This is a genomic window from Tardiphaga sp. 839_C3_N1_4 (genome assembly GCF_051811045.1).
Taxonomy (GTDB): Bacteria; Pseudomonadota; Alphaproteobacteria; order Rhizobiales; family Xanthobacteraceae; genus Tardiphaga.
In genome coordinates, this window is the sequence record NZ_JBPWQD010000001.1 from 5764116 (window position 1) to 6217173 (window position 453058).

Here is a 453058-nt window from a genome sequence, read left to right on the forward strand (position 1 = left end):
TGCACCGGACAGGCCGAGGATTGCGCCGATGGCCAGAGCAAGGATCGCGCGTGGCAGGCGGATTTCGCGCACGATGATCTGCTGCACGTCGCTGCCGCCGCCGAACAATGCATCGAGCACCGTCAGCGGCGAGAGTTTGACAGGTCCCGTGCCGAGCGAGCCCAGTGCCAGCAGCGTCACGAGACCGACGAGCGCGATGGTCGCGATCGTCCGGCGTCGTGCTGCTGGCGCTATGCTCACCATGTGGCGTTGAAGCCTGCGTAAGCCGCAGGTCCCGTCGTGCCGAAGTTCAGCACTTCCTGGTAATGCTCATTCAGGATGTTCTCGCCGCGGGCGAAGACCTTCCAGTTAGCGTCGATCTTGTACTCGGTATAGAGATCGACGCGGGTATAGGCATCGACCTGACCGACTTGATTGGCGCTGCTGAAGCGCTTCGACACGGTCGTGACGCGCGGCTCGATCATCCACTTGTCGGTGGGCGTGATCGTGAGTGCGAAGCGGGCGAAGTTCTTGGGACGACGTGCCAGCACCGTGTCGGTGCCGAGATCCTGGGCGTGCAGGTAAGTGTAGGCCACGTTGAATTTCACCCAGCCCGGAATGACATCGACATTGCCGCCGACTTCGAGACCGCTGGTCTCGGCGCGGGCGACGTTGACGTAATAGCCGAGCGGACGGGACGCATCGGAGACAAAGTTGATCAGATTGCTGTAGTCAGTGGAAAAGCCTGTGACCGATAGTACGACGCGGCCGTTGAAGAGGCTCTGGTCGATGCCGGCGTCATAGCCGAAATTGGTTTCCGGCGTGAGGTTTCTGCTGCCGTAGGTCGTGTCGTAAAGCTGAAACAGCGTCGGCGCTTTTGCGCCGGTGCCAGCGCTGGCGCGGAATTTGGTGCCGGTTTCCGTAATGTTGTAGGCGGCGGTGGCGCGCCATGTCTCGAAGCGGGCAACATCGACGACGTCATCGACCCGGCCACCGAGCGTGACGTTGAGCCGTTCGCCGATCGGCACAGACCACAAAGCGAAGATCGAGTTGGTGTCTTGCTGTTTGGCTAGCAGCGGCGTCTGCGGGCCAGCGACAGGCGAGATATTCGTGCTGTAGGTCTGTGCGGTCTCGGTCTGTGTCTTGGCACCATAGACGAGGGAGCCGAATGCGCCGAGCTTCAGGGTCGCCTGATATTCGGCACCGAGACTGTTGCCGACATAATCGGAGATCTTCGAGGTGGTGTTCTGCGGCAACATGTTGGTCTTGTACGTCACTTCATTGAACATTCGCTCGGTGTGGGTGTTCGAGATTGTGACGTTATGCGTGAGAATGCCACCAAATGAATCAATACCCACGCGGCCATAAACGGTTTGGAGGAGTCGCGTGGCCGCGGAAGGCGTGTCCGGGAAGGCACCGGTCGCGTAATCGTAGGCCGAGCGCGTGAACGAGTGGACGATGCCTGACTCAAGCCGAATGCCTTCGCCCGCATCGTAGCCGATGCGCGCGGAGCCGCCGACGCGATCGAAACTGTCGTTTTCGAGATTCGGAAACTTCGCTTCGAGGGCAGGGATGCGGTAGCCGTAACGCGAGAAGCCGTTGCTGTGCTGGCCGCCACCGGTGAAGGCGTAGGACCATGGGCCGTTGGAGCCGGTCAGCGATCCCTGCGTGACGACGGTGCCATAGCTGCCGGCTTCCGTGCGCACATTGACCTGCGCGGGGCCGGAGCCCTTCTTGGTGATGATGTTGACCACACCGCTCATGGCATCGGATCCATAAAGCGCGCTCTGCGGTCCCTTCAGGACTTCAATGCGCTCGATGGCGGAGGGCGTGAACATGGCGAATTCGAAGTCGCCTGATGCGGCCGTGGGATCGTTGACACGGATGCCGTCGATCATCACCAGCGTCTGGCCGGTGTTGCCGCCGCGCAGGCGCACATTCGCCGTGCCGCCGGGGCCGCCGTTTTCCGTGATGTCGAGACCAGGCACGGTGCGCAGCGCATCAACCAGCGAGCCGGGATTGCTGGTCGCGATGGTTTCGCCTGACACGACGCTGATCGAACTGCCGGTGCGATTGAGTTGCTCGGGCGCTCTGTCCGCCGTCACCACGATTTCGGAGAGTTGCTCGGCACTGGACTGCGCATGCGCAGCACTGTGAGAGCAGGACAGAACAACAACGGCCGCAGTGCCTGCGGCCAAATTCCGGATAGTCATTTAACCCCTTCCGTCGACCCACCGTCGAACGAGTGTGAAACTCGTTACCGGCCGGTCTCCTGGCTCGCGGTGGTCTCCCGGTCCGCCTTCCCGAATCTGCGATGCAAATTCAGTGGCTTTGTGGACCCGGAATGGCCGCTTACAGTTGCGGGGGCAGCCGCGGCATAGGGGATATTTCCCCGCACCGCATTCCCGTTTCACCTCCTCGCGGAGGCACCGATAACGACAGACAGGAAGCACAGCACGCCGCGCGGTGCAACAGCCATCGCCGCGTTGCGGACTCTATTGCTCCACCTGTAGCGCGGCGAGCACGTCGTCGGGACGTTCGACCATCATCATGTGGCCCGTGCCCGGCAGAATCACCGTGCGGGCGTTTTTCAATGCGGCGGCGAGGGTCTTGCCGGCCTTGGCGGGAGTCATCATGTCCCGCTCGCCGAGGATGAGCGTGACAGGGATATCGAGCTGGGCCGCAGCGGTCAGCGCATTCTGGTATGTATTGCAGGCGTTGAGATCGGCGAACAGCACGCCCGGCTTTGTGGCTTCCAGCACGCGCTGCGCACCGCTATGCATCCACAACCCCGGCGCGAGGCTGCCGCCGAGCTCGGCGCGAAAGCCGAGACCCCAGATCGACACCATGTCGATGGCGGAATGCTGGTTGGCTTCGGCGTCCTTCAACAGATCCGGGCCGACGGTCATCGTTCCTGCCGTGCCCATCAGATCGAGGCGTGTGATTTTACCGGGATGCCGAGCTGCGGTCTCCAGCGCGATCAGCGAGCCCATGGAATGGCCGATCAGCCGTGCAGTCTTTGCGCCGGATGCGTCGATCAACGCCGCAGTCCAGTCGGCGAGATGGGCGATAGTCGTGAGCGCTTCACCTTTCGAGCGACCATGGCCCGGCAGATCCGGTGCCAGCACGGCGAAGCCGTGATGCGCGAACCAGCGCGTATGCAGCGCCCAGGTCGAGTGATCGAAGCCGGCGCCGTGGATCATCACGACTACGGGCAAGGACGGATCGAATGCGCGGCCGCCATTCGCGAGATAGGTCTCGTGACCGTTGACGGTGAGTTGCATCGCTCAGCCCTTCTGCGAGATGCGCAGCGCCTGCGCGAGGTCATCGATGATGTCATCGGCGGCTTCGATGCCGACGGAGAGGCGGATCAGCTCCTCGCCGATGCCGGCGGCCTTGAGTTGCTCGGCGTCCATCTGCTGATGCGTGGTGCTGCCGGGATGAATGACCAGCGTCTTGGCGTCGCCGACATTGGCGAGGTGACTGGTCAGCTTGAGCGCCTCGATGAATTTGCGACCGGCATTGCGGCCGCCCTTGATACCAAACGAGACGATGGAGCCGGCGCCGCGCGGCAGCAGGCGCTTCGCTAATTGATAGTCCGGATGGTTCTCCAGCGATGGATGCAGCACCCAGTCGACCGCCTTGTTGGCTGTGAGCGCGGCCAGCACCGCATGTGTATTGGCCATGTGGCGCTCCATGCGGATGCCCAGTGTCTCGACGCCTTGCAGGAGCTGGAAGGCATTGGTCGGCGAGAGACACGCGCCGAAATCGCGTAGGCCTTCGGTGCGGGCGCGCATGATGAAGGCGGCATTGCCGAATTGTTCGTCGAAGACGATGCCGTGATAGCCGGCATAGGGTTCGGTCAGGACAGGGAATTTGCCGGAGGCGTGCCAGTCGAAGCGGCCACCATCGACGATGACGCCGCCGATGGCGATGCCGTGGCCGCCGATCCATTTGGTGGCCGAGTTCATCACGATATCGGCGCCGAGCTCGATCGGCCGCGACAGGAACGGCGTCGCAAAGGTGTTGTCGATCAGCAGCGGGATCTTTGCGGCATGGGCGATGTCGGCGACGGCGGGTATGTCGAGCACTTCGAGGCCGGGATTGCCGATGGTTTCGCCGATGATCAGTCTGGTGTTGGGGTTGATCGCAGATTTGAAAGCGTCGAGGTCGCGCGGCTTGACGAATGTCGTGGTAATGCCGAAGCGCGGCAGCGTATGCGCCAGCAAGTTGATGGTGCCGCCATAGAGCGAGGACGACGCCACGATGTGATCGCCGGCATTGAGCAGTGTGGCGATGGCGAGATGCAGCGCTGCCATGCCTGATGCGGTGCACACGGCGCCGACCCCGTTCTCGAGTGCGGCGAGTCGCTCTTCCAGCACCGCCGTCGTCGGATTTGAAATGCGCGTATAGATGTGGCCGGCACGTTCGAGATTGAACAGCGCAGCAGCGTGATCCGAATCCTGAAACACATAGGATGTGGTCTGGTAGATCGGCACGGCCCGCGCGCCGGTGATTGCATCCGGATGCTGGCCGGCATGCAGACTCAGCGTTTCGAAAGCAGGCGGTTTGGGTGCTGGCATGGTCGTTTTATCCCTGGGCACGATTTTCGACATCTATGGCACGAATCGGATGCGAGCGTGAGTCGGCGATATTTCAACGCGCGGAACGAAATGCGGCGCTGCGACTTATACGAGGTCGATTACGCGGGAGAGTTATCATGAAGAAATTGCTGCTGTGCACTGTGGTTGCGGGTCTCGCGTTTTCATCGGTTGCGGCCGAGGCGAAAGGCTGTATCAAAGGCGCGATCATTGGCGGAATCGCCGGCCACTATGCAGGACATGGCAAGGTCGGCGTCGTTGCTGGGTGCGTGATCGGACGCCACGAGGCCAACAAGGCTGATGCGGAACGGGCGCAGAAGGCGCAGCATCCACAGTCGCCGAACGAGAATGGTCGCATCTAGATCGGCGTTGTTCTCAACGCTGGACGATGTTGCTAAAATTTGATGGACTAGACCGGTTCAGTAGAGCCTCACCCTCATCGGGTTGGGGTTCTTTTCGTCTCTGTACGATACCGGACGAGATTGGGCGTAGACGTGGTGCTGCATCGGGATGTGTTTTGGCTCGGCAAACAATGGGCCGTTACCGGCTATGGAATTCAGGCTGTCAGCCAGAAGTACAATATGAAGTTCGATATCGAGGTGTCGCAGATCTGGAACGAGGATCTGGATGCGTTGATGCGCGATGAGCCGTGGTTCGATGCACAGGATTTTGCACAGGCCGTCGATCGCGCGAGGCAGCGTGCGATGGAATCACCGCTGACGTTCAAGCCACCGCTGAGTGATGAACGATAGCGGCAGCGCATCATTGCAGGATTCAAATTTCAAACAGCCACTGTCCTAAAAACATGCGTTCGCATTCTCGCGGCGCTTGCGCGTCCGAGCTGTGAGCATTCCTTCAACCCCCTCCGAAAAGAGGGCGTGCGGAACGCCGGGTGCCCGTTGCACCCTTGGGCCTGATGCGAATGCGGTCTTCCGCAAGTGCGAGTGCATCAGGACTTTCGGAGGCGCAGGGCAAGGTAAGTGCCCGACGTTCCGCATACGGTGTTTTTTCGGTTGCTTGCGCGTTGCCATGGCGAACGATCCCATCACCAAAATTACAGTCCCAAGGCGAATGGGACAGGGTGCCTCAAGCGAGAAAGCCGGACGCGTCTTGACTTGGTCGTCCGTTACACTGTCCAGGGCGTCTTTCCATCCAAAGTCGGCCGTCTCCTTGCCAGTGGCAGTGCTGGCGCAGATCCGTCCTGCCCGAAGACAGACGTCACCCCCAAACCGCGTAACGCCGCATCTCCGGCGTCCACCGCATCCAGCCCCACGACCGTGACGATCGCGCTCGCCCCTCTCATCGGGGCTGGACGAAGGAGAATATAAACGCACTTATATACTTGACAAATGTGACTTGAGGCCTAGCCTATGACCCGACAGGGCAGCGCGTTTAATTGCAGTGATGGGTTTGGCGATTTCTTTTTAATCGCTGTGCCTAATCAGGCTTTTGTTTTTGTAAGGGAACGCCGGGCTTTACTTCTGAGAAGCCCCGACGAATTTGTGCATACTCAGGTTTCAACTCTACAATTACCCTGCCAAGAAGCCGGGGAAAGTCACTGAGATAGAACTCTACATCTTCGTTATTGTTTTCGTACCCGTACCGCATCTTTTCGAATGTGGTGTCGGCGCCTTTGAGAGCGGCTAGAAGACTTCTGTCGATTTTACGACCTAATGCCGCTTCAAGCTTGTCCCAATGGGACGCGCGGTATTTGACTAGATCGTTGTCCCATATTTCTTTAATTCGAGCCTGTGTATTCTGGGAGAGCCTACCGTACAGGCAGGATAGATGATGGCCGGTCTGGGCTTCGCCAGTTTCGATACAAATCAGGCATTTTAGGAACAATTCAGACGTCAGTGCCGACAAAACTATGTAGGCTGGCCCAACATCGGCAGCGGACTGCGGGTCCTTGTCGAAATCGAGATCCGATAGCATCTCGGTGACATGGTAAAACGATGTCGCGTGAAGATATAAAGCTCTCGGATCGACGTTCCTTAATGGTGCTCTGCGCATGAATGACCCTGAAAAGAAGTTAGACGACACTAAGCGTCTGATGGGCGCTCTCGTTCGTATGAAGCCAAAGCCGCACGAGGATATGAAGGTCGGGAAGAAAAAGGTCGCCAAGAAATCAGCGACGAAGAAGAAGCCCGGCAAATAAGCCGGGCTGTATTTATTGGAGGCTCAAATGTTTGAACCTATTGCTGGTGGTGGTTTAAGCGGGCTCAAACCAAACAGCGTTGATGGCGTCAACATGGGCCGGCAGCGCCGGCATGATGACAGCGCTGGTAGCATCAACGACAATCAGCTTGTCGTTTGCGTCCATAACAGCCCAGACGTAGGCGTGGGCCTGCTGGGGCGTCATGGTGGTGTGGACGTAGAACAGCGATTGCTGCGCGTGATACCAGCGGCCGAGTGATTTGATCCTTTCATGGACCGCATCGTAGTTCTGGCCGGGCACATCGAGGTCGTAAGCGATAAAAAGGTTGTAAGGCATGCGTAGTCCCTTTTGAAATGAGGGACGGCTCTTGACCTTTCGTGCAGAATCCCAATGATGGGAGCACTCACTACACTGCAGCTCATGACCCGTCCCTCGGGTTAATGAGCTATCCGAGAAGGCCGGGGCCAACCGGTTGTTCTCCGCGAATCGCTCGACTCCCAGTCTGCCATGGAACTGGCGCTGGGAGTCGACGCGGTTCATCTTTTGTCCCGCTTATGAACAGAGTTGCGCCAAGCGCGAAAGCGCTTAACAGCCTGTTTTTTGAAGGTGATTTTAGTTAGCTGGCCGGTACGTCAGGCGCTTGCCCTCGATACCCTTGAGAGCCTTCGCCGTCCGTTCCCCATCGGTCACACCAAGGCCGGAGCGGTTGTTGTAGCGGAATTGGAATTCCGTCAGGTAACGCTGCAGGTGCTGTTCACCGCAGAACGTGTAGGTGCCGCGCATACCGCGCTTGAACACGCCAAAGAAGTTTTCGACGTTGTTGGTGGTGAAGCCGAGCTTGTTCACATACTCGCGGCCAGTGTGGTTCATCGTCTGATGATCGCCGTAGGCTTTGCCGGTGTAGGTGTAGAGCGCGCTCTCGTCAGTCACGAGAGTAGCCTTGCGAATGACGTTGGTGAAAAGGATATCGCGGACCTTATCGGCAGTGACGCCCTTCTGAACATGGAAGGTGCGAACGGTGCCGGTGTTCTCGTCAACCAGCGCAACGATGCTGGCCTTGTGCGAATGGCCCTTCTTGTAGCCCTTGGCGCGCTTGGACGTATTGAGGTGATAGGTTTCGTCAGCCTGAACGTTGCCGCCATTCTCGCCCATGGGAGCGGGCTTGCTGTCGATCATGGCTTCGCGCAGGCGATGCATCATGAACCAAGCGGTTTTGTAGGTAACGCCAAGGGCTCGATGGATCTCATGGGCAGAAACGCCGTTCTTGCCTGAGTTCATCATGTGCGCGGCCATCCACCACTTGGTCAAAGGCACCTTGGAGCGTTCGAACACAGTGCCCACGGTCACGGTGAACTGACCTTTGCAGTCGTTGCAGTAGTACAGGCCGGGACGATGGGACTTCTTGGTGCCGCCGATCTTGGCGAGCTTGTCGGGATCGGAGCTACCGCAGTGAGGGCAAATCGCACCATCGGGCCAGCGCACAGCCTCAAGGGCTTCGCGGGCCTTGTCCTCGTCGTGAAACATGGGGTCTTGGAAAACTGCAGTCATGGTTTGCTCCAATGACTACGGTTTAGAGAGCCGATCCACTTTTGTCAAGTATATAAGTGCGAATATAAACCTGATAGGGATGGTGTCAACGGGAGATAGGAAAAAATGTTTGGGTGCTGTCTTGCCGCCCCACGCTGTCATTCCGGGGCGGGACCGGCGCCGCAGGCGACGGGACCGAGCCCGGAATCCTGACATGTTCAGCGCAAAACACTCAGGGATTCCGGGGTCGCACTGCAGCGGCTGCGCCGCTTTCGTGCGCCTCGGAATGACGAGCATGGATAGGGATTCCCGGCTCATTCCGGCCCTCAGGCAAACCAATTGGTTTGCCGGGGAATGACGAGCAAGGAGGGCCTCCGAATGACAGTGTGGAGAGGGAACGCAGTCTACGGACAACACCGCCGAAAACTGCGGCTTGCTTCTTTCGCCCTCTGCTGCAATCTGGATGGATCACTGTCAGTCACTCCAATTACGAGATTCCACGGATGAGCCAGCTCAAAGTCCATGTCGGCGACTTCACCTTCGATGCGAAGTTCGAGGAGAAGGACGCCCCCAAGACCGTCGCCGCCTTTAAGAAGGCGATGCCGTTTGTCAGCCAGGCGATCCATGTGCGCTGGAGCGGCGAGGGCGTCTGGATGCCGCTTGGCGATCTCGATTTCGGCGTGCCCTATGAGAACCACACCAGCTTTCCGGCGCCGGGCCACATCATCCTGTATCCGGGCGGCATCAGCGAGACCGAGATCCTGCTGGCCTATAGCGGCGTGCATTTCGCCAGCAAGATGGGCCAACTCGCTGGCAACCATTTCATTACGCTGACTTCGAACCTCGAAAACCTCAAGGAAATGGGCAAGACCGTGCTCTGGAAGGGTGCGCAACCCGTTCGTTTCGAGATGGTCTGATGACATCAGGCGATTATCCGCGCGATCTTCGCGGCTACGGCCGCAATCCGCCCGATCCGAAATGGCCGGGCGGCGCCCGCGTGGCGGTGCAGTTCGTCGTCAATTTCGAAGAGGGCGGCGAGAACAACATTCTGCATGGTGATCGCGCCTCCGAAGCGTTTCTCTCGGACGTGCTGGGTGCGCAGCCCTGGCCCGGCCAGCGCCATGCCAATATCGAATCCATGTTTGAATATGGCTCGCGCGCCGGCTTCTGGCGGCTGTGGCGGATGTTTACCGAACGCAACATGCCGACCACCGTGTTCGGCGTGGCCACAGCCCTGCAGCGCAATCCGGAAATCGTCGCCGCGATGCAGGAAGCCAAGTGGGATATCGCCAGCCACAGTCTGAAGTGGATCGAGCACAAGGATATGTCGGAGCCCGAGGAGCGCTTCGAGATCAATGAGGCGATCCGCGTGCATACCGAGGCCACAGGCGCGCGCCCGACCGGCTGGTACACCGGCCGCAGTTCGATCAACACCATTCGCCTGCTGATGGAAGCCGGCGGCTTCAAGTATCTGTGCGATTCCTATGCCGACGATTTGCCATACTGGATCAAGGGGCCTAGCGAACCGCAACTCATCATTCCCTATACGCTCGATGCCAATGACATGCGTTTCGTCAATCCGCAGGGTTTTGGCGGCGGCGACGAGTTCTTCACCTATCTGAAGGATTCGTTCGACGTGTTGTATGCGGAAGGCGCGACGTCGCCGAAGATGATGACCGTCGGCCTGCATTGCCGCGTCGTCGGGCGGCCCGGCCGTGCCGCGTCGCTGACGCGGTTCCTCGATTATATCGGCAGCTTCGAGCGCGTCTGGGTGCCGACGCGTCTTGATATCGCCGAGCACTGGCACGCCAATCTGAAACATCTCGCCGCAGACGCCCGTGCCATCGGATAGACCAGGATTGGGATAGACCCTGTCATGACAGAGAAGACGCTCGACGAACTCAACGCCTGCAGCAAAGCGGATTTCGTCGCGGCGCTGGCGAATATCTTCGAATATTCGCCGTGGATCGCGGAGAAGGCTGCGGACAGCCGGCCTTTCGCGGGCGTCAAGCAGTTGTTCGCCGCGATGCGCAAGGTGGTGGAGGAGGCAGCTGCAGGCCAGCGGCTGGCGCTGATCAAGGCGCATCCGGATCTCGCCGATAAAACGCAACGCGGCGATCTCCTGACGGCGGAATCCAATGCGGAGCAGAACAGCGTCGGGCTCGACCGGCTCTCGGAGGCCGAATATGCGGCCTTTGATCGCGTCAACAATGCCTATCGAGCGAAGTTCGGCTTCCCTTACATCGTCTGTGTTCGTCGTCACACCAAGGATTCCATCCTCGCGGATTTCGAGAAGCGGTTGCCCAACGACCCGGCTGCCGAGGTCACCGCATCGGTCGCCGAAATCTGCAAGATCGCGGCGCTGCGTACTGATCTTTTGGTCGACGGGCCGGATCGCCTGCAGGTCCATGGCCGGCTCTCGACCCATGTGCTGGATACCCATAGCGGCCGGCCCGCAGCCGGGATTTCGGTCGAGCTTGTGGAGTTGTCCAAACTCGGCGTTAGCCGCGTGATTGCGCGCACGCTGACCAATCACGATGGCCGCACCGATGTGCCGCTGATCGGCGGTCGCCCGGTGCCGATCGGACGCTATGAACTGACCTTCAAGGTCGGTAGCTACTTTGCCGAACGTAACGTGCCGATGTCGGATCCGCCGTTCCTCGACGAGATCCCGTTGCGCTTTTCGGTCTACGAGCCCGAAGGCCATCTCCACGTGCCACTGCTGGTGACGCCGTGGAGCTATGGGACATATCGCGGGAGTTAGATGGGGGAGCAAAAGTAGCTCTCTCGTCATGGCCGGGACAAGCCCGGCCATGACGTGGAGAGATTAGTTATTGCATTATCTTACATCCGACCTGAATTGGTCGTCTCATAACACAACAAAAGATCAGGGAGAACGTCATGCGTGGCATCAATCGCCTGCTGCTGGTCGCGGCATTTACGTCCATCACCACAGCCAGCGCCTTCGCCTCCGAAATCCACGTGATGATCTCTGGCGGTTTTACGGCGGCCTATAAGGAACTGGTGCCGCAATTCGAGAAGGCGACGGGCAATACGGTCGTCACGGCCTATGGGCCGTCGATGGGCGAGACGCCGCAGGCGATCCCGATGCGGCTGGCGCGGGGCGAGCCGGCCGATGTGCTGATCATGGTCGGCTATGCGCTGGGCGATCTTGTCAGCAAGGGCAAGGTGATCGCCGACAGCCGCGTCGATCTCGCGGATTCGCCGATTGGCGTTGCCGTGAAGGAGGGGGCGCCGAAGCCGGACCTGTCTTCGGCGGATACGCTGAAGGTCGCGCTGCTGAAAACCAGAACCGTAGCCTATTCGGACAGCGCCAGCGGTGTGTATGTCAGCAAGGAGATGTTCGAGAAGCTCGGCATTGCCGACGCCATGAAGGACAAGGCGCGCAAGATCCCGGCGACGCCGGTCGGCGAGATCGTCGCCCGGGGCGAGGCGGAGATCGGCTTTCAGCAGATCAGCGAATTGAAGCCGGTCAAGGGCATCGAGATCGTCGGCCCGCTGCCGGCGGAGCTGCAGAAGATCACTGTGTTCTCTGCAGGGCTTGCGAGCAATGCGCCGCAGCCGGATGCCGGCAAGGCACTGATCGCGTTTCTGTCCTCGAAGCAGGCCGCGCCTGTGATCGTGGCGAGTGGGCTCGAGCCCAAGGTGAAGTAGGGCAGGTAAACGGCTTACTTAACCTCTCCCCGCTCTGCGCGGGGAGACGTCGCCGCGTCTTCGCGGCGGGTGAGGGGCGAGGCCCCCGCCTACCACGGCGATGGACTTTGCGGTTCGCAAGCGCCCCTCACCCCAGCCCTCTCCCCGCAACTGCGGGGCGAGGGAGCGAGAGGCCGGCGTTTCGTAACTAATGCGTCGCCGCTGCAGCCACGCCCGCCGCCTCGGCCTTCGCCGTCTCGGCACTGCTCACGCCATTGAAGAATGCGTTCAGGATCACCGCGACCAGCGCGCAGAGCAGGATGCCCGACTCCAGCAGCGGATGAAGGTCATGCGGCAGGTTCTTGAAGAAGTTCGGTGACACCAGCGGGATCATGCCGAAGCCGACCGAGATGGCGACCACGAACAGGTTGCGCTGGTTGGTCTTGAAGTCGACCGCGGTGAGAATGCGCGCGCCGGTCGCAGCGACCATGCCGAACATCACGAGACCGGCGCCGCCGAGCACCACCTGCGGCACCGACTCCACCAGTGCGGCCATCTTCGGCAGCAGGCCGAGCACCAGCATGATGCCGCCGCCGGCAATGGTCACCCAGCGCGAGCGCACGCCGGTGACGCCGACGAGGCCGACATTCTGCGAGAACGAGGTGTAGGGGAAGGTGTTGAAGATACCGCCGAGGAACGTGCCGACGCCGTCAGCGCGCAGGCCCTTGGTGAGCGCATCGCGGTCGACCTTCCGGTCGGTCATCTCGCCGAGCGCCAGGAACATGCCGAGGGACTCGATCATCACCACGATCATCACGATGCACATGGTGACGATCGGGACGAGATGGAATTGCGGCATGCCAAAATGGAACGGCAGCACGATGTCGACCCAGCCAGCGGTGCCGACCTTGTCGAAATGCATCACGCCGAGCAGGCTGGCGAGGACCGCGCCGGCGACGATGCCGAGCAGCACCGAGACATTAGCCAGGAAGCCGGTGCCCCATTTGATCAGCGCGAGGATCACGAGCAGCACGAAGAGGGCGATGCCGAGGCCCTGCAACTGGCCGTAAGCCGGATTGGGGAAGGTGTGCGGAACGCCATCGATCATCTTGGTGAACATGGGTAGTCCGCCACCCGCCCAGTTGATGCCGACGCGCATCAGCGAGATGCCGATCACCATGATGATGGTGCCGGTCACCACGGGCGGAAACAGCGGCAGCAGGCGGCTGATGAAAGGCGCGACAATGATGCCGAAGATTCCGGCAGCGATGACCGAGCCATAGATGCCGAGCAGGCCGATATCCGGAGCGGCGGCCATCGACAGCATCGGGCCGACCGACGCGAAGGTGACGCCCATCATGACCGGCAGGCGGATGCCGACGCCGGGAAAGCCGATACACTGGACCAGGGTCGCAAGACCGCAGGCGAACAGGTCGGCGGAGATCAGGAAGGCGACGTCCTGCGGCGACAGCTTCAGGGCGCGGCCAATGATGAGCGGCACCGCCACGGCGCCGGCATACATCACCAGCACATGCTGCAGACCCAGCGCGAGGAGGCGCGGGGTCGGGAGGACTTCGTCGACGGGATGGACGCTCACTGTCATTGATCTAGCCCCTTGCTTAGGTGATGAAATATCGTTGCAATATGATCGTCAGATACAAACCTCGTGCCAGACGCCGCTGAAAGCCATTTCGCCCCGGTGGTGTGGTGTCCGGTGGCACGAAGGTTGCTCGAAAGTGAGCATTGCTCAATATATTGCCCGGCGACCGGGGTTCCCTGGTCGCAACACTGACTGGAGGTCGCGCGTGCCGCTCATCAAGAACAGATATGGAAAAGGCCGTGTCCGCATCATGCGGATCCATCGCGACGGCGACAAGCAGGATGTCAGCCAGCTCAGCATCAAGGCGATGCTGGAAGGCGATTTCGGCCGCGCCTATACCGACGCCGACAACTCCACCTCGACATCCACGGACACCATCAAGAACATCGTCAATGTGGTGGCACGCGAGAATACCGCACTGTCGACCGAAGAGTTCTGCCAGGTGCTGGCGAAGCGCTATCTCGACCTGTATCCGCAGGCGAGTTCCGTCAGCATCACTGCGCATGAGACCAAGTGGGCTCGGCTGGCTGTCGACGGCGAACTACACCCGCACGCATTCCTGCTCGACAGCAACGGCAAGCCCACCGTCGAGATTGTCGCGACGCGCGACGGCATGACCATGAGCTCGGGCCTCGACAACTTCACCTTCATGAAGTCGACGCAATCCGGCTGGGAGAACTACTACACGGATAAATATTCCACGATCCAGCCGACCAATGACCGGATCTGCGCGACATCGATGGTGGCGTCGTGGACATGGTCCGGCAGGCCCGCCAGCTATCCGGCGACCAACAAGACAATTCTGGACACGCTGCTGAAGGAATTCGCGACGACCTATAGCCCCAGCGTGCAGAACAGCCTGTATCGTATGGGCGAGAAGGTGCTGGCCGCCGTGCCGGAAATTTCCGAGATCAGCATGGCCTGTCCGAACATCCACTACATCCTGATGAATCTCTCGACGTTCGGCCTGGACAACAACAACGACGTGTTCCTGCCGACCGACGAGCCGCACGGGCAGATCGAATGCACGGTGGGGCGGGGCTGAGTGGATTGAGCGCCGCGCTTTCCTAACCTCTCCCCGCCCTTTGCGGGGAGAGGTCGCCGCGCCTTCGCGGCGGGTGAGGGGCGGGGCGCTCGGTCAATACCATCGACGATCTTTCGGGTCGTTCCGTTGCAGTTCAGTCGAAGTGATGCCGATTCGACAGCGTGAGTTTGTTGCTGGCGTCGTGCCATGCCCCTCACCCGACCGGCTTCGCTGCGCTTCGCCGGTCGACCTCTCCCCGCAAAGGGCGGGGAGAGGTTAGGAACAGCACGCTGCTACGCCCTCCCAAACTTCTTCTGCAATTCCGGAAAAATCCGATCCGGCTTGAACGGCACCTGCGTGAACCGAATCCCCGTCGCGTCGAACAGCGCGTTGCCCATGGCGGCCGCAACGGGATTATACGGGCTTTCGCTCATCGACTTCGCACCCAATGGCCCGATCGCATCATAGGTGTCGGCGAAATAAACGTCAGTGCGCGGCAGATCGGCGAAAGACGGCAAATGATAGTCGCGGAACTTCGGATTGACGACGCGGCCGCGGTCATCGATCACCATCTCCTCATAGAGCGTCGCCCCCAGCGATTGCGCGACGCCGCCTTCTATCTGGCCGCGGAGCTGCATTGGATTGGCGACGGCGCCAGCGTCCGCGGCCTGCACGCTCTTGAGAACCTTAATCGTGCCGGTGCCCTTGTTCACCGCCACGCGAAATCCCTGGACGTTGAAGGCGACCGAACGCGGGGTGCCGCCTGAAGTTCCAGTGGCGCTGCGTGCATTGCCGTCCGCCTGCATCGCCGCCACCAGCTTCTGCGCGGCGTCATGGGTGGCTTTGCCCGCGACGAATGTGCCGGCGCTGCCATAGGCGCCGGTGTCGTGACCGCCGTTCCTCGTATCGGACTGGCGCAGATGAATCTGCTCGACAGTGCAGCCAAGTGTCGTGGCGGCGATCTGCCGATGCACCGTCGCGGTGCCATTGCCGAATTCGGCGGTGCCGACCGTGAGATCGTAATCGCCGTCGTCACGTTTGGCGATGACGACTTCGGCGATGTGGCCTTGCGGCGGCACGGTGTCGATCATGGTGAGCGCGATGCCGTCGCCGATCAGCCAGTCGTCATCGAGATCGTGCTTCGTCTTCACCTGCATCGCCTGTTCTACCAGATTGAGGCACTGGTCGAGGCCGTAGCTGCCGATTGTCACGTCGTCATAATGCGTGCCGGCTGGCGATACCATCGCATCGCCGGGCTTGATCGCGTTGTGCCGGCGGAAATCATACGGGCTGATGCCGAGCTGCGCGGCGAGATCGTCGATGGCGGCCTCCACCGCGAACAGGGTTTGCGGCAGGCCGTAACCGCGAAACGCCCCAGCCGGCACCGTGTTGGTATAGGCGACGACGGCATCGACCTTCTTGTTGGCGCAGTTATAGACGCCGAGCGATTCACCGCAGGCGTGAAACAGCACCGGGCCCGCGTGATTGCCATAGGCGCCGGTGTTGGAGAGCACGTCGAGCTGCAGCGCGGTGAGCTTGCCATGCTTGTCGGCGCCGGCCTTGACCGTGACGCGCATCGGATGCCGCGTCGATGTGGCGATGAATTGCTCCTCACGGGTCAGTTCCCATTTCACCGGGCGGCCGGTCTTGAGTGCGGCCAGCGCGAGAATGTCCTCGACGAACATTTCCTGTTTGCCGCCGAACCCGCCGCCGACGCGTTCGCAGAACACGCGAACCTTGTCGGAGGGAAGGTCATACAATTGAGCCAGCGCACGGCGTGTCAGGAATGGTGTCTGCGTGCTCGAGCGAATATTGAGGATGCCGTCGGCATCGAGCCAGGCCATGCCGCCATGGGTCTCGAGATGGCCGTGCTGCACGCGTTGCGTGGTGAAGGTGCCCTCATAGGTGACGGCGGATGATGCCAGCGCCGCGGCGACATCGCCGAATTCGCCATGCGTTTCGGCGACGATGTTGCGGATAGCATTGCTGACGCGATGTGTAGGCGTCTTGTCGGGGTGTATGACCGGCGCGCCAGGCGCAATGGCGGTGGCGGGATCGAATACCGCGGGCAGGATGTCATAGACAACGTCGATGCGGCGGCAGGCTTCCTCCGCGATGGCTTCGCTGTCCGCGACCACGGCCGCGACTTTTTGGCCGATGAAACGCACGGTGTCGTCGAGGATCCGTGTATCCTCGGGATCCATTGCATCGATCTCGTGGCGCGCGGTCGAGAACAGCGTGGCGGGAGTATCCGCATGGGTCAGCACCGCATGCACGCCTGGCATGGCCCGCGCTGCTGATGCATCGATCGACACGATGCGGGCATGGGGATGCGGCGAGCGCAGTATCTTGATATGCAGCAGGCCGTCCATGGCGACGTCGAATGTGTAGCGCGCCTTGCCCGTTACCACCTGGGGACCGGCGGGGGCGGGCAGGCTGCGGCCGAAGGCGGTGCCGGGCTCGGCGTCTTCCACATTGGACTTGCCGTCGAGTGCGTCCTCGATCGTGCGATAGCCTGTGCAGCGACAGAGATTGCCCTTCAACGACGCTCCGAGATCGGCGCGCTGTGCCTGATTGAGCGATGCGCAGGTCACGATCATGCCGGAGGTGCAGAAGCCGCATTGGAATCCCTGTGCGTCCAGGAACGCCTGCTGCATCGGATGGATGCCGCCTTCGGACGCGAGACCTTCGATCGTGGTGACGGTATGGCCTTCGGCGCGGAATGCCGGGATGATGCAGCTATGCACAGGCTCGCCATCCAGCAGCACCGTGCAGGCGCCGCAGTCGCCGGCATCGCAGCCCTTTTTGACGCCGAAATGGCCGAGCTGACGCAGGAAGGTACGCAGGCACTGGCCGGCTTGCGGCTGCTGCGAAAAGCTGTGGCCGTTGATCTCGAAACTCATGGCTTGAAGCCCTGCAGCTCGGCACGGATTTCTTCCGCGAGCCGCAATGTCATCTGCTTGCGCCAGGCCGGCTTGCCGTGGACGTCGTCGTGATAGAGATTGTCAGGGATCCGGTCGAGGATCGCTTCTTCGAGCGTGTCGGCATCGGGACGTGTCGGGAGAGCGATGCGGACTGGCCGCTTCGTCGATGCCGTGATCGTCAGCCGCCAGCCATCCTCATCAAGGCTTCCTATTAGCAGCGCAGCAGATCGCCCGACCGGCGTCAGCGAGATCTGCCTGAATGCAGAGCGTCGTTTGAAGGCTGCAAGCGGAATCGCAATGCTGCGCAGGAGATCGCTCGGCATCAGCACATTGCTTTGATCGCCGGTGACGAAGTCCACGACATCGATCGTGTCTACGCTGCCATCGGCCTTCCAGATCGTGCAGGCACCATCGAGCGCGGCGGTGAGCGCGATCATCGGACCGGCCGGCAGCGACATGCAGAGATTGCCGCCGACGGTCGCGGTCTTCCAGATCTTGAAAGACGCGAGGAAGGCGCGGCAACATTGATTGATCAGCGGCGATGCGATCCAGTCGGGCCGGCAGGGCAGTGCGTCGAGCTGCGCCACGGTGCAGGTCGCAGCGATCTGCAATTCGCTGTCGGTGACGGTGAGGGCCGGCCATTTGAGATCGGTGAGGTCGATCAGCCGCGTCAGGTGGGTCTGTGGTTCGGAGAAAAGCCAGGTGCCCCCGGCGAGCCATGCATCCCCGGCACTCCATGTCGGTAGCTGTTCCCGCGTCTGCGGGTGGGCGACGGACGCGATCGTATTCAGGTCCATAGGGCGGCTATGCTTTCACTCGGCAATGACCCCTTGAAGTATCATTGTGAACCTTGCAAGACCGACGCCAAGTCGCCGACAATTGCAAAACAAATTGAAGTATTCGTGGCTGGTCCCTGAATTGCAAGGTCGGGTCCATGACCGAAGGAGACGAGCTATGACGGAAACGCAGGCCACCTGGATCAAGGATCCGCTCGGCATTTTTGCCGAGGGGGCCCAGCGCGGCATTGTCGTCAAGGACGGTCGGATTGTCGAACTGGTGCCGGCCGGCGGCCAGCCGGCCACGGCGGATATCGCGACCTATGATGCCAGCACGCATGTGGTGCTGCCGGGGCTGATCAATACGCATCATCATTTCTATCAGACGCTCACGCGCGCCTTGCCGGCGGCGCTGGATCGCGAGCTGTTTCCCTGGCTGCAGGCGCTCTATCCGGTCTGGGCGCGGCTGACGCCCGAGAATCTCCATCTCGGCGTCAGCGTGGCGATGGCGGAATTGCTGCTGTCGGGCTGCACGACGACCACCGATCACCACTATGTGTTTCCCGCAGGTCTCGAAGCGTCCGTCGATATCGAAGTGGCGGTGGCGCAGCGGCTCGGCATGCGCGTGCTGCTGACGCGGGGATCGATGAACCGCTCGCAGCGCGACGGCGGTCTGCCGCCGGACTCGGTGGTGCAGGACGAGGATACGATCCTGGCCGACAGCGAACGGGTGGTGGCGATATTCCATCAGCGCGGCGAGGACGCGATGGTGCAGATAGCGCTGGCGCCGTGTTCGCCATTCTCGGTGACGACGTCATTGATGGCGAGCACCGCGGCGCTGGCGGACAAGCTCGATGTCCGCCTGCATACGCATCTCGGCGAGACCGAGGACGAGAACCGCTATTGCGAGGAGATCTATGGCTGCCGTCCGCTCGACTATCTCGAACAGACCGGCTGGCTGAACAAACGCACATGGCTGGCGCATGGCATCCACTTCAACGCGGGCGAAATGCTGCGGCTCGGCAAGGCGGGGACCACGATCAGCCATTGTTCCTGCAGTAATCAGCTATTGGCCTCCGGCTGCTGCCCGGTCTGCGAGATGGAGGATGCGGGCGTCGGTATCGGCCTCGGTGTCGATGGTTCGGCGTCGAATGACGGATCGAATTTGATGCAGGAAGTGCGCGCCGCATTTCTGCTGCAGCGGGCGCGTTACGGCGTCGGCCGTGTCAGTCACAAGGATGCGCTGCGCTGGGCGACCAAAGGCTCGGCGGCTTGTGTGGGGCGGCCGGAGCTCGGCGAGATTGCCGTCGGCAAAATGGCGGATCTGGCGCTGTTCAAGCTCGACGAGCTGCGCTTCTCCGGCCATGGCGATCCCCTGGCGGCACTCGTGCTGTGCGGCGCGCATCGTGCGGACCGGGTGATGGTGGGCGGTGTCTGGCGCGTGATCGACGGCGCGATCCCGGGGCTCGACGTCGGCGATCTGATCCGCCGGCATAGTGCTGCGGCGAAGGCGATGCAGACACATCAATAAAATTTAGATGTCAAGGGAGGGTGTGAACAAAAAGTGCGCTTTAAAGTCGCAGGCCGTGCTGATAATTGAGAAAAATATTACGGATTTTTCTCAATTCCTTTCGGCACATTCATGTCGGCACCGATCGAGTTCGTTTTTCGGGAAGCTATTGCGTTCTTGCAGTCGGGCCGGCTTGAGGCTGCGGAGCGAGGACTGAGGAAAGTCCTCCGGCAGCAGCCCAGACACATTGCCACGCTCAACCTCCTGAGCGTCGTTCTCAGCCAGTTGAAACGCCATGCCGAAGCGGAGCCATATATCAAGACGGCTCTCCAGCTCGACGCGTCGTCGGATGCAACCTTCTACAATTACGGTCTCGTTCTGAAGGCATTGCAGCGTCCGGCAGAGGCCCTGCAGCGTTTTGACGGAGCGCTGGCGATCAATCCTGCCATTGCCGATAGCTGGAATGGCCGAGGGACCGTTCTCAACGACCTCAAGCGATACGCCGAAGCCATCCTTGCTTTCGACAGGGCCGTCGCCCTGCGTCCGAACTATGCGGAGGCCATCGTCAACAAGGCAAATGCCTTGCTCGGGCTCCGACAATACGGTGACGCGTGCGCGACTTACGATCAGGCACTCGCAATCAATCCGCGTCTTGCCGAAGCATGGCTCGGTCGCGGACGGGCGTTCATCGAACTGGCGCGCGAACGGGACGCCGAGGAGGCTTATGGTCGGGCGCTGGCGCTGAAGCCGGACTGGCCGGAGGCCCTGTGCGCCCTGGCGAGGCTGTTGCTGCAGAATGGCGATATCGCACAGGCGACGCGGCTGTCGTGCCGAGCGCTGGCCGTTCAGGAGACGTTCGAGACGAAAGCGACGGTGGCCGCCTGCCTGCAGTCGCCGCTGCTCCAGCCCGATGCGGGCGATATCAGATCGATCCTGGAGCGCGCGATCTCCGAGGCCTGGGTGAGGCCGTCCACCCTTGCGCCTGCCTGCGCGACCTTTCTCGTGCTCAATGATGCATTGAGATCGGGCATGGCGCGGCTTGCCGATCCGGATGTTCGATCGCAGCCGGCAGAGACGATACTGGCTTCGTCGGAAATCGCGGCGTTTGCCGGGGATTCGTTGCTGCGCAACGTGCTGCAAGCGACACCCGTGTCGAGCCCGTTGCTGGAAAAATTCGCGACGGAACTTCGCTTCGTTCTGCTGAGTGTCGCATACGGCGCATCCAGTGCCGCGGTGCCATCCGCTGTGCTGACGCTGTTCTCTGCCGTCGCGCGGCAGTGCTTCATCAACAGCTATGTCTTTGCGCTATCCGCAACGGAGGCAGAGCACGTGGAGTCGTTGCGGAGCGATGTCGCTGCCAGACTGGCGTCGGGCGCGGCCGTGTCAGCTTTGTCGCTCCTCGCGATTGCCAGCTACATGCCGCTCCATGCTCTCGCCAATCCGGAGCGCCTTCTCGATCGCCGTTGGCCGGGTAGTGTGAGTGCCGTGCTGGATCAGCAGATCCGCGCCTGGCAAGAGGAACGGCGGCTCAGCTCCCTCATGCCGGCCTTGACGCCTGTCGAGGACGACGTGTCGTTGCAGGTCCGCAGCCACTATGAGGAGCATCCCTATCCGCAGTGGCTCGCTGCGGAGCCGGTTGGTCCATCAACGACGCTGGATGCGTTTCTCTCCGAACAATTTCCTGACTCGTCCTTCATGCCTGGTGGCAAGGAGGGGGCGATCGACATCCTGGTGGCTGGTTGCGGCACGGGCCGCTCGGCCATCCACGCGGCACAGAGATTCCGTGACGCGCAGGTCCTCGCCATCGATCTCAGTTTGAAATCGCTGAGTTATGCGCAGCGGCAGGCGCGTGCGCTCGGCATCCGCAATCTGCGCCATGCCCATGCCGACATTATGAAATTGTCGTCGATCGGCCACACGTTCGAGATGATCGAATCGAGCGGTGTGCTGCACCATCTCGCCGATCCATTCGCTGCATGGCGCATATTGGTGTCGCTGTTGAAGCCCGGCGGGGTGATGCAGATCGCGCTGTATAGCGAGATGGCCAGACGGGACATCGTCGCCGCGCGCGCATTCATCGCGGAGCGTGGCTATCGGCCCGTACCCGCGGACATTCGTCTCTGCCGGCAGGAATTGCTCGCCTGCGAGGACGGCACGCCGCTCAGGAACGTGACATTGACATCGGATTTCTACAGCCTGAGCGATTGCCGCGACCTGCTGTTTCACGGGCAGGAACATCGCATGACACTGCCGCAGATCGAACGGTTCCTGAGTGACAACGATCTGCGGTTTCTCGGCTTCGATATCGACGCCGCGACGAAGCGAAAATATCGTCAGCGATGTCCTGCAGACATTGCCATGACCGATCTCGGGTCGTGGCATGTGTTCGAAACCGAGAACCCCTATACATTCATTTCGATGTATCAGTTCTGGGTTCAGAAGATGTGATGCGTCGGAGCGGGTCTCCGACGCTCATCAACGAGATATCCGGACGCTGTCGTCCGGATATCTCGCGAGGGGCCGGGGCTCGTTACTTCCCCGGGATCTTGTCGTCGATGCCCTTCACATAGAAGTTCATGCCGAGCACCTGACCGGGATCGAGGGCGTCGCCGCCCTTGCATTCCACTTCCTTGCCGTCCTGTCCCATGATCGGGCATTTGAACGGCTTCAGCGTGCCGGCGATGATGGCGGCTTCGGTGTCCATCGCCATCTTCTTCACGTCATCCGGCATGTTGGTATAGGGCGCCATCACGACCATCTTCTCTTTCAGGCCGGCCCAGGTGTCTTCCGACTTCCAGGTGCCATCGAGGGCCGCCTTGACGCGTTCCACGTAATACGGACCCCAGTTGTTGGTGACGGCAGTGAGCTGCGTCTTCGGGCCGAACTTGATCATGTCGGAGTCCTGGCCGAAGGCGAGGGCGCCGCGCTCTGAGGCGACCTGCATGGCGGCCGGCGAGTCCGTGTGCTGCATGATCACGTCGGCGCCCTGATCAAGCAGCGCCTTGGCGGCGTCGGCTTCCTTGCCGGGATCGAACCAGGTGTTGACCCAGATGATCTTGATCTTGATATCCGGATTGATCTTCTGCGCCGCGAGCATGGTGGCATTGATGCCTGAGATCACTTCCGGGATCGGGAACGAGCCGATATAGCCGAGCACGCCCTTCTTCGACATCTTGGCGGCGATCTGGCCCTGAATGTAGCGGCCTTCGAAGAAGCGGCCGGAATAGCTCGACATGTTCTTGTCGCGCTTGAAGCCGGTGGCGTGTTCGAACATCACCTTGGGATGGCGCTTGGCGACCTTCAGCGTCGGGTCCATGTAACCGAACGATGTCGTGAAGATCAGCTGGTTGCCGGCGCGCGCGAGCTGCTCGATGGAGCGCTCGGAGTCCGGGCCTTCGCTGACGTTCTCGAGATAGGTGGTCTCGATCTTGTCGCCGAATTCCTTGACGATCATCTGGCGGCCGACTTCGTGCTGATAGGTCCAGCCGAAATCGCCGACCGGGCCGATATAGACGAAGCCGACTTTCAGCTTGTCGGCAGCGACGGCTGCACCCAATCCGAGGCCGGTGGCCAGCAGAATGGCGGCCGCTGCAAGTGCTTTCCTGTTCATACGCGTCTCCTGTTTGTCGAAAGATGTTCTGTCGTGCGTCGTCGAATGTGTTAGCGGTCAGGTACGAACACGGTGCCGAGTGCGGCCGGCGCCGTGGAGCCGCCGCTGCGGGTGCGCGAGATCAGCACCAGCACGACGACGGTTGCGAGATAGGGCAGTGCGGACATCAATTGCGAGGGCACGCCGACGCCCCAGCCTTGCGCGTGCAGTTGCAAGATCGAGACCGCGCCGAACAGATAGGCGCCGATCACCAGCCGGCCCGGCAGCCATGAGGCGAACACCACCAGCGCCAGCGCGATCCAGCCGCGGCCGGCGGTCATGCCGGGCACGAAGAACGGCGTATAGGCCAGCGGCAGATAGGCGCCGGCCAGACCCGCGCAGCCGCCGCCGAACATCACGGCGAACATGCGGATCTTCAACACGGGATAGCCGAGCGCATGGGCGGAGACGTGATTGTCGCCGATGGCGCGAAGGACCAGTCCGGCGCGGGTACGGTAGAGGAAATAGGAGATGGCAAGGATCAGCGCGATCGAGACATAGACGAAGCCATCCTCGCCGAACAGGATCTTGCCGACGAAGGGCAGCGTCGTCAGGCCAGGAATGTACAAACGCGGCGCGGTCGCGATGCGCTCGCCGACAAAGCCGGCGCCGATCAGGCCGGAGACGCCGATGCCCAGGATTGTGAGCGCGAGACCGGTCGCGACCTGATTGACGGCAAGGCCGAGCGTCATCAGTGCAAATACCAATGAGAGCGCGACGCCTGCAAAAATCCCGCATAGTGCCCCGATGAAGGTCGAGCCGGTGGCCCAGGCGCCGGCAAAGCCGCAGGCGGCGCCGACGATCATCATGCCTTCGACGCCGAGATTGAGCACGCCGGCACGTTCCACCAGCAGCTCACCGGAGGCGGCGAGCAGCAGCGGCGTCGACGCCGCAAGCACGGCAAGGATGATGGCCTCAAGCAGCTCCATCGGCGGCCTTTCGCTGCGGCATGATGAGCCTGATCCTGTACAGAATGAGACTGTCGCAGGCGAGCACATAGAACAGCAGGATGCCCTGAAACACCTTGGTGATATCGAGTGGGATCTTCATGGCGATCTGCGCTTGCTCCCCGCCGATAAATGTCAGCGCCAGGAAAAGCCCTGCAATTAGTATTCCAACCGGGTTGAGCCGTCCGAGAAATGCAACGATGATCGCGGTGAAGCCGTAACCCGGCGAGATGCCGGGCTGCAGATGACCGACGGGGCCGGCGACTTCGATGATGCCCGCGAGGCCGGCCAGCGCGCCGGAGATCGCGAAAGTCAGCAGCACGAGCTGGTTGGATGAGAAGCCGCCGAAGCGGGCCGCCCGAGGCGCTGCGCCAACCACGCGAATTTCAAAACCCTTGATGGTGCGGCCGAGCAGGACGGCAGCGGCAACAACGATCACCAGTGCGATGACCGCGCCGAGATGCAGCCGCCCGCCTTCGAACAGCAAGGGCACGGTGGCGACCGGATCGAATTCGGCAGTGGTCGGAAAGTTGAAGCCGGCGGGATCGCGCCATGGGCCGCGGACGAGATAATCCAGCAGCAGATCGGCGACATAGACCAGCATCAGACTGACGAGAATTTCGCTGGCGCCGAAGCGCACCTTGCAGAAGGCCGGGATCAGCGCATAGAGCGCGCCCGCGATGGCGCCGAGCAGCATCATTGCCGGCAACACCCAGACGCCGGCATCGGTGCCATGGGTCTTCACCGCAAGCCAGCTGCCCGCCACGGCACCGACGAGGAACTGTCCCTCTGCGCCGATGTTCCAGACATTGGCGAGATAACAGAGCGAGAGGCCGATGGCGATCATCACCAAAGGCGCGGCTTTCACCGCAAGCTCCTGCAGCGAATAGGCGTCGGTCAGCGGCGTGATGAAATAGACGTTGAGCGCGGCGATCGGATTCTTGCCGATGATCACGAACAGGATGCTCATGGTCACGATGGTGAGCCCGATGGCAATCAGCGGCGATACCAGCGCGATGATGGTCGATCGCTCCGCGCGCTTCTCAAGCACCAACTGCATCGGGCACGTCCTTTGGCGTGAGTGCACTGCCGCCCATCAGCAAGCCCAGCGTTTCCCTGTCCGCATCGGCCGTCATTAACGGTTCGGAGAGACGGCCGTGGAACATCACAGCGATGCGGTCGGCGATATCAGCGAGTTCGTCAAGGTCCTGGCTGGTGACGAGGATGGCAGCGCCCGCAGCGGCAAGATCGAGCAATGCCTGACGGATCACAGCGGCAGCGCCGGCATCGACGCCCCAGGTCGGCTGACTCACCACCAGCACGATGGGATTGCGCAGGATCTCGCGGCCGACGATGAATTTCTGCAGGTTGCCGCCGGAGAGGCTGGCGGCTTCCGGATCGCGCTTGGCCTTGCGGACGTCGAAACTCGCGGTGGCGCGGTCGACAGTTGCGAGTGTTGCCGCCGTATTGATGAAGCCGTTCTGCACCATGCCTGACGCGGCGTGGCCGGTGAGCAGCGCGTTTTCCGATAATCTCATGCGCGGCGCGGTGCCGTGGCCGAGCCGCTCTTCGGGAACGAAGGCCGCGCCGAGCTTGCGGCGCGCGGTGATCGACAGATGTCCGGCGGCGTGACCGTCGATGACGATGGTGCCGGGATCTTTGGCGAGACGCTCGCCGGAGAGCGCCGCGAAGAACTCGTCCTGGCCGTTGCCAGCGACGCCGGCGATGCCAAGGATCTCGCCGCCCTTCAGCTCCAGCGAGATGTTCTTCAGATGCACGCCATGTGGTTCGTCGGGCGCGAGGCTGAGATCGTTGACCACGAGCCGTGGCACCGTCGTCTGCCGGTTGGCGGCGGCTTTCACCTGCTTGATCTCGGTGCCGACCATCATGCGCGCCAGCGATGCCGCAGTTTCCTCGCGCGGTAGACAGGTCGAGATCTTCTTGCCGCCGCGCAGGATGGTGGCGGTGTCGCAGAGCCGTTTCACTTCGTCCAGCTTGTGGCTGATGTAAAGGATCGCGCGGCCTTCCGACTTCAGGCGTTCCAGCACGACGAAGAGCTGATCGGCCTCCTGCGGCGTCAGCACGGCGGTGGGCTCGTCGAGGATCAGGAATTTCGGATTCTGCATCAGCACGCGCACGATCTCGATGCGCTGACGTTCGCCGACCGAGAGTTGCCAGACCTCGCGCTTCGGATCGAGCGGCAGGCCATATTGCTGCGACACCTGTTCGAGCCGGGCCGACATCGTCTTGAAGGATTCCTTGCCGTCGAGACCGAGTGCAACGTTCTCGGCGACGGTGAGATTGTCGAACAGCGAGAAGTGCTGGAACACCATGCCGATGCCGCGGGCGCGCGCATCATGCGGACCGGCCAGCACCATCTTCTCGCCCTGCCAGAGCATCTCGCCTTCGCTCGGCTGGATCAGGCCGTAGATGGTTTTGACGAGTGTGGATTTGCCGGCGCCATTCTCGCCGAGCAGCGCGTGGATTTCCTGCGGACGGATCGCGATGTCGATGGCGTCGTTGGCAAGGAAACTGCCATAGCGCTTGGTCAGACCGATGGTCTGCAGCAGTACCGTCTCCGAACGCGCGTGTCCCGATCCCGAATCCAACATTCGTTACTCACGCGTGAGATGGAGGTTTGCGGCAAGTGTGTGCCGGATTGGAATGCAGCGTAAATCTCGAATAAGCGCCAGCGCCTGCCTTATTTTTGGACTGGATCGATTTCTTGGGCGATTCTTGCCGACGCGATCGCGGGAGGCTTGGGCTTTTCATTGATTAAATGAAGTTTATTCGACTCTCGCATTGTATACTTGGCCTGAAGTGTTGCAGTTCTGGTACACCTCTAACGAATTCGAGACCTGGATTTTCTCGTATGTTGAGAAGTTGGGCAGTGATTTTCTTGCGGTGCAAACACGGAATCACGGTGTGAATTCACCATCGGAGCTTCGCTCGGAAGCCTGCGACAGAACGTCGCAAAATACCAATCTTTACAGCCTCTAAGCACGTGTCTCGCATGCGCTGGTGTGGTGCCATTTCACCGCTCTGAAAACACGATGCTTCAAGCATAAAATACTGATTTCGCTAGGCATCCCTGATGAAATCGATGGCAACTATTGGAAAAAGTTGAGGCTTCTCCCCCGGACTGATTGCAACAACTCTCGCGCGAGACGCACGCAATCATTGTCAACAGGTGGGGGTAATTCCAATGTTCAATCGTTTCCGAGCAATCGCAGCCGCGACGTTGCTGTCGCTAACAGCCATGGTGCCGACGGGCTCGGCAGGCGCCGCCGACGTGGCGTCCATGCCGGTCAAGGCAAAGCCGATCCCGGATCTGCCGTTCTTCCTGCTGATCGATAACCGCTTCACTTATGCCTATCAGTGGGGGGCGGTCGATCCCGGCGTCACCGCCAAGACCACCAAGCAGGTCTTTGCGTTCACGCATTTCGACGTGTGGACCTACGGTACCAACTTCTTCAACATCGGCCTCGAGAAGGCGGGCAAGAGCAGCCCGGCCAATCCCTGCGGCGATCCGCTGCGTCCGATTACCGGTTGCGAAGGCGCGACGGAAATTTACGGCCTGATCCGCAGCACCATCGGCTTCAACGAGGTCTTCAACACTAAGGCCTTCTCGATGGGGCCGCTGCGCAACGTGTCGTTCGTCATCGGCGCGGACGGCAGCACAGAAAACCGGTTCTTCTCCGCATCCAAGCGCGACGTCGTGACCGGTCTGCAGTTCGCTTTCGACCTGCCCTACAAGGGCTTCTTCAACGTCAACCCGCTGCTCTATTACGAATTCGCCAATCGCAGCACGTTCACGCAGTGCGGCTATGCCGGTGCGCCCGGCCAGATCCCCGGCGTGTCCTGTAACATCGATGGCAACCGCCAGTTCAACCCGACCTGGGCCGTTGAACTCAACTACTACATGGATCTCGGCTTCCTGCCGCCGAGCATGGACTATTTCGCGATCAGCGGCCGCGCCGGCTTCTACGGGCCGAAAGGTTCGGAGAACGGCCAGATCATCGGCACGGCAACCAAGATGGAGATCAACGCCGAACCGATCCGTCTGACCTTCGACGCCAGCAAGGCCATCTGGGGACCGAAATACACTCACAATGTCGACGTGTGGGTGGCCTATCGGCTCTGGCGGAACAAGTTCGGCCTGGATGAGAATGCCAGCCTGCCGTGCACCACGTTTGCGCCCGGATCGTGCCGCGAGGACTCGCTGTATTCCGGCGTCACCGTCAAGTTCTGATCTGGCCTGATATCGATACGAAAACGGCGCCGCATGAATTGCGGCGCCGTTTTCATGTCGACACGATCTAGCCCTGATGCGCCCAGAAGTTTTCGTGCTGCGCGGCTGCCTCATCTTCCAGCAGTGGTCCGACGACCTCGATGCTCTTCTGCCCTGCCGCAAACACGTTGCGGCAAGGCAGATCCAGCGTGGGATTTTCCGGATGGTCGCCGGTGATCGCCTTGAGCCTGGCTTCGCCGAGCCCATAAACCAGCCGTCCAATGCCGACCCAATAGATCGCGCCGGCGCACATGGCGCAGGGTTCGGCCGACGAATACAGCGTGAAGGTCTTCAGCTCGGTCTCGTCATAGGCAATCGAGGCCTCCGTACACAGCAGCCGCTCCGCATGGGCGGTGCCGTCATGGGAGGGCATGAAGGCGTTACCGGCTTCCATCAGGACCTTGCCGTTTGCATCGACCAGGATCGCGCCGAACGGATGGTTGCCGCGCTCCATGGCTTTGCGCGCAGCGTCGAAAGAAAGCCTGAGAAAGGCTTCATCCCTGCTCGACGAGTCTTGTTTTGGCATCAGGGGGCTCCTGTCGTCCGGGCGTCAAAATCTGCTAGCTTCCCGCGAAGCCAACCGCGGATTCGCTTTGGCCCGCTGGTCGCACTAATATTTACGACCTGGATCATTCAAGTCCCAGCCGGGCCTATGGTCCGAACAAAGAAGCATGATTGCGATGGAAGAGAAAGTCGTCGGAGCTTCCGGCCAATCGCTCGGCGGCGAGATCGTCGAACGCATCAACGCGCTGGCTGCGATTTCGGAAGCGCCGGACAACATCACGCGAATATTCCTTACACCGGAACATCGTGCGGCCGCCGAACTGATCATCGGCTGGATGCAGGCAGCTGGCATGCGGGCGCGGATCGATGCGATCGGCAATGTCTGCGGACGCTACGAAGGCGACCGGCCCGGTCTGCCGTGCCTGATGCTCGGCTCCCATTACGACACCGTGCGCGATGCCGGCCGCTGGGACGGGCCGCTCGGGATCATCACGGCGATTTCCTGTGTCGGCGATCTCAATCGTCGCGGCCTGCGTCTACCCTTCGCCATCGAGATCGCTGCCTTTGCTGACGAGGAGGGCGTGCGCTTTGCCTCGACGCTGCTCGGCAGCCGCGCGGTAGCCGGGACTTTTGTCGAGAGCGTGCTCGGTGGCCGCGACAATGCGGGTATCTCGATGCGCGAGGCGATGATCACCTTCGGCCTCGATCCCGATCACGTCGGCGCCGCAGCGCGCGCCCCCGGCGAATTGCTGGCCTATCTCGAACTGCATATCGAGCAGGGGCCGGTGCTTGAAGCACAGAAGCTTCCGGTGGGTGTCGTGACTGCCATTTCGGGTGCGACACGTCTCGCAGTCGAATTGCACGGCACGGCCGGTCATGCTGGCACGGTACCCATGGCGATGCGGCGCGATGCATTGGTGGGCGCTGCCGAATGTATCGTTGCGATCGAGGAGTTCTGCCAGTCGGACCGTGGAGGTCTTGTCGGCACCGTCGGTTATATCAACGCGATGCCGGGTGCGACCAATGTCATTCCCGGGCTGGTATCGTTCACCATGGATATCCGATCGCCGAAGGATTCCTATCGCAAGCTCGCCATCACCGACATGGTGCGCGAGATCGATTCGATCGCCAAAGCGCGCAAGCTCGATCTGCAGATCAATATCACCCACGAGAATCGCACGGTGCCGTGTGCGCCCTGGCTGCAGAAGCAGATCGCCGATGCAATTACTTCCGAGGGTCATCGCGCGTTCGAGCTGCCGAGCGGGGCCGGCCATGACGGTATGGCGATGACCGACATTACCGATGTGGCGATGCTGTTCGTGCGCTGTCGCGGCGGTATCAGCCACAATCCTGCCGAGCATGTGGACGATGCGGATGTCGAGGTCGGCGCGCGCGTATTGTTGCGCGTGATCGAGAATTTCAAGCCGAAGGCCTGATGCGATGGCAGATTTTCATGGCGTGTTTCCCTATCTCGTCTCGCCCGCCGACGATGAGGGGCGTATCCGCACCGATGTGCTGGGCCGCCTGTGCGGCGATCTCATCAGCGCGGGCGTGCATGGTCTGACGCCGCTCGGCTCGACCGGCGAATTCGCCTATCTCAATCGCGAGCAGCGCAGGACGGTGGTGCAGGCCACGATCGAGGCGGCAGGGGGACGCGTGCCGGTAGTGGCAGGCGTGGCATCGACTTCGACGGTCGATGCGGTGGCGCAGGCGAAGTCCTATCAGAAGCTCGGCGCGAGCGGCATCCTGGCTATTCTCGAAACGTATTTTCCGCTCAAGGATGCGCAGATCGAATCCTATTTCCGCGCCATCGCCAATGCCGTCGATATTCCCGTGGTGATCTACACCAATCCGCAATTCCAGCGTTCGGATCTGACGCTCGACGTTGTGGCGCGGCTCGCCGAGCATCCGCGCATCCAGTATATCAAAGATGCCTCCACCAATACCGGCCGGCTGTTGTCGATCATCAACCGCTGCGGCGACAAACTGAAAGTGTTTGCCGCCTCAGCGCATATTCCGTCGGCCGTCATGCTGATTGGCGGCGTCGGCTGGATGGCGGGCCCGGCCTGCGTCGTGCCGAGGCAGAGCGTTGAACTCTACAATCTCTGCAAGGCGCACCGCTGGGACGAGGCCATGGTCCTGCAACGGCGGATGTGGCGACTCAACGAGGCCTTTGCGCGCTATAATCTGGCCGCCTGCATCAAGACCGGCCTTGCGATCCAGGGCTATGAGGTCGGCGATCCCGTCGCCCCGCAGCCGGCCCTGACCGTGGACGAGCGCAAGGTGATCGAGGCCGTTTTGCAGGATGTCGGCTGATCGGTTTGTCGGCAACAGGACGGGCAAAAAGGGCCGTCCCCGCATGCGCATCCGGAGTTCAGCCCTGTGTGGCGGGCATGTTGGCTCACGCGGTATTTCTGGGCTAGAACGGCTCCAGCCTGTTTGCACCTGAAGGACGTCTGATGAACATTCTGCCCGGCAATATGCGCTTCGGCGCGGGTCTTTCTCCCAAGCGTCTCGAAGATCAAAGACTTCTCACCGGGCAAGGCAAGTTCATCGACGACAAGCCGGAAGACGGCGCGCTGTGGCTGCATCTGCTGCGCTCGCCGCATGCCCATGCGAAGATCACCGCCATCGATGTCACCGCCGCCAAGGCGATGCCCGGTGTCGAGGCGATCTACACGGGCGCGGATCTCGTGGCCGACGATGTCGGCACGCTGCCGACGCTGCCGATCTTCAAGCGTCCTGATGGCTCGGCGGCGACCTTTCCGCCGCGCCGGTTGCTCGCGCATGAGACCGTGCGGTTCGCCGGCGAAGCCGTGGCAGCGATCGTCGCCACGTCACGTGCCGCTGCCCAGCTCGCGGCCGAGGCGATCGACATCAGCTATGACGTCCTGCCTGCGGTGGTCGATCCCGTCGAGGCGATGAAGCCCGGTGCGGCGGTGGTCTGGCCGGACGCACCGGACAATATCGTTGCAGCCACAAGCTATGGCGATCCTGCCAAGGTGGAGGCTGCTTTTGCCGCTGCCAAGCATACGGTGTCGCTGGACATCGTGAGCCAGCGCCTCGTGCCATCGGCCATGGAGCCGCGCTCGACCATCGCTGAAGTCGACAAGAAGTCCGGCAAGTTGACCCTGTACGTGCAGTCGCAGACCCCGGCATCGACCCGCGATATCCTTGCCGACGCGGTGCTCAAGCGTCCGAAGGAATCGATCCGTGTGGTGGTGGGCGATATCGGCGGCGGTTTCGGACAGAAGACGAGCCTGTATCCCGAAGACGGCGTCGTCGCCTATGTGGCCGTGAAGCTGAACAAGACGATCCGCTGGCGCGGCGATCGCACTGATGAATTCGTCGGCGGGACTCATGGTCGCGATCTGACCTCGACGGCAGAACTCGCGCTCGATGCCAAGGGGCGGGTTTTGGCCTATCGCGTGCGTTCGATCGGCGGCACCGGCGCCTATATGTCGGCGACCGCTGTCATAATTCCGCTGGTGCTGGGGCCGTTCGTGCAGACCGGCGTCTACGACCTGCAGAACGTGCATTACGACATCAAGGCCGTCATCACGAACACCGCGCCGGTGGGCGCCTATCGCGGTGCCGGGCGTCCGGAAGCCGTGTTCATCATCGAGCGCTTGATGGATGCCGCCGCACGGCAGATGGGCATGGATCCGCGGGCAATCCGCAAGGTGAACTACATCAAGCCGACGCAGTTTCCCTACAAGAACGCCGTCGGCCAGACCTATGACAGCGGCGCCTTCGCGCACATGCTCGACCGCGCCACCGAATTGTCGGATTGGGACGGCTTCGCCGCGCGCAAGAAAGCGGCGAAGAAGAAGGGCCTGCTCTACGGCCGCGGGCTGACCAGCTACATCGAATGGACCGGTGGCCCGGGCACCACCGAGAAGGTCAGCCTGCGCGCGACGGCCAATGGCCGCGTCATCCTGCATTCCGGCACCATGGCGATGGGGCAGGGCCTGCAGACCGCCTATTCGCAGCTCGTCTCTGAAGCGCTCGGCATTGGCATTGACAAGATCGATGTGATCCAGGGCGATACCGATGTGATCGTCGGCATGGGCAGTGTCGGTTCGCGTTCGTTGTTTGTTGGCGGCACTGCGGCGGTGGTGTCGGCCGCCGATATGATCGCCAAGGCGCGCGAGAAGGCGGCCAACATGCTCGAAGCCTCGGTGGAGGACATCGAGTATTCCGCAGGCTTCCTCACCGTCGTCGGTACCGACAAGCGCGTTGGCCTGTTCGAGATCGCGAAGGCTGAAGACGGTGAACAGCTCAGCGTCGAGTCCACCGGCGTGGCGGATGGCCCGACCTGGCCGAACGGCACGCATATCTGCGAGGTTGAGATCGATCCGGAGACCGGCATCACCAATGTCGTTCGCTACACCACGGTCGACGATGTCGGCGTGGCGGTGAATCCGATGCTGGTGACCGGCCAGATCCACGGCGGCGTGGCGCAAGGCATCGGCCAGGCGCTGTTCGAGAACGTTCATTACGACGAGGACGGCCAGCTCATCACCGCCAGCTATCAGGACTACTGCATTCCGCGCGCCGGTGACCTGCCACCCCTGTCAGTGACATTGGATGGTTCGGCACCCTGCATCACCAATCCGATCGGCTCGAAGGGCTGCGGCGAATCCGGCGCGATCGGTGGTCCACCCTGCATCGTCAATGGCGTGCTGGATGCGCTGCAACCACTGGGCATCACGCAGCTCAATACGCCGCTGTCGCCCATCAAGGTGTGGGAAGCGATCAGGAGCGCAAGCGCAACGCATGGCTGAAACCCTGCAGGATGGGTAGAGCGTCGTCGCGAAACCCATCATGATCGGGTTCTATGCGATGGGTTTCGCGGAGTTTATCATCGGGCGCGCTTCGCGCGACCCGTTGGCTCTACCCATCCTGCGGATAACAAGAAACTTCAACCGGGAGAGAAAACACAATGAAGAGCTTCAAGGTTCTCGAATTCAACGAACCGCTCGGCGAGGTCGACGAGCAGACCCCGCAGCCGACCGGCACGCAGGTGCTGATCCGCGTGAAGGCTGCTGGCGTCTGCCATAGCGACCTGCACATCTGGGAAGGCGGCTATGAACTCGGCCACGGCCGCAAGAAGCTGTCGCTGAAGGATCGCGGCATCACGCTGCCGCGCACCATGGGTCACGAGACTGTCGGCGAAGTCATCGCCTTCGGTCCGGATGCGCAGCAGGAAGCCGGCGGCGTCAAGATTGGTGATATCGCGCTGGCCTATCCATGGATCGGCTGCGGCAAATGTGCGGTCTGTCTCGCCGGTGACGAGAATCTCTGCCTCGCGCCGCGCTGCCTCGGCGTACATTGCGACGGCGGTTATTCGGATCACCTCCTGGTGCCGCATCCGCGCTACCTGATCGACCTCAAGGGCATGGATCCGGTCATCGCCGCGCCCTACGCCTGCTCGGGCGTCACTACCTATAGCGCGCTGAAGAAGATCGAGAGCGATCTCGGCAATCCGATCGTGATCTTCGGCGCTGGCGGCCTCGGCCTGATGGCGCTTGAACTGTTGAAGGCGATGGGCGGCAAGGGCGCCATCGTTGTCGATATCGATGCGCGAAAGCGCGAGGCGGCGATCAAGGCCGGCGCTCTGGCGGCCGTGGACGGCAATGCGCCCGACGCGCTCGAGCAGCTTGCCAAGGCCGCCGGTCAGCCGATCCTGTCGGTGATCGATCTGGTCGGCACTCCGTCGACGACGCAGCTCGGCTTTGACGTGCTCTCCAAGGGCGGCAAGTTGATCATGGTCGGCCTGTTCGGTGGCGGCGCCACCTGGGCGCTGCCGCTGATTGCCATGAAGGCGTTGACCATCCAGGGCAGCTATGTCGGCAATCTCCGCGAGACGAAGGAATTGCTGGAGCTGGTGCGCACCAAGAAGGTGCAGCCAATCCCGACGAGCCCGATGCCGCTCGCAAAGGCCAATGCGGCGCTGAACGACCTGAAAGACGGCAAGCTGGTCGGCCGTGCGATCCTTACGCCGGCGTAAGGTTGAAGCATTCGTTCTGATATCGAGAAGCGGCCTTCGGGCCGCTTCTTTTTTGTTCCGAAGGCAATTAGCCGGCCGTTACATCCACGAGCTCTTCGCCATCCAACACACGCTTCGCCTTGGCATGGTCGAGGTCGCCTTCCCATGCACCGACCACGACGGTGGCAACGCAGTTGCCGATCAGGTTACCGAGCGCGCGGGCCATGCCGATGAACCAGTCTACCGACAGCACCAGCACGAGGCCGATGGCGGGAATGCTCGGCACGGCATTCAGCGTCGCGGCAAGGATCACGATCGCTGAGCCCGGTACGCCATGGGCGCCTTTCGATGTGACGAGTGAGACGCCGAGCACCAGCATGAGGTCGCCGAAGGACAGCGGTGTATTCGTGGCCTGCGCGATGAACACGACGGCCAGCGTCAGATAGATCGAGAAGGCGTCAAGATTGAACGAGTATCCGGTCGGGATCACGAGGCCGACCACGTTGTCCTTGACGCCAAGCCGTTCGAGTTTGCGCATGACCTGGGGCAGCACCGCATCCGATGAGGCGGTGGCGAGCACAATGGTGAGCTCCTCGCGCAGATAGTTTAGGAATTTGATGATGTTCAGCCCGGCCAGCGCCATCACGCCGCCGAGCACGCCGAAGACGAAGATCGCGACCGAGACATAGAACAGCACCACCAGCGAGACGAGTTGCTTCAGCGATCCGACGCCGTAGCGTCCGACCGTATAGGCGACAGCGCCGAGCACACCGATCGGGGCGAGGCGAACGATCAATCCCATGGCGCGAAACAGAACGGTCGATACGGCTTCGATGAAACTGGAGATGCGCTCGCCTTTCTCGCCGCCGACCAGCGCCAGGCTGGTGCCGAACAGGATCGCGAAAAAGAGCACTTGAAGCACGTCATTGCGCGCCAGCGCGTCGAACGAGGTGGTCGGAATGATGTTGAGCAGGAAGCTGCCGATGCCACCGCCCTGCAGCTTGTGAGCGTTGTCTGCGACCGTCGTGAGTGCCTTGCCGTCGAGCGAGGCCGGATTGATGTTCATGCCGTGGCCCGGACCGAACAGATAGGCCAGCACCAGGCCGACAACGAGCGCCAGCGTCGTCATGACCTCGAAATAGATCAGCGCCTTGACGCCAACCCTGCCGACCTTCTTGAGGTCGCCGGCACCCGCAATCCCATGCACCACCACACAGAACACGATGGGGGCCACAATCATGGAGATGAGTTTGAGGAACGCGTCGCTGAAGACCTTCAGGCCGACGGCGAAGTCCGGCACGGCGATGCCAAGGACGATGCCGAGCAGCAGGGCGACGAGCACCTGCACGAAGAGCGAGTGATAGAGAGGCTTGCGGACTGGTTCGATGGCGGTAATCGTAGCTGTAGACATGGTTCGCTCCCCCTGAGGTTCACGAATATTCCAGCAACAACTGTGCCACCGCTAGGTGCAGACCTGCAAAAATCTCGCCGCGGTTACGGCGAGTTCTTTTCGTGTCGAGGGGGATTGAAATCGAGCCGATCAGCGGCCGGGTCGCTCCGGCGGCCATGCGACGATTACTTCTCTTCGTCGGCGATCGCTTCCATCAGGACGACCATCTGGCGCTGGACCGTCTGGCTCTTGATGCGGCTGTAAGCACGAAGCAAGCGGAGGCTGAAAGCGCTATCGAGGAACAGCAAGCTTTCCACTTCGCGGCTCTTGCCATCGCCATCGTAGAAGAAGGTGACCGGCACATCGAGCGCCGTCGCAATCTGCTGAAGACGCGCAGCGCCAACGCGATTGACACCTTTCTCGTACTTCTGAACCTGCTGGAAGCTGACGCCCAGCTTTTCGCCTAAATCCGCCTGCGAAATTTTCTGCTCAACACGACGCAGACGGATCCTCTTGCCCATCTCAATGTCGGGTTTGCCGGCGCTACGTTGCTTCATTCGTCACCATTCAGCTTGTTTGAATAAGAAAGTTTGGTTTTATTTTCTTGGTTAGAGCTTCTTAGCCCGAGAGCCCTTAAAGCTAACTTTCAAAGGCATCTCTGTTATACACATCGTCATCACGATTGGGATGGCTGAAATCGTCGCGATACTCGAATTGATCGATACCTAATCGCGAGGGTCATCCTATCGTACGCAAAAATCTTGCGGTATTCCGTTGCTACTTCGCATCGCTTGCAAAACTTCAAACGCAAACCGCAACTCAATTTCTATCGACACGGGCCTAGGAGCGGAAGCGAAAGTACAAGTTGGTCATCATGCTATACACACGTGACTCGCCTGACGCACGCAAGATAACTGAGAGTCGTTCGCATTCGTAAGCTGCAAATCTCTGGCATGCAGCATTCCATGCGATTTGCAGCGGCAATTTCGCATTTTACGATCTCCTGTGTAGCGCCGATATAATATCACAATTCCGTGGGTGGTTGTTGCTACGTCCCATGCGCACCGGAAGTTTCATTCCAAATTCTCACTGGGAGAGAATTTCATTTGATTCGTGCTGAACGCGACCGGTGTCCAGTGGTGCGCACCGACTGAGCAATATTGATCATACCGTTCGTTACTAAACATTGCTGTCGGTAATCGCGGAGTAGATCATGGTACGCAGCTCGCGCCGAACCGGATAGGCGCTCGATGGCAACAACTGCGTCATGAAGATTGCGATCAGCTGTTCGGCCGGGTCTATCCAGAACACCGTGCTCGCCGCGCCACCCCATCCATACTCACCGGCGCTGCCGGGGATCATGGTCTTGACCGGATTCATCATCACCGAAAATCCAAGTCCGAAGCCGACGCCGGCATAGCTCGTTTCGCTGAACATGGATGTCGACATGTCGGCGACGTAGGCGCCGCCGGGCAAATGATTGCTGGTCATCAGCGCAATCGTCTTCGGAGCGAGTAGGCGCACGTCGCCGAGCGCGCCGCCATTGAGGAGGGCGCGGCAGAAGGTGAGATAGTCCGCGGCGGTGGAGCATAGACCGCCGCCGCCGGAAATCATCGAGGGCGGGGACAGGAACGAACTCGTCGCGGGATCGTCCTGAATAACGAAGCCGCCCTTGCCGTCGGCGGCGTAGCAGGCAGCAAAGCGATGCGCCTTGTCGGGCGGTACATAGAATCCGGTATCCGTCATCCCGAGCGGATCGAAGATACGTTCCTGCAGAAATTGTTCGAATGGCTGTCCACTGATCCTCTCGACGAGATAGCCGATCACGTCGGTCGAGACCGAATAATTCCATGCATCCCCCGGGGAGAATTCCAGGGGGACCTTCGCCAGATCCGAAATCATCGATGCCATCGTGCCGGATTTTTCGATCTCGCCGATCTTGAGTGCACGATAGGCGGCGTCGACATTGGTGCGCTGCTGGAAGCCGTAAGTGAGTCCCGACGTGTGACGTAGCAGGTCGATGATCTGCATCGGACGGGCCTGTGGCTTCGTCAGGAATGGTGCCATCACGCCGGCCTGAAACACGCCGAGATTTGCCCATTCCGGAATATATTTGTGCACGGGTTCATCGAGCGTGACACGCCCTTCCTCCACCAGCATCATGAAGGCGACCGACGTGATCGGCTTGGTCATCGAATAGATGCGGAAAATTGTGTCGTCCTTGACGGCGATCTTTCGCTTGAGATCGGCAAAGCCCTGCGTCGCGCTGTGCACGATCTCGCCGCGGCGATAGACCAGAAGCTGTGTGCCGGAAAAACGGCCGGCATCGACGTAGCGCTGCTTGAGATGCGCTTCGACGCGGGCCAGTGCGGCGGTCGACATGCCGACCTGTTCGGGTGATGCAGAGGAAGGGCTCAGGCTTTGGGACGATGGCATTGCAACATCACTCCGATGTGTGGACGCGGCTCGTTTCTAAGGATGAAAATCAGCGGTTGTCCATATGGGTTTGTAGCGCGGCGAGCTTACGTGAAGCTCTGTTTGGTGTATTCTTAAAGATGCAATAGCGCGCGTTGCTCAGGATGGAATTATGACCCAATTCAATGACACTGAACTCACTGCGGCCGTCATCCAGAGCTTCGACAAGACGTCCGATCCGCGCACGAAATTCCTGCTGCAAGAACTCGTGAAGTCATTGCACGACTATGTGCGTAAGACCGATCTCACCTTCGGTGAATGGGAAGTGGCGATCGATTTTCTGACCCGCACGGGCCAGAAATGCACACCGATCCGGCAGGAATTCATTTTGCTCTCTGACGTGCTGGGCGTCTCGATGCTGGTCGACGCCGTCAACCACAGGGAGCGTGAGGGGGCCACACAGACGACGGTGCTCGGGCCGTTCTATGTCGGCGAGCATCCCGTGATGGCGCATGGCGCCGATATCTCGCCGGGCCTCACGGGTGAGCGCATGTTCGTGCAGAGCCGCGTCACCGATCTCGATGGCAACGCGCTGGCGGGCGTGCCGGTCGATATCTGGCATGCCGATGATGACGGTTTCTACGACTCGCAGAAGGCTAGCTATGCCACGCAGGGTCCGTCGTCGCGCGCGCGCTTCATCACCGACAGCGATGGTCGGCTGTTCTTCCGCACCATTTTGCCCTGCAGCTATCCAATCCCGACCGATGGTCCGGCCGGAGGTCTGGTGTTGAAGACGGGACGTCATCCGATGCGTCCGGCGCATGTGCACTTTCTCGTCGCGGCGCCCGGCTATGAGCCGCTGATTACCCACGTCTTCATTGAAGGCGACGAATATCTCGACTCCGATGTGGTGTTCGGCGTGAAGGACGATCTGATCGCCACAGTCGAGAAGCGCAGCGATGCCTTCATGCCGGATGGTCAGCCTGCCACCGGGCCGTGGCATCTGATGACCTATAATTTCCGGATGAAGCCGGGCGACGGCGCGGTTCCGCAGCCGATGATGCCGGAAACGGCTGGAGCGTAAGCGATCCCAGCGATCTGCGGTCAGGTCGCGCTCCAGTCGCGTTGCGAGAGTTCCTGCAGCGACTCCAGGAAGAATTGATCGAACAGGAACGGGGCGTCGCTGTGTGCTGCCGATGGCGCGATGAGGGTGACCATGCCTAATAGCGCGCGGCCGAGTGCGCCGATGCGCTCGGCAAAGGCCTCGAGCCCGCTGCGATCAGAACTCTCGACGACTGCGTGGAGTGCGCCTTTGGTTTGTGCGATCTGGTGATCGACATCGTCGATGACACGATCGAGAGCATCGATATCGACATCCACAGTGAGAGCGTTGTCTTTGGTCGGTATCAGCGCGTCCTCAAGGACAGCTTTTCGGAACATATGAAGTTGCCGTGAGACGTCCTCGAAATGACCGAACGCTGCCGCCGCATTCGCTTCGAGGTCGCTTTTGCCCTGAGACAGGATCGCCGCCGCGGACACCACGGTCGCCGCCTTCAGGGTGCTGATTACCTTCCGAAGCGACGAGAGGGCGGGTTCGGTGATCACCGGAATGGTCAGCATGAAGCGGTCCGTTTGCTAGAAATTGGACCTGGTTGATAGCACCGATCCACGGGCCGGCATGCCGACGAAGTCGGCAAAATAGTACCTTGCAATTCACTGCCTATTCTGCGTGCGTCGCACAATAAATAAGCGACCCGCAAATTTTCGATGCGCGTGGCTCTTCGCGCTGGTCCTGCTGCCTCGGGGCAAGTGGCTGAAATTTATCGAAATTTCCATCAGGCGGCGATTGGCACGAACTTTGAATAGTTCTTAGCGACGCCATTGTAGCCGTCACAATCAATCACCAGCCAGCATTGCCATCATGGGGCTTCCCCCAGACGCGCCGCTATGTCCGTACGCCTTCGACCGAGGTGCTCTGTGACGAGGGGCCAATGACGGTGCAGGCGATCCGAGGCGCGAAAGGACGACATCAGAACATGACGAAGTCAGAGACCAACAAGCCGGGCCGCAAAATCAGCCGCCGCCAGCTTCTGAAAGCCGGCGCGGGAACCGCTGCCTTGCTCGCGGCCGCCCGACTGAACTTCCCCGGCGGCGCTTTCGCGCAGGATGCCGGGCCCGAAGTGAAAGGCGCCAAGCTCGGCTTCATCGCATTAAGCGATGCCGGCCCGCTATTCGTTGCCAAGGACAAGGGCATGTTCGCCAAATACGGCATGCCTGATGTGGAAGTGTCGAAGCAGGCCTCGTGGGGCACGCTGCGCGACAACATGGTGCTCGGCTCAGAAGGCAACGGCATCGATGGCGCGCATATCCTGACGCCGATGCCGTATCTGATCTCGTCGGGCAAGGTCACCCAGAACAATCAGCCGACGCCGATGTACATCCTCGCGCGTCTTAATCTCGATGCGCAGTGCATTTCGGTCGGCAGCGAATATCTCGATCTGAAAGTCGGCCTCGACGTTGCACCGCTGAAGGCCGCGTTCGAGAAGAAGAAGGCCGCAGGCAAGTCCGTGAAGGTGGCGATGACCTTCCCGGGCGGGACGCATGATCTCTGGATCCGCTATTGGCTCGCCGCCGGCGGCATCGATCCCGACAAGGATGTCGAGACCATCACCGTGCCGCCGCCGCAGATGGTGGCGAATATGAAGGTCGGCACGATGGACGCGTTTTGCGTCGGCGAACCGTGGCCCGGCCAGACCGTCAACCAGAAGATCGGCTACACCGCGCTGAACACCGGCGAGCTCTGGAACAAGCATCCGGAGAAGTCGCTCGGCATGCGAGCGGCCTGGGTCGACAAGAACCCGAAGGCGGCGAAGGCCATCACCATGGCCATCATGGAAGCCCAGCAGTGGGCCGACAAGATGGAGAACAAGGAAGAGCTCGCCACCATCATGGGCAAGCGGCAGTGGATCAACTGCCCGGTCGAGGACATCCTCGATCGTGCCCGTGGCAAGTTCGACTACGGCACCGGCAAGGTGGTCGAGAACTCGCCGCATATCATGAAGTACTGGAAGGACTTTGCGTCCTATCCGTTTCAGAGCCACGACCTCTGGTTCATGACCGAAGACATCCGCTGGGGCAAATACGAGCCCGGCTTCGATAGCAAGGCGCTGATCGCCAAAGTCAACCGCGAGGATATCTGGCGTGACGCGGCGAAGACCATGGGCGTCGCTGCCGCCGAAATCCCGACTTCGACCTCGCGCGGCAAGGAGACCTTCTTCGACGGCAAGGTCTTCGATCCCGAAAATCCGGCAGCCTACCTCAAGTCGCTCGCCATCAAGCGCGTCGAAGCCTGAGACACACGTTTGGGACCGATGCGGACTAGCTGAAATGACGGAGACAGTGCGATGAACATGCAAGCTATCAAGACGGAGCCGGCAACGGCACTGGCGAAGCCGCCGGTGGCGAGCGTCGCACTGTCTCCCAAGCAGCCGGTAAGTTTTGAAAGATACGCCAAGATGGCGAAAGAGACAGCGGCGCGGGTCATCCCGCCGCTGATCGTCGTCCTCCTGCTTGGTGTGATGTGGGAGCTCTTGTGTCGGCGCACCGGCTCGACGCTCCCGCCGCCCTCTAAGGTCTACAAGGACACCAAGGAACTGATCTTCGATCCGTTCTTCGACAATGGCGGTCTGGATAAGGGTCTGTTCTGGCATATCTCGGCCAGTCTCCTGCGTGTGGCCTATGGCTACTCGCTCGCTGCCGTCGTCGGCATCGCGCTTGGCACGCTGGTTGGCCAGTCGGTCTGGGCGATGCGTGGCCTCGATCCGATCTTCCAGGTGTTGCGCACCATTCCGCCGCTGGCCTGGCTGCCGCTGGCGCTTGCGGCCTTCCGTGACGGTCAGCCTTCGGCAATCTTCGTGATTTTCATCACCTCGATCTGGCCAATCATTATCAACACGGCTGTCGGTATCCGGAATATTCCGCAGGACTATCGCAACGTCGCCGCCGTGGTGCAGCTCAATCCGGTGGAATTTTTCTGGAAAGTCATGCTGCCGGCGGCTGCGCCCTATATTTTCACCGGTCTGCGCATTGGTATCGGCCTGTCATGGCTCGCCATCATCGCGGCTGAAATGCTGATCGGCGGCGTGGGCATCGGCTTCTTCATCTGGGACGCCTGGAATTCCTCGCATATGAGCGAGATCATCCTGGCGCTGTTTTACGTCGGCATCGTTGGCTTCGTGCTCGACCGCTTGATCGCGGGTCTGGGCAAGCTCGTCACCCACGGCACTTCGGTCAGCTAACACCTGGTCAGCTAAGGAGAGATATCATGAAGGCATATCTGAAGCTCGACCACGTCGACAAGGTGTTCACCCGCGGCAAGGTCTCATCCGAGGTGTTGAAGGATATCAACCTCAACCTCGGCAAGGGTGAATACGTCTCCATTATCGGCCATTCCGGTTGCGGCAAGTCGACGATGCTCAACATCATCGCCGGCCTGACACGTGCAACGGTCGGCGGGGTCCTCCTTGAGGATCGCGAAGTCAATTCGCCCGGCCCTGATCGGGCCGTCGTGTTCCAGAACCATAGCCTGCTGCCGTGGCTGACGGTTTATCAGAACGTCCGTCTTGGCGTGGACAAGGTGTTTGCCAAGACCAAGTCCCGCGCCGAGCGCGACGAATGGACGATGCACAATCTCAATCTCGTGCAGATGACGCATGCCAAGGACAAGCGCCCCTCGGAAATCTCCGGCGGCATGAAGCAGCGCGTCGGCATTGCCCGTGCGCTCGCGATGGAGCCCAAGGTGCTGTTGCTGGACGAGCCGTTCGGTGCGCTCGACGCACTGACCCGCGCTCATTTGCAGGACTCGGTCATGGCGCTGCATCAGAAACTCGGCAACACCATCGTCATGATCACCCATGACGTGGACGAAGCCGTACTGCTGTCGGACCGCATCGTGATGATGACCAACGGGCCATCAGCAACCATCGGCGAAGTGCTCGATGTGCCGCTCGCACGACCGCGTCAGCGTCTCGAACTGGCGAGTAACCCGGTCTATCTCGACTGCCGCAAGCGCGTGCTCGAATTCCTGTATGAGCGCCACAAGTTCGTCGAAGCCGCGTAAGCATCTTGTTACCTCTTGACTTCCGAGGATAAACCGAATGAATGCGGCTCAGACTTTCCGGATAGCTGCAAATCATGAGTCGTTCGATAGGCCTGACGCGCGAAGAAATCATGCGCGTACAATCGTCATTCGATCAGATGTGGCCGAACTCCTCGGTCATGGTGGATCTGTTTTATGCGCGGCTGTTCGAGACATTGCCGGAAACGCGCCCGCTGTTTCGCGGCGACATGGCGCAGCTGAAGCACAAGTTCATCGCAACGCTGGCGGTGATCGTCGGCAGTCTCGACAATATCACAGGCCTGCTGTCAGTGATCGGCAAGCTCGCGAAAGACCATGTGCATTATGGCGTGGAAGCTGCGCACTACGAGTCTGTCGGCGAGGCACTGTTCTGGAGTCTGGGGTAGGGGCTTGGCGAGCGCTGGACGCCCGAGGTCGAAGCCTCGTGGCACAAGGTCTACAATTTCCTGGCGGCGCGCATGATTTCTGCGGCCTATCACTAGAACCACATCGCATTTTATCGCGCGCTGAACATTTGCTCACGCGGCGCGACACACAAGCTCACCTTCCACTCCAAGGAGAGTTAGCATGAATGCGTCCGACGTCGCTCTGGTTCAGGATAGTTTCAAGAAAGTCGCGCCGATTTCCGATGTGGCTGCGGAATTGTTCTACGGCCGTCTCTTCGAGGTTGCCCCGCAAGTGAAGCCGATGTTTCGCGGCGACATGAAGGAGCAGGGTCGCAAACTGATGGCGACGCTTGGTGTCGTCGTCACGGGCCTGACGCGGCTCGAAACCGTACTGCCTGCAGCGAGCGCGCTCGCCAAGCAGCACGTGGCCTACGGCGTAGAGGCCGAACATTATCCGATCGTCGGCGGTGCGCTGCTGTGGACCCTGGAGAAGGGCCTCGGCGACGCATGGACGCCCGAACTCGCCGCAGCCTGGACCGCGGCCTATGGCACGCTGTCCGGCTACATGATTTCTGAAGCCTACGGCGCAGCGCAGGCGGCCGAGTAAGGATATGACGTGAGCGAGCCGCTGGTCATCATTGGTAATGGAATGGCAGCGGCTCGGCTCGTGGACGAGCTGGCGAAATGCGCGCTTGGTCGATACGCCATCGCCGTCATCGGAGACGAACCGCGGCTCGCCTATAATCGCGTATTGCTGTCGTCGGTATTGGCCGGTGAGGCGACATCGCAAGAGATTGAGCTGAAGCCCGCTGCCTGGTGGCGCGACCGCGGCGTCACGCTGAAATACGGCGCAACGGCGACCGCCATCGATATGGCCGCGCGTGAGGTCACGACATCGACCGGCAAACATGTGCCGTTCTCAAAGCTGGTTATCGCCACCGGTTCATCCGCACTGCGGCTGCCGGTGCCCGGTGGTGATCTCAAGGGCGTGCATGTGTTCCGCGACAGCCGCGACGTGGACCTGCTGCTCGAACTTGCCGCGCAGAAGAAGCGTGTCGTCGTGGTCGGCGGCGGCCTGCTTGGTCTCGAAGCTGCCTATGGTCTCGCCAAGGCGGGCGCTGACGTCACACTGATCCATCTGATGGACCGGCTGATGGAACGTCAGCTGGATGCACCTGCAGCGAACCTCCTGAAGACACTGGTCGAGCGCAAGGGCGTCAGGATTTTGCTCAACGCCAATACGGCGCGTATTCACGGCAGCAATTGTGTCGAGAGCGTCGAGCTCGCCGATGGCCGCACGCTTGATGCGGACGCGGTGATCTTTGCGGCCGGTATTCGGCCCAACACATCGCTCGCCAAGGAAGCGGAAATCCCGGTCAATCGCGGCATTGTCGTCAACGACCAGATGGCAACCGGAACCGACGACGTCTTCGCACTCGGCGAATGCGCCGAGCATCGCGGCACCTGCTATGGTCTCGTCGAGCCCGCCTACGAACAGGCCAGGGTGTTGGCGCGCCATCTCGCGGGCAAGGCTGCTGCCTATACGGGCAGCGTGCTCTCTACCAATCTCAAGGTCTCCGGTGTCAGCGTGTTCTCCGCCGGAGATTTCATGGCGGGCGAAGGCAGCGAGACGCTGCTGCTCAACGATGTCCGCCGGGGCACTTATAAGAAGCTGGTGATCGCAGATGGCGTGCTCACTGGCGCCGTGCTGGTCGGCGATACCCAGGATGCGCTGTGGTACCTCGAACTGATCCGCAGCGCCGCTGATATTTCCGATATCCGCGCCGAGATGATGTTCGGCCGCGCACTCGCCGTCCGCGCGGAGGCGGCGTGATGAACGCGGTCGATCCGCATTTGCACGCCACGCGCACCACATGCCCTTACTGCGGCGTCGGTTGCGGTGTGCTGGCGACGCCGGACGGCAACGGTGGCGCAGCGATTACGGGCGATCCCGCGCATCCCGCCAATCTCGGCCGACTCTGCTCGAAAGGATCGGCGCTCGGCGAAACGCTGAGCCTCGACGAGCGCCTGCTGCATCCGATGATGCGGGGCGACGATGGCGAGATGGTGCAGGTCGCCTGGGGCGATGCGCTGGATCATGTCGCCGAGGGATTTCGGAAGGTCGTCGCCGAACATGGCCCGAGTGCCGTGGCATTTTATCTCTCCGGCCAGTTGCTGACTGAGGATTACTACGTCGCCAACAAGTTGATGAAGGGCTTTCTCGGCAGCGCCAATGTCGATACCAATTCGCGGCTCTGCATGGCGTCATCAGTCGCTGGCCACAAGCGCGCGTTTGGCGCCGATACGGTGCCGGGGTGCTACGAGGATCTCGACCAAGCCGATCTGCTGGTGCTGGTCGGCTCCAATGCCGCCTGGTGCCATCCGGTGCTGTATCAGCGCATGCTGGCCAACAAGCAGACGCGGGGCGCACGGATCGTCGTGATCGATCCACGCCGCACCGACACGGTTGGCGATGACGATCTGTTTCTCGGCCTGAAGCCCGGCACCGATACCGCGTTGTTCAGCGGGCTGTTTGCCTATCTCGCCGACAACGGAGCGCTCGACCGCAGCTATATCGATGAGCATACGTCAGGCTTTGACGACGCGCTGGCGCGGGCTAGAACCATCGCCGCCAGCGTGGCGGCGACAGCAAAGGCGACCGGACTCGACGAGATCGATGTCGCGACCTTCTTCCAGATGTTCAAGGCGACACCGCGTGTGGTCACGCTGTATTCGCAGGGCGTCAACCAGTCGGCGCAGGGCACCGACAAGGTCAATGCGATCCTCAACTGCCATCTGGCCACCGGCCGCATCGGCAAGCCCGGCGCGTCGCCGTTCTCGCTCACCGGCCAACCCAATGCCATGGGTGGCCGCGAGGTCGGCGGCCTCGCCAACCAGCTCGCAGCCCATATGGGCTTCACGCCTGTCGATATCGACCGCGTGCGCCGGTTCTGGAAGGCACCGCATATCGCCACCCATGAAGGCCTCAAGGCCGTGCAGATGTTCGAAGCCATCGGCCGTGGCGAGATCAAGGCGTTGTGGGTGATGGGCACCAATCCCGCGGTGTCGCTCCCGGATGCCGATGCCGTGCGCGCGGCGCTGAGCAAGCTCGATCTGTTCGTGGTGTCGGAGAATGTGCGCTCCAACGATACCGTGAATGCCGGTGCGCATGTGCTGCTGCCGGCGTTAGCCTGGGGCGAGAAGTCCGGCACGGTGACCAATTCCGAACGCCGCGTGTCGCGGCAGCGCTCGTTCCTGCGGGCGCCTGGCGAGGCGCGACCGGACTGGTGGGCGCTGAGCGAAGTCGCCAAGCGCCTGGGTTATGGCGCGTCATTTGCCTACACATCGGCCGCCGAGATTTTTCGCGAGCACGCGGCCCTTTCGGCCTTCGAGAACAACGGCAACCGCGACTTCGATATCGGCGGGTTGATGAAGGTCTCGGATGAGGCCTTCGACACCATGGCCCCGGTGCAATGGCCGGTGCGTCAGGGCACGACGAAGCCGCAGGCGCGCTTCTTCGCCGATGGCCAATTCTACGCCAACGACCGGCGCGCGCGTTTCATCGCGCCGGAGGCGCCGGAGCTGCGCACGCAGGTGTCGATCGAGCGCCCGCTGCGTTTGAACACTGGCCGCGTTCGCGATCAGTGGCACACGATGACGCGCACGGGCCTCAGCCCGCGGCTCGGTCAGCATATTCCGGAGCCGTTCGTCGAGATCCATCCGGACGATGCCGCGCAGTTCGCCATCGTCGATGGCGGCCATGCGCGGCTGACCACCGACTATGGCGAGTGCGTGCTGAAAGTCATTGTCAGCGAACGCCAGCAGCGCGGCATGCTGTTCGCGCCGATCCACTGGAATGACGAGACCGCAGGCTTCGCGCGCGTCGGCGGGCTTGTTGCGCCGATTACCGATCCGTTCTCCGGTCAGCCCGAGAACAAGGCGACGCCGGTGGCGATCGCACCTGCGGTGTTTGCACAGCGTGGCTTCGTGCTGTCGCGTAGTCCGCTGGAGATGCCGTTCGGTGTGCAATGGGCGCGCGTCGCGGTCACGGGCGGCGTCGGTTATCTGCTCTCGGACAATACCGATGTTGAGACCTGGCAGAACTGGCTGAAGCCGTTGCTGGGCGATGATGCCGCTGAATACGAAGACGCCGGCCAAGGCGTGTATCGCGCGGTGTCGTTCAAGGATGACGGGATCGAGACCTGTCTGTTCATCGGCCCGACGGAGGGGGCGCTCTCCTGGGATGCTGTGAAGGAGTTGTTCGCCGCCGAGACCGTCAGCGACGACCAGCGCCGCACGCTGCTCTCTGGAAAGTCCGCCGACGGTGCTGCGAGTGCAGGGCCCATCGTCTGCGCCTGCTTCGGCGTCGGCCGTAACACCATCTGCGATGCCATCGCGGCAGGTGCGGGTACGGCAGCGGAGATCGGCGCGAAGCTCAAGGCCGGCACCAATTGCGGCTCGTGCATACCGGAGCTCAAGCGCCTGATCGCGGCGAGCGAAACGGCGCCCGATGAGCAGCGCAAGGTTGCTGCAAGTTAACTCGTCACTTCACCGCGCCCGCGGTCAGTCCGGCCACAATCTGCCTTTGTGCAAACATTGTCAGCAACAGCACCGGCAGTGTTACGATCAGCGCCGCCGCCGCCAGCGGCCCCCAGCTCAACTGATCGAATGAGATCATGTTGTAGACCGCGACGGGCAGCGTGCGCGTCTCGCGGCCTGCCAGCACGATGCCGAACACGAAATTATTCCAGGAGAAGATCACCGAGAGGATGAAGGCAACGGCGATGCCGGAGCGGGCGATCGGCAGCGCGACGTGGCGGAACACCTGCCAGCGGGTAGCGCCGTCGATGATGGCGGACTCTTCGAGCTCCATCGGCGTCGTCTCGAAATAACCGATCATGATCCAGATCACGATCGGCACGGTGACCACGAGATGGATGATGATCTGCGGCCACAACGTACCGAGCAGGCCAAGCCATTGGAACAGCAGGAATAGCGGGATCAGATAGGACAGGCCGGGGGTGATGCGCGCGATCAGGATCACGATGGCCGATTTGCGCGCACGCATACGCGCGATGCCGTAACCGGCAGGCACGCCGATGACGAGAGCGAACAAGGTCGCCGAGCCGGTGACGATCAGCGTGTTGAAGAAATAGGTCATGAACCGCTTGGATTCGATGACGGCAGCGTAATTGCCCCAATTGATACGATCAGGGATGAAGACCGGCGGATAGGAGGCGTTGTCGATCTCGAATTTCAGCGACAGCGACAGCATCCAGAGGAAGAACAGCACCGCCGGCGAGACGATGACGATGAAGGCGAAGGTCAGGCCGAGTTTGTTGAGAAAGTCCCGCATGATCAGGCACTGCCTCCGGCTTCGTTCCAGTGGGTGCGTTGACGCAAATGCAAGAGCGCGCCGGCGAGAGCGACGATGAGCGCGAAGAACACCACCACGATCGCGGAAGCGTAGCCGACGTCGTAATAGACGAAGGCGACGCTGTAGAGATAGAGGTTGATGGTTTCCGAGGCGCTGCCGGGACCGCCTTGCGTAATGGCGAAGATGATGTCGAAACTCTTCACGGCGTCGATCATGCGGATCATCGCCGCGATGAACAGGAACGGCATGATCATCGGCAGCGAGATGTAGCGGAAGGTCTGCCACGGAGTCGCGCCGTCGATCTGGGCGCTTTCATAGGGCTCGGTCGGAATGGCGCTGAGGCCGCCGAGCACGATCAGCATGACCAGCGGCGTCCATTGCCACGTCTCCACCAGCACCAGCGACGGGATCGCGGTGGCGGGATGAAACACCCAGAGCGATGGCGGCAGGCCGAACAGCGACAGCAGATAGTTCAACACACCGAGTTGTGGGTGAAACATCATCGTCCACACCAGGGCGATAGCGACCGGCGTTGCCATCATCGGCAGGATGAAGAGCCCGCGGAAGAAGCCGCGCAGCGGAAACTTGTTGTTGAAAATCACCGCCGCCAGTGTGCCGAGGATCAGCGGCAGCGCGACCGACAGCGCCGTATAGACCAGGGTATGCCCCACGGATTCCACAAAACGCGCATCGCTTGGCAGCCTGAGATAATTGGCGAAGCCGACGAAGGTCGGCGCTTGGCCGACCTTCCATTCGTGAAGGCTCATCCAGATCGTATAGACCCACGGGAAGATGATGACCGCCATGACGACGATCATCGCTGGAATCACGAACGGCCAATAGGAAATTGGCCGCCACTCGTTCTTTTGCGCAGTCGCCGCTTCGGCCGCGACCGTTGCGGTCGTTTTGGCGACTGCCTTTCCCGCTGTCAGTTCACTCACGATTTTTCGCTGCGCTCCAGAATCGGCCGGAACTGTTCGTGGGCTTTCTTCAGCTCGGTAGCCGGATCCGCGCCTGCGAGTGTGGCAGTGACGGCGGCACCGACGAGATCGCGGAATTCGGCGACGGGAACGATGACCGGCAGGCCGAGCTTGCTGATCTTGGCCGAGGCGATCACCGAATCCAGCCATTCCTGGTTCTTCACGCCCTTGCGCACCGTCTCGTCATTGAGGATCGAGTTGCGGAACGGCACGCCGCCGCCGCTCTGCAACAGCCGGGCACCCATGGTCTTCGACACCGCCCATTGGCAATAGAGATAGGCGGCTTCCTTCTTGGTCGAGGTCTTGGCGATACCGATGCCGTCGCCATAGGCGGCGGAGAATTGCCCCTTCGGTCCGGCGGGCACGACGGTGTAGCCGATCTTGCCGACCACGCGCGATGCATTGGGATCCTCGATCGGCGGTGCCCAGCCAACGCCGTCGATCCACATGGCTGCGCGGCCTTGCGTCAGCGACGCCATCGACTCCATCCAGTTGAAACCGGCGACGCCGGGAGGCGCCGTCTTGGTGAGAAGGCGCTGATACATCTTGGTGGCCTCAATGGCCTCAGGACCGTCTGTCAGGATATTGCCCTTGGTATCGAGGAATTCGCCGCCATAGTTCAGGAAGAAGTTGGTCCACAGCGTCATGTTGGCGTTGCGGAGCCCACGCCCGGTGAAACCGTAGATGCCGTTGGCGGGATCGTTGAGCTTCTCGGCAGCCGCCGCCATCTCATCCATGGTCTTCGGAACTGCGACGCCCTTCTTGGCGAACATCTCCTTGTTGTAATACAGGATGAAATAGTCGACCGACCACGGCAGCGAATGCATCTCGCCCTTGTCGTTCTGCGCGAATTGCAGGCCGCCGGCGGAGAAGTCTTCCACTTTCAGGTCCGGCGCGGTCAGGTTCGGATCCTTCATGAATCCGGTGAGATCGGCGAGCCAGCCGGCCTTTTCGAACTGACGCTTCTGGACGTGGTAGCTGACATGCACGACGTCGAAGCTGGGCTTGCCGGAGGTGAGCTCGATCACGGCCTTCTGGCGCTGCTGCTGCTCCGGGATCACCTCGGATTCGACCTTGATGCCGGTCAATTCCGTGAATTCGGAGGCGTATTTCTGCAGCAGTTCGCCGCGCGGGCCCTTGATCAGATTGGCTTCAATCGTGGTGCCTGCGTACTTCTTCCAGGCGGGATCGGCGAAAGCCGGAATGCCGGTGAGGCCAAGCGCGCTGGTGGCGAGCGCCCCCTGCACAAAGGCGCGACGTGTCGGGCCGTAAAGAGCCATGTGTCATCCTCCCTCGAGCCGCCTTGACCGGCGGTGATTTTATGGTCGCTCCCCGTGGACCGGAGATGCGCCTGAGGGATCGTAACACGATGGACTGGGGCGACAAGGCCACGCGTCGGGTTGTCAGACAACTTTGCACCCGTTGTCTTCGCCGGCTTGACCTGCGTTCCCGGTCGGCACCGACGCGCTGGCTCAAGGCAGGGTGGTGACGGCGAGGCCGGACGTGATACCTCAGTCGTTAGACGAATGCCTGCGGTCCAACGCCAAAACGCTCGGATAGGAGCCTGATCTGACGCACATTCAGGTCACGTTTCCCACTGAGGATTTCTGACACAACGCCCTGGCTTCCAACTTCGGGCAAGTCGCCCTGGCTGAGGCCGTGCTGATCCATCAGAAAACGCAACATGTCGGCTGGCGATATTGTTTTGGGCGAAGAATGCGCGTCTTCATAATCGGCAATCAGTTCGCCGAGGAGGCTAACGAGTGCCGACAGCGGATTGCTCTCATCGGCGCCGCCTGCATCGAGGAGTGCATTCATCGCAGCCGTCGCTGTCTTGTAGTTGCGCTTTGATCTGATCGTTTGAAGCGGAATGCGCGCTGAAATGGCGCTCAGATGCTCGGCGAGATCATCGACCTCCGCACGGGTCAGCGTCATGGTTTCCATGCGTCGTACTCCTTGTGAGTGAACACGTGCCTGACATACAGGCGTTGTTTATCGAAATGGATGGCGGCAACGATACGGAATTTATTGCCCCCGACATCGAAAACGTAATACGGGCCGACACGATCGATGGCGTTGAAAGTCGCCTTCATCTCAGCGAAATTCTTGAATAAGCGCGATTCCACGATCTTACGCCACGCCTGCAGCGGTATCGATGCCGCGGAATGCGTGGCGGAGAAGCTCACCAATGCGCTGTTTGAGATAACCCGCATGCAGCTGCACAATATCTCAAATTGAGATATTGTGCAAGGCCGTCTGCTGCGCTGCTCAGTCCTTGACGTCGCGGCCGAGCCGACGCGAGATCGTATTGGTGCAATCGAGCAGGGCGCTGGCGATCGGGCTGTTCCAGTTGACGTCGAATGTGCCCACCGCGCCCATGGCAGTCACCGCTAGGACCACCGCGCCGCTATGGTCGAACACCGGCGCTGAAAATGCGTTGACGCCGCGCAGGGGTTCGCCGACAGCGCGGGCCAGCCCCCGCGTGCGAATGTCGGCGAGGATCTTGTCGATGGCCGGGCCTTTTATCTTCCGGTTCGGGTCGTAGCCGATCGAGAGCCGATCGAGATTCTCGGTGAGCGCGGCATTGATGGTCGCGGGTGGCATGAAGGCCGCGAATATCCGCCCCGTCGCGGTCTCGAGCAGCGACACCGTGGAGCCCACGCGCATGGCGATGTGCACAGGGTGGCTGGGCTCCTCCATGCGCACCACGGTCGGTCCATGGGTACCCCAGATCGCCAGTGAGACGGCGTGGTCGATGGTGCCGGCCAATGCCGTGATGGCTGGCGTTGCCACGCGGACGGCCGACAGGCGACGCAGCGTCACAATGCCGAGTTCGAGGGCGAGCGCTCCGAATTCATAGCGGCCGGTGGACGGATCCTGCTCGATCAGGCCGATGCGTGAAAAGCTGGCGAGATAGGGATGCGCCTTGGCTGGCGACATGCCGGCCTCGCGCGCCAGATCCCGCAGCATCATCGGTTCACCATTGCGCACCAGCGCTTGCAGCAATTCACCTCCGACCTCGATCGATTGTATGCCGCGACTCTCTTTAGCCATGCTTGCCCCAAACCAGTGCCGCGGACACTACACGGCCAGGAAGCCGCCATCCACTGGCAAGGTCACGCCCGTGACATAGGACGCCATGGGTGAGGCGAGGAAGACCACAGGGCCTATCAGCTCATCGGGCTGGCCGACGCGGCCCAGCGGCGTGCGGCCGAGAAAGCCGGCCAGTCGCGCGGGATCGTTGCGCGTTGCCTCGGTCATGGCCGTCTCGATCACGCCCGGCGCAATGGCGTTGACGCGCACGCCGTCTTTGGCAACTTCGCGCGCCAGCGCTTGCGTCAGAAGCTTCACGCCGCCCTTGGACGGCGAATAGCCGAGCGTATCGGCGACCCCGACGAAAGAGGCGATGGAGCCAAGATTGATCACGTTGCCGCGCCGCGCGCGCAAGGCTGGCAGGAACGCGTGGGTCACATTGAATACGCCATTGAGATTGACATCGAGCACGCGCCGCCAGTTCTCAACCGCGCGCTCGGCGTCGATGCCCTCGCGAATGATGATGCCGGCATTGTTGATCAGGATCGAAATGTCGCCGGCACTCGCTTTGACGGTCTGTGCGAGCTGTCGGCAGGCATCGACGTCCGTGACGTCGAGATGGTGAGGCCACGATCGCCGCCCTATGGCCGCAATATCGTTTGCGGTGCGCGCAACACCGTCGCGGTCGATGTCGGTGACAACGACATCGGCGCCATGCGCAGCCAGACCCAGCGCAATCGCACGACCGTTGCCAGCGGCAGCACCCGTTACAAGCGCCAATTGACCCCTCAGCAGATCGGGTGCGAAGCTGGCCATCATGCTGCCTTTACCGGTGTGCCGGCGAGGTGGCGGCCGGCGATATAGCCGAAGGTGAGCGCGGGGCCGAGCGTGATACCGGCGCCGGGATAATTACCGCCCATGATGCTCGCCATGTCATTGCCGGCCGCATAGAGGCCGTTGATGACCTGACCGCCGGCATCGAGCGCGCGTGCCTGCGCATCGGTCCTGATGCCGGCATAAGTGCCGAGATCGCCGATCACCATCTTGATGGCATAGAATGGCCCCTGTTCGATTGGCGCGACGCAGGGGTTCGGCCCGTGGTTGGCGTCGCCCTGATAGCGGTTATAGGCGCGGGAGCCCTTGCCATAGGCGGGGTCGCGGCCTTCAGCGGCAGTGTTGTTGAATTGCGCGACAGTGGTGACGAAGCCGCCGGCATCGATGCCGGCCTTGCTGGCGAGCTCTTCGAGCGTGTTACCCTTGATAAGATAGCCCGAGTTCAGATACTGGCCGATCGGCATCGGGAAGGGCGGCACGGCGCCGAGTCCGTATTGGCGCAAGGCGCGGTGGTCGCAAACAAGCCAGGCCGCGATTTCCTCGCCAGGCTTCGCCGCTTTCATCATCTGCTGAACGAACGCGTGGTAGGAATTGCCTTCATTGGCGAAGCGGGCACCGTCACGCATCACGGCAATCACACCCGGTTTGGCGCGATCGATGAAATGGGGCATCACGCCTTTGCTGCCGTCCTTGCGATGGGTGACGGAGACCGGCACCCAGGCAGCGGCATTCGGCAATGAATCTTCGACACGGCCGCCCACGGACTCGGCCAGACGAAGACCGTCGCCGGTATTGCCGGTTGGACCGGGCGAATAGTGCTCTCGGCCCGTCGGTGCATGCGGAAACATCGCCTTGCGCCGTTCGATGTCATGCGGGAAGCCGCCGCACGCAAGCACCACGCCGCGGCGTGCGAAGATGCGAACGCGCTTGCCGTTGCGCTCGACGATGGCACCGCGGACCGCGCCGTTCTCGATGATCAGTTCGCGCACCGGGGACGATAACCAGAGCGGGATCTTGAGGTCGAAGGCGGATTTGGCGAGCCGGCCGGCGAGGGCGTTGCCGTTGGTCAGTGTCATGCCACGACCATAGCGCAGGACGTTCAGGAAATGCTTAGACAGTCGCTTGGCCACATAGACGGCCGAGGTCAGCGACTTCGTCGCGCGCATGAAATGGATGATGTCCTTGCCGGAGCCGAGCATGATGCCGAACACCGTCAGTTCGGGCAGCGGCGCGCCGATATCCTTGATGTGATCGCCGAGCTCACGCCCGTCGAACGGCCGCGCCACCATGGAACGGCCACCCTGCTTGCCGCCGGGCGCCTCCGCATCGTAATCGGGAAAGGTCAGCGGCATGTCGAAGCGTACCGCCGTCTTGGAGGTGAAGAAATCGATCGCCTCCGGCCCTGCAGCGAGGAACGCATCGACGCGCGCGGCGTCAAAGCTGTTGCCGGCTTCATGCAGCAGATAGGTGCGCGCCTCGTCAGGACCCTCATTGATGCCCCATGCGCGCGCCAGCGACGTGCCGGGGATCCACAGCCAGCCGCCGGAGCGCGCGGTCGTGCCACCGAACCGCGGCTCCTTTTCGACGATCAGGACATCGAGCCCGCTATGTTTTGCTGTGATCGCCGCCGACATGCCGGAGCAGCCGGAGCCGGCGACCAGTACGTCGCATTCATAGAGCTCGATATTCGCTTTGGGATCAGCAGCCATGAGACCTTACTTCTTCAGCAATGGGCATTTCGATTCAGAGATGGGCCGGAACGCGTCATCGCCCTTCACGGTCTTGACGATGTCGAGATAGTCCCAAGGCTCCTTGGACTCCGATGGCTTCTTGACGCGGGCCAGATACATGTCGCGGATGACGCGGCCGTCCTCGCGCAGCTTGCCGCCATGCACGAACGTGTCCTCGATGGGCAGTTCGCGCATCTTGGCCATTACCTTGGCCGGATCGTCGGTGCCGGCAGCCTTGATGGCCTGGAGATAGTGCAGCACCGAGCCATAGACGCCGGTCTGGATCATGGTCGGCATCACCTTGGTGCGGTCGAAAAACTTCTTCGACCAGGCGCGTGTCTTGTCGTCCATGTTCCAGTAGGACGCGGTTGTCAGGTATGTGCCCTGAGCCGCCTCCAGTCCGATGGCATGCACGTCCGTGTCGAACATCAGCAGGCCGACCAGTTTCTGACCGCCTTTGACGAGGCCGAATTCGCCGGACTGTTTGATCGAATTGTCGGTGTCCTGGCCGGCATTGGCGAAGGCGACGACTTCAGCCTTCGAGTTCTGCGCCTGCAATGCGAAGGACGAGAAATCGGCGGTGTTGGTCGGATGGCGAACGCCGCCCAGCACGCTGCCGCCGCTCGCCTTGATGAAGCGCGTCGCGTCCTGTTCAAGCTGATTGCCGAAGGCGTAGTCGGCCGTGATGAAGAACCATGACTTTCCACCGCCGGCGACCACCGCAGAGGCCGTCACCTTCGCAAGCGCATAGGTGTCGTAGGTGAAGTGGACCGTGTTGGGGCTGCACAGCTCATCCGTGAGCGTGCTTGCGCCGGGGCCGGACAGCAGTGCGATCTTGTTGCGGTCCTTCGCCAGATTATGAACCGCGATGGCGATGGCGGAGTTCGGGATATCGACAACGGCATCTACCTTGCCGGCATCAAACCAGTTGCGAGCAATCTGAATGCCGACGTCCGACTTCATCTGGTGATCGGCGCTGATGATCTCTATCGGTTTGCCGAGCACTGTCGGGCCGAATTCCTCAAGCGCCATCTTGGCGGCTTCGACGGAGCCGGGGCCGCTGTTGTCGCGCCCCCAGCTCGAGAGATCGGTGAGAACACCGACGCGAACGACGTCGTCGGAGACTTGAGCGGAAGCGGTGGATGTCCAAAGCGTGAGCGCGGCTGCGCACACCAGGAATTGGCGTGTCATCTGTTTCTCTCCCCAATGCGGCCTCGTGTCGGGCCAGTCATTCTCTGTTTTTCGGCAAATTAGATATTAGCGAAAAGGTTTGTCAATAGCGAATTCGCGCGCGGGAAGGTGCGAGCATGCGCCGCGATACCGCGCGTGCGGTGCAGTATCAGACTGATTGGAGCGGTGGTCGAACTACGCGACGGTCACGTCGTGACTATTGCCGCCTGTGGCTCGCATTCACCGCAATTGCCGCGGCCGCGGTACGGTTCTCGACGCCAAGTTTGGCGTAGATCTGCTCAAGATGCTTGTCGACGGTGCGCGGTGAGAGGCCAAGGATCTGCGCGATATCGCGGTTGCTCTTGCCCTTGCTGAGCCAGGACAGCACTTCGCCCTCGCGGCCGGTGAGGCCAAGCTCCTTGCTGAATTCGGCGGGAGCGGTTGGCGCGTTTTCCTTGGCGAGCCGCAACAGGAATTCGTCGGAGCCGACTTTCCCCATATATTGCAGACGCAGCAGCTCGTTGCTCGGAAAGCCCGATGATGGTGCCGGCTTGGCGCCCGGCCGCTGCATCTGCTCGAGCCACTGCATCATGACTGGTGGCAGCAGCAATTCATCATTGGAGGCGGCGATCAGGTGATCGCTGAGCAATTTCTGCGCCTGCGGCGTGGCCCACAGGATATTGCCCTTGCTGCTCACGGCAAGGAGGAAGCGCCCGGAGACATCCAGCGCCGTGCGTGCGCTTTGCGTGAGCCGCGCATTGGCGAGGTGCACGCGGATGCGCGCCAGCATTTCCTCGATGATGATCGGCTTGGTGACGTAATCGACGCCGCCCGCCTCAAGGCCGCGCACGATGTGTTCGGTCTCGGAGAGACCGGTCATGAAAATCACCGGCACATCGCCGAGCCCCGCATCGCGCTTCAGCCGGCGGCACGTCTCGAAGCCGTCGATCCCCGGCATGACGGCATCCAGCAGGATAATATCCGGCGTGATCTGCTCGACGATGCGCATCGCAGCAGCGCCGTCCATGGCCACCATCACGGTCATGCCGGCGCCGTCCAGTGCATCGGTTAGCAGCCGCAATGTTTCGGGCGAGTCATCGACCACCAGCGCGACGTCGCGTTTTTTATTGTCAGTGGTCATAGGTGTACAGCGTCTTCAAGGTGGCCATGTATTGATCGAGGTCGAAACGGTCGATCAGCGAGCGCATCAGCGCGACAAAGTCGGCATGTTCGGGGTGATCGTTGCCGATCTCATCGAGCTTGAGCTGGATGGCGCGAATGTGCCCCATCTGCCCGAGGCTAATGAGTTCCTCTACATGATGCACGGGCGGCCGTGTGCCGCTATTCGGTGTCCATTGCGGCAGAGGTGCCACTTCGTCGCGTTCGTATTGCCATTCGATCTTCAGGAGTTGTCCGATCTGTTCCAGCAGCCGCGGCAGTTCGATCGGCTTCATGAGGTAGCCATCATGGAAGGGCTGGGCGAGCGGCGCGCCATGGGCTTCCAGCGCGCTGGCCGAAACCATCAGGATGCGGGCCTGATGGTGGCCGGATGCACGCAGTTTTTCGGCGACGGTCCAGCCGTCCATGCCGGCCATGGAAATATCCAGCAGGAACAGATCGGGCCGGCAATGCTGGGCGAGGCTGAGACAGGCCTGGCCATCCGGCGCGCTGAGCAGGATGAAGCCGAGCGGCGTCAGCACCTGACGCAAGAGGTCGCGCTGGGTCGGATCGTCGTCGGTCACAAGAATGGTCTTGCGCGCGCCGTGATAGCCATAGATCGGCGCGTCCACCGGCGCGATACGCGTGGGATTGGTCACCTCGGAGAGCAGCATCTTGACGCGGAATGTGCTGCCGGTACCGACCTCGCTGCTGACACGGATATCGCCACCCATCACGCCGGCCAGCAGCTTGGAGATGGTGAGGCCCAAACCTGTTCCCGTATGCGGCTGTGCCGCGCCGAGTGCGCCGCGCTCGAACGGCGCGAAGATCAGCTCGAGGTCATCCGGCCGGATGCCGGGTCCGGTATCGATAATCTCGAATTCGGCCACCGGGCTGCGATAATGGATCACGAACTGCACGCTGCCGGTCTGCGTGAACTTGATGGCGTTGGAGAGCAGGTTGATCAGGATCTGCCGCAGACGCTTCTCGTCGGCATAGACGACCGTCGGCAGAATGTTCGGCCGCCGGAACACGAAATCGATGCCCTTGGCAGCGGCCTGCAGGCGGAACATGCCGACGAGCTGGTCGAGGAAGTCCGTAAGACGGACCTCATCGCGCGAGAGATAGAGGCGCCCGGCCTCGATCTTGGAAATATCCAGAATGCCGTCGATCAGGCCAGACAGATGATCGGCGCTGCGTTTCACTACCCGGACCTGATCGCGCGGCCGGGTCTGCAGGCTGTCGTCCTGCTCGAGCAGCTGCGCATAGCCGCTGATCGCATTGAGCGGCGAGCGTAGCTCGTGGCTCAGGCCGACCACATAACGGCTCTTGGCGAGGTTGGCGGATTCGGCGACTTCCTTGGCGCGCTGCAATTCAGCATCGGTGCGCTTGTGGGCGTCGATTTCCTGCATCAGCAGGGTGGTCTGCCGCTTGGTCTCGGCTTCGGCGGCGCGACGGCTTTGCTTGGCCAGCACGAACAGCCATGCCACCACGCCGATGATGATCGCCAGCGCGAAGAACACTTTCCACAGCACTTCCGAGACCTGCGCACTGTCTCCCGGCGCTGCGGCGGAGGTTTGCAGATAGATCAGTCCCAGCGTCAGACCGACGAGGCCGGCAGCCATCACGAACACGCCGAGATAATGTCCGAGTTGCGAATTCAGCCGCGCCAGAACCGGCTCCGGCAGCAATTTGCCGAATGTCGCCGACATCTGCGCGTCGATCCGCGCATGCGGCTTGCAGAGATCGTGGCAGCGGGCATCGAGCGAGCAGCACAGTGAGCAGATCGGACCGGCATAGGCGGGGCAGTGGGCCATGTCCTCGGGCTCGAAGGAATGTTCGCAGATACAGCACTGGATCGTCGCCATGTTCTGCCAGGCCCGTTTCGGCTTGCGGGCGATGTAGTATTTTCCGCCCGTGGCAAAGGCGATGATGGGGGCGGTGGCGAGTGCGGTGATCAACGCCACGAATGGCGATAGCGCCTTGGCCGTGGGGCCGAACAATCCATAGAAGGCGCTGACCGACATCACCGTGGCAGCGAGCATGGCGCCGACGCCGACCGGGTTGATGTCGTAGAGATGCGCGCGCTTGAACTCCATCTGCTGCGGGCGCAGCCCGAGCGGCTTGTTGATGACGAGATCGGCGACCAGCGCGCCGACCCATGCAATCGCAACGTTGGAATACAACGCCAGCGTCTGCTCCAGCGCCTTGTAGACGCCGATCTCCATCAGCAGCAGCGCAACGAGCACGTTGAACACCAGCCAGACCACGCGGCCGGGATGACTGTGTGTGAGACGCGAGAAGAAATTCGACCAGGCGATCGAGCCGGCATAGGCGTTGGTGACGTTGATCTTGAGCTGCGACAGGATCACGAAGGTGCCGGTTAAAGCCAGCGCCAGATCGGGCTGGGAGAGCACATAGCGAAACGCTTCGAGATACATATGCGCGGGTTCGGCGGCGTGCTCGGCTGAAACGCCGTGGGTCAGTGCGAAATAGGCGAGGAACGAGCCGGCCAGCAGCTTGATCGCGCCGACAATGATCCAGCCCGGGCCCGCGCATAGCAGCGCCACCCACCAACTCGCTCGCGAGCTACGGCGGTCGCGCGGCAGGAAGCGCAGGAAGTCGACCTGTTCGCCGATCTGCGCGACCAGCGAGAATACGACCGACGCGGCCGTGCCGAACAGCAGGAGATCCAGATGACCGGCTGGGCTGCCGTGGTCACCCGGAAATTTTGTCCATGCCACGAAGGAGTCGCGGCTCGCATAGGCGATCGCTGCAAAGGGCAGCAGGTTGAGCACCAGCCAAATCGGCTGGGTCCAGAGCTGGAAACGACTGATCAGCGTGATGCCGTGGGTCACCAGCGGGATGATGACCACGGCCGATATCAGGTAGCCGATCGGGCGCGGAATATCGAAACACATCTCCAGCGCGGAGGCGAGAATGACGGCCTCGATGGCGAAAAAGATGAAGGTGAAAGACGCATAAATCAGCGACGTGACCGTCGAGCCGATGTAGCCGAAGCCGGCGCCGCGGGTGAGGAGGTCGATATCGATGCCGCATTTTGCGGCATAATACGCGATCGGCAATCCGCAACAGAAGATGATTACGCTGACCACCAGGATCGCTGCTGTGGCGTTGGTCATGCCGTAATTGATGGTGATGGTGCCGCCGATGGCCTCGAGGGCGAGAAACGAAATGGCGCCCAATGCCGTGTTGGCGACCCGCGCGGCGGACCAGCGCCTGGCGCTCTTCGCCGTAAAGCGGAGTGCGTAATCCTCCAGGGTCTGGTTGGCGACCCATTGATTGTACTGGCGTCTCACGCGGTCGATACGCTGCCGCCCTGCCACTACTTTGCTCCTGACCCTGTCAAACTACGCATGTTTGCGTGATGCAAAAACCTACGTCGGCATTTTGCGGTGCAGTATACGCGATCTCGCGTATCCGTGCACCGCACAAGTTCAGCAATGCTTGCCTCACCAATAGGCGTACTCGAACCAGTGGGGTTGAAATGTCAGACGAGAAGAAACCGGGCTTGCACTCGCCATTGCGGCGTAAACTGCTGATGGGCATGGCGGCTTTGCCGGCAATGTCGCTGCTTCCGCGCACATCTTTTGCGCAGGCGCCGGCCACCTCGGCCATCAATACCACCGGCCTTGCGGTTACCGATACGGAAGTCACCGTCGGCATCCTGCATTCGGTCACCGGCACCATGGCGATCTCGGAAACCGGCTCGGTGCAGGCTGAAAAGCTCGCCATCGATCAGATCAACGCCATGGGCGGCGTGCTCGGCCGCAAGATCAAGTTCATCCAGGAAGACGGCGCCTCGGACTGGCCGACCTTCGCCGAAAAGGCCAAGAAACTGCTCGTCAACGACAAGGTCGCTGCCATCATGGGCTGCTGGACCTCGGCCTCCCGCAAGGCGGTGCTGCCGGTCATGGAACAGTATAACGGCATGCTCTACTACCCGACCTTTTACGAAGGTCTCGAGCAGTCGAAGAACGTGATCTATACGGGTCAGGAAGCGACCCAGCAGATCCTCGCCGGCCTCGATTGGGTCTCCAAGACCAAGAACGGCAAGAGCTTCTATCTGATCGGCTCGGATTATATCTGGCCGCGCACGTCGATGAAGATCGCCCGCAAGCACATCGAGGGCAAGCTCGGCGGCAAGGTGTCGGGCGAAGAATACTTCCCGCTCGGCCACACCCAGTTCAACTCGGTGATCAACAAGATCAAGCTGACCAAGCCGGACGTGATCTATGCCGCGGTCGTCGGCGGCTCCAACGTCGCCTTCTACAAGCAGCTCAAGGCGGCGGGCATCGATCTGTCGAAGCAGACCATGCTGACCATCTCGGTCACCGAGGACGAGATCGACGGTATCGGCGGCGAGAACATCGCAGGCGCCTATGCCTGTATGAAGTACTTCCAGTCGCTCGATAATCCGAACAACAAGGAATTCGTCGCCGCCTTCAAGAAGATGTGGGGCGAGAAGACCGTGATCGGCGACGTGACGCAGGCCGCCTATCTCGGTCCGTGGCTGTGGAAAATGACCGTCGAGAAGGCGGGTTCGTTCGACGTCGACAAGATCGCGGCGGCGTCCGCCGGCATCGAATTCACCAAGGCGCCGGAAGGCTACGTCAAGATCCATCCGAACCACCATCTGTGGTCCAAGGCCCGCGTCGGCCAGGCGCAGCTCGATGGCCAGTTCAAGGTGGTGTTCGAGACGCCCGAACTGATCGAGCCGGATCCGTTCCCCAAGGGCTATCAGTAAGCCTTCCTCCCCAAGCGCGGCGTGATCGCCGCGCTTCACCTCTCCCTGGCGCGGACGACCTATCCGCGCACGGCAACCCCGCGTCGCGTGTTCACGCGCGGCGCGGGACCCTTTCCCTGACGGAGGATGGATCGATGTTCGGCGACTATTCGATTGGCGACCTTGGCGCCATCTTTGCGATGCAGGGCTTTGCCGGCCTGATCCTGTTCTCGGTCTATGTGCTGATGGCACTCGGTCTTGCAATCATCTTCGGCCAGATGGGCGTCATCAACATGGCTCATGGCGAGTTCATGATCCTGGGTGCCTATGTCACCTGGCTGACGTCGAGCTTCTTCCAGTCGCATCTCCCGTCACTGTTCTCCGGCTACTTCTTCGTCGCCATGATCCTCGCCTTCATCGCCTCCGGTGCGCTGGGGATGTTGGTCGAATGGGGGCTGATACGGCATCTCTACAAGCGTCCGCTCGATACGCTGCTGGCGACCTGGGGCCTCAGCCTGATCCTGCAGCAGGCCTATCGCTCGGTGTTCGGTGCGCGTGAAGTCGGTGTCGAACTGCCGCAATGGATGATGGGCTCCAAGCAGGTCACCGACACGATCGAAGTGCCGATCAACGGCATCTTCGTGATGGTGCTGACTCTCGGGATCACCATGGTGGTGGCCTACATCATGTACAAGTCGCGTTGGGGTCGTCAGGTTCGCGCCGTGGTGCAGAACCGTGTGATGGCTGGCGCTGTTGGTATCAATACCGAGAAGGTCGACCGCTACACCTTCGGCCTCGGCTGCGGCATCGCCGGGATCGCGGGCTCCGCCTTCACCATGATCGGATCGACTGGGCCGACCTCCGGCCAGCTCTACATCGTCGACACGTTCCTCGTCGTGGTGTTCGGCGGCGCGGCCAGCCTGTTCGGCACCATCGCCTCGGCCTTCACAATCTCCCAGGCGCAGTCGACCATGGAGTTCTTCATGTCCGGCTCGATGGCCAAAGTGCTGACGCTGCTCACCATCGTCGCGATCCTGATGATCCGGCCGCAGGGCCTGTTCGCCCTCAAGGTCCGCAAGTAAGCGCCAAGAGAACGTGAAGTTCAGACAGAGCAGGGCATCATCACCATGATCAATTCACGCTTCTTCAACCGCTCGGAGCTTCTCGGTTTCCTGTCGCTGCTGCTGCTGCTCGCGGTGATCCTGCCGCTGTTTCTCGATGTGTTTCGTCTCAACCTCGTCGCCAAATATCTGACCTATGCTTTTGTCGCCATCGGCCTCGTGATGTGCTGGGGCTATGGCGGTATCCTCAGCCTCGGTCAGGGCGTGTTCTTCGGCCTCGGCGGCTACTGCATGGCGATGTTCCTCAAGCTGGAGGCGTCCAGCGTCGAGAACACCAAGATCCAGTCGACCCCCGGCATTCCGGATTTCATGGACTGGAACCAGATCACGTCGCTGCCGATGTTCTGGAAACCGTTCCATTCGCTGCCGCTGACCATCATCGCCATTCTCGTGGTGCCGACGCTGCTCGCTTTCATTATCGGTGCCGCGATGTTCAAGCGGCGTGTCGGCGGCGTCTATTTCGCCATCATCACCCAGGCGATTGCGGCGATCGCGACCATCCTGATCATCGGTCAGCAGGGTTACACCGGCGGCATCAACGGCATGACCGATCTACGGACGCTGAACGGATGGGATATCCGCACCGACCACGCCAAGGTGATTCTCTACTTCTTCGAAGTCTTCGTGCTGTTCGCCTGCATTATCGCGGCGCAATTCGTCCGGCTGACCAAGCTCGGCCGCATCCTGGTGGCGATGCGCGAACAGGAAGATCGTGTGCGGTTCTCGGGCTATAGCGTCGCCAATTTCAAGATATTCGCCTTCTGCGCTGCGGCGATGTTCGCGGCGATCGGCGGTGCCATGTTCACGCTGCAGATCGGCTTCATGTCGCCGTCCTTTGTTGGCATCGTGCCGTCCATCGAGATGGTGATCTACACGGCCGTGGGCGGCCGCATGTCCATCTTCGGCGCGGTCTACGGCACGCTCTTGGTGAACTACGCCAAGACCATGCTGTCGGAATCCTTCCCCGAGCTCTGGCTGTTCGGCCTAGGCGGCTTGTTCATCGCCGTAGTGCTGTTCTTCCCCAATGGCCTGTCCGGCATCTGGCGCGACCACGTGCAGCGTCACGTCGATCGCCTGATCGCACTACGCACGTCGAAGACGCGAAAAGCCTGGGCCATCAAATCCGCCGCTGACGGCGCACCGGCCGAGTAAGGGGACATCATGCTCATCGGACATCAGCCCAAAGAGTTTTTACTCGCGGTCGAGGGGCTCACCGTTTCTTTCGACGGCTTCAAGGCGGTCAACGATCTCTCTTTCTATGTGGAGGAGAACGAGATCCGCGTCATCATTGGCCCCAATGGCGCCGGCAAGACCACCGTCCTCGATCTGATCTGCGGCAAGACCAAGGCCACGTCAGGCTCGGTGCAGTTTCGCGGCACGGAACTGACCAAGCTGAAGGAAAACCAGATCGTGCAGGCCGGCGTCGGCCGCAAATTCCAGACGCCGTCGGTTTATGACGATCTCACGGTGTTCGAGAATCTGGAGATCTCCTATCCGCGCGGTCGCTCGGTGTTCGGCTCGCTGATGTTCAAGCGCGATGCTGCGGTGCGCGAGCGCGTCGAGGAAGTCGCCGAGATGATCTTCCTGAAGGATCGTCTCAACATGTATGCCGATGTGCTCTCGCATGGCCAGAAGCAGTGGCTCGAGATCGGCATGCTGCTGATCCAGGATCCAGACCTGCTGATGCTCGACGAACCTGTCGCCGGCATGAGCGTCAGCGAGCGCATCAAGACCGCGGAGCTGCTCAATACGATCATCAAGAACCGCTCGGTGCTGGTGATCGAACACGACATGAAATTCGTCGAGGACATCGCCCATAAGGTGACCGTGCTGCATCAGGGACAGATCCTGTCCGAAGGCACCATGGAGAAGGTTCAGAACGATCCCAAGGTCATCGAAGTCTATCTCGGCCACTAAGGAGATTATGATGCTCGCGATCAACGATCTCCACGTCGCTTACGGCCAGAGCGAAGTCCTGCATGGCCTGAATGTCTCGGTGCAGCCCAACGAAATCGTGGCCATCATGGGCCGCAACGGTATGGGCAAGACCACGCTCATGAAGTCGCTGATGGGCATCGTGCCGACCAAGTCAGGCTCGGTGACCATGGAAGGCAAGGAGCTCGGTGCGCTGAAGAGCTATGAGCGCGTCGCGCGCGGCCTCGCTTACGTGCCGCAGGGCCGCATGATCTTCTCGCACATGACGGTGAAGGAGAATATCGAGACTGGCCTCGTCGCCTCCGGCGAGAAGGAAGTGCCCGGCGATCTCTATGAGCTGTTCCCGGTGCTGCTCGAAATGAAAGGCCGCCGCGGCGGCAATCTTTCCGGTGGCCAGCAGCAGCAGCTTGCGATCGCCCGCGCGCTTGCTACCAAGCCGAAGGTCCTGCTGCTGGATGAACCCACGGAAGGCATCCAGCCGTCGATCATCAAGGACATGGCGCGCACGCTGAAGCACATCCGCGACACCAAGGGTCTGTCGATCATCGTCTCCGAACAGGTCTTGAGCTTCGCGCTCGATGTCGCCGACCGGGTGCTGGTGATCGAGAACGGCGAGATTGTTCGCGACGAAGCCCGTGAGGGTATCGATGCGGCACAGATCGCAAAGTACCTGTCCGTCTGACCAGCCTTACGTTCAACCACCAAGACCAGTAACCGAAGGGGAGCATTGAATGCCAGATACACTGATCAAGGTCGACCTCACGCAATCGGCCTACGACAACGACATGATTCACAACCGCTGGCATTCGGACATTCCCATGGTCGCATGGGTCAATCCCGGCGATGACTTCATCGTCGAGACCTATGACTGGACCGGCGGCTTCATCAAGAACAACGACAGCGCCGATGACGTGCGCGATATCGATCTGTCGATCGTGCACTTCCTGTCCGGCCCGATCGGCGTCAAGGGCGCGGAGCCCGGTGATCTGCTCGTGGTCGACCTGCTCGATGTCGGCCCCATGAAGGACAGTCTCTGGGGCTTCAACGGCTTCTTCTCCAAGCAGAATGGCGGGGGGTTCCTGACGGATCATTTTCCGGAAGCGCAGAAGTCGATCTGGGACTTCAAGGGCATGTATACCTCGTCGCGTCACATCCCGGGCGTGAATTTCGCCGGCCTGATCCATCCCGGCCTGATCGGCTGTCTGCCCGACCCGAAACTGCTCGCCACCTGGAACGAGCGCGAGACCGCGCTGATCGCGACGAATCCGACCCGCGTGCCCGGCCTTGCCAATCCGCCGTTCGGCCCGACTGCCCATATGGGTCGGCTGAAGGGTGAGGCGAAGGAGAAGGCTGCGGCCGAAGGCGCGCGCACCGTGCCGCCGCGCGAGCATGGCGGCAATTGCGACATCAAGGACCTGTCGCGTGGCTCGAAGGTCTATTTCCCGGTCTATGTCCCCGGCGGCGGTCTCTCCATGGGCGATCTGCACTTCTCGCAGGGTGACGGCGAAATCACCTTCTGCGGCGCTATCGAGATGGCGGGCTGGCTGCACATCAAGGTCGACGTCATCAAGGACGGTGTGTCGAAATACGGCATCAAGAATCCGGTGTTCAAGCCGTCGCCGATGACGCCGAACTACAACGACTTCCTGATCTTCGAGGGCATCTCCGTCGACGAGCAAGGCAAGCAGCATTATCTCGACGTGCATATCGCCTATCGCCAGGCCTGTCTGAATGCCATCGAATATCTCAAGAAGTTCGGCTATTCCGGCGCCCAGGCCTATTCGATCCTCGGCACCGCGCCGGTACAGGGCCACATCTCCGGCGTCGTCGACGTGCCCAATGCCTGCGCCACGCTGTGGCTGCCGACGCAGATCTTCGACTTCGATATCAATCCGTCGTCGGCGGGCCCGATCAAGCACATCAAGGGCGACATCCAGATGCCGCTCTCGCCGGACAAGTAACTCCGCCGTCATGCCCGGCATTATGCCGGGCATCCATGCCTTGGCGTCACCTCCAGACGTGGATGGCCGGGACAGGCCCGGCCATGACGGCGCTTTTTCGATTGGAAATCACCATGCCGGTCTATGAATATCTTTGCGACAATTGCGGCCCCTTCACCGACATGCGTCCGATGGCCGAATGCGACGATCCGCAGGACTGCCCGCATTGCGCGACGCAGGCGCCGCGGGTGATCCTGACCGCGCCGGCGTTCTTCTGCATGCCCTCCGACAAGCGCAAGGCGCACGCCACCAATGAACGCAGCCGCAACGCGCCGAAGACATCGGCGGAGTACAAGGCGTCGCATGGGGCCGGTTGCGGCTGCTGTTCCGGCAAGAAGCCGTCGCGGCTGGTGAAGCAGACCCGCTCGGGCGCCAAGAGCTTCCCGACAGCGCGGCCGTGGATGATCAGCCACTGACTCCTCTGACTTGATGCGCTAAAGTCCACTCCCGTGTGCCTCATTGCCGCGGGAGGCGGAGGCGCACCATGCGACACAACCCATTCGGCAAAACCAAGCGCGACGTCTCAGTCATCGGGCAGGGCACCTGGTATATCGACCATAGTGACCGCGCTGCGGCGGTCAGGGCGCTGCAGGCCGGCCTCGATGCCGGCATGAACCATATCGACACGGCCGAAATGTATGGTGACGCCGAGCTCGTGATTGCAGAGGCCATCGCCGATCGTCGCGACGAGGTGTTCCTGGTCTCCAAGGTGCTGCCGAGCAACGCGTCGCGGAAGGGCACCATCGCCGCCTGCGAGCGCTCGCTGAAGCGGCTGGGGACTGATCGGCTCGATTGCTACCTGCTGCACTGGCGCGGTCAGGTTCCGCTTGCCGAGACCGTGGCTGCCTTCGGAGAGTTGAAGGCCGCCGGCAAGATTGCCTCCTGGGGTGTCAGTAATTTCGATGTCGACGATCTCAACGAGCTGTCGAAACTCGCAGGCAAGGGCGCCATCGCCTGCAATCAGGTGCTCTATCATTTACAGGAGCGCGCCATCGAACACCGCGTGATCCCGTGGTGCGAGAGCCATGGCGTCGCCGTCGTGGCCTATTCGCCGTTCGGTCATAATGATTTCCCGTCGCCGCGCTCGCCGGGCGGCAAAATCCTGCAGCAGGTCGCCGATGCCCATCTGGCCACGCCGCGGCAGGTGGCGCTGGCTTTCCTGATCCGTCAGCCAGCGGTCTTCGCAATTCCGAAGGCGTCTTCGGCCGCCCATGCGGCGGACAACGCGGCGGCGAGCGCATTGACGCTCAGCGCGGCCGAACTGGCCGATATTGGAAAGGTATTCCCGCTCGGGCGGGAGCCTTCCAGTCTGCCGATGCTGTAGGGATGCGGTAAATCGATGCTGCGCTGCACGCTGGCCGCCGATGCGTCGGCCGGCATAGGTTTTTTTGCCTGCCTGCATATCCGTGTCCTGATATCGGCAGTTGTCCCGGCCTCGTGATCGTCGTTTTGTGAGCTTTATTCGATTCGGCTCGCATGCACCGACGAGCCCGCATATTGGTCCCCGCTCGTGACAAGCCATGTTCCGCCGCCGAAGACTGCTGCCCGTGTATCGGCTCATCGCCATACCGACCGGCCGTTGCACGGCATTCTGATGATCATTTGCTCGACGGCGTTTCTGGCGTCATCGGACGCGATGGCGAAATACCTGTCGCGCACGGGCATGCCATCGGTGGAGATCGCCTGGATCCGCTTTCTGGTGTTCGTCGTGATCCTGCTGCCGATCGTGTTGGCGCCGGCCTCGGGCAATCCGATGCGCTCGACGCGGCCGCTGCTGCAGGTATTTCGCGGGCTGGGCCTGTTGTGTTCGTCGATCTTCTTCATCATGGCGCTCGGTTATCTGCCGATCGCGGAAGCGACTGCGACCGGCTTCATCTCGCCGCTGTTCGTCACCGGGCTATCGGTTCTCTTCCTCGGCGAAAAGGTAGGTCTGCGCCGCTGGACCGCCACCATTGCCGGGCTTCTGGGCGTATTGATCATCGTGCGGCCGGGCACCGCGGCGTTTCAGCCCGGCACAATCTTTCCGATTATTTCGGCGCTGGGCTGGGCGACTGCGCTGGTGCTGACGCGCAAAATCAGCGGGGCCGACCGCGCCAGCACCACGATGGCGTTCTCGGCGATCACCGGCTTTCTCGTGCTCAGCGTCATCGTGCCGTTCTACTGGATCGTGCCGAGCTGGACGCAGATCGCGCTCGGTGTTGGTATTGGCGTCGCCGCTACTGTCGGCCACTGGATTGTCGTATTGGCCTTCCGCTATGCGGATGCGTCGGTACTGGCGCCATTCTCCTATGTGCAGCTGGTGTGGGTGACGCTGATCGGCTTCTTCCTGTTTGGCGAAGTGCCCGATGCTGTCACTTTCGTCGGTGCTGCAATCATCATCGCCAGCGGTGTCTACACCGCACATCGCGAACGCGTGCGCCGCGCGCAGGTCACCGCGCCGGCGGAACCTTATCCGAGCGCATAATGATGAGCTGTTGATCGAAACAGGTCGTCCCCATTGCTCGATTTCCCTTGAGCCATGGCGCTTGCGGTGGGTACATCCGAATGTATTGCATATCTTTCCGCAAACATGGACGATGATACCCCGGCATATTTCGGGCTTTATCGCGGCTTAAGAATAACAGCTCTTCCGTGCAATTTTTCCGTGAGTTTTAAACATTCCGAACGTTGCACGCGCTATGCTTCGATATCTCGTCATATGTTGGTATCTTTATGCTAAGAGTCTGGAATTGCATCGAGTTGCAGCATGACTGGCGGCAGATCCTGCTGGCTGCAGCGGTGTGTTTTCTCTCCAGCCTTGCTGCCGTCAACCTGTTCACGCGTGCGCGCACCGCATTGCCCGACACGCGCCTTGCGTGGTTGATAACCGCAGGCGCGGTCACCGGCTTCGGCACATGGGCGACGCATTTCATCGCGATGCTCGCATACACGCCTGGTTTCGAACTCCACTACGACCTCATCATCACCGCCTGTTCGCTCGTCGCCTCTGCAGTGATGACCACGGCCGGCTTCGCCATCGCGCTGTTCAATCGAACCAAACGGAACGCGCTGGCCGGCGGCGCGGTGATCGGCCTCGGCATCGCCTGCATGCACTATATGGGCATGGCGTCGCTGCGCATCCCCGCCATCATCCAGTGGATGCCGGATCTCGTGACGGCGTCGGTCGTCGGCGGCATGGTGATTGCCGCCTTGGCGATCCTCGTCGCCCACACCGCCGACCGGTCCGGCAAGCTGCTCGTTGCCGCACTGCTTCTGACGCTCGCGATCTGCGTACATCACTTCGTTGCTATGGGCGCGATCGATCTGACCTACAATGCCGCAGCCGCTGAGAACCAAAGTCTGCTGTCGCCGATCGAACTGTCGCTGGCCATTGCGGCCTTCACCGCTGCCGTAGTGATCGCCGGCCTCGTCGTTGCCGTAACAGATCAACGCACCCGCCGCAGCATGAGCAAGCGCAATCTGCAGCTCGATGCGGCGCTCAACAATATGGAGCAGGGCCTATGCATGTATAGCGCCGATGGCCTGCTCGAATTGTGGAACGAAAGCTACTTGCGCATGTACAATATCCCGCCGGCGAAAATGTTGGCCGGCGCGACTGAGGATCAGGTGCTGGCAATTCGCGCGGCAGCTGGCACGCTGTTCGTCGACATGGATAGTTATGAGATGAAGATGCGGACGGCCCTCGCGGATCGCGTGCCGAGCAGTCAGACCGCCGAGCTGCCGGATGGACGCGCCATCAATGTACGCTACCGGCCGATGAAGAATGGCGGCTGGGTCGCGACCCACGCCGACATCACCGACCGCAAACTCAGCGAAGCGCGGATCGTGCATCTTGCGCGGCACGATCCGATCACCGATCTGCCCAATCGTGTTGCCTTCAACGAATATCTGGCCCGCGTCTTCAAAGAGGCGTCGGCCGGACACGGCTCGTTCGCCATCGCGCGGATCGATATCGACCGCTTCAGAGAAACAAATGATGTATACGGCCAGGCCACCGGAGACGCCGTACTGGCCGAGCTGGCGAAGCGGCTGGCGCAAGCCTGCAACGGTGCATTTCTGGCACGGCCGAGTGGCGATATCTTCTCGATCGTGTCTCATCTCGGCGCGGAGCCGCAAACAGCGGAAGATCTCTGTGCGCGGTTGTCGGGCATTCTCGATAATACGTTTCAGATCGACGGCCAGCACGTCAATGTTCGCTGTAGTATCGGCATCTCGGTCTATCCGCAGGACGGCCAGGATATCGAAGCTCTCATTGCGCATGCGGATCTGGCGCTCGACCGCGCCAAGGCCGAGGAAGGCGGTACCATCCGCTTCTTCGAGGCTGCGATGGATCAGCACATCCGCGAGAAACGACTGCTGCAACGTGATCTCGTGGTGGCGGTCGAGAACAAGCAATTCCAACTCTATTTTCAGCCGCAGGCGACCACGGAGGGCGCTGTCGTCGCCTTCGAGGTTCTGCTGCGCTGGCGGCATCCCGAGCGCGGCATCATCTCGCCGACGGTGTTCATTCCGCTGGCGGAGGAGAGCGGTCTGATAGGCGCGATCGACGAATGGGTGGCGCGCGAGGCCTGTCGCGAGGCGGCAACCTGGGTCAATCCGCTGTCGATCGCCATCAATCTGTCGCCGGTCAATTTTCAGCGCGGCGATGTGCCCGGGATGCTCGCCGCCGTTCTGGCGGAAACCGGTCTCTGCCCAAAGCGTGTCGAGATCGAGATCACCGAAGGCGTGCTGATTGACGATTTTGCTGGTGCCATCGCAATCCTGCACGCCGTCAAGGAATTGGGCGTTCGCGTCGCCATGGATGATTTCGGCACGGGTTATTCGAGCCTGAGCTATCTGCAGGCTTTCCCCTTCGACAAGATCAAGATCGACCAGACCTTCGTGGCCAAGCTCGAGGACAATCCGCAGTCCGCGGCTATTGTTCACGCTATCATCGGGCTCGGCCGCTCGTTGAAGCTCCCGGTGATCGCCGAGGGCGTCGAGACCGTCGCCCAAATGTCGTTTCTTGCCGCCGAGGGCTGTGCGGAGATCCAGGGCTTCCTGATCGGCCGCCCACAGCCGATTGCGCATTATCAAAGCGTCGTCAGCGCCCTGGGTGGTACCGCCGCCACGGTGAAGCGAGCCAGCTAGCTCTGGGCCCTTACACCGGCAGTGCGATCGAATACTTCACCTGGCTGAGGGCGAAGCTGGATTCGATCGAGGCGATGCCGTCGAGCCGCGTCAGCTTGTTCTTCAGGAATGCCTCATAGGACGACAGATCCGCCGCGACGACGCGCAAGAGATAGTCGCGGTTGCCGGTCATCAGATAACATTCCAGCACTTCCTCCCATTTCGAGATCGCTTTCGCGAAACGGTTGAGGTCTTCCTCCTTCTGCCTGACAAGCTTGATGGAGATGAAGACGCTGACCGGTAGTCCGATTGCCTTCTGATCGACCAGGGCCATGTAGCGGGTGATGACGCCGCGCTCTTCCAGCAATTTCACCCTGCGATGGCACGGCGAGATCGAGAGCCCGACCTTTTCGGCGAGCTCCTGCATGGTGATGCGGCTGTCTATCTGCAGCGCGGCGAGAATCTTGCGGTCGATTGCGTCGAGGGCTGACATTGGGAAAATTCCATGAAATGGGAGCCGGGACAATTGGTTTATCCCAATATGGCCATGGTTGTCGCGATGAATTGAGAAAATCCCTTTGGCGCGCCTGCTAGAATGGCGACCTCATTACGAACCAGCTCAGCTGGCCGACGCGGGAGTCCATCATGCCGATCGATCACAATCGCCTGCAGACCCTGACCGCATTGGCGCGCAAGGTGCTCTGGCTCTCGTCATGGACTATCCACAACGCCAATCACATCCGCCCTAATGCCGACGGCCTCAAGGTTGGCGGCCATCAGGCTTCGTCGGCGTCGCTCGCGACGATCATGTCAGCGCTCTATTTTTCTGTGCTGAAGCCGGAGGATCGCGTTGCGGTGAAGCCGCATGCCAGCCCGGTGTTCCACGCCATCCAGTATCTGTTCGGCAACCAGACGCGCGAGAAGCTTGAGAACTTTCGCGGCTTCAAGGGCGCGCAGAGTTATCCGTCGCGCACCAAGGACATCGACGATGTCGATTTTTCCACCGGCTCCGTCGGCCTCGGCGTCGCGCAGACACTGTTCTCGTCACTGGTGCAGGACTACGTCTCGGCTCACGGCTGGATGAAGGACCGCCGCGAAGGCCGCATGATCGCGCTGGTCGGCGATGCCGAGATGGACGAGGGCAACATTTTCGAAGCGCTGCTCGAAGGCTGGAAGCATGGACTGCGCAATACCTGGTGGGTCGTCGACTACAACCGCCAGAGCCTCGACGCCGTCGTGCGCGAAGGTCTGTGGGAGAAGTTCGAATCCATGTTCCGCAACTTTGGCTGGGACGTGGTGATCGTGAAGTATGGCCGGCTGATGGACGCCGCCTTTGCCGAGCCTGGCGGCGCCGCGTTGAAGACCTGGATCGACAATTGTCCGAACCAGATCTATTCGGCTTTATGTTTTCAGGGCGGCGCAGCGTTCCGCAAGCGGCTCAATGACGAGATCGGCGATCAGGGGCCGGTGTCGCGCCTGATCGAGGCGCGCAGCGACGACGAATTGCTGGCGCTGATGTCCAATCTCGGCGGTCATGACATGGCCAGCATGATTGAAGCCTTCGAGGCGATCGATCACGATCGTCCGGTCTGTTTCATCGCCTACACCATCAAGGGCATCGGCCTGCCGTTCCAGGGCCACAAGGACAACCATGCCGGCCTGATGACGCCGACGCAGATGGAGACCTGGCGCGCGGCACAGAACATCCGGCCGGGCCATGAATGGGACAAGTATGAAGGTCTGACGCAGGACCCGGCGAAGCTGGATGCCTTCCTGAAGAATGTACCCTTCGTGCAGCAGGGCACGCGACGCTTGTCAGCGCCTGTCATTGACGTTCCCGCGCATCTGTCGTTCAAGCCGTCGCCGGAGATGTCGACACAACAGGGCTTTGGCCTGGTGCTGCACGAGCTGGCGCGAGGCGACACCGAACTGGCGTCGCGCATTGTGACCGCGTCGCCCGATGTCACCGTGTCCACCAATCTTGGCGCCTGGGTCAATCGCCGCGGGCTGTTTGCGCGCGCCGAGAAGGCCGACCACTTCCGCAGCGAGAAGATTCCCTCGACTTTTAACTGGGATTTCTCGCCAAAGGGCCAGCACATCGAACTCGGCATTGCCGAGAGCAACCTCTTCATCCTGATGTCGGCGCTGGGCCTGTCGAACAGCGTCAACGGCACGCGGCTGCTGCCGATCGCGACACTGTACGATCCCTTCATCAGCCGCGCGCTCGATCAGCTCAATTATGCCTGCTATCAGGATGCCCGTTTCATGGTGGCGGCGACGCCATCGGGCATCACGCTGGCGCCGGAAGGCGGCGCGCATCAGTCGATTGCGACGCCGCTGATCGGCATGGCTCAGGACGGTCTCGCCTCGTTCGAGCCGGCTTTCGTCGACGAACTCGCGGTGATCATGGGCTGGGGCTTCCAGCACATGCAGCATGACGCGGGCACCGATGAGGCTGGCCAACGCACGGGTGGGTCGGTTTATCTGAGGCTGTCCACGCGCACGATCGAACAGCCGCAGCGCATGATGACGCCGGAGCTGCGGGAGGGCATCACCGATGGCGCCTATTGGCTGCGCAAGCCGGGCGCCAATTGCGATCTGGTGATCGCCTATACCGGCACGCTGGCGCCGGAGGCGATCGAGGCGACGGGATTGCTCGGCGACAGCCATCGCGACATCGGCCTCTTGGCGATCACCTCAGCCGACCGTCTCCACGCCGGCTGGACATCGGCGCGGAAAATTCGCCGCGACAAGCGTAATCCGCAGCATCTGAGCCATATCGAGAAGCTGCTGCAGCCGCTGCCGCGCGATTGCGGCATCGTCACCGTGCTCGATGGCCATCCCGCGACTTTGGGCTGGATCGGCAGCGTCTGCGGTCATCGCATGGAAGCGCTGGGCGTCGAGCAATTCGGCCAGACCGGCACAATTGGCGATCTCTATCGCCACCACGGCATCGACGCGAATGCGATCGTCGATGCGGCGGAGGAGCTGAGCGGCGTGCCCGTGCTGCATCGGAAGATGGCGGTGTAGCGCTGGAGAAGCCATGGCCTTCTCAGATGTCATCCCCACCTAGTACGCCGAAGGCGTACGCGGCGCGGGGATCCATAACCACGGTCAGAGCAAGAGAAGCGGCAGAGCCATGATTTCAGTGCTTTGCCGCAATCTCTAGCGTATATGGGTCCCCGCCTTCGCGGGGACGACACGAGAGTTTGGGGCAGCTCCGCCTCAAAACGCCTTGAACGTGATGATCGTGTGGGTGTCCTGGATGCCCGGGATGGTCTGCACCTTCTCGTTCACGAAATGGCCGATGTCGGTGGCGTTATCGACATAGAACTTCACCAGCAGGTCGTAGTGGCCGGCGGTGGAATAGATCTCCGAGGCGATTTCGGCTTCGGCCAGCGCGTTGGCGACGGCGTAGGACTGGCCAAGCTTGCACTTGAACTGGACAAAGAAGGGGACCATCGGGATTCTCCGGAAACGGGCGATTTTAGAGATCATCAAGCCCAAAACAGGGTGCGGCGCAAGCCGCCAGCATGTCGCCGGGTTGCTGGTTCACGACTGGCAGGGTAGGACTGGTATAGCTGCTTATCCCTTGATCTCGTGCGAGTTTTTCCGATGCCCACACCCGTTGCGCTGACCATTGCCGGTTCGGATTCCTCGGGCGGCGCCGGGATCCAGGCCGACCTCAAGACCTTCGCGGCGCTGGGCGTCTATGGCGCGTCGGCGATCGCCGCGCTGACCGCGCAGAACACAAAGGGCGTCACCGGCATCCATCAGGTGCCCGCTGAGTTCGTGAGCGAGCAGATCAATGCCGTGTTCGTCGATCTTGCGGTCGGCGCGGTCAAGATCGGCATGGTCGCGCAGCGCGATGTGATCGAGGCGATCGCCGCGGGCCTCGCGACATGGCAGCCGAAACATGTGGTGCTCGATCCTGTGATGGTCGCGACATCAGGCGATCGCCTGCTGGCGCCGGAAGCCATCGCTGCACTGCGCAGCACGCTGATCCCGCTGGCGCAGATTATCACGCCAAATCTGCCAGAGGCCGCCGCACTGCTCGATGAGCCGATGGCGGAGGGCGATGCTGCGATCGAGGCGCAGGGCAAGCGGCTGCTCGCGCTCGGCTGCAAGGCTGTGCTGATCAAGGGCGGTCACGGGACCGGCCCGGAGAGCACCGACTATTTTATCACGGCGGAGCGTGCCATTGCATTGCCGGCAGCGCGCGTGTCCACGAAGAATACGCACGGTACCGGCTGCACGCTGTCATCAGCGATCGCGGCGGGCCTCGCCAAGGGGCAGGACATGGAAGCCTCGGTGCGTGCGGCGAAAGCCTATGTCACAGCGGCGATCGGTGCCGCGGATCGTTTTACGGTCGGTCACGGCCACGGCCCGGTGCATCATTTCCACGCATTCTATTAGGCGTATCAAGGTTGGTTCAAGCCAACCTCGGCGCGCTCCCATCGCCTGAGCATCGGCTCGCGCACGAGCCCGTTGCATCTCATGGCCTGTGACGAAGGAATGTCGTGTGCCGCTTACGAACCGTCGCGGCAGACGCTCACCATGTAGATTGTGAGCTCATTCGTGCCGATGAGGCTGTAGGGATCCTCGACTCCCTGTTCGCGTAGCCATTTCAGCTGAAGGTCATAGGCTTGGCGTTCGTGGGCAGCCACACACGGAGCTTCGACGTTGTTGGCTCGTTGCACGTGATGCACGAGCTCATGCAGCAGCGCGCTCTTCTGCCGCAAATTGATCGGTTGCCATTCGTGGGGCAGGTAGATCGCGCCTTGTTCGCGGCTGTAGAGGGCCTGAAATTCGAGCCCGCTATTTTCCGGCGCACCACTCAGCACAGCCATTTCTTCTGACGTCGCGAAATGGATTGGCGGGTGAGCCGGAGGGACGAAGCCGGTTTGGGCGATGATCCATGCGATATAGGTGGCGATCAGAGCGTTCACGTAGTGACCTCATGCGGATATGGCCTGCGGGGAATTGAGCGCTTCGGTTTGCGTAATCGTGGCGAGGATCAGAAAAGGCCCGAGCTCAAATCCAGGCCGTAAGTGAGCGAGAGCACGAACACCAGAATTCCGGCTCCGCAGAAAAACAGAAAATGCTTGAGCACATCGGCTCCGGTGATCGAACGAATCGCGCGGGACATCGCGCTCGCGATTGCAGTCATGTCAGCCTCACGATTGTTGCCGTCCATTGATGATTGATGCCTCTTCGCCTGCCGCGATCAGTCGCCCCAGGCCGCTATATTCACAGGGCGACTGTGCTCGGGCGCCGCCCGTGCGAGCAGGACGCCACCAATCACGTGCACAATGCCGAAGCCGATAAGGATCAGGATGATCAGGTGTGTTTCGCTCAGTCGCCTCACGTTTCTTTTCCTTTCACTGTTCTGTATCTGACGAACGCGCGTGTCCGGCGATGGAATAGGCTTGCCAAGATTGGTTTCGACGCGGTCGGAGATGAGATGCTGGTAGCGATGAACGATGTTGATTGCCTGCCGGCGACGTGATTCATGAAGTGCGCTGACGATCATCGAAGCCCCTACAGGTGCTGGAGATGGCGCCGGAAAGTCGGTCTTCATCACTCTTTTCCTGATACTTCACGGGATGATGCAGGTGAGCTTGCTGACCGCTGGGCCCGCCTGACACCCTTGAAATTTGCGTTAGAAACTTCGCCGCGCTTGCTGGCATTGGCAGCGATGCTACTGCGGCGTTGGCTTTGTTCGCCTACGGTAGCGGCGGGCTCGACATGTGGTATGTGACGAAATCATTGGAAGCGAGGTCAGGCTGATCGGCTTGGGGCCTTTGGCTCGTTGCAGCCAAAGCAATCAACAAAATCGAGCCATAGAACGCGATCACTCCAATTCTCCATCTCGCGACGACTCGTCGTTCGTCTTCGGTTGAGAGAAAGGCATACGATAGCGCTCGCAGTTGCGCGGTATTGGTCAATGCGACCTCCTGCTTGATAGCGACTTCGAAATCGAACTGAGATCAGTCGCCTCCGAAAAGGAGAGGTGAGACGGGAGGCGTGGCGTGCGAAGCCGCTCTGGCTTTCGGAGCGGCGAGGGAAGTCCGCGCCACATCAACTCCGGCGAGGATCACGGTCAGGGTAGCGATGACCGCAATGATGTGACGCGTGCGCATGAAGGCTTCCGGGTGAAGTTGCTCTGCGCCGAATGCCGCTCGCATCTCGTCGCATTTTGATTTGAACCCGCTGCCGTCTCATCCGGCGTTAGTCAGCCGTCATCGCTGCGTTAATATTGCTCGCAAAGTTGCCAATCCAGGTAGAATGTATATTGAGAGCGCGCGTCTGTTCAAAAATTGGAAGTAATTGGCATTGTGCCCAAAATTTAATCTTTCGCTTTTGGGACGCTTCGTGCTCACCGGGCCGAACGGCGCCGTCGGCTTGCCAAACAAGAAGCTCTCGGGATTGCTTGCTTATCTGGCTTGCACGGCACCGGAGCCTCAGCCGCGCGAAAAACTGTCGAGCCTGTTCTGGGGGTCTTATTTCGACGCGCAAGCCAGGCAGAACCTCCGTCAGTCATTGTTCAAGCTACGTCAAATTCTGGGTCGGGATGCTCTCAAGAGCGATGGCGAGTTCGTATCGCTGAATACGACGGTGATCCTGTGCGATGTCAGCCGGTTCGAGGTCCTGGTGCGGGAAGGCGGCCGCGATGCGCTGGGTGAGGCAGCGGATCTCTATCGAGGGCGCTTCGTCGATGACATCGGTGTTACCGAAGAAGGCTGGAGCGATTGGCTGGCTGGCGAACGCCAGCGATTTCAGGAGCTGGCTCTAAGTGCGATGGTCGGGCTCGGCGAAAAAGAGCTGGCCGCCGGTCGTGCCGATCACGCATTGAAGGCCGGGCATCGCGCGAGCGCGCTGAACAACATGCGTGAGGATGCGCACCGGTTGATCATGCAGGCTTTGTCTGCAACAGGGCGTAAAGCTGAAGCGCTCAAATACTATCAAGAGGTCGTTACGCTTCTGAAGCGAGAGCTCAACACGGAGCCGGACGAGGCAACCCGAGCACTCGTCGCTGAACTACGCAGGGCCCAGACACTGGCTGAATCGGTGGTTGTCAGCGAGGTCGAGATATCGGTTCCACCCGCGCCTGCTCTGATGATGGCCGTGGATCAACCATCCATCGTGGTTCTGCCGTTTCGGAACATGAGCGACGACCCGGAGCAGGAATACTTCGCTGACGGTGTCACCGAGGACATCATCACCGCTTTGTCGCGCTTTCGCGAATTCGTGGTCATCGCACGCGGATCGAGCTTCGCCTTCAAGGATAGAAGGCTGACCAGCCGGCAAATCGCACAACAACTGGGTGTTCAATACGTCCTGAGCGGCAACATCCGCAAAGCGGGCAACCGCATCCGTGTCTCGGCCGAACTGACCCATGCCCGCGATGAGGTCCAAGTGTGGTCGGATCGCTACGATCGCGCCATCGTCGATGTTTTTGATCTGCAGGATGACATCAGCGCGAGTGTCGCTGCGGTGATTGATCCGGCGGTGCGGAGCGCCGAGGTCGAACGCGCACGGCGTAAGCCGCTCTCGGATCTTTCAGCTTACGACATCTACCTGCGAGCGCTTCCCTATCTATGGAGCGGAACCCGTGACGGGATCACGAGGGCGATCGTATTGTTGCGACAGTCTCTCACCCTCGATCAGCTGCGCCCAGCCACGCTGGCGTCCCTTGCCTGGGCACTTGTCATGGCGTCGCCTCTGGGGGCGGCGGCTTTGCCGGAAACGTTGGTCGAAGCCCTCGCCTTGGCACGCCGCGCCGTCGAGGAAGATGGCACAGATGCTTTTGCCCATGCGGTCTATGGCTTCACATTGTTTGGTCCGGTCGGCAACAACGATCAGGGGCGCGTCCACTGCAAGGAGGCTGTGCGCCTCAATCCAAGCTCCGCCTTCGCCTGGGGCATCCTTGGAATGATCGACAGCATGGGTGGTGACTATGAGCATGCTGTCACATGCCTTCACCGGTCGATCGCCCTTAGCCCCTACGACAATATGCTCCATTTTTGGATGACGGGCCTGGCTGCATCATGCTTTGCGCTCGGGCGCCCCGAGGATGGTATCTTGTGGGCGCGCAACTCGATCCAGCAGAATCCGGCCAACGGTACGGGTCATCGCATGCTGGTAGCCAATCTTGTAGCCGCCAGGCGATTGGAAGAGGCGCGTGACGTGACGCGCCAGCGCGATGCCGTGCAAAAGACGACTATCACAGAGCTTCGTGCTATGCGCTTTTTCAAGCAGGACGCTGCTCTCGAACGTTACCTGTCGGCTCAGCACGAAGCCGGCGTTACGGATTGAGCCTCACGCGCTGACTGCAGATATCAACGTCCGGACGGTCATGAAGACCAGGATGAGCGAGCCCACAGTCCAAAAGGTCGCGCGGATCTCATGAATCTGTCCGGTGAGATAGGCGATAAAGTGAAGCAGACGTGAGGCGACGTAGCCGTATAGCAGCCATTGCGCGAGCAGCAGGGATGGTTGCGTGAGAATGTAGAGCAAACCCGCGACCAGGAAGTAGGGCAGGCTCTCAAGATCGTTCATTTGGATCCGGCGAATCCGCTCGACGCGCTCGTTGGGCAAGAGTTGCGCCGGGGAGGGCGCGGGGTTCATCGGCGTCTTCTTGATATCCTCCGGCGAACGGTAGCCGCCTTTGACGTCGACCATACGGACTACAGTCAGCCACGACATCGCCACAGCCTTGAGGATCGTCAGACTCGCAGCAATGACGTAGGTAGCGAATAGCGGATCGTTCAGAGTGAGCTTGTCCAATGCGCCGTCCCCCACAGGTCATAGATCGTATCTATGATCCAGCGCGTTTCCCAGTGAAATACAATGTCTGTTTGCACGATCGTCCGATTAACCGCCGTTGAAAAGGACGAATGTCGTGTCATGGAAATGCTCCACCCGAAGATTCTTGATCTTCTGGTGAGTCTCGGAGACATCGATACTCACGCTCCTGGTCGAGCGCAGGTCCGCCGCAACAATTGGATTATGATTTTGGGTTAGCGGCGCTTCAGTAGCCAAGGCTCCCAGAAAAACCGTGACGCTTCGGCATGCGCTTCGTACAGGCCGATGCCGATATCGCAGAGAAAATCGGGCCTGTCTCTGATATCCGCGCGCAACTCTGCCCTGAAGCGGGCTCGCTGCCGCCACGTGGCAGGCAGACTGAAGATCGCACCAAGACGCAGATGATCGTCGCCTGATACAAACTGTGCGTAGGCGCGCATGGTGGTGCTCCGATTTTTGCGACCGGGATATCCCGGTACATCGCTGTGTGACAGCCATTGAAGCCTGTCGACGTCGTCGCCGACGTCAGTCAGGCGTCAGAGCAGCGTTATTTTCGCTTAAGGCGCCGCGAAAAGGCGGCCAGGCGTTTCGGAACGCGTTCAGGAAGGGCTTCGTCTTGCAAATTCCGCGCGCGTTAGCGCCGGATTCACGAGCCACGCGCTGCAGCCGCTCTGCGGGTACATATCGGTTACGGTAGTCCCTTTGGCGGTCCTCTGGCGTATCCAGCGGTACCTCTCATGCGACACTCTGTCGTCGATCTGTCATCCCGGCTTGATATCAGCCGAACAGCAAATGGGTTGTCCGATTCTTCCGGACACGCTGGACGGAACCTTCGATGACGACGCTGGATCTCGAAAAATCCATTGTTGAAACGGCCTATGCGCGCTGGGCTCCGATCTATGATGCGGTGTGCGGTCCGGTGATGCTGAAGGGCCGGCGCGCGGCTGCGGAAGCGGCGCGTGCTGTGGGCGGCAAGGTGCTTGAAGTCGGCGTCGGCACGGGCCTGTCATTCGATGACTATGATGCGACAACCGAGATCACCGGTATCGATCTGAGCGCGCCCATGCTTGCCAAGGCGCGCGCCAAGATGGCGACCGGCCGCTATCCATGGGTCAAGGACATCAGGGAGATGGATGCCCATGCGATGAGCTTTGCAGACGCGACCTTCGACTGTGTCGTCGCGCAGTTTGTGATTACGCTGGTCGAGAATCCCGAGCAGGTGTTGTCCGAGTGCCACCGGGTGGTGAAGCCGGGCGGACGCATCATTCTCGTCAATCATCTGTATTCGGAGACTGGTCTGGCAGCCGCCGTTGAGCGCTGGGCCGCCGTGAAGACCCGTTCCTTCGGTTTGCGCCCGGAATTCCCGTTCGCGCGGCTGCAGGCGTGGTCGCAAGCGAATGCTGAATCGATCCTCATCGAACGCCGCAAGGTGGCGCCGTTCGGCATCTACACATTGGTTACTTTTGAGCGAACCGCGGCGGCGCTGGCGGCGTAAATCGTCATCGCCGTGTCATGCAAATCAGTTAGCTGCTCGACATGGAAAGAGACGTGATGAGTGAAGGCAACGAAAAGCGCTTTCGCACCTTGTTTATCTCCGACGTCCACCTTGGCGCCCGCGGATCGCAGGCTGACCGGCTGCTGGACTTCCTCCGTACCCATGATGCCGATACCATCTATCTCGTTGGCGACATCGTCGATGGCTGGGCGCTGAAATCCGGCTGGCACTGGCCGCAGTCTCATAACGACTTCGTCCAGAAGATGCTGCGCAAGGTGCGCAAGGGCGCCAAGGTCGTTTACATTCCCGGCAATCACGACGAATTCCTGCGCAGCTATTACGGCACGCATTTCGGCGGTATCGAGGTTGTCGAGACCGCGACGCATGAAGGCGCGGACGGCAAGAAATATCTCGTCATCCATGGCGATATTTTCGACCTAGTGGTGCAGAACGCGCGCTGGCTCGCCCATCTCGGCGACAAGGCCTATGACTTCGCGATCCAGATGAATCGCCTGGTCAATGCGCTGCGCAAATTGTTCGGCTTCCCTTACTGGTCGCTGTCGAAATGGGCCAAGATGAAGGTGAAGAACGCCGTCAACTATATCGGCGCGTTCGAAGAGACGCTGGCCGGTGAGGCGCGGCGCCACGGCGCTGATGGCGTGATCTGCGGCCACATCCACTACGCGACGATCCGCGACGAGCATGGCATCCGCTACATGAATTGCGGTGATTGGGTCGAAAGCTGTACGGCGCTGGTCGAACACGAGGATGGCCGCTTCGAGATCATTACCTGGACCGATCCGGTCCGCCGCGGCATGCCCGTGCCGGCGCTTGCACCGGCCAAGGCGGCTTGAAGGATGGCGGATTGATGCGCATTCTCGTCGCTACCGATGCCTGGCATCCCCAAGTCAACGGTGTCGTGCGGACGCTGACGATGATGGCGGAGGCGGCGAAGGGCTTTGGCGTCGATGTGAGTTTTCTCACGCCGGAATCGTTTCGTACGGTCGGGCTACCGAGTTACGCTGATTTGCGCGTCGCGATTCCGAGCCGCCGCAAGATCGCGCAACTGATCGACGAGGCGAAGCCCGACAACATCCACATCGCCACTGAAGGCCCGATCGGATTTTCTGCGCGCGCTTATTGCCGCCGTCGCAACATTCCCTTCACCACCAGTTTTCACACGCGCTTTCCCGAATATATCTCGGCGCGTTTTCCGATTCCGGAATCCTGGGTCTGGGCCGGCCTGCGCCGCTTCCATGGCGCCAGCTCTGCCGTGATGGCGGCTACGCCGGCGCTGGCGAGCGAGCTACGTGACCGCGGCTTCCGTAATGTCGTGCTGTGGCCGCGCGGCGTCGACGCCAATCTGTTTCATCCGCGCCAGGTCGATCTCGGCAAGCCGAAGCCGATTTTCCTCTCAGTCGGCCGCGTCGCCGTCGAGAAGAACCTCGAAGCTTTCCTCGATCTCGACCTGCCGGGTACGAAGGTCGTGGTCGGCGATGGTCCGGCGCGTGCCGCGCTCGAAGCGAAATATCCCGAGGCACTGTTCACGGGCGCGCTGCAGGGCGAGGCTCTGGCCGTTGCCTATGCTTCAGCCGATGTCTTCGTGTTTCCGAGCAAGACCGACACCTATGGTCTCGTGCTGCTCGAGGCGCTGGCGAGCGGCGTGCCCGTGGCTGCCTTCCCGGTAACGGGTCCGAAGGACGTGATCGGCGCGTCGCCAGTCGGTGTGTTGTCGGATGACTTGCGGCAGGCCTGTCTCAAGGCGCTCGAGATTTCGCCGCAGGATTGTCTCAGCTTTGCTGCCGGTCACACCTGGGAAGCGTCGGCACGCGCTTTCGTTAACAATATCAGCCATGTGCGGGCCGAAATCGCCGCCCGTGCACCGTCCGCAGCGAAGCATCCGCGTTTCGCTGCCTGATCTGCGATTGGTATAGCTTGCCCGCTGGTTGTGCCGCGCGATAAAATGCGCGCATGACAAACACCTCGATGCCGATCACATCCGCCGATATCGATGCCGCCGCGCGCGTCATCGCCCCCTATGCGGCGCGCACGCCATTGCTCCGCTCGCCTGCGCTCGATGCGCAGACCGGCGCGAAAGTGTTCCTGAAGCCTGAAGTGCTGCAGCGAACCGGGTCGTTCAAGTTTCGCGGTGCCTTCAACAAGATTTCCTCGATCCCCGAGGGTGAGCGCGGCAGGGGCGTCGTCGCATTCTCCTCCGGCAATCATGCGCAGGGCGTTGCCGCCGCGGCGCAGATCCTTGGCATGAAGGCGACCATCGTGATGCCGTCCGATGCGCCGGTGTCGAAGGTCGAGCGCACCAGAGGCTATGGCGCCGAAGTCGTGCTCTATGACCGCGACAAGGAAGACCGCGAAGCCATCGCGCGCGATATCGCCGGCAAGAGCGGCGCCACGGTCGTGCCGCCCTATGACGATCCGTTCGTGATGGCCGGGCAGGGCACCGTCGGCCGCGAGATCGCCGAGGATATGGCCGCTTTGGGCATCGCGCCGGACATCGTGTCTGCGCAAGCGTCCGGTGGCGGCCTGATCGGTGGCATCGCGACCGCTGTGAAGGCGCGTTTCCCGGAGACTTCGATCATCGTCGCTGAACCCGCGGGGTTTGACGATCACGGCCTCTCATTACGCGCTGGCAAGCGCGTCGCGCACAGCAATACGGGCCGAACGATCTGCGATGCGCTGATGGCCCTGACGCCCGGCGAAATCACCTTCGCCGTCAACCAGCATCTGCTGGCGGGTGCCGTCACCGCTACTGACGACGAAGTCGGCAAGGCGATGGCCTTTGCGTTTCGCGATTTGAAGCTGGTGGTCGAGCCTGGCGGCGCCGTGGCGCTGGCTGCGCTGATGCACGGGCGTTTCGACGCGCGCGGCAAGACGGTGGTGATCGTTTTGTCCGGCGGCAATGTCGATGCGGATCTCTACGCCAGGATCATCAACGCCTGATCCGGCCAGAGGCGCTTACGAGAAGAACGCGATCTTCTCGGCTTGCGTCATCTTGCGGATCGGCGCCAGCGGGTCCGATGCCGGCGCGTTCGGATCCGCGATCACGCCGCCAGCAATCAGCGCTGCCCCAAGCGACGGCGCGGCGGCTTCCACCTGAGGCACTAGGTCCGGTTGCGGCGGCTCGGGTGCCAGTGCAACCTCGGCGATCTGCGCCAGCGTCATCAGATCGGGATTGAGGACTTCGGGCTCGGCTGGCTGAACAGCGACAGCTTCAACCTGCATCACCTCAGGCTCGACGTATTGAGGCTCGGCAAGTTGAGGCTCAATAACGTCCGGCTCGCTCAGATCGAGCGCGCCCATCTCTGCGGCGACCATATCGAGCACAGCGAGGTCATGTTCGTCCTCTGCAATGCCTGCCGTTTCAGGCGCCTGCGCGATGTCGTCAGCGGCGATAGCCACCGAGGCCTCCGCCATCGTCGCGGTGAGCTCCACGGTGGCTTCTGCGATAGGCGCAACTGGTTCGGCAACGGTCTCTGGTGCGACCGTTTCCGCAACGACCGGCTGCACGGCGGCGCGCGGCGGTTCGACGCCTGAGATCGTGACCGTCTCAGCCAGCACTTCGCTCGCCTGTGACTTGAACAACGGCGTCACGGATGCTTCGCGTGCTTCGGCGACAACGGGCTCAGCCTTTTCGGCAGCCGGAGTCGGTTCGGCCTGCGCAACCGTCGCCGCGCCGCCATCGACCATCTGCTCGATCCGCTGCATCAACAGATCGTAGCTCGCCAACACATCCTCACGGCCGTTGCCATTGAGGGCCTGCTGGCCGGCCTCGATGGCCTTCACCTGTGTGTCGAGCAGATCGCAGATGCGCGTGTCGGCGCCGCATTCGCGCAGCGTCCAGGCGATCTCGCGGATGATGCGGGTGCCGTTGCGGGCACCGGTTAAAACCTCGTCGGTGTCGACGCGCGGCATTGCTTCGATGGCGCTGGCCTTGGCCTGACGGACGGCCGAACGGATCGCGCCGAGGGCGGCGATCAGGCTGAGCGCCGGCGCCTGTTTCTGGGCGGCGAGATTGGCTTCAAGGCGCGTGACGGCTTCGAGCACCAGGCTGGTATCGGCAGTGCGGTTGCGCTTGGCATATTCGGCAAGAAACCAGCGACCGCGCGCGGTCTCCATGAAGGCTTCGCGGATCGCGTCATAGTCTGCCTCGCCCGGCAAGGTGGGGCGGGCGGAGATCGGCGACAGGGCAAATGCTTCTTCGGCCATCATGATAACTCGTGGCGCGCACAGGGATGCGCGGTATGTAACCATCTCCACGATCCCGTGGCGAATCGCAGTTCACCTCATGATAGCCGAATCTGCCACCCATAGCGCCCCGCAAATCCGCCGCAAATTCGCGCAGCGGCTGGCGATGTTCTACGGCACGGTGTTCGGCTCCAGCGGCTTCTATCTGCCGTTCTTCCCCGTCTGGCTGAAGGCGATCGGCATCGATCCGACCTGGATCGGCGCCATCCTTGCTGTGCCGTCGATGACGCGCTTCACCACGCTGCCCTTCATCACCGCTTTCGCGGAGCGCCGTCATGCCCTGCGCCAGACGATGATTGTCTGTGCCTTTCTCACCATGATCGGCTTTGCGACAGTGGGCACGCTACGCGAACCGCTCGCCGTGCTCCTGGTGTTCGCGCTGACCGCAGTGGTCTGGACGCCGCTCACGGCGCTGACCGATGGCTATGCGCTGAAAGGCGTGGTGCGCTTCGGCTTCAGTTACGGTCCGCTACGGCTGTGGGGCTCGGCCGCCTTCGTGGTTGGTGCGCTTGCTTGCGGTCTGGTGGTCAACTGGCTCGACGGTCAACATCTGATCTGGGTGATTGTCGCGGCGATGGTGCTGTCGGCTGTCGTCAGCCTTGGTCTGCAGCCACTTGGCGCGCCGACAGGCGACGGCACGGTGCTCTCGAAGGCAAGCGCGTTGCTACGCGATCCCGGCTTCCTCGCCATAGCGATCTCAGCCGCACTGATCCAGGGCAGCCATGCCGGCTACTACACCTTCGCGTCGATCACGTGGCAGGCGGCTGGGCTCGACGGCCTCACCATCGCGGGTCTGTGGACGCTCGGCGTGCTGGCCGAAATTGTCCTGTTCGCAGTGTCGCCGCGCCTGACTTTGTCACCTGCAACCATGGTCATCCTTGGTGGCCTTGGCGCATTGCTGCGCTGGACGCTGACCGCGCAAACGCTTCCGCTCCCGATTCTCGTGGTTGTGCAATTGCTGCACGGCGCGACCTACGGTCTGACGCAACTCGGCACAATGGGCCTGCTGCTGCATCACGTGCTGCCGCACGTCATGGCGCGGGCGCAGGGCTATGTCACCGCCTGCACCGGCCTTGTGATGAGCAGCATGGCGGTTCTGTCAGGCGCGATCTATGCGCGTTACGGCGAGGGCGTTTACTACGTGATGGCCGTGCTTGGCCTTGCCGGCGCGACCGTCATATGGTTCGGCCGGCATCGCGCCGGGCAGCCGCCGGGCGTTGCGGGCGATCAGCCCCAGAGCGCCGCGTCGGGCGGATAGACGGTGCTTTCGTCATAGCGCAGACCGCCGTCGCGATCCCCGGCGAGCAATAGCGGACCATCAAGATCGACGAAGCGTGCATATTGCGCAATCAGCATCGCGGGCGCCATCGCCAGCGACGTCGCCACCATGCAACCGACCATGATGTCGAGATTCATGGCACGCGCGGCATCCGCCATCGCCAGCGCTTCGGTCAGGCCGCCGGCTTTGTCGAGCTTGATGTTGATCGCATCGTAACGCCCGCGTAACGCCTCGAGCGAAGCCAGGCCATGCACGCTCTCGTCGGCGCAAACCATGATCGGCCGATGCACATGCATCAGCGCATCATCCTTGCCTGCCGGCAGCGGCTGCTCTATCAGCGTGACGCCGGCATTATGGCAGGCATCGAGATTGGCTTTCAGGTTGTCCGGCGTCCACGCCTCATTGGCATCGACGATCAACTCGGATTCCGGTGCGGCCTGGCGCACGGCCGTGATGCGGCTGATGTCGTCGTCACTGCCGAGCTTGATCTTCAGCAGTGGCCGGTAGGCCGCCTTTGCGGTGGCGGAGGCCATCGCCTCGGGCGTACCAAGCGAGATCGTATAGGCGGTGGTGCAGGCGCGCGGTGCCCGCCGCTGCAGCATATCCCAGACGCGCTGGCCCCGGCTCTTGGCTTCGAGGTCGAGCAGGGCGCAATCTAGGGCGTTACGGGCGGCACCGGCAGGCATGGCCGATTGCAGGGCGTTTCGGTCGAGGCCCGCGGCAAATCGGTCCTGCATCGCCAGGATGGCCGCCAGCGTGGCCTCCGGGGTCTCGCCATAGCGCGCATAGGGGACGCATTCGCCACGGCCGGTCAAACCGCCGCGGTGGATCTCGGCGACCACGACGACGGCCTCTGTTTTGGCGCCGCGGCTGATGGTGAAGGCGCCAGCGATCGGCCATTGCTCGATCCGGGCGGTCATTAGGGCGGGGGCAGCGTCGGATGCGGACAATGCGGCGTCTTTCGGGCTGTGGCCGGCAACGGCGGGTAATGGCGTGTCTATAAGTTTACGTGATCGCCGTGAACTTGTTTGCGACGCAATGCCGGTGTCTGACAGTCCCGTCGGGGCGAATTAAGGCCATATTAACCATAGCAACGTGTTGGCTTCACTTGGCTTCTCAGAAACGTATTTGGGCGTGTTAATACTTTGTTCATGCACAGACTGAACGCCCGCGGGAGCCTGTTTTGAGCGGCCCGACCTTGGAACAGATCGCGAAAGGCGACGGCTTGGCGCTGTGCGCGGCTGGGTCGTGGACGGCGCGCTTTGCCCCCGCGCTCGAAAAACTCGTCGGCGAGGCCGAGAAGCTGACCGGTAGCCGCCCCAACATCTTCATCGACGTGTCGCAGGTCTCCAAGCTGGATACATTCGGCGCCTGGCTGATCGAGCGGTTGCGTCGGGCGCTGACCAATGGCGGCCACGAGGCGCAGATCGCGGGCCTTTCGGCGAATTACGCGACCCTGGTCGACGAGGTCCGCCGCGTGAAGCCTGCGGTCCCGTTACCGGCAAGCGGTAGCGCCCTGACTGCCGTGCTCGATGGCATCGGCCGCAATATCTATGGCATCGGGGAAACCCTCGTCGCGCTGGTCGATATGATTGGTGCCGTGATCGCGGCCTGGTTCCGCGTCTGGCGGCATCCGTCGAAATTCCGGCTCACCTCGGTGGTGCATCACCTGGAGCAGGTGTGCTGGAACGCAGTACCGATCGTGGTCCTGATCACCTTCCTGATCGGCTGTATCGTCGCCCAGCAGGGTCTGTTCCATTTTCGCCGCTTCGGCGCCGACGTCTTCGTGGTCGACATGCTCGGCGTGCTAGTGCTGCGCGAGCTCGGCGTGCTCTTGGTGGCGATCATGGTCGCCGGGCGCTCCGGCAGCGCGTATACCGCCGAACTCGGCTCAATGAAGATGCGCGAGGAGATCGATGCGCTCCGCACCATGGGTTTCGATGCCATCGAAGTTCTGATCCTGCCGCGCATGGTGGCGCTGGTGCTGGCGCTGCCCATTCTCGCATTTCTAGGCGCGATGGCTGCGCTCTATGGTGGCGGTCTGGTCGCCTGGCTCTATGGCGGAGTCGATCCATCGTCGTTCCTGTCGCGTCTGCGCGAGGCGATTTCGATCAACCACTTCATCGTCGGCATGGTGAAAGCGCCAGTGATGGCCATGGTGATCGGCATCGTGGCCTGCGTCGAAGGCCTTGCCGTGCAGGGCAGCGCGGAGTCGCTGGGGCAGCACACAACATCGTCCGTGGTGAAGGGAATATTCTTTGTGATCGTGATGGATGGCGTGTTCGCGATCTTCTTCGCAACGATCGGGATCTGACGGCCATGACCTCGACGACTGCGACGCCCATTACTGAGACGCCGACGGCTGCTGCCTCCATCTCTGCCGATGCGATCATCAGCGTGCGCGATCTTACCGTGGCATTCGGCAGCCGCCGTGTACTCGATGGTCTCAATCTCGATGTCACCCGCGGCGAAATCCTCGGCTTCGTCGGTGCGTCCGGTGCCGGCAAGTCCGTGCTGATGCGCACGATCATTGGCCTCGTGCCGAAAGTCTCCGGCACGATCGAGGTGTTCGGAACTGATCTCGATGGCGGCGACAAGGAACGCCGCGATGTCGAGCGGCGCTGGGGCATCCTGTTTCAGCACGGGGCGTTGTTCTCGTCACTCAACGTGCGGCAGAACATCCAGTTTCCGGTGCGCGAATATCTCAAGGTCTCGGAGCGTCTGCTCGATGAGATCACCATGGCCAAGCTTACCATGGTCGGGCTCAAGCCGGAGGTCGCGGATCGCTATCCGTCGGAACTTTCGGGCGGCATGATCAAGCGCGTTGCGCTGGCGCGGGCGCTCGCGCTCGATCCGGAGATTGTGTTCCTGGACGAGCCGACATCGGGTCTCGATCCGATCGGCGCTGGCGATTTCGACGAACTGGTGCGCACGCTGCAGCGAACTTTGGGGCTGACCGTTTTCATGGTAACTCATGATCTCGACAGCCTGCATACAGCCTGCGACCGGATCGCCGTTCTTGGCAATGGCAAGATCATCGCGCAGGGAACGATGGCCGACATGCTGGCCTCGCAACATCCCTGGCTACGGGAATATTTCCACGGCAAGCGCGCACGCGCTGTTATCGGCTAGTTGTACTGGAGTTGGTTTGATGGAAACGCGGGCGAACTTCGTCCTGATCGGAATTTTCACGCTGGCGGTGATCGCCGCAGCGTTCGGCTTCGTGTTGTGGTTCCAGAATCTGCATTCGACCACGCAGCGCACGCCGCTGCGCATCATTTTCGAAGGCGCGGCGTCGGGCCTGCGCAACGGCGGCAATGTCAACTTCAATGGTATCCGGGTCGGCGAGGTCGTCTCCGTGAAGCTCGACAATCCCAAGCGTGTCGTTGCGCTGGCGATGGTCGAGAACATCGCGCCCATCCGCAAGGACACGCAGGTCGGGCTGGAATTTCAGGGGCTCACGGGTGTAGCGGCGATCGCGCTGAAGGGCGGCGATGAAGCTGCGCCCGCGGTCCCGCTGGATACCGACGGCGTGCCGGTGCTGACGGCCGATCCGGAGCTGCTGCGGGATATCTCTGAATCGATCCGGGCAACGCTGAACAACGTCAATCGTCTGGTCGCCGACAATCAAGATACTCTCAAGGGCGCCATGAAGAATGTCGAAACCTTCACGGCGACGCTCGCGAAAAATTCGGAAGTGATCGACGGCATCATGCTGAAGATCGACAGCGTGATGGGCAAAGCCGATGGTGTCATGGGCAAAGCCGACAGCGTCGTCGCGCGGACCGACAATATCCTGCTCGGCCTTGATGCGCTCGCGGGCGGCAAAGACGGCGGCGAACTCACGGCGGCCGTGAAGTCGTTTCATGAGCTGACCGAGAACCTCGACAAGCGCTCGGGCGCTCTGATCCTCGACGGTCGCCGCACGCTCGCCGATATCAGCCGTGCGGTGAACAATCTTGACCGCAACCCGACGCGCCTGTTGTTTGGCGCCAGCAGCGGCACACCCGCGGCTGCGCCTGCACCGGCGGCGCCTCCGGCATCTGTCGCACCGCCGCGTCGTCGCCAGCAGGCTCAATAGGCACCAGTCTGAATATAGAGGGAGAGCGCTGATGGAGACCCAAGATAGCTTCACCATCAGCAACGGCCGCGTCACGGCGACCATCAAGGCTGCTGGTGCCGAACTCTGCTCATTGAAGGATGCGCATGGGCATGAGGTGCTCTGGCAGGCCGGGGAGGAATGGCCTCGCCACGCGCCGCTGCTGTTTCCGATCGTCGGCAAGCTCAAGGACGACGTGCTGCGCCATCGCGGCCAGGTCTATGCAATGACCCAACACGGTTTTGCGCGCGACCAGCGCTTCAGCTGGACCGGGCAGGGATCTGCGTCCTGCTCGCTGTCACTGGCGGACAATGACGCCAGCCGGGCGAAATATCCGTTCGCGTTTCGGCTCGACGTCACCTATGTGATCGAAGGCGATGAACTGGTGATCGGTTATGCCGTGACCAACACTGGCGACGAGATGCTGCCGGCCTCGATCGGTGCGCATCCGGCATTTCACTGGCCGCTGAAGGATGGTGCCGACAAACGTGCGCATACGATCATCTTCTCTGATGCCGAACCTGCACCGATCCGACGCCTCAAAGACGGGCTGCTGCTGAAGGAGCCGGAGCCATCTCCGGTGCAGGGCGGCGCGCTGGCGCTGTCGGGATCGCTGTTCGTCAAGGATGCGATGATCTTCGATCAGCTCGCCAGCACGTCGCTGAGCTATAGCGCGCCTGGCGGACCGACGATCACCTTCGCCTGGGAAGGCTTCCGCGAACTTGGCATCTGGTCGAAACCATCCGGCGCCGCATTCCTCTGCATCGAGCCGTGGTACGGCTATGCCAGCCCGGTAGATTTCGACGGCGAGTTCGCCGACAAGCCGGGCGTGATGCACATCGCAGTGGGCGAGACGCGCGGCTTCACCCAACGCATCGGGTTCGCATAAGATAACTGTCGCCGCCCGTGATCCAGCAAACCGCTGCATCGAGGAGGTCTGTCATGGCGAGAACTGCGTCCTGTTCGTGCGGTCAGCTGTCCATCGTGCTCGAAGGCGAGCCGAGGGGCGTCGGTATATGCCACTGTTTCGCCTGCCAGCGCCGGACCGGCAGCGTCTTTGCCGCGCTCGCGGGCTTCGGGCCAAGTTACAATGTGAGCGGCATCGCGACCGAGTATGTGCGCACAGGGGATCAGGGGGCGCGCTTCCGATTCCGGTTCTGCCCCGTCTGCGGCACCAATCTCTTCCACACCGAAGAAGGATATGAAACGCGTTCCGTAGCTGTGGCGGTCGGCTGCTTTGCCGATCCGGATTTTCCGCCTCCGGAGATCTCCGTCTATCATTGCCGGCGGCATGCCTGGGTGTCCTTGCCGTTCGGCGTCAGCATTCACGACAAGGATCCTGCGTGATGACGGCACCGGACTGGCCCCGCGTATAGCGCTCCGGCACAGCAGCAGGCCCAACAAAAAAGCGGAGGCATCGCTGCCTCCGCTTTTCGCGTTTGGATGTGGTCTTGCTTAGCCCAGCCGGCCCGCTGCATGCGCGAGCAGGGTGTAGACCAGACCCGTTTCCGAGGTCAGATGGCTGCGCAGCGCTGCCGGGCCGCGTTCATCGCGGGCGACTTCGTCGAGCAGGCGTTCGAACTCGGTGATGTAGCGATCCACCGTACCCTTGAAGTTGCGGTCCGACCGATACTTGCGGGCGACTTCATCGAAAGCCTTCTGGCCGGCGGGCGTATAGAGCCGCTTGCTGAAGGCCTTGCTCTCGCCGCGCTGATAGCGATCCCACATTTCGGCAGCCAGTGTCCGATCCATCAGGCGGCCGATATCGAGCGAGAGCGACTCCAGCGGATTGGCCGAGGCTGCGGGCTGCTGCGGAGCCGGTGCGCGGCGCGGCGGCGTGCGATCTTCCTCGACGTGATCGGCGCGGCCGAGCAGATCCGACAGCCAGCCGTCACGGCCCTGGTCGGAGTTGGCCGGAGCGACCGACGGCGCTTCGGTGCGACGCGGGGCGGGGCCACCGATATCGGGCATCGGCAAGTTCGTCGCGCTACGTGCCGGCGGCTCCTCGCGGCGCGGGGCCGGACGCGGAGCCTCGTGGCGCGCTTCACTGCGGCTGCTGGCGATCGCCATCGCAGGCTCCTCGTCACGCTGCACGCTGGTGGTGCGGCTGGTCGAGACCACGTCGAGGCCGCGGCCATGACGGGCAACGATGCGGTTGAGCTCGGCGAGCGCCTCGATCTGGTCGACGATCACCTTGCGCATCTGCGCAGTGCTATCGGCGGCTTCCTGCGGCATGTCGAGAACGCCACGGCGCAGTTCGGTGCGGGTGCTCTCGAGCTCGTTGTGCATTTCGGCAGCCATCTGCTTCATGCTGGCGACCATCGACGAGAACTTGTCGGCCGACTGCTTGAACATGGCATCGGCTTCCTGCGTGCCCTGCTGGTAGATTTCGCTCATGGCCTGCGTTGTCGCGCGGCGTTCTTCTTCCGCTGCGGTGCGGACGGCTTCGAACTGCCGGCTGATCGCTGCCGAGCCCTGACCTGCGGTCTCCGCGACGACGCGGGCGATGTCGCGGGCGCGTTCTTCGGCGGCTGCCAGCGATTCATCGAGCAGGCCGGTGAAGCGGGTGAGGCGCTGATCGAGATCGGTGGTGCGCAGATCGATGGTGGTGACCAGCGATTCCAGCGCCGCCTTGCGTTCGCCGACCGACGACATCGTGGTGCGGTTGCTCTGTTCGACCAGAGCCGCGGCATCCACGAGGGCATGGCCATGGGTTTCGAACTGGCCCGAGAGTGAGCCGAGATCCTCCAAGGCCTTCGAGGTCTTGGAGGTGAACACGGTGAGCTGTTCTTCCAGCGTCTGGGTGGCCAGGCCGTTGCGCGACGTCACGTCGTTCATGGTGGACACGAAATCCGCCACGCGGGTGACCAGGGCGCGCTCCAGCGAGTTGAGGTTGTCGTGGGCGCCGGTGAGGACTTCCTGCAGCAGGATGTTGCCTTCACGCAGGCGTTCGAACAGCGCCACGGTATCGGTGCGCAGGATCTTGCTGGTTTCCTGCATCTCCGTGACCGCAGTGATCGAGACCTGACGCGACTGCTCGATGGCGGTGCGCGAGCTCTGCTCGAGATCCTTCAGCGACTTGTTGACCGCACCGGTAGCGAGTTCGCCAGCCGTGGTAATGGCGCGAGCCACGTCCGTGCTGTTGGTGACCATGGTCTGCGAGAAGGTCTGGCCGCGGCTCTCAATCGCCTTGAGCGCGTCGGCGGTGACGCGATCGATGTCGACCGTGAGCTGATTGGCCTTGGCGCCCAGGGCATCGACCAGCGAACCGCGCTTGGCGTCGACCATCTGCGACAGACGGTCGGTCTGCTGCTGCACATAGGTGACAATTTCGTCGGTCTTGCCGGTCATCGTGGTGCCGAAGCTGCCCGATGCGGCGAACACCGATCGCTCGATCTCCGACGAGGTGGTCTTGATCTTGGTGGTGATTTCGTTCGAGGCGGCGACCAGTGAGTTGTGCGCATTCTGCGCACTGGTCTGGATGTTGTCGGTCGTGTTGGCGGTGACGTTCGAGAGCGAACGCTCGATGTCGGCGGAGATCACCTTGATCTGGTTCGCGGCATCGGCCGACGAGGTCGCCAGCGAGGTCTGCACTTCGCGGGCGCTCGAGAGTATCGCAGCCGCCGTATCGGCGCCAACTGTGGTGAGCGTGCGCTGCACGTCGATAGAGAGTGACTTTACGTGGTTTGCCGCGTCCGACGATGCATTGACCAGGGTGCTCTGGGCTTCGCGGGCTCCGGCGACGATCGATTCCGCGGTAGCGGTGCCGGCGGTCGTGAGGCTGCGCTCCATGTCGGCCGCGAGGTTGCGGACGTGCTTCGATGCTTCGGTCGAGGCATCGATCAGTGAGGCCTGAACGTTGCGTGTGCTGGCCAGGATCGAGTCCGCGCTGGCAGTGCCGGCAGCGATCAGCGTGCGCTCCACATCGGCCGCAAGGGTGCGGACCTGCTGCGAGGCGTCGGTCGATGCGGTGACCAGCGTGCTCTGCGCGGCGCGGGCGCCGGACAGCACCGAGTCGGCCGTCGCCGTGCCGGCGGCAGTGAGCGTGCGTTCGATATCGGCCGAGAGCGACTGGATCTGGTTGGCAACTTCCGAAGAGGTGGCGACCAGGGTCGACTGGGCGTCGCGGGCACCCGAAAGCATCGAGGCAGCCGTGGCTGAGCCGGCCGCGGTGAGGGTGCGTTCGACATCGGCCGAGAGTGACTTCACCTGCAGCGAGGCTTCCGAAGACGCATTGACCAGCGTCGCCTGCGCATCGCGGGCGCTGTTGACGATGGCCGTGGCGGCAGTGGTGCCGACAGCGGTCAGCGAGTTCTCGATATCGGACGCCGTCAGCTTCAGCTGCGCGCCGACATCGGTCGAGACCGACACGAGGGATTCCTGCGCGGCGCGGGCGCCCGCCTGAATGGTCTCGCTGGTATTGACCATGAGATGCGTCAGCGAACGCTCTGCATCCTCGACATTGGTCTTGATGCCGATCGACAGTTCTTCGGCGCGGGCCATGAGCGAGTCGCTGGCCGTGCGGCCGGAGGTTTCGATACGGCCGGCAACGGCTTCGATGCGCGAACCGAGCAGTTCCTCGAACTGCTCGACGCGGCTTTCGATCCCGCCGGCAACAATGCCGATACGACCTTCCATGCCTTCGTGGATCGTCTGGAACCGCGCAGTGATGGTATCCGCAAACTGCGTGCTGCGGCTGTCGATGGCATCGGTGACGTTGTTGATGCGGCTGTCGATGGCCGTGATCGCCTGCGTCGTGCCTTCGGTGAGCGAGCTCGTGAAGTAGGAAAGGCGGTCGTCGATCGAGTGGATCGCCTGCACGGCGCCTTCCGTGAGTGCAGTGGTCAGGTGGGTCAGGCGGTCGTCGACCGAGCTGACTGCGAGGTTCGCGCCTTCGGTCAGGGCGGTGGTCAGATGCGTCAGGCGCGAATCGACCGACTGGACGGCCTGGTTGGCACCTTCCGAGAGCGTCGATGCGAGGTTTTCAAGACGCGTATCGATGGTCGCGGTGACCGACTGCGCCCGAGCGTCGAACGTTTCTTCAAGGCTCTTGAGACGTCCATCGACGGTCTCGTCGAACGACTTGATCCTGGTGTCGAGCGACGCATCGAGATTGACGACGCGGCCTTCGAATTTGGTCTCGAATTCTGCGAGGCGGGTGTCGAGCGACGACGTGATGCCGCCGACATTGGACGCAACGCGGGTGTCGAAATTATCGACGTAGGTCTTCAACGTTTCCGAGATGTCCTGCGTACGCTGACCCAGGCGATCGACGACTTCGCCGCCGAAGGTCTTCACGGTGCGGTCGAATTCCGAGATGTGCTTGGTGATCAGTGCGCCCAGCGTGCCGCTGTCGCGCGAGAAGCGCTCGGCCAGCTCGCTGCCCTGTTCCTTCACCAGTTCGTCGAAGGCGTTCATCTGCAGGCTGAGGGTGTCGTGCGCGGTTTCGGTCTGGCTCGCGACCTTGGCGACCAGTGCATTGACGGTGGCGTCGAGGGACTCGCCCGCCTTGTCGCCTGATGTGAGGATCTGGTTGGCCAGGCGGTTGCCGGCATCGTCGATCTTGCTGACGAGGTCGCCGCTGCGCAGCTCGAGCTCGAGCAGCAGGCTATCGCTGGAATTCTTCAGCGAATCGTGGACCTGCTCGGTGCGATCCGACACGCGATCGACAATCGTGGACGAACGCTGTTCGAATTCGCTGGTGATGCGGTCGATGCGCTCGTTGAGCATTTCGTGGACGCGGTCGGCGAGATCGACGAATTCGTCGTGCACGTGGCCGGTCTTGAAGTTGAGGCTCGTGGTCAGACGCTCGCTGGCGTCGAGCACCGCGCGGGTGGTCTCGGCACTGGCCTCTTCAAGGCGGTCGAGCAGGTCGCCGCCACGCTCGCCGAGCGCGAGGATCATGTTGTCGCCCGCATTGCCGAGTGCACGGGTAATGTGTTCGCCGCGCTCCTCGAGGGCGCCGGTGATGCTCTTGGCGACTTCGTCGACGCGCGATGCGATAGCGTCCGAAATCAGCGCGATGTCGTGGCGAAGATCGATCTGCACGCCCGAAATGGCGGAGCGAACCTGTTCGGCCTGACCGACCAGGTTGTCGCGCTGATGCGCGATGTCCTGCAGCAGCGCGCGGATGCGGACTTCGTTGTCAGAGTAAGCGCGCTCGAGCGCGGAAACTTCGTTGGCGACCAGGGTTTCGAGTTCGCCGGCACGCGCAATCGCGCGCTCGACGCCGTCGCCCATCGCAGCGACTTCGCGGCGGATCGCCTGGCCGACCGTGACCATCGAGTCGCTGGCGGTGCTTTCGGGCTCGGAGAAGCGGATCGCAACCTGTGCCATCGACTGGGCGATCAGGCGCATTTCCTGGCCGCGCCAGGCGAGGCTGGCGAGGAAGTAAAACAGCAGAATCGGGGCGAACAGCAGCGCGGCGAGACCAGCCAGCGCCAGCGTGCCGCCGGAGCCCTGACCGATCAGGGCCTGCAGCGACGGGAGGAACGCAACGGTCAGCAGGCCTGCGCCGACGATCCACAGGCCGGCGAACAGGGTGGCGAGCGTATAGACGTTGCGGGCGGGGCGGTTCTTCTGCAGCGCCTGCAGGATCTGGCCGATGGTTTCGCGGTCATCGTTCGCGGGACGGCGCGCGAAGCGTTGATCGTCCTGAGGCTCGAAGCTCGGGCGATCATTGGCGATGCGTGCGTCGAAGGCGTTGTCGTCGAGGTCGACGGGGGAAGATGGATTGGTGGGAGCGTTGTCGGCACGGATCGCGGGTTGATCGCGATCGACATGCGCGGGGTCACTGATGTTGAGTGCTTCCTGGATGGCAGAGAGCGCGACTTCGGTCGGATCCTTGGCCTTTTTGGTGTTGTTTGCCATGCTCGTTCCACGCCCCCTGATTACGCAACTGACACAGAAGTCCCCACGATTCGTTCCCGCCTGCAGCATGGCGATTAGCCATGTGCACCCCGCGGGACGAATTTCGGACTGCCGGTCGCTCGGCTTGTCCGCTACTTCCGCAAACATCCTATTGGCTTGGTCGAGCGAATGAAATGGTTCTGGTTAAGACATTCTTAATGATAGTTAACGGCTTCCCCCGGTAACTTCTTGTGGCGCCTCAAATAAACGGAATGGCCCTTCAATCGTGGCGAGTTTGCGTCAAAACTGCGTCAACCCCGCGGATTGTACCTCGAACGTTCCGTTAACCAATTCCGTGTTTGGCTGCAAAAAATCGCAGCCGGATCGTCCGGCTGGCGGGAATTTGGGCCATCATCAATGCCGCTTCACCTCGAACGGGTTCAATGGATGCCGTCACCGCCGCTGGTTCCCGACGACGGGCCGATCGATTTCCCCCACCTTCAACGTATGACTATGGGCGATAGCAGCCTGGAACGTGAAGTTCTGGCGATGTTCGCGGCCCAGTCGAGCGAGTTGATCGAGAAGATCGTCAAAATGCCGGCAGATGCGGCTGCGCTCACGCACAAGCTGAAGGGCTCGGCGCAGGCGGTCGGCGCGTTCCGCATCACGGAAGCCGCCGAGTGGCTGGAAAGTACGCTGCGCGACAGCAGCGATACCGCTGAGGCCCTGATGACGCTCACTGACGCCGTTCTCGAGGCACGGGCGGAGATCGACGTCCTTCTGAAGCGGTCCTGATCCCCAAGAGATCAGCTTTGATCCCCGAGGGATCGTTTTTGATCCCCAAGGGATCGTTTTTGCTCCCCCCAAGGGGGCATGCTTGATCCTCTTTTCCAGATGACGGTTTTGCTGCGGAGTGCTGGCGCGATCCGGATCGACCCGTTATAGGACAGCCCGTATCTTCCTTTCGGCAGCGCGAGCATCATGGCCAAGATAAACTTTGTCGATCACTCCGGTGAGACCCGCAGCATTGACGCCGAGATCGGCTCCACGGTGATGGAGGCGGCCATTCGCAATGCCATTCCGGGTATCGAAGCCGAATGTGGCGGCGCCTGCGCCTGTGCCACCTGCCACGTCTATGTCGACGAAGCCTGGCAGGAGCGCGTCGGTGCGCCGACGCCGATGGAAGAGGACATGCTGGACTTCGGTTACGACATCAAACCGAACTCCCGGCTGTCGTGCCAGATCAAGATCACCGATGCGCTCGATGGCCTTGTTGTGATCACGCCGGAACGCCAGGCCTGAGCTTTCCAAGCCCTGTTGTTTACTGCGCGTTCAAGCCGCGCAGTATCCACGGCTGAAACCGGTCGACGACGTCGGGCGGGATCGGCGTTGGTTGACGGCTGGTGAGGCCAACCATCACGGTTGTTGCGATCGCCGAGGCCATGCACTTGCCTTCCGAAAACACCACCTGCGAATAGGTCACCGAGGTCCGGCCGATCTTGGTGACGCCGAGCCCGAGTTCGATCTTGCCGGGCCAGTGCAATTCGGCGCGAAAGTGAATATCGAGCCGCGCCAGCACCCAGCTTTGGCCCGGCGCGATCAGCCCGCATGCAGGGTCCCGCATCAGCAACACGCGGCTGGTCTCGAAATAGCTGGAATACACCGCGTTGTTGACGTGGTTGTTCGGATCGAGATCCGCAAAGCGCACATTGTCCGACAGGCGATAGGGATAGTCGTCGAGGACGGGCGCCGGGGCGCGGGCAGGGGCGTTCACGAAGTTGATCTCCAGCAATGCTCGGCAGGTTTGCGTCTGTTACAGCGCAGTTGCACAGCCCAGGCAAGGGCGGGGCGCGTGCTGATTTCAGGCCGAGCCGCTGTGGCTTTCCCTGTGCGGCGCCGCTAGGCTGGACGCAATTGCCGGATGGCGCCGGGCTCTGCGATCTCGCAGGGCTGGTTCAACCGAGAAAAGCACTATGGGCGAAACGATCAAGACGGACGTGCTGATCATTGGCGCCGGCCCCTGCGGACTGTTCGCCGTTTTTGAACTTGGTCTGCTCGATATGAAGGTCCACCTCGTCGATATCTTGGACAAGATCGGTGGCCAGTGCGCCGAGCTCTATCCTGAAAAACCGATCTACGACATTCCTGCGATTCCGCTGGTCACCGGTCAGGGGCTGACCGAAGCACTGCTGGAGCAGATCAAGCCGTTCCATCCGACCTTTCATCTGAATGAAATGATCGAGACCATCGAGAAGATCGGCGATCCCTTGTTTCGTGTCACGACGGATGCCGGCCAGGTGTTCGAAACCAAGGTGGTGGTGATCTCCGCCGGCGGCGGCTCGTTCCAGCCGAAGCGTCCGCCGGTGCCGGGCATCGAGGCCTATGAAGGCACGTCGGTGTTCTACGCGGTGCGGAAGATGGAGCAATTCCGCGACAAGGATCTGCTGATTGTCGGCGGCGGCGATAGTGCGCTGGACTGGACGCTCAACCTGCATCCGGTCGCGCGGCGCGTCACGTTGCTGCATCGGCGCGATGATTTTCGTGCTGCGCCTCACAGTGTCGAGCAGATGCGCAAGCTCGTGGCAGCGGGTCAGATGGACCTGCAGATCGGTCAGGTCACAGCGCTCGAAGGCGAGGGAGGCCATCTCACCGGGGCCGTCATCAAGGGCAATGACAACGAAAGTGTCCGGATCGACTGCAATACGATCCTGCCGTTCTTCGGCCTGACCATGAAGCTCGGTCCGGTCGCCAACTGGGGCGTCACGCTGGAGAACAACCTCGTCCCGGTGGAGACGGCGTCGTTCGAGACCAATGTGCCCGGCATCTTCGCCATCGGAGATATCAATACATATCCCGGCAAGCTGAAGCTCATCCTGTGCGGCTTCCACGAGGGCGCGTTGATGGCGCAGAAAGCGTATCACTACGTCTATCCGGACAAGCGGCTCGTGTTTCAGTACACGACGTCCTCCTCAAGCCTGCAGAAGAAGCTTGGCGTTAACTAACTTCGGCTAGTTGTTGGAATCATCTTGTATGACGGAGATGCAAAGGCGGTTCGGATCGCCGGTAACCGCGTCGGGTTCGGTGGGGCAGCTTGTGGCAAAGCTGTGGCCGCTGACACAATCGGACATCCGGCGCGCGATCGGCAATCTTGCAAAAGCCATCAACCGCAGTCACTCTCTCGTCGCGGAAGATTGATAGTCTATGCAATCGGATCGAGTGCGGATGCTCGGCGGGTGCATGGACGACGAACTGCACGGGGAAGACGATGGCACAATTCCGATCCCGACGTCTGGCGCTCACAGTCGCTTCAGGTCTGGCCGCGTGCGCGATGTTCGCCGGCCCTCTCCACGCAGCTGAGCCGACTGCTGCCGGGCTCTGGCAGAAGGTTGAGAATAACAAGCCTGTCGTCTGGGTTCTGGTGGTTGACCATGGCGGCGGCGTATTCGAAGGTGCGATCGCCAAGACGTTTCCGAGCCCCGATGACAAGCCGGGCGACGACTTCTGCGGCAAGTGCGTCGATGATCGGAAGGGCCAGCCAGTGCTGGGCATCTCCTTCATCCGCAACATGCAGCAGCAGGGACTGAAATACGAGAACGGCAACATTCTCGATCCGCGCGATGGCAAGGTCTACAAGGCCAAGATGAGCGTCAGCGCCGATGGTCGGGCGCTCACCGTGCGCGGCTATTGGGGCATTGCGCTGCTCGGCAAGGACGAGACCTGGTACCGTCTGCCTGATACCGAAATGGCCTCGCTTGATCCGACGGTGATCGCGAAATATGTGCCGACGCTGGCTGCAGCCGCCGTCAAGCCGCCAACTGTCGGTAATGCCGCCGCGAAGGCCCCCGTCGCGCCGATGAAGAAGGCCAGCAACGTGACCCCGGGCAGCAACGTCGCGCGCTGATCGCCGCCAACTTGCTTGTGGCTCCTCCCACAAGCGAAGACTGTCCAACACCCCACATTCTGGAAGCCGACGCCATGACGCGTCGGCCATTTCGTTGCCAATTCAATCGTGGCGCGCCAGCTTCCAACGTTGCTTATCGGCTCTCTCCGGACGTCATTCATTTGAATACCGGATCATAGAAATATGATTCCACGTCTGTTCTTCGCGGCCCGTCGATCGATATCGTGCATCGATTTAATGACAATGGCTGCTGAAGGAGCCCATCACGATGATCGTTGCGCATTACGAGCATCGCTTGCCCGCCGACTATGATCTCGGCGTGATCCGCTCACGCGCACAGGAGCGTGGGCCGCTCTGGGATGCAAAGCCGGAGCTCTATTTCAAGGGATTTCTCTTGCGAGAGAGCGGGCGCTTCGATGCAACGACGTCTAGCTATTCCTCGCTTTATCTGTGGCGACACGACGAGGCGTTTCGCGATTTTCTCGTGAGCGGCGGTTACAAGATCGTCGTCGATATGTTCGGTCGGGCGCGGATCGAAACACGCGTTGCCCTCGATGCCCGGAAGGGGCGTGGCCGGAAAGCTCGCTTCGCCTATCGGCAAGACATCGCCATTCCGCCCGATGCCGATCTTGAAACAACGCTAAGAGGCGAGATCGAGCGCAACGCGGATCTCTCGGCGCGCGCCGGAATTGTTGCAGCCGTGATCGGATTGGATGCTGAAAAGTGGATATTCACCCGCGTCCTGCTCTCGGAGAATGAACGTACCGATGCTGGCGCTTGCTACCAGATCCTGCATCTGGCGCAGCCGCTGCTGGATCGCCTTCCATATGCTAGCTAGCTTGCGTGCGCGCGGTGTTCGCGGAACGCAGCCGCGAGGGTTCGCAGCGCTTGGCGAGACTGCATATCCGACAGTGTCGAGAGAAGTACGATTTCCGATGACGCCAGCGGCGGCAGGCCAAACTTCTGGCTGACTTCGATGGTGCCGGCCGGCGCAAGCCGGCAGGAGAAGACCGCGGTGGCAAGGCCCGCTGAGACTGCGTCCGACACGACTGAAGAGCCGCCACCGAGAAACACCTCCGTCCATGAGATGCCAGCCGCGTCGAGCGCACGAATGGCAACGTCGTGCACGCCACATAATGGTGTCAGCGCGGCCAGTCGCAATGCCTCGCCCGGTCGGTGCACGAAACCCGGTGCTGCGAACCAGCCGAAATGCTCCGGCGCAAGCACTTCGCCATCGCGGCGATCATCCTCGCGCCGGACGATGGCAGCATCGATTTCCCCGCGATCAAAGGCGTCCAGCAGGTTGCGTGAATTATCGAGGCGAACCTCGATCGTGAGCGTGGGGTCATGCGCGTTCAGGCGAGCCAGCAGCGTCGGAACCTCCGGCCCGGCCACATGGGCCGCAATGCCGAGTGCGAAACGGCGACGGGTCGCAGACAAAGCTGCGATAGCGCGATCATGCGCGGCCAGGAAGTCGCGCGCTGCATCGACGAACAATGCGCCTTGCGCCGAGAGGCGCACCAGTCGTGGCGTGCGCTCGATCAGCCTGTGGCCGAGGCGGTCTTCCAGCCGCTTCAGCTTCACGCTGATGGCGCCCTGCGTCGTGCCGAGCGCTTCCGCCGCCCGCGTGAAGCTTTGAAGATTGGCGATGGTCACGAATGCCTGCACCGCATCCACGTCCAGGGCGCTCATTTGAACTATCCAGATTTGTTGTCTCTGAAATATTCAATCATCCAATTCTGAAATGGTCAACCTCTGCCTATGTTGTGTTCATCGCAACGCAGACCGGGTGGACCTCGTCCTCTGTCGTTGGGCTTCACTGTGGCGCGTTATTATCCCGAAAGGCCCCCATGTTCTCCGAATCGACACGACAAAGCACATTGGCTTTGGCGGCTGCCTGCCTCACCTCCCTGATGTTTGGTCTGGAGATTTCCAGCATTCCCGCGGTCCTGCCGACACTGGAGCGGGTGCTTCATGCCGATTTCAAACAGCTCCAATGGGTCATGAATGCGTATACGATCGCGGTGACGACGGTGCTGATGGCCACCGGCACGCTCGCGGATCGCTATGGGCGCAAGCGCGTCTATCTGATTTCGATCGTCGCGTTCGCCGCTGCATCGCTGCTTTGCGGCCTGACCGAAAATATACTGGTGCTGATCGTTGCCAGATTTCTCCAGGGCATCAGTGGCGGGGCGATGCTGATCTGCCAGGTCGCGGTGCTATCCCATCAATTTCCGGAAGGGCGGCAACGCGCCGTTGCATTTGGCTGGTGGGGGATCATCTTTGGCATCGGTCTGGGCTTCGGCCCGATCATCGGTGGTGCGATCGTGGCTTTGTCGAGCTGGGAATGGACCTTCCTCATCCATGTCCCGCTTGCCGTAATCGCCCTGATCCTCGCTTGGAGCGGAGTTCGCGAGTCGCGCGATCCGGAGGCCAGCAGCCTCGATCTTGCAGGGATCATCACGCTCTCGCTCGCGGTCTTTTGCCTCGCATTCTTCATTACGCAAGGCCCGGATATCGGATTCAACAGCTGGACGGCATTTGCGGTCGTCGGCGTGTTCGTTGCAAGCCTGATCGGCTTTGTCTTCGCCGAGCGTCTCAGCCCGAGGCCGATGTTCGACTTCACCGTCTTCCGGATCCGTAATTTTTCCGGCGCGCTGGTCGGCTCGATGGCCATGAACTTCAGCTTCTGGCCGTTCATGATCTATCTGCCGATCTATTTCCAGGCTGGGTTGGGTTATGGCAGCGTCGGCGCGGGACTGTCGCTTCTGGCCTATACGTTGCCGACGCTGGTCGTGCCGCCGGTGGCCGAACGGCTCGTGCTACGTTTCCATCCGGGTCTGATCATCCCGCTCGGCCTGTTCATGATCGGAACAGGGTTCTTCGCCATGAAGATCGGTAGCTCGGTCGCGCATGCGAGCTGGCTGACGATGCTGCCGGGATGCGTCCTTGCCGGCATCGGATTGGGTCTGACCAACACGCCCGTGACCAATACGACGACCGGATCGGTGCCGCAGGAACGCGCCGGCATGGCGTCCGGCATTGACATGAGTGCCCGCATGATTGCGCTTGCCATCAACATCGCGCTCATGGGCCTCATTCTCGTCGAGGGGGTACGCGCGTCTTTGAAGTTCGCGCTGCCGAGCGGTACCAGTGTCGAGCTATTACGCTTGCTGGCAGAAAGCGTTGCCGCCGGCACGGCGCTCGCGTCTGAATACAATCTCGGCGGAGCCGTCATTCAAGACGCCCTGACCCAAGGGTTCGGCTGGGTCCTGCTTTATGGCGGAATGAGCGTGTGGATTCTCGCGGGCATCAGCTTTGTCGTCTTCGGCCATGGACTGCCGAGACGTGCGCCACACGGTCAAAGCTGTGTCGAGGGCGACGGTCGGGCGTAGTCCGGGCCGCCGAGGTCATCGCTTCTGCCGGGACCTCGATGGATAGTTGAACTCATCGTCCTATCGCGCGGCCGGCTGGAGTACCATCGGTGCCAGCGGCTCGTTCGTCACGTCAGCTTCAGCTCCCAATCGCAATACGCTCGCAGCGGCCGGCACGACGGCATCGGCCATCGCGGCGTGGCCTTCGCCGGTGGGATGGATCGCGCCGCCATAGACGGCCGAGAGAATACCCCAGGTCGCATCGTGGATATCGGCCGGCTGGATCGCCGCCGAATAGCCCTGCGGATAGGTCATCGCCGCGAAGTAGCTGTCATTGGCGTCGCGGATCCAGCGGCCACGCGGCAAATAGGGGCGGAATTCGCTGGCGCCGCGACCGCACACCATTGGCTGCGCCGCCGCTTCGACGAGACTGCTCTCGAAGCTGTCGCCCTTGGGCGAGAAGCATGCGCGATCGAATTCGGGATCGGATGCGGAGCGTGCGCAGAAGCCGTGATTGGTGAAACTCGCCTGATGTTGATCGACGAAGGTCATGCGGTCGGCTTCGGGATTGCGGCACAGTACGCCGCCCTGGCACAGCGCGATGGACTTCAGTTGCGGCAGGAATTCGGACTCGACGAAATTCGCGACATTGGCCAGCCGCTGCGGATCGGCTGAGAATGACGGATGCACGTCGAAGCCGGCTGGGCCGCCGGGGCAGGGTGCGCCATTGGCGAAAGTCGGGTTGGCGTAAGCGGCAAACACCACGCGCGACATGTCTCCGCCGAGCAGTGGCTTCAGGGCTTCCCGCACCTTGCCAAAGCTGGAGGGCAGTTCGCGCACCAGCGCGCTGCGGGAGTCCTCGACCGAGCCAAGAATGCCGCCGCGCTTGAACAGCGCACGTTCGGTGGCGTTCTCGACGATGACGTCGGCAACGAGCCCGGAGAAGTTGATGTCGTTGGCGCCGATCGACAGCAGCACGAGATCTAGTCGGCGTGCCGGCTGACGGCGCTTGGCGGCAGTGATGGCTTCGCGCAGTTCGGCGATCTGCGCGTTGACGCTGCCCGCACAGGTGCTCGCATTCTTTGTGGTGAGGCACTCACGCGCGCGCTGTCCACCCAGCAATCCGTCGGCGATGGTCGCGCCTGAACAGGCCAGCGGCAGATAGGTGACGGCGATGTGTGGATACTGCACGGCGAGCGCCAGTGCGGCGCGGGTCTGGTAGCTATAGAGCGAGCGGTGGCACGCAGCGTTGAGCCATTGGGCACCCGCGCGCTGCCAAGCCTGCAGCGACTCATAGGAGTCGCAGGAGCGTCCGCCTTTGAAGCCGGCGCGGCTTGGCCGGTAGAACTGCCCGCTGGGGCCGCCGAGATAAGAGCGGAAGCAGAAGCCGTCATCGGACAGCGCGACCGGACGATCCGGATTGCCCTCACCGGAGGCGATGGAATCGCCGAGGCCGGCAATCAGGATGTCACGGACGGCGATATCGGCGGTGACGCGGACAGGCGCTTCGGCGCCGCTGGTGACCTCCACAGTCGCGACCGTGCGGCGACCATAGATGGCGCGGAAATTGATCGGTTCGGCGCAATCGAGAGTGGATTGCCGCGGGCCTTCGCCGTCATCGAAGGTCCAGGCGCAGATCGCACCGACCGGCACTTCGCCGGTGAGGCGGACGGTGATCGGATGTTCGGTCGGCGTCAGGTAGCTTTCCTTGACGGTGTCACGGGTGCAAGGTTCGCTGACCTTTCCGGCCAGATCGATGCACAGCCGGTTGACGGTGTTGCGCGCCCAGCCGCGGCCATCGCTCTGCACGCCTAAAGCCTGTTCGGCACCCAACACGCTGCGGTTGCGCATGGCGTCGACATGGAGCTGAAAGTCACGCTCTTCGCGGAACAGCCGGAAGCGGTTGCGCACTTCCCAGGAGATCTGGATCGAACTGTTGGCCACGCCTTGGGCCGCGGCAGGTGCGACCGGCAGTGCGCCCAGCATGCCGAGCAGCACGGCGAGGTTGATCAATGAACGTCTGAAATAAATGGGGGCCATGGGGGTGTTGAACGTCACGTATGGGGCGGAAGTAAGAAATCGATTGGCCGGACGCTCGATGTGGCGCGTCCGCTGCTGATTCAACCCTGTGACTGACGCTTCAATGGCTGCTCATGCACCACGACCGGGGCAGGCTCGGTCTCGCGACGTTCATTGCGGTCATCCAGGCGGCGCCTGTGCCACGGCTGGATGACACTGAGCCAGATTTCGCGGCTGCCCATGATACAGATCGAGATGGCGAACGGGATCATGAAATACAGGATCCGGAACATCACCACTGTGGCAACCAGCTCCTCCTGGCGGAACTGCGGTAGCGCCACCAGCAAAGCGGCGTCGAACACGCCAAGGCTGCCCGGGGCATGGCTGGCGAAGCCCAGCAGGGTGGCGAGGATGAACACCACGGCCAACGAGACGAAATCGATAGTGGGCTGATCTGGCATCAGCAGATACATGGCCAGCGCGCAGAAACCGAGATCGACAACGCCGATGACGATCTGCAGCAGCGTCAACTGGGCGGAGGGCAGGACGACCTTCCAGCCGTTCTGACCGAGCTCGCGGCGTTGCTTGCCGACCGACAGCCAGACCAGATAGCCGATGATGCCGGCCAGACAGCCGAACCCGATCAGCCGATTGATGGCATTGGGAAGGAGATCGATGGCCGAGGCGGCCTGCGGATGCCAGACCATGCCGATGCCCAGCACGAACAGATTGCCGAGCCAGAAGGTCAGTCCGGAGATGAAGCAGATCTTGGCGACGTCAATGGCATTCAATCCGTAGTCCGAATAGATACGGAAGCGGATGGCGCCGCCAGTGAACACGGTGGCCCCGATGTTGTGGCCGATGGTGTAGCTGGTGAAGCCCGACAGCGCCGCGATCCGATACGGCACGTGTTTCTTGCCGATCGTTCTGAGCGCGAAGTAATCGTAGAAGGTGAGGGTGCAGAAGGCGCCGATCACGCACAGCGTCGCCATGGCGATTTGCATCGTCGATTTTGCGGCCATCGCCGCCAGGATCTTGGCGGTATCAAGGCCCTTCAGCGTATGTACCAGATGCGAGATGGCGAGGGCGATGACGATCAGGCTTGCAACAACACCCAGCCGTTTCCAGCCGACGTGTTGCTTGAAGCCGCGCCCGAGCGCGGTCAGCAATCGTTGCATTCGTCCTCCCGGCGGAGCGCGAACAGGTGGAAAGCCGATCGGGGTAACAGGCGGCAAGCGGCGACCAATTCACTCATACGCGAAGTTCACTCATCAAGCCCAAACCCTTACGGCAAAAACGTTCCGTTGTGCAGTCCTTGACAGCGCCAGCGTTAATGCCGCGCCGCAAGGTCGCCACATACCCGCGCCGGCTGCAAAACCCTGACCCTGCACGACAATCATACAGCCAATTCCGAGCCATTCGTCCCGCATTTCATATAGGCGGGCAAGTCGAATGTTCCATGCGGCAAATCAAGACGTTCCCGGAACACGTCCCAATATCGATGGTTACCGGCCTATCGCAACCGAGCGGGACAATGCGCCGCAGCGGCCACCCCGTTCCAGAACACCGGGATTGAAACGATGGGATTGTTCACCAAGGACATAAAGACGATGGATGACCTGTTTGTGCACCAGCTACAGGACATTTATTACGCGGAGAAGCAGCTTCTCAAGGCGCTGCCGAAGATGGCTGACAAGGCAACCGAACCGCTGTTGAAACAGGGCTTCATGACGCATTTGCAAGAAACTGAAGTGCATGTGCAGCGGCTTGAGCAGGTCTTCGCCATGCACGGCGCCGAGGTGAAGGCGGTTACCTGCCCGGCGATCGACGGTATCATCATGGAAGCCGACGAGACCGCCGGGGAAGTCGAGGACAAGAAGGTACTCGACGCCGCTCTGATCAATGCGGCTCAGGCAGCGGAGCACTACGAGATCGTTCGTTACGGCAGCCTGATCGCCTGGGCGCGCCAGCTTGGCCGCAACGATTGCGCGGCCGTGCTGCAGAAGACGCTCGACGAGGAAAAGACCACCGACAAGAAGCTGACCTCGCTGGCCGAAGGCAAGGTCAATATGCGCGCCGCAAGCTGATCGCGGTACTAGCGATCACACGGCATAAATGTCGCGCGGGCGAAAGCCTGCGCGATTTTCTTTGGAGCTTGGCCTAAGCCTTTCGCAGCGCGAAATGGGCGCCGCAGAACGCCATGACGCCGCCGAGGCCGAGGGCGGCAAGACTGGCCAGAACACCTGATGCCGTCGGTATTGCGTTGGGCGCCGAGGCCGCCTGACCGGCGCCGGCCAGAAACAGCACGCCAATGGTAATCAAAAACTGCCGCATGCGCTGCGGGATGCGGCCGGATGCTGCGCTGTGCAGCAGGTTCGCGGTCACATAACCGCCGACAAACGCCATCGCCGCAATCAGCCACCAGGCGAAGGCCGATCCGATCGGCATGAAATTGTCGGGATCGTTGCGCCAGAGACCACCGAGGTCGAGGCCGAAACGCTGGCCGAGCATGTGTACGGCCAGCGCCAGCAGCAATCCTGAAATCATCGCGCCGGCCAGAATCAGGCGGCGCGGAAAAGTGGTCGTCTCGGCCATGGCAAGCTTGTAAGGGACATGCAGGCGATCGCGCAAGCAAGCGAGGTCGAACAGCGCAGGGGACATTCTGTTTGCTCAAGACCCTCTTCAGGCGCAGGGACGCGTCGTCTGCCGCAGAAGCGGCAGCGCCGGGGCACACCTATGCCTACAAGGCCTCCCTGATTGGCGCCGCGCATCGCTACGAATTGACCGACGCGGGTCTGCTATGGCGCACCGGCCGTCGCTCTGGAGTCTGGGCCTACACGGATGTCGCGGCGATCCGGCTGTCCTATCGGCCGATGGGTATGCAGCACCGCCGCTTTCGCGCCGATATCGATCATGCCGACGGTCGTCACATCACGATCTTCTCGACGTCGAAACAAACCGTCGCGCTGATGGAGCCGCAGTCGGGCTACAGCGCGTTTATCCTGGAGCTACATCGACGCCTCGCTGCGGCAGGTAGTCTAGCCAAGCTGAGCTCCGGCCTGCGACCAGGCATCTACACAATGATTGTCGTGGCACTGGCTTTTGTCGGTCTCGCAATGACAGTGCTGCTCCTGCGTGCGCTGCTCACCGGCGAGTTTGCCGGCGTGGTCTTCATCATTGGCTTCTCAGTATTCTTCGGCTGGCACATCAGCGGTTTCATCCGCCGCAACAAGCCGCGCAACTACACATTCAGCAGTGTGCCGGCCGAGTTGTTGCCGTAGTCACGGTCGCACAACCAGCACCGAGCATTTCGCATAGCGCACCACATGGCCGGCATTGGAGCCTAGAAAGTAAGTGCGCATCGCCGGGCGGTGCGAGGTCATCACAATGAGATCGGCCTTGATCGCCGAGGCCTCTTCGAGAATTTCGTGATAGATGCCGCCCTGTCGCACCACGCTGGAGACGCGGGTACTGTCGATGCCGGAATCGCGGGCCACCGCCGCAAGAGCGGCCTGCGACGATTCCAGTTGCTGAGTATCGAAATCCGCCGGGACATATTCGGCCAGCATCACCGGCGTCATCGGCATTATGTTGAGCAGCCGGACGGTGGCACCGAAGGTTTGCGACAGCGTCGCGGCCTGGGCGATCGCGGGTTTCGCCACGTCGGTTTCGGCCAGATCAATCGGGACCAGAATGGATTTGTACATGCGCACCTCCATCGTCGTCTGGAGGAGGATAGCACAAACCGGTTCCGAAGGGCGCGGCTTATTGGCCCGCGGCGCCCTTCAGCAGTTTAGGACTGACGAATTGCACGAGTTGTCCATCGCGGAAGGCAACGTCGTTCCAGTCCTCGATGGGAAAGTCGATCACCACGATGCTGCCGGTCGGCAGGTTGTCGGCGACGGCTTTCCTGCCTGTGGCATCGCCGCCGCCAATCAGGCTGAGTGCCATTTCATGCAGGCCGGGATTGTGGCCGACCAGCATCAGCTGCTCTGGATCTTCCACGGCGGCGCCGCGGATCACCGCCAGCAATTCGGAGAGGCCGGCGCCATAGAGTTCATCAAGGCTGGCGACTGTTGGTTTCGCCGCCGGCATCGCCGCGGCCACGAGGCTCCAGGTCTGCTGCGCGCGTACCGCCGTGGAGACGCAGACCAGGTCGGGCAGGGGCGGATTTCTGCTGAGCCAGGCGCCCATGAGAGCCGCATCCAGCCGGCCGCGGTCATCCAGCCTGCGATCGAAATCCTTGCCGCTCGGCGCGTCCGTTTCAGTCTTGGCGTGACGCAGCAGCAGTAAACGGCGCATGGCGCGATCTCGATTCGGCAAGAGGTAGTAGCGAGGCGGGCGGCGCGGTCGCGCCAGACGTCAGGTCTGCGGATTAATGGACATGAACCGTGAGGACAAGGTGACAAGCGCCCCACCTGTCCGTAAGAAAACGTCATGACCGCCCCTTCCGCAAGCGTGACATTTGGACCTGAGGTCGCCGATGCCGACCGCGCGCGGCTGACCTTCAGCCTCGATGTCGATGTCTGCGTGGTCGGGGCCGGGCTCGCCGGGCTCAGCATTGCGCTGGAAGCGGCACGTCTGGGTGCAAGCGTCGCGGTGCTCGAAGGGCGTCATGTCGGCTGGAACGCGTCCGGCAACCAGTTGGGAACCGTGATGCCGGGCTTTGGCCTGCCGCTCGCCGATCTGATTGCGCGTGTTGGCCTGGAGGACGCTCGTGAGTTGTGGGCGCTGTCGAAGCAGGGCGCAGAGTATGTCCGGACCCAGGCATCAGACGACCTGATCCCCGGTCTCGGCCTGTCCGAGGGTGCGCTGGAAGTCTCCAATGTCGATGTCGGCGATCGCCTGATCGCACGCCTGCAGATGCTCGGCGAAGATTTCGATACTGAAGTGGACGGCTGGCAGATCGACCGCGTTCGCGAAGTGCTGAAAACCAGACGCTACTTTCACGGCGTGCATTATCCGAAGGCGTTCCAGATCGATGGCCGCAAATATCTGTTGGGGCTCGCAGCGCTCGCGAAACAGGCCGGTGTGCGGATCTTCGAGGACACGCCGGTGGTCAGCATCGATGCCGGCGGCATCCGCAAACGCATCGTAACGCCGTCGGCGCGGATGCGTGCCACACACATCGTGCTGGCCGGCAATATCCATCTCGGTGCGCCTGCGCAAAAACTGTCGGACACTTTGCTGCCGGTGTGGCGCTATGCCGGCATCACCGAACCGCTCGGTGAGCGTCTCGCCGAGGCGGTGACGTTTCAGGGCTCGGTGAGTGATAGCGACGGCGTCGACCATTTCCGTATTGTCGATGGTGATCGGCTGATGTGGTCGAGCCCGGAAACGACATGGGCCGGGCAGCCGGAGCGCTATGCCGGCGCCATCGCGCGCCGCATCCGCACCGTATTTCCAGCGCTGGGCAAGGTTGCCATGGCCGAGACCTTCGGCGGCGCGCTCGGCCAGACCGTCCATGGCATGCCGCAGATCGGGCAACTCCGTCAGGGATTGTGGGTCGCCAGCGGCTTCAGTCATCGGGGCCTGAACACGACGGCCATGGCCGGGCAACTGATCGCCCGTGGCATGTATGCCTATGACGATCGCTTCAAGCTGTTCGCGCCGTTCGAACTGGTCTGGGCTGGTGGCACGACCGGGCGGGCCGTCGGCTACGCGGTCGGGCTATGGGAGCGGCAGGGCTCGGCGCTGGCCGGCACGCTGGCGCGGTATCGCGAACGGGCCCGGGCGCGGGAGCGGATCCGCGAGGCCCGGCTGGCCGAGGCCAATCTGCGCGCGGGAACGCGGGGCCCGCGGCCGGGCTAGGCCGATCCACCCGGTTTGGGCGCGCAACAAAACGTGAGTAATATTTCGGAACCGGCGTGTAACTTCCGGCTCGTCCGCCCGTATTTCAAGCGAACGAGATGATTGTCTCGATTGTCAGGGAGACCAACCATGATCGACCGCCGCTTTCTGTTGACGACCGCTGCTGGCCTGGGAGGATTGCTGTCGCTGAAATGGCTGACGGCGTCGCCGGCGCGGGCTGCCTCGGACGAGAAGTTCGAAGTCATGAAGACCGATGAGGAATGGCGCAAACAGCTGACGCCGCAGCAATACGAGATCCTGCGCAAGGAAGGCACCGAGCGGCCGTTTTCGAGCCCGCTGAACAAGGAAAAGCGCAAGGGCACCTTCGCCTGCGCCGGTTGCGACAATCCGCTGTTCTCGTCGGAGACCAAGTTCGATAGTGGCACCGGCTGGCCGAGTTTCTGGCAGCCGTTGCAGAATGCCGTGGGTGAACGCAAGGATTCGACGCTCGGCATGGTCCGCACCGAGATCCATTGCCGTCGCTGCGGTGGCCATCTCGGTCACGTCTTCGATGACGGCCCGAAGCCGACCGGCCTGCGCTACTGCATGGACGGCTTCGCGATGATCTTCAAACCGGCCGCGCCGTCGGCGACCTGAGCTGAGCGGTTACGCAGAGCCCGGCGAAATCAGGCGCCGATCCGGCAAATATTTCCCCGCTAGGCAATTGTGCCCCGGTCCATGGACCGGGGTTCTTTGTTTAGTGCGTTGAATTCGTTGAATTTATCCCCTTGGCACGGGGCTTGCGACATCTTCTCCGACAGCGGCTGTGAATTTGGCACCGTCCGGCGGGCCGCCCGGATCGAAGTTGGAGACGATGTAATGGGTATCTTCGGCGCTCTCACCACGTCCGTTGCGGGCCTGCGGGCGAACTCCTATGCGCTGGAAAACATTTCCGGCAACATCGCGAACTCGCAAACCACCGCCTTCAAGCGGATCGATACCAGCTTCCTCGACCTCATTCCCGATGCCGGCACATCCGCACAGGTGGCCGGCAGCGTGACGGCGCAATCGCGCAGCACCAACACCATCGCGGGTTCGGTGCAGTCGTCTTCGGTCGCGACTTACATGGCGATCAATGGCGACGGCTTCTTTGCGGTGCAGAAGCCGGGCAACGTCTCCGACAGCACGCCGGTGTTTGACGGCGTCAACAAATACACCCGTCGCGGCGACTTCTCGCTCGACAAGAACGGCTATCTCGTCAACGGCGCCGGCTACTATCTTCAGGGCGTCAAGATTGATCCCACGACCGGCAACCCGGCCGGCAGCTCGCCGGAAGTGCTGCGCTTCCAGAATGACTTCCTGCCGTCGCAGGCTACCACCAAGATCGACTACCGCGCCAACCTCGCCAGCTATCCGCTGACCACCAAGCATCAGACGTCGGTGCCCGGTTCCGAATTGCTGCGATCGGCCGACTTCGTATCAAACCCGCGCGTGTTGGGCACTGCGGCAACGCCCTTCGGGAATACTGCTGTTCCCGGAAACGCGCGCAACAATTTCGCGACGACGCCGGCGCCGATCTCGGCGAATACCAAACTTGCGCCCGTGTCCGGCAGTGATACGCTGCCGGTCGGCTTCGCAAACGGCGATACGCTCGTGCTGAAGACCACCAGCGCCGGCGTCACCACAACCAAGACGCTTTCGTTCTACACGGGTGCCGTTGCTCCCGCGGCCGTGCCGGGCACGACCTTCATCCCTATCGATACGGCCGATGTCGGCGACGTGCTCACCGCCATCGATGCCGCGACCGGCAACACCTCGCCGCTATCGAGCGTGTCCGCCACCGGCGTGATCACGTTGAACTCCGGTACGGCAAACGATTTTACGCTGGCCGCAGGTTCGACGACCACGGCGGTTGCCGCATTCCAGGCCCTGGGCTTCACCGGCACTGTCACCGGCCTTCGTTCGGGCGGCGGCACGGCAGGCACCGGCATCGTGATCGGCAGTGACGCTCAGACCTTTCTCGATGAATCGATCAGCGGTGGCGCCAAGACGGTCTATGATGGCAACGGTGCACCGGTCAGCCTGCAATTCAGGTGGGCGAAGGTCGAGTCCGCCACGCAGGGCGGAACGGATACCTGGAACCTGTTCTACCAGACCGACCCCGCGGCCACGGGCGCGACCGCTGCCTGGCAGAATGTCGGCACCGACTTCAAGTTCGGACCGAACGGCCAGATGCAGCCGGTCGTCGGTCAGATCACGCTGACCGGCCTGACCGTCTCGGGCAAGGCACTCGGCAACGTGACCATGGCGTTCGGCACCGGTGGCCTGACCCAGTTCGCCGACACCAACGGCAACGTTCAGGTCAATCAGCTCGAGCAGGACGGCTATGCTGCGGGTCAGCTGCAGAGCGTATCGGTCAGCAACGAAGGACGTGTGGTCGGCAGCTACTCCAACGGCCGCAACATCGATCTTGCTGAAGTTAGTATCGCCACCTTCAACGGCGCCAACTTCCTCAAGCGCATCGACGGCGGCGCGTTCGAGACCACCAACGAATCCGGCGAGGCACTGTACGGCAAGGGTGGCAGTATTTCCGGCTCGTCGCTGGAGTCGTCGAACACCGACATCGCTGACGAATTCACCAAGCTCATCGTCACCCAGCAGGCCTATTCGGCCAATACCAAGGTGATCACGACCGCCAATACCATGGTTCAGGATCTGCTGAACGTGATGCGTTAATCGCAAGGCCGCATCCGCGGCCTTCTTCCCGCGTGAACCTTGAGAGCGACAGTTAGTTATGAGTCTGAACGACGCACTCTCCATCGCCATGTCCGGCCTGCGCGCCAATCAGGCCGCGATGTCGCTGGTTTCCTCGAATGTGGCCAATGCGGAAACGCCTGGCTACATTCGCAAGTCGACGGATCAGGTCGCAGTCAATTCCGGTAACGGCAGTAGCGTCCGCACCGTTGGCGTCAATCGCGAACTCGATCAGTATATCCAGGCGCAGCTCCGCACCGAAACGTCGGGCGCGGGCTATGCCTCGCTCCGTTCGAGCTTCCTGCAGCAGATGCAGAGTCTCTATGGCGATCCTGGTTCAGTCGGCTCGCTCGAGTATTCCTTCAATGCCCTGACGACAGCAGTGCAGGCGCTGTCCACGAGCGCGGACAGTCAGTCGGCACGGATCGGCGTGCTCAACGCCGCGCAAACACTCGCGCAACAATTGAATTCGATGACGCAGGGCATTCAGAGCCTGCGCAGCGCGGCGGAAAGCGGCATCAAGGATTCGGTGACGACCGCCAACACTCTGATGAAGCAGATTGCCAAGATCAACAATCAGTTGACGGCCAATCCGCAAGGCGGAACATCGACAGATTCCAACACCGCCGCGCTGCTCGATCAGCGCGATCAGTATGTCACGCAGCTGTCGCAGCTGATGGATATTCGCGTCACCACCAATGGCGCCAATCAGGTCACCATCTTCACCGGTTCCGGTGTGCAGCTGGTGGGCAACGAAGCGGCGACGCTGGCGTTCAATGCCCAGGGTACGGTGTCGGCGGGCACGACGTGGAGCGCGGATCCCAGCAAGAGCAATCTCGGCTCGGTGGTGATCGAATTTCCGAACGGCGGATCAATCGACCTGACCGCTGCCGGTGCTATCAAATCGGGCACAATCGCCGCATATACCGAACTTCGCGACAAGACGCTTGTCGAGGCGCAGAACCAGCTCGATCAGTTCGCAGCGTCGATCTCGAGCGCGCTCTCGGACAAGACGACAGCTGGAAGCGTCTTTCCGGTGCCGACGGTGCCGCCGACGGCGCTGCCGGCAGGAACGCCGACCGGCTTTACGCTCGATGTGTCGCAGATGAAGCCGGGCAATGTCATTCACTTCACGTATACGGATACGGCGACCAACACGCAGCGCGAAATTTCGTTCATGCGGGTCGATGATCCCAGCGTGCTGCCACTGCCGAATACGGCAACGACCAATCCGAATGATACCGTCATCGGCCTTGATTTTTCTTCGGGCTTCGGCTCGGTTCTGAATCAGTTGAACGCGGCGCTTGGCGGCCAGGCCACGTTCTCCGGCACGGCTGGCGCGCTCACCGTCGTCAATAATCCCGCATTCGCCAACATCAATGCGGCGTCGGTGACAGTCACGCAAGGTCCAACCGACCTGAGCAACGGCAGCCCGGAGCTGGCGCTGTTCACCGACAATGGCGCCGCCTATAGCGGTGGCATCAGCAAGAACGGTTCGCAGATGGCCGGTCTCGCCGGCCGGCTGACGATCAACAATGCGATCGTCGCCGACCCCTCCAAGCTGGTGGTTTATAGCGCGTCGACGGCCGCGGGCGACACGACGCGGTCGGCCCTCCTGCTCAACCAGTTGAACAATGCCAGTTTCACTTATTCGCCCGCGACGGGAACGGGCAGCGATACGGCACCGTTCAAGGGGACGCTGTCGAGCTATATGCGCCAGTTCGTCGGGCAACAGGGCGCTGCGGCGGATTCCGCCAAGCAACTCGCGGATGGCCAGAACGTCGTTCTCAACACACTCGACAAGAAGATGGCAGACGCGTCCGGCGTGAATATGGATGACGAGATGGCGCATCTGCTGTCGTTGCAGAACGCCTATTCGGCCAATGCGCGCGTGATGTCGACGGTCAACGAATTGTACAAAACCCTGATGCAGGCATTCTGAGGTAATCATGACGATCAGCGGTGTCGGCTCACGCACGTCCTATATCGGATCCGGAATCACCAATCTGCGCGATCAGCTCGACGCGCTGACGCAGCAGCTGTCGAGCGGCAAGATCTCCAACACCTATGCAGGGCAGGGCAGCGGTCGCAGTCTCGCGATCGCGCTGCGCGCACAGATCAGCAATGTTGCGGCCTATGCCGATACTGCCGTCAATCTGAACACGCGCATCGGCGTGGCAAATCTGTCGCTGCAGCGGCTGGTGGCGATCGGATCCGATGTGAAAGGCGCCGCGGTCAGCGCTGGCGGCAATTTCGACAATACCGGTCAGACGCCAGGGCAGAAGACGGCTTCGCTCGGCTTCTTCGATTCCGTCGATATGCTGAATGCGCGGTCGGGCGACCGCTACCTGTTCTCCGGCCGCGCCACCGATACGGCGCCGGTCGCTCCCGCCGACCAGATCATGAATGGTAATGGCGCGCTCGTCGCCGGCCTCAAGCAGGTGATCGCCGAGCGCAAGACGGCCGATCTCGGTGTCAACGCAAACGGGCGCGTTGGCAGCGCAGTCGGAACCCCGGTGACCTCGGTGGTGATTTCCGAAGAAGACGCGACGCCAGCCCCGCCGCTGGAAGCTCAGCCCTTCGGTATGAAGGTCACTGGCGTGTCTACCACGATCGCCGGTGCCACCGTCACCCAGCCGGTCGATCTGCCAGCGACCATCCCGCCTGCGCTGCCGGCGACGCCCGTGGCGAAATCGATGTCGGTCGATCTCGGGGCGACCAACCCGAATGTCGGCGATCAGGTCAAGTTCACTTTCACGATGCCGGATGGCACGAAGGAAGACATCGTCCTGACCGCATCGGATCAGACACCGCTGCCGGCCAATTCGTTCCTGATCGATCCCGGTCAGCCGAACGCCATTCCGCCGGTGGCGCCGTCATCGACGGTCACCGCAGCTAATCTCAATGCCGTGCTCGGCACTGCCATGAAGGATCTCGCCAACGGGCCGATGGTGGCGGCATCTGCGATCGAGGCTGGCGACAATTTCTTCGATCAGCCGCCGCTGCGCGTCGGCTCCACGCCGCTCGGCTCAGCGACCACGCTCGTTGCCGGCACGGCCGACAATACCGTGATCTGGTATCAGGGCGAGCAGAACACGGCCGCCAACGGCTCGGCCCGCGGATCGGCGGTCTCCCAGGTCGATACATCGATCAAGGTGCAATATGGCGCGCGTGCCGATGAGCAGGCCCTGCGCGCGCAACTGCAGACCGTCGCGGTGTTCGCGGCCGTGGCCGTCGATCCGGCACAACTCAGCAATGCGACTTATGCAAAGAGCGCCAATGCGCAGATCGCGGCGCTGAACCAGCGCGTGGCGCAGAACCTGGCGGCTGTCCCCGGCCAGCAGACGATCCAGGACATTCAGGCTGACTTCGCCGGCGCGCAGGCGTCGATCAAGTCGACCACGGATCGTCAGGTCCAGACCAAGGCGATGGCCCAGACGATGCTCGACTCCATCGAGGGCATAAATGACGACGAGGTCGCGACCAAAATTCTGGCGCTGCAGACCGCTTTGCAGGCCTCGTATCAGACAACGTCTAATCTTTATCAGATGAGCTTGGTTAAGTTTCTTTAACGGGTTGCTTCGTGTTTACAACTTCGCCGCGTTTTGGCTACCTCGCCAAAGTCCGGGAAGCCAACCTCCCTGCGACATAAAAAGCACTGATAACAAATGACAAAGCCCGACTTGTACGAGTCGGGCTTTGTCATTTTCAGGACGGGTGTAGGTAATTAAATACACGCATAAGGAGCATCGAATCCGCGCAGTTCCCTTTACGCAATTTTAGAACCTCAGCGTCATCTTCCCGATACCGACCAAGAAGGTCGTTCGTTGTGTCTACCAGGAAGGTAACCAAACATGTCCGGCATTACACTCTCGGCTTCCGTTCGTCAGAACCTGCTCTCGCTGCAGTCGACCGCGGATCTTCTCTCCACCACCCAGAACCGCCTCGCGACCGGCAATAAGGTCAACTCGGCGCTCGACAATCCCACCAACTTCTTCACCGCGCAGGGCCTTAACAACCGCGCTGGCGACATCAACAACCTGCTCGATGGTATCGGCAACGGCGTGCAGATCCTGCAGGCTGCCAACACCGGCATCACCTCGCTGCAGAAGCTCGTTGACTCCGCCAAGTCGATTGCCAACCAGGCGCTGCAGGCGACCTCGGGCTATTCGACCAAGTCGCAGTTCTCCTCGACGATCGCTGGCGCCACGGCTACCAACCTGCTCGGCACGCCGGACACTGAAGCAACGCTGACCGGTACGGCTGTCACGGGTCTCGTCACTGGCGGTGCCTTGAACGCTGCAGCTGGCGGCAGCTTCGTTGCCGGCGATACACTCAGCGTCAATGGCAAGACGATCACCTTTGCAACGGGCGCTGGCGGCGGTACCGCTGCTTCCGTCACCGATGCAAACACCGGCAATGTCACCATCAACCTGCTTTCCGGCGCGGGTGCCGGCACTGCGACTACGGAAGCAACGCTGAAGGCGGCCGTCGAAGGTATCCTCGGCACGGGTTCGTCGTTCGCGATTGCCTCCAACCAGGTCACGCTCACCGCAGCGACCGGCGACATGTCGAGCATCGTGCTCGGCGGTTCTGCAGTGTCGAAGCTTGGTCTGACCGCTAGCACCACCGAAGCCACCAGCACGATGGCTGGCCAGACGCTGACCATCGGTGCGATCGACGGCAGCCCGGCGCAGACGATCAGCTTCGGCAAGTCGGCTGGTCAGGTCAACACGCTCGACGACCTGAACAAGAAGCTGGCCACCAGCAACCTGCAGGCCTCGATCGACAAGGACGGTAAGCTGACCGTTCAGACCACCAACGACGAAGCATCTTTCGACCTGACGAAGGGTTCGATCTTCGGTGGCACGGCGACCGGCGCAGGCAAGCTGCTCGGCGTGCTGAACACCTCTGGTCCGGTGGCTGACGTCAACGCCCAGAACACCCGTGCAGGCCTGGTTGCCCAGTACAACACGGTGATCGACCAGATCAAGACAACTGCGGCTGACGCATCCTTCAACGGCGTCAACCTGCTCAACGGCGACACGCTGGCCCTGACCTTCAACGAAACGGGCAAGTCGAAGCTGAGCATCACGGGCGTCACCTTCGATCCGGCTGGCCTCGGCCTCGAGTCGCTGACCAAGGGCGACGACTTCCTTGACAATGCTGCCACCAACAAGCTGCTGACCGGTTTGAACAACGCCAGCTCGACGCTGCGTTCGCAGGCTTCGGCCTTCGGTTCGAACCTGTCGGTCGTGCAAATGCGTCAGGACTTCTCGAAGCAGATGATCAACGTGCTGCAGACCGGTGCGTCGAGCCTCACGCTCGCCGACACCAACGAGGAAGCCGCCAACAGCCAGGCGCTGTCGACCCGTCAGTCGATCGCCGTCTCCGCGCTGTCGCTGGCCAACCAGTCGCAGCAGGGCGTTCTCCAGCTGCTCCGCTAAACTCAGCGGACTAGTCGAAACAGAAGGCGGCGGGGCAGAAAGCCCCGCCGTTTTTCGTTGTACGATCGTTGCAAATGCCCGGAAAGCTCAAGCTTTCCGGGCATTTGCCGTTTTGGGACAGTTTTACGAAAGCCTTAATCCGCTGTTAACCATATCTTAAATGGTCGTCGGTCATATTCGGCCTGAGTAGGAAGAAGGTAGGCCGAGAATCGGCCGCGTTAATCCGGGCATTGCCGCAAGGCGGACCGAGATTCCTCTTCCAGAAGGGCGTCAAATTCAACCGACAGCATCGCGGCGAGACGGGTCTCGTTAGATGCACCATGCGCTTGTGCGACCTGAAGGTCGACTGCGCGGGGAACAGGAAGGTTTCCATATGTCAGGCATCGTTCTATCGGCTTCGGTTCGCCAGAACCTGCTGTCGTTGCAGTCGACCGCGGACCTCTTGTCCACGACGCAGAACCGTCTTGCGACGGGCAAGAAGGTCAACACTGCCCTCGACAACCCCACGAATTTCTTCACGGCAGCAGGGCTCGACAGCCGCGCCGGCGACATCAACGCCCTGCTCGATGGCATTGGCAACGGCGTGCAGGTGCTGCAGGCAGCCAATACCGGCATCACCTCCTTGCAGAAGCTGGTCGATACCGCGAAATCGATCGCCAACCAGGCGCTGCAAATTCCGGTCGGCTATAACGCCAAGTCGTCGTTCACGACGCCGATCAATCCCGGCGCGACCGCCGACAACCTGTTGGGTACATCCACGAAGACCGACAACACCTATGTCGGCACTGTCGCGAACAACAAGAATGCCGTTGCGATTACCGGCGCCACGCTGCTGTCGGGTCTTGCCGCCACCGACTCGATTGCTACCAGCTTCGCGGCGAACGACACCATCACCGTCAATGGTCAGAGCCTGACCTTCAGAGCTTCGGGCGCTTCAGGTGCCAACGAGATCAACGTCACGGACACTGTCGCTACGCTGCTGAGCAAGATCGATGCGCTGTCTGGCGGCGCCGGCTCTGCAGTCAACACGGCAGCGCCCATCGGCGCGATCACGCTGCACACGGGTGCGGCTTCCGATCTGTCGATCACGAGCTCGAACACCGCCGCGCTCGCTGGGCTCGGCCTGGGTACGTCGGTGACCCAGGCGCGGACCTCAGGTCCGACGGCCCTGGGTGGCCCGCCGGCACTGACGCTGACGATCGCGGCAACCAATCCGTCGAGCACCGCAACGAACATCACCTTCGGTACCGCGAGCGGCCAGGTCTCTACCCTGGCGCAGCTCAACGCCGCGCTGGCGCCGAACAATCTGCAGGCCGTCATCGATCCCGCCGGCTTCATGACCATCACGACATCGAACGATGCTGCGTCGTCAACGATCGGCGCCATCGGCGGTACGGCGGCGGCCGTCGGCAAGCTGTTCAATGGCCTGGTGCCATCGACGCCGGTGCAGGACTTCGCATCGCAGACTTCGCGCGCCAATCTCGTTGCGCAGTACAACAACATCATCGACCAGATCACGACCACGTCGCAGGATGCCTCGTTCAACGGCATCAACCTGCTCGGTGGCGATCAGCTCAAGCTCGTGTTCAACGAGACCGGCAAGTCGACGCTCAACATCGCCGGCACGACCCTGACGCCGGCAGGTTTGGGTCTCAGCAAGCTCGCCAAGGGCGCTGACTTCCTCGACAATACCTCGGCGAACAACACGCTGGCTGCGCTCAACATCTCCAGCTCGGTTCTCCGCGCGCAGGCCTCGGCGCTCGGCTCCAACCTGTCGATCGTGCAGATCCGTCAGGAATTCGCCAAGAACCTGATCAACGTGCTGCAGACCGGTTCGTCGAACCTGACGCTGGCCGACACCAATGAGGAAGCCGCGAACAGCCAGGCACTGTCGACCCGGCAGTCGATCGCAGTGTCCGCGCTGGCGCTGGCCAACCAGTCGCAGCAGAGCGTACTCAAGCTGCTCCAGTAAGTCTGGCGATCGCACCAAGATTACCGAACGGCGGGAGAAATCCCGCCGTTTTTCGTTGATCGCGGGTAGTCAGAGGCGCGTCGCCAGGCATCCTAGCTTTCCCGAGACTGAAGATGCGGCGGCTGAATGCTGGTATTATTCGAATCACAGGCGTATTTTCGGGGTTCCTGGATAGTGCATGCCCGCCCGAAACGTGGCACCAGATACCATTGGCTTTGCATGTGGCCTCACGGCCGCTGCGGGGAAGGAGAGCTGAATGCCTTTGCGAGTCGAACTGAAGCCGGGTGAGCGAATCATCATCGGTCAGAGCGTGATCACCAATTCCGATACGCGCACGGCGTTCCTGATTGATGGCGATGCGCCGATCATGCGCGAGAAGGACATTCTCACGGCGGAGACTGCTACGACGCCGGTCAAACGAGTCTATCTGTGCGTGCAAATGATGTATCTGGAAAACGATATACCAGCCTATCAGGAACTGTATCTCGGCTTCATCAAGGAACTGATCGAAGCGGTTCCGAGTTTTCGCGAGACGATTGAGGACGTCAGTAAGCTTATTTTAAGCGGCGCGCTTTACAAAGCACTCAAGGAATTACGTCCGCTGATCAAGCGGGAAGAAGAGTTTTTGAGGTAGCGAATGTCGATCGGTGCTCAAGCCTACGCGCGTACTGCACAGACCACGGCGACACCGAGAGACATCGAAGCCCAAGCCCTCCTGAAAGCAGCGCGCAAGCTTCAGGACGTTGTTGAAAATTGGGACCATACCGATGCAGGTCTCGACGACGCTCTTCTGTTCAATCGCAAGCTCTGGTCCATCTTCGTCGGCGATGCCATGAATGATCAGAATCCGGAATCGATCGAGATTCGGCAGAATATCGCCAATATCGGCATTTTTGTTCTGACGCAGTGCACCGCGCTTCAGCAGGTCCGCCAGGTTGAACATTTGCAAGCGCTCATCGATATCAACCGCAATATTGCGGCGGGACTGTCCGGTCGCCCGTGAGCGTGTCGACACTGTAACTTTAGCTTAATGGTTGGCGCGGCCTAATGGCGCCTGACAGGCGCGGCGATTCGAAGCCGCGTGCGACGAGGCACGATGGCAGACGCACTCAGCATTCTTGCAACGGCTTACAAGACGACCACGCCGGTCACGGCAGGCAAGTACGTGGCGGTTGATGTCGACGCCTACAAAGGCAGTTGGCAGGGCACCTACGCTAATGGGAAGAAGTTCGAGGTCGCGATTTCGCAGGTCGAAGGCTTCCGCGCCCAGGTGAAGTATCAGAGCGAAGGAACGGTGAAGTATCAGCAGGTTCTGATCAAGGACAATTCGTTCCGGGTCGGCGACACTAAGTTCCAGATGACGGCCAACAACAAGGCGACGATCAAGAACGTCGTGACCGATGCCGCCACCGGCAGCACCTATCTCGATACGGCCTTTGCAACGCGCAACGTCTGATCAGCGATTAGATCCTGCGGTCCGTCTCCATACGCCGATTCTGCAGCTTTGCGTCCTGGTTGAGCGTGTCCATGGCGCGCAGATAGGCGCGGGAACGCAGTCGCGATTCCTCGGGATACTGGTCGATCACCTGGTTGGACTTCTTGTCCACAGATACGAAGACGATCTCGCCTGCGCCCTTGTCGATGATGACTTCCTTGGAGATGCGTTCGCTGTCCATCTGCTGGTAGTTCGCCGCAGAAATGTTCGGCTGCAGTACACGGGGCGCTGCTGACACGGTCTTGTCGGGAGGCAGCTGAGTAGGCACGGCTTCGCGCACCGCTTCTGGTGCGGGTCGTATCACCGGCGTGGCAACCGGTGCCCCCACCGGTTTGATATTGAAGTCGGCACCCATGGCAGCCCTCCTGGCTCCATTCGATAAATCCCGACCCGTTCCCAAACGACATTATGCACCGGACGGCTGAATCCGGTGCTTACTTGCGCGCTGTAATTTAAGTCAAAAGATAGCAATGCCGCGGCGCATCAAACGGGCCAGCAGTCGCATGACCAATTATACGATCAAAGTGACCGGCTGACGACGATGGGCGTCATGTTGACCCGGCCCGGCTGAGCTTGCCGACCGGCCGCCGTATATGTCTGCGGGATATTACGCTTCTGAACCTCGGCATTGACGCCGCGGACAATGCCTTCCGACACCGCATGCGCGGTGGCGAGCACGGTCAGATTGACCTGCAGCATCGCACGGAACACGTCATGGTGCTTGCGCAAAGCCGAGAGCAGGTCGGGCGTCGTCTGCGCGAGATATGTCTGGCTAATCTTGAGCAGCGAGATCATCGCAATGTAACGACGCGAAATGTCTGCCTTCGGAGCTTCGAGCTTGATGGCCTCGCGGATATGGCCGTTGCGGACCAGCGTGGTCTCCTGTTCGATGACGGCGAGCAGCTCGTTCATCACCTTCATGAGTTCGTCGGCGAGCTGACGGGCTTCCATCAGCGTCGCGACCGAACGCGGTGCGGCGATCGGGGCGGCTTGCTGGCGTTGCGCATTGTTCATGGCGGTGTCCTCTGCGATCAGCTGGCGCGATTGGCTTGCTGGATGATGAGCGAACGAAAGACTTCGTTGGAGATGCCGACGCCGCCGGCCTTGGCGAAGGACTTCGAATATTCGTCTGTCAGCATCGAGCGCCATGCGCCGGTGCCGGTGGTGTCGCCGAACGGGCCTTCGCCCTTGATGCCCGATGTCATCTGCGAGAACATCGTGTTGATGAACATCGCCTCGAAGTCTTCGGACTGCTTGCGCGTCTTGGCCTGAGCTTGCGGCGATACTTTCTGCAGCGCATCGATCAGGTTCTGATCGGGGCGGCCGTTGATGGTCGGGTGCTTGGCCTGATAGGCGGCGACGGCGGTGTTGACGTTCATCACATCACCTCGATGTCGGCCTGGATGGCGCCTGCGGCCTTGATGGCCTGCAGGATGCCGATCAGATCGCGCGGGCCGATGCCGAGTCCGTTGAGGCCGTCGACGAGCTGCTGCAGCGAAACGCCGTCCTTCACCAAAGCGAATTTCTTGCCGTCCTCGGTGACGCCAACTCGCGTGCTTGGCGTGACGACAGTGCGGCCGTTGGAGAATGCGTTGGGCTGGCTGACATTGGCACTCTCCGAAATGGTCACGGTGAGATTGCCTTGCGCCACGGCGACGGTGGCGACGCGGACGTCGCGGCCCATCACGATGATGCCGGAGCGTTCGTCGATGATGATCTTCGCGGCCAGATCTGGTTCGACCTGCAACTGTTCGATTTCGGTGAGCAGCGCGACGACGTTGCCCTTGAACTCCGGCGGGATCGACAGCTGCACGGTGGAGGGATCGATCGGTTCGGCGGTCTTGGATCCCAGGAAGTCGTTGACGGCGGCGGCAATGCGCTTGGCCGTGGTGAAGTCGGGGTTGCGCAAAGCGAGGCGCACATTGGGCAGGCGGTTCAGCGCGAATTCGATCTCGCGCTCGATAATGGCGCCATTGGCGATGCGGCCAACGGTCGGCACGCCGCGGGTGATGCTGGCGGCGGCGCCTTCAGCAGCAAAACCGTTGATGGCGAGGGAGCCCTGGGCGACGGCGTAGACATTGCCGTCAGCGCCGAGCAGGGGGGTGACCAGCAGGGTGCCGCCGGTCAGGTTCTTGGCATCGCCGAGCGCCGAGACGGTGACGTCCACCCGGGTGCCCTGGGTGCCGAAAGCGGGCAGGTTGCCGGTGACCATGACCGCGGCGACATTGCCGGTACGGATGGTTTGGCCGCGGATATTGACGCCCATGCGTTCAAGCATGGCCTGCAGCGACTGCTTGGTGAAAGGAATGTTGTTGAGGGTGTCGCCGGTACCGTTGAGGCCGACAACGAGGCCGTAGCCGATCAGCTGGTTCTGCCGGACGCCTTCGATATTGGCGAGATCCTTGATCCGCGACGTCGCATGTGCCGACACCGCCTGCATGAGCAGCACGAGCAGCACCGCACAGGCCGTCTGACAGAATCGGATCGAAGGTAGGCTCGGCATCCTCTGCTCCCCGCTGAGGTCTTCACTGGACCGCTCATCACTCCCATGACGACGATCCGACATTAACTATGCGAGCGCCATGCCAGCCAATTTTATTCGCATAAGCTATTGATATATAATGAGAATGGTAAAAGCGGTCAGCTAGATGAGCGGCCCGCGCCCCGGCGAAAGTGCCGCCTGCGGCAGATTTTGCCGGGCCGTTTACGATTGATTAACCATAAAAGACGACCTTTCCGGTTGGAGGTCCGTTTACGCTCGCGATGGTACTGAGCGAACGGCAAGCCGCCGTGGGCCGGGATTGGCCATCACCCTCGCTGGACACGCCGATGCGCATTTACGGACCGAACGGCACTACATTCGGAGCCCCGTCGTCAGGAGCGAAGAAAACCGGTTCGACCGGGTTTTCGTTGCCTGATGCGACACCGACCTCCGAGACCAAACCGACCGTAGCGCCTCGGGCGGCCAACAGCATCGATGCGCTTCTGGCCATGCAGAGCGTCGAAGATCCCATGGAGCGTCGCAAGCGCTCGGTGAAGCGCGGCCGCGGCGCGCTCGATGTCCTCGATGAACTCAAGATCGGCCTGCTCACGGGCTCGATCAATCCGGCCATGGTGGCGCGGCTGCGCAGCGCGGCGGCCAACCTCAAGGAATCATCCGGCGAGCCCGGTCTGGACGCCGTGCTCTCCGAGATCGAGCTCCGGGTCGAAGTCGAACTGGCCAAGGCTGGCCAGGTCTGATCCTTCCGGAGCGGCCCAAGTCCGGCTGGAGCCGCACAAAGTACCGCCTAGCCCTTCACACAGCCCTTTGACCAAAGACCGGGCTGAGAGGGGGCCACGTGCTGCAGCAGCACGGTTCCGGCCCTGAAACCCGGCGGTGGATGGCGGTTCTGGAGGTATCCTGACGTTATTGTCTGTCACATGACCTAGCTATATAAGCTGCGGCGCGGCCGGTCATTTCCGGCGCCTTGCACGCATAGATGGATTGGCCTTGGACAAGTTGAAAAGCTATCGCCCCTCCGAAAAAGAGCCTTTCATGAACGACCGGCAGCGCGACTATTTCCGCGCGAAATTGCTGGCCTGGAAGGAAGAAATCCTCCGTGAATCGAAACTCACCCTGCAGGCTTTGCAGGAGGAGAACGTCAATCACCCCGACCTCGCCGACCGTGCGTCGTCGGAAACTGACCGCGCCATCGAACTGCGGGCGCGCGACCGGCAGCGCAAGCTGATCTCCAAGATCGACGCCGCGCTGCTGCGCATCGAGGATAATACCTACGGCTATTGCGAGGAGACCGGCGAGCCGATCTCGCTCAAGCGGCTTGAAGCCCGCCCGATCGCAACACTCTCCGTGGAAGCTCAGGAGCGCCACGAGAAACGCGAAAAGGTCTATCGCGACGAATAGTCTTTCAGATACCAAACGGCCGCCCATCGGGCGGCCGTTTTTCATTTCGGTGTTCCGGTTGGCAACCACGCATGCTGTGCAGTGCAGGGATCTGCGATGACTGCACTGCAGCACGGCGACATTCTTAAACACGGGAATATGAACGTCATCATTCGCCGATAGGACGTAGGCTGGATCCAGAAAAAAAACGGGAGGATGAACAATGGCTGCGCCTGCCTCTTATGATCCCGATACGATCGCGCTGATGCGGAATGTTCTTCAGAAGGTCGTCGCAAAGGTGCCGGAGCAGCACCGCACCTCCTGCAATCAGGCCGCGATCGCCTCGCGCATCCTGGCGACTGCGGCGCAGGGCCGGCGTTCCGAAGATGTCCTGACGACGGAGGCTCTGGCCGAGGTGAAGGAGATCTTCACCGGGCCCGCGGGGATGCGTCGGCTTCATGAAGACCTGACCAGGGTCTTCGGCTGAACTCCAGGATCGAGGAATTGCAGTGGCGCGAGCGTCGGTTCGCGCCAGCAACGCTGCGCACCGTTGCCAAGCAGGATGGTGGTCGCTACCCGTTAGTCATATTTCGGCATGAGCCGTGTGACGAGCGAAGGGACCGCCGATGGAAAAGTATCTCGCGATCGCCGAAATCCTGGCTTACGTCCGCCATAACCGCACGCCGCTCACCGTGTTGCCGCCAGACGCGGTCCCGCATGACGAGGCCGATGGCTATCGCGTGCAGGACGCGCTTCACAATTTGCTGTCGCCCGATTTTGGCTTGCAGGTCGGTTACAAGATCGGCTGCACAAGCGCGGTGATGCAGCAATATCTCGGTATTTCGCATCCTTGCGCCGGCGGACTCTATATGAGCGGTGTTCATGCCGCCGGAACGTCGCTGCGCTACAACGATTATGTACATGTCGGCGTGGAGTGTGAAATTGCGGTCCAGCTTGCGAGCGATCTGATGCCGTCGGGCGAGCCGTTCACGGCTGATGATGTCGCAACAGCGATCGATGCCTACCATCCGGCCATCGAGATCGTCGATGATCGTTATGCGGACTGGCGCAGTATGGATGCGCCGACACTCATCGCAGATGATTTCTTTGCGGCGGGATGTGTTCTGGGTGCGCCTGTTGCTCGTGGCAACGCGCCTGACCTTCTCTCGGTGATTGGACGTGCCGTCGTCAACGGCACGGAAGTGGGGCGCGGCAATGGCGCCGATGTTCTTGGTCATCCACATCATGCACTGGCTTGGCTTGCCAACCATCTTGCGGCCCGAGACAAGATATTGCGCGCCGGAGACTTCGTACTGACGGGCAGTCTCGTGCAGACGGCGTGGCTCAATGCCGGAGACCACGTCCGAATGGAATTGCTTGGCCTCGGCAGCGTCGAGGTGGATTTCAAGAGCTGACGTTCAGCGCTTCGCCTGTCCGCGTTTGGAGTCTGTCCAGAACGACGACGGCCTTCCGCCAGGGGAGCTGACGGAAGGCCGCGCGTGAACATCTCATCGCGTGGGAGCACGATGAGATGTGGGAGCTCTCTGCGGGTTAGAAGGGCAGCAGCACGTCCATCACCTGCTGGCCGTAGCGAGGTTGCTGGACATCCGAGATCTGGCCGCGGCCGCCATAGGCGATGCGGGCCTGCGCGATCTTGGCGCTGTCGATGGTGTTGTCGCTCTGAATGTCTTCCGGGCGCACGATGCCGGCGACGATTAGTTCGCGGATTTCGTAGTTGACGCGGATTTCCTGCTTGCCCTCAACCACGAGGTTGCCGTTCGGCAGCAATTGCGTGACCACTGCGGCGACGCTGGTCTGCAACGCTTCCTGCCGTGCGACCGATCCCTTGCCGTCGCTCGACGACGATCCATCAGCCGTCAGCAGACGGCCGGGCAGCACCGAGGCGGCCGAACCTGTCAGCAGTTTGCTGCCTGCAAAGTCGGTGATCCCCGAGTTTTCCGTATTGGTGCGGCTGCGCTGGGTCTCGTTGGCGATATTGGCCTTGTCGGTGAAGTTCACGGTGACCGTCAGAATGTCGCCGATCTGGCGTGCGCGCTGATCCTTGAAGAACGCGCGCGATCCGCTGCGCCACAGGGAGTTGGCGTTGTAGGACGCGACCTCCGGCTTCGGCATCGGCATCTGCACCGGCTTGTAGCCTGGCTGTGTCGTGGGATTCTCAATCGCCGTGAGCGCCGGTTTCTCGCCGATGGAGGCGAGGCGGTCGATCGACGAACAGCCGCTGGCAGCAAGGCCGACCGCCAGAAGTGCAGCACCGGTAACTAAGGGACGATTGAACTGGAACATCAACTTTACTCAGCTTTTCGAGAAACAGGTACGTGGTCGTTGGCAGCAAGCGCGACGGGAGAGGTGGCAGCGGGAGAGTTGGCCAAGGGAGGTCTGGCCTGGGAGATTTTCTCGGACGGGAGAGACTCGCGGGTTGGGGCAGGCGTTGGTGCGGACGTTTCGACTTGTGCGGGGAGACGTGGCGACGGAGCGGAGACGGCGACCTGGCCGCGACCGACCACGACGCCGGAGACGGTGCGCTTGGACTGCAGGTTGATGACGTTGACCACGTCGCCTTCAGTGCCACCTTCGATGGCCTTGCCGCGGAGCGTGAGATAAAGCCCAGCGGTTTCGTAGATCAGCGTCACCGCCTGATCGCGGGTGACCAGATCTGGCTTGGCGAGGTCGGCATTGCGGATTGCCTGACCGGCGCGCAATTGGCGGCGGCTCTGCATGCCCACGGCGCGGTCGCGCGTTACGCCATCGTTGCCGACTTCGGCTTTCGGGCGGCGCTCGACGACGACGTCAGAGGACTTCAGCACCTCGTTGCGTTCGACGCCGCGGACCAGCACCGCCGCCTCCACCGTCTCAACGGCACTGCCGGTGAAGCGCAGCTTGGTGGCAGACACGTTGGAGTCGTTGCCGATCGCAAAGGTGACGTCGAAACGGCCGCTGCGCGCGTCGAAACGGACCGCGACGGGCTGCAGCGCGCCGGTATTGCTGGCGTCAAGCTGCAGGCCCTGGACTTCGCGATCGAATGTCAGGCTCAGATTGGCGGCGGCACCAAGGCCGTGGCGGTTCTCCAGCGCCTGCGCGACCTGATTCTCGATATCCTTGCTCTCGATGCTGCGCGACAGCCGTGTCACGGTAATGGACTTGAGCTCGCGCGTATCGACGCCAATCACCTGGTGCTGCCGCAACACCGCGATGACCTGCGCGGTCGACAGCGTGCCGACGGTCCCGAGATCGGGCGCCCGATAGATTGCGATCTGCGCGGTGGGGCCGGCATTGTCGATGACATCGCCAATCCGCACCACGTCGCTGGACACCGTGACGTTGGCGCGCAGCGTTGGCGATGCGATGACCTCGTCGCGCTGCGCCTGGCCGAGCGCAGCGGTGGCCGCTGCAGCGAGCAGGGCGGTGGCGAGGAGAAGCGAACGCATGGCTGATGTCATGATCATTCTCCTCAGCGGAACATGCCGGCGGTGGATTGCAGCATCTGGTCCGCGGCGCTGATGACCTTAGCGTTCATCTCATAGGCGCGCTGCGCGGCGATCAGGTCCGAGATTTCGGTGACGACTTCGACATTGGCCATTTCGAGGTTGCGCTGCTGCATGTCGCCGAAGCCGTCGGCATTGGCGACGCCGTCCTGCGGTGGGCCGGAGGCCGGTGTTTCGGTGAACAGGTTGTCACCGATCGAATTGAGGCCGGCCTTGTTGATGAAGCGGGTGAGGCTGATCTGGCCGAGAACGGTCGGGGTCGTCGAGCCCGGTACGATGACCGAGACCTGGCCCTGCGCATTGATCGAGAGTTGCGACGACGCCTGGGGAATCGAGATCGTTGGCTGCAGCAGGTTGCCCTGTGGGTTGACGATGCGGCCCTGCTGGTCAGTGGAAAACGTACCATCGCGGGTATAGGCGAAGGTGCCATCGGTGAGCTGGATCTTGAAGAAGCCTTCGCCGCGGACGGCGATATCCAGATCGCCGCCGGTTGCCGACAGCGTGCCCTGGGTCATCATGCGCGGAGTGCCGACGGTCTTCACACCGCCGCCGATATCGACGCCGACCGGAATGACCGTGCCCTGATCCGATGCTTGCGCACCGACGCGGCGAACGTGATCGTAGATGAGGTCCTGGAATGCGGCACGCTGCTTCTTGAAGCCGGTCGTGCGCATGTTGGCGATATTGTTCGAGATGACCTGGACGTTGAGTTCCTGGGCCGCCATCCCGGTCGCTGCAGTGTAAAGAGCGCGCATGGGTCAGATTCCTTAAGCCGGAACGTCGGCAAGTTTTTCGATGGCGGAGCGCCGCGCGTCGCCTTGCGACTGCAGCATGTTGGACAGCTCGGTATAGGCGCGGGTGACGTCGATCATCCGGGTCATTTCGACGACCGAGCTGACGTTCGACTTTTCGATGAAGCCCTGATTGAGCTTCGATGTGGTGGACGGCTGCGGATTGGCGCCGGGGCCGGCCGAGAACAGGTTGGAGCCTTCCTTCACCAGCCGCTGGGGCTGCGCGAAGTTGACCATGCGAATCTTGCCGCGCACGGAGTCGATGCGGTTGATGCCTTCGAGCACCGTGACCGTGCCGTCCTGCGAGATGTTGATGTCGTGGTCGGTCTGCTGGAACACGATCGGGCCATTGGCACCGAGCACCGGTGCGCCCGACGCTGTCACGAGCTGGCCCTGCGAATTGATCTGCATGCCGCCGTCGCGGGTGTAGCGCTCGCCGTTCGGGGTCTGCACCGCGAGGAAGGCGTTGCCGTCGATGGCGACATCCAGCGGATTCTTGGTCTGCTCGGTCGCGCCGCCGGTGAAATCATGCATCGTGGCGCGGTCCTGCACGAAGGAGACGCGGCGGTCGCGGCCGACGAAGTTGTCTTCGCGGGCGGCCGGGCTCAGATATTCCTCGAAAATCGTCCGCTCGGCCTTGAAGCCGCTCGTGTTGATATTCGCAATGTTGTTCGCCACGACGTCCATCTGACGCCGAAGCGTCATCTGCCGCGACAGTCCGACGAGAAGCATATTCTCCATCGGTGGTTCTCCCCTAAGTTCGCGCGGGTCGCTCTCCCAAGCTCGCCGCGGATCCCGTAAACCGCACAGCTCTCCCAAGCCGCGGTTCGCAGACTACTTAGCGAAAGCCGTGCCAAGTCAAAAAGCTGATAGTTTTCAATTTGTTGGTAGTTCTAGGGGCGTGAAAACGGGCGGCAGAAAGGTCTTGTTGACCATATTTGCCGGCAGAATTTTCCTAGTTGAGCGTTAAAAGAAAGATTCCGTTAACCATTGCGACCTAGCGTCACGATCACACAGGGCCTTGGGCGCTGGCAGCATTTTGTATCGCGTCTTTATTGCCTGCTTTGCAGCATCGAGCTCATCCCAACCCCGGACGGGCAGGCGATGGCGGATACGGAAACTTCAGAAAGCACCCCGACTGGGGACGAGGCGGCAGCTCCCAAGAGCAAATTCAAGCTGATCGCAATCGTCGCGGGCGTGCTGGTGCTTGCAGCGGGCGGTGGCGGCTGGTTCTTCCTGAAGGGACACCCCAAGGAAGAGAAGAAAGAGGCGGCGCCGGCTGCGAAGCCGCTCGCCTTCATCGATGTGCCGGAGATTCTGGTGAACCTTGCCGGTCAGCCGGGCGAGCGCGTGCAATATCTCAAGGCCAAGATCGTGCTCGAGGTGAAGGAAGCGCCGCTGGTGGCGCAGATCACGCCGTCGATGCCGCGCATCACTGACATGTTCCAGGTTTACCTGCGCGAACTGCGCACCACCGATCTGAACGGCTCCGTTGGCATGTTCCGGCTGAAGGAAGAGCTGACGCGGCGCGTCAATGCCGCGATCTCTCCTCATCACGTGAACGCTGTGCTGTTCAAGGAAATCCTCATTCAGTGAGGAATTGGATTTAGGCTGATGTCTACCGAACAGGTCGATCAGGACGCAATTGCCGCCGAATGGGAAGCTTCTCTGGATTCAGAGGATCCCGTTGAGGCGGCGAAAGCGGCTGCCGAAAACGAACTCACCGGCACCATGGCGGAGCAATGGGCCGCCATGGTCGAGGACGGTGGTCGCGATATCGGCGGCGGCAAAAACGGCGGCGAGCGCGTTCTCTCGCAGGAAGAAATCGACAACCTCCTCGGCTTCAGCGTCAACGAGGTCCATCTCGACGAAAATTCCGGCATTCGCGCCATCATCGATTCCTCGATGGTGTCGTATGAGCGTCTGCCGATGCTCGAGATCGTGTTCGACCGTCTGGTGCGGTTGATGACCACGAGCCTGCGCAATTTCACCTCCGACAACGTCGAAGTCTCGCTCGATCGCATCACTTCGGTGCGTTTCGGCGACTATATGAACTCTATTCCGCTGCCAGCCGTGCTGTGCGTGTTCAAGGCAGAGGAGTGGGAGAATTTTGGCCTCGCCACCGTCGATTCCAGCCTGATCTATTCGATGATCGACGTGCTGCTCGGCGGCCGCCGTGGTCAGGCCTCGCTGCGCATCGAGGGCCGTCCCTATACCACCATCGAAACCAATCTGGTGAAGCGGCTTATCGAAGTCGTCCTGGCGGATGCCGAGCAGGCGTTCCGGCCGCTGTCGCCCGTCGCCTTCACCATCGACCGGCTGGAGACCAATCCGCGCTTCGCCGCCATCAGCCGTCCAGCCAATGCCGCCATCCTGGTGCGCCTGCATATCGACATGGAAGACCGCGGCGGCAATATCGAATTGCTGCTGCCCTATGCGACGATCGAACCGATCCGCGCCGTGCTCATGCAGATGTTCATGGGCGAAAAATTCGGCCGTGATCCGATCTGGGAAAGCCATCTCGCCACTGAAATTGCTCAGGCCGAGATCGCCGTCGACGCCGTGCTGTATGAGGCGGAGATCCCGTTGAAGCAGCTGATGCTTCTCAAAGTGGGCGATACGCTGCCGCTGGAAATGCGGGCGGATGCCCTTGTTGCCGTGCGTTGCGGAGCTGTGACCTTGACTGAAGGTCGCATGGGCCGTGTCGGCGACCGCGTTGCCATTCGAGTCACGAAACAATTGCGCAAGCCTAACACAACCTTCGCCATGTTTGAGAAGGCTGATGAGCAAACTAAATTGATGGAGGCACAATGAGTCATTCATTAGGAATTGTGATCGAGAGCCTGGTTGCGGTGCTTCTGATCCTGACCATCGCCTATTGCATGTTGCTCAATAAGCGCCTGAAGCGCCTCAAGGCGGACGAGCAATCGTTGAAGGCCACGATCGGCGAGCTCATCACCGTGACCGAGATCGCCGAGCGTGCGATCGGCGGACTCAAGCTTACCGTGCGCGACGTCAATGAGAATCTCGGCAGCCAGATTTCGGCAGCAACGGCGCTGGCCGATCAACTGAAAGCGCAGCTCGCCGAGAGCGACGCCGTCGTGCGCCGGCTGTCGAAGATCGCGGTGGCGGCACGGCCGCTCACCGAAACCGACCCTGATGCGCCGCGGGTGTCCGCAGCGCGGGCCAATGCCGCGGCAGCGCAGGCGTTTGCCGAGCGGAGGAGGCCTGACGGTATCGCTGCATGAAAGCTTTTCGGGACGTTCGTATTCTTCCTGTCGTCTTGGTGGCGGTTTTCGGGCTGGCGATTCTCAAGATCGCCGGCCTGGTGATCGATGGCGGCTACGTATTCAACTACGATCCGCAGCCTCAGCCTACGAAAGGATCGTGGGCGCAGGAGATGTTCAACTTCCCGGGCGGCAAGCCAGCGGACGGCGACATTACCGGCTCGGTGTCAGCCAAGAAGGAAGAGCCGAAGCCCGCGGTAGCAGCGCCTGCAGCGATCGAACCGACCAGCAACCCGCCTGTCGAACTGTCTCCTCAAATCTCGCCTGCTGAACGCGCGATCCTCGAACGGCTGCAAGCGCGCCGTCAGGAGCTGGAAGCGCGTGCACGCGAGATCGATATTCGCGAGAGCCTGCTGAAGGCTGCCGAGAAGCGCATCGAAACCCGCGTCGATGAATTGAAGGGCGTCGAAGCCGGTATCAAGACGGCGAACGACCAGAAGAGCGAAGTCGATGCCGCGCGCTTCAAGGGCATCGTTACCATGTATGAAAGCATGAAGCCGAAGGACGCCGCGAAGATCTTCGACCGGCTGGAAATGCCGGTGCTGTTCGAGATCGCCTCGCAGATCGCGCCTCGGAAGATGTCCGACATTCTCGGTCTGATGCAGCCGGAGGCCGCTGAACGCCTCACCGTTGAACTGGCGCGCCGCGCCTCGGGCGGCGAACGATCTGCCGCTGCGGTCGAACTGCCCAAGATCGAAGGCAGGCCGATCCAGCAGGGCCGGAATTAAAGAAATTAATTAACAAATCCTTAGAGCGCGGAATCTAGATTCGACACAGGGCGAACGACTGGTCGTCCTTCGAGCATCGGGCTGAGAGACATTTCTGAATGGCACGGACGGCTGCCGTTGCATGTTGGACGCAAGCTCGCGCATGGACGCGGGCCGTTCGACGTTGTGCCGTCGTCGCGGGCATTGTCTGTCTTGCGCTGTCGTTCCCGGATGCCGCATCTGCGCAAGTGGTGAGGGGTACCGCCAGCATGGGCACGTCGGGCGGCTATGGCCGCATTGTGCTCAAGCTCGCCGAGGACGTGGAGTCCGAGGTGACGCAAGCCGGTACCATTCTCGTCATTCGCTTCAAGCGGCCGGTCGATATTCCCGTCGAGATTCTCGGCGACGCCGCGCCCGATTATATCGGCTCCGCACGCCGCGATCCCGATGGCACGGCGATCCGTCTCGCTTTGTCACGCAGGGTGACCGTCAATTCGATGACGGCGGGCGAGCGCATTTTCATCGATCTGTTGCCCGACACCTGGAAGGGCATGCCGCCCGGTTTGCCGCAGGATGTGGTCAAGGAATTGTCGGAGCGCGCGCGCGCGGCAGAGCGCGCCTTGCGCCAGCAACGCGCTGCCGCGGAAAGCCAGAAGAAGCCGCCGATCCGTGTGCGGGCATCCGTACAGCCGACCTTCGTGCGGTTCGTGTTCGAGACCGGCGGCGTCGGTGTGTCGTCGGTGCTGAACGAGAAGACGCTGACGCTGACCTTCAATGCCGGTCTGGTGTTCGATCTCGCCGATGCCAAACTGTCCGCGCCCGCCAATGTCGCATCGATCGGTCAGGCGATGGACGGCAACCGGACCGCCGTCGAGATCGGCTTGATCGGCGACGTCGATGTGAAGTCGTTCCGCGAGGACAAGAGCTACGTCGTCGACATCGGCTTCCAGCAGAACGAAAAGCCGTCGCCGCTGGCCAAGCTGCCGGTGGCCGCTCCTGTGGACGAGAAACCGCCGGTTGCGGCGAAGCCTCCTGAGGTCGAAAAGCCCGCCAGTGTCCCGGCACAGCGCTCCGGCGAGATCGTGCCGCCGACCTCCGAAGTGATCGCGAAAGAGATCGTTCCGGAGAAGAAAGTCGAGGTTGCGACGGCTGCACCGGCAGCGCTCGTCGCGGCAGCGAAGCCGGAAGAGCCAAAGCCCGAGGCGGCCAAGGTCGCTGAATCAGCCAAGCCTGCGCCGGTAGCTGAGCCTGTTGTCGTCGTTCCTGCGAAAGAAACACCGCCGCCTGCGCCTGTCGTTGCGGCGGCCCCTGTTGCTGCACCCGTTGCTGCTGCGCCGACCGAACCGGCGGGCATGCCGGTTGAGGTCAAGCGCAGCAGCGACGGCGTGCGCATAGCCTTTGCCTTTCCATCGCCAACGCCGGTTGCCCTGTTTCGCCGCGGCGATATCCTGTGGCTGGTGGCAGATTCGACGCGGCCCATCGACACCGCGCCGATCCGCCGCGATAGCGGATCGATCATTGCCGATGTCAGCACGATCCCGCTGGAGAAGGGGCAGGCGATCCGCATCCGCCTCAATCGCCCGCAATTGGCCTCTCTCACGACCGACGATCCCGCCGGCGCAGGACAGGCCTGGTCGCTGATGCTCGCCGACACCCGGCAGACGCCGTCGCAGCCGTTGTCCGCCGTACGCAATATTGCCGATCCCTCGCGCGCCAGCGTGCAGGTGCCATTGGCCAAGCCCGGTCTCAAGCATCGCCTGGTCGATCCGGATGCCGGCGATACGCTCAACATCATCACCGCGTTGCCGCCGTCGCGCGGTTTTATCCGCCGCCAGGACTTTGTCGAATTCTCGTTGCTGGAATCGATTCACGGCGTGGTGGTTCAGGTGAACTCCGACGACGTGTCCGTTGAAGCCAGTATCGACAAGGTGATGCTCACCAAGCCCGGCGGCCTGACGCTGTCGGCAGCCGATGCAGCGCCGCAGCGCGCCTCGACGGTCGCCCGGCCGATCTTCGATGTCGGCCAGTGGCGCAAGGATCAGGAAGGCCCATTCAACGCACGCTTCGACGAGTTGATCGACGCGATGTCATCAGCCGAAGCTAGCTCGCTGCCGCAGGCACGAATGGATCTGGCCAAATTCTACATGGCGCGCGGCATGTATCACGAGGCCAAGGGCGTCGCCGATCTCGCGATCGCGGACACCAAGGTCGGCGAGGAAAGCCCTGTCGCGCTGATCGTTCATGCGGTGGCCAGCGCGATGATGGGGCGTCCCGAACAAACCCTGAAGGATATCGCCAATCCGGTGCTCGGGCCGGGTTACGATGGTGAATTGTGGAAGGCGCTCGCCTACGCCAAGCAGGAAAAATGGGTCGAGGCGCGCGAGCGTTTCAAGAATGCCGAGTTCACGCTCGCCGCGCTGCCGGCCGATCTGCAGCGCGCGGCCTTGATGCTGGCGCTGCGGGCCTCGCTCGAGGTCAAGGACTATGCCGGCGCGTCGTCGCGCGGCAGTGAGCTCGAAACGGTCGGCATCTCGCCGGAGATCAAGCCCGCGGCCATGCTGCTCAGCGGCTGGCTCGATGAGGCGCTCGGCCGGGAGAAGGACGCGCTGTCGAAGTATCAGGACGTCACCGGTTCGGTGGATCGTCAATCCGCAGCGGAAGCCAAGCTGCGTGAAGTCAATTTGCGCCAGAAGCGCAACGAGATCAGCAGCGAGGACGCGCTGCATGATCTAGAAGTGCTGGCGGTGACATGGCGCGGCGACGGCACGGAAGTGCAGGTGCTGCAGATCCTGTCGCGCATGTATGCCGAACTCGGCCGCTACAATGACTCGCTGCTGGCCGCCCGTACGGCCACCGAACGCCAGGCCAACAGCGAAGCCGCGCGCCAGGTGCAGGACGAGGCGCAAGCGCTGTTCTCGCAGATTTATCTGTCGCCAAAGGGCGACAGCCTGCCGCCGGTCGATGCGCTGGCGATGTTCTACGAGTTTCGCGAGCTGACCCCGATCGGCCGCCGCGGTGACGAGATGATCCGCCGTCTCGCAGATCGTCTCGTAGCCGTCGATCTGCTCGATCAGGCCGCCGAGCTATTGCAGTATCAGGTCGATCACCGTCTCGAAGGCGCTGCGCGCTCGCAGGTCGCTGCACGTCTGGCGATGGTCTATCTGATGAGCCGCAAGCCCGACCGCGCCATCGCCGCGCTGCGGACCACGCGGATCGCCGATCTCAATGGCGAGCTACGTCAGCAGCGGCTGCTGCTCGAGGCGCGGGCGCAGAGTGACATCGGCCGCCGTGAACTGGCGCTCGACATCATCTCTCATGTCAGCGGACGCGAAGCGATCCGGCTCCGCTCGGACATTTACTGGTCGTCGCGGCGCTGGCGCGAGGCCTCCGAACAGATCGAACTCTATTACGGCGACCGCTGGCGGGATTTCTCGCCGCTGACGCCAAGCGAAAAGAGCGACATCATCCGTGCTGTCGTGGGTTATGCGCTGGCGGAAGATGCCCTCGGCCTCGCGCGCTTCCGCGAAAAGTATGCGCCGCTGATGAATGTCGGTGCCGACAAGATCACCTTCGACACCGCGAGCAAGCCGACCTCGACCAACTCGTCGGAATTCGCCGCCATTGCCAAGATGGCCGCGTCCGTCGATACGCTCGACGGCTTCCTGCGCGAGATGAAGACGCGCTTCCCCGAAAGCAGCGCCAAAGCGATCCTGCCCGGTGCCAGCGCCGATCCGATGCCGACCGGCTCGCTGAAGCCGCAGCCTGTGGTCAATGTCCGCAAGATCGAGATGACGCGGTAGGCGAGAGCCTCGCTACTGCCCGTAACTTTGCACCAGACTGCCCGCGACCAGCGACCAGCCATCCACCAGCACGAAGAAGATCAGCTTGAACGGCAGTGACACCACCGCCGGTGGCAGCATCATCATGCCCATCGCCATCAAGACCGAGGCGACAACGAGGTCGATGATCAGGAATGGCAGGAACAGCAGGAAGCCGATTTCGAAGGCACGCTTCAGCTCCGAGATCATGAAGGCCGGCACGAGTATCCGCAGCGACATGTCCTCGGGTGTTGCCGGCACCGGTTCACCCGACAGGTCCATGAACAGCTTGAGATCCTTCTCGCGCACATTCTTCTGCATGAAGCCGCGCAGCGGAATGGATGCACGCACCAAAGCTTGTTCGACGGTGATGTCGTTGGAGATCAGCGGCTTGATACCGTCATCATAGGAACGTTGCAGCACCGGCCCCATCACGAAAGCCGTGAGGAACATCGCCAGCGCGATGATCACTGAATTCGGCGGAGCCGTCGCTGTACCCAATGCGGTGCGCAGCAGCGACAGCACGACCACGATGCGTGTGAACGACGTCATCATGATCAGGATCGACGGTGCGATCGACAGTACCGTCAACAACGCGATCATCTGCACGGCACGTTCGGTGACGCCGCCGCCACCGCCGCCGAGATTGATGCTGATGTCCTGCGCCATCGCGGGACCTGTGAGGGTCCCGGCGGCGATCAGAACTGAAAGGAAAAATACTCTACGCGGGAGGTTCGCCGAACTCACGAACTAGACTTCGGCCGTCCCAGCAGGGAGGCCATCTCGTCTTCGAGATTTTCAAAACCCGATTTGACCGGCGGGACGACCGGTGGCGCCTCCGCACGGGCAGGGCTGGCGATCGAGACTTCCGGCGACCGCGAAGCCGGACGGATGGATGGTGCCTCAGGCGCCACCGACGGAGCGCCGACCCGGGGCTCAGGCGCATCCTGCCGAGCTTCGCCGGCAGGGCGGCGCAAGGCTGCTTCGAGGCGCTGCGCCATATCGGCGAGGTTCTGATCGGCAGACGACACGGGGGCTGCCGGAGCGGGCGTAGGGGCTGGCGTCGGTGCGGGTGGCGCGACGATCGGGGCGGGCGCCGGGGCAGCAACAACCGGAGCGGGCGGTGTCGGTGCTGCTGCGACGGGACGGTCCGGCGTGCGAGGCTGCGGCGTGGTGCGGATCGGCGGATCGGCACGCATCGGGCGCGGCATCATTGGCTCGCTACGTGGCATCTCGGCACGTGGCATTTCACTTCGCGGAATCGGCCGCTGCGGGAAAAGGTCGTTGCGTGGCGCTGGTTCGGGGCGCGGCGCAGGTTCCGGCGCGAGGCTGGCGACCGGATCGGGACGACGCTCCGGCAAAGGCGCGGCCGGGCGGCGTGGCTCTTCGATAAAGGAGGGGCGCGCGGGACGCGGCGCCGGCTCCGGCACATGCGGTTCGGAATCGAAGCCGGACTCGTTGCTCTCTGCCCAGCTCGGAGCTTCAGGCAGCGACGGACCTCGGCTTGCCACATCGGCGGCGAGGCCACCGCGCTGCGGGGCCTGCTCGCGGCCGGGCATGGCGCGGACGATATTGGGCTCGACGACGATGTCCGACGGGCCACCGATCATCAGCAGGTGTTCGACATTGTCGCGGCGGACCAGCACCAGGCGCCGGCGGCCGTCCACGGCGGCGGCGTCGATCACCGCGAGTCGCGGCAAGCGCCCGCGGCTGGTGTTGTTGCCCAGCCGGTTGCCAGCGAATCGGCGCACCAGCCAGGCGGTAAGCCCGATCAGCGCCAGCACGACAACGAAGGCCAAGATAAATTGCACCGATGATTGCATCATAAAGTCCCCAGCCAGACAGGGTGGCTGCAACGTCCACGTCCAGAGCCGGAGGTGTCATACCCCCGCACGCCCCGCACGCAGCGTGAATCACGCCCCATCTGTTAACGCCCCACGGCAGAACCTGCCGTTGGTTAATAATAAACTATGAATCGCTGCAGCCAAAACGACTTCTGCCGCCCCGTCGTATGGCCGATGGGGATGGTTAATCGGCCAATTCAGGCGAAAAAGCGTTGGCATGTGCGAAAAATGTCAATTTTGCAGCATTCATTTACGGTTCGGTAACAAGTACCACCGGAAATTAACCTCGTATTAACCATGCAGGCGGCAAATTCTGCCTAGCTCAGGACACTCCGTCCGGGCAGGGCGGAGAAGGCCGATGGCGATCAGCGACATGCCGATGTTGTCGGCGCTGCGCACCAAGATGCAGTGGCATCAGGAGCGCCAGCGTGTGCTGGCCGAAAATATCTCCAATTCGGACACTCCGAACTTCCGCCCCCGCGATCTCGTGGAACCGAAATTCGACAAGGTCGGGAACACGTCCGTCACTGCGGGCGGCATGGGCTCGCTGCCGATGATGCGCGCCTCCGGCACCAATATCCTGCCGACCGGGGGCTCGGCCTCCTTCAACCAGAACAGCCGGGTCGGCTACGAGACCCGGCCCGCCGGCAATGCCGTCAATCTGGAAGACGAGATGCTCAAGGTCTCGGCCAACCAGATGGACTATGCAGCCGCGACCTCGCTCTACACCCGCAGCCTCGGTCTGTTGAAGACCGCTATCGGCAAGCGCTGACGCCGCCGCGCGCATTAAAGGGAGTTCATCATGGCAGACGATATCAGCGACTTCTCGCGCTCCATGGGCATCGCGACCTCCGGTCTGCGCGCCCAGGCGGGCCGCATGCGGGTGATTTCGGAGAACATCGCGAACGCGCAGTCCACAGCGCAGACTTCGGGCGGTGATCCCTATCGCCGCAAGGTGCCGACCTTCAAATCCGAGCTGGACCGCTCGCTGGATGCCCGCATCGTCGGCCTCGGCCGCATCAGGCCGGATCAATCTGCATTTCCCACGCGCTACGAGCCCGGCAATCCCGCGGCGGATGCCGCCGGCAACGTCAAATACCCCAACGTGAACTCGCTGGTGGAAATGACGGACATGAAGGAAGCGCAGCGCTCCTACGAAGCGAATCTCAACATCATCAGCGCCACGCGCCGGATGATCCAACGTACGCTCGACATCCTCAAGGCCTGAACAGGACAGCTGAACCATGGCAACTCCCTCTGTCGCCGCCAATGCTTACTCGGCTCTCTCGCGCATCATGGACGCCGGTGGTGGCGTCGGTGGCGGTCTCAACAAAGCGGCGGACGCCGGTGGCGGTCAGTCGTTCGGCGCGGTCCTCAAGGACGCGCTTGGTAGCGTGCTCGATTCCGGCCGCAAGTCGGATGCGCAGACCATCGCAATGGCCAACGGCAAGGCCAATGTGATGGACGTGGTCACGGCAGTTGCGGAAACCGACGTCGCCGTGTCGACGCTGGTCTCGGTGCGCGATCGCGTCATCCAGTCCTACGAAGACATCATGAAGATGCCAATCTGATCCTCCTCACCACGAACGCCGCGTAACACAAGGATTACTGCAATGACCGGCCCCGAAACTCTCGACGTTGCCCGTGACGCGATTTGGACGATTGTGATCGTGTCCGGCCCGCTGATGGTTGTGGGCCTCCTGGTCGGCGTCGTGGTGTCGCTGGTGCAGGCGCTGACCCAGATCCAGGAACAGTCGCTGGTCTTCGTGCCGAAGATTCTCGCGGTCTTTGCCACCATGATGCTGACGCTCCCGTTCATGGGGGACGCATTGTCGAGTTACATGTTGCGGATATCGTCGCGAATCATCGGGGGGTGATGCACAATCCCGTATGCGCATCGATGTCTCGCTTCTGCCCGCTCTCGCCGCTGCCTTCATGCTGGCCTTCGCCCGCATCGGTACGATGGTGATGTTGATGCCGGGCTTTGGCGAAACCAACATTCCCGCACGGGCCAAGCTGTCCATTGCATTGGGACTGACCCTTCTCATGCTGCCGGCGCATCGCGGCGCCTATAACGTCGATATGGGATCGATCGTGCCGATGCTGGTTCTGCTGGTGCATGAGATCATCATCGGCGTCGTGCTCGGCGCCACCGCGCGCGTCACGCTGTCGGCGCTGCAGGTCGCCGGATCAATCATCGCGCAGCAACTCGGTCTCGGCTTCGTCACTTCGGTGGATCCGACGCAGGGTCAGCAGGGCGTGCTGATCGGCAATTTTCTCACGATGCTCGGCATCACGATGCTGTTCGCCACCGATACGCATCACCTTGTGATCGCCGCCATTAATGACAGCTACAAGATTTTCGCGCCCGGCGAGATCATGTCGACGGGCGATGTGGCGAAGCTCGCGACCAATGCCTTCGCGGCGGCGTTCAAGATCGGCACGCAGCTTGCTGCGCCTTTCCTTGTGTTCGGCCTGGTCTTCAACATGGGGCTTGGCGTGCTGGCACGGCTGATGCCGCAGATGCAGGTCTATTTCGTCGGTGTACCGCTTTCGATCATGATCGGATTCCTAATCTTCGCCGTCGTGCTCGCGACCATGATGGGGACCTACCTCGAATACGTCACCGGCGTCATGCAACAAATGATGCCGCGGATATAGGGGCGCGCGGATGGCCGACGACGATTCCGAGAAGACACATGACCCCACGCAAAAAAAGCTCGACGATGCTCACGAACGCGGTGACGTAGCCAAAAGCCAGGAGGTCAATACCTGGTTCCTGCTGGCGGGCGCGACGCTGGTCTTGTCGACCTTCAACGGCTCCGTTGGCGGCGGGCTGCAAACGCCGCTTAAAAATCTTCTGCAAAATTCCTGGATGATACGGACCGACGGGCCCGGACTATTGCTTCTGGCCAAGAGCCTCTGCATGTCCATCCTGTCCACCATGGGCATGCCGATCCTGTTTCTCGTGATCGCCGCGCTTGCGGGCAATCTGATCCAGCACCGGCTGGTGTTCTCCACCGAAGGTCTGGTGCCCAAGTTCAGCAAGCTGTCGCCGATGGAAGGCGCCAAGCGTGTCTTCGGCAAGCAGGCGCTGGCCAATTTCCTGAAGGGCCTGTTCAAGCTCGTCTTGCTCGGCGCCGTGATGTGCGCGGTGCTGTGGCCCGAGCGTTTTCGTCTGGATGCACTGATACATATCGATCCGTCGGCGATCCTCGGCATCACCACATCGCTGACACTGCAGCTGATGGGTTCGGTGGTCGCGATGCTCGCCTTTGTCGCCATTGCCGACTTCTTCTTCCAGTACCGCACCTGGTACGAGAAGCTGAAGATGTCGCTGCAGGAAGTGAAGGAAGAATACAAGCAGTCCGAGGGTGACCCCCACATCAAGGGCAAGATCAAGCAACTGCGTCAGCAGAACATGAAGAAGCGCATGATGGCAGCGGTGCCGAAGGCGTCGGTGATCATCACCAACCCGACGCACTACGCCGTAGCGCTGTCCTATGAGCGCGGTATGACCGCGCCGATCTGCGTCGCCAAGGGTGTCGACAACATCGCGCTGAAGATCAGGGAAGTTGCGGGTAAACACGACATTCCGATCGTCGAGAACGTGCCGCTGGCGCGCGCGCTTTACGCCACCGTCGAGATCGACGAGCAAATTCCGGGCGAACACTACCATGCGGTGGCCGAAGTCATTGGCTACGTCATGGGCCTGAAGCGCGGCCTGTCCGGGCGCACGCCATGATTCGGGAAAGCGCCTGGCAAAGGGCCGGGAACGTGTTGCGAATCGGCGGATTGGAAGCGAATAGGCCGACGCGGCGCTTGCGTAAGGCCAGCCGATTGATGCACTCAGGAAGCGCGCAAACCCGCGCTGCCGCAACTGCCAACAGGCGACGAACCGTCCGATGACCGCCGAGACCGACCACGATCGTCAATCGATGACGGCGCAGAATCCGGTTCTGCACGAGCCGGCCCGGCGCAGCGGCAGCATCGTGCTGGTGCTGCTGATTGCCGCTGCGATCATTGCTTGCGCCGTGGCATTCATGACTCTCGGTCGTGCCCAGGCGCAGCCTTATATTCTGGGCCTACTGGCGCTGCTGGCGATGGTCGGCCTGTTCGTGTTGTTCGCCTTTGCCGCCGGTATTGTCCGCTTTGCCGATCGCACCTCCGACGACCCGATTATGCGCACCGTGGCCGATCACGCCTTTGACGGTATTGCGGTCACCGATGCACGGGGCCATGTGGTCTATGCCAATGCTGCCTATCTCACATTGACCGGCGCGGCCTCCGCTCAGGATGCGCGACCGGTCGAGCGCGTCTTCATCGGAAATCCCGATGTCTCCGAAGCCGTCTTCCGCCTGCTCAAGGCTGCCCGCGAGGGCAAGCGCCAGCAGGAGGAAGTCCGTGTCGCAGCGCCCGACGGCAGCCACGGCCGCTGGCTGCGCATGCGCGTGCGTCCACTGGGTGAGGGCAAGCGCGAGGCCAAATCCACGGTGTGGTCGGTGGCCGATATTTCCCGCGATCGGCAACGCCAGGAAGACGTATTCCAGGAATTGCAGCACGCCATCGAATATCTGGATCACGCACCTTGCGGCTTCTTCTCGGTCAATCCAAAGGGCGAGCTGGTTTACGTCAACGCCACCCTGGCAAACTGGCTCGATCACGATCTTGCCGAGATCGGCTCCGGCGGTCTGAAGCTGACCGACATCGTCTCCGGTGACGGCGCCTCGTTGCTGACATCCATTGTGCCGATGCCCGGCGAGGTCAAAACCGAAGTATTCGACATCGACCTGCGCATGCGCAACGGCAAGACCATGCCGGTGCGGCTCTATCACAAGCTCGCTTTCGGCGCCGACGGCGTGCCGGGTGCGTCGCGCACCCTTGTCATTAGCCGCGCCCGCGACGAGCGCTCGGATCCGCAACGCGCCGCCGAAGTGCGCTTCATGCGCTTCTTCGACCATACGCCGATGGCGATTGCGACGGTGGATCGCGACGGCACCGTGGTGCGCGGCAATGCCCGTTTCGCCAAACTGGCGCAGAGCCTCAATACATCGGGCGCCGTCAACAAGTCGATCCTGGCCGCCGTCAGCGACCGCGACCGCAACCAGCTCGTCGCGGCCATCGGTCACGCCGCGCAGGGGCAGGGCGATATCCCGCCGGTGGAAGCGCTGCTGGAAGGTGCCAAGGAGCGCTGGGGACAGTTCTTTGTCACCGCTGTGGAGGAGAACGAACGCGAGACCGAAGCGGCCATCGTCTACATGCTGGAGACCACCGAGCGCCGCACGCTCGAGAACCAGGTCAACCAGGCGCAGAAGATGGACACCATCGGCCAGTTGGCCGGCGGCATCGCGCATGACTTCAACAACGTGCTCTCCGCCATCATGATGGCCAACGACTTCCTGCTGAACGCGCACAAGCCGACCGATCCGTCGTTCCAGGACATCATGCAGATCAAGCAGAACGCGACGCGCGCGGCGACACTGGTGCGCCAGTTGCTCGCATTCTCGCGCCGCCAGACGCTGCGCCCGACGGTGCTCAATCTCGGCGATGCGCTCTCGGATATCGATTTGCTGCTGAAGCGCCTGATCGGCGAGAAGGTCAAACTCGAAGTCGTGCACGGCCGCGATCTGTGGCCGGTGAAGGTCGACATTTCGCAATTTGAACAGGTGATCGTGAATCTCGCAGTCAATGCGCGCGACGCGATGCCGGACGGCGGCGCGTTGACTGTGCGCACCGTCAACGTCTCGGCCGAGGAAGCCGGGCGACTGTCCTATAAGGGCATGCCGCCATCGGACTATGTGCGTATCGATGTCAGCGATACCGGCACCGGCATTCCCGCCGATATCGTCGAGAAAATCTTCGAGCCGTTCTTCTCCACCAAGGATGTCGGCAAGGGCACGGGCCTCGGCCTCTCCACGGTCTACGGCATCGTCAAGCAGACCGGCGGTTTCGTTTATGTCGACTCCGATCCGGGCAAAGGCACCACGTTCCGCATCTTCCTGCCGCGCCATCATCAGGAAAAGGAAGTTGCTCCCGACCCGGCGATCGCGGCCGCCGTCGCCGCCAAGGAAGCCGCTGCCGACGCCAAGCCGCGCGCGGATCTGACCGGGCAGGGCACCATCCTGCTGGTCGAAGATGAAGAAGGCCTGCGCGCGCTGAACGCCCGCGGTTTGCGCTCGCGCGGTTATACGGTGGTCGAAGCCGGCAACGGCGTCGAAGCGATGGAGCTGTTCGACGAGCAGAACGGCGCCATCGATCTCGTGGTCTCCGACGTGGTGATGCCGGAGATGGACGGACCGACGCTGCTGAAGGAGATGCGCGCCCGCAATGCGGATATCCGCATCATCTTCGTGTCAGGTTACGCCGAGGAAGCCTTCGAAAAGAGCCTGCCGGAAAACCAGCAATTCGCCTTCCTGGCCAAGCCGTTCGCCCTGAGCGCGCTGATCGCCAAGGTCAAGGAAACCATGGCACCGAACTAGGGCGCCGCCGTCATAAAACGGCTTGGTTTCAAAAGCGCACCGAACTTCGCAATGCAGCATAAGTATTTGAATGCAAGGCGACTTCTACGCCAAAGGTTCAATGGCGAGCCGCGACCGAGGGCCGCAGCGTTTACCCTCGAACGGTGCTTCCATTTTAGGCTGGGGTAGCCATGTTAGGGGTGTTTTCCCCCTGCCGGGGATTGAGGGAATGACCATGACTTTCACGTTCAGCATGCGCGGCGTCGTCAAGACGATGGCCGTTGTCCTATCGCTGGCGATGCCGCTCACAATTGCAATCTCCTCTGCCGACGCCCGCGTTGGCGGTGGCAGCAGCTCGGGCTCGCGCGGCAATCGCACGTTCTCGGCCCCGCCGAGCACGTCGACAGCGCCTAACGCGGCCCAGCCGTTCAACCGCACCATGCAACAGCCAGGTTCGCCCGGCATGAACAGCGCGACTACGGGCGCAGCCAGCAAGGGCGGTTTCTTCAACCGTCCGGGCATGGGCATGCTCGGTGGCCTTGCTGCCGGCTTCCTCGGCGCAGGCCTGCTCGGCATGCTGTTCGGCGGCGGTCTGTTCAGCGGCCTCGGCGGCATCTCGTCGATCATCGGCTTGTTGCTGCAGGTCGGCCTGATCATCATCGTTGTCCGCCTCGCAATGTCCTGGTGGCAGCGTCGTAACCAGACGGCGTCCGCCTATGCCGGTCCGGCCAGCTCGACCTATACGGGTCCGGGCAATGGTCCCGACCAGAACCAGGCGCACATGAACCAGGCGCAGCAGGGTTATGGCGCACAGCCGACCCAGCGCAGTGGCCTCGGTGGCTTTGGTTTCGGCGGCGGCTCCAATGACAAGCCGATCGAGATCGCGCCGCAGGACTATGAAGCTTTCGAGAAGCTGCTCAGCGACGTGCAGGCCGCCTGGTCGAACGAGGATGTCGAGAAGCTCGGCAAACTGTCGACGCCTGAGATGGTGTCGTACTTCGCCAAGGACCTCGCCGAGAACAAGGCCCGCAACGACATCAACAAGGTGTCGGATGTGAAGCTGCTGCAGGGTGACCTCGCGGAAGCTTGGCGCGAAGGTGACACCGACTATGCGAGCGTCGCGATGCGCTTCTCGCTGGTCGACAAGACGCTGGAGCGTGGCACCAACCGTCTGGTAGCTGGCAGCGAAACGCCGATCGAAGCGACCGAGATCTGGACATTCGTGCGTCCGCGCGGCGCCGATTGGGAACTGTCGGCGATCCAGCAGGCGTAAGCCTTGCGTCATCGAAATCTACCGAGCGCCGCGGATCATTCCGCGGCGCTTTTTTGTTGGCCCTATGCACGTGCATTGCCAGGTGATGATCTCAATATGAGAGCGGGAATAATCCGCCGGATGACGTGTTGGTCAGTTGCGTCCCATCGCGACTGACGTTGCGTGGCTACAAAAACAAATTGGAGGAATCGATGCCCACTATTCTCTCGACCATGACCCGTCTCGGTATCTGTGCCGGTGCTGCTGCCATCTCGCTTGCTGCAGCGTCGCCGTCGTTCGCGCAGGGCGCGGATACCAGTTTCTTCGTCACCAGCAATGGCATCAGCAATGGCGGCAATCTCGGTGGCCTCGCCGGTGCTGACAATCATTGTCAGACGCTGGCGCAGGCTGCGGGTGCGGGCGCCAAGACCTGGCGCGCTTATCTCTCGACGCAGGCCGCCGATGGCAAGCCCGCGATCAATGCCAAGGACCGGATCGGCAACGGCCCATGGAAGAATACCAAGGGCGTTGTCATCGCCAAGGATGTTGCCGATCTGCATGGCGCCAGCAACAATCTCTCCAAGCAGACCTCGCTCAGCGAGAAGGGCGAGGTCATCAATGGCCGCGGCGATACGCCGAATCGCCATGACGTGCTGACCGGCTCGCAAGCCGACGGCACAGCCTTTGCCGCTGGTGAGGATCGCACCTGTAAGAACTGGACGAGCAGCACCCAGGGCGCCGCCATGGTCGGCCATATCGATCGTACGGGGTTGAACGACGAGCCGCCGTCCAAGTCATGGAACACCTCGCATCCGTCGCGTGGTCCCGATGGCGGCTGCTCGCAGAACGACCTGAAGAGCACCGGCGGCGACGGGCTGCTGTACTGCTTCGCCTCGAATTGAGTTCTATTGGTAGACGATCAGCAACACACTCCGCCATGGCCGGGCCTATCCCGGCCATAGTGCGTTTTGCGGCGATAGCTGGACGACGATGCGGAGTTTGCGCCGGACGAGCGCGGCGAACGAATTCCGCGGTGAGCAGTTACCCTGGCATCCCTGACGCGACATTTGGCGAGGTTTTGCATGCGATACGAGCTGTATTACTGGCCGACGATCCAGGGCCGCGGCGAATTCGTACGCCTGGCTCTCGAAGATGCCGGCGCGGACTACCGCGACGTGGCGCGTGGCAAGGGCGGCATGGCCGCAATGACCAGGATGCTCGACAGCAAGAAAGGCATCCCGCCATTCGCGCCACCATTCCTCAAGGCCGGCAATATGGTGATCGGCCAGACCGCCAACATCCTGCTCTATCTCGGCCCACGTCATGGTCTGGCGCCGAAGTCCGAAGCGGTGCGGCTGCAATTGTACGAGCTGCAGCTCACGATCACCGATTTCGTGGCCGAAGTGCATGATACCCATCACCCGATCGGTGTGTCGCTCTACTACGAAGATCAGAAAGGTCCCGCCAAAAAACGCAGCGCGGAATTCCTGAAGGAGCGCGTGCCGAAATATCTCGGCTATTTCGAGCGGATATTAAAAGCCAGCGATGGCGCTTATGTCACCGGCCGCAAGGCGACCTATGTCGATCTGTCACTATTCCAGATCGTTGAAGGACTGCGCTACGCATTTCCGAAACGCATGACAAAATTCGAGCGGGAGATTCCACGCCTGATCGATTTGCATGACCGCGTGGCGGTTCGACCGAACATCAAGGCCTATCTCGACAGCGACCGCCGCATTGCCTTCAACAAGGACGGCATCTTCCGGCACTACAAGGCGCTGGACAAGTAGCGCTGCGCAGCTCGTGTGGCGGGGTTACCAAAGCCCCGGACACAGACGATAGCGGACGCGCGTCGTATAGTTGGTGTAGCCGGGGAGACCGTCCCGCAAGGTACGCTCTTCGGCCGCCGTACGCCATGCGAGCAGCACGGCCAGGATCAGCGTCAGCGCGGCACTCCACCACGAGCCAAGCCAGAGGGATGTGCCGAGAAAAAACAGGATGGCGCCGCTATACATGGGGTGACGCACGAGATGATAGGGGCCGGTATCGACGACGCGCTGGCCGCGGTCGCGTTGAAGCTTGATGACCGGTGCGGCGAAACTGTTTTCGCGCAGTACCCAGAATGAGATTGCCATTCCCGTGAGCGCGAGTGCCGTGCCCGCGACCTGGACGCCAACGGTCATTTGCGATAGGCTGAAGCGTTGATCCAGTCCTGCAACGATCAGCCAGACCAGTGCCACGGTAAAGAACGCCACCATGAAGACGCGGTCCGCAGTGGGCTGCCCCTGCTGTACGATGGGGCGCATGCGTTCTTCAAATAGTGCGGGATCGATCTGGATCAGCCACAGGCCGCCGCCAAGGCCAAGCAGGATCATGAAGAGCAGAAATGACCACGCCGCCGGCCATTGCCAGGTCCCGGCGGCGGTGAACAACACGGCGCCAATCACGCCGAACCAGACCAGCGTACGTATCACGAGGCGAACGATCATCTCGGGCCTCCTTCGGCCCGCATCCGATACCAGATTCGCGGCAGTGATGGGGCAGGCCTCGCGTCAACGCGACCGGCGGCTGGTCTCTGTCCGACGGTGCCGCGTTATGCGAGCTGATCGATCCGGGTGCCCTGGCCGGGCGGCAGCGCTGCGCGCGGTGGGGGCGGCGCGGTGCGGCTGTCGTTGTCGTCGTTCTTCTTCGGCTCCGGCGGTTTTGCCTCGATCGGCTTCACCTCAGCGACCGGTGGTGCGCTGCTGACGCTTGAAACGCTCATTACAAATTCCCTGTTTCCAACTCTTGCAGTCGGACAATGGGGTGTGCGCCAACAAGGAGTTGGTAAATCAGGCGCTGCAATTTGCGGCAATCGGTGTGGATCGGAAACGGTGGTAAACGGCCGCTCTAGGATTTCACAACAATTGAAGCGAAATCCTCACTCGTCCTTGCCGCGCGAGATCGTGATATTCGCGGAGGTCTTGCTGCGGGTGCAGCGCAGATCGAGCCGACGATAGCGGAGCTTCACGTCATCGCCGCGGAAAATCCCCATGCGGCCGAGACATCGCGTGGTGCCCTTCACCGTATCCGGCTTGGGGATCGTGAAGATGACGGCGGCTGCACTCGCGACGAGATCGGTGAAGGCCGGCGCCGGTTTGCGGGCCGCGGACGCCGCATAGAGCTCGTTGCTGAAATTGCGGCTGGCGCAGCCAAGCCGCAATTGCTTCGCCGCCGGATGCGACAGGTAGATCACATTGGCAGCGGTGCGTCCGACGCTGAGCCCGTCGATCTGGCTTTTGAGCTGACGCGCGAGATCGTCGCAGCGGTCGGCGCGGGCAGGTGAGGCGACAAGGGTCACGGTGGCGAGCAGTGCCACAGCCGAAAAAATGCCGCGCAGGCGGTCGATGGACATTCCAGAATTCTCCTCAATCCCCGGCCGCACTGAAACGCGGGACGCCACTTTATGCAAGGCGCGGCGGGCGCAGCCGGTTACTGTTGGATCAAGGGGATTATCCCCGCGATTGCGGGCCTGCCCCCCTGTTTTGAACCCTTCAAAACTGTCTGGAAACCGCCTACAAGGGCCTCAAATTCCCCCCTTTTTGAGGCCCCACCCATGAACGCTCCCACCGCTTTCCCTGATCCGAAGCCCGTCCCGCCCTACAAGCACACCCCGCTGTTTCCGCTGGGCGCGGACACCACGCCCTACAAGAAGGTCACCACCGAGGGTGTGCGGGTCGAGAAGGTGCTGGGCAGGGACATGCTGGTGGTGTCGCGGGATGCGCTGAAGGCGCTCTCGGAGGCGGCGTTCGGCGACATCAACCACTATCTGCGCCCCGGCCATCTGCAGCAGCTGCGCAATATCCTGGACGACAGCGAAGCCAGCCCGAATGACAAGTTCGTGGCCTTCGACTTCCTGAAGAACGCCAATATCGCTGCCGGCGGCGTGCTGCCGATGTGCCAGGACACCGGTACGGCGATCATCATGGGCAAGAAGGGCTGCAACGTCATCACCGATGGCGACGATGAGGCTGCTTTGAGCGAAGGCGCCCGCGATGCCTATCTGCGCCGCAACCTGCGCTATTCGCAGGTCGCGCCGCTGACCATGTATGAAGAGAAGAACACGGCCAACAACATGCCGGCGCAGTGCGAGATCTATGCCGAGGGCGATGACGCCTACAAGTTCATGTTCATGGCCAAGGGCGGTGGCTCCGCCAACAAGAGCTTCCTGTTCCAGGCCACGCCGTCCGTTCTGACCAAGGACCGTCTGCTGGCGTTCCTGAAGGAAAAGATCATGACGTTGGGCACCGCCGCGTGTCCTCCGTATCACCTCGCCATTGTCATCGGCGGTACCTCGGCCGAGCTGTGCATGAAGACGGTGAAGCTCGCTTCCGCGCGTTATCTCGACGCGCTCCCCACGCAAGGCTCGCCGGACGGCAACGCCTTCCGCGATCTCGAGATGGAGCAGGAAATCCTCAAGATGACGCAGTCGTCCGGCGTCGGCGCGCAGTTCGGCGGCAAGTATTTCTGCCACGATGTTCGCGTCATCCGCCTGCCGCGCCACGGCGCGTCGCTGCCGATCGGCCTCGGCGTGTCGTGTTCGGCGGATCGTCAGGTGCTCGGCAAGATCACCAGGGACGGCGTCTATCTCGAAGAGCTCGAGCATAACCCCGCGCAGTATCTGCCGCAGGTGGAGCAGGCGCTCGGCGGCGAGGTGGTGAAGATCGATCTCAATCAGCCGATGAAGGACATTCTCGCCACGCTGTCGAACTATCCGACCAAGACGCGCCTGTCGCTCACCGGCACCATGATCGTCGCGCGCGACTCGGCCCATGCCAAGCTGCGCGATCGCCTCGAGAAGGGCGAGCCGCTGCCGGATTACTTCAAGAATCACCCGGTCTATTACGCTGGCCCCGCCAAGACCCCGGAAGGTTACGCTTCCGGCGCGTTCGGCCCGACCACGGCCGGTCGCATGGATAGCTTCGTCGATCAGTTCCAGGCGGCGGGCGGCTCCATGGTGATGGTTGCCAAGGGCAATCGTGCCGTTGCGGTGCGCGAGGCCTGCAAGAAGCACGGCGGCTTCTATCTCGGCTCTATCGGCGGCTCGGCAGCGAACCTCGCCGAACACTGCATCAAGAAGGTCGAGGTGGTCGAATATCCCGAACTCGGCATGGAAGCGATCTGGCGCATCGACGTCGTGGATTTCCCGGCCTTCATCATCATCGATGACAAGGGCAACGACTTCTTCAAGGAATTGAACCTCGGCTAAGACCGCGCGCCCCGATGATCGCCATCGGGCTCGATGGTTTCAGTCAAGGCTGGGTCGCCGTCACACTCGACAGCGACCACCGCTCCATCGATTTTATCAGCGATATCTCCTGGCTTGCGACGCAGCGCTTTGCCCGTGCGGCGATCGATATTCCCATCGGCCTCGGCGACGATGGCGTGCGTGCCTGCGATCAGCTCGCCCGCAAGAATCTCAGCCCCCATGGTTCGCGCGTATTCTCCGGCGGACGTCGCTGGCTGTGGCAGGACTTCAGCGATCCCGATCTCGCCAACGCCGAGGCCGAGAGGCGCGGGCAGAAGAAAGTCTCGCGCCAGCTCTGGCATCTCGGGCCGAAGATCATGGAGGTCGATGGCTTCGTGCGGGAGCACCACGATCTCGATATCCGCGAATCTCACCCTGAGCTCGTGTTTCTTCGTCTGAACGACGATGCGGCGCTGCCGTCCAAACATACGGAGGAGGGACTCGCGCTGCGTCGTCATCTGCTGATGGCGAATGGTTTCAGCGATCTCGACGACTGGTTGACCGTCAGGCGAGCGCGCACCGGCGCAAAGCGGGATGATGTGCTCGATGCCTGCGCGGTGGCGCTGGCCGCACGCGATTGCGTGGGCTGTCTGCCGGAAGGTACCGCGCCGCGCGATAGGCTGGGTGTGCCGCAGCAGATCTGGTTCTAGCTCACCTCAACTGCAATTCGTCACCTGGCTCGAGCACAGCCGTCGCCACCAGCCGCGCACGCCATTGTGGCTCTCCACCAGTGCCCAGAAGCCGCTACAGGCGAGAATACGTTTCGGGCCGCCGTCGGCGCTGATCTCGCTGCCACCTTCGCCTTTGGCCGGTGTCCATTGCGCGTCCACATGCGGCGCCTGAAACAGTCCGCCCATCGGCGTGTCGCCATTGGCATATTGTGCGCCGACCTTGCTGGCCGCGACCCAGCCGCGGCCGCCATAGGGCTTTGGATGATTGCGCGGATAGACGCTCTCGTCTTCGTATTCCTTGCCGGGCGGCTTTGCGCCTTCGATCAGGAACCAGCCATCCTTGAAGCCGATGATGGAAAATTCCGTCAGCCAGCCTCCGTCAGGTACGTTCTCGCCTTTGCTCTTGAACTTGTATGGCGGCGGCAGTGTGCCGAGCACCCTGGCCTTCGTCGATGGCCCGGCGCGTACGTTCAATCCGTTTGGATCCCGGTCGTTCGACCAGCCACGGATATCGCAGGGAATTGCGGCATCCGGCAGCGTGCCGCGCGCCTTCAGCAATTCAACGTGGAGTTCTCGATATTCCGCATCGTCATGCGCGGCGCTCAGTACACGCGGAATGTTGCTGTTCAGCGTGACGTCACGCGGGCGCAGCTCGGCTGATAGCGTGATCAGTCTGCCGTCGCTGCGCGCGAGTTTTGCGACCAGCATCTCACCGGCATCGAATGCGCTTGCCGCCGTCTTCGGATCGTTGGCACCGGCTGGATAGGTCGCGATATATCCGACCGGCGCCTGCGGATCGGACATGTCGACATGAAACGCCTGACCGGCCACGCGGTCCGGCGGCACGAAGGCACGGGCGCTTGTAAACCATGCCGGTGTCTCCGGCGGCGGCGTCACGGGTTGCGCAAAGGCGGTGCCGGCGGTGAAGAGGCCGGCGATCAGGATGGCGATTCGGGTCATGGTTCTGTGTCGCGGCACCGGCGATTTGGTTCGACAAAACGCGACTCAGGCTTGCAGCAACCACGCTGAATTTCGGTCTGTGAGCGGGACTCGATTCTCGGGGGACTCGCAAGGATGTGGACGAAAAAGAAAAGCGGTGACGACTCAGGCGGCGCTGTTCCAATAGCGATCAGACTGCAGACGAATTCGAGGCCGCGCCATGTTGGATGCTCTGAAGCTGAATGTGACGGTGGTGACGTTGTTGGCCGCGGCCAGTGCCGTCAACGGGATCATGTTTTATCAGTATCTGTGACGAATTGTTCACATCGGCATGCGGCGTCTCCGCGGCCTGCTTTTGTGTTGAACCTTTTCGCCGGCCAGGCGCCTCACCCCAGGGGCGGCTAACCGGAGCGTAACAGGTGAACAATTTTCATCTGGTCGTTGTTACTGCATGTGTGCTTGCAAGTCCGACCGCAGTCCGCGCCCAATCCATCATCCACTCCGAACAGACCCGCACCACGTTGGCATCATCCATCGATGCGACCGGCCGCACGACACTCACGGCCTCCGTGACGAGCGAAGGCGGCGGCGGTGTCCCCGGCGGCATTGTCCGCTTTGTCGATGAGACGACGCTCACTGTGCTTGGCTGGGTCGATGTGGCCCATCCCTCGCTGGTGGTCCAGCGACTGCCGCCGGGTCCGCATCGCTTCCGCGCGGACTATATGGGTACGTCGAATTATCTGCCTGTCGTAGTGCAGCCGAGCCGGTCGGCGGTGGTGGTCGAGATCATACGGGGCACGCCGGCCGTGGCGGTGTCGTCGTCCGAGAATCCTTGTCCGTCTGGAGCGGTGGTCACGTTGACAGCCGCGATTGCCAGCCGTGACGGCGTTCCGAAAGGTGCCGTGACGTTTCGTGATGGTGAGCAGATTCTCGCAGCCCATGTCGGCCTCGACCGCGCCGGCATGGCGTCATTCACCACCTCGGCGCTGGCGGATGGCGCGCGCTGGATCACGGCCGAGTATGAAGGGGACGCCGTGCACGCTCCCGCGGCCTCGGCGCGGCTGACGGTAGATGTCGGTGTGCAGCATCTACGAAGTTCGCTGCTGCGAGCCGGCGACTAGGCGCCCATCTGCGGCGCCGTCGCTGCAGCTGCGCGCAGCTTGCGGCTGACGATCACCCGGAACACGACATACTGGATCGCGAAGGCCAGCACCTTGGCGCCAATGGCTACGACCGACACATAGAACGCCCACAGTTTCATATCGCCGGTCATGGCCACAGCGATGACGCCGGCGCCAAGCGCGAACATCAGCGCGGCCCAGGCATAACCCGCAGCGGTCACATATTCAGGGATCGTCTCGCTGACGATGGGTGGCAGGTAGCGCAGCATCCAGCCCTTGCGCAGCATGATCGCGCCGATGGCGAAATGTCCAATGCTGGGTTTGGCCAGCACGAAGCGTGGATCCTTGGTCAGCAACGTCGCGCCGCCGAGCACGACCACCAGCGCGAGACTGGCGTAGGTCATGATGTCAAGCTTCTGACCCTTGACGCGGGCGTAGACGAACTGTGCGATGGCACCGGCAATCGCCACGCAGGTTGCCAGCAGGACGTCGCCGGTGACGAGGTAGAGTACCAGGAAGACGATGGTGGAGAAGAAATCCTGGCCAAGTTTGGCGAATACGTCCTTCATCGCAGTGCTCCCGGTCGAGATGGTCAGGCGTAGATTTGCAGGCGAAGTGGATCAGGGCTTCAGCGGCTCTGCCGGCTTCGCAGCGCCGTATTTTGCGCGGCGATATTGCGGATACCATTTGGTGAAGGCAACGGCGGAATTGCGCGCGGCAAAGGCGATCGCGAAGCCGATCCACAGCGGCAGCGAGGGCATGTAGATCATCAGCATGTCCGCGATCAGCATCAGCACGAAGGCGCCGGTCCAGGCCCAGGTGATGATGTAATTTGCCTTCATGAAGCCCGGCAGCTTCGAGGTCTCGACATCCACATGCTCACGGGCATATTGCAGCGTGAAGGGAAAACGGAACGTCAGCGACAGCAGCGCGATGGCAAGCACGCCGCCATCGACGGCGAGGCGTACAGCGATCGGGCTCCAGTTGCCATCGACCAGTGTGATGTAGCAGCCCAGCGCGCTGAAGATCAGCACCGAGCCTGCCGCCAGCATCTTCAGCGAGCCGCCGCGGATCACGTCCCAGGCGACGATGCCGAGCGACAGTGCCGCTGCGGCGAACAGGCTGATCGCGATCGACGTCACCATCATCAGCATGGCGAAAGCACCGAACGGGGCAATGATGAGAAAAGACGCCATGGCGTTTCCAGCTCGGGTTTATGTCGTTTGGGCTTCGTTCGTTAGGTCGTCGCGTCGCTGCTCATCATCCTGCGATCATATGTCTTGCTGTGAGAGCGGGCAGACATTGCCGACCGGCATGAAAACGTCATGAGAGGCCGAGGCGGCCGCGCCGGATGGTTCGATGCCGACGAGCGTGGTCCCGGTCACAACCAGCACGAGGGCCAGGCTGCCCCAGCTTGCTGCCCGGGTCATCATGTCCGGCCTGCGATATGCGGTTCGTGCGAGAACGAACTGTGTCGCAGCGCCTGCGATGGCGACGGCAGTTGCGATCAGCACGTCTCCCGCGATCGCGAAGGTCGTGAAGAAGGTGATGGTGGACAGGAAGCCGATGGCCAGCTTGGCGAGGACGTTGATCATGGCGTGGTTCCGCGCGCTTGTTGTCGAGTGAGACTTTTACCGTTGTGCTTCAGGAGGCGGTGGCAGCCGCGCCCTTCATGAGAAAGGGCGCCACGTGTTTCCCGGCCGCTTCATCTTTACAATGTCAAGATGACTTTTAAGTCCTACCAACAGATTCGTCAACAAAAATCTTTACACTGTCAAAATTATGTGGGCCGAGATATTTAATTGTCTTTAGATCAACGGTTTATGAGGAATCAACCCAGTTGCCATGAAAGCCCGTCGGTACCCGGTGACCGAGCTGAACGAGAGCGATCGGGCCCGCGGCGATATCGGTGGCATTGAACACTGCCAGATCGCTGCGGTTCTGCCGGGCGCGCCACACCACCGCGAGCAGCCAGCCATCGCCTTCGGCTGCATCCTTGCCCCGCGCGACGAAGACCGGCTCGGAGATGCTGTCGCCGAGTGGCAGCATGTATTGGCCGAGCCTGACGCCGTCGCGCCAGACATGTGTGATCCCGGAAAAGGCCTTGCTGGCGCCCGGTGCCGGATTATCGCAGGCGTACCAGCCTTGCGTGCTGACGAGGCCGGAGCGGCGTTCGTCGATGCGCGGGAATTCGCCGGTGACGTCGTCGAGATAGGTGCGGGTGAAGCGATCGGTATTGGCCGACAGATCGAAGATCCAGCGACACAGTCGCGCATTGGATTTCGCAGGATCTGTCGGCGAGCCGTCGGGATGCGTGAACAGCGGCGCTTCTTCGGACTGCATGACGTCGGCGATGATGCGGTCGCCGTCCTCCCACGCATTCATAACATGGAAGACGTAGCAGGCCTCGGCGCGAAACCACTTGATATCATCCGCGCTGCCGCCGCGCTTCATCACGCCGACGTAAGAACCCTTGTCCGGCTCCCAGGCATAGGGCGGGCGGCCCGACCGCGCACGATCCATGCTGCCGGTGATGGGCAGGATAGGAAACAACAGGTAATTCTCGGTGACGATGAAGTCATGCACCATGCTGGCATAGGGCGCATCGAAACGTTCGAAACGCGTCACGATACCCGATGAATCGATCGCGCCGAACGAGATCGTGGGACTGAAGATTCCCCGTGCATTATAGCCGAAGAAATTCATCTCTCCGGTAACGGGATCGATCTTCGGATGCGCGGTGAACGGCCCGCCGATACGTCCGCTATAGTTCTGATAGCCGAGCGTCTTCAGCGTGCCCGGTTCGATCTCGGTTGGTGCATGGCCTTCCTCCAGCGCGAGCAGGCGGCCGGCATGAAAGACGATGTTGGTATTAGCTGCACCTGAGTCATTGCCAAGTGAAGCCGGGGCATCCGGCATTTTCTGGCCGAAGCCGCGATAGAGCGCGCGGCCGGCATCGTGCTCGGCGAGAAATTTCGGCGTGTGGATCCAGCGATTGCGATAGCTCGCGCGGCCGTTCTCGATGTGAAAGGCATGCAACATGCCGTCGCCGACAAACCAGTGCGAGCCTTTCGTCTCGAATTGAGGATTGGGGCCGTTGCGGTAGAGCGTGCCGTTGAGCTCACGCGGCAATTCGCCGATGACTGTCAGGAACGGCGCGTCGCACTCCATCGGGATCGGCGCAAGATTGTCATGAGCAGCCTCGACCGGGTCCAGCAGCGCCATCGTCGTCTCCCATGCTGTTATCTTTACGTTGTCTAGATTGCTAGATGTGAGCGGCCGGCCCGTCAAGCAAAATCTTTACAGTGTAAAAATGACGACCTATAACATGACCATGACGAAGCAGACCAAGACCGCGAAACCGCGCGCCGTGCCGCAAGACCGCCGCAAGAAGGTCGCAGGAAATTCGCAAGCCAAGGGCGCGGCCAAAAAAACCGCCGGCGCCGAATCTCCCTATCATCACGGGGACTTGCACGGCGCGCTGCTGAAAGCCGCGGAGATCGTGCTGGAGCGCGATGGACTATCTGGCCTGACGCTGCGCGCCGTCGCCCGCGAAGCCGGCGTATCGCACGCCGCACCGACGCATCACTTCGGCGATCTCACCGGCCTCGTCAGCGAACTCGCCGCCATCGGCTTTCGCAACTTCAACGCCACAATGACTGCGGCTGGCGCGAGCGGCACGACGCCGCTCGAAAGCGCGCTCGCCCGCGCCAAGGCCTATCTTGCTTATGCACGTGCGCAGCCCGGCATGTATCAGTTGATGTTTCGTACCGAACGGCTCGACATGACCCGGCCGAATCTGCGCGAAGCAGCCAATGCATCCTTCGCCGGTCTTGCCAGCGTGGTCGGCGCACATCATCCGGGCAATGTCGCCACCGATGCGCTGACCATCGAGCAGGCCGCGCAGATCGCGCGCACGTGGTCGTTGGTGCATGGTTTCACCATGCTGACCCTCGATGGCCGCCTCACTGATATCCTGCGCCGCTTGCCTGATGGCACCGACGCAGAGAAGCTGTTCGTCGAGATGCTGAAGATCACCGTCGCCAGGGCGATGGAAACACCGAAGTAGCGAAACTTTTCGCGTGGCTTTGTTTGCGGTCGCTATCGCTGTCCGTCATGCACCGAGATATCGGATGCTGCCAGCCCGCCAATACGTGCATGCGGCCTTCCGCCGGTGGCCATCACCAGGCCGAAGGCGATCTCGTCGCGGCGCGGGCCATCCCAGATGGTCATTTCAGCAGTACTGAAATGACTGCGGACATAGGCCGCTTCGATATGCCCGAGCGGGACCATCAACCGCGTGCCGATCCCGCCGACGGTCTTCGCGGCCGGCACGATGGCTTTGGGCTGGCCGAGAATCTCGCGCATCGCCCAGCCGCCGGCTTCGTGCCACACCGCCGCATGTTCGAGCTCGCCGTCGTCACCGACGATCATGCCCTTGCCGTAAGCTTCGATGCGTTCCTTGCCTCCGAGTTGCTGAACGAGTTCAGCTGCCAGGAAGCGGCCAAGTTCGCGAAGTTCGGCCTGGAAGGCCATCAGGTCCGGCTCGTATCGACCAGCAAAAGGATTGCGGATAATCGCAAGTGCCGTGCCGACATGGAGCGGCTGCGAGAGACGTGGCCCGCGTTCATGCCAGATCGTCTCGACGGAAGTCTGGGTCTTGCGAATGTCGTAGGATGTCATGGCTAACCCAGTCCGTGTTTTGCGAGCGTTGCGAGGGAGCCGTCCGCTGACTATTCGTCGATGACGGGATTGCTGAGGATGCCGAGTTTCTCGATCTCGACTTCGACGATGTCGCCAGCCTTCAGGAAGATCGGAGGCTTGCGCGTAAAGCCGACGCCGGCAGGCGTTCCCGTTGCAATGACGTCACCCGGGACGAGGTCGAAGATTTCCGATGCGTAGTTGATCAGCCGGGGAATCGAGAAGATCAAAAAGGATGTGTCCGAGGATTGGACGACGTCACCATTCACGCGGGTTTCGAGCTTTAGCTTGGTGGGGTCCGGCAATTCATCGGTGGTCACCAGCCACGGGCCGAACGGTCCGGTGCCGACGAAATTCTTGCCGGCCGCGATCTGCTGCGCGTGTCGCTGATAATCGCGGACGCTGACGTCGTTGTAGATCGAATAGCCCGCGACGTGGTTCATCGCCTCGCTTTCGGGAATATGGCGGCCGCCTTTGCCGATCACGACGGCGAGCTCACCTTCCCAGTCCAGATGTGTGGAGACTTTCGGCCGGATCACCGGCTGGTTGTGGCCAACCTGCGAGCGCCAGACCCGCAGAAAGATAGGCGGGAATTCGGTGATCTGACGGTCCATGCCATGAGCCACCGCTTCCTTGTGGTGGTCGAGATAGTTGCGCACCGCGCAGACGATCTTTTCGGGGCGGGGGATCACGGGCAGGTAGCTGATGTCCGAGAGCTTCAGGTCCGGCTTGTGTCCGTCAACGATCTGGTCGCGTTTGGCGAAGTCGGGGCTGGCGATGAAATCGGCGAGCGTCGGATAGTGCGGGAGCGCCTTGCCGAGATCGACGATCGCGTCGTTGACGACGGCTCCCCAGCTCTCGCGCTGCTGATGGCTGAAAGACAAGAGCTTCATGATGAGGCCTTTCTGTATAATCCCGGATATCGAAATTTCGTAAGTTTATTATATTTTCGAAAATAAAGCCTGACAAGAGGGTTGACGGCGCCTGCGGAGACTTTCCAGGCGGGATGTTGGGGACGCCGTCTGTTTTTTCGCCGGAAAGGCGGTGATCCGTCTCAGGATTCGGTCAGCAGATGAGACGCGTATTTCACGACATTGTCGGAGGTGCTGCGGATATGCTGGTCTATCAAGGACGTCGCGAGATTTGTATCGCGGGCAATCGCGGCCTGCATGATGGCGCGATGTTCACCGACCTTGTCGCGTGGTTGCGGGCGAAACATGGCGGACAGGTTTCGATAGCGTTCGGCGCGCTCGAACAACGAAGCCCGAATGCCGAACAAGGTCGGGGAGCGCCCGCACGACACCAGTGCCTCGTGAAACTGGCGGTGAGCGATCTGCCATTCCGGGTTCTCGACGTGATTACCGGGAAGCCTTTCCTCAATGCGTCCCAGCCTGTGCAGGGTCGACATAACCGCTATTTCCCAGTCATCTCCGCCATTTGTGATGGAGCGGCTGAGTAGTTCGATCTCGATCAGGATCCGGGTCTGGGTGATGTCGATCAGGTCGTCGCTCGTAACGGGCGCCACGCGAAAGCCACGCTGCTCCTCGGCAACGACCAAGCCGTCCGCCGTCAGCGAGGTCAGCGCCTCGCGCAGGGTCGTGAAGCTTGCGCCGAAAGCGAGCTTCAAGGCATCGAATTTTAGCGGTTCGCCAGGTTTGAGCCGGCAGGCGACGATATCCTGACGCAGTCGGTGCGTGATATCGACAGCGAGTGTTTTGCCGAATTCTTTGCGCGATTTGACGGCCGAAGCAGTCATGTAATGGACCTCGGATTCCGCCGGCTGATGGCGCCGGCTGGTTGCAGAATGCCGGCGCATGACCGCTATTGCAATAATTTTCGTAATAGGACATATTTTCGAAAATAACTTCTGCAGGGTGGATTCATGAAGGCTGTGCTGGTTCATCGTCCCGGTGGTCCCGACTCGCTCGATTATGTCGATGTCGCCATTCCGGCTCCGGGCCCGAAAGAGGTGCAGATCAAGGCTGAGGCTTTTGGCGTCGGCCAGCCGGACGCCTTGATCCGGCGCGGCGTTTACAAGTGGATGCCGCCACTGCCGGCCAATCCGGGGAATGATGTCGCCGGGCGCATCTCCGCAGTCGGTCACGGTGTTGTCGGCATCTCGGTCGGGCAGAAGGTTTTGCTGAGCGCCCGGGATCTGTCACAGCGCGGCGGCTGTTACGCCGAATATGTGGTGGCGCCGGCCGATGCCATCCATCTGTTGCCTGATGCCGTCGATCTTCAGGACGCCGTCTGTCTCGCCAACTATCAGGTGGCCTGGGCGCTGCTGCATGAATGCGGTGGGCACAATCCCGCAGGCAGTGTGCTTGTGATCGGTGCTGCTGGCGGCGTCGGCACGTCGATCGTGCAATTGGCGAAGCTGGCAGGCATGACGGTGATCGGTACGGTCAGCACCGCCGAAAAAGCCCGGTTCGCCAAATCCAACGGCGTCGACCACGTGATCTTCTATCGTGACGAGGACGTCGTCGCGCGGACGCGCGAATTGACCGGGGCGAGCGGCGTCGGCCTTGTGCTCGACCATGTTTGCGGTCCCGAATTCGTCTCCTATCTCGGCGTGCTCGGCAAATGGGGGACGCTGGTCTCCTACAACGCCTTCGCCGGCCTTCCCGAAGAAAACCTGATGGGAGAGATGCGGAAGTATCTCGACGTCTGTCCGGCCGTGCGCTGCTTCTCCTTTCACATCTACGACCATGACCGCGATGCGCGCCGCGCCATCATGGGGAAGTTGATCTCGCTGCTTGGGCGCGGGGAGATCAAGCCCGCTATCTCCGCGCGGCTGAAATTATCCGAGGTCCGGCAGGCGCACACGTTGCTGGAGTCCGGGGGCGCGCTCGGCAAGATCATCATGACCCCGTAGGCGAACGGCTATCGGTCTGGAACGAGATACGGAGGACCACATGATCAAGGTAAAACGCATCAGGCATGTGACGTTCGTTACGCCTGATATCGACAGGCAGATCGACTACTATCAAACGGTGGTCGGACTCGGTGTGGTGACGCGTGACGCCGGTCGCGCATTGCTGGCCACCGACTCGGACGAACTCGCCGTCGTCCTGCAGCGTGGCGATCAGGCGACTTGTCGGCGATTGACCTTTGAAGTGGCGCCCGATCTGGATTTCGCTGACCTGGTGGCAACGCTGTCGCGGGCTGGAATTGCGGCCGAGATCCAGTCCGATCCGCTTCCTGGCGTGTCCCGTTCGGTGCTGTTCCGCGACTTCGAGGAAATGGAGATCGAACTGCTTGCGGGGCCGACATTCGCTGTCGCGGAACAGCCTGTCGGCGGCATTGCAGCCGACCGCCTAGGCCATATCGCGCTTTACACGCAAGACCCGCTGAAGGCGTCAAAATTTTATGGCGACGTGCTGAATTTCCGCGTGTCGGACTGGATCGAGGACGCCTTCGTCTTCATGCGGTGTGGTTTCGACCATCACTCCGTCAATTTCGCGTGCGGCCCGGGTCGGCGATTGCATCACGCGGCCTTCGAGCTCCGTGATGCCTCGCACATGCATCGCGCCTGCGACCTGCTCGGGCGCAAGAAGATGCAGATCCTGTGGGGGCCGGTGCGTCATGGCCCGGGCCACAATGTTGCGATCTATCACCGCGATCCGGATGGTCATCTCATCGAACTGTTCTTCGATCTCGATCAGATGATCGATGAAGAGCTTGGCTATTTCGAGCCACGCCCATGGCACCGCGATCGTCCGCAGCGCCCCAAGGTCTGGGTAGGTCTCCCCCGAGATATCTGGGGGCCGGCTCCATCGCCGGAGCTGGTGGAGTTCAAACGCAAGGCGACATGACATCGCTGCCGACAAAGTCGCCGCCATGAAGCGACAGATCGGCACCTCGGCGATCAGTGCTGAAGAAATAAAACGGGAGGAAATAATGAGCCAGCTGTCGAAATCTATTCGGGGCAGAGTTCTCGCATGCGTCGCGGTTTCTATATTTATAGTCTCGTCGATCGACGTGCCTGGCGCCTCGGCGCAAGCCTACCCAAATCGTGTCATTCGGATCGTGCACGGTTTCGCATCGGGTGGGGCGGCGGACACGCTCTCCCGCGTTGTTGCCGACGGGCTGGCGAAACAGCTCAATGAGACCGTCATCGTCGAAGCGAAGCCTGGTGCAGGCGGCAATCTCGCATCGGACGCGGTCGCCAAGGCTGCGCCTGACGGATACACGCTCGGCCTTGTGACCGGGGGCCACGCGATTTCGGCGGGGCTTTACAAATCGCTGTCCTATCAACCCGTCGATAGTTTCGAGATGATCTCCACGATCGTCTATTACGCGCTCGTCGTCGCTACCCGCAGCGACTATGAAGCAAAAACGCTGGGAGAGCTCATCGCGCTCGCAAAGGCCAAGCCGGGATCACTGAGTTTCGGATCGGTCGGCTTCGGCAGTACGCATCACCTTGCTGGCGAATTGTTGAAAGCGGCAGCCGGCATCGACGTGCTGCACGTGCCCTATCGCGGCGACTCTCAGGCGATCACCGCGTTACTCGCGGGCGATGTGCCGATGATCGTTGGCACCAGCGTGCTTGTTGCGCCGCAGATCGAGAGTGGTGCGGTGCGTGGCCTCGCCGTTACATCATCGACCCGGAGTGCTTTGCTGCCGAATGTTCCATCGGCCAACGAGGTAGGTCTGAAGGGGTTCGATGTCAGGACGTGGGCTGGGCTGCTGGCGCCGAAGGGCACTCCGCCGGGGATCATCGCCCAACTCAACGCAGCCGTTCTGAAGTCTCTGGCCGACCCGGGGATCAGGGCGCGGCTGGAAGCGGCGATCGGTGGCGAGGTGCGGGGAAGCACGCCGCCGGAAATGCGTGAATTGGTCACGTCGGAAATCGCGCGATGGACGGCGGTGATCGACGCGGCGAAAATACCGAAGCTTTGACCACGCGATCGATTTGAACCCTACCGAGCCAGGCCCGGGATATTGCGCGATGCCATCGCCAGTGCCGTGGCGCGGCCGCCGATGCCGATCACGCTAATCTTGTCCTTGCTGCAATCGAAGCCGCGGGCGAGTTCGCCGGCGGCCTTGCGGGCTATCTCATTGGCATCCGGATTGGCTGTCACGTCGATATAGGCGACGTGACACACCGCGCCCGGTGGCAGGCGCGTAACCACCAGCATCTGCTTGGATTTTGGCCGGCCATTTTTCTCCGGATCGTCGTTATCGGCGATGTGCCAGCGCTGGATCATTGCGAATGGCTTGCCGCCAATGACGCGCCATTCGATCGTGTTGGTGGTGGAGTTGAACGGTCCGAAGCCCTGCGACGCTGCGGGCTCCTTGTCAGCCGCGCTGGCGCTGCGTCCGACCGTGATGGTCTCGCGCAGGTCGTCCTCATTCTTCACCACGACGAGACCGGCCAGGCCGCGGCAGGTCCGTTCCGCGGCGTAATCATCGCCATCCAGTTTGAGGTTGGACACCTTGCGGCAGTCCTTGTCGGCCACCGACGTGTAGACGCTGCCGATAGTGTCGGCCGCGGCAACTGAAACGGCGCCGAACAGGATCGTCAGGGCGACAGCGAGAGCGGGTACGCGGGGCATTCAAGGGCATCCTGCACGGGAAAGGTGCAGGTTTGACGTTCACAAGCTGGGGAAGGTTCAACGGAAGCGGCTGACAGGGCTGGCTGAATCGCGCTAGACAGCTTGGTCAGCCTTCATTTTGTCTCCAGCAGCGTCAGTTCCTCATCCCATGCCCGCCTCGACTTCCGCCAAGCCATATCGCATCGGCCGTTCCAAAACAGGTCTCGGTCTTTTCGCCACCCAGCCGATCAAGAAGGGCGTCAAGATCGTCCAATACTTCGGGCCCCTGCTGGATTCGAAGAACGAGAAGCACGACGCGATCGAGAACAAGTATCTGTTCCAGATCAGCAAGCGCTGGACCGTCGATGGTTCGATCCGCAAGAACATCGCGCGCTATATCAACCACGCCTGCAAGCCGAACGCCGAGTCCGACGTCAATGCGGCGAAGAAGAAGATCATCATCCGCTCGATCAAGAAGATCGAGCCGGGCGAAGAGATCAACTACGATTACGGCACGGAGTATTTCAAGGAATACCTGAAGCCGATCGGCTGCAAATGCGATTCTTGCGAGAAGAAGCGCAAGAAGAAGCGCGCCGAGGCACGTGCCGAGAAGCTCAAGGCCAAGGAGAAGGCCGAGCGCAAGGCGCTGAAGAAGGAAGAAAAGGCGAAGGCCAAGAGGGCCAAAGATAAGGCCAAGAAGGCCAAGTCTTCGGGAAAAGCGGCTTCGGGCAAAGCCAAAACGACCAAGGCCGCCGCGAAGAAGACCTCCGCAGCGACCAAGGCCAAGTCTGTTAAGGCCAAGTCGGCTAAATCCAGGTCGGCCAAGGCCAGCAAGGCAAAGGCCGGCAACGCCAGGAGCAAGGCCGCTTAAGCCGCCTGTGCCGCTGCGCTTCGGCGCAGCCCGACATATTGCAGCTCCGCGAACACGCCGACCGCGATCGCCTGCGCGGCCACGAAGATCTGGCCGAGCAGGTTCGGCGTCACCGCGCCCGAGAACAGCAGGCCGATGCTGCCCAGCGTCCACAGCGCATTGCCGACGATGATCACCAGCACCGGCAGCTTCGGCATGGTCGCGCGGGTGCCGAGCCAGCCGACCAGCGCCGTATAGGCGATCAGAAACAGGCCGGATTCCTGTAGCAGCGCTTCAGGCAGATGCAGCAGCGGCGCCAGCAGGCCCGCGGCAAAGGTCAGCAGCAGCGCCATGGCGCCGCTGACGACGGCGTCGATCTGGATGGCGCGGCGGAGCAGGAGAGAGGGATTGATCATGGTCGTTGTCCTTCGGTTGGTCGTTGTGGATGTCCCGACAATGACGGCGCCGCGGAGCCAAATCGATTACCTGTGAGGTCATGGAAGCTGCGAAATTCGCGTGTTAGCTTTTTGCCATGAACACACGGCTAGCAGCGTCCTCCACAACATCCCGGCCCGCCGGGATCGGTCATCATTTGCGCGAATGGCGGCAGCGCCGCCGCCTGAGCCAGCTCGATCTGGCCGGCGATGCCGAGATTTCCACGCGTCATCTGAGTTTCCTGGAGACCGGCCGCGCCTCGCCCTCGCGCGAGATGGTGTTGCGGCTGGCCGAGCGGCTCGATGTGCCACTGCGCGAGCGCAATGTCTTGCTGGTTGCTGCTGGCTTCGCGCCGGCCTTTCCGCAGCGTGCGCTGGACGATCCCGCGCTGAACTCGGCGCGACAGGCCATCGACCTCGTGCTGAAGGCGCATGAGCCGAATCCGGCGCTGGCGGTCGATCGGCACTGGAATCTGGTCGCGGCCAACCGAATGGTGATGCCGCTGCTGTCAGGCATTGCGCCTGAATTGCTGGCGCCGCCTTTGAATGTCTTGCGACTGAGCTTTCATCCGCAGGGACTGGCCCCGCGCACCATCAATCTTGGCGAATGGTGCGCGCATCTGCTGGAGCGCCTGCACCGGCAATGCGAGGCGACCGCCGATCCTGACTTGCTCAAACTGTATCAGGAATTGAAGACCTATCCGGTACCGGCGCGGTCGGCACCGATCACGGCTGACAGCGTCGTGGTGCCGTTCCGCATGAAGCTGGGCGACGATGTGCTGAGCTTTATGTCGACCACCATGACCTTCGGTACGCCGCTGGATATCACGTTGTCGGAAATCGCCATCGAGACGTTCTTTCCGGCAGATGAGGTCACGGCGAACAGGCTTCGCGAGATCGCTTCAAACGGGACCTGACGGCCTTGTCCGCGATGTCCATGACGCCTATTTGTGGGCGGAACAAATACAGGGAGCCCGCCTATGAGCACCGTCAAGCCGCTTCAGATCGATATCGTCTCCGACGTCGTGTGCCCGTGGTGCTATATCGGCAAGCGTCGGATCGAGAATGCGTTGGCGCTGGTCCCCGACGTGCCAGTGCATGTCAATTGGCGGCCGTTCTTCCTCAATCCATGGATCCCGCGCGAGGGCATCGATCGCTCGACCTATCTGGAGACCAAGTTCGGTTCGGTCGAAGCCTATAAAGGCATTGCCGGCCGTGTTGTGGACGCGGCCGAGCAGGAAGGGCTGACCTATCGCCCGGACAGCGTGAAGCGCCAGCCCAACACCATCGATTGCCACCGGCTGATCCATTGGGCCGAAGCCTCCGGCAAGTCGGCGGAGGTCAAGCAGCGGCTGATGGAATTGTATTTCCGCGATGGCGGCGATCTCACGCAGAGCGAGACGCTGGTGCAGGCGGCGGCCGATGTCGGTCTCGATGCGGACGACATCCGCAAGCGCCTCGCCACTGATGAGGACGTCGAGCTGATTTCCGGCAACGCCAAGGAAGCCGCCGACAAGGGAATTTCCGGCGTACCGACTTTCGTCTTTGCCGGCAAATATGCCGTGTCCGGTGCGCAGGATGCGGAGAAGCTTGCGCGCGCGATCCGTCAGGTCTCGGCGGAAGTGAACGCGGAGGCGGCCGAGTAAGGGCGCGCGCTTACGCGCCCTTCAGATAGTAGTTCGCCTTCTTGCCGAGCGCGATGCGCCGCAGCACTTTACGCATTGCCAGCGAACTGCGCATCGGTTTGATCGCCGTAGTGACCGTCCGGTAGAAAGCCAGCTTCAGCGTATCGAGTACCGGTTGCTGTCCCGGCGGCTTCTGCGGGAAGCCGATGCCGCGCAGCATCGAGTTGAAGAAGTGCAGGTCGTTGACGCGGCGCACCTCACGCGTCTTCCAGGTGATTGCCATCGAGATCGAGAACGATCCGGCCGTGCGCACCCAATGCGGCCACTGATAGGGCACATAGCAGCCGTCGCCATCGAACATGTGAAACTCGACCGCGCGCGGGGCGAAGCTGTCGTCGAATTTGAGATTGCGGTGCTTGGTCATCGAGCGCTCGATCTCGTCGTCGGAGACGATGGCGCCGTCTTTGTTGTCGTAGACCGTGAAGAACTTCTCGCCGTGGATCTGGACGAAGAAATTATCCTCGCTGTCGAGATGGAACGGTGTGGTCGAATTCGGCGACGACACGAACAGGAAGCCTTCGAGCTGTTCGAAGCCGGCATCAAGCAGGCTGTTGAAGCCGCGCGCACGGGCGACCGACAGCAGCGTGTCTTCTAGCAGTTGATGATACTCGGGCGAATTCTCGATCCGCTTCAGCACCATCCAGGCGCCGGCAGTTTCGATGCGCTGGACCACCTCGACCGGGTCGAGATCGACCGACGGGATCGCGTCGGGGTCCTGGCTGATCGCGACCTTGCCCGAATTGTATTCGATGAGATCGCGCGGTAGTTCGGCTGCCAGCTGCGCGATGCGCGGCAGCGTCAGCAGCGGATGTCCGGCGAGCTTGTGCCTGATGGCGAACGGCTTCAGCGGGAAGTCATTCTTGAGCGATTGATTTGCGGCCGAGATCACCGGCGCGACGTCAGTTGCAGCGTTCATGATTGACCCCCTGGATATCTAGCGGAGACGGTTTCGGATGGAGCGGGCCACGCGCCGTAACGGCTCGCGGATGGAGCGACGCAAGGTCAGCGAGCCGTGGATGAGCGCGACGAGCGGGTCGTGTTTGCGCAGCGGAATCAGCACGTCGCCGATGGCAAGGCGGCCGCGCCAGATCGGATCGATCATCGGATGACCGGCATTGGCGGTGGAGTCGGCACAGGCAATCGCCGGATCGGCGCAGAGATGCCGCGTCACGTCGAGGGTGAGCTGCACGCCGGGGGATAGTTTGGCGAAACGCTCGTCGACGCCGAGCTTGAAATAGAAGGCACGATCGAGATGCTTGAGCAGCACACCGGACGCGACCGGCGTGTCGCCGGCGCGCAATGTGACGATCTCGCATTGGCCGTGTTCGGCGAGCGCCTTGGTAGCGCTGCGAATGAAGGTGTTGTCGCCGGCATCCTGCATCAAGGCGGTGCCGCGTTTGCCCTTCCATCCGCTCGCTTCCAGCGTCAGGAACGTGTCGATGGTCGCCGCGATCTCGGCCGGCGTGCGCGCGATCTCGAATGTCACATCGCCGTTTTCGGCGAGACGATTGCGCTGGCGGCGCAGTTCTTTCAGCTTCTTCGCGCCGAGCGCATCGCGCAGCAGGTCATCGGCATCGCGCGTGGCATCGAGATAGGCGCGGGCGTGCGATTGCAGGATACGCGGCGCCATGTCCTGCATGGCGAGCGATTTGCGGATCGCCTGCATCGCGGCGCCATCGAGCGAGACGTTTTCGAGGATCAGCGCATGCGCGCCGGCCTTGCGGGCCTGCGTCATCAGGAGCGTCACGGCGTCCGATGCCATGTCGCGGTCCAGTAGCGGCGTGGAGAGCGTGCCATAGGGATCGGCGCTGACCAGTGCCGGGAGAGGAATGCGATAGGCGCGCCGTGCGGTGATCACCGGCAGCAGTCCGATCAAGCGGGGTGTGCCGGTGTCGCTCATCCAGGCGCTGAGCGCGGCGACATCGGTGCGGCCGCGCGCGGATGCATTTACGGCCAGTTCCCAGTCGGCGAGGTAATAGCCGTTCGGCTCGACGGCCTGCTCGGCAAGCGCACGCCATGGCTCGGGCGCGATTGCCGCGAGCGGCGCAAGCGTATTGGGCGCAGACGCTGGGAGGTTCGCCGCGGTCATCCCGGCGCCCGTCGCTCTGCTGCCATGCATGCCGGCTGGGTTTGCAATGTCGACCACGTCCCCGATCCCCGTCGCAAGGAAGGCGGCGCAGGCCGCTTCTCCATTGCTGTTTGCGGAGACTAGGAGAAACATTCCAAGATCCGGTTTTTCCGGACACGAAATTTGACGGGAATGTGCAACCGATCATTCACCAAACGGTCGCTGAAAAGCCTGTGTTTTCAGCGGATATGGGCCGGCCGGGGTGGCGGGGCCGGACTATTCGCTCGTTTCCGAGGACGGGCGGACCTGCGGTCGATGGTCGCGGCCTCGCCATGTTGGGGCTGGAAAATGGCCTGCACGTCAGGCTATCAAGGCGCCGGAGGGACCCATGATGAGAGCATTGGTATTGGCGATCGCGGCAGTCGCGCTTCTGGCTGCGCCGGCGAACGCGCAGATGGGCGGCGGTAAGCGCGGCGGCAGCGACCATGCGCCCGCGCCCGAAAAGCCGAAGATCGACGAGAAGGCCTACAAGGCCGCCTTGGAGCGCGTTCCGACTCCCAAGGAAAAATACGATCCGTGGGGCGGCGTCGCGCCGGCTCCCGCGCCTACAACGACCGCGAAGAAAAAGTAACCGTCGGGCAGCACATGTCGGACGCGGTTCCCGTGAACCGCGCTTACGTTGACGGCGACCAAATTGGGCAGCGGCAGGCCGTCGCATTGTTGGCGTGCGGCCATCCTGATTTCAGTTGAATCAGGCGGGGAATTATCCGTCGCGCGAGCCGGCTTGGCCGGGGAGACTGTTCGATGGTTCGTCCTGTCATTCGCAGCGCGATCGTTGCAGCCACGGTGATGCTCGGCTCAACAGCCGCTTTGGCCGAGAGTCGCGTGGCGCTGGTGATCGGGCAGTCCTCCTATCGGTCCATCGCGCCGCTTCCCAATCCGGTCAATGACGCCAAGGCCATGGCACAGATGCTCGGCGATGCCGGCTTCGAGGTGCAGTCGGCGACGGACCTGTCGCAGAACGATCTGCGCGCCAGGATCGCCGGCTTCGCCGCCAATGTGTCCGCTAAGGGGCCCGACACGGTGGCGCTGGTGTTCTATGCCGGTCACGGTCTGCAGATCGACGGCGAGAACTATCTGGTGCCGGTCGATATCGATCCGAAGCGCGAAGCCGATATTCCGCTGCAGGCGGTGCGCCTTAACGACATCCTGAACACGCTGACATCCGTGCCGAGCAAGAGCCGCATCATTCTGCTCGATGCCTGCCGCAACAATCCGTTTCCGGCCATCAGCAAGACCACCGGCCGCGGGCTCGCCCAGGTCGACGTGAAATTCGGCACGCCCGGCACCTTGCTGTCATTTTCAACATCGCCCGGCGCCGAAGCCGAGGACGGCAAGGACGGCAACAGCCCCTATACGACGGCGCTGCTGAAGGCAGGCCGCGAGCCAGGCCTGCCGATCGAGGATGCGTTCAAGCGCGTGCGGCTATCGGTCAATCAGGCCACCGAAGGCCGGCAAACGCCGTGGGAGAGTTCGTCGCTGGTCAATGACTTTCGTTTCTTTGGCACTGATGCCGGTGCCAAGCCGGCCGTGACAAAGAAGACCGTCGATCAATGGCGCAAGGAGCTGCAGGGCAAGCCGGTGCAGGACGCCAACAACCTGATCGTCTCGGATGGATCGGTGGAAGCCTATGAGGCCTTTGTCGGCCTCTATGCCGAGCCGCCGCTTGGCCCGCAGGCGAAAGAATGGCTCGACCGTCACTACAAGATGGTGGCGTGGAATAACGCCGTCATCACCAACACCGCGCCGTCCTATCGCGACTTCCTGGCGAAATATCCCGACAGTGATCTGACGTCGACCGCGCAGAAGCTTGAGGAACGCACGCGCAACAAGCCGGTGCCGGTTGCGGCAGCGAACGTGCCGACCAATGTCGCATTGGCCGGACCCGGCCCGACATGTCCGTGCGGCGCGCCGCCGGCTGCAGCGCCTGCGTCGAAGAAGGCCGAGAAAGCCACCGAGCCTGCGAAGAAGCGTGCCGACAAGCCATCGCCACCACCGCGGCGTGGCCGCGAGATCGTGGAGGAAGAAGTCATCGTCCGCCGCGCGCCGCCGGTCTATTACGAGCCGGTGCCGCGCATCTATTACGGTGGCGGAGGCTATGGCGGTTACGGTGGCGGCAACTATGGCGGCCGCGGGCGCTACTGACGGCCGCCTACTCGAACGCCACGCCGAGCTGGCGGTCGTTATTCCAGACCGGCCGGCAGCGGCGGATGAACTGATCCGCCTCGATCACCAGCATGAAATTCGACGGCAGGCCGAGCGGGCTTGCGATATCAACCCGCGCGCCGGAGGCCGATAGGTTGCGGACGGTGCAATCGATACCGCCGCCGCCGAAAGCCAGCGTGCCGCGCTTCAGAACCCGGTGTCGTTGAGCCGCTCGTTTCTCGATCATGGTCGTCGTCCGCATCGTCTGCATGCGCCACGTCTAGCACCGCGATCTTGCCGGCCGATAAAGCCGATTCTGGAAATCCGGACCCTCCTGTTCATCCTTCGTGAAGTTCTGAAGGATCAGAAGATTTCATAAAGATATCAAATCAAGGAAATGGGCTCCATGATACCGTCGGGCCGTTGGACGCTCGAGCCAGCCATCGGCCGGCGTCATTTTTCGGGGAAGGGGACCGTAATGAAATTCGCCTGCGCCTTATTGACTGCCGCTGCCATGTTCTCTGCCGCGCCGGCCCAGGCTGTCGTGCTCGATCTGTCCACCATGTCCTGCAAGCAATTCGTCGAGTCCGGCCCCGACGAGATCAAGATGGTGCTGACCTGGATGGACGGCTGGTACAAGGGCGACTCGGACGATGCGATCATCGATACCGAGGTGTTCGTCGAGAGCGCCAAGAAGTTCGGCACCTATTGCGCGGCGCACCCGACCATCAGCATCGTGACGGCCGCGGAGAAAGTGCTGGGCGACTAGGCTCAGTCCAGGCCAGCGCCCGGGTTTCCTGGTTTCCGAAGGTTTCAACCTGCGTGAGGCACGACGGGGTGCCTTGCGTCAGGCGCTTGGCGTGCCCGAATGGCCGGTGGTATAACGCCTCCGAAATTCACGGAGCTTTGGTGCCATGAAACGATCCAGCAAACTATTCAGCGTCGTCGCAGCGCTCGCGCTTCTGACCGGACCGGCCGCCGCGCAGATGATGAACCTGATGCCGGAGGTGAAGACCAAATCGGCGGAGGAGAAGGAGCAGGACGCGATCACCGAGAAGGCGTATCGCGAGTCGCTGCGCAAGATTCCCGACACCAAGGCTGCGGCCGATCCATGGGGCAATGTGCGCAGCGATGCGCCGAAAGCGGCCGCGCCTGCGAAACAGCCACGCACCAAGACCGGCAGCGCTGCGAACTGATCATGCGGTGACCGTGGCATCGGCGGCTTGTGCCGCCGGTCGCGCAAGCAAATTGACTGAAGCCCGCGCGCGGCCACTGGCTTAGTCGCCTGTGTCAGTTGCTCCAGGACAGCGGCACTTCGAACAACCCGCCGCTGTCTTCGTTCTCGACGACGATCGCGCCCTTTATCGTGCCGAGGCTGCGCACCATTTCCAGGGCGAGCTGACGTGCGTGCAGCATCGCTTCCTGATCGTCCTTGAAGCTCGTCCCTTCATCGTCGAGGAACGTGTTTTCGGCGATAATATGAAAGAAAAATCGAGGCACGGGAAACGACCACAGCTGGCGCGCGCGTAAATCGTCTGCAGCACCTGAGGTTGCTGTAAGACGATGATACCGCTAAACCAACTTGTTCCGTGCGTCGATAGAAATGTGCAAAATTTGCGGCAAATAAACGGTTTTTTTGCGCGGCTCGTCGCGTGCAGGGATACGTTTTCGGAACCGGGATGCATCTCTGGGTTGTCATCGAAGGCCGCCATGATATGGGGCGCCATGATCGTTGCGGTATGATGGGATGAGATGCGGGCGTCATCCGGCCGCGATTTCACATAGGGGCAATCATGTCGTCGGCCGATATCGTATTTGCATGTGCTCTGACCGTCATGATCGTGTGCAACCTCTATGGCGAGCCGCGGATCGCAGGTGAGCGCATCGCGATGCAATGGGGGTTTGACGGCAAGCCGACATGGGATGCGCCGAAGCGGATTGCACTGTGGGGCATGGTCGTCTTCATGCTGACGGTGCGCCTGATCATCTGGACGGCGACGACCTTTGCGCCGGAGAAGGTTCACGGCGCCAATCTCGGACTCATCTTGGCGTCGGTGATCATCGCGGCATCGCACATTTTCATTGTGCTGAAGGCGATCAAGCGGAGCTGAGTTGCGGCATGAGGTCTCCCTGCGGCGGCTAGCTTCGCTGCGCAAGAGAGGCTAGGGAGCATCAGGGCGGAGATCGAAGCCGCCATCATAGGCGAGGGGCATATGTCGCGCGACCGGTTCTGGTTCTTCCACCCGTTTCGGGTGCGCTATTCCGAGATCGATGGTCAGGGCGTCGTGTTCAACGCGCACTATCTCACTTACTTCGATACGACCATTACCGAATATTTTCGTGCGCTCGGCTATGACCAGTTTGCCGATGCCAAAGTGAGCGGCGTCGACTTTCACGTCGTCAAATCGGTGATCGAATACAAGGCGCCGATCCTGTTCGATCAGGAGCTCGATGTTGCCGCGCGCGTGGCGCGGATCGGCAATTCCAGTCTGGTGTTCGAGCTCGGCATCTTCGCGCGCGCAGCCGGCGATCTGTTTGCCACCGGCGAGATCGTCTGGGTCAATACCGACCAGAGGACCCATCGCCCGGTGCCGATCGCGCAACCGATCCGCGACCTGATCGCCACGCGCGAGGCGCATCTCGTGGGATAAAGCACAGGTCACATGGGCCCAGTGCGCGCGCCGGGCGACTCTAGGCTGGCTCGTCCAGATCGTAGAAATGGGCGAGGCCCCGGCAGATCTCCATCAACCGGTCGCGAAAAGGGGTCTGGGCCGGATCCGAGTAACTGACGATGACGCGCCAGCTGTCATCGAGCGAATAGATGATCACGCTCATGTTCTTGGGCCATGGCCCTGCGATTGCGGCGGCTTCTCGAATGATCTTCTGAAGTTCGGCGGCGGTTTTCTTTGGCTTGGGCATCCACGCTCCCTGGCTAGAAGCGTTCTAAAGTGGCGGTGAGGCCCTGTCCAGTCTCCGTCGCGGCCCGAAAATGCCTTTTCGTTCAACGGAATCGATGAGGGGGTCTTGTTGCGGAAAAGGCCGTCTGCGACGGCGGCGTTACTTCTTTGGATTGAAGCGGCCGCCCAGGATCTTGATGCTCCCGGCCGAAGGTTGCGTCTTCGTGAACTCGGCTATGGCCTTGGCCAGCTCGGCATCCGACATCGGGTTGACGGGCTGATGCAACGAGCCGTCGCGAAAGCCACGCTCGATGGCAGCGTAGTGCTCAGACTCATCGACAAGAATGAGCTTTTTAATTCGGGCTAGTATTGCAGTGAACGGCATGGCGCGAGTTCGGTCAGTTCGAATTCGTGAAACAGGGTGCGATGGGCAGTATATCAAATCAGACCACTGCTGTTTTCAAACTAGGCCACTGCGGTCGGCAACAGGCCAGTACCGAAATTCTCAAAAGAACATATTGCGAACATAGAACAGATAGGGTACATTGTTTTCAATCCGAACAGCGCCGCCGTTCTTGGCGCTTGCCGTTTGTCCCTGTCGCGAATCCCTTCATAAGGAGCTAGATCAATGGCTACCACTCCGACTGCCCTGCGTATCGTTGAAGGATCCTCCATGGACAAGACCAAGGCCCTGTCGGCCGCGCTCTCCCAGATCGAGCGCCAGTTCGGCAAGGGCTCGGTGATGAAGCTCGGCAAGAACGACCGGTCGATGGACATCGAGGTGATTTCGTCGGGCTCGCTCGGCCTCGATATCGCGCTCGGCGTCGGCGGGCTGCCGAAGGGTCGCGTGATCGAGATTTACGGACCGGAATCCTCGGGTAAGACCACTTTGGCGCTGCATTGCGCCGCGGAAGCCCAGAAGAAGGGCGGCATCTGCGCCTTCATCGACGCCGAACACGCGCTCGACCCGGTCTATGCCCGCAAGCTGGGCGTCAATGTCGATGAACTCCTGATCTCGCAGCCGGACCACGGCGAACAGGCGCTGGAAATCGCCGACACGCTGGTGCGCTCCGGCGCGGTGGACGTGCTGATCATCGACTCCGTGGCTGCTCTCGTGCCGCGCGCCGAACTCGAAGGCGAAATGGGCGACGCGCTGCCCGGACTTCAAGCGCGGTTGATGAGCCAGGCGCTGCGCAAGCTGACCGCCTCGATCAACAAATCCAATACGATGGTGATCTTCATCAACCAGATCCGCATGAAGATCGGTGTGATGTATGGCTCGCCGGAAACCACCACCGGCGGCAATGCGCTGAAATTCTACGCCTCGGTCCGTCTCGACATCCGCCGCATCGGCGCGATCAAGGAGCGCGACGAAGTGGTCGGCAATTCGACCCGCGTCAAGGTGGTGAAGAACAAGCTGGCGCCGCCTTTCAAGCAGGTCGAATTCGACATCATGTATGGCGAAGGCGTTTCCAAGATGGGCGAAATCCTCGATCTCGGTGTCAAGGCGGGCATCGTCGAGAAGTCCGGCGCCTGGTTCTCCTATGACAGCCAGCGTCTCGGCCAGGGCCGCGAGAATTCCAAGGCCTTCCTGAAGGCCAATCCTGACATGACCGCCAAGATCGAAGCCTCTATCCGGCAGAATTCCGGCCTGATCGCCGAACAGATTCTCGCCGGTCCCATCGAGCGCGACGAAGACGGTGGTGACGGCGAGGAGCCGGCAGAAGATTGATCGGATCGGGTCCGGAGACGCACTGACGTTCATGCGCAGTGGTCTTGCCGGACCGGTCTTGCAGCCGACATTGTCGGCAGAATGATTTCGCGGTGGGTGCTGTGGGGGTCTGTTGCCGATACCCTGCGGTGCCTGCCGCGTTGTCGTTTCGGGGCGCCCTGATCTGAGTGAACGCTGATCGCAATTATCGCCGCCCGGCGGGGACAGCCTCGCTTGGCGGCGCGATCAGTTTGTTGACCGCATGACAGGCGACGCCGTCGACCAGATCCGGCACCACCTTGCGACAGAGATCGAACACTTCCGGGCAGCGCGGATGAAACGTGCAGCCAGGGGGCGGGTCGATCGGATTCGGAATCTCGCCGGACACCGCGATGCGTGCGCGGCCTGACATGGCCAGATCCGGCACTGCGCCGAGCAGCATGCGCGTATAGGGCATGCGCGGCGCGCGGAAGAGTTCGCGCCCTTCCGCAATCTCCACGATGCGGCCGAGATACATCACGCCGATCCGGTCAGCCATATGCCTGACCACGGCAAGGTTGTGGCTGATAAACAGGTAGGTCAGGCCGAACTTGTCCTGCAGCTCGCGCATCAGGTTGAGAATCTGCGCCTGCACCGAGACATCCAGCGCCGAGGTCGGCTCGTCGCAGACGATGAACTCGGCCTCGGATGCGAGCGCGCGGGCAATCGCAATACGCTGGCGCTGGCCACCGGAGAACTGATGCGGATATTTCTGCCCGTCGTCGGGATGCAGGCCCACCAGAGTCAGCAATTCGCCGACCCGCGCGCGGATGTCGCGCTCGCCCTGAATGAGATCGAAGGCGCGGATAGGTTCGGCGATGATGGCGTCTACGCGCAGCCGCGGATTGAGGCTCGCATAGGGATCCTGAAAGATCATCTGGATCCGCTTGCGCAGAAGTTTGCGCGCGCCCGCCTGCCTGGGATCGCTCATCGAGACGCCGTCGATGATGACGTCGCCGGAGGTTGGCGGCAGCAGCCCGACCACCATGCGCGCCACTGTGCTCTTGCCCGAGCCGGATTCGCCGACCAGCGCAAAGGTCTCGCCGCGCTTGATCTCGAAGGAGACGCCGTCGACCGCTTTCAGAAACTCCATCGGGCTGCGCTCGATCATCCGGTTGAGCCAGGGCTTCGAGACATCGAAGGCGCGTTTGAGATTGCGTGCCTGCACCAGCGCCGTCATGCCGCGCTCTCCGCATGGGCATGGTCACCGAGATGATCGGGATCATAGAGATGACAGGCGACCTGCTGCGCGCCGACGGCAATGGGCTCCGGCCGCTCGACGCGACAGCGATCGAAGGCGAAGCTGCAGCGCGGATTGAACGCGCAGCCATGTGGAATCGCCGAGAGGCGCGGCATGGAGCCTGTAATCTGCACCAGCCGCTGCGTGGCGTCGCCGGTCAGCGTCGGGATCGCACCCATCAGTCCCTTGGCATAGGGGTGCAGCGGATTCTGCACCACGTCCCGCACCGGGCCGATTTCGGCGATGCGCCCGGAATACATCACCGCGACGCGGTCCGACGTTTCGGCGATCACGCCCATGTCATGGGTCACCAGCATCACCGCGGTACCATGGTCGCGGCCGAGCCGCTTGATCAGCGCGATGATCTGCGCCTGCACGGAAACGTCGAGCGCGGTGGTCGGCTCGTCGGCAATGATCAGTTCGGGTTCGGCGGCGATCGCCAGTGCGATCACCACGCGCTGCCGCATGCCGCCGGAAAATTCATGCGGATAGGCATCGATGCGCTTGTCCGGCGCGGGAATGCCGACCTCGGCGAGCAGATCCACCGCGCGCTTGCGCGCCTGCGTCTCGTTCATGTTGAGATGGGTGCGGATCGTTTCCACCAGCTGGTCGCCAATCCGATACAGCGGATTGAGGCTGGTCAGCGGATCCTGAAAGATCATGGCGATGCGCTTGCCGCGAATCCGGCGCATCTGCTCCGGCGGCAGGTTGTCGATGCGCAGTCCGGACAGCAGGATCTCGCCGCCCGCGATACGCCCGGGCGGATCGATCAGGCCGATGGCCGCAAGCCCCGTCACCGACTTGCCGGCGCCGGATTCGCCGACTACGCCCAGCACCTCGCCCTTGGCGATGTCGAAGGACACGCCGTCGATGGCACGCAGCGCGCCGCGCCGGCTGGCGAATTCGACGCGCAGGTTGCGCACGGAGAGGACGGGAACGCTCATATCGGGCACTGTGTGAGGTGAGGCATCATTGCAGCTTCGGATTCAGCGCATCGCGCAGCCAGTCGCCGAGCAGGTTGATCGACAGGATCAGCGAGGCCAGCGCGAGTCCGGGAAAGGCGATGACCCACCATTCGCCGGAAAACAGATAGTTGTTGCCGATGCGGATCAGCGTGCCCAGTGACGGCATCGTGTCGGGCATGCCGGAGCCGAGAAACGACAGCGTCGCCTCGGTGATGATCGCGAGCGCCAGATTGATGGTGGCGATCACCAGGATCGGCCCCATGGTGTTGGGCAACACGTGGCGGATCATGATCACCCGCGCAGGCAGGCCGATCAGCTGCGCAGCCGCGACATAGTCCTTGTTCTTCTCCACCATCACCGAGCCGCGCACGGTCCGGGCATATTGCACCCAGAAACTCAGCCCGATGGCCACCACCAGCACGATCAGCGTGGTCGAGGCATCGAGATGATTGCCGAGCGCGGACTTCACGACGCCGTCGATGAGCAGCGCGATCAGGATGGCCGGAAAGGTGAGCTGCACATCGGCGATGCGCATGATCAGGCTGTCCACGGCGCCGCCGACATAGCCGGCGATCAGACCGAGCCCGATGCCGAGCACCGCCGCAAAACTGACGCCGAGCACGCCAACCACCAGAGAGATCCGCATGCCGTAGAGGATCGCCGAATAGATATCGCGACCCTGCTCGTCGGTGCCGAGCAGGAACGGCCTCTGGCCCTCCGCCGTCCAGAGCGGCGAGATGCGGGAATTGATCAGTTCGAGCTGCGCCGGATCGAACGGATTCTGCACCACCAGCACAGGCGCAAACAGCGCCATCATCAGCAACAGGAACACGATCGCCGCGGCAACCATTGTGAGTTTGGAGCGGCGGAACGAATAGAAGATATCGCTGTCCATCGCGCGGGCGATGAGGGACGGTGTGCGGGGGACGGGCATGTCGGTCATGTCACCCTCTTATGCCGGCCGGTTGATCGTCGCGCGCAGGCGCGGATCGACGATGGTGTAGAGGATGTCCACGATCAGGTTGATGGTGACGAAGATCAGCGATACCACCAGGAGATAGGCCGCCATGATCGGGATATCGACATTCTGCACGGCCTGCACGAACAACAGCCCCATGCCCGGCCACTGGAACACGGTCTCGGTGATGATGGCGAAGGCGATCACAGAACCGAATTGCAGTCCGGCCACGGTGATGACCGGCACCAGCGTGTTCTTGAGCGCATGACCGAAATGGATTGCGCGCGTCGTCAGTCCCCGTGCACGGGCGAAGCGGATATAGTCGGTGCGCAGCACTTCCAGCATCTCGGCGCGGACGAGGCGCATGATTAGCGTCATCTGGAACAGGCCGAGCGTTACCGACGGCATGATCAGCGCCTTCAGGCCAGAGATCGTCAGCAGGCCGGTGGTCCACCAGCCGAACTTGACGACATCGCCGCGCCCGAAGGATGGCAGCCATCCCAGAGTGACCGCGAATAGATAGATCAGCAGAATGCCGATCAGGAAGGTCGGCAGCGAGATGCCGATCAGCGATACCGCCTGCAGCACCTTGGCGAAGAACGAATCCTTCCGCAGTGCCGAATAGATCCCCATCAGGATGCCGAATACCATGGCGATCACCGTGGCGCAGGTGGCAAGCTCCAGCGTTGCCGGCATGCGCTCCTTCAGCAGCGCCGAGACCGGCTGGCGAAACTGGTAGGATACGCCGAACTTGAACTGTACGGCATTGATAAAGTAGCGCGCGAATTGCACCGGGACGGGATCGTCGAGGCCGAGCGACGCGCGTACTTCGGCGCGCTGCGCCGGCGTGGTGTCGATCGCCACCATCTGGTTCACGGGATCGCCGGCGAAGCGGAACATGGTGAAGGCGATGATGCCGACGGCGATCATCACACCAATGGACTGCAATGCGCGGCGCAGGATGAAAGCGAGCATGCGTGACCTTCGCTTTCCGCTTGGGTGCCGCCTAGTCCTGCTTCACCGCCCAGTATGGCAGCACCTGATTGTCCGGGCGCTGTACGATCTTGACCTTCTTGGAGACGCCCCAGGCCAGTGCCTGCTGATGCAGCGGGATATAGGCCCAGTCCTTGGCGGCGATCTCATAGGCCTGTTTGATGAGTTGGTCGCGCTTGGTAGTGTCGGTCTCCTGCAGCACCTGATCGGTCAGCGCGTCGAACTGCTTGTTGCAATAGCCGCCGAGATTGGTGGCGCCACGTGGGCTCGCGGGATCGTCGCGGCAGCCCATGATGTCATGCATCACATTGTGCGAATCCTGCGTGCCCGGTGTCCAGCCGAGCAGATAGAATGAGGTATTGAAGCCGCCGGTCTTGAACACCTTGGCAAAATACAGCGCCTTCGGCTGCGCGTTCAGGATCACCTTCACCCCGATGCGTGCGAGCATGCCGACCACGGCCTGACAGATCGCGGCGTCGTTGACATAGCGATCGTTCGGGCAATCCATGCCGACTTCGAATCCGTCGGGATAGCCGGCATCGGCCAGCAATTTCTTGGCGCCGTCGGCGTCGTATTTCGGCCGCGTGAAGTCGCCGGAGAGCTTGAACAGCGGCGGCGCGATCATCAAAGCGGATGGTGTCGACAGGCCACGCATGACGCGGCTCTTGATCAGTTCGATGTCGATGGCCTTGTAGAAGGCCTCACGGACGCGGATATCCTTGAACGGATTCTTGCCCTTGATGTTCGAGAACAGCAGCTCGTCGCGGATCTGGTCCATGCCGAGGAAGATGGTGCGCAGCTCCGGCCCGGCCATCACGGCGGCGTTGGCTGATCCATTGACGCGGGCGATGTCCTGCACCGGCACCGGCTCGATGATATCGACTTCGCCGGACAGCAGCGCCGCGACGCGGGTGGCGTCGGAGGCGATCGGCGTGAAGATGATCTCCTTGAGATTATGCTCGGGCTTGCCCCACCAGTTCGGGTTGACCTTGAAGACTGTCTTCACGCCCGGCTGATGGCTTTCGATGGTGAAGGGGCCCGTGCCATTCGCATTCAACGACGCGAAGCTTGGCGAGGTCGCCGCGGCCGGCGTCGGCGCGTTGGCATTGTTCGCCTCCGCCCATTTCTTGTCCATGATGTACCAGACGTCCCATTGCGACGTCAGGATGGGATTGGGCTTGGTCAACACGAAATCGACGGTGTAGTCGTCGATCTTGAGCACCTTGGCATCGGCCGGAATGACGGTCGTGAAGTCGGAGCCCTTGGCGCGCACGCGGTCGGCGGAGAACACGACATCATCGGCGGTGAAGGGATCGCCATTATGGAATTTGACACCCTTGCGCAGATGGAAGCGCCAGCGCGTCGGCTCCGGTGTTTCCCAGCTTTCGGCGAGCGCCGGGATGATCTGCAGATCCTTGCCGCGCCCGACGAGGCCTTCATAGACCTGGCCGTGATGGGCGATCGTCGTGGTTTCGCGCAGCGTATAGGGATCGAGCGATTTCAGGTCGCCCTGATTGGCATAGCGCAGCGTTTGTGCGGAGGCGGGCAGTATGGGGGCAGAAAGTGTGAAGGCAATCAGCGATGCAGCGGCGGCAATGAACGTCTGGCGGATCGACATACTGAGCTTCTCCATTGCATAACCGCGATGGCATCACGACGCGGCCGCCCGACAGTTGAGCGAGTGTCACATTGTTGGCGGAGATTGCACGCTGCGCAAGCGGCATTTGTCAGCTATGCGCTGCACAATGAAGTGGCTGGCGTAATCCTTGCTAGGATTGGGTATAAGCAATTCTACGCATTGCGCGCGTGCATCATTCGGTCACGACACAGCGCTAACAGGACCGCCAGAACGGCAAGATTTCGGAGCAGGAATGGCGGAACTCAAGGCTGATGTGCTTGTGCTTGGCGCAGGTATGGTCGGTGTCTCGGCAGCGCTGCATCTGCAGGCACGCGGCCGCAATGTGGTGCTGGTCGACCGGCATGAGAAGGCCGGCGAGGAAACCAGCTATGGCAATGCCGGGCTGATCCAGTGCTGTTCGGTTTTCCCTTATATGCTGCCGCGCGACCTCACCAAGCTGTTCAAATATGCGCTGAACCGCGCGCCGGAGGTGCACTATCATCTCAACGCGCTGCCCGGCATGCTGCCGTGGATCGTCAGATATTTCCTGAACTCGTCGCCCGAGGGAGCGCTCCGCAGTGCGATGGCGGCGCTGCCGCTGATCCAGCGCAGCCTGATCGAGCACGAGGCCCTGATCGCGGAGGCCGGCGTGCCGGAGTTGCTGCGCCGGATGGGATGGATCAACGCGTTTCGCTCCGAGGCTACGCTGGCGAAAGGCATTGCGGATCTCGAACGCCATCGCGCCTATGGCGTGCCGGGCGATGTCCTGGACGCCGCCGCCATTGCGGAGCAGGAGCCGAACCTGTCCACCGACTTTGCCGGTGCCATCCACTGGACGTCGCCGGGCTTCGTGCCCGATCCCGGCGGCCTCGCAAAAGCCTATGCCGCATTGTTCATCCGCAAGGGCGGCCGTTTCATTGCCGCCGACGCCCGGACGCTGGAGCAGAGCGACGGCAAATGGCGCGTGGCCGGGCCGAACGGCGCTCTGGTCGCGCGCGATGTGGTGGTCGCGCTCGGGCCATGGTCGGATCAGGTGTTTCGGCCGCTCGGCTATAACATCCCGCTCAAGAGCAAGCGCGGTTATCACATCCATCTGGCGCCATCCGGCAATGCGGTGCTGCGCCATCCGGTTCTTGATGCCGATCGTGGCTATCTGCTCGCGCCGATGAATCGCGGCATCCGGCTGACCACCGGCGCCGAATTCGCGCTCCGCGATGCGCCGCCGACGCCGGCGCAGATCGAACGGGCGCTGCCGATCGCACGGCGGACCTTCCCGCTCGGCAATCCCGTCGAGGACAAGCCCTGGATGGGCGCGCGGCCATGCCTGCCGGACATGCTACCGGTGATCGGCAAGGCGCCGCGCCACAAGGGCCTGTGGTTCGATTTCGGCCATCAGCACCATGGCTTCACGCTGGGGCCGGTGACCGGCCGCCTAATTGCGGACATGGTGACGGGCGTCACGCCGTTCACCGATCCCAAGGCTTTCGCGGCCGAGCGCTTCGGCTGACATCTCGCAACTGCAATGTAGATGTCACATCGCTTGCATCGGGCAGGCGTCAGCGGCGATACTGCCGCTGCACCGCCATGTTCGCGTGAGCGGCCGGTTTGCCTCAGGAGCTGAGAATGAAAGTGATCGTCACCGTGGACTGCACGCCGCTTGAGGCGCGCGAATTCCTGGGGCTGCCCGATGTGCAGCCGATGCAGTCGGCGATGATGGATCAGATGCAGAAGAAGATGATGGACAACATCGACAAGTTCTCGCCGGAGTCCATCATGCAGAGCTGGTTCTCGTTCGATCCGAAGATGGGCGAGCGCTTTCAGGAGATGTTTGCCAACATGGCGGGCCTTGGTGTGAAGCCGAAGGACAAGAAGTAGACGCGCGCTCAGCCCGCGCGGCGCGTGTTGGCCTGCAGCGGCTGCTGCAGCTTCGCGCCATGCGCATGCCGCGAGATGGCGTCGATCACCATTGACCACATCGAGATCGGCAGGGCGTGGCCCATTCGGTCGACCATCATCAGCTTGGCGCCGGGAATCGACGCCGCCGTATCGCGGCCGGCGGCCGGATGCACCAGAGGATCGATCTTGCCGTGGATCACCAGCGTCGGCGCGGTGACTGTGGCGAGCCTCTCTTTACGGCTGCCTGAAGCGAGGATGGCGCGGAGTTGGCGGCCGACGCCGGCCGGGCTCAGGCCACGGGCATAGGTCCGCTCGGCGCGGTCGAGATCCCTGGCTTCGTCATCGGGGAAGCTGCCGACCCGCAGGAACAGCCAGGTCTGCTTGAAGCGTTCGAGGAACGCCTCATAGCCGGTCGGTTGCGGCTTCAGCAGCAATAGCGATACCGCGCGGCTCGGCTGCGGCAGGCGCGGATTGCCGGTGGTCGACATGATCGAGGTCAGCGAGCGCAGGCGCTCCGGATAGGTGATCGCCATTTCCTGCGCGATCATGCCGCCCATGGAGGCGCCAACCACATGTGCGGAGCGGATGCGCAGCACGTCGAGCAGGGCCACGACATCGGTCGCCATGTCGCTCAGCTTGTAGGGAGCGGAGACGGGCGTACCGAGGAAGCGCAGCTTCGCCAGCTCGAACAGAGTGAACGGCTTGCCGCCGGCCATCTTGGAGGACAGGCCGATGTCGCGGTTGTCGAAACGGATCACGCGAAAGCCATTGCTGGCCAGTTCGCGGCAGAAGTCGTCGTCCCAGTGAATCATCTGAGCGCCGAGGCCCATGATCATCACCATCGGTTCCGCATCGGAGTAGCCGAAGATGTCGTAACAGATATCGATGCCGTTCGCGCGCGCCAGCTGTGGCGGCTCGTACGGGACATCAATCGGTTCGGGGGATCGGGCGGAACGTGGGCTCATGTCAAACATATGACACGGAAAGCCCCTGCGAAAAAGTGACAAGCGCGTCATGCGCCAAACAAATCGTCGCAGCGATTAATGAGAGATTGCGCGTATGGCAATTATGACAGTGCGCGCGGGCTTTTGTGACAGCGATTGTGACAATGGAACTGGTATCAGCCTCTCGCTAACTCCCGGCCCAGACGTCGAGCACGTAGCGATTGCGTGTGCCGAGGTCGTCGATCCAGGTCAGCGCCGCAGTCTCGTCGCCGCCGTTGCGCTCGCGCTGGATCGCCATCAGCGCCGCTTTCACGTCCGGCTCCATCTTGCCGCCGTCGCCGCAGACATAAGTAATGGCGCCTTGCTGGATCAGATCCCAGACGCGGTCCTTCTGCTGGGTGATGAGGTGCTGCACATAGGTTTTCGGCGCATCGCCGCGCGAGAAGGCGGTGTGTAGTTCACAGATACCATCGGCAGCGAAACCCTTCAGCTCCTCGGCATAGAGAAAGTCCTGATCGGGATGGCGGCAGCCGAAGAACAGCAGCGCAGGGCCAAGCGTCGCACCTTGCGCCTTGAGTGCGGCGCGTTCCTGCAGGAAGCCGCGGAACGGCGCGAGACCTGTTCCGGGTCCGATCATAATCAGCGGCACCAGGGGATCGGCGGGCAGGCGGAAGCCGGCCTTGGTTTCGCGCACGATCGCATGCACGGTATCGCCGGCGCGGCGGCCGCTGAGATAGTTGGAGCAGACGCCTCGATAGATCCCGCGGCCCGAATGCGCCGGGCCTTGAACGACGGCTGTGGTGACGCTGCAGCGTGACGTCTCACCATGCGGCGACGACGAGATCGAATAATAGCGCGGCGCCAGCAGCGACAGCATTTCCAGATAGGTGTAGAACGGCAATTCGCAGGCCGGATGTTCTTCGAGGAGGTCGAACACCGATTTGCGTTTGGCGAGGATGTCACTGCGATAGCGCTCGCTTGCCGCGGGATCGTCGCCGACATAACCGAGCAATTTCGGTCTGGTCATCGGGCAGCGCGTGTTCTCCGCCATGATCTGGATCTGCTTGCGGGTGGCGACCTGCTGCAGCTCGACGAACTCCGTCAGCAATCGGCCGACAGAGACGACATCACCGACCGGCAGTTGCGCGCGGCGGCCCGTCGCGACCTGCAGCCGGATCTGATCGTCTGGCAGGAAGCCGAAGCGGCGCGCGACCGCATCAACAAGCGCGGGATCGTTGCGCGGCACCACGCTGAGGTGGTCGCCGACGCGGTAGCTGGTCACGGCAGGCAGCTCGATCTCGATATGACGTGTCGAGCGATCCGACGCACCATTCTGCAACTCGCGATTGGTCAGCACCTTCATCGGGACCACGCCGCCGAGCGCAACGACGATGTTCACCGCGCTCGGTGCTACAGGTTCGATCTGATAGAGCGGCGCATCGTCGGCGCTGCGCTCGAAGCCGGTGTCGAGGCCGAATTCCTTCACCGCGAGCGGACGCAGTTTCGCGAACCAGGCTTCGAACTGACCGTCGAGATCGTCGCGCGCATCGCCTTCGCCGCGGACATAGGCGTTGGTCGCGCCATGTTCGCGGAGCTTGTCGTCGATATATCTAGGGATCGACTGATAGGTCGCGAGCCAGTCGCTGTTGCCGCAGCCGAACACGGCATAGCGCACCTTGGCAAAGGCGTCCTTGGGCAGGTCGGTGCCCAGCCAGTTGACGAATTGCGTGGCGTTGTCGGGCGCCGCGCCATTGTAGGACGCGCAAAAAATGAGGACGCCGCCCTCGGTCGGCAGCTTGCCGACAAAGTCATCCAGCGGCGCGAGTTTCGTCGCAAAGCCGTTGACCTCTGCGAGATCGGCGACGCGCGTCGCCAGTTCCTCGGCGGTGCCGAGATTGGAGCCGTACAGCACCAGCAGCGGTGTGTTATGGCTCGGCCGCGCACGGCCGGTGGCGACGGGCGCGATCGGCGCGGCCGCAGTCGCTGCGCCAGTGCGGCCCGCATAGGCGCCGCGCTCGTGATCGTGGCGCGGTCGCACCTTGATCTTGAAACCATCGGGCTTGATGGTCAGCGTTTCCTTCAGCACCATCTGGTAGCGCTTGTGGTCGGTCATCTTGAACCGCTGCAGGATCATGCCGAGCGCCAGGGCCGCTTCATCCATGGCGAAGCCGCGGCCGATACAGGCGCGCTGGCCGTTTCCGAACGGCTTCCAGGCGTTGATCGGTCGTGCGGCTTCGGCTTCCTTCGAGAAGTTTTCCGGATCGAACGCATCGGGATTAGGTCCCCAGACCGAGGGATCGCGATGTAGCGCCAGCACCAGGATGGTGACGAAGGTGCCCTTGCGCAGCTTGTACTTGCCGCCGCCGATGGTCTCGTCCTGCACCGGCGCGATGCCATAGGCCGGTGCCGGCGGCCACAGCCGCAGCGACTCCTTGAGGATCTGCGTGATGTAATGAAGCTGCGTGACCTGCTGATAGGTCGGCTTGGCATTCACATCGGGGCCGAAGACGCGGTCGACTTCCTCATAGGCCTTCTTCAGCACCTCCGGGTGTTTCAGCATCGCGTAGATCGCACATGACAGCAGACCCGATGTGGTCTCGTGGCCGGCGATCAGGAAGGTGTTGATCTGGTAGCGGATGTTGACGTCGTCGAGTTGTTCGCCGGTGGCGCGGTCGACGCCGGTCATCATCGCCGCCAGCATGTCCTTCTTGCCGTCCGCCGCCTCAGCGGCCTTGCGGCGTTCGGCAATGATCTCGTCCACCATGGAATTCATGAAGGCGACGTCGCCGGCGAGATCGCGGCGGCGCTTCTGCATCCACAGACTTTCCAGCGGCAGGCCGCGGGTCATCATGATGGTCTCGAGCGAGCGCACCAGCGATTCCACGAAGGGGTGGTAATCGCTCCGGTAGAACGAGTTGAAGCGATAGTCGAAACCGCACAGGCCGATGGTGTCCAGCGTCAGCGCGGTCATGTCATGGACGACGTCGATCTCCTCATCGGTGTTGAGGCGTTCCCATTTCTTCACCAGCTGCTCGGCGATATCCACCATACTGGGGTGATAGGACTGCATCGCGCGGTTGCCGAAGGGCTGCAGCAGGATGTTGTGGGCCTTGGTCCAGTTCGGCTCTTTGGTATCCGCCGTGAACAGGCCGTCGCCGCCGACGGCACGCACCCGGCGCAGCGCCCCGCGCACCGCCTTGTCGAAGCGCTTCTCGTCGCTGAGCTCGTCCACCAGATCGTGGCCACCAACGATCACGATGGGCGAGCCCATCATGTCCAGCCAGAAGATCGGTCCAAGCTCCTTGGCCAGCCGCGCCAGATCCTGCACCGGCGCATTGGCGTCCAGCGACAGCATGTTGCCCACCACCGGCTTCTTCGGCGGATGCGGGATCGGAGCGAGTTTGTTGGTGGACGTCATTTCAAAAGTCTTTCCTGCCCGTATGCGCTTAACCGAACCGCCGGCGCCGCCAGTCGATCAGCACCTGGCTGACCTCGTCGGGCTTCTCCTGCTGGGTCCAGTGACCGCTGTCCTTCACCAGATATTTCTCCAGATCGGGAATGATGTTTTCCATGCCGTCAGCGGAGGAGGGCGGTAGCACCGCGTCGTTCTCCGCCATGATCATCAGCGATGGCACGCGCACGGTGTGATCGAGCCCTTTGGCGCGCTCCCAGTTGGCGCTCATGTTGCGATACCAGTTGATGCCGCCGGTGAAGCCGGATTCCTTGAAGGCATCGACAAAGACCTTCTTCTCCTCGTCGGAAAGAATCTTCTGGCGCGGATCCTTCGCGGGATCGTAACCAGCCACCATTTGCGGAAACGCCAGATTGGTCTTCGACGACGCGCCGATTCCGCCGACCGGCGCCTCGCCAACATTGGGTTGTTTGCGCGGCATCGGCTTGCGCATGAAGAAGTCGAACGCCTTGTCGACATTCTCGCCGAAGATGCGATCCGGCTCGCGTGCGGGATCCTGGAACTGGACGATATACATCGTCTCGCCGAAGCGCTTCTTGTAGATCTGCAACGGATCGACCGGCGCGCGATCGGTGTGCGGCGTATTCACGCCGACCACACCGGCGACACGGTCGCGATGCCGCAGCGGCATCTGCCAGACAATGAAGCCGCCCCAGTCATGGCCGACGAAAATCGCCTTGTCGATCTTGAGATGATCGAGCAGGGCGACGAGATCGCCGGTGAGATGTTCGATGCTGTAGTCCTCGACGGCGTCGGGCCGCGACGTCGCGCCATAGCCGCGCTGGTCCGGCGCGATGACACGGATGCCGGCTGCAGCGAGCGCCTTGATCTGATGCCGCCAGGAGAACGCCATTTCGGGCCAGCCATGGCACAACACTATCGGCGGTGTGTCGCTCATGGGGCCGGCATCGTAATATCCCATGCGAATGCCATTCAGCTTGGCGAACTGCAACGGGGGCATTTCAATCATGGTTATTCCCTAGCTGGCGGTCTTGAGAACGTCGGGCGGCCCAAACGCCGCCTGCAGCAGCGCGAATTCGTCCGGCATCATGTCGGCGAGCACCTGTACATGCGGGATGATGTTGGCGCCGGCGATGAAGCCGAAATCGAGCTGGTCGCGATAGCTCTGGACGGTGATGTTCAGCGCCAGCCCATGGGTGGCGATGGACACCGGGAAGATGTGCAGCAGTTCGGCCCCGGCCGCGTAGAGCGTTTGCCGCGGGCCGGGCACGTTGGACACGGTAATGTTCGCCGCTGGCGGCAGCACGTCGGAGAGGTTGGTGCGGCTGTAGAGCAGTGCCAGGATCTGCACCATGATCGGTGCGCCCAGCATGGAGATGTTGGAGACCTGCGGCATCAATGCGCGCAGCGGATGCGACATCTCCTTGGACTTGGTCGATTGCGCGATGATCGCTTCCAGTCGCTCCTTCGGGTCCTCGATATTGCTGGCGATCGAGCAGATCATGCCAAACACCTGATTGTTGGAATCCGTGTTGCCTTCCTCGCGCAGCGAGATCGGCACTGCGGCAGTCAGGGACTTGGCGGGCAGGGCGCCTTTTTCCTTGAGGTAGCGCCGGACAACGCCTGACGAGAGCGCTAGCACAACGTCGTTGAGCTTGCCGCCTGCCTGCTTGGCAACGGCCTTCGCGGCCGAGAGCGGCACTGAGACGCCGGCAAAGCTGCGCTCGGACGAGATCGTCTTGTTGAGCAGCGTCGGCGGCGACAGCATGCTGTTGAGACTGTCGCGCGATTTGGGATCGGCGATTTTGGCCATCACGTCGGAGGCACTCTTCACCATGGTCGGGATCGAGCCGGCGAATTTCACCGCACTCTCGATCTGGAACATGGCGTTGTCGAACAGGATTGAGCCGATATCGCTCTTGCCGGAGCGCGGCAGTTCGATGCCTTTTCCGGAATTCTCCAGCGGCTGACGCCAGAGCTGCTGGTAGGAGTCGATGAAGCTCGCTGCGATATCGCGCGGCTCCTGACGCTGCTTCGCGCGCACTTCCGGCTTCTCGATCTCGCGCGGGATCGGCGTCACGTCATAGATCATGCTGGTGAGGGCTGCGCCGGCGCCGCCATCGATGCAGGCATGGTGCATCTTCGAATACAGGCCGATCTCGTTGTCCTTCATGCCCTCGAAAACGTAGAACTCCCACAGCGGCCGGGCGCGGTTCAGCAGCTTGGCATGCATCCAGCCGACGATGCGCTCCAGCGTGGGACGGTCGTGGGGCGCGGGCAGGCTGCCGCGGAAGATGTGACGGTCGATGTCGAACTGGTCGTCCTCGACCCAGGAGGGGTGGTCGATATCCAGCGGGGCCTTTTCCAGCCGGGCCTTGAGGATCGGCGCCACATGCAGGCGCGAGGCGATCATCGCCTTGAAGTCCTCGAAGAAGTCGCCCTTGTAGTCCTCGGGCAGGCGAAAGATCGCCATGCTGCCAACATGCATCGGCATCTCCGGCGTTTCCAGATACAGAAACGACGCGTCCATTGAGGACAGCTTCCTGCTGGCTTCCGCCATGATACGTCCCTCCCTCGCATGGTCACCGACGCCTTTGCGGCGCTCTACCGATGAGTGTGCCTGCGCGCGGGGCGAATATGCAATGGCAAAGGCGAGGCTGGAGACCGGCCAGGCCCACGACTTAAGGCTGGGGTCGCCGAGGCGTTGTGGGGCGGTTTGCCGACTTAAAGGGCAGGCGCCGTTTGCCTTGCCCAGTTGGATATCCGGAGAATCTGCGGCTCGAAATACTAAATTATAAAGCTAAATCAACACGTCAGTTGGTCTTCCGCTTCTGAGCTTTGGCGGTAGCCCGTTAATGCATCAGGCGCCGCCTGATTACCGGGCATATCACGGGTTTGTGATGTTGCGATGCACCATCGATGTTGCAGTGCATTATTTACTATGTCATAGAAGTTGCACCCCGGGCCCACAACGGCGGGACGGGGTGAGCCGAGCCTTATTTCAAGGATGGCTGAAACCCGAGGATGGAGACGAACATGACGATCGAAACCGAAACCAATTCCGTGCTGAACAACGTCAAGCAGGCTTTCGCGCCCGTCACCGAGGCGTTCACCAAGCTGCAGAACCTTGAAGTGCCCGAAGCGACCCGTGACTTCGTCAAGCGCGCTGCCGGCACTGCCCAGGAAAAGGCCGCTGACTTCCAGGCCAATTCCGAGAAGGTGACCTCCGCCATCGAGACCGCTGTGTCGAACTCGGTCTCCGAGGCGACCAAGATCAGCCGCAACGTTCAGGACGCGTTCTATGCCGACGTCCAGTCGTTCTTCGCTGGCATCGACAAGCTCGCTTCGGCGAAATCGCTGACCGAAGCCTTCCAGGTGCAGACCGATCTCGTGCGTGCCCATGGCGAAGTTTTGAGCTCGCGCGCCAAGGCGTCGACCGAATATCTCGGCAAGCTCGTGTCGGAAGGCGCCAAGAGCGCGCAGGACAACTTCTCGAAGGCGACGTCGTTCGCCAAGAGCGCCTGATATAGCGAGCGCCTGATCCACACGCGATCAAGCGACATGAATTCGAAAGGCCCGCGCAAGCGGGCCTTTTTTGTTGGTCGTTCAGGCAGAGCAGACCGTGCGTCCCGGCGTCGTAAGCATGCTCACTTGATTGTCACGGTAATCTTGTTCGAGACGATTGGCGGGTTGAAGGGATAATGAGCGCCGTCTCCCAGCACGAGCTGGAGCGTATGTTTGCCGGGGGGCAATTCGATGCGTGCTTCGGTCTGGCCGGCTCCGAAATGGAGATGCGACTTGTCCTGCGGGATCGGCTCCTTGGGATCGAGCGGGTCATTCACATCGATCAGCAAATGATGATGGCCGCTGTTCTGGAAATTATCGCCTGCATGAGTGACACCCATGTTGCGTAAGCCGAAACGACACCAGAACCCGCCCTTGATCACCGCTTTGTCCTGCGGCCACACGAAATAGAGAACTGCATCCTTCGGTGCGGACTTTCCTTGCGCATGGACTGCAAGGGGCGCCATTGACAGCATGGCGGACAACACGATGAGTCCGGTGATCCTCATGACGCAGCCTTTCCTTCGGAGGCGGTCTCAGGACGAAATGGCAATCCGGAAACCGTGGGTCGGATATCGCACATTGGTGTCGTAGCCATCGCGGCTTGCAGGTCGGACGTAACGCGCATCGTTTTTCCAGGAGCCCGATCGAATGACGTGCGAGACGCAGTCGTTCTCGACCCATGGCGCGCCATTCTGCGGGGCACCCTGATAGTTCTTGTGCCAGCAATCCTCTGTCCATTGATTGACGCCGCCACCCATATCGTAGAGGCCGAATGGATTTGGCTTCAGGCTGCCGAGCTTGAGCGGTTGCTCGGCGGCGGCATCCGTGCAGTTCTTGCAATTGGCCATGCCGGGCTGGAGCTGATCGCCCCACCAGTATTTCGTTTGCGTGCCGCCACGCGCGGCATACTCCCATTCAGCTTCGCTCGGGAGCCGGAAGGCTTTTTGCGTTTCCTTCGCGAGCCACGCGACAAACTGCTTGGCATCGGTCCAGCTCACATCCGTGACCGGAATGTCGTCCCGCCCGGTCACCAGAAACGCGCATGCATTCGCAGCAGCGCACGCGTTCCACTCCCGAACCGAGACCGGATACTTGCTGATCGCGAAAGGTTTGATCGTGACCTGGTGGATAGGCTTTTCCGATATGTCGTCATTGCTGCCCATCGCGAAGGTCCCGCCAGGGAGTGGGACCATGACGGGCTCTATGACCGGCTTTGGTGGTGCTGGCGGCGGGGGCGGGGCAGGCGTTACCGCCGGAGCAGGTTCAGGCCGGGCTTGCTTGGCGGCGGGCGCGGGCGCTGATCGGGTGCTTGTATTCCCTGTCTCTTGCGGAGGCGCCGCGGGCGCTGACGCCTGATTGCCGATTTCACCGCGCGGGTAAGCCCTCATGTACCAGACGCCGGCGCCTGCGAGAGCCAGCAGGATGGCGCAAAACGAAACGATCAGAACATGTTCACGCCGCTTCCGCGCCTTGTTGAAGGCCGCCGGATCAGGAAGCACCCGGTAAACGCGCACCGGGTCGGTAATGTTCTTGATCTTGCGATCTCCAAGCGACTCGTAGCCGCAGACGAGCTTGTGCTTGATCTGCTCGTAGATGCCACCCGAGATGTACACTTGGCCGGGGTCGGCGATCCCCTCGAGGCGCGCAGCGATATTGACGCCATCTCCGAAGACGTCATTGGGCTCGATGATCACGTCTCCCAGATTGACGCCAATGCGATATTCGATCCAGGAGCTCTTCGGCAGCGCAGCGTTGCGCCCGATCATGCTTTGCTGAATGACGATTCCGCACCGAACGGCTTCGACCGGACTGTCGAATATCGCAATGAACCCATCGCCGGTCCTTTTGACGAGTTTGCCGTCGTGCTCGGTAATGCTCGGCTCGATGAGGTCACGCTCGATGCGCTTGACGCGCGCATGCGTTTCTTCCTCGTCGAGTTCCATGAGGCGGCTATATCCGCAGATGTCCCCCACAACGATCGCCGCAAGGCGACGCGGCGTTCCGACGCGCGGGGTGGCGGGGTCCTTGCCCCTGCCTGAACTGATGTCACGAATCTCGCCGCGCATGACTTCGCGCCTCTACAACGGACACACGAGGTTCACTAGCCGTTCGGTCGACCGTCATGACGCTACGCCCAACGTCTCGGTCAGACAATTGGCTGAAAACGCTACTTGGCGAATCCCCGAGGAGCCGCGCGGTAGCGAGATGACGAAGTTCCTCGCATTCGCTGTATCGATATACCCGGCGCCGATAGAATACGGCGGCAGCGAAACAGGTTCTCAGTTCACCTGCCGCTCTTTCCCGACCCAATACGGATCGCGCAACTGTCGTCGCAGGATCTTACCCGACGCATTGCGTGGCAATGCTGCGATGAAGTCGATCGTCTTCGGCGCCTTGAATCCCGCGATGCGCTCGCGCGTGAACTTCATCAGGTCGGTTGGGCTGAGCTCCTTGCCGGACTTCAGCACCACCACGGCCTTCACAGCTTCGCCCCATGTATCGTCGGGAATACCGATGACGGCGACCTCCGCCACATCGGGGTGATCGCAGATCGCGCTTTCGACTTCGGCTGGATAGATGTTCTCGCCGCCGGAGATGATCATGTCCTTGATGCGGTCGTGGATGTAGAGGAAGCCGTCCTTGTCGAGATAGCCAGCGTCGCCGGTGCGCAGCCAATTGTCGCGACCCAGCGTGCGCGCGGTGGCGTCCGGCAGATTCCAGTAGCCGACCATATTGGACGCCGAGCGCGTCGCGATCTCGCCGACTTCACCTGTTGGTAGCGGCTTGCCGTCGACATCGAGAATGGCGATCTCGATCCCCGGTAGCGCCTTGCCGGCGGAACGCATGCAGTCGCGGCCCTCGACGTGGTCTTCGGGCGCTAGCACCACGATGGTACCGGTGGTCTCGGTCATCCCGTACATCTGCACGAAGCCGCAGCCGAACACGCTGATGCATTCCTTTAGCAGCGCCGCCGGGATCGGCGATGCGCCGTAGAGAATGTAGCGCAGCTTGCTGAAATCCATCTCACGCGCCCGCGGTTGCCGCACGATGAACTGCATGGCCGCCGGTACCAGGAACAGTTTGCTGATACCGTAGTCGTGGAAGAAATCGAGCACCTTGTTCGGGTCGAACTCTCGCGCGATTACGCCCTTGGCGCCGTGATAGAGCCCGAACACTGCCCAGCCGACGCCCCCGATATGGAACACCGGCATTGCCACCAGCGATACGTCGGTGTCGGTCCAGACGTTCCAGTCCGGGTTCTCATCGGTGCTGCCGATGCGCAGCAGTGACAGGAAATTGTTGTGCGACAGCATCGCGCCTTTCGGCTTGCCCGTGGTGCCCGACGTGTAGAGCTGGATCGCGACATCGTCCTTGGTCATTGTGAGGTTCGGGTCGCGCTCGCTCTGCGCGTCGCGCCAGGCCGTAAAGTCCTGCCACTCGGTTGCGCCGCCTTCCATGGTCATGACGATACGCACGCCCGGCATTTGTGGCTTGAGGCTGCGGACGAGATCGACGAATTCCGGTCCGACGAACAGCACCTGTGCCTTCGCGTCATCGACGATAAAGGCGATCTCCGGTCCGGCGAGCCGCCAGTTCACCGGCGCCGTCACCACCTTGGCCTTCACGGCGCCAATCAGCAGTTCGATGAAGAGGTCGCTGTTCTTGCCGAGATAGGCGATGCGCTCATTGGGCTTGACGCCGAGCGCCATCAGCCCGTTGGCGACGCGATTGGCATTGCGATCGAGTGATCTGTAGCTGGTCTCGCGGCCCTCGAACACCAGCGCAATTGAATCGCCGCGCGTCTGTGCTTGCACGCGAATGACATCGGCCAGCGTGGCCGCTTGCGCAACGGACATGTGTCTCCCTCCCGCAGTTTATTAGTTGCGGCGAGTGTGAGGGCGTCCGGTTGTGCTGACAAGACGGGAAAAGTGCTGCGGTGCGGTGAGACAGATGCCGGGAGGTCGTTCAGCCGACGTTGTGCGTCGTCCTACGCTGTTTTGCAAAATAACGCGCCGGCGGCTCGCCGAAGGCGCGACGAAACATTGCGATGAAGTTGCTGGACGTGGCATAGCCGAGCGCTTCGGCCACATCTGCGACGGGTTCATTAGCGGCCAGCCGTTCCAGCGCTAGCGTGAGACGCGCCTGCTGCCGCCACTGCGTGAAGCCCATGCCGGTCTCCGTCATGAAGATGCGACGTGCCGTTCGTTCCGACAGGCCAGCCCATTCGCCAAGCTCATGCAGCGTGCGCGCGTCATGCGGCCGCCGGATCAGCGCATTGGCGATACGCAAGGCGCGGGTATCCGTCGGCATCGGCAGATGCAGCGGCTCCTGCGGCGCACCGCGGATTTCGTCGAGCAGCACGGCCACGACGCGCGTCTGCGCCGGCGTGAGCCGATCCGCATTCGTCCAACCCGCAGCGCGCCTGACGAGCGCGCACAGCAGATCGCTGACGCCCATGACGCAGGGCTGCGACGGCAATGTCCGGCTCGCGGCCGGCGTCAGGAGCACGCCCCATCCGCTCAGTACACCGCTCAGGGTCACCTTGTGATGGAGCCCGGGCGGCAGCCAGCCGATGCGCTGCGGCGGCAGTAGCCACGAGCCCTGTTTCGTGTGCAGGCGGATCAATCCGCTTTCGATACAGAACAACTGGCCGCGGCGGTGATGATGCCAGTCGAGTTCGCGGGTGCCGAGCCGAAATGCATCACCGGGCTCATCGCTGCCCCAGATAGCGATTGCGGATGGTCCGTCGAGGCGCTCGGTGAGCGAGGTCATGACACCATGCCTTTTCAGAACCGCTCCAGCCTGGCCGGTTCTCATTATTTTGCGTCCGAATGTCGTTAACGGGTTTGAGCGACCGGGTCTATCTCCGCATGCAGATCAACGAACAGTCAGGAGACGACGATGAGCCTCGATAACGGTGCCTTTCTCATTCACGATGTTGCGGCGTTCCCGATCGTGTGGGTCCGGCATGATGAGATCCAGCCGGGAAGTGCGGCGCAGTGGGAGGTCGAGATGGACGATCTCATCGGCCGCAAGCAGCCTTTCGTCGTGATCATGGGCAGTCATCATCACCATGAGGAGGCGCATGAAGATCGCAAAGCGAGGGGGCTTTGGCTCAAGCGCAACAAAGCGACGCTCGCGCTGCTTTGCCGTGCCATTATTGCCGTTGAGCCGAATGCCGTCACACGCGTCCTCGTGGAAGCCCAGTCCGCACTTGTGACGAAGGCGTTCGGCATCAACTCCGCGGTTGTTGCGTCCGAGGACGAGGCCATGAGGGTTGCGCGCGAGCGGTTACAGGCAGCGCGTTGATCAAAAAACAAAGCGAGGCCTCCCGCATGGGAAAGCCTCGCTGCCAGTCGAATTATTTTGCGGCTCTTACCCCCGCTGCGCCTTGTCCTTTTCGTTCTGCGCCTTGATGCTGTCGCGTGCCTGGATCCATTCGGCATCGGACCAGTCGCGCAGCTGATAGAAGTTGCCGCCCATGGCGAGCGCCTGTGCGCCGTCCATGGCGATGGTTTCGCCTGATATCCAGTCGCAGCCGCCGGAGATCAGGAACACCGCGAGGTTCTGCAACTCTTCCATCTTGCCGACGCGGCCCATCGGGTTCTGCGCGCGGGTGCGTGCGCCGGCCTCGTCGCCGGGCTTGATACGCTTGCTCATGCCTTCGGTGGGGATTTCACCGGGCGCGATGGTGTTGAGGCGGATGCCGTAGCGGCCCCATTCGGTGGCCAGCGACATGGTCATGGCATGGATCGCCGATTTGCTCATGGCGGAGGGCACCACATAGGGGCTGCCGTTGCGCACCCAGGTCACCGTGATCGAGACCACATTGCCCGGCACCTTGTCGGCGATCCAGCGCCGGCCGACCGCGTGAGTCATGTAGAACGTGCCGTGCATCACCGTGTTGGCGACCGCGTCGAAGCCGCGCGCCGACAGGTCCTGTGTCCGCGAGATGAAATTTCCGGCGGCATTGTTGATCAGGTCGGTGAGGGGCCCGTCGGCCCAGATGCCTTCGATCATCGCATCGACCGCCGCGGCATCGCGGATGTCGACGCCGTGGCTGGTGACCTTGCCGCCAAATTCCGCCATCAGCTCGGTTGCAGTCTCGTCGCATACAGCCTTGCGGCGACCGCAAATATGCACTTCGGCGCCGAGTTCGAGAAATTTCGCCGCCATCGACTTGCCAAGGCCAGTGCCGCCGCCTGTGACGAGGATTTTCCGGCCTGCGAGAAGCTGCTGATTGAACATGGGAGCCACCTGATTTAAGAGGATGCGGACGGATTAATTAGTTGATTGACTAAATCCCGACAACGCTTTCCTGTAAAGCGACGATAAGAACAAGTCTAGGAAGGAAACCTCCCATGGAAGACCGCATCTCTGTGTCCATGACGGACGGCGTTGCCGATGTTCGGCTGGTCCGCGCGGACAAGATGAATGCGCTGGATGCGGCGATGTTCGCGGCATTGGTCGATACCGCCGAGCGCCTGAGCCGTGAGAAGGGCCTACGCGCGGTGGTGCTGTCGGGCGAGGGTCGGGCGTTTTGCGCCGGTCTCGACATGGGACGATTCGCCGCGATGAACGATAATGGCGGCGACGGTATCGGCGGCGCGCAGAAGCGCGACCTCGCGCTGCGCACCCATGGTCTTTGCAATCACTCCCAGCAGGCCGTGTGGGGCTGGCGTCAATTGCCGGTGCCGGTGATTGCCGCTGTGCATGGCGTCGCCTTTGGCGGCGGTTTCCAGGTGGCGCTCGGCGCCGACATGCGTTTCCTCGCGCCGGACACGCGGATGTCGGTCATGGAAATCAAATGGGGTCTCGTGCCTGACATGGCCGGTACGCCGATCCTCGCCAGCCTTGTGCGTGACGATATCCTGCGCGACCTCACTTACACCGGCCGCATCTTCTCGGCACAGGAAGCCCTGAGCTACGGCCTCGCCACGCGCATCTGCGACGATCCGCGCGCCGCGGCGCTCGAGACGGCGCGCGAGATCGCCGGCAAGAGCCCCGATGCGATTCGTGCCGCCAAGCGCATGCTCAACAATCTGACGGTCGATCCCGGCCCGGCGCTGCTCGCCGAATCCGTCGAGCAGATGAGGCTGATGGGTGGACCGAACCAGACCGAAGCCGTGCGCGCGAATATCGAGAAGCGCGCGCCGAGATTTGTGGACTGAAAAACTTCGTCCTCATCCCGAGAGTCTGACCGAAAATGCGGTTCGTAGAGTCAGCCACGCAGTACATCGTCATGCCCGGCGAATGCCGGGTATCCACGTCTTGGCCAAGTTCTAAGACGTGGATGGCCGGGACAAGCCCGGCCATGACGGAGCTTTGAATTGCTTCGTCGCTGAGAGGCTCCTTGCAATCACGGCTGAGAGCCTCGTTAAAAAAGAACAACAACATCCGGAAACGTATCCATGTCGACAAATTTCCTGTTTCAAGGCGTCATCTCAGGCGATCGCCGCCGCGGCTTTGCCGAACTCACCGAACGCGCGAGCCGCATCGCCGGCGGGTTGTCGCGGCTCGGCGTCAAGCAGGGCGACAGCGTCAGCATCCTGATGCGCAACGACATCGCGTTTATCGAGGCCGCCTATGCGGTGGCGCAGCTCGGCGCTTACGGTGTGCCGGTGAACTGGCACTTCAAGCCGGAAGAGATAACCTACGTCATCAAGGACTCCGGCAGCAATGTCCTGATCGCTCATGCCGATATGCTGCATCAGCTGCGCGAGGCGATCCCGCAAGGCATCGTGTCGCTGAGCGTGCCGACGCCGCCGGAGATCGTCGCCAATTACAAGGTCGATCCTGCACGTCTCGGTACGCCGGTCGGCGCCATCGATCTGGAGAGCTGGCTGACCGAACAGGCGCCCTATGATGGCCCCGCGCTGCCGCAGCCGCACAACATGATCTACACATCGGGCACGACAGGCCATCCGAAGGGCGTGCGCCGTTTCGCGCCGACACCGGAGCAGGCGGCCTCCGCCGATCAGATGCGTGCACGCGTCTATGGCCTCAAGCCGGGCGCACGCGCCTTGCTGCCCGGACCGCTCTATCACTCGGCTCCCAATGCCTTTGCGCTGCGCGCGGGGCGGCTTGGCGGCGCGCTGGTGCTGATGCCGCGCTTCGATCCCGAAGAATTCCTGCGCGTGGTACAGGACGAGAAGATCGACACCATCTTCATGGTGCCGACCATGTTCATCCGCCTGATGAAACTGCCGGAGGATATCCGTAAGAAATACGACATGTCGTCGCTACGCCACATCATCCACGCCGCGGCGCCGTGCCCGGCCGATGTCAAGACCGCGATGATCGACTGGTGGGGCCCGGTGATCTACGAATTCTATGGCTCGACCGAATCCGGCGCGGTGACCTTCGCTAATTCCGAAGATGCGCTGAAGAAGCCCGGCACTGTCGGCAAGATCGCGCCCGGCGCTGAACTGCGCTTCCTCGGCGACGACGGCCAAATCCTGCCGCAAGGCGAGATCGGCGAGATCTATTCGCGCATATCCGGCAACCCGGATTTCACCTATCACAACAAACCCGAAAAGCGCGCCGAGATCAACCGTGACGGCTTCATCACCTCGGGCGATGTCGGCTATCTCGATGCCGACGGCTATGTCTTCATCTGCGATCGCAAGCGCGACATGGTGATCTCCGGCGGCGTCAATATCTATCCCGCCGAAATCGAAGCCGCACTGCATGCCGTGCCCGGTGTGCATGACTGTGCCGTGTTCGGCATTCCCGACGAGGAATTCGGCGAGTCCCTCATGGCGGTGATCGAGCCGCAGCCCGGCGTGGTGCTCGACCTTGCGACGGTGCGCGCGGACCTCAAGAAGGCGCTGGCCGACTACAAGGTGCCGAAGCAGATGGAGATCCAGTCGAACTTGCCGCGGGAAGACTCCGGCAAGATCTTCAAGCGCCGGCTGCGCGATCCCTATTGGGCCAAGGCTGGGCGGACGATCTAGGAGGTCGATGATGCGCGTGGCAATGATTGGAAACAAACTTGCCGCGCAGATCGCGGCGGTCGCTCTCTTGATGATGGCGTTTGCCAGCCCTGCAGTTGCCGTCGATCTTGAGCCTAAGCAGATCCTCGCCCCAAGCGGGAAGCTGCGTGTCGGACTCTATCCGGGAACACCGACGTCTATTCTCGTATCGCAAACCGAAGGCCCGCGTGGTGTCGGCTACGATCTTGGCAAGGAGCTCGCGCGGCAATTGGGCGTGCCTTATGAACCGGTGGTGTTCTCCAGGAATGCCGAGGTTCTCGAAGCGGTGAAGACAGGCGCCGTCGATGCCGCTTTCACCAATGCGTCGGCTGCGCGTGCGAACGACATGGATTTCGGCCCGTCTTATCTGGAAAGTGATCTTGGCTATCTCGTCGCGAAAGAGTCCAGGGTTGCGGGGCCCGATGATGTCGATGTCAAAGGCGTCCATGTCGGCGTCACCGCCGGAAGTTCATCCGATGCGGTGCTGTCGCGCGATTTGAAGAATGCCGAAGTCGTCCGCGTGCCCGCCATCAGGCTTGCGCCCGGCCTGCTGATGGCTGGCAGCATCGATGTGTTCGCTACCAACAAGGCGACACTGTTCGAACTCGCCGAACAGGCGCCGGGGGCGAAGGTGCTGGAGGGACGCTGGGGCGTCGAGCGGCATGCCATCGCGATCCCCAAGGGGCGGGATGAGGGGATGGCATTTGTCCGCAAATTCACCGAGGATGTGAAGGCGCAGGGATTGGTGGATGCGGCCATCGCACGGTCCGGACTGCGCGCTGCGACCACAGCCAAGTAGCACTATCAAGTAGCAACGACACGAGATTGTTGCGCAATATTACAAGAGGGACGACCACCCATGCCCGTGTCTTTACCTGCGCCTATGAAATTGGCCATCGCCACGGCGGCTGCGCTGCTGTCTTTCGCCAGCCCGTCGCTGCACGCCCAGACGTTTCCGAGCAAGCAGGTGACGATCCTCGTGCCCTATGCGGCAGGCGGTGCGGTTGACGTGCTGGCGCGGACCTTTGCACAATCGCTGTCGAAGACCTGGGGCCAGCAGCCCGTGGTGGACAACCGTCCGGGCGCCGGCGGCATCATCGCGTCGCAGGCCCTCGCGAAGTCGCCGCCCGATGGCTATACGCTGATCCTCGTCGCATCGGGCCATCCGCTCAACCAGTTCTTCTATCCGAAGCTGCCCTACGACACATTCAAGGATTTCACCGCGATCAGCGAAGTCGCCTATTCGCCGCTGGCCATCGTGGTGTCGAAGGACAATCCGGCAAAGAATCTGCAGGAATTGCTGGCGCAGGCGAAAGCCAAGCCGGACTCGCTGTCCTATGGCATGTCAGGCAATGGCACCTCGGCGCATCTCGCCGGCGAATTGCTGAACCATATGGCCGGCACCAAGATCGTCTCGATCCCCTACAAGGGCGGTGCGCCGGCGCTCACCGCGGTGATTGCCGGCGACATTCCCATAAGCATCAATCCGCTGCCCGAGATCGTCGGCCAGCTCGAAGGCGGCGCGGTGCGTGCCGTGGCGGTGACGACGGCGACGCGCTCTGCGGCACTGCCCAATGTACCGACGGTCGCCGAATCCGGCGTCGCCGGCTATGATACGGCGGTGTGGTGGGGCTTTCTCGGACCTGCCGGCATGCCGGCCGATGTCGTGGCGAAGATCCATGCGGATCTGGTGACGGCGCTGAAGGATCCGGTGGTGCTGGCGGCGCTGAAGAAGATCGATGCCACGCCGGTCGGTTCCTCGCCCGCAGACTTCGACAAGTTCATGCATGCCGAAGCGGACAAATGGGGGCCGGTGCTGAAGGCGGCAAACATCAAGGTCCAGTAAGAAGCATGACTGAACGTTCGAACCAGTGGCACGTCGGCCTAATCGGCTATGGCGAAGTTGGGCGCATTCTCGCCGAAGACCTGCGCAAGCAGGATATGTCAGTCAGCGCCTATGATCTCAAACTCGACGGCGCAGATGCCGGGCCGTTGCGCGATCATGCCGAGACCCATGGCGTCACGCTCGCATCCTCGCATGCCGATCTCGCCTCACGCGCCGACTTCATCGTCTGCGCTGTTACCGCGAGCCAGACCGTGCCGGCGGCGCAGGCTTGCGTGCCGGGTCTGAAGCCGCAGGCGTGGTTTCTCGATTTCAACTCCGCATCGCCCGGCGCCAAGCAGCGCGCCGCGGCACTCGTCGACGGCGCCGGCGGGCGCTATGTCGAGGGCGCGGTCATGACCTCGATCCCGCCATACCGCATCAAGGTGCCGCTGCTGCTCGGCGGCGCCGGCGCGCGTGATCTCGCGCCGCTGCTCAATGCCATCGGCTTCGATGCGCAAGTCGCCAGCGACAAGCTCGGCGTCGCCTCGGCCACCAAGATGTGCCGCAGCATCATGATCAAGGGCCTCGAGGCCATGGTGATCGAGAGCTTCACCACCGCACGCGCCTATGGCGTCGAGGACGCCGTGATCGCGTCGCTGGTCGAGACGTTTCCATCCATCGACTGGGAGAAGCAGGGCGCCTATTTCTTCCAGCGTGTCATCGAGCACGGCCGCCGCCGCAGCGAGGAAGTCCGCGAGGTCGCCGAGACCGTACGTGAGATCGGGCTCACGCCATGGTCGGCGGAGGGGACGGCCGAGCGGCAGGGCTGGGTCGCCGATCTTGCCGATGACGGGCTATTCGGCACCAAGGGCGAGGCGGGTTTTGCGCGCAGCGCGGACTGGCGCACCGAGGCGGATCGCATTCTCGGCAAGGTCAAGCCGAAGGGCTGAGTTCCGCGACTGGTACGGAGCGCTGCAACTTGATCTTGCGTCGCAGCATGACTTGCGACCAAATGGGGCGCCGGCAACTTCCTGGAGCGTCCTTGTGTCCCTGACCCTGTCCACCGAAGAACCCGCATCCCAGCGCGGTGACGATCCTGCTCACCAGGAGGCCGATGCCCGGCTGCGCGAGGACATCCGGCTGCTCGGCCGTATCCTTGGCGACACCGTTCGGGATCAGGAAGGCGAGGCGGTGTTCGCCCTGGTCGAGAATATCCGGCAGACCTCGGTCCGTTTTCACCGCGACGAGGACAAGCTGGCGCGCCGTGAGCTCGAAGCCATTCTCGATGGCATGTCGATCGCCGAGACCGTGCGCATCGTTCGCGCCTACAGCTACTTTTCGCATCTCGCCAATATCGCCGAGGACCAGAACAACATCCGCCGGATGCGGGCGCAGCGCGCGAATGCGGCTAACGCATCGGGCACGCTGGCCCATGCGGTGAAGCGCGCGCGCGAGGCCGGCATCGACGCGGCGCTGCTCAGCAAGTTTTTCGGACAGGCGCTGATCTCGCCGGTGCTGACCGCGCATCCCACGGAAGTGCGCCGCAAGAGCACCATCGACCGCGAAATGGAAATCGCGGCATTGCTGGACCGGCGCGAGCGCATGCAGCTCACCGCCGAGGAGATTGAGGCGTCGGAAGAGCAATTGCGCCGCGCCGTCGTGACGCTGTGGCAGACCAACCTGCTGCGCCGGAGCAAGCTGACGGTGCTCGACGAGGTCGCCAACGGATTGTCGTTCTACGATTATACGTTTTTGCGTGAAGTGCCGCGTCTGCATTGCGCGCTGGAGGACAGCCTGCGCGCGCAGGGCGGCGCTGCCGAACTCGGCTCGTTCTTGCGCATGGGCAGTTGGATCGGCGGCGACCGCGACGGCAATCCGTTCGTCACGGCAGATGTGATGCGTGGCACCATGATGCTGCAGAGCAGGCGCGCCTTCAGCTTCTATCTCGACGAACTTCACGCGCTGGGCGCGGAACTGTCGATGGCGGCGCATCTCGCCGATGTCTCCGATGAACTGCGCGCATTGGCCGAACGCTCTCCCGATCCGTCGCCGCACCGCGCTGGCGAGCCCTATCGTCTGGCGATCTCTGGCGTCTACGCACGCATGGCGGCAACGGCCCATGCGCTCGAATTGCCGAACCGCCGCGCAGCCGTGGGCGATGCGCCGGCCTATGCATCGGCGGCGGAGTTCAAGGCCGATCTCGACGTGCTCGATCGTTCGCTGATCGCTGATAATTCCGCTGTCATCGCCCGCGGCCGGCTGCGGCAACTCCGCCGCGCGGTGGATTGTTTCGGCTTCTATCTCGCCAGTCTCGATATCCGGCAGAACTCGGCCGTGCATGAGCGCACTGTCGCCGAACTGATCGACGCCGCGATGCCCGGCACGTCCTATCTCGCGCTCGGCGAGGAAGCGCGCATCGCGCTGCTGACGAATGAATTGAAGAATGCGCGGCCGCTCGGTTCGCTGTTCGTCAAATACAGCGACGAGACGCTAGGCGAACTCGCACTGTTCCGTATGGCGGCGCAGGTTCATGTGAAATTCGGAGCGGCGGCGATCCCCCAATGCATCATCTCCATGTGCAAGGGCGTCTCCGACATGCTCGAAGTCGCGGTGCTGCTGAAGGAAGTCGGGCTCGTCGATTGCTCCGGCCGCAGTGCCATCAATATCGTGCCGCTGTTCGAGACCATCGAAGATTTGCAGGCCTCTGCAGCCATCATGGACCGCATGTTCTCGCTGCACGACTATCGCAAGCTGGTCGACAGCCGCGGCGCGGTGCAGGAAGTCATGCTCGGCTATTCCGACAGCAACAAGGATGGCGGCTTCGTCACGTCCGGCTGGGAACTGTACAAGGCCGAGATCGAGCTAATCGAAGTGTTCGAGCGGCATCACATCCGGCTCAGGTTGTTCCATGGCCGCGGTGGCTCTGTGGGCCGCGGCGGTGGCCCGAGCCACGATGCGATTCTGGCGCAGCCCGGCGGCGCCGTGGACGGCCAGATCCGCATCACCGAACAGGGCGAGATCATCTCCAGCAAATATTCCAACGCCGAAGTCGGCCGCAACAATCTGGAAATCCTCGCCGCCGCGACGCTGGAAGCGAGTCTGCTGGCGCCGAAGCACTCAGCGCCGCGCCGCGAATATCTCGAAGCCATGGAGGAGATTTCCGAACTGGCCTTCAAGGCCTATCGCGGGCTGGTCTATGAGACCGAAGGCTTCGTCGATTACTTCTGGGAATCCACCGTCATCAACGAGATCTCGACGCTGAACATCGGCAGCCGTCCGGCCTCGCGCAAGAAGACCCGCGCTATCGAGGATTTGCGCGCGATCCCGTGGGTGTTCTCCTGGGCGCAGTGCCGTTTGATGCTGCCCGGCTGGTACGGTTTCGGCAGCGCCATCGAGGCCTGGCTCGCCAATCATCCCGACAAGGGCATGGCGTTCCTGCAGGAGATGCACCGCGAATGGCCGTTCTTCCGCACGCTGCTGTCCAACATGGACATGGTGTTGGCCAAGAGTTCCATCGCCATCGCCTCGCGCTATGCTGAGCTCGTCGCCGACCAGAAGCTGCGCGAGACCATCTTCGGCCGTATCCGCGGCGAATGGCATCTGTGCATCGAGACGCTGCTGGATATCATGGAGCAGGAGCGCCTGCTGCAAAACAACCCGCTGCTCGACCGCTCGATCCGCAACCGGTTTCCGTATCTCGATCCGCTCAATCATGTGCAGGTCGAACTGCTGAAGGAGCATCGCGCGAACAATCCGGACGAGCAGGTGCTGCGCGGGATTCAGCTGACCATCAATGGGATCTCCGCGGGGCTGCGGAATAGCGGGTAGTCGTCGAGACGCTGCGTCCTATCCCTACGTCATGGCCGGGCTTGACCCGGCCATCCATCTTCTCTGTTGCTTGCCGCAAAGCTGGATGCCCTGGTCAAGCCCGGGCATGACGTGGAGAGATTTGCGCGAAGCCGCTGGCTGCGACGTGGGCCCCTCAACAGAAATGCGCGCCCTGCGTTTCCACATAGACCGCATAGAGTGACTGGCTCGCCGTCATGAACAGCCGGTTGCGCTTCTTGCCGCCGAAACAGACATTGGCACAGGTTTCCGGCAGCTTGATCTGGCCGATGCGCTGGCCGTCCGGCGCGAAGATCTGCACGCCGTCATAGCCGTCGCCGACCCAGCCGGCGCCGACCCAGATATTGCCTTCGGTATCGACGCGCAGTCCGTCAGGGAAGCCGGACTTGCCATCCAGCGTCATGTCGATCAGCGGCTTCGCATTGCTGAGCTTGCCGCCGTCCACGTCGTATTGCCACACCACGTTCTTGGCATTGGGATAATGCGTGATGCCGGTGTCGCAGACATAGAGTTTCTTGTAGTCCGGACTGAAGGCGAGCCCGTTCGGCTTGAACGGTTCATCGGCAACCTTGCTGATCTGGCCGTTCGTGGGGTCGATGCGATACACCGCTTCCTTCTGATACGGCTGCACCACGCCCGCCGCGGCGCGCTGTCCTTCATAGAGATTGATGGCGCCGTAGCCGGGATCGGTGAACCAGATCGCTTTGTCGATCGGATTGACCACCATGTCGTTCGGCCCGTTCAGCGGCTTGCCGTTTGCCTGTTCAGCCAGCGTCGTGACGCTGCCATTGTGCTCGAAGCGGACCAGGCGCGTGCGCTGCGCGCTGAGCTGGCGGCCCTCGGTGTCGAACGAATTCCCGTTGCTCTCCTCGGATGGATAGCGGAAGCGCTCGGAGATGTGGCCGTCATCGTCGAGATAGCGTAACTGGCGATTGGCGGGGATGTCGCTCCAGATCAGATACTGCCCCTGCGCATTCCACGCCGGTCCCTCCGCCCACAGGCAACCCGTATAGAGCCGCTTGATGACGGTGTTGCCGACTTTCGCCTTGAAGCGATTGGCGTCGATGACGACGATATCGGGATCGGGATAGCGCTGCGGTTCCGCACCGCGGCCGAAGTTGCGCGCGAGTGCATCAGGTGCGACGAGCGTCGTCGCAGCCAGTGCAGCGGCGCTGCCAAGGATGTTTCTGCGACTGAGTGAGTTGGATATTGCGGCGGGTTGAGCTGCGTCGTTCGCGTCGAGCTGAGTTGGCATCATCGTCCTCCCGGCTTTTCTGGTTTGCTCCAGTTATTGCCAGCAGTCTAAATACCGTTGCGACGTCGATGCTACACAATTCGATGCTGCCGCGCGATCATGGCGGTGCACAAGCGCGCATCGCAGCGCAGTGAACGTTTTGATAGTTCCGCGAGACTAATGGCCAAATCTCTCATGCTGATGTGTGGTTCCCATGCCGTCGTTTCGCTGTCACATGCGCTTTGCAGCCGCTTCCGTGGCGTTGCTGTTCGTGACGTCATTCTCAGCGCAGGCGGATAATGGATGTCGCCCGCCGATGGATCAGCGGATGATCGCAGGCTGCAGCGATATCATCGATCGTCCTGGCGCAACGGATTCCGAGCGCGCCGAAGCGCTTCGCCTTCGTGCCGTCGGGAACTTCGAACTCGGCCATATGGAGGCGGCGCGCGCCGACTTCACGGCTTTCATCTCATTGAAGCCGGACTACGCTTATGCCTATGGCGCGCGCGCTTTGGTCTATGACCGTCTGAATGATTTCGATTCGACCATCGCCGATGCGAGCAAGGCGATTGCGCTTGATCCACGCTATGCCTTCGCCTATGCCACGCGCGCGAGCGCCTATGAATCCAAGGGTGACGTTACCCATGCGCGCGCGGATTATGACGAAGCCATTCGTCTCAAGCCGGACATGCCGCACTACTATCGCGGGCGCGGATTGCTGCGCAAAGGCTTGTCCGATGTCGACGGTGCCATCGCGGATTTCTCGGCAGCGATTCGCCTCGATCCCAGAGACTTCCTGGCGCTGGGATTTCGCGGCGGCGCCTATTTCATGAAGAAGGAATTCGACAAGGCCATGGCCGACTTCAACGCGGCGGTACAGCTCAAGCCCGGCGATAGATTTCTTCATCTCAGCCGCGCCGAACTCCGGCTGGATCGCGGCGACAATGACGGCGCGATTGCGGATCTCGGCCAGGCCATTGCGGCCAATCCGAACGACCCGCATTCCTACGTCGATCGCGGCATCGCTTTCTCGCGCAAGGGCGATTTTGCCAGCGCGATCCCGGACTATGACGCTGCGCTGAAGCTGAGGCCGAATGATCCGACCATCCGCAACCGGCGCGCCCACGCTCATTTCATCACCGGGCATTTCGCAGAAGCCGGAGCGGACTTCGGCGATGTGGTGGCAAAGACGCCGGAATACGATCTGGCCAAGCTGCTGCGCTATATCGCGCGGGCACGCAGCGGCGACTACGACATGGGCGAGTTGAAGCGCAATACCGATACGCTCGATCGCGAGGGCTGGCCATGGCCGATGGTGGCGGTCTATCTCGGCCAGATGACCCGCGACGAGATGCTCGCCAAAATGAAGGACATGCGGCTCGCCGACGACTTCGGGGCTTGCGGCGTGTCGTTCTATCTTGGCCAGTATCTGATGGTGAAGCGCAAGCCGCAGGAGGCGCTGCCCTATCTGAAACAGGCCGCCGAGATGTGCCGGGGCGATGGCGAATTCGAGCGCGACGCGGCGCGGAACGAGCTCAAGCGGCAGCAGGCGTCGAACTGACAAACAAAAAAGGGGCAGCGCCAGCGCTGCCCCTTTTTGATCGTTATGCGAGCGCGCTCAAACCTCGTGCTTGTCTGACACGAAGATAGCGATGAGCGTGATCACCGCGGCGGCCAGCACGTAATAGCCGATGTAAGCGAGACCGTAATTTGCCTGCAGCCAGGTGGCGATATAGGGCGCCAGCGAGGCGCCGAAGATGCTCGCGAGGTTGAACGTCATCGACGCGCCGGTATAGCGCACGGTGGTCGGGAACGGTGCCGCCAGCGCTGCGCCGATCAGGCCGTAATTGATGCCGAAGATCGCCAGACCGATCAGCGCGAAGGCATAGATGCCCGCTACGCCGCCCGACAGCAACGGTGCCAGGAAGAACGAGAACACGATCACCATCAGGCAATTGGCGATCAGCAGCGTGCGGCGACCGATCTTGTCGGCAAGCAGGCCGGCCAGGATGTTGGTGGTGCCGAAAGCGACGGCGCCGGCGATCTGCACCTTGAGCGCATCGAGCAGCGACATCTTCGCGATACCGACATTGTAGGACAGCAGATAGGCCGTGCAGACATAGAAGAACACGAAGGTCATCAGACCGACCAGCGTGCCGAGCACGAGGCTGCGCTTGTGCTTGCGCAGCAGCTCCATGCTGGGAACAGCAACGCGCTCGGCCTTCTCGATGGCCTTCTGGAATTCCGGCGTCTCGGTGATCGACAGGCGCACCCACAATCCGATGGCGATCAACACGATGGAGGCGAGGAACGGCACGCGCCACGCCCAGCTCAGGAACGTTTCCGGCGAGACGAAGTGCAACAGGATGAAGAACGTGCCGGACGACAGGAACAGGCCGAGCGGCGCGCCGAGCTGCGGGAACATGGCGTACCAGTTGCGCTTGCCTTCCGGTGCGTTCTCGGTGGCGAGCAGTACCGCGCCGCCCCATTCACCACCGAGGCCGAAGCCCTGGCCGAAACGGCACAGCACGAGCAGAAGCGGCGCTGCAAGGCCGATCTGCGCATGCGTCGGCAGCAAACCGATCAGGACGGTGGAGATGCCCATGGTCAGCAATGCTGCGACCAGCGTGGTCTTGCGGCCGACGCGATCGCCGAAATGGCCGAACACGACGGCGCCGAACGGACGCGCAAAGAACGCGATCGAGAACACCGCGAAGGACGCGAGCAGCGCCGCGGTGTCATTGCCGGCCGGGAAGAACAGTTTTGGAAACACTAGCACCGCGGCGGTGGCATAGACGTAGAAGTCGAAGAATTCGATGGTGGTGCCGATCAGGCTCGCCAGCAAAACGCGGGCGGGGGAATTCAGCGGCTTGGAATGCGGCATGGCCGCGGAGGGCATCGCGCCCGCGTGATCTGTCATGATGTTCGTCCAGCAAATGCGGTTTCGTCCGCAAATGCGTGACGTCAAACCCGTTGATTGCTGGTGACATAGCCGGTCTTGGCCGGCGTTTGAATTCTTTATGACGAAATTAGTGCGATCTCGGGTCAGATAAGACCGCTATGCATAGCTATTTGAGTAATATTGTTTCGTTTTAAATTCAGGGTTGCAGAAATCGGCTCGCGGGAGTGACGCTCCCGCGAGCCGATTAAACGCTTAGACCGGATCCCAGCTGAAGATGTCAGCCGAACGGTCGAGCTTGTAGAACGACGGCTTCAGCGCCGGCATGCCGTGCTCGGCGAGGGTCTGCGGGGTCCAGCCTTCGTCGCGATGGACCGAGCGCAGCGGGCGCGACTGGCCCATCAGGAAGATCTCGTTCATGCGCGCCGCGAAGATCTGCCCGGTGACGTCCTTGCCGGCGTCCGAGAGCAGATAGGCGACGAGCGGTGCGATCTTTTCCGGACCCATGCGCTGGATCCGTTCGACGCGAGCCTTCTCGGCTTCGGTTTCGGTCGGGATGCTGCCGATCATGCGGCTCCAGGCGAAAGGCGAGACGCAGTTCGAATTGACGCCGAAGCGGCCCATGTCGAGCGCGATCGACTTCGACAGGCCGACGATGCCGAGCTTGGCGGCCGCGTAATTGGCCTGACCGAAATTGCCGATCAGACCGGAGGTCGAGGTGAAGTGCACGAACGAGCCGGAGTTCTGCTCGCGGAAGTAACGCGCGGCGGCATGCGAGGTGTAGAACGAGCCCATCAGATGGACCTTGATCACCATCTCGAAGGCATCGATGGACATCTTGTGGAAGATCGCGTCGCGCAGGATGCCGGCATTGTTCACCACGCCGTCGATCTTGCCGTAGGTGTCCACGGCTTGCTTGATGATCTTGCTGGCCGGGATCGCTTCGGCAACCGACTCGAAGTTGGCAACGGCAGTGCCGCCGGCCTTGGTGATTTCCTCGACGACCTGCTCGGCCGGAGCCGCGCCATCGCCGCCCGAACCGTCGGTACCGACGCCGGGATCGTTGACAACGACCTTGGCGCCTTCAGCGGCGCAGAGCAGCGCAATGCCACGGCCGATGCCGCGACCCGCGCCGGTGACGACGATGACCTTGCCGTCGAGTGATTTGGTAGATGCCATGTAGTGGTTCCTCTTGGTGGTGTGATTGATGTTTTCTAACCTCTCCCCGCTTGCGGGGAGAGGTCGTCCCGGCGAAGCCGGGGCGGGTGAGGGGGACTATCCGCTTGCTCCGCGCTTGCGGATAGTCCCCCTCATCCGTCTCGAACGCGCTTCGCGCATTCGAGCCACCTTCTCCCCGCAAGCGGGGAGAAGGCACCGCGTTTACTTCTCGTTCGTAAAAATCACGGTTCCCGACGCAGCGAACATGCCGCCGACGCCGTGGCACACGGAGATATTCGCGCCTTGAACCTGCGCCGGTGCGATGCCGCGCATTTGTCGCACGCTCTCCTGCAAAGCATACATGCCGTACATGCCGGAATGCATGTAGCTGAGGCCGCCGCCATTGGTGTTCATCGGCAGCTTGCCGCCGGGGCGGGTGTTGCCGTCCGCGATGAATTGGCCGGTTTCCTCATGCGGCATGAATCCGAGATCGCCGAGACCATACAGCGGCAGATGCGCGAAGGCATCGTAGATCATCAGGTGATCGACGTCCTTGTGCGTGATGCCGGCCTCGCGGAATGCCGTCGGTCCGGCCACGGTGAAAGCGCGCGATGAATCGAAGGTCTTCATCTGGCTCACCATCGGCGTTTCCACGCTCTCACCGGTGCCGAGAATATAGACCGGCTTGTTCGGGAAATCCTTGGCGCGGTCTGCCGAGGTGAGGATCAGCGCGCCGCCGCCGTCGGTGACGAGGCAGCATTGCAGGATACGGAACGGATAGGCGATCATCTTCGAGTTCAGCACGTCCTCGACCGTGATCGGCGCCTTCATCATCGCGCGCGGATTCTTCGCGGCCCATTCGCGCTGGAACACGGCGACCGAGGCGATCTGCTCATGGGTGATGCCGTGCGTCTTCATGTAGCGCAGCACGGGAATCGGGAACATGCTGGGCGGACCGTAGACGCCGTAAGGCGCCTCGAACTGGCCTTGCAGGCTGTCCGCCGGAATCGAGCGCGGCAGTTTGCCGATCATGGACTTGCCCGACTCGGCATGCGTGATCAGCACGGTCTTGCACAGGCCGGCCTCGATCGCGGCAGCCGCGTGGCGAACATGCAGCATGAAGGAGCAACCGCCGACGGATGTGCCGTCGACCCAGGTCGGCGTGATGCCGAGATAATGCGCGATCTGCTGCGGCGTCTCGACCGCAGTGGCGATGCCGTCGATGTCGGATAGCTTCAGTCCAGCATCCTTGATGGCGTTGAGCGCCGCATCCGCGTGAAGCTGGATCTGCGACATGTTGGGGATGACGCCAAGCTCGGTGGTCTCGGCTGCGCCGACGACGGCGACTGCGTTTCTGCGCATGGTCTCAACCCCCAGCCGGCCGGAATACGGGGAGGGTGATGGCGTCGTCGAGCTTCTCGAAGGCGACCTCTAACTTCATGTCGAGCACGAGCGCTTCAGGCGTCTGCGGACAATCGATGATGTTGCTCATCAGCCGCGGGCCTTCGTCGAGTTCGACCACGGCAATGGCATAAGGTGGCGTGAAGCCCGGCGCAGCAGGGCGGTGATTGATGACGTAGCTGTAGAGGAAACCCTTGCCCGAGGCCTTGAACACCGAGACTTTTCGCGAGGCGCAGCCGGGACAGAATGGCCGCGGCGGAAAATATACATTGCTGCAATCGTCGCAGCGCTGCAGGCGCAATTCGCCGGCTTTTGCGCCGTCCCAATAATGCTGGGTTTCCGGTGTCGGTTTCGGCCGCGCGCGGGCTGGTTCAGCCATGTCTCGTGTTCTCTCCCTTGGACGGGGATTTGGCCCCGTTCGTTGTCCTCTGGATGGACATTCCACATTCCATCATCATCGGTCCAGCGCGCGGGCTGCATGGCCGTATCTGCCCATTGCGGGGCGGCGTGGAATTCGGGGTGGGAAACGTGCGAGGCTTGTCCCGCTGCAACCAGGCAGGGTAGGTTGGTACGGATGGTTGAGGGAGCATGACGTGAAGCTGCGCGAGATCGCCCATTCCCGCACAGGTGACAAAGGCAACATTTCCAACATCTCGGTAATTGCCTTTGACGCAAAGCTATATCCGTTGATAGTATCCCAAGTGACCGCCGCGCGCGTGAAGGCCCTGTTTGCGGGCATCGTCGCGGGCGAGGTGGTCCGCTATGAACTGCCCAATCTGGCGGCGTTGAACTTCGTGATGGATCAGGCGCTTGGCGGCGGGGTGACGCGATCGCTGGCGCTCGACGCGCATGGCAAATCGCTCAGCTCCGCGCTGCTCGATCTGGAAATCGAGGACACTTTCGGCGATACCGACCGGGCGCCGTGACCACCTGCGGGTCCGGCAAGACACACAGGATGCCGCGACCATGAGCAACGACTTCCACCAGACCGCACCGACCCTCGCCAGCCTGGCCGCCGATCTCGCCGCCGGCCGCACCACCTCCCGCAAACTGGTCGAAGCCTGTCTGGCCAAAATCGCCGATCCGAACGGTGAGGGCGCGCGGACCTTCATCCATGTCGACAAGGATGCGGCACTGGCCGCCGCCGATGCCATGGACGCGCTGCGCAAAGCCAATGCCGCGCCGTCGCGTTATGCGGGCATTCCGATCTCCATCAAGGACCTGTTCGACATCAAAGGCCAAGTGACCCGCGCAGGCTCGCGCGCGCTGGACGATTCCGCGCCGGCGGATGCCGACGCCCCGACCGTCGCGCGTCTGCGCCGAGCCGGCTTCGTGGTGATCGGGCGCACCAACATGGTCGAATTCGCCTATTCAGGCATCGGTACCAATCCGCATTACGGCACCCCGAAAGGCGCGTGGAAGCGCGAGGTTGGCCATGTGCCGGGCGGCTCATCCTCGGGCGCCGCCGTCTCCGTGCTCGATGGCATGGCGCATGCGGCGTTGGGTACCGACACCGGCGGTTCCTGCCGCATTCCGGCAGCCTTCAACGGCATCGTCGGCTACAAGCCGACCCAGCGCCGCGTGCCTCTGGACGGCGCGGTGCCGCTGTCCTTCACCCTCGACAGTATCGGTCCTCTCGCACGCTCGGTCGCCTGCTGCGCGGCCATGGATGCTGTGCTGGCCGGCGAACCGGAATTTGAGCTCACGCCGCGCCCGATCAAGGGCATGCGTCTTGCGGTGCCGACCACGCTGGCGATGGACGATCTCGATCCCGTCGTGGCATCGGCTTTCGAGCGCACGCTGAAGAAGCTGGCCGACAAGGGCGCGATCATCGAGCGCATCGAGGTGTCTGAATTCAACGACATCGCGCCGATGAGCACCAAGGGCGGCTTCACGGCTGCTGAATCCTATGCCTGGCATCGCTATTTGCTTGCCAGCAAGGGCGACGTCTATGATCCGCGAGTCGCACTGCGCATCCAGCGCGGCGAGACCCAGAATGCCGCCGACTATGTCGACCTCCTGCCGATGCGCCGTTCGCTGATCGCGCGCACCGAAAAGCGCATCGCGCCTTACGATGCGCTGGTGTTGCCGACCTGCGCGATTACGCCGCCGTCGATTGCCGACATGGCTGACGACAAGGTGTTCTCCAAGCAGAACCTGATGGCGCTGCGCAACTGCACGCTGATCAACATGATCGACGGCTGCGCCATCTCGCTGCCGATCCACGCCAAGGACGAAGCCCCTGTCGGCCTGATGCTGGCCGGTGCCGGCGGCTCCGACCGCCGCATCTTCGAACTCGCCGCGGGCATTGAAACCGCCGTTCGCGGTTAATCTCTAAAACTTGAGGATACACGCATGACCACCGAGATCGCGTTCACGCTGGACGCAAAAGGCACCAAGACGCCGCTGACGCTCAAGATCACCCAGGGCGTCATCGCCGGCTGGACCGGCCGCGATCCCGTGGCGCGCGATCATCACATCAAGGAACTCGAGGCGCTCGGCATCGCGCCGCCGGCCTCGACGCCGATCTATTACCGCTGCTCGGCGCGCCGCTTCACCACCGACGGCATGATCGAATGCACCGATGAGAATTCCTCGGGCGAAGTCGAGTTCTGCCTGATCGCGTCAGGCGGCAAGACCTATGTCGGTGTCGGCTCCGACCACACCGACCGCAAGGTCGAGACCTACAACATCACCGTGTCGAAGCAGATGTGCGACAAGCCGATCGCACCGGTGGTGTGGGAACTGTCCGAACTGCTTCCCCATTGGGACCAGATCATCTTGCGCTCCTGGGCCACCATCAAGGGCGAGAAGGTGCTGTATCAGGAGGGCCTGCTGAGCGGCATGCTGCCGGTGGCCGAGTTGATCAAGAAGGGCTTCAACAGCGACAAGCTGCCAGACGGCACCGCCATGTTCGGCGGCACCTTCGCCGCCAAGGGCGGCATCCGCCCCGCCGATCGTTTCGACTACGAGATCGAAGACCCGGTGCTGAAGCGCAAGATCAGCCATGGCTATGATGTGAAGACATTGCCGGTGGTGGGCTGAGGTTCTTAACCTCTCCCCGCAAAGAGCGGGGAGAGGTCGATCCGGCGAAGCGCAGCGCAGCCGGAGCGGGTGAGGGGCGGTTACCGCCGTCACCGCACGCGCGCGTTCTCGGGTACCTGTCCTTCGATCCGGTGGGGTTCCGCGCATGCCTTTTCTCTCCTGCCATGCCCCTCACCCGCCGCGAAGACGCGGCGACCTCTCCCCGCAAGGCGGGGAGAGGTTAGGGGGCCAGAAATCGGGTGGCTTCACCCATCCATCTCCCCAATATGGCCAACAGGCCATGACACCCTGATCGCGGCCGGATGACGGAGGCGATGACATGGTTTCACTCGCGAAGAAGCGCCCAGAAAACAATGACGCCACGCCGCAGGCGCGCGTCGATGCCATCGACTGGCAGCGCATCTCTGCCGATCTCGACGACCAGGGCTGCGCGGTGTTCGAGAAACTGCTCCCGCCCGATGAGTGTCGTCACCTCGCATCGCTCTATCCCGACGATTCCCGTTTCCGCAGCCGCATCGTGATGTCGCGCCACGGCTTCGGCCGTGGCGAATACAAGTATTTCAATTATCCGCTGCCGGATCCGATCGCCGGCCTGCGTCCGGCGCTCTACGGACCATTGAGTACGATCGCCAATCGCTGGAATAAGACGATGGGGATCGATGTTCGCTTTCCCGCCGATCACGCCGCGTTTCTCAAGCGTTGCCACGATGCCGGCCAGACCCGGCCCACGCCGCTGCTGCTGCAATATGAAGCCGGCGACTACAATTGCCTGCATCAGGATCTCTATGGCGAGCATGTGTTTCCGCTGCAGGTCGCGATCCTGCTGTCGGAGCCCGGTGAGGACTTCACCGGCGGAGAATTCGTGTTGACGGAGCAGCGGCCACGCATGCAGTCGCGCGCCGAAGTGGTAGACTTGCGGCAGGGCGATGCCGTGGTGTTCGCCGTGCATCACCGGCCGGTTGCCGGCACGCGCGGCAGCTATCGCGTCAATCTGCGCCACGGCGTCAGCCGGGTGAAATCCGGGCGGCGCCATACGCTCGGGGTGATCTTTCACGATGCGAAGTGACGGGACGACTGAACAACCGCGATGACCGACCTGTTCGCCGATATCAGGGACGACCAGCCTGCGTGCGAGGAGCACGCCGAGGGAGCAGTTCTGTTGCGCAACTTCTTCGCCGCCGAACAGCCGGATGTGATCGCGGCGCTGCGCCTTATCGTGAAGGCGGCGCCGTTCCGTCATCTGGTCACGCCGGGCGGTCACACCATGTCGGTCGCCATGACCAATTGCGGCCGTGTCGGATGGGTGTCTGACGCACGCGGCTATCGCTACGACCCCGTCGATCCCGACAGCGGCCAGCCATGGCCCGCGATGCCGGCACCGTTTCGCGATCTCGCCGCACGTGCGGCGGTTCGTGCCGGTTTCGAGGCTTTCGTGCCGGATGCCTGCCTGATCAATCGCTACAAGCCAGGCGCCAAACTCTCGCTACACCAGGACAAGGACGAGCTGGATCTGCGCGCGCCCATCGTCTCGGTCTCGCTCGGCCTGCCGGCGACATTCCTGTTCGGTGGTCTCACCCGCAGCGCGCCGCAGAAGCGCTATCGTCTGACCCATGGCGACGTCGTGGTCTGGGGCGGCCCGGCGCGGCTGGCCTATCACGGCGTCGCGCCGCTGCCGGATGGCGAGCATCCGGTCATGGGCGGCCAGCGCATCAATCTGACCTTCCGCAAGACCTGCTGAACGAGACCTGTTGAGCGCTGCGCGTTGAACGCTTTCCTTGGCTGCCGCGACCATTCTATGGTCGGGCGGGGTGAGGGGACCATGAGCGAGCAGGAACGAACCGGCACACAGGCCGCCACCAGCAACGGCGCGGGCGTCTATCTCGCCGTCCTGCAACTGGTCTTCACGCTCGGCTGGGTCACCTATGTGATCTATCTGCCGAAGCTTGCCGCCGATGTCGGCATTGCCCCCACCGTCGTGATTGTCATCCTGATGCTCGATCAGGCGATCTTCACCGTCACCGATACGGCGATGGGTCTGGTCGCCGACAGGATCGCGCGCGTGGTCGGCCGGCTCGGTCTCATTGTCGGCATCCTGACCGCGGTGTCCTGCGCGGCCTTTGTCGCGCTGCCTTTCGTTGCCGGCCAGGGGCCGAAGGCGCAAGTCGCGCTGATCGCATTGATCGTGATCTGGTCGGCGACATCCTCCGCCTTGCGCGCGCCGCCGCTGACATTGCTCGGCAAATATGCCGCGCGTCCGTCGCGGCCGTTTCTGGCGGCGCTGGCCATGCTCGGCTATGGCGTTGCCGGGGCGCTGGCGCCTTATCTCGGCGTGACATTGCGCGGCGTCGATCCGCGGCTGCCTTTCGTTCTTGCCGGCGTGGTTTTGCTGATCGTGACGCTGGCGCTGTCGCGCGTCGAGCGTGGCCTCGTGCAGCTACAGGCGCGCGCAGCACCAGCCTTGCCGCCGCAAGGCAAGGCGCTCGGCCGGATGCCTATGCTGTTCATCGCTGCGATGGTCATCCTTGCGCTGGGCTTCCAGCTTCACTTCAGCATCAACAGCGCGCCGATGTTCCTGCGCTTCGCCAAGCCGGCCGATCTGGAATGGCTGATGCCGATATTCTGGATCGGCTTCAACATTGCGATGTTTCCAGCCAGCGCGGTGGTTAAGCGTCAGGGCGGCATCATCGTCATCGGGGCAGCCGGATTGCTTGGCGCGCTTGCGGTGATCGGCGCCGAATTCGCTGTGAATCTCAACATGCTGATCGCTGCGCAATTCATCGCAGGCGCCGCATGGGGCTGCATGATGATGAGCGCGGTGTCGGCGGCGATGGCGATCGGCGAGACCGGCGCGGAAGGCAAGGTCATCGGTCTTGTCTTCTCGGCGCTCGCGCTCGCGACCTTCGCACGCATGGCCGCGGTCGCCGGCGGATTACAGAAGCTGCCGGACTATGCGCCGCTGCTGCACTGGGCGCCTGTCGCATGCTGGGCGGTGGCCGGTGCTGGACTACTGGCACTTGCTGCGGTTCGGTGGCAGCGGAGCGCATCGATACCAGTCGTCTGATGCTTTCCGCGTGTCGGAATTCGATTTAATCGATCGATTAAATTTCGCTGGCCAAGGCATTCGGCCGCTATTACGCTTTTCCTCAATAAAAACCAGAACGAGGAAACGACAATGACCCGAATGGGCATATTGGCCGCCATTGCTATTGCTTGCCTGAACGGTGCGGTGCTTGCCGACCCCATCACCAAACCTCTCACCATTGCCGTGCTGAACGATAAGAGTTCGGTATTCTCCGATGCCGGTGGCACCGGCAGCGTGGTTGCGGCGCAGCTTGCGATCGACGATGTCGGCGGCAAGGTGCGTGGCCTGCCGGTGAAACTGCTCGGACCGGATCATCAGAACAAGACCGATATCGGCGTATCGCTGGCGCGCGATCTCTACGATCAGCAGGGCGTCGATGCGATCTTCGACATCGGCAATTCGGCGATCTCGCTGGCGGTGCAGAACATGGCACGCGAGCGCGGCAAGGTGCTGGTGCATGTCGGCTCGGCAACGGCCGACGTGTTCGGCAAGCAATGCGCGCCGACCGCCGCGATGTGGCTCTACGACACTTATTCGCTGGCGCAGGGCATCGCCAAGGCCGTGGTCAAGCAGGGCGGCGACACCTGGTATTTCATCACGGCGGATTACGCGTTCGGCATCGCCATGCAGGCGGAAGTCTCGAAAGTGGTGGAAGCTGCCGGCGGCAAGGTCCTCGGCGCGGTGAAGCATCCTGTCGGCACGATGGATTTCTCGTCCTTCCTGCTGCAGGCGCAATCCTCCGGCGCCAAGGTGATCGCGCTCGCCAATGCCTCGGGCGACACCGTCACCAACATCAAGCAGGCGCGTGAATTCCAGATCGGCGAGGGCAAGCAGAAGCTGGCCGTGCTGATCTTCTATCTCACCTCGGTGAAGGCGCTCGGCTCGGAAGCCACGCAGGGCGTGCAATATCTCGAGGGCTATTACTGGGACAATGACGATGCGAGCCGTGCATTCGGCAAGCGCTTCCTCGCCAAGCACGGCAAGATGCCAACCCATGCGCAGGCCGGCGTCTATAGCGCCGTGAAGCACTATCTGCGCGCCGCGGAAGCCGCCAACGAGAATGACGGCTTGAAGGTGATGCGTCAGATGAAGGCGATGCCGGTGGATGATTTCTTCGCGCCGGGCGCCCGCGTGCGCGAGGACGGCCGGCTGATGAACGACATGCTGCTGGCGGAAGTGAAGAAGCCCTCGGAAGTCAAGGGCGAGTGGGACCTGCTCACCATCAAGGGCAAGGTGAAGGCGGAAGACATCATGCGGCCGATCGCAGATGGCGGTTGCACGCTGCTGGATCCGCCGGTGAAGCAGTAGCAACACACTCTCACCCCGCACCGTCATGCCCGGGCTCGTCCCGGGCATCCACGCCTTCTTCGCTCAGACCAAGACGTGGATGGCCGGAACAAGTCCGGCCATGACGATCGAGAGAGTGGAGGTCCTTACGGCTTCTTCGGATGAATGAACGCCCACGGACTGACTTCGGAGTCCCTCGGCACGTCGATCGCAATCAGATACGGCCCACCATCCGCCAGCGCCTTTTCCAGCGCCGGACGAAACTCCGCCGGTGTCGTCACCCTGATAGCACCGACGCCGAAGGATTCCGCGAGCTTGACGAAATCCGGATTGACCAGATCGGCGGCGACCACGCGGCCGTCGAACACCTGCAACTGGTCGCGGCGCACATTGCCATAGGCATTGTTGTTGAACACCAGCGTCACCACGCCGATCTTGAACTGCACGGCCGTCGCCAGTTCCTGCACCGCGAACATGAAGCCGCCATCGCCGGTGATCGCCACCACCGGCCGATCGGGCTGCGCCACCTTGGCGCCGAGCGCGGTCGGGAAGCCGGAGCCGAGCGTGCCCTGATAGCCTGAAGTGATGAAGGTGCGCGGCTGATAGACCGGGAAGCCGAACCACGAAGTGAAGCCGACCTGCGACAGCTCATCGGTGACGATGGCATTGTCGGGCAGCACGTCGCGCAGGATGTCGAGATAGGCCATCTGCGGCTGGATCGCCTGGATGTCTTTCTGCGCCTTCGCCGAGGCGGCGCGGATCGTCTCGCGGCGGCCTGAGGTCTTCGTGTATCCGGCCTTGCTCACGGCAGCGACAAGCGCGCGCGTTCCTTCTGTCGCATCGGCAACGATCGGCGCATCGACCGTGAGCCGTCTGAATTCGACCGGATCGACATCGATGCGGATAGACTTCAGCCCCTCCGGCCGGAACGGCCAGCGGAACGTGGTCGGCAATTCCATCCGCGACCCGATGCCGATCATGAGATCGGTCTGCGGCCACAGATTATAGGCGGCGGCCATGGTGAGGCCGAGCTCATGGGCATTGCTGACGATACCGCGGCCGGACCGGAACGCGACCACGGGTGCGTCGATCATCTCGGCGAGTGCGAGGACGTCGTCGCCCGCATCCATCGCGCCCGCGCCGACGAAGATCATCGGCGATTTGCTCCCCTTGATTAGCGCGGCTGCGGCCTTGATCCGATCGGGATCGGGCGAGGGCGCGGCGAACGGTTCGAGCGTCGTCGCTGCGGCGGTTTCCGCGCGCTGTGTGAACACGTCCCACGGCATTTCCAGCGCCACCGGACCGCGGCGGCCGGACATCATCTCCTGAAATCCGCGCGCCACTTTTGTCGGTGCATCCGCGGGATAGTCGATGCGCTCCGCCCATTTCACGAAACTGCGGAGCGTCGCGAGTTGGTCCGGCATCTCATGGAGATGCCCGCGGCCCTTGCCGAGGTAATCGCTCGGCACCTGACCGGTGAGGCACATCACCGGCTCGTTGCAGCCGAAGGCGGTCAGCATCGCCGCGCTGGCATTGAGAATGCCGGGGCCGGGCACCACGCTGAACACGCCGGGCTTGCCCGAAGCGCGGGCATAGCCGAACGCCATATAGCCGCAGGCCTGTTCGTGGCGTGCGCCGATGACGTTCAGCTTCGCCTGATGAAAGGCATCGAACAGGCCATAGACCTGCGCGCCGGGCAGGCCGAACACCGTGTCGACGCCGTGTGCCTTGAGCCCGCTGACGATGGCTTCGCCACCGGTGAGAACAGTCATGCGTATTCCAATCCGTTAGTGTTCGTCGACGACGCCATTGCGCAGCGTGCCGATGCCATCCGCCTTGATCTCGATCACATCGCCCGGGACAAGATAGCGGGGCGGATCGAAGCGTGCGCCGGCGCCGGTCGGCGTGCCGGTGACGATCACGTCGCCGGGCACGAGGGTCGTGAAGGTCGAGATATAGCTCAGGAGGTAGCGGAAGCCGAACATCAGCCGCGAGGTGCGATCATCCTGGCGCAGCTCACCATTCACATGCGTGGTGAGGCGGATATCGGCGATCTGGCTTTCGTCGCTATAAGGCACGATCCATGGCCCGAGACTGCCGGTGGACTCGAAATTCTTGCCCTGCGTGACGTTGAACTTGGCATGCCGCACCCAGTCGCGGATGGTGCCTTCGTTGCAGAGCGTCAGCGCGGCGATGTGGCCCAGCGCATCGCCTTCGGCGATGTGTCGGCCGGCCTTGCCGATCACCAGCACCACTTCGCCTTCATAGTCGAGCTGCCTGGAGACGCGCGGCCGCACCAGTGGCGCCTCATGTCCGACGAAGGAGCGCGGCGTGCGCATGAACATGCTCGGATATTTCGGCGCGTCCTGACCGTCCTTGTATTCGGCATTGCGGTCCGGATAGTTGACGCCGATGCAGATGATCTTTTCCGGTGAGGGGATCGGCGGCTGCCAGGTGATGCTGTCAATCGCAAAATCCGCAGGCTGATTGGCCGCGGCATCCGCGAGCCGGTGCAGGGCGCCATGCGCGATGGCCTCGCGCAAAGTCGGATAATCGCCGCCATAGCGCGCCGACAGATCGACGATCCCATCGTCGGTGACGGCGCCGTATTTCAGGGTGCTATTGACGGTGAAGGTGGCGAGGCGGGCGTGGGTCATGGCCTATCCGATGCTCTCTCAGTCGTCATTGCGAGCGTAGCGAAGCAATCCAGCAAGCAACAAGAGAAGACTGGATTGCTTCGTCGCAAGGGCTCCTCGCAATGACTGATCATTTTCAATCCGCAATCGTCACATCAGCCACAAACACAGGCTCACGCACGGCCTGCCCATTGAACAGCGAGCCTTGTTCAAACCACGAGCGCGGCGCAGGCGCGCCCCACAGGGTCTGCCGGCGCGGATCTTTCAGTGACCAGCGCAGCGGTTCGTGGTCGGTGTCCATGGTCTGGTAGTCTGAGGTGTAGAGCTCGAGACGATGGCCGTCGGGGTCGCGCACATAGAGGAAGAACGCATTGGAGATGCCGTGGCGGCCGGGGCCACGCTCCAGGTTCTTCAGATAGCCGGATGACGCCATCACGTCGCAGAGATGCAGGATGTTCATCGCGGTCGGCACCCAATAGGCGAAGTGATGCAGCCGCGGTCCCCTTCCATTGGTGATGGCGAAGTCGTGGACATTGCCCTTGCGATGCATCCAGGCAGCCGCGATGCGGCCGTTGTCGCCGTCCTCCTCGCCGTATTCGGTCAGCCGGAAGCCGAGCCGCGCATAGAAGTCGACGGTGTCCTGCACTTCGGCGGCGAAGACGTTGAAATGATCGAGCCGCTGGGGGTGGCAGCCCTTGTAGAGATCGAAGCGGCGCAGCAGATGCGGACGCTTCTCCATCGTCGCGTAGAGTTCGATCTGGAAGCCGAACGGATCGGTGACATGCATCGTGCGGCCCTGGAACGGGCGCTCGACGAAGGAATAGGTGATGCCGTTGGTCGCGAACCAGGCAGCAGCCTTGTCGAGATCGTTCTCGCTGGCGACGCGGAAGCCGAGCCGATGACAGGCGGCCGTGGCCGCCTTGCGCAGCACCAGCGAGTGATGCTGGTGCTCCTCGACGGCGCGCAGATACACGGTGTCGCTGTCGGCGTCCTCGACATGCAGGCCGACAGCATTCTCATAGAATGCGCGGCTGGCCTTGAGATCAGTGACGTCCAGCACGACGTGGCTGGAGCGCAGGATGTTGAAGGGCGGATCGAACACGTGGGTCGGCACGGGCATGGGACTGGTCCTGGGCGTTTCCTGTTGTCTTTTATCTCGGCGGCCAAGCCGCCGTTGTTTCTGCCGTCATTGCGAGGAGCCCTTGCGACGAAGCAATCCAGTCTTTCTTTGTCTGTGGCTCTGGATTGCCGCGTCGCTTCGCTCCTCGCAATGACGGCTGATGGTCGGGTGCGCTAAACTCCCAATCGTTGTATCTTATGCGTCCCGCGCGCGAGCGAGACATGTTTCGTCTCCATATAGAACTCGAACGAATAGTCGCCGCCGTCGCGGCCGATGCCGGAGGCTTTCATGCCGCCGAAGGGCGTCGGCAGGTGGCGGACATTTTCCGAATTGAGCCAGATCATGCCGGCTTCCAGCGCGTCGGCCACGCGCAGCGCGCGGCCCACGTCATTGGTCCAGACATAGCCGGTGAGGCCGTATTGCACGGCATTGGCGATCTCGATGGCTTCGGCTTCGTTGCCGAACGGGATCACCGTGAGGAACGGGCCGAACACTTCCTCCTGTGCCACGCGCATGTCCTTGTGTGCGCCCGTCACCAGCGTCGGCTGCACGTAATGACCGCCGCCGGGACCGTCATAAGGCTTGCCGCCGACGGCGATGGTCGCGCCGTCCTGCCGCGCGATGTCGAAATAGCTGCACACCTTGGCATGATGCCGCTCATGGATCAGCGGGCCGACTTCGGTTCTGGGATCGAGCGGATGCCCAACCTTCAGTGCCTGCACGCGGGCCGTGAGCTTCTCGATGAATGTATCGGCAATGCTCGCCTGCACCAGTAGCCGGCTCGACGATGTACAACGCTCGCCGTTCAGCGAATAGATCATGAAGACGACGGCATCGAGCGCGCGGTCGAGGTCCGCATCGTCGAACACGATCACCGGATTCTTGCCGCCGAGTTCGAAATGCACGCGCTTCAAGGTCGGCGCACCCTGCGCCATGATGGCGGAGCCGGTGGCGCTTTCGCCGACAAAGGCGATGGCCTTGATGGCGGGATGCTCGGTCAGTGCCTTGCCGGATTCCTCACCGAAGCCATGCACGGTGTTGAGCACGCCGTCGGGCAGGCCGGCCTGCTTGGCGAGCTTCGCGAGAAGATCAGCCGTGACCGGCGACCATTCGGCCGGCTTGTGCACGACCGTGCAGCCGGCGGCCAGCGCTGGCGCGATCTTCCAGGTGGACAGCATGAACGGCGTGTTCCACGGCGTGATGACGCCAACCGGGCCGATCGGTACGCGGGTCGAGACATTCCAGTGCTCATCGGCCGGCATGTTCAGGCCGTCGCGCGCCTCCAGGCATTTGTCGGCATAGAAGCGGAAATTCTCGGCGCCGCGGATCGCGGCCTTGGCCATGAAGCGATGCGCCTGGCCGGTGTCGATACATTCCAGCACCGCGATATCGTCGGCATTGTCCTCGATGGCATCGGCAACGCGATGCAGCAGCTTCTTGCGCGTGGTCGGCGCCATGTCGCGCCAGTCCTTGAAGGCGCGCTGTGCGGCCTTGGCCGCCTTGTCGATATCTTCTTTCGTACCTCGCGCGACCTGCGCCAGCACGGTGCCATCGATCGGCGATGTCGTCTCGAACACCTCTCCCGAAGATGACGGCACGATCCGGCCATCGATAATATTGCCGATGCCGTCGGCCGTGAGCTTCTTCAGCAGCGGCGCGGCGCGTTCCTGATTGGCCGCGAAGACGGCAGTGGGATCGGCAGGTGTCTTAGCCATTGTTGGCCTCGGCTTTCAGCAGGTCGTGAATGGGATTGCGCTTCCAACTCGTCGCGCTGTCGTTGATCTGCATGTCGAAGGACAGCGCAAATCGGCCGCCGGCGAAAACATTGTCGAGATGGTGCGAAACCGTCTGGAAAATCTGTTCGCCGGCCTGCTGCCGGGCCTCGAGGGTGCGGCCTTCGCCAATCCGCAGCAGGATATCGAGAAAGCTGAGGCCGGCGCGGCCGTCGGCGATGGTGTAATGCTCGCAGCGGATCGCGCGGACGCGAATGCCGCCGAGCGGGAAGATGCCGGTCTGCACCGCGGCGTTGCGCACCACTTCGCACAGCGCGCTGATATCCACGGCGCCGTCGAGATTGGCCGAATATTCGATGGTGAAATGCGGCATGGTGCGTGATCCCTGTTCAGCCGAAGTAGCAGCTCACGGTGCCCCACGGGCCATAATCCGCCTGGATCGTGTCGCCTTTGCGGGTCTCGATGGGGCGAATGAACGAGCCGGCGAGAACGACCTGACCGGGTTCCAGCGCAAGCCCATGCGGCGCGATCTTGTTGGCAAGCCAGGCGACGCTGGTGGCGGGATGATTGAGCACGCCGGCGGCGAGGCCCGTTTCTTCTAACTGGCCATTGCGATGGCACATAGCGCCGACCCAGCGCAGGTCAGTCTCCAGCGGCCGCATCGGGCGGCCGCCGAGCACGATGCCGGCATTCGCCGCATTGTCTGCGATAGTGTCGAAGATCTTTCGCGTGGCTTTGGTTGCCGCATCGACGCGCTCGACGCGGGTGTCGAGAATTTCGAGCGCCGGCACCACGAAGTCGGTGGCGTTCAGCACGTCGAACATCGTGCAGGCTGGCCGGGACAGACGTGTCTTCATGACGAAAGCGAGTTCGGCTTCGACGCGGGTTGCGATGAAACGATCGGTGGGAACGATGCCGCCATCGGCGAAGAACATGTCGTCGAGCAGCACGCCGGAATCCGGCTCGTCGATATTCAGCGCGCTCTGCATCGCCTTGGAAGTAAGGCCGATCTTGTGGCCGCGCACGATGCGGCCTTCGCCGGTCTTGATTGCAATCCAGGCTTTCTGGATCGCGTAGGAATCGTCGATGGTGATGCCGGGATGATCCAGCGACAATTGCCGGATCTGCGTCCGGGTCTTCTCGGCGTGATGCAGGCGCTCTGCTGCGCTTGATATGTCTGAAGAGGTAAGTGCCATCGGGTCGTCATCCCGCGCAGAAAAGTCGCGCGGAAAAGTGATTAACATGTTAAGTTGTTGCGATCAAACCCTGGACGCGACAATTCGATTGTGCGTTGCACACTGCGGTGCGCCAGAATCATCCTATAGAGGCGATCATGACGACAGCATCAAAGCCACGGACCGCCGCTAAAATCCCGATGCGCGACTTCTCGCAGTCGCTGCCGATGTCGCTGCTGCGCACGCGGGAATCGGTGATGCGACATTTTCGCCCGTCGCTGCGGGCGCATGATCTCACCGAACAGCAATGGCGCATCCTGCGCGCGCTCGCGGCGTCGGGCGAGATCGAGGTAACGGAACTCGCGCGCGTCGCCTTCCTGCTCGGGCCGAGCCTGTCGCGCATCCTGCGCGATCTCGAAGGGCGCAAGCTGATCGAGCGGCGCTTGCTGAAGGCCGATTTGCGCCGCAGCATTGTCTCGATCACGTCAAAGGGATTGAAATTGATCGAGGCTGTCGCGCCCACATCGGAGGCGATCTATGCCGAGATGACGAAGCGCTTCGGTGCGCGCAAATTGTCCGACCTGCAGGCCTTGTTGCATGAGCTGGAGGCCGCGCTGCTGGCCATGCCTGCAGCCGACGGCGTGGAGGATGATGACGCCGGTGAATAACTGATCTGCATATTTTTGCGGCAAGGCCGTCGCACGCAACGCGAGCGTTAATTCGTCGTACGAATTTCGCTGGGCTGTAGACAGGACAGGAATTTTTCGCTCAACTCCCGCCCATCAAAAGAAGGCTGGCGCTCAAGTCCGGCCTCTTAGGGAGAGAATGATGACGCTCACGAGACGTGGATTCACGGCTGGTATCGCGGCCGGCTTTGCTGCCCCCTACATTATGGGCAGCGCGCGCGCCCAGGGCGGCGGAACGATCAAGATCGGCATGTGCGCGCCGATTACGGGCCCCGCCGCAGAAGCGGGCAAATATGCGACCGGCGGCGCCAAGCTCGCAGTCGAGGCCGTCAACAAGGCTGGCGGCATCCTCGGAAAGCAGATCGAACTGATCATCGAGGACGACCAGACCACCAATCCCGGCATCGTGCTGGCTTTCTCCAAGCTTGCTGCCAATCCCGACATCGTCGGTTTCCTTGGCTCGATCCGCTCGACTCAGGTGCATGCGATGGCGCCCGACGTGCTCAAGCTCGGCAAGCCCGTGATGTTCGGCGGCACCGATCCGAACCTCACCAAGCTCGGCAATCCCTGGCTGTTCCGCTTCCGTCCGAATGACAGCTATTCCGGCCGCGTCATCGCCGAATATGGCGTCAAGAATCTCGACAAGAAGAAGTGGGCCGTGCTGCATTCGACCGATGCGTTCGGCACGGCAGGCGGCAAGGCACTGACCGAAGCGCTCGGGCCGTTGGGTGCAACCGTCGCGCTCGATCAGGGCTATGCCAACCAGAGCCAGGATTTCACCCCGGTTGTGCTCGCGATCAAGCAGTCCGGCGCCGATATCCTTGGCTCCTATTTCACCTTCGAAAACGATCTCGGCATTTTTGCCCGTCAGCTCCGCCAGCTCGGCGTCAACATTCCGTGGGTCGGTTCGCCCTCGATCGTCAACGTCACCGCATTGAAGCTCGCCGGTCCCGCGCTCTACGGCACCTACGGTGTCGCCGACTATGCGGAAGATTCGTCCGAGGCGTCGAAGGCCTTCGGCAAGGTTTACCGCGATGCCTTCAAGGTTGCGCCGGATAACCAGAGCTCATGGACTTATGACGCCATCAACGTCCTGTCGCTTGGTATCAAGAATGCCGGCTCCACCGATCCGCAGAAGATTCGTGAGGCCATCCTTGCCGTCAAGAAATATCCGGGCGCCGAAGGCGAGTATAATTTCGACAAGAATGGCGACGGCCTGCACGGCTACAACATCGTGAAGAACGAGAAGGGCAACATCGTCTTCGACAAGCACATCGAATTCGATAACTAGCCAAGCACTGTCGTTCCGGGGCGCATGGGTGCCTCACGCTGTCATTCCGGGGCACGCGCCCTTCGCGCGTGAACCCGGAATCCCAGACTGTTCAGCGCCTGTTGCCACGCACACCATGTCAAGGTTCCGGGTCTGCGCCTGACGGCGCATCCCGGAACGACGAGTTTGTCTCCATAAGCATTCACCTCCCACCGAGCACGCCTGATGGATCTGGTACTGCAGCTACTGTTTACGGGAATCGGCATCGGAGCCGTCTATGCGCTGGTGGCGCTGGGCTTCGTGCTGATCTTCCGAGCGACAAATGTCGTCAATTTCGCGCAAGGCGAGTTCTCGATGGTCGCCGCCTATCTCATGGTGGTGTGCGCCGTCGATCTGGAACTGCCTTACTGGCTGTCCTTCATCATCGCGCTCGCCGGCATGGCGGTCATCGGCGTCATCTTCAATCTCGGCGTCTATTATCCGCTGCGCCACCGCACCTATCTGCCTGTGATCATCGCCACCATCGGCGCCTCGATCCTGATGGCCAATGGCGTGCTGGCGCTGTACGGCCCGCAGCCGCAGGTGCTGCCGGGCTGGTTCGATACGCCCGGCATCCAGCTCGGGCCGGTCTATCTCGACAGCCAGTATCTCCTGATCATCGGCGTCACCATCGCGCTGGTGATCTTCAATTACTGGTTCTTCGAACACACCATGATTGGCAAGAAGCTGCAGGCGACCTCGCAGGACAAGGAAATGGCCTCGCTGCTCGGCATTTCCGTCTCGACGATGATCATGGTCACCTTCATCTATTCGGCCGTGCTCGGCGGTCTCGCCGGTCTGCTGGTCGCGCCGATCCTGTTCGTGTCGATCCAGATGGGCTCCACCATTGCGCTGAAGGCGTTTGCGGCCACCATCATCGGCGGCTTCGGCGATGTCACTGGCGCCATCATCGGCGGTCTCGCGCTCGGCATCATCGAGACATTTGGCGCGGCCTATGTGTCCGTGCCCTATAAAGACGGCTTCGCTTTCCTCGTGCTGGTGCTGTTCCTGGTGTTTCGTCCGCAGGGCATCTTCGGCGAACGTGTCGCGGAGAAAGCATGAGCACCTCCAGCGACAACATCCCGGCGGTGGTCATCACGCGTCCGAAACCGCTTCTGCTGCGTCACGCGCCGTATTTCATCGGCGCCGCCATTTTGGTCTTTCTGGCGTCGTCGATGCAGTTCGACGGCTACATACTCAATATCCTGATGCAGGCCACCACCTTCGCCATCGCCGTGTTCGGCCTGTCGGTGGTGCTCGGCCTGTGCGGGCAGATCAATCTGGCGCAGGCGGCGTTTTTCGGCTTCGGCGCCTATGCGGTCGGTATCGGCACCACGGACTATCAGCTCAGCTACTGGCTGTGTCTGGTGGCGGGCTGCGTGATGGCACTCGTCGCCGGCGCCGTTCTCGGCCTGTCGACGCTGCGGCTCGGCGGGCATTATCTGGCCATGGTGACGATCTCGTTCCAGCAGATCGTCACGCTGGTGATGATCAATGCGATCTGGCTCACCAAGGGACCGGACGGCGTGTCCAAGATCGGCCGCCCGTCGTTGTTCCTGTCGTCACAGTCCTATCTCGCCTTCTGCGTCGCGATGCTCGCTTTGGTCGGCTACATCGTCTGGCATCTGCCGGACACGCGGCTCGGCCGCGCCATGCGCGCGGTACGCGACAACGAGCTCGCAGCCGGCGTCAACGGCATCGATGTGTTCCGCACCAAGGTCTATGCCTTCGCCATATCTGCCGTACTCGGCGGTCTGGGCGGTGGACTGTTCGCGGGCGGCTTCGCCTATATCAGTCCGGACCAGTTCTCCTTTGCCGAATCCATCGTGTTCCTGACGATGTCGCTGCTCGGCGGCGTCGCGTCGCCGATCGGTTCGGCCATCGGCACGGGCCTGCTGATCCTCATTCCGGAATGGCTGCGTTTCCTCAAGAGCGTGCCGGGCCTGTATCTCGCCATCTACGGCCTGTCGGTGATCCTGATCATCCGCTTCATGCCCGACGGCATCTGGGGTTTCGTCACTGCGGCCTATGATCGCATGCGCAGCAGCAAGAAGGTGGCAGTCACAAGCGCGCCGCTGCAGCTCAAGCCGGCGGCGACCGGCGGCGAGATGGTGCTCGAAGTCACCGGCCTGTCGAAACATTTCGGCGGTTTGAAAGCCGTCGATCAGGTCGACATATCAGTGCGCCGCGGCGGCGTGCACGCGCTGATCGGCCCGAACGGCTCCGGAAAGACCACGACGCTGAACGTGCTATCGGGTCTCTACAACGCGACCGCGGGCAAGGTGGTGCTGGACGGCACCGACGTCACCACGATGCCGCCGCATCTGCGTGCGGCAGCGGGACTCGGCCGCACCTTCCAGAACATCCGCCTGTTCCGCTCGATGACTGCGCTGGAAAACGTCATCATCGGCGCCGAGCGGCCGGGCAATACGCTCACCGGCAAGGGCGATGAAGCCGCGCTGACCGAGCGGGCGCTTGCGGCACTCACTTTCGTCGGCCTCGGCCCGCGCGCCATGGAGCTGATCTCCAGCTTCTCCTACGGCCATCAGCGGCTGATCGAGATCGCGCGCGCCTTGGCGGCGAATCCGACGCTGCTGCTGCTCGATGAGCCCGCTGCCGGTCTCAATTCGACCGAGAAGCTCGAACTGCACGAACTGCTCAAGCGCATCGCGGCACAGGGCCTGACCATCCTGATCATCGATCACGACATGACGCTGGTGTCGGAAGCAGCGCAGCACATCACCGTGCTGAATTTCGGACGGCGTATTGCCGATGGCGAGTCGATGGCGGTGCTGCGCCATCCCGATGTCGTCTCGGCCTATCTCGGAACAGACTGATGCCGCTGCTTGAAATCAACGATCTCAATGTCCGCTACGGCGAAATCGTCGCGCTCCGCGGTGTGTCGTTCAATGTCGAGGAAGGGCAGGTGGTCACGCTGCTCGGTGCCAACGGTGCCGGCAAGTCGACCACGCTGCGCGCGATCTCGGGTCTCGCCAAGCCGGCTTCGGGCGATATCCTGTTCGACGGCAAGTCGATCGCAGGCCTTGGCCCGGAAGCCATCGTGCGGATGGGCATCAGCCACGTGCCGGAGGGCAGGCGGGTATTTCCCGGCCTGACGGTGAAAGAGAACATCATGCTCGGGGGCTCCAACCGCAAAGCGAACAAGGCTGAGTTGTCGCGCGAAGCCGACGCGATGTTCGACCTGTTTCCCGATATACGGAAATTCTCTGGTGCGCTCGGCTGGACGTTGTCGGGCGGCCAGTTGCAGATGGTCGCGGTCGCGCGCGGCCTGATGGCCAAGCCGCGGTTGCTACTCCTGGACGAGCCGTCGCTCGGCCTCGCGCCGGTCATCGTGCAAGCGGTGTTCCGCATCATCACGGAAATCCGCCTGAGCACCACGGTCTTGCTTGTGGAGCAAAATGCGCGCATGGGACTATCGGTCGCCGATCAGGGCTACGTGCTGGAAACCGGCCGTATCGTGCTTGGCGGCAAGCCGGAGGATCTCTGGGCCAACGAGGCCATCGCGGCCGCCTATCTCGGCGGTCATGGTAAACCTGCAGCAGGTCTTGCGGCCCATTGAGGGCTTGCACTGACGGCCTCGCTGCCCATCAACAAGGACGAATGTCCCGCCATGGTTACAGTTCAAGTCAACAAGCTCATCGATTTCGTCGCCGACGTGTTCGCCCATGCCGACTCTTCTCCGGAAGAAGCCCGGCGCATCGCGACCTATCTCACCACCGCGAACCTGACCGGCCATGACAGCCACGGCGTCATCCGCGTGCCCGTCTATATCCGCTGGCGCAATAACGGGATGATCACCCCGAACCAGACCATCGAAATCCCCGTCGATACGCCGTCGCTCGCCGTCGTCGATGGCCGTTTCGGCTATGGCCAGACGGTCGGACCGCTGGCGGTGAAGCTCGGCATCGAGAAGTGCAAGGCGGCCGGTCTCTCCGCCATCGCCACCAAGAATTCCGGTCATATCGGCCGCATCGGCGACTGGGCGGAAATGGCCGCCGCCGAAGGCCTGGTCTCGATCCATTTTGTCACGGCCGCCGGCTCCGTGCTGGTCGCGCCCTATGGCGGCGTCGAGCGCCGTTTGTCCACCGCGCCCTATTGCGTCGGCATTCCGCGTCCCGGACAGATGCCGGTGGTGCTTGATTTCGCGACCTCGGTTGTTGCCGAAGGCAAGGTGCTGGTCGCCTCGCGCGGCGGCAAGAAACTGCCGAAGGGCGCGCTGATTGCGCCCGATGGGTCGCTGAGCGAAGACCCGGCGCTGCTTTACGGCCCGCATGAGATGCAAGGTCCGCGCGATCACTCCAAGGGCACCGGCGCGATCCGTGCCTTCGGCGATCACAAGGGCTCGGGCCTCGCATTGATCTGCGAATTGCTCGGCGGTGCGCTCACCGGCAACGGTGCCACCAAGTATGATCGGCCTTTCGCCAATGGCATGTTCTCGATCTATATCGATCCGAAGGTCATCGACCCCGCCAACTTCTTCGACGGCGAAGTCGCGCGTTATGTCGACTTCTTCAAGAGCGCCAAGCCGGCTGCCGGCGTCGATGCCGTTCTGATCCCCGGCGACAACGAAGCGAAGACTCGCGCCGAGCGCACCGCCAATGGCGTGCCATTGCCGGATGAGACCTGGGCTGCCATCGTGCAGACCGCGCGCGACGTCGGCGTCAGCGAAGACGCCGTGAAGAAGGCGACGTCGTAGTCATGCGTCTCGCTCCACGCACCGTCGTCATGCCCGGGCTTGTCCCGGGCATCCACGTCTTTACTATCAATCACTGAAAAGGCGTGGATGGCCGGGACAAGCCCGGCCATGACGTCTCATGAAGAGCGGAGGAAATATCGATGGCAAACAAAGTCAAGGAAATCTGGAAGGCGGGCAAGGTCGCCGTCAACGGCTGGCTCGCGATTCCGTCGGGCTTCTCTGCCGAAGTGATGGCGCAGTGCGGCTTCGACAGCGTCACCGTGGATATCCAGCACGGCGTGCAGGACTACATGTCGATGGTGGAGTGCTTCCAGGCGATGGGTGCCCATCCGGTGACGCCAATGGTCCGCGTGCCATGGAACGAGCCCGGCATCATCGGCAAGGTGCTCGATGGCGGCGCCTATGGCGTGATCTGTCCGATGGTCAACACCAAGGAAGAAGCCGAGAACTTCGTCCAGTATTGCAAGTATCCGCCGCGTGGCACCCGCAGCAACGGCCCGATCCGCTCGGGTATGTATGGCGGCGCCGGCGACTACCAGAAGACGGCCAATGCCGACATCATCTGCCTGCCGATGCTGGAAACCAAGACCGCGGTCGACAACATGGAAGCCATCCTCGACGTCGAAGGCATCGACGGCGTCTATGTCGGTCCTTCCGACCTCGGCTTCTCCTATGGTCTGGTGCCGAAGCTCGACCGCGAAGAGCCGGAGATCCTCAAGATCTATGACAAGCTGATCAAGGAATGCGACAAGCGCGGCCTCAATCCGGGCATCCACTGCTCGGGTCCCGCCGGCGCCGCCAAGAACATCGGCATGGGCTTCAAGCTGGTGACACTGCTCAACGACAGCGGCATTCTCGCCACGGGCGCAAAGAGCTGGGTCAACGACACCCGCAAGGGCTCGGGCGGCAAGGCGTAAGCCATCACACTCTCGTCGTTCCGGGGCGCGCGCCGCAGGCGCGCGAGCCCGGAACCTCGCAATGAGAGCCACCTCTCTCCGCACGTGACGTGAGAGGTGATGAACACAATAAGATTCCGGGCTCCGTCCCGCCGCCTACGGCGTCGGTCCGTCCCCGGAATGACTGTGTTAAAGGCGGAAGATCACTCCCCAACCGACCCGGCGTCCGTTTTCGCCTCGCTCTGCCGGCCGTCGATCACGTCGGCGAAGCGCGTGAGTTCGTGCATCAGCAACTGTTGTCCTTCGAGTCCGAGCGGTGCCAACAACTCGCGCTGCACGTCGAACACCCGCGGGATCGCTTCGTTGATGACTGTCTCGCCCGCCGACGTGAGCTGGACACGCAGCGTGCGGCGATCGTTCGGCTCCGGCAGCCGCGCCAGGTAGTTCTGCGCTTCCAGCTTGTTGAGCCGGCTGGTCAGGCCCGCGCCTGACAGCAGCAGCGATTGGGCGATCTGCTTCGGTGACAGGCTGTAGGGCGCGCCGGCGCGGCGCAGCGCCGTCAGCACGTCATAGGTGCCGCGCGTCAGTTCGAAGGGCGCGAGCGCCTCGTCGATGAGGGCCGTACATTGCATCTGAATCCGGCCGATCAGGCCGTAGATGTGCACCGGGCTGGGGTCGATATCCGGCCGCTCCGTCTGCCACTGCGAGAAAATGGCATCGACCTGTTCGCGCATCGCCGCGCGCGCGCGCGTCGGGCGACGCGAGGGTGGTTTCGATCCAGATGTCTCGTCAGTCATGGTGTCAGGGCGTCCAGTCGATCACACGTCGTTCGATAAACTCGATGCCGTGAAACAGCGCAATACTCAACACGGTGAGCAGCGCGATGGCGGCGAAAGCGAGCGGCGTCTGTGACTGCGCGGTGGAGGTCAGGATCAGATAGCCGAGCCCGTCCTGCGCGGCGACGAATTCGCTGATCACGGCGCCGATCACGGCGAAGGTCACCGCCACCTTGCAGCCGGTGAAGAAGTGCGGCAGCGCCACGGGAACGCGCAGCCGGCGGAACACCATATGCGGCGAGGCGCCGAGCGAGCGCATCAGGTCGAGCATGGTCTTTGGCGCAGCCTCGAAGCCGGCGACCATGTTGACGAGAATCGGGAAGAAGCAGACCAGCACCACGACCAGGATCTTCGGCCATTCCGAGAGGCCGAACCACAGGATGATCAGCGGCGCCACGGCGACCTTCGGCACCGACTGCAGGCCGAGCAGGATCGGATAGATGATCCGGCGTGCCAGTGGATTGAGGCTGATCAGGATCGCCAGGGGCAGCGACAGCGCGATCGCCAGCACGAAGCCGAGCACCGTTTCACGCAGCGTTACTAGCGTATTGGAGGCAAGCTCCGGCGCCCACTTTACGGCTGAATGATAGATTTCCAGTGGCGCCGGCAGGATCCAGGTCGGAATCTTCAGGACGTCAGTGATCAACTCCCAACCGATCAAGAGCGCCAGATAGATCAGCGGCGTGGCGGCGCGGTCGATGAAGCGCGAGATCATGTCAGTCTCCCGTCCGGTTGAAGATGATGTCCCGGATCTGGTTCTTGATCTCCTGGAAACGCGGCAGCTTCACGGTGTCGGCATCGCGCGGACGCGGCAGATCGATGGTGATGTCGGCACGGATAGTGCCGGGTCGTTCCGACATGATCAGCACGCGGTCACCGAGCAGGATCGCTTCCTCGATGTCATGGGTGATGAGCAGCGCGGCGCGACCCAGCTCCTGCCAGAGGCGCGAGAGTTCGAGCGACAATTCCTCGCGGGTGAGCGCGTCGAGCGCGCCAAAGGGTTCGTCGAGGAGCAGCAGGCGCGGATCGGAGATCATGGCGCGGCAGAAGGCGGCGCGCTGCTTCATGCCGCCGGACAGTGCCTGCGGGCGCTGATGGGCAAAATCCTTCAGGCCGGTGAGTTCGAGCAGCTTCAGCGCCCGCTCGCGCGCGGCGGCTTTCGGCAGCGCCAGCACGTCGGCGGGAAGCAATACGTTGTCGAGCACGCTCGTCCATGGAAACAGCACGTGCTCCTGAAACACGATGCCGACTTCATGCGATGGGCCGTCGAGCGGCGTGCCATAGCGCTGCATGGTGCCACTGTCCGGCATTTCCAGCCCGGCAACGAGGCGCAGCAGCGTGGACTTGCCGCAGCCTGATGGGCCGACCACCGAGACGAAACTGCCGGGATCGATGCGCAGATCGACCGGGCCGAGTGCATGGGTCGCCTTGCCGCCTTTCCCGGGATAGGTCTTGGTGACGCCCTTGAGATCGATCGCAGAAACCACCGCCGCGGCAGTCCGCGACGGCGCATCATTGTATGCGGGGATCGCCGTCATCAGTCGATGAAGCCCGGCGCGAACAGGTCTTCCGGCTTCACGGGATTCTTCAGCGTGAAGTTGGCCGACATCACATCGACGGTGCTGGCGATGCTCTTCGGGTCGATATGGCCGAGCGATCCCTTCACCTCGGCGAGTTCCTTCACCAGCCTGGTCTCGCCTTCGATCACCGCCGGCTGCAGTTCCTTCTGATATTTCGCCATGATGGTGGCGGCCTCCGCCGGATTGGCGAAGGCGTCCTTCATGCCCTTGATGGTGGCGCGGACGAAGGCCTTCACCTGATCCGGGCTCTTCGCGATCATCTCCTCGGAGGCGATCAGGCCGTTGCCGTAATAATCGAGATTGGAGTCGGCGTAGTTGATGCGGGTGACTTCCTTCGGCGCCACGGCTGCTGCAATCAGCGGCTCGCCGACCGAGAACTGGCAGATCGCATCCGCGCGGCCATTGGCGAGCAGTGACGGCAGCGCCGAGCCTTCGGCGACCACCCACTTCACCTTGCTGGCGTCGATGCCGGCGGCCTTGGCGAAAGCCGGGAACAGCAGGCGCACCGAGCTTGATGCGGTGTCGGCGACGGTCTTGCCTTCGAGATCCTTCGGCGAATTGATGCCGCTGCCCTTGATGGCGAAGATCGCTTGCGGCGGCTTGGCATAGACCACCGAGACCAGCTTCACCGGCACGCCGTCATTGCCGCGCGCCAGCACCAGCGAACCGGCATCGGCGAAGCCGAAGGTGGCGACGCCGGCAGCAACCTTTTTGATGGCGTCGGCCGAGCCCTGGCCACGCACGAAGGTCACGTCGAAGCCCTCGGCCTTGTAGTAACCCTTCTCGCGGGCGACGTAGAAATAAGCGTGGCGGCCGTTGAAGCCGAAATCGGTGATGAAATTGATCTCGGCAGCCTGCGCGCTGGAGACGCCGGCCGTAGCCAGGGTCGCGAGCAGGGCGGCGGTGAGGCGAGCGCGGAATTTCATGGTCTGACCTTCAGTGGTGGGTGAGGAGGAGTCCGGCTTTCGGTGCGCAAGCCGCGCACCCAAATTCGTTCGCAATCGAATAAATGCTAAGGGCGGCTTTGAGGAAGATCAACGGCTGCGCTGCCCAAAAACTCATCGCGATCATCAAAAATACGCGCAAAATCCACGCATATGGCTCGTTTCTGAGGCGGCTTATGCCCTCGCTTGACAGCCGCAATCAGCCCGTTCTATGCGAAATCGTTAGCTATCGAACAATCTGCTGCCCGGACGCTGTGGCGCCGCTGGAACGAGGTGAGAGATGGATCGCGGAACACGGATCGCCGTTCTCGGCGCGGGTCTCGCCGGATTGACGGTGGCGGGGCTGCTGCAGCGCGCCGGCTTCCAGGTCGCGGTCTATGAGCAGTCGCCGAGTTTTTCGCGCATTGGCGCCGGCATCATCCTTGGCGCTAATGTTTCGAAGGTGCTGCGCCGGCTCGATCTCGAAGAGGCCTTTGCCGCCACCGGCATTCGCCCCGATGCGTTTCTGAGCCGTGCATGGGATACGGGCGAACAGCTTTACAGGCTCGATTTCGACGCGGAATGCGAAGCGCGTTTCGGCGGCCCCTTTGTCAACATCCACCGCGCCGATCTGCATCAGTTGCTGCAGCGACCGCTCGCGCCCGGCACCATCCGTTTCGGCCACAAGCTAACCGGCATCGAGGAGCGCGGCGATGCGCTCGCTTTGCGCTTCGAGAACGGCACAAGCGCGGAAGCCGATATCGCCATCGGCGCTGACGGCATTCGCTCCATCACCCGCGAACTCATCCTTGGCGCGGAAGAGCCGCGCTTCATCGGGCGTTCTGCACCGCGCGCGGTGTTTCCGGCCAGCCGCATCAAGGGTGATCCTATCAACGACTGTACCAAGTGGTGGGCGCCCGACCGGCATACGCTGGCTTACTACATGACGCCCGACCGGCAGGAGGTCTATGTCATGGCGGCGCTGCCGATGGCGCGCTGGGACGGCGACGGTTCGCCGGTGAAGGGCGACCGCGACGAATTCATTGCCGCCTTCGACGATGCGCATCCCGATCTCAGGCGCGCGGCGAAAGCGGCGGAAGATGTCACCGTGTGGCCGATCCACGACCGGCCGCGCAACGACACCTGGCACAAGGGCCGCGTGGTGCTGATGGGCGATGCCTGCCATGCCGTGCGTCCGTTCATGGCGGCTGGCGGCTCGGCCGCCATCGAGGACGCCGCGATCCTCAGCCGCTGCATCGCCGAATTCGGTAATCCCGCTACGGCCTTCGCGCATTACACGATGATCCGCATCCCGCGTGTCGCCGACATCCAGCAGATTTCCATCGCCAATTCGTGGATGCATGGCCCGACCGAGACCGACTGGTTCTTCGGTTATGATGCCTGCACCGTGCCGCTCGACCGAGCCATTCCGGAGGCCCTATGTCCGAACTTGCAGCGATGAAGCCCGGCGACATCCGTCCTGAACCGATGCAGGCGCGCGATCTCGTCGGTTACGGCGCCACGTCACCCGATCCACGCTGGCCCAACGGCGCGAAGATCGCGGTCAGCATCAGCCTGAATATCGAAGGTGGCGGCGAGTCCACGCTGGTGAACGGCGATGCAGTCTCCGAAGGCATGCTGAATGACATCGGCGTGCCGACGAAAGAGGGCGTCCGCGTTCCGCTGGTGGAGTCCGTGTTCGAATATGGCAGCCGTCGCGGCGCCTGGCGCATTCTCGATGTGCTCGATCGTTTCAGGGTGCCTGTCAGTATTCTCGGCGTCGCGCGGGCGATGGAGCAGAATCCCGAACTGGCGAAAGCCTGCGTTGCGCGCGGCCACGAGATGGTCAGCCACGGCTATCGCTGGATCGACTATTGCCATGTGGATGAAGCGACCGAGCGTGCGCATATCCGCAAGGCGATCGAGATACTTTCCGAGGTGACCGGTAGCCGCCCGCTCGGCTGGATGACCGGCCGCCCCGGTCCCAACACGCGGCGGCTGCTCGCGGAGGAGGGCGGTTTTCTCTACGATCGCGACTCGCTCGCGGATGAGTTGCCCTATTGGGTGAAGACCGAGCATGGTCCGTTTCTCGTCGTGCCTTACTCCTATGAATCCAACGACAATCGCTTCAACGAGAATTCAGGCTTCGCGACCGGCGAGCAATTCTTCACATACATGCGCGACGCGTTCGATGTTCTCTACGCGGAAGGCGTCGCCGGCGCGCCGAAACTGCTGTCCATCGGTTTGCATGACCGTTTGATCGGCCGTCCTGGCCGTGTTGGCGGGCTCATCAAGATGCTCGAACATATGAGCGCGCATGATGGCGTATGGTTCTGCCGCGGCATCGATGTCGCGCAGCATTGGCGAACGCATTTTCCACCGAAGGCGTGACGAGCCGCTGACGGCCGGGCAATATTCCGGCTGATGGCATGCACGCCAGAGGCGGTGTTGCCGCATGTGTTCGCCGAGCGCCTGTGCGTGTCACTGCTGCTTTGCCTTCGCAGGCGAAGCCGGTCATACTCGATGCACTTATCCGCAGAGATAAGATCAAATCGGGAGGACGATCGTGCGAAACAACTTGCGTCTGCTCAATCGACGCCAATTCGTCACCGCGGGCGCAGGCGCTGTTGCACTGTTGAGTGCGCCGTCACTCGTCCGCGCCAACACCTGGCCAACCAAGCCGATCAAGATTCTTGCGGGCTCCGCGGCCGGCGGCCAGACCGATCAATTCTCGCGCGTCTATGGCGAGTACCTGTCGCGTGAACTCGGGCAGACCGTGGTGGTCGAGAACAAGGCCGGTGCCGGCGGCGCCGTTGCAGCGATGGAGCTGAAACGCTCCGATCCCGACGGCCACACGCTGATGATCTGCAACACCACCGCCTATATGCTCAATCCTGTTCTCATCAAGGACATCAAGTACAGTGTCCCGCAGGACTTCGCCTGGGTCGCGGTGATGCCGGGCGGAAGCCTGCCGCTGATGGTAAGCGAAAAGGTCGGCGCGAAGACGCTCAAGGACTTCATCGACTATGCGCGCAAGGCCGAGAAGGTGAATGTCGGCACATATGCGTCCGGCTCCTTCGCGCATATGGTCATTGTCGAGCTCAACAAGCAGTATGGGCTGAAGATGGAAGCCGTGCATTATCGCGGCGAGGCGCCCATGTGGCAGGATCTCGCCGGCGGGTCGATTGATGCGGGCATCGGCAGCTATGCGGCGGCATTGCCGGTGCTGCAAACCGGGAAAGCGCGCGCCGTCGCGGTGTCACGCCGCCGGATCAAGGATCTTCCCGACGTCGGCACATTCCTCGAACAGGGCGCAACGTCGCGCGCGCATAGCCTTTTGACCTTTCAGGGTTGTGTGGCTCCCGCGAAGACGCCGCCGGAGGTCGTCGCAAAACTGTCCGCGCTGTTCGTTGGCGCCGGCAAGAGCGATCGCGTGCGTGAACTGCTCAAGAGCCAGGGTATCGATGAGGGCCCGATGACGCTGGAGGCGAGCCAGGCGCTCTACAAGGAAGAGGCGCCGGTCTGGGCCGAACTCGCCGCGAGCCTGGGACCGCAGCCGCAGTAGCTGGGTCTCAAGGCATTCTGGGCAGTCCGGCCCGCCACACACTGTCATTCCGGGGCGCACGAAGCGGCGTGGCCGCGTAGTGCGAACCCGGAATCTCGAAGTGTTTTGCTGAACATGTTGGGATTCCGGGTTCGCGTGCGCGAAGGCGCGCCCGCACCCCGGAACGACGAGCTGGGGCGGCAAGACTGCGCCAAACATTTTTTCCTATCCCGTTGACAACATCCCCATAAAGGTTTATATTCCCTTTCGTCCTGCCCCACCGAGAGGGGCGATCGCGATCGTCACGTTCGCGGGGTGGGATGCGGTGGACGCCGGAGATGCGGCGTTACGCGGTTCATGGATGACGTCTGTCTTCGGGCAGGACGGATCTGCGCCAGCACTGCCACTGGCAAGGAGACGGCCGACCCTGGGATGGAAAGACCCCTGGACCGTGTGACGGACGACCAAGTCGAAACGCGTCCGGCCTAAGTGCTTGAGGCTACCCTGTCCCTCCGCCCTGGGACACTAATTTTGGTGATGGGGCCGTTCGCCAAGGCAGATGTGCAAGCAAGTCGAAAAAACACCGCAGGCGGAACGTCGGGCACTTGCCCGGCGCCTCCGAAAGTCCTGATGCATTCTCACTTGCGGAAGACCGCATCGCATCAGGCCCAAGGGTGCAACGGGCACCCGGCGTTCCGCACGCCCTCTTAAGGGAGGGTGGGAATGCAAAAGACGACGGCGCCCCCGCGCCGCAAACAATGGGGGTGATGACGCATGTCTGATGGGCGTCACCAAGGGCCAAAGCAGGGCTGACGTCGCCTGCGTCTTTCAGCTAGAGTCATTCCAAACAAGAGGTCTGCCAGACCACAAAACGCGCGCGAGGAAATTCCAATGGCTCCATCTCCCGTCATTCGTCTACATGACAACGACGCCGTATTGATCGCGCGTACCACGCTGCTGCCCGGTACCCCGGTGACGACAGGCGTCGTGACGTCGGAGCGCATCCCCGCGGGCCATAAGGTCGCGATCCGGCCCATCGCCACCGGCGAGGAGATCCGCCGCTACGGCCAGATCATCGGCTTTGCCACCCAGCCGATCGCGCCGGGCCAGCATGTCCATACGCAGAACATGGGCATGGGCGATTTCGATCGCGATTACGCCTATGGCGTCGACGTCAAGCCGACGCCGAATTTCGATCTGCCCGCGAGGTTCATGGGTTTCAGGCGCAGCGATGGCCGCGTCGCCACGCGCAACTATATCGGCATCCTCACCTCGGTGAATTGCAGCGCGCATGTCGCCAGCATGGTCGCCGATGTGTTCAAGAAGAATCCCTTCACCGGGCACAATCCGCTCGCCGACTATCCCAATGTCGATGGCGTCGTTGCGCTCACCCACAAGACCGGCTGCGGCATGACGCAGGACGAACCGCTGACGCTGCTGCGCCGGACGCTTGGCGGTTACGCGCGGCATGTGAATTTCTCGCATGTGGTCGTGCTCGGCCTCGGCTGCGAGATCAACCAGATCGGCGGCTTGATGCAGGAGCAGAAGCTCGCCGGACGCCTGCGCGAAATGCAGATCCAGGAGATCGGCGGCACCCGCAAGACCACCGAGGCCGGCGTTGCCTTCGTCAATGAAGTCCTGGCCGATGCCAACAACGTCACGCGCGAGGAAGTCTCGGCCAGCGAGTTGACGGTGGCCCTGCAATGCGGCGGCTCCGATGGCTATTCCGGTATCTCGGCCAATCCGGCGCTCGGCGCGGCGAGCGATCTGCTGGTGCGCCATGGGGGCACCGTGGTGCTGTCGGAAACGCCGGAGACCTATGGCGCCGAACATCTGTTGACGCGCCGCGCGGTGTCGCGCGAGGTCGGCGAGAAGCTGGTCGGACTGATGCGCTGGTGGGACGCCTATTGCGAACGCGAGGGCGCCGAGATGAATGCCAATCCGAGCCCCGGCAACAAGGCCGGTGGCCTCACCACCATTCTCGAAAAGTCGCTCGGCGCCATGGCCAAGGCCGGCTCGACCAATCTCGTCGACGTGCTGAACTATGCCGAGACGATCACCAAGAAGGGTTTTGTGTTCATGGACACGCCCGGCTACGACCCCGTTGCCGCGACCGGGCAGGTCGCCGGCGGCGCCAATCTCGTCTGCTTCACCACCGGCCGCGGCAGCGTGTTCGGCTGCAAGCCGGCACCGTCCATCAAGCTCGCCACCAACACGCCGATGTTCAAGCGGATGGAAGAGGACATGGACATCAATTGCGGAACCATCCTCGATGGCGAAGAGACGGTGCAGGAATGCGGCCAGCGCATCTTCGAGCTGATGCTCAAGACCGCGTCCGGCGCGCCGACCAAGAGCGAGAGCTTCGATTTCGGCGGCGCGGAATTCGCGCCGTGGGTCTTGGGCGCGACGATGTGAGGGAAGCAAGCGAGGCTGCTCAGACCCCTCCACCGTCATTGCGAGGAGCGAAGCGACGCGGCAATTCAGTCTTTTCATCCTCAAGAAGAAGACTGGATTGCTTCGTCGCAAGGGCTCCTCGCAATGACGACTGAGAGGTTTGCGTCCGGCCGCATCCAATCGAGGCACATCGTGCCCGTTGTTAGAGCTTGATCCCTGGCACCTCCGGTGTTCTGCTTAAAAAAGCTGCTGGAGTTGCGCCACTGTGTCGATCTTCGTCGCACTGAACCACGTCACCCATTACAAATATGATCGGCCGATCACGCTGGGGCCGCAGACCATCCGGCTGCGACCGGCGCCGCATGCGCGCACGCCGATCCTGAGTTATTCGCTGAAGGTCACGCCGACCAATCACTTCGTGAACTGGCAGCAGGATCCGCAGGGCAACTGGCTGGCGCGCTTCGTTTTCCCGGAACCGGCCAACGAACTGAAAATCGAGGTCGACTTCACCGCCGAGATGACGGTGATCAATCCGTTCGACTTCTTCGTCGAGCCCTATGCCGAGACATTTCCCTTCGCCTATACCGACGACCTGAAGAGCGAACTCGCGCCCTATATGGCGACGACGGAGCCGGGGCCGCGCTTCACGGCCTATATGGCGGAGATCGCGAAGGAAGCGCCGAACACGGTCAACTTCCTCGTCGAGCTCAATGCGCGCCTGCGCGAGAAGGTCAACTACATCATCCGCATGGAGCCCGGCGTACAGACGCCGGAAGAGACGCTGCTGTCCGGCGCGGGCTCATGCCGCGACTCTGCGTGGCTCCTGATCGAGACGCTGCGCCATCTCGGTCTCGCCGCGCGTTTTGTCTCCGGCTATCTGATCCAGTTGCGCCCGGACATCGATCCGATCGAAGGGCCGCCCGAAGTCGAGGCTGATTTCACGGACCTGCACGCCTGGGCCGAAGTCTATATTCCCGGCGCCGGCTGGGTCGGCTTCGATGCGACCTCGGGCATGTTGACGGGCGAGGGGCACGTCCCAGTCGCGGCGACACCGCATTTCCGGTCGGCGGCGCCGATCTCCGGCATGGCCGGCTTCGCCGAAGTCGAGTTCGCGTTCGCGATGGGCGTCAAACGTATTCGCGAGGCGCCGCGGATCACAAAGCCGTTCTCGGATGAATCCTGGGCCAGGCTCGATGCGCTCGGCGAGAAGGTCGACGCCGATCTCAAAGCTCATGACGTGCGTCTCACCATGGGCGGCGAGCCGACCTTCGTCTCCGTCGACGATATGGAATCGCCGGAGTGGAATACGGCCGCCGTCGGTCCGACCAAGCGCGGCCTCGGCGACGATCTGATCCGCCGGCTGCGGACGCGCTTCGCACCGGGTGGCCTGATGCATTACGGGCAGGGCAAATGGTATCCCGGCGAAAGTCTGCCGCGCTGGGCGTTCGGCCTGTATTGGCGCAAGGATGGCGTGCCGATCTGGAAGAACGATGCGCTGATCTCACGGATCGAAGGCCCGCGTAGCGCCGATATCGGCGGTGCCGAGCGTTTTGCCGAAGGCACGGCGCGGCGGCTTGGCCTGCCGAAGGACTATGTCATCCCGGCCTTCGAGGATCCCGTCTATTGGGAGCAGAAGGAATCGAACCTGCCGAACAATGTCGTGCCCGGCGACTCCAAATTGCCCGATCCGGAGGAACGCGCGCGCATGGCGCGGGTCTTCGAACATGGACTCGACAGGCCGAAGGGGTTTGTGCTGCCGATCCAGCGCTGGAATACGGAGGCGGCCGCGGACAGACGCTGGCGGTCCGAGCGGTGGAAGCTCCGCCGCGGCAACCTGTTCCTGACACCCGGCGATTCACCGATGGGCCTGCGCCTGCCGTTGTCGTCGCTGCCGCACCTCACCGAAGAGGAATATCCGTTCATCGTCGAGCAGGATCCGCTGGAGCCGCGCGGCGACATGCCGGTGTTCGACGAAATCGCGTCTGCGGAAAACCAGCCTGCCGCGCAATACGTCCAGGAGCAGCAGATTCGTTCCGGCGGCGTGCGTACCGCGATGTCGATTGAAATTCGCGACGGCATTCTCTGTGCCTTCATGCCGCCGGTCGAGAAGTTTGAAGATTATCTCGAACTGGTGACGGCGCTGGAGGCGACGGCCGAAGAACTGCAGATGCAGGTGCACGTCGAAGGCTATCCGCCGCCGTTCGATCCACGCGTCGAGGTCATCAAGGTGACGCCGGATCCGGGCGTGCTGGAGATCAACATTCATCCCGCCTCGAGTTGGCGCGAAGCCGTCGATACCACGACATTTCTCTATGAAGAGGCCGCGAAGACGCGGCTCGGCGCCAACAAGTTTCTGCTGGATGGTCGTCACACCGGCACCGGTGGTGGCAATCACGTGGTGGTCGGCGGCAGCTCGCCGGCGGATTCGCCGTTCCTGCGTCGGCCGGATCTCCTGAAGAGCCTCGTACTGTATTGGCAGCGTCATCCGTCGCTGTCCTATCTGTTCTCCGGCATGTTCATCGGCCCGACAAGTCAGGCACCGCGCATCGACGAGGCGCGGCATGACGGTCTCTACGAATTGGAGATCGCGCTGGCACAGGTGCCGCCCCCGGGCGAGAAGGCGCCGCTGTGGCTGGTGGATCGGCTGTTCCGGCACATCCTCGTCGATATCACCGGCAATACCCATCGCGCCGAGATCTGTATCGACAAACTCTATTCGCCCGATGGCACGACAGGTCGTCTCGGCCTCGTCGAATTCCGTGCGCTCGAAATGCCGCCCGATCCGCGCATGTCGCTGGCGCAACAGCTGTTGATCCGCGCGCTGATCGCGAAGATGTGGCGCGAGCCGCAGGACGGCAAATTCGTGCGCTGGGGCACCGCGCTGCATGATCGTTTCATGCTGCCGCATTTCCTCTGGGAGGATTTCCAGGACGTACTCACCGAACTCGGCCGCTCCGGCTACGAATTCTCCAGGGAATGGTTCGAAGCCCAACTCGAATTCCGCTTCCCCGTGTTCGGTCACGTCACCTATGGCGGCGTGACGCTTGAAGTCCGACAGGCACTGGAGCCTTGGCATGTGCTGGGCGAGGAGGGCTCGGCCGGCGGCACCGTCCGTTATGTGGATTCCTCGGTGGAGCGGTTGCAGCTCAAGGCCAACGGTTTCACGCCGGGCCGGCACATCATTACCTGCAACGGCCGGGCGCTGCCGATGACTGACACCGGCCGGGCCGGCGAGGTGGTCGCGGGCGTCCGTTTCAAGGCCTGGCAGCCGGCCTCCGGCCTGCACCCGACGATTCCGGTCCATGCGCCGCTGGTGTTCGATATTTATGACAGCTGGAATCGGCGGTCGCTTGGCGGTTGCGTCTATCATGTGGCGCATCCCGGCGGCCGCAATTACGAGACAAAACCGGTCAATGCCTATGAGGCGGAGGCCCGGCGGCTGGCCCGGTTTGAGGAGATCGGCCACACGCCCGGCGAAATCGCCCCGCCAAGGGCAGAACGCACACTTGAATTCCCATTGACCCTCGACTTGCGAACGCCTCTCCTGCATTGAGAATGCAGGTAGTTTGGGCTGGAGAGTCGGAATGACGGGACAGGCCGGTCAGGGGAAAAAGCCCCGTCCGGGACATCGTAAAGTCGCGCAATGGACCCGCGACTACGAGCGGCTGCCCGGAATTTCCGACGAATTCATCGCCCAGGACGGCACCCCCCGCGAGGTCTGGACCCGGTTCTTCGAGGCGTTCGGCGGTCTGGCGCCGGCCGAAATCGAGCGCCGCTTCGGCTCCGCTGACCGTCATCTCCGGGAAGCCGGCGTCACCTACCGCGCGCCCGGCGAAATCGCCGACCGGATCTGGCCGCTCAGCCATGTGCCACTCCTGATCGACGAATCCGAATGGCTGCAGATTTCAGCGGCAATGACGCAGCGCGCCGAGTTGCTGGAGAAGATCCTCGGCGATCTCTATGGCGATGCCAGCCTTGTCGCGTCCGGCGCGATCCCGGCGGCGGCGATTGCCGGCAGTTCGGAATATCTGCGGGCGATGCGCGGTGTGAAACCGCCCGGTGGCCGCTATCTCAACGTCTATGCCGCCGATCTCGGCCGCGGTCCCGATGGCCGCTGGTGGGTGCTCGGCGATCGCACGCAAGCGCCGTCCGGCATGGGCTATGCGCTGGAAAACCGACTGGTGCTGTCGCGCGCCTTCACCGACCTCTACAAGTCGATGAATGTCGAGCGCGTCGCGCCGTTCTTCGAAGCGTTTCGCGACAGCCTGCGCGCCTCTGCCGACCGCGATGAGCCGCGCGTCGGCCTGTTGTCACCGGGGCCGTTCAGCGAGACCTATTTCGAACACGCGACGCTGGCGCGCTATCTCGGTTTCCTGCTGGTGGAAGGCGATGACCTCGCAGTCTCAGGCGACCGTGTGCACATCCGCACTGTGGCCGGCTTGAAGCGCCTTGATGTGCTGCTGCGCCGTGTGGATGCCAATTCGCTCGACCCGCTGGAGCTTGATGCCTCGTCGCAACTCGGTGTGCCCGGGCTGATCGACGTCGTCAGAAAGAATGGCGTCGTCGTCGCAAACATGCCCGGCTCCGGCGTGATGGAAGCGCGCGCACTGCTGGGCTTCCTGCCAAGCTTGAGCCGGAAGCTGCTCGGCGAACCACTCAAGATGCCGCATATCGCCACCTGGTGGTGCGGCCAGAAATCGGCGCGCGAGGAAGTGCTGGCGCGGCTCGACGATTTCGCGATCGAAGGCGCCTATGGCGGAGCGGTGCCCGGTTTTCCTGGCTACTCGCCTGTGCTGCCGTCGCAGCTCTCGCCGGATGAACGCGAGCGCCTGAAGGCAGCGATCTCCAATCGCGGCGTCGATTATGTCGGGCAGGAGCTGGTGCAGCTGTCGACTACGCCGGTCTGGGACAATGGCCGGCTCGCGCCGCGCCCCTTCGTGCTGCGCGTCTTCGCGGCGGCGACGCCGGACGGTTGGACCATCATGCCCGGTGGTTTCTGCCGGATCGCCGACCAGCCCGATGCCCGCGCCGTGTCCATGGGCGCGGGCGCACGCGCCGCCGACGTCTGGGTGGTGGCCGACAAGGTTGTTGCTGCATCGACGCTACTGCCGGCCGTGGACAATGTGCGTATCCGCCGCATCGCCGGCTGGGTGCCAAGCCGCGCCGCCGACAATCTGTTCTGGCTCGGGCGCTATCTCGAGCGCGCCGAATCCACACTGCGTCTGATCCGTGCACTCAGCGTGCCGCAGCGCGATCCCGGCAAGGGCGGCGCCACTGGACAGCAGTCGATCGAGCGCATCCAGCGCATGCTGATGACCTGGGGCGCGACATCGCTGACATCACGTTCGCAGCCGGCGAAGGTCGCCGCGCAAGCCTTGCAGAGCGAGGAGCAGTTTGGCTCGGCGCTATCGCTGGTGCGCTCCGCATTGCGGACCGCAACCTCGCTGCGCGAACGGCTGTCGCCGGATGCCTGGCAGGTCATCACCGAAATGGCCGAGCGGCTTGCGCATGAGGTCGAAGATGACGATGACGTCGTCAGTGCAGCCGAGCTGACCTTGCAGGAACTGGCGAGCTTCGCCGGTCTCGCGCAGGAAAACATGAACCGTGCCGCCGGCTGGCGATTCCTCGAAATGGGCCGCCGTGCCGAACGCGCGATCAACACCACGCGCTTCGCGCGGCAATTCGCATCCGACGAGGCGACGAGCGACGATCTCGACATCCTGCTGACGCTGGTGGATTGCCAGATCACCTATCGCTCGCGTTATCTGGTTGGCCCGCTACTCGCGCCGGTGCGCGATCTCGTGGTGCTCGATCCCTATAATCCGCGCTCGGTGGCGTTCCAGGTCTCGGCACTGAACGATCACATCGCCAGCCTGCCGACGCTGAAGGAGAATGGCCTGATGGAACGGCCGCAGCGGCTGGCGGTGGCGCTGCGTTCGTCGCTCGTCACCGGCGAGGCATCCGAGATTCATACCAAGTCACTGTTTGCGCTGGAGCAGGATCTGCTGACGCTCGCGGATTCCATCGGCCTGCATTACTTCCCGCACGGCGCCAGCGCATCGCGTCCTGAAAAGCTTACGGGGCTGGCGTGATCTACGAAATCCGCCATGTCACGACCTATAGCTATGAAAGCCCGGTGAGCTATGCGCGCTGCTCGCTGCGTCTGCAGCCCAATAGCAGCGCCGGTCAGCAATTGGTCTCTCACAGCGTCGATATCAAGCCGCTGCCGGCGGCCCGCGCCATGCGGACGGATTTCTTCGGCACGCCGACGGAAAGCGTACTGATCGAAACCCCGCACAAGATGCTGCGGATCGATAGCCGGTCGCGGGTCTATGTCGAGCGCTTCGCGCCTGGGCGCGGCGACGACAGTCCTTCCTGGGAGAGCGTCCGCGAAGCGTCGTTCGATTCCAGCGACCTCGGCGGTGCCTCGCCGATCGGCTACGTCTTCGCCAGTCCGCTGGTGCCGATCATCGATGCCGTCACGGACTATGCGGCGGTGAGTTTTACCGAAGGCCGCGGGATTCTCGCGGGCGCCGTCGACCTGATGCATCGCATCCGCACCGAGTTCAAGTACGATCCGAAGGCCACGGTGATTTCGACGCCGTTGCAGGAGGTGCTGGATAAGCGCCACGGCGTCTGTCAGGATTTTGCGCATATCATGATTGCGGGCATGCGCGGCCTCGGCCTGCCTGCCGCCTATGTCAGCGGATATCTGCGCACCATTCCCCCGCCGGGCAAGGAACGCTTGCAGGGCGCCGACGCAACCCATGCCTGGGTGTCGGTCTGGTGCGGCGAAGAACTCGGCTGGATCGGCTTCGATCCGACCAACGACATTTTGGTCGAGAACGATCATATCGTGCTGGCGATCGGCCGCGATTTCTCGGACGTGTCGCCGGTCGATGGCGTGATCGTCGGCGCGCGCAAGCAGAAGCTCGCTGTCGCCGTCGACGTGCTGCTGCTGGAATGACCATCGTCCGTCGCGCGCATAACACGGCCGACATCGTCATTCTCGGTGCTGGTGCGGCCGGCCTGATGTGCGCCGGCATTGCGGGGCAGCGCGGTCGCTCGGTGATGCTGCTTGAGCAGGCGAGGGCGCCGGGCGAGAAGATCCGCATCTCCGGTGGTGGGCGCTGCAATTTCACCAACCTGCATACGACGCCGGCGAATTTCCTGTCGCAAAATCCGCAATTCTGCAAATCCGCACTGAAGGGGTTTACCCAGCAGGATTTCATCGCACTGGTCGAGAAATATCGCATCGCCTATCACGAGAAGACGCGCGGGCAACTCTTCTGCGACGGCTCGTCCCAGCAGATCATCGACATGCTGCTGGATGAAAACCGCCGCAGCGAGGTGCAGATGCGGCTTGGCGTCGGCATTCTCGGCGTGACGAAGAACGAGAGCGGCTTCGTTGTCGCCACGGATCAGGGCGAATATCGCAGTCAGTCGCTGGTCGTCGCGACCGGCGGGCCCTCGATCCCGAAAATGGGCGCCAGTGCCTTTGGTTACAAACTGGCGCAACAATTCGGGCTGAAGATGATCGCGCCGCGGGCCGCACTGGTGCCCCTGACCTTCGACGTTGCGGCGCTTGCGCAATTCAAGGATCTGGCGGGCGTTGCCGTCGATGCCGTGGTCAGTGTCGGCAAGACCAAATTCGACGAGGCGCTGCTGTTTACCCATCGCGGTCTCAGCGGGCCGGCAGTCCTGCAGATTTCGTCCTATTGGCGCGACGGGCTCGATGTCGTCATCGACATGGCGCCGACGCGCGATGTGCTCGTCGCCCTGAAGGACGCGCGCCGCGAACGCCCGCGACAGGAACTGGCGACCGTGCTCGGCGATCTCCTGCCCAAGCGACTGGCCCAGATGATCGCCGACAAGATTGCCGGGCCGCCGCGACTGGCGGATTTTTCGGACAAGCTTCTGGCGTCGGTAGCCGCGGCAGTGAAGGAATGGCGCGTGCGGCCGAATGGCACCGAGGGTTATCGCACGGCCGAGGTAACCCTTGGCGGCGTGGACACCACAGAACTGTCATCGAAAACGTTTGAGGCCACATCGGTGCCGGGGCTGTATTTCATCGGTGAGGTCGTCGATGTCACCGGCCATCTCGGTGGTTTCAATTTCCAGTGGGCGTGGTCGTCCGGCGTTGCCGCGGGGCGGCACGTCTAGACAGCCTCCGGCGAATATCCAACAATCCGGCCATGATCTATCGCCACGCTATCGGTGACCATACGCATGTCTTCGCGGATCTGCGCGACCTCATGGCCAAGGCAACGCCGCCGCGATCCGGTGACCGGTTGGCCGGAATTGCAGCCGAGACCGCCGAGCAGATGATCGCGGCGCGGATGGCGCTGGCGGATGTGCCGCTCAGGCAATTCCTGCAGGAAATGGTTGTGCCTTACGAGGACGATGAGGTCACGCGTCTTATCGTCGATACGCATGATGCCGCCGCATTCTCCACGATCTCGTCGCTGACCGTCGGTGGCTTTCGCGACTGGCTGCTGTCAGACGCGGCCACACCGCAAGTCCTTCAGACCGTCGCTCGCGGCATCACCCCGGAAATGGCCGCCGCGGTCTCGAAACTGATGCGCAATCAGGACCTGATCCTGGTGGCGAAGAAGTGCGAGGTGATCACGCGCTTTCGCAATACGATCGGGTTGCGCGGGTGCATGAGCGTGCGGTTGCAGCCGAACCATCCGTTCGACGATATCAGGGGCATCACGGCATCCATCCTCGACGGGCTGATGCTGGGCTCCGGCGATGCCTGTATCGGCATCAACCCGGCGAGCGACGATCCTGCAGTGCTGGGCGGGTTGGTGCGGCTGCTCGACGATGTCATCACCAAGCTGGATATTCCGACCCAGAGTTGCGTGCTCACCCATGTCACGACCAGTCTTGATCTCATCAACCAGGGCGCCCCGGTCGATCTGGTGTTTCAGTCGATCGCCGGGACAGAAGCCGCCAACAAGAGCTTCGGCATCGATCTGGCGATCCTGAAGGAGGCGCATAATGCCGGCGTCTCCCTGAAGCGCGGCACGCTCGGCGGGAACGTCATGTATTTCGAGACCGGGCAGGGCTCGGCACTGTCGGCCAACGCCCATCACGGCGTCGATCAGCAGACTTTGGAAGCGCGGGCATATGCAGTTGCGCGGGCGTTCGATCCTCTCCTGGTGAACAGCGTCGTCGGCTTCATCGGCCCCGAATATCTCTATGACGGCAAGGAGATCATCCGTGCCGGGCTGGAGGATCATTTCTGTGGCAAGCTGCTTGGCCTGCCGCTAGGCGTCGACGTCTGTTACACCAACCATGCCGAAGCCGATCAGGACGACATGGACAATCTGCTGACGCTGCTGGCCGCGGCCGGTGTGACTTTCGTGATGGGCGTCCCCGGCGCCGACGACGTGATGCTGAATTACCAGTCGACGTCATTTCACGACGCGCTCTATATCCGCGACCTCTTTGGGCTCAAACGCGCACCGGAATTCGACGACTGGCTGCAACGGGTTGGGCTCTCCGGAGCGGACCTTCGCATTCGCGATCGGGACGGCCTGCTGCCCGATCTGGCCGCGCGTCTGATCGCCTGACGTCAATAAACCGTCATAAGGCTTGGCGCTTGGCGCGCACTTGCGCGGAGCTGGTCACGACCTTGTCACCGCCCGCCACAATCTTGAAGAAATTCTGGCCCAGATTCGGACGTCGTGATTAGATCGCACAAAGTATTCGGCAGGAGTGGAACGGTTTTATCTCGGCAATGTTATTGAAGGTTCAGCGCTTATGGGGACCGCTGATGCATTCACAGAGGAATTTTGATGAGAGCTGAGGGCAGGCAGACGGTCCGGCGCATTCTGTGCGTCTTTCCGCGATACACGTCTTCATTTGGCACGTTTGAATATTCATATCCTCTGACCGACGGCGTTCAGGCCTTCATGCCTCCCCAGGGCTTGCTGCTGATTGCCGCCTATATGCCCGAGAACTGGGAAGTCCGTTTTATCGACGAGAACATCCGTACCGCCACGCCCAATGATTTCCTGTGGGCCGAAGCTGTGCTGGTGTCAGGCATGCACATCCAGCGCACACAGATGAACGACATCTGCTACCGCGCGCATTCCTACGATCTTCCGGTGGCGATCGGAGGGCCGTCGGTCTCGTCATGCCCCGATTACTACCCGGCTTTCGACTATCTCCATATCGGCGAACTCGGTGATGCCACCGATCAACTGATCGATATCCTGGAAAAGGATACGTCGCGCCCGGACCAGCAGGTCGTGCTGAAGACCACTGATCGCCTGGACATGACCAGGTTTCCCATACCGGCCTATGAACTGGCTGATATTCCGCGCTACTTCCTGGGCAGCATCCAGTATTCCTCGGGCTGCCCGTATCAGTGCGAGTTCTGCGATATTCCCGGCCTCTACGGGCGCAATCCGCGCCTGAAATCGCCGGAGCAGATCACCGCCGAACTCGACAAGCTGCTCGAATGCGGCATCATGGGCTCGGTCTATTTCGTCGATGACAACTTCATCGGCAACCGCAAGGCGGCGCTCGATCTGCTGCCGCATCTCGTCGAGTGGCAGAAGAGGACCGGTTTTGTCTTGCGCCTGTCCTGCGAGGCGACGCTGAACATCGCCAAGCGGCCGGAAATCCTTGCGCTGATGCGCGAAGCCTGGTTCGGCACGATCTTCTGCGGCATCGAGACGCCCGATCCCGTCGCTCTCAAGGCGATGAAGAAGGATCACAACATGATGGTCCCCATCATGGAGGCGATCGAGACGCTGAACAGTTTCGGCATGGAAGTCGTGTCCGGCATCATCCTCGGCCTCGATACCGACAAGCCGGAGACGGGCCAGCATCTGCTCGAGTTCGTGGAAACGTCACAGATTCCGCTTCTGACCATCAACCTTCTGCAGGCGCTGCCGCAGACGCCGCTTTGGGACCGGTTGAAGAAGGAAGGCCGCCTGAACGAGGACGAAGGCCGCGATTCCAACGTCGACTTCTTGTTGCCCTATGAAGACGTCGTGAAAAGCTGGCGGCGCGCCATGGGCAGCGCCTATGTGCCGGAGAAGCTGCTCGAGCGCTTCGAGTACCAGATCCGCCATACCTATCCGAACCGCATCAAGCCGCCGATCGGGGCCATGCTGACCTGGAAGAGCATCCGGCTCGGGCTGGTGATGCTGCGCAATATCTTCTGGAAGGTCGGTGTGCTCGGCGACTACAAGCGAGCATTCTGGAAATTCGCATTCCGGCGACTGGCGCGCGGCGAGATCGAATATCTCATCAGCGGGATCATGGTGGCGCACCACCTGATCAACTTTGCCCGCGATGCGTCCGGTGGTCAGACCAACGCGTCCTATTATTCGCTGAAGCTGCAGGACGCTGCCGTTCCGGCCGAATGAGCGATAGACTGGCGTCATGACAGATCGGAATGACATGACGCCGCCTTCACCGCAGCGCTCCCTCGCGGAGCTGCGGGCGCTGACGCCGGCGCGTGTCGGGCTCGGCCGGGCCGGAGCCAGTCTGACCACGCAAGCCTTGCTTGATTTCACGCTTGACCATGCCCGTGCACGTGACGCGGTCCATGCGCCCTTTGAGGCTGAAGCCATCGCGGCTGCGCTGGCCGGGCTGGGGACGAGCGCGCTGGTGGTGACGAGCCAGGTCGCGGATCGTGCCGACTATCTCAAGCGTCCTGATCTCGGCCGCCGACTGTCTCGCGAGTCACAGGAGTTGCTTGAAGGGCGCGACAGCGCCGCGTGCGATCTGGTGATCGTGATTGCGGATGGCCTGTCTCCGGCTGCGGTCAATGCGCATGCGCTTGGCCTGCTGGGCGCGTTAATGCCCAAATTGGCGGGGGGCGGGATCGGCGCTGTTGTCGTTGCCGGCGGGGCCAGAGTCGCGCTTGGCGACGAGATCGGTGCGTTATTGCGGGCCCGGATGACGATCATGCTGATCGGCGAACGTCCTGGTCTGTCGGCGCCGCAGAGTCTCGGCGCCTACCTGACCTTCGCCCCGCAGCCGGGTCTGACGGACGCTGCGCGCAACTGCGTGTCTAACATCCAGGCGGCCGGTCTGTCCTTCGAGGAGGCAGCGAGCAAGATTGCCTGGCTGGCGCGCGAAGGGCTGAATCGCAACATGACTGGTGTGGCTCTGAAAGACGAAAGCGGTCTGCAACTGGTGGCACCGCTCGTTGCACCAGCATGAAACAACAGCTTCTGCGCTCCATTTTGTGACCTGAAACGCAACCTCGGCGCGCTCGCCGCCTTGCGATGTGTCATACAGACCTGCTACATCTGGCCGCGGCAAATTTACCGCATGTTTTCAAGGGCTAGCGCTGTTCGGTCTCGCCGATTCCAGCCTTACTACTGCCCGCGACGCTTGCTAGGCAGACGCCGCTGACGACAGGACTGGACAGGGTATGCACGATACGGTTCCCCCCCACGACGCGGATATGAATAAATTGCGCAAGGGGCCGATCAGCATCGCCTTCGGACTCGAGCGCATCGGTCTGATCGCGGTGAAGGCGCCGATCCTGTCCTGTGTGATCCTGCTCGCGCTGGTGATCGGTGCGATCTTTGGCATCCAGCGGATCAAGATCGACGATTCGCTGAGCCAGCTATTTCGTTCTGACAGCAAGGAATACAAGCAATACGAGGAAGTGACGAAGCGCTTCCCGTCCACCGAGTTCGACGTGCTCGTGGTGCTCGAAGGCAAGACGCTGCTTGCGCGCGACAATCTTGGAAAGATGCGCGACCTCGTCACCGACCTGCAATTGGTCGATGGCGTGCGGGGGCTGATCTCGATCTTCTCGGCGCGTCAGACGCCGGCCCCCGGCAAGTTGCCGGCAGCGCTGTTTCCCAACGATCTTCCTGAGGGCGCCGATTACGACAAGTTTATCGAGACGGTGAAGCAGAACGAGCTGATCCGCGGCAAGCTTTTGTCCGACGATGGAACTCTGGCGCTGGTGGTGCTGTCGCTCGACCCGGCCGTGGTCAGCAACAGCAAGCTCAGCACCGTCGTTGCCGATATCCGCAAGACCATGAATGAGGACCTGGCCAATAGCGGTCTGACCAAGGAATTGTCGGGCGTGCCGGTGATGCAGCTCGAAATCCGCAATGCGGTCGAGCGCGATGGCCTGATCTATAACATCGCCGGCATTCTCGCCGGCTGCGTCATTGCGATCATCTTCTTCCGCAAGATCTCGTTCATGATCATCGCGGCGTTTCCGCCGCTGCTGGCGATCCTGTTGTCGCTCGGCGCGCTCGGCTGGGCCGGCTTCAGCCTCAACATGTTCCTCAATGTGATGACGCCGCTGATCATGGTGATCAGTTTTGCGGACTCGATGCAGCTCACTTTCGCGGCGCGTGACCGATTGATCGCAGGCGAGGACAAGTATTCGGCATTTACGAATGCGGTTCGTGTCGTGGGTCCGGCCTGCGTCCTTACCCATGGCACCGCCGGCATTTCGTTCCTGGCGTTGCAGTTCTCCGACTCGGACCTGATCCGCGCCTTCGGCGAGGCCGGCCTCACGGCCACCATCATCGCGCTGGTCGCGGTGCTGTCGCTGGTGCCGGTGTTCGGTGTGCTGCTGGTGCGCAACGAGAAGATTTTCGCTGCCAAGTTCCAGACCGCCGATGCCGGCGTGCAGGCGCTGCGCGCCTTCTGCTACTGGATTGCGGTGCGCATGGTCGGCCGTCCTGGCCTGTTCAGCCTGATCTCGCTCGTCGTCGTCGTTGGTCTCGGGATCGTTTACGCCAATCTCGAGCCGCGCTATAGGCTGGCCGATCAGGTGCCGGACAAGGAGCAGGCGGTCGCGGCCAGCGGACGGCTCGACGCCAAGCTGACCGGTGCTAATCCGATCGACGTGCTGATCGAATTTCCGAAGGGCGCGGATCTCTATTCGCCGGACACGTTGGCGACCATCGCCGAAGTCCACGCCATGGTCGAGAAGCAGGCCGGTGTGGGTAACGTCTGGTCGCTGGAAACGCTGCGGCGTTGGCTGGCGGAAAAGGCCGGCTCGTCGGATGTCGCGACGCTGAAGGAATATGTCAGCGTGATACCCGAACATCTGGTGCGCCGCTTCATCTCGGCGGACCAGACGGCGGTCGTCGTGTCAGGTCGCGTGCCCGACAGCGATTCGAGCAAGATCCTGCCGGTGGTCGACAAGCTCGACAATGCGCTGAACGCCGTTCGCACCAAGCACCCCGGCTATGAGATTGCGGTGACCGGCCTCTCGGCCATCGCGGCGCGCAACAGCGCCGGGATGATCGAGAAGCTCAACCACGGCCTGACCATCGAATTCGGATTGGTCGCCGTCTTCATCGGCCTCGCATTCCGCTCCTGGGTGGTGATGCTGGCCTGCATCCTGCCGGGCATCTTCCCGGTGGTGCTGGCCGGCTTCGTATTGTGGCTGCTCGGGGAGGGGCTGCAATTCGCCAGTGTGGTGGCACTGACAGTGTCTTTCGGTCTCGGCCTCAGCGCGACGATCCACTTCCTCAACCGCTTGCGTCTGGAAGACACGCCGGGCACCGATCCCGCGATCGCCGTCGAGCGTGCGACTGTGCTCGTTGGTCCCGCACTAATCCTGACGACGGTGGTGCTGGCCTGCGGCCTCGTGGTGACGGTGTTCTCGGATCTGCCGTCGCTGCGGCTGTTCGGCTGGCTCAGCGCCTTCTCGATGGTCGCGGCGCTGGTGGCCGATCTGTTCATCCTGCGCCCGACCGCGATGTGGCTGATTAATCTGCAGCAGCGTCTTACGGGCAGTTCGGTTCTTGCGAAGCAAGAGAAGTAATCAACCGCGCATAGCAAGGACGATCAAATAAAAAAGCCCCCGGATCGCTCCGGGGGCTTTTTTGTGAATAGTGTGGAAGCTGCCGTCAGCTCTTGACCATGTTGATCGAGACGCCGCGAATTTCACCCTTGGAGCTGATAGACACCGACTGCTTGTTGCCGCGGGTCGTCAGCGTGATGTTGGCGGCAAAACCCGCAGCCTCGACGAAAACGTCGATCTGGCCGCCACCGGCCTTGCCGACCAGATTGCCGTAGACGTTGCGGCTGGCTTCGCTCCAGCTGCCGGACACGTTGTTGCCCTGGCTGGTGACATTGCTGGAGAGGTCGAACTTGTAGCTGTCGCTGGCGCAGCGCAGCGTCTGAGCCAGTGCGCTGCCGCCGCCATCCACCTTGTAGGTCGCCCGGCAGCGAATGCGCTCCGACGACCCGTCCGACATGGAGACCGTTCCGGTACCGCTCCAGGCCCCGTCGAAGCCGGCAAACGGTCCGGACTGGGCATGGCCTGCGGACACAGACAGCAGCAGGATCGCGCCAGCGCCAACGGCCTTGAGGGCGTGCCCGAACCGCTTTGCAGAATGGAATGTCATGTAAGTTTTCCCAAAATAGCGCTGTGTAACCGAGTTATGCCGCGCCTCATCGAAGCTTAAGTGTCGCTGCACATCTTTAGGTTCAATAGAGCGATCATAATTGGACGATTGTAAAAGTAACATGTCACCGCCCACAAGCGCGAAGGTTCCCGGAGCGGAACGGGTGGAGGTGATGCGCGTCTGAACGATTGTCCTAAAACCTTATCTTGTCCTGCGGGGTTGGCATCGGCCGGTCCTGCAGCCCGTGCGGCCATGTGCGCAAGTTTTCGCCGCATTTATTCGTGTCTGTGGCGGCGGGAATGTTCTGTGTCCTGATTGCATCCCTCGCCTCGAATTCGCCGATGTACCTGAAGATAAGGCCTTTCCCGACGATGCGAATGTTTCAGTTTATGCTATGCACCACGCGGGCTGTGAATCTCGCCACCATATTGAAGGAAGACAATGCGTAAATTTCTCCTGGTACTGTCCGTGCTTTCCGCATCTGCCTCGACCGGCGCATTGGCCCAGCAAAACCAGCCCCGCAGCGGCACCGACGCGGAGCAGAAGGCTTGCACCCGCGACGTGCAGAAGCTCTGCCGCAACGTGATGGATCAGGGCGATCTTGTGGTTCTGTCCTGCCTCAAGGAAAACCGCCCCAAGATCAGCAAGGCCTGCAACGATGTGTTGGTCAGCCACGGCCAATAAGCCCGCCGATGTGAGATTCCGGGCTCGTGGCGCCGTTTTGGTCTCGCCGCGAGCCCGCTAAGACGTGATCCGGCCCGGCACTGGCTGCGGCCGAAAGTGGCATATTGGCATTGGTCTCACGGGCCAATTTGCCCTATATGGGGGCTCGCGGCCGACCCCGCCTGCCGGTATTACCGGACCTTGGCGGCCCCCGAGCCATCCCGTTTAAATCCAACGTAGCCAGTTCTGGATGACCCCTGCGAGCGAACTGCGATCCGGCAAGACCGATCGTGACGAGAATTTTCCTGTCGCGTCGTGGATTATCCATCCGCGCCACCGGGCGCTGATTCTTGCCTTCTATAATTTCGTCCGGACCGCAGACGACATTGCCGATCACGCGCTGCTCGATGCGCCTGCAAAACTGGCTCTGCTCGACGAGCTGGAGGCCGACCTGCTCGGTCAGGGTGACGGCCAGGCCGAAGCGGTGATCCTGCGCGAGGCGCTGCAGACGCGGGGTATGGCCCCGCGTCATGCGCTCGACGTCCTGACGGCCTTCCGGATGGACGTGACCAAGCTGCGCTACGCCGACTGGGATGAGCTCATTCATTATTGCTCGTTCTCGGCGATGCCGGTCGGACGTTTCATGCTCGACGTGCACGGCGAAAGCAAAGCCACCTGGCCGGCGTCGGATGCGCTGTGCGCGGCGTTGCAGATCAACAATCACCTGCAGGATTGCGGCAACGACTATCGCGATCTCGATCGGGTCTACATTCCGCAGGACACGCTGGACCGGCACGGCGCCTCGGTGGAAGATCTCAAGCAGGCGAAGGCGTCGCCGGCGCTGCTGGCCTGTATTCGCGAGCTGGTCGCCAAGACCGAGACCCTGATGCACGAGAGCGAGACGCTGACGGTTCATATCGCGGACGTCCGGCTGGGCTGCGATGTCGCCGTCATCGAGACTTTTGCCTGGCAGATCCTGAAGATGCTGAAGATGCGCGATCCGCTGAGCGAGAAGGTTCATCTCTCTAAGGCCAGCATGGCTGGCTACGCGCTTGCCGGCATTGCCGGCGGGCTGTGGCGCCGCGCCACCACGAGCGCCCCGATGCCTCGTTCGACGACGCCGGGCGCATGAACCAGATGACGAGCCAGGTGAATAATAGCGAATCTCAGAGCGAGGTTCAGGGCGTTGCTGCCGGCAGCTCGTTCTATGCCGCGATGCGCATTCTGCCGCGTGCCCAGCGCGATGCGATGTTCCAGATCTACAGCTTCTGCCGTCAGGTCGACGATATCGCGGATTCCGATGGTCCGCGCGACGTCAGGCTCGCTGACATGCAGCAGTGGCGCGCAGATATCGATGCGCTCTATGCAGGCAATCCGCCAGCGCGTGTGCGCGACTATGCCGGGCCAATCAAGCAATTCGGCATGCGCAAAGAGGATTTCATCGCCGTCATCGACGGCATGGAGATGGATATCCCTGCGGATATCCGTGCGCCTGACGATGCGACGCTCGATCTGTATTGCGATCGTGTTGCCAGTGCCGTCGGCCGCTTGTCGGTTAAGGTGTTCGGCATGCCGGACGAAGACGGCATTCTGCTGGCGTATCATCTCGGCCGTGCGCTGCAGATCACCAATATCCTGCGCGATATCGACGAAGACGCCGACATCGGCCGTCTCTATCTGCCGCGTGAGCTGCTCTATCACGCCGGCATCACGTCGAGCGATCCGGACGTGGTGCGCGCCAGCCCGGCATTGCCGAAGGTCTGTGTGCCGCTGGTGAAGCGGGCGCAGGCGCATTTCGAAAAGTCCGACGAGATCATGGCGCGTAACAAGCGCCGCGTGGTGCGCGCACCGCGGATCATGTCGAAATATTATCACGCCATCCTGGAATTGCTGGTGGCGCGTGGCTTTGCTTTGCCGCGCGACCCCGTTCGTCTCGGCAAGGCCTCCAAGATAGCGATCCTGCTGCGATACGCGATTATCTGATGCAAAAGACCGCTCATATCATTGGTGCCGGCGTTTCCGGCCTGTCGGCCGCCGTGCGTCTCGTCAATGCCGGCTTCAAGGTCCACGTCCATGAGGCGACGCAGCAGGCCGGTGGCCGCTGCCGGTCGTATTTCGACGCGCAGACACAGCTCCAGATCGACAACGGCAACCATCTGGTTCTGTCGGGCAACAGCCACGTCGTGGCCTATGCGAAGTCGATTGGCACCGAGGCCGGGCTCGTTGGTCCGAAGCGGGCGCAATTCGCATTTGCTGATGCCAAGACTGGCAAGCGCTGGCAGCTTGATCTCGGCGATGGCAAGATCCCGACATGGTTGTTCGACAAGACGCGCCGCGTCCCTGACACATCAGTCGGCGATTATCTCGCTCTGTCGCCGCTGATCTGGTCGTCGAATAGTCGTCTCGTCGGCGATGCCATTCGCTGTGAAGGCGTCCTCTACGATCGTCTGGTGCAGCCACTATTGCTGGCCGCGCTCAATGTCGATCCGCCGGAAGGCTCGGCTGGCCTCGCCGGCGCCATCGTGCGCGAAACGCTGCTGGCAGGCGGGCAGGCGTGCCGTCCGCTGATCGCCCGCGCGGGTCTTAGCGATGTTCTGGTCGAGCCTGCGATCGAATTGCTGCGCGCCAAGGGCGCCGGCGTTCATTTTGGCCATGAGCTGCGCGGTTACACCATGAGTGGTGATCGCGTCACCGAGCTGAAGTTTGGCGCTGAAGACGTCATCACGCTTGGCGCGGACGACGTCGTGGTGATGGCTGTTCCGCCATGGGCCGCAAAATCGCTATTGCCTGGCGTGAAGACACCTACCGAATTCCGCGCGATCGTGAACGCGCATTTCAACTACGTTCCGCCAGCAGGCCACGCGCCGCTGGTCGGCGTTGTCGGCGGTGTGGTGGAATGGTTGTTTGCTTTCCACAATCGCCTGTCGATCACGATCAGCAATGGCGACCGTTTCGTGAACACACCGCGCGAACAGTTTGCGCAACAGATCTGGGACGAGATCTGCAAGATTTCGAATATCCAGGCGCCGCTGCCCGCCTGGCAGATCGTGCGCGAGCGCCGTGCTACTTTTGCGGCTACGCCTGCCCAGGATGCCCTGCGTCCGGGCACACGCACCGATTTCAAGAATCTTTTTCTCGCGGGCGATTGGACCGATACCGGTCTGCCGGCGACTATTGAGGGATCGGTGCGGTCGGGTGACCGCGCGGCCGATCTCGTTCTGGCGATGCGCTGACTGTCGCGCAACCAGACGATCATTCACGACGAGTACGGAGATATGGCGAGCGAGATGCATTCGGTCAGTCCAGAGATCACAATTCAGAACGCGGCGCTCGAGACGAGCATCGCTTCGGCGAAGCAGGGCCTGCTGAAGTTCCGGCAGCCTGACGGCCATTGGGTATTTGAGCTCGAAGCCGACGGCACGATCCCGTCAGAATACGTGTTGTTGCGGCACTACCTCGGCGAGCCCGTCGATGCCGAGCTTGAAGGTAAGATCGCCAACTATCTGCGCCGCACCCAGGGCAAGCATGGCGGCTGGGCGCTGGTGCAGGACGGCGACTTCGATATGAGCGCCAGCGTGAAAGTGTATTTCGCGCTGAAGATGATCGGTGATTCGACCGACGCGCCGCATATGGTTCGCGCCCGCGAAGCGATCCGCTCGCGCGGCGGCGCCGTCAACGTCAACGTCTTCACGCGCTTCCTGCTCGCGATGTTCGGCATCCTCTCCTGGCGCGCCACTCCGGTGCTGCCGGTCGAGATTATGCTGCTGCCGATGTGGTTTCCGTTCCACCTCAACAAGATGTCCTACTGGGCGCGCACCACCATCGTGCCGCTCATGGTGCTCGCAGCGCTGAAGCCGCGCGCGCAGAACAAGAAGGGCGTCGGCATCGACGAACTGTTCCTGGAAGATCCATCCAGGATCGGTGGCATTAAACGCGCACCGCATCAGAGTCGCGCGATGTTCGCCTTCTTCACCGGTATCGATATTCTGCTCCGCGCCGCCGAACCGTATTTTCCCAAGAAGCTGCGCGCCCATTCGATCGCGAAAGCCGTCGAGTTCTGCGAGGAGCGCCTGAACGGCGAGGATGGTCTCGGTGCGATCTATCCGCCGATGGCCAATATGGTCATGATGTATGAAGTGCTCGGCTTCCCCGCCGACTATCCGCCCCGCGCCATCCAGCGGCGCGGTATCGACAAGCTTCTGATTGTCGGTGAGGTCGAAGCCTATTGCCAGCCTTGCGTATCGCCGGTGTGGGACACCGCGCTGACCGCGCATGCGATGCTGGAGACCGGCGGCGATGAAGCGTTCGGTCCGGCGAAAGAAGGTCTCGACTGGCTGGCTACCAAGCAGGTGCTCGACGTGAAGGGCGACTGGGCGGTGAAGCGGCCGGACCTGCGTCCGGGCGGCTGGGCGTTCCAGTACAACAACGCCTATTACCCGGATCTCGACGACACGGCCGTGGTGATGATGGCGATGGACCGCGCACGCCGTCAGACCGGCGGCAAGGAATACGACGTTGCGCTCGATCGCGGCCGGGAGTGGATCCTCGGCATGCAGAGCAGCGACGGCGGCTTCGCGGCGTTCGAGGTCGATAACCTCGAATATTACCTCAACAACATTCCGTTCTCGGACCATGGCGCGTTGCTCGATCCGCCGACAGAGGATGTCACCGCGCGTTGTGTCTCGATGCTGGCGCAGCTTGGCGACACCGTCGAGACCTCGAAGCCGCTGGCAGACGGTGTGGAATATCTGCGCCGTACCCAGCTCGCAGAGGGCTCCTGGTATGGCCGCTGGGGCCTGAACTACATCTACGGCACCTGGTCGGTGCTGTGCGCTCTCAATGCCGTTGGCATTGATCACCGGGATCCAGCGTTTCGCAAGGCGGTGGACTGGCTGCTGTCGATCCAGAACGAGGACGGCGGCTGGGGCGAAGATGCGGTCAGCTATCGACTCGACTACAAGGGATTCGAGGCGGCCCCGAGCACGTCGTCGCAAACGGCATGGGCCTTGCTTGCGCTTATGGCGGCAGGCGAGGTCGATAATCCGGCTGTCGCCCGTGGAACGCGGTACCTGATGGACACACAGACGGAAAAAGGACTCTGGGACGAGGCCCGTTACACGGCTACCGGCTTCCCCCGTGTGTTTTATCTGCGTTATCATGGCTACTCGAAATTCTTCCCGCTCTGGGCGTTGGCGCGGTTCCGGAATTTGAAGAGCACCAACAGCAAGACCGTAGGGGTTGGGATGTGATTTTGGGCGATGGGGGCATTTCGACCGCGGGCGATATAACCGACCCGCGGCCGGTATTGATCGTCACGGGGCTGGTGCAGGAAGCGAAGATCGCTGCCGGGCCGGGAATGACCGTCATTTGCAGTTCAAGCGACCCCGTCCAGCTCCGCAGCCTGCTGGCTGACTTCGACCCCGCCAGCATCCGCGGCGTCATCAGCTTCGGCGTCGCCGGCGGCCTCGATCCCGATCTCAAATCAGGCGCTGTCGTTGTGGCCACGGAAGTGGTGGCCGGCAACAGCCGTTGGTCAGCGTCTGAAGTCCTTAGCGATGAACTGATCGCCGGTGCCGGCGTCGGCCGCCAGAAGGTGTTTCGCGGTGGTCTGGTTGGTGTCGAGAAGGTCGTGACGGGGCAGGCCGGCAAGGCCGCATTGCGCTCGGAATTCGGTGCCGCTGCTGTCGATATGGAAAGCCACATCGCCGCCGAGTTCGCCGCCATGGCCGGACTGCCCTTTGCCGCTTTGCGCGTGGTCAGCGATCCCGCCCATCGCGCCCTGCCGGAAATCGCCACCACTGCGATCAAACCCAATGGTGATGTCGATCTGCGCAAGGTGCTGCGCGGCATCGCCCGCAATCCTCTGGTGATTCGGGCGCTGGTTTCGACCGGGCGCGACTTCAATCGCGCTTTGCGCAGCCTGCGCGACTGCCGCAGCTATCTGCTGGGTCACACCAACCTGGTTTCCGCGGACGTCTGAGCAAGGCTCTGATAGGCCTTACTGGCCGCTCTCCACTAACATCGCTACAAAGAAAAAGGGCGCGATTTGCATCGCGCCCTTTTTGATATCCGATCCGAAACCGCTCAGGCGGCGGTCGAAGCTTTCTGGGCCTTTTCCTCGGCCTTTGCGGCGGCGGCGAGAGCTTCTTCCTTGCGGATGTCCGACAGACGCTTCTGAACTTCCGACGAGAACACGTACTGCGCCGGGCGCTGCTTGGTGAGGTCGATTTCCGGCGCCATCGGGCCCGAGGTCTTGATGCCGCGCATCGCCACCCACATGGCCTTGAAGGGGTTGCTGATCGCCGCGTCCGCAGCGGTCGGCTCGTAGCCGCAATGGGCCATACAGTCGGCGCACTTCTCGTACTTGCCGGTGCCGTAGGTGTCCCAATCGGTGGTGTCCATCAGTTCCTTGAACGTCTTGGTGTAGCCTTCACCAAGCAGGTAGCAGGGCTTCTGCCAGCCGAAGATGTTGCGCGCGGGCATGCCCCACGGCTTGCACTCGTATTCCTGGTTGCCGGCGAGGAAGTCCAGGAATAGGCCGGAATGCATGATGTTCCACTTCTTGCCCTTGCCGAGCGCAAAGACGTCGCGGAACAGCTTCTTGGTCTTGGTGCGGTTCAGGAAGTGCTCCTGATCCGGCGCACGCTCATAAGCGTAGCCCGGCGACATCGAGACGCCGACACCGAGCTCCACGGTGAAGTCGAGGAACTTGGCAATGTCCTCGGCCGCGTGGCCGTCGAAGATGGTCGCGTTGACGTTGACCGCGAAGCCCTTGGCCTTGGCGGCCTTGATCGCGGACACGGCCTTGTCGAACACGCCTTCCTGCGACACGGCCTTGTCGTGATGATCCTTGAGGCCATCGAGATGCACCGAGAAGAACAGGTAGGGCGACGGCGTGAACAGGTCGAGCTTCTTCTCAAGCAGCAGCGCGTTGGTGCAGAGCGAGACGAACTTCTTGCGCTCGACCAGGCCGCGCACAATCTCGCCGATTTCCTTGTGGATCAGCGGCTCGCCGCCCGGGATCGCAACCATCGGCGCGCCGCACTCGTCCGCAGCATCCCAGCATTCCTGCGCCGACATGCGGCGATTCAGGATGGCGTTCGGATAGTCGATCTTGCCACAGCCGACACAGGCCAGGTTGCAGCGGAAGAGGGGTTCCAGCATCAGCACCAGCGGATAGCGCTTCTGGCCAGTCAGCTTCTTCTTCAAGAGATAGGAGCCGATCTTCATTTCTTTAAAAAACGGAATGGCCATTTCGAATTTTCTCTCTGCGCATCACATCGTGACGAAGGTGGATCAAACCGCGGTCAGTTCGGCGGGTAGCTTGAATTCGATATTCTCTTCACGTCCGGGCAACACCGACACCGCAACCGGTCCGATCCGCCGTAAGGTCTCGATCACGTCATCTACAAGCACTTCTGGCGCGGATGCGCCAGCCGTGATGCCTACGGCACGCGCATCCTTCAACCAGGCGGGGTTGAGTTCGCTGCCATCGGCAATGAGGTAACTTGCGACACCGACTTCGGTGCCGATTTCGCGCAACCGGTTCGAGTTGGAACTGTTGGTCGCCCCGACGACCAGGATGACGTCCACGAGCTTACTGAGGTCTCTTACCGCAGATTGGCGGTTTTGTGTTGCATAGCAGATATCGCGGGTATCGGGGCCCTCAATGTCACTGAAACGCTGTTCCAGGGCCAAAATGATGTCCTTGGTGTCATCCACGCTGAGGGTCGTCTGGGTGATATAGGCGACCGGTTCCCGCGGTGGCAGCGTCAGTGCCTTGACGTCCTCAACGCTCTGAACAAGGTAAACCGGGCCGGGTACCTGTCCCATGGTACCGTCAACCTCCGGATGACCTGCGTGGCCGATCAGAATGACCTTGCGGCCCTTGGACATGTACCGCTTGCCCTGGTTGTGGACCTTGGTGACAAGCGGACAAGTTGCATCCAAAACAGGCAGGCCACGGGTAGCCGCTTCTTCCTCGACGCTGCGGGCGACGCCATGGGCGCTGAAGACGGTCATCGCATTCGGAGGCACTTCGGAGAGTTCCTCGACGAAAATGGCGCCCTTGGCCTTCAGGCTCTCGACCACGTATTTGTTATGGACGATCTCATGGCGGACATAGACCGGCGCGCCGTAGCGCTCGAGAGCACGCTCGACGATCTCGATTGCACGCACGACGCCCGCGCAGAAGCCGCGCGGCTGAGCCAGAAAGATTTCAAGGGGACGACGATCAAGCACGTGGTACAAAGTCCATAATCGATTCCGGTATAATCCTTAATTCTGTACCACAATCAGGCACATATCCAGCCCAGCTGGATATTTGAGCCGTCCTGTGTGACAAAAATCACTCAGTATGCAATCACGAACCGAAAACGTGGTTTGCGGCGACTGGCCGGGTTGCGGTAATATCTTGCGGTTGCGCCACAAGAACCTGAAAACTCTCACTTGTTCGTCACTTTACGGCGCGGCGAGGCGTCGCTAACACGGCCGTTGCTACGGTGATCAGCACGTTTTATGCCATCCCATCACATTGCTGAAAGCAAAGCGCATCCAATGCGAAAGTAATGGTTTGCGGAACCCTCCCTCGTGAACCGCATTCTTTGCGAGCCTCGTCCAAATAGAAAGAAAAAGCGTGCTGACAAGAGTTGTCGTCTCGATCGTGAACTTCTGCACCCGGTTTGCACTGCCGGTGGTGCTCGTTTGTGTGCTTCTTTCGATTGGCGCGAGCTATTACACGGCGAAGAATTTCTCGATCAATACAGACATCAACAAGCTGATCTCGCCCAATCTCGATTGGCGTCAGCGCGACATTGCCTTCGACAAGGCCTTCGACCAGGAGCGCCTGATTATCGCGGTGGTTGAGGCGCCCACACCTGAATTCGCTAATGCCGCAGCCAATGCGATGGAAGCGAAGCTGGTGACCAACAAGACGGATTTCGACTCGGTTCGCCGATTGGATGGCGGAGCTTTCTTCGAGAAAAACGGCTTGCTGTTCCTGCCGACCAAGGAAGTTGCGCAACTGACGGGCCAGTTCCAGCAAGCTGCTCCCCTGATTGAAATCATGGCCGGCGATCCCAGTCTGCGCGGTCTCACCGGCGCGCTGGAGACCGGCCTCACCGGCATTCGCCGCGGGCAGCTTCAGCTCGACGCCGCAGCGCCGACCTTCAACGCCGTCTCGCAGACCATCGAGGACGTGCTGAAAAACGGCAAGGGCACCTTCTCATGGCGCGGGCTGGTCAGCGACAAGCCTCTGACCGATGGCGACAAGCGTGGCTTCATCGAGATCAAGCCTATCCTCGACTTCAACGCGCTTGAGCCCGGCAAGACCGCGACAGATGCGATCCGGCAGGCTGCCATCGACCTGAACATCGCTGGCGAATACGGCGCACGCGTGCGGTTGACCGGCCCGGTCCCCATCGCAAACGAGGAATTCTCCACCGTGCAGGATGGAGCCATCGTCAACGGGATCGGTACGGTTTTGATCGTGCTGGTCATCCTCTGGATGGCGCTGCACTCGGCCAAGATCATCGGCGCCGTCTTCGCAACTCTGTTCGTTGGCCTCGTCACAACGACCGCCGTCGGTCTTATGATGGTGGGCTCGCTGAATCTGCTGTCGATCGCATTTGCCGTGTTGTTCGTCGGCCTCGGCGTCGACTTCGGCATTCAGTTCAGCGTGCGTTACCGCTCCGAGCGCTACAAGAACGACAATCTGCCGCTCGCTTTGACGAAGGCTGCCGAATATTGCGCAGTACCGCTGTCGCTCGCCGCTTTCGCAACGGCTGCCGGTTTTCTGTCGTTCCTTCCGACCGATTACAAAGGCGTGTCCGAACTCGGCAAGATCGCCGGCGCCGGCATGATGATCGCGTTCCTGACCAGCATCACCGTTCTGCCGGCATTGCTCGACCTCTTGAATCCCGCGGGCGAAAAGGAGCCCGTCGGTTATGCGTTCCTGGCGCCTGTCGACCGTTTTCTGGAAGAGAAGCGTTTCTGGATTATCGGCATCACACTGGCGCTCACGATCGCCGGTCTGCCGTTGCTCTACTTCCTGAAGTTCGACTTCAATCCGATCAACCTGCGCAATCCGAACGTCGAGTCGATCGCGACCTTCCTCGATCTGCGCAAGGATCCGAACACCGGCGCCAATGCCGTCAATATCATGGCGCCAAACGAGGCCGCTGCGAAGCAGGTCGAAGAACGTCTCTCCAAGGTCCCGGAAGTTGCTCGTACGATTTCGCTCGGCAGCTTCGTTCCTGAGGATCAGCCCGCCAAGCTGAAGGCGATTCAGGAAGGTGCGAAGATTCTCGAGCCGGCTTTGAACCCTGAGTCGATCGACAAGGCGCCGACTGATGCGGAAAACGTCACTTCTCTGAAGGACTCGGCGGCGAGCCTGCGCAAACTTGCGGGAACGCAGACCAGTCCTGGTGCCGTCGCCGCCAAGCGTCTGGCGGATGCATTGGCCAAGACCGCTGATGCCAGCCAGCCTGTGCGCGATCAGGTGCAGGCGACCTTTGTGGTGCCGCTCAAGCTCGCGCTGGGGCAGTTGCGTAATCTGATGCAGGCGAGCCCGATCAGTTTGCAGACCTTGCCAGCCGAACTGGTGAATTCGTGGAAGACCAAGGATGGCCAGATCCGCGTCGAGGCGCAGCCCAACGGCGATCCGAACGATAACGACACGCTGCGCAAGTTCGCTGACGCCGTGCTGAAGTCCGAGCCGCTTGCCGTCGGTGGTCCAATCTCGATCCTGAAGTCGGGCGACACCATTGTCACCGCCTTCATTCATGCGGGCATCTGGGCGCTGCTTTCGATCTCGTTGTTGCTGTGGCTGGCTTTGCGGCGCATCAGCGACGTGTTGCTGACTATCGTCCCCTTGCTGGTGGCGGGAACGGTCACGCTGGAGATCTGTGTGTTGATCGGCTTGCCGCTGAACTTCGCCAACATCATCGCGCTGCCGCTGCTGCTTGGCGTCGGCGTGGCGTTCAAGATCTACTATGTGACGGCCTGGCGGGCAGGCTACAAGAATCTGCTGCAGTCATCGTTGACACGCGCGATTTTCTTCAGCGCGCTGACGACTGCTACGGCGTTCGGGAGCCTGTGGCTGTCGAACCATCCGGGCACCGCGAGCATGGGTAAACTGCTCGCGATGTCCTTTGTCGTGACGCTGGCGGCCGTGCTGCTATTCCAGCCGGCTCTCATGGGTAAGCCGCGCGAGACTAGTGAGTGACCTTGTTGATCTCGGGCAGAAGGCAGATATCGCCGATATCGGCCGGCTGTCCCGGCACCGTTGCTGCAGCAGTTTTCTGACCGGCAGGAGCGGCAGCCTTGGGGGCGCCGCCAGCGGGAGCCGGTGTAGTCTTGGGTGCAGCAGCAGCCGTCGGAGTAGCCGCTGGGGCCATCTTGCCACCGGTGGCAGGGCCCGCCTTGGGCAGGGCGCCCTTGGCGGTGAGGTTCGAGGGGCTCGATGGAATCGAGGGGCCTACGCGCGTCCAGGTCTGGCCGCCGCACAGGAAACCGAGGACGCATCCTTCGATTTCAAGTTCGTCAGCCGTATCACCGAGCTTGATCGTCGATTTATAGAATTTTCCGTCCTTGGCATTGTAGACCTGACCCGCCCACTTGTCGTTTGCGGCATTCTTTTTCATGTCCAGCAATGTCACGATGCCCAGAGTGGGGCGCGTCTTCTTGGTGGCATCGGGATTGTTCTTGTCGATCCCGCCGGGGGTCTTTTCCCAGGCTACGGCCCCCCACATGCTGCCGCCGCATTCGGCAACACGAATATGCGCGACGCCGTCCTCGACCTTCCAATCGCCGGTCGGGTCTGCTGCAAATGCGGGAGCCAGCCCTGCCGAAAACAAACCTGCCGAAAAAAGGATTCCGCAATATGTAAGAGTACGCGTAGTAATACGTGGGCGCTGCAACATGTTTAGACCTATGCTTAAGTAGCGGTTCTCGGCGAAGTCAAATCGCCGCATTTACGGTTTTCAGTTGACGAAGCGACCATCAACCGACGTATGTAACTCATGGTATATCCGAATCTAGACGTTTCCGAGATGTTTGTTGAACGGGAGGCGCAGCGTAGCTCGATGCATACGCGCCATCTTAATGAACAGCTCGTTCGAGTCCTCAAGACCATCGGATATGACGTTGGCTTTCAGCGAGGCACCGGCCAGTATTTGTTCGACCGGGACGGCGCCCGTTATCTCGATCTACTGAGCGGATTTGGCGTTTTTGCGATTGGCCGGAACCATCCGGTGATGCGGAATGCGCTCAAAAGCGTGCTCGACGCCGACATGCCCAATTTGGTGCAAATGGATGTTTCCACACTCGCAGGTATCCTCTCCGAGAAGCTGCTGGAAAACGTCCCCTATATGGACAAGGTGTTTTTCGCGAACTCGGGCGCAGAAACCGTCGAGGCCGCGATCAAATTCGCCCGCAATGCGACCGGCCGCGACGGGATCGTATATTGCGATCACGCCTATCACGGACTGACCTATGGCGCGCTGTCACTGACCGACGACACCAATTTCCGCACCGGCTTCGGTCCACTGCTCTCGGGTTGCACCACGGTGCCGTTCAACGACCTCGAAGCGCTGGAGAAGGCGCTGTCGTCGAAACAGGTCGCCGGCTTCATCGTCGAGCCGATCCAGGGCAAGGGCGTCAACCTGCCCACCGATGAATTCCTGTCGGGCGCCGCTGCGCTGTGCCGCAAATACGGCACGCTGTTCATCGCCGATGAAATCCAGACCGGCCTCGGACGTACCGGAAAGTTTCTGGCGATCGAGCACTGGAACGTCGAACCCGACATGATCCTTCTCGCAAAGGCCTTGTCTGGAGGTCATGTTCCTGTTGGCGCACTGCTGACGCGAAAAAGCATCTTCGACAAGATCTTCAACCGTATGGATCGCTCGCTGGTCCATGGTTCGACCTTCGGCAAGAACGATCTGGCGATGGCCGCGGGTATTGCCACGCTGGAGATCATGAAGCACGAGAAGCTGGTCGAGAACGCGGCCAAGCGCGGTGCTGAATTGCGGCTCGCTCTGCAGAACATGATTCCCGAATTCGAGCTTCTGAAGGAAGTGCGCGGCAAAGGTCTCATGATCGGTGTCGAATTCGGCCCGCCGAAGTCGCTGCGCCTCAAAGCATCGTGGAATATCCTGGAGTCGGCCAGCAAAGGCCTGTTCTGCCAGTTGATCACCGTACCGCTGTTCAAGGAGCAGAAGATCCTGACCCAGGTCTCCGGTCACGGCAGTCACACCATCAAGCTACTGCCGCCGCTGGTTGTCACCGAGGAAGACGGCAAGTGGATCGAAAACTCGTTCCGTACCGTTATCGCCGATAGCCACAAGGTTCCTGGCGCGATCTGGTCGCTCGGCAAGACGCTGGTCGACAACGCCGTGCGGAAGTCAGCCTAGGTTTCAGCTCGCTCCCGTTGCAAGTTCGACCTTGCTGCCGAAATCAGTAAGTTCATCGGCGTTCAAATCGCTGACTGCCCAGTAGGTCAGGCCGCGCTCGCTCCAGTGGCGAATGTTGAAGCCCTGAACGGTCTCGATCCTGGCCACGCGTGATTCTGCATTTGTCGTCTGTGCAACGAACAGATTGATCACATGGGTGCGCCGCCGATAGACGATGGCGCCAATCGTTCGGCCGTTGACATAATCAAGCCGCCCGCCGATCAGCGTGAAACCCTGCGCGGTGAGATCGACAACCGGCGGCGCTACGTCAAGCCGACCATTGAACCAGGGCTTCACCGTGTGCTGATCGGTGGAGAGCACGTCGGTGAGATGTCCGGCCTGCAACGCGCGCAGATGCGCCGACACGACCTCCGAAAGAATACGCTGCTCGTCTTCGTGGCGAAGCACGACGACGACGAGGCCGGTCGCAGCCACGGCGGACAACACCGACCCCATCGCGAAGCCTTTCAGCACGGCGCGACGATTTGGCGCGTGAGCCTTGGGGAGCGCTGCTTCGATGCGCCGGCGTAGCTGGGGAGGCGCCGTAAAATGCAGATCGATGGCGGCCATTGCGGATCGCATGTCGCGATAGGCGTTCAATTGAGCAGCGCAGCGCTGGCACGTGGCAATGTGTGCTTCGACCTCGCGGACATGCCCGGCGTCGAGCTCGTCATCGAGTAATGCGTGAAGAAGGATCTCGGCCTCGTCGCAGGTCATTGGTGCTGCTCCTCTTCAGCCATCCATGCGATCCGGAGCATCGCACGTGCACGGGCGAGACGCGACATCACGGTGCCGATGGGCGCGCCGACGATGTCGGAAATCTCGCGGTAAGACAGGTTTTGCATTTCTCGCAGGACGAGGATTTCCCTGAACGGTTCGGCAAGCGTGCTCACGAGACGCTGGATCGTCGTGGCGTCGCGACGTCGGAGCAGTTCCGCTTCCGGCGAAGCCTGTGCCTCATGCCAGAGCGGCGCAGCTTCCTGCGACTCTGCCTCGGCGATTTCGGCGATCGCGGTTGGTGAGCTCATGCGACGGGCGAACTCCGCATGGCAGATATTGCGCAGGATGGCGAACAGCCATGGTTTGATTGCAGGGCCACGATAGCTGTCGAAATGTTTCAGCGCGCGGAGATAGCACTCCTGTACGGCGTCCTCCGCGGCGTCAGCGTCGCGCAGCAGATAGCGGGCCAGCGTATAGACGTCGTCGAGGCATGGCAGCGCGACCTCGCGAAAACGGCGCGTCCTTTCGCCATCGTCGTCAGCTCTGTGCGCTGGCATCGACTTGTCCTTGCCGGCCGATGTCCGGCTGCTGGGTTTCCAGAGGCCGGGCATCGTTGTGATGCCTTGGTTTTGGCCGCTACTCAACCTTGATTATCCCCGTCATATGCGGATGCAGCGAGCAAAAATACGTGTAGTCACCTGGTGACGTGAACGTGAAGGAATAGCTGTCGTCAGTATCGAGTGTTTTCGACCTGAATTTTCCGGCTGAGACCACGGCGTGCGGGATGTCGTCTCGGTTCTTCCAGGTGACGGTCGTGCCGACCTTGATGGCGAGCTGCGCCGGCTCGAAGGTGAAGTTGTCGATCATCACCGCGAGGTCTTCGCAGCGCGCCGCTGTCATGCAAGAGGTTATGACGGCAAAAATGGCGACACGGATGCAGATGTTGCGTAAGGTGACGGATATCATGTTGCGATGCCCTCAGCCTTGCAACGGGGTATCGATGATGGCGAGGCGTTCATCGCCGGGTTTGAAGATGATGCTGGCGATGCCCAGCAGGCCGCGTAATTTGTCGTCGGCCACCTTCATGGGGCCAGGTGAGGGCGCTGTCCCCGGTGCCGGTTGTGGAAACGCAGTTGAGCGTGCGGTGTGGAACGTGACGTTGCCTTCCACTTTCTGCATCACCTGATGGATATGGCCGTTCAGCACCGTGACCGAGCCGAAGCCCTTGAGGTAGTCCAGCGCGCGTGCTCCGTCTTCGGTACCCCATCCCCAGGTCGGATAGACCGTCCAGAGCGGGATGTGCGCAAACACCACGATAGGTGTCGATTTCGATCGGCCGCGAAGATCGTCTTCCAGCCACGCCAGTTGTTCGGCGCCGAGGTTTCCAAGTCCGCCGGCTTTGAGATCGACGACGTTTACGAGCCCGATGAAGTGCACGCCGCTCGCGTCGAAGGAATACCAGCCGGAGCCCTTGGTCCCGCGTCCGTAGCGCTCGCGGTAGAGCTTGACCTCTTCGTCGATGAAATCGTGCTCCCCTGGAACGTAATGCACATCGAGCCGCGCTTGCGAGATGATGCGGTCGGCATCGTCGAATTCGGAGGCCTTGGAGAGATGGCTGATATCGCCGGTATGGATCATGAACGATGGCTTCACCGGCATGGCTTTGATCCGGCCGATGGCTTCCTCGAGCGTACCGATGGCGTTGGGATTGGCTGGCTTGTCGAAGCCGATATGGCTGTCGCTGATCTGCAGAAAGGTCAGGCCGGTGGGCTCTGCCGCTTGTGCTGAATCAATCAGCCCAAGGGCGTGCGGAACGCCGCCGGCGATGCTCCAGAGCACGCCCGTGCCAGCCCATGTCATGCATTCCAATACCTTTCGGCGGCTCAGGCTCGGGTCGCCGTGGGAGTGATCGTGATCAAATGCACTCATTGCCAATCTCCATCGCCCTGCATTGGGCTATGGGGACTGGACCGACGAAGACGGAAATTTATTCCCGCCGAACGAGGTTATCGCGAATCCGTGATGATCATCGACGCGCCTTTTTCCGCGATCATCGCGGTCGGCGTGTTGGTATTGCCCGACGTGATCGTCGGCATCACTGAGGCGTCCACGACCCGCAATCCGGCGATCCCGTAAATGCGCAGCCGCTCGTCCACCACGGCCATCGGGTCCGATGACGTGCCCATCTTCGCGGTCCCGACAGGATGGAAGATGGTGGTGCCGATATCCCCTGCGGCCTTGGCCAGCGACGCCGCATCGTCGCCAACCGATGGTCCCGGCAGGTATTCTTCGGGATGATAGGCGGCGAGGGCCTTCTGCTTCATCAGCCTGCGCGTGACACGGATCGCATCGGCAGCAACCTGACGATCGTCGTCTGTTGAGAGATAGTGCGGAGCAATTGCCGGTGCGTCATCGGGCTTCGCCGAGCGCAGTTTGATTTCGCCGCGCGATGTCGGCTGCAGATTGCAGGCAGCAATGGTGATCGCCGGAAAGCGATGCAGTGGATCGCCGAATTTGTCGAGCGAAAGCGGTTGTACATGAAACTGGATATTGGCGCGTTCGCGATGGGCGTCGGAGCGCGTGAAGATGCCAAGCTGCGATGGCGCCATGGTGAGCGGCCCGCGGCGGCGAAGCGCGTAATCGACGCCCATCCAGCCACGGCGGAACAGATTATAGTAGGTCTCGTTCAGCGTGCGCACGCCGGAGACCTTGTAGATCGCGCGCTGCTGCAGATGGTCCTGCAGATTGCGACCGACGCCCTGACGGTCGAGCGTGACGTCGACGCCAGCGGCGGACAGCCACTCCGCGGGTCCGATACCGGAGCGCTGCAACAGATGCGGTGAGCCGACCGCGCCAGCACACAGGATGACTTCGCCCCTGGCGAGCGCCTCCATCTCCTGGCCGTTCTGGGTGAAACGCACGCCGATGGCGCGGCCGTTTTCGACGATCAGGCGATCGACCATCACTTTGGTTTCGAGGCGCAGGTTCGGGCGATGCAGTGCGGGCTTGAGAAAGCCGCGGGCCGACGACCAGCGCCGACCGCGCTTCTGGTTGACGTGAAAATAGCCGATGCCTTCATTGTCGCCGGTGTTGAAATCGGCGGTCTTGCGAATGCCCATTTCGGCCGCTGCATCGCCGACGGCGTCGAGTACTTTCCAGGACAGCCGCGGCTCTTCGATACGCCAACCGCCACCCGCGCCGTGATGTTCACTAGCGCCGAGGAAATGATCTTCCAATGTCTTGAACGCCGGGAGGACATCGTCATAGCCCCAGCCATTGAGGCCGAGCTGGCGCCAGTGATCGTAGTCGGCGGCCTGGCCGCGCATCGAGATCATGGCATTGATCGCGGAGGAGCCGCCGATCACCTTGCCGCGCGGATAGGCCAACGCGCGGCCATTGAGGCCGGGCTCCGGCTCGGTGCGGAACATCCAGTCGGACCGGGGATTGCCGATGGCGAAAAGATAGCCTACCGGAATGTGAAACCAGATCCAGTTGTCGTTGCCGCCGGCCTCGAGAATAAGGACGCGCTTGCCGGGATCTGCCGAAAGGCGATTGGCGACGATGCAACCGGCGGTACCTGCACCAACCACGATATAATCGAAATCACCCTCGAGCCGTGTCGTCATCGTTTCCCTGCCGCATCCGTTTCACGGTCTCACCTGCCGTGCCGAAAGGGATTAACGAGGCGGCGGGCGTCTGTACAGCGTGGGATGGGACCGGTGGGGTGGGCCGTTGGCACGCGACATGCTAGACAAGGATATCGCCGTTCCACCGCATCGAGACCTTGACCCATGCCCATCATCAATCGTGTCGCCGATCTGCAACCGGAAATCATGGCCTGGCGCCGTGACCTGCATGCCCATCCCGAGCTGATGTATGACGTGCACCGGACCGCGGGCTTCGTGGCGGAGCGGTTGAAGGAGTTCGGTTGCGACGAAGTTGTGACGGGCCTGGGACGCACCGGTGTCGTTGGCGTCATCAAGGGCCGCAAGCCGGCCTCCGGCGAGCACAAGGTGATCGGGTTACGCGCTGACATGGACGCGCTGCCGATCGAGGAAGCGACCAATCTGCCTTACGCCTCGAAGACCCCCGGCAAGATGCATGCCTGCGGTCACGATGGTCACACGTCCATGCTCCTGGGCGCTGCGCAATATCTCGCCGAAACACGCAATTTCGCCGGCAATGCCGTCGTGATCTTCCAGCCGGCCGAAGAGGGTGGTGCGGGCGCTGCAGCGATGATCAAGGACGGCCTGATGGACCGTTTCAAGATCGATCAGGTCTATGGCATGCACAACAATCCCGGCATGCCGGTCGGCTCCTTCGCGCTGCGCCCGGGCCCGATCATGGCAGCGATGGACCGCATCTCGATCCAGATCGAGGGCAAGGGCGGCCATGCTGCCTATCCGCACAAGACCATCGATTCCGTGCTGGTCGGTTCGCAGCTCGTGATGGCGCTGCAGACAATCGTCTCCCGTACCGTCAATCCCTTGGAATCCGCGGTGCTCTCGATCTGCGAATTCCATGCAGGGCATGCCAGCAACGTCATCCCGGCTACCGCTGAACTGCGCGGCACCGTGCGAACGTTGAATTCCGAGGTGCGCGATCTCATGGAGAAGCGCATGAACGAGGTGGTCAACGGCGTCGCGCTGCAGACCGGCGCGAAGATCGTGCTCGACTATGACCGCGGCTATCCCGTCGTGGTCAACCACCCCGCCGAGACCGACATGGCGGTGCGCGTCGCCAGCCAAATATCCGGTGCCGAGAAGGTCAATGTCGACATGCCGCCGGTGATGGGCGCCGAAGACTTTGCCTATATGTTGGAAGCGCGCCCGGGCGCCTTCATCTTCTGCGGCAACGGCGATAGCGCCGGGCTGCATCACCCCGCCTATAATTTCAACGACGATGCGATCGTCTACGGCACGTCCTATTGGGTGAAGCTGGTCGAGACCACTCTGGCGGCCTGACAGCGAGCGTGACGCAACGATTTTTGATCGTTGCGTCACAACCTCAGGAACAAGACACATCAGGTGACGTTGAGCCGCGGGAAACAACCCCTAGCTTAACGGAGTGCGCGCGTCATGGCGACCAAAGACAAAGACCTCAACGACCTCTTTCTCGATACGCTCAAGGATATCTACTTCGCGGAAAAGCAGATCCTGAAAGCCCTGCCGAAGATGGCCAAGGCCGCAACCTCGGACAAATTGCGCGCCGCTTTCGAAAAGCATCACGACGAAACCGAAGGCCAGGTCGAGCGCCTGGAACAGATCTTCGAGCTGCTCGACAAGCCCGCCCGCGGCAAGACCTGCGACGCCATCATGGGTATCCTGGATGAGGGCAAGGAAATCATGGACGAATACAAGGGGACGAGCGCGCTCGATGCCGGCCTGCTCGCCGCGGCGCAGGCCGTCGAACATTATGAGATCTCGCGCTATGGCACCTTAAAGACCTGGGCTACGGAACTCGGCATGAAGGACGCGGTGCGGCTGCTCGACGAGACGCTCAATCAGGAAAAGAAGACCGACGAGTCGCTGTCGGTGCTGGCGAAATCGGCGGTCAATCTGGCTGCGGCAGCCTGACAAAAAGAGCCACCTGCAGCGTGCAGGTGGCTCTTTCATTCTATTCGGCGGCCTGTGCGTAGTCTTCCATCGGCGGGCACGAGCACACCAGATTGCGGTCGCCATAGACGTTGTCGACGCGGCCGACCGGGCACCAGTATTTGTCGGTGCGTGAGTTCCCAGCCGGGAAGCAGCCTTCGGCGCGTGTATAAGCGCGCTTCCAGTCGTCATCCGCGATATCGTGCACTGTATGCGGCGCATGACGCAGCGGCGACGCCTCGACGTTCCAGCGGCCACTCTCGATATCCGTGATCTCCTTGCGGATCGCGATCATCGCCTCACAGAACCGATCGAGTTCGAGTTTCGATTCCGATTCCGTCGGCTCGATCATCAGCGTCCCCACGACAGGAAAGCTCATGGTCGGTGCGTGGAAACCATAGTCGATCAGGCGCTTGGCGATATCGTCGACGGTGACGCCGGCAGACGTCTTGAATGCGCGTGGATCGATGATGCATTCATGCGCCACGCGTCCCTTTTCGTTGCGATACAGCACCGGGAAGTGCGGATGCAGCCGTGTGGCAATGTAGTTCGCATTGAGGATCGCAAGCTCGGTGGCCGAGGTGAGACCCGCGCCGCCCATCATCAGGATGTAGATGTAGGAGATGGTCAGGATCGACGCCGAACCGTAGGGTGCGGCCGACACCGGACCCACCGGTACATCGCTGTTGGCCGAGGGATGACCGGGCAAATAGGGCGCCAGATGCGCCTTGACGCCGATCGGGCCCATGCCGGGGCCGCCGCCGCCGTGCGGAATGCAGAACGTCTTATGCAAGTTGAGATGACTGACGTCCGCGCCGTAATCACCCGGACGCGACAGGCCGACCTGCGCATTCATATTGGCGCCGTCGAGATAGACCTGACCGCCATTGGCGTGGACGATCTCGCAGATCTCGCGGATATGCTCCTCGAACACGCCGTGGGTCGACGGATAGGTGATCATGATTGCCGCGAGATTGGCAGCGTGTTTCTCGGCCTTGATGCGCAGGTCGTTGACGTCCACGTCACCGCGCTTGTCGCAGGCGACGACAACCACATCCATATTGACCATGCTGGCCGAGGCAGGATTGGTGCCGTGCGCCGATGAAGGGATCAGGCAGATATTGCGATGGCTGTCGCCGCGCGCCGCGTGATAGGCGCGGATCGCGAGCAGCCCGGCATATTCGCCTTGCGCGCCGGAATTCGGCTGCAGCGATACGGCGTCGTAGCCGGTGATGTCGCACAGCCACTTTTCCAGTGTTGCGAAAAGCTGGTGATAGCCGGCGGCCTGTTCGCGGGGCACGAATGGATGCAGCGAGCCCCAGGCGGGCCAAGTCAACGGCATCATCTCGGTGGTGGCGTTCAGCTTCATGGTGCAGGAGCCGAGCGGGATCATCGCGCGGTCGAGCGCCAGGTCGCGGTCCGAGAGCTTCCGCATATAGCGGAGGAGTTCGGTCTCGGAGCGATGGCTGTGGAAGACGGGATGCGTGAGGAAGGCCGAGCTCCGCTTCAGCGAGGCGGGCAGGGCGTCGCTGACGCCATGCTCGACGTCTGAATAGCCAAGCTTGCCACCGAAGGCGCGCCAGATCGCTTCGATGGTTTCCGGCGTCGTGGTCTCGTCGAGCGCGATGCCGATCGTGCCGTCACCGATGCGCAGGTTGATCTTCTCGGCCTGGGCTGCGGCAATGATGCCGTCGCGCTTGTCGCCGACGGTCACCGTCAGAGTATCGAAGAAGGCTTCGCTCTCCGACGCGAAGCCGAGCTTCTTGAGGCCAGCGGCCAGCACCAGTGTGCGGCGATGGACCGTGCGAGCGATGTGTTTGAGGCCTTCGGGGCCATGATAGACCGCATACATCGAGGCGATGACTGCGAGCAGCACCTGCGCGGTGCAGATGTTCGACGTCGCCTTTTCGCGGCGGATATGCTGTTCGCGGGTCTGCAGCGCCAGGCGATAGGCGGGCTCGCCGCGGGAATCGATGGAGAGGCCGACGAGGCGGCCCGGGATCGAGCGCTTGATCGCGTCGCGCACCGACATGTAGCCGGCATGCGGACCGCCGTATCCCATCGGCACGCCGAAGCGCTGTGCCGAGCCGATCGCGATGTCCGCGCCGAGTTCGCCCGGCGAGGCCAAAAGCGTCAGCGCCAGCAGGTCGGCGGCGACGACGGCGAGCGCGCCCTTCGCTTTGAGCGCCGCAATGGCTGGCTTGAAATCGCGCACGGTGCCGGTCGTGCCGGGATATTGCAGGATCGCGCCGAACACGTCGGCCTTGTCGAGATCGGTCAGCGGATTGCCGATCTGAAGCTTCCAGCCGAGCGGCTCGGCGCGGGTGCGCAGCACCGCGAGGGTCTGCGGATGAACTTCATGATCGACGAAAAAGGTTTTGGTCTGAGCGTTTGAGGCGCGCTCGGCCAGTGCCATGGCTTCCGCAGCGGCGGTCGCTTCATCGAGCAGCGACGCATTGGCGACATCGAGACCGGTGAGGTCACAGATCATGGTCTGGAAGTTGAACAGCGCCTCGAGTCGGCCCTGGCTGATCTCCGGCTGATACGGCGTATAGGCCGTGTACCAGGCCGGGTTCTCCAGGATGTTGCGCTGGATCACGGTCGGGAGAATCGTGCCGGAATAGCCTTGGCCGATCAGTGACGTGAACACCGCGTTCTTGGCCGCCATCTCGGTCATATGCGCCAGCGCCTCGGTTTCGCTGAGCGCTCGCCCGAGATCGAGCGGCGTCTTCTGGCGAATTGAGGCAGGGAGCGTCTCGCCCATCAGTGCGGACAGGCTTTTCGCGCCGACCGTTTCAAGCATCACACGAATATCGGCTTGCGAAGGGCCGATATGGCGGCGGACGAAATCGGTGGCGACGTCACCGGAAGATTTGTTCAGGGTCATCTGTTGTTCCTCGAACGAATTTCAGAAGTCGTCATGGCCGGCAGTCGCCGGGCATGACGACTAGGCGGTGTGAGCTTTGTAGGCGTCGGCATCCATCAGGCCTTCGAGCTCGCTCTTGTCGGCGATCTTCAGCTTGAAGAACCACGCCTTACTGTCGGCATCGGAATTCACCAGCGCGGGCTCGGCTGCGAGTGCGTCATTGATCTCCACGACCTCGCCGGTGATCGGCGCATAGACGTCGGAGGCGGCCTTGACCGATTCGACCACGGCGGCGGCTTCGGCCTTCTTCAGCGCACGGCCCACTTTGGGCAGTTCGACGAACACGACGTCGCCGAGCTGTGACTGTGCGTAGTCGGTGATGCCGACGGTGACGACGTCGCCGTCGATCGCGAGCCATTCGTGGTCTTCGGTGTACAGGGTGGTCATGGGGCAGTTCCTCAACGCTTGTAGCTGTGGGGGACGAAGGGCATGGGTGACACTTTCATCGGCATCCGCTGGCCGCGAAGCTCGGCATAGACGGTGGTGCCGTCGGCTGCCTGCGCGCTGGGCAGATAGCCCATTGCAATTGGCGCGCCGAGACTGGGGCCGAAGCCGCCCGAGGTGACGCTGCCGATCGATTTGGTGGAGGTGGCGTCGGCAAACAGCAGCACACCTTCGCGCACGGGCGCGCGGCCTTCGGGCAGCAGGCCGATGCGCTTGCGCGGTGCGCCGCCATCGAGCTGCGCCAGGATCTTGTCGCTGCCGAGGAAGCCGCCGGCGCGGGCGCCGCCGGTCCGGCGGCTCTTCTGGATCGACCAGTTCAACCCGCCTTCGATGGGCGTGGTCGTCGTGTCGATGTCATGGCCGTAGAGGCACAGCCCAGCTTCGAGACGGAGGCTGTCGCGGGCGCCGAGGCCAATCGGCAGGACGTCGGGATGATCGAGCAAGGCGGCGGTAAGGGCCTCGGCCTGATCGTTCGGGATCGAGATCTCGTAGCCGTCTTCGCCCGTATAGCCGGAGCGTGAGACGAAACAGGCAATGCCGTTCACCTGATGCGGACCAGCATCCATGAACTTCATCGCCGGTGCCTCAGGGCAGAACTTTGCCAGCACGTCCGCCGCCTTCGGACCCTGCAGCGCGATCAGTGCACGGTCGGGCAAGGTCTCGATGATGCATGTGTCGGTGAGATGCGCGCGCAGATGCGCCTCGTCTTCATCCTTGCAGGCGGCGTTGACCACGAGAAACAAATGATCGCCGAAATTCGCCACCATCAGGTCGTCGAGAATGCAGCCGGCGTCATTGGTGAACTGGGCATAACGCTGGCGCCCTGGCGCCAGCGCCAGAATGTCCATCGGCACCAGTCTTTCGAGCGCCAAAGCGGCGTCCTCGACCTTGCCGGACTTCGCCCGCAAGGTGAGTTGGCCCATATGGGAGACGTCGAATACGCCGGCTGCAGCACGGGTGTGAAGGTGCTCCTTCAGCACGCCGGTGGCGTATTGCACCGGCATGTCATAACCGGCGAAGGGCACCATCTTGCCGCCACGGGCGACATGGAGGGCGTGCAGCGGCGTTTGTTTTAAAGTTGAGGGTTTATCGGTCGCTAGCATGGTGACGGGTCCTCGCGGTTCCCCGGGACCATTCCCGGAGTGCCTGTACGAGCCCCATCTGTCGCTGTGCCTGAGAGTATTATCCCGTCGGCGGACGCCATCGGCCCATTTGGGCTCAAAGGCATCTCTTTCCAGATGCTAACCTGTCACGCGGTCCTTTTGCCTGAGAGTTTCCGGGGCGGTTGCTCCTTCGGCGCCGGCCCAAACGGGGGCCGGTCTCTCCCGACGTGACGTCTTTCAACGTCGGCACAAGAGCATGCGTTCCCTGAATCTGTCAACGCGGTTGCGACACCTATCAACGGCCCTGTGCTGCTGCGGCAAGCCCCTGATCCGCTTGAATGATCCCTTGTAATCCCCTTGCACAGTTTCTGGACAGGCCTAGTGCCGCCGGTCTAAAAGCAACCGGTTGTGGCATTGGCCGACGGCAGGGCCGTGGGCGATTTTTAGGCGCCAAGTCTTGAACGTAACAAGTCTTGGGCGCAATGGGACTGATATGAGCGGCGTTAACGAGATCAGGTCGGCATTTCTGAATTACTTTGCGGCGAATGGTCACGACATCGTGTCGTCGTCGCCGCTGGTGCCGCGCAACGACCCCACGCTGATGTTCACCAATGCCGGCATGGTGCAGTTCAAAAACGTTTTTACCGGCGTTGAGAAGCGGCCTTATCAGCGCGCGACGACGTCGCAGAAATGCGTCCGTGCGGGCGGCAAGCATAACGATCTCGACAATGTCGGCTATACCGCGCGCCACCACACCTTCTTCGAGATGCTCGGCAACTTCTCATTTGGCGACTATTTTAAGGAACGCGCGATCGAGCTCGCCTGGAACCTGATCACCAAGGAATATGGTCTCGCAAAAGATCGCCTGCTGGTCACCGTCTATTCCGAGGACGATGAAGCGTTTGCGCTGTGGAAGAAGATTGGTCTGCCGGATTCCAAGATCATCCGCATCCCGACCTCGGACAATTTCTGGCAGATGGGCGATACCGGCCCATGCGGTCCGTGTTCGGAAATCTTCTTCGACCATGGCGACAAGATTCCAGGTGGCCCTCCCGGCTCGCCCGACGAAGACGGCGACCGCTTCATAGAGATCTGGAATCTGGTGTTCATGCAGTTCGACCAGCTTGCGCCGGGCAACCGCATCTCGCTGCCGAAGCCGTCAATCGACACTGGCATGGGTCTCGAGCGCATCGCTGCGGTGCTGCAGGGCAAGCACGACAATTACGACATCGATCTGTTCGTTGCGCTGATCCGCGCCATCGCCGATCTCACCGGTGCCGATCCGCAGGGGCCGATGAAGGCTTCGCTGCGCGTCATCGCCGACCATCTGCGCGCCTCATCGTTCCTGATCGCCGACGGCGTGCTGCCGTCGAATGAAGGTCGTGGCTATGTGTTGCGCCGGATCATGCGCCGCGCCATGCGTCACGGTCAGTTGCTCGGCGCCAAGGAGCCATTGATGTGGCGCCTGGTTTGGGCGCTGGTGCGTGAGATGGGCCAGGCCTATCCGGAGCTGGTGCGCGCCGAGAGCCTGATCGAGGAAACGCTGCGCCTCGAAGAGACGCGCTTCCGCAAGACGCTGGATCGTGGTCTCGGCATTCTCGACGACAAGAGCGCGTCGCTGAAGAAGGGCGATATGTTTGACGGCGAGACCGCCTTCACGCTGTACGACACCTACGGCTTCCCGCTCGATCTCACGCAGGACGCACTGCGTAACCGCGGCATCTCCGTCGATATCGCGTCCTTCACCGATGCGATGGAGAAGCAGAAGCAGAAGGCACGTGCGTCGCGCTTTTCCTCCGGCGAGACCGCGACCGAAGCGATCTGGTTCGAGCTACGTGAAAAACTCGGCGCGACGGAATTTCTCGGCTACGAGACCGAGTCTGCAGAAGGTGCGGTTACGGCACTGGTGAAGGATGGCAAGGAAGTCGACAGCCTCAAGGCAGGCGACACCGGCGCCATCGTGCTCAACCAGACGCCGTTCTATGCAGAGTCCGGTGGCCAGGTCGGCGACACCGGTGTGATCACCGGCGAGGGCGTGACCTTCCGTGTCACAGAAACCCAGAAGCGCGCAGGCGATCTGTTCGTGCATGTCGGCACGCTCGAGCAGGGCACGCTGAAAGTCGGCGCTGCGCTGGCGCTCGACGTCGATCACACCCGTCGCTCGTCGATTCGCGCCAATCACTCGGCGACCCATCTGCTGCATGAAGCGCTGCGTCAGGTGCTCGGCGATCATATCGCCCAGCGCGGTTCGCTGGTGGCGCCTGATCGCCTGCGTTTCGACTTCGTGCATCAGAAGCCGATCACGGCCGAGGAACTGCGCCGCGTCGAGGACATCGCCAACAATGTGGTGCTGGAAAACGACGCCGTCACCACGCGCCTGATGGCGGTGGACGATGCCCGCGAGGCCGGCGCACGCGCGCTGTTCGGCGAGAAATACGGTGATGAAGTTCGAGTCGTGTCGATGGGCAAGATGCCCCGCGATTCGGGCAGCAACGCGCTCGGCTGGTCGGTCGAACTCTGCGGCGGCACCCATGTGAAACGCACCGGCGATATCGGCATGATCTCGGTCACGGCTGAAAGCGCGGTGTCGTCCGGTGTGCGCCGTATCGAGGCGCTGACCGGCAACCATGCGCGTCATCACGCCAATGAGACGATCCTTCTCGCCAAAACCGCGGCGAACGAGCTTCGCACCACGCTCGACGATATGCCGGCGCGCATCGCCGCGCTGATGGACGAGCGCAAGAAGCTGGAGCGTGAGCTCTCCGAAGCGAAGAAGACCATCGCCATGGGCGGCGGTGCTGCTGCCGGTGCATCGGCCGCTGGCGGCGCATCCGCAGACGTCAAGACGGTCGGTGACGTCAAGCTGATGGCCAAGAGCGTGTCGGGCATCGAGATGAAGGATCTCAAGAGCCTCGCCGATGCCGGCAAGAAGCAGCTCGGCTCCGGCGTCGTCGCCATCATCAATGTCGGTGAAGACGGCAAAGCCGGCGTCGTGGTCGGCGTTACCGAAGATCTGACCAAGCGCTTCAGCGCCGTCGATCTGGTGAAGCTTGCGTCCGAAACGTTGGGCGGTAAGGGCGGCGGTGGCCGTCCAGATATGGCGCAAGCCGGTGGTCCGGATGGTGCCAAGGCCGATGCGGCGCTGGCGGCGATCGAAGCGGCGATCGGCAACTAATCTCGTCATTCCGGTGTCGCGAACGCCGCCAGGCGGGCGCAAACCCGGAATCCCGCAGTGTTTTACTATGTCGAGATTCCCCGCCATTCCAACTGGAATGCCTGAGGTTCACGCTCTCAGCTTCGCTGAGATCGCGCCCCGAATGGCAGTGTGGGTCACACAACCCCATCTCGCGATGACGTGACCGCTCGCGCCTGCGACCATGAGTAGCCCTCGTTAAGGGTGGCATCCCACGCGCCCATGCGGCAAAAAGCGGCATGGAGCATAACACCCCGCTGATTTCCACCGTCGTCGTTGGCCTCGTACTGGCATTCATCCTCGGCCTGATCGCACAGCGCATTCGCGTGTCGCCGCTGGTCGGCTATCTACTCGCCGGCGTCTTCATGGGCCCATTTACGCCCGGCTATGTGGCGGACCAGAATATCGCCAATGAACTCGCGGAAATCGGCATCATTCTGCTGATGTTTGGCGTCGGCCTGCATTTCTCGCTGAAGGATCTGCTCTCGGTCAAGAATATCGCGATCCCCGGCGCCATCGTGCAAATCGCCGTGGCGACGCTGCTCGGCATCGGCCTTGGCGAGGCGCTCGGCTGGTCGTTCGGTGGCGGCCTGGTGTTTGGCCTTGCGCTGTCGGTGGCTTCGACGGTGGTGCTGCTTCGCGCGCTGCAAGAACGACGGCTGGTGGATAGCGAGCGCGGGCGCATCGCCATCGGCTGGCTGATCGTCGAGGATCTCGCAATGGTGCTGACGCTGGTGCTGCTGCCGGCGATCGCTGGTCTGCTGAAAGGCGAGGGCAACGGTGCCAGCATGTCAGCACTTGCGATGCCGGTGCTGATCACGCTCGGCAAGGTCGCGGGCTTCGTGATCTTCATGCTCGTGGTCGGCCGCCGCGTCATCCCGATGCTGCTGCACTACGTAGCGCATACCGGATCACGCGAGCTGTTTCGTCTTGCGGTGTTCGCCATCTCACTCGGGGTTGCCTTCGGCGCAGCCCTTGTATTCGACGTGTCGTTCGCGCTGGGCGCCTTCTTCGCTGGCATGATCCTCAGCGAGTCCGAACTCAGCCAACGCGCCGCCAATGAAACGCTGCCGCTACGTGATGCGTTCGCGGTGCTATTCTTCGTCTCGGTTGGCATGCTGGTCGATCCGGCGATCATTCTGCGCGAACCGCTGCCGCTGCTCGCAACCGTGTTCATCATCCTGTTCGGCAAATCGGCGGCTGCCTTCGGCATCGTCCGACTGTTCGGGTATCCGACCTCGACGGCGCTGACGATTTCGGCTTCGCTGGCGCAGATCGGCGAATTCTCCTTCATTCTCGTCAGCCTCGGCGTGGGCCTCGGACTGCTGCCGGATCGCGGTCGCGATCTCGTGCTCGCCGGCGCGATCATCTCGATCATGCTCAACCCGCTGTTCTTCGCATTGCTCGATCGCTTACTGGCCGACAAGGACGCGAAAGCAGCGGCAGCGAGTGAAGCGGCCGCTGCGGACAGCAAGGAGAAAGCGGTCACGCGCGTCCCGTTGCCGGAGACGCAGCTCAAGGACCACGTCGTGCTGGTCGGGCACGGCCGCGTTGGCAGCGTCGTCAGCAGGGCGCTGCGCCTGAACAATACGCCATTGCTGGTGATCGAGGACACGCCGGGTGTCGTCGAGCGCCTGCAGAAGGAAGGTGTTGAGGTCATCACCGGCAATGCCGCGGCGCCCGACATGCTGCAGGCTGCGAATGTGATGGGAGCGAAGGGACTCCTTGTCGCGATTCCCGACGCTTTCGAAGGCGGCCAGATCGTCGCCAAGGCGCGCGCCCTCTGCCCCACACTGCCGATCATTGCCCGCGCCCATTCCGAAGAAGAGATCGCGCACCTCAAGCATCACGGCGCCAATGTCGTGATCATGGGCGAGCAGGAAATCGCCAAGGCTATGCTGCTGCAGATCGGCGCGACAGCGCCTGTTTAGTCGCGCCGTTGCGCGGTCGCTACACCGACCGCGTCATGCCGCCATCGACGCGGATATTCTGGCCGGTGATATAGCCAGCGCCCTCCGACGCGAGAAATGCAACGGTAGCGGCGATCTCCTCACTCTTGCCGTAGCGCTGCATGGGCACGCTCGTGCGGCGATCCTCGGTGGCCGGCAGACTGTCGATCCAGCCGGGCAGCACATTGTTCATCCGCACATTGTCAGCGGCAAAACTGTCCGCGAACAGCTTTGTGTAGGCGGCGAGCCCGGCGCGGAACACGGCTGATGTCGGAAACATCGCCGAGGGTTCGAATGCCCATGCAGTCGAGATATTGATGATCGCGCCGGACTTCTGCTTCTGCATGATCGGCGTCACCAGCCGGGTCGGCCGGATGACATTCATCAGATAGACATCCATGCCCGTGTGCCACTGTTCGTCGGTAATATCGAGAATGGGGGCACGTGGGCCATGGCCGGCACTGTTTACCAGCGCATCGATCCGGCCCCATTTCTCCAGCGTGCCATCGACAAGCCGCTTCAGATCGTCGTTCGATTGGTTGGAGCCGGTCACGCCGATGCCGCCGAGCTCCTGCGCGAGTGCCTCGCCTTTGCCGGACGACGACAGGATCGCGACCTTGAACCCATCGGCTGCAAGGCGGCGTGCGGATGCAGCGCCCATGCCGCTTCCACCGGCCGTGATGATGGCGACTTTGTCGGATGACATGAGGCGGTCTCCCTGAATGTTTTTCTGGTCGTATTGCTCTAGCGGCAAATCGTTCGGCGTAGAAACGCAAAACCCAGCGCCTGGCTCTGCGCCTGCTTGGTATTGTCCACCGCGCCAGAGTGTCCACCGGCGACAGTTTCGTTGAACCAGACGGGATAGCCAAGCTCTTCGAGCTTCGCCGCCATCTTGCGGGCGTGGCCGGGATGGACGCGGTCGTCGGTGCGGTTGGTGGTGATGAAGATCGGCGGATAGGTCTTGCCGGATGCTAACAGGTGATAGGGCGAAAATTTCTGGATGAATGCCCATTCTTCGGCGATTTCTGGATCGCCATATTCGGCGATCCAGCTTTGACCGGCCAGCAGCTTTGTGTAGCGCGCCATGTCGAGCAGCGGCACGCTGCACCAGATCGCGCCGAACAGTTCGGGATAGCGCGTCAGCATGTTGCCAACGAGTAGTCCGCCATTGCTGCCGCCGTGGCAGGCGAGTTTTGCTGCCGTCGTGACACCGGACACAGCAAGATCGCGCGCGACACTTGCGAAGTCGTCATGCGCCACATGTTTCGTCGCCTTGCGCGAGGCGAGATGCCAGCCTGGTCCGAACTCGCCGCCGCCCCGGATATTGGCGAGCGCATAGAGGTTGCCTTGTTCGAGCCAGAGCTTGCCGGTGATGCCCATGTATGACGGTGTCAGCGAGACTTCGAAACCGCCATAGCCATAGAGGATCGTGGGCCGTGGTGCATCTGATGAGGCGAGGTTCTTGCCGATCAGGAAGTAGGGGATCTTGGTGCCGTCAGCGGCGACAGCGTGGCACTGCTTCACCTCGATGCCAGTTGAATCGAATGAGCGTGGCGAGGATTTCAGTGGTTCGAGGTCGCCGGCACCGTGCCACAAGGCGGTGGTGGTCGGCCGGTCGAAACCGGTGACGGTGAGCAGCATATCCTTGCCGAGGTCAGGATCGTCCTCGCCGCCGAAAGCTGCGACGCTGATCGAGGCGTTGTCGGGCAGACCCGGGACGGGAGTTTCGATCCAGCCGTCGCCGTCGCGCGTTGTGAGCATGATGCGAGCGCGGACATTGTCGAGAATCTGCAATACGACGCCGTGGCGCGTTTCAAGCCAGGATTCCAGCGCGCGGGTGGGCGTCGGTGTGAAGATGATTTCGAAGTCGCGTGCGCCTTCGAGGAAGCGATCGAGGTTGATTACTGCCAGCGCACCGCTTGGGATGACCATGCCGCTCACGGTCCAGTCCTGCTTCGGGCTGACGAGCAGATCGTCGGCATCGCCGGAGATCGATACTTCTTCGGGCAGGTCGAGTCGTACACGCTGTCCGGCATGGGGGCCGTTCTTTTGTTCGACTGATATATGCGAGCGCGTGAAATCCAGCGCGCGCCAATACATCACGCGCTCATGGGTCGGTCGGCGGTCGACGCCGAACCAGGCGGCGACGTCCTGCTTCTCGACCTCGAACACGCTCTCGGCCGATGCCAGCGGCGTGCCGCGCTTCCATTTTCTGACAACGCGGGCGTAGCCGGCTTCTGTGGTGTCGCCAGGATTCTGCGCGCTGCCGAACAACAGCGTATCCTGATCGAGCCAGCTCACCTGGGTCTTGGCTTTCGAGATGAAGAAGCCGTCCGCGACGAAGCTCTTGCTCGGAATATCGAACTCGCGGACTTCGATGGCATCGGTACCGTTGAAGGACAGGCTGATCAACGCACGGGTTTTATCCGGTGATCGTGCGGCGCCGGAGAAAGCCCAGGAGATTCCCTCAGCCTTGTTGAGCGCATCGATGTCGAGCAGCACGTCCCATTCGGGCTTATCTAGCTTGTAGCTCTCCAGCACCGTCCGGCGCCAAAGCCCGCGCGGATGAGCGGCGTCTTTCCAGAAATTATAGAGATAGTCGCCAGACTTTCCGACGAAGGGAATGCGATCGTCGGCGTCGAGGATCTTCATGACTGCGTCGAAGTCGCGCTGGTAGGCATCGTCGCAGAGGAAGCCATCGGTCCGCGCATTCTGCGCCTCGACCCAGGCCACGGCCTTGTCGCCCTCGATCTCTTCGAGCCAGAGCAGGGGATCATTATGGCCGTCGGCGGGATTTGGCGCAGTCATCAGTCACCTCGAAAACGGGAACGTCTCAAAAAGAAAGTCCGGGGTGCCTGAGGCAGCCCGGACTTTCAACTCATGCAGTCAGGAGAGGGCGGAAATCAGGCCGCCAGTTCCTTGGTCAGGTTTTCCGCGACCTTGTCGAGGAAGCCCGTGGTCGAGAGCCAGCGCTGGTCAGCGCCGACCAGCAGCGCCAGATCCTTGGTCATGTAGCCGGCTTCGACGGTGTCGACGCAGACCTTCTCGAGGGTCTTGGCGAACTTCGCCAGCTCGGCATTATTGTCGAGCTTGGCGCGGTGGGCGAGGCCCTGGGTCCAGGCGAAGATCGACGCGATCGAGTTGGTCGAGGTTTCCTTGCCCTTCTGGTGCTCGCGGTAGTGACGGGTCACGGTGCCGTGGGCGGCTTCGGCTTCCACCACCGAACCGTCCGGCGTCAGCAGCACCGAGGTCATCAGGCCGAGCGAACCGTAGCCCTGGGCCACGGTGTCGGACTGCACGTCGCCGTCGTAGTTCTTACAGGCCCAGACATAGCCACCGGACCACTTCATGGCGGCAGCCACCATGTCGTCGATCAGGCGGTGCTCATAGGTGATCTTCGCGGCTTCGAACTTGGTCTTGAATTCGGCGTCGAAGATTTCCTGGAAGATGTCCTTGAAGCGACCGTCATAGACCTTGAGGATGGTGTTCTTGGTCGACAGATAGACTGGAACGCCGCGCGACAGGCCGTAGTTCAGCGATGCGCGCGCGAAGTCGCGGATCGAGTCGTCGAGGTTGTACATGCTCATGGCGACGCCGGCGCCCGGAGCCTGGAACACTTCGCGCTCGATCACGGTGCCGTCTTCACCGACGAACTTCATCGTCAGCGTGCCCTTGCCCGGGAACTTGATGTCGGTGGCACGGTACTGGTCGCCAAAGGCGTGGCGGCCGATGATGATCGGCTTGGTCCAGCCGGGGACCAGACGCGGCACGTTGCTGCAGATGATCGGTTCGCGGAAGATCACGCCGCCGAGGATGTTGCGGATGGTGCCGTTCGGCGACTTCCACATCTGCTTGAGGCCGAATTCCTTCACGCGCGCTTCATCGGGAGTGATGGTGGCGCACTTCACGCCGACGCCGTATTTCTTGATCGCGTGGGCCGCGTCGATGGTGACCTGATCGTCGGTCTTGTCGCGGTATTCCATCCCGAGGTCGAAATACATCAGGTTGACGTCAAGGAAGGGGTTGATCAGCTTGTCCTTGATGTACTGCCAGATGATCCGGGTCATCTCATCGCCGTCGAGTTCGACGACGGGGTTGGCTACCTTGATTTTTGCCATGGTGGTTCGGGCCTTTAGCGCGTTGCGGGAGGGATGATTTGTAGGGGGGCTATAGCACCGCGCCGGACCCGGCGAAAGCCGGGGCGTCATGCAGTTTCGGCGCAATTTTCAGCCCAAAACGCAGGCTGTTTTTGCTCAAAATGCAGCCTGCGCCGCGCTGCCCGCCGCCACGTACCGGCTCACCGGCAGGCTGCCGCGCCGCGCTGTCACGCCGCGTCGCGCCGGTACAGGCCGCCCGTGGTCACCAGGAAGTCGATCCGCCGGTCGAGCAGCGCGCGCAGCGCCTCGTCCGGGCTGTTGACGATGGGCTCCTCGTGCACGTTGAAGCTGGTATTGACCAGCACCGGCAATCCGCTGGCCTCTGCAAACCCCTCGACAATGTCATAATAGAGCGGGTTGTCCGGACGCGCGATCACCTGCGGCCGCGCGGATCCATCGACATGGACCACCGCGGGGATACGGCCGCGCCATTCCGGCCTCACGTCGCAGGCGATGGTCATGTAGCGGCAGGCGCGCGCATTGACGGGATTGACGTCGAACACCTCCGCAGCACGTTCGGCGGTGATGACGGGGGCGAACGGCATGAATTCGGAACGGCTCAGCCGTTCGTTCAAGAGGTCGTGGGTGCCGCGCCGGGCCGGATTGGCGAGGATGGTCCGGGCGCCCAATGCGCGGGGGCCGTATTCCATCCGGCCGTTGAAGATCGCGCCGATCTCGCCCGCCACCAGCCGCGTCACCGCGCCATCGACCGGCGCCTCGTCGGTGCGGTGGATCCCCGGCGTGGCTGCGATGCCGGCGTCGAGCCCGGCCTGAAAATCGCGGCCGAGATAGACATTGCCGAGATCGCGGCGGCGGCCCAGCCATGGCACGAGGCCGTCGCGCTGCATCAGATAGGACAGCGCACCGCCGATCGGCAGGCCGTCGTCGCCCATCGCCGGGAAGATGAACAGTTCATCGATCGGCAATTGCTCGGCGAGCAGTCGGTTGAGCTTGACGTTGGCGAACACGCCGCCGGACAGGCCGAGATGCCGCGCCGGATGCCGCTGCAAAAGGCGCTGCAGCGACAGCAGCATGGTGTCTTCCAGCACCTGCTGGATCGACGCCGCAAAATCCTCCCGGCCGGCCTGTTTGGCCAGCCGGCGCATCAACGCGTTCATCTGGTGATAGCTGCGAAAGCTGGACTGGATACGTCCGTCCGGAGCCACCGAAAAATACCCGGCGATCGTCTCGGCCGCTGTCGGTTGCCCCATGGCCGCGAGCCCGGTCAGCTTGCCCTCGTGCCGGTTGGCCCGAAATCCGAGCGACTTGGTCGCCGCGCTATAGGCACGGCCCAGGCTGTCGACGGGATTGGGCAGGAACAGACAGGCGTCGTCGCCGTAGAGCGTCGTCAGGCTGTTTTCGGCGAAGTGCCGGTAGCTGTAATTGACATTGTCGCCGCCGCCATCGGCCGTCACCAGCAGGGCATTCGGCCACGGGCTGTAGAACAAAGTGGGCAGCGCATGCGCTTCGTGGTGGTTGTAGAAATGGACCGCGGCACCGTCGCGGAAGCCGCCGTCGCGCCGCCACGCCGCGGCATCGAAGACGTCCTCGGCCCGCGGCGCGCGGTAGCGATGCTGCTCGGCGCCGAGCAGCAGGCGATCCTTGCCGACCCGGCTGCGATACTGCTCGCGCAGCCAGCGCAAGCCGCCGAGGCGGGGGAAGTAGGCCTTGGGAAACATCGCGCGGCTGCTGGCGACGACGTCGACATCGCGCCGGGTGGCGCCGGCGATCGACAGCACCTCGTCGATGGCCGCATCGGGATGAACACTGCCGTCGCTCTTGCGCCGGGTCAGTCGCTCCAGCGCAATGGCAGCCTTCAGGTCGTAATCTTCGAAAACGGCGACGGCGGCGTCATGGACGCCGGAGTGAACGCTGAGGATAAGCTGAGGCATGAAGGCTGCTAGGTCATTCCCGGGAGCGGCACATTACCTACCCCCCGCCACGACCGGCAAATCACGAGCGCTTGGCCGGGAACCCGCCTTCATCCGGATTGTCAGGCGGCAGGCAGGCCACGTCTGGCATCCGCTGGCAATTCGTCGTAGGGCTGCATCGTAAATACCCCCGGAGGGTGGGTTATTCGCATCCAGATACCCGGCTAAGTCACTTGTATCACTCAACAATGTGGCGATCACCAGGGAGCCCGGATGAGGTGTTGAATCAAAACCTTCACGGGTTGATTCAAGATCTTCAGAGATTGAATCAGAAAGTGAAGTGCATGTCCGGTTCAGGCACCGACTCGACCAAGGCGCATACCGACCTCGTCGGCCCCGTTGTCATCCTCGTCGAACCGCAGCTCGGCGAGAATATCGGCATGTGCGCGCGGGCCATGGGCAATTTCGGCCTGACCCGGCTGCGCATCGTCAATCCGCGCGACGGCTGGCCGAACGTCCATGCCCGCCGGGCTGCCTCCGGCGCCGACCACATCCTCGACAAGGTCGAGCTGTTCGACACCGTCGAGGCGGCGGTCGCCGACTGCACTTTGCTGTTCGCCACCACCGCCCGGGCGCATGATCAGGCCAAGCCGGTGGTTGCGCCCGAGGCCGCGGCCGCCGAGACCATCGCCCATGTCGCCCTAGGTGCGACCGCCGGCATCCTGTTCGGCCGCGAGCGCTACGGGCTCCAGAACGAGGAGGTCGCGCTCGCCAACCGGATCATCACCTTCCCGGTCAACCCGGCCTTCGCCTCGCTCAACCTCGCCCAGGCGGTTCTCCTCTGCGGCTATGAATGGTTCAAGCAGGCGACTTCGAACGCGCTGCCCTATGCGATGCCGGAGCGCTCCGAGCCGGCGGCACAGCACCAGATGACGGCCTTTTTCGACAACCTTGTCGGCGAGCTCGACAAGGTCGAGTTCCTGCGCCCGCCCGAGAAGCGCGACACCATGCTGGTCAACCTGCGCAACATCTTCACCCGGATGGAGCCGACCAAGCAGGACATGCACACGCTCCACGGCGTGGTCATGGCCATCGCCGAGGGCCGCAAAGGCCCGGCCAAGGGCGGCGTGCTCGACGGCGAACAGGCCACCCGGCTGCGGGCGCTTTTGGCCGAACACGGCAAGGCCTCGTCGCCCCATGAGAGCGGCACCGTGCGTGGCCTCGCGCGCATGCTCCGCCGCAACCCGACCGATGCCGAGCGCCTCTTGTGGGATCAGCTCCGCGCCGACCGCCGCTTCGCCGGCCAGTTCAAGCGCCAGACCCCGGTCGGCCGCCACATCCCGGATTTCGTCTCCTTCCCGGAGCGGATCGCCATCGAGCTGGTGAATCCCGGCGAGACCGAGGTGATTGTCAGCGACCGCGCCGCCCGGAAGTCCTGGCTGGAAGAGCGCGGCTACCGCGTCATCGCGATGCGGGCGGATCATGTGACCAGCGATATCGCGGCGGAGCTGGATCGGCTCGAGGCGTTGCTCGCGAGCGGGATGCCGGGGCAGGGGTAACAGCAACAAGCTGTCATTCCGGGGCGCTCGCCGCAGGCGAGCGAACCCGGAATCTCGACATGTGACACTCCACTGTCCGCGCGGGACTTAAGAGGAGCTTCAGCATTCCGGGATTCCGGGTTCGCGCCGAGAGGCGCGCCCCGGAATGACGGCGTGATCAATGGCGCATCCCGGGCTACGATGGCGGTGACCAGCCGCGACCAACGCAGCATCCAAAAACCGGGAGGCCCCATGACCATCTCCACCGCCGAGAAGCGCGCCAATTTCCGCAAGCTCCACGAGACCGGCTGCTTCGTGCTGCCCAATCCCTGGGATGTCGGCAGCGCCCGCTATCTGGCGCATCTCGGCTTCAAGGCGCTGGCCTCGACGTCAGCCGGCTATGCCTGGTCCACCGGCCGCCCCGATAACAAGGTCACCGCGGACGATGTCATCGAACATCTCGCGCTGCTCTCGGCCGCCACCGATCTGCCTGTGAATGCCGATTTCGAGGCCGGCTTCGCCGATGACCCCGCAGGCGTTGCAGTCAATGTCGCCCGCGCGGTGAAGAGCGGCATCAGTGGCCTCTCCATCGAGAACTCCACCGGCAAACCGGACAAGCCCCTCTATGACGACAAGCTCGCCGTCGAGCGCATCAAGGCCGCCCGCGCCGCCATCGATAGCGTCGATCCCGCGGTGATGCTGGTGGCGCGCTGCGAAGGTTTTCTGCATGGCGAGCGCGATCTGACAAAGACCACGGCGCGGCTCATAGCCTTTGCGGAAGCCGGCGCCGATTGCCTCTATGCGCCGGGCGTCGCTTCGGACGAGGAGATCACCACGCTGGTGAAGGCGATCGGCGGCAAGCCGCTCAATGTGCTCACCGTGCAGCCGACCATGACCGTGCAGCATCTGGCCCACCTCGGCGTCCGCCGCATCAGTGTCGGCGGCGCGCTCGCGCGCGTGGCCTGGGCCGGCTTCATGCAGGCGGCGCAGGAGATCGCCGGGCAGGGCACGTTCACGGCTTTTGCGCAGGGCGCGAAGGGTGGGGAGTTGAATAAGTTGTTTGGTAGCTGAGGCGCGCTGCGCTGCCTTAGGGCAGCACCAACAGAAGGATTAGAGGTTGCGAAACGTAAGTCCCGATCTGCGCACCTCTATGCCGGGAGCGTATTGCTCAAGGAGTAGTTCGATGGCTTCTTCTTGATGGTCCTGGTTCGAGTGAGGGCCAACCAGAATCGATTTGATAGGTAGAGGCTCATTCAAATCGGAGAAAAGCTCGATATACGGAGTCACAATACCGGTGCCAGCATTTGATCTGAAATGGACCTTTTTGAATGTTTTGCCATCGGGCACATCGCTACTGCGAGGTCGATCCGCGAGGGCAGCAATGCGATATTCGTTCTCGGCCGAGAACCCCGGATGTTTTAGGAACGGTAGCGGTCCGAGATAGGCCTTTACGTATTCCGCATCGAATTGATGCGGACCAAATATATCATCATAAACTTGCCCGCTTCTTTCGAACAATTTTCGATTAACGGCGGAGGCGATCCCTTTGAGATTGTCTAGTTTAGCGCGCGCCTTGTGGTCATAATACTCTACGGCGTCAGTTAGCACGCCTTGGTAGTGGTGCTTTTGACCTTCAAGGAAGGCTAAGCGGTCAATCTGAAGTTCGTCAAATTCGATTGCGAATCCGTTTCCATACCCACGCCATTGGCTAAGTAGCCCATGGTCGTATTCCGCGGAACCTTCCGCGTGATGGCAGAACGAGCATATGTATATTGGTGAGATGTTTCGCTGTGCTCCCTGAAGTGCATTCAGCGCTGCCTGCGCTTGCTGATCTGCAATGTCGCGTTGTGTGCGAACATCTTCTCGAAGCAGCTTACGCTCGATTAGTTTTTCAATAAGGACTTCGGTCTCTTCCGCAATCTGTGGCTTCAGTACTTCCGCCATTATTTGGCATTCAGCAGCGTCGTTCGTAAAGTTCGAGTGGGTCGCCCATAAAGAACCAGATCGTAAAATACCGATCAGGCCATGAGCATTTGTGTAGTGGAAAAGAGATCGGCTTGAAGCGCTAACAAGCGATGTGTCCCCGCCTGACGAAGCGCTTGCTGCCTCGAATGTTGGTCGAGCATCTGTGGTGTAGGCTCGTCCTTTTGCCGCCCCGTCTTTGGAGGATTTCGAGTTTGAAGGGCGTTGTTTGGCAGCGTTCTTCCGACGTTCTTCGCGGTTCATGTAATCGATCGCAGGATGGGGGAGCGGTCCGGAGTACGTCTAGGCATTGGCCCTAGGAGCTAGATGACCCGAAAGCCTGCGACTAAACGACCAAGATTGGTTGGCGGATTGTTTCGCAACCACTGCGCGAAAGCAAGGGCGGGTGGTGTCCGACGTTAGGTTGAGCGGGAGCGCGTTGGGGAAAAAGGCCCGCAACGGGACGTTGCTCGCGATCTAGCCTCTCAAGGTTCAGAGAGTGCCAACGGTTCGAGATAAAGCGCCGAGGCAAGAAGCTGACTCTCTGTCCGGCGACGGATGGACTAAGTTCGAGCTCGGTCAGTATTTCGAATCTCATATTGATTGACCGCCAAAGCCATCGCTTCATGAGCTTCCACGCCTTGCGGAGGCGATCGCACTCTACAACCTCCGCCGCGGCCCCCTCGGCCGCAGCGCCGGGTGGTCCTGCTCCGGCGGTGTATGCGCGTCTTCCAGCAGGGCCATGGCTTCATCGGGGATGCGGTCGATGGTGACGCCGCCGCGGCGCATTTCCTTCAGCGCGGTGCGGATCGCGGTGTCGCGGTCGATCCAGTCCTGGCCGGTGCGCGCCGGCGCATCCGGGTGGCGGCGGGGGCGGCGGTTGCCCATGGCTTCCAGCCGCGCCATCTTCACCACCTGCATGGCCTGGATCAGCCGGTCGAGATCGACCGTGGGGCTGTTCCACAGCTCAGTGACGCAGCGCTCGGCCAGCGCCTGCAGCTTCTCTCTCAGCACGCGCAGCTTCAGCCGGCGGCCGGCGCGGGCGCCCCGCAACGTATCGCTGGCCACAGGCGCAAACGGGTGACGCTGCCAGCCGCCCTCGCGGGCCCAGCGCCCGACGGTGCTGTGGGTCGCGCCGGTCCTCGCCGCGATCTGCTTGTAGGTCAGCGTGGTCTCCTCGATCAGGCGGCGCACGGCGGCGACCGTGGCATTGGTGTGCAGCCGCTTGCAGCCCTTGGGGCGGCCGCCCGGCATCGGAGGCGGTCTGCTGTCCACATCATCGGTCACCCGAAGGCGCGTCACCGGGTCCGCGGAGGAGTCGATGATGCGGATGTTGGAGGGAAAGAGAGGATAGGCAGGATAGCGCATGCTGACTCCCTTTAGAGCGCGGTCAATCGGAATTGGAATATATGCCTATTACAGGAGAGCGCAAGCAGGCGTGTTGGCTTTCGAAGTCGTCATTCCGGGGCGTGGGCGCATCTTCGCGCACACGAACCTCAGCCACTCCAATTGGAGTGGCGGGGAATCCCGGCGTGTTTGGCTCTACGGAGACTCCCATGTCGAGATTCCGGGTTCGCCCCGCCGCCTCCGGCGTCGGTCCGCCCCGGAATGATGGTGTGGGGCCTTACGCGCCCATCCGTCCGCGTGCACCCTCGATCCCCAACACCTTCATCCGCGACGCCAGCGTGGTCGGCTTGACGTCCAGCAGCTCCGCCGCGCCGCTGGGGCCGAACACCTTGCCGGATGTCGCGGCAAGCGCCACGAGGATGTTGCTGCGTTCGTGATCGCGCAGTTCGGCTGACGTCATCACCGCATCAGCACGCGTCCCCCTGTTCGTTGCAGGGGCGCACCCCCTGGGCACGCCATTCCTTGACGAGTTGCCGCCGGTTGCCGGGATAGCGCTCGGTGAGAATGTCCGCGGTCGCAATGTCGTTCATGGCGATGACACGGAACTGGCTGTCCAGATCGCACCAGGCGGCGATGAAGCGGCTGCCTTCGATGAGGCCCAGCATGATCGGCCAGACCACCTGGTGGTCCTTCGGAGCGTGCTCTATCGAGAGCGTGATGCGAAGCTTGCGTTGCTCGCGCAGCGCCCGGCGGATTTCGCTGAGGTCGAGCGGCGTCGAGCCCTTCGCCCGGTGGCCGACATAGACCGTGTCGTCATCGAGGGCGGAGCGCATGTCCGGAGGAAGCACGGCATTGATCTTGGCCAATGCATTCTTCACGGCAAATGCCAGCGTATCGTCGGTCTGGCGACTGATCCACTGTGCGCCGATCACAAGCGCCTGCAATTCCTCTTCGGTCAAGGAGAGCGGGGGCAGGAGGAAGCCGGGCCGCAGGATATAGCCAACGCCCGCCTCGCCATCGATGTCCGCTCCCATGCTTTGCAGCGTAGCGACATCGCGACGGATCGTGCGCAGCGACACGCCAAGCTCGCGCGCAAGCGCCTCGCCGGACACCGTCCCGCGGTGCCGGCGAAGAACCTGCATTAGATCGAACAATCGATGGCTTCGTGACATGCTCAGTCCATCGCAACGAGTCCCTTTCCACCGAGCTTCCGCCCGGCTTCAAGGGCGCCGATTAAGCGGATTGCTCCGCTCAGGGGAACGACTTCTCCCACAGGAATTCTGAATTTGCCGTCCTGCGCGGCATGGGCGACGTGGTCGAGAATGTCCGCCCGCGGCGCGCCGATGATCGGTTTCAGCCGGCGATCGAAGATCGAACGGATGAGCTTGCCCGGGCTTGGATTGAGATCGAGGAACACGCCTCCCTTGCGCAGCATGCGAAGGCCCGTCGCGACCGTCATCGTGGCCGCCGTATCGTAGACCACATCGAAGCGTTCGGCGATCTTCGACAGATCGGTCGTCCGGTAATCGAACACGTTCTGCACGCCGAGCGACCGCGCGCGTTCCATGACGTTCGCACTGCAACTGCCGGAGACGGTCGCTCCGAGCATCCGCGCGATCTGAACGGCCGCTTCGCCGATGGCTCCGCCGCAGCCATTGATGAAGACGTGCTGGCCCGCCTTCAGCTTGGCCTTGTCGACCAGACCATTCAACGCCGTCACGCCCGGCGTTCCGAGACAGGCGGCATCCTCGAAGGAAACATTGTCCGGCTTCCTTGCCAGGAACGCCTCCCTGGTGATCACGGCTTCCCCCAGCGCGCCGCTTTCCTTGAACCGGGCGAGGCCGAACACGGCATCGCCGATCTTGAAGCGGGTCACGCCGGGACCGATAGCCGTAATCGTTCCCGAGAAGTCCATTCCCATCGCACGGGGGAAGACCTTGCCGGTCACGATCTTCATCACGCCGCTACGCAGTTTCCAGTCGATCGGATTGATGGCGGCAAACCTGACCTTCACGGCCACTTCGCCCGTGCCCGGGGAGGCCAGTTCGAAGTCTTCGAGCCGCATCAGGTCCGGGCCGCCATACTGGTGATATTGAATGCGTTTCATAGCAAACCGTTCTTTCATTGAGAGAGGCAGTCCCGTCGCGGCGTCAGCAGCAGGGCGATGGCGACAGCCTCGGTATTGCGTGGGTGTCGTGAGAACCGCGCCATGGGTTGAGGCGGCTCCGTTGATATCTGGCACGACCGTGGTGACAGTTTCTGGCACCATGGTTCATGCGAGGGGCCCGCCTCGTTCCCTGATCGCGACGGTCCACGGGCCATCCGTGGCAAGGCAGGGGATCAGGAGCGGCTGTTCATCCGCTCGAACAAGGCCTCGCCTAGCTGGCGTGTCTGGGCCGAAATGCCGACGAGCACCTCGTCCTTGTTCGCTTCGAGCTGCGCGAGCGCTTCGGTGACGAAGTCTTCCGGAGAGACCATCATGCGGCTCGCCGTCCCCTCACTGCGCGTGCCGCCGCCAAGGCCGGTATCGACAATCGGTGGGGCCATCTCCACCACACGGATCGCCGTCGATTTCAGTTGATGGCGCAGGCTGAGCGTGAAGGAGTGGATCGCCGCCTTGGTGGCGCAATAGACGGGCACGTCTGCCATCGGCGAGAAGGCCAGTCCCGAGCTCACATTGACGATGAAGGCTTGCTGCTGCTGCTTGAGGGCGGGCAGCAATTCGGCGATCAGATGGATCGGCGCCGTGACGTTGATCGCCACTTCCTGATCGAGCGTGTCGATCGCCGGATCATTGTTGAAGTCGCGCCGATTCTGAACGCCGGCATTGTTGATGAGCACATTGAGGTTCGGGTGGCTCGTCTTCAGCCATTCGACCATCGACCGGCGGCTGTCGGTATCGGCGATATCGCAGATGCGGGTGACAAGTGCAGGGACTTCTTCTTGTGCCTTCCGGAGAGCGGTCTCGCTTCTGCCGCAGATGATGACTTGATTGCCTTCGCTTGAAAGGCGACTTGCCAGCGCAAAGCCGATGCCGGTTGCGCCGCCGGTGATGAGGATTGTGTGTCCAGTAAGCTTCATGTCGTGCGTCCTTCCATTGAACTAAGAAGGTGCGCCGACGATGACATAGGGCTATCAGCGGACACACCTTCACGACCGGCAAGCCGGTCCCAGGTGTCGCGGATACCCCGAGGGGAGGAGTTGCCGTCCATACGGACGACGACCGGGCTACCATCCGGTCAGCACTCTTTCGACAGATCGCATCTAGCAATCACGGCATCAAACACAATCGATCACGCGTTCGCGCGCAATCACTTTGTCGAGATCGTACCATCCGATGCTCAGGCTCGTGCATTAGGAGTAGTGTTACGAACAGCGATAACTGCGAACGGCGGCAGCTCAACAAGCTGTTTGGCGCAAAATAGCTGTCATTCCCGAGCGTTCTCAGCGGGCTTCGTCGTCATTCCGGGTTCGCGTCCGGCTGACGCCGGCCCCGCCCCGGAATGACAGTTTGTGGAAACGCAGGGCTCTACTAACCAGCCCGCCCGCGCGCACCCTCGATCCCCAGCACCTTCATCCGCGACGCCAGCGTCGTCGGTTTGATGTCCAGCAGCTCGGCCGCGCCGCCGGGACCGAACACCTTGCCTGATGTCGCGGCAAGCGCCGCGAGGATGTTGCTGCGTTCGTGATCGCGCAGTTCGGCTGAGGTCATCACCGCCGGCCGGGCGTCGGACTTTACGCGATGCGCGCCAGTCGCGTGATGCGGGCCGGGCGCGTCCGGCAGGTCGATCCGCAAGCGGCCATTCTGCGCCAGGATCACCGCGCGCTCGATGACGTTCTGCAATTCGCGCACATTGCCGGGCCAGTCGTAGCGCGACAGCCGCCGCGCATCTCCTTCGGACAGGCGCAGATCCGATTTCAGTTTCTCGCTGAGCAGGAAGTGCTGCGCGAGCAGGGGAATGTCCTCGCGGCGGTCGCGCAGCGGCACCGACTCCACGGGAAACACGTTGAGCCGGAAATACAGGTCCTCGCGAAACCGTCCGCGCGCCACTTCCTGTTTCAGGTTGCGGTTGGTGGCGGCGATGACGCGGACATCGACGGAGCGGGTGCGCTCCTCGCCGACGCGCTCGAAATTGCCTTCCTGCAACACGCGCAGCAGCTTGCCCTGCAGCTCCAGCGGGATCTCGCCGACCTCATCGAGAAACAGCGTGCCGCCATCGGCGAGCTCAAACCGGCCGATGCGGTCGCGCACCGCGCCGGTGAAGGCGCCGCGGACATGGCCGAAGAATTCGCTCTCGAACAATTCGCGCGGGATCGCCGCGCAATTGACGCGGATCATCGGACGGTCGCGGCGCCCCGACGCTTCGTGGATCGCGCGTGCGATCAGTTCCTTGCCGGTGCCGGACTCGCCGGTGATCATCACTGCCGCGGTGGTCGGCGCAACGAGCTTGACCTGCCGCAGCGTTTTCTGGATCGCCTCGCTCTGGCCGATGATGCCGCGCGGATTGGTCTCGATGCGGATTTCCTCTTGCAGATAGGCGTTTTCGAGTTCGAGCCGCTCGCGCAGCCGGTCGACTTCGGCCAGCGCGGCATGCAGCTTCTCATCGGCCTCGCGGCGCTGGCTGACGTCGCGAAACACGATGACAGCGCCGACCACCATGTGGCGGTCGCGGATCGGCGTCGACGTGTATTCGACCCAGACCGGCGAGCCGTCCTTGCGCCAGAACACCTCGTTGTCGACATTGTGCACGGCGCCGTCGCGAAACGCCGCATAGATCGGGCAGTCGTGATCCGGATAGTGGCTGCCGTCGTGATGGCTGTGATGCACGATCGGGTGGATTTCACGGCCGACGAGTTCATCGGCGGTCCAGCCCAGCATGCGCTCGGCCGCGGGGTTGACGAAGGTGGTCTTGCCATCGGCATTGACGCCGTAAATGCCTTCGCCCGCGGCGCGCAGGATCAACTGGTTCTCGCGCTCGATGTCCTGAAACACGCGCTCGACCCGCTGCCACGCGGCAATGCCGCCGCGCATGTGATCCTCGGCGGCGGCGTCGACATGACGGCGGCGGCGCTGTTCGAGATCGCTCATGGTGAGCAGCAGCAAGGTGCGCTCGCCTTGCGGCACCAGCGATCCCGCATATTCGAGCTGCAACGCTTCGCCGGTGGCGTGGCGCGGCGTCAGCGTGTTGGTCCAGTAGGAGCCCTTGGCGAGCACCGCCTGGGTGAACACGATCAGCGCCGGCAATTGGCCCGCATGCAGCGCGCTGATCTTGATCTGGCGCAGCAGGGCGCGGTCATAGCCGAGCAGTGTGCAGGCGGCCGGATTGGCGTCGATGATCTGGTCGGCATGGGGATCGAGCAGCAGCGTCGGCTCGACGGAATAATCGAAGGCGATGGTGCGCAAATCATGCGGCTGGGCCGTTGCAAAATCCATCGGCAAAACTCCGAAAAATCGGAATCAGGCTACGAATTTTCGTGTAGCACGAATTCTCGTAATCGCCAATGATGGGCCGAAATGCCTGCGGCGATTGGACATTCCGGCGCGCGCCGGGCTGGCACACTCCTTGCGTAAATGACCGGAGCGTCACCGAGGAGGTCACATGTCCACATTCGACAATCCGTTCGATCCCGCCCGCCGCTTGCGCGCCGGCGCCTGCAGCTGCGGTCAGCATGCGAGCCAGTCCGAGCATGAGGCCACGCTGCAGCTCAGCTGCGACATTCCCGAGACCGAGGACAAGCGCTACGAGGGCGTCGTCGCGTCGGCCGTGATGCGTGCGGTGTTCCCGAAGGAGGTCGCACGCCGCGCCTTTCTGAAGTCGGTCGGTGCGTCCAGCGCGCTGGCGGCGCTGTCGCAGTTCTTCCCGATCAAGACGGCGACCGAAGTGTTCGCGCAGGGCGCGGGCAAACTGGAAAAGACCGATCTCAAGGTTGGCTTCATCCCGATCACCTGCGCGACACCGATCATCATGGCCGATCCGCTCGGCTTCTATAAGAAGCAGGGGCTCAATGTCGAAGTGGTGAAGACCGCCGGCTGGGCCGTCATCCGCGACAAGACCATCAACAAGGAATACGACGCCGCGCATATGCTGGCGCCGATGCCGATCGCGATCTCGCTGGGCCTGGGCTCGCAGCCGATCCCCTATACCGTGCCGGCGATCGAGAACATCAACGGCCAGGGCATCACGCTGGCCATGAAGCACAAGGACAAGCGCGACCCCCGGGATTGGAAGGGCTTCAAGCTCGCCATCCCGTTCGACTATTCGATGCACAATTATCTGCTGCGCTACTATCTCGCCGAACACGGCATCGATCCCGATACCGATGTGCAGCTGCGCTCGGTGCCGCCGCCGGAAATGGTCGCCAACCTGCGCGCTGATAATATCGACGGCTTCCTGGCGCCGGACAATATCTGCCAGCGCGCGATCTATGACGGCGTCGGCTTCATGCATATCCTGTCCAAGGAAATCTGGGATGGGCATCCGTGCTGTTCGTTCGCGGCGTCCAAGGAGTTCATCACGACGTCGCCGAATTCCTTCGCCGCGCTGACCCGCGCCATCGTCGATGCGACGGCCTATGCGTCGAAGGCGGAGAACCGCAAGTCGATCGCGGAAGCCATCGCGCCGGCAGCCTATCTCAACGCGCCGCCGGTGGTGCTGGAGCAGGTGCTGACTGGCACCTATGCCGACGGTCTCGGCGGCATCAAGACCGATGCGAAGCGCGTCGATTTCGATCCGTTCCCGTGGCAGTCCTTCGCCGTGTGGATGATGACCCAGATGCAGCGCTGGGGCCAGATCAAGGGCGATGTCGACTACAAGGGCGTCGCCGAACAGATCTATCTCGCCACCGACACCGCCAAGGTGATGAAGGAGATGGGCCTGACCCCGCCGGCAACGGCCTACAAGTCGTTTGCGGTGATGGGCAAGACTTTTGATCCCGAGAAGCCGAAGGAATATCTGGCGAGTTTTAAAATTCGGAAGGCGACGTGATGAACGATGCCTTCGCCCCTTTCTTACCTCGCCCCGCCGCGCGAAGCGAAGCTTCGCTAGGCGGGGAGAGGTCGACTGTAACGCGCGAAGCGCGTGGAAGTCGGGTGAGGGGGACTCTCGATGACACGACGTCGCTGCGGCTCCCCCTCATCCGTCGCGAACTTGCTTCGCAAGCTCGCGCCACCTTCTTCCCGCAAGCGGGGAGAAGGAAAGGACCTCAATGATCCAATCTCTTCGCTTCCGCGCTGCCGTCGTCTCCATCGCGATCTTCCTCGCCTTCATCGGCGTGTGGCACCTCGCCACGCGGCAGACGGCGAGTGTCGGCACCATGTCGCCGGAATATGCCAAGCTGATGGGCCTCACGGCGACATCGGGAAAATCGGCGATGCCCGGGCCGCTCGATGTCGGCGCCAAATTGTGGGAGCACCTGAAGCGGCCGTTCTATGACAACGGGCCGAACGACAAGGGGCTCGGCATCCAGCTGGCCTACTCGATCGGCCGCGTCGGGCTCGGCTATCTCATCGCGGTCATCGTCGCGATTCCGCTCGGCTTCCTGATCGGCATGTCGCCACTGATGAACAGAGCGCTCGATCCCTTCATCCAGGTGCTGAAGCCGATCTCGCCGCTCGCCTGGATGCCGCTCGCGCTCTACACCATCAAGGACTCCAGCCTGTCGGCGATTTTCGTCATCTTCATCTGCTCGGTCTGGCCGATGCTGCTCAACACCGCCTTCGGCGTCGCTGCCGTGCGCAAGGAATGGATCAATGTGGCGCGCACGCTGGAAGTCGGCACCTTCCGCCGCGCCTTCACGGTCATTCTTCCGGCGGCCGCACCGACCATCCTCACCGGCATGCGCATTTCCATCGGCATCGCGTGGCTCGTCATCGTTGCCGCCGAGATGTTGGTCGGCGGAACGGGCATCGGTTACTTCGTCTGGAACGAATGGAATAATTTATCGATCACAAATGTGATTATTGCGATCCTGATGATCGGGATCGTCGGGATGTTGCTCGATCAGATACTGGCGCGCTTCACCCGCATGGTCACGTTTCCGGAGTGAATGCGATGGCGTATGTAATGTCGACAAGCGCCTCTTGCTTACCTCGCCCCGCTTGCGGGGAGAGGTCGGGGCGCACGCGTCAGCGTGCGGCACGGGTGAGGGGGACTCTCCACACGCTCCGAGCCTGCGGAGGCTCCCCCTCATCCGACCGCGCTTCGCGCGGCCACCTTCTCCCCGCAAGCGGGGAGAAGACAAGAGCGCCATCGCCGCGAAAGCAGACCGCATGACCTCGACCAAATTCATTTCCATCGAAGGCATCGCCAAGCGCTATCCGCAGGCGGCGGGCGGCGCGACCACGATCTTCGAGGATCTCTGGCTGTCGATGCCACCGGGCGAGTTCGGCTGCATCATCGGCCATTCCGGCTGCGGCAAGACCACGGTGCTGAACATTCTCGCCGGGCTCGACGATCCCAGCGAAGGCACCGTCATCGTCGACGGCCAGGCGATCTCGGGCACCAGTCTCGACCGCGCGGTGATCTTCCAGAGCCACGCGCTGCTGCCGTGGCTGACTGTCATGGGCAACATCGCCTATGCGGTGTCGTCGAAATGGCGCAAGTGGGACAAGGCCAAAGTCCGCGCCCATGCGCAGACCTATATCGACAAGGTCGGTCTCACGGGCTCCGAGCACAAGCGGCCGTCGGAGCTGTCCGGCGGCATGAAGCAGCGCGTCGGCATTGCGCGCGCGCTGTCGATCACGCCGAAGATCATGCTGATGGACGAGCCGTTCTCGGCGCTCGATGCGCTCACCCGCGGCACACTGCAGGACGAGGTGCGGCGCGTCACGCTGGAGACCGGCCAGACCACTTTCATGATCACCCATGACGTCGACGAGGCGATGTATCTCGCCGACAAGATCTTCCTGATGACCAACGGCCCCGGCGCCGTGCTGGCGGAGATCGTCGAGAACCCGCTGCCGCGGGATCGCTCGCGCATCGATCTGCACAAGCACCCGCATTATTACGCGCTGCGCAACCACATCATCGATTTCCTGGTGACGCGCAGCAAGACGTTCACCGCCACCACGCCGCACCACGATCCGCGCCATGTGCCGGTGGTGCGGCCAGCTTTCACCGAGGCGCCAACGATGCCGTCTCTCCACAGCGCCGTGCGCTAACCAACTGCAAGACCCCCGAAGGAGAACCATCATGCTGCGATCCGACCTCACCGAAAAGCTGCTCGACATCAAGCGAGAGAAGGAATGGACCTGGAAATATATCTGCGAGCAGATCGGCGGCTATTCCGAAGTGCTGATCGTCGGCGCCGTTCTCGGCAACATGAAGCTGACTAAGCCGCAGGCGGCCAATGCCGGCGAGCTGTTCGGGCTCTCGAAGAGCGAGACTGCGATGCTCAACGAGATCCCGATGCGCGCCGAAAACGTGCAGATGCCGCCGCAGGATCCCTTGATCTATCGCTTCTACGAGATGGTGATGGTGAACGGCCCGGCCTGGAAGGCGCTGATCGAGGAGGAATTCGGCGACGGCATCATGTCGGCGATCGATTTCGACATGGTGATGCAGCGCATCAGTAACCCCAAGGGCGACCGCGTCCAGATCACGATGTCCGGCAAGTTCCTGCCGTACAAGTATTACGGCGCGACGGGCAATGTGCCGGAATATGGGTTCAAGGAGGGGTGAGGGGCTGCGGGCGTTATTTGCTGCTGAGCGTTATGGCCGGGCTCGTCCCGGCCAGTTCTCTTCCGATTGCTTCGCTCGTTGTGCTAACGTTTCAAGAGTGCGGCGCCGTCGCGCCTCAAGGTTAGCTATATGAGCTGTGATCTCCTGCCGGACGTTTTGGATCTGGGGATGAAAGTTGTGTTTTGCGGCACCGCTGCAGGGCGCGCTTCGGTCGAAGCTGGAAGCTATTATGCCCATCCTAGCAACAAGTTTTGGAGCGTCCTTGCCGAGATTGGTCTCACTGATCGGAAAAATCGCCCACATGAGTTTAGGGAAGTTGCAAAGTTCGGTGTTGGTCTCACTGATCTCTGTAAGGATGAGGCGGGAAACGACATTGATGTTCGTCCGACCTCCGCACACCGGGTGGTGCTTGCCGGGAAAATAGAAAAGTATCAGCCAACGTTTCTTGCGTTTACAAGCATAGAGGCCGGAAAACGATATTTTGGGCGTAATGTAGTGCTCGGCATGCAACAGCATCGTATCCAGAGCACGATGATCTACGTGCTGCCGTCGACCTCACCGATGGCTGCTTGGAACTGGGAAGCCCACAAGCATCACTGGCATGACCTCGCTAGTCTCATTAATGAGGAAAGTGCCAAAGGCGACAGGTGCTCCGTGTGATCGCAGGGGGGCAAGCTAGGTCGTGAAGGTCAGTAGGGACTTTCCTGTAACAACAGCCTGTCCCCTCGGCATGATGAAATAGTCGCCACCTGCTGATCGCCCTATCAGCTTCTCGTCGGTCATTTTAGTGAGCGTTTTTCTGAAGCGGTATTTGTTTGTATCGCTCACTTTGGACTCTAGGAAATCACTGGTCGCGCTCGAGTTTCGGGTAAGTATTACTAGGACTTCTTGTTGCGAGTTGAGGTCGTGCCGAGCGATAAATAGCTCACCATGACGTTCAATAATCACGGGAAAATCTTTCGCGGCGAGCCCATCTACAATGTCTTGCGCTTCTCGCATTGGATAGTCACCGTAAACTCGAACTAGCTCACATAGAATCCAAGTGGCGCTCGTCATAACGAACATCGTATCCATGCTGTTCGCGTCAAACCCCCCTAGATGGGCCGAGTCGCGATTGTTGCGAAAGTCCAGAAGGAGTCGAGCTAAAGGTGCAGTTTTCTGTCGAATGTGAAGGTCAATAGTGTTTGCGTTTTGAACTGCATTCAGGACCCTCGTCTTCTCCGCTGCTGGAATGTCGGAGCCGTAGGGGGTAATGGTGCTACCCAAAAAGTGTTGGTAGATGCGCAGCAGGGCCTCAGCGAAGCGTCCGCCTTTCAGTTGTCCTGGACCCCAGTCGTTCATGGCAAAGCGCTTCTTTATCTCAAGATACTCCTCGATCAATTTCGCGCTGAGATCTGAAGGAATTCCACGGATTTGAAGCGTCATTTTCTAGTTTCTTTTCGTTCAGTTCTTCTTGAAGCCAGTCGCTGCAAACTGTTCGCCGCTGCGTGTAACGACGTAGGCTATTCACTTCCGGCTCCATCGATTGCGCTACGATTCAGTCACGTCGCCCTGAATCATGGCGTCGACGCGCTTTGAACCTTCGAGAGTGAGTTTGTAGGTTTTCCGAGCTTGGCGAGAGCTCCCGCTCTTCTTGAGTTGAAGCAAAAGTGCAGGTCGGTCGTTCTTAAGTTGGTTGAGTGCTTCGGTTATATTTCCGATTCCGTGGCCCAAATTCTTCAAAAGGTCATTGAGTGATTGTGACTGAAAATTCTCGCTAGACTCGCACACTTGGAGCCAATAGGCGGCGACCATTGCCTTTTCCCGCTCCGTATTCGGCTGCGCGGCATCGAATAGTTCGGCGAAGGTTGTGTGCTGGCCTGGCTTAGATGTGTCAGCAGAGTTGAGGCTCGGCCCGGGTGCCTGAGAGCTCTTCAGGCCACTGCTTGTGAAGCCGTAATGGCTCATTGCCCATTGCAGTACTCTGATGCGTGCGTCGCTGTCTAAGTCGTCTAAGGCGGATGAGATTGTGCTCATCGCGCCGATTTCCTTTTCTGCGGACATGTTCTTGCTGCCTCCGGTTTCAGGGAGCTTAAGAGGAGCCTTCTGAAAGATCAAGTATCGATATGCACTTTGTTTATTATGCCATTGAAAGAACTGAATATAACTCTTTTCACTTATGTGAAAGACTATCTTTCAACATGAGTATCCGGCGCTTCCCAGCCACCTACCGTGACCGCGCGACGCCTGTCGAACCCTTGGTGATTTCGCGGTGTCGTCTTGGTATTTCATAAGATGTTGATTTTAAATGCAGAATTTATACAATTTCCCAGAGCGGTGAGTGTTTTCTTCAAGTGTCCGACAGGCGTCGCGCGGTCACGGCAGATGGCTGGGAAGCGGCGTTCATGAAAGTGGTAAGTGGGACACTGAGAGCGATAAATGATTTTCTTGCAGTTGTTTCGTAGGTATTTGAGGTTGGGTCTGTGTGCAGGAATTTGTGTAGTCCGGCGATTGGCGTCCGTTGGTGTGTAGATTCGTCCCCTTCGCTCGCGAGTTCAGCAGCAAGACCGATCAAGACACCCCCAATCCGCCATGCGATACCCGCCGCATGAATCAGCCCATCCCGCACCGCACGTCCGATCTCGTCGCCGTCCTCGCCTGGATCGAACAGCATCTCGACGATCTCCTGAGCGTCGAGACGATCGCCGCTCGCGCCAAGCTCTCGCCCTATCACTTCTCACGCCTGTTCTCCGCCGCGATGGGGCGAGGCGTGATGGCCCATGTGCGCGGCCGCAGGCTGGTCCGCGCGGCGCAGCGGCTGACGGCCGATCCCGATCTGCGGCTGGTCGATCTCGCGCTCGATTGCGGCTTTGACTCGCAGGAGGCGTTCACCCGAGCGTTCGCCCGCCTGTTCGGCGTTGCGCCCGGGCGGTTTCGGCGCGGCTTCAGTGTCACTCCCATCGAAGGACAATATCCGATGACCATGCCCGATGACGTCGCCGTCGCTGTCACCCGCTTGCCGGACCTGGTGGCGCTCGACGCCTTCACTGTTGCAGGTCCTTCGGCGCGGTTCGATGAGACGAACAAGGCCGAGATTCCGCAACTGTGGTCGAAGCTGATGGGCGCATTGCCGTTCAAGGGGCAGGCGCCGAGCTGGACCACCTATGGCGTGGTCTGGAATGTCGACCGCGCCGAAGGCAGTTTTGATTACATGGCCGGCGTCGGCGTGGAAGAGGATGCGGCGCTGCCTTTGGGCTTTGCGGTGAAGCGCATCGAAGCGTCGACTTATGCGGTGTTTCGCATCGTGCTGAATGGCGGGGCGGTGCATCCGCAGATCAAGCACGCGATGGCGACCATCTGGGGCGAGCTGGTGCCGGCCTCTGGCCTGACGGTCGCCGACCGGCCGGATTTCGAACGCTATGACAGCGAGTTCGCGCCGACCAAGAAGGGCGCGGTGATCGATTTCTATCTGCCGGTGGAGGTGTGAGGGGCGGGGTCGTCATCTCCGCCGGCTTCCCCTTGGCCGCAGCGCCGGGTGATCCCGCTCCGGCGGCGTATGCGCGGCTTCCAGCAGTGCCATCGCGTCGTCCGGAATCTGTGTCACATCGACGCCGCCGCGGCGCATTTCCTTCAGCGCGGTGCGGATCGCAGCGTCGCGCTCCATCATCTCGCGGCCGGTGCGCGCGGGCATGTCGATGTGGCGGCGCGGGCGCCGGCGGCCCATCGCCTCCAGCCGCGCCATCTTCACCAGTTGCAACGCCTGCATCAGGCGATCGATATCGACATCGGGCTGCGCTTCCAGCTCGCGCACGGCGCGCTCCGCCAGGGCGTGGAGCCGCTCGGCGAGTTTGCGCAGCTTGAGTTTTTGCGAGGCGCGGGCGGAGGGCACCGTGTCGGTGGCGCGGGGCGCGAAGAGCGGGCGCTTCCAGCCGCCGTCGCGCGTCCAGCGGCAGATCGAGGCGCGGCCGACGCCGGTTTGCTTCGCGATCTCGCCATAGGTCAGCGTGGTCGTCTCGATCAGGCGGCGCACCTGCGCGCATTTGGCATCCGCATGCGGCCGCTTTGAGCCGCGCAGCCGCGGCGCGCCGGGGATCGCGTCCGGCGCCTCGGGCTCATCGGGCGTGACCCGGAGGCGGATGATGGAATTATAGAGAGGGTATGACATGTAAAAGAATATATACCTAAAACCGGGATTGCGCAAGCCGGGCATGCGGCGTCCGATGCGTCGCCGTCCGTCGTCGATATTGTGAGAGGCGCGCATCCCGTCACTTGGCTGCACCTGTGATTGCGCGATAGGCTGGCACACGTCGATCGTGCCTGGCTCACAAAGAGGGGGCGGCGCGATGCGGAGGAAACCCGGCGGGAACGGCAGGGGGATTTCATGGCAGGTGTCGATTATCTGATCACCGCGCGCGGCATCTCGGGCGCTGCCTTCAACGAGAATGTCGGCACCATCCGCTATCTGCGGGTGCCGACCAATGTGGCGATCCCGACGCCGGCGATGGCGACGTCCAGCAAGACCGATCTCGCCAAATGGGTGAAGGAGGTGCGCGACATCGCCGACGGCGATCCCAACCAGAATTCGATCAGCGTGGCCGGCGACATCCTCGTCTTCATCCACGGCTACAACAACGATCTCGACATCATCATGAAGCGCCAGCGCCAGTTGGCGAAGGATCTCAAGGCCGAGGGCTGGAAGGGCCTCGTCATCGGCTTCGACTGGCCGAGCGACAACGAGACGCTGGCCTATTGGCAGGATCGCTCCAAGGGCGCCGAAGTGGCGGTGAAGCTGGTGAGCGATTGCATCACCGTACTGGCGCAGGGGCAGGAGAAGGACTGCGTCACCAATGTCCATCTGCTCGGCCATTCCACCGGCGCCTATGTGGCCATGGAAGCCTTCGTGCAGGCGGAGAAGGACGGCGCGCTGTTCAAGAGCAACTGGCGCGTCAGCCAGGTGGCCTTCATCGCCGGCGATGTGGCGTCGTCGAGCCTCTCGGCGAATGATTCCTGGTCGGGGCCGATGTTCAAGCGCATCCTGCGGCTGACCAACTATTCAAACCCCTATGACAGCGTGCTGGCGGCCTCCAATGCCAAGCGGCTCGGCGTGGCGCCGCGCGCGGGCCGCGTCGGCCTGCCGGCGGATGCGCATGCCAAGGCGACCAATGTCAATTGCGGGGACTATTTCGCCACGCTCGATCCGAAGAAGAGCACGTTCTTCGGCGACTTCACCCATTCCTGGCACATCGGCAACCGCGTCTTCGCGCGCGATCTCGCCATGACCCTCGAAGGCGCCATCGACCGCGACGCGATCCCGACGCGCGCGCTGGTCGGCGGCGCGCTCATGCTGCAGGACAGACCGCGGCCGAAATTCATGGCCGACTGGGGCATCAAGGCCGCCACGACCCGCGGCGGCGCGCCGCGCGATGGCACGGGCGTGCTGAGCTAGCGCCGGGCGCGGGGCCCCGGCGTGTTGTCGTGCTCAGCGTTTCGACTTTGCTTTTGATTTCTTGGCCTTTGATTTTTTGGTCTTGGCTTTCTTCGCCTTGGCCGTCTTGGTCTTGGCTTTTTTGGTCTTCGCCTTCGCGACCTTCTTGGATTTGACGGTCTTGGCTTTTTTGGCCGACGCGGCCTTTGCCGTCTTCTTCGTTGTTTTCTTCTTGGCTGTCTTGGCCTTCGCCTTCTTCGCTACGGCCTTCGCCGTCTTCTTTTTCGGCGGACGCACAGGTTCGTCATCGCTATGGGTTGCGGCATTGACGGTCCAGTTGGACGCCGGGATCGTGAAGAACATCTCGCGGCGCCGCGACTTGAATCCGCCGGGCTTGAAGTAGCTCTCCGTCCATCTGTCGTCCGGATCGAGGAACACCTTTTCGGGCTTCTCGCCTTTCTTGCGCTTGCTGGCCACGTCATTGGCGACATCGCGGAAATAGAAATGCCGGAACAGGCGGTCGAACTCGGTCATGTAGATGTCGGCCACGCGGGTCGAGCCGCGGATCAGGATCATGTTTTCGTCATTGGTGGTCAGCGATCCCTCCGAGAAATTCGCGGAGCCAGTGCAGATGAGGGGATCGTCGCTCAGGGGATCGATCAGCAGATATTTCGTGTGGACGAAGAAGATATTGCCTTCGTCGCGGGTGAGCTCCTCCTTGAGAAACCAGCGGTCCAGCGGAAATTCCTTCACCTTGCGCTTGGCGACCAGCTTGCCGTCGACCACCTTGAACTCGGCGCCGAGCACAGCGCCGAACGAGATCTGCAGGTCGCGGTCGCCTTTGAGCGCCTTGCGCTCGTCGGCGGTGGGCGGCTTTTCCTTGAGCACGAAGCGCAGGAAGTCGCGGTCGCGCGCCAGCGGCTCGATGAAATCAGCCGCGACGTTGAAGGCCGCGGTGAACATGATCGACGACGTGGCATCGCTCATCCGGTCGGCATACCAGTTCAGCATCGACGCCGTCTGGCGCGGCGAGAAGATGCAGGTCTGCGATCCCGGCTTCACGAGGGCAGGCGGGTAGGGCGAAATCTCCGCGACGCCTTCCTTCGCCGGCTTGCCGGTCGGGTTGTCGCTCAGGATCGTCCAGTATTTCAGGTATTGTTCGGCAACGTCGCTGTCATGGACGAGGTGGCCGACATTCGACTGGCCGAGGAAGCCGGACGGCGTGATGTTGGTCGAGCCGGTCCAGACTTTCTGCGGCGCGTCGCCGTCGAGCTTGATGATGAACTTGTTGTGCGGGATTGGCGGCCGTGTGCGCCAGATCACGACCGGCTCGCCATTGTGCTTCGCCTTGATGTCGAGGCCGGCCGCCTTCATCGCCTTGCGGTTTTTGCCCTTCTTGTCGTCATGCACGATCAGCCGGACGTCGAAGCCGCCATCGATCTTGGCCTTCAACGCCTGGATGATGGGCGCGTAGGTGAATTCGTAGATGCAGGCGCGCAGCGCCTCGCTCTTCTTCGTCGTGTCGATATAGTCCAGGCAGGCCTCCAGCAGGCCGCGCGAGAGCCAGACCGTGTGCTCGTCCTTCGGATTGTCCATCTCCGCGTCGGTCGGCTTGTGGTTCTTGAACTTGCGCGCATAGGCCTGGCTGGCGATGGCGCCGCGGTTGAACCAGATGCCGTGTTGACCATCGTCCTCCTTCTCCGTCGTGACGGTGAAGGCGAGCTTCTCGGCGTCGCGCAGTTCGGGCGCGGTCGGGTCGCCAAATACGGGGATGACCTCGAAGTGATAGGTCGTGCCGGGGTCTGCGGTGTAGTCGCTCCAGAGGAAACTCTGGATCGGAAATTTGTCGGTGAAATACTCTCCGTGCTCGGTGTCGGGCTCTGGCTCGACGGCTTCGAAGACTTTCAAGGATCGGAGGAATTCCGGCTTGCCGGCTCCCTTGGCGCGGCGGAACGCAAATCCCAGCAGCCCCTTGCACGCGGCCTCGTCGCAATTGAGGGCGATCATGATTGCGCGCGTGCCCGCGATCGCGCTCGCTTCGAAAGCTCCGGCAGACGTCGTGACGCGCATGGCCCTGTCCCCCCGTTTTTCGATGTTGCGCCGATGCTCGCCCAACGCCGTGTTTTGGTCAACCTATAGAAGATTTGTGACAGGATGCACGCTTAAGGAGTGCGGGCGAGGGGCTGTGTGACGTCGTGCCGGGGTGCGCGAAAGTGGACACGGATCTGCAGTCCACGGCCATGATCGCCTCATTGGAAACGATGCGTTTCCATCGTTTCCCTTTTCTCTTTCCAATTCGGCCCTAGATAGAGGCTCAGAAAACCCGCCCCGTGAGCACCCATTCCCATGAAAAACATCGGCTTTCTTTCCTTCGGTCACTGGACCCCGTCAACCTCGTCGCAGACGCGTTCGGCGGGCGACGCGCTGTTGCAATCGATCGATCTCGCCGTTGCTGCCGAGGAGCTCGGCGCCGACGGCGCCTATTTCCGGGTGCATCATTTCGCGCGCCAGCTCGCCGCACCATTTCCGCTGCTCGCGGCCGTCGGCGCGCGCACCAAAAAGATCGAGATCGGCACCGCCGTGATCGACATGCGCTACGAGAACCCGCTCTATATGGCGGAGGATGCCGGCAGCGCGGATCTCATCGCAAGCGGGCGGTTGCAGCTCGGCATCTCCCGCGGCTCGCCGGAACAGGTGATCGACGGCTATCGCTATTTCGGCTACGCGCCGCCTGAGGGTTCGAGCGACGCCGACATGGCGCGGCGGCACACCGAGGTGTTTCTCGACGTCCTTCAAGGCAAGGGCTTTGCGCAGCCCAATCCCAATCCGATGTTTCCGAACCCGCCCGGACTGCTGCGGCTCGAGCCGCATAGCGAAGGCCTGCGCGAGCGCATCTGGTGGGGCGCCTCCACCAATGCGACGGCGGAATGGGCGGCCAAGCAGGGCATGAACCTGCAGTCATCGACGCTGAAGATCGACGAATCAGGCAAGCCGTTTCATGTGCAGCAGGCCGAGCAGATCCGGCTCTATCGTGACGCCTGGAAGGCGGCAGGGCACACGCGCGACCCGCGCGTCTCGGTCAGCCGCAGCATCTTCGCGCTGGTGGACGACCGCGACCGCGCCTATTTCGGCCGGGGCAACGAGGGCGAGGACAAGGTCGGCTACCTGCACGGCACCGAGCGCGCCATCTTCGGCCGCAGCTTTGCGGCGGAGCCGGATGCACTGATCAAGCAGCTCAAGGGCGACGAGGCGATTGCCGAGGCGGATACGTTGCTCCTGACGGTGCCCAATCAGTTGGGCGTCGATTACAACGCCCATGTGATCGAGGCTATCCTGAAGCACGTGGCGCCGGGCATGGGCTGGCGTTAGCTGATACACACTCGTCATTCCGGGGCGCGTGCGCCTTCGCGCGCGAACCCGGAATCTCGATGTGTTCATCGCTCTCGCAGTTCGTGCGGCGGCGAGGTGGCCTCCATTCCGTCATTCCAGGTTCGCGTGCGAAGACGCACGCGCCCCGGAATGACGAGTGAATGCAGCTGGCGCATCACATGCCTACTTCTCGAACCCGACCTTCTTGATCAATTCACGCGCCGCCTTCTGGCTGGCAGCGATCGCATCGATATCAAGCGTATCGCTCGGAAACGCCCCCATCGCCGCCACCAGCGGCGCGCTCTCGGCATCTGCCGTCACCGGATATTCCAGCTCAGCCGCGGCGTAGATTTTCTGCGCGGCCGGCGTCACCAGGAATTCCAGAAACGTCAGCGCGGCCGCGCGATGCGGCGCGTGTTTCGCCAGCGCTGCACCGGTGAGGTTCACATGCGTGCCGCCGCGCTCGAATGTCGTCGGCACCGTCTTCACTTTATTCGCCCAGGCGGTCCAGTCCGCGCCCTCGCGGCCGTCGCGGAGTTGCGCCAGCGCCACGGTATTGGCGATGCCGATACTGCAGCGACCTTCCGCAAGCTGGCGAATGACATCGTTGTCCTTGCCTTCCGGCGCATGCGCGAGATTGGCCTTGATGCCGCGCAGCCAGGCTTCGGTGGCGTCGGCACCGTGGTGCAGGAGATAGGCCGATATCAGTGCGACATTGTTCTGATGCAATGGCGAGCGGATGCAGAGCTGGCCGCGAAAGCGGGGATCGGCGAGATCCTCATAGCGGATCGCGCCTTGCGGTGAGTCATTCCGCACCATCACCACGCGCGGCCGCACCGACAGGCTGATCCATTCCCTGCCGCGCAGTTGCGGCGGGATCGCCCTGTCGAGCAGGGGAGAGGCTGTGGGCTGCGACAGACCATTCGCGGCGAATTGCGAGGTCTTGTCGAGACCGATGGTCATCAGCACGTCGGCGGGGGAGGCGTCGCCCTCGGCCTTCATGCGCTTGACGAGATTGTCCTCGATATAAGTGAGCTTGACCGTGATCCCTGTCGTCGCCGTGAAGGACGCGATGACCGGTTCAATCAGCTTCGGCTCGCGGGTCGAATAGAGATTGATCTCCTCGGCGCGGCTTGTGGCCATGCCGAAGGGTAGCCACGTCGCGGCCAGCGCAATCAGGAGTGCGGCGGCGCGACGTGGTTTGGTCATGATCAGAACTTCACCGTCGCTGCCAGCGAGAACCGCCGCGCATCGCCAATGGCAACGTTGGGAAGGCTCACTGCCGAGGGATAGTAGACCTTGTCGAAGATGTTCTTGATGTTGAATTGATAGATCACGGGCAGCGTCTGGTACTTCGTCTCGTAGGTCGCAAAGGCGTCGGCCACCGCGTAAGACGGCAGCACGAAGCTGTTTGCAGCGTCGCCGGGACGATCTCCCACATAATGTGCGCCGGCACCGACCCGCAGGCGGCCCGGCAGCAGCGTGCCGAAATCATAGACGAGATATAGCGACCCGGTGTTCAGGGCGACATTCTGCAGGTGATTTCCAGTGTATTGCGAGTCCTGCGTCAGCAGCGCGTCGGTATAGGCATAGCTGGCGATCATGCTCCAGCTGTCAGTCAGCTTGCCGGTCACGTCGACTTCGACACCGCGTGAGCGCGCCGCAGCCGCGGTACGTGCCTCGTTGGTCGTGGTGACCGTATTGTACTGCGACAGCATCACATTCTTTTTGTCGATGTCGTAGAGCGCGACCGTGCCGGACAACCTCTTGTTGATATCGAACTTGATGCCGGTCTCCCACGACACGCCCTCCTCGGGCTTCGTCTGCGAGTCGAAGACCGCGCCGTTGGGAGCGATCGTCGAATTCGGCTTCAGCGATTCCGTGTAGCTGGCATAGAGCGAGACTTCGTCGGTGACCTTCAGGATCACGCCGCCGAGCGGCAGCGCTTTGTTGCCGGACAGATCCGTATTGGCGATGAACGGATTGCGCCCGCGTCCCGCCAGCTGGTCGAACGTCATATAGCGCACGCCGCCGACCACGGCGACCCGATTGGTCAGATGCAGCGTGTCCTGGAAGAACAAAGACTGCGTGCTGAGCTTGTCGGTCTGGTCGCTGTCGGTGGCGACAACAGTCGTGCCGGGCAACTGCCGGCCGTAGACCGGATTGAAGATGTCGAAATTCGCGGCCCCCTGCCTGACCAGATCCTTGCGGTAGATCACGCGATACTGGGCATCACCGCCGAACAGCACTTCGTTGCGCATGCCGCCGATCCAGAATCCGCCCTGAATATAAGCGGTGCCGAAGCTGGAGGACGTCAGCGCGCCGTAGGTGCCGTCATTGCTGCGTGTCGCGATGCCGGTGGTCGGGTTAACCACCGTATTGCGCAACTGCGCGGCATTGTAGGTTTCGACGTTGTAGCTGTAGCCGGCATAGACTTTCCAATCCTCATTAATCTTCTGGTCCACCGATGCCTGGATGAGATCCGACGTACCCCACATGCTGTTATAGGGTTCGTCGATGCGGCGTGTCGCCGGAATGGCGAACGGGGCCTTTGTCACGCTGTTGAAGGCCGTGCCACGATCGAACGGCGAATAGAAGTCGCGGTGTTCGTAGTTGATCTGAACCGTGGTCGTGTCGCCATACCAGGCCAGCGACGGCGCATAGAGCGTCTCCTTGCGGGTGCCGAAGTTGCGCCAGTAGTCTTCGTTGATTCCATAACCGACGAAGCGATAGGCGAGTCCATCCTTGCCGAGCGGTCCGGTGATATCGATGGTCGCGTTGGCCCCGCTGCGCGAGCCGTAGGTCGCGCCTTCCAGCGTCACCTCGCCGTGCTGATACAATTCCGGCCGCTTGCTGATGGTGTTGACGATGCCGCCTGGATCCATGATGCCGTAGAGCAGCGACGCCGGTCCCTTCAGTACTTCGATGCTTTCAACAGCTGGATTGAACGAGCGGCCCTGCACGATCGGCATGCCGTTGCGCATGATCGAACCGTCGCGGTTGTCGCCGAAGCCGCGGCGGATGACGGCGTCCTGGGTGCCGGCCAGCGTGTTGGTCTGGGTGATGCCGGAGATGTTGATCAACGCGTCATCGAGATTGCGCGGACGCTGGTCGCTGATGACCTGCTGCGGCACGACGTTGACGACCTGCGACGTGTTGAGCGGCGAGGTCGCGCCGCGCAGCGTTGTCGCATCCGGCATCGCGCGGTAGCCGAGGATCTGTTCATATTTGGCGGCCGCAGCGGCGATGGCGCGCTCGGTTGGTGTCGGCGGGGCGGGCGGTGGATTGGCGTTGCGGCGTGCGGCGACAGCCCGCGCCCGGCTCGGCGTGGCGCTCGCAGCACGTGCGGGCCGGCGCGCCTGTGTCGGCGATTCGACGGTGACCGGCGGCAGTGCCGTGCTCGATTGTGCGTTGGCGACCGACATATCGGTGGAGAGATCGCCAAGCAGGAACGTCGCGCCGATCAACCAATACGCGCGCCGCACCCTGAAGATGCTGCGTGCGTTGCTGTCGAGATTGCAATGGTTGTCCGTCGTCACGTTGTGTCGCCTTCGCGTTTGAGAAACATGCGCACGCGATCTAGCAGTAGCTTTGAATGAAAACTTCGAATGGGAGGTTGAATCGCTCTAAAGCGACGAGATTGGCGAGCCTGTGTGTCTTCGGTGATGCAGTCGCAAGGTGAGGCGCGACACGATTGAACAATCAGCGTGCATTTTGAGCAATTTGTAGCACGCGCATGCGAGCCGCCATCGGCACGCAGTGCGACTCTGTTTCAGAATTTGCCGATCGCAGTTTGGAATCTTGAGTCAGACTCTGCGAGTCTGGAACGTTTCAAAAGACAAGAGCCGCGCATCGTTCGATGGCGCGGCTCCATGAAACGTCGTGAGTTGCGGCGGGACGTTTCGCTGCAACTCGAGGCTGTGGATATCAGGTTCCGGCCTTCACCTGCGCGACGGCCTCAGCGGTCAGCTGATCCATCTTCACACGGAGCTGCGGCTCGGTCATCGCGATGCCCTTGGCGGTGAGATCGGCGAGCACCTTGCGCACCACGTCGCCGTCGCCGGCTTCCTCGAAATCGGCTGCGACGACTTCCTTGGCATAGGCGGCGGCCTCGTCGCCGGACTTGCCGAGCTGTTCGGCGACCCACAGGCCCAGCAGCTTGTTGCGGCGGGCCTCGGCCTTGAACTTCTGGCTTTCATCGAGCGCATACTTGTTCTCGAAGGCTTCGCCGCGCTTGTCGAATGATGACATGGTTAAAGTTCCCGTCGGGGTTGTTGGGCGGTCAGGACGACGTTGTAAACGCCGGTTCGGAGCTTAAATAAGGTCGAGATACCGTTGGAACAATCGGCCGCAAGGTCGCAGGCAAGACGGTATCGGGCGAGGCTTATCGGGCCAGGCTTGCGCGAGGTTGGGGTAAACCCCCACTCGGCGGGCCGGGTCGATTGTACTGGCAGGGCCGATCGGGTAGGTTGCCGACAGGCTCGGTTCTCGTTCTGTTTCTTCCCGTTCCTGGCCTTCACGGCAGCTCCGTCGTGGGTCGATCCCGTTATTCGGAGCACACCACATCCATGGATTTCAACAACACCCGGTACATCCCCATGAGCCGTCGACGTCGCATTTATGAAGGCAAGGGCAAGGTCCTGTATGAAGGCCCGGAGCCCGGTACCCTGATTCAGCACTTCAAGGACGACGCGACCGCGTTCAATGCCAAGAAACACCAGGTGATCGAGGGCAAGGGTGTCCTCAACAACCGGATTTCGGAATACCTGTTCCAGCATCTGAACGACATCGGCGTGCCGACTCATTTCATCCGCCGGCTCAACATGCGCGAGCAGCTGATTCGCGAAGTCGAGATCGTGCCGCTGGAAGTCGTGGTCCGTAACGTGGCGGCGGGCTCGCTGTCGCAGCGCCTCGGCATCGAGGAAGGCACTCAGTTGCCCCGCTCGATCATCGAGTTCTATTACAAGAACGACCAGCTCAACGACCCGATGGTCTCGGAAGAGCACATCACGGCGTTCGGCTGGGCCACCCCGCAGGAAATCGATGACATCATGGCGCTCGCCATCCGCGTCAACGACTTCCTCACCGGTCTTTTCCTCGGCATCGGCATCCGCCTCGTCGATTTCAAGATGGAATGCGGCCGCCTGTTCGAAAACGACATGATGCGCATCATCGTCGCCGACGAGATCTCGCCCGACTCATGCCGGCTGTGGGATATCAAGTCGAACGAGAAGCTGGACAAGGATCGTTTCCGTCGGGATCTCGGCGGCGTGCTGGAGGCCTATACCGAGGTCGCCAAGCGTCTCGGCATTCTCTCCGAAAACGAACGCCCGATGGGCACCGGCCCGGTACTGGTCAAGAGCTGAGGATTACGACGTGAAAGCCCGCGTAACTGTTACCCTGAAAAACGGCATCCTTGACCCGCAGGGCAAGGCCATCGAAGGCGCGCTGAAATCGCTCGGCGTCGATGGCATTGCCTCTGTGCGGCAGGGCAAGGTGTTCGACATCGAACTGAACGGCGCCGACAAGGCGAAAGCCGAAGAGGCGCTGAAGGCCGCAGCCGACAAGCTGCTGGCGAATACGGTGATCGAAAACTACCGCGTCGAAGTGCTCTGAGCCAGGTTATCGCTATGAAATCCGCCGTTCTCGTCTTCCCCGGAATCAACCGCGAACGCGACATGGCGCGGGCGCTCAAGCTGGCATCGGGGCAGGAGTCCACGATGGTCTGGCACGCCGAGACCTCGCTGCCCAAGGGCACCGATCTCGTCGTCGTCCCCGGCGGTTTCTCGTACGGTGACTATCTGCGCTGCGGCGCCATCGCGGCGCGTTCGCCGGTGATGGATGCGGTCCGCAAGTTTGCGGCCGATGGTGGCCTTGTGATGGGCGTCTGCAATGGCTTCCAGATCCTGTGCGAGTCAGGTCTTTTGCCGGGCATCCTGATGCGCAATGCCAAGCTGAAATTCCTCTGCCACGACGTGCATCTGCGCGTCGAACGGTCCGACACGGCGTTTACACGTGGCTACAATGCCGGTCAGGTGATCCGCGTGCCGATCGCCCACGGCGAGGGTAACTACACCGCCGATGTCGATACGCTGAAGCGCCTCGAAGGCGATGGCCGCGTGCTCTATCGCTATTGTTCGCCGACCGGCGAGGTTGGCGACATGCACAACATCAATGGCGCAGCCGCATCGATTGCCGGCATCGTCAGCGAGAAGGGCAACGTGCTCGGCATGATGCCGCATCCGGAAAATCACGTCGAAGACATCATGGGCTGCACGGATGGCCGCGGGTTGTTTGCTGGTCTTGTCGAGCATCTGGAGCGCGCTGCGTGATCGCCGCTGTGGCGCGGCTGTCGAAGCTCGCCGCAACGCTTGCGCTCGTGCTGGGCACGAGCGTCTCGGCATCCGCCGATGATTATCCCAAGCGCCCCATCACCATGATTGTGCCTTTCGCGGCCGGCGGCACGTCGGACGTGATTGCGCGCGCGGTTGCCGAGCAGATGGCGGTGCCGCTCGGCCAGACCATCATCATCGAGAACGTGGTCGGCGCCGGTGGCTCCACCGCGCTGGCCCGCGCGGCGCGGTCTGCGCCGGATGGCTACACCATCGCCATCGGCAATGCCGGCACCAGTGCGGCGACCTACACGATCTATCCGAAGCTGTCCTTTACGCCGGACTCCTTTGCCTCGATCGGCATGGTGGCCAAGACCTTCGGCGTCGTGGCGCTGCGCAAGGATTTTCCGGCGAGTGATCTCAAGGGCTTCATCGCCTACGCCAAGGCCAATCCCGGCAAGGTCAATCTCGGCCATGCCGGCATCGGCTCGTCGAATTATCTGATCTGCAAGAGCTTCGTGCAGGCCGCCGGCATCGACGTCACCCTGGTTGGTTATCGCGGCGCTGCGCCCGCGCTCACGGATGCAATCGGCGGCCAGATCGACGGCGTCTGCGATTCCGCGGCCTCCGTTTCGCAGGCCATCGACGACAAGCTCGTGAAGGGCATCGTGGTCGGCTCCACCGTGCGGCTGGCGACGTTGCCCGATCTGCCGACCTCGGCGGAAGCAGGCCTGCCCGACTTCGAGGCGCAGGGCTGGAATGGCCTGTTCGCGCCGAAGGGCACGCCGCCGGAGATCATCGCGAAGCTGAACGCCGCTGCTCGTGCGTCGGTTGAAAGCGATCTCGTGAAAAAGCGTTTCCACGATTTGTCGACTGTGGCGCCCGACGCCGATGAGCATGCACCGGAGGTGCTGCAGCAATTGGTGACGCGTGATGTGGCGAAGTACAACAAGCTCCTGACGCCGTAGTCGTCCAATGTCCGAAGGCGCTTCATTGTCGCGCCTCCACCATTTCAGCACCGCCCATTGTCTCATTACGGGGCGATGGCCTGATATTTTCCCCTGATATTTACTAAAGTCCCTCTGCAGGTCGCTGCGTGCAATTGTCGGATCCAGCGCGATGTTTCCGGCCAGGCCCCGGCCGGTTGCTTTTGGAGCGAGGTGGGCATCAAATAGCACGCAGAGGTCGTAAGGCTCGGTCGAAAGCGACCTGAAGCGGACTTTCCAAGTCTATTATGGCCACGTCTATTGCGGCGCGTGGTTTCTGAAGTGCTCGACGGTTGGCTACCAGCGTGTCTCGGCAGTTGGAGAAGCTGCATGATGAACCGAAGTCAGGTGCTCGTGGATTTGGCGCTCCAGGGCGGAGGCTCGCATGGCGCATTCACGTGGGGTGTCCTCGATCGGCTGCTTGAGGAGCCGTGGTTGCAAATTGCCGGCATATCCGGAACGTCGGCAGGAGCGATGAATGCTGCCGTTCTAGCGGACGGTTGGACTGCCGGCGGTGCCGACGGAGCACGCGAGGCTCTGGACAAATACTGGCGACGCGTCTCGCGTGCCGCGGCCTTCAGTCCGTTTCAACGTTCCCCCCTCGACCGCCTCATGGGACGCTGGTCGCTCGACACTTCTCCGGCCTATCTCTTCGCCGATCTGATGTCGCGAGTCCTGTCGCCTTATGATCTCAATCCGCTCGGTTACAACCCGTTGCGCGAGATACTGGCCGAAAGCATTGATTTCGAGCGTCTCGCCGGTGCGCCGATCAAACTCTTCGTAACGGCCACGCGGGTACGGACAGGTCGCGGGCGAATTTTCCGTAACGTCGAGATCACCGCAGATGTCCTGCTTGCGTCGGCGTGCCTGCCGACGATGTTCCGTGCGATCGAGATTGAAGGCGAAGCCTATTGGGACGGGGGCTACGCAGGCAACCCCACGATCACGCCGCTTGTGCGCGAGACGGATGCGCGGGACACCATCGTCGTGCAGATCAATCCGACCGAGCGACCGGAGGAGCCGCGCACGGCTGCTGACATTCTCAACCGTCTCAATGAAATTTCATTCAACTCGCCGCTGGCAAAGGAGCTGCGGATGATTGCGCTGCTTCGTCAGGTGGCGGATCCCGGCACCGGGGAAGGCGCCCGTTGGGCTCAAATGAAGACGCACCGGATCAAGAGCGACATGCTCGCGACTTTCGCCGCGTCATCCAAGCTCAACGCCGAATGGGCCTTCGTATCCAAGCTGCGCGACGAGGGCCGGCGAGCGGCAGGGGACTTTCTTGATTTGCACGGCGACGATCTTGGCGAGCGTTCGACGGCCGATCTCGACATCCTGTTGGCGGAGTGCTGACGACATGGGTCTTCTCGGCATTCTCGTCGGGCTTGGTCTTCTCATCTGGCTGGCTTTCCGGGGCTGGAGTGTTCTGCTGCTTGCTCCGCTCTCCGCACTGATTGCGGCGGCTTTCGGCAGAGAGCCATTGCTTGCCAATTGGACGCAGACCTTCATGGGCAGCGCAGCCCAGTTTCTTGCTCAGTTCTTTCCCATCTTTCTGCTCGGCGCCGTATTCGGGAAGCTGATGGACGACAGCGGCGCGGTCACTGCGGTCGCGAACTTCATCACCCGCCGCCTTGGCGAGCGCCGGGTCATCCTCGCCGTGGTGCTCTCGGGGGCATTGGTCACCTATGGCGGCGTCAGCCTTTTCGTCGCATTTTTTGTGATCGTTCCGATGGCCCAGTCGCTGTTTCGCGCGGCGGGGATTCCGCACCGCCTCGTGCCAGCGACAGTAGTTCTCGGAACATCGACTTTCACCATGTCAGCCTTGCCGGGCACGCCATCGATTCAGAATGCGATACCCATGCCCTTCTTTGGCACCACGCCCTTCGCGGCGCCGGGCCTCGGCATGATCGCGTCATTGATCATGCTGGGTATTGGACTGTGGTGGTTGCTCCGCGCGGAGACGGTGGCCCGGAATGCGAATGAAGGTTATGGCGAAGAACTGTCGATCGCGACGAGTGCCTCTGCCGATGACGAGCGCTTGCGCGGGCGTGCTACGACGGCGCGCGAATTCGACCCGGCCGAAATATCCCATGGGCATCGCAGCGAAGCGGAAGTGCCTATCGTCAATGCCGTTCTTCCTCTGGTTGTCGTTGTCGTCGTCAATCTCGTGATGTCGCTCTTTGTCCTTCCCCGGCTTGATGTCTCCTTCCTGGCCGAGCAGCGCTGGGGCAGCACGTCTCTACCTGCCGTTGCCGGCGTGTGGTCCGTTGTCGTCGCGCTCGCAGGAGCGACCGCGACAGTCGTCATCTGCAACCGGACGCGACTGCCTGCGCTGCGACAGACGATGGATGCCGGGGCCAATGCATCCGTGCTGCCAGCGCTGACTGTTGCGAGCCTCGTTGGCTTCGGCGCAGTCATTGCAGGGCTGCCCGCATTTGACATGGTGCGGGACTGGGCGCTGGACGTTAAAGGGGGGCCGCTGGTGTCGTTGGCCGTTTCCACGAACCTGCTCGCCGCGTTGACAGGGTCGGCATCCGGCGGACTGACAATCGCGCTTGATGCACTCGGTCAGACTTATATGGACGTTGCTACGCGGGAAGGGATCGACCCCGGATTGCTACACCGCGTAGCTGTGATCGGTTCCGGCACCCTGGACATTCTCCCTCACAATGGTGCGGTCGTCAGTCTGCTCGCGATCTGCGGCCTGACGCATCGCCAAAGTTATGTCGACATTGTGATGGTCGGCATCGTGAGTTCGGTTGTCGCTCTTGCCGCCGTGATCGCCATGGGCTCCGCATTGGGCTCATTTTGAACTCCGGCCCCAACCGCTGTTTTATCCAGATTTCACAGTCGACCACGTGCCGGGTGTGGCAGTGAGCCACCTTTGTCTGGCGCCGTTTGTCGGCTACGAATGAACTTTCGCCGCGCTCGCCGCGTCAACGAGACGTCGGGCAAGCGAAGCGGCGGCGAATTGATACAATCGCAATCAAACGCCTGTACGATTCGCGATCGGAAGGCATTTGACCGGGGTACTGAATGGCAAATCGATTGGCGACGGCGCAACCCAACGTCGGGATGCGGCACTGGATATCTCCCGTCGTGGTGTTGGCAGCAATGATTGCGGTGGGCGCTCCGGCGGCCGGAGCCGCCGCAAAGCAGGCGCGTCCCGCCCGCGTCGTCGAGGCGACCGCCCCGCGCGAAGCAGGCGAGCCGATGATGGCGATCGTGTCGATCAAGAGCCAGCAGGTCACGTTCTATGACGCCGATGGCTGGATCACGCGCGCACCGGTCTCGACCGGGGTGTCTGGCCGCGAGACGCCGGCAGGCGTCTTTGCCGTTCTCGAGAAGAACAAGGACCATCGCTCCAACATGTATGACGATGCTGCCATGCCGAACATGCAGCGGATCACTTGGAACGGCGTCGCACTGCATGGCGGGCCGCTGCCCGGTTACGCCGCGTCGCATGGCTGTGTGCGGATGCCCTACGGTTTCGCAGACAGATTGTTCGACAAGACCCGGATCGGGATGCGGGTGATCATCTCGCCGATTGACGCGGCGCCCGTCGAGTTCTCCCATCCGGCGCTTCTAACGCCGAAGGCGGAAGCCATCGCCGCTGCTCCGGGCCGTGTCGAGGTGCTCGCCCGCGAGGCCGCGGAGGCGGCCGCGGCTGCCGACATGGCGAAGAAGCTCGCAGCGACATCGGCACGCGAAGCGAAGCCACTGCCGGCAGCCCTGCGCAAGCTGCAATCGCTGAAGGCGCGCGCCGATATCGAGCTTGCATCCGCCGACAAGGCCGTCGTTGCGGCAAAGACCGATGAGGCCAAGGCGCGGGCCGAGGACTCCAAGCAGAAGGCTGCCGCCAGGGCCGCGGAGCTCGGGGCGCAATTCGAAACCGCAAAGGCCGATACGACGTCGAAGCTCGATGCCGCCGCCGCCGCAAAGGACGCCGCCAAGGTCGCCGAGACCAAAAAGGTCGCCACCGCCAAGGCAGCGAGCGATGCGAAACTCGCGCTTGAGCCGGTCTCGATCTATATCAGCCGCGAGACGCAGATGCTTTACGTTCGGCGCAATACGCACAAGCCGGCGCCGGACGGCGGCGGCGAGGTATTCGATTCAAGCATCGAAGTTCCCATCACCATCCGCGACCCCGGCAGGCCGATCGGCACGCATGTGTTTACGGCGATGGCGCGGAACGACGCAGGCCTGCGCTGGAGCGCCGTTTCGATCGACGAAGGCGATAGTGCGAAGGCCGCCCTCGACCGCATCACCATTCCGCAGGAGGTGCTCGACCGGATCGCAGCGACTGCACTGCCACGCTCGTCGATCGTTATTTCCGACGAGCCGCTGAGCAGCGAAACCAACTATCGCACCGAATTCGTCGTGGTGCTCAGCAACCAGCCGCAAGGTGGCTTCATCACGCGCAAGCCGACGCCGCCTGCCGATCTCATGGCGAGCAGCGATGATTTTGACGACGGCTTCGGCTCGTTCTTCCAGCGCTGGAATGCGGACCCCGCGCCCGTGCAGGCTCGCCGCAGGGTCGCGCCGTATCAGCGCCAGCCGCAAACCGGCTGGTGGTAGGTCGCGCCTCGTCATTGCTCGCTTGGGACGCTGAGCAGCCTGATCGCATCGACGCACGCGGCGCCGTCAGCCAGCGCTCCTCTGGTAACGCCGATGTCCACGATTGTGCGCTATGACGCGCGCGTGGTCTGTGCGCTTTTTGTTGTCTTGCGGGCGATCGCCATGAAAGCGCGCGCGGCCGCGGTCTGGTAGCGATGGGCATCCCACAGCAAGGCTCCAGAACGGCGTATCCACGGAGGCCCGATCGGAATGATCGCGAGGTCCTTTCGGGCGTTCAGGCTTCGGTCGGCGAGAACCGTCGGCAGCCCTCCCGATTTCGCGAGTTCGATCAAGGCCTCGACCGAGTTCATCTCGACGCGCACGTCGAGATGAATATCGGGCGGCAGTGACTGGTCGAGAATGCGGCGGGTCGCAAAGGCGGGGGTCAAAAGTGCCAACGGGCGGCGGGCGAGCGCCTGCAGCGTGATCGATTGTTGCCGTGACTGATTTTGCGACTTCGCAAGCACCAGGACGAGCCGCTCCTCGAACAACAGGTCGACCCCCAACTCCGCGTGCTGGGGCGGGGCGAAAGCAATCGCGAGATCGAGATCCCCGGACAGGATGCGTTGTTCGACGCCGTTTGCTGAGCCGACCTCCACGCTGAGTCGAACGTCAGGATATTTCTCGCCGAAGCTGCCGATGATCTTCGGCAGGAAGGTCGTGCTGTAGGTGTAGATGACGCCGACACGCAGCGTGCCGGCCATGCCGCCCTCCAGCTCGGCTATCGCGGTGCGCGCCGCTTCGGTCTGAACCATCAGACGTTGTGCGTGTTCGCGCAGTGCATGTCCTGTCTCGGTCAGCTGCATGCCCTGGGGCGTCCGGTTGAACAGAACGGTGCCGAGATCCTGCTCGAGGGCGCGTATCTGCTGCGACAGCGTTGGCTGGGCGACGCCGAGGGCTTCCGCGGCTTTCGCCATGCGCTTGTGGGTCGCGATTGCCAGAAAATAGCCGAGACGTCTGGGATCCATATTCGATTACAATCTTCTATCGCATCTATAGTTTTGACTGTGTTGGCCTATCACGCGTCCCGTGCCAGTGTTTGTCAATATCGGACCTGGCCGACACGCTTTTGTGCGGCCGTCGAAACATAAGAACCGACTGGGAGGCTCTTTCATGCTGTCACGACGCACCTTACTTGCCCGGGCGACCCACGCTGCGGTGGCGGCTTGCTGTATCGCCTTGGGCGCAAACCGTGCGACGGCGCAGGACTATCCGACCAAGCCGGTCCAGTTGATCGTTCCCTTCGCCGCCGGCGGTGCCGCCGACATCATCGGCCGCACGATTGCGGAAAAGCTCAGCCAGACCTGGGGGCAGCAGGTCGTCGTCGAGAACAGGGGCGGGGCCGGATCGAATATCGGCATCAATGCTGCCGCCAAGAGCGCGCCCGATGGCTACACGCTGGTGCTCGCGTCCATCGCCGTGGCCGTCAATCCGTGGCTTTTCAAGTCGATGCCCTACGATCCCGTGAAGGATCTGACACCGCTGACATTGGCGCTCGAGACGCCGAACGTGGTGCTTGTGCCGCCCTCATCTCCGATCAAGAACGTCAAGGATCTGATCGCCTTTGCGAAAGAAAAAGCGGCATCGGGTGGCGCCACCTATGGCTCTGCCGGCGTTGGTTCTTCTCTGCATCTGGCAGCGGAAGTGTTCCGGCAAAAGGCCAATGTCGAGATGACCCACGTTCCCTATCGCGGCTCATCGCCGGCGCTGACGGATCTGATGGCCGGCCGGATCGACCTGATGTTCGACAACGCCTCGACGGCGCTTCCGCAGGTCCAGGGTGGCAGCCTCCGCGCCATTGCCGTCACCACGAAGGAGCGCATCGCCGCGCTGCCTGACGTGCCGACGATCAGTGAATCCGGTCTGCCGGGCTTCGAGCTCGCCAACTGGTGGGCCATTTTTGGTCCGGGCCAGATGCCGCCGGCGCTGGCGGAGCGCATCAGCGGCGATATCCGCAAGGTCCTCGCAGATCCCGATGTGCAGAAGCGTTTCGCCGACGTCAGTGGGCGCGTCATCGCGTCGTCGCCCCAGGAACTCGCCGCGCATCTGGCGCAGGAAAGCGCCAAATGGAAGCAGATCGTCGAAACCGCAGGCATTCGCGGCAGCCAGTAACGACGGACGTCTGACTCACACCGCGATCGATCAACGACGAATATCAAGCAAGAGACGCGCGCTCAGGGTGAGAGCGCTCATGGAGAATAATGTGAAGAAGCTACTATCAGGCCTGACGGCATCCGTCATGCTCGTCACCACTTCGGCTGCTATGGCGCAGAGCACCGGGCCGCTGAAGCTCGGCGCCGTCCTCGATATGTCCGGCCTGTTTGCCGACATTACCGGGCCGGGCAGCGAGACCGCAGCCAAGATGGCCGTTGAGGATTTCGGCGGCGAGGTTCTTGGGCGCAAGGTCCAGATCGTGGTTGCCGACCATCTCAACAAATCCGATCTCGCCGCGAATTTCACCCGTGAAATGTTCGACAACCAGGGTGTCGAGGCGATCGTCGATGTGGCTGGCTCTGCCACGGCGCTGGCTGCGGCGGAAATGGCCAGGACGCGCGGCAAGATCATCATGTTCAATGGTCCCGGCGCGGTCAGGCTGACCAACGAGGCGTGCGGCCCCTACATCGTCCACTACACCTATGACACCTACGCGCTGGCCAGCGTCACCGGCCTCGCCACGGTGAAGCGCGGCCTCAATAGCTGGTTCTTCCTTACGGCCGACTACGCGTTCGGCCAGGAACTGGAGCGCGACACCTCGAACGTTGTGACCAAGGCGGGTGGCAAGGTTGTCGGCAGTGTGAAGCACCCGATCAACACCTCGGATTTTTCGTCGTTTTTGCTCCAGGCGCAGAGCACCAAGGCTAGCGTGATCGGTCTCGCCAATGCGGGCGGCGACACCATCAATGCGATCAAGCAGGCCGCGGAGTTCGGCCTGACCCAGTCCGGACAGAAGCTGTCGCCTTTGCTGGCCTTCATTTCCGACATCGACAGCGTCGGTCTTGAAACTGCGCAGGGCCTGTTGCTGGCCGAAGCGTTCTATTGGGATCTCAACGACGAAACGCGCGCCTTCGCGAAGCGCTTCATGGAGCGTACCAAGCGCGCGCCGACGTCGGCGCAGGCTGGCGTCTATTCGTCCGTGACGACCTACCTGAACGCGGTGAAGAAGGCAGGCACCACCGATTCAGCGGCCGTAATGAAGGTCATGAAGGAAACACCGATCAACGACATGTTCGCGAAGAACGGCCGGATCCGCGAGGACGGCCGCATGGTGCACGACATGTATCTGTTCGAAGTGAAGAAGCCGTCGGAATCGAAGGCGCGCTGGGACGACTACAAGCTGCTGGCGACGGTCTCTGGCGACGACGCGTTCCAGCCGCTATCGGCGTCACGCTGCCCGCTCATCAAGAAGTAGCGCGCGGTAGCAGATGGCAAAGCGACGGGTCGCGGGAAGCTGACGGCGATCCGTTCGAGGCCCTATAGACAACAGGAAAACGCTTTTCATGAGCACCAGCGTGGCAGTCCGCGTCGACGAGGTCGAGACCATCCTGGTCGATGTGCCGACGATCCGCCCCCATAAGTTGTCGATGCATACGATGAACAGCCAGACTCTGGTTCTGGTCATCATCCGCTGCTCCGACGGAACGGTCGGAATCGGCGAGGGCACGACCATCGGCGGCCTCAGCTACGGCGAGGAGAGCCCCGAGGGTATCAAGCTGACCGTCGACACCTACATCGCTCCGGCCATCATCGGCATGGATGCGTCACGCGTCGCCGCGCTCATGGCCGACGTGAAGCGACGGGTCAAAGGCAACCGCTTCGCCAAATGCGCGGTGGAGACAGCGCTGCTCGACGCGCTCGGCAAGCGCCTGGGCCTGCCGGTGTCGGAGCTGCTTGGCGGGCGCCAGCACGACACCTTGCCGGTCGCCTGGACCTTGGCCAGTGGCGATACCAGGCGCGATATCGAGGAAGCCGAGCGGATGCTCGATGCGCGCCGACACGATATTTTCAAGCTGAAGATCGGCCTGCGATCCGTGGACGATGACGTGGCGCATGTGGCGGCCATCAAGCGCGCCCTCGGAGATCGTGCCAGCGTGCGCGTCGACGTCAATCAGGCCTGGAGCGAGCCCGAGGCACGGCGCGGCATTCCCGCCCTAGAGGCGGCCGGCGTGGACCTCATCGAGCAGCCGCTGTCGCGCGACAATCGCGGCGCACAGGCCCGCCTCAGCGGTCGCTTCGCCGTGCCCATCATGGCCGACGAGGCGCTGCACGGCACGACGGATGCCTTCGACATCGCGGCGCGCGGTGCCGCGGACGTGTTCGCCCTGAAGATCAATCAGGCCGGCGGTCTGTATGATGCCGTGAAAATGGCTGCGATCGGCGATGCCGCGGGTCTCGGCCTGTATGGCGGTACGATGCTGGAAGGCGGTGTCGGCACCGCGGCGTCGGCCCAGGTTTTCTCCGTGCTGCCGAAGCTCGCATGGGGCACCGAATTGTTCGGTCCGCTGCTTCTGACCGAGGAAATCCTCGCGACGCCGCTCCGCTATGGCGACTTCGTGTTGCAGGTGCCGACCGCGCCCGGCATCGGCGTCGAACTGGACATGGACCGCGTCGCATTCTTCCGCCGCGATGGCTACGCGCCGCGCGCTCAATCCGCCGGCGCAACAACAGGAGTTTGATCGATGCTTTTTCAGGTGGAAATGGACGTTCAGATCCCGCCGGGTCTCGCCCCGGAGGTAGTTGAGCAACTGAAAAAGACCGAGCGTGAACGCGCGCAGGAGCTGCAGAAGAGCGGCGAATGGCGTCATCTCTGGCGGGTCGCCGGACGTTACGCCAATGTCAGTATTTTCGATGTGGCGAGCAATGAGGCGCTGCACGACATTCTGTCGACATTGCCGCTCTTCCCCTTCATGCGCGTCAGCGTGACGCCTTTGTGCCGGCATCCTTCGTCCGTTCGTTCGGACGACAGCTAGGCGCGGAGCAGGCCTCCGTCAGCGGCAACCGGCAGGGCTTCATGAGTACAATCTCGCCAGCGTATCGAACAGCGCGAGGTTGAGCCGTTTCAGGTCGTTGTCCACCGGCTCCGGCTGGGATGAGAATTTTGCGACGACCAGTTCGGCGTGCGGATTCACATAGAGATATTGCCCGTGAATGCCGAGGGCGAAGAACGCGCCGCTCGCATCGCCCGTCTGGTACCATTTGTTGCGATAGCGGCCTTCCGGCAACCATTCGACGAACTTGCCCGCGCGCCAGGCCTCGGCGGAGCCGTTCGTGATCGTATCCGACACCCAATCCTGGGCAACGATCCGGCGGCCGTTGGCCATGCCGCCCAGTCGCATCATCTCGCCGATACGGGCAAGGTCGCGTGGGGTCATACAGAAGCCGCCGCCGGTCCGGGCGCTGCCGATCGCATCGACAGTAATATAGGCATCCTGCCGCGCCCCGAGCGGTTGCCACAAACGCGCGGCGGCAAAGTCAGCGAAACGCTGGCCCGAGGCGCGTTCGATCACCAGACCCAGCACGTCCGAATTCGGCGAGCAGTAGTGGAAGGGCCCCCCGTGATCGCCGACACCCTTTTGCAAGGAAGCCAGGAAAGTGATGAGAGAGTCCGGGGTATCTCCGGGCTTGGAGGGTTCGAGCAGGCCGGCGCGACGATACCTCGCGAAGTCGCCGCGCGGATCCTGATAGGTTTCCTCGAAATCCAGGCTCACCCGCATGTCAAGAACATCGCGGATCCGTGCATCCGCAAAAGCGGAGGATTTCAGCTCCGGCACGTAATGCGAGACGGTCTCGTCGAAATCGATCAGGCCGTCGCTGTATAGAATTCCCGCGACGATCGATGTCACCGACTTGCTCGCGGAGAACAGAATGTGCCGCGATTGCGCCGTGAAATTCGGCGCATGGTAATCTGCAACGACGCGGCCGGATTTCATCACGACGAGCGCGTCGGTCGACGTTCTGCGTAGAACATCCAAGACACCACCTGTTTCCCCACCGACAGCGAATGTCTGCTTGAGCAAGTCTCCGGGATCGACAGGTGGATCCTCGATCAGTCCCGGCGTCGCTGCGATGCGTGCTGTCGGAATGAGTTCGGACACGTGGCGGAATGCCCAGACATTCCAGGGCGCCCGACGCCAGTTGTCGAGACGAACGTCGCTTCGCGCAAAGCCATAGTCGGCTTCGAAAGCCGAGAGCTGTCCTTTGCTCGTCATGACGCAATCCTCTCGCAGTCGGTCGGCTGAACCGCGCCGCCGAGCCAGCAGCCGCCGACTTGTCCGTTATCGAAACTGAAGCGAACCTTGATCTCAGACGGGCGATTCATCGCGCGCCCCTGGCGAATGGTGATCTGGCGCTCCGACGCATCCACCATCCGGTTCGCGAGGAGGCCGAAGGACAGGGCAGAAGCCGCAATGCCCGTCGCGGCATCTTCCGGATATCCCGACGAACTCGGAAACTGGCGGGCGTCGACGATCTGATTGTCCCGGTCGGACACGGCGTAGGGATAGAGACCGGTGGAGTCGATGCCATTGCACAGGCGCTCCATCCTTGAGAAGTCAGGCTTCAGGCCATCAAGGATGGACGCGCTCTTCAACGGAATGAGGGTCTTGACCCGGCTGGTGCGTGCATTCTGGATCGGGAAGGGTGCCAGGCAGTCGGCACCGATACCGAGGACGTCGAGAATGTCATCGACGCTTCGGTCTGCATCGGGAAGCGGCTCGACGACACCCGCGGGCTGCGAGACCTCGACCGAGATATCCCGTTCGTCTGATTGGCCGATCCGCGCATGGACGCGGCCGCTCTTCGTCAGGATCGTGATGCGATCGCGCTGCAGCCGGCCGAGTCGTTGAAGGAGCCATGTCGCGCCGACGGTGGCGTGTCCGCACATGGACATCTCATGATTGGGCACCCAGAAGCGAAACTCGAAATCGCAGTCGGAGCCCGGTGGAGGCGGCAACACAAACCCGCTCTCGTGCCCGTAGGCGCGTGCGACCTGCTGCATCTCCGCATCACTCATGTCAGCGGCATCGACGACGATAGGTGCGGGATTTCCGCCCTGCGGGCCTGCCGCAAAGACACTGACAAATCGAACCTGCGGTTCGGCGGACGTCCTGGCCATGTGATGCACCTTCCAACCGGTTCGCGTGTTTGCAATACGCGTCAGCCAACGCTGCACGGAATTCACCGGCATCAAGCTACGGAGGATGTTGCTGCGGCGCGCGTTCCGGCGGGCCCTAGATTTTGATCGGCCGGGCCATGCGCTTGCGTATCTGGGTCGGCGACCGACCATCGGCCCGGCGCATCGCATGGGCCAGCGCCGCACCGCTGTCGAAGCCGACACGCAGCGCGATCTCGCCGATCGGGAGATCGGTTGTCTTCAACAGTTCGCTTGCATTGTCGAGGCGGATCCGTTGCTGGAATTCGCCGATCGACGCCCCGGTCCCCGCGCGAAACAACCGGGTGATATGACGCCGCGAAACGCCGAACCGTTCTTCCAGGGCATCGAGCGGGACATCCCGGTCGGCATGAAGGGTGAGATAGTCCCTCAGCTCCGTGACCAGCGTCATGCCGTGTTCGCGATGCGAGGCACTGGATACGGCATCGCCGGTCAGAGCCTCGGCGATGCACTGAACGAGTAGCGTAGACGACAGTCCATGCCGGACATGCGCATTACCATAGGCATGCCTGCCATCCCCGACCAGCAGCGCCTGCAGGGCGCGCAGTCTGTCTGATCGGCGAAACAGCCGGGTCGTTGATGTCCTGCGGCGGAATTCGCTCAGCGAGCCGTTCTCTCTTTCGAGGCGCTTCAGGACCGAGCCAGTTGCGTAGATCGCGACGTGGCTGTGCGCACCGATACCCGCGCGCGTCTCATGCGCCTGGTTCGGCGGAACGATCGCGAACCGGTCCTGCGACAGCCAAGTGCCTTCACGTCCGGCTTCGTGCTTCAGCTCGATCGTCCCGCGGCTCGGCAGGATGAACATCAGGCAGTCATGCCAGTGCCACGGCATGGCGTAATCGCCGCGGCCGGCGACAGCCGCGTGCTCGTCGTCCGCCGCGATCAGGAGATCCGCGTTTGCCGGATGACGCAGCCGTTCGAATGAACTCAGCATGTTCGGGCCCACATGTGTCGTCGACGAACCTAGCAGGGTGCGCCAATGCCCGCCAATCGACGCCCGGTTACTCTGCCGCGATGGCCGCCGGCTTCGGGCGCTTCTTCACGCGCTTGATGGTGCCCGAGAAGGTCAGCAGCGAACGCTCGCCGGCTTTCAGGATTCCGCGCAGGAAGATCAATGAGCCGCCGATCCGGGTCATTTCGCCGTGGCATTCGACCAGCTCGCCTTCGCGGGCGGCATCGAGGAATTCGCAGCCGAACGAGACGGTGATGCCGGGTCCTTGCAGCTCGCGGGAGGCCAGCGCAAACAGGCAGTAATCGGCAAAGGTCATGAAGCAGCCGCCATGGACGTTTTTCATGCCGTTGAGGTGCTTTTTCTCGACCCGGAAGGCGCAGCGGACGGAGCCGTCGGCCTCGACCTTGTGCCAGAACGGGCCGGAGACCGATTCGAAGGAATCCCGCTTCCAGGTGGTCCAGCCCGCAAATTCCCCCTCCGTCGCGGTATAGGCGTCGGCGTGGAACGGGATGGTGGCATCGGCGGGCACATTCACGGTCTGAACTCCTTGGATTGGCTGCGAAAAGTGTTAAATCCGATCCATCCGGCGGGCGCAATCCGGCGCCGGCGCAGGGCCTTATGCAGGCTCTTTTTCGAGCAATGCGGGCGTTGCCCGGGCAAAGCTTGGGACATGCGGGGAACGGGCCGGAATAGGCCTTTTCCGCATGCTCCGATCTCCCTATGAAGAAGCCTTACAGAGCCAAGAGACCCCATGACCGAGCCAAAGATCACTCCCGAACTCGTCGCTTCCCACGGCCTCAAGCCCGACGAGTATGAGCGCATTCTCAAGCTGATCGGGCGGGAGCCGACTTTCACCGAGCTAGGCATCTTCTCGGCCATGTGGAACGAGCATTGCTCGTACAAATCCTCGCGCATCCATCTGAAGGGGCTGCCGACCAAGGCGCCGTGGGTGCTGCAGGGGCCGGGCGAGAATGCCGGCGTGATCGATATCGGCGACAATCAGGCCATCGTCTTCAAGATGGAGAGCCACAACCATCCGAGCTATATCGAGCCCTATCAGGGCGCGACCACGGGTGTCGGCGGCATCCTGCGCGACGTCTTCACCATGGGCGCGCGCCCGATCGCCTGTTTGAACGCGCTGTCGTTCGGCGCGCCGGAGCATCCCAAGACCCGCCACCTCGTGTCGGGCGTCGTCGCCGGCGTCGGCGGCTACGGCAATTCGTTCGGCGTGCCCACCGTGGGTGGCCAGACGCGTTTCCACACCCGCTATGACGGCAACAACCTCGTCAACGCGATGGCCGTCGGCTTGGCCGATGCAGACAAGATCTTCCTCGCCGCGGCGTCTGGCGTGAACATGCCGATCGTCTACTTAGGGTCCAAGACCGGCCGCGACGGCATTCACGGCGCGTCGATGGCCTCTGCCGAATTCGACGAGGATTCCGAGGAGAAGCGCCCGACCGTGCAGGTCGGCGATCCCTTTGCCGAGAAGCTGCTGCTGGAAGCCTGCCTCGAAATCATGGCCGCCGATTGCGTGATCGCGATCCAGGACATGGGCGCTGCGGGCCTGACATGCTCTGCCGTCGAAATGGGCGCCAAGGGCGACCTTGGCGTTGAACTCAATCTCGATGCGGTGCCGACGCGCGAAGAAGGCATGACCGCTTACGAGATGATGCTCTCGGAGAGCCAGGAGCGCATGCTCATGGTGCTGAAGCCCGAGAAGGAAAAGCAGGCCGAGGATATCTTCCGGAAGTGGGGACTCGACTTCGCGATTGTCGGTTACACAACGCCAACGCTGCGCTTCGTCGTCAAGCATGGCGGCAAGGTGATGGCCGATCTGCCGATCAAGGAGCTCGGCGACGAGGCGCCGCTCTACGATCGTCCGCATGTGCCGTCGCCAGTACTGCCTGTCGTGCATGCGCGCGATATCGCTGCCCCGTCGTCGATCCCGGATGCGCTGGAGAAGCTGATCGGCACACCCGAACTGTGCTCGAAGCGCTGGGTGTGGGAGCAGTATGACCACGTCATTCTCGGCAACACCGTGCAGCGCCCCGGCGGCGACGCCGCGGTGGTACGCATCGAGGACGGCCCCAAGGGCCTTGCGATGTCGGTCGACGTCACGCCGCGCTATTGCGAGGCGGATCCGGTCGAGGGCGGCAAGCAGGCCGTCGCCGAAGCCTGGCGCAACATCACCGCGGTCGGCGGCAAGCCGCTGGCAGTCACCGACAATCTCAACTTCGGCAATCCGGAGCGGCCCGAGATCATGGGCCAGCTCGTCGGTTGCCTGAAGGGCATCGCGGAAGCCTGCATCACGCTCGACTTCCCGATCGTGTCCGGCAATGTCTCGCTCTACAACGAGACTAACGGCCGCGGCATCCTGCCGACCCCGTCGATTGGCGGCGTCGGCGTGCTCGATGATTTCACCAAGTCGGCCACGCTCGCATTCAAGGCGCCGGGCGAAGCGATCCTGCTGATCGGCGAAACCAAGGGCTGGCTCGGCCAGTCGGTCTATCTGCGCGACATCTGCGGCAAGGAAGAGGGCGCTCCGCCGCCGGTCGACCTCACCACTGAGAAGCGCAACGGCGACGTGGTCCGCGGCATGATCCATGCCGGCACCGCGACCGCCGTGCATGACATTGCCGATGGTGGCTTGCTGGTGGCACTCACCGAAATGGCGATGGCCTCGGGCATCGGCGCCAAGCTCGACGCAGCGCCGTCATCGACGGTGCCGCATGCGTGGTGGTTCGGCGAGGATCAGGCGCGCTATATCGTGACTGTCGCGGAAGATCAGTTGCTGACCGTGCTGTCGAAGCTGAAGAATGTCGGCGTGCCCTGCGTGCAGATCGGCAAGACCGGCGGCCATGCGGTGGCCATCGCCGGTGAACGCGCGGTCGATATCAAGGCACTCGTCCATGCGCATGAGAGCTGGTTGCCGAACTACATGAGCGGCAAGGCGTCGTAAGAAACCTATCTTTTCTCTCGTCCAATCTCTGACTGTCGTCACCCGGCTTGACCGGGTGACCCAGTAAACACTGGCAGTCGAGTGAAACACGGACGGCAGCGTGTAATGGATCGCTCGGTTCTAGCGCGCAAGTGCGCCCGGCCGGACGATGACAATTGAATTTGTGTGATGACATCAGCACTACGCAGCATGCCTGCCGCGTTTCATTTTCTCGCGCGCAGGGCTTCAAGCAGCAGTGTGAAGACCGGCGAGGGTTGCCGTCGACTTGCATAATACAGGTGATAGCCGTCGAATGGCTCGCACCAGTCATCTAGCACACGGATAAGGGTGCCGTTTGCCAGCGCATCTGACACTTGATCCTCGGTCAGGAACGCAATGCCGTGGCCGGCAACGGCTGCCTCGATCATCAGGTCGGCGCGATTGAGCACGAGCTGGCCGTCGACCTTGATGCGCACCTCGCGGCCGGCCTTTTCGAATTCCCAGATGTATAGTCCGCCGTTGCTGACGAAGCGGTAGTTGATGCATGTATGCTGCGCGAGGTCATGCGGCGTCGCCGGGATGCTACGTCGAGTGAAATAGGACGGCGCTCCGACCACCGCCATTCGCAGCGGAGGCCCGATCCGCACCGCAATCATGTCCTTGGCCAGCCGTTCGCCGAGTCGCACACCCGCGTCGTACTGTTCCGCGACGATATCAGTCAGACCGGATTCGATATTGAGCTCGATCTTGATGTCAGGATTGTCGCGCGTTAGCTGGTCAATGACCGGCCAAAGAATGGTCCGGGCCGCGTGTTCGGATGCGGTAAGCCTAATCGTGCCGGCGGGACGTTCGCGATACTGCGTGAGCGAGATCAGCTTGCTGTCGATGTCGGCGAGGGCGGGCCGGAGCGTTTCAATCAGCCGGTTGCCGGCGTCGGTCGGCGCCACGCTTCGCGTAGTGCGGTTGAGGAGGCGCAAACCCAGTTTTTCCTCCAGGCGCCGCATCGCGTGACTCAGTGCCGATTGCGAGATGCCCAGCTTGGCCGCAGCGTGCGTGAAGCTTCGTTCGTCCACTACCGCCAAAAACATGGCGAGGCTTCCGAGATCGTCTTTCTGCATCAAGATACCGTCTGAATTCAACTTATGACATGATGTCATAAGTCTAAGCGATTTACTCCGTCTAATCACGATGATGACAGCTGATTAGGTTTGGCCTGCGGGCCTGTGGTCGCTTCGGCGGCACGATTCCCGATCCTTGAAATTTTCAGAGAACAGCCATGAAGACGCGTAAACTTGGAGCGGACCTCGAAGTGTCAGCTCTCGGCCTCGGATGCATGAGCATGACATCGGCCTATGGGCCGGCCGGCGAGAAAAACGCGATGATCAAACTCATCCGCGACGCTCACGACTACGGCGTGACGTTTTTCGACACCGCTGAGGCCTATGGCCCCTTTGCCAACGAAGAGCTTGTCGGTGAGGCGCTGCAGCCCATCCGCGACAAGGTCGTCATCGCAACCAAGTTTGGCTTCGACATCAATCTCCAAACGGGAGAACGCTCCGGCGCGACGAACAGTCAGCCAAAGCACATCAAGATGGTTGCCGAGGCCGCGCTCAAGCGCTTGAAGACGGACCGCATCGATCTGTTCTACCAGCACCGCGTCGATCTCAACGTGCCGATCGAGGACGTGGCTGGTGCGGTCAAGGACCTGATCGCCGAAGGCAAAGTCAAGCATTTCGGCCTGTCGGAGGCCGGCGTTCAAACCATCCGTCGCGCCCACGCCGTTCAACCGGTGACGGCTCTCCAGAGCGAGTATTCGCTGTTCTGGCGCGAACCTGAATCGGAACTGCTGCCTGCGCTGGAAGAACTCGGCATCGGCTTCGTGCCGTTCAGTCCACTAGGCGCGGGCTTCCTGACCGGCAAGATCGACGAGCATACGACGTTCGGCGACAGCGACTTCCGTAACTTCGTTCCGCGTTTCTCGGTCGAGGCCCGCAAGGCCAACATGTCCCTTGTGAGCGTCATCAAGGATGTTGCGGATCGCAAGGGCGGGACGCCGGCGCAGGTCGCGCTTGGTTGGCTACTCGCACAGAAGCCCTGGATCGTGCCGATCCCCGGCACCACCAAGCTGTCTCGCCTCGAAGAAAATCTTGGTGCGGTTGGTCTGGAACTGACGGCCGGTGATCTCGCCGAGATCGGTGCGGGAGTTTCCAAAGTTAAGATTGAAGGCGAGCGTCTGCCCGAAGCTCTGCTGAAGATGACGGGCCACTAGGGTCGACACGTCTTTCACATCCATCAGTTCAGAGACAACGAGACATGGCTAAAGTGCGAGTATCTGGTATGGGCCGTCGGATCTTCCTCGCGGCAGCGGGCGGCCTCGTGGCGGCGCCCATGCTTGGCGGATCGGGTTTGCAGGCATCGGCCCAGGCAAGCGCTGCGGTCGTTTCGCGTGCGGCGGGAGAACGCGGACGGCGCATGCTGGGGTCACTGGAGGTGTCCAGCGTGGGGCTCGGTGTTCAGAACATGAGCCGCACCTATCAGACGACGATTCCGTCCCGACCGGAAATGCACGATATCATCCGGACCGCCTTTGATCGCGGCGTCAGCTTCTTTGACGCCGCGGAGGCCTATGGACCGCATGAAGTCGAGCGGATTCTCGGCGAAGGGGTCGCGCCGTTCAGAGACAAGGTCGTCATCACATCCAAATTCGGCTGGAACATCGATCTGGAGACCGGCCAGCGGCGCCCGGGGCTCAACAGTCGACCGGAGCATATCAAGCTCGCAGTCGAAGGCATGCTCAAGCGCCTTCGCACGGACCGCATTGATCTGCTGTACCAGCATCGTGTCGATCCGCAGGTGCCGATCGAGGATGTCGCCGGCGCGGTCAAAGATCTCATGACGGCCGGTAAGGTTCTGCATTGGGGCTTGTCCGAGATGGGCCTGAACACTTTGCGCCGTGCCCATGCCGCACTACCCCTGACCGCTGTTCAGAACGAATACTCCATGTTGTGGCGTGGCCCGGAAGATTCCGTCATCCCGTTGTGTCAGGAACTGGGCATCGGGTTTGTCCCTTGGAGCCCGCTTGGCGTGGGCTTCCTGACCGGCGCCATTGATGCAAACACGCGATTTGCCGACGGCGATATCCGCAAATTGGAGACCCGCTTCTCGCCCGAGAACCTGTCTCGCAACATCAATCTCGTTGAGCTCATCAAGGGCTGGGCCAAACGGAAGCAGGCCATGCCTGCGCAAATTGCATTGGCCTGGCTGATAGCTCAAAAGGACTGGATTGTGCCAATTCCGGGCACGACGCAGAAGGCGCATATGCTCGAGAATATTGGCGCGATGGAGGTTTCGTTTACGGCAACCGAAATTGCCGAATTGAACAAGTCCGTATCGGCCATCCAGATCCAGGGCGCTCGCCTGCCAGATGCCGTGCAGGCCTTTTCCGGCGTGGAGGCACCTCCGAAGACCTGATCCGTCGTTTTCGCGCAGGTCAGAGCTATTGTGCCGCGGGTCGAGCCGGCGGTCACATCTCCCAGATTTGCGACGCGGCATCAGCTTGCTGCGTCGTCCGGACGCCAACTCAATAGTTCAACGTCCTATCCACCAAATTCATCAGCGGCGTGCCGCTTTCCGCGCGTGCGATATTGTCGGCGATGTTTTCGGCCGCCGATGCAACACGCGTTGCTGCTGCGATGTGGGGCGAGATCGTCACCCCCGGATGCGACCAGAACGGATGGCCTGATGGTACGGGCTCGGCGCGGAAGACGTCCAGCGTGGCCTGGGCCACCTGTCCGCTGTCGAGCGCTGCGATCAGCGCGTCATCCTCGATCAGCGTGCCGCGTCCGGCATTCAGGATGAAACTTCCCTTGGGCAGAAGCGCGAGCCGTTCAGCATTCAGGAGATCGATGGTCTCTGGCGTTTGAGGCAGCAGCCCCACGAGGATTTCCGCCGAGGCCAGCGCCTTCGGCAGGTTCTCCATCCCTGCGAGGCAGCGGACGCCCGGCACCTCGCGCAGGCTTCGACTCCAGCCGGTCACGCGGAAGCCGAGATGAGCGAGTGCCGTCGCCGCAGCCGATCCCAATTCGCCGAGACCCAGCACCGTCACCGATCGATCTGTGGCGAGTGGCGGTACATGCTGCGACCACGTCAGAGGTTTTTCACAGACATAGCGGTCCATGCCGAGATGCGCGCGCAGACTGTGACCGACGACCCATTCGACCATGCCCTGCCGCAGCCCGCCATCGACCATACGGCACAGCGGCTGCGTCAGCGTCGCGTTGCCGACGATCTTCTCGACACCGGCCCAAAGGCTCAATACGGCGCGCGCATTGCTGAAAGGGGCGAAATCGGTGATGGGACCGCCGGTCGCGTGGATGATGTAGTCCACGTCCTGATGCGCAATGTCACCCAGGAGACTGGCTCGCGCGTCGATGCTCCGGCGCCGAAGCGCATCCAGAATGGGTTCGCGATAGTCCTCGAACAGCGCCGGCGTGACGTTGAAAAGAAGATTGATCGCCTTGTCGCCGTTGCGCGCGCGCATGCTGGTCTCCTGCAGATCACTGTCAATGTCGGTTGTCGGAAAAGGGCGGCGTGAACGGATTACAAAATCCGTTTCACGCCCGGGATTGCGCGGAGCGCCCGCGTCGCCGCCCAGCTTGCCGCCAGCGTGCCCGCGAAGGCGATGAAAGCTTTCGATCCGGCGCCGAGCGGTGCGTTCAGCAGCGCATATTGCACCCACAGCATCGGGATGTAGTGCAGCACGAAGATGCCATAGGCATCGCCGCGCAGCGGATCGAAGATGCTCTTCTCGCGCTGGCCAAAACGCAGGAACAGCGCCAGCACCGCGAGGCAGATCAGCGTACAGGCGACCGCATAGATCACGCCATAGCTCGACTGCCACCAGAACGGCGGCGCGCCGGTGAGATTGGCGAGCTTCATGCGGCGGAAATTGACGAGAAAAGCGAGCGAGCCAAAGGAGGCGGCGGCGGCGATGGTCCACCACAGCCATTGCCGCGCCAGTGCACCGGTGCGGGCCAGCAGGCCCTGGTCGATATTGGCGGCGCCGATGCCCATGCCGGCGAAGAAGAACACGCCATAGATCGCCATGCGGCTGAACTGCACCTGCAGCGGGCCCCAGCTGAACCAGCGGACAGCGCCGACCGTAAACAGAAATGGCACATAGGAGATCACGGCGATAACGGCGAGCACGGCGACGAACAACCACGGTCGTTCGAAGGCACGGATCGACAGTCGGTTGATGCCGTCCACCAGTCGCGGTGCGAGCAGGAAGACCGGGATCGCGACGAGATCGAGAAACAGCAAATACCAGATGAACCAGCCGGGGCCGGCGAACCATTGGCCCTGTTTGAAATTGTTGACGTAGAATTCGATAAAGCCGGTCTTGTGTGTCGACAGGCTGAACGACGCGTAATAGGCGATCGGCATCAGCACGAAGATCATCGCTAGGAAGGGCAGGCCGAGGCGGAGCGCGCGGTCGCGCAGGAAGTCGCCGATGCCCTTGCGCTTCAGGCTCGGCCACACGAACAGGCCCGACAGCATGAACATCAGACACATAAAGAAGGTGTCGTTGAACAGCGTCAGGATGTTGAAGCCGATCCAGCGTTGGCTGTCGACGATCGGCGCCGTCGACCACAGATAGTGGTTCGGGTAATAGCGGCCGAAGGCGGTGTAAGCTACAGCGGCGTGGTTCGCCAGCACGAGCAGCGTGACGAAGGTGCGGGCGCGATCGAGCGCAGCGTTACGGTCTGACATGTGAACGGCGAGCCCCCTCGCTTCCGCGCGCAACAGGCGTCGCCGGGCGCATCAGTGATGCGCGCCGTCATGATAAATGTCGAAAGCTGCTTCGGCAATCAGCCGAGGATCACGCGGGCACTTCCTCGATTTTCACCTTGTCTGGATAAAATGCCAGATAGTCCTTGATCTCGGCCATGGCGGGAAACGGCGTCTCATAGGTCCAGATCGCGTTGTCGAGCACCTTGTCTGATGTCTTGATGCTGTAATAATTCGCGTCGCCCTTGTACGGGCAATGCGTCACACGGTCGGTGCGCGATACCGCGTCCATATTGGCGTCCGTGCGGGGGATATACACCACTGCGGGGTAGCTGGCCTCCTTGAGGGTCAGAGCATTGGTCGTGTCGGCGATCACGATGCCCCCGGCAGAAACGCGGATGTGTTTGCCGGTGGGTGCAATGGTGATCGGGTGGTCCGGGCCGGGAAGCTTCATGGTTAAACCCTTGTGACGGTCATATTTCACTTCTTCAGATGTGCGATCCCTCCGGCCTTTAAAAGGGGCATGCGAGGGATTATCGTTAGAAAGCCGTGACGTCATGCGGCAGTCGCGATAGGCTCGCAATCCGAGGCGGCACCGACTGGCCGCGATTCGAACCTTTCTGGAGACCCGATTAATGCCGATGGACGCCCGCGATATCGAGACCATGATCAAGGCCGCGATTCCCGACGCGCAGGTGACGATCCGTGATCTGGCCGGTGACGGCGACCATTACGCGGCAACCGTGATTTCGGAATCCTTCCGCGGCAAATCCCGTGTCGCCCAGCACCAGATCGTCTATCAGTCGCTGAAGGGCCAGATGGGCGGCGTCCTGCACGCGCTGGCGCTGCAGACGGGTGTGCCGGAGGCGTAATTTTCCCTCGCCCCGCTTTTGCGGGGAGAGGGTGGCTTCGCGCAGCGAAGACGGGTCAGATCTCGCGAAAACTTCGCGCCAACCAGACCGATGCCGAGACCAGGCTCTGGCATCGCATACGCAACCGGCAAGTCGGCGGTTTTAAATTCGTCCGGCAGGAAGCGATCGGCCCCTATATCGGCGACTTCGTTTGTCGGGAACAACGCCTCGTGATCGAGGTCGACGGCGGGCAACACCTCGAATCCAAACGAGATGAAATTCGCGACGCGTATCTGCGGGCGGAAGGCTATGGCGTGGTGCGTTTCTGGAATAACGACGTCTTGTCCAATATCGACGGCGTGCTGATGCTGCTCGACCAGGCGTTACGTGCAGATCGCCGCACAGTAGATTAGAGCCGTCCCGACCCGAGAGCATGCCTTCGTGGGAATTGCGTGCCCGGCCCCTCACCGGATCGCAAGGGCGATCCGACCTCTCCCCGTAAAGGACGGGGAGAGGTTCAGACAGCTACTCCACCGCCATCAGCGCATGCACCGAGAAGTGCTCGTCCGCGTCGGTCCATGACGCCTTCGGCTCCCAGCCCGAACTGCGGGCCAGCGTCGCAAAACGCTCGATGCTGTATTTGTAGCTGCTCTCGGTGTGGATACTCTCACCGGCACGGAACGCGAAGCTGCGACCGAGCACATGCACGGTCTGCGGCTTCCTCGCGATCAGGTGCATCTCGATGCGGTGGCGTTCCTTGTTGTATATCGCGCGGTGGGCGAAGGCGGAGAGATCGAAATCGCCGCCGAGTTCGCGGTTGATACGCACCAGCACATTCATGTTGAACTTGCCGGTGACCCCTGCAGCGTCGTTATAGGCCGCGTGCAGCAGCTTCTCGTCTTTCTCCAGATCGATGCCGATCAGCATCAAGGCATCCTTGCCGAGAATGGCGCGGGCCGACCGCAAAAAGGCGCAGGCCTCGTGCGGCTCGAAATTACCCAGCGTCGAGCCCGGGAAGAAGCCGACCTTCGGCATCATCCGGATATCGGCGGGAAGGTCGAACGGTGCGGTGAAGTCGGCATTCACCGGCAGTACCTTCAGGCCCGGGAAATCCTTGCGCAGCTCGGCTGCCTGCGCCTGCAGGAAGTCGCCTGAGATATCGACCGGCGCATAGGCGCCGACGTCGCATTCATCCAGCAGCAGCCGCACCTTGGTGGTGGCGCCGGCGCCGAATTCGATCAAAGCGGCATTCTTGGGAATGATCGCGTTGATGTCCTTGCCACGCGAGCGGAGGATGCCGAGTTCGGTGCGGGTCGGGTAATATTCCGGCAATTTGGTGATCTGTTCGAACAGCTCCGAGCCGGCTTCGTCATAGAAGTATTTCGGCGACAGCTTTTTCGGATGCTGCGACAGCGCTTCAGCGACATCCGCGGCAAATGCGGAGGCCGAGGCATTCAGCAGCGACAGTGCCAACGGGGCATGAACATTCATGTCAGTCTCCTCAACGCTTTCGAAGCGCCGTGATGATGTTGGAAGTCAGTTGCCGTAATCGGCCAGCCGCAGGCCCGTGAATTGCCAGCGATGGTGGGGATAGAAGAAATTGCGGTAGGTGACGCGGCTGTGATCGTCCGGTGTTGCCAGCGACGAGCCGCGCAGCACCAGCTGATTGATCATGAACTTGCCGTTGTATTCGCCGAGTGCGCCTTCGATGGCGCGGTAGCCCGGATAGGCCGCGTAGGAAGACCGCGTCCACTGCCAGACGATGCCAAAGGCATCGTTGAGCTGGCCGGCGCGGGCCGCGACTTCCCATTCCATTTCGGTGGGCAGATGCTTGCCGCTCCAGCGCGCAAAGGCGTCACATTCATAATAGCTGACGTGGCACACCGGCGCGTCGGGATCGATCGGCTTCAAGCCGGCGAGAGTCATGATCTGCCATCCGCCATTGACCTTGCGCCAGTGACCAGGTGCCTGCCATTCCTCGCGGGCCGCGGCGGCAAAGCCATCCATCAGCCACAGCGTGGCTTCCTCGTAGCCGCCGGCTTCCATGAAGGCGAGCCATTCACGGTTGGTGACGAGATTCCGTGCGAGCTTCACGGGGCCGACAAGCGCACGATGCGCGGGCTTCTCGTTGTCGAAGTGGAAGCTGTCGCTCTGATGGCCGATGGTGTGGATGCCTTCGGTCAGCGTTGTCCACGCATCGCCCGATGTGGTTGAGGCCGGGAAGCGCCAATCAGAGTCATAGGCCGGCGGGATCGGGTTCTGGGCAAACGCATGCAGGATGTCGGTGAGCATCAGCTCCTGATGCTGCTGTTCGTGATTGAAGCCGACTTCGAGGAGAGGGATCAACGAGGTCAGCTTCTCGTCCGACGTGTCGTTGAAGAATTTGATGACGGCCGCATCGACGTGTTTGCGATAGGCCGTGACCTCGTCGGCGCCGGGCCGGGTGAGGTGGCCGCGCTGCGCGCGCGCGTGGCGCGGGCCGGCAGAGACGTAATAGGAATTGAACAGATAGGCGTAATCGGGGTGGTAGACCTTGTAGCCGGGAGCGTGATCGCCGAGCAGGAATTGCTCCCAGAACCAGGTCACATGAGCACGGTGCCACTTCGCCGGGCTGGCGTCGGGCATCGACTGCACCAACTGATCTTCCTGGGACAGCGGGGCGGCGCGGCGTTCGGTTTCGTTACGGACCGTCAGGAAGGCGTCACCCAGTTTTTGGGCGAGAGAGCCTGCGGGAGCGGATTCGGAGGCGGGGGACGCGGTGCCTGAACTCATGCCTGAACTCTTGGCGAAAGCTGGATTCGTCACGAAAGTCTCCGATTTTGGAGAGAACGTTGCTCTTGGTGATGGGTTCCCGAGCAGCCTGTCCTAAATAGGTCGTCCGATTGGTTATAAAAGGCCTGTCGTCATATGATCTTTGGCCGGGCCGGACTTGGCAAAAACTGCGGAAAAGTGACCGTGGCGGGCCGGTAACAAGCCCCAAGGCCTGTGATTTCAGACGCTTGATCACGTCCATAAGACTTGGGATGCGGAACGGATTCGGCTACATATATGACAAGTCTGACCGGGCGTGCGCCCGATGGCTGAGCCGCCAACTCCAGACCTTGAATCTGGACCTTGAACAGGGACGTGACATGAGCATTGAGCAATTCATCGAGAACGAAGTGAAGACTAACGACGTGGTGCTGTTCATGAAGGGCACGCCGCAATTTCCGCAGTGCGGTTTCTCGGGCCAGGTGGTCCAGATCCTCGATCACGTGGGCGTCGGCTACAAGGGCCTCAACGTTCTCGAATCCGCCGATCTGCGCGACGGCATCAAGACCTATTCGAACTGGCCGACCATTCCGCAGCTCTATGTGAAGGGCGAATTCGTCGGCGGCTGCGACATCATCCGCGAGATGTTCCAGGCTGGCGAGTTGCAGAGCTTGCTGGCCGAGAAGGGCGTGATTGCCGCCCCGGCCTCGGCCTGATTTCAAGTCGACAAATGGGCACGGCGACGCTGGACGTCGTCGTGGCCGACATCACGACTCTCCGCGTTGACGCCATCGTCAACGCGGCTAATTCGTCGCTTCTCGGAGGCGGCGGCGTGGACGGCGCCATCCATCGGGCTGCCGGTCCCGAGCTGCTCGCCGAATGCCGCACCCTCAAGGGTTGCGAGACCGGCGACGCCAAAATCACCAAAGGTTATAAATTACCGGCCACGCATGTGATCCATGCGGTCGGTCCCGTCTGGCATGGTGGCCGGAGCGGCGAGGATGAGGCGCTGGCGTCCTGCTACCGGCAGGCGCTGATGGTGTGTCAGGCACATGGTCTAGCCTCCGTTGCGTTTCCGGCCATCTCCACCGGTGTCTATGGCTTTCCAGCCGCGCGTGCGGCTCCCATCGCCGTCGGCTCAGTCATCCAGACGCTGAGAGACGCACCGGTGGTCACGGCCGTCACCTTCTGCTGCTTTTCCGAGCCCTCGGCGGAGCTGCATCGCCTCGCGCTCGCGCGTGCACTTCCCCTTGTCTGAGGGCGCCCCGCCGTTACACTCCTCTGATCAGGCAAAAGGAGCGGCGATGAATTTGCGGCACAGACTACGCGCGCTGCTCTGCGGAGCGCTGTTGCTCGCCGGATCGCCCGTCTTCGCCCAGGATCGCTTTGCAGCGGAAGGCACCTTCGACATTCCTGCCGGCGCAAAATTCTCGCAGGAGAAGTTGGCCAAGATCGGCGAGTTCTTCCGCAAGCAGATCGCCGACGGCAAGATCCCTGGCGCCATTGTCCTGATCCAGCAGCATGGCAAGCCGGTCTACAAGGAATTCTTCGGCGTCCGCGATCCCGACACCAGGCAGCCGATGACGGATGATACGATCTTCCGGCTGCATTCCATGTCGAAGCCGATCACGTCCTTTGCAGCGATGATGCTGATCGATCAGGGCAAGCTGAAGCTCGACGATCCCGTCTCGCAATACATTCCGTCTTTCGCCAAGGCCAAGGTCGGCGTCGAGAAGAAGCTGGAGAACGGTGAGAAGGCGCTGGATATCGTAGCGCCCAATCGTCCGGTGACGATCCGCGACCTGCTGCTGCACACGTCCGGCATCACTTACGGTTTCTATGGCGAAAGCCTGGTGCGCCGCGCCTATGGCAATGCGGACATCTACAGCGGCGATTTCGACAACAAGGAATTCGCCGACCGCATCGCGCAACTGCCGCTCGAGCACCAGCCCGGCACCATGTGGGACTACGGCCACTCCACCGATATTCTCGGCCGCGTGATCGAAGTCGTCACCGGCAAGTCGCTGCTCGGCTATGAGGAGCAGGCGTTCCTCGGACCGCTCGGCATGAAGGACACCGGCTTCTTCGTGAAGGAGAAGTCGAAGGAGGTCATGCTCGCCAAGCCAATGGCCTGGGATCGCGATTTTCGCACCGGCCGACAGGGGCGTCCCGACACATACCAGAAATGGGAGTCCGGCAGCGGCGGCATGGTCTCGACACTGGCGGATTACACGAAGTTCGCGCAGATGCTGCTGAACGGCGGCGAATATGACGGCAAGCGCTTCATGAGCGCGGCCACGTTCAAGGATATGACCACGGATCATATCGGCAAGGACTCCGGGGTCGGTCGTGACTATCTGTATTTCCCCGGCGACGGTTTCGGCTTCGGCTATGGCTTCGCGGTGCGCACCGATCCCGGCAATGCCAAGCCGCCGCCGCCGGGATCGCTCGGCGAGCTGAAATGGGACGGCGCCAGCGGTTGCTACTTCATCATCGATCCCAAACAGGATTTCTTCTTCATCCTGCTCGAGCAGACGCCGTCGGAGCGACAGCGCATTCAAAGGTCTTTGAAGCTGTTGGTCTATGAAGCGCTGGAGAAATAGGCGCGCCGTACTCCTGCTGCTGACGCTCTGCTGCGTCGGCACCGTTATCGTGCCTTCACCGCCGGCCCGTGCCGAAAAACCGCAATCCATTGCGCGCGAATTCTCTGCCGAAAAACTGCTGGCGCTCGATCGCTACTTTCTCGACATGGTCGCGGAGCGGAAGATTCCCGGCGCGGTGGTGTTGGTGCAACAGCACGGCAAGCCGGTCTATTTCGATACGTTCGGCAATCTCGACAGCGGCCATCCGATGACCAGGGATGCGATCTTCCGGCTGTATTCGATGTCGAAACCAATCACCTCGGCGGCCGCGATGATGCTGGTCGAGGATGGCAAGCTGCGCCTCGCCGATCCCGTTGCGAAATACATCCCGGCTTTCGCGAAGACGAAGGTGGGCGTCGACGTCAAAGGCGGCGACGAACACGCCACATTCGGCCTCGTGCCGTTGCAGCGGCCGATCACCATCGCGGATTTGCTCACGCACACATCGGGCATCACTTACGGTTTCTATGGCGACGATCCCGCGCGGAAACGTTATGCGCAGCTCGATATCTTCGGCCGCGACTGGGACAATGCCTCATGGGCCGACCGCATCGCGCAGCTTCCGCTCGCCGAGCAGCCCGGCACGCTGTGGGACTATGGCCATTCCACCGACATTCTCGGCCGCGTCATCGAAGTGGTGTCCGGCCAGTCGCTCTATCATTTCCTGGAGGAACGGCTGTTCGGTCCATTGGGGATGCGGGACACCTCGTTCTACATCACCGATGGCGAACGGCGCTCGCGTGTGGCGGAGCCGTTCCCGGGAGATCGCATGGTCGGGCCGGTGATCGGCATGCACGATCCCGCGGAGGTCATGCAATGGGAGGCGGGGGGCTCCGGTCTGGTCGGCACGGCGGCGGATTACGCGCGCTTCCTGCAGATGCTGCTCAATGGCGGCACGCTGGACGGCAAGCGCTATCTCAAACCGGAAACAGTGGCAGAGATGACGCGCGATCACGTCGGGCCTGATAGCGGCGTGAAACGTGATTACTATTATTTCCCGGGTGCCGGCAGTGGCTTCGGCCTCGGCTTCGCGGTGCGCACCAAGGAGCTCGCGAGCGAGCCCGGCCCGGTCGGCGAATATCGCTGGGACGGTGTTGGCGGCACGTTCTTCTGGGTCGATCCGAAGAACGACATGTTCGTGCTGGTGATGACGCAGGCACCGTCGCAGCGGGTGCGGATGGAGATCGATGTGCGGAAGATCATCGCTGAGGCGCTGGAGTAACGAGCACTGTAGCTCCCTCGCCCCGCTTGCGGGGAGAGGGTGGCGCGGACGTAGTCCGCGACGGGTGAGGGGGAGCCAGTGTTTTACTCGCTGGGGGGGGGGGGGGGGGGGGGGCGGGGCGGGGGGGGGGGGGGGGGTGTTTTACTCGCTGGCTCCCCCTCACCCGGATTGCTCGCTTCGCTCGCAACCCGACCTCTCCCCGCGAGCGGGGAGAGGTTAAATCCCGCGCACCACGTCCCTGATCAATCCAAGCGTCTCCTCGATCATGTCCGCACTGACATCCAGATGCGTGCAGGCGCGGATGCGGCCGTCCATGGTGGCGAGCAATACGCCTTTCGTGCGCAGCGCTTTCACCATGTCCGCACCGCTGATGCCTGCGCCCGCGGGATCGAAGAAGACGAGATTGGTCTCCGGCTGCTGAACGGCGATCTCGTCGATCTGGGCCAGTCCGCGCGCCAGCGCGTGCGCATTGGCGTGATCGTCGGCGAGGCGCTCGACGTGATGGTCCAGCGCGTGGATGCAGGCGGCGGCAACGATGCCGGCCTGGCGCATCGAGCCGCCCAATCCCTGCTTCCAGCGCCACACTGCATCAATGTAGTCGCGCGTGCCGGCGAGCACGGCTCCGATCGGCGCGCCGAGTCCCTTACTGAAATCGATCCACACCGAGTCCCAGCCGTCGGACATCCTGCTCGCACCGATACCGGTGGCGACGCAGGCATTCATCAGTCGCGCGCCATCCATATGCGTGGCAAGGCCGCGGTCACGCGCGATGGTGACGATCGCTTCGAGATCGGATTTCGACCAGATGGTGCCGCCGCCGATATTGGCAGTCTGTTCGACGCTGACCACGGTCTGCGCTGCCTCGTAGCGCGTGCGCGGATGCAATGCGGCGCGCAGCGCATCTGGCGTGAACTTGCCGTCGGCGCCGTCGAGCCCGGTAATCTGGAAGCCGCCAAGCGCGGCATGGGTGCCGCCCTCGCGCGAGAGGATATGCGCGGTGCGATGCGCGAGGATCTCGTCGCCGGGCCGGCAATGCGCCAGCAGGCCGGCGACATTGCACATGGTACCTGATGGCATGAACACTGCGGCTTCCTTGCCGAGCAGTTCGGCGACGCGGTCGCAGAGCGCGTTGACGGTGGGATCGTCGCCGACCTGCTCATCGCCGACATCTGCCGCAGCCATCGCCGCGCGCATCGCGGGCGTGGGCTTCGTCTGTGTGTCGGACAGCAGATTGATGCGAACCGCCGGCTGTGATGGATCGGGGCGAGCAGGGGTGAAGGGCATGCGAAATCTCTCAGTCGTCATGCCCGGGCTTGTCCCGGGCATCCACGTCGTATTTTTTGGCGGAGCTTAAAGGCGTGGATGGCCGGGACAAGCCCGGCCATGACGGCATTCTTGTTCCGGCGATGCTCATTCAGGCGCGCCAACAAAAAAGGCCCCGGAAAATCCGGGGCCTTGATCTCGTCAGCGCTGTCAGAAATTAGCGCGAATAGAATTCGACGATCAGATGCGGTTCCATCTGCACGGCGAAGGGAACGTCCGACAGCTGCGGAATGCGGATGAACTTGGCGGTCATCTTGCTGTGGTCGGTTTCGACGTAATCCGGGGTGTCGCGTTCGCCGAGCTGGCTGGCTTCGAGTACGAAAGCGAGCTGCTTGGAGGATTCCTTGATCTCGATGACGTCGCCAACCTTCACGAGATAGCTCGCGATGTTGACGCGCTTGCCGTTCACCTTGATGTGGCCGTGGTTGATGAACTGACGGGCCGCGAACATGGTGGCGACGAACTTGGCGCGATACACGACGGTGTCGAGGCGGCGCTCGAGCAGGCCGATCAGGTTTTCACCGGTGTCGCCCTTGAGACGGCCGGCTTCCACATAGATGGAGTGGAACTGGCGCTCGGAGATGTTGGCGTAATAGCCCTTCAGCTTCTGCTTGGCGCGCAGCTGCGTGCCGAAGTCGGAGAGCTTGCCCTTGCGGCGCTGGCCGTGCTGGCCGGGGCCGTATTCACGCTTGTTGACCGGAGACTTGGGACGACCCCAAATGTTCTGGCCCATACGGCGGTCGATTTTGTATTTAGCTTCACTACGCTTTGTCATCGCGTCCTCGGTTTTGTCAGCCATCGCGAAGCGATGGCTCTTTTGGTGGATGTGAGGAGACGCGCCCTCCTGTGTACCGTGATCAGTCCAGAGTCTGGAAAATCTCGGCACCGACAGGTTCATTCCCAAAGCTGGGTGGAGAACCACGGGTGCGAAACGCTTCGCGGGCCGAAAACGGCCCGCGAGCAAGGCGGTTTCTAGGGTGAAGGCCCGGTTATGTCAATTGAAAGACAGGCTTTTCGCCGTTTGGCGGGCTTATAGCGCCAATCCGGCCGGTTTCGACGCAAAATCGGCCTCGAAAGGGCAGTTTTACCGCCTGATGCCCTCGAATCCGGCGGCGATTCCGCGCTGGAACAGTGACCAGTCGAATCCCAGCGCCAGGGCCACATAGCCCCGCTCGACCATGGCGTTGCCCATCTCGGCGTTCAGCGCCGCGCCACCCAGCGGTACGCCTGACTTGAGGATTCCCGCTTCGGCCTTTGCCACCAGCGCCTGCACCTCGGGATCGCCCGGCTGGCCGCGTTTGCCGATGGATGTGGCGAGGTCGCCGACGCCGATTACCGCGATGTCGATGCCCGGCGTGGCCATGATCTCGCCGATCCGGTTCACCGCATCGATATGCTCGATGGTGATCATGCAGATCATGCTGTCGTCGGCGCGGGCCATATAGTCGGGCATGCCCACGTTCCAGCGGAACGGCGCGTGGAACGGTCCCCACAGCCGCTCGCCCTGGGTCGGATAGCGCAGGCTGCGCGCGGCCTTATAGGCATCGTCGGCGCTGTTGATCATCGGGAAGTTGATGCCCATCGCGCCGAAATCCATCGGCGCTTTCGCCAGCCATGGCTCATTGGCGGCGATCCGCACCAGCGGCGTGCAGGGCGTGCCCGCCGTGGCCATGATCATGCCATGCGCCGTGTTGAGATCGATCGGGCCGTGTTCGAGATCGACGATGATCCAGTCCAGCGTCTGCGCCATGATGCGCACGGTCTGGATCGATGGGATGGTAGCAATGGCCCCGAAAGTAGGGCGGCCCTCGCGCCATTTCTGCTTGAGGTCGTGAAATGGCGCGGGGGTCGTCATCTGTAACGCTTTCCTTTGACTTACTTGGCGGCTTCCGCGAGCGGCTTGCCCTTGGTGATGACATAGACGCCCAGCACCTTCATCGGCTTGTCGCCGGATGCGCGTGCATCGTGCACGGCGCCGGCCGGGATCTGATAGCTGTCGCCGGCCTTCAGCTTCAGCGGCGGCTTGCCATCGATCGCCAGTTCGAGTTCGCCTTCGAGCACATAGCCGGTCTCGGCGCCCGGATGGGTATGCCGTCCCGAGGCGCCGCCGACCGGAATCTCGGCAATCGCGGTGACGGTCTCGTAGCCGTCCGGGAATTCGACTTTCTGCAGCGGTGTACGCTTGATGCCTTGCGCGGAGACCGTACCGATGCCGGCGATTGTCGCAATGGTCAGACCGAGTATCAATTTCTTGAGCATTGTTCTTCCTCCCTAAGAGTCGGGAGACTAGCAGTGCACAAGAGGCTGTCGAGGGGCGTCTTACGCCGCGACCTGTCCGCCGAAGAACGGCGCCAGTGCTTCCGGCCAGGCATGGCGCTTGCCGGAGGTGTAGAGCAGCACGGCATCGCCGGGCGGCACGCCGGGCTGATGATCTCCGATCAGGCCGACCACGCGCCGTGCGATTGCCGGGGCCGGATCGATCCATGCCACCGGCCATGGCGCGATGCGATTGAGGTGGTCGAGCAACAGCGGGTAATGCGTACAGGCGAGCACGATTGTGTCAGTGCGGGCACCGGCGGCGTCCTGCACGAAGCAGGGCGCGATCTCGCGAAACAGATCGGCGTCGTCGATGCCCTGGCCGCCGAGTGCGCCTTCTGCTAGTGCGGCGAGTTCGGCGGAGCCGACCAGCGTGACGATGCAGCCGCCGCCGAATTCGCGGATCAGCGTCTGGGTATATTCGCGCTTCACGGTGCCCGACGTGCCGAGCACGGAGACGCGCTTGCTGACCGAGCGCGCGCAGGCCGGCTTGATCGCCGGCACGGTGCCGACAAAGGGCACGGCATAGGCGGCGCGCAGATGGCTGAGCACCAGCGTCGAGGCCGTGTTGCAGGCGATCACCACGAGATCCGGCCGGTGCGCAGCGATCAGCTCGCCCATCAGCGGCACCACGCGGCCGATCAGCGCCTCCTCGGTGTGCTGGCCGTAGGGAAAGAACGCGTCATCGGCCACATAGACATAGCGGGCATCCGGACGCGCCTTGGCGATCTCGCGCTGGACGGTGAGGCCGCCGAGACCGGAGTCGAACACAAGGATGGTGGGACGCGTCGGCATCATCAGAGCCTAGGGGAGGATGGTTACTGCGGAGTTGCCGGGCGAGGCACGGGTGATTTGCGCTGCGAAATGCGGCGCGAGGTGGGCCGTGGCGACGAGATGAATCTGTTGCCGTAATAATCCTTTGGTTGTGTTGCGTTTTTATTGCAATCATAGTGTTCGGAGCTGTCAACGTCGGGGGGCGAGGTCATGCCGAAGAACATCGTTCTGTTGTCGGACGGCACGGGCAACAGCTCGGCCAAAGTTTTCAAAACAAATGTCTGGCGGCTGTATCAACTGCTGGAGCTGCGCGATCCGACAGCGCAGGTGGCCTACTACGATGATGGCGTGGGGACGTCGTCGTTCAAGGCATTCGCCGTATTGGGTGGCGTGTTCGGGTTCGGACTGAAACGCAACGTCATCGACATCTACAGCTTCTGCTGCCGCAATTACGAGGAAGGCGACCGCATCTATTGCTTCGGCTTCAGCCGCGGGGCGTTCACCATCCGGATTGTCACCGGGATGATCGTGCGCCAGGGACTGGTGCCCTACAACAACGATGAGAGCGAGTTGGCGCGGGCGGCGGCTGATGAGTACCGGCTCTATCGACGCCGCTTCAATACCACCGGCGGACTCGTGACGCCGCTCCGAAACTTGCGAGACCGCTTTGTCGGATGGGGACGCAAACTGTTGAGACAGCCTGTCCATGGCCCCACCCCGAAGCCGGTGGACAGCGTTCATTTCGTCGGGCTGTGGGACACCGTCGATGCCTATGGCGGGCCGATCGAGGAGATGACGCGCGCGATCGATTACTGGATATGGCCGCTGTCCATGCCCGATCGCTTCATGAATGCGAAGGTTCACAAGGCGTGCCATGCGCTCGCACTGGAAGACGAGCGCGATGCGTTTCGTCCGGTGATCTGGGATCAGCGCTACGTGCGCGGCCATGACGTCGTGAATGGTCGAAAGAAGACCGAATGGTTGTTCGATATCAACTACCACGCTCCAAGCGAAACGGGACGCGCGCTGGAAACACCGCCGCATCTGCGAAACGATCTTGCGCCAATCGATCGTGAGCGTATCAGCCAGGTCTGGTTCACGGGCGTTCATGCCGACATTGGAGGCGGTTACCCGCAGGATGGATTGTCGTTCGTGACACTGGACTGGATGATCGATCGCGCGACGGCCTATGACATGAAGGTGTTGCCGTTGCAGCGCCGCCTGCTGGCTGATCCGCAGGTGAATTTCACCGACAAGCTGAATAATTCGCGCGAAGGCGTAGCTTCGTACTATCGCTACAAGCCCCGAAACCTGAAGGACCTCGCCGAGGCGCTGCCCTACAAACCGTCGCTGTCGATGGATTTCGCTCATATATGGTCATTGCTGACCAGGACTGACGATCCGCAGACCGAGGTCGTGGCGGACCTGCATCCCGACTTGAAGGCGAAGTTGCCTGACGATCCGGCGGCACGGAAGATCGCACTGCGACCGCCGCTGGCGACAGTCCATCAATCGGTATTCGATCGTCTCGTGTTCGGAAATGACCGCTATGCACCGGTGGTGATACCGAAGGATTATCAGCTGACCAACAAGGCTGGCGACGTCACGCTGGCGCGGCCTGTGATCGATCAGCAGCCGGCGCGCTCCGAGATTCAGAGCGACGCGTGGAACTGGATCTGGCTCCGTCGCGTCGTGTACTTCCTTTGCGTCTTCGCGACCTTGATGGTCGTGATGATTCCGTTCTGGGTCATCTATTTCCCGGGTGTCGGAGACAGCAGCGTCGGCCCTGTCGTTGTGCCCCTCATCAACACGGCAGCCTCATTCCTCCCCAGCTTCCTGCAGCCATGGTTCGATGCATTCCGGCATGCGCCCGGCCTGGTTCTTGCCGGCGGGTTGGCGATTGCTGCCTTGCTGTGGATCGGCGGCACTCTTCAGCAAACCATTCGCGATGTCATGCGGATCGGCTGGCACGCGCCGGAAAAATATCGCAAGCCGGGTGGTTGGCATATCTTCGTGCATCGGCTGCGACGCCTCGGCGCCTACAATGCGTTCTTCTATATTCTGAAAAGCTGGATCTTCCCGACAGGCATCATCGTATGGCTGTTCTGGTGGCTGGCTTTCGGCGCCGCCAATACGCTCGGACTGATCTGCAAGGGAAAGGCGACAATCGAGCTCACGGCAGACAAGCCCATCGCAGTCAGCCCGCTTGATATGCAGACAAGCAATATCTGCAACGCCACCGGCATCAAGGTGAAGGAAGGCGAGGCTTATGAAGTCACGCTGGTCGTCAAGGACCTATGGTTCGACGGCACCATCGATGCAACTCCGAACGGCTTCGGCTGGGCGAAGACATCGTGGTGGCAGGTTCCGGCGATCCCGTATCGGCGATTGATTTGGTCGAACTGGTTCGCGACCATCTTGCGGGTGGGGGAAGGCGGCCTCGAAGAGCATCTGCTTGATCTGAAGCCTGGCGCGGACAAAGTCTGGAGCACAACATTCAAGCCACGTCGGGACGGCGAGGTGTTCCTCTATGTGAATGACGCGGTCCTCACCCTGCCTGTCAAATACGATTACTTCTACACGCACAACAACAAGGGATCGGCGACCGTCACCCTGCGCAAGCTGTGAGCGCTTTCACACCGGTGCCAGCGGTCGCCGTGGTTCGTCCGGCATTGCGACACTGATCGCATCGCCTGGCGTCACCGCGCCATCGGCAATGACGATGGCCATGACGCCGGCTTTGTAGATGACATGGCCGTCGAGATCGCGATCCATCGTCGCGGCTTTCAGCCCCTGCTGAAAGCGGTCCATCAGCACGCACGGCTCGCGCAGGCCGGTGAGTTCGATCACCGCGCTGGCGCCGAGATGCAGCCGCGTGCCGGTCGGTAGTGCCGCGAGATCGATCCCCGATGTGGTGATGTTCTCGCCGAGGTCGCCGGGCGCGATGGTGAAGCCCTTGCCGCGCAGCTCGTCGAACAGTTCCGACGGGAGCAGATGCACCTGGCGCAGGTTCGGCCTGGCGGGATCACGGCGGCGGTCGTAGCGATGCTGCACCAATGCGCCCATATGGCCGTCACCCTCGACGCCGAGGTGCTTAAGCAGGCGAATGCTCAGTGCCGGCGTCTTGCTGAAATGATGGCCGCGGCGGAGCGAGACGGCAAGGATGTGGGGCTTTGTCCTCTCCTCCGTCATTGCGAGGAGCTCTTGCGACGAAGCAATCCAGTCTTCGCTTGTTCAAGGAACTGGATTGCTTCGCTCCGCTCGCAATGACGGTTGAGGGGACGGTGGCTCGAAGTACTGCTCAGCTCGCGCCAAACACGCGCTTGAAGATCGTGTCCACGTGCTTGAGGTGATAGCCGAGGTCGAACTTCTCGGAGATCTCGTCGTCGGTGAGATATTTCTTCACCTCGGGATCGTTCTTCAGCAGCGTCTGGAAGTCGCCTTCGCCGCGCCAGACCGGCATCGCGTTGCGCTGCACCAGCTTGTAGCTGTCTTCGCGCGAGGCGCCCTTCTGCGTCAGCGCGATCAGCACGCGTTGCGAATGCACGAGGCCGCCGAGGCGGTCGAGATTCTTCTGCATGTTGGCGGGATAGACCAGCAGCTTCTCGATCACGCCGGCCATGCGGTTGAGCGCGAAGTCGAGCGTCACCGTGGCGTCCGGGCCGAACATGCGCTCGGCGGAAGAGTGCGAGATATCGCGCTCGTGCCACAGCACCACGTTTTCCAGCGCCGGGGTCACATAGGCGCGCACCATGCGGGCAAGGCCGGTGATGTTTTCGGTCAGCACCGGGTTGCGCTTGTGCGGCATCGCCGACGAGCCCTTCTGGCCTTCGGAGAAGAACTCCTCGGCTTCCAGCACTTCGGTGCGCTGCATGTGGCGGATCTCGACGGCGAGGCGCTCCATCGACGAGGCGATCACGCCGAGCGTGGCGAAGAACATCGCGTGGCGGTCGCGCGGGATCACCTGGGTCGAGATCGGCTCCGGCACGAGGCCCATCGCTTTCGCGACATGTTCTTCGACGCGCGGATCGATCTGCGCGAAGGTGCCGACGGCGCCGGAGATCGCGCAGGTCGCGACTTCCTTGCGCGCGGCGACGAGGCGCTCGCGGTTACGGCTGAATTCGGCATAGGCATAAGCGAGCTTGAGGCCGAAAGTGACCGGCTCGGCATGGATGCCGTGGGAGCGGCCGATGGTCGGCGTCATCTTGTGCTCGAAGGCGCGCGTTTTCAGCGCGGCGAGCAGGCGGTCGATATCGGCGATCAGGATATCTGCGCAGCGCGTGAGCTGCACGTTGAGGCAGGTGTCGAGCACATCCGATGACGTCATGCCCTGATGCACGAAGCGCGCTTCGGGACCCACGATTTCGGCGAGGTGGGTCAGGAAGGCGATGACGTCATGCTTGGTCTCGCGCTCGATCTCGTCGATGCGCTCCACATTGAAGGTGGCATCCCTGGCCTTGGCCCATATCGTCTTCGCCGCGTCCTTCGGAATGGTGCCCAGTTCCGCCAGCGCATCGGCGGCATGCGCCTCGATCTCGAACCAGATCTTGAAGCGGGTCTGCGGCTCCCAGATGGAGGCCATTTCCGGACGGGTATAGCGAGGGATCATCGACGTCTCTGACTGTTGGGGGTTACGCCGCGCTTTAGCAGAAAGGGAGCAGGGAGGCCACCTCGGAGAAGGGGGCTTGGCGCGAAACCGCCGACGATACCACAAACATCCGGCATGGCACCCGGGCGGCGCAGTGTGGCTGGACACTAGGTTTATGATCTTGTATGATTATAGTCATAGGAAAGAAGGGTGGAGGTTGCAATGGGAATAATGCAGGAACTGGACGAGATCGATGGAATCCTAGCCCGCCTGAGGTACGAATTGTGCGGGCTCAAATTGGAATTGAAGTTTCGAAGGTTGATCAATCGGAAAGCTGGATTCGACCCCGGTCAGCCGCGGGACGCCCTTGGCATGTGGACCGATGGTAGTGGAGGTGCGTCAGTCGACGAGACGGGCGAAAATCAGGTATCTGCAACATTCGCAGATCTGGCAAGCGTTCCGCGGTTCGAGGAATTGCTCGGCGGAAATGGCAGTAATACGACTGAAGACTTCCTTCAAAATATAGCGGCCACGATTACGCAGGATACCGCACGAACGGGAATCCCGACTATCGACGAAACAACCGAGAAGCTATCGGCCGATTTAATCCGAGTTATGGATGGACTAGAATTTATCCCCGATCAAACGCCGCAAGCATACGGGATTGCGGTGCATGTCGCGTTTGCCACAAGGGTCAGGGCCGCCGACTATCCCGGGATTGGCGAGGACGGAGTTGAACAAAGCTTCCTTTTCAAGGAGGTCGTCGAATATGGCATTGCCGGCAGTATACGAACCGACGTAGCTTTGAGGGATGTAGGCGGTGACGTGATCGCGATCTACGACTTAAAGACCGGAGGCGCGGTACTGAGCGCATCAAGGGCCGATGAACTGAGAGCGCATACAGGGGCGTTGCCAAATACACCGGTTATTGAATTGAACTTTTTTCGTGGATCACGGCTAAAGCATGAGCAGATCGCGGAAAATTTTCGAGTTGATCCAGCCCCGCGCAACGGGGACGGTTGTGTGCGGGAATTATCTGATTATCAAGCCGAGCGTCTACGTCGCTCGCGGCTTTTTTCTCGACACCACGCCGCATAAGAATCAGATGAAGCTCTTCCGGGTGGTTATGCCATTGTATCGCCCGGGAGAATATTTCTCGCTCAATTATAGTAATACGATTTCTGGCGAACACGCCGGGTTATTTCTTGTCGACAGAAAAGCCTACGCTGAGTCTGCGTCAATCGTGCTCGATAAAATCAACCCGCATATCGAACCCCTAAGGAATCTTCACGGCCCCCGAGAGTTTCTTGGTTACATCTCCTGGATGGCGAGCAACCGCATGATGCCCGTTCGTCTCGATTTCGGGTTGACGCATTATTTGCTCGGCAACTTGCAGCAAGCGACCGATATCTTTCGCGGCATGGAACGGGATCTCGCCGACTACAAGCCGCAAAGACAGGACAGGTATCGGTCGGTGATTACGCAGGTTTTGGATCTGCTGGAAAACGACCCCGCAGCATTGCAACCACTGCTCGACACCTGGCGCGATGAGCAAATCGAGAAACTTGGACTGTCAGCAAGCGTAGTGCCGCCGCGGCTCCGACTGGTGCCTTGATCGGTCCGCGGCATTCTTTGCGCGATCCGCAGCGTCGGGAACCATCCTGGTCGTTCTGTCCGGGACCGAGTCATTCCGGAAAGCTGTTTCTCTCAGTCAGAATACAAGTGCCGACCTTTCATCCGTCATTCCGGGGCGCTCTTGCGCGGGCCCGGAATCCATAGACACGATGTCAGTTGCTGAGTGGGGCGTCTGGCCGTCGGCGCGATCGCCAAGATAGCAATGCTCGCGTAGCATCTGAAACAAGGCGATCCCAAAGCAGGAATGCTATTTCAGCGGCAACTTCGCCGTCACCGCCATGAACCGCCGGTTCGGACCGGCGTGGAATTCGTGCGCGTCCACCGTCTCGATCAGCACTGCCAGCGTCTGCGTGCCGTCTTTCGCCTGATGATGATAGACATCGGCGATCCCGTAGGCCGTCACGCAGCGGCGGCGCTTCGGCAATTGCTTGTCCTGCTGCAGGGCGACCGGTGCGGCGCCGTCGATGCTCAGTTGCAGCTTTATGCCGGTGACGATGACGCTGCCAAAGGTGCCGCGGCCGCCGGCGCCGTAGCATGACGCCTTGCCGAGCGCCTGATTGGAGAGCGTCAGTGTTAGCTTGCGGCCATCGGGAAAAGTGATGGCCTGCGTGGTGGCGAGCGGCTTCGGGTCCATCTGATAGATGCCGATCTCGTCGAGATCCATCGATGGTTTGCCGGCGAAGCGCGTGCCGGGCTCGGTGATACCAAGTTTGCCCAGCAGCGGCTTGGCCTTGGCCATCAGCTCGGCGCGTACAGCGTCCACCTCGCGCTCGTCATCGTCTTTGGTGCGAATGGAGAAGGGCGTGCCCTTCGCAAAGTCGTCGGTGCGCGTGTCGATCACCTGGATCTCGGCGACGATCTCGGTCGCATCATAGAGCTGCGTATAGTGCTCGAAGGCGAAATGCGCGCCGTCCGGCGAGAAGCCGATCACTTTGCGCGCGGCGGCGTCGCCGGCCTGCGCCGTGCCTAGCAGGGCGAGCGAGAGCAGGGGAGCGAACAGGAGGCGGCGAAAGCCGGCGATTGAATGCTGTGTCATCCCGGTTGGTCGCGCGACGCGGAGCAAAGTTCATGCGCATATCGGCCTTTGCGGCCGTTGACAATATTCCTTTAAGAGACTATTATCCAATTTGTCCGGTTCGCGAGGGCGCTTCTAGAGGCGTCTTGAAGTGGGACAGGATGCGGCGCCTGCGGACGTGGGGTGACGTACCCTGCGCACTCGGGAGGCTTGGGGTCACCGTCCGGGCCCACTACGGGGCTCTGCCACTCATGCTGGCTGGACGTGGTATTGGTGAACGGCGCGAAATCGTCGGAATAAGCGGAGTGCGGAGCTCTGCCCTTTACCCGGAAGAACGGTCCCGAAGCTAAAAAAACGTCGCGGTGGCGCGCCGTGAGGCGTTGCGCGGTTGCAGCTTGCCGGCGTTCCGGTGGAGCGGATCGCGATAAAACCACCCTTTGCGCCTCACGGCGCGTCGCCACCCCTCACGTTTCGAGGGGAAACTATCCCAACAACTCGGGCTCATCGAGCCGCGAGACTGCGGAAGCGTGGCTGTTTGATATGTGAATCCGGAGAGCGCTACACCATCTCGCCGCGGGCATTCGCTGCCGCCGCGCGGATGCCGTCGATATTCGCCTTGTAGCTTTCCACCGTGCCGCCCTTGAACACGGCCGAGCCGGCGACGAAGGCATTGGCACCTGCTGCGGCGAGTTGCCCGGCGACTGCAGCGGACACACCGCCATCGACTTCAATGTCGATCGGACGGCCCGCGGTCATCGCGCGCAGGTCCGAGATCTTGCCGAGCGCGGACGGAATGAAGGCCTGACCGCCGAAGCCGGGATTGACCGACATCACCAGCACGAGATCGACGAGATCGAGCACATATTCGATGGCGGAGATTGGCGTGCCGGGATTGAGCGAGACGCCGGCCTTCTTGCCGAGATTGCGGATCGCCTGCAGCGAGCGATGCAGATGCGGGCCCGCCTCGGCGTGGACGGTGATGTGATCGCAGCCGGCCTTGGCGAAGGCTTCGAGATAGGGATCGCATGGTGCGATCATCAGATGCGCGTCGAAGATCTTTGTCGTATGCGGGCGCATCGCCTTGATGACGTCCGGGCCGTAGGAAATGTTCGGCACGAAATGGCCGTCCATCACGTCGAGATGCATCCAGTCGGCGCCGGCGGTATCCACGGCGCGAACCTCTTCGCCAAGCCTCGCGAAATCAGCCGCCAGAATGGACGGGGCGATCACCAGCGGGCGGGGCGTGAAGCTCTGGGACATCGAATTTTCCTGGGGTTTCCTGAACGTTTCTGACGGCGGCGAATGGACCGCCTCGCGTAACATGGGTCCGGGGGACGGGCAACGCGCCAGCCACGGCCGCGCCATCGACGCGCTGCAGCAGGATAGTCCCGGCACATTCTGCCGCAAGGGCACGATTTGCCGGGAAGCGCGCGCGGCCCATGCGACCAAGGCCGTTGTTTTATCGAACTTTTTTCGCTGGCATGGGGCTTGCTCCATGTTCCCCAGGGAATTCACGCCGCACGCTGCGGCATGATCAGGAATTTGACGATGCTGCCAGCCCTTGCTGCTGCCACCACCGCGATCGATGCGCTGCAGGCACTCACCAAGTCGAAGTCGAAGGCCGCGACCACCACGACCGGTGTCACCCAGAAGACCGCCAGCCCGTTCGACGTCGCCAGCACGACGGCGGCGAGTGCCACGCCATCGACGGCAACCTCAGCCACCAGCAGCACGAACAGTTCCTATAAGCTGGCCCCGGGCACCATGAGCACGCTGCTCGATGCCCAGAGCCAGCCCGCGACGGCAGCCTCTTCGGCGAAACGAGCCGACTCGCTGAAAAGACTGATGGGGCTGCTCGACAGCGACGGCAGCGGCGGCATCAGCAAGGCGGAGTTCGAGAAGAAGCTCGGCGCCGGCGGCACCAACACTGCCAATGCCGACAAGGTATTCGCCGAACTCGACAAGAACGGTGACGGCTCGGTCAATATCGATGAACTGAGCCCGGCGCTGAATGGCGGCAAGGCACATCACGCCGGCGGCGGCGGTATGGGCGGTGGATCTGGTAGTGGCTCTGACACTGCTGGTTCGACCACAACGACCACGGTAAATGCTGATGGCAGCACCACGACGTCTATCGCATATGCGGACGGATCGACGGTGACGTCGACCACGGCCGTCCCCACGTCGTCCACGTCATCAACCGCAAGCTCGTCCTATAACGCGATCGAAAAGATGATCGCGCGTCAGGCACAGCAGATCTCAAATGCGCAATCGACGCTGGCGATCAGCGCCTGATCTGCGTTCTGATCCCGAACGCGGCAGTTCACGATAGGTAAAACGATCGCGGACGCGGTGGTTGAAAAATGCACCGCGTGATGCGGCGCTGCTGAAGGCCGCGTGAACTTCCGGCGGCACCTGCGCATAAGCATACCGACGGCCGCTGGTGAAGGTGATGCGTAGTTCGCGACTCACCGGATCGTAAGCGAGATGTCGAATTGCACTCGACGGCATCGCAATCCTCCGAAATGTCTCCTGGATAGAAACGATTGCCGGCGCAATTGGTTGCGCAGCGATGACCTAGTTCCGGTCGCGAAATGCCGGAAGCGTGCCAGCAAACGGGAGCGCCGTCGCTTCATACACACCACGCGCGATGGCGCGGGCGATGACATTACCTGCGACCATGCCGAGCTCCGTCAAACCCACCAGCGGATCGATCGGCTTCTCGCCCGTCGCGGCCGCAAACACGATGTCGCCATCGAGCGGCGCGTGCACTGGATAGATCGCGCGCGCAAATCCGGTCTGCGCCATCATGGCGAGACGCCGTGCCTGCGCCTTGGTCAGGATCGCGTCGGTGAGGACGACGGCGAGTGTCGTGTTCTCGATCGACGTCGCGGCAGCACCGCCCTTGATACGCATTCCCAGCATCTCGGGTTTCAACTTGTTCGGCATACCGTATCCGCCGAACTCGTTGCCGACTTCGAATGGCGCCGCCCAGAAGTGTGGGCCATCGCCGATCGTGACACTCCCGACTGCATTGACTGCAGCGAGTGCGGCGACGCGCACGCCCGATGGCGTGACGGCGGAGGCCGAGCCCATGCCGCCCTTGTAGTTGACTGTCGTGGCGCCGAGCCCTGCGCCGACGCTGCCAAGCTTGAAGTCATCGCTGGCGGTCGCCGCGGCGGCATAGCCGAGATCGCGATAGGGCGGAAAGCGGCCCCAGGCCTTGTCGCCGCCATTGAGCAGGTCGAACAGGATCGCGCCTGGCACGATGGGGATGACGGCATTGCCGATCTGGTAGCCGCGGCCCTGTTCGGCGAGCCAGGCCTGCACGCCGCCGCCGGCTTCGAGCCCGAAGGCCGAGCCGCCGGCCAGCGCGAGGCCGTGGATGGCGTCCACAGTGTTCACAGGATCGAGCAGGGCGCTCTCGCGCGTGCCCGGCCCGCCGCCGCGGATGTCCACCGAGGCCACGGCCGGTGGGTCGAACAGGATGGCGGTGACGCCGGAGGCCAGTTGGGCGTCGTCCGCGTGGCCGACGCGAACGCCGGCGATATCGGTGAGCAGGTTCTTCATGGCGGTTCCCTCTTGGCCCGACCAGACCGCAGCAGGGCTGCCCGGTCAACCGATCACGCACGATCACAACAGCCGGAAGTGGCGGGCATTTGATCCATCCCGCTTGCATCCCGTCATGTCAGCGGTGCATCTAGCCGCATGATCTCCGATGTCACGATCCCCGCCGCATTGATTGCCGGCATTGTCTCATTCCTGTCGCCCTGCGTGCTGCCGCTGGTGCCGCCCTATCTCATCTATCTCACGGGCGCGACCATCGAGCATATTGCCGATGACGAGCAGGAAGCGGCCTCCAGGCGCGCGGTGATGATCTCTGCTGGCATGTTTGTGCTGGGCTTCTCCACGGTGTTCGTGGCGCTCGGTGCCAGCGCCAGCCTGGTCGGCAGCGTGATCCGCTCCTATGCGGCGGAACTGTCAATCGTTGCCGGCATCCTGATCATTCTGATGGGCCTGCATTTTCTCGGCCTCACGCGCATTGGTCTCCTGATGCGCGAGGGACGCCTGAGCATGCCGAAGCCGGTCGGCCTGTGGGGCGCCTATGTGATGGGTCTGGCTTTCGCGTTTGGCTGGACGCCGTGCATCGGACCTATCCTCGCGGCGATCCTGTCGGTGGCGGCGGCAGAAGCAACGGTGACCAAGGGCGCGGGATTGCTCGCGGTTTATTCCCTCGGCCTCGGCATCCCGTTCCTGATTGCGGCCTTCATGGTGGAGCAATTCTCCAGCATGTTCGCGCGCATGAAGAAGCATCTCGTCCATGTCGAACGCGCGATGGGCGTGCTGATGGTGATCACCGGCATCGCGTTTCTCACCGGCGCCGTCTCGAATGCCAGCATCTGGCTGCTTGAGACGTTTCCCGCGCTGCAGAATTTCGGCTAGGGGCTCTCTCTTAACCTCGCCCCGCACTTGCGTGGAGAGGTCGGCGCGCAGCGCCGGGTGAGGGGCCTCACGCTGGAGAAGACACAACCGATATCTATCGGGTTGGCAGATCAACAAAGTTAGCAACCCGCCCGGACAATATTCGATCCGATAGTCCGAGAAGGGGCAGATGCATACCATGCCCCTCACCCGGTCGGCTTCGCCGCCCGACCGCTCCCGCCTAGCACAGCTTTGCTGTGCGCGGGAGCGGGGAGAGGTTAAGGGAAGCGCTCGCGGCGTCGCCTCAGGTTCCCTTCGCGTCGATCTGGGTGTAGTTGCCCTTGGCGTCCCACTTATAGACGACGTAGTCGATCGCCTTGATGTCGCCCTTGGCGTCAAACGCCATCTTGCCGAGTACGGTGTCCCATTCGCCGGCCTTGATCACATCCATCACCTTCTTGGTGTCGGTGGAGCCGGCCTTGGCAACGGCCTGCGACCAGACCTGGAACGCTGCATAGGTGTAGAGCGTGTAGCCTTCGGGATCGATGTTCTTGGCCTTGAACTTCTCTACGATCGCCTTCGCGGTCGGCTTGTTGCGCGGGTCGGGGCCGAAGGTGAACAGCGTGCCTTCCGCGGCGGGGCCGGTGATGGAGGCGAATTCCTTGTCGTTCATGGCGTCGCCGGCCATCAGCACGGTCTTGAGGCCCTGGTCGCGCATCTGGCGCAGGATCAGACCGGCTTCCTGATGATAGCCGCCGACATAGACCAGATCGATATTGTCGCGCTTCAGGCGCGAGACGATCGAGTTAAAGTCCTTGTCGCCCTTGTTGTAGCTCTCGAACATCTTTTCGGTGAAGCCGACCTTGTTGAGCGCCTTCTTGGTCTCGTCGGCGAGACCCTTGCCGTAAGTGGTCTTGTCGTTGAGGATCGCGACGTTCTTGCCCTTGAAGTTCTTGGCAATGTAGTCGGCGGCAACGAGGCCCTGCTGGTCGTCACGGCCGCAGACGCGCAGCACATTGGCGAGCTTGCGTTCGGTGAACAGCGGGTTGGTCGACGCCGGCGTGATCTGCAGCACGTTGCCGTCGGCATAGGCTTCGGAGGCCGGGATCGACGACGACGAGCAGAAATGGCCGGCGACGAACGGCACCTTGGAGCTTGCGAACTTCTCGGCGATCGAGCGGGCCTGTTTGGGATCGCAGGCATCGTCACCAACCTGCAGCGCCAGCTTCTTGCCGAGCACGCCGCCAGCGGCATTGAGATCGGCCACAGCCTGGTCGGCGCCGTTCTTCATCTGGCGGCCGAAGGCCGATTCGCCGCCCGTCATCGGGCCGGCGACCGCGACATTGATGTCCTGTGCAAAAGCTGCGGTTGAGAGCAGCGACGCGGCAAAGGCCAGGCCGATCACATTCAATGGTTTCATGGGGATGATCCTCGCAAAGAGTTTTCGGCCACAAACGCAATCCGGCCGCCCGAACGATAGGATCATTCTCAACTTATTTTGATGCCGAGTCATCGGCAATTTTCGGCCGCAAACAGCCAGCCTGTGAGTCCGGCTGCGGCAGGTCGTCGCAAGAGCTTTCGCTGTGCGAGCCCGCGCCGGCGGATCAAAAAAGATGCCGAAGCCGCCCTGGTGTGGGCAGTCGCGTCGCGTCGGCACAGGCATCGACATCATGACGGGAGGCGAGCCGCACCTCTCGCTATCCACGGAGCGGTGCGGCCCTGCAGGCTTACTGCTTCAGTTCGGCGTAGTCGCCCTTGGCGTCCCACTTGTAGACGACGTAGTCGATGGCCTTGATGTCACCCTTGGCGTCGAAGGCCAGCTTGCCGAGCACGGTGTCCCATTCGCCGGCCTTGATCGTGTCCATCACCTTCTTCGTGTCGGTGGTGCCGGCCTTGGCAACGGCCTGCGACCAGACCTGGAACGCGGCATAGGTGTAGAGCGTGTAGCCCTCGGGATCGATGTTCTTGGCCTTGAAGCGGTCGACGATCGCCTTGGCGGTCGGCTTGTTGCGCGGGTCGGGGCCGAAGGTGAACAGCGTGCCTTCCGCAGCCGGGCCGGTGATCGAGGCAAACTCCTTGTCGTTGATAGCGTCGCCCGCCATCAGCACCGTCTTGAGGCCCTGGTCGCGCATCTGGCGCACGATGAGGCCGGCTTCCTGGTGATAGCCGCCCACGTAAACCAGATCGATATTGTCGCGCTTCAGGCGCGAGACGATAGCATTAAAATCCTTGTCGCCCTTGTTGTAGCTCTCGAACATCTTCTCGGTGACGCCGGCCTTGTTCAGCGCCTTCCTGGTCTCGTCGGCGAGGCCTTTTCCATAGGTCGTCTTGTCGTTGAGGATCGCGATATTCTTGCCCTTGTAGGTCTTGGCAATGTACTCGCCGGCGACAAAACCCTGCTGATCGTCGCGGCCGCAGACGCGCAGCACATTGGCGAGCTTGCGTTCGGTGAATAGCGGATTGGTCGAGCCCGGCGAGATCTGCAGCACATTGCCGTCGGCATAGGCTTCCGAGGCCGGGATCGACGACGATGAACAATAGTGACCGGCGACGAACGGAATGCGCGCGCTGGCGAATTTCTCCGCAATCGAGCGTGCCTGCTTGGGATCGCAGGCGTCATCGCCGACCTGTAGCGCCAGCTTCTTGTTCAGCAGACCGCCGGCGGCATTGATATCGGCGACGGCGAGTTCGGCGCCATTCTTGAACTGGCGGCCGAAGGCAGATTCGCTGCCGGTCATCGATGATGCGACGGCGACAGGAATATCCTGTGCCAGTGCAACGGATGCCAGCGCAATCGAAGCACCTGCCGTCAGGCCGATGAGTTTGATGAATTTCATAGGAAGTCCCCGTGTTCCGTTCGAATGCAGACAAACGCGACGCCGTGACGGAATCGCGAATGGCGCATCATTCTACCTTGAAAATAATGTCGATTGTTTGCATCGCTGTGCGTGTTCGATCGTCATGCGATGAAGGATATCGATCCGTCAGCCGTGCCGGCCGCCTTCGAGATAGGCGGAGCGGATTTCTGGGGCCTTCAGCAATTCCGCGCCGCTGCCCGACAGGGTGATCAACCCGTTGACCATGACGTAGCCGCGGTGGGCCAGACGCAGCGCGTGATTGGCGTTTTGCTCGACGATCAGGACCGTCAATCCGTCCTGCTTATTGAGCACGCGGATCGCGTCGAAAATCTGTTTGGCGATCAGAGGTGCGAGACCCAGCGAGGGTTCGTCGAGCAGTAGCAGGCGCGGGCGGCTCATCAGCGCGCGGCCGATCGCCAGCATCTGCTGCTCGCCGCCGGACAGCGTGCCGCCGCGCTGAGTCATGCGCTCCTTGAGGCGCGGAAACAGCGTCAGCACTTTGTCGAGGCTTTCTGCGCGTTCGGCCGGCGTGCTCTCATTGACGTCGGCGCCCATCTGCAGATTTTCTGCGACGCTCATGCGCGGGAAAATCCGGCGCCCTTCCGGTGACTGCGCGATGCGCATCCGCGCAATCTCATGAGTCGGCAGGCCAGTGATATCAATGCCGTGATACATGATCGCGCCAGCGCGCGCGCGCGGCTTGCCAAAAATCGTCATCATCAGTGTCGATTTGCCGGCGCCGTTGGCGCCGATCAGCGCAACGATCTCGCCGTGCTTGATATCGAGATCGACGCCTTTCAGCGCTTCGATCTTGCCATAGGATGCGTGAAGCCCAGTGATGGCGAGCATGGAGGCAGTGCTCACGTCTCGCCCTCCATCACCGCAATGGCTTCCTCTTCATCTGCGCCGAGATAAGCGGCGATGACTTTGGGATTGTCGCGGATTTGCTGCGGCGTGCCGCCGGCGATCTTCACGCCGTAATCGAGCACGTTGATATGGTCGGAGATTTCCATCACCACTGACATGTCGTGTTCGATCAGCAAGATCGACGTGCCGTGATCGGCGCGGATCTTCAGCAATAGCCCATTGAGTGCGGCGCTCTCGCGGGCATTGAGGCCGGCGGCGGGCTCGTCGAGGCAGAGCAGGGCCGGCTCGGTACACATTGCGCGCGCGATTTCGAGGCGACGCTGGTCGCCGTAAGGCAGGTTGCCGGCGGCATCGTCAGCGCGCTCCAGCAGGCCGATCTGATCGAGCCAGTAGCGCGCGAGATCGATCGCCGCTTTCTCGGCGGCGCGATAGCTGGGCACGCCGAACAGGCCGAGAAGAGTGAAGCCCGAAGCGCGCATCAGCGTGTTGTGCTGCGCCACCATCAGGTTTTCCAGTGCGGTCATCCCGGGAAACAGCCGGATATTCTGGAAGGTGCGCGCGACCTTGGCGATCTTCGAGATGCGGAAGTCGTTCAGCCGCTCCAGCCGCCATTCACCATCGCTGTGGCGCAGCTTGATGGTGCCGGATGTCGGCTTGTAGAAGCCGGTGATGCAATTGAAGACGGTGGTCTTGCCGGCGCCGTTGGGGCCGATCAGCGCGGTGATCTTGCCGCGCTCGGCCGAGAAACTGAGATCGTTGACGGCGACGATGCCACCGAAGCGCATCGTCAGATTTTCAACGCTGAGGATGTCGTTGATGTTCATCCGTGCCCCTCTTTGACGAGGTCGGATGAGATTGCCGTATTGCGTTCGAGAAAGACGGTGGGAGCGCGGTGGCCGATCAGGCCGCGCGGGCGCCAGATCATCAGCAGCACCATGGCGCCGCCGAACACGAGCATGCGGAATTGCTCGAGCCCACGGAACAGTTCGAAGCCGCCGATCATCGCGAGCGCCGCGAGCGCCACGCCGAGCTGCGAGCCCATGCCGCCGAGCACGACGATGGCCAGTACCAGTGCGGATTCATGGAAGGTGAAGGATTCCGGGCTGATGAAACCCTGACGGGTCGCAAAGAACGCGCCGGCGAAGCCGCCGAACATGGCGCCGGTGGCGAAGGCGGTGAGCTTCGTCGTCGTCGTATTGATGCCGAGCGCACGGCAGGCAACCTCGTCCTCGCGCAGTGCTTCCCAGGCGCGGCCGATCGGCAGGCGGCGCAGGCGGATGGTGACCCAGTTGGTGAGCAGTGCGAGGGCGAGGATCAGATAGAACAGGAAGACGATGCGGTGAGTCGGTGAGAACTCGATGTCAAGGCGGGCAGCGAGGCCGTCATCGCCGGGCGTCAGCGGAATGCCGAACATCGTGGGACGCGGAATGCCGGAGATGCCGTTGGGGCCACCGGTGAGGGTCTGCCAGTTGATGATGACGAGGCGGATGATCTCGCCGAAGGCCAGGGTAACGATCGCGAGGTAGTCGCCGCGCAGCCGCAGTACTGGAAAGCCGAGCAGCACGCCGAAGAACGCAGCGAGGATACCGGCGAGTGGCAGGCAGATCCAGAACGACAGGCCGAAATTGGTGGCCAGCAGCGCGTAGGAATAGGCGCCGACGGCATAGAAGGCGACATAGCCGAGATCGAGCAGGCCGGCGAGGCCGACAACCACATTGAGGCCCCAGCCGAGCATCACGTAAGTCAGCACGAGAATGCCGAGATCGAGGATGTAACGCTCGTCGTAGAAGATCACCGGGACGAGGAAGGTGAAGATCAACAGCGCCGGCACCAGCGCACGGCCGGCGAAGGAGAATGCCTTGGTTGCCGAAGGCGGCACCACGCGCACAGTACCCACCGGTCCCCACCAGCGGCGCAGCAGCTCCATGACGATACTGCCGCCGAACACCACGGCGACCATGGCGGCGAGATCGCCGAAGCGGGTCCACCAGGTCAGTTGCCCGTCGGAGCCGGCTTCGGTGCGGATGCCGATCATCAGCGAAAATAGCACCAGCGCGACCAGCGCGGAGATCACGGCCTTCTTCAGGATGAATGCGGCGTCCGGCCCGCGGGCAGTCTTAGCTTGTGATGCGTTTGCTGCCACTTGGATCCCGTCAGACTTTTTCGACTTCGGGACGGCCGAGCAGGCCGGTCGGCAGGAAGATCAGCACCACGATCAGAATCGAAAAGGCGGCGACATCTTTGTATTCGGTGGAGAAGTAGGCGGCCCATAATGTCTCGATCAGGCCGATCAGCAAGCCGCCGAGCATCGCGCCGGGCAGCGAGCCGATGCCGCCGAGCACGGCGGCGGTGAAGGCCTTGATGCCGGCGACGAAGCCCATGAAGAAATCCACGAGGCCGTAATAGAGCAGGTACATCATGCCCGCGACCGCAGCCAAGGCTGCGCCGATCACGAAGGTCATGGAGATGGTGCGGTCCACATCGACGCCGAGCAATGACGCCATGGTCTGGTCCTGCTCGCACGCGCGCATGTCGCGGCCGAGGCGCGTGCGCGCGACCAGCCAGGTGAACAGCGCCAGCAGCACGATGGTGGTGATGACCACGATGATCTGGATATTGGAGAGGCGCACCACAAAACCGTCGGCGCCTTCATGCAGCGTGTAGCCGCCGGTGATGATCGGCGGCACCGGCTTGACGCGGGCGCCCTGTGCGACCTGCGAGAAATTGGTCAACACGAAAGACATGCCGATCGCCGACAGCATCGGCGCGAGGCGGAAGGAGTGGCGCAGGGGACGATAGGCGATGCGCTCGATCGTCCAGCCATAGAGCGAGGTGATCGCCATCGAGACAAGCAGCACCAGCAGCAGGATTACCGGCACCGCGGTAAGGCCGATCGAGACGAGAATGAGAAAGGTGATCAGCGCGATGAAGCCGCCGATCATGAAGATATCGCCATGGGCGAAATTGATCATGCCGACGATGCCGTAGACCATCGTGTAGCCGATCGCGATCAGGCCATAGATGGAGCCGAGCACGAGACCGTTGATCAGTTGCTGGGCGAAATAATCCATGCGCTGCCGAATTCGAGTGAGGCGCCACCATGATCCGGCAGCCGGATCATTGCGTCGTTGTATCGTTTTCTAACAGCGGCCATTGGAGGCGGCAACAGGGGGCGGTGCGGCTAAAGTAGCCTGTACATGCTGTTTTTCGCGGCGATTTACCTCCCTTTATCTTGCGCCGCAGCGCACACAAATCCGCGCCTTATTTGCGGCTGTTCCGGTGTCACAGTTGCGCCGTGCAACGGCCTTGCAATTATCACGCGGGAACCGAAACGAAGATCGGGGCTGCACGTTGTCGGGCGTTGAATGGTTCAACAAAGGAGATTGAAGAATGTCCAATCAGAACCAGCAAAAGCCCGGTCAGCAGAAGCCAGGCCAGCAGAGCCAGAACCCGGGGCAGCAGGGCCAGAAGCCCGGCCAGCAGCAGGGCGGTGGCATGAAACCCGGCCATGAGCAGGACCCGGACCACCGGCAGGGCCAGAGATAGGCCGTCAGACGGACATCAATCGAGATTTCAGCGACCCATGTGGAAGGCCCCGTCGAAAGGCGGGGCTTTTCATTTGGCAAGTCGTAATCGTATTCTCCCGCCGTTATCCCGGCAATTCTCGAGTTAAGGTTACCAATTGGTTTACGTTGTCCGTCTGATTGAACGGGCGTTACGTCGGCGCAAGCGTGCGACTCTTGCGAGTCGCCGGCAGAGCGGTGGACGACGTCATGGATCAGAGCAGCGCAGACAAGACCGGAACCCATCAGGTTCGAACGCTCCAGGCTGGCACGTTTCAGACTGGTACGTTTCAGACCTGGCGGATCAGTACGTTCACCGGCGCGCTGATCGCCTGCTATTTCATCCCGACCTGGACGATCTTCGCGTTCCGCATCATGGTCTCGCCGATCCAAGGCTTCTATGAGCGCCCCAATATTTCACTGGCGCTGTTTCTCAGCGACTACATGCAATTTTCCAGCATGGGCACGGTGCGCTATGCGTGGCTGCTCGCCGTCGGCAAGCTGACGGTGGTCGCTTTCTTCACGGTATTCCTGGTGTTCATCACACGGCCGAAAATCCGCAAGACGGGCGGCTGCGACGAGGCGTTGATGATGGCGCTTGGCATCGGCGGCACGATTTCGTTCGCCAGCATGATCATGGCATCGAAGGTCGGCGAGATCGTCGCCATGCGGCTGCACATCACAGAATTGCTGCTGCTGCTGGGCACCGCGGTGTTGATGGCGATCGAGCCGCCATTACGCCGCGTCGCGGCGCAAGAGCTTGACCCCGGTCAGCCGGGCAAGGCAGCTAACGACGCGGAGCTTTTACAGAAGGTTGCCTAAATAAAAGGTCGCCTAAATGGCCAGCCCGAGCTCTTTGATGATCGCGCCGGCTTCCTTGGTGGCGTGATTGGCCGCCGGGACGCCGCAATAGATCGCCTGCTGCAACAGGATTTCCTTGATGTCGTCAGGTGTGAAGCCGCCTTCGGTGAGAGCGGCGCGCACATGCATGCGAAATTCGTCCCACTGGCCGAGCGCCAGCATGGTGCCGATCACCAATACGCGGCGCGTGCGGTCGTCGAAATGCGGTCGCGTCCAGATCTCGCCCCAGGCGTAGCGGCTGATCAGGTCGAGAAAATCAGCATTGAATGCGTTCTTGCCGGCGGCCGATTTGTCGACCCAGGCATTGCCGAGAACCTTACGGCGTTTTGCGGTGCCTTCGGCGGCGCGCTGTTGCTCGTCCATCTTAGGTCTCCGTTCAGCGCTGCGTCAGGAAGCCAACGACGGCGTCAGTGAAGGCGTAGGGCTGTTCGACGTTCGAGATGTGTGCGGCGTCCAAGAGCGTCATGCTGGCGCCGGGGATGTTGCTGCGGATCAGTTCGCCAGCCGCAACCGGTGTTGCGTTGTCCTGACGGCCGGCGATCACCAGCGTTGGGCTCTTGATCTTGGGCAGCAGCGCGCGCTGATCGAGCGTGCTCAGCGCCTCGCAGGCAGCAAGATAGCCTTCGACCGGTGAGGCGATCAGCATCGCCTTCATCTTCGCGGTGGTCTCGGGCTCGCGCTCGCGGAAGTCGGTGGTGAGCCAGCCGCCGATGACGGCATCGGCCACAGCGGCGAGGCCACCCTCACGCACCGCCTTGATGCGGTTGTGCCAGTTTGTCGGATCCGGATAGTAGCAGCTGGTGTTGGCCAGGATGATCTTGTTGAAACGCTCAGGCGCGTTGGCGCCGAGCCATTGGCCGATCATGCCGCCCATAGAAAGGCCGCACCAGTGCACCTTGTCGATATTGAGATCGTCGAGGATGGCCAGCACGTCCTTGCCATAGCGCTCCATCGAGGTCGGGCCGTTCATGCTGGACTTGCCGTGGCCGCGCCGATCGTAGCGGATCACACGAAACAGCTTTGTCAGCGCCGGCATCTGCGGCTCCCACATCGCCATGGTGCAGCCGAGCGAATTCGACATCATCAGCGTTGGCCCGCTGTCGCGGCCCTCCACGGAGACATTCAGCAGGCAGCCGTCGGCGTCGATCATGGGCATGGTGTGTCTCCCGAGTTTCTTCTTAACTGAGTGAGGCGAGCTGGCGGTCGATCAGGGCTTGCGAGACGCCCTGATAGTCCATCGGCTCGAACAGTTTGGCGATCGCGGCAGCGCTAAGTTGCACGCTGACCTTGGGATCGGCCGTGAGCACATCGCGCAGATGTTTCTTCTCGGCGACGGCGCGCTTGGTGGCGGCTTCGACCAGATGATGGGCGTCGCTCTTGCCGAGCTTTTCGGCGAGCGCAAAGGTCACGGCTTCGGCCATGATGAGGCCGTGCGTCGTATCGAGGTTCTGCAGCATCCGCTCGGCATTGATCTCGAGCCCTTCGGCAATATCGACGATGGCGGCAAGAGCGCCCGATGTCACCAGCAGCAATGTCGGCAGCGTCGGCCATTCCGCGTGCCACGGTCCTGCGCTGCGTTCGTGATCCTGGATCTGAGCGGCAAAGATCGTTGCAGCGAGATTCGGCGCCATAGTCGCGGCGCCAAGCGCGGAGGCCGACGCCACGGGATTGCGCTTGTGCGGCATTGTCGAGGAGCCGCCTCGGCCTTCGCCGGACGGCTCGAACGCTTCGCCGACATCCGTCTGCATCATCAGCGAGACGTCACGGGCGATCTTGCCGCAACTGCCGGACAGGATCGCCAACACGGAAGCCACTTCGGCGATCCGGTCGCGATGGGTGTGCCACGGCGCATCGGGCAACGGCAGCTGCAATTCCTTGGCGAGTTGCTCTGCAACGACGAGGCCCTTGTCGCCGAGCGCAGCCAGCGTGCCGGCGGCGCCGCCGAATTGCAGTGCGAGGCCTTCGGCGCGCAATCGCTTCAGCCGCAAGCGCGAACGATGCAGCGCCGAAGCATATTCGGCGAGCTTCAGCCCGAATGGCATCGGCAGCGCGTGCTGCAACCAGGTGCGGGCGACCACGGCGGTGTTGCGGTGCTTGATCGCCAAGGCTGCGAAGCCGGCGATGGCGCGATCGAGATCCGCGAGCAGAGCGTCAATGGCGGCGCGCAGGCCGAGCATGGTTGCGCTGTCGATGACGTCCTGACTGGTGGCGCCCCAATGCACGTAGCGCGCAGCCTCGGCATCGGCCTTCGCCACTTTGGCGGTGAGCGTCTTGACCAGCGGGATGGCGAGATTGCCGGAACGCGTCGCTGCATCGGCCAGGGCAGCCAGATCGAACTGGTCAGCTTTGCAGGCGGCCTCGATGGCCGTCACGGCGCTGGCGGGAATCACCCCGACTGCGGCCTCGGCCCGCGCCAGCGCGGCTTCGAAGTCCAGCATATGCTGCAAATGGGCGGTATCATCGCAAACCGCACGCATCGCGGGGCTCGACAACAAGGGTGCCAGCAGAGGGGACAGGGATGTGCTCATCTGTGCGGGACCTAACCATTCCGGCGAGAGTCTGCCAATCCCCCGCAATCTTCTTGCCGCGGTGGCCTGTTGCACTGCGAATAGGCATCGCCCCATCCCGCCGGACGGTCTTTCCTTTGCGCCGTCCGTGCATTACTTGGGATTGAGGGTTCAATCCCTTGGGGATGACAGCCTCAATTCCGGACGGCGACAAATTCAGGAGACAGACCCATGGCCATGACGATGAGCGGTGAAGTCCAGCTTGCCGCGCCCCGCGAAGTGGTATGGGGAAAGCTCAACGACCCCGCAGTGCTGAAGGCCTGCATCCCGGGCTGTGAGGAGCTCGAGACCACAGAGGAAGGCGGCTTCCGCGCCACGGCCAAGATCAAGGTCGGCCCAGTCTCCGCCCGCTTCAAGGGCAAGGTCACACTGAGCGATCTCGATCCGCCCAACGGCTATAAGATCACCGGTGAGGGCGAGGGCGGCGTGGCCGGCTTTGCCAAGGGCGGCGCTGTCGTCGGTCTGACCGACAAGGACGGCGGCACACTCCTGACCTACAATGTGGAAGCCCAGATCGGCGGCAAGCTGGCCCAGCTCGGTCAGCGCCTGATTAACGGTTCGGCCAAGAAGATCGCCGACGAGTTCTTCGCGAACTTCGCCAAGGCTGTTCAGGGCTAAGGCCCGGAGCGTCTGATAGCGGCGATCAAGTATGTTTGATACCGCAGAAAAACACACCAGAGACCGTCCCGACTTGAGGTTGCTCATTGCCGGGATGGGCCATATTATGCATTTGGAATGATTTTAATGACCGTGTCGCCACGCAATGGGGCGCGGACCAAGAGAGTGCATATGGCCAAAATCTCGATGATCGTGAACGGCAATCCCGTCACCGGCAATATCGATCCGCGCACATTGCTGGTGCAGTTTCTGCGTGAGAATCTGCGGCTCACCGGCACCCATGTGGGCTGCGACACGTCGCAATGCGGCGCCTGCGTTGTGCATCTCGACGGCAAGGCCGTGAAGTCCTGCACCACGCTCGCTGTCATGGCCGACGGTCACGAGGTGAAAACCATCGAAGGTCTCGCAGCCGATGGCGCCCCGCTGCATCCGATGCAGGAAGCGTTTCGCGAGCATCATGGCCTGCAGTGCGGCTTTTGCACCCCAGGCATGATCATGACCGCGGTCGACCTCGTGCATCGCAAGGGGCATGATCTCAGCGATCATCTGATCCGCGAAGAGCTTGAAGGCAATCTCTGCCGCTGCACCGGTTATCAGAACATCGTGGCGTCGATCGCAGCCGGCGCCAAGGCGATGGCGAAGTCCGATCTCGCATAACGACGCACAACGATAATCGCGCACCGCGAATCAGGGATCCCCACCCATGTACGAATTCAAATATCATCGTCCGTCGACCGTGCGGCAGGCCGCCAATCTCCTCATCAAGAACGAAGACGCCAAGTTGATCGCCGGCGGTCACACGCTGGTGCCGGTCATGAAGCAGCGTTTGGCGGCACCGCCGCATATCATCGATCTCTCGCATATCGAGGGTGTCGACGGCATCGAGATGAAGGGCCGCTCGCTGGTGATCGGCGCGCTCGCCAAGCATGCCAGTGTCGCGGCGTCGCCGGTTGTCGGCGAAGCGATCCCGGCGCTGGCCGAACTCGCCAGCCTGATCGGCGATCCGGCCGTGCGCCACAAGGGCACGATTGGTGGTTCGCTGGCCAATAACGATCCGACCGCGGACTATCCCGCAGCTGTAATGGCCCTCGGTGCCACCATCACCACCAACAAGCGCAAGCTGAAGCCGGAAGAATTCTTCCAGGGCCTGTTTACGACCGCGCTGGAGAGCGACGAGATCATCACCAAGGTCTCGTTCCCGGTGCCGAAGAAGGCGGCCTATATCAAATTCCGCAACCAGGCCTCGCGCTATGCGCTGGTCGGTGTGTTCGTGGCACGGCTGCCCTCGGGTGTGCGGGTCACGGTCACCGGTGCAGGCTCGGACGGCGTGTTCCGTGTCGAGGCGTTCGAGGCTGCGTTGCAGAAGCGGTTCTCGCCAAAGGCGCTGGACGGGCTTACGGTGCCGGCCGAAGGCCTCAACAGCGATCTCCATGGCAGCGCCGAATATCGCGCGCATCTTATCGGCGTGCTGGCCAAGCGTGCGGTCGAAGCTGCCAACAACCGGGCCTGATATTTGTCAGGTCCGTTCCTTTCCAGATTGGTTCTCTCATGACTAAGCCATCGGCGCTCCCCACCTCCGTCGATGGCATGCTGGAATTGCTGACATCGCGCGGCTATCTCGCCGAGCGATCGCTGGCGACAGTTACCTATCTCTCGCTGAAAATGGGCCGGCCGCTGTTTCTCGAAGGCGAGGCTGGCGTCGGCAAGACCGAAATCGCCAAGGTGCTGTCGGCCGCGCTTGGCCGCAAGCTGATCCGGCTGCAGTGCTATGAAGGTCTCGATGTCTCATCCGCTGTCTACGAGTGGAACAGCGCGTCGCAGATGATCGCAATCCGGCTGGCGGAAGCCGCCGGCGATACCGACCGTGATCAGCTGGCCAGCGACATCTTCGCTGAGCGCTATCTCATCAAGCGTCCGCTGCTGCAGGCGCTCGAGCCGGACGCCAACGGCGCGCCGGTGCTCCTGATCGACGAACTTGATCGTGCGGACGAGGCGTTCGAAGCCTATCTCCTCGAAATCCTCAGCGACTTTCAGGTGACGATCCCCGAGCTCGGCACGGTCAAGGCGCCGGCGCCGCCGATCGTCATCGTCACATCGAACCGCACCCGCGAGATTCACGACGCGCTGAAGCGGCGCTGTCTATATCACTGGGTCGACTATCCCAACGCCGAGCGCGAACTCGCCATCGTCAAGTCGCGGGTGCCGGGCATCTCCGCCAAGCTCTCGCAGCAGGTGGTGAGGTTCGTGCAGGCGCTGCGCGACCAGGATTTCTACAAGTCGCCGGGCGTCGCCGAGACGCTGGATTGGGCGACCGCGCTGACTGAACTCGACGCCCGCTCGCTGACGCCGCAGGTGGTGGGCGATACGCTGGGTGCGCTGTTGAAGTATCAGGACGACATCCAGCGCATGCAGGGCGACGCGCTGGCCAAGGTGATCAAGGAAGCGACGAGCGACTAACACTCGTCATTCCGGGGCGCGGGCGGCGATAGCCGAACCCGAACCCGGAATCCCGAAGTAGTTGAACACATCGAGGTTCCCCACCACTCCAATTGGAGTGGCTGAGGTTCGGTCGCGCAAGTGGCGCGACCGCCCCGGAACGACGGAGTTAGGTTTGCCCATCGACCATCTCAACCCACCGACCGGCCAGATGGCCGACAATGTCATCGGCTTCGCGCGTGCGCTCCGCGCTGCCGGGCTTCCGGTCGGGCCGGGGGCGGTGATCGATGCGCTGAATGCCTTGCAGATGATCGAGATCGGCAAGCGCGCCGACGTGTTCACGACGTTGGAAGCGATCTTCGTCAAACGCCACGAGCATGCGCTGGTGTTTGCCCAAGCCTTCGATCTATTCTTCCGTGCGGCCGACGAATGGAAGCAGATGCTGGATTCGGTGCCGCTGCCCGACGATGCCAAGCGGAAGCCGCCGCCGGCCTCGCGCCGCGTGCAGGAGGCGATGGCGCAGCCGGCGCAGGGCACAGAGCGCGAGGCACCGCAGGAGCAGGAGATCAGGCTGTCGGTCTCCGACCGCGAGGTTTTGCAGAAGAAGGATTTTGCGCAGATGAGTGCGGCGGAAATCGCCGAGGTCACGCGCGCCATCGCCAATATGCGGCTGCCGCAAGCTGAACTGCGCACGCGCCGCACCCAGCCGGACAAGCACGGCGCGCGGCTCGATCTGCGGCGCACGCTGCGCGGCAGCCTGCGCACGGGCGGCGACATCATCGATATCCGCAGGCTAGGCCTGATCGATAAGCCGGCGCCGATTGTCGCGTTGCTCGATATCTCCGGCTCAATGAGTGAATATACGCGGTTGTTCCTGCACTTTCTTCATGCCATTACGGATGCTCGCAAGCGTGTCTCGGTTTTTCTGTTTGGCACCCGGCTGACCAATGTGACGCGGGCGCTGCGGTCGCGTGATCCCGACGAGGCGTTGGCCTCTTGCTCGGCCTCGGTGGAAGACTGGGCCGGCGGCACTCGCATTTCTGCGTCGCTGCATAATTTCAACAAGCTGTGGGGACGCCGCGTACTCGGCCAGGGCGCCATCGTGCTGCTAATTTCCGACGGTTTGGAGCGGGAGGCGGATTCCCAACTGGCCTTCGAGATGGACCGGTTGCATCGCTCCTGCCGGCGGCTGATCTGGCTCAACCCGTTGTTGCGCTTCGATGGCTTCGAGCCGAAGGCTCAGGGCATCAAAATGATGCTCCCGCACGTTGACGAATTCCGCCCGGTACATAATTTGAGTTCGATCGACGGACTGATCAAGGCGCTGTCATCGGCGCCCCCGGTCCATCACCGCAGCCTGATCCGGCCCGCAGCTTAAGAGAGGCTTCCATGCTCAATCGCGATGAAGACATCCTGCAGGCCGCCGAGGCGTGGCAGAAGGCCGGGCACGGTGTGGCGCTGGCCACCGTGGTTGAGACCTGGGGGTCGGCGCCGCGCCCCGCAGGCTCGAATCTCGTCATCAATGACGACGGTACCTTCCTGGGCTCGGTCTCTGGCGGCTGCGTTGAAGGCGCCGTGGTCACCGAGGCGCTCGATGTGATTGCGAGTGGCGAGCCCAAATTGCTCGAATTCGGCGTGGCCGATGAGACCGCGTGGAATGTCGGCCTGTCCTGCGGCGGCACGATCCGTGTGTTCGTCGAGAAGGTAGGCCAGTCGTGAAGGCCGAGACACTTGCCACCCTGAACACGGAACGCACCGCTCGGCGCCCCGTTATTTTGATCACCGATATATCCGATGGAACACAACGCCTGGTGAAGGCTGCCGATTTCGGTGCCGATCCGCTGCATGCCGAACTCGAGAAGCAGCTCCGCATGGGCAAGAGCGCGATGGTCGAGGTGGACGGCAAGAAGCTGTTTCTCAATGTCTACGCGCCGACCGCGCGCCTCGTGATCATCGGTGCCGTCCATATCAGCCAGGCTTTGGCGCCGCTGGCGCGGTCGCTGGATTACGATGTGACGGTGGTCGATCCGCGCACGGCTTTTGCCAGCCCCGAGCGTTTTCCGGACGTGAAGCTGATCGCTGAATGGCCCGAAGAGGCGCTGCCGGGCCTCAACATCGATCACTACACGGCCTTCGTCGCCGTCACCCATGATCCGAAGATCGACGATCCCGCGCTGCTGCACGCGTTCGAGAAGAACTGCTTCTATATTGGCGCGCTCGGCTCGCGAAAGACTCACGCCAAGCGCGGCGACCGGCTGAAGGCGCAGGGCGTCAGCGAGGCTGACTTCGCGCGGATCAAGGCGCCGATCGGTCTCAATATCGGTGCTGTTTCGCCATCGGAGATCGCGGTCTCGATCATGGCCGAGATCACCGCCGAACTGCGCATGCCCAAGGCGATACCCGCGGAATTCTCCAAAGTGAGCAACCCATGAAGTTCGGTCCCGCCAGTCCGGCGGATGCACTTGGCGGCGTGACCGTCCATACGCTGCGTCAGGGTTCGCTCGTTCTCAAGAAGGGCACCACTATCGGTCCCGATGAAGTCGCCGCGCTGACCAGCGCGGGCGTCAAGGACGTGGTCGTCGTGCGTCTCGAGGACGGCGATGTGTCCGAAGACGTCGCTGCAGCCAGTATCGCGCAGGCAGTGGCGGGCGAGGGCGTCAATGTCGAGCGGGCCTTTACGGGCCGCGCCAATCTTTTTGCGGGAACGCCGGGCGTGCTGGTCGTCGATCGCGCCATCGTCGATCGCATCAATGCCGTCGATGAAGCGATCACCTTTGCAACGCTGGCGGCCTACAAGCCGGTTGTCGAAGGCGAGATGATCGCGACCGTCAAGCTGATCCCGTTCGGCGTCGCCGGTACGCTGCGCGACGCGGCCGTCCAGGCTGCCTCGGGCGGCGCAATGCGGATCGCGCCTTATACGGTCAAGAAAGTCGGCATCGTCTCGACGCTGTTGCCGGGGCTATCGCCGAAGGTGATCGACAAGACGCTGCGTGTGACCGAAGAGCGTCTCGCGCCTGCCGGTGCGAAGATCATCGCCGAGCGCCGCGTGCCGCACGACGAGAAAGTGCTCGCGAAGACAATCAAGGAACTGCTCGGGCTCGGCGCCGAACTGGTGATTGTGTTCGGCGCCTCGGCCATTGCCGACCGCCGCGATGTCATTCCGTCGGCGATCGAACAGATCGGCGGCGCCATCGAACATTTCGGCATGCCGGTCGATCCCGGCAATCTGCTGCTGATCGGCAGGGCCGGCAACGTGCCGGTGCTGGGTGCGCCGGGCTGCGCGCGCTCCCCGGTGGAGAACGGCTTCGATTGGGTGTTGATGCGGCTGCTGGCCGGCCTCAAGGTGACCCGCGCCGATCTCACCGGCATGGGCGTCGGCGGGTTGCTGATGGAAATCGTCACCCGGCCACAGCCGCGCGTGCCCGTCGGCAGCGATGGCAACAGCAACGTCGCCGCCGTTATTCTGGCCGCCGGCCGTTCGACCCGGATGGGGGGGCCGAACAAGTTGCTCGCCGAACTCAACGGCAAGGCATTGGTCCGGATCGTCGCCGAACAGGCAATCGCATCGAAAGCGTCGAGCGTAACGGTGGTGACAGGTCATCAGGCGCCAGAGGTCGAGAAGGCGCTGGCCGGACTCAAAGTCACGTTCGTTTACAACCCCGATTTTGCCGATGGTCTCGCCAGTTCGGTGAAGGCCGGCATCGCGGCAGTCCCGGCCGATGCCAATGGAGCTGTGGTCTGTCTTGGCGACATGCCGCTGATCGATGCCCGCTTGATCGACCGGTTGATAGAATCCTTCGCGCCGGATCGCGGCAACCTCATCGTCGTCCCTGTGAGCGAGGGCCGTCGCGGTAATCCCGTGTTGTGGTCTCGGCGCTTCTTCAATGAGTTGATGACGCTGGACGGCGATATCGGCGCCCGGCACCTGATCATCAAGCACGCTGAAGCCGTTGCCGATGTGGCCGTGGAAGGCCACGGCGCCTTCCTTGATATCGATACACCGCAGGCGCTGGAAGACGCGCGGAGCGGCTAACCCATGGCGCATGCGGCGGGCCGCCGCATTTCACTTTTGTTCACCAAGTTGAAACGCCCTTCCTTTAGCGTCTGCCTCGATCGACCTCGGGGGAGGGGAAATTGTCGCTGTTTGCTACCGCGCGTCGTCGCGCGATTCTCGCCGTTGCCTTGTTGATGAGCGTCGGTGCCATGGACGTGGCTTCGGCCGCTGGTGCCCTCGCCGTGGGCAAGTGCGGTGCCTATGGCCAGGCATTCGACTATCCGGCGCAGGGGGCGGCGCTGGCGGCCGCGAAAAAGCAGTGCAAGGGCGAATGCACGACCGTCACGATGAACCGCGCCTGTGCAGCCTTCGCCGTCGATATGAAGAATCCCTGCGGCGCACACGGCTATGCCGTGGCGCCCCGTATTTCGAGTTCGCTGAATCAGGCGACCAAGAAATGCTATGACTACGGCGGTAAGGAATGCGTCATCCGTGCCTGGGCCTGCGACGCCAAGGGCTAGAGCTCCCCGACAAATATCTCGTTCAATGGGCCTGCGGCAGCTAGACTGCTGCAATGATTCAATTTTTCCGGACACTTCTGAAGTCTGCCGCCGACGCCGATCCGTCCGTTCGCGAATTTCGCAAGGCGCTGAGCCGCGAGATGCTGTTGACCGAACGGTTGCGGGTCAGGACGGTGATCGGCACCGTGGTGATCGTGACGCTGTCGCTATCCATCGCCTATCTGCTGGCGCCGTCGAGCTTCGCGCGCATATCCAATGGCCAGTTCGATCTCGCATCGTCTTTTATGATCACGGGCCCGCTGCTGCTGTTCGAATTCTTCGTTCTTTACAAGATCAATCAGCGCATCGCTGCAGGGCAGGATATTGCGCAGGGGCGGCGCTATCTGAGCGCACTCATCGAGACCAGCATTCCAACGGCTGCACTGCATCTCCATATGGGCTGGATGGGGCCGGCGGCGGCGTTGGCATTTGCGGCGCCTTTGTCCTATTTCATCTTCATCATTCTATCCACGCTTCGGCTTGATTTCTGGCTGTCGACGTTTACCGGCTTTGTCGCGGCCGCCCAGATGCTCGCGCTGGCCATGCTGTATCATCCGGTGCAATTCGCCTCGGAACCCGCGCCGGATTTTGCGTTTCAGCTTATCCGCAGCGCCATGGTCCTGCTCTGCGGTATTCTTGCAGGCGCGGTCGGCTTGCAACTCCGTCGCCAGTTCGAGGCGAGCATCGCGGCAACTTCGGCGCGCGATCGTGTCACCAATCTGTTCGGTCAGCATGTCTCGCCGCAGGTTGTGGAGCAGTTGCTGGCGTCGGGAACGAGCTCTACGACCGAGATGCGTCAGGTTGCGGTGATGTTCGTCGATATCCGTAACTTTACCGCAGCGACCCGTGTGCATTCGCCCCGCGAGGTGGTGGATCGGCTCGACGAGACCTTTGCTCTATTGGTCGACGTGCTGGATCGACATTCCGGGATCGTGAACAAGTTTCTCGGTGACGGATTTCTCGCGCTGTTCGGAGCGCCCATTGAGGATCCGAATGCGGCGCATTGCGCCGTGCAGGCGGCACGCGAGATGCTCATAGCTGTCGAGAATAGCAATCAGGACAGCGAATGGCCCCTGCGCATCGGCATCGGGCTTCATATTGGGGCCGTGATTGCCGGCAACGTTGGCTCCCCGCGCCGCAAGGAATACACCGTCATCGGCGACACCGTGAACTTCGCGGCTCGGCTTGAGGCGCTCAACAAACAGTTCGGCTCGCAATTACTGATCTCTGCTTCCATACGCGATGCCTTGGGCGACACTTGCAGCGATGCGGAGCTGCTCGGCGATGTGCCGATCCGCGGCTATGACCTCCCGCAGGCTATCTGGCGCTTGGGCTGAGTGCTGCGTCAGTTCTCGAAGAATGGCGCGCGGGGCGGTCGCATGACCATGCCGAAGCGCGCATAGACTCCCTGGCGCTCGAAATTGTCCCGCACATGTCCCGCGGCGAATGACCATTCGTAGGGACCGGTGCGCAAGCCAGTCAGATGGCCGCCGATCCGGGTCTGCTGGCTGAAATAATCATTCGACAGTGCAGCCTCCGGGCCGATCCAGAACAAATCGAACAGGCGCCAGCCGGCCGCAATGCGCGTGGTATAGCCAGTATCGATGGTCGTGCCGGAGATGGCATATTGCAGCATCAGCTCGCGTGTCGGCTCCCACCAGACATCCATCGTGCCCCGCGCGCCGAGCATCGCGCGAAGCCGGGAGCGGTGCTGATCGTGGTAGAAATAGTCGGCTTCCATATCGAGGCCAGCCAGTAGCTGAACTTCCAGATTGCCGGTTCGGATGAGGTAGCCCGGCAGGATCGCCGCGCGGCTGATCTGGGTGTAGTCGGAGCGCGTGCCTGTCGTGTAGCGCTCGAGGTTTTCCGACAGAAAGAAACGCAGGATGAAGCCATCCTTGTTCAGGCCGGCGGGGGCCCATTGCAGGCCACCATAGGCACCGAGGCTCCAATGCGACGCGTCCACGCCGCCGAAATACATCAGACGGTCTGGCATGCCTCCGGAGAGAAAATCGAAGGCGCGCCGTTTTTTGATACGCGTGTCGAACAGGGACGACCAGAAGCTCGATGAGCCGGATGCTGGCTCGATCGTGGCATCGATCTCGCCGACATCCTGAGCCGCGACGCTGCCGTAGACCATTGCGGTCGTGGCGACACAGAGTGCGCGTAACGCCAGTCCCCAACGCATCGAGCCCCCACCCAACGCAACAGAAACACAATCATGAAGTACAACTTAAGGTAGATTATCTTGGGGATAAGCCGCCGTCCAGTGTGGATAAGTGAGAATCCGAAAAATCTGCTTGGAGTGATCTAAACGCCGTCAGAGCTGCGGCGGCAGCAGGTTCTGAACCTTTGCACCTTCGCGCTCCTCGATGATCTCGGCGATCCATCGCCGATGACAGTGTTCGTGGTCGCGCTCGTAGCAGAGGATGCAGACCGGTCCGGACTTTGTCACCAGCGCCGCCAGCTCATCCATCTCCTCCCGTGCCTGCGGTGTCTTGAGATGCGCCATATAGATCTTCTCAAGCATCGCGAGCTTGCCGCTACGTGCGGCTTCGCGACCGTCCTTGGGCGTGCCCAGTCCGCGCAGATGGATGTAGCCGATGCCGCGCTCGTCGAGGCCGGCGGCGAGTTGGTTCTTGGAGAAACCCGGTCGCCGCGATGCGGCGACGGCACGCACATCGACCAGCAGCTTGACGCCGACATTTTGCAATTCGTCGAGCACGGCTTTCGCTGGAGTCTGCTCGTAACCGACGGTGAAGAGGCGGAGCGTTTTGCGGGCCATGTGAGCATCCCCGTGATCGACAAATGATTGGCACAATGTCGCGGCCAGCCGCGAGGCGTTGCTCCGATCTGCAACATGACACATAGTGAACTCAACAAACTCCGCCAGTTCAATGGCTGATATCACCGGGGGAATAATGGTTCGCATGGTTGGTGCTTTGAGCGTGATTGCGCTCTCTCTTTTGTCCTTTCATTCTGCAGTGTCGGCACAGGGAGCGTATCCGGATCGTCCTGTCAGGATCATCGTGCCGATCGCCCCCGGCGGGAGCTACGATCTGGTCGGACGCCATCTCGCCGATGCGCTGGCAAAGCGAACGGGGCAGGCGTTCTTTGTCGAGAACAAGCCCGGGGCGGGCACTGTCGTGGGCACGCAGGCTGCGGCCCAGAGCGACGCCGACGGCTATACGCTGATGGTCGGCGGCCTTTCCAACATGGCGTTCAACTCCGCGCTTTACGCCAAGCTTGCTTATGATCCGCTGAAGGATTTCGTGCCGGTCGCGCTGGTCTACAAGTTCGGCTACGTGATGGTTGGCCGCAAGGATTTGCCGCAGCAGACGCCGAAGGAGATCGTTGCCGCCGCATTGGACAAGCCGGGGTCGATCACCGTGGCGACCGCCGGCGTCGGGACCGGACAGCAACTGGTGGCCGCAGCCTTCATGAGGTCCGCCGGCGTCAAGCTGCAGGAAGTGCCCTATCGGGGATCTCCGCCGGCCTTCGCCGATCTGCTGGCGGGCCGCATCGACCTGTTCTTTGACTCGATTGCTGCCGGGTTGCCTTATGTGCAGACGGGGCAGGTGCGGGGCATCGCGGTGCTGTCGTCGAAACGGAGCCCGCTGGCGCCTGACGTGCCGACCATGGCCGAAGCGGGCGTGCCCGGCCTCGATGTGGATTCATGGCTCGGCATTTTCGTGCCGGCCAAAACGCCGCCTGCGGTGATCGCAAAACTTCGTCAGGATATTCGGGCGGTGTTGCCCGATCTGAAGGAACGCTTCGAGAAGAGCGGCGGTGAGCCCTGGGATATGCCCGACGACAAGCTTAACGGCTTCATCGCATCAGAACATGCGACCTGGACAAAACTGATCCGCGAGGCCGGCATCAAACTCGATTGAGCAGTTCCGCTGGCTGCTACGTCACTCGCTCGATCAGCGCCATGGCACCATGCGGTGCACGCACCTTGGCCTCGTGGATGACATAGGCAAACACGTCGCGTGGTTGTTTCTTGATCTTGGCGTCATCGACGCGCGGGAGGTCGGTTGGCTCGCCGCCGCTGGCCCAGGTCTCGAAGCGTTTGGCCCAGGCATCCAGTGCCTTTGGCGGATAGGCGGTCTTGATGCTGTCTTCCCCCTTCTGCAAACGCAGATAGACGAAGTCGCCAGTGACATCGGCGATGGCCGGGTAGGTGGCGTGTTCGGAGAACACCACCGGGGTCTTGAACTGACGTAGCAGCGCAATGAAGGCCGGCACGCAGAAACTGTCGTGGCGGACCTCGACCACATGGCGCAGCTTGCGCCCACCGAGCTCTGTCGGCAACAATTCGAGAAACTTCCCGAAATCGGCTTCGTCGAATTTCTTGGTCGGCGCGAATTGCCACAGAACGGGTCCGAGCTTGTCACCGAGTTCGAGCACGCCGGAATCGTAGAAACGGTTCACGCTTTCGCCGGCTTCGGCGAGCACCCGGCGATTGGTTGCGAAGCGGGGGCCCTTGAGCGAGAATACGAAATCATCCGGCACTTCGCGCGCCCATTTGCGAAAGCTCTCCGGCTTCTGCGAGCCGTAGAAGGTCCCATTGATCTCGATGGAGGTCAGCTTGGACGCGGCATAGTTGAGCTCCTTCGCTTGCGTGAGTTTCTCCGGGTAGAACACCCCGCGCCACGGCGCGAAAGTCCAGCCGCCGATGCCGATACGGATTTGTCCGGATTTCGCAACCATTGTGAGGCCGATCCTTTCAGTATTCGCCGTGTTACTCACTGCCGCGCCGGCAGCACCGGCTTGGTCATGCCCTCCACGCCGGTCAGCACCAGCATCGTCAGCAGTGCATTCTGCGGCCCGATATAAGCGTCGACGGGCTTGTACCATTCATTGCGCGAATGCCAGTTGCCGCCCTGGCCGCCGCCGCCGATGGTCACCGCAGGGATGCCGAGTGACATCGCGAGATTGGAGTCCGTGCTGGAACCGGCAAAGGTGACATGGGGCGCCCGGGTCAGTGCGGTCACGGCGCGCGCGGTCGCCTGCACGAGGGGAGAGTCTTCTGCGACAAGGCCCGCCGGGCGGTCGCCAATCAGTTTGATCTCGACAGTGATCTTGTCCGATCCCCAGCGCTTGTTTTCTTCACCAACTGCGTCCTTCACCTGATCGAGAAGCCTCGCTTCGAGTTTCAACAGTTCTTCGGTCGAATTCGATCGCATGTCGATCGTCATGCGTGCTTCGGCAGCGATGGCGTTGACGGATGTGCCGCCATTCACCGTTCCGACCGTGAAGGTGGTTTTTGGATCCGCGGGTGTCTGCAGCTCCGAGATTTTCGCGACCGCGCGGCCCAGCGCATGGGTCGCGCTCGGCAAGCCGAATTCCTGAAAACTGTGACCGCCCGGACCCTTGAAGATCATCTCGTAGCGGTGGCTTCCTGTTCCCTGGTTGACGATGCGCGTGACGCCGAGGCCGTCGATCGAGATGAAGCCGTCGATGTCCTTGTTGTCGCGAAACAGGGCTTTGACGCCGCGCAGATTGCCCAGCTCTTCTTCGCCGACGCTGGCGACGAACATGACGTCCCCGACCGTCGCGATCTGCTGCGTGTTGAGGGTCTGCATCAAAGACAACAGGGCCGCGAGCCCACGGGCGTCGTCACCGATCCCCGGCGCCAGATAGACGCCGTCCTTTTCTTTCACCGTGACATCGGTCCCCTCGGGAAAGACCGTGTCCTGATGTGCGGAGATGACCAGCTTCGGCGTTCCGGCGGTGCCCTTGCGCCGGGCGATCACATTGCCCTCGGCGTCGATCACGGCGTCCTTGAAGCCCAGCTCCTGAAACCGTGACAGAATGTAGTTGCCGCGCACGTTCTCCTTGAACGGGGGCGCGGGAATCTCGGTGATCCGGATCTGCTCTTTCAGGGTGCGGGCGTCGTCGGCCTTGATGGCCTCGAGCGCAGCCATGACGCGCGAATCGGACAGCAGTGTCGTCGTGACGGTATCAATTGTCTGCGCGGTGACATGGCTGGTGCCGAAGGATGCCATCGTCAGCGATGCAGCGAATAGGCATGGTCCGAGCGAGCGTCGCATGGCATCTCCGATTATCACGCGCGGAGACGATTGTGGTCGCGGTTCAGGCGGGGCTTCCGCCTCAGAAAACCGCGCGAACGCGCCGCTGTTGACCGGGGCAAGGTAGCGGGCACGGGCAAGACTGGCTATAGCTCGCCAGCAACAGAATGGTGCCAGAGTGCGGTCTTGCGGCCGGACTGTGGCGTTGAAACGTGCCGGACACCCTTGCGGAACGGCTCCAGCATCCCTATCTTGTTTCCAACGGCGACGTCGATGCTTAACAGCTCCGGCGCTGGAACGACCTTGAATAGCTCGGTGCGCCGGATGTACGTGCGCCTGTTGTTGGGGGTCGTTGGCATTTCTGGGCCGCTTTTGGCCATTCCCCCTCTGATGGCTTGTTCCGGCGCCTGTTAAGGCCTCGCCGTTCCCTGTCCGCCTTGGCATGGTCCGGCGCGGCAGATATATGCTGGCGCCATGAACGAAGCCATCAGACCGGGGCCCGGACAGATATTGCAGGCGGGCGCTCCGCTGCAGCTGTCCGTCGTCGTCCCCACTTTCAACGAGCGCGGCAATGTCGCCACCCTGGTGCAGCGGCTGGACGCGGCGCTGGTCGGCATTTCCTGGGAAGTCATTTTCGTCGACGACAATTCGCCGGACGGCACGGCCGACGCGGTACGTGAGCTGGCGCGGGGTGACTCGCGCGTGCGCTGCATCCGGCGCATCGGCCGGCGCGGCCTGTCCGGCGCCTGCATTGAGGGCATGCTGGCCTCCAGCGCGCCCTGCGCGGCCGTGATCGACGGAGACTTGCAGCACGATGAGACCCAGCTAGGCAAGATGCTTGGTCTGATCGAGAGCGGCGCCGCCGAACTGGTGATTGGCAGCCGCTATATCGAGGGCGGCAGCGCCGACAGTTTCAATCAGCAGCGGCTCGGTGCCAGCAAGTTCGCGACCGCGGTCGCGCAGCGGGTGCTGAAGGTCGAGATCGCCGATCCGATGAGCGGCTTCTTCATGATCCGCCGCGATCGTTTTGAACAACTGGCACCGAGACTGTCCACTCAGGGCTTCAAAATTCTGCTCGATGTCGTGGCGACAGCCGGGGGCGACCTGCGCGTCATCGAAGTGCCTTACACCTTCGGTTCGCGGCTGCATGGCGAGAGCAAGCTCGATTCCATGGTGGCGCTCGATTTCCTGGGCCTCGTGCTGGCAAAGCTGACCAACGATACCGTATCGCTGCGCTTCCTGCTGTTCGCGCTGGTCGGTTCGATCGGTCTGTTCGTGCATTTCGCCGTGCTGTTCGTCGCACTTGAAGTCTTCGATGCGCCATTCGCCGAGGCGCAGGCCATTGCGGCGCTTTGCGCTATGACCGGCAACTTCCTGCTCAACAATTTCCTCACCTATCGCGACCAGCGGCTGAAAGGTCTCGGCATCATCCGCGGTCTGTTGATCTTCTACGTGGTCTGCAGCGTGGGTCTGCTCGCCAATGTCGGCGTGGCTTGGTCGGTCTTCGACCAGGAGCCTATCTGGTGGCTGGCCGGTGCGGCCGGCGCGCTGATGGGCGTGGTCTGGAATTACGGGATGTCCGGCCTGTTCGTGTGGCGGAAACGGTGATCGCTGGATGACCACGCAGGAACTGCGGCTGGTTCGCGGCACCGCGGCCGTGGTCGTCGGTCTGGTGCTGCTGCGGCTCGCGGCGGCCGCATGGACGCCGCTGACCTTCGACGAAGCCTATTACTGGATGTGGTCGAAGCATCTGGCCGGCGGTTACTACGATCACCCGCCGATGGTCGCGGTGGTGATCCGGCTCGGCACCATGATCGCGGGCGATACCGAATTCGGTGTACGCGTCGTCTCGGTCCTGCTGGCGTTGCCGATGAGCTGGGCGGTGTATCGCACGGCCGAGTTGCTGTTCGGCGGTCGACGGACCGCGTCAACGGCGGTGATCCTGCTCAATGCGACGATGATCACGTCGGTCGGCTTGATGATCGTCACGCCGGACGCGCCGGTACTGGTCGCTTCGAGTTTCGTGTTGTTGGCGCTGGCCCAGGTGCTGGCCACCGGGCAGGGCGCGTGGTGGCTCGCGGTGGGCCTGGCCGTCGGCGTAGCGCTGCTATCGAAATATACCGCACTGTTTTTCGGGCCGGCGATCCTGATCTGGTTGATTGCGGTGCCGAAGATGCGGCGCTGGTTGATCTCGCCATGGCCCTATCTCGGCGGTCTGGTCGCGCTCGCGGTGTTCTCGCCGGTGCTGTTCTGGAATGCCGAACATGGCTGGGTGTCTTTCATCAAGCAACTTGGACGCGCCCGGATCGATCACTTCAATCCGGCTTTCATCGCTGAACTGATTCCGACGCAATTCGCCTTCGCGACACCGCTGGTGTTCATTCTCGGCGTGATGGGTCTCTATGCCCTGGCCGTCCGCAAGCCTGGAGCGTGGCCGGCGCGGGTGCTGCTGAATGCGATGTTCTGGGTCATCGTGCTGTATTTCGGCTGGCATGCGCTGCACAGCCGCGTCGAGGCCAACTGGTTCGCGCCGGTCTATCCGACGCTGGCCATCATTGCTGCCGTCGCGGCAACCATCGTGCAATGGAAGCCGCGCGAGCAGCGCACGGTGGATTTTTGCGTGCGCTGGGCGGGGCCGACCGGCGTCGTCATGTTCACGGCACTGGTGGTGCAGGCCAATACGGGTCTGCTATCCGGCTACAAGCGTGACGCGACAGTACGCAGCATCGGCGTGGGGTTCGTCGAGCTGGCGGCCGACGTCGAGGCGGTTCGCGCCCGTGTCGGGGCCACATGCGTGGTGGCGCCCGATTACGGCACCACAGGCTGGCTGACCTTCTATCTGCCGAAGGGGACCTGTGTCTTCCAGCGCACCCAGCGCATTCGCTGGGTGAACATGCCGGAGCCGAGTGCAGAGCAGCTGGCCGGCAAGCTTTTGCTGGTGGGTGAGCAAAATGCTGCGGCCAATCCGGAATGGCGGGCGGCTTTTGCGAATATCGAGAAAGTGGCTGACCTCAAACGCAAACGCGGCCCGCTGGTCGTGGAGAACGTCGAGCTGAATCTGCTGGAAGGCGCGAAAGGTGACGTACTTGATCGGTCGCCACCACCCGAGATGTTGCCGCGCTAGGAGGCGCGACCACCATGCGCTTGATGGCGCGATGGTGGTCGGCTGTCGCGTTTATGGCGCAAAGTGATAGTTCACGCCGATCTTTCCGAGCTGCATGGTCTGCGCAATATCGGCATTGAAATAATAGGAGCCGACGGTCGGAGGCGCGTTGATCACGCCTTCGAGGCTCGCTTTGTCGTGACCGAAGCCGATGTAGTTGTACTCCGCCTTGACGGACCAGTTTGGTGCGAAGGCGTATTCCACGCCGGCGCCAACCACATAACCGGTGTGAAGGCGGGATCCGTCGAGATTTGCGTATTGCGGGCCCGACGACAGTGATATGGCGTGATGATCCCCGGCGACGGCGACACCGCCCTTGAGATAGGTGAGCCAGCGCTCGTTGGTCACCATGCCGATGCGTGCGGTGGCCATTGCAAGCCATTCGGTGCGCGAGCGCACGTCGACATTGTTATCAAGGTTGGTGCGGGTACCGCCGCCGATATCGCCGCCGACCAGTTCACCTTCTACACCCATGACGATGACGCCGAGCTGCACATTGGCACCGATCTGGCCGCCGCCGAAGCCGCCGGTCATCGCGAACTTGCCAACCGGCGTGTAGTCACGCCAGTTGCCCTGTCCCGATCCGTAGCCGGCCTGTGCGCCGAGATAGAGCCCGGTCCAGTCGAATCCCGACTGTGCGTATTGCAGCGGCGGGATCGGCTTGGCCTCGTTCGGAGCGCCGAACTGGTAGTTCGCGCCGAGCTTGATGAGATGCAGCGTCTGCTTGGTCGACGCCGTGGAGACGATCGACCCGGTGGAGGCTCGCGTGCCGTTAAAGTCGAAGTCGTGGTCGGGGAAGCTGATGAAATTATACTCGCCGCGGAGCGACCAGCTGTTGGCGAGGGCGTATTCCATGCCGGCGCCGACGACCCAACCCCGACGCGTCTCACTGCCGGACAGTGTGATCCTGTCCGGCACCGGCACTGAAACCTGAACGTCGTAACTGTGATCTTCATTGGCCCAGGCGAAGCCGCCCTTGGCGTAAGTGAGCCAGCGGCCATTGGCGAAGCCAACGCGTCCGGCCACAGTCGATAGCCAGTTGATTTGCGACGTCTGGGACAGGGTGGCCTGGTTCAGGACGTTTACCGTGCGATTGCCCTTGATGCCGCTAAAGCTGATGTCGGCCTCGATGCCGAGCAGCAGGTTGCCGATCTGTTGATTGTAGCCGGCCTGAATGCCGCCCAGAGCGCCGTCGGTCCGGATATTCAGGATCTGCAATTCGGTCCCGCCGAGACCGTAACCGGCATGAACGCCGGCATAAAAGCCGGTCCAGTTATAGGCAGGATCGATCACGGGGGCCTTGGTGTAGGCGCGGGTCGGCACGTCTGCGGCGATGGCGGCATTGCCGAGGCTGAGGATGCCGATGGTGCCGAGGAGAAGCTGTTTCATGTCGTTTCCTTGCAGGTGCGCTGGCGGCCTTCGAGGAATCGGGGCTGCTTCGCGCGTCATTTCGGCAGCGACCATGTATAAAAATACCGCTCTCGTCGTGGTCGTAAGCGCGTGACTCGTGCTGGATCGCGCATTTGGCGTCGCATTGTGAGCGGCTGTCGCTGCCCGGTCTCACCTGGAAGTACTACTGGGGAGCGCGATCGCGGGACCACACGACGACCACCGGCCAACGACTGACGGGTCATCACCGGGGCGCAGTGCGCAACTATGGTTTCAAAGGATGATAAATTATCGTCGTCGGCGTTGAACCAAAGTCAGGGGTCCGGACGACCTATCTCCGCACACATTGAAATGGGCGGTGATTGGGAACATGGAAAACACAAATCTCGCATTCAGCAGCCACTCCGACTTTGGATCCGACCGTGCCAAGGTGCACAGCATCGAAAAGCCGGACCCCGTGAACCTCACCGAGGTCGGCGGCCTGCGCGGAGCGCGGATCGCCAGCGTGATCAACCAGATCAATGAGAGCTTTGCTGACCAGCAGTTCTCAACCCGGGTGGTCGCCGAGAAGCTCGGCCTGTCCGTCCGCTACGTCCAGGACCTGCTGCAGGGCTCAGGCCTCAGCATCACCGATCGCATCATGGAGCTGAGGCTTGAAAAAGCCCGCAGCATGCTGACCGGCGATCGGCAGTGCAGCCTGAAGATCAGCGAAGTCGCGGCCGCCTGTGGCTTCAACGAACTATCCTATTTCCACCGTAGCTTCCGTCGGCGCTTCGGCGCGTCGCCGGCCAAATTCCGCATCCAGTCAATGAATGGCTGACGCGCGCTTGCGCTTGAAATAGTCCAGCGTCCCGCGGCTGATGACGTGATCCTTAGGGGTTACCTCGTCGGCCGCGATGTCGTCTGCTTTGGCCAGGCGGGTATAGAGTGCGCCGAAATCCTGATAGCTGTCCTGCAGCAGTTTCTCGAAGCTCTCGATGACGAAATAGCTCTGCTGGAAATCGTCGATGATGTAGTTTGTCCGCATCACGCGTTCGAGGTCGAACGTGATCCGGTTCGGCGAGGCGTCTTCCAGGGCGAAGACCGACTCTGTTGCTGACGACAGAATGCCGGCGCCGAAGATGCGCAACCCGTCCGCGCTCTTCATCAATCCGAACTCCACCGTGTACCAGTACAATCGTGCCAAGTTTTTTAATTGGCCGAGCGCCATCGCGCGCTGGCCGCCTTTTCCATAGGCCTCCATGAAGTCGGCATAGACCGGGTTCGCCAATAGCGGAACGTGCCCGAAGACGTCGTGGAAGATGTCGGGCTCCTGCAGGTAGTCCATTTCGTGTTCGGGGCGGATGAAGGCGCCGGCCGGGAAGCGGCGATTGGCAAGATGATCGAAGAAGATCTCGTCAGGCACCAGTTCGGCAACCGGCACGATCTGCCAGCCAGTCAGCGGCTTTAGACGTGCGCTCAGTTTCTCCAGATCGGGAATGCCGGATTCGGACAGCTGCAGCGTTTTCAGTGCGGCGAGGAATTCGTCGCAGGCACGGCCTTTAAGGACGGTCTGCGCGCGGGCGAACAGACGGTCCCAGCGATCGTGCTCGGCGGCGGAGTAGGACCTCCAGTCCTGGTCCAGCGTGAAGTCAGGGCGTTTCGGGGCGTTGAGGTAGCGGCTCTTTTCGGTCGAATGATCCAGCTCGGTCATGACGCTCTCCCACTCCGACGGTCCCATCAGGACATAAGGTTCCGCTGCCGAATAGTTCCGTCAAAAGAAGCAACTTCTCGCATCCGCCCATCCGACGATAGCAATCCACCATCGTCCAGATCTTATTTGCAAAGGCGTTTCCTTGTCGGAAACCCGTCTCGATGACATTTTCAGTGGTAACAAACGTGCTCCCACATCGCTGAAATGATTGCGAAATCTCTGCGAAACCTCGCGGGAGCCACGGGCAAAATACTCTCATCATCGATCATAAGGAATACGACCGTGCGGTCCGTCATGTCTTCTCGCTTCCTCTCAGGCGCTTTCGCGGCAGTGCTGCTGGTTTCCGGCGCAACAGGGGCTTTCGCTGACAACTGGCCGAGCCGGACGATCAAGCTGATCGTTCCGTTCCCGCCGGGTGGCGCTGCGGACATCACCGCACGGGTCTATGCCGACAAGCTCGGCGAGGCGCTGAAGCAGACCATTGTGGTCGAGAACAAGGCTGGTGCCGGTACGGCTATTGCTGCCGACGCTGTCGCCAAGGCGGATCCAGATGGCTACACGCTGTCGCTGGCGCCTGCAGGGCAGCTCACGATCCTGCCGCATATCAACAAGACCATCTCTTACGACCCCTTCAAGAGCTTCACGCCGGTGGCCATGCTGACGTCGGTGCCTTACGTGCTCGCGGCCAGCCCGGATACGCCGGTGTCATCAGTCAAGGAGCTCGTCGCTGCGGCCAAACGTGAGCCCGGCAAGTTCACCTATTCGTCGTGCGGACCCGGCACGCTCTGCCATCTGAGCGGCGAGCTGTTCAAGAGCCTGACAGAGACGGATCTGCTGCACGTGCCGTTCAAGGGCAGCGCTCCGGCTGTGAATGCGCTGCTCGGAAATCAGGTGAACCTGTCTTTCGACACGCTGACGGTGCTGGCGCCGCAGATCCGCGACGGCAAGGTCAAGGGTCTCGTGATTACCAGCCGCGAGCGCTCGTCGCAGCTTCCTGATGTGCCGACGCCGGCGGAAGCAGGCGTGGCTGACTTTGTCGTCGACTCCTGGTTCGGCCTCGTCGTACCTGCAGGGACGCCCGATGCCATCGTCGATCGCCTGAACGTCGAAGTGGTGCGCATCGGCGCACTGCCGGATGTTCGCGAGCGCTTGGAAAAGCAGGGCCTCAGCATCACGACCTCGACGTCTCAGGCTTTCGCCAAGACGATCAAGGACGATTACGCCCGCTGGGGACGCGTCGTGGATGCGTCTGGCGCGAAGCTTTTCTGACCACTAGCCATGTTGCCTGACACATTGGTCGGGCCAAGCAGAAGCCAGGAAAGGCCGGGTTGACGTTTCAACCCGGCCTTTTGCTTGTCGATGATCTGCTGAAGCCTGTGTTCAGGCAGCAGCTTTCGACTTCTCGATCGGGTGCGGAACGCGGAAGCCGACGGCAAGACGGTTCCAGACATTGATGGCGCCGATCGCCACCGTGATCTTGAGGCATTCCTCTTCCGAGAAATGCGCGCGCAGCGCTTCATAATCGGCATCGGGTGCACGGGTCTGCGCGATCAGCGTGACGGCATCGACCCAGGCGAGGAGGGCACGTTCGCGCGGCGTATAGACCGTCGATTCGTGCCAGACCGACATCATGTTGATCCACTGCTCGCTGAGACCGTCGTGACGGGATTCCTTCACATGCATGTCGACGCAGAAGGCACAGCCATTGATGATCGATGAGCGGAGCTTGATGAGATGGACGATCGCAGGCTCGAGGCCGCTTTCCTTGACAACATATTGATCGAGCGCAGCGACGGCCTTGTAGGCGTCGGGGGCGGCCTTGGCGATGTTGAGACGGGCTTGCATGGTCTTTCTCCTTGGTGTGCGGTTTCAGGCTTCAGGCTTCAGTTGGCGTTACGGCGTCGTTCGTTGAGTTCCAGAAAGGCGCAGCCGCGGGCGGCGATGGCGCCGTCGGTGTCCTTGGCGCGGAGATCGCCGAGCACGTCGGCGATGCTCACCTTGGCCAGCTCATCGCGATAGACGCGCTCGGCTCGCAGCATCGCGGCATTGATGCCGCAGGGCGCCGTCGGTTTGCCGGGCAGGGGATTGGGGCCGCGCTGGCGGATTTCACTGCAGCGGAAGGCCGGCGCATCGCCCTCAACGGCAAGGACGACATCGAGCAGGGTGATCTGGTCTGGCGTCCGGGCAAGGCGATAGCCGCCGGTCGGGCCAGGCTGTGCGATGAGCAAGCCGGCGCCCGAAAGCGCCTGCAGGTGTTTCAGGAGATAGCTGGTGGACACGCCATGAAATTCGGCGAGGGCGCCGGCGGACAACACGCCGTTCGATTGCAGGCCTGCGAGCATGGCCACGCTGTGGATCGCCTGCTCAACCCCGTCGCTCATCTTCATGGCTTTATTCCACCTCTATCGTGGATAATTATTATCCGTGATTAAGGATGTCGTCAAGTGTCCGGTCCTGAGGTGGTTCGCGGGTGGGCAGCGCAACAGAATCTAAATCCCGATGCCGGTATCACCCGACCTAGGTACTGTGATCCGAAGCCGGGGGCCGGGTCAGTTCAGGGAACTCGACATGGCATTGCGTGACTTGCTGGCGCCGCAGGCGCCGCGGACGACTTTCGTTGCAGCTGCCATTCTCGGAGCCGGCCTTGCCGCGACATTCGCCATTCGCGAATTCTCGGAACGCCTGATCGCGGCCGATATGCAGCGTCGCTTCGCTGCCGACGCCGTCGATATTTCCAATGCGATCAGCGAACGGCTGCGCACCCACGCCGAAGTACTGGTCAGCATGCAGGGGTTGTACGCCTCGATTGGCCGTGTCGATCGCGCCCAGTTCCGACGCTACATCGATGTGCTCGATCTTGGCCGCCGCTATCCCGGCTTCCAGGCCTTGCAGTCGCTGCGTCATGTGACGCCGGACCATCTCGATGCCTTCGTTGCCGAAGTTCGTGCCGACAAGAGCCTCGAGCATTCCGGACAGCCGGATTTCGCCCTGCGTCCGCCGGGGCCACGATCAATCTACAACGTGGTCGAATTCGTAGAGCCGATGCGCGGCAACGAAAGTGCGCTGGGCTTCGATGCCGGCGCCAATCCTGCACAGCTGGACTCGCTGCGGCGTTCCGCGGAGACCGGCCGGATTGTCGCGACGCCGCCGGTCAAACTGGTGCAGGACACCTCGGGTGGTCTCGGCTTCATTATCCGCGCACCGATCTACCGGGCCGGCGAGCCCACGCAGACCGTCTCGCAGCGAAACGCAGCGCTCCACGGTTTCGTTGCATCGGTCTATCGTACCAATGACCTGATGCGCGGCATCCTCGATCCGCGCACGCTGCAGCAAATGCATATCCAGGTGGTTGATCGCGGTTATGCCAAGCCGACGCCGGAAGGCGTCATGATTGGCGAGCCGGAAGATGCGACCGTCACTCCGACCCTCATGTATGACAGTCTTGAGCCAAATCTCGGTCTCGTGACGCAGATGGTGATGTCGGCGGGGATCTCGGCGGATCGTTCGCTGGTTGTCGGCGAGCGCGTATGGCGCGTCCTGTTCACCGCCAATCCCGGCTCGATCTACGAGGTCAGCCATATAGTGCCGAACGTCGTCCTCGCTAGCGGCAGCGCCATCAGCCTCTTGATGATGCTGCTCGCCGTGATCACGATGCGGTCGCGCCGGTTGTCCGGCAATCTCAGCACGCTCGATGCCGAGCAGCGCGCGCTGGTCGACAATCCGCTGGCAGGCATCCTGTTTACGGCCGGCCATCGCATCCTGCGCGGCAATCGCCGGATCGCCGAACTTTGCGGTCGCAGCTCCACTGCGCTTCCCGGCAACACGATCGACGAGTTGGTTGCGACGAAGGCGGACGGGGAGGCGTTCGATGCCGCGTTGAATCGTATTCGTGACAGCGCCATGGCGACGGAAGTCGAACTGCATCTGCGCCGCAGCGACGGCTCCACGCTGCTGGTGGATGCCTATGGCAAGCCGCTGGCTACCGGCGATATCCTCTGGGTGATCCAGGACAAGACCGACGCACTTGCTGTCGAGGCGGAGCGGCGGGCACATGCGCAGGCTATGGAGGAGGCCAACGAACGGCTGACGACCTCGCTGCAATTATCGGAAATTCGCGCCAAGGAAATCGTGCTGCTCACTGAACTCTCGGGCGTGCTGCAGTCGTGTCAGTCGCGCGAAGAGATTTTTGCGGCGGTTCAGACCTATGCAGGCTACCTGTTCACGGAAGAGGCGGGCGCGCTGTACTATCTAAGTAACGCACGCAACGCAGTTCAGCGCGGCGCCCATTGGGGCGCACTACAGGCCGATGCGGTATCGTTTCCGGTCGATGACTGCTGGGCGCTGCGTCGCGGCACGACATTCCCGATTTCAGAGGCGAGTCAGGGATTGGTCTGCAATCATGCCGGTCCGTGCGGTATCACCGGTACGGGGTTCGTTTGTCAGCCGCTGATCGCGCAGAACAACCTGCTTGGTCTGCTGTATCGCGAGCATACCTCTGTGTTCGGTGAGGGGACGGATCAATTGGCGACGATGCTGGCCGAACAGGTGTCGCTGGCGATGGCCAATCTCGAACTCCGCGAGTTACTGCGTCAGCAGGCGGTGCGCGATCCGCTGACGGATCTTCACAACCGCCGCTACCTCGAAGATGCCCTGGTGCGCGAGACCACGCGCAGCCAGCAGGACGGCAAGCCGCTCGCGCTGGCGATGCTCGACATCGATCACTTCAAGGGTATCAATGACAGTCACGGCCATGAGGCGGGTGATGCCGTGCTGCGCGGCCTCGGCAGGATATTGCGCGAGACGACGCGCGCCTCGGATATCATCGGCCGGTTCGGCGGCGAGGAGTTCCTGATGCTGATGCCGGGCGTCACGGTCGAGGTTGCAGCGCAGCGGGCGCAGCAGGTGCTCGATGCCGTGCATCGCATGCAGGTGACGCTGCCATCGGCCATGCTCGATGGCGTCACACTGTCGATCGGTCTGGCAGTGATGCCGGTGCACGTCGCTAACGGTGACGACCTGCTCGCGGCCGCCGACGCCGCACTTTACGAGGCCAAACGTGAGGGTCGCAACCGCGTCGTGGTCAGTCATCGCCGTGCGAAGGCCGATACTGCGGCCTGAGCTCGTGGGTCATTGTGAGATGGATAAAACGTCGGCACTTCGCTGAAGCTATACCCGTCACACATCGCGACAACGAGCGACGAATGTCGCGAAGATGCTACGATCCTACGGCTTCTGAAATCCAGGCATGCTTTGTCGGTTTAAGGCAGCTCGATCGATCCGTCCTATGCATTGCGGAGGCGAATGCCGCTGACATGCAGCGATGTCTCCCACAAGGGCGCCAGCGTCTTCAGGGACGGCAGGACGCGCAATTCGACGCCGGCGGCTTCCAGTGCCTTTTCGATGTTGTCGATCCGCTCCATGTTCAGCGGCATGGAAGGCGTGCGCGAAATCCACATACCCGCATCGTCCAGCGCTTCAAACCCGTCCGGCGAAAGCTCGTAGCGATAGATGGTGGTATGGGAGAGTCTGTCCAGCCAGCTGAGTTCGATATGCGCAACCATGCGGCAGGTGGTCATCTTCTTGTAGGCCGTGAGGTATTCCGGCGTCGTGCTCGCTGTCGGCCAGACAAAAATACGCGGGCAGTCTGGTGGGAACAGATACATCGGCGCATGCCAGTCATCGATCGCCCAGACCAGGGGACCGTTGAGCCACTCTTGTCCCTGGGCGCGAGGCGTTGCCACCTTCACCGGCCGTGGCATGAAGACTTCGATGTTGTTCTCGTCGCTGAAATGAAACAGGCGCATGGCGCACTCATGGGCGTCGGCGTGCAGGGCGTCAACTGCGATGCGGACTCTTGAACCGCGCACAATGAACTTGTTGCTTTGTCATGTCGGATCGGCCGGTCCCGGAACGTCTTTCAGACGGAACACGTTGAAATTCACCAAGGGAGGATCATGTCATGACCGGTTCCAGCCTGACGCCTGCGCCCGAACTCGTGAAGAAGGCCAGTTTTCGCTATCCCAATGAGAGCCGTGAATACCGCGATGCGCGTAATGCGTTGCTTGTCGAGGAGATCGAACTACGGCGTCAGATCGAGCGCGTCGCGGAGCTGCGTCGTGCGCTGCCAGATGGCGGCGAGGTGACCAAGGACTACGGCTTCATCGGCGAGAAGGGCCCCGTGAATTTCGCGGGTCTGTTCGGCGACAAGCAGACGCTTGTCATCTACTCCTACATGTATGGGCCGCAGCGCGAGAAACCTTGTCCGATGTGCACATCGCTGCTGTCGGCCTGGGACGGCGAGGTGCCTGACATTACTCAGCGCGTGGCGCTGGCCGTTGTGGCGCGCTCGCCGATCGAGCGGCTGGTCGCCTTCAAGAAGCAGCGTGGCTGGCATTACCTGCCGCTGTTCTCGGACACCTCCGGCGAATTCAGCCGTGACTATCACGGGCTGACCAAGGACGGTGGCGACGACGCTGCCTTCAACGTCTTCACCCGCCGCAGCGGCAAGGTTCGCCATTTCTGGAGCGGCGAGATGGATGGATCCACGGCCGATCCCGGCCAAGACCCGCGCGGGGCGCCGGATCTGATGCCGCTCTGGACGATTCTGGACGTTACGCCGGAGGGGCGGGGCACCGACTGGTATCCGAAGCTAAGCTATTGAGGTTTCTGTGGTTTGGTAGCCAATAGCTCCCTGAAAGAGGATCATAAGCGTTGCCGGGAGACCGCCGTAGCGGACATGGCTCCCGGCGCAACAGCCCCACACTAGGCCAATGGCCTAATCACAGCGCGCCAATAGTTCGGGCCGGGCGTGACCCAAAACCCCAGCGCGCCTGAGACCGGCCTGCGAGAGCTCTAGAGCTCTCGCAGGTTCCCCGAATTTGTCCTTTCACTTACTCAAAAAGGCCATGATTGGCAGGCCTTTAGGTAGGTATCGGTGGGGGACCTCCAATTAATCCGCATTTAACTAAAACTCGCCTTAATGGCGTTTCGCATCCCTGTGCGGTGCTTTTCGAGACCTGTGTGTCTCGTCAGGCACAACGGGCAGGGAGCTTAGTAAACGTGTGTTGGACGTCAGGCGTATGAGCAGCAGTAAACGTGCGTTGAACCATTCTGCACCCTCACGCCGAGGCCCGCACCAGGTGTCTAAATCCAGTTCACGCATGTTCGTGACGGGCGCAGCTCTTGCCGCCGTCGCATTGACCGGTGGATGGACGCTCGCCGGCAAGCTTTTCCAGAATGGCGTGGAGCCTGCGATGGTCTCCGCCAATCTCGGCAATGATGCAGGCGTTGGCCAGTCGTCCTTCGCCGAGCGCTTCGACGGCCGCTTCTCACGCACCGAACACCGCACATCCTTCTCCGAGCGTTTCGAGCCGGCCGTCAATGCGCCGCTCGCTGCCGCGCAGACCGAACCGAAGCGTCAGGTCGCCTGGTTCGACCCGACCTATTCGATGGGCGCCGCGCCCGAGCGCTTCGTCAAGCGCAACCCGGCTTCTGAAGCTGTTGTACCTGCACCAGCCGCGAAGCCGCAGGAAGTCGCACTGATGCAGCCGGCACCGACGGTACGCCAGCTCGTCGACAGCATTCCGATGCCGGCCGCGCGACCCTCCGATGCCCGTACGCCGTCCGCGCCGCAGCAGACAACACAAGCGCCGTCGCAGCCGGTCGCACAGGCCAGCGCCGCCAGGGGCGGTGCCTACGGCCACGACTCGCTGGTTCAGAAGGCGCGGCTGGCGCTGGCTGCGCAGCCCAAGTCCGGCAATTTCAACGTCTTTGAAAAACTGTTCGGTGGCAACGCTCCGCAGTCGGGCCCTGTGCTCGCTTATGCAGGCTCCGACGGTGGCGTGCTGAGCAACGGCACCGATGCGGCGGCCAGCAATGAGCCTACCCTGAGCGATCGCACCACCGCGGTCTACGACATCTCCGCGCGTAAAGTGTACATGCCCGACGGCACCAAGCTGGAAGCGCATTCCGGCCTCGGCAGCCGTCTCGACAATCCCGCTTATGCCCATGAGAAGATGCGCGGCGTGACGCCGCCGCACATCTATGATCTGAAGCCGCGCGAGGCTCTGTTCCATGGTGTGGCCGCGCTGCGCCTGACGCCGGTGGGCGGCGAGGGCGCGATCCATGGCCGCACGGGTCTACTCGCGCATACCTACATGCTCGGCCCCAATGGCGATTCCAACGGCTGCGTCTCGTTCCGGGATTACAACAAGTTCCTCCAGGCCTATCGCAACGGCGAAGTGAAGCGCCTCATCGTGGTTGCCAAACTCGACTGATCGATATGACTGACGTGTCGCCGATCAAGGCGATGCGCGTTCAGTGACTATGAGCCGACCTTCGGATCGGTCTTCCGTGCACTCGCGACATCTGCCGCGCCGCCCGTACTGTCGCCCATTTCAAGCCGTGTCATGCCGCGCAGATAGAGCGCCTTGGCGTATTTCGGATTAATGCGCAGCGCCGCATTGAAATCGGCCATGGCGCGGTCGTTGTCGCCCTTGTCGGACCACACGCTGCCACGATTGGTCAGCGCCGCCACATAGGTCGGTGCGATGCGGATCGCCTCGTTGTAGTCGGCGATGGCACGATCGTTGTCCCCCTTCAGGCTGAAGGCGAAGCCGCGGTTGAACACCGGGCAGGGGTCGTTCGGATTGATCCGGATTGCTTCGCCGAAATCGGCGATGGCGCGCGCATGATCGCCCTTCACAAGCCAGGCGCCGCCGCGATTGCTATAGGCGCCGCCTTCCTGCGGATTGAGACGGATCGCCATGTCGTAGTCGGCAATAGCGCGGTCGTTATCGTCCTTGGCGTACCAGGCGACACCGCGATTGACATAGGCATCGGTATTGTTGGGATCGAGACCGAGCGCCACGCTGAAGTCGCTGATGGCGCGGTCGTTATCGCCGCGGGCGAGCCAGAGATTTCCGCGCATGAAATAGGCGCGGGCATAATCCGGGTTCAGGCGGATGGCTTCGTCGAAGGCAGCCATGGCAGGGCCGCTTTCGTGCCGCTCGTGATATTCGAAGGCGCGATTGAAGTGCAATTCCGCGAGCCGGCGTCCGCTGTAATTGCCCGACGCGATGGCGCGGTCGCAGGCCGCGATCGCCAGGACGCCGGAGGCATCGGTACATTGCTGTGCATCGTCGGCGGCAGCTTGCGCGATCGGCATTGCTGCGCTCGCCAGCATGGCAGCGAACAGGACGCGGATGGCGCAACGGTTCAGGCTTGGAAAGTGGCGCATGGCTCGACCTCTCGCGTGAGACAGGCGTTGGTCACACCGCGAGGAGGAAGGGTTCAATGGTGGGAGAGGCTACCGGAAATCGATGCTGCGGAGCACGATGCCCGGTGGTCTTCCCTCAAATTCGGAATTCGCGAATTTGCGTGCCGCGCAGGCCTCGATGCGATCACGCAACCGGATGAATTGCTCCTCGCGCTGTTCGGGCTTGGTGCGTGCCACCTTTTCGAGCTCGTCCATCGCGCTGGTGCTGATCGCGCATGTCACTTCAGTCGCGTCATTCATCATCGAGAACAGGACGACCATGCGATTATATTCGAAGCTTTGGAAAACACCGTGTGTAAGCGCCATCGTCGTCTTCCCGCGTTAGGCCTTGCGCTTCGGCACGACAGGGTTGAGTTCAGCGATCTTGCGCAAGCATTCGGCCTCGGTGGGATGTGGGCCCGTAACAAAGGTTCCGCTGATCTTGGTGCTGTACCAGCCGGACTCGACGCCGAGGCGGAGAGATTCTGCGACTTGAACGTGACGGTGCAAGAGGTTCTGCATGAGGATGCTTTCGGTTGAGCGCTGGCTGCTGCGGGATCGCTGCGACCTGCGTAATGATGGGATCAGTCGTTGGCGGCAAGCCGCGTAAAATCGTCCAGAACGATGGCGATCAGATCGCGGTGCTGGGTATCCTGTGCGCTGAGCGATGCGCCGTAGAGATTGAGGACGTAGCGCGCCTTCGCTGCAGCCTCAGGCCATGTGGTGGCCGGCGTGGTCAGTAACTGCTCTTCGAGTGCCAGCTGCCGCTCACGCAGTGCTGCGGCATTGGATTCGACTTCGGCAAGACTACGCCGGATATCGGTGGCTTTCTGTGCCGCCATGCCGCGGCGGCTATCCAGCTCGACGGGAGTGTCGGTCATGGTGCGCTCGCATCGATGCGCTGCACATCCGCCAGCTCAAGCGACCCAATGGAGATCATCTCCATGGAACTTGTATGGGGCGGTGCACCAGGCACTATGATCATGGTCGCCGTGCGCCGATAGCTGGCGAAGGAGAGTCCTTCGATCATCTCCTCATCGGTGATGACGTCATACGACCCTGCCGGGATCAAACGATCAACGTCCTTCAACTGGAAAGGATGCTTGAAAGTAACGGTCTCACGGCGCGATCTCGTGGTCACGCGCGCATGTCGCTGCTGAGATCTGGCATGAGATTAGCGTGCGCCTATTCACAGGCATTAGCCATCGATTTCTTTGAGCAATCCGGCATTTTGCCGAATATCGGGCCCATTGTCTTGTTATCGGACGTTTCGTCGCCATTTCGAGGATGTATCCGACATTGACGATGGTCTCGCCGACGCTTGCGCCGAGTTTTCTCGCAAGATCGTCGCGTAGCGGGCGACGCTTGCGGTGCCTTTGAAATCAAAGATCCTACCGGGATGAGGTGTTTCGCATGAAGATCCGTGTTGGCTACGAGATGATCTATGATTTTCCTCAGCCGACGCCTGTGATGATCGTGATGGGAACGCATTTCACGCGTGCCTCGGACGTCGTCGTGCCGGATTATCTCACCACGAGCCCGGCTGTGCCGATCACGCCCTATCGCGATGGCTTTGGCAACTGGTGCAGCCGCATCGTCGCGCCGACGGGCCGCATCACGTTCAAAGCCGACGGGATCGTCAACGATAGCGGCAAGCCGGATATCATCGTGCCGTCGGCCATCCAGCACGCGGTAGAGGATCTGCCGGCCGAGACGATCGTCTATCTGCTTGGCAGCCGTTACTGCGAGACGGATCGGCTGTCGGACGTCGCCTGGCAGTTGTTCGAGAAGACTGTGCCTGGCTGGGCGCGCGTGCAGGCAATCTGCGATTTTGTGCACAACCATATCCAGTTCGGTTACGAGCACGCACGCGCGACCAAGACCGCCTGGGACGCTTACAACGAGGGGAAGGGCGTCTGCCGCGACTATGCGCATCTGGCCATCACTTTCTGCCGCTGCATGAATATTCCAGCGCGCTACTGCACCGGCTATCTCGGTGACATCGGTATGCCGAAGCCATGGGCCGACGGCGATTTCGCTGGCTGGTTCGAAGCCTATATCGGTGGCCGCTGGTATACATTTGACGCCCGCAACAACATCCCGCGCATCGGCCGCGTGTTGATCGCGCAGGGCCGCGATGCCGCGGATGTGCCGATCACGCAAACTTTTGGGCCGAACACGCTGGTGAGTTTCAAGGTGTGGACCGACGAGATCGAAGAAGGCGCTCAGCCTGCCAACTGATCGCTTTGTCGGTTCTGTCATTACGCTCGCTTAAGCCTGCATTTTCAGCAGCAGGTGAGCGGCCAGGGAGGAACCGAGCACGCCGCTGAGAATTTCACCTGTCATTGCTTCGTAAGGACAGGACCGATGGCAAACACTCTGACAAGCCTGACGACCGCCGTGGCGTTGATTGCGGGTTCCAGCGCCGCGGCTTTGGGCACCGGCACGGACGCACAGCGCGAAGCCTGCACGCCCGATGCGTTTCGCCTCTGTACATCCGCGATGCCGGATGAGGGGCGGGTAGAAAACTGTCTGCGCAACGCAGGACCGCGATTGAGCCGCGCCTGTTACGATGTGTTCTTTCCGCAGTCGGCCAACAATCAAGCCCAGATGACGCGTGGGCATATGCCAATGCGCGAGCGCGCACAGCCTTCGGCTCCGGATCGCATGCAGACACCGTCGATGCCGCCGGCCAGCGGTGATGATGATTGAGGCAACGCGGATCAGGTTTGGCGCGAACGAAGAAGGCGGCGCCGATTGCGCCGCCTTTGAGGTATGTCCGAAGAACCGTCGAACTGCGCGTTATCTGAATCCGCCAGTAACGTGCAGCGTTTCGCCGGTCACGTAAGATGCAGCATCGGAGGCCAGGAAAGCCACGACCGAAGCGATCTCCTCAACCTTGCCGATGCGGCCCATGGGCGTGACGGATTCGATCCACTTGCGCATGTCGCCTTCATGGAATCCGGCTGACACCACGCCCTCGGTCGCGATCATGCCGGGATTGACGGCGTTGACGCGGATCTTGCGCGGCGCAAGCTCCTTCGCCAGGACCGACGTGATCGCATCGACCGAGGCCTTGGTCGCGGTGTAGACCGCCGAGCCCGGCGGGGTGATGGTCGAGACGCCTGATGAGATGTTGATGATGCTGCCGCCATTGGCGTTGAAGTGTCTGGCCGCTTCCTGGGAGGCGAGCAGCAGCCCGAGCACGTTTAGATCGAAATGCCTGTGAAAGTGCTCCGGCGTAATGCTGTCGAGAGGGGCGAATTCGTAGACGCCCGCATTGTTAACGAGAATGTCGATCGGCCCGAACGCCTTGACCGTCTCGGCCACCACGGATTTCGCACCGTCCGGTTCGGCGAGATTGCCGTGCACGGCGACGGCCTTGCCGCCTTGGGCGGTGATCTTCGCGACGACCTCGTCGGCGCCCTTCTTGCTGGATGCGTAATTGACGGCGACGGCAGCGCCCCCGGCGGCCAGTTGAATGGCAATCTCAGCGCCGATGCCCTTTGAGCCGCCGGTCACCAGCGCAACTTTGCCTTCGAATGTCTTGGTCATGGTCGTGATCCCTCTTGGATGCTTCAGTAGTTCGGAAGTATGGAACTATTGAACCAGCGCAAGGGGGCGCCTATATCTTTTTTATGGTTCAGTTCGTTCACCCCGCGACCAAGGACATCACGCTATCCGGCGTGCTCTCGGCGCTGGCCGATCCCATTCGGCTGCAGATCGTCCGGGGCTTGCTGCAGGAGAGCGGCTGCCTGTCCTGCACGGCGGCGTCGCCATGCCCGACCATCGCCAAGTCGACCCTGTCGAACCATTTTCGCGTGCTGCGCGAGGCTGGCCTGATCCAGACCAGCAAGAAGGGCGTCGAACATCAGAACGCGGTGCGGGCCACCGATATCGAAGCGCGGTTTCCCGGGCTATTGATGGCGATCCTGGCGAGTTCGCTGAGTGATGCGCCGGGTGCGGTTGCCTGAAACAGGCAAGAAGAAGCCTGGCGCAAGATCGAGCGTAGTAACCAAAAACAAAAGCCCCGGCACCGCTGCCGGGGTTTTGCATTTGATAGTTCGTTTGTTGCTGATGTGGCGACAGAGCGTGCCATTAACGCGTTAAAGGAGAATGATTCCGAAATTCTCGAAGCGAGAAGTATTGATATCAGAAGTCGCCTAGTGGCGGACCAACTTCTTGTTGCAAGGAATTTTGTAAGTGAGATCGCTCGCGCTGCGGGGCACGCAGTGTCTCAGTCTGCCAGAATCATTGGTGGCGAATTGACGGAGTTGGGCGCGAGAAGCTGGGATGAAATTAAAGAAAATGTTCCGAAAGGGGTTGGGGCTGCTGCGCGTGTTACTCCAATGATTCTGCTCATCGCTCTCGTTGCCAAGATCTCAGGCCCAGTCGCTGGAATCGCGGGAGCAACAGCGGCCTTTAAGCCTCTCTCGAAGGAGTTGAAGAGGTTGATGAGTAAGGTTAGCTCAGAAGACGCAAAGTCAAATAAGAAATAGGGCACGTCGGCTACTCGACTGGACAGGATGAGCATACTCTAACAAAAACCCCGGCATCGCTGCCGGGGTTTCTGCATTTGATAGTGCGATGAAGCGTTAGACTTAGAAGTCCATACCGCCCATGCCGCCGCCCGGAGGCATGCCGCCTGCTGCGCCGCCCTTCTTGGGCAGCTCGGCAACCATGGCTTCCGTGGTGATCAGGAGGCCGGCAACCGAAGCTGCGTTCTGGATCGCTGCACGGACAACCTTGGTCGGATCGATAATGCCCTTCTTGAGCATGTCGCCGTAGGTGCCGGTCTGCGAGTCGAAGCCGTAGCTGTAGGTCGCGGTCTCGAGGACCTTGCCGACGATGACCGAACCGTCTTCGCCTGCGTTGATGGCGATCTGGCGAGCCGGAGCCGACAGGGCCTTGCGGACGATCTCGACGCCGGTCTTCTGGTCGTCGTTCGCGGTCTTGATCTTCTTCAGCTGTTCCGAAGCGCGGAGCAGAGCGACGCCGCCGCCGGGGACGATGCCTTCTTCAACCGCAGCGCGGGTCGCATGCATCGCGTCATCAACGCGGTCCTTGCGCTCCTTCACTTCGACTTCGGTCGCGCCGCCGACGCGGATGACGGCAACGCCGCCAGCCAGCTTGGCCAGACGCTCCTGCAGCTTCTCACGGTCGTAGTCCGAAGTGGTTTCTTCGATCTGCGCCTTGATCTGCGCCACGCGTGCTTCGATGTCGGCCTTCTTGCCGGCGCCGTTGACGATGGTGGAGTTTTCCTTGTCGATCATCACCTTCTTGGCGCGACCGAGCATGGCGAGCGTGACGTTCTCGAGCTTGATGCCGAGATCTTCCGAGATCGCCTGGCCGCCGGTCAGGATCGCGATGTCCTGCAGCATGGCCTTGCGGCGATCGCCGAAGCCCGGAGCCTTGACGGCAGCGACCTTGAGGCCGCCACGCAGGCGGTTGACGACGAGGGTGGCGAGAGCTTCGCCTTCGACGTCTTCCGCAACGATGACGAGCGGCTTGCCGGTCTGCACGACGGCTTCGAGCAGCGGCAGCATCTCGTTCAGCGAGGAGAGCTTCTTCTCGTTGATCAGGATGTAGGCGTCGTCGAATTCGACACGCATCTTGTCGGCGTTGGTGACGAAGTAGGGCGAGATGTAGCCGCGGTCGAACTGCATGCCTTCGACGACGTCGAGTTCGGTTTCGAGCGACTTGGCTTCTTCAACCGTGATGACGCCCTCGTTGCCAACCTTCTTCATCGCGTCTGCGAGGAACTTGCCGATTTCCGCATCGCCGTTCGCCGAAATGGTGCCGACCTGAGCGATTTCGTCGTTCGAGGTGACCTTCTTGGAGTTCTTGACGAGGTCAGCAACCACGGCTTCCACAGCCAGGTCGATGCCGCGCTTCAGATCCATCGGGTTCATGCCGGCAGCAACCGACTTGGCGCCTTCACGGACGATTGCCTGGGCGAGCACGGTAGCAGTGGTGGTGCCGTCGCCGGCTGCGTCGGCCGACTTCGAAGCCACTTCGCGCACCATCTGGGCGCCCATGTTCTCGAACTTGTCGTCGAGCTCGATTTCCTTGGCGACGGTGACGCCGTCCTTGGTGATGCGGGGCGCGCCGAACGACTTGTCGATGACGACGTTGCGGCCCTTCGGACCGAGCGTCACCTTCACGGCGTTGGCGAGAATGTCGACGCCGCGCAGCATCTTGTCGCGGGCATCAACGCCGAATTTCACTTCTTTAGCTGACATGTTTTGCTTCCTTGAAAATCAGGATGGGTGGGGAAAAGGCGCTTAAGCGGCCTTCTTCTTGGCGGGAGCGGCACCTTCGAGGACGCCCATGATGTCGCTTTCCTTCATGATCAGCAGGTCCTGACCATCGATCTTGACCTCGGTGCCCGACCACTTGCCGAACAGCACGCGCTCGCCGACCTTCAGATCGATCGGGATCAGCTTGCCGGCTTCGTCGCGGCCGCCCGGGCCGACGGAGACGATCTCGCCCTGGGAGGGCTTCTCTTTGGCGCTATCCGGAATGATGATGCCGCCAGCGGACTTCTCTTCGGCGTCGATACGCTTGACCACAACGCGATCGTGAAGCGGACGGAATTTCATGCAGTCCTCCTAAGTTTCTGTAGATGCTTGAGAAATTTAAATTGGCAGTCTGAGCCAACAAGTGCCAGCGCAGCTAGTCCGGACATAGGCCGAACGTTCCCCACCGGCAAGGGTCTGTATCAAATATTTTGGCACTCAAATATGACGGGTGCCAGAATTGGTTAAAATCCTCCGATACCGGTCATCGAATGCGTTAGCATTCGCGGTAAGCTGCTGCTAACGCTCGGCTTTCAACTCATTATTAAACTTTTAAGCTTGTGATGAAGACGTTGCTTGCGTCACATTTCATGCATCGTGTTGTCATGGGCGAAGTGGAAGCCGGTTCGCTGCAGTCAGCACGGTCACAGGAGAGCAGAGCGAAGTTCGACGTCAAACCGGAATCCACTTAGCCGAATGCGCTTTGTCCATGGAGGTTGAACATGGTCTCGAGAAATGCAGCTTCTGACGATTTCAGAAAGCAGGTGCTTGGCTACGGACTGACGACGGCGCAGATCCTCTACCGCATGCCCGATCACCCCTCGCTGCTGCAGACCTATGTCTGGCAGAACTATGATCTGTTTCCGAAGTTTCCAGCGCTGAAGGATTTCCTGGATTTCTGGCAAGAGAAGCTCGATGGCCCGCTCTTTGCGGTAACCGTCGCACATTCGAAACTGATCAAGCCAGCCGAACTTCGTGCAGTGGATGGCGTCTTCCGGTTGCACTAGTCCGCGCCTCTCAACGCGCCGGATGAATTGCCGCTGTGCTGAACTACAGCTAGGTTCCCAGACGCGCTGGCCGTTTGTTAGGCATTGCGCCGGGTGGGAAACACGACATGGCGAAGCTGAAGCGAACGTCAAAGAGCGCGGCGAAAACGGCTGCGACGAAGAAGCCTGCGACACAGGCAGTAGCGAAAGCGGCAAAGAAGCTCTCTGTTGGTAAGCCGGCCAAGGCGAGTACAAAAGCTGTCGCCAAGGCCGCGGCGAAACCTGGTATGCGCCGCAAGCAACGCGTCGCGATCAGCCACTATCAGGAAGAAGCATTTCTCGGCGACGGCCTGCGCGCTTATGCGAAGTATCGCGATCTCGGCGTCGCCGCTGCGACCGGAGGTTTGGCACACGCGCATGTCATCCGGCTGATCGGACCTTGCGATCCGAAAGAGGTCTCCAAGCTTCACTATCACGACGCCGAATTTCAGCTGGTCTATGTGCTGAATGGCTGGGTGAAGGCCTATATGGAAGGCGAGGGCGAGATGACCATGCGTCAGGGGTCATGTTGGACCCAGCCGCCGCGCATCAGGCATCTGATCCGCGATTACTCCGACAATTGCGAATTGCTTGAAGTGATTCTGCCGGCGGAATTCAAGACGGTGGAAGTCCGGTAGTTCGCGTGCGGAAATGCGACGCGTACCTTGTTTGCGCGTTGCAGTGGCGTTGAATCAGCTATGCTGAGCCCGTCGCTGCCCTGGCCCTCAACGAGTATCTCATGACTGCATCCGTTCCGGTTTTCGACGGTCACAACGATGTGCTGCTGCGGCTGTACAAATCGCAATCGCAGGATCCGGTATCCGACTTCCTGACCGGGGAAGTCGCCGGTCACATCGACCTGCCGAAGGCGAAGGCCGGCGCATTCGTCGGTGGGCTGTTCGCGCTGTATTCGCCGGCGGCTCAGGCGTCAGCGGGATTCATGGCGCAGATGACGGGCGGACGCTACGCCGTGCCGCTTCCCGAGCCGCTGACGATGGACGAGGCCCGCAATTCCGTCGTCGCCGAACTGGCCATCCTGCTGCAGCTCGAACGCGCTTCCGCAGGCGCGGTGGCGATCTGCACCACCACCGCCGAAATCCGGTCCGCCATTGAGCGCAAGGCGCTGGCCGTGGTGGTCCATCTGGAAGGCGCGGAGGCCATCGACGCCGAGCTCAGATTCCTCGACGTTCTCTATGCGGCGGGGTTGCGGTCGATCGGGCCGGTGTGGAGCCGGACCAACATCTTCGGCCATGGCGTGCCGTTTCACTTCCCGTCCGGGCCCGATCTCGGCGACGGTCTCACCGCGGCCGGCGAGCGGTTGATCGGCGCCTGCAATGACCTGAAGATTCTGGTCGACCTGTCGCACATCACCGAGAAGGGCTTTTGGGATGTGGCGCGGCTGTCGAAGGCGCCGCTGGTGGCGACCCATTCCAATGCCCATGCGCTGTGCCCGTCGCCGCGCAATCTCACCGACAAGCAGCTCGCCGCGATCCGCGACACCGGCGGCATGGTCGGCCTGAATTTCGCGACCTGCTTCCTGCGCCCCGACGGCAGCATGCGGCCCGACACCGGCATCGAGCTAATGGTGCAGCAGATCGACTATCTGCTGGAGAAGCTGGGCGAGGATCACGTCGGGCTGGGATCGGATTTCGACGGCGCGGTGGTGCCCGAGGCCATCGACTCCGCCGCGGGCCTGCAGGCGCTGTTCGTGGCCTTGCGCGACAAGGGCTATTCCGAGACGCTGCTCGGCAAGCTCGGCTCGGGCAACTGGCTCGATCTGCTGCAGCGGACGATCGGCTGACCGGCGCTGGCGGCGTATCTCAGGTGAGCATGCCGACGATCGCGCCCATCAGGCAGGTCGTCAGCGTCCCCGAGACGATCGACTTCACACCGAGCGCGTTGATTTCGTTACGACGTTCCGGCGCCATGGTGCCCAGGCCTCCGATCATAATTCCGAGGCTGGCAAAATTTGCAAATCCGCACAGCGCATAAAGCACAATGAGGCGCGAGCGTGCATCCAGCGCATCGGGACCGAGCTTCGCCAATTGAACATAGGCGATCAACTCGTTGAGGATCGTCTTGACGCCCATCAGCGAGCCCGCGGTCAGCGCCTGGTCCCACGGCAGGCCGATCAGCCAGCACACCGGTGCCATCACGTAACCCAGCATGCGCTGTACTGACAGCGTGTTGCCTCCCACGGTGGGCATCATCATGAGGATCGCGTTCATGAGATACATCAGCGCCACGAACACCAGCAGCAGGGCGATGATGTTGACGAGTAGCTCGATGCCTGCACTCGTGCCCTTGACGATCGCATCTATCGTGCTCGTGGCCGATGCGTCCGGATTGGCGAGCAATCCACCGGTGCGACGATCCTCCGTCTCAGGCACCATGATCAGGCTGACAAGGATCGCAGCTGGCGCCGAGAGCACGGAAGCAATCACGAAATGCGCCGATGCATCGGGGATCAGTGGCGCCATGAAAGTGGCGTAGAGCACCAGCACTGTACCGGCGATCCCCGCCATACCGCCCGTCATCACCAGAAACAGTTCGCTGCGCGTGAGCTGCGCGAGGTAAGGGCGAATAAACAACGGGGCCTCGACCATGCCCAGAAAGATGTTCGCGGCCGTTGACAGTCCGACCGCGCCGCCGATGCCGAGCGTGCGTTCGAGCAGCCACGCCATGCCGCGCACGATCGGCGGCAGGATACGCCAGTAGAACAACAGGCTGGTCAGCACGCTGATGACCAGCACCACGGGAAGTGCTTGAAGCGCGAGAACGAAATCCGCGCCGGGATTCTTGAGATCGAACGGCAATGCGCCGCCGCCGAGATAACCGAACACGAAGGATGTGCCAGCACGCGACGCTGCGGCGATGGTACTGACAGCATCGTTGATGCTGCTGAAGGCGCGCGTCACGACGGGAAGCTTAAGCAGGATCACGGCAGCGACGATCGTCAATGCGAGACCGATCGCGGCCTGTCTCAGCGACACCTTGCTGCGGTTTTCACCGAGCGCCCAGGCGATCCCCAAAAGTGCGATGACGCCGAACGCCGATTGTAGCTGCAGCATAAATCCCCCGAAACCGCGGCGATGATGCCGCGGCTTCCCATGTCATGCAATCGCAATGCCGCTGGGGCAGGTTACGTTTTAGCCGCGTCCGACGAACGGCATCTTTGTCGCCATGACCGTCATGGTCAGCACATTGGCGTCGAGCGGCAGGCCAGCCATATAGGCGACAGCGTCGCCGACGGCTTTGGCGTCCATGCGTGGCTCCTGCTTCGAGGTGCCGTCGGGCTGCAGCACGCCGGGGCCGTTGACCATGCGGTCGGTCATGGGTGTGGCGGCGTTGCCGATATCGACCTGGCCGACGGCGATGTCATAGGCGCGGCCGTCGAGATTGCTGGCCTTGGTCAAGCCGGTGATGGCGTGTTTGGTCGACGTGTAGGCGGCGGAGAACGGGCGCGGTGCATGCGCCGAGATCGAGCCATTATTGATGATGCGGCCGCCGCGGGGCGTCTGATCCTTCATGATGCGGAAGGCGTGCTGCGTGCACAGGAACGGCGCGGTGAGATTAGTGTTCACCACAGCCTGCCACTGTTCGAGGCCGAGGTCTTCGAACGGAATCGCGGGCGCGCCCATGCCGGCATTGTTGAACAGCACGTCGAGCCGGCCGAATTCCTGCATGGTCCTGGCGAACAGCGCGGCAATGGAGGCGGGGTCCGCCATGTCGGCGCTCACGGGGAGGCTCTTGCCGCCATTGGCCGCGCCGAGCTTTTGGGTCTCTTGCAGCAGTTCGAGCCGGCGACCGGCGAGCACGACGGTGAAGCCCGCATTCATCAGCGCGAGCGATGCGGCACGGCCGACGCCGGTGCCAGCTCCGGTCACAAGTGCGATCTTGTTGGTCATCTGTTTCGTCCCTGTTTTCTTTTTACGAGAGGTCTTTTTGAGTGAGGTCCCGGACCATGAAACGTGCGTTGTCGCCGTAGCTTTGCAGTTTTTGATCCAGTTCGGAATCGCGCATGATGGTGAAATCGTGCCGTTGCCAAAAATGAACTGAATTGTTGACGGCAACAAGCGTCATGTTGGGCAGTTGCATCAGCCGGGCGCGTGCCGCCATCATATCGACGGCCACAGTCGCCGCGCCGGATCTGCGGGTTTCGGGCAGCAATGCGAGATCGTGAATGTAGAAGGTCGAGGGCGCTGCGGGCATTGTCAGCAGGCTGTTCAGTGACGGCGGCTCCCTGAATTGCCAGGGATGGCTGACGAGATAACCCTTGATCCCGTCCTGGGCTTCGAGCACGGCGCAACCGTTGGGATCGAGCGCCAGGCGGTTCGCGAACACGACCTCATCTTCGGGGAAATCGGGATGAACGGCATCGGCGATGGCGAGGACGGACGACAGATCTGCCTCCGTCATGATGCGCCATTTCATCGGGGCGGCAGTCATCGCGGCCGCGCTCAATTGTCTTTCTTGTAGGGCGGGCGCGGAATGTTTTGATGTGCCGCGCGCAGTGCTGCCGACCAGCGCGAGCGCAGGTCGTGGAAATAGGGCTCGCCGGCTTCGATACGGTGATTGAGATCGGCATCGCAGACATCGGCGCGCACCACCAGCACATCGATCGGCAGGCCGACGCCGATATTCGAGCGCATGGTCGAGTCCATCGAGATCAGGCCGGTCTTGAGCGCCTCGTACAATTCGACGTCGTAATGCATCGCGCGGTCGAGTACCGGCTTGCCGTATTTGTGCTCGCCGATCTGCAGATAGGGTGTGTCCACCGTGCATTCGATGAAATTGCCGGCCGGGTAGATCATGAACAGCCGCATCTTGGCGCCCTTGATCTGGCCGCCGAACAGGAACGAGACGTCGAAATTGATATCCTCGGCCTCCAGCGCCTTGCCCTCGGTAGCGTTGACGTGCCTGATGGCGCGGCCGATGCGCTGCGCAGCCTGAAACATCGTGGGCGCGTTCAGCAGGGTCTCCAGCTCGCCGGTGGTCGGGTTCTCGAGGCCCTCGCTCAGGGTGGAGAGCACCGACTGGCTGATTGCCAGATTGCCCGCGGAGGCCACCGCCATGATGCGGTCGCCGGGCTGGTTGAAGATATGCAGTTTGCGGAAGGTCGAGATATTGTCGAGCCCGGCATTGGTGCGCGTGTCCGCGATCATCACCAGGCCGTCCTTGACGAGAATTCCGCAGCAATAAGTCATCGTCGGTCCCTTAATCAGGGAAGCGTCTTACGCGGTGGGTATCGACCGGGCAACCTCGGAAAACCAGTTTGAGGTTGTTCAGGACTGGCTCTGCGACTGCGACTGGCCGCGGCCATTGGCCTGATCGACCTTGACGGCGACGGTCAGGGTTTCCGTGCCGCCGCCATAACGGGTGCCGCGGACAGGGGCTGCGCCAAGGTAATCCAGGCCGATGGCAACGCGGGCATGGGCGTCGGTGGTGCAGATGGCATTGGCAGGGTCGAAGCCGACCCAGCCGAGATCCGGCACGTAGGCCTCGGCCCAGGCATGCCCGGCCTGCTGGTTGGTCTCGCCATCGGCACGCCAGAAATGGCCGGAGACGAAGCGGGCAGGGACGCCGGCCGAGCGGGCACAGGCGATGAAGATATGCGCGTAATCCTGGCAGACGCCACGCTTGCCGATGAAGGCCTCGCTGGCCGAGGTGCCGGTGCTGGTTGGATCGACGTCAAAGGTCATGTGCTCGTTGATGGCCATCATCAGCGCGTGCAGGAAGCCGAGCACGTCGGTTTCGGCGCTTGGCGCAAGGTCCTTGGCAAAAGCCTGCATCGCTGCGCTGGCGTCGGTCAGGTCGGTCTGGCGCAGGAAGAAGCTCGGCGGAAATCGCTCATCGGTGCCCTTCAGCACGCCCCCGGTGTCCTGGGTGTCGATCAGGCCTTCGACGGTCACGGTGAGGTCGGCGATCGGCCCATGGGTCAGCACATGGGTCACATTGCCGAATGCATCTTCATGGAGATCGAGGCGGGAATCGGTGGAGACGTCGATCTGCCACTCGGCGACATACTGGCCGTCATGGCTGCCCGGCGTCATCCGCAAAATCTGGATCACGCCCGAAGCCGGCGGCTCGTAGCGATAGGTCGTCGAATGGGCGATACGCAGGCGCATGGCAACGTGTCCGAATCTGCAGATGAGCCGGGACGCTAGCTCAAATCAGGTATTGTTTGGCAATGATGTCGCCCAGACGGCTGTTATCTGCAATGAATTCCTGGATGAATTCATGCAACCCATGCTGGAAAATATCCTGCATGTTGCTGTGTTCGAGGCGGTTTCGGACGCCGCGGGCGTGGCGCTGCGCTGCGCCCTGACGGCCATAGGACACGCCGATCTGGTCGAGATTGCGGACCAGATTGCCGTAGCAGCTCGCCAGCGAGCGCGGCAGCGTGTCGTTGAGGATCAACAGGTCGGCGATCAGCCAGGGCTTCAGCGTCTCGCGATAGACCCAGTGATAGGCCGTCAGCGCGGAGACCGAGCGTAGGATCGAAGTCCACTGATAGTAGTCGAGCGGGCCGCCGACATGTTCGTCCTCGGGCAGCAGCAGATGATATTTGACGTCGAGAATGCGCGCGGTGTTGTCGGCGCGCTCCAGATGCAGGCCGAGCCGCGAGAACCAGTAGGCGTCGTTGCGCAACATGGTCCGGTAGGCTGAGCCGTCGAAGCGCAGCGATGTTTCCTGCACGAAGCGGAGGAAGTTCGCCAGTTGCTCGCGTGTCTTGGCGCCGCCGCTCCAGGCGGATTGCAGCTCCAGCCACGCGCTGTTGATCGTGTCCCACATCTCGCCGGTCAGTGCGGTGCGGACCGAGCGCGAGTTCAGGCGTGCGGCTTCGATGCAGTTGCGGATCGAGGAGGGATTGGCCGTCGAGAACGAGAGATATTCGACGACATTGGTCTCGTTGGCTTCCTCATAGATCTCGTAAAAGGCCGCGCTGACGCCTGCGGTCAGTAACGCCGAATCCCATTCGTTGGTCTGGCCGATATAGGTATTCGGCAGCGCGGTGACGCGCAGTGTCGCCTCGATCGTGCGCGCGAGATATTCGGCGCGTTCGACATAGCGGGCTAGCCAGTAAAGGTTCTCGGCGGTGCGCGACAGCATGCGGGGATGTTACTCTTTGAAAATTGGGTCGTCGGTCGAAGTCCGGTTGCCTATATCGAGAGTTATTCGTCCAGTATCCATGTGTCCTTGGTGCCGCCGCCCTGGCTGGAATTCACCACCAGCGAGCCTTCCTTCAGCGCGACGCGGGTCAACCCGCCTGCGACGATGGAGACGTTCTTGCTGCCGGTGAGCACGAAGGGACGAAGATCGACATGCCGCGGTGCGAGGCCTGACTCGGTGCAGGTCGGGCAGGTCGAGAGCGCCAGGGTCGGCTGGGCGATGAAGCCTTCCGGCTCGCGCTTCAGCTTGTCGCGGAAAGCTTCAATCGTTGCTTTTGTAGCGGCAGGCCCGATCAGCATGCCGTAACCGCCGGAGCCATGGACTTCCTTGACGACGAGTTCGCCGAGGTGATCGAGCACATAAGCGAGATCGCCAGGTTCGCGACAGCGCCAGGTCGGCACATTCTTCAGGATCGGCTCTTCGCCGAGATAGAACTTCACCACTTCCGGCATGTAGCTGTAGATCGCCTTGTCGTCGGCGATGCCGGTGCCGACTGCGTTGGCCAGCGTGACGTTGCCAGCCATATAGGCGGACATCAGGCCGGGGACGCCGAGCGCTGAATCCGGGCGGAAGGTGAGGGGATCGAGGAAATCGTCATCGACGCGGCGATAGATCACGTCGACGCGTTTGAGGCCTTCGGTGGTGCGCATGAAGACTTCATCGTTCTTGACGATGAGGTCGCGGCCCTCGACCAGTTCGACCCCGAGCTTGTCGGCGAGGAACGAGTGTTCGTAATAGGCCGAGTTGTAGACGCCGGGCGTCATCAGCGCGACGGTGGGCTCTGTCGAGGCCGAGCGCGGTGCGACGGAGCGCAGGCAGGACAATAGCTCGTCGGGATATTTCTCGACCGGCGCGACGCGATGCCGCGCGAACAGGTCGGGGAAAAGCCGCATCATGATCTCGCGGTTCTCCAACATGTAGGAGACGCCGGAGGGCGTGCGGGCATTGTCTTCGAGAACGAAGAATTCGTCCGGATTGGTGCGGACGATGTCGATCCCGGCAATGTGCACATAGACATCGTGGGGGACGTCCTGGCCGTTCATCTCCGGACGGAACACTGGATTCTGGAAGATCAGGTCATCGGGGATCAGGCCGGCGCGGAGAATGTCCCGGCCGTGATAGATGTCCTTGAGGAACATGTTGATGGCGCGGGTGCGCTGCTTCAGGCCCTTTTCCAGCAGGGTCCATTCCTTGCCGGAAATGATCCGCGGAATGACGTCGAAGGGGATCAGCCGTTCGGTGGATTCGGAGTCGCCGTAAACCGCGAAGGTGATGCCGATCCGGCGGAACAGCAGCTCCGCTTCCTGGCGGCGATGTTCCAAAGCGTCCGGAGGCGTCTCCTTGAGCCAGCGGGAGAGTTCTTCATAGGCCGGGCGGAGCTCGCCTTGAGGCCCGTTCATTTCGTCGAACGCGACTGCCATGTACCCTGACTGTTGTTTCGAGGCCGTACGGAGATTGCACGACTGAAAGGGATGGTAGCAAGGGGCGGGCCAGCACGATATGCATTCAACAGGAGCAATTCGTATGAGATGCGTGTAAAGCTGCCTGAAAAAACGGCTGGACGCTGCTCGTTTCGGCAGCAAAACCCCGTGACATCGGGACTTTGCCTGCGCATGGTCCCGGGAATGGTAGGGAATGACAAATGACCGAGATTGTGACTGCGGGCATCCTGGTGATTGGCGACGAGATTCTGTCAGGCCGGACCAAGGACAAGAACATCGGCTTCATCGCTGAGTATCTCACCAATATCGGTATCGATCTCAAGGAAGTCCGCGTCGTCTCCGACGATGAGCCGGACATCATCGCTGCGCTCGATGCGCTGCGCAAACGTTACACCTACGTTTTTACCACTGGCGGCATCGGCCCCACCCACGATGACATCACCGCCGATGCAGTCGCCAAGGCGTTCGGCGTCAAGATCGATCACCATCCCGAAGTGGTCGCGCGCTTCCAGGAGCGCTTCGGCGCCGACCTGAACGAAGCCCGGCTACGGATGGCACGCATCCCTGACGGCGCCGACTTGATCCAGAGCGCGACCATCCTGGCGCCCGGCTTCAAGATCGACAATGTAATCGTGATGGCCGGCGTGCCGACGATCATGCAGGCGATGATGGACATCGTGTCGCCGAAGCTGAAATCTGGTTTGCGGATGCTATCCGATACGGTGAAGGCCAATGCGCGGGAGGGGGACGTCGGTGGTCCGCTGCGCGATATCGCGAAGGCGCATCCGGATACGATCATCGGCAGCTATCCGTTCATGGACGAACAGGGCAAGCCGAACACCAATCTGGTGGTGCGTTCGCGCGATCAGGATAAGCTCAATGCGGCAATGGAGGCCGTCAAAGCGATGTTGGCGACAATCAACGCGCCTAAGTGAAATCAAGAGTGAACTAACGAGTAGATCAACATAAGTCCGGCCGCCTGAGGGCGACTGATGGAAGGAGACGAACATGGCCGATCATCCGGAATTGAGTGCTGAGGAGCGCGCCGGCAAGGCATTCCCGGTGTCCTGGGATCAATTCCATCGCGATTGCCGCGCGCTGACCTGGCGGCTGAACAGCGCCGGTCCATTTCATGCGATCATCGCCATCACCCGTGGCGGCCTCGTGCCGGCAGCGATCGTGGCGCGCGAGCTCGGCGTCCGCGTCATCGATACGGTGTGCATCGCGAGCTATGAGCACAACAAGCGCGGCGAGTTGCAGGTACTGAAGGGGCTCTCTGCCGATGCGTTGAAACTCGGCGGCGGCGACGGCAAGGGCCTCCTGATCATCGACGACCTCGTCGATACCGGCAAGACGGCGCGTATCGTCCGCGACATGCTGCCGAAAGCTCATTTCGCGACTGTCTATGCCAAGCCGATGGGCCGGCCGCTGGTGGATACGTACATCACCGAAGTGTCGCAGGACACCTGGATCTTCTTTCCGTGGGATCTCGGCCTGTCGTTCCAGCCGCCGATGCGCGAAGGCGCGGGCTAGGCGCTCGTTGCGAGGAGACGCGATTGCCGCTGCAAAATCGTGTTACGCCGGCAGGCGACATCGTCGCGACACCGGAGCGCGGAACGTTCACCGGCAATCGTGGCATCATCCATGATCCTTCGACCAAAACGCTCCTGAACAGGCGCTGGTCCAATCCGGCCTGGATCACTTGCGTCTGCGAATTTCGCGGGCGTCGCCGCGATGTCATGGCGACACGTAGCTGGACCGAGCTGTTCTTCCTCGACGAGGCGACGTCCTTCGCCGCCGGTCACCGCCCATGCTTCTATTGCCGCCGCGAGGACGCGAACCGCTTTCGCGCAGCGTGGGAGGAGGGCAACGGCGTCACGCGTGTGCGGGCGACGGAGATCGATGCGCTGCTGCATCGTGAGCGGCTGGATAACAGGAAGAAGCGATCGCATCCGGTGGATGGGCCTATCGAGGCATTGCCGGATGGGGCGATGGTGCAGGCGGGTGACGAAAGCTATTTGATCGCGCAGGGGCAGGCGCTGCAGTGGTCGTTCGCAGGATATAGCGCTTCGGTCGGTGAACTCGTCGACGCGCAGCTGCTGACGCCACCATCGACGCTGAATGCATTTCGCGCTGGCTATCGTCCGGTGCTGCACAAGAGTGCGCGAAACTAACGATCTCACTCCGTCATGCCCGGGCTTGACCCGGGCATCCATCTTTCTTGCTCGTAACGGAAAGAGGAAGTTGGATGACCGGGTCAAGCCCGGCCATGACATCGAGAGAGCCGGGGTTACCCCAGCTTCTGCCTCGCCAGCTTCGCACCCGCACCCAGTGCGCGCAGCTTCGCTTCCGCGATATCGCGCTGCATTGGGGCCATGCCGCAATTAGTCGTCGGCACGATCTTGTCCTTCGGCACGTGCTTCATCACGGCCTCGATGGTGGCGACCACATCCTCGGGCGTCTCGACCTCATCGCTGGCGACGTCGATCACACCGGCCTGCACGATCTTGTTCTTCAGCAGTCCCAGCAATTCCAGCGGCACGCGCGAATTGCGGCATTCGATGGCGACCTGCTGGATCGGGCTGGCATCGATGGCCGGGAAGATCTCTTCATATTGCCGCCACTCGCTGCCGAGCGTTTCTTTCCAGTCGGTATTGGCCTTGATGCCGTAGCCGTAGCAGATGTGAACGGCTGTCGCGCAAGTGAGGCCCTGTGCGGCACGCTCGAGCGCCTTGACGCCCCAGTCGGCGGCTTCGTCCATGAAGACGTTGAAGGCCGGCTCGTCGAACTGGATCATGTCGACGCCGTCGGCCTGCAGTGCGAGCGCTTCCTGGTTCAGCAATTCGGCGAAGGCGAAGGCCATCTTGACGCGGTCGCCGTAATAGCTGTCCGACAGGGTGTCGATGATGGTCATCGGGCCGGGCAGCGTGAACTTGAACTTGTTCTTTGTGTGCGCGCGGGCGGCCTGCGCCTCGAAGGCGTGAACGCGGCCCTTGAGCTGCAGTGGCGCGGTCACCTGCGGGACCATCGCCTTATAGCGATCCTTGCGGATGCCCATCTCGACCTTGTGGGCGAAGTCGATGCCGTCGACCTTTTCCAGAAAGCCATGGACGAAATGCTGCCGCGCCTGCTCGCCTTCGGTGACGATGTCGACGCCGGCATCTTCCTGCACTTTCACAGCCAGCAGCGTCGCGTCGCGCTTGGCGCGGGCCAGTTCGTCGCCCGACGAACGCCAGGTCGGCCACAGCTTGTTGGGCTCGGCGAGCCACTCGGGCTTCGGAAGCGAGCCGGCGATGGTGGTTGGAAACAGCATTTGTTCGCTCCCCGGAAATTGTGTTTTGCGGAGGCCTATCTGCCATGTTCCGGACCTCCCGTATATGGGATTGGCGCACCCGTGGGGGAGGGCTAGGATCGGCCAAAACGCCTCGAGGGACACCATGATCGACCTGCATTACGCACCGACGCCGAACGGCTGGAAAATCTCGATCATGCTGGAGGAATGCGGGCTGCCCTATACGGTCGTCCCGATGCAACTCGGTCGCGGCGACCAGCACCAGCCGGAGTTTCTGAAACTCAGCCCCAACGGCCGCATGCCGGCCATTGTCGATCATGCGCCCGCTGATGGCGGCGCACCGGTCTCGATTTTCGAGAGCGGCGCAATCCTGATCTATCTCGCGGAGAAGTCCGGCCGGTTCATGCCGACCGAGATACGCAAGCGTTTCGACGTCATGCAATGGCTGATGTGGCAGATGGGCGGGCTCGGCCCCATGCTCGGCCAGAACGGGCATTTCCTGCTCTATGCGCCCGAGAAGATTCCCTATGCGATGGATCGCTATACTCGCGAAGCCAAGCGCCTGTACGGCGTACTCGACGCGCATCTCGGGGAAGGCCGCGATTACATCGCCGGCGACTACTCCATCGCCGACATGGCGTGCTTTCCGTGGATCATGACCCATAAGGCGCAGGGCCTGACACTGGATGATTTCCCGAATGTGAAGCGCTGGTTCGCGCTGGTCCGCGCGCGGCCGCAGGTACAGGCGGGGCTTGCCGTCGGCAAGCAGGAGAAGAAGCCGATGGATGAGCAGGCGAGGAAGATCATGTTCGGTGTCGATGCACCGGCGCATGCGCAGGCGCAGCAGTGAGATTCGTCGTTCCGGGGCGGCGGCGCGCCTTCGCGCCGACGAACCCGGAACCTGGCAGAAATAAAAACACATCGGGATTCCGGGTTCGCGCCAAGTGGCGCGCCCCGGAATGACGGAGAACAATAATAAGAGGAAACACCCATGATCGAATTCTTCTTCGACTGTTCCAGTCCCTGGACCTATCTCGCCTTCCACAACATCCAGCCACTGGCGAAGGAATTCCGCGAGGAAATCTCGTGGCGGCCCATTCTGGTCGGCGGCATCTTCAATTCGATCAATCCCAGCGTCTATGAATCGCGCAAGACGCCGGTGCCGGCGAAGGCGCGCTACATGAAGAAGGATCTCGGTGATTGGGCGCGCTCGGCAGGCCTGGCTATCAAGATGCCGCCGACGGTGTTTCCGGTGAACAGCGTTAAGGCGATGCGCGGTTGCATCTGGCTCGGTAACGACGCCATGGTACCGTTCGCGCGCGCGGTGTTCGAAGCCTATTGGGGCGACGACAAGGATATCTCGAGAGATGATGTTCTCACGGAGATTTGTACGCGCACCGGCATCGATCCCGCGAAATTCTTCGCAGGCATCGGCGATCAGGCGAACAAGGACCAGCTCAAGGTCAATACCGATGAGGTGATCGCACGGGGCGGCTTCGGCTCGCCGACCATCTATCTCGACAAGACCGACATGTATTTCGGCAATGACCGCCTGCCGCTGATCCGCGAGGCGCTGCAGCGTCGCCGCGTTGGCGCTGCAAGCGCCGAGAGCGCAGCCTGATGCCGAGAGCAATCGTTTGCCGTGAGCTCGGGTCACCTGAAAGCCTGCGCCTCGAACAATTTGCATCAGTGCCGCTGAAACCCGGGCAGGTCCGCGTTGCCGTGCGCGCCGCCGGAATCAATTTTCCGGACATCCTGATGGCGGCCGGCGAATATCAGCTCAAGCCCGAACTGCCGTTCACGCCGGGCATGGAAGCCGCCGGCGACGTCAGCGAAATCGCCAGCGATGTGCCGGGCATCGCGGTCGGGGATCGCGTTATCGTCAAGCTGCGTCATGGCGGCTATGCGGACGAAGTTGTGGTGACGCCAGCGCAACTCACTTCACTGCCGTCGACATTCGACTATGCGGAGGGGGCGACGTTTCTTGCGGCGCATGGCACCGCGCATCACGCGCTGGTCGATCGCGGGCAGATCAGATCCGGCGAAGTGCTGCTGGTACACGGCGCCGGCGGCGGCGTCGGTTTGGCAGCGGTGGAGATCGGCAAGCTGCTGGGCGCCACGGTCATCGCGGCTGCATCGTCGGAAGAGAAGCTTGCAGTCGCCAAAGCGCGTGGTGCGGATCATGGCGTACTGTATGGCTCCGAACCGTTCCGTGACGCGGTCAAGCGCATCACCGAGGGGCGCGGCGCCGATGTGGTGTTCGATCCGGTCGGTGGCGAAATCTTCGAGCAGAGCCTCCGCTGCATCAATTGGGGTGCGCGGCTGCTGGTGATCGGCTTCACCGGTGGCATCGGCGTGGCGAAAACCAATCTCGTGCTCATCAAAGGCGCCAGCGTGCTCGGCGTTCGTGCCGGCGAGGCGGCGCGGCGTGATCCGAAGATCGGCGAAGCCCGCATTGCGCAGCTCCTCGCATGGGCAGAGGCAGGAAAGATCAGGCCAAATGTTTCGCATCGCCTGCCGCTGGCGGATGTCGCAGCTGCCATGCGGCTGCTAACGGAGCGCAAGGCGATCGGCCGTGTGGCGCTGACCATGGGCTGAGCGCTCAGCGCCGAAACTGGCCGTCCTTCAGGAAGGCGATGGTCTGCATGATCGCTTCCCTCTTCCGGATCATCATCGCATGCGACGCGTGGATGACGAGGTGATCAGTCATGCCTTCAAGCCTCGTGCGCGCGACGGTGACACGACCATCATTCGGGCCACGCAACATCAAGCGCGAAGCGATCGGATCGAGCGTGCGGTCGCCGGCGATGATGCCGACCGGATAGTCAACTAGGGGAAGCATCGCCTCAGTTACGTCATCCCGCGTCGTAACGAGTTGTTGCCCCGCCGGGCCGAAATACTGGCGATAGGGCAGCCAGTTCTTGAGACGGTCCGCAATCTCGCTGCCGCCATTCGGCGTGCCCAGCATCACCACGCGGCCGAGACGTGAGGGGCGATGGCGCGCCAGATAGACCCGCGCAAGCAGACCGCCCATCGAATGGCAGACGAAATGCGTGCAGCCTTCGTTGGCTTCGACAAACGGCGCGATGGCGGGGTGAATGTCGTCGGCCAGCGCAGACAGCGTCTTGCGCCGGCTGGGATAGCCGATGTTCCGCGTGGCGAAGCCTGCGGCTTCGACCGCCTGCTGCATCTTGATAAAAGATCGGAACGACCGGCTAATGCCGTGCAGGAAAATGACGCCCTCGAGTGGACGACCAGAGGGCGTCGGATTCATTCGTCGTCCTATTTGTAGTCGCGCTCGTCCCACCAGGGGAAGTAGCTCGGCATGTCCGTGCTGACTTTGTTCTTGAACGCGGCCGGGCGTTTCTCGAGAAAGGCCACGACGCCTTCCTTGACGTCTTCCGAGCGACCGCGCGCATAGATGCCGCGGCTGTCGATCTTGTGCGCTTCCATCGGATCGTCGGCGCCCATCATGCGCCACATCATCTGGCGGATCAGCGCGACGGAGACTGGGGCGGTCTTGTCGATGAAGGTCTTGGCGAGTGCACGCGCGGTCGGCAACAGGTCATCGGGTGCGACCACCTTGCTGACGAGGCGACCGGCGAGGGCCTCCTGCGCCGGGAAGACGCGGCCGGAGTAGCACCATTCCAGCGCCTGCGAGATGCCGACGAGGCGCGGCAGGAACCAGCTCGAGGCGGCTTCCGGCACGATGCCGCGCTGGGAGAACACGAAGCCGAAGCGTGCGGCTTCCGAGGCAATGCGGATGTCCATCGCGAGCTGCATGGTGGCGCCGATGCCGACGGCCGGGCCGTTCACCGCGGCGATGACCGGCTTGAGGCATTTGAAGATGCGCAGTGTCACCTGACCGCCGCCATCGCGCACCATCGGATCGCTGTAATCGACATCGCCGCTGGCGAGGCGCTTCACCGGGCCGCGCCGCGCGTCGCGATCGAAGGTGTCGGCGCCCGAGGAGAGATCCGCACCCGCGCAGAAACCACGTCCGGCACCGGTCACGATGATCGCGCGCACATTGTCGTCCGCATCGGCCTTGTCGAAGGCATCGATCAGCTCGGCCTGCATGGTGGCGTTATAGGCGTTGAGCTTTTCGGGGCGGTTCAGCGTGATGGTGAGGATCTGTTCCTCGACGCTGTAGAGGATGGTCTCATAGGCCATGATGGTTTCTTCCCTGTTTTTTTGTTTGTTGGGCGGTTGCTTGCCGCCGACTTTAGGATGGGTTGCGCGATAGCGAAACCCATCTTGTCATGCGCGCAGTCGTGATGGGTTGTCGGACAGCAGCTTGCACGGCTGGGCTCAACCCATCCTGCGGAATTATGCCGGCAGTGTTGGCCGCCGCTTCTTATACCGGCAGCCGGGTTTCGACGATGCGGGCGAACATGCTGGCGCCGATGGGCAGGATTTTATCGTCGAGATAATAGCCGGGATTGTGCACCGGCACCGAGCCTTCCTGGCCGACCCAGAAATAGGCGCCGGGCACGGCATGCAGCATGTCGGCGAAATCTTCGGAACCCATTTTCGGCTTCGCGCGGGTGATCACATTGGCGTCGCCAACGATCGTGCGAGCGACGTCCTCGACGGCCTTGGAATGTTCTTCCTGATTGACGAGCACGCTGAAGCCGTCGCGGATATCGACCTTGATCTCGCAATCGAACGCCGTCGCCATGCCGGCGGCCAAGGCGTGCATCCGCTCGCGGATCTGCATCCGGACTTTCTCGGAGAAACAGCGCACGGTGCCGCAGAGCTTCGCGTCATCCGGAATGACGTTATAGGCCGAGCCGGAATGGATCTGGGTGATCGACAGCACCGCGGATTCGAACGGATTGACGTTGCGGCTGACGATCGACTGCATCGCCTGACCGAGCGACATCGCGATCACGACAGGGTCCTTCGAGCGCTCCGGCATTGCGCCATGCGCGCCATAGCCCCGGATGGTGATGTCGAAAAAGTCGGCGGCAGCCATTGCGGGGCCTGGGAAGATGCCGACTTCGCCGTGATTCATGTCCGGTGCATTATGCAGGCCGTAGATTTCATCGCAGGGAAACTGTTTGAAGAGACCGTCCTTGATCATCGCGCGGGCACCGCCGAGGCCTTCTTCGGCGGGCTGGAAGATGAAATGCACGGTGCCGTCGAAATTGCGGGTCTCGGCGAGATAGCGTGCGGTGCCGAGCAGCATGGTGGTGTGGCCGTCATGGCCGCAGCCGTGAAAACGGCCCGGAATGGTCGAGCGCCAGGCGAGATTGGTGTTTTCTTCCATCGGCAGCGCGTCCATGTCGGCGCGCAGGCCGATGCGCTTCGTGCCCGAGCCTTTGCCCTTCAGCACGCCGACGACGCCGGTGCCCCCCAAGCCGCGATGCACTTCGACGCCCCAGGAGGTCAGCTTGTCGGCAACGATGCCGGAGGTGCGGACTTCCTCGAAGCCGATTTCCGGATGCGCGTGCAGGTCGCGGCGGATAGCGGTGAGTTCGTCGGCGAAAGCGTCGATACGTTCGAGTGTGGGCATGGGTCTATCCGTTCACGGCACGAGGGCAGGTGATGAGGTCTGGGGCGTAAATGGTTCGCCGTTCGGCTTCAGCCGAATGCCCGGACGCAGATGTTTCCAGGGCAGCACGGACGTATCCGCGGGCATCGCACCGGGCGCGGCGCAGATCAGCAGCTTGCCGGCGATCGGCTCAAAGTCCGCGCGGAAATGCACCGAGCTCTTGTTGACGAGAATGTTCTGCTCAGTCGGCTCGATGCCGACATAGCGATACATCGACTGGTCGGCGAGCTGCGCCTTGTGCGAGCTGATGATGACGCGAACATCGTCGATACGCAGACAGGCCGAGAGGCCCATATCCATGTCGCGACCGCCATAATAGGGGCCGGGAGCGACGAACTTGCCGTCCGACAGTTTCTCGACCACGAACGTGTTCTCATAGGGCGCATCGCCGGGGATGCCCGACTTGCCGCCGATGGAGAGTTTGACCGTGGCGCCTTCGCCGGCTTCATGCGCAGCCTTCGCGGCGGCGGGATCGTAGATCACGCCATGGGCGGCCTTGATCGCCTTGTTCTTCACCAGCGCGCGCAGCATGCCGGTGGTGTCGCTGTCGCCGCCGGCGCCGGGATTGTCCTGCGTGTCGGCGATGACGACCGGCTTGGTAAGGGTCTTCGCCAATTCCATGGCATGCAACACGCCTTCGTCCGGCCTGTAGATCTTGCCGTCGAAGTCGTTCTCGTGGCCCATCACCAGTTTGACGACCGTATCAGCCGCTGCGTCGGCATGGGCCTGCGTGACGCCATAGGCGAACACGCTCGGGCAGCAATGCGGGAAATCGGCAGCGGGAAAGCCGGGGCAAAAGGAGAGTGTCGGGATCTCGTCGTCTTCGAGCGCTGCGAGCTTGAGATAGATGCCTTTGGTCGGTTCGTCATTGGTGCACTGCCAGCTGATCGGAATCAGGAACGGCAACTGGCGGAACGCCTTGGCGTACCGGTTGCCCGCAAGCAGCAGTTCCATGTGGCGCGCGCAGGCGCGGCCGGTGTGGGCCATGTCCACATGGGGATAGGTGCGATAGGCGATCAGCGCGTCGGTGTATTCGACCGTTTCCGGCGAGATATTGCCGTGCAGGTCGAGGCTGACCACGAACGGGATATCCGGCCCGATCACCTCGCGCACGCGCCGCGCAATCTCGCCTTCGCCGTCGTCGAGATGTTCGGTGACCATGGCGCCGTGCAGATCGAGATAGACCGCATCCAGTGGCAGCGCTGCCCTGATGCCATCGATCATCTTGCCGACGATGCGCTCGAACGCGTCCTTGGTGACATGCGCCGAAGGGCTCGCGCCGCAGGCGATGGTCGGGATCAGCTCCCAGCCACGTGTCTCGGCTTCCTCGATGAAGCCTGCGAGGCCGACATTGATGCCGCGCATCACCTTGAGGACGTCGGCGCCATGCGTCATCGACGGCCAGCCGCCGCCATGTACAAAGGCCTCATAGGTCGCCTTGGTCGGCGCAAACGTGTTCGTCTCGTGCAGAAAGCCGCCGACAGCGATACGGGTCATTCAGAATCCAGGGTCAGTTTCGGTGTGCGCTCAGGCCGCCGGCACGGTGGTGCTGCCATCGACCGCGCGGAAGTTGGCGAAATCCCATCCTCGTCCGGGCGCCGCGTCAAGCAGCTGGCGCGTATAGGCCTGTTGCGGATTTGCGAGGACTTCCGCCGCCGGGCCCTGTTCCACCACCCGGCCATGCTGCATCACGGCCACGTCGTCGCAAATCTGGGCGGCGACGCGCAGATCGTGGGTGATGAACAGGATGGCAATGCCGAGCCGGGTCTGGATGTCGTCGAGCAGCCGCAGCACCTGCGCCTGCACCGAGACGTCGAGGGCCGAGACGGCTTCGTCGGCCACCAGCACTTCCGGGTCGAGGGCAAGCGCGCGCGCAATGGCGATGCGCTGGCGCTGGCCGCCGGAGAACTGGTGCGGATAGCGCGACACTGCGTCAGGTGGAAGACCGACCAGTTCGAGCAGTTCACGCGCCCTGGCCATTGCTACCGAATGTTTGGTGCCGAAATTGATCGGACCTTCGCAAATGGACTCGCCGATGGTGATGCGCGGATTGAGCGAACGATAGGGGTCCTGGAAGACGATCTGTATCTTCTTGCGGTGCGGCTGCAACGTGTGACGTGACAGGTCGGAGATTTCGCGTCCGGCGAGGCGGATGCCGCCCGAGGTTGGATCGATCAGTCGGACGATACAGCGCGCGACGGTCGATTTGCCGGAGCCGCTTTCGCCGACGATGCCGAGCGTGCGGCCCTTGCGCAGTGTCAGCGTGACGTCCTGGGCTGCGTGGACCTCGCGTGGTTTCCCGAACATGGAACGCTCGCGATAGACCTTGCCGAGCTCATTCGCTTCGAGCACGACTGGATTGAAGCCCACTTCCTCGCGGGCCGCGCGGGGAATGAGGCTCGGCACCGACGACAGCAGGTTACGGGTATACTCCTGCGTGGGCGCGCTCAGAATATCTTTCAATGCTCCGGTTTCCACCAACCGTCCATGACGCATCACGGCGACGCGATCGGCGATGTCGGCCACCACGCCCATGTCGTGAGTGATGAACAGCACGGCGGTGCCGTGATCCTTCTGAAGGTCGCGCATCAGCTTGAGGATCTGCGCCTGGGTGGTGACGTCGAGCGCTGTCGTTGGCTCATCGGCGATCAGCAGTTTCGGCTCCAGCACGAGCGCCATGGCGATCATGATGCGCTGGCGCTGGCCGCCCGAGAGGCGGTGCGGATAGGACGCGAAGATGCGCTTCACATCGGGAAGCCGCACTTGCTCCATCATGTCGAGAATGCGCGCACGGCGGGCGCTAGCGCCGAGATTGGTGTGGGTGCGTAGTACTTCGTCGATCTGCTTGCCAACGGGGACGACCGGATTGAGCGCCGTCATCGGCTCTTGGAAGATCATCGCCATCGTCGTGGCGCGGAGCTCGCGCAGGCGGCGGTCGCTGGCTTGCAGCACGTCCTCGCCGACCAACTTAATGCTGCCGCCGATGGCTTTGAGTGAATCTCGCGGCAGCAGGCCCATGGTGGAGAGTGAGGTCACCGACTTGCCGGAACCGCTTTCGCCGACCACGCAGAGCGTTTCGCCCTGGCGCACCTGGAGAGAAATGCCGTCGATGATCTTCTTGCCGGCGCCGCTCTTGCCGACGCCGACGACGAGGTTTTCGATTTCCAGTGCGATGGGGCGGGTATTCACGGTGGGGTTCAATAGTTCACTCACTTGCCGGCCTCACGCTGTTTCATGCGGGGATCGAGCGCATCGCGGGCAGCGTCGCCGATCAGATTGACGGAGAGAATGGCAATCGAGAGCAGTAGTCCCGGCCAGAAGATCAGCGATGGCTTGACCTGAAAGAAGGCGCGACCCTCGGCCATGATATTCCCCCAGGTCGGGGTTTCCGGGCTGATGCCGGCGCCGAGGAACGACAGGATCGCCTCAGTGAGAATGGCGGATGCGGCGATGAAGGTGCCCTGGACGATCAGCGGCGCCACCGTGTTGGGCATCAGATGCTTCCACATGATCTTCGGCATGCTGGAGCCGAGCGAGATCGCCGCCTCCACATAGGGCTCCTCACGCGCCGACAGCACCACGGAACGCACCAGTCGCGCGACACGGGGGATTTCCGGAATAGTGATCGCAATCAGCACCGTCGTCAGGGTGGCGCCTGACAGCGACACGACGGCGATGGCCAGCAGCACGCCGGGCATCGCCATCAGGCCGTCCATGATGCGCATCAGGATGGCGTCCATCCATTTGAAGAAGCCCGAGAACAGGCCGATGAACAGGCCGATGACAATACTGGTGACGGCCGCGCCAAGGCCGATCAGCAGCGAGATGCGGCCGCCATAGAGAATGCGCGCCAGCACATCGCGACCATAGGCATCGGTGCCGAGCAGGTATTCCGAACTGGCCGGCTTCAGCCGCAGGGCCGGCGCGAGCAGCTGAGGATCGTGCGACGACAGCCACGGCGCAAAGATCGCCGACAGGATCACCAGCGTCAGGCAGAGCGTCGCCACCGCGATGATTGGCGTTGCGGTGAGAAAGCCCAGCGACGGGCCACTGCGCGAGGGGAGGGCTGGGTTGGGAACGGATTCGATCGCCATCAGATACGGATTCCTAGTAACGAATTCTGGGATCGAGCAGAGCGTAGGCAAGGTCGATCAGCAAATTGATCCCGACATAAACGCCCGACGTCAAAAGGATCATGGCCTGGATCACGGGAAAATCGCGCGCCAGCACCGCATCGACCGTCAAGCGACCGATGCCGGGCAGATTGAACACGCTTTCGGTAACGACGACGCCGGAGATCAGCAGCGCGAAGCCGGTGCCGATCACCGTAATGACCGGCACCGCGGCGTTGCGCAACGCATGGCGAAATAGCACACCACCCTCGTTGATACCTTTGGCGCGGGCGGTGCGGACATAATCCTCGCCGAGCACGCCGAGCATTGCCGCGCGAGTCATGCGCGCGATCAGCGCGACATAGACAAAGGATAGCGCGACGGCTGGAAGAACGATGCGTTCGAAGAACGGTCCGAAGCCGCGGGTGATGCTGCGGAAGCCCTGCACAGGCACCCAACGCAATTCGATCGCGAAGATCTGGACCAGCACGTAACCGATCATGAATACAGGGACCGAGAAGCCGATCACCGACAGCGCCATCACGAAGCGATCGATCCAGGTGCCATGCTTCCAGGCGGCGATGACGCCGAGCGGGACAGCGACCAGGATCGATAGGATCATCACGCTCAGCGCGATGCTCAGCGACGGCTCGATACGCTGGTTGACCATCTGCAGCACGGGCACGTTGGAGATTAGTGAGGTACCGAAGTCACCGTGCATCAGTCGCCAGACCCAACTGAAGAACTGGGTATAGAGCGGTTCGTTGAGCCCAAGCTGCGTCCGGATACGGTCGAGCTGTTCGGGCGTCGCGTTATCGCCGGCGATGATCGCAGCGGGATCGCCGGGCGTCAGCCGAAGCAGCAGGAAGACAAATAGGGCCACCACGCCCATAACGGGTATGGCCGCAAGAATCCGGCGAATGAGGTATCCGAGCATGGCGCTTTCCTAGTGGTGGTGTTGATCGAACGTAACTGGACCGCGTCGGTCAACCGGAAACGTCACGGGCTCGCTGCTCTTGGTCGTCATTGTCCGCGAGAAACACAGATTTTTCGAGAAACGCTGATTCACTGTCGCAACTTGCCTCAACCCGAAGTTCGCTAAACTTAAACGTAAAGGTAGCAAGTCCTGTGCCATCCCCCGGTTCACGCCATGCGATGTGCGGCGCGAACCGGGCGAGGTTGCATTAATCGAGGGTTGCCAGCAATCCCGCCATCAGGCGGCCACGGTCAACAAGGCTCTGCGCAACGATATATTCGTTGAGCGTGTGCATATCGGCGCCGTGAACGCCGAGCCCGTCGAGAGTGGGGATGCCCATCGCGCCGGTAAAATTACCGTCGGAGCCGCCGCCTTTGCTGCCATGGGTCAGTTCGGGCAGCTTGAGGCTCGCATTGATGGCCTTGGCCTTTTCAAACAGGGCCATGGTCCCCGCATTGGGTTCCCAGACCGGGCGGGTGACACCGCGGGTCACCTTGAACGTCACGTCATTCTCAGTGCCTGAGAGAGCGAGCATGCGCTCGACACCCTTGTCGAGATCTTCCTGCCGCTTGGCCATGCTCAATGCTTCGCCGGTGCAGGATGAGGCAACGCAGTTGACCCATTGCCCGCCATGCACGATGCCGACGCTGAAGGTGCAGTCCGGTCCTGTCATCTCGTCGATCTGCACGATCTTCTTCGCCATTTCGCGAATCGCGGAACGGCCGTTCGATAGCGTTGCGCCGGAATGGCTGGGCCGGCCGATGGTTTCAAGATTGAAGCGGGCGATTGCATAGCGTCCGCTGGTGACGCCATTATTCGCACTGCCGGGCTCCGGCACCAGCACATATTTGTTGCGCGCGGCCTCGGCTTCGATGACGTCGCGGGTCGATGGCGTGCCGACTTCTTCGTCGGGCGTAAACAGCACAGTGATCGGCAGCGGTGTCGTGTAGGAGATGCGCATGAGCTGGCGGATCGCTTCCAGCGACAGGTAATTCCCACCCTTCATGTCGCAGATCGCCGGGCCGTAGCAAAGCTCGCCCTCGCGGCGCCACTTCAGAATCTCTTTGGTGCCGACCGGATGAACGGTATCCATATGACCCGCAATCAAGATGCCGGGTTCGCCGAATTTCGGATGTGGAAAACGTGCGCGGACGCAGCCGCCGAATCCCTGACGACCCGCGATGCGCTCGATGGTCGCACCCATGATCTGCATATCGCGCGCCGCGAGATCGAGCATGCCGTTAACCGCGTTCGCATCCCATGTGGGGCTCTCGCATTCGACCCAGGCGCGCAGGCCCTGCAACATGTTCTCGAGATCAAACGGAAGTTCGGCGGGGTTCATCAAGTCATTCCTCTTGGATGAGAATTTTTGTCACAAATTATCAGGTGCAAGATGCATCTGCGTATTGCGCGAATTCGTGCATGACTTAGCAGCAGCGCAATCGCCTTTGCAAATCGACGATGTGCATTGCAATGCATTCTACACCGTGTGGATGTATCGCGTGGAAAACGCGATTGACGCGCATCACGCTTGATGCCAAGTCCTTGAAGCCTAAATGATAAAGGCAATACGCGAAGGCGCCTAAAATTCTATCGCGTTGCATAATCGATCATCGATCGATGATCAGATTCCAGTCAGGAGAGATTTGAGTGTCCTACATGTCACGTTGGCAGCATTCTGCGGCCTTCACGAAATTTGCGCTGCCCGGTCTGGCGGTCGCCGTTGCGCTCGCGCTGCCGGTGCTGTCGTCGCCCGCGCATGCTGCCGGCAAGACCATCACCGCAGTGATGCATTCCGATTTGCGCGTGCTCGATCCCGGCATCACGACCGGCTATATTGTCCGCGACCACGGCTATATGGTTTACGATACGCTGCTCGGCATGAACTCGAAATACGAGATCAAGCCGCAGATGGCCGACTGGAAGGTCTCCGACGACAAGCTTGTCTATACATTCACGTTGCGTGACGGCCTGAAGTGGCATGACGGCGCGCCGGTCACCGCCGAGGATTGCGTGGCGTCGCTGAAGCGCTGGGGCCGCAATGACGGCATGGGCCAGAAGCTCATGGACTTCACCAAGAGCATCGAGGCACCCGACGCCAAGACCATCGTGCTGACGCTGAAGGAGCCCTACGGCCTCGTGCTCGACTCCATCGCCAAGCCGTCGTCGCTGGTGCCGTTCATGATGCCGAAGCGTCTCGCCGAAACGCCGGCAGGGAAGGCGATTTCCGAGCAGATCGGTTCGGGTCCGTTCAAGTTCGTGCAGGCTGAATTCCAGCCCGGCGTGAAGGCGGTCTACGAGAAATTCAAGGACTACAAGCCGCGTTCCGAGCCGACCGACTGGCAGGCCGGCGGCAAGGTGGTGAAGGTCGATCGCGTCGAATGGATCACCATGCCCGATGCACAGACCGCGGTGAATGCGCTGCAGTCGGGTGACATCGACTTCATGGAAAATGGTCCATACGACCTGCTGCCGGTCCTGGCGAAGGATCCGGAGCTTAAGATTGAAGTGCTCAACCCTCTGGGCTTCCAGACCTTCGGCCGCATGAACTTCCTCAACCCGCCCTTCGACAATCCGAAGCTTCGCCGTGCCGCATTCCTGGCCATGAGCCAGAAGCCGGTGCTGGATGCGCTGGTCGGCGATGCCAAATATTACAAGGTCTGCGGCGCGGTGTTCGGTTGCGACACGCCGAATGCGACGGATGTCGGTTCGGAAAGCCTTGTGAAGGGCAATGGCGTCGAGGAAGCCAAGAAGCTGCTCGCCGAGGCCGGTTATGACGGCACGCCGGTGGTGATCATGGCGCCGACCGACGTGACCACGTTGAAGGCGCAGCCGATCGTTGCGGCGCAACTGCTCCGCAATGCCGGCTTCAAGGTCGAAGTGCAGGCCACCGATTGGCAAACGGTGCTCAGCCGTCGTCCGAGCCAGAAGCCCATAAAGGAAGGCGGCTGGAACATGTTCTTCTCGAACTGGGTCGGTGCCGACATTCTCAATCCCATCAGCAATGTCGCGACCTCCGGCCGCGGCAAGAGCAATGGCGGCTGGTTCGGCTGGAGCGAAGATGCCGAGCTGGAAGTACTGCGCGACAAATATGCGCGCGCGACCACGCCGGAAGAGCAGAAGAAGCTCGCCGCCGAGATCCAGAAGGAAATCTATGACAAGGTGATCTACATCCCGCTCGGCGAATACAAGGTGCCGAGCATCTGGCGCACCTCGCTAACCGGCGTCACCCAGGGCGCTGCCATTCCGATGTTCTGGAATATCGACAAGAAGGACTAACCCGGCACCGCTGCGGCGGTCTGTGTGAAGTAACAAACGCCGGCCTGAGTGATCAGGCCGGCGTTTTTGTTTTTGCGAATGACCTCTCCACGAGCGATGCGTTCGATGGTCGCACCCATGATTGCCATGTCGCGCGCAGCGAGGTCGAGCATGCCGTGTGTGACTTGGCAGCAGCAGGCAATCTCCTTTGCAAATTGACGACGTGCATTGGAATGCATTCTGCAGGATGTGGATGTAGCGCGTGGAAAACCCGATTGACGCGCATCACGCTTGATGCAAGTCTTTGATGTCTAAAAGATAAAGGCAACGCGTGGTCGCGCCTAAATTTCTATCGCGTTGCACAAGCAATCATCGACCGATGGTCAGTTTCAAGTCAGGAGAGATCGAATGTCCTACATGTCACGTTGGCAGCGTTCTGCGGCCTTCACGAAATTGACGCTGCCGGGCGTAGCCCTCGCAATTGCGCTGGCGCTGCCGTCACTCTCTTCGCCCGCGTTGGCGGCCGGCAAGACCATCACCGCAGTGATGCATTCCGACTTGCGCGTGCTCGATCCCGGCATCACCACAGCCTATATCGTGCGTGATCACGGTTACATGGTGTACGATACGCTGCTGGCAATGGATGCGAATTTCAAGGTCCAGCCGCAGATGGCGGAGTTCAAGGTCTCCGACGACAAGCTGGTCTACACCTTCACGCTGCGCGATAGTCTGAAGTGGCACGACGGCAAGCCGGTCACCGCGGAAGATTGCGTCGCATCGCTGCAACGCTGGGGCCGCAACGACGGCATGGGCCAGAAGCTCATGGACTTCACCAAGAGCATTGAGGCGCCGGACGCGAAGACCATCGTGCTGACACTGAAGGAGCCCTACGGCCTCGTGCTCGACTCGATTGCCAAGCCGTCGTCGCTGGTGCCGTTCATGATGCCGAAGCGTCTCGCCGAAACGCCCGCCGGCAAGGCCATCCCGGAGCAGATTGGCTCCGGTCCGTTCAAGTTCGTGCAGGCCGAATTCCAGCCGGGCGTGAAGGCTGTCTATGAGAAGAACAAGGATTACGTGCCGCGCTCCGAACCGCCGAGCTGGGCGGCGGGCGGCAAGGTCGTCAAGGTCGATCGCGTCGAATGGATCACGATGCCCGATGCGCAGACAGCGGTGAACGCACTGCAGTCCGGCGACATCGATTTCATGGAAAACGGTCCCTACGACCTGCTGCCGATTCTTACCAAGGACAAGGACCTCAAGATCGAGGTTCTGAACGAGCTCGGTTACCAGACGCTGGGCCGCATGAACTTCTTGTTGCCTCCCTTCGACAACATCAAGGTCCGCCGCGCAGCGTTCCTCGCGATGAACCAGAAGCCGGTGCTCGATGCGCTGGTTGGTAATCCCGACTACATGAAGATCTGCGGTGCCATGTTCGGCTGCGGCACGCCGAATGACACCGACGTCGGTTCGGAAACCATGGTCAAGGGCAGCGGCATGGCGGAAGCCAAGAAGGCGCTGGCCGATTCCGGTTACGATGGCACGCCCGTAGTCATCATGGCGCCGACCGACGTGTCGTCGCTAAAGGCGCAGCCGATCGTTGCAGCGCAGCTTCTGCGCGATGCCGGCTTCAAGGTCGAAGTGCAAGCCACCGACTGGCAGACCGTGGTGACGCGCCGCGCCAGCCAGAAGCCCGTCAAGGAGGGCGGCTGGAACATGTTCTTCACCAATTGGGTCGCTGCTGACATTCTCAATCCGGTTTCCAACGTCTCGACGTCGGGCCGCGGCAAGAATGGCGGCTGGTTCGGATGGTTCGAGGACGCCAAGATCGAAGAACTGCGCGACAAGTATGCGCGCGCAGCGACGCCTGCGGAACAGAAGGCTGCCGCTGCGGAAGTCCAGGCCCGTGCGCTCGAGCAGGTCGCGTATCTGCCGCTTGGCGAATACCGGATCCCCAGCATATGGCGGAAGTCGCTGACCGGCGTGCTGCCGGGCGCCGCCACTCCGGTGTTCTGGAACATCGACAAGAAGGAGTAACCGGCGCCGCTGCGGCGGGCAGGTTTGAATAAGAGAGCGCCGGTCTGAGTGATCAGGCCGGCGTCTTTGTTTTTGCGAATGACCTCGCAATGACGGGGGGCGGTACTACCGCTCGGGCGATGCCGCCGACACCACGAGCAGCACATCGGCCTTGGGCTTGCCGATGCTGCGC

At 62.0% G+C, this 453058-nt stretch carries 420 protein-coding genes, 1 pseudogene and 2 riboswitches (1 of these 423 running past the window's edge); of the genes and pseudogenes, 220 read left to right on the plus strand and 201 right to left on the minus strand.

Going from position 1 to position 453058, the window contains the following annotated elements; genetic code table 11:
• The 4 genes from AB8A38_RS27575 to AB8A38_RS27590 form a co-directional block, all read right to left on the minus strand.
• Positions 1-243, minus strand: the 5' portion of a protein-coding gene (locus tag AB8A38_RS27575; protein WP_439088074.1) for a FecCD family ABC transporter permease. It extends 783 nt beyond the left edge of the window; only the first 243 of its 1026 coding nucleotides appear in the window; it begins with the start codon at positions 241-243; its stop codon lies beyond the left edge, outside the window.
• A complete protein-coding gene (locus AB8A38_RS27580) occupies positions 237-2192 on the minus strand; it encodes a TonB-dependent receptor plug domain-containing protein (protein ID WP_439088075.1) in 1956 nt (651 codons plus the stop codon). The genes AB8A38_RS27575 and AB8A38_RS27580 overlap by 7 nt, the downstream gene beginning before the upstream one ends.
• Before the next feature lie 32 nt (positions 2193-2224).
• A riboswitch (cobalamin riboswitch) is annotated at positions 2225-2428 on the minus strand.
• A 46-nt stretch (positions 2429-2474) separates the two neighbouring features.
• On the minus strand, positions 2475-3263 hold the full coding sequence (locus tag AB8A38_RS27585; protein WP_439088076.1) for an alpha/beta fold hydrolase: 789 nt from the start codon (positions 3261-3263) through the stop codon (positions 2475-2477).
• A 3-nt stretch (positions 3264-3266) separates the two neighbouring features.
• A complete protein-coding gene (locus AB8A38_RS27590) occupies positions 3267-4562 on the minus strand; it encodes an O-acetylhomoserine aminocarboxypropyltransferase (protein ID WP_439088077.1) in 1296 nt (431 codons plus the stop codon).
• 137 nt (positions 4563-4699) lie between these two features.
• Between AB8A38_RS27590 and AB8A38_RS27595 the strand changes: the two genes are divergently transcribed.
• Positions 4700-4942, plus strand: a complete 243-nt coding sequence (locus AB8A38_RS27595) for a hypothetical protein (protein WP_439088078.1) — start codon at positions 4700-4702, stop codon at positions 4940-4942.
• A 132-nt stretch (positions 4943-5074) separates the two neighbouring features.
• Positions 5075-5332 carry a hypothetical protein gene (locus tag AB8A38_RS27600; RefSeq protein WP_439059412.1) on the plus strand — a complete coding sequence of 86 codons (258 nt, stop codon included), beginning with the start codon at positions 5075-5077 and terminating at the stop codon, positions 5330-5332.
• 685 nt (positions 5333-6017) lie between these two features.
• Here AB8A38_RS27600 and AB8A38_RS27605 read toward each other — a convergent pair.
• Entirely contained in the window at positions 6018-6593 is a 576-nt protein-coding gene (locus AB8A38_RS27605; protein WP_439088079.1) for a hypothetical protein, read from the minus strand.
• Between AB8A38_RS27605 and AB8A38_RS27610 the strand changes: the two genes are divergently transcribed.
• Positions 6592-6738, plus strand: coding sequence for a hypothetical protein (locus AB8A38_RS27610; protein WP_439088080.1), 147 nt, complete (start codon positions 6592-6594; stop codon positions 6736-6738). The two genes, AB8A38_RS27605 and AB8A38_RS27610, sit on opposite strands and share 2 nt — an antisense overlap.
• A gap of 54 nt (positions 6739-6792) precedes the next feature.
• Here the strand turns inward: AB8A38_RS27610 and AB8A38_RS27615 are convergent, their stop codons facing one another.
• Together AB8A38_RS27615 and AB8A38_RS27620 are read right to left on the minus strand one after the other, a co-directional pair.
• Positions 6793-7074: a hypothetical protein gene (locus AB8A38_RS27615; RefSeq protein WP_439088081.1), complete on the minus strand. Its 282-nt coding sequence runs from the start codon at positions 7072-7074 to the stop codon at positions 6793-6795.
• Between the two features lie 276 nt (positions 7075-7350).
• Entirely contained in the window at positions 7351-8286 is a 936-nt protein-coding gene (locus AB8A38_RS27620) for an IS1595 family transposase (protein WP_439088082.1), read from the minus strand.
• Between the two features lie 482 nt (positions 8287-8768).
• On the opposite strand from AB8A38_RS27620, the gene AB8A38_RS27625 reads away from it, so the two are divergent.
• The 4 genes from AB8A38_RS27625 to AB8A38_RS27640 all read left to right on the plus strand — a co-directional run bounded on the left by AB8A38_RS27625 (position 8769) and on the right by AB8A38_RS27640 (position 11940).
• Entirely contained in the window at positions 8769-9182 is a 414-nt protein-coding gene (locus tag AB8A38_RS27625) for a DUF3830 family protein (RefSeq protein WP_068735441.1), read from the plus strand.
• Positions 9182-10117: an allantoinase PuuE gene (gene puuE / locus AB8A38_RS27630; RefSeq protein ID WP_439088083.1), complete on the plus strand. Its 936-nt coding sequence runs from the start codon at positions 9182-9184 to the stop codon at positions 10115-10117. The genes AB8A38_RS27625 and puuE overlap by 1 nt, the downstream gene beginning before the upstream one ends.
• 24 nt (positions 10118-10141) lie before the next feature.
• Positions 10142-11029, plus strand: a complete 888-nt coding sequence (gene uraD / locus AB8A38_RS27635; RefSeq protein ID WP_439088084.1) for a 2-oxo-4-hydroxy-4-carboxy-5-ureidoimidazoline decarboxylase — start codon at positions 10142-10144, stop codon at positions 11027-11029.
• 137 nt (positions 11030-11166) lie between these two features.
• Positions 11167-11940 (plus strand): substrate-binding domain-containing protein, encoded by a 774-nt coding sequence (locus AB8A38_RS27640; protein WP_439088085.1) that lies wholly within the window; start codon positions 11167-11169, stop codon positions 11938-11940.
• A 187-nt stretch (positions 11941-12127) separates the two neighbouring features.
• Here AB8A38_RS27640 and AB8A38_RS27645 read toward each other — a convergent pair whose 3' ends face one another.
• A complete protein-coding gene (locus tag AB8A38_RS27645; protein ID WP_439088086.1) occupies positions 12128-13522 on the minus strand; it encodes a nucleobase:cation symporter-2 family protein in 1395 nt (464 codons plus the stop codon).
• Between the two features lie 202 nt (positions 13523-13724).
• Here AB8A38_RS27645 and pucL point away from each other — a divergent pair, with 202 nt between their 5' ends.
• Positions 13725-14564 carry a factor-independent urate hydroxylase gene (gene pucL / locus AB8A38_RS27650; protein WP_439088087.1) on the plus strand — a complete coding sequence of 280 codons (840 nt, stop codon included), beginning with the start codon at positions 13725-13727 and terminating at the stop codon, positions 14562-14564.
• Between the two features lie 272 nt (positions 14565-14836).
• On the opposite strand, the gene AB8A38_RS27655 is transcribed toward pucL, so the two are convergent.
• Both AB8A38_RS27655 and AB8A38_RS27660 read right to left on the minus strand, forming a co-directional pair.
• On the minus strand, positions 14837-17446 hold the full coding sequence (locus AB8A38_RS27655; RefSeq protein WP_439088088.1) for a molybdopterin-dependent oxidoreductase: 2610 nt from the start codon (positions 17444-17446) through the stop codon (positions 14837-14839).
• Positions 17443-18264 (minus strand): FAD binding domain-containing protein, encoded by an 822-nt coding sequence (locus tag AB8A38_RS27660; protein WP_439088089.1) that lies wholly within the window; start codon positions 18262-18264, stop codon positions 17443-17445. Before AB8A38_RS27660 ends, AB8A38_RS27655 begins: the two co-directional genes overlap by 4 nt.
• A gap of 157 nt (positions 18265-18421) precedes the next feature.
• Here AB8A38_RS27660 and AB8A38_RS27665 point away from each other — a divergent pair, with 157 nt between their 5' ends.
• A complete protein-coding gene (locus tag AB8A38_RS27665) occupies positions 18422-19774 on the plus strand; it encodes an 8-oxoguanine deaminase (protein ID WP_439088090.1) in 1353 nt (450 codons plus the stop codon).
• Positions 19775-19885: 111 nt separating this feature from the next.
• On the plus strand, positions 19886-22201 hold the full coding sequence (locus AB8A38_RS27670; RefSeq protein WP_439088091.1) for a tetratricopeptide repeat protein: 2316 nt from the start codon (positions 19886-19888) through the stop codon (positions 22199-22201).
• A gap of 82 nt (positions 22202-22283) precedes the next feature.
• Here the strand turns inward: AB8A38_RS27670 and AB8A38_RS27675 are convergent, their stop codons facing one another.
• From AB8A38_RS27675 to AB8A38_RS27690, 4 genes are read right to left on the minus strand one after another with little or no spacing between them, the layout of a single operon-like run.
• The gene (locus AB8A38_RS27675) at positions 22284-23363 is read right to left on the minus strand and encodes a BMP family ABC transporter substrate-binding protein (RefSeq protein WP_439088092.1); all 1080 of its coding nucleotides are present in this window, start codon (positions 23361-23363) and stop codon (positions 22284-22286) included.
• A 50-nt stretch (positions 23364-23413) separates the two neighbouring features.
• Positions 23414-24331 (minus strand): ABC transporter permease, encoded by a 918-nt coding sequence (locus AB8A38_RS27680; RefSeq protein WP_439088093.1) that lies wholly within the window; start codon positions 24329-24331, stop codon positions 23414-23416.
• Positions 24318-25409, minus strand: a complete 1092-nt coding sequence (locus tag AB8A38_RS27685) for an ABC transporter permease (protein ID WP_439088094.1) — start codon at positions 25407-25409, stop codon at positions 24318-24320. Before AB8A38_RS27685 ends, AB8A38_RS27680 begins: the two co-directional genes overlap by 14 nt.
• Entirely contained in the window at positions 25393-26961 is a 1569-nt protein-coding gene (locus AB8A38_RS27690) for an ABC transporter ATP-binding protein (RefSeq protein ID WP_439088095.1), read from the minus strand. The genes AB8A38_RS27685 and AB8A38_RS27690 overlap by 17 nt, the downstream gene beginning before the upstream one ends.
• A 593-nt stretch (positions 26962-27554) precedes the next feature.
• On the opposite strand from AB8A38_RS27690, the gene AB8A38_RS27695 reads away from it, so the two are divergent.
• Positions 27555-28601 (plus strand): hypothetical protein, encoded by a 1047-nt coding sequence (locus AB8A38_RS27695; RefSeq protein WP_439088096.1) that lies wholly within the window; start codon positions 27555-27557, stop codon positions 28599-28601.
• Positions 28602-28668: 67 nt separating this feature from the next.
• Here the strand turns inward: AB8A38_RS27695 and AB8A38_RS27700 are convergent, their stop codons facing one another.
• Positions 28669-29166, minus strand: coding sequence for a nucleoside deaminase (locus AB8A38_RS27700; RefSeq protein WP_439088097.1), 498 nt, complete (start codon positions 29164-29166; stop codon positions 28669-28671).
• Positions 29167-29311: 145 nt separating this feature from the next.
• On the opposite strand from AB8A38_RS27700, the gene AB8A38_RS27705 reads away from it, so the two are divergent.
• The 4 genes from AB8A38_RS27705 (at position 29312) to AB8A38_RS27720 (ending at position 35157) form a co-directional block, all read left to right on the plus strand.
• Positions 29312-30580: an allantoate amidohydrolase gene (locus AB8A38_RS27705; RefSeq protein ID WP_439088098.1), complete on the plus strand. Its 1269-nt coding sequence runs from the start codon at positions 29312-29314 to the stop codon at positions 30578-30580.
• A gap of 4 nt (positions 30581-30584) precedes the next feature.
• Positions 30585-31460 (plus strand): dihydrodipicolinate synthase family protein, encoded by an 876-nt coding sequence (locus AB8A38_RS27710; protein WP_439088099.1) that lies wholly within the window; start codon positions 30585-30587, stop codon positions 31458-31460.
• A 143-nt stretch (positions 31461-31603) separates the two neighbouring features.
• The gene (locus AB8A38_RS27715) at positions 31604-33931 is read left to right on the plus strand and encodes a xanthine dehydrogenase family protein molybdopterin-binding subunit (protein ID WP_439088100.1); all 2328 of its coding nucleotides are present in this window, start codon (positions 31604-31606) and stop codon (positions 33929-33931) included.
• A 158-nt stretch (positions 33932-34089) separates the two neighbouring features.
• Positions 34090-35157 (plus strand): alcohol dehydrogenase, encoded by a 1068-nt coding sequence (locus tag AB8A38_RS27720; protein ID WP_093756673.1) that lies wholly within the window; start codon positions 34090-34092, stop codon positions 35155-35157.
• 67 nt (positions 35158-35224) lie between these two features.
• Here the strand turns inward: AB8A38_RS27720 and AB8A38_RS27725 are convergent, their stop codons facing one another.
• The 3 genes from AB8A38_RS27725 to AB8A38_RS27735 all read right to left on the minus strand — a co-directional run bounded on the left by AB8A38_RS27725 (position 35225) and on the right by AB8A38_RS27735 (position 38962).
• The gene (locus AB8A38_RS27725; RefSeq protein ID WP_315843129.1) at positions 35225-36547 is read right to left on the minus strand and encodes a dicarboxylate/amino acid:cation symporter; all 1323 of its coding nucleotides are present in this window, start codon (positions 36545-36547) and stop codon (positions 35225-35227) included.
• 164 nt (positions 36548-36711) lie between these two features.
• Positions 36712-37083, minus strand: coding sequence for a helix-turn-helix domain-containing protein (locus AB8A38_RS27730; protein ID WP_089265251.1), 372 nt, complete (start codon positions 37081-37083; stop codon positions 36712-36714).
• 622 nt (positions 37084-37705) lie between these two features.
• Positions 37706-38962, minus strand: a complete 1257-nt coding sequence (locus AB8A38_RS27735) for a serine hydrolase domain-containing protein (protein WP_439088101.1) — start codon at positions 38960-38962, stop codon at positions 37706-37708.
• 151 nt (positions 38963-39113) lie between these two features.
• Here AB8A38_RS27735 and AB8A38_RS27740 point away from each other — a divergent pair, with 151 nt between their 5' ends.
• A complete protein-coding gene (locus tag AB8A38_RS27740; protein ID WP_315843127.1) occupies positions 39114-40025 on the plus strand; it encodes an intradiol ring-cleavage dioxygenase in 912 nt (303 codons plus the stop codon).
• A 20-nt stretch (positions 40026-40045) separates the two neighbouring features.
• On the opposite strand, the gene AB8A38_RS27745 is transcribed toward AB8A38_RS27740, so the two are convergent.
• Positions 40046-40561, minus strand: coding sequence for a hypothetical protein (locus AB8A38_RS27745; protein ID WP_315843126.1), 516 nt, complete (start codon positions 40559-40561; stop codon positions 40046-40048).
• A 416-nt stretch (positions 40562-40977) separates the two neighbouring features.
• Here AB8A38_RS27745 and AB8A38_RS27750 point away from each other — a divergent pair, with 416 nt between their 5' ends.
• From AB8A38_RS27750 to AB8A38_RS27780, 7 genes are all read left to right on the plus strand, one after another.
• On the plus strand, positions 40978-42294 hold the full coding sequence (locus AB8A38_RS27750; RefSeq protein ID WP_439088102.1) for a CmpA/NrtA family ABC transporter substrate-binding protein: 1317 nt from the start codon (positions 40978-40980) through the stop codon (positions 42292-42294).
• A 51-nt stretch (positions 42295-42345) separates the two neighbouring features.
• Positions 42346-43239 (plus strand): nitrate ABC transporter permease, encoded by an 894-nt coding sequence (ntrB, locus tag AB8A38_RS27755; RefSeq protein WP_315843124.1) that lies wholly within the window; start codon positions 42346-42348, stop codon positions 43237-43239.
• 26 nt (positions 43240-43265) lie between these two features.
• Positions 43266-44060 carry an ABC transporter ATP-binding protein gene (locus tag AB8A38_RS27760; protein ID WP_439088103.1) on the plus strand — a complete coding sequence of 265 codons (795 nt, stop codon included), beginning with the start codon at positions 43266-43268 and terminating at the stop codon, positions 44058-44060.
• A 74-nt stretch (positions 44061-44134) separates the two neighbouring features.
• Positions 44135-44464, plus strand: a complete 330-nt coding sequence (locus AB8A38_RS27765; RefSeq protein ID WP_439088104.1) for a globin domain-containing protein — start codon at positions 44135-44137, stop codon at positions 44462-44464.
• Between the two features lie 181 nt (positions 44465-44645).
• A complete protein-coding gene (locus AB8A38_RS27770) occupies positions 44646-45071 on the plus strand; it encodes a globin family protein (protein ID WP_439088105.1) in 426 nt (141 codons plus the stop codon).
• Positions 45072-45080: 9 nt separating this feature from the next.
• Positions 45081-46298: an NAD(P)/FAD-dependent oxidoreductase gene (locus AB8A38_RS27775; protein WP_439088106.1), complete on the plus strand. Its 1218-nt coding sequence runs from the start codon at positions 45081-45083 to the stop codon at positions 46296-46298.
• Positions 46298-49003, plus strand: a complete 2706-nt coding sequence (locus tag AB8A38_RS27780; RefSeq protein ID WP_439088107.1) for a molybdopterin-dependent oxidoreductase — start codon at positions 46298-46300, stop codon at positions 49001-49003. Before AB8A38_RS27775 ends, AB8A38_RS27780 begins: the two co-directional genes overlap by 1 nt.
• 4 nt (positions 49004-49007) lie before the next feature.
• On the opposite strand, the gene AB8A38_RS27785 is transcribed toward AB8A38_RS27780, so the two are convergent.
• From AB8A38_RS27785 to AB8A38_RS27835, 11 genes are all read right to left on the minus strand, one after another.
• Positions 49008-49820, minus strand: a complete 813-nt coding sequence (locus AB8A38_RS27785) for a carbohydrate ABC transporter permease (RefSeq protein ID WP_184518883.1) — start codon at positions 49818-49820, stop codon at positions 49008-49010.
• Positions 49821-49822: 2 nt separating this feature from the next.
• Complete coding sequence (locus tag AB8A38_RS27790; protein ID WP_315843119.1) at positions 49823-50782, minus strand: carbohydrate ABC transporter permease; 960 nt, start codon at positions 50780-50782, stop codon at positions 49823-49825.
• Positions 50779-52101 (minus strand): ABC transporter substrate-binding protein, encoded by a 1323-nt coding sequence (locus AB8A38_RS27795; RefSeq protein ID WP_439088108.1) that lies wholly within the window; start codon positions 52099-52101, stop codon positions 50779-50781. The genes AB8A38_RS27790 and AB8A38_RS27795 overlap by 4 nt, the downstream gene beginning before the upstream one ends.
• Positions 52102-52339: 238 nt before the next feature.
• A complete protein-coding gene (locus tag AB8A38_RS27800) occupies positions 52340-52765 on the minus strand; it encodes a helix-turn-helix domain-containing protein (protein WP_439088109.1) in 426 nt (141 codons plus the stop codon).
• Positions 52753-53034: a type II toxin-antitoxin system HigB family toxin gene (locus AB8A38_RS27805; protein ID WP_439088110.1), complete on the minus strand. Its 282-nt coding sequence runs from the start codon at positions 53032-53034 to the stop codon at positions 52753-52755. The genes AB8A38_RS27800 and AB8A38_RS27805 overlap by 13 nt, the downstream gene beginning before the upstream one ends.
• Positions 53035-53089: 55 nt before the next feature.
• The gene (locus tag AB8A38_RS27810; RefSeq protein ID WP_439088111.1) at positions 53090-53875 is read right to left on the minus strand and encodes an IclR family transcriptional regulator; all 786 of its coding nucleotides are present in this window, start codon (positions 53873-53875) and stop codon (positions 53090-53092) included.
• Positions 53876-53902: 27 nt separating this feature from the next.
• Positions 53903-54670, minus strand: coding sequence for an SDR family NAD(P)-dependent oxidoreductase (locus AB8A38_RS27815; RefSeq protein WP_439088112.1), 768 nt, complete (start codon positions 54668-54670; stop codon positions 53903-53905).
• Complete coding sequence (locus AB8A38_RS27820; RefSeq protein ID WP_439088113.1) at positions 54670-56397, minus strand: FAD-dependent oxidoreductase; 1728 nt, start codon at positions 56395-56397, stop codon at positions 54670-54672. The genes AB8A38_RS27815 and AB8A38_RS27820 overlap by 1 nt, the downstream gene beginning before the upstream one ends.
• A gap of 6 nt (positions 56398-56403) precedes the next feature.
• Entirely contained in the window at positions 56404-57609 is a 1206-nt protein-coding gene (locus AB8A38_RS27825) for an ABC transporter substrate-binding protein (protein ID WP_439088114.1), read from the minus strand.
• A 196-nt stretch (positions 57610-57805) separates the two neighbouring features.
• A complete protein-coding gene (locus AB8A38_RS27830) occupies positions 57806-58729 on the minus strand; it encodes a response regulator (protein WP_439088115.1) in 924 nt (307 codons plus the stop codon).
• Positions 58719-62093: a hybrid sensor histidine kinase/response regulator gene (locus AB8A38_RS27835; RefSeq protein ID WP_439088116.1), complete on the minus strand. Its 3375-nt coding sequence runs from the start codon at positions 62091-62093 to the stop codon at positions 58719-58721. Before AB8A38_RS27835 ends, AB8A38_RS27830 begins: the two co-directional genes overlap by 11 nt.
• Positions 62094-62254: 161 nt before the next feature.
• Between AB8A38_RS27835 and urtA the strand changes: the two genes are divergently transcribed.
• The 10 genes from urtA (at position 62255) to AB8A38_RS27885 (ending at position 73679) form a co-directional block, all read left to right on the plus strand.
• The gene (urtA, locus tag AB8A38_RS27840) at positions 62255-63514 is read left to right on the plus strand and encodes an urea ABC transporter substrate-binding protein (RefSeq protein WP_315843112.1); all 1260 of its coding nucleotides are present in this window, start codon (positions 62255-62257) and stop codon (positions 63512-63514) included.
• A 134-nt stretch (positions 63515-63648) separates the two neighbouring features.
• Positions 63649-64575: an urea ABC transporter permease subunit UrtB gene (gene urtB / locus AB8A38_RS27845; protein WP_089265233.1), complete on the plus strand. Its 927-nt coding sequence runs from the start codon at positions 63649-63651 to the stop codon at positions 64573-64575.
• A gap of 45 nt (positions 64576-64620) precedes the next feature.
• Complete coding sequence (urtC, locus tag AB8A38_RS27850) at positions 64621-65766, plus strand: urea ABC transporter permease subunit UrtC (RefSeq protein WP_439088117.1); 1146 nt, start codon at positions 64621-64623, stop codon at positions 65764-65766.
• 9 nt (positions 65767-65775) lie between these two features.
• Complete coding sequence (gene urtD / locus AB8A38_RS27855) at positions 65776-66531, plus strand: urea ABC transporter ATP-binding protein UrtD (protein WP_439088118.1); 756 nt, start codon at positions 65776-65778, stop codon at positions 66529-66531.
• A 10-nt stretch (positions 66532-66541) separates the two neighbouring features.
• A complete protein-coding gene (urtE, locus tag AB8A38_RS27860) occupies positions 66542-67231 on the plus strand; it encodes an urea ABC transporter ATP-binding subunit UrtE (protein WP_068735526.1) in 690 nt (229 codons plus the stop codon).
• Positions 67232-67280: 49 nt separating this feature from the next.
• The gene (fmdA, locus tag AB8A38_RS27865) at positions 67281-68510 is read left to right on the plus strand and encodes a formamidase (protein WP_093756657.1); all 1230 of its coding nucleotides are present in this window, start codon (positions 67281-67283) and stop codon (positions 68508-68510) included.
• A 113-nt stretch (positions 68511-68623) separates the two neighbouring features.
• On the plus strand, positions 68624-68965 hold the full coding sequence (locus AB8A38_RS27870) for an FmdB family zinc ribbon protein (protein ID WP_439088619.1): 342 nt from the start codon (positions 68624-68626) through the stop codon (positions 68963-68965).
• A 68-nt stretch (positions 68966-69033) separates the two neighbouring features.
• Positions 69034-69873, plus strand: a complete 840-nt coding sequence (locus AB8A38_RS27875) for an aldo/keto reductase (protein ID WP_439088119.1) — start codon at positions 69034-69036, stop codon at positions 69871-69873.
• Between the two features lie 186 nt (positions 69874-70059).
• Positions 70060-71013, plus strand: a complete 954-nt coding sequence (locus AB8A38_RS27880) for a DMT family transporter (protein WP_439088120.1) — start codon at positions 70060-70062, stop codon at positions 71011-71013.
• Positions 71014-71261: 248 nt separating this feature from the next.
• On the plus strand, positions 71262-73679 hold the full coding sequence (locus tag AB8A38_RS27885; RefSeq protein WP_439088122.1) for a bifunctional diguanylate cyclase/phosphodiesterase: 2418 nt from the start codon (positions 71262-71264) through the stop codon (positions 73677-73679).
• Positions 73680-73689: 10 nt separating this feature from the next.
• On the opposite strand, the gene AB8A38_RS27890 is transcribed toward AB8A38_RS27885, so the two are convergent.
• Positions 73690-74151 carry an Lrp/AsnC family transcriptional regulator gene (locus AB8A38_RS27890; protein WP_089265228.1) on the minus strand — a complete coding sequence of 154 codons (462 nt, stop codon included), beginning with the start codon at positions 74149-74151 and terminating at the stop codon, positions 73690-73692.
• A 152-nt stretch (positions 74152-74303) separates the two neighbouring features.
• On the opposite strand from AB8A38_RS27890, the gene AB8A38_RS27895 reads away from it, so the two are divergent.
• The gene (locus tag AB8A38_RS27895) at positions 74304-76688 is read left to right on the plus strand and encodes a transketolase (protein ID WP_439088124.1); all 2385 of its coding nucleotides are present in this window, start codon (positions 74304-74306) and stop codon (positions 76686-76688) included.
• 195 nt (positions 76689-76883) lie between these two features.
• Here AB8A38_RS27895 and AB8A38_RS27900 read toward each other — a convergent pair whose 3' ends face one another.
• Entirely contained in the window at positions 76884-77120 is a 237-nt protein-coding gene (locus AB8A38_RS27900; protein ID WP_068735543.1) for an Lrp/AsnC ligand binding domain-containing protein, read from the minus strand.
• Between the two features lie 153 nt (positions 77121-77273).
• Here AB8A38_RS27900 and thiD point away from each other — a divergent pair, with 153 nt between their 5' ends.
• Positions 77274-78074: a bifunctional hydroxymethylpyrimidine kinase/phosphomethylpyrimidine kinase gene (thiD, locus tag AB8A38_RS27905; protein WP_439088125.1), complete on the plus strand. Its 801-nt coding sequence runs from the start codon at positions 77274-77276 to the stop codon at positions 78072-78074.
• A 113-nt stretch (positions 78075-78187) separates the two neighbouring features.
• On the opposite strand, the gene AB8A38_RS27910 is transcribed toward thiD, so the two are convergent.
• From AB8A38_RS27910 to AB8A38_RS27920, 3 genes are all read right to left on the minus strand, one after another.
• Positions 78188-78607 carry a DUF6647 family protein gene (locus tag AB8A38_RS27910; protein ID WP_439088127.1) on the minus strand — a complete coding sequence of 140 codons (420 nt, stop codon included), beginning with the start codon at positions 78605-78607 and terminating at the stop codon, positions 78188-78190.
• 68 nt (positions 78608-78675) lie between these two features.
• Positions 78676-78855 carry a hypothetical protein gene (locus tag AB8A38_RS27915; protein WP_175366484.1) on the minus strand — a complete coding sequence of 60 codons (180 nt, stop codon included), beginning with the start codon at positions 78853-78855 and terminating at the stop codon, positions 78676-78678.
• Positions 78856-78885: 30 nt separating this feature from the next.
• Positions 78886-79239 (minus strand): hypothetical protein, encoded by a 354-nt coding sequence (locus tag AB8A38_RS27920; protein WP_315843103.1) that lies wholly within the window; start codon positions 79237-79239, stop codon positions 78886-78888.
• A 794-nt stretch (positions 79240-80033) separates the two neighbouring features.
• Here AB8A38_RS27920 and AB8A38_RS27925 point away from each other — a divergent pair.
• Positions 80034-81977: a BTAD domain-containing putative transcriptional regulator gene (locus tag AB8A38_RS27925; RefSeq protein ID WP_315843102.1), complete on the plus strand. Its 1944-nt coding sequence runs from the start codon at positions 80034-80036 to the stop codon at positions 81975-81977.
• Positions 81978-81980: 3 nt separating this feature from the next.
• Here the strand turns inward: AB8A38_RS27925 and AB8A38_RS27930 are convergent, their stop codons facing one another.
• The gene (locus tag AB8A38_RS27930) at positions 81981-82448 is read right to left on the minus strand and encodes an MAPEG family protein (protein WP_315843101.1); all 468 of its coding nucleotides are present in this window, start codon (positions 82446-82448) and stop codon (positions 81981-81983) included.
• 233 nt (positions 82449-82681) lie between these two features.
• Positions 82682-82906 (minus strand): DUF1127 domain-containing protein, encoded by a 225-nt coding sequence (locus AB8A38_RS27935; protein WP_315843100.1) that lies wholly within the window; start codon positions 82904-82906, stop codon positions 82682-82684.
• A gap of 395 nt (positions 82907-83301) precedes the next feature.
• On the opposite strand from AB8A38_RS27935, the gene AB8A38_RS27940 reads away from it, so the two are divergent.
• From AB8A38_RS27940 to AB8A38_RS27955, 4 genes are read left to right on the plus strand one after another with little or no spacing between them, the layout of a single operon-like run.
• Entirely contained in the window at positions 83302-83961 is a 660-nt protein-coding gene (locus AB8A38_RS27940; protein WP_315843099.1) for a class I SAM-dependent methyltransferase, read from the plus strand.
• Positions 83962-84017: 56 nt separating this feature from the next.
• On the plus strand, positions 84018-84815 hold the full coding sequence (locus AB8A38_RS27945) for a UDP-2,3-diacylglucosamine diphosphatase (RefSeq protein WP_410001825.1): 798 nt from the start codon (positions 84018-84020) through the stop codon (positions 84813-84815).
• A 14-nt stretch (positions 84816-84829) separates the two neighbouring features.
• The gene (locus AB8A38_RS27950) at positions 84830-85879 is read left to right on the plus strand and encodes a glycosyltransferase family 4 protein (protein WP_439088129.1); all 1050 of its coding nucleotides are present in this window, start codon (positions 84830-84832) and stop codon (positions 85877-85879) included.
• 53 nt (positions 85880-85932) lie between these two features.
• Positions 85933-86919 (plus strand): threonine ammonia-lyase, encoded by a 987-nt coding sequence (locus AB8A38_RS27955; protein WP_315843097.1) that lies wholly within the window; start codon positions 85933-85935, stop codon positions 86917-86919.
• 15 nt (positions 86920-86934) lie between these two features.
• On the opposite strand, the gene AB8A38_RS27960 is transcribed toward AB8A38_RS27955, so the two are convergent.
• Positions 86935-88188: a hypothetical protein gene (locus AB8A38_RS27960; RefSeq protein ID WP_439088130.1), complete on the minus strand. Its 1254-nt coding sequence runs from the start codon at positions 88186-88188 to the stop codon at positions 86935-86937.
• A gap of 76 nt (positions 88189-88264) precedes the next feature.
• Here AB8A38_RS27960 and AB8A38_RS27965 point away from each other — a divergent pair, with 76 nt between their 5' ends.
• Positions 88265-89482, plus strand: a complete 1218-nt coding sequence (locus AB8A38_RS27965; protein WP_439088131.1) for an MFS transporter — start codon at positions 88265-88267, stop codon at positions 89480-89482.
• Here AB8A38_RS27965 and dgcA read toward each other — a convergent pair.
• On the minus strand, positions 89452-90423 hold the full coding sequence (gene dgcA, locus AB8A38_RS27970) for an N-acetyl-D-Glu racemase DgcA (protein ID WP_439088620.1): 972 nt from the start codon (positions 90421-90423) through the stop codon (positions 89452-89454). The genes AB8A38_RS27965 and dgcA overlap by 31 nt on opposite strands.
• Positions 90424-90686: 263 nt before the next feature.
• On the opposite strand from dgcA, the gene AB8A38_RS27975 reads away from it, so the two are divergent.
• The 5 genes from AB8A38_RS27975 to AB8A38_RS27995 are packed head-to-tail and all read left to right on the plus strand — an operon-like array spanning position 90687 to position 94949.
• Positions 90687-91817: an ABC transporter permease gene (locus AB8A38_RS27975; RefSeq protein ID WP_089265213.1), complete on the plus strand. Its 1131-nt coding sequence runs from the start codon at positions 90687-90689 to the stop codon at positions 91815-91817.
• Between the two features lie 5 nt (positions 91818-91822).
• Positions 91823-92635, plus strand: coding sequence for an ABC transporter ATP-binding protein (locus AB8A38_RS27980; RefSeq protein WP_439088133.1), 813 nt, complete (start codon positions 91823-91825; stop codon positions 92633-92635).
• Positions 92636-92654: 19 nt separating this feature from the next.
• Positions 92655-93584 carry an MlaD family protein gene (locus AB8A38_RS27985; protein ID WP_089265211.1) on the plus strand — a complete coding sequence of 310 codons (930 nt, stop codon included), beginning with the start codon at positions 92655-92657 and terminating at the stop codon, positions 93582-93584.
• Between the two features lie 31 nt (positions 93585-93615).
• Positions 93616-94491, plus strand: coding sequence for an aldose 1-epimerase family protein (locus AB8A38_RS27990; RefSeq protein ID WP_439088135.1), 876 nt, complete (start codon positions 93616-93618; stop codon positions 94489-94491).
• Positions 94492-94544: 53 nt separating this feature from the next.
• On the plus strand, positions 94545-94949 hold the full coding sequence (locus AB8A38_RS27995; protein WP_439088136.1) for a GFA family protein: 405 nt from the start codon (positions 94545-94547) through the stop codon (positions 94947-94949).
• 108 nt (positions 94950-95057) lie between these two features.
• On the opposite strand, the gene AB8A38_RS28000 is transcribed toward AB8A38_RS27995, so the two are convergent.
• Positions 95058-100472 (minus strand): hypothetical protein, encoded by a 5415-nt coding sequence (locus AB8A38_RS28000; RefSeq protein ID WP_439088137.1) that lies wholly within the window; start codon positions 100470-100472, stop codon positions 95058-95060.
• A 396-nt stretch (positions 100473-100868) separates the two neighbouring features.
• Between AB8A38_RS28000 and AB8A38_RS28005 the strand changes: the two genes are divergently transcribed.
• Both AB8A38_RS28005 and AB8A38_RS28010 read left to right on the plus strand, forming a co-directional pair.
• Positions 100869-101246 (plus strand): Hpt domain-containing protein, encoded by a 378-nt coding sequence (locus tag AB8A38_RS28005; protein WP_439088138.1) that lies wholly within the window; start codon positions 100869-100871, stop codon positions 101244-101246.
• A gap of 186 nt (positions 101247-101432) precedes the next feature.
• A complete protein-coding gene (locus AB8A38_RS28010) occupies positions 101433-101753 on the plus strand; it encodes a 2Fe-2S iron-sulfur cluster-binding protein (protein WP_089265206.1) in 321 nt (106 codons plus the stop codon).
• Positions 101754-101772: 19 nt separating this feature from the next.
• Here AB8A38_RS28010 and AB8A38_RS28015 read toward each other — a convergent pair whose 3' ends face one another.
• Positions 101773-102225: an acyl-CoA thioesterase gene (locus AB8A38_RS28015; protein WP_439088139.1), complete on the minus strand. Its 453-nt coding sequence runs from the start codon at positions 102223-102225 to the stop codon at positions 101773-101775.
• Positions 102226-102424: 199 nt separating this feature from the next.
• Between AB8A38_RS28015 and AB8A38_RS28020 the strand changes: the two genes are divergently transcribed.
• The 4 genes from AB8A38_RS28020 to AB8A38_RS28035 all read left to right on the plus strand — a co-directional run bounded on the left by AB8A38_RS28020 (position 102425) and on the right by AB8A38_RS28035 (position 105190).
• Entirely contained in the window at positions 102425-103453 is a 1029-nt protein-coding gene (locus AB8A38_RS28020) for an NAD(P)/FAD-dependent oxidoreductase (RefSeq protein ID WP_439088140.1), read from the plus strand.
• A 28-nt stretch (positions 103454-103481) separates the two neighbouring features.
• Entirely contained in the window at positions 103482-103646 is a 165-nt protein-coding gene (locus AB8A38_RS28025) for a hypothetical protein (RefSeq protein ID WP_175366574.1), read from the plus strand.
• A gap of 70 nt (positions 103647-103716) precedes the next feature.
• Positions 103717-104352: a DUF2147 domain-containing protein gene (locus tag AB8A38_RS28030; RefSeq protein ID WP_315843086.1), complete on the plus strand. Its 636-nt coding sequence runs from the start codon at positions 103717-103719 to the stop codon at positions 104350-104352.
• Between the two features lie 268 nt (positions 104353-104620).
• Positions 104621-105190 (plus strand): DUF4865 family protein, encoded by a 570-nt coding sequence (locus AB8A38_RS28035; RefSeq protein WP_315843085.1) that lies wholly within the window; start codon positions 104621-104623, stop codon positions 105188-105190.
• Here AB8A38_RS28035 and AB8A38_RS28040 read toward each other — a convergent pair.
• On the minus strand, positions 105187-106044 hold the full coding sequence (locus AB8A38_RS28040; protein ID WP_439088141.1) for a LysR family transcriptional regulator: 858 nt from the start codon (positions 106042-106044) through the stop codon (positions 105187-105189). The two genes, AB8A38_RS28035 and AB8A38_RS28040, sit on opposite strands and share 4 nt — an antisense overlap.
• A gap of 158 nt (positions 106045-106202) precedes the next feature.
• On the opposite strand from AB8A38_RS28040, the gene AB8A38_RS28045 reads away from it, so the two are divergent.
• Positions 106203-107747 carry an MFS transporter gene (locus AB8A38_RS28045; protein ID WP_439088621.1) on the plus strand — a complete coding sequence of 515 codons (1545 nt, stop codon included), beginning with the start codon at positions 106203-106205 and terminating at the stop codon, positions 107745-107747.
• A gap of 60 nt (positions 107748-107807) precedes the next feature.
• On the opposite strand, the gene AB8A38_RS28050 is transcribed toward AB8A38_RS28045, so the two are convergent.
• Both AB8A38_RS28050 and AB8A38_RS28055 read right to left on the minus strand, forming a co-directional pair.
• On the minus strand, positions 107808-109712 hold the full coding sequence (locus AB8A38_RS28050; protein WP_439088622.1) for a hypothetical protein: 1905 nt from the start codon (positions 109710-109712) through the stop codon (positions 107808-107810).
• Positions 109713-109846: 134 nt separating this feature from the next.
• Entirely contained in the window at positions 109847-110923 is a 1077-nt protein-coding gene (locus AB8A38_RS28055; RefSeq protein WP_439088142.1) for a lysylphosphatidylglycerol synthase transmembrane domain-containing protein, read from the minus strand.
• A 402-nt stretch (positions 110924-111325) separates the two neighbouring features.
• Here AB8A38_RS28055 and AB8A38_RS28060 point away from each other — a divergent pair, with 402 nt between their 5' ends.
• The gene (locus AB8A38_RS28060) at positions 111326-111832 is read left to right on the plus strand and encodes a YciE/YciF ferroxidase family protein (protein WP_315843080.1); all 507 of its coding nucleotides are present in this window, start codon (positions 111326-111328) and stop codon (positions 111830-111832) included.
• Between the two features lie 73 nt (positions 111833-111905).
• On the opposite strand, the gene AB8A38_RS28065 is transcribed toward AB8A38_RS28060, so the two are convergent.
• Positions 111906-112340, minus strand: a complete 435-nt coding sequence (locus AB8A38_RS28065) for a hypothetical protein (protein WP_089265199.1) — start codon at positions 112338-112340, stop codon at positions 111906-111908.
• Between the two features lie 71 nt (positions 112341-112411).
• Here AB8A38_RS28065 and AB8A38_RS28070 point away from each other — a divergent pair, with 71 nt between their 5' ends.
• Entirely contained in the window at positions 112412-113026 is a 615-nt protein-coding gene (locus AB8A38_RS28070; RefSeq protein ID WP_439088144.1) for a hypothetical protein, read from the plus strand.
• Here AB8A38_RS28070 and AB8A38_RS28075 read toward each other — a convergent pair whose 3' ends face one another.
• Both AB8A38_RS28075 and AB8A38_RS28080 read right to left on the minus strand, forming a co-directional pair.
• The gene (locus AB8A38_RS28075; protein ID WP_315843078.1) at positions 113027-113452 is read right to left on the minus strand and encodes a universal stress protein; all 426 of its coding nucleotides are present in this window, start codon (positions 113450-113452) and stop codon (positions 113027-113029) included.
• Positions 113453-113510: 58 nt separating this feature from the next.
• Complete coding sequence (locus tag AB8A38_RS28080; protein WP_439088146.1) at positions 113511-114047, minus strand: SixA phosphatase family protein; 537 nt, start codon at positions 114045-114047, stop codon at positions 113511-113513.
• A gap of 135 nt (positions 114048-114182) precedes the next feature.
• Between AB8A38_RS28080 and AB8A38_RS28085 the strand changes: the two genes are divergently transcribed.
• The 10 genes from AB8A38_RS28085 (at position 114183) to AB8A38_RS28130 (ending at position 127164) form a co-directional block, all read left to right on the plus strand.
• Positions 114183-115556 (plus strand): NAD(P)/FAD-dependent oxidoreductase, encoded by a 1374-nt coding sequence (locus tag AB8A38_RS28085; protein WP_439088147.1) that lies wholly within the window; start codon positions 114183-114185, stop codon positions 115554-115556.
• Between the two features lie 129 nt (positions 115557-115685).
• Positions 115686-116192: a peptide-methionine (R)-S-oxide reductase MsrB gene (gene msrB, locus AB8A38_RS28090; protein WP_315843075.1), complete on the plus strand. Its 507-nt coding sequence runs from the start codon at positions 115686-115688 to the stop codon at positions 116190-116192.
• Positions 116193-116414: 222 nt separating this feature from the next.
• Positions 116415-118271 carry a flagellar hook-basal body complex protein gene (locus tag AB8A38_RS28095; protein ID WP_309948188.1) on the plus strand — a complete coding sequence of 619 codons (1857 nt, stop codon included), beginning with the start codon at positions 116415-116417 and terminating at the stop codon, positions 118269-118271.
• Between the two features lie 58 nt (positions 118272-118329).
• On the plus strand, positions 118330-120231 hold the full coding sequence (gene flgK / locus AB8A38_RS28100; protein WP_439088150.1) for a flagellar hook-associated protein FlgK: 1902 nt from the start codon (positions 118330-118332) through the stop codon (positions 120229-120231).
• A gap of 7 nt (positions 120232-120238) precedes the next feature.
• Positions 120239-121861: a flagellar biosynthesis protein FlgL gene (locus AB8A38_RS28105; RefSeq protein ID WP_439088151.1), complete on the plus strand. Its 1623-nt coding sequence runs from the start codon at positions 120239-120241 to the stop codon at positions 121859-121861.
• 282 nt (positions 121862-122143) lie between these two features.
• On the plus strand, positions 122144-123736 hold the full coding sequence (locus tag AB8A38_RS28110; protein ID WP_439088153.1) for a flagellin N-terminal helical domain-containing protein: 1593 nt from the start codon (positions 122144-122146) through the stop codon (positions 123734-123736).
• A gap of 373 nt (positions 123737-124109) precedes the next feature.
• Complete coding sequence (locus AB8A38_RS28115) at positions 124110-125708, plus strand: flagellin N-terminal helical domain-containing protein (protein ID WP_439088154.1); 1599 nt, start codon at positions 124110-124112, stop codon at positions 125706-125708.
• Positions 125709-125964: 256 nt separating this feature from the next.
• Entirely contained in the window at positions 125965-126342 is a 378-nt protein-coding gene (gene flbT, locus AB8A38_RS28120) for a flagellar biosynthesis repressor FlbT (RefSeq protein ID WP_089265190.1), read from the plus strand.
• A gap of 3 nt (positions 126343-126345) precedes the next feature.
• Entirely contained in the window at positions 126346-126711 is a 366-nt protein-coding gene (flaF, locus tag AB8A38_RS28125; RefSeq protein ID WP_068735623.1) for a flagellar biosynthesis regulator FlaF, read from the plus strand.
• A gap of 93 nt (positions 126712-126804) precedes the next feature.
• Positions 126805-127164 (plus strand): hypothetical protein, encoded by a 360-nt coding sequence (locus AB8A38_RS28130; protein ID WP_439088155.1) that lies wholly within the window; start codon positions 126805-126807, stop codon positions 127162-127164.
• A gap of 7 nt (positions 127165-127171) precedes the next feature.
• Here the strand turns inward: AB8A38_RS28130 and AB8A38_RS28135 are convergent, their stop codons facing one another.
• The 4 genes from AB8A38_RS28135 to AB8A38_RS28150 all read right to left on the minus strand — a co-directional run bounded on the left by AB8A38_RS28135 (position 127172) and on the right by AB8A38_RS28150 (position 129706).
• Positions 127172-127558, minus strand: coding sequence for a hypothetical protein (locus tag AB8A38_RS28135; RefSeq protein WP_175366561.1), 387 nt, complete (start codon positions 127556-127558; stop codon positions 127172-127174).
• 164 nt (positions 127559-127722) lie between these two features.
• Complete coding sequence (locus AB8A38_RS28140; protein WP_175366560.1) at positions 127723-128217, minus strand: hypothetical protein; 495 nt, start codon at positions 128215-128217, stop codon at positions 127723-127725.
• A gap of 17 nt (positions 128218-128234) precedes the next feature.
• Positions 128235-128582: a flagellar assembly peptidoglycan hydrolase FlgJ gene (gene flgJ, locus AB8A38_RS28145; protein WP_089265185.1), complete on the minus strand. Its 348-nt coding sequence runs from the start codon at positions 128580-128582 to the stop codon at positions 128235-128237.
• A complete protein-coding gene (locus tag AB8A38_RS28150) occupies positions 128582-129706 on the minus strand; it encodes a flagellar basal body P-ring protein FlgI (RefSeq protein WP_439088156.1) in 1125 nt (374 codons plus the stop codon). Before AB8A38_RS28150 ends, flgJ begins: the two co-directional genes overlap by 1 nt.
• Before the next feature lie 326 nt (positions 129707-130032).
• Here AB8A38_RS28150 and AB8A38_RS28155 point away from each other — a divergent pair, with 326 nt between their 5' ends.
• The 4 genes from AB8A38_RS28155 to AB8A38_RS28170 all read left to right on the plus strand — a co-directional run bounded on the left by AB8A38_RS28155 (position 130033) and on the right by AB8A38_RS28170 (position 132498).
• Complete coding sequence (locus AB8A38_RS28155) at positions 130033-130443, plus strand: flagellar assembly protein FliX (protein ID WP_439088157.1); 411 nt, start codon at positions 130033-130035, stop codon at positions 130441-130443.
• Between the two features lie 250 nt (positions 130444-130693).
• On the plus strand, positions 130694-131104 hold the full coding sequence (dksA, locus tag AB8A38_RS28160) for an RNA polymerase-binding protein DksA (RefSeq protein WP_068735634.1): 411 nt from the start codon (positions 130694-130696) through the stop codon (positions 131102-131104).
• 202 nt (positions 131105-131306) lie between these two features.
• A complete protein-coding gene (locus AB8A38_RS28165; RefSeq protein ID WP_089265183.1) occupies positions 131307-131570 on the plus strand; it encodes a hypothetical protein in 264 nt (87 codons plus the stop codon).
• A gap of 139 nt (positions 131571-131709) precedes the next feature.
• On the plus strand, positions 131710-132498 hold the full coding sequence (locus AB8A38_RS28170; protein ID WP_439088159.1) for a 2-keto-4-pentenoate hydratase: 789 nt from the start codon (positions 131710-131712) through the stop codon (positions 132496-132498).
• 136 nt (positions 132499-132634) lie between these two features.
• On the opposite strand, the gene flgH is transcribed toward AB8A38_RS28170, so the two are convergent.
• From flgH to flgF, 4 genes are read right to left on the minus strand one after another with little or no spacing between them, the layout of a single operon-like run.
• A complete protein-coding gene (flgH, locus tag AB8A38_RS28175) occupies positions 132635-133387 on the minus strand; it encodes a flagellar basal body L-ring protein FlgH (RefSeq protein ID WP_439088160.1) in 753 nt (250 codons plus the stop codon).
• 5 nt (positions 133388-133392) lie between these two features.
• Positions 133393-134547 carry a flagellar basal body P-ring formation chaperone FlgA gene (gene flgA, locus AB8A38_RS28180; protein WP_439088161.1) on the minus strand — a complete coding sequence of 385 codons (1155 nt, stop codon included), beginning with the start codon at positions 134545-134547 and terminating at the stop codon, positions 133393-133395.
• A 5-nt stretch (positions 134548-134552) separates the two neighbouring features.
• Positions 134553-135341, minus strand: coding sequence for a flagellar basal-body rod protein FlgG (gene flgG / locus AB8A38_RS28185; protein ID WP_089265180.1), 789 nt, complete (start codon positions 135339-135341; stop codon positions 134553-134555).
• 12 nt (positions 135342-135353) lie between these two features.
• Positions 135354-136118 (minus strand): flagellar basal-body rod protein FlgF, encoded by a 765-nt coding sequence (gene flgF, locus AB8A38_RS28190; protein WP_089265179.1) that lies wholly within the window; start codon positions 136116-136118, stop codon positions 135354-135356.
• Positions 136119-136481: 363 nt separating this feature from the next.
• Here flgF and fliL point away from each other — a divergent pair, with 363 nt between their 5' ends.
• The 5 genes from fliL (at position 136482) to AB8A38_RS28215 (ending at position 143171) form a co-directional block, all read left to right on the plus strand.
• Positions 136482-136973, plus strand: a complete 492-nt coding sequence (gene fliL, locus AB8A38_RS28195) for a flagellar basal body-associated protein FliL (protein WP_093756619.1) — start codon at positions 136482-136484, stop codon at positions 136971-136973.
• An 18-nt stretch (positions 136974-136991) separates the two neighbouring features.
• Positions 136992-138191, plus strand: a complete 1200-nt coding sequence (fliM, locus tag AB8A38_RS28200) for a flagellar motor switch protein FliM (protein WP_410001823.1) — start codon at positions 136992-136994, stop codon at positions 138189-138191.
• Positions 138188-138625 carry a DUF6468 domain-containing protein gene (locus AB8A38_RS28205; RefSeq protein ID WP_089265176.1) on the plus strand — a complete coding sequence of 146 codons (438 nt, stop codon included), beginning with the start codon at positions 138188-138190 and terminating at the stop codon, positions 138623-138625. Before fliM ends, AB8A38_RS28205 begins: the two co-directional genes overlap by 4 nt.
• Positions 138622-139392 (plus strand): MotE family protein, encoded by a 771-nt coding sequence (locus tag AB8A38_RS28210; protein ID WP_068735654.1) that lies wholly within the window; start codon positions 138622-138624, stop codon positions 139390-139392. Before AB8A38_RS28205 ends, AB8A38_RS28210 begins: the two co-directional genes overlap by 4 nt.
• A gap of 98 nt (positions 139393-139490) precedes the next feature.
• Positions 139491-143171 carry a tetratricopeptide repeat protein gene (locus AB8A38_RS28215; protein ID WP_439088162.1) on the plus strand — a complete coding sequence of 1227 codons (3681 nt, stop codon included), beginning with the start codon at positions 139491-139493 and terminating at the stop codon, positions 143169-143171.
• Positions 143172-143183: 12 nt separating this feature from the next.
• Here AB8A38_RS28215 and fliP read toward each other — a convergent pair whose 3' ends face one another.
• Positions 143184-143936, minus strand: coding sequence for a flagellar type III secretion system pore protein FliP (gene fliP, locus AB8A38_RS28220; protein ID WP_116662912.1), 753 nt, complete (start codon positions 143934-143936; stop codon positions 143184-143186).
• The gene (locus AB8A38_RS28225) at positions 143933-145015 is read right to left on the minus strand and encodes a flagellar biosynthetic protein FliO (RefSeq protein ID WP_439088165.1); all 1083 of its coding nucleotides are present in this window, start codon (positions 145013-145015) and stop codon (positions 143933-143935) included. The genes fliP and AB8A38_RS28225 overlap by 4 nt, the downstream gene beginning before the upstream one ends.
• A 376-nt stretch (positions 145016-145391) precedes the next feature.
• On the opposite strand from AB8A38_RS28225, the gene flgB reads away from it, so the two are divergent.
• From flgB to AB8A38_RS28275, 10 genes are all read left to right on the plus strand, one after another.
• The gene (gene flgB, locus AB8A38_RS28230) at positions 145392-145805 is read left to right on the plus strand and encodes a flagellar basal body rod protein FlgB (protein ID WP_439088166.1); all 414 of its coding nucleotides are present in this window, start codon (positions 145392-145394) and stop codon (positions 145803-145805) included.
• A gap of 30 nt (positions 145806-145835) precedes the next feature.
• Complete coding sequence (gene flgC / locus AB8A38_RS28235) at positions 145836-146261, plus strand: flagellar basal body rod protein FlgC (protein WP_089265171.1); 426 nt, start codon at positions 145836-145838, stop codon at positions 146259-146261.
• Positions 146262-146277: 16 nt separating this feature from the next.
• Positions 146278-146604, plus strand: coding sequence for a flagellar hook-basal body complex protein FliE (gene fliE / locus AB8A38_RS28240; RefSeq protein ID WP_068735666.1), 327 nt, complete (start codon positions 146278-146280; stop codon positions 146602-146604).
• Between the two features lie 42 nt (positions 146605-146646).
• Positions 146647-146910 carry a flagellar biosynthesis protein FliQ gene (gene fliQ, locus AB8A38_RS28245; protein ID WP_068735669.1) on the plus strand — a complete coding sequence of 88 codons (264 nt, stop codon included), beginning with the start codon at positions 146647-146649 and terminating at the stop codon, positions 146908-146910.
• A 13-nt stretch (positions 146911-146923) separates the two neighbouring features.
• Positions 146924-147694, plus strand: coding sequence for a flagellar biosynthetic protein FliR (gene fliR, locus AB8A38_RS28250; protein WP_068735671.1), 771 nt, complete (start codon positions 146924-146926; stop codon positions 147692-147694).
• 10 nt (positions 147695-147704) lie between these two features.
• Complete coding sequence (gene flhB, locus AB8A38_RS28255) at positions 147705-148778, plus strand: flagellar biosynthesis protein FlhB (protein WP_439088168.1); 1074 nt, start codon at positions 147705-147707, stop codon at positions 148776-148778.
• A 160-nt stretch (positions 148779-148938) separates the two neighbouring features.
• Positions 148939-151512: a cell cycle histidine kinase CckA gene (gene cckA, locus AB8A38_RS28260; protein WP_439088170.1), complete on the plus strand. Its 2574-nt coding sequence runs from the start codon at positions 148939-148941 to the stop codon at positions 151510-151512.
• 214 nt (positions 151513-151726) lie between these two features.
• Entirely contained in the window at positions 151727-152764 is a 1038-nt protein-coding gene (locus AB8A38_RS28265) for a Tim44 domain-containing protein (RefSeq protein WP_315844201.1), read from the plus strand.
• A gap of 191 nt (positions 152765-152955) precedes the next feature.
• Positions 152956-153645 carry a lectin gene (locus AB8A38_RS28270; RefSeq protein WP_439088172.1) on the plus strand — a complete coding sequence of 230 codons (690 nt, stop codon included), beginning with the start codon at positions 152956-152958 and terminating at the stop codon, positions 153643-153645.
• A gap of 180 nt (positions 153646-153825) precedes the next feature.
• A complete protein-coding gene (locus AB8A38_RS28275) occupies positions 153826-154533 on the plus strand; it encodes a glutathione S-transferase (RefSeq protein ID WP_439088174.1) in 708 nt (235 codons plus the stop codon).
• Positions 154534-154557: 24 nt separating this feature from the next.
• On the opposite strand, the gene AB8A38_RS28280 is transcribed toward AB8A38_RS28275, so the two are convergent.
• From AB8A38_RS28280 to AB8A38_RS28290, 3 genes are all read right to left on the minus strand, one after another.
• Positions 154558-155232 carry a methyltransferase family protein gene (locus tag AB8A38_RS28280; RefSeq protein ID WP_315843056.1) on the minus strand — a complete coding sequence of 225 codons (675 nt, stop codon included), beginning with the start codon at positions 155230-155232 and terminating at the stop codon, positions 154558-154560.
• Positions 155233-155336: 104 nt separating this feature from the next.
• Positions 155337-155507, minus strand: a complete 171-nt coding sequence (locus AB8A38_RS28285) for a hypothetical protein (protein WP_170849544.1) — start codon at positions 155505-155507, stop codon at positions 155337-155339.
• A gap of 156 nt (positions 155508-155663) precedes the next feature.
• The gene (locus AB8A38_RS28290) at positions 155664-156137 is read right to left on the minus strand and encodes a hypothetical protein (protein WP_315843055.1); all 474 of its coding nucleotides are present in this window, start codon (positions 156135-156137) and stop codon (positions 155664-155666) included.
• A 201-nt stretch (positions 156138-156338) separates the two neighbouring features.
• On the opposite strand from AB8A38_RS28290, the gene AB8A38_RS28295 reads away from it, so the two are divergent.
• Together AB8A38_RS28295 and AB8A38_RS28300 are read left to right on the plus strand one after the other, a co-directional pair.
• On the plus strand, positions 156339-157991 hold the full coding sequence (locus AB8A38_RS28295; RefSeq protein WP_439088177.1) for a fumarate hydratase: 1653 nt from the start codon (positions 156339-156341) through the stop codon (positions 157989-157991).
• Between the two features lie 14 nt (positions 157992-158005).
• Positions 158006-158680 carry a DUF429 domain-containing protein gene (locus tag AB8A38_RS28300; protein ID WP_439088179.1) on the plus strand — a complete coding sequence of 225 codons (675 nt, stop codon included), beginning with the start codon at positions 158006-158008 and terminating at the stop codon, positions 158678-158680.
• Positions 158681-158686: 6 nt separating this feature from the next.
• Here the strand turns inward: AB8A38_RS28300 and AB8A38_RS28305 are convergent, their stop codons facing one another.
• The gene (locus tag AB8A38_RS28305) at positions 158687-159661 is read right to left on the minus strand and encodes an SH3 domain-containing protein (RefSeq protein WP_439088181.1); all 975 of its coding nucleotides are present in this window, start codon (positions 159659-159661) and stop codon (positions 158687-158689) included.
• Between the two features lie 398 nt (positions 159662-160059).
• Between AB8A38_RS28305 and AB8A38_RS28310 the strand changes: the two genes are divergently transcribed.
• Positions 160060-160761, plus strand: a complete 702-nt coding sequence (locus AB8A38_RS28310; RefSeq protein ID WP_439088183.1) for an Ig-like domain-containing protein — start codon at positions 160060-160062, stop codon at positions 160759-160761.
• On the opposite strand, the gene AB8A38_RS28315 is transcribed toward AB8A38_RS28310, so the two are convergent.
• The 4 genes from AB8A38_RS28315 to AB8A38_RS28330 form a co-directional block, all read right to left on the minus strand.
• Entirely contained in the window at positions 160758-161330 is a 573-nt protein-coding gene (locus tag AB8A38_RS28315; RefSeq protein WP_439088185.1) for an inner membrane-spanning protein YciB, read from the minus strand. The two genes, AB8A38_RS28310 and AB8A38_RS28315, sit on opposite strands and share 4 nt — an antisense overlap.
• Before the next feature lie 51 nt (positions 161331-161381).
• The gene (locus tag AB8A38_RS28320; protein ID WP_315843049.1) at positions 161382-161957 is read right to left on the minus strand and encodes a hypothetical protein; all 576 of its coding nucleotides are present in this window, start codon (positions 161955-161957) and stop codon (positions 161382-161384) included.
• A gap of 75 nt (positions 161958-162032) precedes the next feature.
• Complete coding sequence (locus tag AB8A38_RS28325; protein WP_315843048.1) at positions 162033-162356, minus strand: hypothetical protein; 324 nt, start codon at positions 162354-162356, stop codon at positions 162033-162035.
• Positions 162357-162582: 226 nt separating this feature from the next.
• The gene (locus AB8A38_RS28330) at positions 162583-163986 is read right to left on the minus strand and encodes a carotenoid oxygenase family protein (RefSeq protein ID WP_439088188.1); all 1404 of its coding nucleotides are present in this window, start codon (positions 163984-163986) and stop codon (positions 162583-162585) included.
• Positions 163987-164089: 103 nt separating this feature from the next.
• Here AB8A38_RS28330 and AB8A38_RS28335 point away from each other — a divergent pair, with 103 nt between their 5' ends.
• Positions 164090-164830, plus strand: coding sequence for a TetR/AcrR family transcriptional regulator (locus AB8A38_RS28335; RefSeq protein WP_439088190.1), 741 nt, complete (start codon positions 164090-164092; stop codon positions 164828-164830).
• Between the two features lie 32 nt (positions 164831-164862).
• Here AB8A38_RS28335 and AB8A38_RS28340 read toward each other — a convergent pair whose 3' ends face one another.
• From AB8A38_RS28340 to AB8A38_RS28350, 3 genes are all read right to left on the minus strand, one after another.
• Positions 164863-165444, minus strand: coding sequence for an amino acid synthesis family protein (locus AB8A38_RS28340; protein WP_439088192.1), 582 nt, complete (start codon positions 165442-165444; stop codon positions 164863-164865).
• A gap of 50 nt (positions 165445-165494) precedes the next feature.
• On the minus strand, positions 165495-166355 hold the full coding sequence (locus AB8A38_RS28345) for a fumarylacetoacetate hydrolase family protein (RefSeq protein WP_315843045.1): 861 nt from the start codon (positions 166353-166355) through the stop codon (positions 165495-165497).
• A 161-nt stretch (positions 166356-166516) separates the two neighbouring features.
• The gene (locus AB8A38_RS28350; protein WP_315843044.1) at positions 166517-167365 is read right to left on the minus strand and encodes a GntR family transcriptional regulator; all 849 of its coding nucleotides are present in this window, start codon (positions 167363-167365) and stop codon (positions 166517-166519) included.
• Between AB8A38_RS28350 and AB8A38_RS28355 the strand changes: the two genes are divergently transcribed.
• The 3 genes from AB8A38_RS28355 to AB8A38_RS28365 all read left to right on the plus strand — a co-directional run bounded on the left by AB8A38_RS28355 (position 167345) and on the right by AB8A38_RS28365 (position 170364).
• Positions 167345-168337 (plus strand): zinc-dependent alcohol dehydrogenase family protein, encoded by a 993-nt coding sequence (locus tag AB8A38_RS28355; RefSeq protein ID WP_315843043.1) that lies wholly within the window; start codon positions 167345-167347, stop codon positions 168335-168337. The genes AB8A38_RS28350 and AB8A38_RS28355 overlap by 21 nt on opposite strands.
• Before the next feature lie 40 nt (positions 168338-168377).
• A complete protein-coding gene (locus tag AB8A38_RS28360) occupies positions 168378-169277 on the plus strand; it encodes a VOC family protein (protein WP_315843042.1) in 900 nt (299 codons plus the stop codon).
• 85 nt (positions 169278-169362) lie between these two features.
• The gene (locus AB8A38_RS28365; protein ID WP_439088195.1) at positions 169363-170364 is read left to right on the plus strand and encodes a tripartite tricarboxylate transporter substrate binding protein; all 1002 of its coding nucleotides are present in this window, start codon (positions 169363-169365) and stop codon (positions 170362-170364) included.
• Between the two features lie 20 nt (positions 170365-170384).
• Here the strand turns inward: AB8A38_RS28365 and AB8A38_RS28370 are convergent, their stop codons facing one another.
• Positions 170385-171020, minus strand: coding sequence for a hypothetical protein (locus AB8A38_RS28370; RefSeq protein ID WP_439088197.1), 636 nt, complete (start codon positions 171018-171020; stop codon positions 170385-170387).
• A 148-nt stretch (positions 171021-171168) separates the two neighbouring features.
• Here AB8A38_RS28370 and AB8A38_RS28375 point away from each other — a divergent pair, with 148 nt between their 5' ends.
• The gene (locus AB8A38_RS28375; RefSeq protein WP_439088199.1) at positions 171169-171870 is read left to right on the plus strand and encodes an SET domain-containing protein; all 702 of its coding nucleotides are present in this window, start codon (positions 171169-171171) and stop codon (positions 171868-171870) included.
• Here AB8A38_RS28375 and AB8A38_RS28380 read toward each other — a convergent pair.
• Positions 171867-172265, minus strand: coding sequence for a hypothetical protein (locus tag AB8A38_RS28380; protein ID WP_439088201.1), 399 nt, complete (start codon positions 172263-172265; stop codon positions 171867-171869). The genes AB8A38_RS28375 and AB8A38_RS28380 overlap by 4 nt on opposite strands.
• 116 nt (positions 172266-172381) lie before the next feature.
• Between AB8A38_RS28380 and AB8A38_RS28385 the strand changes: the two genes are divergently transcribed.
• Both AB8A38_RS28385 and AB8A38_RS28390 read left to right on the plus strand, forming a co-directional pair.
• Positions 172382-173200, plus strand: a complete 819-nt coding sequence (locus AB8A38_RS28385; RefSeq protein WP_439088203.1) for a helix-turn-helix domain-containing protein — start codon at positions 172382-172384, stop codon at positions 173198-173200.
• Between the two features lie 63 nt (positions 173201-173263).
• Positions 173264-173929: a DsbA family oxidoreductase gene (locus AB8A38_RS28390; RefSeq protein ID WP_068735713.1), complete on the plus strand. Its 666-nt coding sequence runs from the start codon at positions 173264-173266 to the stop codon at positions 173927-173929.
• 10 nt (positions 173930-173939) lie between these two features.
• On the opposite strand, the gene AB8A38_RS28395 is transcribed toward AB8A38_RS28390, so the two are convergent.
• The gene (locus AB8A38_RS28395) at positions 173940-174884 is read right to left on the minus strand and encodes a JmjC domain-containing protein (RefSeq protein WP_439088205.1); all 945 of its coding nucleotides are present in this window, start codon (positions 174882-174884) and stop codon (positions 173940-173942) included.
• A gap of 18 nt (positions 174885-174902) precedes the next feature.
• Positions 174903-176114 carry a GNAT family N-acetyltransferase gene (locus AB8A38_RS28400; RefSeq protein WP_439088623.1) on the minus strand — a complete coding sequence of 404 codons (1212 nt, stop codon included), beginning with the start codon at positions 176112-176114 and terminating at the stop codon, positions 174903-174905.
• Between the two features lie 313 nt (positions 176115-176427).
• Between AB8A38_RS28400 and AB8A38_RS28405 the strand changes: the two genes are divergently transcribed.
• A complete protein-coding gene (locus AB8A38_RS28405) occupies positions 176428-176667 on the plus strand; it encodes a hypothetical protein (protein WP_439088624.1) in 240 nt (79 codons plus the stop codon).
• 173 nt (positions 176668-176840) lie between these two features.
• The gene (locus AB8A38_RS28410; protein WP_439088207.1) at positions 176841-178241 is read left to right on the plus strand and encodes a caspase family protein; all 1401 of its coding nucleotides are present in this window, start codon (positions 176841-176843) and stop codon (positions 178239-178241) included.
• Positions 178242-178248: 7 nt separating this feature from the next.
• On the opposite strand, the gene AB8A38_RS28415 is transcribed toward AB8A38_RS28410, so the two are convergent.
• Positions 178249-178488, minus strand: a complete 240-nt coding sequence (locus AB8A38_RS28415) for a PilZ domain-containing protein (protein ID WP_439088209.1) — start codon at positions 178486-178488, stop codon at positions 178249-178251.
• A 231-nt stretch (positions 178489-178719) separates the two neighbouring features.
• Between AB8A38_RS28415 and AB8A38_RS28420 the strand changes: the two genes are divergently transcribed.
• On the plus strand, positions 178720-179010 hold the full coding sequence (locus tag AB8A38_RS28420; protein ID WP_439088211.1) for an HdeA/HdeB family chaperone: 291 nt from the start codon (positions 178720-178722) through the stop codon (positions 179008-179010).
• Between the two features lie 145 nt (positions 179011-179155).
• Complete coding sequence (locus AB8A38_RS28425) at positions 179156-179437, plus strand: hypothetical protein (RefSeq protein ID WP_315843033.1); 282 nt, start codon at positions 179156-179158, stop codon at positions 179435-179437.
• Positions 179438-179531: 94 nt separating this feature from the next.
• Here the strand turns inward: AB8A38_RS28425 and AB8A38_RS28430 are convergent, their stop codons facing one another.
• Entirely contained in the window at positions 179532-179741 is a 210-nt protein-coding gene (locus tag AB8A38_RS28430; protein WP_315843032.1) for a DUF6894 family protein, read from the minus strand.
• A 293-nt stretch (positions 179742-180034) separates the two neighbouring features.
• Here AB8A38_RS28430 and AB8A38_RS28435 point away from each other — a divergent pair, with 293 nt between their 5' ends.
• Positions 180035-180352, plus strand: a complete 318-nt coding sequence (locus tag AB8A38_RS28435; RefSeq protein WP_439088212.1) for a hypothetical protein — start codon at positions 180035-180037, stop codon at positions 180350-180352.
• Between the two features lie 102 nt (positions 180353-180454).
• Positions 180455-180892: an acyl-CoA thioesterase gene (locus AB8A38_RS28440; RefSeq protein WP_439088213.1), complete on the plus strand. Its 438-nt coding sequence runs from the start codon at positions 180455-180457 to the stop codon at positions 180890-180892.
• 40 nt (positions 180893-180932) lie between these two features.
• On the opposite strand, the gene AB8A38_RS28445 is transcribed toward AB8A38_RS28440, so the two are convergent.
• Together AB8A38_RS28445 and AB8A38_RS28450 are read right to left on the minus strand one after the other, a co-directional pair.
• Complete coding sequence (locus AB8A38_RS28445) at positions 180933-181160, minus strand: hypothetical protein (RefSeq protein ID WP_068735728.1); 228 nt, start codon at positions 181158-181160, stop codon at positions 180933-180935.
• 138 nt (positions 181161-181298) lie between these two features.
• Positions 181299-181523 (minus strand): hypothetical protein, encoded by a 225-nt coding sequence (locus tag AB8A38_RS28450; RefSeq protein ID WP_439088214.1) that lies wholly within the window; start codon positions 181521-181523, stop codon positions 181299-181301.
• Positions 181524-181766: 243 nt separating this feature from the next.
• On the opposite strand from AB8A38_RS28450, the gene recA reads away from it, so the two are divergent.
• Entirely contained in the window at positions 181767-182870 is a 1104-nt protein-coding gene (gene recA, locus AB8A38_RS28455; RefSeq protein WP_089265133.1) for a recombinase RecA, read from the plus strand.
• A 184-nt stretch (positions 182871-183054) separates the two neighbouring features.
• Here recA and AB8A38_RS28460 read toward each other — a convergent pair whose 3' ends face one another.
• From AB8A38_RS28460 to AB8A38_RS28480, 5 genes are read right to left on the minus strand one after another with little or no spacing between them, the layout of a single operon-like run.
• The gene (locus AB8A38_RS28460) at positions 183055-184068 is read right to left on the minus strand and encodes an ABC transporter ATP-binding protein (RefSeq protein ID WP_439088216.1); all 1014 of its coding nucleotides are present in this window, start codon (positions 184066-184068) and stop codon (positions 183055-183057) included.
• The gene (locus tag AB8A38_RS28465; RefSeq protein WP_439088218.1) at positions 184065-185072 is read right to left on the minus strand and encodes an ABC transporter ATP-binding protein; all 1008 of its coding nucleotides are present in this window, start codon (positions 185070-185072) and stop codon (positions 184065-184067) included. The genes AB8A38_RS28460 and AB8A38_RS28465 overlap by 4 nt, the downstream gene beginning before the upstream one ends.
• 25 nt (positions 185073-185097) lie before the next feature.
• On the minus strand, positions 185098-186036 hold the full coding sequence (locus tag AB8A38_RS28470) for an ABC transporter permease (RefSeq protein ID WP_439088220.1): 939 nt from the start codon (positions 186034-186036) through the stop codon (positions 185098-185100).
• A gap of 9 nt (positions 186037-186045) precedes the next feature.
• On the minus strand, positions 186046-187026 hold the full coding sequence (locus tag AB8A38_RS28475; RefSeq protein WP_149531197.1) for an ABC transporter permease: 981 nt from the start codon (positions 187024-187026) through the stop codon (positions 186046-186048).
• Between the two features lie 31 nt (positions 187027-187057).
• Complete coding sequence (locus AB8A38_RS28480) at positions 187058-188662, minus strand: ABC transporter substrate-binding protein (RefSeq protein ID WP_439088222.1); 1605 nt, start codon at positions 188660-188662, stop codon at positions 187058-187060.
• A 253-nt stretch (positions 188663-188915) separates the two neighbouring features.
• Between AB8A38_RS28480 and AB8A38_RS28485 the strand changes: the two genes are divergently transcribed.
• Both AB8A38_RS28485 and AB8A38_RS28490 read left to right on the plus strand, forming a co-directional pair.
• Positions 188916-190169 carry an NAD(P)/FAD-dependent oxidoreductase gene (locus AB8A38_RS28485; protein ID WP_439088223.1) on the plus strand — a complete coding sequence of 418 codons (1254 nt, stop codon included), beginning with the start codon at positions 188916-188918 and terminating at the stop codon, positions 190167-190169.
• Between the two features lie 116 nt (positions 190170-190285).
• Positions 190286-190537 carry a DUF6489 family protein gene (locus tag AB8A38_RS28490; protein ID WP_068735746.1) on the plus strand — a complete coding sequence of 84 codons (252 nt, stop codon included), beginning with the start codon at positions 190286-190288 and terminating at the stop codon, positions 190535-190537.
• A gap of 8 nt (positions 190538-190545) precedes the next feature.
• On the opposite strand, the gene AB8A38_RS28495 is transcribed toward AB8A38_RS28490, so the two are convergent.
• The 4 genes from AB8A38_RS28495 to AB8A38_RS28510 form a co-directional block, all read right to left on the minus strand.
• A complete protein-coding gene (locus AB8A38_RS28495; RefSeq protein ID WP_439088224.1) occupies positions 190546-191523 on the minus strand; it encodes an alpha/beta hydrolase in 978 nt (325 codons plus the stop codon).
• Positions 191524-191689: 166 nt separating this feature from the next.
• On the minus strand, positions 191690-194920 hold the full coding sequence (locus AB8A38_RS28500) for a bifunctional cytochrome P450/NADPH--P450 reductase (RefSeq protein ID WP_439088226.1): 3231 nt from the start codon (positions 194918-194920) through the stop codon (positions 191690-191692).
• A 28-nt stretch (positions 194921-194948) separates the two neighbouring features.
• Positions 194949-195944 carry an alpha/beta fold hydrolase gene (locus AB8A38_RS28505; RefSeq protein WP_315843020.1) on the minus strand — a complete coding sequence of 332 codons (996 nt, stop codon included), beginning with the start codon at positions 195942-195944 and terminating at the stop codon, positions 194949-194951.
• Positions 195945-195953: 9 nt separating this feature from the next.
• Positions 195954-197495, minus strand: a complete 1542-nt coding sequence (locus tag AB8A38_RS28510; RefSeq protein WP_439088228.1) for a WS/DGAT/MGAT family O-acyltransferase — start codon at positions 197493-197495, stop codon at positions 195954-195956.
• Between the two features lie 476 nt (positions 197496-197971).
• Here AB8A38_RS28510 and AB8A38_RS28515 point away from each other — a divergent pair, with 476 nt between their 5' ends.
• Positions 197972-198460, plus strand: coding sequence for a phasin family protein (locus tag AB8A38_RS28515; protein ID WP_315843019.1), 489 nt, complete (start codon positions 197972-197974; stop codon positions 198458-198460).
• A gap of 122 nt (positions 198461-198582) precedes the next feature.
• On the opposite strand, the gene AB8A38_RS28520 is transcribed toward AB8A38_RS28515, so the two are convergent.
• The 4 genes from AB8A38_RS28520 to AB8A38_RS28535 form a co-directional block, all read right to left on the minus strand.
• Positions 198583-199008, minus strand: coding sequence for a DUF4399 domain-containing protein (locus AB8A38_RS28520; RefSeq protein ID WP_309948090.1), 426 nt, complete (start codon positions 199006-199008; stop codon positions 198583-198585).
• A 27-nt stretch (positions 199009-199035) separates the two neighbouring features.
• Positions 199036-200568, minus strand: a complete 1533-nt coding sequence (locus tag AB8A38_RS28525; RefSeq protein WP_439088230.1) for an SUMF1/EgtB/PvdO family nonheme iron enzyme — start codon at positions 200566-200568, stop codon at positions 199036-199038.
• A 213-nt stretch (positions 200569-200781) separates the two neighbouring features.
• The gene (locus AB8A38_RS28530) at positions 200782-202359 is read right to left on the minus strand and encodes a fatty acid--CoA ligase (RefSeq protein WP_439088231.1); all 1578 of its coding nucleotides are present in this window, start codon (positions 202357-202359) and stop codon (positions 200782-200784) included.
• Positions 202360-202468: 109 nt separating this feature from the next.
• Positions 202469-203275 carry an AraC family transcriptional regulator gene (locus AB8A38_RS28535; RefSeq protein ID WP_315843015.1) on the minus strand — a complete coding sequence of 269 codons (807 nt, stop codon included), beginning with the start codon at positions 203273-203275 and terminating at the stop codon, positions 202469-202471.
• A 129-nt stretch (positions 203276-203404) separates the two neighbouring features.
• Between AB8A38_RS28535 and AB8A38_RS28540 the strand changes: the two genes are divergently transcribed.
• Positions 203405-203812: a hypothetical protein gene (locus AB8A38_RS28540; protein ID WP_315843014.1), complete on the plus strand. Its 408-nt coding sequence runs from the start codon at positions 203405-203407 to the stop codon at positions 203810-203812.
• Positions 203813-203878: 66 nt separating this feature from the next.
• Here the strand turns inward: AB8A38_RS28540 and AB8A38_RS28545 are convergent, their stop codons facing one another.
• Positions 203879-204751: an SDR family oxidoreductase gene (locus tag AB8A38_RS28545; protein ID WP_315843013.1), complete on the minus strand. Its 873-nt coding sequence runs from the start codon at positions 204749-204751 to the stop codon at positions 203879-203881.
• 113 nt (positions 204752-204864) lie between these two features.
• Between AB8A38_RS28545 and AB8A38_RS28550 the strand changes: the two genes are divergently transcribed.
• The 6 genes from AB8A38_RS28550 to ppc all read left to right on the plus strand — a co-directional run bounded on the left by AB8A38_RS28550 (position 204865) and on the right by ppc (position 213130).
• Entirely contained in the window at positions 204865-205674 is an 810-nt protein-coding gene (locus tag AB8A38_RS28550; protein WP_439088233.1) for a crotonase/enoyl-CoA hydratase family protein, read from the plus strand.
• 240 nt (positions 205675-205914) lie between these two features.
• Positions 205915-207459, plus strand: a complete 1545-nt coding sequence (locus AB8A38_RS28555) for an acyl-CoA synthetase (RefSeq protein ID WP_439088235.1) — start codon at positions 205915-205917, stop codon at positions 207457-207459.
• 10 nt (positions 207460-207469) lie between these two features.
• Entirely contained in the window at positions 207470-208276 is an 807-nt protein-coding gene (locus tag AB8A38_RS28560; RefSeq protein ID WP_439088237.1) for a transporter substrate-binding domain-containing protein, read from the plus strand.
• Between the two features lie 60 nt (positions 208277-208336).
• On the plus strand, positions 208337-209323 hold the full coding sequence (locus tag AB8A38_RS28565; protein WP_439088239.1) for a tripartite tricarboxylate transporter substrate binding protein: 987 nt from the start codon (positions 208337-208339) through the stop codon (positions 209321-209323).
• Between the two features lie 5 nt (positions 209324-209328).
• Positions 209329-210252: a DUF1932 domain-containing protein gene (locus AB8A38_RS28570; protein WP_439088241.1), complete on the plus strand. Its 924-nt coding sequence runs from the start codon at positions 209329-209331 to the stop codon at positions 210250-210252.
• Between the two features lie 100 nt (positions 210253-210352).
• Positions 210353-213130 (plus strand): phosphoenolpyruvate carboxylase, encoded by a 2778-nt coding sequence (ppc, locus tag AB8A38_RS28575; RefSeq protein ID WP_439088625.1) that lies wholly within the window; start codon positions 210353-210355, stop codon positions 213128-213130.
• Positions 213131-213284: 154 nt separating this feature from the next.
• Here ppc and AB8A38_RS28580 read toward each other — a convergent pair whose 3' ends face one another.
• A complete protein-coding gene (locus tag AB8A38_RS28580) occupies positions 213285-214406 on the minus strand; it encodes an SMP-30/gluconolactonase/LRE family protein (RefSeq protein ID WP_439088242.1) in 1122 nt (373 codons plus the stop codon).
• A 304-nt stretch (positions 214407-214710) separates the two neighbouring features.
• Here AB8A38_RS28580 and AB8A38_RS28585 point away from each other — a divergent pair, with 304 nt between their 5' ends.
• Positions 214711-215943, plus strand: a complete 1233-nt coding sequence (locus AB8A38_RS28585) for a tetratricopeptide repeat protein (RefSeq protein ID WP_439088244.1) — start codon at positions 214711-214713, stop codon at positions 215941-215943.
• 57 nt (positions 215944-216000) lie between these two features.
• On the opposite strand, the gene AB8A38_RS28590 is transcribed toward AB8A38_RS28585, so the two are convergent.
• The 4 genes from AB8A38_RS28590 to AB8A38_RS28605 all read right to left on the minus strand — a co-directional run bounded on the left by AB8A38_RS28590 (position 216001) and on the right by AB8A38_RS28605 (position 220219).
• Positions 216001-217302 (minus strand): MFS transporter, encoded by a 1302-nt coding sequence (locus AB8A38_RS28590; RefSeq protein ID WP_175366507.1) that lies wholly within the window; start codon positions 217300-217302, stop codon positions 216001-216003.
• Between the two features lie 234 nt (positions 217303-217536).
• Positions 217537-218460, minus strand: coding sequence for an SDR family oxidoreductase (locus tag AB8A38_RS28595; protein ID WP_439088245.1), 924 nt, complete (start codon positions 218458-218460; stop codon positions 217537-217539).
• A gap of 201 nt (positions 218461-218661) precedes the next feature.
• On the minus strand, positions 218662-219801 hold the full coding sequence (locus AB8A38_RS28600) for a thiolase C-terminal domain-containing protein (protein WP_439088246.1): 1140 nt from the start codon (positions 219799-219801) through the stop codon (positions 218662-218664).
• 4 nt (positions 219802-219805) lie between these two features.
• Positions 219806-220219 (minus strand): Zn-ribbon domain-containing OB-fold protein, encoded by a 414-nt coding sequence (locus tag AB8A38_RS28605; RefSeq protein ID WP_439088247.1) that lies wholly within the window; start codon positions 220217-220219, stop codon positions 219806-219808.
• 214 nt (positions 220220-220433) lie between these two features.
• Between AB8A38_RS28605 and AB8A38_RS28610 the strand changes: the two genes are divergently transcribed.
• From AB8A38_RS28610 to AB8A38_RS28640, 7 genes are all read left to right on the plus strand, one after another.
• Positions 220434-220766, plus strand: coding sequence for an AtuA-related protein (locus AB8A38_RS28610; RefSeq protein ID WP_068735784.1), 333 nt, complete (start codon positions 220434-220436; stop codon positions 220764-220766).
• Positions 220767-220806: 40 nt separating this feature from the next.
• Positions 220807-222171 carry an amidase gene (locus tag AB8A38_RS28615; RefSeq protein WP_439088249.1) on the plus strand — a complete coding sequence of 455 codons (1365 nt, stop codon included), beginning with the start codon at positions 220807-220809 and terminating at the stop codon, positions 222169-222171.
• A gap of 24 nt (positions 222172-222195) precedes the next feature.
• Entirely contained in the window at positions 222196-222885 is a 690-nt protein-coding gene (locus AB8A38_RS28620) for a DUF2848 domain-containing protein (RefSeq protein WP_439088250.1), read from the plus strand.
• A gap of 319 nt (positions 222886-223204) precedes the next feature.
• Positions 223205-223951 (plus strand): 2OG-Fe(II) oxygenase, encoded by a 747-nt coding sequence (locus tag AB8A38_RS28625; protein WP_439088252.1) that lies wholly within the window; start codon positions 223205-223207, stop codon positions 223949-223951.
• 21 nt (positions 223952-223972) lie between these two features.
• A complete protein-coding gene (gene alkB / locus AB8A38_RS28630; RefSeq protein ID WP_439088253.1) occupies positions 223973-224623 on the plus strand; it encodes a DNA oxidative demethylase AlkB in 651 nt (216 codons plus the stop codon).
• Positions 224624-224704: 81 nt separating this feature from the next.
• On the plus strand, positions 224705-225946 hold the full coding sequence (locus tag AB8A38_RS28635) for an MFS transporter (RefSeq protein WP_439088254.1): 1242 nt from the start codon (positions 224705-224707) through the stop codon (positions 225944-225946).
• Positions 225947-226057: 111 nt separating this feature from the next.
• A complete protein-coding gene (locus AB8A38_RS28640) occupies positions 226058-227275 on the plus strand; it encodes an ABC transporter substrate-binding protein (RefSeq protein ID WP_439088256.1) in 1218 nt (405 codons plus the stop codon).
• Between the two features lie 125 nt (positions 227276-227400).
• Here the strand turns inward: AB8A38_RS28640 and AB8A38_RS28645 are convergent, their stop codons facing one another.
• From AB8A38_RS28645 to hpaH, 6 genes are all read right to left on the minus strand, one after another.
• The gene (locus AB8A38_RS28645) at positions 227401-229026 is read right to left on the minus strand and encodes a thiamine pyrophosphate-dependent enzyme (protein WP_439088257.1); all 1626 of its coding nucleotides are present in this window, start codon (positions 229024-229026) and stop codon (positions 227401-227403) included.
• Positions 229027-229041: 15 nt separating this feature from the next.
• The gene (locus AB8A38_RS28650) at positions 229042-229911 is read right to left on the minus strand and encodes a fumarylacetoacetate hydrolase family protein (protein ID WP_439088259.1); all 870 of its coding nucleotides are present in this window, start codon (positions 229909-229911) and stop codon (positions 229042-229044) included.
• Positions 229912-230026: 115 nt separating this feature from the next.
• Positions 230027-231010, minus strand: a complete 984-nt coding sequence (hpaD, locus tag AB8A38_RS28655; protein ID WP_439088260.1) for a 3,4-dihydroxyphenylacetate 2,3-dioxygenase — start codon at positions 231008-231010, stop codon at positions 230027-230029.
• Between the two features lie 173 nt (positions 231011-231183).
• Positions 231184-232725: a 5-carboxymethyl-2-hydroxymuconate semialdehyde dehydrogenase gene (gene hpaE, locus AB8A38_RS28660; protein ID WP_439088262.1), complete on the minus strand. Its 1542-nt coding sequence runs from the start codon at positions 232723-232725 to the stop codon at positions 231184-231186.
• Positions 232718-233116: a 5-carboxymethyl-2-hydroxymuconate Delta-isomerase gene (locus AB8A38_RS28665; RefSeq protein ID WP_439088263.1), complete on the minus strand. Its 399-nt coding sequence runs from the start codon at positions 233114-233116 to the stop codon at positions 232718-232720. Before AB8A38_RS28665 ends, hpaE begins: the two co-directional genes overlap by 8 nt.
• Positions 233117-233132: 16 nt before the next feature.
• The gene (gene hpaH, locus AB8A38_RS28670) at positions 233133-233939 is read right to left on the minus strand and encodes a 2-oxo-hept-4-ene-1,7-dioate hydratase (RefSeq protein WP_439088264.1); all 807 of its coding nucleotides are present in this window, start codon (positions 233937-233939) and stop codon (positions 233133-233135) included.
• 137 nt (positions 233940-234076) lie between these two features.
• On the opposite strand from hpaH, the gene hpaR reads away from it, so the two are divergent.
• The 7 genes from hpaR to AB8A38_RS28705 all read left to right on the plus strand — a co-directional run bounded on the left by hpaR (position 234077) and on the right by AB8A38_RS28705 (position 241547).
• Positions 234077-234586, plus strand: a complete 510-nt coding sequence (gene hpaR, locus AB8A38_RS28675; RefSeq protein WP_439088265.1) for a homoprotocatechuate degradation operon regulator HpaR — start codon at positions 234077-234079, stop codon at positions 234584-234586.
• Positions 234587-234746: 160 nt separating this feature from the next.
• Positions 234747-235895 carry an ABC transporter substrate-binding protein gene (locus tag AB8A38_RS28680; RefSeq protein ID WP_439088267.1) on the plus strand — a complete coding sequence of 383 codons (1149 nt, stop codon included), beginning with the start codon at positions 234747-234749 and terminating at the stop codon, positions 235893-235895.
• A 204-nt stretch (positions 235896-236099) separates the two neighbouring features.
• Positions 236100-236975 carry a branched-chain amino acid ABC transporter permease gene (locus AB8A38_RS28685; RefSeq protein WP_315842989.1) on the plus strand — a complete coding sequence of 292 codons (876 nt, stop codon included), beginning with the start codon at positions 236100-236102 and terminating at the stop codon, positions 236973-236975.
• A complete protein-coding gene (locus AB8A38_RS28690) occupies positions 236972-238750 on the plus strand; it encodes a branched-chain amino acid ABC transporter ATP-binding protein/permease (RefSeq protein WP_439088269.1) in 1779 nt (592 codons plus the stop codon). Before AB8A38_RS28685 ends, AB8A38_RS28690 begins: the two co-directional genes overlap by 4 nt.
• Positions 238750-239493 carry an ABC transporter ATP-binding protein gene (locus AB8A38_RS28695; RefSeq protein ID WP_315842987.1) on the plus strand — a complete coding sequence of 248 codons (744 nt, stop codon included), beginning with the start codon at positions 238750-238752 and terminating at the stop codon, positions 239491-239493. Before AB8A38_RS28690 ends, AB8A38_RS28695 begins: the two co-directional genes overlap by 1 nt.
• A gap of 51 nt (positions 239494-239544) precedes the next feature.
• Positions 239545-240630, plus strand: a complete 1086-nt coding sequence (locus AB8A38_RS28700; protein WP_439088270.1) for a malate/lactate/ureidoglycolate dehydrogenase — start codon at positions 239545-239547, stop codon at positions 240628-240630.
• 140 nt (positions 240631-240770) lie between these two features.
• The gene (locus AB8A38_RS28705; RefSeq protein WP_092146581.1) at positions 240771-241547 is read left to right on the plus strand and encodes an HpcH/HpaI aldolase family protein; all 777 of its coding nucleotides are present in this window, start codon (positions 240771-240773) and stop codon (positions 241545-241547) included.
• Positions 241548-241729: 182 nt separating this feature from the next.
• Here the strand turns inward: AB8A38_RS28705 and AB8A38_RS28710 are convergent, their stop codons facing one another.
• The 4 genes from AB8A38_RS28710 to AB8A38_RS28725 form a co-directional block, all read right to left on the minus strand.
• Entirely contained in the window at positions 241730-242260 is a 531-nt protein-coding gene (locus tag AB8A38_RS28710; RefSeq protein ID WP_315842985.1) for a MarR family winged helix-turn-helix transcriptional regulator, read from the minus strand.
• Between the two features lie 67 nt (positions 242261-242327).
• Complete coding sequence (locus tag AB8A38_RS28715; RefSeq protein ID WP_439088272.1) at positions 242328-243077, minus strand: ABC transporter permease; 750 nt, start codon at positions 243075-243077, stop codon at positions 242328-242330.
• A gap of 1 nt (position 243078) precedes the next feature.
• Positions 243079-243900 (minus strand): ABC transporter ATP-binding protein, encoded by an 822-nt coding sequence (locus tag AB8A38_RS28720; RefSeq protein ID WP_439088273.1) that lies wholly within the window; start codon positions 243898-243900, stop codon positions 243079-243081.
• Positions 243900-244868: an ABC transporter substrate-binding protein gene (locus AB8A38_RS28725; protein WP_439088275.1), complete on the minus strand. Its 969-nt coding sequence runs from the start codon at positions 244866-244868 to the stop codon at positions 243900-243902. The genes AB8A38_RS28720 and AB8A38_RS28725 overlap by 1 nt, the downstream gene beginning before the upstream one ends.
• Before the next feature lie 298 nt (positions 244869-245166).
• On the opposite strand from AB8A38_RS28725, the gene AB8A38_RS28730 reads away from it, so the two are divergent.
• The 12 genes from AB8A38_RS28730 (at position 245167) to AB8A38_RS28785 (ending at position 265579) form a co-directional block, all read left to right on the plus strand.
• Positions 245167-246327: an FAD-dependent oxidoreductase gene (locus AB8A38_RS28730; protein WP_439088276.1), complete on the plus strand. Its 1161-nt coding sequence runs from the start codon at positions 245167-245169 to the stop codon at positions 246325-246327.
• A complete protein-coding gene (locus AB8A38_RS28735; RefSeq protein WP_439088277.1) occupies positions 246306-247256 on the plus strand; it encodes a polysaccharide deacetylase family protein in 951 nt (316 codons plus the stop codon). The genes AB8A38_RS28730 and AB8A38_RS28735 overlap by 22 nt, the downstream gene beginning before the upstream one ends.
• 175 nt (positions 247257-247431) lie before the next feature.
• Entirely contained in the window at positions 247432-248430 is a 999-nt protein-coding gene (locus AB8A38_RS28740; protein WP_439088279.1) for a Bug family tripartite tricarboxylate transporter substrate binding protein, read from the plus strand.
• Positions 248431-249300: 870 nt separating this feature from the next.
• Complete coding sequence (locus tag AB8A38_RS28745; protein WP_439088281.1) at positions 249301-250824, plus strand: UxaA family hydrolase; 1524 nt, start codon at positions 249301-249303, stop codon at positions 250822-250824.
• A 244-nt stretch (positions 250825-251068) separates the two neighbouring features.
• Complete coding sequence (locus AB8A38_RS28750) at positions 251069-254356, plus strand: DUF2126 domain-containing protein (protein WP_439088283.1); 3288 nt, start codon at positions 251069-251071, stop codon at positions 254354-254356.
• Between the two features lie 31 nt (positions 254357-254387).
• Positions 254388-256895: a circularly permuted type 2 ATP-grasp protein gene (locus AB8A38_RS28755; protein ID WP_439088284.1), complete on the plus strand. Its 2508-nt coding sequence runs from the start codon at positions 254388-254390 to the stop codon at positions 256893-256895.
• Complete coding sequence (locus AB8A38_RS28760; RefSeq protein WP_439088286.1) at positions 256892-257770, plus strand: transglutaminase family protein; 879 nt, start codon at positions 256892-256894, stop codon at positions 257768-257770. The genes AB8A38_RS28755 and AB8A38_RS28760 overlap by 4 nt, the downstream gene beginning before the upstream one ends.
• Complete coding sequence (locus tag AB8A38_RS28765) at positions 257767-258966, plus strand: NAD(P)/FAD-dependent oxidoreductase (RefSeq protein WP_439088287.1); 1200 nt, start codon at positions 257767-257769, stop codon at positions 258964-258966. The genes AB8A38_RS28760 and AB8A38_RS28765 overlap by 4 nt, the downstream gene beginning before the upstream one ends.
• Positions 258967-258998: 32 nt before the next feature.
• A complete protein-coding gene (locus AB8A38_RS28770) occupies positions 258999-260381 on the plus strand; it encodes an ethanolamine ammonia-lyase subunit EutB (RefSeq protein ID WP_439088288.1) in 1383 nt (460 codons plus the stop codon).
• A 225-nt stretch (positions 260382-260606) separates the two neighbouring features.
• On the plus strand, positions 260607-262190 hold the full coding sequence (locus tag AB8A38_RS28775; RefSeq protein WP_439088290.1) for a B12-binding domain-containing radical SAM protein: 1584 nt from the start codon (positions 260607-260609) through the stop codon (positions 262188-262190).
• A 34-nt stretch (positions 262191-262224) separates the two neighbouring features.
• Positions 262225-262992: an ethanolamine ammonia-lyase subunit EutC gene (gene eutC / locus AB8A38_RS28780; protein ID WP_439088291.1), complete on the plus strand. Its 768-nt coding sequence runs from the start codon at positions 262225-262227 to the stop codon at positions 262990-262992.
• Positions 262993-263239: 247 nt separating this feature from the next.
• On the plus strand, positions 263240-265579 hold the full coding sequence (locus AB8A38_RS28785) for an efflux RND transporter permease subunit (protein WP_244628587.1): 2340 nt from the start codon (positions 263240-263242) through the stop codon (positions 265577-265579).
• A gap of 85 nt (positions 265580-265664) precedes the next feature.
• On the opposite strand, the gene AB8A38_RS28790 is transcribed toward AB8A38_RS28785, so the two are convergent.
• Complete coding sequence (locus AB8A38_RS28790) at positions 265665-266165, minus strand: hypothetical protein (protein ID WP_439088293.1); 501 nt, start codon at positions 266163-266165, stop codon at positions 265665-265667.
• A 441-nt stretch (positions 266166-266606) separates the two neighbouring features.
• On the opposite strand from AB8A38_RS28790, the gene AB8A38_RS28795 reads away from it, so the two are divergent.
• The 6 genes from AB8A38_RS28795 (at position 266607) to AB8A38_RS28820 (ending at position 272808) form a co-directional block, all read left to right on the plus strand.
• Positions 266607-266849, plus strand: coding sequence for a cysteine rich repeat-containing protein (locus AB8A38_RS28795; protein ID WP_092146618.1), 243 nt, complete (start codon positions 266607-266609; stop codon positions 266847-266849).
• A 229-nt stretch (positions 266850-267078) separates the two neighbouring features.
• Positions 267079-267960 (plus strand): squalene synthase HpnC, encoded by an 882-nt coding sequence (gene hpnC / locus AB8A38_RS28800; protein WP_315842968.1) that lies wholly within the window; start codon positions 267079-267081, stop codon positions 267958-267960.
• Complete coding sequence (gene hpnD, locus AB8A38_RS28805; RefSeq protein WP_439088294.1) at positions 267957-268811, plus strand: presqualene diphosphate synthase HpnD; 855 nt, start codon at positions 267957-267959, stop codon at positions 268809-268811. Before hpnC ends, hpnD begins: the two co-directional genes overlap by 4 nt.
• The gene (gene hpnE / locus AB8A38_RS28810; protein WP_315842967.1) at positions 268811-270061 is read left to right on the plus strand and encodes a hydroxysqualene dehydroxylase HpnE; all 1251 of its coding nucleotides are present in this window, start codon (positions 268811-268813) and stop codon (positions 270059-270061) included. The genes hpnD and hpnE overlap by 1 nt, the downstream gene beginning before the upstream one ends.
• Positions 270062-270103: 42 nt before the next feature.
• Positions 270104-272077 (plus strand): squalene--hopene cyclase, encoded by a 1974-nt coding sequence (shc, locus tag AB8A38_RS28815; protein WP_410001817.1) that lies wholly within the window; start codon positions 270104-270106, stop codon positions 272075-272077.
• Entirely contained in the window at positions 272074-272808 is a 735-nt protein-coding gene (locus tag AB8A38_RS28820) for a phosphorylase (RefSeq protein WP_439088295.1), read from the plus strand. Before shc ends, AB8A38_RS28820 begins: the two co-directional genes overlap by 4 nt.
• Before the next feature lie 104 nt (positions 272809-272912).
• Here the strand turns inward: AB8A38_RS28820 and hpnH are convergent, their stop codons facing one another.
• Together hpnH and ispH are read right to left on the minus strand one after the other, a co-directional pair.
• Complete coding sequence (gene hpnH / locus AB8A38_RS28825; RefSeq protein WP_439088296.1) at positions 272913-274082, minus strand: adenosyl-hopene transferase HpnH; 1170 nt, start codon at positions 274080-274082, stop codon at positions 272913-272915.
• Between the two features lie 42 nt (positions 274083-274124).
• Positions 274125-275069, minus strand: a complete 945-nt coding sequence (ispH, locus tag AB8A38_RS28830; RefSeq protein WP_439088298.1) for a 4-hydroxy-3-methylbut-2-enyl diphosphate reductase — start codon at positions 275067-275069, stop codon at positions 274125-274127.
• Positions 275070-275463: 394 nt separating this feature from the next.
• Here ispH and AB8A38_RS28835 point away from each other — a divergent pair, with 394 nt between their 5' ends.
• Positions 275464-278052, plus strand: a complete 2589-nt coding sequence (locus AB8A38_RS28835; protein ID WP_439088299.1) for an MMPL family transporter — start codon at positions 275464-275466, stop codon at positions 278050-278052.
• Here the strand turns inward: AB8A38_RS28835 and AB8A38_RS28840 are convergent.
• Positions 278042-278749 carry a DUF2147 domain-containing protein gene (locus AB8A38_RS28840; RefSeq protein ID WP_439088301.1) on the minus strand — a complete coding sequence of 236 codons (708 nt, stop codon included), beginning with the start codon at positions 278747-278749 and terminating at the stop codon, positions 278042-278044. The two genes, AB8A38_RS28835 and AB8A38_RS28840, sit on opposite strands and share 11 nt — an antisense overlap.
• A 99-nt stretch (positions 278750-278848) precedes the next feature.
• Between AB8A38_RS28840 and hpnO the strand changes: the two genes are divergently transcribed.
• The gene (hpnO, locus tag AB8A38_RS28845; protein ID WP_315842962.1) at positions 278849-280240 is read left to right on the plus strand and encodes an aminobacteriohopanetriol synthase HpnO; all 1392 of its coding nucleotides are present in this window, start codon (positions 278849-278851) and stop codon (positions 280238-280240) included.
• 3 nt (positions 280241-280243) lie between these two features.
• On the opposite strand, the gene AB8A38_RS28850 is transcribed toward hpnO, so the two are convergent.
• The 5 genes from AB8A38_RS28850 to AB8A38_RS28870 all read right to left on the minus strand — a co-directional run bounded on the left by AB8A38_RS28850 (position 280244) and on the right by AB8A38_RS28870 (position 284625).
• Positions 280244-280996, minus strand: coding sequence for an anti-sigma factor family protein (locus tag AB8A38_RS28850; protein ID WP_315842961.1), 753 nt, complete (start codon positions 280994-280996; stop codon positions 280244-280246).
• A complete protein-coding gene (locus tag AB8A38_RS28855; RefSeq protein WP_439088303.1) occupies positions 280993-281556 on the minus strand; it encodes a sigma-70 family RNA polymerase sigma factor in 564 nt (187 codons plus the stop codon). The genes AB8A38_RS28850 and AB8A38_RS28855 overlap by 4 nt, the downstream gene beginning before the upstream one ends.
• 79 nt (positions 281557-281635) lie before the next feature.
• Positions 281636-281965: a cupredoxin domain-containing protein gene (locus AB8A38_RS28860; protein WP_315842959.1), complete on the minus strand. Its 330-nt coding sequence runs from the start codon at positions 281963-281965 to the stop codon at positions 281636-281638.
• Between the two features lie 12 nt (positions 281966-281977).
• On the minus strand, positions 281978-282928 hold the full coding sequence (locus AB8A38_RS28865) for a metallophosphoesterase family protein (protein ID WP_439088305.1): 951 nt from the start codon (positions 282926-282928) through the stop codon (positions 281978-281980).
• 77 nt (positions 282929-283005) lie between these two features.
• On the minus strand, positions 283006-284625 hold the full coding sequence (locus AB8A38_RS28870; RefSeq protein WP_439088307.1) for a GMC family oxidoreductase: 1620 nt from the start codon (positions 284623-284625) through the stop codon (positions 283006-283008).
• 165 nt (positions 284626-284790) lie between these two features.
• Here AB8A38_RS28870 and AB8A38_RS28875 point away from each other — a divergent pair, with 165 nt between their 5' ends.
• Both AB8A38_RS28875 and AB8A38_RS28880 read left to right on the plus strand, forming a co-directional pair.
• A complete protein-coding gene (locus AB8A38_RS28875; RefSeq protein WP_439088309.1) occupies positions 284791-285963 on the plus strand; it encodes a M20 aminoacylase family protein in 1173 nt (390 codons plus the stop codon).
• 114 nt (positions 285964-286077) lie between these two features.
• Complete coding sequence (locus AB8A38_RS28880) at positions 286078-286575, plus strand: YciE/YciF ferroxidase family protein (protein ID WP_439088311.1); 498 nt, start codon at positions 286078-286080, stop codon at positions 286573-286575.
• Between the two features lie 40 nt (positions 286576-286615).
• On the opposite strand, the gene gcvP is transcribed toward AB8A38_RS28880, so the two are convergent.
• From gcvP to gcvT, 3 genes are read right to left on the minus strand one after another with little or no spacing between them, the layout of a single operon-like run.
• Positions 286616-289480 (minus strand): aminomethyl-transferring glycine dehydrogenase, encoded by a 2865-nt coding sequence (gcvP, locus tag AB8A38_RS28885; protein WP_439088312.1) that lies wholly within the window; start codon positions 289478-289480, stop codon positions 286616-286618.
• Positions 289481-289540: 60 nt separating this feature from the next.
• The gene (gene gcvH / locus AB8A38_RS28890) at positions 289541-289906 is read right to left on the minus strand and encodes a glycine cleavage system protein GcvH (RefSeq protein ID WP_315842954.1); all 366 of its coding nucleotides are present in this window, start codon (positions 289904-289906) and stop codon (positions 289541-289543) included.
• Positions 289907-289917: 11 nt separating this feature from the next.
• Complete coding sequence (gene gcvT / locus AB8A38_RS28895) at positions 289918-291066, minus strand: glycine cleavage system aminomethyltransferase GcvT (RefSeq protein WP_439088314.1); 1149 nt, start codon at positions 291064-291066, stop codon at positions 289918-289920.
• Between the two features lie 141 nt (positions 291067-291207).
• Positions 291208-291302, minus strand: a riboswitch (glycine riboswitch).
• Positions 291303-291559: 257 nt separating this feature from the next.
• Between gcvT and alaS the strand changes: the two genes are divergently transcribed.
• Entirely contained in the window at positions 291560-294241 is a 2682-nt protein-coding gene (gene alaS / locus AB8A38_RS28900; RefSeq protein WP_439088316.1) for an alanine--tRNA ligase, read from the plus strand.
• A 257-nt stretch (positions 294242-294498) separates the two neighbouring features.
• Positions 294499-296190 (plus strand): YbaL family putative K(+) efflux transporter, encoded by a 1692-nt coding sequence (ybaL, locus tag AB8A38_RS28905; protein WP_439088318.1) that lies wholly within the window; start codon positions 294499-294501, stop codon positions 296188-296190.
• Between the two features lie 19 nt (positions 296191-296209).
• Here ybaL and AB8A38_RS28910 read toward each other — a convergent pair whose 3' ends face one another.
• From AB8A38_RS28910 to AB8A38_RS28925, 4 genes are all read right to left on the minus strand, one after another.
• Positions 296210-296914, minus strand: coding sequence for an SDR family oxidoreductase (locus tag AB8A38_RS28910; protein ID WP_439088320.1), 705 nt, complete (start codon positions 296912-296914; stop codon positions 296210-296212).
• Positions 296915-296952: 38 nt separating this feature from the next.
• Positions 296953-299016 (minus strand): prolyl oligopeptidase family serine peptidase, encoded by a 2064-nt coding sequence (locus AB8A38_RS28915; protein WP_439088322.1) that lies wholly within the window; start codon positions 299014-299016, stop codon positions 296953-296955.
• A 95-nt stretch (positions 299017-299111) separates the two neighbouring features.
• On the minus strand, positions 299112-300326 hold the full coding sequence (locus AB8A38_RS28920) for an NADP-dependent isocitrate dehydrogenase (RefSeq protein WP_439088324.1): 1215 nt from the start codon (positions 300324-300326) through the stop codon (positions 299112-299114).
• Positions 300327-300532: 206 nt separating this feature from the next.
• A complete protein-coding gene (locus AB8A38_RS28925; protein WP_439088326.1) occupies positions 300533-302257 on the minus strand; it encodes a carbamoyltransferase C-terminal domain-containing protein in 1725 nt (574 codons plus the stop codon).
• 323 nt (positions 302258-302580) lie between these two features.
• Between AB8A38_RS28925 and AB8A38_RS28930 the strand changes: the two genes are divergently transcribed.
• Both AB8A38_RS28930 and AB8A38_RS28935 read left to right on the plus strand, forming a co-directional pair.
• A complete protein-coding gene (locus tag AB8A38_RS28930; RefSeq protein ID WP_439088328.1) occupies positions 302581-303795 on the plus strand; it encodes a TrmJ/YjtD family RNA methyltransferase in 1215 nt (404 codons plus the stop codon).
• Between the two features lie 231 nt (positions 303796-304026).
• Complete coding sequence (locus AB8A38_RS28935) at positions 304027-304845, plus strand: isocitrate lyase/PEP mutase family protein (RefSeq protein WP_439088329.1); 819 nt, start codon at positions 304027-304029, stop codon at positions 304843-304845.
• A gap of 39 nt (positions 304846-304884) precedes the next feature.
• On the opposite strand, the gene AB8A38_RS28940 is transcribed toward AB8A38_RS28935, so the two are convergent.
• From AB8A38_RS28940 to AB8A38_RS28970, 7 genes and pseudogenes are all read right to left on the minus strand, one after another.
• On the minus strand, positions 304885-306000 hold the full coding sequence (locus tag AB8A38_RS28940) for a DUF2971 domain-containing protein (RefSeq protein ID WP_439088331.1): 1116 nt from the start codon (positions 305998-306000) through the stop codon (positions 304885-304887).
• A gap of 396 nt (positions 306001-306396) precedes the next feature.
• Positions 306397-307104 (minus strand): hypothetical protein, encoded by a 708-nt coding sequence (locus AB8A38_RS28945; RefSeq protein WP_439088333.1) that lies wholly within the window; start codon positions 307102-307104, stop codon positions 306397-306399.
• A 256-nt stretch (positions 307105-307360) separates the two neighbouring features.
• Positions 307361-307552, minus strand: a pseudogene (locus tag AB8A38_RS28950) (hypothetical protein); the annotation flags it as partial.
• Entirely contained in the window at positions 307551-308255 is a 705-nt protein-coding gene (locus AB8A38_RS28955; RefSeq protein ID WP_439088335.1) for a helix-turn-helix transcriptional regulator, read from the minus strand. The pseudogene AB8A38_RS28950 and the gene AB8A38_RS28955, both read right to left, overlap by 2 nt.
• Positions 308256-308257: 2 nt before the next feature.
• The gene (locus AB8A38_RS28960; RefSeq protein WP_439088336.1) at positions 308258-309190 is read right to left on the minus strand and encodes an NAD(P)-dependent alcohol dehydrogenase; all 933 of its coding nucleotides are present in this window, start codon (positions 309188-309190) and stop codon (positions 308258-308260) included.
• 233 nt (positions 309191-309423) lie between these two features.
• Entirely contained in the window at positions 309424-310164 is a 741-nt protein-coding gene (locus tag AB8A38_RS28965; RefSeq protein ID WP_439088338.1) for an SDR family oxidoreductase, read from the minus strand.
• 451 nt (positions 310165-310615) lie between these two features.
• On the minus strand, positions 310616-312517 hold the full coding sequence (locus AB8A38_RS28970) for a sigma 54-interacting transcriptional regulator (protein WP_439088340.1): 1902 nt from the start codon (positions 312515-312517) through the stop codon (positions 310616-310618).
• Positions 312518-312683: 166 nt separating this feature from the next.
• Here AB8A38_RS28970 and AB8A38_RS28975 point away from each other — a divergent pair, with 166 nt between their 5' ends.
• The 5 genes from AB8A38_RS28975 to AB8A38_RS28995 all read left to right on the plus strand — a co-directional run bounded on the left by AB8A38_RS28975 (position 312684) and on the right by AB8A38_RS28995 (position 317423).
• Positions 312684-314069, plus strand: a complete 1386-nt coding sequence (locus AB8A38_RS28975) for a CmpA/NrtA family ABC transporter substrate-binding protein (RefSeq protein WP_439088342.1) — start codon at positions 312684-312686, stop codon at positions 314067-314069.
• Between the two features lie 220 nt (positions 314070-314289).
• On the plus strand, positions 314290-315129 hold the full coding sequence (gene ntrB, locus AB8A38_RS28980; RefSeq protein ID WP_439088344.1) for a nitrate ABC transporter permease: 840 nt from the start codon (positions 314290-314292) through the stop codon (positions 315127-315129).
• 223 nt (positions 315130-315352) lie between these two features.
• Positions 315353-316243 carry an ABC transporter ATP-binding protein gene (locus tag AB8A38_RS28985; RefSeq protein ID WP_439088346.1) on the plus strand — a complete coding sequence of 297 codons (891 nt, stop codon included), beginning with the start codon at positions 315353-315355 and terminating at the stop codon, positions 316241-316243.
• A gap of 31 nt (positions 316244-316274) precedes the next feature.
• The gene (gene cynS, locus AB8A38_RS28990; RefSeq protein WP_439088348.1) at positions 316275-316763 is read left to right on the plus strand and encodes a cyanase; all 489 of its coding nucleotides are present in this window, start codon (positions 316275-316277) and stop codon (positions 316761-316763) included.
• Positions 316764-316892: 129 nt separating this feature from the next.
• Positions 316893-317423: a mismatch-specific DNA-glycosylase gene (locus AB8A38_RS28995; RefSeq protein WP_439088350.1), complete on the plus strand. Its 531-nt coding sequence runs from the start codon at positions 316893-316895 to the stop codon at positions 317421-317423.
• Between the two features lie 15 nt (positions 317424-317438).
• On the opposite strand, the gene AB8A38_RS29000 is transcribed toward AB8A38_RS28995, so the two are convergent.
• The gene (locus AB8A38_RS29000) at positions 317439-318188 is read right to left on the minus strand and encodes a hypothetical protein (protein ID WP_439088351.1); all 750 of its coding nucleotides are present in this window, start codon (positions 318186-318188) and stop codon (positions 317439-317441) included.
• A 105-nt stretch (positions 318189-318293) separates the two neighbouring features.
• Positions 318294-318806, minus strand: a complete 513-nt coding sequence (locus AB8A38_RS29005; RefSeq protein WP_439088352.1) for a hypothetical protein — start codon at positions 318804-318806, stop codon at positions 318294-318296.
• A gap of 544 nt (positions 318807-319350) precedes the next feature.
• On the opposite strand from AB8A38_RS29005, the gene AB8A38_RS29010 reads away from it, so the two are divergent.
• Positions 319351-320229: an effector binding domain-containing protein gene (locus AB8A38_RS29010; protein WP_439088353.1), complete on the plus strand. Its 879-nt coding sequence runs from the start codon at positions 319351-319353 to the stop codon at positions 320227-320229.
• A 12-nt stretch (positions 320230-320241) separates the two neighbouring features.
• On the opposite strand, the gene AB8A38_RS29015 is transcribed toward AB8A38_RS29010, so the two are convergent.
• Positions 320242-320943, minus strand: a complete 702-nt coding sequence (locus tag AB8A38_RS29015) for a hypothetical protein (protein ID WP_439088354.1) — start codon at positions 320941-320943, stop codon at positions 320242-320244.
• 180 nt (positions 320944-321123) lie between these two features.
• Between AB8A38_RS29015 and AB8A38_RS29020 the strand changes: the two genes are divergently transcribed.
• Positions 321124-322188 carry an alpha/beta fold hydrolase gene (locus AB8A38_RS29020; RefSeq protein WP_439088355.1) on the plus strand — a complete coding sequence of 355 codons (1065 nt, stop codon included), beginning with the start codon at positions 321124-321126 and terminating at the stop codon, positions 322186-322188.
• A gap of 33 nt (positions 322189-322221) precedes the next feature.
• Here AB8A38_RS29020 and AB8A38_RS29025 read toward each other — a convergent pair whose 3' ends face one another.
• Positions 322222-324237, minus strand: a complete 2016-nt coding sequence (locus AB8A38_RS29025; RefSeq protein ID WP_439088356.1) for a phospholipase D-like domain-containing protein — start codon at positions 324235-324237, stop codon at positions 322222-322224.
• A 276-nt stretch (positions 324238-324513) separates the two neighbouring features.
• On the opposite strand from AB8A38_RS29025, the gene AB8A38_RS29030 reads away from it, so the two are divergent.
• Positions 324514-325536 (plus strand): LLM class flavin-dependent oxidoreductase, encoded by a 1023-nt coding sequence (locus tag AB8A38_RS29030; RefSeq protein WP_439088357.1) that lies wholly within the window; start codon positions 324514-324516, stop codon positions 325534-325536.
• A gap of 183 nt (positions 325537-325719) precedes the next feature.
• On the opposite strand, the gene AB8A38_RS29035 is transcribed toward AB8A38_RS29030, so the two are convergent.
• The 3 genes from AB8A38_RS29035 to AB8A38_RS29045 form a co-directional block, all read right to left on the minus strand.
• Positions 325720-326745 carry an extracellular solute-binding protein gene (locus AB8A38_RS29035; RefSeq protein WP_439088358.1) on the minus strand — a complete coding sequence of 342 codons (1026 nt, stop codon included), beginning with the start codon at positions 326743-326745 and terminating at the stop codon, positions 325720-325722.
• A gap of 2 nt (positions 326746-326747) precedes the next feature.
• The gene (locus tag AB8A38_RS29040) at positions 326748-328961 is read right to left on the minus strand and encodes a TonB-dependent siderophore receptor (RefSeq protein ID WP_439088626.1); all 2214 of its coding nucleotides are present in this window, start codon (positions 328959-328961) and stop codon (positions 326748-326750) included.
• Between the two features lie 502 nt (positions 328962-329463).
• Positions 329464-329787 carry a DUF1476 domain-containing protein gene (locus tag AB8A38_RS29045; RefSeq protein ID WP_439088359.1) on the minus strand — a complete coding sequence of 108 codons (324 nt, stop codon included), beginning with the start codon at positions 329785-329787 and terminating at the stop codon, positions 329464-329466.
• Positions 329788-330134: 347 nt separating this feature from the next.
• Here AB8A38_RS29045 and purC point away from each other — a divergent pair, with 347 nt between their 5' ends.
• The 7 genes from purC (at position 330135) to AB8A38_RS29080 (ending at position 337432) form a co-directional block, all read left to right on the plus strand.
• On the plus strand, positions 330135-330902 hold the full coding sequence (gene purC / locus AB8A38_RS29050) for a phosphoribosylaminoimidazolesuccinocarboxamide synthase (protein WP_170849540.1): 768 nt from the start codon (positions 330135-330137) through the stop codon (positions 330900-330902).
• A gap of 10 nt (positions 330903-330912) precedes the next feature.
• Positions 330913-331152, plus strand: a complete 240-nt coding sequence (gene purS / locus AB8A38_RS29055; protein ID WP_089265033.1) for a phosphoribosylformylglycinamidine synthase subunit PurS — start codon at positions 330913-330915, stop codon at positions 331150-331152.
• Positions 331153-331166: 14 nt separating this feature from the next.
• A complete protein-coding gene (gene purQ, locus AB8A38_RS29060) occupies positions 331167-331868 on the plus strand; it encodes a phosphoribosylformylglycinamidine synthase subunit PurQ (protein WP_315842924.1) in 702 nt (233 codons plus the stop codon).
• Positions 331865-332836 carry a tripartite tricarboxylate transporter substrate-binding protein gene (locus AB8A38_RS29065; RefSeq protein ID WP_315842923.1) on the plus strand — a complete coding sequence of 324 codons (972 nt, stop codon included), beginning with the start codon at positions 331865-331867 and terminating at the stop codon, positions 332834-332836. The genes purQ and AB8A38_RS29065 overlap by 4 nt, the downstream gene beginning before the upstream one ends.
• A 351-nt stretch (positions 332837-333187) precedes the next feature.
• Positions 333188-334207 (plus strand): patatin-like phospholipase family protein, encoded by a 1020-nt coding sequence (locus AB8A38_RS29070; protein WP_315844191.1) that lies wholly within the window; start codon positions 333188-333190, stop codon positions 334205-334207.
• 4 nt (positions 334208-334211) lie between these two features.
• Positions 334212-335666, plus strand: a complete 1455-nt coding sequence (locus AB8A38_RS29075; RefSeq protein ID WP_439088360.1) for a GntP family permease — start codon at positions 334212-334214, stop codon at positions 335664-335666.
• A gap of 224 nt (positions 335667-335890) precedes the next feature.
• Positions 335891-337432 carry a L,D-transpeptidase gene (locus AB8A38_RS29080; protein ID WP_439088361.1) on the plus strand — a complete coding sequence of 514 codons (1542 nt, stop codon included), beginning with the start codon at positions 335891-335893 and terminating at the stop codon, positions 337430-337432.
• A gap of 110 nt (positions 337433-337542) precedes the next feature.
• Here AB8A38_RS29080 and AB8A38_RS29085 read toward each other — a convergent pair whose 3' ends face one another.
• Positions 337543-338439 (minus strand): LysR substrate-binding domain-containing protein, encoded by an 897-nt coding sequence (locus tag AB8A38_RS29085; RefSeq protein ID WP_439088362.1) that lies wholly within the window; start codon positions 338437-338439, stop codon positions 337543-337545.
• Between the two features lie 145 nt (positions 338440-338584).
• On the opposite strand from AB8A38_RS29085, the gene AB8A38_RS29090 reads away from it, so the two are divergent.
• The 4 genes from AB8A38_RS29090 (at position 338585) to catC (ending at position 342438) form a co-directional block, all read left to right on the plus strand.
• Entirely contained in the window at positions 338585-339583 is a 999-nt protein-coding gene (locus AB8A38_RS29090) for a Bug family tripartite tricarboxylate transporter substrate binding protein (protein ID WP_439088363.1), read from the plus strand.
• A 91-nt stretch (positions 339584-339674) separates the two neighbouring features.
• Positions 339675-340880 carry an ABC transporter substrate-binding protein gene (locus AB8A38_RS29095; protein ID WP_439088627.1) on the plus strand — a complete coding sequence of 402 codons (1206 nt, stop codon included), beginning with the start codon at positions 339675-339677 and terminating at the stop codon, positions 340878-340880.
• Positions 340881-340968: 88 nt separating this feature from the next.
• Positions 340969-342144 (plus strand): muconate/chloromuconate family cycloisomerase, encoded by a 1176-nt coding sequence (locus AB8A38_RS29100; protein ID WP_439088364.1) that lies wholly within the window; start codon positions 340969-340971, stop codon positions 342142-342144.
• Between the two features lie 3 nt (positions 342145-342147).
• Positions 342148-342438, plus strand: coding sequence for a muconolactone Delta-isomerase (gene catC, locus AB8A38_RS29105; protein WP_439088365.1), 291 nt, complete (start codon positions 342148-342150; stop codon positions 342436-342438).
• Between the two features lie 39 nt (positions 342439-342477).
• Here catC and AB8A38_RS29110 read toward each other — a convergent pair whose 3' ends face one another.
• From AB8A38_RS29110 to AB8A38_RS29125, 4 genes are all read right to left on the minus strand, one after another.
• Positions 342478-343677, minus strand: a complete 1200-nt coding sequence (locus AB8A38_RS29110) for a serine hydrolase domain-containing protein (protein ID WP_439088366.1) — start codon at positions 343675-343677, stop codon at positions 342478-342480.
• Entirely contained in the window at positions 343674-344582 is a 909-nt protein-coding gene (locus AB8A38_RS29115) for a PhzF family phenazine biosynthesis protein (RefSeq protein ID WP_439088367.1), read from the minus strand. The genes AB8A38_RS29110 and AB8A38_RS29115 overlap by 4 nt, the downstream gene beginning before the upstream one ends.
• A gap of 115 nt (positions 344583-344697) precedes the next feature.
• Positions 344698-345573, minus strand: a complete 876-nt coding sequence (locus tag AB8A38_RS29120; RefSeq protein ID WP_439088368.1) for a helix-turn-helix domain-containing protein — start codon at positions 345571-345573, stop codon at positions 344698-344700.
• A gap of 67 nt (positions 345574-345640) precedes the next feature.
• Complete coding sequence (locus tag AB8A38_RS29125; RefSeq protein ID WP_371419948.1) at positions 345641-346120, minus strand: PaaI family thioesterase; 480 nt, start codon at positions 346118-346120, stop codon at positions 345641-345643.
• A 222-nt stretch (positions 346121-346342) separates the two neighbouring features.
• On the opposite strand from AB8A38_RS29125, the gene purL reads away from it, so the two are divergent.
• Positions 346343-348550, plus strand: coding sequence for a phosphoribosylformylglycinamidine synthase subunit PurL (gene purL, locus AB8A38_RS29130; RefSeq protein ID WP_439088369.1), 2208 nt, complete (start codon positions 346343-346345; stop codon positions 348548-348550).
• A 203-nt stretch (positions 348551-348753) separates the two neighbouring features.
• Here the strand turns inward: purL and AB8A38_RS29135 are convergent, their stop codons facing one another.
• Positions 348754-349647: a LysR family transcriptional regulator gene (locus tag AB8A38_RS29135; RefSeq protein ID WP_439088370.1), complete on the minus strand. Its 894-nt coding sequence runs from the start codon at positions 349645-349647 to the stop codon at positions 348754-348756.
• Positions 349648-349805: 158 nt separating this feature from the next.
• Between AB8A38_RS29135 and AB8A38_RS29140 the strand changes: the two genes are divergently transcribed.
• Complete coding sequence (locus tag AB8A38_RS29140; RefSeq protein ID WP_315842911.1) at positions 349806-350798, plus strand: aldo/keto reductase; 993 nt, start codon at positions 349806-349808, stop codon at positions 350796-350798.
• 68 nt (positions 350799-350866) lie between these two features.
• Positions 350867-352000, plus strand: a complete 1134-nt coding sequence (locus tag AB8A38_RS29145; RefSeq protein ID WP_315842910.1) for an aldo/keto reductase — start codon at positions 350867-350869, stop codon at positions 351998-352000.
• 109 nt (positions 352001-352109) lie between these two features.
• Here the strand turns inward: AB8A38_RS29145 and AB8A38_RS29150 are convergent, their stop codons facing one another.
• The 3 genes from AB8A38_RS29150 to AB8A38_RS29160 form a co-directional block, all read right to left on the minus strand.
• Positions 352110-353069 carry a 2-hydroxyacid dehydrogenase gene (locus AB8A38_RS29150; protein WP_439088371.1) on the minus strand — a complete coding sequence of 320 codons (960 nt, stop codon included), beginning with the start codon at positions 353067-353069 and terminating at the stop codon, positions 352110-352112.
• A gap of 59 nt (positions 353070-353128) precedes the next feature.
• Entirely contained in the window at positions 353129-354301 is a 1173-nt protein-coding gene (locus AB8A38_RS29155; protein WP_439088372.1) for an acyltransferase family protein, read from the minus strand.
• A 109-nt stretch (positions 354302-354410) separates the two neighbouring features.
• On the minus strand, positions 354411-354773 hold the full coding sequence (locus AB8A38_RS29160; protein WP_315842907.1) for a DUF427 domain-containing protein: 363 nt from the start codon (positions 354771-354773) through the stop codon (positions 354411-354413).
• Between the two features lie 181 nt (positions 354774-354954).
• Between AB8A38_RS29160 and AB8A38_RS29165 the strand changes: the two genes are divergently transcribed.
• Together AB8A38_RS29165 and AB8A38_RS29170 are read left to right on the plus strand one after the other, a co-directional pair.
• The gene (locus AB8A38_RS29165; RefSeq protein WP_068735968.1) at positions 354955-355191 is read left to right on the plus strand and encodes a BolA family protein; all 237 of its coding nucleotides are present in this window, start codon (positions 354955-354957) and stop codon (positions 355189-355191) included.
• 59 nt (positions 355192-355250) lie between these two features.
• Positions 355251-355583, plus strand: coding sequence for an endonuclease domain-containing protein (locus AB8A38_RS29170; RefSeq protein WP_439088628.1), 333 nt, complete (start codon positions 355251-355253; stop codon positions 355581-355583).
• 112 nt (positions 355584-355695) lie between these two features.
• On the opposite strand, the gene egtD is transcribed toward AB8A38_RS29170, so the two are convergent.
• Complete coding sequence (gene egtD / locus AB8A38_RS29175; RefSeq protein ID WP_439088373.1) at positions 355696-356661, minus strand: L-histidine N(alpha)-methyltransferase; 966 nt, start codon at positions 356659-356661, stop codon at positions 355696-355698.
• A gap of 45 nt (positions 356662-356706) precedes the next feature.
• Positions 356707-357942 (minus strand): ergothioneine biosynthesis protein EgtB, encoded by a 1236-nt coding sequence (gene egtB / locus AB8A38_RS29180; RefSeq protein ID WP_315844189.1) that lies wholly within the window; start codon positions 357940-357942, stop codon positions 356707-356709.
• Positions 357943-358301: 359 nt separating this feature from the next.
• Here egtB and grxD point away from each other — a divergent pair, with 359 nt between their 5' ends.
• The 4 genes from grxD to AB8A38_RS29200 are packed head-to-tail and all read left to right on the plus strand — an operon-like array spanning position 358302 to position 361785.
• Positions 358302-358637, plus strand: coding sequence for a Grx4 family monothiol glutaredoxin (grxD, locus tag AB8A38_RS29185; RefSeq protein ID WP_068736311.1), 336 nt, complete (start codon positions 358302-358304; stop codon positions 358635-358637).
• Between the two features lie 14 nt (positions 358638-358651).
• Entirely contained in the window at positions 358652-359179 is a 528-nt protein-coding gene (locus AB8A38_RS29190; RefSeq protein WP_439088374.1) for an O-acetyl-ADP-ribose deacetylase, read from the plus strand.
• Between the two features lie 46 nt (positions 359180-359225).
• On the plus strand, positions 359226-360524 hold the full coding sequence (locus tag AB8A38_RS29195) for a serine hydrolase domain-containing protein (RefSeq protein ID WP_439088375.1): 1299 nt from the start codon (positions 359226-359228) through the stop codon (positions 360522-360524).
• Positions 360505-361785, plus strand: a complete 1281-nt coding sequence (locus AB8A38_RS29200) for a serine hydrolase domain-containing protein (protein ID WP_439088376.1) — start codon at positions 360505-360507, stop codon at positions 361783-361785. The genes AB8A38_RS29195 and AB8A38_RS29200 overlap by 20 nt, the downstream gene beginning before the upstream one ends.
• A 216-nt stretch (positions 361786-362001) precedes the next feature.
• On the opposite strand, the gene AB8A38_RS29205 is transcribed toward AB8A38_RS29200, so the two are convergent.
• The 5 genes from AB8A38_RS29205 to murI all read right to left on the minus strand — a co-directional run bounded on the left by AB8A38_RS29205 (position 362002) and on the right by murI (position 366219).
• Positions 362002-363069: a threonine aldolase family protein gene (locus AB8A38_RS29205; RefSeq protein WP_439088377.1), complete on the minus strand. Its 1068-nt coding sequence runs from the start codon at positions 363067-363069 to the stop codon at positions 362002-362004.
• A gap of 196 nt (positions 363070-363265) precedes the next feature.
• A complete protein-coding gene (gene rpsD, locus AB8A38_RS29210) occupies positions 363266-363883 on the minus strand; it encodes a 30S ribosomal protein S4 (protein ID WP_089265666.1) in 618 nt (205 codons plus the stop codon).
• Between the two features lie 309 nt (positions 363884-364192).
• On the minus strand, positions 364193-364963 hold the full coding sequence (locus tag AB8A38_RS29215; RefSeq protein ID WP_439088378.1) for an HpcH/HpaI aldolase family protein: 771 nt from the start codon (positions 364961-364963) through the stop codon (positions 364193-364195).
• A 20-nt stretch (positions 364964-364983) separates the two neighbouring features.
• Positions 364984-365367: a cupin domain-containing protein gene (locus AB8A38_RS29220; RefSeq protein ID WP_439088379.1), complete on the minus strand. Its 384-nt coding sequence runs from the start codon at positions 365365-365367 to the stop codon at positions 364984-364986.
• Between the two features lie 60 nt (positions 365368-365427).
• Positions 365428-366219 carry a glutamate racemase gene (murI, locus tag AB8A38_RS29225; protein WP_092147210.1) on the minus strand — a complete coding sequence of 264 codons (792 nt, stop codon included), beginning with the start codon at positions 366217-366219 and terminating at the stop codon, positions 365428-365430.
• Positions 366220-366408: 189 nt separating this feature from the next.
• Between murI and AB8A38_RS29230 the strand changes: the two genes are divergently transcribed.
• Positions 366409-368826 (plus strand): DUF2235 domain-containing protein, encoded by a 2418-nt coding sequence (locus AB8A38_RS29230; RefSeq protein ID WP_439088380.1) that lies wholly within the window; start codon positions 366409-366411, stop codon positions 368824-368826.
• 6 nt (positions 368827-368832) lie between these two features.
• Here AB8A38_RS29230 and AB8A38_RS29235 read toward each other — a convergent pair whose 3' ends face one another.
• Both AB8A38_RS29235 and purB read right to left on the minus strand, forming a co-directional pair.
• Complete coding sequence (locus tag AB8A38_RS29235; RefSeq protein ID WP_439088381.1) at positions 368833-369390, minus strand: MOSC domain-containing protein; 558 nt, start codon at positions 369388-369390, stop codon at positions 368833-368835.
• A gap of 109 nt (positions 369391-369499) precedes the next feature.
• Positions 369500-370807, minus strand: coding sequence for an adenylosuccinate lyase (purB, locus tag AB8A38_RS29240; RefSeq protein ID WP_439088382.1), 1308 nt, complete (start codon positions 370805-370807; stop codon positions 369500-369502).
• 189 nt (positions 370808-370996) lie between these two features.
• On the opposite strand from purB, the gene AB8A38_RS29245 reads away from it, so the two are divergent.
• Positions 370997-371884, plus strand: coding sequence for a hypothetical protein (locus AB8A38_RS29245; protein ID WP_439088383.1), 888 nt, complete (start codon positions 370997-370999; stop codon positions 371882-371884).
• 7 nt (positions 371885-371891) lie between these two features.
• Positions 371892-372401, plus strand: a complete 510-nt coding sequence (locus AB8A38_RS29250; RefSeq protein WP_120292740.1) for a hypothetical protein — start codon at positions 371892-371894, stop codon at positions 372399-372401.
• 267 nt (positions 372402-372668) lie between these two features.
• Here AB8A38_RS29250 and AB8A38_RS29255 read toward each other — a convergent pair whose 3' ends face one another.
• Together AB8A38_RS29255 and rpe are read right to left on the minus strand one after the other, a co-directional pair.
• A complete protein-coding gene (locus AB8A38_RS29255) occupies positions 372669-373457 on the minus strand; it encodes a DUF2259 domain-containing protein (protein WP_439088384.1) in 789 nt (262 codons plus the stop codon).
• 537 nt (positions 373458-373994) lie between these two features.
• Positions 373995-374696, minus strand: coding sequence for a ribulose-phosphate 3-epimerase (gene rpe, locus AB8A38_RS29260; RefSeq protein WP_439088385.1), 702 nt, complete (start codon positions 374694-374696; stop codon positions 373995-373997).
• Between rpe and AB8A38_RS29265 the strand changes: the two genes are divergently transcribed.
• Positions 374680-374970: a hypothetical protein gene (locus AB8A38_RS29265; RefSeq protein WP_439088386.1), complete on the plus strand. Its 291-nt coding sequence runs from the start codon at positions 374680-374682 to the stop codon at positions 374968-374970. The two genes, rpe and AB8A38_RS29265, sit on opposite strands and share 17 nt — an antisense overlap.
• A 14-nt stretch (positions 374971-374984) precedes the next feature.
• Positions 374985-375731: an EF-hand domain-containing protein gene (locus AB8A38_RS29270; protein WP_439088387.1), complete on the plus strand. Its 747-nt coding sequence runs from the start codon at positions 374985-374987 to the stop codon at positions 375729-375731.
• On the opposite strand, the gene AB8A38_RS29275 is transcribed toward AB8A38_RS29270, so the two are convergent.
• The gene (locus tag AB8A38_RS29275) at positions 375696-375947 is read right to left on the minus strand and encodes a KTSC domain-containing protein (protein WP_315842894.1); all 252 of its coding nucleotides are present in this window, start codon (positions 375945-375947) and stop codon (positions 375696-375698) included. The genes AB8A38_RS29270 and AB8A38_RS29275 overlap by 36 nt on opposite strands.
• Before the next feature lie 66 nt (positions 375948-376013).
• A complete protein-coding gene (locus AB8A38_RS29280; protein WP_439088388.1) occupies positions 376014-377006 on the minus strand; it encodes a P1 family peptidase in 993 nt (330 codons plus the stop codon).
• 138 nt (positions 377007-377144) lie between these two features.
• Here AB8A38_RS29280 and AB8A38_RS29285 point away from each other — a divergent pair, with 138 nt between their 5' ends.
• Positions 377145-377879 carry a cytochrome c biogenesis CcdA family protein gene (locus tag AB8A38_RS29285; protein ID WP_439088389.1) on the plus strand — a complete coding sequence of 245 codons (735 nt, stop codon included), beginning with the start codon at positions 377145-377147 and terminating at the stop codon, positions 377877-377879.
• A gap of 283 nt (positions 377880-378162) precedes the next feature.
• Here AB8A38_RS29285 and AB8A38_RS29290 read toward each other — a convergent pair whose 3' ends face one another.
• The 6 genes from AB8A38_RS29290 to AB8A38_RS29315 all read right to left on the minus strand — a co-directional run bounded on the left by AB8A38_RS29290 (position 378163) and on the right by AB8A38_RS29315 (position 384654).
• Positions 378163-379278 (minus strand): branched-chain amino acid ABC transporter substrate-binding protein, encoded by a 1116-nt coding sequence (locus AB8A38_RS29290; protein WP_439088390.1) that lies wholly within the window; start codon positions 379276-379278, stop codon positions 378163-378165.
• A 307-nt stretch (positions 379279-379585) separates the two neighbouring features.
• Entirely contained in the window at positions 379586-380695 is a 1110-nt protein-coding gene (locus tag AB8A38_RS29295; RefSeq protein ID WP_439088391.1) for a branched-chain amino acid ABC transporter substrate-binding protein, read from the minus strand.
• 147 nt (positions 380696-380842) lie between these two features.
• Positions 380843-381565 (minus strand): ABC transporter ATP-binding protein, encoded by a 723-nt coding sequence (locus AB8A38_RS29300; protein WP_439088629.1) that lies wholly within the window; start codon positions 381563-381565, stop codon positions 380843-380845.
• Positions 381566-381576: 11 nt separating this feature from the next.
• On the minus strand, positions 381577-382407 hold the full coding sequence (locus AB8A38_RS29305; protein ID WP_439088392.1) for an ABC transporter ATP-binding protein: 831 nt from the start codon (positions 382405-382407) through the stop codon (positions 381577-381579).
• Entirely contained in the window at positions 382404-383726 is a 1323-nt protein-coding gene (gene livM, locus AB8A38_RS29310; RefSeq protein ID WP_315842885.1) for a high-affinity branched-chain amino acid ABC transporter permease LivM, read from the minus strand. Before livM ends, AB8A38_RS29305 begins: the two co-directional genes overlap by 4 nt.
• A gap of 10 nt (positions 383727-383736) precedes the next feature.
• Positions 383737-384654, minus strand: coding sequence for an ABC transporter permease subunit (locus AB8A38_RS29315; protein WP_092146777.1), 918 nt, complete (start codon positions 384652-384654; stop codon positions 383737-383739).
• A gap of 319 nt (positions 384655-384973) precedes the next feature.
• Between AB8A38_RS29315 and AB8A38_RS29320 the strand changes: the two genes are divergently transcribed.
• Together AB8A38_RS29320 and AB8A38_RS29325 are read left to right on the plus strand one after the other, a co-directional pair.
• Positions 384974-385129, plus strand: a complete 156-nt coding sequence (locus AB8A38_RS29320; RefSeq protein WP_175500451.1) for a hypothetical protein — start codon at positions 384974-384976, stop codon at positions 385127-385129.
• Positions 385130-385356: 227 nt separating this feature from the next.
• Positions 385357-385968: a hypothetical protein gene (locus tag AB8A38_RS29325; protein ID WP_439088393.1), complete on the plus strand. Its 612-nt coding sequence runs from the start codon at positions 385357-385359 to the stop codon at positions 385966-385968.
• A 12-nt stretch (positions 385969-385980) separates the two neighbouring features.
• On the opposite strand, the gene AB8A38_RS29330 is transcribed toward AB8A38_RS29325, so the two are convergent.
• Genes AB8A38_RS29330 through AB8A38_RS29340 form a run of 3 tightly spaced genes read right to left on the minus strand, consistent with a single transcriptional unit; the run spans position 385981 to position 388535 of the window.
• Entirely contained in the window at positions 385981-386370 is a 390-nt protein-coding gene (locus AB8A38_RS29330) for a carboxymuconolactone decarboxylase family protein (protein WP_120292724.1), read from the minus strand.
• 13 nt (positions 386371-386383) lie between these two features.
• Positions 386384-387163, minus strand: coding sequence for a 3-oxoadipate enol-lactonase (pcaD, locus tag AB8A38_RS29335; RefSeq protein WP_439088394.1), 780 nt, complete (start codon positions 387161-387163; stop codon positions 386384-386386).
• A gap of 22 nt (positions 387164-387185) precedes the next feature.
• On the minus strand, positions 387186-388535 hold the full coding sequence (locus tag AB8A38_RS29340; RefSeq protein ID WP_439088395.1) for a 3-carboxy-cis,cis-muconate cycloisomerase: 1350 nt from the start codon (positions 388533-388535) through the stop codon (positions 387186-387188).
• A gap of 210 nt (positions 388536-388745) precedes the next feature.
• Between AB8A38_RS29340 and AB8A38_RS29345 the strand changes: the two genes are divergently transcribed.
• The 10 genes from AB8A38_RS29345 to AB8A38_RS29390 all read left to right on the plus strand — a co-directional run bounded on the left by AB8A38_RS29345 (position 388746) and on the right by AB8A38_RS29390 (position 397519).
• Complete coding sequence (locus AB8A38_RS29345; RefSeq protein ID WP_089264991.1) at positions 388746-389192, plus strand: SRPBCC family protein; 447 nt, start codon at positions 388746-388748, stop codon at positions 389190-389192.
• Positions 389193-389363: 171 nt separating this feature from the next.
• Positions 389364-389849: a (2Fe-2S)-binding protein gene (locus AB8A38_RS29350; RefSeq protein WP_089264990.1), complete on the plus strand. Its 486-nt coding sequence runs from the start codon at positions 389364-389366 to the stop codon at positions 389847-389849.
• 46 nt (positions 389850-389895) lie between these two features.
• Positions 389896-390702: an FAD binding domain-containing protein gene (locus AB8A38_RS29355; RefSeq protein WP_439088396.1), complete on the plus strand. Its 807-nt coding sequence runs from the start codon at positions 389896-389898 to the stop codon at positions 390700-390702.
• Between the two features lie 38 nt (positions 390703-390740).
• On the plus strand, positions 390741-391649 hold the full coding sequence (locus AB8A38_RS29360) for an AAA family ATPase (protein WP_439088397.1): 909 nt from the start codon (positions 390741-390743) through the stop codon (positions 391647-391649).
• Between the two features lie 190 nt (positions 391650-391839).
• On the plus strand, positions 391840-393006 hold the full coding sequence (locus AB8A38_RS29365; protein ID WP_175365834.1) for a vWA domain-containing protein: 1167 nt from the start codon (positions 391840-391842) through the stop codon (positions 393004-393006).
• Between the two features lie 11 nt (positions 393007-393017).
• Positions 393018-393347 (plus strand): XdhC family protein, encoded by a 330-nt coding sequence (locus AB8A38_RS29370; RefSeq protein ID WP_068736040.1) that lies wholly within the window; start codon positions 393018-393020, stop codon positions 393345-393347.
• Positions 393344-394060 (plus strand): XdhC family protein, encoded by a 717-nt coding sequence (locus AB8A38_RS29375; RefSeq protein WP_439088398.1) that lies wholly within the window; start codon positions 393344-393346, stop codon positions 394058-394060. Before AB8A38_RS29370 ends, AB8A38_RS29375 begins: the two co-directional genes overlap by 4 nt.
• Positions 394057-395661, plus strand: coding sequence for an NTP transferase domain-containing protein (locus tag AB8A38_RS29380; protein WP_439088399.1), 1605 nt, complete (start codon positions 394057-394059; stop codon positions 395659-395661). Before AB8A38_RS29375 ends, AB8A38_RS29380 begins: the two co-directional genes overlap by 4 nt.
• A gap of 155 nt (positions 395662-395816) precedes the next feature.
• Entirely contained in the window at positions 395817-396143 is a 327-nt protein-coding gene (locus tag AB8A38_RS29385; protein ID WP_315844185.1) for a DUF4189 domain-containing protein, read from the plus strand.
• Positions 396144-396196: 53 nt separating this feature from the next.
• A complete protein-coding gene (locus AB8A38_RS29390) occupies positions 396197-397519 on the plus strand; it encodes an adenylate/guanylate cyclase domain-containing protein (protein ID WP_439088400.1) in 1323 nt (440 codons plus the stop codon).
• An 8-nt stretch (positions 397520-397527) separates the two neighbouring features.
• Here AB8A38_RS29390 and bcsS read toward each other — a convergent pair whose 3' ends face one another.
• Both bcsS and AB8A38_RS29400 read right to left on the minus strand, forming a co-directional pair.
• Positions 397528-398370, minus strand: coding sequence for a cellulose biosynthesis protein BcsS (bcsS, locus tag AB8A38_RS29395; protein WP_439088401.1), 843 nt, complete (start codon positions 398368-398370; stop codon positions 397528-397530).
• A 132-nt stretch (positions 398371-398502) separates the two neighbouring features.
• A complete protein-coding gene (locus tag AB8A38_RS29400) occupies positions 398503-398967 on the minus strand; it encodes a DUF488 domain-containing protein (protein WP_439088402.1) in 465 nt (154 codons plus the stop codon).
• 244 nt (positions 398968-399211) lie between these two features.
• Between AB8A38_RS29400 and AB8A38_RS29405 the strand changes: the two genes are divergently transcribed.
• Positions 399212-400075, plus strand: a complete 864-nt coding sequence (locus AB8A38_RS29405; RefSeq protein ID WP_439088403.1) for a Bug family tripartite tricarboxylate transporter substrate binding protein — start codon at positions 399212-399214, stop codon at positions 400073-400075.
• Between the two features lie 16 nt (positions 400076-400091).
• Here AB8A38_RS29405 and AB8A38_RS29410 read toward each other — a convergent pair whose 3' ends face one another.
• The 3 genes from AB8A38_RS29410 to AB8A38_RS29420 all read right to left on the minus strand — a co-directional run bounded on the left by AB8A38_RS29410 (position 400092) and on the right by AB8A38_RS29420 (position 402597).
• Complete coding sequence (locus tag AB8A38_RS29410) at positions 400092-400895, minus strand: DUF72 domain-containing protein (protein WP_439088404.1); 804 nt, start codon at positions 400893-400895, stop codon at positions 400092-400094.
• A 35-nt stretch (positions 400896-400930) separates the two neighbouring features.
• Positions 400931-402238, minus strand: coding sequence for a M20/M25/M40 family metallo-hydrolase (locus AB8A38_RS29415; protein WP_439088405.1), 1308 nt, complete (start codon positions 402236-402238; stop codon positions 400931-400933).
• Positions 402239-402363: 125 nt separating this feature from the next.
• Positions 402364-402597 carry a hypothetical protein gene (locus tag AB8A38_RS29420; protein WP_439088406.1) on the minus strand — a complete coding sequence of 78 codons (234 nt, stop codon included), beginning with the start codon at positions 402595-402597 and terminating at the stop codon, positions 402364-402366.
• Positions 402598-402691: 94 nt separating this feature from the next.
• Between AB8A38_RS29420 and AB8A38_RS29425 the strand changes: the two genes are divergently transcribed.
• Both AB8A38_RS29425 and AB8A38_RS29430 read left to right on the plus strand, forming a co-directional pair.
• Positions 402692-403825, plus strand: coding sequence for a glycosyltransferase family 2 protein (locus AB8A38_RS29425; protein WP_315842871.1), 1134 nt, complete (start codon positions 402692-402694; stop codon positions 403823-403825).
• A 7-nt stretch (positions 403826-403832) separates the two neighbouring features.
• Positions 403833-405341, plus strand: a complete 1509-nt coding sequence (locus tag AB8A38_RS29430; protein ID WP_439088407.1) for a glycosyltransferase family 39 protein — start codon at positions 403833-403835, stop codon at positions 405339-405341.
• Positions 405342-405392: 51 nt separating this feature from the next.
• Here the strand turns inward: AB8A38_RS29430 and AB8A38_RS29435 are convergent, their stop codons facing one another.
• Positions 405393-406769: an outer membrane protein gene (locus AB8A38_RS29435; RefSeq protein ID WP_439088408.1), complete on the minus strand. Its 1377-nt coding sequence runs from the start codon at positions 406767-406769 to the stop codon at positions 405393-405395.
• A gap of 370 nt (positions 406770-407139) precedes the next feature.
• Between AB8A38_RS29435 and AB8A38_RS29440 the strand changes: the two genes are divergently transcribed.
• Positions 407140-407589 carry a helix-turn-helix transcriptional regulator gene (locus AB8A38_RS29440; protein ID WP_068736063.1) on the plus strand — a complete coding sequence of 150 codons (450 nt, stop codon included), beginning with the start codon at positions 407140-407142 and terminating at the stop codon, positions 407587-407589.
• Here the strand turns inward: AB8A38_RS29440 and phhA are convergent.
• The gene (gene phhA, locus AB8A38_RS29445) at positions 407575-408462 is read right to left on the minus strand and encodes a phenylalanine 4-monooxygenase (RefSeq protein ID WP_439088409.1); all 888 of its coding nucleotides are present in this window, start codon (positions 408460-408462) and stop codon (positions 407575-407577) included. The two genes, AB8A38_RS29440 and phhA, sit on opposite strands and share 15 nt — an antisense overlap.
• Positions 408463-408756: 294 nt before the next feature.
• Here phhA and AB8A38_RS29450 point away from each other — a divergent pair, with 294 nt between their 5' ends.
• Complete coding sequence (locus AB8A38_RS29450) at positions 408757-409731, plus strand: Bug family tripartite tricarboxylate transporter substrate binding protein (RefSeq protein ID WP_439088410.1); 975 nt, start codon at positions 408757-408759, stop codon at positions 409729-409731.
• 111 nt (positions 409732-409842) lie between these two features.
• On the opposite strand, the gene AB8A38_RS29455 is transcribed toward AB8A38_RS29450, so the two are convergent.
• Together AB8A38_RS29455 and AB8A38_RS29460 are read right to left on the minus strand one after the other, a co-directional pair.
• A complete protein-coding gene (locus tag AB8A38_RS29455; RefSeq protein ID WP_439088411.1) occupies positions 409843-410307 on the minus strand; it encodes a carboxymuconolactone decarboxylase family protein in 465 nt (154 codons plus the stop codon).
• Between the two features lie 38 nt (positions 410308-410345).
• Positions 410346-410849, minus strand: a complete 504-nt coding sequence (locus AB8A38_RS29460; protein ID WP_089264972.1) for an RrF2 family transcriptional regulator — start codon at positions 410847-410849, stop codon at positions 410346-410348.
• A gap of 181 nt (positions 410850-411030) precedes the next feature.
• On the opposite strand from AB8A38_RS29460, the gene AB8A38_RS29465 reads away from it, so the two are divergent.
• Positions 411031-413580: a diguanylate cyclase gene (locus AB8A38_RS29465; RefSeq protein ID WP_439088412.1), complete on the plus strand. Its 2550-nt coding sequence runs from the start codon at positions 411031-411033 to the stop codon at positions 413578-413580.
• Between the two features lie 164 nt (positions 413581-413744).
• On the opposite strand, the gene AB8A38_RS29470 is transcribed toward AB8A38_RS29465, so the two are convergent.
• Positions 413745-414266, minus strand: a complete 522-nt coding sequence (locus AB8A38_RS29470) for a DUF6886 family protein (protein WP_315842863.1) — start codon at positions 414264-414266, stop codon at positions 413745-413747.
• Between the two features lie 155 nt (positions 414267-414421).
• On the opposite strand from AB8A38_RS29470, the gene AB8A38_RS29475 reads away from it, so the two are divergent.
• Complete coding sequence (locus tag AB8A38_RS29475; RefSeq protein WP_439088413.1) at positions 414422-415123, plus strand: DUF899 family protein; 702 nt, start codon at positions 414422-414424, stop codon at positions 415121-415123.
• A 499-nt stretch (positions 415124-415622) separates the two neighbouring features.
• Entirely contained in the window at positions 415623-416738 is a 1116-nt protein-coding gene (locus AB8A38_RS29480) for a tlde1 domain-containing protein (RefSeq protein ID WP_439088414.1), read from the plus strand.
• A gap of 47 nt (positions 416739-416785) precedes the next feature.
• On the opposite strand, the gene AB8A38_RS29485 is transcribed toward AB8A38_RS29480, so the two are convergent.
• The 5 genes from AB8A38_RS29485 to AB8A38_RS29505 all read right to left on the minus strand — a co-directional run bounded on the left by AB8A38_RS29485 (position 416786) and on the right by AB8A38_RS29505 (position 418859).
• Positions 416786-417700 carry a tetratricopeptide repeat protein gene (locus AB8A38_RS29485; protein WP_439088415.1) on the minus strand — a complete coding sequence of 305 codons (915 nt, stop codon included), beginning with the start codon at positions 417698-417700 and terminating at the stop codon, positions 416786-416788.
• A 69-nt stretch (positions 417701-417769) separates the two neighbouring features.
• Positions 417770-418045, minus strand: coding sequence for a DUF1488 family protein (locus tag AB8A38_RS29490; protein ID WP_439088416.1), 276 nt, complete (start codon positions 418043-418045; stop codon positions 417770-417772).
• Positions 418046-418060: 15 nt separating this feature from the next.
• The gene (locus tag AB8A38_RS29495; RefSeq protein WP_068736084.1) at positions 418061-418240 is read right to left on the minus strand and encodes a hypothetical protein; all 180 of its coding nucleotides are present in this window, start codon (positions 418238-418240) and stop codon (positions 418061-418063) included.
• 62 nt (positions 418241-418302) lie between these two features.
• Positions 418303-418599, minus strand: a complete 297-nt coding sequence (locus AB8A38_RS29500; protein WP_068736086.1) for a hypothetical protein — start codon at positions 418597-418599, stop codon at positions 418303-418305.
• Positions 418596-418859: a hypothetical protein gene (locus tag AB8A38_RS29505; RefSeq protein ID WP_439088417.1), complete on the minus strand. Its 264-nt coding sequence runs from the start codon at positions 418857-418859 to the stop codon at positions 418596-418598. Before AB8A38_RS29505 ends, AB8A38_RS29500 begins: the two co-directional genes overlap by 4 nt.
• 272 nt (positions 418860-419131) lie before the next feature.
• On the opposite strand from AB8A38_RS29505, the gene AB8A38_RS29510 reads away from it, so the two are divergent.
• A complete protein-coding gene (locus AB8A38_RS29510) occupies positions 419132-419959 on the plus strand; it encodes a transglutaminase domain-containing protein (RefSeq protein WP_439088418.1) in 828 nt (275 codons plus the stop codon).
• 126 nt (positions 419960-420085) lie between these two features.
• On the plus strand, positions 420086-420430 hold the full coding sequence (locus tag AB8A38_RS29515) for a hypothetical protein (RefSeq protein ID WP_439088419.1): 345 nt from the start codon (positions 420086-420088) through the stop codon (positions 420428-420430).
• 90 nt (positions 420431-420520) lie between these two features.
• Here AB8A38_RS29515 and AB8A38_RS29520 read toward each other — a convergent pair whose 3' ends face one another.
• Positions 420521-421273: an SDR family NAD(P)-dependent oxidoreductase gene (locus AB8A38_RS29520; RefSeq protein WP_439088420.1), complete on the minus strand. Its 753-nt coding sequence runs from the start codon at positions 421271-421273 to the stop codon at positions 420521-420523.
• A gap of 83 nt (positions 421274-421356) precedes the next feature.
• On the opposite strand from AB8A38_RS29520, the gene AB8A38_RS29525 reads away from it, so the two are divergent.
• The gene (locus AB8A38_RS29525) at positions 421357-421692 is read left to right on the plus strand and encodes an ArsR/SmtB family transcription factor (RefSeq protein WP_439088421.1); all 336 of its coding nucleotides are present in this window, start codon (positions 421357-421359) and stop codon (positions 421690-421692) included.
• Positions 421693-422319: 627 nt separating this feature from the next.
• On the opposite strand, the gene groL is transcribed toward AB8A38_RS29525, so the two are convergent.
• Both groL and AB8A38_RS29535 read right to left on the minus strand, forming a co-directional pair.
• Positions 422320-423960 carry a chaperonin GroEL gene (gene groL / locus AB8A38_RS29530; protein WP_439088422.1) on the minus strand — a complete coding sequence of 547 codons (1641 nt, stop codon included), beginning with the start codon at positions 423958-423960 and terminating at the stop codon, positions 422320-422322.
• 42 nt (positions 423961-424002) lie between these two features.
• Positions 424003-424320, minus strand: coding sequence for a co-chaperone GroES (locus tag AB8A38_RS29535; protein WP_089264960.1), 318 nt, complete (start codon positions 424318-424320; stop codon positions 424003-424005).
• A gap of 419 nt (positions 424321-424739) precedes the next feature.
• On the opposite strand from AB8A38_RS29535, the gene AB8A38_RS29540 reads away from it, so the two are divergent.
• The 3 genes from AB8A38_RS29540 (at position 424740) to AB8A38_RS29550 (ending at position 426843) form a co-directional block, all read left to right on the plus strand.
• On the plus strand, positions 424740-425024 hold the full coding sequence (locus AB8A38_RS29540) for an usg protein (protein ID WP_068736319.1): 285 nt from the start codon (positions 424740-424742) through the stop codon (positions 425022-425024).
• A gap of 107 nt (positions 425025-425131) precedes the next feature.
• Positions 425132-425680: a cupin domain-containing protein gene (locus AB8A38_RS29545; RefSeq protein ID WP_439088423.1), complete on the plus strand. Its 549-nt coding sequence runs from the start codon at positions 425132-425134 to the stop codon at positions 425678-425680.
• Positions 425681-425781: 101 nt separating this feature from the next.
• Positions 425782-426843: a dipeptidase gene (locus AB8A38_RS29550; RefSeq protein ID WP_439088424.1), complete on the plus strand. Its 1062-nt coding sequence runs from the start codon at positions 425782-425784 to the stop codon at positions 426841-426843.
• A gap of 19 nt (positions 426844-426862) precedes the next feature.
• Here AB8A38_RS29550 and AB8A38_RS29555 read toward each other — a convergent pair whose 3' ends face one another.
• From AB8A38_RS29555 to AB8A38_RS29585, 7 genes are all read right to left on the minus strand, one after another.
• On the minus strand, positions 426863-428113 hold the full coding sequence (locus AB8A38_RS29555; protein WP_439088425.1) for a NupC/NupG family nucleoside CNT transporter: 1251 nt from the start codon (positions 428111-428113) through the stop codon (positions 426863-426865).
• A 78-nt stretch (positions 428114-428191) separates the two neighbouring features.
• Positions 428192-428950, minus strand: a complete 759-nt coding sequence (locus AB8A38_RS29560; protein ID WP_068736102.1) for an SDR family oxidoreductase — start codon at positions 428948-428950, stop codon at positions 428192-428194.
• Positions 428951-428972: 22 nt separating this feature from the next.
• Positions 428973-429461: a GNAT family N-acetyltransferase gene (locus AB8A38_RS29565; RefSeq protein ID WP_315842852.1), complete on the minus strand. Its 489-nt coding sequence runs from the start codon at positions 429459-429461 to the stop codon at positions 428973-428975.
• A gap of 41 nt (positions 429462-429502) precedes the next feature.
• Positions 429503-430249, minus strand: a complete 747-nt coding sequence (locus tag AB8A38_RS29570) for a proteasome-type protease (RefSeq protein WP_315842851.1) — start codon at positions 430247-430249, stop codon at positions 429503-429505.
• Positions 430250-430327: 78 nt separating this feature from the next.
• Positions 430328-431170, minus strand: a complete 843-nt coding sequence (locus tag AB8A38_RS29575; RefSeq protein ID WP_315842850.1) for a transglutaminase family protein — start codon at positions 431168-431170, stop codon at positions 430328-430330.
• A 40-nt stretch (positions 431171-431210) separates the two neighbouring features.
• Positions 431211-432155 (minus strand): alpha-E domain-containing protein, encoded by a 945-nt coding sequence (locus tag AB8A38_RS29580; RefSeq protein WP_068736110.1) that lies wholly within the window; start codon positions 432153-432155, stop codon positions 431211-431213.
• Positions 432156-432217: 62 nt separating this feature from the next.
• A complete protein-coding gene (locus AB8A38_RS29585; protein WP_439088426.1) occupies positions 432218-433636 on the minus strand; it encodes a circularly permuted type 2 ATP-grasp protein in 1419 nt (472 codons plus the stop codon).
• A gap of 221 nt (positions 433637-433857) precedes the next feature.
• On the opposite strand from AB8A38_RS29585, the gene AB8A38_RS29590 reads away from it, so the two are divergent.
• The 3 genes from AB8A38_RS29590 to AB8A38_RS29600 all read left to right on the plus strand — a co-directional run bounded on the left by AB8A38_RS29590 (position 433858) and on the right by AB8A38_RS29600 (position 435831).
• Positions 433858-434592, plus strand: coding sequence for a competence/damage-inducible protein A (locus AB8A38_RS29590; RefSeq protein ID WP_309948719.1), 735 nt, complete (start codon positions 433858-433860; stop codon positions 434590-434592).
• Between the two features lie 73 nt (positions 434593-434665).
• Complete coding sequence (gpt, locus tag AB8A38_RS29595) at positions 434666-435190, plus strand: xanthine phosphoribosyltransferase (RefSeq protein ID WP_068736116.1); 525 nt, start codon at positions 434666-434668, stop codon at positions 435188-435190.
• A 23-nt stretch (positions 435191-435213) separates the two neighbouring features.
• A complete protein-coding gene (locus AB8A38_RS29600; protein WP_439088427.1) occupies positions 435214-435831 on the plus strand; it encodes a hypothetical protein in 618 nt (205 codons plus the stop codon).
• 116 nt (positions 435832-435947) lie between these two features.
• Here AB8A38_RS29600 and AB8A38_RS29605 read toward each other — a convergent pair whose 3' ends face one another.
• Complete coding sequence (locus AB8A38_RS29605; protein WP_439088428.1) at positions 435948-436970, minus strand: methionine synthase; 1023 nt, start codon at positions 436968-436970, stop codon at positions 435948-435950.
• 124 nt (positions 436971-437094) lie between these two features.
• On the opposite strand from AB8A38_RS29605, the gene AB8A38_RS29610 reads away from it, so the two are divergent.
• The 3 genes from AB8A38_RS29610 (at position 437095) to AB8A38_RS29620 (ending at position 439547) form a co-directional block, all read left to right on the plus strand.
• Entirely contained in the window at positions 437095-437799 is a 705-nt protein-coding gene (locus AB8A38_RS29610) for a glutathione S-transferase N-terminal domain-containing protein (protein ID WP_309948716.1), read from the plus strand.
• Between the two features lie 141 nt (positions 437800-437940).
• Positions 437941-438570 (plus strand): 2-hydroxychromene-2-carboxylate isomerase, encoded by a 630-nt coding sequence (locus AB8A38_RS29615; protein WP_315842845.1) that lies wholly within the window; start codon positions 437941-437943, stop codon positions 438568-438570.
• Positions 438570-439547: an NADPH:quinone oxidoreductase family protein gene (locus AB8A38_RS29620; protein WP_439088429.1), complete on the plus strand. Its 978-nt coding sequence runs from the start codon at positions 438570-438572 to the stop codon at positions 439545-439547. The genes AB8A38_RS29615 and AB8A38_RS29620 overlap by 1 nt, the downstream gene beginning before the upstream one ends.
• 4 nt (positions 439548-439551) lie before the next feature.
• Here AB8A38_RS29620 and AB8A38_RS29625 read toward each other — a convergent pair whose 3' ends face one another.
• The 8 genes from AB8A38_RS29625 to AB8A38_RS29660 all read right to left on the minus strand — a co-directional run bounded on the left by AB8A38_RS29625 (position 439552) and on the right by AB8A38_RS29660 (position 448936).
• Complete coding sequence (locus AB8A38_RS29625; protein ID WP_315842843.1) at positions 439552-440223, minus strand: alpha/beta fold hydrolase; 672 nt, start codon at positions 440221-440223, stop codon at positions 439552-439554.
• Between the two features lie 8 nt (positions 440224-440231).
• Positions 440232-441122 carry a crotonase/enoyl-CoA hydratase family protein gene (locus AB8A38_RS29630; RefSeq protein WP_315844184.1) on the minus strand — a complete coding sequence of 297 codons (891 nt, stop codon included), beginning with the start codon at positions 441120-441122 and terminating at the stop codon, positions 440232-440234.
• 184 nt (positions 441123-441306) lie between these two features.
• Positions 441307-442467 (minus strand): M20 aminoacylase family protein, encoded by a 1161-nt coding sequence (locus tag AB8A38_RS29635; protein ID WP_439088430.1) that lies wholly within the window; start codon positions 442465-442467, stop codon positions 441307-441309.
• Between the two features lie 12 nt (positions 442468-442479).
• Positions 442480-444003: a M81 family metallopeptidase gene (locus tag AB8A38_RS29640; RefSeq protein ID WP_439088431.1), complete on the minus strand. Its 1524-nt coding sequence runs from the start codon at positions 444001-444003 to the stop codon at positions 442480-442482.
• 30 nt (positions 444004-444033) lie between these two features.
• A complete protein-coding gene (locus AB8A38_RS29645; protein ID WP_410001815.1) occupies positions 444034-445719 on the minus strand; it encodes an ABC transporter ATP-binding protein in 1686 nt (561 codons plus the stop codon).
• Positions 445716-446600 carry an ABC transporter permease gene (locus AB8A38_RS29650; protein ID WP_315842840.1) on the minus strand — a complete coding sequence of 295 codons (885 nt, stop codon included), beginning with the start codon at positions 446598-446600 and terminating at the stop codon, positions 445716-445718. The genes AB8A38_RS29645 and AB8A38_RS29650 overlap by 4 nt, the downstream gene beginning before the upstream one ends.
• A gap of 13 nt (positions 446601-446613) precedes the next feature.
• Entirely contained in the window at positions 446614-447555 is a 942-nt protein-coding gene (locus AB8A38_RS29655) for an ABC transporter permease (RefSeq protein WP_439088432.1), read from the minus strand.
• Between the two features lie 247 nt (positions 447556-447802).
• Positions 447803-448936 carry a M20/M25/M40 family metallo-hydrolase gene (locus AB8A38_RS29660; protein WP_439088433.1) on the minus strand — a complete coding sequence of 378 codons (1134 nt, stop codon included), beginning with the start codon at positions 448934-448936 and terminating at the stop codon, positions 447803-447805.
• 317 nt (positions 448937-449253) lie between these two features.
• Here AB8A38_RS29660 and AB8A38_RS29665 point away from each other — a divergent pair, with 317 nt between their 5' ends.
• Positions 449254-450873 (plus strand): ABC transporter substrate-binding protein, encoded by a 1620-nt coding sequence (locus AB8A38_RS29665; RefSeq protein ID WP_439088630.1) that lies wholly within the window; start codon positions 449254-449256, stop codon positions 450871-450873.
• On the opposite strand, the gene AB8A38_RS29670 is transcribed toward AB8A38_RS29665, so the two are convergent.
• Positions 450870-451025, minus strand: a complete 156-nt coding sequence (locus tag AB8A38_RS29670) for a hypothetical protein (protein WP_439088434.1) — start codon at positions 451023-451025, stop codon at positions 450870-450872. The two genes, AB8A38_RS29665 and AB8A38_RS29670, sit on opposite strands and share 4 nt — an antisense overlap.
• Before the next feature lie 235 nt (positions 451026-451260).
• Between AB8A38_RS29670 and AB8A38_RS29675 the strand changes: the two genes are divergently transcribed.
• On the plus strand, positions 451261-452886 hold the full coding sequence (locus AB8A38_RS29675; protein WP_439088435.1) for an ABC transporter substrate-binding protein: 1626 nt from the start codon (positions 451261-451263) through the stop codon (positions 452884-452886).
• Positions 452887-453058: the final 172 nt, after the last annotated feature.

Coding starts and splice junctions, on each gene's coding strand:
- rpsD (WP_089265666.1), bottom strand. CDS start 363,883: ATGACAAAGCGTAGTGAAGCTAAATACAAAATCGACCGCCGTATGGGC.
- AB8A38_RS29280 (WP_439088388.1), bottom strand. CDS start 377,006: ATGAAGAACCTGCTCACCGATATCGCCGGCGTTCGCGTCGGCCACGCG.
- AB8A38_RS27770 (WP_439088105.1), top strand. CDS start 44,646: ATGAATGCGTCCGACGTCGCTCTGGTTCAGGATAGTTTCAAGAAAGTC.
- AB8A38_RS28720 (WP_439088273.1), bottom strand. CDS start 243,900: ATGACGGCGATCCCCGCATACAATGATGCGCCGTCGCGGACTGCCGCG.
- AB8A38_RS28095 (WP_309948188.1), top strand. CDS start 116,415: ATGGGTATCTTCGGCGCTCTCACCACGTCCGTTGCGGGCCTGCGGGCG.
- AB8A38_RS28035 (WP_315843085.1), top strand. CDS start 104,621: ATGATCGTTGCGCATTACGAGCATCGCTTGCCCGCCGACTATGATCTC.
- AB8A38_RS28420 (WP_439088211.1), top strand. CDS start 178,720: ATGAAATTCGCCTGCGCCTTATTGACTGCCGCTGCCATGTTCTCTGCC.
- AB8A38_RS28150 (WP_439088156.1), bottom strand. CDS start 129,706: ATGCCGAGCCTACCTTCGATCCGATTCTGTCAGACGGCCTGTGCGGTG.
- AB8A38_RS28795 (WP_092146618.1), top strand. CDS start 266,607: ATGCGTAAATTTCTCCTGGTACTGTCCGTGCTTTCCGCATCTGCCTCG.
- AB8A38_RS27890 (WP_089265228.1), bottom strand. CDS start 74,151: ATGTCAGCCCTCGACGCAATCGACCGCAAGATTCTCGCCGCGCTGCAG.
- AB8A38_RS27645 (WP_439088086.1), bottom strand. CDS start 13,522: ATGACAGTGAGCGTCCATCCCGTCGACGAAGTCCTCCCGACCCCGCGC.
- AB8A38_RS29630 (WP_315844184.1), bottom strand. CDS start 441,122: ATGGCCTATGAGACCATCCTCTACAGCGTCGAGGAACAGATCCTCACC.
- AB8A38_RS27795 (WP_439088108.1), bottom strand. CDS start 52,101: ATGGCTCTTTACGGCCCGACACGTCGCGCCTTTGTGCAGGGGGCGCTC.
- shc (WP_410001817.1), top strand. CDS start 270,104: ATGGCGAGCGAGATGCATTCGGTCAGTCCAGAGATCACAATTCAGAAC.
- purQ (WP_315842924.1), top strand. CDS start 331,167: ATGAAATCCGCCGTTCTCGTCTTCCCCGGAATCAACCGCGAACGCGAC.
- AB8A38_RS28265 (WP_315844201.1), top strand. CDS start 151,727: ATGACTTTCACGTTCAGCATGCGCGGCGTCGTCAAGACGATGGCCGTT.
- AB8A38_RS29460 (WP_089264972.1), bottom strand. CDS start 410,849: ATGAAGATGAGCGACGGGGTTGAGCAGGCGATCCACAGCGTGGCCATG.
- AB8A38_RS28315 (WP_439088185.1), bottom strand. CDS start 161,330: ATGAAGGACGTATTCGCCAAACTTGGCCAGGATTTCTTCTCCACCATC.
- AB8A38_RS29270 (WP_439088387.1), top strand. CDS start 374,985: ATGCTGCCAGCCCTTGCTGCTGCCACCACCGCGATCGATGCGCTGCAG.
- AB8A38_RS28000 (WP_439088137.1), bottom strand. CDS start 100,472: ATGGCAAACAACACCAAAAAGGCCAAGGATCCGACCGAAGTCGCGCTC.
- AB8A38_RS29670 (WP_439088434.1), bottom strand. CDS start 451,025: ATGCTCGACCTCGCTGCGCGCGACATGGCAATCATGGGTGCGACCATC.
- AB8A38_RS28360 (WP_315843042.1), top strand. CDS start 168,378: ATGATCAAGGTAAAACGCATCAGGCATGTGACGTTCGTTACGCCTGAT.
- AB8A38_RS29205 (WP_439088377.1), bottom strand. CDS start 363,069: ATGCCCTTCACCCCTGCTCGCCCCGATCCATCACAGCCGGCGGTTCGC.
- AB8A38_RS27585 (WP_439088076.1), bottom strand. CDS start 3,263: ATGCAACTCACCGTCAACGGTCACGAGACCTATCTCGCGAATGGCGGC.
- AB8A38_RS28970 (WP_439088340.1), bottom strand. CDS start 312,517: ATGGATTTTGCAACGGCCCAGCCGCATGATTTGCGCACCATCGCCTTC.
- AB8A38_RS29585 (WP_439088426.1), bottom strand. CDS start 433,636: ATGGCAGTCGCGTTCGACGAAATGAACGGGCCTCAAGGCGAGCTCCGC.
- AB8A38_RS28210 (WP_068735654.1), top strand. CDS start 138,622: ATGAAAGCTTTTCGGGACGTTCGTATTCTTCCTGTCGTCTTGGTGGCG.
- AB8A38_RS29045 (WP_439088359.1), bottom strand. CDS start 329,787: ATGTCATCATTCGACAAGCGCGGCGAAGCCTTCGAGAACAAGTATGCG.
- rpe (WP_439088385.1), bottom strand. CDS start 374,696: ATGTCCCAGAGCTTCACGCCCCGCCCGCTGGTGATCGCCCCGTCCATT.
- AB8A38_RS29025 (WP_439088356.1), bottom strand. CDS start 324,237: ATGCGCGTCACGACGTCTGCCGGAGCTTTCGAAGCGAGCGCGATCGCG.
- AB8A38_RS27885 (WP_439088122.1), top strand. CDS start 71,262: ATGCTAAGAGTCTGGAATTGCATCGAGTTGCAGCATGACTGGCGGCAG.
- AB8A38_RS28505 (WP_315843020.1), bottom strand. CDS start 195,944: ATGATTGAAATGCCCCCGTTGCAGTTCGCCAAGCTGAATGGCATTCGC.
- AB8A38_RS28585 (WP_439088244.1), top strand. CDS start 214,711: ATGATCGCAGGCTGCAGCGATATCATCGATCGTCCTGGCGCAACGGAT.
- AB8A38_RS28140 (WP_175366560.1), bottom strand. CDS start 128,217: ATGAACAATGCGCAACGCCAGCAAGCCGCCCCGATCGCCGCACCGCGT.
- AB8A38_RS27620 (WP_439088082.1), bottom strand. CDS start 8,286: ATGACTGCAGTTTTCCAAGACCCCATGTTTCACGACGAGGACAAGGCC.
- AB8A38_RS29470 (WP_315842863.1), bottom strand. CDS start 414,266: ATGCGCCTGTTTCATTTCAGCGACGAGAACAACATCGAAGTCTTCATG.
- AB8A38_RS28940 (WP_439088331.1), bottom strand. CDS start 306,000: ATGAACCGCGAAGAACGTCGGAAGAACGCTGCCAAACAACGCCCTTCA.
- AB8A38_RS29320 (WP_175500451.1), top strand. CDS start 384,974: ATGTCCAATCAGAACCAGCAAAAGCCCGGTCAGCAGAAGCCAGGCCAG.
- AB8A38_RS28330 (WP_439088188.1), bottom strand. CDS start 163,986: ATGGCGCTGCTGGACCCGGTCGAGGCTGCTCATGACAATCTTGCGCCG.
- AB8A38_RS27985 (WP_089265211.1), top strand. CDS start 92,655: ATGGAAACGCGGGCGAACTTCGTCCTGATCGGAATTTTCACGCTGGCG.
- AB8A38_RS28765 (WP_439088287.1), top strand. CDS start 257,767: ATGACCATCGTCCGTCGCGCGCATAACACGGCCGACATCGTCATTCTC.
- AB8A38_RS28285 (WP_170849544.1), bottom strand. CDS start 155,507: ATGAGCGTTTCAAGCGTCAGCAGCGCACCACCGGTCGCTGAGGTGAAG.
- AB8A38_RS27810 (WP_439088111.1), bottom strand. CDS start 53,875: ATGGCTAAAGAGAGTCGCGGCATACAATCGATCGAGGTCGGAGGTGAA.
- AB8A38_RS27765 (WP_439088104.1), top strand. CDS start 44,135: ATGAGTCGTTCGATAGGCCTGACGCGCGAAGAAATCATGCGCGTACAA.
- AB8A38_RS29455 (WP_439088411.1), bottom strand. CDS start 410,307: ATGCAAGCCCGTCTCAACATCGCCAAGGCCGCCCCCGACGCCTACAAG.
- AB8A38_RS28500 (WP_439088226.1), bottom strand. CDS start 194,920: ATGACGTCCACCAACAAACTCGCTCCGATCCCGCATCCGCCGAAGAAG.
- AB8A38_RS28480 (WP_439088222.1), bottom strand. CDS start 188,662: ATGTCGATCCGCCAGACGTTCATTGCCGCCGCTGCATCGCTGATTGCC.
- AB8A38_RS28295 (WP_439088177.1), top strand. CDS start 156,339: ATGAACGCTCCCACCGCTTTCCCTGATCCGAAGCCCGTCCCGCCCTAC.
- AB8A38_RS28590 (WP_175366507.1), bottom strand. CDS start 217,302: ATGACAGATCACGCGGGCGCGATGCCCTCCGCGGCCATGCCGCATTCC.
- AB8A38_RS28635 (WP_439088254.1), top strand. CDS start 224,705: ATGAGCGAGCAGGAACGAACCGGCACACAGGCCGCCACCAGCAACGGC.
- AB8A38_RS29580 (WP_068736110.1), bottom strand. CDS start 432,155: ATGCTGTCGCGCACCGCCGAGAACCTTTACTGGCTAGCCCGCTATGTC.
- AB8A38_RS28910 (WP_439088320.1), bottom strand. CDS start 296,914: ATGTCATCCGACAAAGTCGCCATCATCACGGCCGGTGGAAGCGGCATG.
- AB8A38_RS28870 (WP_439088307.1), bottom strand. CDS start 284,625: ATGACGACACGGCTCGAGGGTGATTTCGATTATATCGTGGTTGGTGCA.
- AB8A38_RS28640 (WP_439088256.1), top strand. CDS start 226,058: ATGACCCGAATGGGCATATTGGCCGCCATTGCTATTGCTTGCCTGAAC.
- AB8A38_RS28350 (WP_315843044.1), bottom strand. CDS start 167,365: ATGAACCAGCACAGCCTTCATGAATCCACCCTGCAGAAGTTATTTTCG.
- AB8A38_RS27705 (WP_439088098.1), top strand. CDS start 29,312: ATGATTGCGATGGAAGAGAAAGTCGTCGGAGCTTCCGGCCAATCGCTC.
- AB8A38_RS27655 (WP_439088088.1), bottom strand. CDS start 17,446: ATGAGTTTCGAGATCAACGGCCACAGCTTTTCGCAGCAGCCGCAAGCC.
- AB8A38_RS28600 (WP_439088246.1), bottom strand. CDS start 219,801: ATGCGCAGAAACGCAGTCGCCGTCGTCGGCGCAGCCGAGACCACCGAG.
- AB8A38_RS28410 (WP_439088207.1), top strand. CDS start 176,841: ATGGTTCGTCCTGTCATTCGCAGCGCGATCGTTGCAGCCACGGTGATG.
- AB8A38_RS29150 (WP_439088371.1), bottom strand. CDS start 353,069: ATGCGCGCGCGCAACGGCGACAAGGCGATCAATCTTCTTTTCAACGTC.
- AB8A38_RS27960 (WP_439088130.1), bottom strand. CDS start 88,188: ATGATGGCCGAAGAAGCATTTGCCCTGTCGCCGATCTCCGCCCGCCCC.
- AB8A38_RS29140 (WP_315842911.1), top strand. CDS start 349,806: ATGAAGACGCGTAAACTTGGAGCGGACCTCGAAGTGTCAGCTCTCGGC.
- AB8A38_RS27815 (WP_439088112.1), bottom strand. CDS start 54,670: ATGGCCAGCTTCGCACCCGATCTGCTGAGGGGTCAATTGGCGCTTGTA.
- urtE (WP_068735526.1), top strand. CDS start 66,542: ATGCTCGCGATCAACGATCTCCACGTCGCTTACGGCCAGAGCGAAGTC.
- AB8A38_RS29365 (WP_175365834.1), top strand. CDS start 391,840: ATGGCCGACAATGTCATCGGCTTCGCGCGTGCGCTCCGCGCTGCCGGG.
- AB8A38_RS28415 (WP_439088209.1), bottom strand. CDS start 178,488: ATGATCGAGAAACGAGCGGCTCAACGACACCGGGTTCTGAAGCGCGGC.
- AB8A38_RS28730 (WP_439088276.1), top strand. CDS start 245,167: ATGGATCGCGGAACACGGATCGCCGTTCTCGGCGCGGGTCTCGCCGGA.
- AB8A38_RS28390 (WP_068735713.1), top strand. CDS start 173,264: ATGAGCACCGTCAAGCCGCTTCAGATCGATATCGTCTCCGACGTCGTG.
- AB8A38_RS27640 (WP_439088085.1), top strand. CDS start 11,167: ATGCGTGGCATCAATCGCCTGCTGCTGGTCGCGGCATTTACGTCCATC.
- AB8A38_RS28690 (WP_439088269.1), top strand. CDS start 236,972: ATGAGCACCTCCAGCGACAACATCCCGGCGGTGGTCATCACGCGTCCG.
- AB8A38_RS29560 (WP_068736102.1), bottom strand. CDS start 428,950: ATGACCAACAAGATCGCACTTGTGACCGGAGCTGGCACCGGCGTCGGC.
- AB8A38_RS29390 (WP_439088400.1), top strand. CDS start 396,197: ATGATTCAATTTTTCCGGACACTTCTGAAGTCTGCCGCCGACGCCGAT.
- AB8A38_RS28385 (WP_439088203.1), top strand. CDS start 172,382: ATGAACACACGGCTAGCAGCGTCCTCCACAACATCCCGGCCCGCCGGG.
- AB8A38_RS27725 (WP_315843129.1), bottom strand. CDS start 36,547: ATGTCTACAGCTACGATTACCGCCATCGAACCAGTCCGCAAGCCTCTC.
- AB8A38_RS28605 (WP_439088247.1), bottom strand. CDS start 220,219: ATGGCTGAACCAGCCCGCGCGCGGCCGAAACCGACACCGGAAACCCAG.
- AB8A38_RS29220 (WP_439088379.1), bottom strand. CDS start 365,367: ATGCTCAAGAAATTGATACTCGGTCTGACCATTGCGACAATCGCCGGC.
- hpnH (WP_439088296.1), bottom strand. CDS start 274,082: ATGGCCATTCCGTTTTTTAAAGAAATGAAGATCGGCTCCTATCTCTTG.
- AB8A38_RS28485 (WP_439088223.1), top strand. CDS start 188,916: ATGGCGGAACTCAAGGCTGATGTGCTTGTGCTTGGCGCAGGTATGGTC.
- AB8A38_RS28930 (WP_439088328.1), top strand. CDS start 302,581: ATGTCCGGTTCAGGCACCGACTCGACCAAGGCGCATACCGACCTCGTC.
- AB8A38_RS28985 (WP_439088346.1), top strand. CDS start 315,353: ATGACCTCGACCAAATTCATTTCCATCGAAGGCATCGCCAAGCGCTAT.
- AB8A38_RS28495 (WP_439088224.1), bottom strand. CDS start 191,523: ATGAGCCCACGTTCCGCCCGATCCCCCGAACCGATTGATGTCCCGTAC.
- AB8A38_RS29230 (WP_439088380.1), top strand. CDS start 366,409: ATGCCGAAGAACATCGTTCTGTTGTCGGACGGCACGGGCAACAGCTCG.
- AB8A38_RS29420 (WP_439088406.1), bottom strand. CDS start 402,597: ATGGCCAAAAGCGGCCCAGAAATGCCAACGACCCCCAACAACAGGCGC.
- AB8A38_RS29385 (WP_315844185.1), top strand. CDS start 395,817: ATGAGCGTCGGTGCCATGGACGTGGCTTCGGCCGCTGGTGCCCTCGCC.
- AB8A38_RS29370 (WP_068736040.1), top strand. CDS start 393,018: ATGCTCAATCGCGATGAAGACATCCTGCAGGCCGCCGAGGCGTGGCAG.
- AB8A38_RS29555 (WP_439088425.1), bottom strand. CDS start 428,113: ATGCTGCAGCTACAATCGGCGTTCGGCGTCATCGCACTTTTGGGGATC.
- AB8A38_RS29515 (WP_439088419.1), top strand. CDS start 420,086: ATGGCAAACACTCTGACAAGCCTGACGACCGCCGTGGCGTTGATTGCG.
- AB8A38_RS29315 (WP_092146777.1), bottom strand. CDS start 384,654: ATGGATTATTTCGCCCAGCAACTGATCAACGGTCTCGTGCTCGGCTCC.
- recA (WP_089265133.1), top strand. CDS start 181,767: ATGGCTACCACTCCGACTGCCCTGCGTATCGTTGAAGGATCCTCCATG.
- groL (WP_439088422.1), bottom strand. CDS start 423,960: ATGTCAGCTAAAGAAGTGAAATTCGGCGTTGATGCCCGCGACAAGATG.
- fliL (WP_093756619.1), top strand. CDS start 136,482: ATGGCGGATACGGAAACTTCAGAAAGCACCCCGACTGGGGACGAGGCG.
- flgA (WP_439088161.1), bottom strand. CDS start 134,547: ATGATCATGACATCAGCCATGCGTTCGCTTCTCCTCGCCACCGCCCTG.
- AB8A38_RS27690 (WP_439088095.1), bottom strand. CDS start 26,961: ATGTTGGATTCGGGATCGGGACACGCGCGTTCGGAGACGGTACTGCTG.
- eutC (WP_439088291.1), top strand. CDS start 262,225: ATGACGCCGCCTTCACCGCAGCGCTCCCTCGCGGAGCTGCGGGCGCTG.
- AB8A38_RS28155 (WP_439088157.1), top strand. CDS start 130,033: ATGCGCATTTACGGACCGAACGGCACTACATTCGGAGCCCCGTCGTCA.
- AB8A38_RS27870 (WP_439088619.1), top strand. CDS start 68,624: ATGCCGGTCTATGAATATCTTTGCGACAATTGCGGCCCCTTCACCGAC.
- flgJ (WP_089265185.1), bottom strand. CDS start 128,582: ATGAACGTCAACACCGCCGTCGCCGCCTATCAGGCCAAGCACCCGACC.
- AB8A38_RS27735 (WP_439088101.1), bottom strand. CDS start 38,962: ATGCCATCGTCCCAAAGCCTGAGCCCTTCCTCTGCATCACCCGAACAG.
- AB8A38_RS29575 (WP_315842850.1), bottom strand. CDS start 431,170: ATGCGCCTGCGTATCGCCCATTCGACGACCTATCGCTACGAGCCGCCG.
- AB8A38_RS29540 (WP_068736319.1), top strand. CDS start 424,740: ATGGTCTCGAGAAATGCAGCTTCTGACGATTTCAGAAAGCAGGTGCTT.
- AB8A38_RS29250 (WP_120292740.1), top strand. CDS start 371,892: ATGAAGCTCTTCCGGGTGGTTATGCCATTGTATCGCCCGGGAGAATAT.
- AB8A38_RS29425 (WP_315842871.1), top strand. CDS start 402,692: ATGAACGAAGCCATCAGACCGGGGCCCGGACAGATATTGCAGGCGGGC.
- AB8A38_RS28425 (WP_315843033.1), top strand. CDS start 179,156: ATGAAACGATCCAGCAAACTATTCAGCGTCGTCGCAGCGCTCGCGCTT.
- hpaH (WP_439088264.1), bottom strand. CDS start 233,939: ATGGCACTTACCTCTTCAGACATATCAAGCGCAGCAGAGCGCCTGCAT.
- AB8A38_RS29500 (WP_068736086.1), bottom strand. CDS start 418,599: ATGACCGACACTCCCGTCGAGCTGGATAGCCGCCGCGGCATGGCGGCA.
- AB8A38_RS28535 (WP_315843015.1), bottom strand. CDS start 203,275: ATGACCTCGCTCACCGAGCGCCTCGACGGACCATCCGCAATCGCTATC.
- AB8A38_RS28300 (WP_439088179.1), top strand. CDS start 158,006: ATGATCGCCATCGGGCTCGATGGTTTCAGTCAAGGCTGGGTCGCCGTC.
- AB8A38_RS29190 (WP_439088374.1), top strand. CDS start 358,652: ATGGGCACGGCGACGCTGGACGTCGTCGTGGCCGACATCACGACTCTC.
- AB8A38_RS29640 (WP_439088431.1), bottom strand. CDS start 444,003: ATGACCCGTATCGCTGTCGGCGGCTTTCTGCACGAGACGAACACGTTT.
- AB8A38_RS29480 (WP_439088414.1), top strand. CDS start 415,623: ATGTTCGTGACGGGCGCAGCTCTTGCCGCCGTCGCATTGACCGGTGGA.
- flbT (WP_089265190.1), top strand. CDS start 125,965: ATGCCTTTGCGAGTCGAACTGAAGCCGGGTGAGCGAATCATCATCGGT.
- AB8A38_RS28320 (WP_315843049.1), bottom strand. CDS start 161,957: ATGGCGTCTTTTCTCATCATTGCCCCGTTCGGTGCTTTCGCCATGCTG.
- AB8A38_RS29115 (WP_439088367.1), bottom strand. CDS start 344,582: ATGGCCAGGACGTCCGCCGAACCGCAGGTTCGATTTGTCAGTGTCTTT.
- AB8A38_RS29525 (WP_439088421.1), top strand. CDS start 421,357: ATGGTTCAGTTCGTTCACCCCGCGACCAAGGACATCACGCTATCCGGC.
- AB8A38_RS27580 (WP_439088075.1), bottom strand. CDS start 2,192: ATGACTATCCGGAATTTGGCCGCAGGCACTGCGGCCGTTGTTGTTCTG.
- AB8A38_RS28275 (WP_439088174.1), top strand. CDS start 153,826: ATGCGATACGAGCTGTATTACTGGCCGACGATCCAGGGCCGCGGCGAA.
- AB8A38_RS27695 (WP_439088096.1), top strand. CDS start 27,555: ATGTTCAATCGTTTCCGAGCAATCGCAGCCGCGACGTTGCTGTCGCTA.
- AB8A38_RS27680 (WP_439088093.1), bottom strand. CDS start 24,331: ATGGAGCTGCTTGAGGCCATCATCCTTGCCGTGCTTGCGGCGTCGACG.
- AB8A38_RS27980 (WP_439088133.1), top strand. CDS start 91,823: ATGACCTCGACGACTGCGACGCCCATTACTGAGACGCCGACGGCTGCT.
- AB8A38_RS29635 (WP_439088430.1), bottom strand. CDS start 442,467: ATGCCCACACTCGAACGTATCGACGCTTTCGCCGACGAACTCACCGCT.
- bcsS (WP_439088401.1), bottom strand. CDS start 398,370: ATGCGTTGGGGACTGGCGTTACGCGCACTCTGTGTCGCCACGACCGCA.
- AB8A38_RS27820 (WP_439088113.1), bottom strand. CDS start 56,397: ATGGCTGCTGATCCCAAAGCGAATATCGAGCTCTATGAATGCGACGTA.
- AB8A38_RS29120 (WP_439088368.1), bottom strand. CDS start 345,573: ATGCTGAGTTCATTCGAACGGCTGCGTCATCCGGCAAACGCGGATCTC.
- AB8A38_RS28270 (WP_439088172.1), top strand. CDS start 152,956: ATGCCCACTATTCTCTCGACCATGACCCGTCTCGGTATCTGTGCCGGT.
- AB8A38_RS28560 (WP_439088237.1), top strand. CDS start 207,470: ATGCGCGTGGCAATGATTGGAAACAAACTTGCCGCGCAGATCGCGGCG.
- AB8A38_RS27940 (WP_315843099.1), top strand. CDS start 83,302: ATGACGACGCTGGATCTCGAAAAATCCATTGTTGAAACGGCCTATGCG.
- AB8A38_RS28715 (WP_439088272.1), bottom strand. CDS start 243,077: ATGATCTCGCGCTTCATCGACCGCGCCGCCACGCCGCTGATCTATCTG.
- AB8A38_RS28680 (WP_439088267.1), top strand. CDS start 234,747: ATGACGCTCACGAGACGTGGATTCACGGCTGGTATCGCGGCCGGCTTT.
- flgK (WP_439088150.1), top strand. CDS start 118,330: ATGAGTCTGAACGACGCACTCTCCATCGCCATGTCCGGCCTGCGCGCC.
- AB8A38_RS28085 (WP_439088147.1), top strand. CDS start 114,183: ATGACCGCCCCTTCCGCAAGCGTGACATTTGGACCTGAGGTCGCCGAT.
- cynS (WP_439088348.1), top strand. CDS start 316,275: ATGCTGCGATCCGACCTCACCGAAAAGCTGCTCGACATCAAGCGAGAG.
- AB8A38_RS28785 (WP_244628587.1), top strand. CDS start 263,240: ATGAATAAATTGCGCAAGGGGCCGATCAGCATCGCCTTCGGACTCGAG.
- gcvP (WP_439088312.1), bottom strand. CDS start 289,480: ATGACCCTGAACAAATCTTCCGGTGACGTCGCCACCGATTTCGTCCGC.
- AB8A38_RS29415 (WP_439088405.1), bottom strand. CDS start 402,238: ATGCGACGCTCGCTCGGACCATGCCTATTCGCTGCATCGCTGACGATG.
- egtD (WP_439088373.1), bottom strand. CDS start 356,661: ATGAATGTTCATGCCCCGTTGGCACTGTCGCTGCTGAATGCCTCGGCC.
- AB8A38_RS29535 (WP_089264960.1), bottom strand. CDS start 424,320: ATGAAATTCCGTCCGCTTCACGATCGCGTTGTGGTCAAGCGTATCGAC.
- AB8A38_RS29350 (WP_089264990.1), top strand. CDS start 389,364: ATGGCCAAAATCTCGATGATCGTGAACGGCAATCCCGTCACCGGCAAT.
- ntrB (WP_315843124.1), top strand. CDS start 42,346: ATGAACATGCAAGCTATCAAGACGGAGCCGGCAACGGCACTGGCGAAG.
- AB8A38_RS29275 (WP_315842894.1), bottom strand. CDS start 375,947: ATGCCGTCGAGTGCAATTCGACATCTCGCTTACGATCCGGTGAGTCGC.
- AB8A38_RS27825 (WP_439088114.1), bottom strand. CDS start 57,609: ATGACACGCCAATTCCTGGTGTGCGCAGCCGCGCTCACGCTTTGGACA.
- AB8A38_RS28475 (WP_149531197.1), bottom strand. CDS start 187,026: ATGCTCGCTTTCATCCTGCGCCGCGCATTGCAGTCCATTGGTGTGATG.
- AB8A38_RS29650 (WP_315842840.1), bottom strand. CDS start 446,600: ATGGCGATCGAATCCGTTCCCAACCCAGCCCTCCCCTCGCGCAGTGGC.
- AB8A38_RS29360 (WP_439088397.1), top strand. CDS start 390,741: ATGACTAAGCCATCGGCGCTCCCCACCTCCGTCGATGGCATGCTGGAA.
- AB8A38_RS27675 (WP_439088092.1), bottom strand. CDS start 23,363: ATGAACAGGAAAGCACTTGCAGCGGCCGCCATTCTGCTGGCCACCGGC.
- flgF (WP_089265179.1), bottom strand. CDS start 136,118: ATGGAGAATATGCTTCTCGTCGGACTGTCGCGGCAGATGACGCTTCGG.
- AB8A38_RS28205 (WP_089265176.1), top strand. CDS start 138,188: ATGAGTCATTCATTAGGAATTGTGATCGAGAGCCTGGTTGCGGTGCTT.
- AB8A38_RS29570 (WP_315842851.1), bottom strand. CDS start 430,249: ATGACTTATTGCTGCGGAATTCTCGTCAAGGACGGCCTGGTGATGATC.
- AB8A38_RS29300 (WP_439088629.1), bottom strand. CDS start 381,565: ATGCTCGCCATCACTGGGCTTCACGCATCCTATGGCAAGATCGAAGCG.
- AB8A38_RS28025 (WP_175366574.1), top strand. CDS start 103,482: ATGACGGAGATGCAAAGGCGGTTCGGATCGCCGGTAACCGCGTCGGGT.
- AB8A38_RS28130 (WP_439088155.1), top strand. CDS start 126,805: ATGGCAGACGCACTCAGCATTCTTGCAACGGCTTACAAGACGACCACG.
- AB8A38_RS28105 (WP_439088151.1), top strand. CDS start 120,239: ATGACGATCAGCGGTGTCGGCTCACGCACGTCCTATATCGGATCCGGA.
- cckA (WP_439088170.1), top strand. CDS start 148,939: ATGACCGCCGAGACCGACCACGATCGTCAATCGATGACGGCGCAGAAT.
- alkB (WP_439088253.1), top strand. CDS start 223,973: ATGACCGACCTGTTCGCCGATATCAGGGACGACCAGCCTGCGTGCGAG.
- AB8A38_RS28770 (WP_439088288.1), top strand. CDS start 258,999: ATGATCTATCGCCACGCTATCGGTGACCATACGCATGTCTTCGCGGAT.
- AB8A38_RS28080 (WP_439088146.1), bottom strand. CDS start 114,047: ATGCGCCGTTTACTGCTGCTGCGTCACGCCAAGACTGAAACGGACGCG.
- AB8A38_RS29075 (WP_439088360.1), top strand. CDS start 334,212: ATGGGTCTTCTCGGCATTCTCGTCGGGCTTGGTCTTCTCATCTGGCTG.
- AB8A38_RS28650 (WP_439088259.1), bottom strand. CDS start 229,911: ATGACCCACGCCCGCCTCGCCACCTTCACCGTCAATAGCACCCTGAAA.
- AB8A38_RS28405 (WP_439088624.1), top strand. CDS start 176,428: ATGAGAGCATTGGTATTGGCGATCGCGGCAGTCGCGCTTCTGGCTGCG.
- fliE (WP_068735666.1), top strand. CDS start 146,278: ATGGCAACTCCCTCTGTCGCCGCCAATGCTTACTCGGCTCTCTCGCGC.
- AB8A38_RS29330 (WP_120292724.1), bottom strand. CDS start 386,370: ATGGACGAGCAACAGCGCGCCGCCGAAGGCACCGCAAAACGCCGTAAG.
- AB8A38_RS28960 (WP_439088336.1), bottom strand. CDS start 309,190: ATGAAACGCATTCAATATCACCAGTATGGCGGCCCGGACCTGATGCGG.
- AB8A38_RS28450 (WP_439088214.1), bottom strand. CDS start 181,523: ATGCCGTTCACTGCAATACTAGCCCGAATTAAAAAGCTCATTCTTGTC.
- AB8A38_RS27590 (WP_439088077.1), bottom strand. CDS start 4,562: ATGCCAGCACCCAAACCGCCTGCTTTCGAAACGCTGAGTCTGCATGCC.
- AB8A38_RS28555 (WP_439088235.1), top strand. CDS start 205,915: ATGTCGACAAATTTCCTGTTTCAAGGCGTCATCTCAGGCGATCGCCGC.
- AB8A38_RS29495 (WP_068736084.1), bottom strand. CDS start 418,240: ATGCAGAACCTCTTGCACCGTCACGTTCAAGTCGCAGAATCTCTCCGC.
- hpnC (WP_315842968.1), top strand. CDS start 267,079: ATGACCCCTGCGAGCGAACTGCGATCCGGCAAGACCGATCGTGACGAG.
- AB8A38_RS27995 (WP_439088136.1), top strand. CDS start 94,545: ATGGCGAGAACTGCGTCCTGTTCGTGCGGTCAGCTGTCCATCGTGCTC.
- AB8A38_RS29545 (WP_439088423.1), top strand. CDS start 425,132: ATGGCGAAGCTGAAGCGAACGTCAAAGAGCGCGGCGAAAACGGCTGCG.
- gpt (WP_068736116.1), top strand. CDS start 434,666: ATGGCCGATCATCCGGAATTGAGTGCTGAGGAGCGCGCCGGCAAGGCA.
- AB8A38_RS29355 (WP_439088396.1), top strand. CDS start 389,896: ATGTACGAATTCAAATATCATCGTCCGTCGACCGTGCGGCAGGCCGCC.
- AB8A38_RS27615 (WP_439088081.1), bottom strand. CDS start 7,074: ATGCCTTACAACCTTTTTATCGCTTACGACCTCGATGTGCCCGGCCAG.
- AB8A38_RS28065 (WP_089265199.1), bottom strand. CDS start 112,340: ATGGCCGAGACGACCACTTTTCCGCGCCGCCTGATTCTGGCCGGCGCG.
- AB8A38_RS28570 (WP_439088241.1), top strand. CDS start 209,329: ATGACTGAACGTTCGAACCAGTGGCACGTCGGCCTAATCGGCTATGGC.
- AB8A38_RS29625 (WP_315842843.1), bottom strand. CDS start 440,223: ATGAATCCGACGCCCTCTGGTCGTCCACTCGAGGGCGTCATTTTCCTG.
- AB8A38_RS28370 (WP_439088197.1), bottom strand. CDS start 171,020: ATGCCCCGCGTACCCGCTCTCGCTGTCGCCCTGACGATCCTGTTCGGC.
- AB8A38_RS28465 (WP_439088218.1), bottom strand. CDS start 185,072: ATGAGCGTTCCCGTCCTCTCCGTGCGCAACCTGCGCGTCGAATTCGCC.
- AB8A38_RS29475 (WP_439088413.1), top strand. CDS start 414,422: ATGACCGGTTCCAGCCTGACGCCTGCGCCCGAACTCGTGAAGAAGGCC.
- AB8A38_RS28755 (WP_439088284.1), top strand. CDS start 254,388: ATGACGGGACAGGCCGGTCAGGGGAAAAAGCCCCGTCCGGGACATCGT.
- AB8A38_RS28020 (WP_439088140.1), top strand. CDS start 102,425: ATGGGCGAAACGATCAAGACGGACGTGCTGATCATTGGCGCCGGCCCC.
- AB8A38_RS28745 (WP_439088281.1), top strand. CDS start 249,301: ATGGCTCCATCTCCCGTCATTCGTCTACATGACAACGACGCCGTATTG.
- AB8A38_RS28850 (WP_315842961.1), bottom strand. CDS start 280,996: ATGACCTGCGACGAGGCCGAGATCCTTCTTCACGCATTACTCGATGAC.
- AB8A38_RS29615 (WP_315842845.1), top strand. CDS start 437,941: ATGATCGAATTCTTCTTCGACTGTTCCAGTCCCTGGACCTATCTCGCC.
- AB8A38_RS28710 (WP_315842985.1), bottom strand. CDS start 242,260: ATGCGCGAACAGGTCGATGCCATTTTCTCGCAGTGGCAGACGGAGCGG.
- AB8A38_RS29410 (WP_439088404.1), bottom strand. CDS start 400,895: ATGGTTGCGAAATCCGGACAAATCCGTATCGGCATCGGCGGCTGGACT.
- AB8A38_RS29660 (WP_439088433.1), bottom strand. CDS start 448,936: ATGAACCCCGCCGAACTTCCGTTTGATCTCGAGAACATGTTGCAGGGC.
- AB8A38_RS29665 (WP_439088630.1), top strand. CDS start 449,254: ATGTCACGTTGGCAGCATTCTGCGGCCTTCACGAAATTTGCGCTGCCC.
- AB8A38_RS27740 (WP_315843127.1), top strand. CDS start 39,114: ATGACCCAATTCAATGACACTGAACTCACTGCGGCCGTCATCCAGAGC.
- gcvH (WP_315842954.1), bottom strand. CDS start 289,906: ATGACCACCCTGTACACCGAAGACCACGAATGGCTCGCGATCGACGGC.
- AB8A38_RS29195 (WP_439088375.1), top strand. CDS start 359,226: ATGAATTTGCGGCACAGACTACGCGCGCTGCTCTGCGGAGCGCTGTTG.
- grxD (WP_068736311.1), top strand. CDS start 358,302: ATGAGCATTGAGCAATTCATCGAGAACGAAGTGAAGACTAACGACGTG.
- AB8A38_RS29005 (WP_439088352.1), bottom strand. CDS start 318,806: ATGTCCGCAGAAAAGGAAATCGGCGCGATGAGCACAATCTCATCCGCC.
- fmdA (WP_093756657.1), top strand. CDS start 67,281: ATGCCAGATACACTGATCAAGGTCGACCTCACGCAATCGGCCTACGAC.
- pcaD (WP_439088394.1), bottom strand. CDS start 387,163: ATGCCCATGATCGACGCCGACGGCTGCCTGCTGAATGTCTCCGTGGAG.
- AB8A38_RS28540 (WP_315843014.1), top strand. CDS start 203,405: ATGAGCCTCGATAACGGTGCCTTTCTCATTCACGATGTTGCGGCGTTC.
- murI (WP_092147210.1), bottom strand. CDS start 366,219: ATGCCGACGCGTCCCACCATCCTTGTGTTCGACTCCGGTCTCGGCGGC.
- AB8A38_RS28305 (WP_439088181.1), bottom strand. CDS start 159,661: ATGACCCGAATCGCCATCCTGATCGCCGGCCTCTTCACCGCCGGCACC.
- AB8A38_RS28510 (WP_439088228.1), bottom strand. CDS start 197,495: ATGGCGGAAGCCAGCAGGAAGCTGTCCTCAATGGACGCGTCGTTTCTG.
- AB8A38_RS27935 (WP_315843100.1), bottom strand. CDS start 82,906: ATGCGCGCCTACGCACAGTTTGTATCAGGCGACGATCATCTGCGTCTT.
- AB8A38_RS29285 (WP_439088389.1), top strand. CDS start 377,145: ATGATCTCCGATGTCACGATCCCCGCCGCATTGATTGCCGGCATTGTC.
- flgG (WP_089265180.1), bottom strand. CDS start 135,341: ATGCGCGCTCTTTACACTGCAGCGACCGGGATGGCGGCCCAGGAACTC.
- AB8A38_RS27745 (WP_315843126.1), bottom strand. CDS start 40,561: ATGCTGACCATTCCGGTGATCACCGAACCCGCCCTCTCGTCGCTTCGG.
- AB8A38_RS28705 (WP_092146581.1), top strand. CDS start 240,771: ATGGCAAACAAAGTCAAGGAAATCTGGAAGGCGGGCAAGGTCGCCGTC.
- AB8A38_RS29465 (WP_439088412.1), top strand. CDS start 411,031: ATGGCATTGCGTGACTTGCTGGCGCCGCAGGCGCCGCGGACGACTTTC.
- AB8A38_RS28445 (WP_068735728.1), bottom strand. CDS start 181,160: ATGCCCAAGCCAAAGAAAACCGCCGCCGAACTTCAGAAGATCATTCGA.
- AB8A38_RS28490 (WP_068735746.1), top strand. CDS start 190,286: ATGAAAGTGATCGTCACCGTGGACTGCACGCCGCTTGAGGCGCGCGAA.
- hpaE (WP_439088262.1), bottom strand. CDS start 232,725: ATGGCTAAGACACCTGCCGATCCCACTGCCGTCTTCGCGGCCAATCAG.
- AB8A38_RS27895 (WP_439088124.1), top strand. CDS start 74,304: ATGCCGATCGATCACAATCGCCTGCAGACCCTGACCGCATTGGCGCGC.
- AB8A38_RS28625 (WP_439088252.1), top strand. CDS start 223,205: ATGGTTTCACTCGCGAAGAAGCGCCCAGAAAACAATGACGCCACGCCG.
- AB8A38_RS28325 (WP_315843048.1), bottom strand. CDS start 162,356: ATGATCAACGTCCTCGCCAAGCTGGCCATCGGCTTCCTGTCCACCATC.
- AB8A38_RS28395 (WP_439088205.1), bottom strand. CDS start 174,884: ATGAACGCTGCAACTGACGTCGCGCCGGTGATCTCGGCCGCAAATCAA.
- urtB (WP_089265233.1), top strand. CDS start 63,649: ATGTTCGGCGACTATTCGATTGGCGACCTTGGCGCCATCTTTGCGATG.
- AB8A38_RS27720 (WP_093756673.1), top strand. CDS start 34,090: ATGAAGAGCTTCAAGGTTCTCGAATTCAACGAACCGCTCGGCGAGGTC.
- AB8A38_RS28550 (WP_439088233.1), top strand. CDS start 204,865: ATGGAAGACCGCATCTCTGTGTCCATGACGGACGGCGTTGCCGATGTT.
- AB8A38_RS29340 (WP_439088395.1), bottom strand. CDS start 388,535: ATGAGCACATCCCTGTCCCCTCTGCTGGCACCCTTGTTGTCGAGCCCC.
- AB8A38_RS27950 (WP_439088129.1), top strand. CDS start 84,830: ATGCGCATTCTCGTCGCTACCGATGCCTGGCATCCCCAAGTCAACGGT.
- AB8A38_RS27920 (WP_315843103.1), bottom strand. CDS start 79,239: ATGAAGACCGACTTTCCGGCGCCATCTCCAGCACCTGTAGGGGCTTCG.
- AB8A38_RS29605 (WP_439088428.1), bottom strand. CDS start 436,970: ATGCTGTTTCCAACCACCATCGCCGGCTCGCTTCCGAAGCCCGAGTGG.
- AB8A38_RS28995 (WP_439088350.1), top strand. CDS start 316,893: ATGAGCTGTGATCTCCTGCCGGACGTTTTGGATCTGGGGATGAAAGTT.
- puuE (WP_439088083.1), top strand. CDS start 9,182: ATGACATCAGGCGATTATCCGCGCGATCTTCGCGGCTACGGCCGCAAT.
- AB8A38_RS29590 (WP_309948719.1), top strand. CDS start 433,858: ATGACCGAGATTGTGACTGCGGGCATCCTGGTGATTGGCGACGAGATT.
- AB8A38_RS28110 (WP_439088153.1), top strand. CDS start 122,144: ATGTCCGGCATTACACTCTCGGCTTCCGTTCGTCAGAACCTGCTCTCG.
- AB8A38_RS28565 (WP_439088239.1), top strand. CDS start 208,337: ATGCCCGTGTCTTTACCTGCGCCTATGAAATTGGCCATCGCCACGGCG.
- AB8A38_RS28975 (WP_439088342.1), top strand. CDS start 312,684: ATGTCCACATTCGACAATCCGTTCGATCCCGCCCGCCGCTTGCGCGCC.
- purL (WP_439088369.1), top strand. CDS start 346,343: ATGACCGAGCCAAAGATCACTCCCGAACTCGTCGCTTCCCACGGCCTC.
- AB8A38_RS29020 (WP_439088355.1), top strand. CDS start 321,124: ATGGCAGGTGTCGATTATCTGATCACCGCGCGCGGCATCTCGGGCGCT.
- AB8A38_RS28580 (WP_439088242.1), bottom strand. CDS start 214,406: ATGATGCCAACTCAGCTCGACGCGAACGACGCAGCTCAACCCGCCGCA.
- AB8A38_RS27955 (WP_315843097.1), top strand. CDS start 85,933: ATGACAAACACCTCGATGCCGATCACATCCGCCGATATCGATGCCGCC.
- AB8A38_RS27665 (WP_439088090.1), top strand. CDS start 18,422: ATGACGGAAACGCAGGCCACCTGGATCAAGGATCCGCTCGGCATTTTT.
- AB8A38_RS29255 (WP_439088384.1), bottom strand. CDS start 373,457: ATGACACAGCATTCAATCGCCGGCTTTCGCCGCCTCCTGTTCGCTCCC.
- urtC (WP_439088117.1), top strand. CDS start 64,621: ATGATCAATTCACGCTTCTTCAACCGCTCGGAGCTTCTCGGTTTCCTG.
- AB8A38_RS28340 (WP_439088192.1), bottom strand. CDS start 165,444: ATGACATCCTACGACATTCGCAAGACCCAGACTTCCGTCGAGACGATC.
- AB8A38_RS28880 (WP_439088311.1), top strand. CDS start 286,078: ATGGCGACCAAAGACAAAGACCTCAACGACCTCTTTCTCGATACGCTC.
- AB8A38_RS29110 (WP_439088366.1), bottom strand. CDS start 343,677: ATGACGAGCAAAGGACAGCTCTCGGCTTTCGAAGCCGACTATGGCTTT.
- AB8A38_RS27945 (WP_410001825.1), top strand. CDS start 84,018: ATGAGTGAAGGCAACGAAAAGCGCTTTCGCACCTTGTTTATCTCCGAC.
- thiD (WP_439088125.1), top strand. CDS start 77,274: ATGCCCACACCCGTTGCGCTGACCATTGCCGGTTCGGATTCCTCGGGC.
- AB8A38_RS27670 (WP_439088091.1), top strand. CDS start 19,886: ATGTCGGCACCGATCGAGTTCGTTTTTCGGGAAGCTATTGCGTTCTTG.
- AB8A38_RS28665 (WP_439088263.1), bottom strand. CDS start 233,116: ATGCCGCATTTCACCATCGAATATTCGGCCAATCTCGACGGCGCCGTG.
- urtA (WP_315843112.1), top strand. CDS start 62,255: ATGTCAGACGAGAAGAAACCGGGCTTGCACTCGCCATTGCGGCGTAAA.
- AB8A38_RS28875 (WP_439088309.1), top strand. CDS start 284,791: ATGCCCATCATCAATCGTGTCGCCGATCTGCAACCGGAAATCATGGCC.
- AB8A38_RS27605 (WP_439088079.1), bottom strand. CDS start 6,593: ATGCGCAGAGCACCATTAAGGAACGTCGATCCGAGAGCTTTATATCTT.
- AB8A38_RS29040 (WP_439088626.1), bottom strand. CDS start 328,961: ATGTCGGTCGCCAACGCACAATCGAGCACGGCACTGCCGCCGGTCACC.
- AB8A38_RS28355 (WP_315843043.1), top strand. CDS start 167,345: ATGAAGGCTGTGCTGGTTCATCGTCCCGGTGGTCCCGACTCGCTCGAT.
- AB8A38_RS29295 (WP_439088391.1), bottom strand. CDS start 380,695: ATGAAATTCATCAAACTCATCGGCCTGACGGCAGGTGCTTCGATTGCG.
- AB8A38_RS28365 (WP_439088195.1), top strand. CDS start 169,363: ATGAGCCAGCTGTCGAAATCTATTCGGGGCAGAGTTCTCGCATGCGTC.
- AB8A38_RS28290 (WP_315843055.1), bottom strand. CDS start 156,137: ATGTCCATCGACCGCCTGCGCGGCATTTTTTCGGCTGTGGCACTGCTC.
- AB8A38_RS29450 (WP_439088410.1), top strand. CDS start 408,757: ATGTCTTCTCGCTTCCTCTCAGGCGCTTTCGCGGCAGTGCTGCTGGTT.
- AB8A38_RS27660 (WP_439088089.1), bottom strand. CDS start 18,264: ATGGACCTGAATACGATCGCGTCCGTCGCCCACCCGCAGACGCGGGAA.
- AB8A38_RS28615 (WP_439088249.1), top strand. CDS start 220,807: ATGAGCAACGACTTCCACCAGACCGCACCGACCCTCGCCAGCCTGGCC.
- AB8A38_RS28935 (WP_439088329.1), top strand. CDS start 304,027: ATGACCATCTCCACCGCCGAGAAGCGCGCCAATTTCCGCAAGCTCCAC.
- AB8A38_RS28855 (WP_439088303.1), bottom strand. CDS start 281,556: ATGCCAGCGCACAGAGCTGACGACGATGGCGAAAGGACGCGCCGTTTT.
- AB8A38_RS28965 (WP_439088338.1), bottom strand. CDS start 310,164: ATGAAGCTTACTGGACACACAATCCTCATCACCGGCGGCGCAACCGGC.
- AB8A38_RS28620 (WP_439088250.1), top strand. CDS start 222,196: ATGACCACCGAGATCGCGTTCACGCTGGACGCAAAAGGCACCAAGACG.
- AB8A38_RS29160 (WP_315842907.1), bottom strand. CDS start 354,773: ATGAAGCTTCCCGGCCCGGACCACCCGATCACCATTGCACCCACCGGC.
- AB8A38_RS28945 (WP_439088333.1), bottom strand. CDS start 307,104: ATGCGCTATCCTGCCTATCCTCTCTTTCCCTCCAACATCCGCATCATC.
- AB8A38_RS28170 (WP_439088159.1), top strand. CDS start 131,710: ATGGAAAAGTATCTCGCGATCGCCGAAATCCTGGCTTACGTCCGCCAT.
- AB8A38_RS28045 (WP_439088621.1), top strand. CDS start 106,203: ATGTTCTCCGAATCGACACGACAAAGCACATTGGCTTTGGCGGCTGCC.
- alaS (WP_439088316.1), top strand. CDS start 291,560: ATGAGCGGCGTTAACGAGATCAGGTCGGCATTTCTGAATTACTTTGCG.
- AB8A38_RS29430 (WP_439088407.1), top strand. CDS start 403,833: ATGACCACGCAGGAACTGCGGCTGGTTCGCGGCACCGCGGCCGTGGTC.
- fliQ (WP_068735669.1), top strand. CDS start 146,647: ATGACCGGCCCCGAAACTCTCGACGTTGCCCGTGACGCGATTTGGACG.
- AB8A38_RS27730 (WP_089265251.1), bottom strand. CDS start 37,083: ATGAAGCAACGTAGCGCCGGCAAACCCGACATTGAGATGGGCAAGAGG.
- AB8A38_RS28520 (WP_309948090.1), bottom strand. CDS start 199,008: ATGAGGATCACCGGACTCATCGTGTTGTCCGCCATGCTGTCAATGGCG.
- AB8A38_RS28725 (WP_439088275.1), bottom strand. CDS start 244,868: ATGAAATTCCGCGCTCGCCTCACCGCCGCCCTGCTCGCGACCCTGGCT.
- AB8A38_RS28055 (WP_439088142.1), bottom strand. CDS start 110,923: ATGCAACGATTGCTGACCGCGCTCGGGCGCGGCTTCAAGCAACACGTC.
- AB8A38_RS28470 (WP_439088220.1), bottom strand. CDS start 186,036: ATGACCGACATGCCCGTCCCCCGCACACCGTCCCTCATCGCCCGCGCG.
- AB8A38_RS27685 (WP_439088094.1), bottom strand. CDS start 25,409: ATGCAGTTGGTGCTTGAGAAGCGCGCGGAGCGATCGACCATCATCGCG.
- AB8A38_RS29235 (WP_439088381.1), bottom strand. CDS start 369,390: ATGACGGAGGAGAGGACAAAGCCCCACATCCTTGCCGTCTCGCTCCGC.
- AB8A38_RS29610 (WP_309948716.1), top strand. CDS start 437,095: ATGATCGACCTGCATTACGCACCGACGCCGAACGGCTGGAAAATCTCG.
- AB8A38_RS27805 (WP_439088110.1), bottom strand. CDS start 53,034: ATGCGGGTTATCTCAAACAGCGCATTGGTGAGCTTCTCCGCCACGCAT.
- AB8A38_RS28925 (WP_439088326.1), bottom strand. CDS start 302,257: ATGCCTCAGCTTATCCTCAGCGTTCACTCCGGCGTCCATGACGCCGCC.
- AB8A38_RS27595 (WP_439088078.1), top strand. CDS start 4,700: ATGAAGAAATTGCTGCTGTGCACTGTGGTTGCGGGTCTCGCGTTTTCA.
- AB8A38_RS27900 (WP_068735543.1), bottom strand. CDS start 77,120: ATGGTCCCCTTCTTTGTCCAGTTCAAGTGCAAGCTTGGCCAGTCCTAC.
- AB8A38_RS29655 (WP_439088432.1), bottom strand. CDS start 447,555: ATGCTCGGATACCTCATTCGCCGGATTCTTGCGGCCATACCCGTTATG.
- AB8A38_RS28545 (WP_315843013.1), bottom strand. CDS start 204,751: ATGTTCAATCAGCAGCTTCTCGCAGGCCGGAAAATCCTCGTCACAGGC.
- AB8A38_RS28460 (WP_439088216.1), bottom strand. CDS start 184,068: ATGACGGCGCTGGTGCAGGCACGCAATCTCAAACGCGCCTTCGATGTC.
- AB8A38_RS29490 (WP_439088416.1), bottom strand. CDS start 418,045: ATGGCGCTTACACACGGTGTTTTCCAAAGCTTCGAATATAATCGCATG.
- AB8A38_RS29345 (WP_089264991.1), top strand. CDS start 388,746: ATGGCCATGACGATGAGCGGTGAAGTCCAGCTTGCCGCGCCCCGCGAA.
- msrB (WP_315843075.1), top strand. CDS start 115,686: ATGATCGACCGCCGCTTTCTGTTGACGACCGCTGCTGGCCTGGGAGGA.
- AB8A38_RS27990 (WP_439088135.1), top strand. CDS start 93,616: ATGGAGACCCAAGATAGCTTCACCATCAGCAACGGCCGCGTCACGGCG.
- AB8A38_RS27915 (WP_175366484.1), bottom strand. CDS start 78,855: ATGGACGGCAACAATCGTGAGGCTGACATGACTGCAATCGCGAGCGCG.
- AB8A38_RS28375 (WP_439088199.1), top strand. CDS start 171,169: ATGCCCGCCTCGACTTCCGCCAAGCCATATCGCATCGGCCGTTCCAAA.
- fliR (WP_068735671.1), top strand. CDS start 146,924: ATGCGCATCGATGTCTCGCTTCTGCCCGCTCTCGCCGCTGCCTTCATG.
- AB8A38_RS28790 (WP_439088293.1), bottom strand. CDS start 266,165: ATGACATTCCATTCTGCAAAGCGGTTCGGGCACGCCCTCAAGGCCGTT.
- AB8A38_RS28440 (WP_439088213.1), top strand. CDS start 180,455: ATGTCGCGCGACCGGTTCTGGTTCTTCCACCCGTTTCGGGTGCGCTAT.
- AB8A38_RS28700 (WP_439088270.1), top strand. CDS start 239,545: ATGGTTACAGTTCAAGTCAACAAGCTCATCGATTTCGTCGCCGACGTG.
- AB8A38_RS28920 (WP_439088324.1), bottom strand. CDS start 300,326: ATGGCAAAAATCAAGGTAGCCAACCCCGTCGTCGAACTCGACGGCGAT.
- AB8A38_RS27785 (WP_184518883.1), bottom strand. CDS start 49,820: ATGCGGGACTTTCTCAACAAACTCGGCCTGACCTTCGCCTTCATCGTC.
- AB8A38_RS28530 (WP_439088231.1), bottom strand. CDS start 202,359: ATGTCCGTTGCGCAAGCGGCCACGCTGGCCGATGTCATTCGCGTGCAA.
- AB8A38_RS27965 (WP_439088131.1), top strand. CDS start 88,265: ATGATAGCCGAATCTGCCACCCATAGCGCCCCGCAAATCCGCCGCAAA.
- AB8A38_RS29070 (WP_315844191.1), top strand. CDS start 333,188: ATGAACCGAAGTCAGGTGCTCGTGGATTTGGCGCTCCAGGGCGGAGGC.
- AB8A38_RS28955 (WP_439088335.1), bottom strand. CDS start 308,255: ATGTCACGAAGCCATCGATTGTTCGATCTAATGCAGGTTCTTCGCCGG.
- hpaR (WP_439088265.1), top strand. CDS start 234,077: ATGACGACAGCATCAAAGCCACGGACCGCCGCTAAAATCCCGATGCGC.
- AB8A38_RS29620 (WP_439088429.1), top strand. CDS start 438,570: ATGCCGAGAGCAATCGTTTGCCGTGAGCTCGGGTCACCTGAAAGCCTG.
- hpnO (WP_315842962.1), top strand. CDS start 278,849: ATGGTATATCCGAATCTAGACGTTTCCGAGATGTTTGTTGAACGGGAG.
- AB8A38_RS27800 (WP_439088109.1), bottom strand. CDS start 52,765: ATGGAAACCATGACGCTGACCCGTGCGGAGGTCGATGATCTCGCCGAG.
- flgH (WP_439088160.1), bottom strand. CDS start 133,387: ATGTTCCAGTTCAATCGTCCCTTAGTTACCGGTGCTGCACTTCTGGCG.
- AB8A38_RS27715 (WP_439088100.1), top strand. CDS start 31,604: ATGAACATTCTGCCCGGCAATATGCGCTTCGGCGCGGGTCTTTCTCCC.
- AB8A38_RS28735 (WP_439088277.1), top strand. CDS start 246,306: ATGTCCGAACTTGCAGCGATGAAGCCCGGCGACATCCGTCCTGAACCG.
- AB8A38_RS28030 (WP_315843086.1), top strand. CDS start 103,717: ATGGCACAATTCCGATCCCGACGTCTGGCGCTCACAGTCGCTTCAGGT.
- AB8A38_RS29380 (WP_439088399.1), top strand. CDS start 394,057: ATGAAGTTCGGTCCCGCCAGTCCGGCGGATGCACTTGGCGGCGTGACC.
- AB8A38_RS29550 (WP_439088424.1), top strand. CDS start 425,782: ATGACTGCATCCGTTCCGGTTTTCGACGGTCACAACGATGTGCTGCTG.
- AB8A38_RS28225 (WP_439088165.1), bottom strand. CDS start 145,015: ATGATGCAATCATCGGTGCAATTTATCTTGGCCTTCGTTGTCGTGCTG.
- AB8A38_RS28115 (WP_439088154.1), top strand. CDS start 124,110: ATGTCAGGCATCGTTCTATCGGCTTCGGTTCGCCAGAACCTGCTGTCG.
- AB8A38_RS28775 (WP_439088290.1), top strand. CDS start 260,607: ATGAGAGCTGAGGGCAGGCAGACGGTCCGGCGCATTCTGTGCGTCTTT.
- AB8A38_RS28695 (WP_315842987.1), top strand. CDS start 238,750: ATGCCGCTGCTTGAAATCAACGATCTCAATGTCCGCTACGGCGAAATC.
- AB8A38_RS28335 (WP_439088190.1), top strand. CDS start 164,090: ATGACCATGACGAAGCAGACCAAGACCGCGAAACCGCGCGCCGTGCCG.
- AB8A38_RS29080 (WP_439088361.1), top strand. CDS start 335,891: ATGGCAAATCGATTGGCGACGGCGCAACCCAACGTCGGGATGCGGCAC.
- AB8A38_RS28515 (WP_315843019.1), top strand. CDS start 197,972: ATGACGATCGAAACCGAAACCAATTCCGTGCTGAACAACGTCAAGCAG.
- AB8A38_RS29000 (WP_439088351.1), bottom strand. CDS start 318,188: ATGACGCTTCAAATCCGTGGAATTCCTTCAGATCTCAGCGCGAAATTG.
- AB8A38_RS29215 (WP_439088378.1), bottom strand. CDS start 364,963: ATGACGACCCCCGCGCCATTTCACGACCTCAAGCAGAAATGGCGCGAG.
- AB8A38_RS28865 (WP_439088305.1), bottom strand. CDS start 282,928: ATGAGTGCATTTGATCACGATCACTCCCACGGCGACCCGAGCCTGAGC.
- AB8A38_RS28840 (WP_439088301.1), bottom strand. CDS start 278,749: ATGTTGCAGCGCCCACGTATTACTACGCGTACTCTTACATATTGCGGA.
- AB8A38_RS29400 (WP_439088402.1), bottom strand. CDS start 398,967: ATGGCCCGCAAAACGCTCCGCCTCTTCACCGTCGGTTACGAGCAGACT.
- AB8A38_RS28380 (WP_439088201.1), bottom strand. CDS start 172,265: ATGATCAATCCCTCTCTCCTGCTCCGCCGCGCCATCCAGATCGACGCC.
- AB8A38_RS29010 (WP_439088353.1), top strand. CDS start 319,351: ATGAATCAGCCCATCCCGCACCGCACGTCCGATCTCGTCGCCGTCCTC.
- AB8A38_RS28050 (WP_439088622.1), bottom strand. CDS start 109,712: ATGCTGGGCGCACTGCCGGTCGCACCTGCCGCGGCCCAAGGCGTGGCC.
- AB8A38_RS28280 (WP_315843056.1), bottom strand. CDS start 155,232: ATGATCGTTCGCCTCGTGATACGTACGCTGGTCTGGTTCGGCGTGATT.
- egtB (WP_315844189.1), bottom strand. CDS start 357,942: ATGAGTTCAGGCACCGCGTCCCCCGCCTCCGAATCCGCTCCCGCAGGC.
- AB8A38_RS28595 (WP_439088245.1), bottom strand. CDS start 218,460: ATGGCATCTACCAAATCACTCGACGGCAAGGTCATCGTCGTCACCGGC.
- AB8A38_RS28435 (WP_439088212.1), top strand. CDS start 180,035: ATGTCGTCGGCCGATATCGTATTTGCATGTGCTCTGACCGTCATGATC.
- AB8A38_RS28860 (WP_315842959.1), bottom strand. CDS start 281,965: ATGATATCCGTCACCTTACGCAACATCTGCATCCGTGTCGCCATTTTT.
- AB8A38_RS28075 (WP_315843078.1), bottom strand. CDS start 113,452: ATGTACAAATCCATTCTGGTCCCGATTGATCTGGCCGAAACCGACGTG.
- flgC (WP_089265171.1), top strand. CDS start 145,836: ATGGCAGACGATATCAGCGACTTCTCGCGCTCCATGGGCATCGCGACC.
- hpnD (WP_439088294.1), top strand. CDS start 267,957: ATGAACCAGATGACGAGCCAGGTGAATAATAGCGAATCTCAGAGCGAG.
- AB8A38_RS28005 (WP_439088138.1), top strand. CDS start 100,869: ATGCCGCTTCACCTCGAACGGGTTCAATGGATGCCGTCACCGCCGCTG.
- AB8A38_RS29510 (WP_439088418.1), top strand. CDS start 419,132: ATGAAGATCCGTGTTGGCTACGAGATGATCTATGATTTTCCTCAGCCG.
- hpaD (WP_439088260.1), bottom strand. CDS start 231,010: ATGCCCGTGCCGACCCACGTGTTCGATCCGCCCTTCAACATCCTGCGC.
- AB8A38_RS29155 (WP_439088372.1), bottom strand. CDS start 354,301: ATGTCAGACCGTAACGCTGCGCTCGATCGCGCCCGCACCTTCGTCACG.
- AB8A38_RS29135 (WP_439088370.1), bottom strand. CDS start 349,647: ATGCAGAAAGACGATCTCGGAAGCCTCGCCATGTTTTTGGCGGTAGTG.
- AB8A38_RS27780 (WP_439088107.1), top strand. CDS start 46,298: ATGAACGCGGTCGATCCGCATTTGCACGCCACGCGCACCACATGCCCT.
- fliM (WP_410001823.1), top strand. CDS start 136,992: ATGTCTACCGAACAGGTCGATCAGGACGCAATTGCCGCCGAATGGGAA.
- AB8A38_RS27750 (WP_439088102.1), top strand. CDS start 40,978: ATGACGAAGTCAGAGACCAACAAGCCGGGCCGCAAAATCAGCCGCCGC.
- phhA (WP_439088409.1), bottom strand. CDS start 408,462: ATGACCGAGCTGGATCATTCGACCGAAAAGAGCCGCTACCTCAACGCC.
- AB8A38_RS28010 (WP_089265206.1), top strand. CDS start 101,433: ATGGCCAAGATAAACTTTGTCGATCACTCCGGTGAGACCCGCAGCATT.
- AB8A38_RS28345 (WP_315843045.1), bottom strand. CDS start 166,355: ATGAAGCTCTTGTCTTTCAGCCATCAGCAGCGCGAGAGCTGGGGAGCC.
- flhB (WP_439088168.1), top strand. CDS start 147,705: ATGGCCGACGACGATTCCGAGAAGACACATGACCCCACGCAAAAAAAG.
- AB8A38_RS29440 (WP_068736063.1), top strand. CDS start 407,140: ATGGAAAACACAAATCTCGCATTCAGCAGCCACTCCGACTTTGGATCC.
- AB8A38_RS29145 (WP_315842910.1), top strand. CDS start 350,867: ATGGGCCGTCGGATCTTCCTCGCGGCAGCGGGCGGCCTCGTGGCGGCG.
- urtD (WP_439088118.1), top strand. CDS start 65,776: ATGCTCATCGGACATCAGCCCAAAGAGTTTTTACTCGCGGTCGAGGGG.
- AB8A38_RS28645 (WP_439088257.1), bottom strand. CDS start 229,026: ATGACTGTTCTCACCGGTGGCGAAGCCATCGTCAGCGGGCTCAAGGCA.
- AB8A38_RS29035 (WP_439088358.1), bottom strand. CDS start 326,745: ATGACCAAACCACGTCGCGCCGCCGCACTCCTGATTGCGCTGGCCGCG.
- AB8A38_RS28685 (WP_315842989.1), top strand. CDS start 236,100: ATGGATCTGGTACTGCAGCTACTGTTTACGGGAATCGGCATCGGAGCC.
- AB8A38_RS27875 (WP_439088119.1), top strand. CDS start 69,034: ATGCGACACAACCCATTCGGCAAAACCAAGCGCGACGTCTCAGTCATC.
- AB8A38_RS29305 (WP_439088392.1), bottom strand. CDS start 382,407: ATGAACATCAACGACATCCTCAGCGTTGAAAATCTGACGATGCGCTTC.
- gcvT (WP_439088314.1), bottom strand. CDS start 291,066: ATGCTAGCGACCGATAAACCCTCAACTTTAAAACAAACGCCGCTGCAC.
- AB8A38_RS28040 (WP_439088141.1), bottom strand. CDS start 106,044: ATGAGCGCCCTGGACGTGGATGCGGTGCAGGCATTCGTGACCATCGCC.
- ntrB (WP_439088344.1), top strand. CDS start 314,290: ATGATCCAATCTCTTCGCTTCCGCGCTGCCGTCGTCTCCATCGCGATC.
- dgcA (WP_439088620.1), bottom strand. CDS start 90,423: ATGACCGCCCGGATCGAGCAATGGCCGATCGCTGGCGCCTTCACCATC.
- catC (WP_439088365.1), top strand. CDS start 342,148: ATGCTTTTTCAGGTGGAAATGGACGTTCAGATCCCGCCGGGTCTCGCC.
- AB8A38_RS29030 (WP_439088357.1), top strand. CDS start 324,514: ATGAAAAACATCGGCTTTCTTTCCTTCGGTCACTGGACCCCGTCAACC.
- AB8A38_RS29090 (WP_439088363.1), top strand. CDS start 338,585: ATGCTGTCACGACGCACCTTACTTGCCCGGGCGACCCACGCTGCGGTG.
- AB8A38_RS27610 (WP_439088080.1), top strand. CDS start 6,592: ATGAATGACCCTGAAAAGAAGTTAGACGACACTAAGCGTCTGATGGGC.
- AB8A38_RS28135 (WP_175366561.1), bottom strand. CDS start 127,558: ATGGGTGCCGACTTCAATATCAAACCGGTGGGGGCACCGGTTGCCACG.
- AB8A38_RS27760 (WP_439088103.1), top strand. CDS start 43,266: ATGAAGGCATATCTGAAGCTCGACCACGTCGACAAGGTGTTCACCCGC.
- AB8A38_RS29085 (WP_439088362.1), bottom strand. CDS start 338,439: ATGGATCCCAGACGTCTCGGCTATTTTCTGGCAATCGCGACCCACAAG.
- AB8A38_RS27710 (WP_439088099.1), top strand. CDS start 30,585: ATGGCAGATTTTCATGGCGTGTTTCCCTATCTCGTCTCGCCCGCCGAC.
- hpnE (WP_315842967.1), top strand. CDS start 268,811: ATGCAAAAGACCGCTCATATCATTGGTGCCGGCGTTTCCGGCCTGTCG.
- AB8A38_RS29435 (WP_439088408.1), bottom strand. CDS start 406,769: ATGAAACAGCTTCTCCTCGGCACCATCGGCATCCTCAGCCTCGGCAAT.
- AB8A38_RS29100 (WP_439088364.1), top strand. CDS start 340,969: ATGAGCACCAGCGTGGCAGTCCGCGTCGACGAGGTCGAGACCATCCTG.
- AB8A38_RS29325 (WP_439088393.1), top strand. CDS start 385,357: ATGGATCAGAGCAGCGCAGACAAGACCGGAACCCATCAGGTTCGAACG.
- ybaL (WP_439088318.1), top strand. CDS start 294,499: ATGGAGCATAACACCCCGCTGATTTCCACCGTCGTCGTTGGCCTCGTA.
- AB8A38_RS27830 (WP_439088115.1), bottom strand. CDS start 58,729: ATGACCACTGACAATAAAAAACGCGACGTCGCGCTGGTGGTCGATGAC.
- flgB (WP_439088166.1), top strand. CDS start 145,392: ATGGCGATCAGCGACATGCCGATGTTGTCGGCGCTGCGCACCAAGATG.
- AB8A38_RS29675 (WP_439088435.1), top strand. CDS start 451,261: ATGTCCTACATGTCACGTTGGCAGCGTTCTGCGGCCTTCACGAAATTG.
- AB8A38_RS29565 (WP_315842852.1), bottom strand. CDS start 429,461: ATGACGGAGGCAGATCTGTCGTCCGTCCTCGCCATCGCCGATGCCGTT.
- flaF (WP_068735623.1), top strand. CDS start 126,346: ATGTCGATCGGTGCTCAAGCCTACGCGCGTACTGCACAGACCACGGCG.
- AB8A38_RS28215 (WP_439088162.1), top strand. CDS start 139,491: ATGGCACGGACGGCTGCCGTTGCATGTTGGACGCAAGCTCGCGCATGG.
- AB8A38_RS27700 (WP_439088097.1), bottom strand. CDS start 29,166: ATGCCAAAACAAGACTCGTCGAGCAGGGATGAAGCCTTTCTCAGGCTT.
- AB8A38_RS28060 (WP_315843080.1), top strand. CDS start 111,326: ATGGGATTGTTCACCAAGGACATAAAGACGATGGATGACCTGTTTGTG.
- AB8A38_RS29520 (WP_439088420.1), bottom strand. CDS start 421,273: ATGACCAAGACATTCGAAGGCAAAGTTGCGCTGGTGACCGGCGGCTCA.
- AB8A38_RS29200 (WP_439088376.1), top strand. CDS start 360,505: ATGAAGCGCTGGAGAAATAGGCGCGCCGTACTCCTGCTGCTGACGCTC.
- AB8A38_RS28165 (WP_089265183.1), top strand. CDS start 131,307: ATGGCTGCGCCTGCCTCTTATGATCCCGATACGATCGCGCTGATGCGG.
- AB8A38_RS29485 (WP_439088415.1), bottom strand. CDS start 417,700: ATGCGCCACTTTCCAAGCCTGAACCGTTGCGCCATCCGCGTCCTGTTC.
- AB8A38_RS28915 (WP_439088322.1), bottom strand. CDS start 299,016: ATGACTGCGCCAAATCCCGCCGACGGCCATAATGATCCCCTGCTCTGG.
- AB8A38_RS29165 (WP_068735968.1), top strand. CDS start 354,955: ATGCCGATGGACGCCCGCGATATCGAGACCATGATCAAGGCCGCGATT.
- purB (WP_439088382.1), bottom strand. CDS start 370,807: ATGATCCCTCGCTATACCCGTCCGGAAATGGCCTCCATCTGGGAGCCG.
- AB8A38_RS29290 (WP_439088390.1), bottom strand. CDS start 379,278: ATGAAACCATTGAATGTGATCGGCCTGGCCTTTGCCGCGTCGCTGCTC.
- AB8A38_RS27625 (WP_068735441.1), top strand. CDS start 8,769: ATGAGCCAGCTCAAAGTCCATGTCGGCGACTTCACCTTCGATGCGAAG.
- AB8A38_RS28525 (WP_439088230.1), bottom strand. CDS start 200,568: ATGCGCGGCGAGATTCGTGACATCAGTTCAGGCAGGGGCAAGGACCCC.
- purC (WP_170849540.1), top strand. CDS start 330,135: ATGAGCCGTCGACGTCGCATTTATGAAGGCAAGGGCAAGGTCCTGTAT.
- uraD (WP_439088084.1), top strand. CDS start 10,142: ATGACAGAGAAGACGCTCGACGAACTCAACGCCTGCAGCAAAGCGGAT.